Genomic DNA, 455,489 nt, shown 5'->3' with positions numbered 1-455,489 from the left:
GCGAGTTCCTCGGCTACACCGACCTCCAGGCCGCGGCCCGGATCGTGGGCCTGCTCGTCGACGGGGTCGCCGTGCCGGTCGCCCGCGAGGGCGACGCGGTCGAGGTCGTCCTCGACAACACGCCGTTCTACGGCGAGTCCGGCGGCCAGCAGGCCGACTCCGGCGTCATCCGGACGGCGAGCGGGACCGTCCGCGTCGACGACGTCCAGTTGCCCGTCCCCGGCCTGCGCGTGCACCGGGGCGTGGTGACCGGCGGCGAGATCGCGGTCGACACCGCCGCGGACGCCGAGGTCGACGTCGCCCGCCGCAGCGCGATCGCGCGCGCCCACACCGGGACCCACCTCATCCACGCCGGCGTCCGCAACGCGCTGGGGTCGGCGGCCGCCCAGGCCGGGTCGCTCAACGCGCCCGGTCGCCTGCGGTTCGACTTCACCTCCCCGACCGGGGCGATCCCGCCGTCGGTGCTGCTGGAGGTCGAGGACGAGGTCAACGAGATCCTCCAGGAGGACCGCCCGGTCGACTGGTACGTGACCTCGATGGACGAGGCCCGCCGGCTCGGCGCCATGGCCCTGTTCGGCGAGAAGTACGGCGACCGCGTCCGGGTCGTGGACATGGGCGAGTACTCCCGGGAGCTGTGCGGCGGCACGCACGTGGCCCGGACCGGCGAGCTCGGGATGGTCAAGGTCATCTCCGAGGGGTCGGTCGGGTCGGGCGTGCGCCGCGTGGAGGCCCTCGTCGGGCTGGACGCCTTCCGCTACCTCAACCGGGAGCACGTGCTGGTCAGCCAGCTCGCCGAGCAGCTCAAGGCCCCGGCCGAGGACCTGCCCGAGCGGATCTCCGGGCTCGTCGACCGGCTGCGTGCCGCGGAGAAGGAGCTGGAGACGGTCCGCGCCAAGGAGGTCCTGTCGTCGGCCGGGGCACTGGCCGACGGCGCCGACGACGTGGCCGGGGTCGCGCTGGTCGCCTCCCGCACGCCCGACGGCGTCGGCGGTGGCGACCTGCGCACCCTCGCCGCCGACGTCCGCGGGCGTCTCGGCGACCGTCCGGGCGTGGTCGCGCTCTTCGCCCCCGACGGCGAGAAGCTCTCCTTCGTCGTCGCGACGACCGCCGCGGCCCGCGACCGCGGCCTCGCCGCGGGCGACCTGGTCAAGGCGTTCGCCCCCGCCGTGGGCGGCCGGGGCGGCGGCAAGGCCGACCTCGCGCAGGGCGGCGGAGCGCCGTCGGGCGGACCGGCCGGGATGGACGCCGGGATCGGGGCCGCGATCGACGCGCTGCGGGCGCAGGTGGCGACGACCTGAGCGAGCGGAGCGACGGGGACGGGGACGGATCGCCGCGAGTGGGCCGGGTGCTGGGCGTGGACGTCGGCGCGGTGCGCGTCGGCGTCGCCCTCTCCGATCCCGCCGGAGTGCTCGCGACACCGCTCGTTACCCTCGATCGGGACGAGACGACGTGGTCCGACCTGGACCAGCTCGTGGATCTCGTCGCCGAGCACGAGGTGGTGGAGGTGGTCGTGGGCCTGCCACGGACGCTGGCCGGGCGGGAGGGCCCGGCCGCCCGGGCGGCCCTCGGGTACGCCGACGACCTCCGCGAGGTGTTCGACGAGCGCGGGGTGTCGGGGGTACCGGTGACCATGGCCGACGAACGGCTCTCCACGGTCACGGCGGGGCGTATGCTCTCCGACCGCGGCGTGAAGGGGCGGGCGCAGCGGCGCGTGATCGACCAGGCGGCCGCCGTGGCGATCCTGCAGACCTGGCTCGACGCCCGACGCGGGACGGCCCCGTGACCCGGGGCTCCGAACGGCCCCGCCTGGTGCCGATGTCGTCCTCCCGGGGCGCCGACCAGCACGAGGCCCCGGGCCACGACGGCGACGGCGACGTCCGGATCCCGCGGCGCAGCCGCGGCCTGCGTCGCCCCGGCGAACCGCCCGCCGACGGCCACCCCACCCGACGTCGGGACTGGGAGGCGCCGACCACGGCCCTCGCCGCCCCGGACGACGACGACGCCGTGACCGACACCCTGCGGCACGGGCACGGCCCCGAGGTGCCGGCCCGGGTCACCCTGCCGCGTCCGCCGGACCGGTCCCGTCGCCACGACGTCCACCGCGAGCAGCCCACCCACCCGGTCCCCGCGTCCGCGGCGCGCGCGTCATGGACCCCGGCCGAGCCGACCGCACCCACCACGGCCGACGACGCCCGCCGCTCCTCGACCGGCGACCTCGACGTGCTCGGGGGCCTCGTCCCCGGTGCGGCGGAGCGGGCCCCGCAGGAACGCCCGGCGCGGCGTCGCCTCGTCTGGCCGGCCGTCGCCGCGGTCCTGGTCCTCGCACTGGCCGGCGGCGCCTTCTTCGCCCGCGACCTGTGGGGCGTCGTGTTCCCGCCGGACTTCGACGGCCCCGGCTCCGGCCACGTCGTGGTGCAGGTGGCCGACGGCGACTCCACCCGCGACATCGGCGAGTCCCTCGTGACGGCCGGGGTGGTCGCCTCGGCGCGCGGCTTCGGCCAGGCCGCCGAGGACGACCCGCGCGGCCGCGGCATCCAGCCCGGGTACTACGACATGGCGCGCCAGATGTCGGCCGCCGGCGCCGTGACCCGGATGCTCGACCCGGCGTCGCGCCTGGGCCGGCTGGAGGTCCGTGGCGGCACGCAGCTCGACGACACGGCGGGCGTGGGCGCCTCCCGGGTGCCCGGGGTGCTGAGCCTGATCTCCGAGGCGACCTGCGCCGTGGACGACGCCGGGCGGCGGACCTGCGTGTCGGTGGACGACCTGCGCCGGACCATGGCCGACACCGACCCGGCGCAGCTGGGCGTGCCGGACTGGGCGCTCGAGGGCGCCCGCCGCGCCCCGCCCGAGCGGCGCCTCGAGGGCCTCGTCGCACCCGGGACCTACGACGTGCGCCCCGGCTCCGACGCCGTGTCCGCCCTGACCACGGTCGTCCGGACGTCGGCGGAGACGTTGGAGTCCGCCGGGCTCGTGACGAAGGCGGCCGCGAACGACGTGACGCCCTACCAGGCGCTGATCGTGGGCTCGATCGCCGAGCGCGAGGGCATCGAGTCGGACTTCCGTCGGATCACCCGCGTCGTCTACAACCGGCTGCCGATCCCGATGCGGCTGCAGATGGACTCCACCATCAACTACCCGCTGGACCGGCAGACGCTGCTGACCACGCCGGTCGACCGCGCCGCGCCGGGCCCGTACAACACCTATCTCAACTTCGGGCTGCCGCCGACGCCGATCGGCGCGGTGTCCACCCCGGCGCTGACCGCGGCGCTGAACCCCGAGGTCGGTGGCTGGGTGTACTTCGTGAAGTGCGAGAAGGACGGCGCCTCCTGCTTCGCGGTGACGCCCGAGGAGCACGACGCGAACCGCCGGCTCGCGCAGGCCCGCGGGGTCTACTGATGACCGGACCCCGGCGGGCCGCGGTCCTCGGGTCACCGGTGGCGCACTCGCTCTCCCCGGTGCTGCACGGGGCCGCGTACGAGGCGCTCGGGCTGCGGGGCTGGACCTACGAGCGCCGCGAGTGCACGGCCGAGGAACTCCCCGGGCTCGTCGGTGGACTCGACGCGGCCTGGGTCGGGCTCTCCGTGACGATGCCGGGGAAGAAGGCCGCGCTGGCGTTCGCGTCCTCGGCGTCCACCCGCGCCCGGCGCCTCGGGGTGGCGAACACCCTGGTCCGGTCGGACACGGGCTGGACGGCGGACTGCACGGACGTCGACGGGGTGGTCGGAGCGCTGCGCGCCGCCGGGATCGTCGAGCCCGCGCCCCTCGCCGCCGGGCTGCACGACGTGGTGGTGCTCGGCGCCGGGGCCACGGCGTCGGCGGCGGTCGGAGCGCTGTACGACATCGGTACCGAGGACGTCCAGCTCGTCGTGCGCGAGCCCGCGCGGGCCGCGGAGACCGCCGCCGTGGTGGACGCCTACGGAATGCGCGGGCTCGTCGGCACCTTCGGCCACCTCGACGCGGTCGACCTGTCGCGCGCGAAGGCCCTGGTGAACACCACTCCCGCCGGCGCGGTGGACGCCGCGGTCGCCGACCGGCTGGTCGCCGGGCTCCCGGGGCACGCCGTCGTCCTCGACGCGGTGTACCACCCGTGGCCGACGCCGCTGGCCGCGGCGGCGGGACGGCGTGGGCTCGCCGTCGCGACCGGGCTGGACATGCTGCTCCACCAGGCCTTCGGGCAGGTCGAGCAGTTCACCGGGTGCAGCGCGCCCCGCCGGGAGATGCACCGGGCGCTCGTCCGCGCGACCGGCTTCGACGTCCGTTCGCCGTAGCGCTCCGTCCCCACCGGCAGCGCGGGCAGGTGTTGTCCCCAGGCCAGACCGCGGCGCGTGACGCCCGGTGCGGTCGCCCCGCACCCTCGGCCGCATGGCGATGTGGCTGGACGTGGTGCTCGGGGTGCTGGTGCCCCTCGGGACGGGCGCGGCGGTCGGGGCGGTGACCCGCCGCGGCCTGGCGTCCGTGCGCCGTCCGGTGCCGCTCACCCGGGGGTGGTGCGAGGTGGGGGTCGGCTGCGCCTGGGCCGCGGTCGCGTCGGCGGGTGTCATCGGCCTGGTGGCTCCGGCGTGGGTCCCGGTGCTGCTCGTGGTGTCGGTCGTGGCGGTGGCGGGCTGCGCGACCGACCTGACGGCGGGCCGGCTGCCCGACGCGCTGACGCTGCCGGCGATCCCGCTGGGGTGGGCGGCGCTCGTGCCCCTCGGTGGGGCGGCCGTGCTGGCGGGAGTGACCGGGACCCTCGTGCTGGGCGGGCTGCACGCGCTGGTCGCCGTGCTCGCGCCGGGCGCCGTCGGCGGGGGCGACGTGAAGCTCGCAGCCGCCCTCGGGGCGCCCCTGGCGGCGGTCGGGTGGTGGGCGGTCGCCCTCGTGCCGGTGGTCGCCGCGGCGCTCCTGGCCGCCGTCGCGGTCCCGCGGGCCCGGGTGGCGCTGCCGCTCGGACCGCCCCTGCTCGGGGTGAGCTGGGTCGTCCTGCTGGCCGCGGGCTGAGCGGGGGAGGGAGGACGTGGAACGATGGCGCGCGTGTTGCGGTGGTTGACGGCAGGTGAGTCGCACGGTCCGGCCCTGATGGCGGTGCTCGAGGGCATGGTCGCGGGGGTGTCGGTGTCGTCGAAGGAGATCTCGGCGGAGCTGGCGCGTCGTCGCCTGGGCTACGGCCGGGGCGCGCGGATGAGCTTCGAGGCCGACGAGCTGGAGATCCTCGGCGGGGTCCGGCACGGGCTGACCCAGGGCGGACCGGTGGCGCTGCGCATCGGCAACACCGAGTGGCCCAAGTGGGAGACGGTGATGGCGGCCGACCCGGTCGACCCGTCCCTGCTGGAGGGCCGCGCCCGCAACGCGCCGCTCACCCGGCCCCGTCCCGGGCACGCGGACCTGGCGGGGATGACGAAGTACGGGTTCGACGAGTCCCGCCCGGTGCTCGAGCGCGCGTCGGCCCGGGAGACCGCGGCCAAGGTCGCGCTCGGCGCGGTGGCGAAGGCGTTCCTGGCCCAGGCACTCGGCGTCGAGGTGCTCTCGCACGTGATCTCGCTGGGCACCGCGGACGCCACGCCGGACACGATCCCGCTGCCCGGCGACGGCGAGCGGATCGACGCGTCCCCGACCCGCGCGGTCGACGAGGCCTCCACCGCGCGGATGGTGGCCGAGGTCGACGCCGCGAAGGAGGAGGGCGACACCCTCGGTGGCGTGGTCGAGGTCGTCGCGCACGGGCTGCCGGTGGGACTGGGGTCCTACGTGCAGGCCGACCGCCGCCTCGACGCCCGCCTGGCGGGGGCGTTGATGGGCATCCAGGCGATGAAGGGCGTCGAGATCGGCGACGGGTTCACCACGGCCCGGCGCCGCGGGTCCGCCGCGCACGACGAGATCGACCCGGCCCGGGGCGAGCGCAGCGACGGGGGAGCGGTCCGCGGCGCGGGGATCGACCGGGCCTCGAACCGGGCGGGCGGCATCGAGGGCGGGATGACCAACGGTGAGCCGCTGCGTGCCCGGGTGGCGATGAAGCCGATCTCGACGGTGCCGCGCGCGCTGCGCACCGTGGACCTGGCCACCGGCGAGGCCGCCACCGCGCACCACCAGCGTTCGGACGTGTGCGCGGTCCCGGCCGCCGGGGTCGTGGCCGAGGCCCTGGTGGCGCTGGTGCTCGCCGACGCGGCGCTGGAGAAGTTCGGCGGGGACTCGCTGGCCGAGACCGCCCGCAACGCCGCCGCGTACCGCGCGACGATCGACCCGCTCCGGGTCGTGGACCGATGAGCCCGGTGGTGGTGCTGGTCGGGCCACCGGGGGCGGGGAAGTCCACGGTGGGCCGGCTGCTCGCGCGACGGTGGGGCGTGCCGTTCGCCGACACCGACACCCTGGTCGAGCAGAAGGCCGGCCGGGCGATCGCGGACATCTTCACCACCGACGGCGAACCGGTGTTCCGGGCGCTCGAGCGCGAGACCGTCGCCGAGGCCCTGACCACCCACGACGGGGTGCTGGCGCTGGGCGGGGGAGCGGTGCTGGCCGAGGCCACCCGGCAGGCGCTGGCCGGGCACCCGGTGGTGCTGCTCTCGGTGGGGCTCGCCGCCGGGGTCCGACGGACCGGGCTGTCGACCGCCCGCCCGCTGCTGGCCGGGGTGAACCCGCGGGCCACGTTCGCCGCGCTGCTCGCCGAGCGGCTCCCGGTGTACCGCTCGGTGGCCGCCCACGAGGTCGCCACCGACAGCCTGGAGCCCGAGGCCGTCGCGGAGCAGGTCCACACCCTGGTCGGGTCGGAGGTGGCGAGCCGTGGCTGAGGCTGCTGACGACGCTCCCGTGCAGACCGTGCACGTGGCCTCCGGGAGCCCGTACGACGTGACCATCGGCCGGGGAGTCACGGGGACGGTCGCCGCGGCCGTCGCCGACGGCGGTCCGCTCGCCGGCGCCGCGAAGGTCGCCGTGCTGCACCAACCGGCCGTCACCGGGATCGCCACCGACGTCGCCGACGGGCTCACGGCCGCCGGGGTCGACGTGCACCGCGTCGCGCTCCCCGACTCCGAGGACGGCAAGGACCTGGCGACGGCGGGCCGGTGCTGGGAGGAGCTCGGCCGCATCGGGCTGACCCGCTCCGACGCCGTGGTGGCGGTCGGCGGCGGCGCGGCGACCGACCTCGCAGGGTTCGTCGCGGCCGGCTGGATGCGCGGCGTGCGGGTGGTCCACGTGCCCACCACCCTGCTCGCCATGGTCGACGCCGCCGTCGGCGGGAAGACCGGGATCAACACCGCCGCCGGGAAGAACCTCGTCGGGGCCTTCCACGAGCCCGCCGCGGTGGTCGCGGACCTGGACAGCCTGCGCACCGTGGGCCCCGAGGAGATCGCGGCCGGCATGGCCGAGGTGATCAAGACCGGCTTCATCGCCGACCCGCGCATCCTCGAGCTCGTCGAGGCCGACCCGAAGGCGGCGGTCGACCCGGACGGCGACGTGATCGCCGAGCTGGTCACCCGCTCGGTCCGGGTCAAGGCCGAGGTGGTGGCCGCGGACCTCCGCGAGTCGCACCTGCGCGAGATCCTGAACTACGGGCACACCCTCGGGCACGCCGTGGAGCGCCGGGAGCGCTATCGCTGGCGGCACGGTGAGGCGGTCAGCGTCGGGCTCGTGTTCGTCGCCGAGCTCGCCCGCCGGGCCGGGCGGCTCGACGACGCGACCGCGGACCGCCACCGCGACGTCCTCGCCTCCGTCGGCCTGCCCACCCGCTACGAGGCCGGGGCGCTGCCCGACCTCGTCGAGCACATGAAGGTCGACAAGAAGAGCCGCGGCGCGACGCTGCGCTTCGTCGTCCTCGACGGTCTCGCCCGGCCCGGGCGGCTGGAGGGCCCGTCGTCCGACGAGATGGCCGCCGCGTACGGGGCCCTGGCGGGCTGAGGCGGACCGGCGGGCGAGGGGGAGCACGGTGCGCCCCCGGGCCGACCTCGGCGCGGCCTACGCCCGGACCGACGCGGAGCACTACCAGCGCGCGGACGACGGCACGGCCTATCGGCACCGGACGCGCCCGGCGGTCGTGCTGGCGATGCTGCGCCTGCTCGACCTGCCACGCGGCGGGCGTGTGCTCGAGATCGGGACGGGCTCCGGGTTCGCCACGGCCGTGCTGTCGCGGGCCGTGGGGCCGGAGGGCGTCGTGCACTCGGTGGACGTCGACGCGCACGTCACGGCCCGCGCGCGGCGGCTCCTCGCGGCGGACGGCCGCAGCAACACCCGCCTGACGACCACCGACGCCCTGCGGGAGCCGCTGCCCGACGACCCGGTGGACCGCCTCGTGGCCTTCCTGTCGGTCGCCTCCGCGGTCCCGGCCTCCTGGGCGGCCGCCGTCCGTCCCGGCGGGCTGGTGGTGGTCCCGCTGCGCGCCCGGCGGCAGGTCGTCCGCCTCCGCCGCGACCCCGGCGACGGGACGCTGCGGGAGGAGCGCGGCCTGGACGCCGGGTTCGACGACCCGAGGGGACCCGAGCACGCCCCGGAGCGGTGACCGGGCCGCGCGCCACGGACGGTCAGGCCGACGCGGTCGGGGACGGCTCCCGGGCGACGCGCGGCTCGTCGTCGGGACGACCGCCGGTGCGGGCCGCCCCGACGCCGGCCGTGACCACGAGGACGATCCCCACGACCGCGAGCACCGAGGGCACCTGACCCAGCACCACGGCTCCCACGAGCAGCGCGATGGCGGGCTCGAGCGCCATGAGGGTGCCGAACGCGCCCGCGGCGAGCCGGCGCAGGGCGAGCAGCTCCAGGGCGAACGGGACGACGGGCAGCAGCAGCGCGAGCGCGAGCCCCACCAGCACGACGGGCCAGGTCAGCGACGCGCCGAGGTCGGGCACCAGCGTCGACGCGACCACGGCGCTCACGAGCCCCGCCACCGGCATGGACACGGCCAGCCCCTGCAGGCCGGTCACGGCGTCGCCGACCCGCTGGGTCAGCAGGATGTACCCCGCCCAGCAGCACGCTGCGCCGAGGGCGAACGCGACGCCGAGGAGGTCGGTCGCCCCCTGCCAGGGCTCGGTCAGCAGGAGCACGCCGCCCGCCGCGAGGACCGGCCACAGCACCGATCGTCCGCGACCGCGCAGCACGGCCACCCCGAGCGGGCCGAGGAACTCGATCGCGCTCGCCGTCCCGAGCGGGATCCGGGCGACGGCGGCCATGAAGAGCATCGTCAGTCCCGCGGTCACCACGCCGAGCAGGACCGCCGCCCCGAACGAGGCGCGGGTGAACGACGAGCGCCGGGGCCGGGCGATCACGAGGAGCAGCAGGCCGGCCCAGACCAGACGCAGCGCCGCGACGCCCTCGGGCGGCACCACGGAGAACAGGCCGACCGACGCGGCGAGGCCGAGCTGGACGCAGGACATCGAGCCGAGGGCGAGCAGGGCGCCCGAGCGGGCGCGGGGGGTCGTCACGAGGACGAGTCAACGCGGCCGGGACCGTCCGCGTCCACGTGAGGATCACGGACGATCCGTTCGTAGAATCGCGACGGTGGACACCCGTCGCCTGCCGCACCTCGTCGAGCTCGACCGCCTCGGATCGATGCGGGCGGTCGCGGACGTGCTCGGCACCTCGACCTCGGTCGTGTCGCAGCAGATCGCGGCCCTGGGCCGGGAGGTCGGGACCGCGCTCGTCGAGCCCGACGGGCGCCGGGTCCGGCTCACGCCGGCCGGGCGGCGGCTCGCCGAGCACGGCCGCGGCATCCTGGCCGCCGTCGACGCCGCCCGCGACGACCTCGACCCCGCGGCGGAACCCTCCGGCACCGTCCGCGTCGCGGGTTTCGCCAGCGCGATCCGCCGCTCCCTGATCCCGATCGTCGCCGACTTCGCGGTCCGCCACCCCGCCCTGCGCCTCACCTTCCACGAGCAGCAGCCCGCCGAGTCCCTCGCCCTCCTCGAGGCCGACGCCGCCGACCTCGCGCTCGTCTACGACTACGACCTCGCCCCGGCCGCCCCCATGCCGCCCTCCGTCCGGGCCGGCCGGCGACTCTGGGAGGTTCGCTGGGGTCTCGGGGTCCCCGACGACAGGACGGTGCCGGTCAGGGCCACGACCTCGGCGGAGGTGCTCGCCGCCTACGCCGACCGCGCCTTCATCGGGGACTCGCGCAACGACGCCGACGAACGGGTGCTGCGGCTGCTCGGGGCGGCGGCGGGGTTCGACCTGCACGTCACGCACGAGGCCGACAGCCTGGATCTGGTGGACGACCTGATCCTGGCCGGCCTCGGGGTGGGGCTGCTGCCCACGAACCGACCCCCGCGCGACGGGATCCGGGTGCTGGACCTGCCCGACCCGCCGGTGCGGCTGCGCGCCCGGCCGGTCGTGCGCCGGGGCCGGGAGAACTGGCCGCCGCTGGCCGCCGTGCTGCGGGCGCTGGAGTGATCACCGAGCACCCTCGGCGGGCCACACCCGCCCCGCACCACCGCAGGTGCTCGCTCACCCCCCGCGCCGGCGCCCGGGAACTCAGTCCGGGCGGCGCAGCCCGAAGCGCCGCCGGGACGACCGGTCCGGGTCCTCGGCGGGCTCGTCTTCGGCCGGGTGCACCCTGTCCGGCAGCGGCGTCACCGGCGGCAGCACGGCCACGACGGGGGAGTAGGACCCCGACCGCTCCGCGAACGGGCCGGTACCGAACGGCAGCCGCGTCGGCTCGTCGTCGGGAACCCGCTGCGTCCGTGCCGGCTCGGCCGCGGGAGCGGGCTGCGGGGCGAGACCCCGCCGCGCACGCCGCGAGGCGACCTTCTCGGTCGTCGACGCGGGCAGCACGGGCGGCCCGGCGGGCGCGCCGGAGGCCGTCGCGGGGAGGTCCGGGGTGTCGACCGCCGGGAGGTCGACGTCGGCCCCCGGGTCCTCGTCGGCACGCGGGTCGTCGGCGCGGCGCAGCGACAGCCAGCCGAACCGGGCGCCGAGGGACACCGAGGCCAGGACGAGCAGGACCGTGAACGACGCGCGGCCGACCAGCGCCGACCCGAGGTCCTCGACACCCGTGGCGTCGACGAACGAGGCGAGCAGCACCCAGCTCAGCAGTCCGGCGGCCGGACCCGTCGCGAGCGAGGCCTTGAGCCACGTCCACTCCGGCGGCATCCGGTCGGCGATGACCTCCGCACCGCCCCACACGAGGCCGACGAGCAGGAGCACGCCGAGCAGCACGAGGGTCCACACCAGGGACAGGGACACGTACCGCGACGACAGCGCGACGAACGCGGTCTGGCCGACGCCGTAGAGCACGGTCATGACGAGAGCCCGCAGCAGCCAGGGACGCACGGGCCTCACCGTACGGTGCGGCAGGTCACGGTCCGGCACTACCCTCGGGTCGGTGAGTGCCCCACACACCACGGCCCGGCCCCGCCCCCATCCCGCGGGGACCCGCCGGCGGGAGGCGCTGCGGGCGCTGCTGCGCGCGGCCGAGGTGGACGCGCTGCTGGTCACCGACCTCGTCAACGTCCGGTACCTGACCGGGTTCACCGGCTCGAACGCCGCGCTGGTGGTCCACGCCGACGACTCCGCCGACGCCGAGGACCGGACCGTGCTCGCCACCGACGGCCGCTACACCACGCAGGCCGCGGCCGAGAGCCCCGACGTCCGCCTGCTCGTCGAGCGGCAGTGCGCCCCGGAACTGCTCAGGGTGACGACGGCGGCCCGGGTCGGGTTCGACAGCGCCCAGGTCACCGTCGACACCCATGACGTGCTGCTCGCGGCGGCGCGCGGCGAACTGGTGCGCGCTCCGGGCCTGGTCGAGCGGTTGCGGGCGGTCAAGGACGCCGCCGAGGTCGACGCGCTGCGCCTGGCCTGCGCGGCGGGCGACGCGGCGCTGGCCGGGGCGATCGCCGACGGCGTGCTCGCGCCGGGCCGCACCGAGCGGGAGGTCGCCCACGAGCTCGAGGAGCGCATGGTCGCCGCGGGCGCCACAGGGCCGAGCTTCGAGACGATCGTCGCGGCGGGGACGAACTCCGCGATCCCGCACCACCGGCCGTCGGACGCGCCGCTGGCCCCGGGCGACCTGGTCACCATGGACTTCGGGGCGCTCGTCGACGGCTACCACTCCGACATGACCCGCACCGTCCTGCTGGGCCCCGCGCAGGACTGGCAGCGCGAGATCTACTCGCTCGTCGACGCGGCCGCCGCCGCCGGCCGCGCCGCCCTGCGGCCCGGCGTCGCGACCAGTGCGATCGACGCCGCGGCGCGGGCCGTGGTGACCGAGTCGGGCTACGGCGAGCACTTCGTGCACCCGGTCGGACACGGGGTCGGACTCGTCATCCACGAGGCTCCGGCGATGTCGTCGAGCGCGACCGCTACCCTGGAGGCGGGCATGACGGTCACCGTCGAGCCGGGCGTCTACCTCCCCGGCCGCGGCGGTGTGCGGATCGAGGACACCCTGGTCGTCACCGATTCCGGCGCCGAACCGCTGACCGCGTCGACGCGGGATCTGGTGGTCCTGGGCTGACGGTGCCCGGGCAGACCACACGATCACGAGCGCAGGAGACGACGCGGCAGTGGCGACGACGAACGACCTGAAGAACGGCCTGGTGCTGCGGATCGACGGCAACCTCTGGTCCGTCACCGAGTTCCAGCACGTCAAGCCGGGCAAGGGCGGCGCCTTCGTCCGCACGACGCTGAAGAACGTGCTGACCGGCAAGGTGGTCGACAAGACCTTCAACGCGGGCACCAAGGTGGAGACGGCGAACGTCGACCGTCGCGACATGACCTTCCTGTACCGGGACGGCGACGACTTCGTCTTCATGGACGCGGCCGACTACGAGCAGATCCCGGTCCCGGCGGCCACCGTGGGCGACAACGCGCGCTTCCTGCTGGAGAACCAGGAGGTGCAGGTCTCCTTCAACGACGGCGTGCCGCTGTTCATCGAGCTGCCGTCCTCGGTCGAGCTGGAGATCACGCACACCGACCCGGGCCTGCAGGGCGACCGCTCCACCGGCGGCACCAAGCCGGCCACGGTGTCCACCGGCGCCGAGATCCAGGTGCCGCTGTTCCTCGAGACCGGGACGGTCGTCAAGGTCGACACCCGTGACGGCCGGTACCTCGGCCGCGTGTCCAACTAGTGCCGCCGAAGGTCGCTCGCCGGGGATCGCGGTCCAAGGCCCGGAAACGGGCCCTGGACATCCTCTTCGAGTCCGAGGCCCGCGCCGAGGACCCCCTGGCGGTGCTGCGTCGGCGCGTCGCGGGCTCCGACGCACCGCCGGTCTCGGACTTCGCGGCGACGCTCGTCGAGGGGGTCGTCGAGCACCGCGAGCACATCGACGCCTCGCTCGGTGAGCTCGCGCGGGGCTGGTCGGTGGACCGGATGGCCGCCGTGGACCGGGCGATCCTGCGCATCGGGGCGTTCGAGATCCTGTTTACCGACGACGTGGACGACGCGGTCGCCATCGACGAGGCGATCTCCCTCGCCCGCGAACTGTCGACCGACGACTCCCCGCGCTTCGTCAACGGCGTGCTCGCCGCCCTGGCCTCGGGGGAGCGGGTGCCCGTGGCGGCGCCGGCGCGGGAGCGGGTGGAGCTGCCGCCGGACGCTGAGCCGGCCGACGACCCCGACACCGCGCGAGGGGAACCCTCGGACGGCTAGAACGACGAAATCCTCCCCTCACGCCCGGCGGCCGCCGAGCGTGAGGGGAGGATTCGGTCGTTCAGGGGACGTGAGGGTTCCCCTCACGCCGGGGTGGGTGGCCGGTGGTGCTCAGTCCTCGCGGGACAGCCGCGCCTCGGGCGGCAGCACGCCCCACTCGACGAGCTGCTCGGACAGGTCGCCCGGCGTCATGTCGTAGATGATCGCGAGCGAGCGCAGGTCCTCGTTGCGGATCGAGAGGACCTTGCCGTTGTAGTCGCCGCGCTGGCTCTGGATCGCCGCGGCGTAGCGGGCGAGCGGCCCGGCCTTGTCCGCGGGCAGCTGCTGCAGCCGCTCGAGGTTGATGACGATCTTGGCGGCCGGCTCGGAGCCCGACGGGATCCGCCCCTCGGGGAGCAGCTCGGCGACCGGCACGCCGTAGAAGTCGGCGAGCTCGGCGAGCTTCTGCACGGTCACCGCCCGGTCGCCGCGCTCGTAGGAGCCGACGACGACCGCCTTCCACCGTCCGCCCGACTTCTGCTCGACGCCGTGCAGCGAGAGCCCCTGCTGCTGGCGAATCCCCCGAAGCTTGGCGCCGAGCGCCTTCGCGTAGTCGCCCATCTGGCGGCACCCCGTTCCCCGCGCGCCGAGCCCTGGGTGCTCCGACGCAGCCATGCTGAAGTCGATACGGAGAGTGATGATGCGCCCTCGGCGATCACGAGGTCAAGCCGGGGTCCGTGCACGGCCCGCCCGGAGTGTCGTGCGGCACGCCGGTCCGGTCGGGTGGATTCGCTTGCCCGCCACTGAACGCCGCCTGTGATCGACCGGCCGCGCTGCGCCCGTCGGGTGGGTGCGAGTGTGGCGCAGCCGACGCGATCGGTCGCAGACGGTGGCTGATAGTGTCGAGAACGACCAACCCAGACGTCCTTTAAGAGCCGTCCCGCGAGGCGGAGAAGGAGGTCCCCGAGTGCCCACGCGGCGCCGGGGCGGTCCCGTACCGAACGGTGCGTCGAACGCCGAGGGTGAGCGCGAGCTGCTCTCCCCGGCCGACCTCGCCCGGACGGTGGCCCGGATCGCCCACGAGATCCTCGAGAAGACCGCGGACTCCGGAGCACCCGTCGTGCTCCTCGGACTGCCCACCCGCGGCATCCACCTGGCCCACCGGCTGGCCGAGCGCATCACCGCGATCGACCCCACTGTCGGCACCGTCCGCACGGGGACGCTCGATCCGACGCTCTACCGCGACGACCTCCGCCGCCAGCCGACGCGCCCGCTCGCCGAGACCGACATCCCCGCCGGCGGGATCGACGACGTGATCGTCGTGCTGGTCGACGACGTGCTGATGTCGGGTCGGACGGTGCGCGCGGCCCTCGACGCGCTGCGCGACCACGGCCGGCCCCGCGCGGTGCAGCTCGCGGTGCTCGTCGACCGCGGGCACCGCGAGCTGCCGATCCGCGCGGACTACGTCGGGAAGAACGTGCCGACGAACCGCGCCGAGGACGTGGCGGTCTCCCTCGTGGAGTCCGACGGCGTGGACGGGGTGAGCATCCGATGACCGACGCGACCGGGATCGGCCTGCGCCACCTGCTCTCCACCGAGGGCCTGCGCCGCGAGCAGGCCGAGGCGCTGCTCGACACGGCGGCGAGCATGGAGCAGGCGCTCACCGGCCGGGCGGTGCGCAAGCTGCCGACGCTGCGCGGGCGCACCGTGGTGACGCTGTTCTACGAGAACTCCACGCGGACCCGGGTCTCGTTCGAGGTCGCCGGCAAGTGGATGAGCGCGGACACCATCAACGTCTCGGCGAGCGGCTCGAGCGTCGGCAAGGGGGAGTCGCTGCGGGACACCGCCGCCACCCTCGCGGCCGCCGGCGCGGACGCGATCGTCGTCCGCCACCCGGCGTCGGGCGCCCCGCACCGCATCGCGGGCTGGCTCGACCGGGTCGGTCACTCCCACACCGACGGCCACGTCGCCGTGGTGAACGCCGGGGACGGCACGCACGAGCACCCCACGCAGGCGCTGCTCGACGCCGCCACGCTGCGCCGGCGGCTCGGCGCGGACCTCACCGGCCGCCGGGTCGCGGTGGTGGGCGACGTGCTGCACAGCCGCGTGGCGCGCTCCAACGCCCACCTGCTGGCGACGCTCGGCGCCGAGGTCACGCTCGTGGCGCCACCGACGCTGCTGCCCGCGGGCGTGGACGCCTGGCCGGTGACGGTCACGCACGACCTCGACGGCCACCTCGCCACCGGCCCGGACGCGGTGATGATGCTCCGCGTGCAGGCCGAGCGGATGCACGGCGGCTTCTTCCCGAGCGCCCGCGAGTACGCGGTCCGCTTCGGACTCTCGCAGCGCCGCGCGGACACGCTGCCCGACCACGCGGTCGTGCTGCACCCGGGCCCCGCGGTGCGCGGCATGGAGATCGCCAGCTCCGTCGCCGACTCCGACCGGGCCGCCATCGCCGAGCAGGTCACCGCCGGGGTCCACGTGCGGATGGCCGTGCTCTACCACCTGCTGGCGGGGGAGGATCTCCGATGACCGTCCTGATCAGGAACGTCCGCCCCTACGGCGAGGACCCGACGGACCTGGCCGTCCGCGACGGGGTGCTGGTCGACCCGGGCAGCCTCACCGACGCCCCCGACGAGGTGCTCGACGCCGACGGGCTGATCGCCCTGCCGGGCCTGGTCGACCTGCACACCCACCTGCGCGAGCCGGGCGGGGAGGAGGCCGAGACGGTCGCCACCGGCTCCGCTGCGGCGGCGCTCGGCGGCTACACCGCGGTGTTCGCGATGCCGAACACGAACCCCACCCAGGACTCCCCGGTCGTCGTCGAGCACGTGTGGCGCCGCGGCCGCGAGGTCGGTCTGGTCGACGTGCACCCGGTCGGTGCGGTGACCGTCGGGCTCGGCGGGGAGCGCCTCGCCGAGATGGGCATGATGGCCGCCTCCGCCGCCGGGGTGCGGATGTTCTCCGACGACGGCCGCTGCGTGAACGACCCGCTGCTCATGCGCCGTGCCCTGGAGTACGCCCGGTCGCTGGACGCGGTGGTCGCCCAGCACGCCGAGGACCACCGGCTCACCGTCGGCGCGCAGGCCCACGAGGGGCCGGTCGCGGCGCGGCTCGGCCTCACCGGCTGGCCCGCCACGGCCGAGGAGTCGATCGTCGCGCGCGACGCGATGCTCGCCGCGGCCGCCGGCGCCCGACTGCACGTCTGCCACCTCTCGACGGCGGGCTCGGTCGAGGTGCTGCGCTGGGCCCGGGAGACGCTCCTCCCCGGCACCACCGCGGCCCTGAGCGCCGAGGTCACGCCCCACCACCTGCTGCTCACCGACACCGCGGCCGAGGACTACGACCCGGTGCACAAGGTGAACCCGCCGCTGCGCCCGGAGGCCGACACCCTCGCGCTGCGCCGGGCCCTGGCCGACGGCGTGATCGACTGCGTCGCCACCGACCACGCCCCGCACGCGGTCGAGGCCAAGGACTGCGAGTGGTCCCAGGCCCGACCCGGCATGCTGGGTCTGCAGACCGCGCTGTCGGTGGTCGTGTCCACCATGGTGCGCACGGGTCTGCTCGACTGGCGCGGCGTGGCGCGGGTCCAGAGCGAGGTGCCGGCCGCGATCGCCGGGCTGTCCGACCAGGGCCGTCCGCTCGCGGTCGGGGAACCGGCGAACCTCGTCCTGGTCGACCCCGACGCCCGCTGGACGGTGCGCGGGGCGGACCTGGCGAGCATCGCCGACAACACCCCCTACGAGGGGATGGAGCTACCCGCCTCCGTGGTGCACACGATGCTGCGGGGACGATGGACCGTGCAGGACGGAAAGGTCATGACCCATGAGTGAAGCGCTGCTGGTCCTCGAGGACGGCACCGTGCACCGCGGCGAGTCCTTCGGGGCGACCGGCCGCACCCTCGGCGAGGCCGTCTTCACCACCGGGATGACCGGTTACCAGGAGACGTTGACCGACCCGAGCTACCACCGCCAGATCGTGGTCGCCACGGCACCGCACATCGGCAACACCGGCTGGAACGACGAGGACGACGAGTCCACCCGCATCCACGTCGCCGGCTACGTCGTGCGCGACCCGGCCCGGACGCCGTCGAACTGGCGCTCCCGCCGGTCGCTCGACGACGAGCTCGAGCGCCAGGGCGTCGTCGGGCTCGCGGGCGTGGACACCCGCGCCGTGACGCGGCGGCTGCGCGAGCACGGCTCGATGCGCGCCGGGGTGTTCTCCGGCGACGGCCTGGCGACCGAGCGCGAGATGCTCGAGGCGGTGCGGGACAGCCCGCCGATGGCCGGCGCCGACCTCGCCGGCGCCGTGACCACCGCCGAGCCCTACGTGGTCGCCGCCGAGGGCACCCGCCGCTTCTCGGTCGCCGCGCTCGACCTCGGCATCAAGGCCAACACCCCGCGCATGCTCGCGCAGCGCGGCATCGAGACCCGGGTGCTGCCCAGCACCTCCTCCCTCGACGAGCTCCTCGACGGGTCCCCCGACGGGGTGTTCCTCTCCAACGGCCCCGGCGACCCCGCCACGGCCGACCACGCCGTCGAGCTCACGCGCGGCGTCCTGGAGCGTGGCGTCCCGCTGTTCGGCATCTGCTTCGGCAACCAGATCCTCGGGCGCGCCCTGGGGATGGGGACGTTCAAGCTCCGCTACGGCCACCGCGGGATCAACGTGCCGGTCATCGACCACACCACCGGCACGGTGGCCATCACCAGCCAGAACCACGGGTTCGCCCTCGCGGGCACCCCCGGTGAGCACGTCGACTCGCCGTTCGGCCGGGTGCACCTGTCGCACGGCTGTCCGAATGACGGAGTGGTCGAGGGCGTGACCTGCGCCGCCGTCCCGGCGTTCTCCGTGCAGTACCACCCCGAGGCGGCCGCCGGCCCGCACGACGCGGCGGACCTCTTCGACCGTTTCGCTTCCCTGATGGGAGGGCGCTGAGCCCATGCCGCGTCGCGAGGACATCCACCACGTCCTGGTCATCGGCTCCGGCCCGATCGTGATCGGCCAGGCCTGCGAGTTCGACTACTCGGGCACGCAGGCCTGCCGGGTGCTGCGCGAGGAGGGCCTGCGGGTCTCCCTCGTCAACTCGAACCCGGCGACGATCATGACCGACCCGGAGTACGCGGACGCCACGTACGTCGAGCCGATCGACGTCGAGCACGTCACGAAGGTCATCGAGGCCGAGCGCCCCGACGCGCTGCTCGCCACCCTCGGCGGCCAGACGGCGCTGAACACCGCGATCGCCCTGCACGACGCCGGGGTGCTCGAGCGCTACGGCGTCGAGCTGATCGGCGCCGACGTCGACGCGATCCAACGGGGCGAGGACCGCCTGAAGTTCAAGGAGATCGTCCGCTCGATCGGCGGCGACGTCCCGCGCTCCGAGGTCTGCCACTCGATGGAGGAGGTCCGCGCCACGGTCGCCGAGGTCGGCCTCCCCGTGGTGATCCGGCCGAGCTTCACCATGGGCGGTCTCGGCTCCGGCCTGGCCCACACCCACGAGGAGCTCGAGCGCCTGGCCGGCACCGGCCTCGCCGCCAGCCCCGTGCACGAGGTCCTCATCGAGGAGTCGGTGCTCGGCTGGAAGGAGTACGAGCTCGAGCTGATGCGCGACGGCAAGGACAACGTCGTCGTCATCTGCTCGATCGAGAACGTCGACCCGATGGGCGTGCACACCGGCGACTCGGTGACCGTGGCCCCGGCGATGACGCTGACCGACCGCGAGTACCAGGTCATGCGCGACACCGGCATCCGGGTGCTGCGCGAGGTCGGCGTCGAGACCGGCGGCTGCAACATCCAGTTCGCGGTCGAGCCCACGAGCGGGCGCCTGGTCGTCATCGAGATGAACCCGCGCGTCTCGCGGTCGTCGGCCCTGGCCTCCAAGGCCACCGGCTTCCCGATCGCGAAGATCGCGGCCCGGCTCGCCGTCGGCTACACCCTCGACGAGATCACCAACGACATCACCGGCGAGACCCCGGCGAGCTTCGAGCCGACGCTCGACTACGTCGTCGTGAAGGTCCCGCGGTTCACCTTCGAGAAGTTCCCCGGCGCCGACCCCACGCTCACCACGACGATGAAGTCGGTGGGCGAGGCGATGGCCATCGGCCGCAGCTTCCCGGAGGCGCTGAACAAGGCGCTCCGGTCGACCGAGACCAAGGACCTGGGCTTCGGCACCCGGCCCGACCCGCTGGGCCTGTCGAAGGACGACGCCCTCAAGCAGGCGGCGCTGCCCCGCGACGGCCGCCTCTACGCCGTCGAGCGGGCCCTGCGGCTCGGCGCGACCGTCACCGAGGTCAGCGAGGCCTCCGGCATCGACCCGTGGTTCGTCGAGCAGATCGAGGGCATCGTCGCGCTGCGCCGCGAGATCGCCGACGCCCCGGTGCTCGACGCCGGGCTGCTGCGCCGCGCCAAGCGCGCCGGCCTGTCCGACCTGCAGATCGCCACGACGCGTCCGGAGCTCGCCGGCGAGGCGGGCGTGCGCGCGTTGCGCCACCGCCTGGGGGTCCGCCCGGTCTACAAGACCGTGGACACCTGCGCCGCGGAGTTCGAGGCCCGCACCCCCTACCACTACTCGGCCTACGAGTCCGACCCCGCGACCGAGTCCGAGGTGGCCGCGCAGACCGAGAAGCCCAAGGTCGTCATCCTCGGCTCGGGGCCGAACCGGATCGGGCAGGGCATCGAGTTCGACTACTCCTGCGTCCACGCCGCGACCTCGCTGCGGGCCGCGGGCTTCGAGACGGTGATGCTCAACTGCAACCCCGAGACCGTCTCGACCGACTACGACACCGCCGACCGCCTCTACTTCGAGCCCCTCACCGAGGAGGACGTGCTCGAGGTCGTGCACTCCGAGCGGCTCTCCGGCGGGGGCGACGCCCAGCGCCGTCCCGACGGCACCTGGACCGGAGGCCTGGCGGGCCTGGTCGTCCAGCTCGGGGGGCAGACCCCGCTGAAGCTCGCCGCCGCGCTGGAGGCCGCGGGCGTGCCGATCGTCGGCACCCCGCCGGCCGCGATCGACCTCGCCGAGGAGCGCGGGGCGTTCGGGCACGTGCTCGAGGACGCCGGCCTGCCCGCGCCGCCCTACGGGACAGCCACCAGCTTCGACGGCGCCCGCGAGATCGCCGCGGAGATCGGCTACCCGGTGCTCGTCCGGCCCTCCTACGTGCTGGGCGGGCGCGGCATGGAGATCGTCTACGACGACGAGACCCTGGCCGACTACATCGCCCGGGCCACCGAGGTCACGCCGGACCACCCGGTGCTGGTCGACCGCTTCCTCGACGACGCCATCGAGATCGACGTGGACGCGCTGTGCGACGCCACCGGCGAGGTGTACCTCGGCGGGATCATGGAGCACATCGAGGAGGCCGGGGTCCACTCCGGCGACTCGTCGTGCACCCTGCCGCCGATCACCCTGGGCCTGTCCGACCTCGAGGTCGTGCGCGCCTCGACCGTCGCGCTGGCCCGTCGGCTCGGCGTCCTCGGCCTGATGAACGTGCAGTACGCCCTGAAGGACGAGACCCTCTACGTCCTCGAGGCCAACCCGCGCGCGAGCCGCACGGCCCCGTTCGTCTCCAAGGCCACGGGCGTGCCGCTGGCCAGCGCGGCCGCCCGGGTGATGCTCGGCGCGACGATCTCCGACCTGCGCCGCGAGGGCGTCCTGCCCGCCACCGGCGACGGCGGGCACCTGCCTCCGCACCACCCGGTGGCGGTCAAGGAGGCCGTGCTGCCGTTCCACCGCTTCCGCCGGCCGGACGGCCGCGGGGTGGACTCGCTGCTCGGCCCGGAGATGAAGTCCACCGGCGAGGTCATGGGCATCGACGTGGCCTTCTCGACCGCCTTCGCGAAGGCCCAGGCGGCCGCCTCCGGACCGCTCCCGACGTCCGGGAAGGTCTTCGTCTCGGTGGCCAACCGCGACAAGCGGGCGCTGATCTTCCCGGTCAAGCGCCTCGCGGACCTCGGCTTCGAGATCCTGGCGACGGCGGGCACGGCGAGCGTGCTGGAGCGCAACGGCATCCCGGCCCAGGTGGTGCGCAAGCACTTCGAGGGCCCGGACAACATCGTCGACACCATCCTCGCGGGCGAGGTCGGCATGATCATCAACACCCCGGTGGGCCACACCGGCCCGCGCATCGACGGCTACGAGATCCGCGCGGCGGCGCTGCAGGTCGGCGTCCCGTGCGTCACCACGGTGCAGGGCGCCGCGGCCGCGGTGCAGGGCATCGAGGCGGTCATCCGCGGTGAGATCACGGTCACCCCGCTGCAGGTGCTGCACGAGCGGCTGGCGAAGGCCCGGGCCACGGAGGGCGTGTGACCCCCTCCCGGGCGGCCTTCACCGACCGGCTCACCGCCGCCGTCGCGGAGCACGGCCCGCTGTGCGTCGGGATCGACCCGCACCCGGGCCTGCTCGCGCGGTGGGGCCACGAGGACGACGCGGCCGGCGTGGAGCGCTTCGGCCGCGACGCGGTCGCCGCCCTGGCGGGCCACGTCGCCGTCGTGAAGCCCCAGGTGGCCCTGTTCGAGGTGCACGGCAGCGGGGGAGTGCGGGCGCTCGAGCGGGTGCTCGCGGACGCCCGCGATGCCGGCCTGCTCACGATCGCGGACGCCAAGCGCGGCGACATCGGCTCGACGATGACGGCCTACGCGCGGGCCTGGCTGGCCGACACCTCGCCGCTGGCGGCCGACGCGGTCACGCTGTCGCCCTACCTCGGCGTCGGGTCGCTGACCCCGGCCCTCGACCTGGCCGCCGAGACCGGCCGCGGGGTGTTCGTGCTGGCCCGGACGTCGAACCCGGAGGCCGCGACGGTGCAGTCGGCGCAGTCGTGGACCTCGTTGTCGGACCCGTCGTCGCCGGGGATGCGGGAGGTGGCCCAGGGCGTGGTCGACGCCTGCGCCACCGTGAACGCGACCCGGGCCGGCGCGGGCGGCAGCGGACCCGCGGGCGTGGTGGTGGGGGCCACCGGGGGCACCACCGGCCGGGCCCACGGCCTCGACCTGACCCGCCTGCACGGGCCCGTCCTCGTCCCGGGGCTGGGCGCGCAGGGCGCCACCCCGGACGACCTGGCCCGCGCGTTCGCCGACGGCACCGGACCCGTCGTCCCGTCGAGCTCGCGGGAGATCCTGTCTGCGGGCCCCGACCCGGAGGCGCTGCGCGACGCGTGTCGGGCGTTGAACGGCGCCCTGCGCGACCTCGCGCTGCCGGCCGGACCGATCGGCGCGTAGCACCTGCCGACCGGCCCACGGGGCGCCCCCGGGGCGCGCGGGACACGTCCCGCAGCCACTGCCCGCGGACCGCGACACCGTTCACGCCCCGGACACCCGAGCACTGTGGAGTCGCACCCCAGACGGTACGTTCGCGGGCGACGAGCGCGCCCCGCCGAGCGTGGGGGCCCGCACCCATCCCAGCACTGATATCGGAGGAGACCGTGGCACTTCCCGAGCTGACCGAGGAGCAGCGGGCGGCCGCGCTGGAGAAGGCCGCCGCTGCCCGCCGCGCCCGGGCCGAGCTCAAGGAGCGGCTCAAGCGCGGCGGCACCACCCTCGGTGACGTGCTCGAGCAGGCCGACTCCGACGAGGTGCTCGGCAAGATGAAGGTCTCGGCCCTGCTCGAGGCCCTCCCGGGCGTCGGCAAGGTCCGCGCCCAGCAGATCATGGAGCGCCTCGAGATCGCCCCCAGCCGCCGCCTGCGCGGCCTCGGCGAGCGCCAGCGCAAGGCGCTGCTCGCGGAGTTCGACGGGGAGTGACCCGGGACGACGCTGGGACGTGCGGGCGGGGACGTCTGCTCGTCCTCGCCGGCCCGTCCGGCGTCGGCAAGAGCACCGTCGTGGCCGAGCTGCGCCGGATGGCGGCCCCGCTGTGGTTCAGCGTCTCGGCCACCACCCGGGCGGCCCGGCCCGGTGAGCAGGACGGTCGCGAGTACCACTTCGTCTCCGACGCGGACTTCGACCGGATGGTCGCCGAGGGCGAGATGCTCGAGTGGGCCTCGATCCACCGCGGCCTGCACCGCTCCGGCACCCCCGCGCAGCCGGTGGAGGACCACCTCGCCGCCGGCGAGCCGGTGCTCCTGGAGCTCGACCTCGCCGGCGCACGGGCGGTGCGGCAACGCCGCCCGGACGCGCTGCTGGTGTTCCTGGAGCCGCCGTCCTGGGAGGTCCTGGTGGACCGGCTCACCGGCCGGGGCACCGAGCCGCAGGACGTGATCGACCGACGCCTCGCCACCGCGCGGATCGAGCTCGACGCCCGTCGCGAGTTCGACGTGGGGCTGGTGAACCACGACGTCGGGGAGACCGCGCGGCGGTTGGTAGACTTGGCACACCCATCCGACGCTGCTGCCTGCGGGGATTCCCGTACCGGCGCCGTCGGACCCCGATCCGCAGGAGCCAGTGAATGAGCATCACCACCAGTCGCGTCACCGGTGGCTTCCACGACGTCCCCGAGGGCATCACCAACCCGCCCATCGACGAGCTGCTGGAGACGGTCAGCTCGAAGTACGCGCTGGTGATCTACGCGGCCAAGCGGGCGCGGCAGATCAACGACTACTACGCCCAGCTCGGCGAGGGCCTGCTCGAGTACGTCGGCCCGCTCGTGGAGCCGGGCCCGCGCGAGAAGCCGCTCTCGATCGCGATGCGCGAGATCCACTCGCACCTGCTCGAGCACACCGAGGGCGAGTAACCTCCGCGACGGATCGGGCACCGGGTCGTCATGGCTGAGATCGTCCTGGGCGTCGCCGGCGGGATCGCCGCCTACAAGGCGTGCGAACTGCTCCGTCGGCTCCGCGAGGCCGGCCACCACGTGCAGGTGGTGGCCACCCCGAACGCCCTCGAGTTCGTCGGGCGGGCGACCTTCGAGGCGCTCTCCGGCCGTGAGGTGCTGACCGGGGTGTTCGAGCACGTCCCCGACGTCACGCACGTCGCCCTCGGGCGCCGGGCCGACCTCGTCGTGTGCGCCCCCGCCACCGCCGACCTGCTCGCGCGGATGGCGGCGGGTCGCGCGGACGACCTGCTGACCTCCACCCTGCTGACCGCCCGGTGTCCGGTGCTCGCGGCACCGGCGATGCACACCGAGATGTGGGACCACCCGGCGACGGTCGACAACGTCGCCACCCTGCGCCGCCGCGGCACCGTCGTGCTCGAGCCCGCCTCGGGTCGTCTGACCGGCGCCGACTCCGGGCCGGGCCGGCTGCCCGAGCCCGTCGAGATCGCCGAGTTCGCCCGGCTGCTCCTGGAGAACCCCGCCGCGCTGCCCCGCGACCTCGAGGGACGCCACGTGGTCGTCTCCGCCGGCGGGACCGCCGAGCCGCTCGACCCGGTGCGCACCCTGGGCAACCGGTCCTCCGGCCGGCAGGGCTATGCCCTCGCCCGCGTCGCGGCGCAGCGCGGCGCCCGGGTCACGCTCGTCGCCGGGACCACCGCCGCCCTCGACGCGCCCGCCGCCGTCGACCTGGTGTCCGTCCGCACCACCGAGGAGATGCGTACCGCGGTCCTCGACGCCGCGAAGGGCGCCGAGGTGGTCGTCATGGCGGCCGCCGTCGCCGACTTCCGGCCGGTGGACGTCGCCGGATACAAGATCAAGAAGGGTGCGGGGGAACCGGACGCGATCCGTCTCACACGGAACCCCGACATCCTCGCCGAGCTCGTCGCCGAACAGGTGCCCGGCCGGCTCGTCGTGGGCTTCGCCGCCGAGACCGGCGACGCCGACCATGACGTCCTGTCCTTCGGCCGGGCCAAGCTCGAACGCAAGGGGTGCGACTACCTCGTCGTCAACGCCGTCGGCGGCGTCACCGGGCACAACGCCTTCGAGAGCGCCGACAACGAGGGGTGGCTGCTCGGGGCCGACGGGTCGTCGGTGCAGCTGCCGATGGGGTCGAAGGCGACGCTCGCGGCACGCGTCTGGGACACGGTGGCCGATCGCCTGGCGTGAGCACGCCGCCACGCACCGTGACGGAATCGGGCGTGGTTCCCACTCCCACACCTGGTGACCGAGCACAACCGCACTGTGACGCGGTGCGCAGAACCGCCGGTCAGGGGCCTGCCCGATGGGCCGGATGCCGTTAGTGTTGCCCGGTCCCACTGTCGAGGCAGGGAGAAATTGTGCCCGCTAGGCGTTTGTTCACTTCCGAGTCCGTCACCGAGGGCCACCCGGACAAGATCTGTGACGCCATCTCCGACGGGATTCTGGACGCCTTGCTGGCGCAGGACCCGAAGAGCCGTGTCGCCGTCGAGTCGATGGTGACCACGGGCCAGGTCCACGTGGCCGGCGAGGTCACCACCAACGCCCACGTGAACTACGTGGACATCGTCCGCAAGACGATCCTGGACATCGGCTACGACTCGTCCGCGAAGGGCTTCGACGGCGAGACCTGCGGTGTCTCGATCTCGATCGGCGCGCAGTCCGCCGACATCGCGCAGGGCGTCGACCAGGGCTACGAGTCCCGCGTCGAGGGCTCCGAGGACGAGATCGCCAAGCAGGGCGCCGGCGACCAGGGCCTCATGTTCGGCTACGCCGACGCCGACACCCCCGAGCTCATGCCGCTGCCGATCGGGCTCGCCCACCGGCTCGCGCGCAAGCTGACCAGCGTCCGGCGCGAGGGCGTCCTGCCCTACCTGCGCCCCGACGGCAAGACCCAGGTCACGATCGCCTACGACGGCGACAAGCCGGTCGGCGTCGAGACCGTCGTGCTCTCCACGCAGCACGCCTCGGACATCGACCTCGACGAGATGCTCGCGCCCGACATCCGCTCGAAGGTCATCCAGCCCGTGCTCGAGGGCATCGACCTCGACTCGTCGAACACCCGCGTGCTGGTGAACCCGACCGGCCGCTTCGTCGTCGGTGGCCCGATGGGCGACGCCGGCCTGACCGGCCGCAAGATCATCGTCGACACCTACGGCGGCTACGCCCGCCACGGTGGCGGCGCCTTCTCCGGCAAGGACCCGTCGAAGGTGGACCGCTCGGCCGCCTACGCGGGCCGCTGGGTCGCCAAGAACGTCGTCGCCGCGGGCCTCGCCCGTCGCGCCGAGGTCCAGCTCGCCTACGCGATCGGCAAGGCCGAGCCCGTCGGCGTGTTCCTCGAGACGTTCGGCACCGCGAACGTCGACCCCGCCAAGATCGAGCAGGCCATCCACGAGGTCTTCGACCTGCGCCCCGGCGCGATCGTGCGCGACCTCGAGCTGCTGCGCCCGATCTACCAGCCGACCGCCGCGTACGGCCACTTCGGCCGCGACGACCTCGACCTGCCCTGGGAGCGCACCGACCGCGCCGACCAGCTGAAGTCGATCGCCGGCTGACGGCCCCGAGCACGATCCGACGGCCCGGCCGCCCCTGCAGGGGGTGGTCGGGCCGTCGTCGTCCATCCACCCCCCGTGGCAGCAAAGCGTCGTTGCGTGCGTCCAGTGACAGGAAATCCACATCCTCGCCCGGGCGGTCGGACCGCTCTGGTAGACCGGCGCCCGTGAACGGATCACCGGGCGACGAGGCGCTGCTGGCGCTGCCCGGGATGCCCGAACCCGCACCGCCCGTCGTCGAGAAGAAGACCCCGAAGCACAACGAGCGGCTGCCCGCGGAGCAGGACCCCGTCGCCTCGGTCGCCGTCGACGTCCCGCTGCCGCACCTCGACCGGCCGTTCGACTACCGCGTGCCCGTGCAGCTCGCCGACACCGCGGTGGTCGGGGCGCGCGTGCGGGTGCGCTTCGCCGGGCGGATCGTCGACGGCTACGTGCTGGCCCGCTCCGAGACCACCGAGCACGACGGTCGGCTGCAGTGGCTGGAGAAGGTCGTCTCGCCCGAGCCGGTGCTCTCGCCCGAGCTCGCCGCGCTGTGCCGCACGGTGGCCGACCGCTACGCCGGCACGCTCGCCGACGTCCTGCGGCTCGCCCTGCCGCCACGCCACGCGCGGGTGGAGAAGGAACCCCGTCCCGACGAGGAGGTGTCGCCGGTCCCGCCGCCGGCGCCCGACGACGGGCCGGGGTGGGCCGCCTACCCACGCGGTCCGGCGTTCCTCGAGGCGCTCACCGCCCACCGGCCCGCGCACGGGGTGTGGCAGGCGCTGCCGGGCGAGGACTGGGCGCGGCGACTCGCGGAGGCCGCGCGAGCCGCCCTGGCCGCGGGTCGCGGCGCGGTGATCGTCGTGCCGGACCGGCGCGACCTCGACCGCCTGCACGCGGCGTGCATCGAGGTGGTGGGGGAGGAGCACGTCGCCGCGCTGGCCGCCGACCTCGGGCCCGCCGAGCGGTACCGGCGCTGGCTGGCGGTCTCGCGCGGCCGCGCGCGCCTCGCGATCGGCACCCGGGCGGCCGCGTTCGCGCCCGTGCCCGACCCGGGCCTGCTCGCGGTCTGGGACGACGGGGACGACTCGCACACCGAGCCCCGTGCGCCCTACCCGCACACCCGCGACGTCCTCATCGCCCGCGCGCACGGCAGCGGCGCCGCCCTGCTCGTCGGCGGCACCACGCGCACCGCGGAGGCCGAGGTGCTGGTACGCAGCGGGTGGGCGCACCCGATCGCGGCCGAGCGCACGACCGTCCGCGAGCACGCCCCGCGCGTCACCGCGATCGGCGAGGACGAGCGGCAGCTGCTGCGCGACCCGACCGCGCGCGCCGCCCGGATCCCCTCGGTGGCGTTCGAGGCCGCGCGCGCCGCGCTCGCGGCGGGCCGACCGGTGCTGGTCCAGGTCCCGCGCCGCGGCTACCTCCCCGCCATCGCCTGCGCGCAGTGCCGCGAACCGGCCCGGTGCAGGCACTGCCACGGGCCGCTCGGCATCCCCGCCGGCACCGCCGACGTGCCCGCCCCGCCGACCTGCCGGTGGTGCGGCCGCCCGGCCACGAACTACCGCTGCCCGGCGTGTGCCTCGCCTCGGGTGCGGGCCACCGTCGTCGGCGCCGGCCGCACCGCCGAGGAGCTCGGCCGGGCCTTCCCGCAGACGGTGGTCCGCAGCTCCGGGGGCGGGGCCACGATCCTGGAGACGGTCGAGGCGGCCCCCGCCATCGTCGTCGCCACCCCGGGCGCCGAGCCGGTCGCCGACGACGGGTACGGCGCCGCCCTCCTGCTCGACGGCGCGGCCCTGCTCGCCCGCCCGGAGCTGCGCGCGGCCGAGGACACCGTGCGGCGCTGGTTCGCCGCCGCCAAGCTCGTGCGCCCGGGTCCCGCGGGCGGGCGGGTGGTCGTGGTGGCGGAGTCCGATCTGCCCGCCGTGCAGGCCCTGATCCGGTGGGACCCGGCCGGGTTCGCCGGCGCGGAACTGGACGCCCGCACCGAGCTGGGCCTGCCGCCCGCGGTGCGGATGGCGGCCCTGGACGGCGACCCGGAGGCGCTGCGCGACCTCGTCGACACCACCCGGCTCCCGCTCGACGCCGACGTCCTCGGGCCCGTCGAGCTGCCGCCCGGCACCCGGCTGCCGGGCGCGGACGAACGCACCGAGCGGGCCGAGCGGGTCCTCGTCCGCGTGCCTCGGCCCGCCGGCCGCGAGCTCGCGCGGGCACTGCAGGAGGCGCAGGCCGTCCGGGGCGCCCGCCGGGAGCGCGAGCCGGTCCGGGTGCTGCTCGACCCGCACGACCCGCTCTGAGCGCCCTCCTTCTCCGGCGTGAGGGGAACCCTCGTGGCGGTGGGGCGCCCGGATCCTCCCCTCACGGTGACGCGGCGAGCGCCGCCGGATCGGCCGGACCGGGCACACGCCTAGACTGGACGACCGTGACCGTCCAGCCCGTCCGCTTCTTCGGCGATCCCGTCCTGCGGGAGCGCGCCGCCGAGGTGACCACGTTCGACAAGGAGCTCCGCCAGCTCGTCGCCGACCTCGACGAGACGATGCGGGAGCAGGGCGGCGCCGGCCTCGCGGCGCCGCAGATCGGCGTGGGGCTGCGGGTGTTCACCTACCGCGCGGGCGAGGACATGCACGGCCACCTGGTCAACCCGACGTGGAACGTCCTCGACGACACGACGCAGACCGGCCCTGAGGGCTGCCTGTCGATCCCCGGGTTCCGCTGGGACTGCACGCGGTTCGACCACGTGGTCGCGACCGGCTGGGACATGCACGGCGAGCCGCTGCGGATCGAGGGCACGGCGATGCTGGCCCGCGCGATCCAGCACGAGACCGACCACCTCGACGGCGTGCTCTTCCTCGACCGGCTGGACGCGGCGACGCGCAAGGAGGCGATGGCGGCGATCCGCCAGGCCGAGTGGTTCGACCCGACGGCGCCGCCGCGCATCAAGCAGAACCCGCACGCCGCCGACCCGGCGCACAAGGCGAACCCGCTGTTCGGGGGCGTCCGCTAGATGCGGCTCGTCTTCGCCGGCACCCCGGAACCCGCCGTGCCCTCGCTGCGCCGCCTGCTGGAGGGCACCGCGCACGAGGTCGTGGCCGTGGTCACCCGGCCCGACGCGCCCGCGGGCCGGAAGCGGCGGCTGCAGCGGTCGCCGGTGGGCCTGCTAGCCGACGAGGCGGGGGTGGAGGTGCTCACGCCCGCGAGGGCGTCCGACCCGGACTTCCTCGCGCGCCTCGCCGCGATCGCGCCGGACTGCTGCCCGGTCGTCGCCTACGGCAATCTGCTGCGCCCCGCCGCCCTCGCCATCCCGACGAACGGCTGGGTCAACCTGCACTTCTCCCTGCTGCCCGCGTGGCGCGGCGCCGCGCCGGTGCAGGCCGCGATCCGCGCCGGGGACGAGATCACCGGCGCCAGCACGTTCCGGCTCGAGCAGGGCATGGACACCGGTCCGGTGTTCGGCACCGTCACCGAGAAGATCGCCGACGACGACACCGCGGGCGCGCTGCTCGAGCGGCTCAGCCACAGCGGGGCGGGCCTGCTCGCGGCCACCCTCGACGGGATCGCCGACGGCTCGCTGCAGCCCGTGCCGCAGCCCGCCGAGGGTGTCTCGGTCGCCCCGAAGGTCACCGTCGACGACGCCCGGGTCCACTGGACCGACCCGCCGCTGGCGATCGACCGGCACGTCCGCTCGGTCACGCCGGCCCCCGGCGCCTGGACCGGGTTCCGCGGCACCCGGCTCAAGCTCGGGCCCGTCACGACGACGGGGTTCGACGACCTGGCCCCGGGCGAGATCGTCGTCGAGCGCAAGCGGGTCCTCGTCGGCACGGCGGCGGCCCCCGTCGTGCTGGGCACCGTGCAGCCGGCCGGGAAGCCGATGATGCCCGCCGTCGACTGGAGCCGCGGCGTGCAGCCCGCGGCGGGGGAGCGGTTCGAGACGACGGGGACGGCATGACCGACAGCTCCGTCCCGCCCGGCGGCCACCGCTCCGGCAAGGGGCCGCGCCGCAGGCCGGAACGCCCGCACCGGTCGGGTCCGCCGCGCGGTCGCTCCGGGCCGAACCGGCCGCCGCAGGGCGACGCCGCCCGCGAGGCCGCGCTCGACACCCTGCGGGCCGTCCGCGAGGACGACGCCTACGCGAACCTGACGCTGCCGAGGCTGCTGCGCGAACGGCGGGTCTCGGGCCGCGACGCCGCCCTCGCCACCGACCTCGCCTACGGGGCGTGCCGGGCACAGGGTCTGCTCGACGCCGTGCTCTCCGCCTGCGTCGACCGCCCGCTCGACCGGCTCGACGGCGTCGTCCTGGACGCGCTGCGCCTCGGGGCCCAGCAACTGCTGCGCACCCGGATCCCCGCGCACGCCGCCGTCGGCGCGACCGTGGAGCTCGTCCGCTCGCGGGCCGGCTCGAAGCCCACCGGCTTCGTCAACGCCGTGCTGCGAAAGGTCGCCGAGCGCGACGAGGCTGGGTGGGTCGCCCAGCTCGCCCCGGACGCCGCCACCGACCCGGTCGGGCACGCCGCGTTCGTCCACGCCCACCCGCGCTGGATCGCCGAGGTCTTCGCCGCGTCCCTGCCGGAGGCCGAACTCGAGCCGGCGCTGGCCGCCGACGACGCCCGGCCCGCGGTCCACCTGGCGGCGCGACCGGGCGAGATCAGCGCCGAGGAGCTCGCCGCGATCACCGGCGGCGACGAGGCGCCGTACTCGCCCTACGGGGTGCTGCTCACCGAGGGCGGCGACCCGGGCGATCTCGAGCCGGTCCGCGAAGGGCTCGCCGCGGTGCAGGACGAGGGCAGCCAGCTGGTCGCCCTGGCCGCCGCCCGCGCGCCGCTCGAGGGTCGCGACGAGTTCTGGCTCGACCTGTGCGCCGGCCCCGGCGGGAAGGCCGCCCTGCTCGGGGCGCTCGCCGCGATCTCCGGTGCCACCCTCGACGCCGTCGACCGCGCCCCGCACCGCGCGGCCCTCGTCGAGAAGGCCACCGCCGGCCTGCCGGTGCGCGTGCACACCGGCGACGCCCGGGAGATCGCGCTGCCCGAGGCGGCCTACGACCGGGTCCTCGTCGACGCGCCGTGCACCGGGCTCGGGGCGCTGCGCCGCCGCCCGGAGGCCCGGTGGCGCCGCCGCCCCGAGGACGTCGCCGACCTCACGGCGCTCCAGCGCGACCTGCTCACCCACGCCCTCGGGCGGGTGCGCCCCGGCGGGGTCGTCACCTACGCGACCTGCTCGCCGCACCCGGAGGAGACGGTCGACGTGGTCCGGGCCGTCGCCGCCGCGACCGGCGCGGAGGTGCTCGACACCGCCGGCAGCCTGCCCGAGCTGACCGGGTCCGACGTCGGGACGGGGCCGGGTGTGCAGCTCTGGCCGCACCGGCACGGGACCGACGCCATGTACTGCGCGACCCTGCGGCGAACCGCCTGATCACGGGTGCGGGAGACTGGGGACGTGCCCGCCCCGCTCATCGCGCCCAGCATCCTGTCCGCGGACTTCGCCCGGCTCGCCGACGAGGCCGCGGCGGTGCACGGCTCCGACTGGCTGCACGTCGACGTCATGGACGCGCACTTCGTGCCCAACCTGACGCTGGGCCTGCCGGTCGTGGAGAGCCTGCTGCGCGCCACCGACATCCCGCTGGACTGCCACCTGATGATCGAGGACCCGGACCGCTGGGCGCCGCCCTACGCCGAGGCCGGCGCCCACAACGTCACCGTGCACGCCGAGGCCGCCCGCGACCCGCGGAAGCTGGCGAAGGACCTCCGTGCGGCCGGCGCCCTCGCCGGGCTGTCCATCAAGCCGGGGACCCCGCTCGAGGACTGGATCGAGGTCCTCGCGGACTACGACACGCTGCTCGTGATGAGCGTGGAGCCCGGGTTCGGCGGGCAGAGCTTCATGCCCGAGGTGCTGGACAAGGTCCGGACGGCGCGGCGGCTGGTCGACACCGGGCACCTGCGGGTCCTCGTGGAGATCGACGGCGGGATCAGCGCGGACACCGTGGAGCAGGCCGCCGAGGCCGGCGTCGACTGCTTCGTCGCGGGCAGCGCGGTCTACGGGGCGGACGACCCGGCCCGGGCGGTCGCGGCGCTGCGCGAGCAGGCGGCCGCGGTCTCCCCGCACCGTTCACTGACTACTCGCGAGTAACCTGAAGGGTGGCGGTTGTCACCGGGAAGGGACCCGGTGGGCGACGACCGCGCGAGGATGATGCAGGCAACGTCGATCGTTCAGACGGGCGACGACCGGAGACGACGGGCGAGGGAGCCAGGAGTGTTCACGGGCATCGTGGAGGAGGTCGGCGAGATCGTCGACGTCACCCCGCAGGCGGACGCCGCCCGGCTGCGCATCCGCGGTCCGCTGGTCGTCTCCGACGCCCGGCCCGGCGACTCGATCGCCGTCAACGGCGTGTGCCTCACCGTGGTCGACCCGGAGCCGGACTCCTTCGCCGTCGACGTCATGGGCGAGACGCTGCGCCGCTCGAGCCTCGCGGCCGCGGCCGCCGGCACCCCGGTGAACCTGGAGCGCGCCCTCGCGGCCGGCGCCCGGCTCGGCGGGCACATCGTGCAGGGCCACGTCGACGGCACGGCCACGGTCGCGGCGGTCGAGCCGTCCGAGCACTGGACCGCGGTCCGCTTCAGCACGCCGCGGGCGGCGGACGGCGGGGTCGGGATCGCCCGCTACATCGTCGAGAAGGGCTCGATCGCCGTGGACGGCGTGAGCCTCACCGTGACCGAGGTCGACGACGACGGGTTCGCCGTCGGGCTGATCCCCACCACCCTCGCCGAGACGACCCTCGGGTCGCGTGCGGTCGGGGCGACCGTGAACCTGGAGGTCGACGTGGTGGCCAAGTACGTCGAACGGCTGCTCGGCACGGGAGCGCTGCAGCCGGAGCAGCATCATCGGACGGAGTCGGGAGCATGAACCACGTGGACGGCTTCGAGCACATCGAGCGGGCCATCGAGGACATCGCCGCGGGCAAGGCCGTCGTCGTGGTCGACGACGAGGACCGCGAGAACGAGGGCGACCTCATCTTCGCCGCGCAGATGGCGACGCCGGAACTGGTGTCGTTCATGGTGCGCTACACCTCGGGCTACATCTGCGTGCCGCTGACCGGCGAGGCCTGCGACCGGCTCGACCTCCCACCCGCGCACTCGATCAACCAGGACCGGCACGGCACCGCCTACACGGTGTCCGTCGACGCGCGCGAGGGCATCGGCACCGGTATCTCCGGCGCCGACCGCGCACGGACCATCCAGGTCCTCGCGAACCCGGCGTCGACCGCCACCGACCTCTCCCGCCCCGGGCACGTCGTCCCGCTGCGCGCCCGCGACGGCGGCGTCCTGCGGCGTCCCGGGCACACCGAGGCCGCCGTCGACCTCGCCCGCCTCGCCGGGCTCGAGCCCGCCGGCGCCATCTGCGAGATCGTCTCGCAGAAGGACGACGGCGAGATGGCGCGCTACGAGGAGCTCGCGGTGTTCGCCGACGAGCACGACCTCGCGCTCATCACGATCAAGGACCTGATCGCCTACCGGCGCCGGTCGGAGAAGCAGGTCGCGCAGGTCGCCCACGCCCACCTCCCGACGGTCCACGGTGAGTTCGAGGCCTACGGCTACGACTCGCTGCTCGACGGCATCGAGCACCTCGCGCTGGTCTACGGCGACCTCGGCGACGGCGAGGACGTCCTGGTCCGTGTGCACTCCGAGTGCCTCACCGGCGACGTCCTCGGCTCCCGCCGCTGCGACTGCGGCCCCCAGCTCGACGCCGCGATGGCCGCGGTCGCCGCCGAGGGCCGCGGGGTGGTGCTCTACGTGCGTGGCCACGAGGGCCGGGGGATCGGCCTGATCCACAAGCTGCAGGCCTACCAGCTGCAGGACGCGGGGGCGGACACCGTCGACGCGAACCTCGCGCTCGGCATGCCCGCCGACGCCCGCGACTACGGCACCGGCGCCCAGATCCTCGCCGACCTCGGCGTCCGGAGCATGCGCCTGCTGACGAACAACCCGGAGAAGCGCGCGGGGCTCGAGGGCTACGGCCTGACGATCCTCGACCGGGTGGCGCTGCCGCTGCGCGCGACCCCGGAGAACCTGCACTACCTGCGCACCAAGCGGGACCGCATGGGGCACGACCTCCAGGGGCTCGACGTCTACGAGGCGGGCCTGGCGAGCAGCGAGTCCGGCGCATGAGCACGCAGGGACGCCCCGACCTCGCGGTGCCGGACGCCACCGGCCTGCGCCTGGGGATCGCGGCCACGCGCTGGAACGCCGAGATCGTCGAGACGATGCTCGAGCGGGCCCTGCTCGCGGCCGAGCGCGGCAACGTCGAGCACCCGACGGTGGTCCGGGTGTCGGGCGCGATGGAGCTGCCCGTCGTCTGCCAGGGCCTCGCGGCCGGGCACGACGCGGTCGTCGGGCTCGGCGTCGTCATCCGCGGTGCGACGCCGCACTTCGACTACGTGTGCGACGCCGTGACGGCCGGGCTGCTGCGCGTCGGGCTCGACGAGCGCACACCGGTCGGCAACGGGGTGCTCACCACGGAGAACCTCGACCAGGCCTGGGAGCGCGCCGGCACGCCCCAGTCCACCGAGGACAAGGGCTTCGAGGCGGTCGTCGCCGCCCTCGACGCGGCGATCACGCTCAAGCAGCTGCGCGACGGCACCCACCGCGCGCCGGTCGGGTTCGCGCGATGAGTGCCGACTCCCCGGTCGTCGTCCCGCCGGAGGGCCTGGACCTCGGCCCGGTCGAGCTCGAGATCCGTCCGCGCCGCATCCGGTGGGTCGCGTGGGTGCTCGCGATCCTGCTGTTCGCGTTCTTCGCCGGTGGCGCGCTGCTGGTGTACGTCGAGTCGGCCGGCTTCAACTTCCGGCCCGCCGACCAGGTCGCGATGGTCGTCCTCGGGCTGATCCTCGCGGGCTGCGCGCTCCTGTTCACCCGCCCCCGGCTGCGCGCCGGCGCGGGCGGCGTCGAGGTCCGCGCGACGATCCTCACGCGGCGGGTCGCGTGGGCCGACGTCGTCGGGATCAGCTTCCCCGACGGCGCCCAGTTCGCCCGGCTCGACCTGCCCGACGACGAGTACCTGGTCGTCTCGGCGATCCAGGCCGTGGACAAGCTCCACGCCGTTCAGGCCGTGAAGGGGCTGCGGGACCTCTACGCGAAGTACGCCCCGTGACACTGTACGAGTCGCTGTTCCGGCACGTCGCCGTGCGCGTGCCGGCCGAGCGGACCCACCGCATCGGGATCCGCGCCCTCGCCGCGGCCACACCGGTCCTCCCGGAGCGGGCCCCCGACCCCTCGCTCGCCGTGCACGCGATGGGCCTCGAGTTCCCGTCGCCGCTCGGCGTCGCCGCGGGCTACGACAAGGACGCCGAGGGGATCCGCGGGCTCGCCCGGCTCGGGTTCGGTGCCGTCGAGATCGGCACCGTCACCGCGCGCCCGCAGCCCGGCAACCCGCGGCCGCGCCTGTTCCGGCTGCCCGACGACCGCGCGCTGGTCAACCGCATGGGCTTCAACAACGCCGGGGCGGACGCCGTCGCCGAGCGCCTGGCCGCGCTCCGGGCGGGCGGGCCCCTCGGCACCGTGCTCGGCGTCAACATCGGGAAGTCGAAGGCCGCCACCGGGCCGGAGCAGACGGTCGCCGACTACCGCTACTCCGCCCGCGCCCTCGGCCCCCACGCGGACTACGTCGTCGTGAACGTCTCCTCCCCGAACACCCCGGGCCTGCGCGACCTCCAGGGCGTCGACGCCCTCGAGCCGCTGCTCGCCGCGGTGCGGGAGGAGATCGGTCCCACGCCGCTGCTCGTCAAGATCACGGCCGATCTCGACGACGACGGGGTCGACGCGGTCGCCGACCTGGCCGTCGCGGCCGGCCTCGACGGCCTCGTCGCCACGAACACGACGGTGTCCCGCACCGGCCTGCGCTCCGACCCCGCCGTGGTCGACGCCGCGGGCACCGGAGGCCTCTCCGGCGCCCCGCTGGTGGAGCCGGCGCGCGCGATCCTCGCCCGGCTCGTCGCGCGGGTGGGCGGCCGGTTGACCATCGTCTCCGTCGGTGGCATCGCCGATGCCGCCGAGGCCCGTCGGCGCCTCGATGCCGGCGCGACGCTCGTGCAGTCCTACACCGGCTTCGTCTACGGCGGGCCGGCCTGGCCCGCGCGCGTCAACGCCGAGCTCGCCCGTTCCTGACGACGGGTCGTGTCCCGCCCGACCCGTGCGTTGCGTTCCGCACACGGCCGGGGCAGGTCGTGTCCCACCGCTCGTGCGTTGCGTCCCGCACAGCGCGGATTCCGACGCGCCGACCCCCTCCGCACCCGGCACGATGGGCGCCCGTGACCGCCCCGCAGACCGCGCCCGCCCGCCGTCCGGAGGTCGTGCTGTTCGACCTCTTCGAGACCTGCCTGCAGCTGGAGGGCCTGCGCCCGCGGTTCGTCGCGCTGGGCCGCCCGGGGCACGAGCTGGAGCTGTTCTTCGCCCGGCTGCTGCACCAGGGCATGGCGATGACGCTCGCGGGCGAGGCGCCGCCGTTCCGGACGGTCGCCACCGACATGCTGCGCCGCACGAGCGGGCGCGACCTCGACGACGACCAGGTCGCCTCGGTCCTCGACGGCTTCCGCGAGCTGCCCGTCCACGACGACGTCCGCGCCGCGTTCACGTTGCTGCGCGACGCCGGGGTTCCCGCCTACGGCTTCACCCACGGCTCGGCCGCCACCGCGAGCGCTGCCCTCGAGAACGCCGGCGTGCGCGACCTGCTCGACGACGTCTTCTCCTGTGAGGAGATCGCCTCGTTCAAGCCGCCGCGGCGGGTGTACGACTTCGCCGTGGAGCGGGTCGGCCGGGCGGGCGCAGCGATGGGACGGGGCTCGGTGGAGCCGGCCCGGACGGCGCTGGTCGCGGTGCACTCGTGGGACGTGCACGGAGCCGTGGCGGCCGGTCTGCTGGGCGGCTACTGCGAGCGGCTCGAGGGCCTGGTCCCCGACGCCGTACTCCGTCCGCACGTCGTGGCGGAGACGCTGGACGACGTCGTCGCCGGGCTGCTCGCCCTGCCCGAGTAGCGCCCCGAGTAGGTTCGACGACCAGCCGCGACCACCACCGCGACCCCGACGGAGGCCCCACCCGTGACCACCGAGCCGTCCACCACCCCGACCGGGCTGACCCGCCGCCGCGCCCTCTGCGGCCTCGTCGTCGCCCTGGCCGCCCCCGCCGCCCTCGCCGCCTGCTCCTCCGGGGAGACCGCGGCCCCGGCCGGCGGCGCCACCACCGGAGCAGGCACGTCCCCCGCTCCGGCCACGGGCGGCGTCCCGGTGGCGCAGGTCCCGGTCGGCGGCGGGACCGTGGTGGACGGGCCGAACGGGCCGGTCGTGCTGACCCAGCCGCAGCCCGGCGTCATCAAGGCCTTCGACGCCGCCTGCCCCCACCAGGGGACCACCGTCGACCCGCCCGAGGCCGGCACCATCACCTGCCCGAACCACGGCAGCGAGTTCGACGCCACGTCCGGCGCCCTGAAGAAGGGCCCGGCGGAGAGCGGGCTCACCCCCGTCGCGACGACCGTCGTGAACGGGCAGGTGCAGTTCGCCTAGACCGGACGCAGCGACGAGGAGGACGGGGCCGAGATGCTCGCGCTGCACGCCGCGTGGTCGCCCGGCCGGGGGCTGTGCCTCTGGGCCGAGGACCCGGCGCGGCGCGCGGGCGGTTCGACCCGCAGCCGCGCCCGCGGCGCCCGCCCGCACCCGTTCGCGGCCGACCACGAGCAGCTCCGGGCCGTCGCCGCGGCGCTGAACACGGCCGGCGCGGAAGGTCAGGCCGTCCTGCACCTGCCTTCCACCGACGGTCCGTCCGGCGCCTCCCGCGAGCCCGTGCCCTCCGACGGCACCGACCCGCCGACCGCGCTCGCCCCGTGGACGGTGCCGGTGCTCGAGCTCGACCCGGACGTCCTGCTGCGCTCCGAGCCGTTGCCGGGGGAGGGCGGGGAGTTCGGGGTGCTGCGGGCGCTCGGGCGGCTCGCGGCCGACCTGGTCGGGCGCGGCCGCGTCCTGCCCGCCCCGCATCCGGAGCACGACGACCCGCTCGGCTGGCGCCCCGTGCTCCAGGGTCCCGACCTGGTCGCGGCCGACGCGTTCGCCGCGGCGCTGCCACCGGCCGTGCGCGCCGAGGCCGTCGACGGGCGACCCGTCGCCGACGGGATCGGTCCCGAGCCGGCCGAGCTGGTCACCGAGGCGCTCACCGCGCTGGTCGACGCCGAGGCCCGCCATCGGCTCCGCGCCGAGCCCGTCCCCTCCGCCCTCCTCGACGCCACCTCCCGCGGGGACCTGGACCCCGGCCTCGCCCGCTGGGAGGTCGTCGGCGCCCCGCACGCCGGGCCCGCACGCGGCACCTTCCGGCTCACCGAGATCGTCGTCGACGACCTGGGACACGCGGTCGAGGGCGAACCCCGGTTCTGGCTCGAGTTCTCCCTGCAGTCGGCGCAGGACGCCAGCCTGCGCGTGACGGCGGAGTCGATCTGGCGCGACGCCGGGTCGCTGCGCCGCTGGCTCGACGACCCCAGCGAGATGCTGCTCGCCGAGCTCGGCCGCGCCGCCGCGATCTACCCGGAGCTGACCGACGCCCTGCGCGTGCCGCGCCCGACGGGGATGGAGCTCGACCGGGAGGGCGCCCACCACTTCCTGCTCCGGGTCGCCGCACCGCTCGACCGCGCCGGGTTCGGCGTGCTGCTGCCCAGCTGGTGGTCGCAGCCCGCCCGGCTCGGCATCACGGCGAACGCCACCGGCGGTGCCGGGCCGGAGGGGGTCGTCGCGCTGCGCGGGCGGCTGCGCAAGGAGGAACTGGTCGAGTTCGCCTGGAAGCTCGCGGTCGACGGCGAGCCGCTGTCCGACGAGGAGATGCGGGCGCTCGTCCACGCCAAGGCGCCGCTGGTGTTCCTGCGCGGACGGTGGGTCGCCGTCGACGCCGAGCGGCTGCGGGCCGGGCTGGAGTTCCTCGACCGCGCACCCACCGAGGGCACGGTCGGCGACGTCCTCGCGCTGCACTCGGCCTATCACGACGACCTGCCGCCCGAGTGGGCCGCGCCGCTGCCCGTCGAGGACGTCACGGCGGCCGGGTCGCTGGGCGCGCTGCTCTCGGGCGCGGCGGACGCCCACCTCGAGCTGCTCGACGACCCGCCCGCCCTCGAGGCCACCCTGCGCCCCTACCAGCGGCGCGGCGTCTCCTGGCTGGCCTTCCTCGCGGGCCTGCGCGTCGGCGGGGTGCTCGCCGACGACATGGGGCTGGGCAAGACGCTGCAGGTGCTCGCGCTGGAGGCGCACGAGCGCGTTCCCGACGACGGGTCGCTGCCGCCCACGCTGCTCGTCGCACCCACGTCCGTCGTCGGGAACTGGCAGCGGGAGGCGGCCCGGTTCACCCCGGGGCTCCGCGTCGTCGTGCACCACGGGGCGGGCCGCGCGACGGGCGACCTCACCGCCGTGCTCGCGGCCGCCGACCTCGTCGTCACGAGCTACGGCACGCTGACCCGCGACGTGGCCGAGCTGTCCCGCCACCGCTACCACCGGCTCGTCCTCGACGAGGCGCAGCTCGTGAAGAACAACCGGTCGCGGGCGGCCCGGGCGGTCCGCACCGTCGACGCCGAGCACCGCCTCGCCCTCACCGGCACCCCCGTGGAGAACCGGCTCGCCGAGCTCTGGTCGATCATGGACGCGGTCAACCCCGGCCTGCTCGGCAGCGTCACCGCGTTCCGCGACCGCTACGCGGTGCCGATCGAGCGACACGGCCGCTCCGACGTCGCGCGCCGCCTGCAGACGACCGTGCGCCCCTTCCTGCTGCGACGCGTCAAGACCGACCGCACCGTCGTCGACGACCTCCCCGACAAGATCGAGACCGTCGAACGCTGCAGCCTCACCGCGGAGCAGGCGTCGCTCTACCAGGTGGTCGTCGACGAGATGACCGAGACGCTGAGCGGCCTGGAGACGGCGGGACGTGAGGGCATCGAACGGCGCGGCAAGGTGCTCGCGGCGCTGACGAAGCTCAAGCAGGTCTGCGACCACCCGGCCCTGCTCCTGCACGACGGGTCCCCGCTCGCCCGGCGCTCCGGCAAGCTCGCGCGGGTCGAGGAGATTGTCGCGGAGATCCTCGCCGCGGGGGAGCGGGCGCTGCTGTTCACGCAGTTCACCGAGTTCGGCGACGCGCTCGCGCCGTACCTGGCCCGCCGGTTCGGCGTCGAGGTGCTGTGGCTGCACGGGGGGACGACGCGGCGGGCCCGGGACCGCATGGTCGAGTCGTTCCAGTCCGACGACGGCCCGCCGTTGTTCCTGCTGTCGCTGAAGGCGGGCGGGACCGGGCTCACGCTCACGGCGGCGCAGCACGTGATCCACCTCGACCGCTGGTGGAACCCGGCCGTCGAGGACCAGGCCACCGACCGCGCGTTCCGGATCGGGCAGAAGCGCACCGTGCAGGTCCGCAAGCTCGTCTGCGGCGGCACCGTGGAGGAGCGGATCGACGAGCTGATCGAGGGCAAGCGCGTCCTCGCCGGTCGGGTGATCGGCGACGGCGGCGACGACCCGGACTGGCTCACCGGCCTGTCCACCGACGAGCTGCGCCGCATGGTGTCCCTGGGGACAGACGCGACGGCGGACGAGGACGACGAGGGGCTCGACGACGATGCCGCCTAGACGCCGCCGCCCGAAGGAACCGTTCCGCGAGAAGTTCCCCGAGCCGCCCGCGAGCTTCTCCGAGTACGGCAGGCGGATCGCCGTCGAGGACGGGATCGCTGCGAAGAGCCGGCGCGGGGCGATCGGGGAGTCGTGGTGGTCGGGCCGGTTCCTCGCCGTCCTGGAGAAGCTCGGGGTCGGCGGGCGCCTCGACCGCGGGAAGACCTACGCGCGGGCCGGCCAGGTGATCGACCTCGCGATCGACCCGGGGGAGGTCGTCGCGACGGTGCAGGGGTCGCGCGCCGAGCCCTACCGCGCGCGGATCGGGATCACGACCTTCGCCGACGAGGCCTGGGACGCCGTCGAGAGCGCGTTCGCCGCCGACTCCTGGTACGCCGCGTCGCTGCTCGGCGGCACCGTGCCCGACGACCTCGAGGAGGTCTTCGGCCGCGTCGGTCTCTCGCTGTTCCCGACGGGGGCCCGCGAGATGCCGATGGACTGCTCCTGCCCGGACTGGTCGGTGCCGTGCAAGCACCTCGCGGCCGTGGCGTACCTGGTGGCGGAGCGGTTCGACGAGGACCCGTTCGTCATCCTGCGCTGGCGCGGGCGCGACCGGGCGACCCTGCTCGCCGGGATCCGCGACCGCCGCGACGACAGCGGACCGGCCGTCACCCCGCTCGCCCAGGTCGTCGACCGGTTCTGGACCGCCGGGGGGCCGTTGCCCGACGTCGGCGGGCAGGCCGCCGGGAACTCCGAGGAGCTGCTCGACCAGATGCCACCGCTCGGCGTCACGGTCGACGGGGTGGACGCCCGCGAGGCGCTGCGTCCCCTCTACCGGCGCCTCGGCGCCTGACCCGGTAGAACGGGCACCGTGGCTCGCATCCTCATGATCGTCGCGCACCCCGACGACATCGACTTCGGCAGCGGCGGATCCGTCGCGAGGTGGATCGCCGACGGCGACGCCGTGGACTACTGCATCGTCACCGACGGCGACGCGGGCGGGTTCGACGAGGCCGTCGGCCGCGTCGAGATGGCCGAACTGCGCCGCAAGGAGCAGCGTGCCGCGGCCGACGTCTACGGCGTCGGCGAGATCGACTGGCTGGGCCACCCCGACGGCCGGCTCTACGTCACCCACGAGCTGCGCCGCGACCTCTCCCGCGTGATCCGCAAGCGCCGCCCCGACCGCTGCGTCGTGCCCTCGCCCACCCGCAACCTGCGCTCGACCTACGGCAGCCACCCCGACCACATCGCCGCCGGCGAGGCCGCCATGTGCGCGATCTACCCCGACGCCCGCAACCCCTTCGCCCACCCCGAGCTCCTCGCCGACGAGGGCCTCGAGGCCTGGACGGTGCCGGAGACCTGGATCGCCAACCCCGGCGAGGGCGCCGACCTCTACGTCGACATCACCGACACCCTCGACCGCAAGATCGAGGCCCTCCGCGCCCACGAGTCGCAGACCGCCCACATGACCGACCTCGCCGAGCGCATGCAGATGTGGGGCTACGCGCAGGCCAAGGCCGCGGGCTGGTGCACCGACGGCACCCCGCCCGAGGAGCGCCGCTACGCCGAGGGCTTCCTCGTCCTCGACACCAAGTAGCCCGTTCCCGACGACGGGTCGGTGCGTCCCGCACACGGCCGGCACCGGTGATCCGTCTCCGGTTCCGGGCTGCGTCCCGCACACGGCCGGCACTACCGACCCGCCCCAACGCCCGCATTGCGTCCCGCACACAGCAGGCAACGGCGACCCGCCCCGACGGCCGCGTTGCGTCCCGCACACGGCCGGCACCAGCGACCCGCCAACGCCCGCGCTGCGTCCCGCAACACGCGCCCGACGAGGGGTGCGGCCCTCCGGCCGTGTGCGTCCTGCAACACGCGCCCGACGAGGGGTGCGGCCCTCCGGCCGTGCGCGTCCCGCAACACGCGTCCGACAAGGGGTGCGGCCGCCCAGCCGTGTGCGTCGCGCACGACCCGGTGCGGCATCCGGAGCAGTTCGTCCCGAACGGCACCCGACCGCGCGTCGGCCTTCCTACCGTCGACCGCGTGCCCGACATCTCGATCGTCCCCTGGTGGTACCGCTCGTGGGCGGCGGAGGACGACCCCGCGTGCGCCCGCCTCGCCGACCTCGTGCTCGGGCGGCTCCTCCCGATGGCCACGGCCCTGCACCGGGCGAACGCGGTCGAGCTCGGCCTCGACCCCACCGAGATGGCGATCGTCGAGGTCCTCGGAGTCACGCCGGTGCTCAGGCTGTCGGCCCTCGCCGACCGCGTCGCGATCAGCCATGCCGCCGCGTCACGGGCCGCCGCCCGGCTCGAGGCGAGGACGTGGGTGGACCGGACGCCGTACGGACGCGGGTACGTCGACGTCGCCCGGGCCGAGGGCACCGCCGAGGTGGTCGCGACCTCGCTCCAGGACATCCGTGGCCCGCTGGCCGCCGCGGCCGCCGATCTGACCGACGCGGAGCGGGACGCCGTGGACCGCTTCCTCCTCGAGCTCACCGACCTCCTCGCGAAACGCGCGCGGTCGCGGGGTGACCGTCGGTACCACCGGACGCTCGATCGGCGCCGCAAGGAGTGGCTGCGGGAGCCGACGCCCGACCGCTGAGGCCGCAAGCCGACACACCGGAACGCAAGTGTCTCGGGGCGGGACACGCCGAACGACACGCCGACACCACCCGCTTGGGTGCACGCCGACACGCTGAGGAGACACGCCTACGCTGGTGCTCGCCATGGCCGATCCGAGCACCTACCGCCCCGCCCCGGGAACCATCCCGGAGGCGCCTGGCGTCTACCGGTTCTCCGACGCGGGCGGCCGCGTGATCTACGTCGGCAAGGCCAAGAGCCTCCGCAGCCGCCTGAACTCCTACTTCGCCGACCTCTCCGGACTGCACCCGCGGACGCGCCGGATGGTGACCACCGCGGCCGCCGTGCAGTGGACGGTCGTGGGCACCGAGGTCGAGGCGCTCCAGCTCGAGTACAACTGGATCAAGGAGTACGACCCGCAGTTCAACGTCCGCTACCGCGACGACAAGACCTATCCGGTCCTCGCGGTGACGCTGAACGAGGAGTACCCGCAGCTCAAGGTGTACCGCGGCCCCCGCCGCAAGGGCGTGCGCTACTTCGGGCCCTACGCCCACGCCTGGGCGATCCGCGAGACGCTCAAGCTCCTCACGCGGGTCTTCCCGGCCCGGGTCTGCTCGCCGGGCGTGTTCAAGCGCCACGGCCAGATCGGGCGGCCGTGCATGTTCGGCTACATCGGCAAGTGCGCCGCCCCGTGCGTGGGGCGGGTGTCCGCCGAGGAGCACCGCCAGATCGTGCTCGACTTCTGCGACTTCCTCGCGGGCCACACCGACCAGCTGATCAACCGCATCGAGAAGGACATGCAGGCCGCGTCGGCCGAGATGGACTTCGAGCGCGCCGCCCGGCTGCGCGACGACGCGGGAGCCCTCAAGCGCGTCGTCGAGAAGCAGGCCGTGGTGCTCGGCGACGGCACCGACGCCGACGTCGTGGCGTTCGCGCTCGACCCGCTCGAGGCCGCCGTCCAGATCTTCCACGTGCGCGGCGGCCGGGTCCGCGGGCAGCGCGGCTGGGTCGTCGAGCGGGGCGAGGAGGACTCGCTCGAGGTCCTCACCGGCCAGTTCCTCTCGCAGTTCTACGGCGAGCAGGCCGCGCTGGCCGGCTCGGCCGACGACGCCGTGCAGCCCGTCCCGCGCGAGGTGCTCGTCCCGGCACTGCCGGAGAACCACGCCGCGCTCGCCCAGTGGCTGACCGAGCTGCGGGGCAGCCGCGTCAGCCTGCGGATCGCGCAGCGGGGCGACAAGCGCACCCTCGCCGAGACCGTCGAGCGCAACGCGAAGGAGGCGCTCACCCAGCACAAGCTCAAGCGGGCGGGCGACCTCACGGCGCGCAGCGCGGCCCTCGAGGAGATCCAGGAGTACCTGGAGCTCGACTCGGCGCCGCTGCGCATCGAGTGCACCGACGTCAGCCACGTCCAGGGCTCAGACGTCGTGGCGAGCCTCGTCGTGTTCGAGGACGGACTGCCGAAGAAGTCGGACTACCGCCGCTTCGCCATCCGCGGGGGCGCGGAGGGCGGGGACGTCGCCGCGATCGCCGAGGTCGTCCGCCGCCGGTTCCAGCGCTACCTGCGCGAGACCGCCGACGAGCGCGAGCACGACCCGACGTCCACGTCCTGCTCCGGCGAGACCAGCGACGGCTCCCCGGCCTCCGGTGAGCTCGACCCGGCCCACATCGACGGGCCGCTGCCGGGCATCGACCCGACGACGGGGCGCCCGCGGAAGTTCGCCTACGCGCCGAACCTGCTCGTCGTCGACGGCGGCGCCCCGCAGGTCGCGGCCGCGCAGGAGGTGCTCTCCGAGCTCGGCATCACCGACGTCGCGGTGTGCGGCCTCGCGAAGCGCCTGGAGGAGGTGTGGCTGCCGGGCGAGGAGATGCCGGCGATCCTGCCGCGCACCTCCGAGGCGCTCTACCTGCTGCAGCGTGTGCGCGACGAGGCGCACCGCTTCGCCATCACCTACCACCGCCAGAAGCGCTCGACGCGGATGACGACCTCGGAGCTCGACGGGGTGCCCGGGTTGGGGTCGACGCGCAAGACCGCGCTGATCAAGCACTTCGGGTCCGTGAAGAAGCTGCGGGCGGCGACGGTCGAGGAGATCACCGAGGTGCCCGGCGTCGGGAGGCGGACCGCGGAAGCGGTGCTCGACGCCCTCAACCACACGCAGGGGGAGGCGTCGTGACCGACGGGGGGACCGCACCCGACGGCGGGGTGGAGGTCGCGATCATCACCGGCGTCTCGGGGGCGGGACGCAGCACGGCGGCGAAGGTCCTCGAGGACCTGGGGTGGTTCGTCGTCGACAACCTGCCGCCGGAGCTGCTCGAGACCGTCGTCGACCTCGGCGCGCGGTCGCAGGGGCAGGTGACCCGGATCGCCGTCGTGATGGACGTACGCAGCCGGGCCTTCACCGCCGACCTCGGCGCCGCCATCAAGGAGCTCGACACCCGGGGCGCCCGCCCGCGGGTGGTGTTCCTCGACGCCGACGACAGCGTGCTGATCCGGCGCTTCGAGTCGAACCGCCGGTCGCACCCGCTGCAGGGCGACGGCCGCCTCGTCGACGGGATCGACGCGGAGCGCGAGCTGCTGGCGCCGCTGCGCGACCTCGCCGACCTCGTCGTCGACACCTCGAACCGGTCGGTGCACGAGCTGCGCAAGGCGATCGAGGAGGCGTTCCACGAGAGCGCCGCCGAGGTCGGCTCGAGCGTCACCGTGCTGTCGTTCGGCTACAAGCACGGGCTGCCGCAGGACGCCGACCTCGTCGTCGACGTGCGCTTCCTGCCCAACCCGCACTGGATCCCGGAGCTGCGCGAGCACGACGGGCGCGAGGCCGTGGTCAGCGACTACGTGCTCACCCAGGAGGGCGCCGCGGAGTTCGTCGACCGCTACCTCGAGCTGCTGCGCATCGTCGGGGTCGGCTACCGGCGCGAGGGCAAGCGGTACCTGACGGTCGCCATCGGCTGCACCGGCGGCAAGCACCGCAGCGTGGCCATCGCCGAGGAGATCGCGCGACGGATGGCCGGCGAGGACGGGGTGCGGGTCACCGTCTCGCACCGGGACGTGGGCCGCGAATGACCACCTACGGCACGAACGGCAACGGGCACGACGGTCCCGGCTCACCGTTCCGCGCGACCGCGCTCGGCGGCGGGCACGGGCTGCACGCGACGCTGCGGGCGCTGCGCCGGCTGACCGACGACGTGACCGCGGTGGTGACGGTCGGGGACGATGGCGGGTCCTCGGGCCGGATTCGTCGTGAACTGGACATCCTCCCGCTGGGCGACCTGCGAATGGCGCTGGACGCCCTCGCCGAGCGCGACCACGCCGGCCCGACCGACGTGTCGGCCTGGCGCCGGCTGTTCGAGCACCGCTTCGGCGGCTCGGGCGCCCTCGCCGGACATGCCGTCGGGAACCTCGTGCTCGCGGGCCTGCTCGACGTGCTCGGCGACCCGGTCGCCGCGCTCGACGAGGCGTGCAGGCTGCTCGGCGTCCGGGGTCGGGTGCTGCCGATGAGCACCGTCCCGGTCGACATCGAGGCCGACGTCACCGGACTCGGCATCTCCTCGTCGGCCGCGCGCGACGACGACGTGGCGCACCGGATCCGCGGGCAGGTGGCGGTCGCGACGACGCCGGGCCACGTCCGGCAGGTCCGGCTCGTGCCGCGGCGGCCGAAGGCGTGCGCGGAGGCGGTCGCCGCGATCCGCTCGGCCGACGTGGTGACCCTCGGCCCCGGGTCGTGGTTCACCAGCGTGATGCCGCACCTGCTCGTGCCCGAGCTGTTCACCGCGCTCACCGAGACCGACGCCCGCCGGGTCCTGGTGCTCAACCTGGCGCCGCAGCCGGGGGAGACCGCGGGTTTCTCGCCGGAGCAGCACCTCGACGCGCTGGCGGAGCACGCCCCGCGGCTGCGGCTCGACGTCGTGATCGCCGACCCGGACGCGACGCCGGAGCCCGACCGGCTCCGCCGCGGCGCCGAGGCGTTCGGCGCGACCACCCTGTTCACCGCCGTCGGCGAACCCGACGGCGCCCCGCGCCACGATGCCGTGGCACTGGCCGGGGCCCTGCGCGAGGCGGCGGGCAGTGCCGCCTCGCGCGAGCGCGTGCCCGACGACGAGTGGGACGCGCGCGTCGAGACCTGGGGGAGAGCGGCACGACGCCGGCTCGGAGCGGACGTGTTCTTCACGCCCACCGACGGCGCCTACCGCCACGACGAGGAGGACCTACGGTGGCCATGACCGCTGCGGTGAAGGACGAACTGAGCCGGCTCGCCGTCACGAAGACCTGCTGCCGGCGGGCCGAGGTGTCGGCCCTGCTGCGCTTCGGGGGTGGCCTGCACATCGTCAACGGCCGCGTCGTCGTGGAGGCCGAGCTCGACACGGGCAACGCCGCACGCCGCCTGCGCCGCGAGATCCACGAGCTCTACGGCCACCAGCCCGAGGTGCACGTGCTCTCGCAGGGCAACCTGCGCAAGGGCACCCGCTACGTCGTGCGGGTCGCGTCCGACGGCGACTCGCTCGCCCGCCAGACCGGTCTGCTCGACCCGCGCGGGCGCCCGGTGCGCGGGCTCCCGCCGCAGGTCGTCTCCGGCGGGGTGTGCGACGCCGAGGCCGCGTGGCGCGGCGCGTTCCTGGCCCACGGCTCGCTCACCGAGCCGGGCCGGTCGTCGGCGCTGGAGATCACCTGCCCGGGCATGGAGGCGGCGATGGCGCTGGTCGGCGCCGCCCGTCGGCTCGGCGTGGCCGCGAAGGCGCGCGAGGTCCGGGGTGCGGACCGGGTCGTGGTCCGCGACGGCGACGCCATCGGCGCGCTGCTGACCCGCATCGGCGCCCACTCCTCGGTGCTGCAGTGGGAGGAGCGCCGGATGCGCCGCGAGGTGCGCGCGACGGCGAACCGCCTGGCCAACTTCGACGACGCCAACCTGCGCCGGTCGGTCAAGGCCGCCGTCACCGCGTCCGCCCGGGTGAACCGCGCCCTGGAGCTGCTCGGCGACGAGGTGCCCGACCACCTGATCACCGCGGGCCGCCTGCGGGTGCAGCACGAGCAGGCCTCGCTGGAGGAGCTCGGCCAGCTCGCCGACCCGCCGATGACCAAGGACGCCGTCGCCGGCCGCATCCGCCGCCTGCTCGCGATGGCCGACAAGAAGGCCAAGGACCTGCGCGTGCCGGACACCTCCGCCGCGGTCACCGCGGACATGGAGGAGGACGACATGGTCGAGGTCCCGGCGGGCCGGGAGCACTGACCCGGTTCCGGGAAACCGGGCGCGTAAGCGCTTGCGGGTGAGGTGTTTGCGACGGTGCGCGGGGGCCGGTCGCTTCGTTAGGGTCGGCCCTGCCAGCACGGACACCCGAAGAGACAGGACTGCGCGTGACCATCAAGATCGGCATCAACGGCTTCGGCCGGATCGGACGCAACGTCTTCCGCGCGCTCGAGGTCCAGCGCGCCGCCGGTACTGCCGACATCGAGGTGCTGGCGGTCAACGACATCACCGACAACAAGACGCTCGCGCACCTGTTGAAGTACGACTCGGTGCACGGTCGCTTCGACGGCACGGTCGAGTACAACGACTCCGCGCTGATCGTCAACGGCACCGAGGTCAAGGCGTTCGCCGAGCGCGACCCGGCCGACCTGCCGTGGGGCGACCTGGGCGTCGACATCGTCATCGAGTCCTCGGGCATCTTCACCGACGCCGACTCGGCCGGGAAGCACCTCAAGGCCGGCGCCAAGAAGGTCGTCATCTCCGCCCCGGCCAAGGGTGAGGACCTGACGGTCGTCATGGGCATCAACGACAAGGCGTACGACGGCTCGCAGAACATCCTGTCCAACGCCTCCTGCACCACCAACTGCGTGGCGCCGATGGCGAAGGTCCTGCACGACGCGTTCGGCCTGCAGACCGGCTTCATGACGACGGTGCACGCCTACACCGGCGACCAGCGCGTCCACGACGCCCCGCACAAGGACCTGCGCCGCGCCCGCGCCGCCGCGGTCAACATCATCCCGACGACGACGGGCGCGGCCCAGGCGACCGCGCTCGCGCTGCCCGAGCTCGAGGGCAAGCTCAACGGTGTCGCGATGCGCGTCCCGGTGCCGGACGGCTCGGTGACCGACCTGACCGCGACGCTCGACCGCGAGGTCACCGCCGAGGAGGTCAACGAGGCCTTCAAGCAGGCGGCCGAGGGTGAGCTCAAGGGCGTGCTGGTCTACACCGAGGACCCGATCGTCTCCACCGACATCGTCGGCACCCCGGCGTCGTGCACGTTCGACTCCGGCATGACGAAGGTCCTGGGCGGCAACACCGTCAAGATCATCGGCTGGTACGACAACGAGTGGGGCTACTCGAACCGCGTCGTGGACCTCACCACGCTCGTCGGCTCCAAGCTCTGATGCGCACGGTTGACGACCTGATCGCCGAGGGCGTGCAGGACCGCTACGTCCTCCTGCGTGCGGACTTCAACGTCCCGCTCGACGGCTACTCGATCACCGACGACGGCCGCATCCGGGCGGCCCTGCCGACGATCACGAAGCTGGTCGGCGCGGGCGCGAAGCTGCTGGTCATGGCGCACCTGGGCCGGATCAAGGATCCGGAGCCGCTGGGCCGCGACAAGCGCTCGAGCCTCGCCCCCGTGGCCGGGCGGCTCGGTCAGCTGCTCGACCAGCGGGTGTCGCTGGCCGAGGACGTCGTCGGGCAGTCCGCCCGGGACGTCGCGGGCGCCCTGACCGCGGGCGGCGTGGCCATGCTCGCCAACGTGCGGTGCGAGCCGCGCGAGACCGGCTCGGCCTCCGAGCGGGACGCGCTCGCCACCGAGCTCGCCGAGCTGGTGCCCGGTGGGGCGTTCGTGTCCGACGGGTTCGGCGTGGTGCACCGCGAGCAGGCCTCGGTGTACGAGATCGCCCGGAAGCTCCCGGCCTACGGCGGCGACCTCGTCGCCCGCGAGACCGAGGTGCTGCGCCGCCTCACCGGCGACCCGGCGCGGCCGTACGTGGTGATCCTCGGCGGCTCCAAGGTCTCCGACAAGCTCGCGGTGCTGACCAACCTGCTGCCGACGGTCGACACGCTGCTCGTCGGCGGCGCGATGTGCTTCACCTTCCTCGCGGCCGAGGGGCACGACGTGGGCGGCTCGAAGCTCGAGTCCGACCAGATCGACACCTGCAAGGACCTGCTGTCGCGCTACGCCGACACGCTCGTCCTGCCGGTCGACGTGGTCGTCGCCGACGCCTTCGCGGCGGACGCGAACACCCGCACGGTGCCGGTGAACGAGATCCCCGAGGGCTGGATGGGGCTCGACGTCGGGCCGGAGACGGTCCGGCTGTTCGGCGAGAAGCTCACCGACGCGGCCACCGTGTTCTGGAACGGGCCGATGGGCGTGTTCGAGATGGAGCCGTTCGCGGCCGGCACGACCGGCGTCGCGGAGGCGGTCGCCGACTCGCCGTCGTTCTCGGTGATCGGCGGCGGCGACTCCGCGTCGGCGATCCGGGCCGCCGGGCTCGACGAGGAGCGCTTCGGGCACATCTCCACCGGCGGCGGCGCCTCCCTGGAGTTCCTCGAGGGCCAGGCCCTGCCCGGGATCGCCGTGCTCGAGGAGGGCTCCTGACATGGCGCGCAGGCCGCTGATCGCCGGCAACTGGAAGATGAACCTGAACCACCTCGAGGCGATCGGGGTGGTGCAGAAGCTCTACTTCGGGCTGCCGACGAAGTACTACGACCACGTCGACGTGGCCGTGTGCCCGCCGTTCACCGATCTGCGCAGCGTGCAGACGGTGATCGACGCGGACTCGATGCCGATCACCTACGGCGCGCAGGACTGCTCGCCCGAGGAGTCCGGCGCGTTCACCGGGGACGTCTCCGCGGCGATGCTCGCGAAGCTGGGCTGCACGTACGTGGTGCTCGGGCACTCCGAGCGCCGCACGATCCACGGTGAGGACGACGCGCTGGTCGCCCGCAAGGTGACGAAGGCCCTCGAGCACGGGCTCACGCCGATCCTCTGCCTCGGCGAGGGGGAGGACGTCCGCGAGGCCGGCGACCACGTCGCGCACTGCACCGCGCAGCTCGACGGGTCGACGAAGGGCCTCTCGTCCGAGCAGGTCGGGCGCCTCGTCGTCGCCTACGAGCCGGTGTGGGCGATCGGCACCGGGAAGACCGCCACCACGCAGGACGCCCAGGAGGTCTGCCGGGCGCTGCGCGAGCGGCTGCGCGAGGTGCACGGCCCGGCGGTGGCCGACGCCGTGCGCATCCTCTACGGCGGGTCGGTCAAGTCCGGCAACGTCAAGGAGCTCGTGGCGCAGGCCGACGTCGACGGCGCGCTCGTCGGCGGGGCCTCCCTCGACCCGGAGGGCTTCGCCGAGCTGTGCGCCCTGGCGGCGGGCGGCCCGCTGTAGCGCTCCCACCCGTCCCGGATCGCGTGAGGGGAACCCTCACGATGTCTGCACGGGCGGATGTTCCCCTCACGGCGTCGCCGGGGCCGACCCGCCGACCGTGAGGGGAGGATCCGTCCGCACCAGCATCGTCGGGGTTCCCCTCACGCGTTTCCGGCCCGCGACGCCGTCGTTGGGGAAGGAGTGACCCCGGACCCTCCGGTCGGAGGGGCCGGGTAGTGTGACGCACGAACCTCCGCCCCGCACGACGGGGCGGGAGAACGACCTGGAGGTCACGGAGCCCGCGATGCGACTGTTCCTGGAGATCCTGCTCATCGTGTCCAGCGTGCTGCTGGTGCTGCTCGTGCTGCTGCACCGCGGCCGGGGCGGTGGTCTCTCGTCGCTCTTCGGCGGTGGCGTGCAGTCCAGCCTCGCCGGCTCCAGCGTGGTCGAGAAGAACCTCGACCGGCTCACCCTGTTCGTCGGCGCGATCTGGTTGATCGCGATCGTCGGGACGGGCCTGCTCATCAAGATCGAAGGCTGACCGACCCGGACCTCGCTGCCGGGTGACGATGCGGAGGTAACGCCGACATGGCCGCTGGCAACGCGATCCGGGGAACCCGGGTCGGTTCGGGTCCGATGGGGGAGTCCGAGCGCGGGGAGAGTGCGGCTCGCGTCGTCGTCTCGTTCTGGTGCTCGAACGGGCACGAGACCCGGCCGTCGTTCGCCCACGACGCCGAGCTGCCCGCCACGTGGGATTGCCCGCGCTGCGGCCTGCCCGCCAACACGGACATGAAGAACCCGCCGCCTGCGCGGCGCACCGAGCCGTACAAGACGCACCTCGCGTACGTGAAGGAGCGGCGCAGCGACGCCGACGGCGAGGCGCTCCTCGAGGAGGCGCTGGCCAAGCTCCGGGCCCGTCGCGGAGAGAACTGACGCACGCAACCAGTTCTGCCAAGGTGTCGGGGTGACCGCCTCCGAGATCACCGACACCCGTTTCTCGTTGAGCCAGGCCGAGATTCCCTCGGCCTGGTTCAACGTCGCCCCGCACCTCTCCAGCCCGCTGGACCCGCCGTTGCACCCCGCGACGCGCGAGCCGGTCGGCCCCGACGACCTCGCCCCGCTCTTCGCCGGCGAGCTCATCGGCCAGGAGATGTCGGCCGACCCGTGGATCGACATCCCGGGCGAGGTGCTGGACGTCCTGCGGCTGTGGCGGCCCACGCCGCTGATCCGGGCCCGTCGGCTCGAGGCGGCGCTGAAGACCCCGGCGCGCATCTACTTCAAGGACGAGTCGGTCTCGCCGGCCGGCTCGCACAAGCCCAACTCGGCGGTCCCGCAGGCGTTCTACAACGCCCGTGAGGGCATCAAGCGCCTCTCCACGGAGACCGGCGCGGGCCAGTGGGGCACGGCCCTGTCCTTCGCCTGCGCGCAGTACGACCTCGAGTGCGCGGTCTACATGGTGCGCAGGAGCTTCGAGCAGAAGCCCTACCGCAAGGTCATCATGGAGACCTGGGGCGGCTCGGTGGTCCCGTCCCCGATCGACGACCCGACGAACGCCGGCTCCCTCGGCTCCGCGATCTCCGACGCGGTGGCCGACGCCATGGGCCGCGACGACACCCACTACGCGCTCGGCTCGGTGCTCAACCACGTGCTGCTGCACCAGACCGTGATCGGCCTCGAGGCCCAGCAGCAGCTCGCGCTCGCCGGCGAGACCCGACCCGACGTCGTGATCGCGCCCTGCGGCGGCGGCTCGAACCTCGGCGGGCTCGCCCTGCCGTTCCTGCCCGACCCGTCGGTCCGGCTGCTCGCGGCCGAGCCCGCGTCGTGCCCCACGCTCACCCAGGGCACCTACGAGTACGACTTCGGCGACGTCCAGGGCCTTACGCCGATGATGAACATGTACACGCTCGGCCACGACTTCATGCCGCCCGGCATCCACGCCGGCGGCCTGCGCTACCACGGCGACTCGCCGATCATCTCCAAGCTCGTCCACGAGGGGCGGATGGAGGCGGTGGCGCACCGCCAGCGCGCGGTGTTCGAGGCCAACGTGCTGTTCGCCCGCGTCGAGGGCAAGCTGCCCGCGCCGGAGGCCGGCCACGGGATCGCCTCCGCGATCGCCGAGGCGAAGGACGCCGCGGAGAAGAACGAGGAGCGCGTCATCCTCTTCAACTACTGCGGCCACGGCCTGCTCGACCTGGCGGCCTACCAGGACTACCTCGCCGGCGACCTCGGCGAGGAGCCCGAGGACGCCTGACCGTTTCCGACGACGGGTGCCGGTCGGCACCCGTCGTCAGGCCGGGGGCGCCTCCAGGCCCACCGGGCGCGGCTCGACCAGCGAGGTCTTGATGACGGCCGTGACGGTGGAGCCGCGCTCGATCCAGAGTTCGAGCACCCGGTCGAGGTCGGCCACGTCGCGCACCTGGATGCGGACCAGCAGGCAGTCCTCGCCCGTGATCCGGTGCGCCTCGACCACCTCGGGCGTGCGGGCCACGATCTGTTCGAGCGCCTTGCCCTGGCCCAGCGCGGGACGGACCCGCACCCAGGCGCCGATGGGGTAGCCGACCGCGGCGGGGTCCACGTCGAGCCGGTAGCCGCGGATCACCCCGGCCCGCTCGAGGCGCTGCACCCGCTCGGTGACGGCGGGCGCGGACATCCCGACGACGCGCGCGAGGGCGCTCATCGACCGCCGCGGGTCCTCGGCGAGGGCCCGCAGGATGGCGCGGTTGACGTCGTCCAGGAGGCCCTTGTCGTTCTCCAGGTGGAAGCGGCCCCGCGGTTCGAGGGTTGAAGTCACCCGGCCACTATGTCCGTGGATCGCCCATGTCGTCCAGCCCTTCGACCTCGCAGGATGGAGGCATGTCAGACGACGGTGGTGAGCGCGGCGGCCGGGGCGGAGCCCAGCGAGGCCCACGCGGCGGCGAGCCGCTCCACCGCGTCGTCGAGCACGTCGACCCGATGGGTGTACGGCACGCGCAGGAAGCTCTCGAAGGCGCCGCCGATGCCGAACCGCGGTCCGGCCGCGAGGTGCAGCCCCTGCCGCGCCGCCGCATCGACGAGCGCACTGGAACGGGCGGCGCCGAGGTCGATCCAGGTGGAGAGCCCGCCCGTCGGGCTGGGCACCGTCCACTCCGGGACGGCGCGCCGCAGGGCGGCGACCAGGTGGTCCCGCTGCGCGACGGTCGCCGCCCGACGCTCGGGCAGCAGGTCGTCGAGGCGCGCCAGCAGCGCGGTCGCGACGAGCTGCTCGAGGACCGGCGAGGCGATGTCATCGGAGGCCCGGCTGGTGGCGATGCGCCGCAGGACCGCGCGCGGGCCGCGCATCCAGCCCATCCGCAGGCCGCCCCACACGGTCTTGCTCATCGAGCCGATGGTCAGGACGGGGGCCTCGCCGCCGGCCGTGGCCCAGGCGCCGAGCGGGGGCGGGACCGGCTCGTCGAGCCACATCTCGCGCAGGCAGTCGTCGACCACCAGCGGCACCCCGTGGCGGCGGGCCGCCGCGACGACCGCGCCGCGGGTGTCGGCGTCCATCACCGCTCCGGTGGGGTTGTGGTGGTCGGGCACCAGGTAGGCGAGCGCGGGGGAGGACTCGCGCAGGCCGGCGGCGAAGGCGGCGACGTCCCACCGGGTTCGCCCGTGGTGGTCGCGGTCGAGGGCCATCGGCACGGGTCGTGCGGACGCGTGGCGCACGAGGTCGACCGCTCCCGGGTAGGTGGGCTGCTCGATGAGCACCCGGTCGCCGGGACGCACGAGGGCCCGGACGGCGAGGGCGTGCGCGTGCTGCGCGCCCGCGGTGACCATGACCTCGTCGGGCGCCGTCGGCAGTCCCTGCGCGGTCAGCCGGTCGGCGAGGGCGGCCCGCAGCAGCGGGGTGCCGAGCAGCTCGTAGCCGGGCCCGACGAGGTGGGTCGGCAGCGCGGCCAGCGCCTCGGCTCCCGCCGCGGCCATCGCCTCGATGGGCGCCGCGGGCGCCGCGTGCGCCAGGTCGATCACGCCGCTGGGCAGGTCGGGCGCCACGGCGAAGGCTCCGCTGGGCGCGAACGGCGCGACGGAGGTGGTCGGGGTGCCGGCCGGCAGGGCCGTCCAGGTGCCCGAGCCGCGCCGCCGGAGCAGGTGCCCGCTCTCGCGCAGCTGCTCGTAGGCCGCGGCGACCGTGCCCCGCCCGATCCCGAGCGCGAGCGCCAGCTCCCGCTCGCTCGGCACGCGGGTCCCGACGGCGAGCCGCCCGTCGCCCAGGAGCGTGCGGATCCGGCCCGCGAGCGCGGCGTAGCCCACCGGCCCGTCGGCGAACTCGCCGAGCTGACGGACGAGCGCGAGACCCCCGAGATGCTGTTCCACCGGTCACCTGCCACTTCTGCCAATCAGCCTGCCACTGCGGCCACAATGGACCTGGCAGGACTGCCACCTGGCAGCCACTCTAGTACCAGCACCCGCTGACGACGAAGGAAGTCATCATGTTCGAACTGCTCACCGTCGTGGTCGTCCTCGCCCTCGTCGCCGCCCTCGTGGCCCGCTACGGCGCGGACACCCGCACGAACGACGGCGCCGACCACCGGGACCCCGGCCTGCCCCGGGGACCGCAGTACGGCCACACCCCGGTCTCGGACCTGCGTCTGGTCGCCGCCTTCGCCCGCCGGGTGGCCGCGCAGCGGCAGGCGTGGGCCGCCTACGACCGCTCGCTGCGGCCGTGGGAGACGCAGCGCAGCGGAGCTCGACCCCTCGGGTGGGAGACGCAGCGCAGCGCGCGCCCGGTGGCCTGACCCCTCTGAACGAACGGCACTCTCGCGCACATAGATGCTGCGAGAGTGCCGTTCGTTCGTCATGAGGGTCCCCGAACAGAGCAGTGCGACTCGTCGCTGCTCCCGATAATCTCACGCTCAGTCACCACGAGGGGGCGCGATGCGCGGACGTCTGGTCGGGTCGAGTGTCTACGTCGGGCTCTGCGGCGTCCTCACGCTCGCGGGGATCGTGGTCGCCGTCGTCATGGCATCGGACCCCGACGCGCCCCTGTTCGTCGGGCTGGGCCTCGGCCTCGGGGCGATGTGCGCACTGTGCGGCCTCCTGGGGGTCCCCTCCCTGTGGTCCGCGCTGGAGTGGCAGCGTCTCGCCCGCGAGTGGCAGGCCGATCCGCGCGCCGCGCGGCCGACCAGTACCTGGGAGGTCGTCGTCCGCGGGACGCGCGCCGGGGAGCCGGACGAGGTCCTGCGCGACGGCCTGCCGGTCCTGCGCGTCGCCCGCGCGGGGAACGTGGACCACGGGGCCTGCCGCCTGGAGGCGGGGGACCGGTCGCTGCGCCTCCGCCCGGACCGCCACGACCTCACCGTCCTCGACGGGGACGTGCCGGTCGGCTCGGTCGAGCAGCGCGGTGGACTGCTCGGCGCCTACCTGGTCCTGCGGGTCGGGGACGCGGCCCTGCTGCCGACCGGCGTCATGCAGCGCCCGGTCTGGGGCGCCGTGGACCGCACCGGCGCCGACCGCACGCTGCTGTTCGGCCCCCTGCCCGCCCACGACGGGGACGGCAGGACGACCGCCCTCACCGCCGAACTGCCGGATGACGGCGACCCCGCCGCCTGGGCGGCCCTGCTGTGGTTCCTCGTGTGGCGGCGCGCGGACTACATCGCCACGAACCAGCGGATCGGGGAGTCGGCCGGCTCGTTCGCCTGACACACCGACCGAGCGAACGGCACCCTCGCGCATATAGATGCTGCGAGAGTGCCGTTCGCTCGTCCGGGGAAAGCCTAGATCTTCGAGGCGGCCGCCTCGTCGAGCAGCCACAGCGTCCGCTCGGTGCCGGCGAGCCCGGCGAGCGGGAGCTCCACCTCGGTCGCCCCGTGGGCGGCCGCGGCCAGCGCCTCGGCCTTGCCGTCGCCGGTCGCCACCAACCACACCTCGCGGGCGGACCGGGCGGCGGCCAGCGTGAGCGAGATGCGCGTCGGCGGGGGCTTCGGGCAGTCGCGGACAGCCACCACCCCGGGAGCCGCGGCGTGCACCGCGGGGGAGTCGGGGAACACCGACAGGGTGTGTCCCTCCGGCCCGCAGCCGGCGAGCAGCACGTCGAACGCCGGGATGCCGGGCACACCCTCACCGAGCCGGGCGGCCGCCTCGGTGAGGACCTGCGCGTAGGCCTGCGCGCCCTGGTCGGGGTCGGCCGAGTCCTCGGACTCCAGCGCCGACGGGCCGGGGGTCGACGAGGCCATCGGGTGCACCCGGGCCGGGTCGAGGGGCAGCCGGTCGAGCAGGGCCGCACGGGCCTGGGCGTCGTTGCGGTCCTCGGAGCCCGCCGGGACGAAGCGTTCGTCGCCCCAGAAGATCTCGACCTGCGACCAGTCGACGGAGTCGACGTCCGGCGACGCCGCCACCGCCTCGAGCATCGCGATCCCGATGCCGCCGCCGGTGAGCACCACCGAGGCGACGCCCCGGGCGGACTGGGCGGCGGCGAGGGCGGCGAGCAGCCGCGCCGCGCCGTCCGTCGCCACCGACGCGTCGTCGGGAAGGGTGACGACCTCGCGCCCGCTCATGCCTGCACCGTGCCCTTCGCCTCGGACTCGACGCGCGAGATGGCCTCGAGCGCCTCGTGGAAGATCTCGTCCGGGTCGAGCCGGCGGAGCTCCTCGGCCAGGCAGTCGCGCGCGGTCCGGCGGGGGAGCGCGACGCGACGGACCGGCTGACCGGGCTGCGTGAGCCGGGCGGTCTTGGAGTCCTGGCGCGTGAGCTCGACCGTCCCCGACGCCCGCTCGAGCCGGACCGCCCCGAGGTGACCCCCCGGGACGTCGACCACGCGACGGGTCACCGGGACGTCGAGCCGCGAGGACAGCCACCCGGCCAGCAGGTCCGCCGAGGCGGACTCCCGCAGCCCGTCGACCTCGGCGCTCGTGACCTCGTCGTAGGGCGGCTCGTCCAGCGCGGAGGTGATCAGCGCCCGCCAGCCGGTGATCCGGCTCCAGGCGAGGTCGGTGTCGCCCGGCCGGTAGTTCGCGCCGAGCCGGAGCAGCGTCTCCGCCGGCGACGTCGTCGTCGAGACGTCGGTGATCCGTCGTCCGGCCACCGCGCCGACCGGGTCCTCCGACGGTGCGGCCGGGGGTTGACCCGGCCACCAGGTGACGATGGGCGCGTCCGGCAGCAGCAGCGGGACGATGATCGACCCGCCGTGCTCGGCCAGCGGCCCGTACATGCGCAGCACGATGACCTCGCTGGCGCCCGCGTCCCCGCCGATGCGGATCTGGGCGTCGAGCCGGGTGGCCGCCTCCCGCTGCCCACGCGCCAGCACGAGCACCCGGCAGGGGTGTTCGCGGGACGCGTCGTTCGCGGCCTGGATGGCCTGCTCGGCCTCCGGACCGTCCACGGTGGAGATCACGAGCGTCAGCACTCGCCCGAGGGCGACCGCGCCCGCGGACTCGCGCAGCTGCACCATCTTGCGGTTGACCGCCGACGTGTCGGTCGACGGGAGATCGACGATCACGGTCTCCTCCAGACCCGGCCGGTGCGCGAGAGCAGCTCGTCGGCCGACGGCGGACCCCAGGTGCCCGCGGCGTAGTGGTCCGGGGAGCCCTCGCGGTGCCACTTGGTGATCACCGGGTCGAGGATCCGCCAGGACAGCTCGACCTCGGTGTTGGTCGGGAACAGCGACGGCTCGCCGAGCAGGACGTCGAGCAGCAGCCGCTCGTAGGCCTCGGGGGAGGCCTCGGTGAACGCGGTGCCGTAGCCGAAGTCCATCGTGACGTCGCGGACCTCCATGCCCGACCCCGGGACCTTCGAGCCGAACCGCAGCGTGACGCCCTCGTCGGGCTGGACACGCACCACCAGGGCGTTCTGCCCCAGCTCCTCGGTCATCGTCTGGTCGAAGGGCAGGTGCGGCGCCCGCTTGAACACGACGGCGATCTCGGTGACCCGCCGGCCGAGCCGCTTGCCGGTGCGCAGGTAGAACGGCACGCCGGCCCACCGGCGGGTGTTCACCGCGCAGGTGATCGCCGCATAGGTCTCGGTGACCGAGTCGGGCGGGAAGCCCTCCTCCTGCTGCAGGCCCTTCACCTCGGTGGAGCCCTGCCACCCGCCCGCGTACTGGCCGCGGGCGGTCGTCTCCTCCAACGGCTCCGCGAGCGTCGTCGCGGAGAGGACCTTGATCTTCTCCTCGCGCAGGTCGTCGGGGGAGAACGACAGCGGCTCCTCCATCGCGGTGAGGGCGAGGAGCTGCAGGAGGTGGTTCTGGATGACGTCGCGGGCCGCGCCGATGCCGTCGTAGTAGCCGGCCCGACCGCCCACCCCGATGTCCTCGGCCATCGTGATCTGCACGTGGTCGACGTGGTGGGCGTTCCAGATCGGCTCGAAGAGCTCGTTCGCGAAGCGCAGCGCGAGCAGGTTCTGCACCGTCTCCTTGCCGAGGTAGTGGTCGATGCGGAACACCGACTCCTCGGGGAAGACGTCGTTGACGATCGCGTTCAGCTCGCGGGCGGACGCCAGGTCGTGCCCGAACGGCTTCTCGATGACGACCCGCCGCCACGCGTCCTCGGTCGAGTCCGCCAGGCCGGCCCGGGAGAGCTGCTTGCACACCGTGGGGAAGGCGTCCGGCGGGATCGACAGGTAGAACGCGTGGTTGCCGTTCGTCCCGCGCTCGGTGTCGAGCGCGGCGACGGTGTCGGCGAGCCGGTCGAAGGCGGCGTCGTCGTCGAAGGTGCCCTGCACGAAGCGCAGGCCCTCGGCGAGCCGGTCCCACACCTCGGACCGGAACGGCGTCCGCGAGTGCTGGCGCACGGCGTCGTAGACGATCTCGGCGAAGTCCTCGTGCGACCAGTCGCGTCGCGCGAAGCCGACCAGCGCGAAACCGGGCGGCAGCAGCCCCCGGTTCGCGAGGTCGTAGATGGCTGGCATCAGCTTCTTGCGCGCGAGGTCGCCGGTGATGCCGAACAGCACGAGGCCGCTCGGCCCGGCGATGCGCGGGAGGCGCTTGTCCCGGTCGTCGCGCAGCGGGTTGCGCCACGAGGCGGGGGCAGTCACCGCCCGACCTCCCCCACGGCGTTGGTCAGCGCGACGAGGCCCGCGGCGCGGTCGGCCAGGTGCAGACGGAGCACGGGACGACCGTGCTGGGAGATCACCTGGGCGTCGCCGGCCGCCTGCGCGTGCTGCAGCTCGCCGAAGGTGAACGGCTGGTCCGGGATCGCGAGGTCGTCGGCGACCGACCCCGTGATCTGCAGGAACACGCCGTTCTGGTGACCACCCTTGTGGTACTGGCCGGTGGAGTGCAGGAAGCGCGGCCCCCACCCGAAGGTGGTCTGGAGCCCGGTCTGCTTCGCGATCTCCGCGCGCAGCACCTCGGCGGAGGCGTCGTCGAGCCGGTCGAGGTAGGCCTGGACCGCGACGTACCCGCCGTCGGGAGCCTGGTCGATCAGCTGCTGCACGGCCTCGACGAGGGTCGCGGGGGAGCGCAGCCACTCGCCGCGCACCTCGACCGCGCCCTCGACGAGCACGGGCGCCTCGTCGGTGCCCGTGGTGGCGTCCCCACCGAGGAGGTCGCGCGTGGCCTGCTTGGCCGACTCGACGTCGGGCTGGTCGAACGGGTTGATCCCGATCAGGCGACCCGCCAGGGCCACGGCGGTCTCCCAGAGCAGGAACTGCGCCCCGAGCGACCCCTCGGTCGCGATCTGGGCGTTCCCGACGGCGGGACCGATCGTCACCGTGGTCGCGTCGGCGCCGTGGTCGGCGAAACCCGGGGCGTCCGGCGACTCGACGACGACGGGGAGCAGCCCGAGGCCCTGCTTGCCGGTGGACTCGGCGATGAGCTGCTCGGCCCAGTCGCCGAACCCGACCAGGCCGGAGCCCGAGTCGGCCAGCACGACCTTCTCCGCGCCCGCGTTGTGCGCGGCCGCGAGGGCAGCGCCCAGCTGGATCGCCGGGTTGTCGGCCGAGTCGCGCTGCAGCTCCGGGGCCGCCGCGGCGGCCTCGTCGAGCAGGCCTCCCACGTCGACGCCCGCGAGCGCGCTCGGCACCAGGCCGAACGCGGTGAGGGCCGAGTAGCGCCCACCGACGTTCGGGTCGGCCTCGACCGTCGTCCGGTAGCCCTGCTCGGCGGCGAGGTCGCCCAACTTCGTACCCGGGTCGGTCACCACGACCATGCGGCTGGCCGCGTCGATCCCGTTGGCGGCGAACTGCTCGGCGAACACCCGGCGCTGGCTGTCGGTCTCGACGGTGCCGCCGGACTTCGAGCTGACCACCAGGACGGTGCGCGAGAGGTCACCGGCCAGCGCGTCGCGCACCTGGCCCGGGTCGGTCGTGTCGAGCACCGTGATCGGGTGCCGGCCACCGACCGCCGACCCCGAGCGGGTGTGGCAGATGACCTCGGGCGCCAGCGACGAGCCGCCCATGCCGGCGAGGACGACGCGGTCGACGCCCTCGGCGTGCAGGTCGCCGCGGAGTGCGGTCAGACGCTCGGTCAGCGGCTTCGAGGACTCGTAGAGCGTCACCCAGGACAGCCGCTTCGAGGCCTCGCCCTGCGCCTCGGGACCCCACAGGGTGTCGTCCTGGCGGGCCAGCTTCGAGGCGACCTCGTCCGTGACCAGCTTCTCGACGAGGGCCGACGCGGCCTTCGCGAGCTGCGGGTCGACCAGCGAGACGGTCAGCGGGGCCTCGACGGGGGCGCTCACGACTGCTCCGGGCTGCGCCGCGTGAGCTGCTCGGAGATGGTCTCGAGGAGCTCCGTCCAGGCCTTCTCGAACTTGTCCACGCCCTCGTCCTCGAGCACCTGGTAGACGTCGTCGACGTCGATGCCGACGTCCGAGAGCGCGGCGAACACCTCACCCGCGGCGTCGGCGGTGCCGGAGACGGCGTCGCCGTGCAGCTCGCCGTGGTCGGCGAACGCGTCGAGGGTCGCCTCCGGCATCGTGTTCACGGTGTCCGGGGCCACCAGCTCGGTCACGTAGAGCGTGTCCGGGTAGGCCTTGTTCTTCACGCCCGTGGACGCCCAGAGCGGACGCTGGACGGTCGCACCGGCGCCCTTGAGGGTCGCCCAGCGCTCGGTGGAGAACGTGTCGAGGTAGGCCTGGTAGGCCAGCCGGGCGTTCGCCACGGCCGCCGTGCCGCGCAGGGCCAGGGCGGCGTCGGTGCCGATCGCCTCGAGCCGCTTGTCGACCTCGGTGTCCACGCGCGACACGAAGAACGACGCCACGGAGCCCATCACCGACAGGTCGTGGCCGTTGCTGCGCGCCTGCTCCATGCCGGCGAGGAAGGCGTCCATGACGGCCCGGTGGCGGTCGACCGAGAAGATCAGCGTGACGTTGACGCTGATGCCCTCGGCGAGCACGCGGGTGATCGCCGGCAGGCCCTCGGGGGTCGCCGGAATCTTGATCATCAGGTTCGGGCGGTCGACGGTCTTCCAGAGGTCGACGGCCTCGGCGACGGTCTTCTCGGTGTCGTGCGCGCTGCGCGGGTCGACCTCGAGCGAGACCCGACCGTCCTTGCCCGCGGTGTCGTTGTAGACGTTGCGGAAGATGTCGCAGGCGTGCCGGACGTCGTCGGTGGTGATCTCGCGGACGGCGTCCTCGACCGACGCCCCGCGCCGCGCGAGGTCGTCGAGCTGCTCGGCGTAGTGGTCCGCGTCGGCGAGCGCCGCCTGGAAGATCGACGGGTTCGACGTGACCCCGACGACGTGCTTCTGCTCGATGAGCTCGGCGAGGTTGCCGCTCATGATGCGCTGGCGGGACAGGTCGTCGAGCCAGATGGAGACACCGGCGGCCGAGAGGTCCGCCAGGGGAGTGGAGCTCATGATGTCCTCACTTCGCGTCGCTTCGGAGGTCACTTCGACACGCGCGCCAGCGAGCGGCGGGCGGCGTCGACGACGGCCTCGGCGGTGAAACCGAACTTCTCGAACAGGGTCTTGTAGTCCGCGCTGGCACCGAAGTGCTCGATCGAGACCGGCTCGCCGGTGGTGCCGAGCAGGCGGTACCAGGGCTGCGCCACGCCGGCCTCGACGGAGACGCGGGCGGTCACCGACGCCGGGATGACGCTCTCCTGGTAGTCCGCGTCCTGGTTCTCGAACCAGTCGAGGCAGGGCATGGAGACCACGCGGGTGGGAACGCCGTCGGCCTCGAGGGTCTTCCGGGCCTCGACCGCGAGCTGCACCTCGGAACCGGTGGCCACGATGATCACCTGCGGGTCGCCGGACGCGTCCTGGAGCACGTAGCCGCCGCGCGCGACGCCCTCGGCCGAGGTGCCCTCGAGCACGGGCAGGTTCTGGCGGGTCAGAGCGAGCCCGGCCGGGCCGGTCGGGTTGTCCAGGACGGCCCGGAACGCGTAGGCGGTCTCGTTCGGGTCCGCGGGCCGGACGACCGACATGCGCGGGATGGCGCGCAGGCTCGCGAGCTGCTCGATCGGCTGGTGGGTGGGCCCGTCCTCGCCGAGGCCGATCGAGTCGTGGGTCCAGATGTAGGTGGTGTTGAGGTTCATCAGCGCCGCCAGGCGGACCGGGGGCCGCATGTAGTCGGAGAAGATGAGGAAGGTGCCGCCGAAGACGCGGGTGCCACCGTGCAGGGCGATGCCGTTGAGGATCGACCCCATCGCGTGCTCGCGGACCCCGAAGTGCAGGACGCGGCCGTAGGGGTGCATCTGCCCCCACATGTTCGTCTCGACCGTGGAGGGGCCGAACGACGGCGAGTCGGGAATCGTCGTGTTGTTCGACTCCGCGAGGTCGGCCGAGCCGCCCCACAGCTCCGGGAGCACCGGACCCACGGCGCCGAGGATCTGCTGCAGCGCCTTGCGGGTGGCGAGCGGCTTGTCGTCGGTCGTCCAGGTCGGCAGCGAGTCCGCCCACCCGGCCGGCAGCTCGCGCTTGGCCATCCGGTCGAACAGCTCGCGGCGCTCCGGGTTGGCCTGCGCCCAGTCGTCGAACTTCTTCGTCCAGGCCTCGTGGGCCTGACGACCGCGGTCCTTGACCTGCCGCGCGTGCGCGAGCACGTCGTCCTCGATCTGGAACGACTTCTCCGGGTCGAACCCGAGGATGTTCTTGATCGCCGCGACCTCGTCGTCGCCGAGGGCGGCGCCGTGCGCGGAACCGGTGTTCATCTTCTCCGGCGCGGGATAGCCGATGACGGTCCGCAGCGCGATGAAGCTGGGCCGCCCGGTCTCGGCCTTGGCGTTCTCGATCGCCTCGCGGATCCCGACGACGTTCTCGCCGCCGCGGACCACCTGGGTGTGCCAGCCGTAGGCCTCGTACCGGCCGACGACGTCCTCGGACAACGCGACGGTGGTGTCGTCCTCGATCGAGATGTGGTTGTCGTCGTAGAAGACGATCAGGTTGCCGAGCTGCTGGCGGCCCGCGATCGAGCTCGCCTCGGCGGTGACGCCCTCCTCGATGTCCCCGTCGGAGGCGATCACGTAGACGAAGTGGTCGAACGGGCTCTCGCCCGGCGCGGCCTCCGGGTCCCACAGCCCGCGCTCGCGCCGGGCGGCCATGGCCATGCCGACGCTGGAGGCCAGCCCCTGGCCGAGCGGCCCCGTCGTGATCTCCACGCCGGTCGTGTAGCCGTGCTCGGGGTGTCCCGGCGTCTTCGAGCCCCACGTGCGCAGCTGCTCGAGGTCGGTCATCTCCAGGCCGTAGCCGGAGAGGAAGAGCTGGATGTAGAGCGTGAGGCTGGAGTGGCCCGCGGAGAGCACGAAGCGGTCGCGGCCCGGCCAGTTGGCGTCGGCCGGGTCGTGCGTCATCGTGTGCTGGAACAGCGTGTAGGCCAGCGGCGCCAGCGACATCGCCGTGCCGGGATGACCGTTCCCGACCTTCTGCACCGCGTCGGCGGCGAGCACGCGGACCGTGTCGACGGCGCGCTGGTCGAGGTCGGACCAGTCGTCGGGACGGTGCGGGGTGGTGAGGGCTTCGATCTCCTCGGGCGACTCGCTCGCCGGGTGGGTGCTCTCGGTCGTGGTCACGAACCTGCTCTCCCTGTGTCTCACGTCGGTGGGCCACGCTCGGGTGGTCGCGGCCCGGTTGTCCGGATCGATTCGTCCGCAGGGCGGGCGCCCCGGTGGGCCGGGTCGCGCCGCTGCGATCTGGATCGATCCGGAATGTCCGTCGAACCCATGCTGTCACGTCGGGGTGGCGCTGCGGTGGACCGTCGGAATCCCTCCGCGCATTTACCCGCTCCGCCCCGCGCGGACACGCCGCGCCGGGCGCCGACCGGCGACGATGCGCCGCCCTCTACGATCACGATCTGCTCCCGTCGCCCGCGTGCTCGCGCGTGACGTGTCCCGCACCACCACCCCCCGCCGGGGGGCGGGCGAGCGCGAGGGACGCCCGGGGTGCAGACTGCAACCCACGACAGCGTGTAGGAGGCGGCCCGGCGGGTCGCCGAACGCCTGAGAGGACCGGGTGATCGGGTGAGCACGGCGGTCGGTCCGACGCCGACGGGGGCGAGGACCAGGCTCGGCGGGTGCTGGACCCGTTCCGTGGCCACCGTCCGCGCGTACCTCGCGCTGACGAAGGCCCGGATCATCGAGCAGCTGCTCGTGGTCACCGTGCCGGCGATGATGCTCGCGCAGCGCGCGGTGCCGTCGCTGTGGTTGGTCCTGGCGGTGCTGCTCGGCGGCGCGATGGCCGCGGCGAGCGCCCACGCACTCAACTGCGTGATCGACGCCGACATCGACGCCAAGATGGCCCGCACCCGGAAGCGGCCCCTGGCGCGCGACGCCGTGCCGCGCGCGCACGCTCTGGTCTTCGGCCTCGTCCTCGGCGCGATCTCGGCCGTCTGGCTCGGCCTCACCGCCAACTGGACGGCCGCGGCCCTCTCGGTCGCCGCGATCGCCTTCTACATCGTGGTCTACACGCTGGTGCTCAAGCGCCGGACCTCGCAGAACATCGTCTGGGGCGGCGCCGCCGGCTGCATGCCCGTGGTGATCGGCTGGGCGGCCGTCACCGGGGACGTGGGCTGGCCCGCCCTCGTGCTGTTCGGGATCATCTTCTTCTGGACGCCGCCGCACTTCTGGGCGCTCGCGATGCGCTACCGCGACGAGTACGCCGCCGCGGGCGTCCCGATGCTCCCGGTCGTCGCCGCGCCGCAGCGCGTCTCGCGCCAGATCGTCCTCTACTCGTGGGCGATGGTCGCGTGGTCGGTGCTGCTGGTGCCCGCGACGTCGTGGATCTACCTGGTGACCGCGGTCGTCGGGGGCGCGTGGTTCCTCGTCGCCGCGCACCGGCTCGACCGGGCGGTGCACCGCGACGAGGTCGTCAACTCGATGCGCCTGTTCCACCTGTCGAACACCTACCTCACGGGTCTGTTCGTCGCGGTGGCGGTGGACTCGGCGTTCGGGTGGCCGGTCTTCGGCTGGCCCTTCTAGCCCGTCCACCTAGGGGCCCCCGCTCGCCCTCGCGAGGTCCACACCAGGCAGCCCACCGGGCCGCCTGAGCTGCCCCACGTCACCCTCACGGCGAGCTCCCGACGACGCGTCTGGCCCACCCTCGCGAGGTCCACACCAGGCAGCCCACCGGACCGCCTGAGCTGCCCCACGTCACGCTCGCGGCGGGTCAGAGAACGCAGCCACGCAGCGCCAAGGTCTTCAGCAGGCGACGGACGAACGCGACCGGAGTCTTCAGGTCGTCCGCGGTGCACGGCACGACGATCCACCCGCATGATGCGAGTTCGGCGAGGCGCGACTGGTCGCGCCGCCACTGCGTCCGATCCGTCCGGTGCCCGTCGCCCTGATACTCGGCGGCGACCTTGAACTCCTCCCAGCCGAAGTCGACGAACGCGACGAAGAAGCCGTGCGTGTCGCGCACCTCGAGCTGCGGGGTCGGGGTCGGACGCTGAGCTGGGCCATCGTCAGCCGCAGGACGGTCTCCGGCCGCGAGCCTGCCCTCGGGTCCGACGCCTCCACCGCCGGCGCCACCCGGCGAGCACCGCGGACGCCGGCAGGACGGGTCAGCAGACACCCGGGGTCGAAGCGACCGACCCGGGCGAGCGCGTCGAGGGCCACCACCCCGTCGACGAACCCGAGTCGCCGGACGAGGTCCCAGGCCGTCCGCTCCGGCGTCGTCACGAGGAGGCCGTCGACCTCGGTGACGTCGTCGTCGGGCAGGACGTCACGGCGCAACCTCAGCCCGACTCGCGGGCGGAGACTTCGGCGGCCGACCACCAGGTCCACGGCCGCCCCACGGGGTGCGATCTCGGCGCCGTGCACCTCCGCGGCCGCGTACCCGCCCACGACGGGCGGCTCGCCCCGCACGTAGAGCACCGCCTCACGTGCCCGCCCGACGAGATCGTCCGGCCCTGCGGCCTGACCGGTCAGCACCCGGACGTTCGGGTACAGCCGGGTCGTCGCCGGCCCGGCGAGTCGGCCGCGCGTGATGTCGCCTGCTGCGAGGGCCTCGTTCGCACGGAACGGCCCGACGATGTCCTCCACACCAGCTTGGAGTGCGCCGGGGCCCGAACGGTTCCGTCCTCTTCGCGAGGTCCACACCAGGCAGCCCCAGCACCCCACGGACCTGCCCCACGTCACCCTCGCCGCCGGGGTGGGTCACCCAACCCGCGCCACCGGCCCACGAGGTCCACACCAGACAGCCCGAGCGGACCCCGGACCTGCCCCACGTCACCCTCGCGCCGGGGTGGGTCACTCAACCCGCGCCACCGGCCCGCGAGGTCTACACCAGGCAGCCCCAGCGCGCCCCGGACCTGCCCCACGTCACCCTCGCGCCGGGGTGGGGCGCAGATAGCAGGCCGGGCGCACACCCGCTACGGCACCAGCAGCAACTTCCCCGTGGAGGCCCGCCCCTCGAGGTCCCGGTGCGCGTCCACGGCCGCCTCGAGGGGATACCGCGCCCCGATCCGCACCGACAGCGACCCGTCCGCCACCGCCCCGAGCACCGACGCCGCCCGCGAACGCAACGACGCCGTCGTCCGGACGTGCCACCCCAGCGACGGCCGCGTCAGGTAGACCGAGCCGGCCGCGTTCAGGCGTTGCGGATCCACCGGCGGGACGGGCCCGGACGCCGCGCCGTACAGCGCCAGCACGCCCCGCACCCGCAGCGCGGCCAGGGACCCGTCGAACGTCGTCGCGCCCACCCCGTCGTACACGGCCGCGACCCCCTCGCCCGACGTCGACGACCGCACCTCGTCGGCGAACCCGTCGTAGCCGAACACGTGCGCAGCACCCGCCGCGCGGGCCAGCGAGGCCTTCTCGTCCGTCGACGTCGTCGCGAACACCGTGGCGCCCAGCGCCGAGGCCATCTGGCACAGCAGCAGCCCCATGCCGCCCGCCCCGGCGTGCACGAGCACCGGGTCACCGGGCCGGACGGCGTACGTGTCGTGCAGCAGGTAATGCGCCGTCATCCCCTGCAACAGCACGGCGGCCGCGAGGTCGGCCGACACCCCCGCGGGCACCGGCACGCACCGCGCCGCCGGGATCGCCGCGACCTGTGCGTACGTGCCGGGCCCGTCGCAGAACGCCACGACGTCGCCCACGGCCACGTCGGACACCGCCGACCCGACCGCCCGCACCGTCCCGGCGCCCTCCAGGCCCGGGACGGCGGGCAGCGTGGCGGGGTAGAGACCGCTCCGCAGGTAGGTGTCGATGTAGTTCACCCCGGCGGCGGCGACGTCGACGAGCACGTCCGCCGCGCCCACCTCGGGCTCCGCGACCTCCGCCGGGACCAGCACCTCGGGCCCACCGTGGGCCTCCACACGAACGGCACGCATGGGGGCCGACCCTAGGACTGCGCCACCGCCATCGCCCGCGCGGAGGTTTCCGACGACGGGTCCGCGAGCGCCGGTCGCGTGGTCCCGGCCCACAGCCAGGCCGTGGCCGCGACCACGAGCATCGAGCCCAGCACGTGCAGGGCCACGAGCACCTCGGGCACCCCAATCGCGTACTGGATGCCGCCGAGCAGGCCCTGCGCGAGGGTCACGACGGCGAGGACGCGGAACCGCAGGAGCACCGACCGTGGCGCCGCCACGGCGTGCAGCAGGAAGCCCAGGCCCACGAGCAGGCCGAGGAAGGCGAAGAGCAGGTGCGCGTGCGCCATCGCGAGGTCGGCGACGGAGAACGCCGTCAGCCGCGGCGTCGACGGGTCGCCCGCGTGCGGCCCGGCCGCCGTGACCAGCGTGCCCACCACCACCAGCGCGAACAGCACCCCCGCGCTCACCCCGACGAGGCCGCGCACCGCCCGCGGGACCACAGTCTCCCGCTGCTCGCCGGCGTCCGGCAGCGCCCACGCGTCCCGTGCCAGGAGCACCGCGAGCCACACGAGCGGGACCGAGACGATGAAGTGCGGCGCCACCGTGTACCAGGCGAGCCCCGTGAGCACGGTGATCCCACCGAGGACGGCCTGGGCCACCACGCCGAGCGGCATCGTGCAGGCGAGTACGAGCAGCCGGCGGCGGCGCGGCCGCACGAACAGGGCGGCGATCACGCAGGCGGCGGTGACCAGGACGAGCGCGATGCCGAGCAGACGGTTGCCGAACTCGATCCACTGGTGCAGCACCGAGATCTCGGCGTGGGCGACCGGGACCATGCTGCCGGGGAAGCACTGCGGCCAGGTCGGGCAGCCGAGTCCGGACCCGGTGACGCGCACGGCGGCGCCTGTCACCGCGATCCCGCCCTGGCCCACCACGGCCGCGACCGCGAGCCCTCGCATCAGCGCCGGGGGAGTCCTCACGTCGCCGAGCCTACGACAACGAGTAGTTGAGCACCCATCAGTCCCACTTCAGCGTGCGGCCCGCCACCAGGCCGGCGACGACGCCCCACACGAGCAGCACCACGACGTGCCCGAGCCCCGGCGTGCCGCCGAGCAGCACGTCGCGCAGCCCCTCCGCCAGCGCGCCGCTGGGCAGCAGCACGACGAGCGCGCCGAGGGGACCGGGCAGCTGCTCGGCCGGCACCACGATCCCGCCGACGAACAGCAGCACGAACCACACGACGTTGGCGATCACCAGCACGAGGTCCGCCCGCACCGACCCGCCGAGCAGCAACCCGCACGCGCCGAAGGCGCCGGCCCCGAGGACGACCAGCAGCAGCGCCCAGCCGAGCGACCCGGCGTCGGGACGCCAGCCCAGCGCCAGCGCGACCCCGCCGAGGACGACCACCTGGATGACGACCACCGCCGCCATCCCGCCCAGGCGGCCGGTGACGACGAGCCAGCGGGGGATGGCCGTCGCGGCGAGCCGGCGCATCAGTCCGTAGCGCCGGTCGAAGCCGAGCGCGATCGCCTGCGAGGTGAAGCCGGTGGACATCATCGCCAGCGCGAGCACGGTGCCCAGCGCGGCGTTCACCCGCGGCTCGGGCAGCTCGACGAGGCCCTGCAGCAGCGTGAGCCCGACGAGCAGCGCCAGCGGGATGACGAGTGTGAGCAGGAGCTGCTCGGAGTGCCGCAGCGCGAGCAGCGTCTCGGTGCGGGTGTGCACGGCGAGCATGCGGCCGCGCGAACCGGCCCCGGGGTCGGGGGAGAAGGTGCCGGTGTCGAAACCGGTGCTCACGAGCGCAGCTCCCGTCCGGTGAGGTCGAGGAAGACGTCCTCGAGGCTGCGGCGCCCGACCCGCACGTCGTCGGCGAGCACGCCCTGGCGGGCGCACCAGGCCGTGACGGCGGCGAGCACCTGCGGGTCGATGCGGCCGGACACGGTGTAGTGCCCCGCCGGCCCTTCCTTGGCGAGGTACCCCTCGGGCAGCGCGCCCTCGAGCAGCGTGAGGTCCATGCCGCCCGGGGCGCGGAACCGCATGGTGTCCTCGGCGCCGGAGGTGGTGAGCTCGTCCGGCGAGCCCGCGGCGACGACCCGGCCGTGGTCGACGATGACCACGTCGTCGGCCAGCGCCTCCGCCTCCTGCATGAAGTGCGTGGTCAGCAGCACCGCGACCCCGTCGGCGCGCAGCGCCCGCACGAGGTCCCACACGAGGTGGCGGCCCTGCGGGTCGAGGCTCGAGGTGGGCTCGTCGAGGAACACCAGCTCCGGGCGCCCGACGATCGCGCAGGCGAGGCTGAGCCGCTGCTGCTGCCCGCCGGAGAGCCGCTTGTAGGGCAGCTTGGCGCACGAGTCGAGGCCGAGGGTCCCGATCAGCCACCCGGTGTCGAGCGGGTGCGCCGAGCAGGCGGCGACGAGGTCGAGCATCTCGCGCACGCGCACCATCGGGTACGCGCCGCCGCCCTGCGGCATGACCCCGATCCGCGCGCGCAGCGCCTCCGGGGCACCCGCCGGGTCCTGGCCGAGCACCCGCACCGCACCCGCCGTCCGGGACCGGAAGCCCTCGCAGACCTCGACGGTCGTGGTCTTCCCGGCACCGTTGGGCCCGAGCAGTGCGAGCACCCGCCCGTGGTGCAGCTCGAGGTCGAGCCCGTCCACGGCCGTCGTCGTGCCGTAGCGCACGACGAGGTCCCGCACCTCGACCGCTGGTTCCGAGCCCACGGGCCCAGCCTAGGTCTCCGTCCGCGGCGGGACCCGCGGGGTGTTCCCGCGCGCGGCCAGCAGCGGGACGATCGCGACCAGCAGTGCCGCCGTGATCGCCATCGGCAGCTGGTAGGCGCGGAAGGTGAAGTCGTTGCCGGTGGGCGGCACGAGCAGGGACACCGCGGCGATCACCGCCACCGCACATCCCCGGATGCGCGGCGCGGTCACCGAGCAGGCGAGCGGCACCATCAGCCACAGCAGGTACCAGGGGTGCAGCACCGGTCCGGCGAGGAACACCGCGCCGAACCCGTACGCGACGCCGGCGACCGGGTGCAGCCGTCCACGCAGCACCATGAACACGAGCAGCACGCAGATCAGCGCCGCGACACCGAGCCCGGCCGAGCGGGTGAGCGAGAGCACCGCGTCGGTGTGGTCGCCGAGGCCGAGCCAGATGCCGATCTGCCCGCCGAGCACGCCGAGGTCGGTGGTCACGGACAACCACGAGCGCAGCAGGTTGGGCACCGACAGCGCGGTGATCCACCCGAACCCCAGGCCGGAGCCGACCGACACGGCGACCACGACGCCGAGTCCGGCCGCCGCCACTCCGGCGCCGTACCGGACCAGGGCGATCACGCCGTCCCGGCCGGTCGGGTCCTTGCCGGCGGCGAGACAGCGTTCCCGCGCGACGTGCGCGCCCAGGAACGCGAGCGCGAGGATCGCCGGGATCTTCCCGGAGGCCCCGAGACCGATCAGCAGGGCTCCGACGAACCACGAGTACCGGAAGCCGATCTCGAGGCCGAACAGGACGACGCCCATCATGATCGCGTCGTTGTGGATGCCCGAGACCAGGTGGAAGAGCACCAGCGGGCTCACCGCGAGCCAGAGCGCCGCGATCGGCTCCACGCCCGCGCGGCGGGCGAGGTGCGGCGCCGCCCAGATCACCAGGCCGAGCCCGATCAGCGCGAGGATCCGGTGCAGGTAGACACCGAGCACGATGTTCTCGCCGGCGATCGCGGTGACCAGGCGCCCGAAGGTGAGGAAGCCGGGGCCGTAAGGCGAGGGCGTCGTCCGCCAGATCGTCGGAATGGAGGCGACCAGCGGGTCGTCGAGCCCGAGGGCCTGCGCGGCGCCGAAGACGTACGGGTCGAACCCGCGGGAGACGACCTCGGCCTGCGAGAGGTAGCCGTAGACGTCGGTGGAGAACAGCGGCGGCGCCACCGCCAGCGGCGCGCACCACATGACGAGGATGCGCGAGAGCTGCCGCACGGTCAGCCGCACACGCCCGGGCCACGCGAGCCGACCGAGCCACAGCCAGGCGAGCACGACCATGCCCATCCCGACGTAGGCCATCGCCAGCGAGACGGTCGGCAGCCGGCCGGGCAGGCCCAGCACGCGCATGCCCAGCAGCGGGTTGTACGCCGACGCGGGCGTCGCGCCGCAGCCGAGCGCGCCGACGGCCATGAGCAGCGCGCCGGTGACACCGAACCGCCGGCAGAACCGCAGCCGGCGTCGTTCGTCGGGCGTCGCGGGGGCCTCCGCCGCGGACCGCGACCGGGCGGGCGGCTCGGACCCGGGGGGAGCCGTCGGGGCCGTCGCGGTCACCCCGGGAACGATACCGAGGGCCGTCCCGACGCCGGGTCGGGCCCGGTGGGCGTGACCCGTACCACGCCGCCCGGCTCGCCTTTGCCGGGTCGGGCCATATAGGCAAGACTGGTGTTGTCAAAAGCGAGGGCCGATGTGTCATGATCGGCCGGAGTCGATCGATCGGAGGTGGGAGATGACGGGGGAACGCCTGCAGGGCGCACACGCCGAACACGCTCGCTCCGCCGCCGACGGGCGCACGCGGGACGCGGTGGTCCGCCTCCTCCTCGAGCGCGGACCCACCACCGCCGCGACGCTCGCCGACCAGCTGCATCTCTCGGGGCCGGGGGTGCGGCGTCACCTCGACGCCCTGCGCGCCGAGGGCACGGTGTCCACCCGCGACGCGCCGGCCTCCGGCAAGCGCGGGCGGCCCGCCCAGCAGTTCCTGCTCACCACCGACGGGCGCGCCCGCGCCGGTCGGGGCGAGCACGGCCCGGCCGACCTCGCGATCGCCGCGCTGCGCCGGCTCGGCGCCGCCGCGGGGGAGGACGCCGTACGCGCCTTCGCCCGCGACCGCGCGCTGGCCATGGTCGGCGCGCACCGCGAGCACATCGAGTCCGGTGCCGACCGGGCCGACAAGGCGCGGCGACTGGCCGGCGCCCTCACCGCCGAGGGGTACGCGGCCACCAGCCGCGGGGCCACCACGAGCGGCGCGGGCGAGCAGCTGTGCCAGCACCACTGCCCGGTCGCGGACGTCGCGGCCGAGTTCCCCCAGCTCTGCGAGGCGGAGGCCGAGGTCTTCGCCGAGCTGCTGGGCACCCACGTGCAACGGCTGGCCACGATCGCGCGCGGCGACGCCGCGTGCACCACCCACGTGCCGGCCCAGCGCGACCAGGGCCCGGGCACCACGAAGTCTTCCTCCGCCGCCACCACCACCGGCGGAGCACCCGAGAACCAGGGAAGGCAGGTCGTATGACCACCGCGCCGGAGAAGGAGACGCTGACCCAGGAGGAGACCCTCGCCTCCCTGGGCAGCTACCAGTTCGGTTGGCACGACAGCGACGACGCGGGCGCCAGCGCCCAGCGTGGTCTCAACGAGGCGGTCGTCCGCGACATCTCGGCCAAGAAGAGCGAGCCGGACTGGATGCTCCAGCTGCGCCTCAAGGCGCTCGGCATGTTCGACAAGAAGCCGATGCCGCAGTGGGGTTCGGACCTGTCGGGCATCGACTTCGACAACATCAAGTACTTCGTGCGCTCCACGGAGAAGCAGGCCCAGAGCTGGGAGGACCTGCCCGACGACATCAAGTCGACCTACGACAAGCTCGGCATCCCGGAGGCCGAGAAGGCCCGCCTGGTGGCCGGCGTCGCGGCGCAGTACGAGTCCGAGGTCGTCTACCACCAGATCCGCGAGGACCTGGAGCAGCAGGGTGTCATCTTCATGGACACCGACACCGGGCTGCGCGAGCACCCGGAGCTGTTCGAGGAGTACTTCGGCTCGGTGATCCCGGCCGGCGACAACAAGTTCTCCGCGCTGAACTCGGCGGTGTGGTCCGGCGGCTCGTTCATCTACGTGCCGAAGGGTGTCCACGTCGACATCCCGCTGCAGGCCTACTTCCGGATCAACACCGAGAACATGGGCCAGTTCGAGCGGACGCTGATCATCGTCGACGAGGACGCCTACGTCCACTACGTCGAGGGCTGCACGGCGCCGATCTACTCGTCCGACTCGCTGCACTCCGCGGTCGTCGAGATCGTCGTGAAGAAGGGCGGCCGCTGCCGCTACACGACCATCCAGAACTGGTCGAACAACGTCTACAACCTGGTCACCAAGCGCGCCAAGGCCGAAGAGGGCGCGACCATGGAGTGGGTCGACGGCAACATCGGCTCCAAGGTGACGATGAAGTACCCGGCCGTCTGGCTGACCGGCCCGCACGCCAAGGGCGAGGTGCTCTCGGTGGCGTTCTCCGGCGAGGGCCAGCACCAGGACGCCGGCGCCAAGATGGTGCACCTGGCCCCGCACACGTCCTCGACGATCATCTCGAAGTCGGTGGCGCGCGGCGGCGGCCGCACCTCCTACCGCGGCCTGGTCCGCGTGAACAAGGGGGCGCACCACTCGCGGTCGACGGTGAAGTGCGACGCGCTGCTGGTCGACACGATCAGCCGCTCGGACACCTATCCCTACGTCGACGTCCGCGAGGACGACGTGACGATGGGCCACGAGGCGACCGTCTCGAAGGTTAGCGAGGACCAGCTCTTCTACCTGATGTCCCGCGGCCTCACCGAGGACGAGGCCATGGCGATGATCGTGCGCGGGTTCGTCGAGCCCATCGCCCGTGAGCTCCCCATGGAGTACGCGCTCGAGCTCAACCGCCTGATCGAGCTGCAGATGGAGGGCGCTGTCGGATGACCGACGCACCAGTCGCTTCGACCGGGGGCGGTTCGACGACCGCCCCCGGGGCCCCGGTCCTCGACGTGGACCCGGGCATCAAGACCGCCTCGTCGCCGAAGATCGCGCCGTGGGAGGAGCGGTTCACCTCCTACGACGTCGAGGCCTTCGAGGTCCCGCGCGGCCGTGAGGAGCAGTGGCGGTTCACGCCCCTGCGCCGGCTGAACGGACTGCACGACGGCGCGGCCGCCGACGGCGAGGTCGCCGTCACGGTCCGCTCCGGCTTCGGCGACTCGGCCTCCGACGACCTCGGGGGCGTCCGCGTCGAGCACGTCGGCCGCGACGACGCGCGCATCGGCGAGGGCGGCATCCCCGCCGACCGCGTCGCCGCGCAGGCGTGGTCGGCCTTCCCGACGGCGACCGTTGTCACCGTCGACCAGCCCCGCTCGGACGACGAGCCGCTGACCGTCCAGGTCGAGGGGCCCGGGGTCGGGAGGACCGCGTACGCACACCTGCAGCTGCGCCTGGAGCACCAGGCCGAGGCCGTGGTCGTCCTCGACCACCGCGGCTCGGGCACGGTGGCCGCGAACCTCGAGCTCGTGGTCGGCGACGGCGCCAAGCTGCTGGTCGTCGAGGTCCACGACTGGGCCGACGACGCCGTCTTCGTCGGCGCGCAGCACCTGTCGGTGGGCCGCGACGCGACGATCCGGCACACCTCGGTCACCCTCGGCGGCGACCTGGTGCGGCTCTCGCCGACGGTGAACTACCGCGCCCCCGGCGGCGACGCCGAGCTCGACGGGCTCTACTTCGCCGACGGCGGCCAGCACCTCGAGCAGCGGCTGCTGGTGGACCACACGGCGACCAACTGCCGCTCGCGCGTGATGTACAAGGGCGCGCTGCAGGGCGCCGAGGGCGACAAGGCCGCGCACACGGTGTGGGTCGGCGACGTCCTCATCCGCAAGGAGGCCGAGGGCACCGACAGCTACGAGCTGAACCGGAACCTGCTCCTCACCGACAACGCGCGCGCCGACTCCGTGCCGAACCTCGAGATCGAGACCGGCGAGATCGCCGGCGCCGGTCACGCGTCGGCCACCGGCCGGTTCGACGACGAGCAGCTGTTCTACCTGATGGCCCGCGGGATCCCCGAGGCCCAGGCCCGACGGCTCGTCGTCCGCGGCTTCTTCGGCGAGGTCATCGCCAAGGTCCGCGTGCCCGCCCTGCGCGACCGGCTCGAGGCGGCCATCGAGGCCGAGCTCGAGGCCGTCGGCGTCTGAGACACCACCACATCCGTAGCTGAAAGAGGATTGATGTCCACCCTCGAGATCCGCGACCTGCACGTCGAGGTCGAGACCGAGTCGGGCCCCAAGGAGATCCTGCGCGGGGTCGACCTGACGGTGAACTCGAACGAGACCCACGCGATCATGGGTCCGAACGGGTCCGGCAAGTCGACCCTGGCCTACTCCATCGCCGGCCACCCGAAGTACACGGTGACCCGCGGCGAGGTGCTCCTCGACGGCGAGAACGTCCTGGAGATGGCGGTCGACGAGCGCGCCCGTGCGGGCCTGTTCCTGGCCATGCAGTACCCGGTCGAGGTGCCCGGCGTCTCGATGTCGAACTTCCTGCGCTCCGCGGCCACGGCCGTGCGCGGCGAGGCGCCGAAGGTGCGGCACTGGGTCAAGGAAGTGAAGTCGGCCATGACCGACCTCGAGATCGACCCGGCGTTCGCCGAGCGCAGCGTCAACGAGGGCTTCTCCGGCGGCGAGAAGAAGCGCCACGAGGTGCTGCAGCTCTCGCTGCTCAAGCCCAAGTTCGCCGTGCTCGACGAGACCGACTCCGGCCTCGACGTCGACGCCCTGCGCGTCGTCTCGAAGGGCGTCAACGACTACAAGGCGCAGTCCGACGTCGGCGTCCTGCTCATCACGCACTACACCCGGATCCTGCGCTACATCGCGCCGGACCGCGTCCACGTGTTCGTGAACGGGCGCGTCGCCGAGTCCGGCGGGCCCGAGCTCGCCGAGGAGCTCGAGGCGAACGGCTACGAGCGCTTCACCAGCGCCGCCGCGGAGAAGGAGGGGCAGCCGGCATGACCTCGCTCGCATCCGTCCCCACCACGACGGGTGCGACCCTGGATGTCGAGAAGATCCGCGCGGACTTCCCCATCCTGAGCCGCACCGTCCGGGACGGGAAGCCGCTGATCTACCTGGACTCGGGCGCCACCTCGCAGCGCCCGCGCCAGGTGCTCGACGCCGAGCGCCACTTCCTGGAGACGTCGAACGCCGCGGTCCACCGTGGGGCCCACGCGCTCTCCGAGGAGGCCACCGACGCCTACGAGTCCGCCCGCGGGCGGATCGCGGCGTTCATCGGGGCGGACGACGGCGAGGTCGTGTTCACCAAGAACGCGACCGAGGCGTTCAACCTCGTGGCCTACGGGATGTCGAACGCGCTGACGTCGGACGACGCACGTGCTCGCCGTTTTGCTGTCGGTCCGGGCGACGAGGTCGTCGTCACCGAGATGGAGCACCACGCCAATCTCGTGCCGTGGCAGGAGTTCTGCCGCCGGACCGGGGCGACGCTGCGGTGGTTCGGCGTCACCTCCGACGGGCGACTCGACCTCGACCCGTCGGTGATCACCGAGCGCACGAAGATCGTGGCGTTCACCCACCAGTCGAACGTGCTCGGCACGGTGACGCCGGTGGAGCAGATCGTGGCGATGGCGAAGGCCGTCGGGGCCTACACCGTCCTCGACGCCTGCCAGTCGGTGCCGCACGCCCCGATCGACGTGCACGCGCTCGGCGTCGACTTCGCCGCGTTCTCCGGGCACAAGATGCTCGGCCCGTCAGGGATCGGGGTGCTCTACGGGCGGCGCGAGCTGCTCGAGGCGCTGCCGCCCTTCCTCACCGGTGGCTCGATGATCGAGCTGGTCCGCATGGAGGGATCGACCTACGCCGCCCCGCCGGCGCGGTTCGAGGCCGGCGTGCCGATGACCTCGCAGGCGGTCGGGCTCGGCGCGGCCGTGGACTACCTGACCGCGCTGGGCATGGAGAACGTGCACGCCCACGAGAACACGCTGACCGCCGCGGCGCTCGAGGGCCTGCAGGCCATCGACGGCGTGACGATCATCGGGCCGCGCAACACCGAGTCCCGCGGTGGAGCGGTGTCGTTCGAGATCGACGGCGTGCACCCGCACGACGCCTCGCAGGTGCTCGACGACTCCGGCATCGCCGTGCGGGTCGGCCACCACTGCGCGTGGCCGCTGCACCGGGCGTTCGGCGTGCAGAGCTCGATCCGCGCGAGCTTCTACGTCTACAACACGCTCGACGAGGTGGCCGCGCTGCTCGACGGCGTGCGCCGCGCCCAGGACTTTTTCGCCCGCGACGGCGTTTCTCTGTAGGAGGAGGTCACCGCGGTGAAGCTCGAGACGATGTACCAGGAGATCATCCTGGACCACTACAAGAACCCGCACGGCAAGGGCCTGCGTGAGCCCTACGAGGCCGAGGTCCACCACGTGAACCCGACCTGCGGCGACGAGGTCACCGTACGGGTCCACCTGGAGGGTTCGGGCGCCGACGCGAAGGTCGTCGACCTCTCCTACGACGCCCTCGGGTGCTCCATCAGCCAGGCGGCCACCTCCGTGGCCTACGACCTGGTCGTCGGGAACACCGTGGGCGAGGCGTTCGAGGTGCTCTCGGCCTACCAGGAGATGGTGCAGGGCCGGGGCAAGGTCGAGCCCGACGAGGACGTGCTGGACGACGCCGTGGCCTTCGCGGGCGTGGCCGCCTACCCGGCGCGCGTGAAGTGCGCGCTGCTCGGATGGATGGCGTTCAAGGACGCGGTGGCCCAGGCTGACGAGAACGCCCCCGAGCTGGAGGGACAGCGATGACGGAGACGACCGACCCCACCCGCGGCGCCGAGGGCATGCCCGCGACCGCCGCGCAGGCGGAGAAGCCGTCGATCGACGACCTCGAGGAGGCCATGCGCGACGTGGTCGACCCCGAGCTCGGGATCAACGTCGTCGACCTCGGGCTGCTGTACGGCATCGATGTGCACCACGAGGACGCCGGCACGGTGGCCACGCTGGACCTGACCCTCACGTCGGCCGCCTGCCCGCTGACCGACGTCATCGAGGACCAGTCCCGCGCCGCCCTCACGAAGGGCCCGGGCGGCGGTCTCGTCGACGACGTGCGGATCAACTGGGTCTGGATGCCCCCGTGGGGCCCGGACAAGATCACGGACGACGGCCGGGAGCAGCTGCGGGCGCTCGGCTTCACCGTGTAGGTGGCTTCGCCCCGTGAGTACTCATCCGTGCTGGAGCACGGATGAGTACTCACACCTGCTCATCGAAGTAGTTCTCGTCGAGCTCGACGACCTCGTAGGTGTCACGAACCTGGACACCGACGCCGTAGCGCACCATCAGCTCACCAAGGCGAGCGCCGTCGATGAGCACCACCGAGACGCCGACGAAATCGGCGTCATCCACGGCGTTCTTGGTGAAGGAACTCGTGGTGATGAAGACGCCCTGGTGCGCCTGCCGACCGGACAACGCGCCTACGAACTCCTGGATTCGCTGGCGTCCGACGACGTTGTCCGCCGCGTAACGCTTGGCTTGCACGTAGATGCGTGCGAGTCCGAGTGCGTCTTGGTCGATGACGCCGTCGACACCACCGTCTCCGCTGCCACCAATACGACGAACGCGTTGCTCATCACCGCCGTAACCCATGGCGATGAGCAGATCGAGGACGACCTGCTCGAAAAAGCCACCTTCGGGCAGCCTCCCTCGCCGCACCCGCATTCGCGAAGATGTAGCGGATTCGGACGCAGGGCGCGGAGATTCGCTACATCTCGGTGATCGTGCTCGGCGCGGCAGCAGGTCGGCGCCCGACGATGTGGCGGGACTGCCACTGTTACGCCAGTAATGACGCTTCGCTGCCACCGCGGGGAGGGGGCTGTCAGGAGCGGCGGCGCGCCACGTGCGGCTTGAGGTGCTTGTAGCCCCGCACGTGCAGGGCCGGCACCGAGCGGAGGTCGACGTCCAGGTCGGACGCGCGGACGGCGTCGGTCATCTCGTCGTCGAGCAGCGTCGTCCCGGGACGGGCGTGCGAGGTGAGGCGGCTCGCGATGTTCACCGTCGGGCCGTACACGTCGCCGTAGCGGGGCAGGACGTCTCCGTAGGCGAGCCCGACGCGCAGGGCGAGGCGGTCGTCGGGATCGGGGACCTCGTCGTGCAGCGCGAACGCGATCTCGCACGCGGACGACGCGTCGCCACACACGAACAGGACCTCGTCGCCCAGGGTCTTCACGATCCGGCCGCCGAAGCGGGAGACGACGTCGTTGGACACGCCTTCGAAGCGCTCCAGCAACGCGCGCAGCTCGTCGGAGTCGATGCGCCGCGACAACGAGGTGAAGCCGACGATGTCGGCGAACCCGACCGCGGCGCTGGACGTGCGGCCGTCGTCCTCCTCGCCCTCCTCGGAGGCCAGTGCGGACATCATGCGTCCGGCGGTGACCAGCAGGTGTCGCCGCCAGGTGTAGGCCTGCAGCTTCTCGATGAGCGGGACGAGCGAGCGCACCGAGTCGACGACCGCCGCGGGGTCGTCGGCCGTCCCACGGTCCGCGATCACCCGGCGCAGCAGGTTCGCCTGCCACTCCGCGAGCCGGGCCATGCTCTGCCCGAGCGTGCGCGCGATGGCGAGCGCCTCGCCCTCGTCGAACGCGTCCTGCGCCAACAGGTCCTCGACGTAGGAGAGCGCGTCCAGGTCGGACTCGGCGAACGCCTCGACGTCGTCGGCCACCCGGGGGAAGCCCAGGGCACTCCACAGCCGGCCGGTCTGCTCCAGGGACACCCCGGCCCGGTCGGCGACGTCCGCACGCCGCAGCGTGCGGTCGCCGCCGATCAGGAGGTCCTCGACCTCCCGCCGGGCCTCGCCCCAGGAGGGCTCGCTCACGTCGTGTGGACGATGAGCACGTCGGTCGGGGCCTTCCGGGAGATGCCCTGCGGCACGGAGCCGAGCAGGCGGCCGGAGAGGCTGTTCAGGCCGCGGTTCCCGATGACGAGCAGGTCGGCCTTGCGGTCGGTGACCACCGAGGTGACGACCTCGATCGGGTCACCCTCCTTGGCGACCGTCTCGACCTCGCCGACGCCCTTGGCCGACGCGCGCTCCTTCGCGGTGCGCAGCGCCTCCTCCGCCGGGGTCGACCCCACGACGTGGTAGGCCGCGTCCTCACCGAGGGCCCGCTCGGCCTCCCCGGTGTTCTTGGCGGGGTGGTACGCGCTGATGATCAGCAGGGTGGCTCCCGAGTCCGCGGCGACGGTGGCCGCGCGGTCCACCGCCCGGTACGAGGAGTCGGATCCGTCCGTGCCGACGGCGACGAGCTGATAGGCGCCCATGGTGGTCTGCTCCGATTTCTGGCGGTCTCATCCCGCCCGTCCACGAAACGAGCGAGGGCCGCGTCTGGTCACGCGATACTCCGTTCGGTCGGACTAGTACCCGTCCTGGCCCGATTGCTCGCGTCCGGCACCCAGAAGTGATCCGGCGATCAGGTGACCGCGCAGTCGCGGCGAGAGGTGCCTGAACACCGAGAGCATCGCCCGGACCGAACCGCCGACGTCGTCGTGCGCCCCCAGGTACCCCCGCTGCGCGGTCGCCGGGAGGCTGAAGAACCGCTCGAAGAACTCCGGGACCTCGGACGGCGGCATCCGCAGCAGCACGTCCAGCCCGCGCCGCCGCATGGCGTGCACGACCTGCCCCGCCGCGGGCCGCACCGCTCGACCGGCCGCGTCGACCCAGGCTGCATGGTCGGATCGAGTGGCGAGCACGTCCGCCAGTCGAGTGGCGACCTCGAGCGACCTCGTCAGGGAGTAACCGGTGGCCGGGTGCACCAGCGAGGCCGCCGCACCGAGCGGGACGACCCCGGCGGGGGACCGGTGCGGCGGGGTGTCCACCGGGAACCGCACGTGCTCGACGCGCGTGCGGTCGTCGAGCGGGATCTCGTCCGCGCGCAGCCCGCACGCGAGCAGGCGGCGACGCAACCGGTCGGCGAGCTCGGGCAGCGGGAGACCGGGACGGCGGGCGAGCGAGGTCTCCTCGAGCAGCCAGTCGTCGCCGCCGAGCGGGATGGCGTAGAGGAACGTCGGCCAGCCCGGGCAGCCGTGCAGCGGACGCCAGTCCATGAAGACCAGGCGGCCGCCGGTGGCCCGGGCAGCCACCGCCGACGGCACCACCACGCCCACCGCCGTCTGCTCGGCGGCCCGGGGCGGCCGCCGTCGGGACCGGGAGAGGGCCTGGGTGGCACCGCTGGCGTCGAGGACCAGCCCCGCGGCGACCCGGGTGCCGCTGTCGAGCACCGCCGCCCCGTCCTCGACGCCGACGACCCGCCCGCGGTGCACCGCGACGTCCGGCACGCGCAGCGCGTCCTGCAGCGCGCCGGTGTCCAGCACCGCGTAGTCGCCGGCCAGTGGGTGGGTCCGGCGGGCGATCGCGAACCCCGGACCGCAGGCGGCGACGACGGCCCCGGGCAGCGCGTCCGGGCCGGTCAGCGGCACCTCGTCGGCCCAGGCGCCGTAGGTGTGGCGCCACCGCCGATCCGGGTGCGGGTCGACCAGCGTCACCGCGAGCCCCCGCCGGGCACACGCCCGCGCGGCCGACCAGCCCGCCGGACCGCCCCCGGCGACGAGGACGTCGGCCCGGCGCCCGGTCAGTCGTCGATCTCCCGCTCCCACGCGGCGAGTCTTTCGCGATCGGCCTTCGCCCGCGCGTTCCAGTCCCGCATGGCCTGGGGGTAGCCGGTCACCTGCACGTCGTAGACCGGCACCTTGCACCGGCGGGCGAGCCGCTCGGCCGCCCGCGGCGTGCCCACCCGGCGACGGGTCCACTCGCCGTCCTTGGCCACGGCCACGACGGTGGTGTCGGTCGCGGTGGTCTCCGGCTCGACGAAGAACTCGACCCCGGTGCGGCTGCCCGCGAACGCGCGCAGGTGCTCCAGGTCGGCCGGGCCGCCCTCCCGGTCGAGGACCTGACGGCGGCCGTCGGCCCCGAGGCCGGACGACCCCGTGCGGCGAAACCAGTTGAACAGGCCCATACCGTCCATTATCCGGGACGGATGTGAAGCAGCCCTACGCGCCGCGGGCTGTCGGGATCGTCACTGCGGACCGTGCATCCTCACCGACCGGCGGACCGTGCGCAACGCCTCGCCTACACTGGACCCCCGTGATCACCGCGTCCGACCTCGAGCTGCGCGCCGGCTCCCGCGTCCTGCTCGCCGGGGTGACCCTGCGCGTGCAGCCGGGGGACCGCATCGCGTTCGTCGGCCGCAACGGCGCCGGGAAGACCACCTCGCTGCGGGCGATCGCCGGGGAGTCCGAGCCCTACGGCGGCACGATCCGCTCCACCGGCCCCGTCGGGTACCTGCCGCAGGACCCGCGCGAGGGCGACCTCTCCGTGCTCGCGCGCGACCGCGTGCTCTCCGCCCGCGGCCTCGACCAGATCCTGCGCGACATGGAGAAGGTCCAGACGGCGATGGCCGAACTTGCCGACGACGCCGAGCGGGACCGGGCGATCGCACGCTTCGGCCGGCTCGAGGAGCGGTTCAGCGACCTGGGCGGGTACGCCGCGGAGAGCGAGGCCGGCCGCATCTGCTCCAACCTCGGCCTGCCCGACCGCGTACTCGCCCAGCCCCTGGAGACCCTCTCCGGCGGTCAGCGGCGCCGGGTCGAGCTCGCCCGCATCCTCTTCGCCGCGTCCGGCGACGGCGGCAACTCCGGCACCACGCTGCTGCTCGACGAGCCGACCAACCACCTCGACGCCGACTCGATCTCGTGGCTACGGACCTTCCTCAAGGCCTACGACGGCGGGGTCGTGGTGATCAGCCACGACACCGACCTGCTCGCGGACGTCGTCAACAAGGTGTGGTTCCTCGACGCCACCCGCGGCGAGCTCGACGTCTACAACATGAACTGGAAGAACTACCTGCAGGCCCGGGCCGACGACGAGGCCCGGCGCAAGCGGGAGCGCGCCAACGCCGAGAAGAAGGCCTCCGCGCTCTCGGCGCAGGCCGCGAAGATGGGGGCGAAGGCCACGAAGGCCGTCGCCGCCAAGCAGATGCAGCGCCGCGCCGACGCACTGCTCGCGAACCTCGACGAGGAGCGGGTGGCCGACCGGGTCGCCGCGATCCGCTTCCCCACGCCGCAGCCGTGCGGGCGGACGCCGCTGACCGCCTCCGGGCTGTCCAAGAGCTACGGCTCCCTCGAGGTGTTCACCGGCGTCGACCTCGCGGTGGACCGCGGCTCCCGGGTGGTCATCCTCGGGCTCAACGGGGCCGGGAAGACCACGCTGCTGCGGATCATGGCGGGCGTCGAGAGCCCGGACACCGGGGGCGTGACGCCGGGACACGGGCTGCGCACCGGCTACTTCGCGCAGGAGCACGACACGCTCGACATGGACCGCACCGTCTGGCAGAACGCGCGCTCGGCGGCGCCGGACACCCCCGAGCAGCAGCTGCGGACGCTGCTCGGTGCGTTCCAGTTCACCGGCGAGCAACTCGACCAGCCCGCCGGCACCCTCTCCGGCGGTGAGCGCACCCGGCTGGCCCTGGCCGGGCTGGTCTCCAGCGCCGCGAACGTGCTGCTCCTCGACGAGCCGACGAACAACCTCGACCCGGCCTCCCGGGAGAAGGTGCTCGACGCGCTGCGCCATTACGAGGGCGCCGTCGTGCTCGTGACGCACGACCCGGGCGCGGTCGAGGCGCTCGAACCGGAGCGGGTCATCCTGCTCCCGGACGGCACCGAGGACCACTTCAACGCCGAGCACCTGGAGCTCGTGGAGCTCGCCTGATCCTGCATGCGGAATGCCGTTGATCGTCGAACGGCCTTGCTGAGCTGGAACGATGGCGATTGGTCCCTGCGGGGGTGATCTCGCTCCGATCGGCCCAACCGCTCACCGATCATGTGGAATGTGCCGTGGCGCACACCGCCTCCGGCGATCATCATGGGTCGACCGGGCACCGTCCGGGAGAGGGGTGGATGAACCATGGCCGACCTGAAGAAGGGCGCCCGCATCACGGGCGACCAGCGGGACAAGCTCGCGACGGATCTCAAGAAGAAGTACGAGAAGGGGGCGAGCATCCGCTCGCTCGCGGAGTCCACGGGCCGTTCCTACGGCTTCGTGCACCGGGTGCTCTCCGAGTCCGGGGTCACCCTGCGGGGGCGCGGTGGCGCCACCCGCACCAAGAAGACCTCCTGACGACTCCTCGTCGCGGCGTCTCCCGGGTCCGTCCAGCAGCGGGCGGTTCGGGTCCGCGGCCCGTCCTGCTCTGCGCGAACACCGACCGGTGTGCGCGCGTCGTCACGCCCTCCGGCGGATAATCGGGGGCCGGACCGGCGGACCACCACCCGCCGCGGCCGCCGGGACGTCCGCTTGACCTCGACCTTCGTCGAGGTCGCACGCTCGGGGCCAGGTCCGAGCGAGGTGGGGAGAGCGGCGTGGAGAACGCCTGGATGTTGATGATGTCGATGTCGCGGGACGACAAACTCCCGCGATCGGTGCCCAAGGGCACCCTGCCGCGCATCTGGCGGTTCGCCGCGGCCCACCACCGGATGCTCTACGGCTTCCTCGCGCTGACCACGGTCTCCGCCGTGATCGCGGTCGGGGTCCCGGTGCTCGCCGGCCGCGTCGTGGACGCCATCGTCAACCGGACCGGGCTCAGCACCGTCATCTGGATCGCGGCGGCCATCGCCGGGCTCGCGGTCGCCGACGCCCTCCTCGGCCTCGCCGAGCGCTGGATGAGCTCCCGCATCGGCGAGGGGCTGATCTACGACCTGCGCCGCGCCGTCTTCGGCCACGTACAGGCGATGCCGGTCGCCTTCTTCACGCGCACCCGCACCGGCTCGCTCGTCAGCCGCCTCAACAACGACGTCATCGGCGCGCAGCGGGCGTTCACATCGACCCTCTCGGGTCTGGTGACCAACGTGATCCAGCTGGTGCTGACCGTCGCCGTGATGATCACCCTCGCCTGGCAGATCACGCTGCTCGCCCTCGTGCTGCTGCCGATCTTCATCCTGCCGGCGCGGCGGATGGGCCGGACGATCGCCGCGCTCCAGCGGGAGTCGGCGAACCTCAACGCCGCGATGACCGGGCAGATGACCGAACGGTTCTCGGCGGGCGGCGCGACCCTGGTCAAGCTGTTCGGGCGCCCGCAGGCCGAGGCCGAGGAGTTCGGCGACCGCGCCGACCGCGTCCGCGCCATCGGCGTCCGCACCGCGATGGCCAACCGCGTCTTCATGACGAGCCTGACGCTGGTCAGCGCCCTCGCGCAGGCGATGGTCTACGGCGTCGGCGGCTGGCTCGCGTTCACCGGGCGCATCGAGGCCGGCACGGTCGTGAGCCTCGCGCTGCTGCTGACCCGCCTCTACGGCCCGCTGACCCAGCTCGCGAACGCCCGGGTGGACGTCATGAGCGCGCTCGTGAGCTTCGAGCGGGTCTTCGAGGTGCTGGACCTGAAGCCCTCGCTCACCGAGCGACCCGATGCCACTCCGCTCCCGGCGACCCCGCTCGGGGTGCGGCTGCGCGACGTACACTTCACCTACCCCGACGCGTCGACCATCTCGTTGGCGAGCCTGGAGGAGGTCGCGACGCTGGAGCACACCGAGAACCACGAGGTGCTGCACGGCGTCGACCTCGAGGTGGCGCCGGGGCAGATGCTCGCCCTCGTCGGGCCGTCGGGGGCCGGGAAGTCGACGATCGCGTCGCTGGTGCCGCGGCTCTACGACGTGGACTCGGGCGCCGTGGAGGTCGGCCGCGACGGCGCCTGGACCGACATCCGGGACACCTCGTTCGCCGACCTGCGGGGGGCGATCGGGGTCGTCACCCAGGACGGCCACCTCTTCCACGACACCATCGCCGGGAACCTCCGCTACGCGAAGCCCGAGGCCACCGATGCGGAACTGGTCACCGCCCTGCGGCGGGCCCGGCTCGGCGCCCTGCTCGCCGACCTGCCCGACGGGTTGCGGACCGTGGTCGGCGAGCGCGGCTACCGGCTCTCCGGCGGGGAGCGCCAGCGGCTGACGATCGCACGCCTGCTGCTGGCCGCCCCGCGGGTCGTCATCCTCGACGAGGCCACGGCCCACCTCGACTCCGAGTCGGAGGTGGCGGTCCAGGAGGCGCTCACGGAGGCGCTGGTCGGACGCACCGCGATCGTGATCGCCCACCGGCTCTCCACGATCCGCAGCGCCGACACCATCGCGGTGGTGGAGGACGGCCGGGTCGTCGAGCAGGGATCGCACGACGTGCTGCTCGCCCGCGCGGGGCGCTACGCGGATCTCCACCACACCCAGTTCGCCGGGGCAGCATGATCACGGATGGTGATGTTGTCGGGGGTACGTGATACGCCGGACACCGGCGTTCGAACCCCTGCAGCGGCCGGTGCCCGCGTGTAGCGTCGTTCGCCGTGCCGCACGGGACCCGTGGGGCGCAGGTGAATCACCTCCGAGCACCGAGGGGAGTGAGACGACATGGCTGCCCCCGCGATCGAGCTCGATCCGGCCGCTCCGGTCCCCGACCGGGCGGCCGCCGCGGCGTACGTGGCGTCCGTCTGCTTCAAGCACGGCCCGCCGCGGCTGCTGGGCGCCGAACTGGAGTGGCTGGTCCGCTCCGCCTGGCGCCCGGAGAAGGAGATCGACCCCGCCCAGTTGCTGCGGGTGCTCGGGCCCCACGCCCCGGGCACGCTGCGCACCTCCGTCCCCACCGTCACCGGCGCCCCGCCGTCGTCCCTCGCCCCACCCGCTCCGGAGCCGCTCCCCGCCGGGAGCACCGTCACCGTCGAGCCCGGGGGCCAGGTCGAGATCGCCACCCCGCCCCTGAAGAACCTGTCCTCGCTGGTGAGAGCGGTGCAGACCGACGCCGCCACCATCCGGGAGCGCCTCGCCACCGAGGGACTCGCCCTCGTCGACCGCGCGGCCGACCCGCTGCGCCCCCCGCGCCGCATCCTCCGTGTCCCGCGCTACGCCGCCATGGAGGCGGCGTTCGACCGCGTGGGCCCGCACGGCCGCACCATGATGTGCTCCACCTCCGCGGTCCAGCTGTGCCTGGACGCGGGGGAGGGCTCGCAGGTCGCGGCCCGCTGGCAGACGCTGCACGAGATCGGCCCGACGCTCGTCGGGATGTTCGCCAACTCGCCCGCCGCGCACGGCCGACGGACGGGGTGGAAGTCCTCCCGGATGGCCGCGTGGCTCTCGCTCGACCCCGACCGCACCCGCCCGCCGGTCCTGCTGGGCGACGACCCGGCCGCCGAGTGGGCCGAGCGCGCCCTCGGCACGCAGCTGCTGTGCGTCCGTCGCCACGGCCACTGGAACGCGCCGCCGGCGGTGACCTTCGGTGACTGGATCGACGGCAGCGGTGGACTCGAGGACGCGCCCACCTGGGACGACCTCGACTACCACCTGACCACGCTGTTCCCCCCGGTCCGCCCGCACGGACACGTCGAGGTCCGCTACGTCGACCAGCAGCCCGGCGGCGAGTGGGCGGTTCCGCTCGCCCTGATCACCGGGCTGCTCGCCGACCCCACCACGCTCGACCGGGCCCGCGACGTCGTCGCGCCGGTCACCCACCGCTGGGTCGCCGCCGCCCGCCACGGACTCGACGACGACGAGCTCCGGCAGGCGGCCTGCGGGCTGGTCGAGCTCGCGACCGCCGGCCTGTCCACCACCGAGCCCGAGCTGGCGGCCCTCGTCGGCGAGGTCGCGGAACGGCGCACCCTGCGCGGCCGCTGCCCCGCCGACGACGCCACCGTCGAGCCCGGCGAGGGCGAGCTCGGACCCGCCGTCGAGAACCCCTACCCGTACCCGCGTGACCCGGACGACCCGGTCCGCCCCGGAGGCGATCCCGCATGACCCGCTATCCCGACGACCTCCGTGCCCGACTCGCCGACGAGCTCGCCACCGCCCGCCGGCGGACGCAGGCGCTGGCCGACGCCGTGGACGACGTCGAGCTGACCCGCCAGCACTCGCCGCTGATGTCGCCGCTGCACTGGGACGTCGCGCACATCGCGAACATGGAGGACTTCTGGCTGGTCCGGCGGGCCACACCGGGAGACGACGTGGGCCCCGGGGTGCGCGAGGACATCGACCACCTCTACGACGCGTTCACCAACCCCCGCGCCGGTCGCCCCCAGCTCCCGCTGCTCGATCCCGTCGAGGCGCGGGCGTACGGCGCGACGGTGCGCGAGCGCACGCTGGAGATCCTGGACGCGGCCGGTCCGGACGGCCGCGCCCTGCTCGAGGACGGGTTCGTCTACGGGATGATCGCCCAGCACGAGCAGCAGCACGTGGAGACGATGCTCGCCACGCACCAGCTCCGGGTCGGTCCGGCGGCGCTGCACGCCCCGCCGCCGCCCGCCTCCGAGCACGCGCAGGACCTGATCGGCACCGAGGTGTTCCACCCGGGCGGCCGGTTCACCATGGGCGTCGACGCGACCGGCCCCGACGTGTACGCCCTGGACAACGAGCGCCCGGCCCACCCGGTCGACGTCGAGCCGTTCCACCTCGGCGCCGTGCCGGTGACCAACGGCGAGTACGCCCGGTTCGTCGACGACGGCGGGTACGACCGGCGCGAGCTGTGGTCCGACGCGGGCTGGGAGCAGATCACCGCCGAGGGCTGGGTCGCCCCGATGACCTGGGAGAAGGTCGACGGCGCCTGGCACCGGACGAGCTTCGGCGAGCGGCAGGCGATCGCCGACGTCGCCGACCAGCCGGTCCTGCACGTCTGCTTCCACGAGGCCGACGCCTACGCCCGGTGGGCCGGGCGACGCCTGCCCACCGAGGTCGAGTGGGAGTACGCCGCGCGGTTCGACCCGGCGTCGGGGGAGACCCGGCGCTTCCCGTGGGGCGACGACGACCCGACGCCCGAGCGCGCGAACCTCGACCAGCGCCACCTGCAGCCCGCGCCCGTCGGCGCGTACCCGCAGGGCGCCTCGCCGCTCGGGGTGCACCAGCTCGTCGGCGACGTGTGGGAGTGGCTGGACTCGGGCTTCGAGGGGTACCCCGGGTTCGCCCCGTTCCCGTACAAGGAGTACTCCGAGGTGTTCTTCGGCGGGGACTTCCGGATGCTGCGCGGCTCGTCGTTCGGCGTGGGGTCGATCAACGCGCGCACCACGTTCCGCAACTGGGACCTGCCGATCCGGCGCCAGATCTTCTCCGGCTTCCGGCTGGCCCGCTCGGCAGGGGACGCCTGATCCCCGATGTGCCGACACCTGGGACACGTGGGTCCGCGCCCGGTCACCCTGGCCTCGCGGGTGACCGAGCCGCCGCACTCGCTGCTCGTGCAGTCCTACGCCCCCGCCGACATGCGCGGGGGCGGGACGGTGAACGCCGACGGCTTCGGCGTCGGCTGGTACGGCGCGGGCCCGGGCACCGCGCACTCGTACCGGCAACCGGTGCCGATGTGGACCGACGCCTCGTTCCTCGACCTGGCCACGGCCGTGTCCTCGACCGCGTTCGTGGCGGCCGCACGGTCGGCGACGGTCGGGATGCCCGTGTCGACCGGCGCGTGCGCCCCGTTCCGCGACGGCACCCGCGTGTTCAGCCACAACGGCGTCGTCCGCGGCTGGCCCGGGTCGCTGCGTGACCTCGCCGCCGAGCTCGACCCCGAGACGCTCATGACGCTCGAGGCGCCGACCGACTCGGCGGTGCTCTGGGCCCTGGTCCGCCGCCGCCTCGACGCGGGCAAGGACCCGGCCGACGCGGTCGCCGACGTCGTGACGCGCACCCTCGCCGCGGCGCCGGGTTCGCGGCTCAACCTGCTGCTCCTGACGACGGGCCCGGCCGGGGAGCCGGTGCTGGTGGCCACCGCGGTGGACCACGCGCTGTCGTGGCGCTCCGACGCCGACGGCGTGACCGTCGCGTCCGAACCGCTCGACGCGGGGGACTGGACCCCGGTCGACGACCTGCGCCTGCTCGTGGTCCGCGACACCGCGACGGTCGAGGTCACCGCCCTGTAGCGACCCGCACTCCCCACCCCTGATTCCCGATGCCGTGAACCAGGCCCTCCACCGCGGTGGGCCGCGACCGATCGGACGTGAACCCCCGCCGTGAGCACCCATGGCACTCTCCCCACCGTCGACGTCCACCTCACCGAGGCGGACGCCGACGCCGCGCTGCGCGCCGACGCGCGGCGCGGGCTGACCGCGACGCCGAAGGTGCTGCGCCCCCAGTGGCTCTACGACGCCCGGGGCTCCGAGCTGTTCGAGCAGATCACCGCCCAGCCCGAGTACTACCCCTTCGTCGCCGAGCGCGAGGCGCTCGCGACCCACGCCGCCGAGATCGCCCGGATCGCGGAGGCCGACACGTTCGTCGAGCTCGGGTCCGGCTCGTCGACGAAGAGCAGGCTGCTGCTCGACGCCATGTCCGACACCGGTCGGCTGCGCCACTACGTCCCCGTGGACGTCTCGGCCGCGGCGCTCGAGGACGCGGTGCCGGCCCTGGTGGAGGGCTATCCCGACCTCGACGTCCACGGCGTCGTCGGCGACTTCATCGCCGACCTGCGCAGCATCCCCGCGGTCGGGCGCCGGCTCGTCGTGCTGCTCGGCGGCACCGTCGGCAACTTCGAGCCCGAGGAGCGCGAGGCCTTCCTCACCGCCCTGTCCGAGACGCTCTCGAGCGGCGAGCACTTCCTCGTCGGCACCGACCTGGTCAAGGACGAGGCCACGCTCGTCGCCGCCTACGACGACGCCGCCGGAGTCACCGCCGCCTTCGAGCTCAACGCGCTCACCGTGCTCAACCGGGTGCTCGGCGCCGACTTCGACCTCGACGGCTTCGACTACGTCGCGGCCTGGGTGCCGCAGTCGAGCCGTATCGAGATGCGGGTCCGCGCCCGCCGGGCCATGACGGTCCGGGTGCCGGCGCTCGACCTCACCGTCGAGTTCGCCGCGGGCGAGGAGATGCGCACCGAGATCTCCACCAAGTTCACGCGGGCGGGGATCGCCGCCGAGCTCGACGCGGCCGGGTTCGACGCGGTCGCGTGGTTGCCCGACCCGGCCGAGCGCTTCGGGCTGACCCTGGCCCGCCGCCGGTAGTGGACTGGAACGACCGCTTCGCGGCCTCGGGGGTCGGGCGCCCGGGGCCCCCGTCGGTGCTCGTCGGGCGGGAGGAACTCGTCCCGACGACGGGTCGGGCGCTCGACGTCGCCTGCGGACGCGGGACGGTCGCGGTGTGGCTCGCCGCGCGCAGCCTCGCCGTCGACGCCGTCGACGCCGCCCCGGCCGGGCTCGCGCTCGGCCGGGAGCTCGCCGACGCCGAGGGGGTGTCGGTGCGCTGGATCGAGGCCGACCTCGACGACGGGCTCCCCGTGGCGGGCAGCTACGACGTCGTCGTCCAGCAGCGGTTCCGTGACCCGCTGCTCTACCCGGCGCTCGCGGGACTGCTGGCGCCCGGCGGGCTGTTGGTGGTGACGGTGCTGTCGACGGTCGGCGACACCGGAGGGCGGTTCCGCGCGGCACCCGGCGAGCTCCGGGCGGCGTTCGGACACCTCGACGTACTCGTCGACGAGGAGGGCGACGGTGAGGCCCACCTGGTGGCGCGGCTCCGCTGACCTGACCTGGCTCGTCGCGCTCGGCGCGGCGCTCTGGGGCACCGACGCACTGCTGCGCGCCCCGCTGGCCGGCGCGCTGCCCGCGGCGAGCATCGTGTTCTGGGAGCACCTGATCATCGTCGTGGTGCTCGTGCCGTGGCTGCCCCGCGCGTGGCGGGCGTTCCGCGCGATGCACCCCCGGGCCCGGGCCGCGATGGTGGTGATCGGGGCCGGCTCGTCCGCGCTGGCCACCGTGCTGTTCACGCAGGCCCTGATGCTGGGCGACCCGATCACCCCGCTGGTCCTGCAGAAGATCCAGCCCCTGGTCGCGGCCCTCGGCGCCGCGTGGTTGCTCGGGGAACGCCTGCGCCGGGGCTACTGGGCGTACGCGGTGCCGGCGCTGATCGGGGCCTGGCTGCTCGCCTTCGCCGACCCGCTCGACGTCGGGGTGCGGGCCCTCACGGCCGCGCTGCTCGCCGCGGCCTCGGCGGTGCTGTGGGCGGCGGGCACCGTGCTCGGCCGCTACGTGGGCGCCGCGTCGGCGGCGACGCCGTGGGAGATCACGGTGCTGCGCTTCGCGGTCGGCCTGCCGGCCGCCCTCGCGGTCCTGCTCGTGAGCAGGGGACCGGTCGCGGTCTCGCCGGGCCAGCTGCCGCCGCTGGTCGCGCTGGCCCTGGTACCCGGCCTGCTCGGTCTGGCCCTGTACTACCCGGGCCTGCGCCGCACCCCGGCGGCGCGGGCCACCCTCGCCGAACTGGCGTTCCCGGTCACGGCGACCGTCCTGGGCGTCACGCTGCTCGGCGGCACCCTCACGACGACGCAGGTGGTCGGGCTCGTCGTGGTCGCGGTCTCGGTGACGGCGCTCGGCCTGCGCGAACGGTCGCGGCGGCCGGTGGTGGCCGCCGCGGAGGTCACGGCGCCCGGCAGATGACGTCCTGGCCGGGCACGGTGATCGTCTGCGCGGCGACGGTCTGCCCGTCGACCTGGATGCGGCACGAGAGCCGCGACCCGGGCGGCACGCCGACCGACCCGGCCTGCAGCTTGGGCGACGGGGCGTAAGGCACCGTCAGCGTCATCTCGTACGGCAGGCCGGTGAAGTTGACCTGCTCGTTGCTGCCGAGCTCGCCGACCGTCACGTAGCGCCCGAAGGACGCCCCGCCGCCCGTCCCGGTCACCGAGAACGAGACGGTGTACTGCCGCGCCGGCGGCGGTGGCGGCGCGGACGAGCACGCGACCGCCCCGACCAGGACCACCGATGCCCCGAGCAGCGCTCCCGCTGCCCGGCCCGTCCTCGTGCCCATCATGATCCTCCCCGGGTGAGGGCGGCAGCCTAGTCCGTGCCGCCCTCCGACCTGCGACCGAGTGGCGGACCCGCGGGTGGCGTCCAGCCGAGCACCCCGTCGAGGCCCCGCAGCGCGAGCGCGGTCGGGACCAGCCGCCCCAGCGCGTCCCGGCCCGTCGTCGGGATCGTCCCGGACAGCCCCGCGACGAGGCCCGCGAGCCGGGCGCGGCGGGTGAGGCGCGCGGTGCGCGGCCGGCGGAGGCGGTCGTAGCGCGCGAGGTCGTCCGCGCCGGCGTCGACGCAGCGCGACAGCACCGCGGCGTCCTCGAGCGCGAGGCACCCGCCCTGGCCGAGGTTGGGGGTCATCGCGTGCGCCGCGTCCCCCGCGAGCACGTGCCGGCCCCGGACGAAGGTGGCCAGCGGCGGCAGCCACGAGAGGCCCGCGACGTGCGCGGAGGCGGGGTCGGCGGCGTCGAGCAGCTCCGGGATCGGCGGGTGGAGGTCGGCAAACCTACGGCGCAGCGCGTCGAGGTCACGGGCGGCGGGCTCGTCCGCGCGCACGACCGCCCAGAGGTTGACCCGGCCGTCGCGCAGCGGGGCGACCCCGGCGTAGCAGCCGTCGCCCCAGGTCTCGCCGCCCTCGGTCGGCGGATCCGGGACGTGCGCGGCGAGGCGCCAGGCCACGGTGCCCGTCGCCCGCGGGCGCGAGCGCGGCGCGACCAGCCGCCGCACCGTCGACCCGATGCCGTCCGCCCCGACGACGAGGTCGGCGTCGATCACGCCGGGCCGCACCACCGGCGCCGAGGTGAGTACGGCGGCGGACGGGAGCGCGTCGCGCAGGATCGCGAGCAGCCGGGCGCGGGGGAGCACGGTGATCCCGTCGCCGTGGCGCTCGATCATCCGGCGCTGGTCGGTGCGCACGATCCAGCGGCCGCGCCGGTCGCGGATGCCGCCCGCCGCCTGGACCAGCCCCTCGTCGCGCACCGCGTCGCCGAGGCCGAGCACGTCGAGCGCCCGCAGCGCGTTCGGCCAGAGCGAGATCCCGCCGCCGAGCCGGCTCGCGCTCCCGTCCCCGGTGGCGTCGTCCGCCAGCCGTTCCCGGACCTCGACGTCCCAGCCCGCGAGGAGCAGGCCCCGGGCGGCCGCCAGCCCGCCGATCCCGCCGCCGACCACCACCGCGCTGCGCACCCCGGGGGCGTCCCCGCAAGCGCCCCGCCCGAACCTCAGGCCGCGGTCGGCCCGTCGATCGCCCGACCGAGCACCGCGCGGATCTCCGCGCGACCGGGCGGCGGGTCGGACATCGCGACCTGCATCAGCAGGCCGCAGAACAGGCCCGCGAGGACCCGGCCGGTGAGCGGGTCGGTCCGGCGGCCGAAGACCTCGACGAGGGCGGCGTCCCAGGCTGCGCCGACCGGACGCAGGGCGGGCCGGTGCAGGGCGGCGACGTAGAGGTCGTACTCGACGACGGTGCTCGTCCGCTCGCCGACGTAGCCCATGACGAGATCGGTCATGGCGTCGGCGAACCCGACGTCCGGGGCGAGCTGCTCCTCCCAGGCCCGGATCGCGCCGATATTGTCGTCGGCGGCGTGGCGCAGGGCCTCCTGCAGCAGGTCGTCGAGGGTCTGGAAGTGGTAGGTCGTCGAGCCCAGCGGCACGTCCGCCACCGCCGCCACGGCCCGGTGGGTCAGGCCGTCGACACCGCGCTCCGCCACCACGGAGATGGCCGCCCGGGCGATCCGTTCCCGACGACGAGGGTCGGCGCGTGGGCGGGCCCGGGTGCCCCTCGGTGCTTCCGCCATCCGTCGATCGCTCTCCGTCGCCGTGCCGTCCGGGAGATCCTAGCGGCGGTCTCCCGTCTGTACAGACGTACACGACGGCGCTACGTTCGGTCCTCGACCACACGTCGACCGAACACCGATCGCGACAGGAGGACCGTGGGCCAGCTCTTCATCGACGGGACGTGGACCGACGCCGCGGAGGGCGGCCGCCGGGAGATCCGGTGTCCGGCGGACGGGAGCCTCGTCGGCGAGGTGAGCGAGGCGACCGCGAAGGACACCGAGCGCGCCATCGGCGTGGCCCGGACCGCCTTCGACGACGGCCGCTGGTCCACCGTCGCCCCGGCCGAGCGCGGAGCACTCCTGCTGCGCGTCGCCGACCTGCTCCAGCGCGACAAGGCCCGGCTCGCCCGCGCCGAGACGCTCGACACCGGCAAGCGGATCGTCGAGTCCGAGATCGACATGGACGACATCACGAACTGCTTCCGGTGGTTCGGGCACCTCGCCGCCAGCGACGACGGGCGGCTGGTGGAGACCGGCGTGCCGACCGCGCGCAGCAAGGTCGTCCACGAGCCCGTCGGGGTGTGCGGGCTGATCACGCCGTGGAACTACCCCCTGCTGCAGACCGCCTGGAAGGTCGCGCCGGCCGTGGGGGCGGGGTGCACGTTCGTCCTCAAGCCGAGCGAGCTGACCCCGCACACGTCGATCATCCTCATGGAGCTGCTCGCCGAGGCGGGCCTGCCCGACGGCGTGGGCAACCTGGTGCTCGGTGCGGGCGCCACCGCCGGCGGCCCGCTCTCGACCGACCCGCGCATCGACATGGTCAGCTTCACCGGCGGCCTCGCCACCGGGAAGATCCTCATGGCGAACGCCGCCGCCACCGTGAAGAAGGTGGCGCTCGAACTGGGCGGCAAGAACCCGTTCGTCTGCTTCGCCGACGCGGACCACGAGACGGCCGTCGACAACATCCTCACCGGGATCTTCCTGCACTCCGGCCAGGTGTGCTCCGCCGGCGCCCGGCTCGTGGTCGAGGAGTCCGCCCACGACCGGATCGTCGACGACCTCGTCGAACGCGCGCAGCGCATCGTGCTCGGCGGACCCGACGACCCCGGCACCGAGACCGGCCCGCTCATCTCGGCCGCGCACCGCGAGAAGGTGGAGGCCTACGTGGCGCGCGGCGTCGAGGAGGGCGCCGTCCTGCGCTGCGGCGGCGAGCGTCCGTCCGACGAGCGCCTGGCCGACGGCTTCTACTACCCCCCGACGATCCTCGACCGCTGCACACAGGACATGTCGGTGGTCCACGACGAGTCCTTCGGGCCCGTCCTGACCGTCGAGACCTTCACCGACCTCGACGACGCCGTCCGGATCGCCAACGACACCGAGTACGGGCTGGCGGGCGCGGTGTTCTCCGCCGACCACGGTGTCTGCGAGGAGGTCGCGGGGCGGCTGCGCCACGGCACCGTGTGGATCAACGACTTCGGCCCCTACGTGCCGGCCGCCGAGTGGGGCGGCTTCGGCCACTCCGGGGTCGGCCGCGAGCTGGGCCGCGCCGGCTTCGCGGAGTACCAGGAGACCAAGCACATCTGGACCAACACCCGGCCAGGGCCGACCGGGTGGTTCCCCTCCTCCACCCCTGGGAGTGGTTCATGACCAGCACCGACAGCCAGGACATCGACGAGTTCGGTTACAAACCGAGCCTCGTCCGCTCGCTCGGCAGCTTCCACACCTTCGCGGCGGGGATCAGCTACATCTCGATCCTCACCGGGACCTTCCAGCTCTTCTACTTCGGGCTGGGCTCGGGCGGGCCGGCGTACTGGTGGTCGTGGCCGCTGGTGTTCGTCGGCCAGCTGATGGTGGCGCTGTGCTTCTGCGAGCTCGCGGCGCGGTTCCCGGTGGCGGGCTCGATCTACAACTGGACCAAGCGCCTGTCCAGCCCGCACACCGCGTGGCTCGCCGGCTGGACGATGCTCACGGCCTCGATCGTCTCGATCGCCGCCGTCGCGCTCGCCCTGCAGGCGACGCTGCCCGAGCTCTGGTCGGGCTTCCAGTTCATCCCGATGTCCGGCGACGACGACACCGGGGCGCAGGCCCTCAACGGCGTCATCCTCGCCGCGCTGCTCATCGTGTTCACGACCGCGGTCAACGCCTTCGGCACGAAGCTCATGGCCCAGATCAACGCGGCCGGGGTGTTCATCGAGCTGATCGCCGCCGTCCTGCTGATCATCCTGCTGGCGATCAACATCGTGCGCGGACCGCAGATCGTGTTCGACACCGGCGGCATCGACGCCTCCGGGCGCCCGCTCGGGTACGCCGGCGCCTTCCTCGTCGCGATGTTCGCCTCGCTCTACGTCATGTACGGGTTCGACACGGCGTCGTCGCTGGCCGAGGAGTCGCACGACCCGCGCCGCAACGCGCCGAAGGCGATCCTGCGGGCCCTGTTCTTCTCGTTCCTGCTCGGCGGCCTGATCCTGCTCTTCGCGCTGATGTCGGCGCCCGACCTCGCCGACCCCGCGTTCAGCTCGCTCGGCGGGCTGCAGGCACTGATCCTCGCCGTGCTCGGTCCCGTCGGCGGCTCGATCATCCTCGTCGCGGTCGTCATCGCCGTGGTGGTCTGCGCCCTCGCGGTGCACGCCGCCGCGATCCGGCTGGCCTTCGCGATGAGCCGGGACAACAACCTGCCCGCCGGCTCGACGCTGTGCAGCATCTCGCCGCGCTTCGGCACCCCCGTCGTGGCCTCGGTGGCGATCGGGGTCATCGCGATCGTGCTGCTGTTCGTGACCTTCAGCCCGCAGATTTACACCGTGGTCACCTCGATCGCGATCATCATGATCTACACCGCCTACCTGCTCGTCACGGTGCCGCTGCTGCTCAAGCGGCTCCGGGGGCAGTGGGAGCCGCGTGAGGGAGCGTTCTCCCTCGGGCGCTGGGGCATCCCCGTCAACGTCCTCGCCGTGCTCTGGGGCGGGTTCATGACGGTGAACCTCGCCTGGCCGCGCAACGAGGTCTACAACGCGACCGAGCCCTTCCACTGGTACCTGCAGTGGGGCGGGGTCCTGCTGCCCGGGGTGATCCTCGGGGTCGGCTTCGCCTACTACTGGACCGTCCAGCGTCACAAGACCGGGGTCGTCGCCGCGCACGCCCGCGAGACCAGCCCGGAGACCACCACGCCCGCCGTCGGAGAGGCCTGATCCAGTGCAGACAGAGTTCGACTACGTGATCGTCGGCGGCGGCACCGCCGGGTGCGCGGTGGCGGCGCGGCTGTCCGAGGACGCCGACGTCAGCGTGGCGCTCATCGAGGCCGGACCCTCCGACGTCGGCGACGACGCCATCCTCGACCTCTCCCGCTGGATGGAGCTGCTCGAGTCCGGCTACGACTGGGACTACCCCATCGAGCCCCAGGAGTCGGGCAACTCCTGGATGCGGCACGCGCGCGCCAAGGTGCTCGGCGGCTGCTCCTCGCACAACTCGGCGATCGCGTTCTGGGCGCCGCGGGAGAACCTCGACGACTGGGCGGCCTCCGGCGCCGCCGGCTGGTCGGCCGACGAGTGCTACCCCTTCTACCGCAAGCTCGAGACGGCCCTGGACACGCTCGACGAGGCCGAGGCCCCCGGGCGTGGCACCGACGGCCCGGTGACCATCCGGACCGTGGGCGACCTCGACCCCTGCGGTGAGGCACTGCTCGCCGCGTGTGACCAGGTCGGACTGCCGACCACGCCGTTCAACACCGGCCGCACCGTGGTGCGCGGCGCCAACTGGTTCCAGGTGAACGCCAAACCCGACGGCACCCGGTCGTCGGCCTCGACCGCCTACATCCACCCCAACCTCGGCCGCCCGAACCTCACGGTGCTGACCGGGTACCGCGCGGAGAAGCTGACCGTCGACACCTCCGGTCCGCGCCCGCGGATCACGGGCGCGCGCCTGCGCACGCCGGACCAGCGTCGGGCGGTCGAGGTGACCGCGCGCCGCGAGACCGTGCTCTCCGCCGGCGCCATCGACGGCCCAAAGCTGCTGATGCTCTCCGGCATCGGGCCGGCCGAGCACCTGCGCGAGGTCGGCATCGAGGTGCTCGTCGACGCGCCGGGGGTGGGGGAGAACCTCCAGGACCACCCCGAGGGCCTCGTGCAGTGGGAGGCGCTGCAGCCGATGCCGACCGCCTCCACCCAGTGGTGGCAGATCGGGATCTTCGCGGGCTCCGAGGGGCGGGCCACGCCCGACCTGATGTTCCATTACGGGTCCGTGCCGTTCGACCTCAACATCGTCCGCTACGGCTACCCGACCGCCGAGAACACCTTCTGCCTCACCCCGAACGTCACGGGGGCGCAGTCGAAGGGCACGGTGCGGCTGTCCTCCCGGGACTTCCACGACAAGCCCAAGGTCGACCCGCGGTACTTCACCCACGAGCACGACCGCGAGGTGATGATCCGCGGCATCCGCGTCGCGCGGGAGATCGCGGCCGCGCCGGCCCTCAAGGAGTGGGTGGGCAAGGAGCTGGCGCCGGGGGAGCAGGACTCCACCGACGAGGAGCTCTTCGAGTACATCCGCAAGACCCACAACACCGTCTACCACCCCTCCTGCACCGTGAAGATGGGCGCGGAGGACGACCGGATGGCGCCGGTGACCCCGACGCTCCAGGTCAAGGGTGTCGACGGCCTGCGGGTGGCGGACGGCTCGGTCATGCCGGACCTGATCACCGTCAACCCCTGCATCACCACGATGATGATCGGCGAGCGCTGCGCCGACTTCATCCGCCGCGGGGTCTGACGCCTCGGGGGACGCCGCGGAGGTGAGCCTCCGCGGCCGTCCCGCCCGGAGGAGCTCGTGCACCTCGTCGGCGCTCGCCCCGGTGACGACGAGCCGCACCTCGACCGTGGGAGCGGGGACCTCGAGCTCTGCCGCGAGCCACGGCTCCTCACACAGCGCGCTCCACGCGGCGGGAGACAGCACCTGCGCCGCGAGGTCGTAGGCCACCTCTACGAGGTCCTGCGTCGACCCCACCTTTACGACGTGGACCAGGAGGCGCTCGACCTCGGCGGTGGGCCGACCGTCGGCGGCGAACACCCGCAGCACCGATCCGAGGATCGCGGCTTCGTCGAACACCAGTTCGTCCATGGTGGGCAGACTAGAGCGACCCCCTGACAGTCACGCCCGATCAGCAGTCCCGGACGGGCCCGGCACCCGCCGGCATCCCTCCCGGTGGCGCGGTCGGGTCCACCACCCCACCGCCGGAGAGCACGGTGACCGGACCCGCGGCGGTCCCCACGGAGAGCGTGTCCGCGTCCGGGTCCCGGAACCGCGCGTCGAGCCACGTCACGCGCACCGTCCGGAGATCCACCCAGGCCACCGCGACGCCGGCCGCCGAGTCCGAGCGGGTGGCGCCCACGACCCGGAGCGCGGTCCGCTCGGAGGCCGCACAGCCCGACACGGGCAGGCCCAGCGTGTACCCGAACGGGCTCCCGGCCCCGGCCGAGCTCTGCACCACGACGGCGTCGAGCGCACCGTCCGGTGACGGCACACGCAGCACCTCCACGCGCTCGACGTCCGGCGCGCATGCCCCGAGGACGACGAGGACCACGACGAGGAGCCACTTCACGCCGGCGATCCTGGTGGTCCTTGCCCCACCACCGACAAGTTAGGGTAGCCTCACCTCGCCGAACGAGGAGGGGTATGACCACCGAGGCCACCCGGACCAGCACGCCGTACGCGCTCCGCCACGCCGAGGTGCGCGACGCCCGCCGGATCACGCCCGCCGTCGTGCGGGTGACCCTCGGCGGCCCCGACCTCGCCGACCTCCCGCACGCCGCGCCCGACGGCTACCTCAAGCTGTTCTTCCCGCTCGTGCGCGGCGAGGTCCCGACGCTGCCCGCGATCCCCGCCGACGGCGACATCGGACGCTGGTACCGGACCTATCTCGCGATGCCCGACGGCGAGCGCCCGCCGATGCGCACCTACACGCTGCGGCGGCGGCGCGACCATCCCGACGGGGTCGAGATCGACGTCGACCTCGTGCTCCACGGCGACGGCCCCGGCTCGACCTGGGCTCGCGACGCGGCCCCCGGCGACCGGCTCGCGTTCACCGGCCCGTACGGCCTGTACGCACCGCGCCCCGAGCACGACGCCGTACTCCTCGTCGGCGACGAGACCGCCGTGCCGGCCATGGGCGCGATCGTCGAGTCCCTGCCCGCAGGCACCCGCGCCGAGGTCGTCGCCGCGGTCTCCTCCGGCGCCGAGGCCACCGCCTTCCCGACGACCGGTCGGGTCGGCGTCAGCTGGGTCCACGGCGGGCCGACCCTGCTCGACGTCGTCGCCCAGACCGACCTCCCGGGGGAGCGGCCGTACGTCTGGCTCGCCGGCGAGGCCGGCACCGTCCGCGACCTGCGCCGACACCTCACCCGCGAGCGCGGTGTGGACCGGCGCGACATCCAGTTCTGCGGCTACTGGCGGCGCGGGAAGAGCGAGGAGCAGGCCGCCGCGGAGGCCCTGGCCGCCGCGGAGCGGGGCGAGGAACCGGCCGAGTGAGCCTCGTGTCAAGGTGACCCCCGTGCGCGAGCTGCTCTGGTCGACCTTCCTGCCCTGGGCCCGGATCCCCGGCACGCCGTCGTACCGCACGGTCGAGGCCCCCGCCGACCTCCCGGGTTACCACCCCTACGCCGGGGACCACGAACTCCCCGGCGCCACGATCGACGACACCCGGTCGCGGCGGGTCTGCACCCGCATCCTCGCCGCCGAGCCCGAGCGGATCGCCGAGGCCGCGGCCCTGCTCGACCGGCTCGACCTCGAGCACGGTCCGGATCCCGAGGCCTGGCACGCGGTCGGCGCCTGGTTCGCCGCCCGCGAGCCGGACGCGGCCACGCCGTCCCTCGCCCTCGACCTCGGGCTGCTGCTCGGGCGCCGGATCGTCGACGCCCGCGAGGGAGCCCGCTGGGACGCCGACGCGGACAGCGTGCAGGCCTACCCCCAGGTGGTGCTCGGCGCGACGGTGATCGCGCTGCCGCTGCAGGCCGTCGAGTCCCACGCCGACCTCGGCGAGGTCCTGACGACGGGTCTCGAGACCGTCGAGCACGACGCGGCGGCCGAGTTCACCGCCTGGCTCGAGGAGACGCTGGCCGAGCGCGAGGGGGAGGTCGACGACGACGAGATCGCGTGGATGCTCTCCGAGTGCGGCCTCGACGAGCTGCCCGACGAGGCCCGCGAGCGCCTGGAGGCCCGCACCGACCCGTCGTCGGGATAGCACCCCCGGAACGAACGAACGGCACTCCCGCAGCATCTACGTGCGCGAGAGTGCCGTTCGTTCAGAACGAGGCTGGGGCGATCAGCCCAGCATCTTGCGGAGCACGAAGGGCAGGATGCCGCCGTTGAGGTAGTACTGCGCCTCACCGGGGGTGTCGATGCGCAGGCGCGCGTCGAACTCGACCGGGGCGTTCTCGTCGCCGGTCGCCTTCACGTGCACCGTCTCGGGCACGCCGCCCTCGTTGAGCTTCTCGACCCCGGTGATCTCGAAGGTCTCCGTGCCGGTGAGGCCCAGCGAGTCGGCGTTCTCGCCCTCCGGGAACTGCAGGGGCAGCACGCCCATCCCGACGAGGTTCGAGCGGTGGATGCGCTCGTAGGACTCGGCGATCACGGCCTTGACGCCCAGCAGCGTGGTGCCCTTCGCCGCCCAGTCGCGCGACGAGCCGGAGCCGTACTCCTTGCCCGCGAGCACCACCAGCGGGGTGCCCTCCTCGGCGTAATGCTGCGCCGCGTCGTACACCGCGGCCTGCTTGCCGCCGTCGGTGTAGTCGGCGGTGTAGCCGCCCTGGTCGAGCGACCCGCCGTCGCCGGTGGGCAGGAGGTTGCGCAGGCGGATGTTGGCGAAGGTGCCGCGGATCATCACCTCGTGGTTCCCGCGCCGGGAGCCGTAGGAGTTGAAGTCCTTGCGGTCGACGCCGTGCTCCTGCAGGTAGCGCCCGGCGGGGGAGTCGGCCTTGATGGAGCCGGCGGGGGAGATGTGGTCGGTGGTGACCGAGTCGCCCAGCTTGAGCAGCACGCGCGCGCCGGAGATGTCCGACACCGCCGACGGCTCGCGGTCCATGCCCTCGAAGTACGGGGGCTTCCGGACGTAGGTGGAGTCCTCGTCCCAGGTGAAGGTCTCGCCCTCGGGGGTCGGCAGCGAGGTCCAGCGCTCGTCACCGGCGAACACCTCGGCGTACCGCGAGGTGAACTGCTCGGCGGAGAGCGAGGACTCGATGACCTCCTGGATCTCCTGCGGCGACGGCCAGATGTCGGCCAGCGTCACCGCGTTGCCCTGCGCGTCGTGGCCGAGCGGCTCGGTGGCGAGATCGAGGTCCATCGTCCCGGCGAGCGCGTAGGCGACCACCAGCGGCGGGCTGGCCAGGTAGTTCATCTTGACGTCGGGGTTGATGCGGCCCTCGAAGTTCCGGTTGCCGGAGAGGACCGCGGTGACCGCGAGGTCGTTGTCGTTGATCGCCGCGCTGATCTCCTCGGGCAGCGGGCCCGAGTTGCCGATGCACGTGGTGCAGCCGTAGCCGACGAGGTTGAAGCCCAGCTTCTCCAGGTAGGGGAGCAGGCCCGAGCGCTCGTAGTAGTCCATGACGACCTTGGACCCCGGCGCGAGGGACGTCTTCACCCACGGCCGGCGCTCGAGGCCCTTGTCGACGGCGTTCCGCGCCAGCAGGGCCGCGCCGATCATCACCGACGGGTTCGAGGTGTTGGTGCACGAGGTGATCGCGGCGATCGTGACGGCGCCGTGGTCGAGCTCGAGCTCCGTGCCGTCCTCGAGCGTCACCGGCACCGGGTTCGACGGCCGGCCCTCCGGGTCGGCCGGCTGGCGGTGCACCTTCGGGCGGTCGTCCTCGTCGTTCAGCTCGTTGGGCGGGTCGGAGGCCGGGAAGGACTCGGCGTCGGACTGCTCGGACTGCGACGTGGGCGACCCGTTGCCGTCGTCGACGTAGTCCGGCAGCGACGCGCGGAAGGACTCCTTGGCCGCGTCGAGCTGGATGCGGTCCTGCGGGCGCTTCGGGCCGGCGATCGACGGGACGACCGTCGAGAGGTCGAGCGAGAGCGTCTCGGAGTAGTCCGCCTCGTGGGCCGGGTCGTGCCAGAGGCCCTGCTCCTTGGTGTAGGCCTCGACGAGCTTGACCTGCTCCTCGTCGCGCCCGGTGAAGCGCAGGTAGTTCAGCGTCTCGTCGTCGATCGGGAAGATCGCGCAGGTGGAGCCGAACTCGGGGCTCATGTTGCCGATGGTGGCGCGGTTGGCCAGCGGCACGGCGCCGACGCCCTCGCCGTAGAACTCGACGAACTTCCCGACGACGCCGTGCTCGCGGAGCATCTCGGTGATCGTCAGGACCAGGTCGGTGGCGGTGGCGCCCGCGGGCAGCTCACCGGAGAGCTGGAAGCCCACGACCTTCGGGATCAGCATCGACACCGGCTGGCCCAGCATGGCCGCCTCGGCCTCGATGCCGCCGACGCCCCAGCCCAGGACGCCCAGGCCGTTGACCATCGTGGTGTGCGAGTCGGTGCCGACGAGGGTGTCGGGGTACGCCTGGCCGTTGCGGATCATCACCACGCGCGCCAGGTGCTCGATGTTGACCTGGTGGACGATGCCGGTGCCGGGCGGGACGACCTTGAACTCGTTGAACGCGGTCTGGCCCCAGCGCAGGAACTTGTAGCGCTCCTCGTTGCGCTGGTACTCCAGCTCCACGTTCTTCTCGAACGCGTCCGGGGTGCCGAAGAGGTCCGCGACGACCGAGTGGTCGATGACCAGCTCGGCCGGGGCCAGCGGGTTGACGCTGTTCGCGTCGCCGCCGAGCTCGGTGACGGCCTCGCGCATGGTCGCGAGGTCGACGATGCACGGCACGCCGGTGAAGTCCTGCATCACCACGCGGCCCGGCACGTACTGGATCTCGGTGTCCGGCTCGGCCTGCGGGTCCCAGTGCGCCAGCGCGTTGATCGAGTCCTGGGTAGTGACCAGTCCGTCCTCGGTGCGGAGCAGGTTCTCCAGGAGGACCTTGAGGCTGAACGGCAGACGCTCGGCGCCCTCGACCGCACTCAGCCGGAAGATCTCGTACGAGGTGCCGTCGACCTCGAGGGTGCCCTTGGCGCCGAAACTGTCGACGCTTCCGCTGGCCTCTTCGCTCACGCGTCTTCCTCCTCGTTCCCGAGGGCCCGTGGTGGGAGCCCGTCGGTGCTGGCTGCTCTCGCGGCCGGTCTGCGGATGTGGTGCCCAGCGCCGCGGCCGGTCAGTCCTGGTGATGGAGGTGGGCGGCCGCTCGGAAGGGCCGCGCCGCACCCCGCTCGCGGGGAGTCTGTCGCACGCCCCCGGACGGCGCACCCGCACCCCCGGACCTGCTGGGACCCAGGTTACGACGATCACGTCGGGCGGGTGGGGTGCCGCCGCTCACGTGGGCGCGCGCCGACACGCCCACGGGCGCGTGGTGCCGCCGCGCCGTGCCCCGGAGCTGATCCACTACGCCCCGCCGGGTGACGGGTGGGGGTGGACAGTGGTGCGAGCGGCCGTCCTGACGGGCGTCCTGCTGCTCGTGCTCGTCACGCCGGCCGTCGCACAGACCCCGCCGCCACCCGGGGACCCGGGCGGCCCCGCCGCCGAGGTGGGCCGGCTGGTGGGACAGCTGTCGACCCTGCAGTCCCAGCTCGACGACCTCGCGGACGCCGCCGGGAACCGTCGTGAGCTCGCGAATCGCGCGGTCGCGGACGAGAACGCCGCCCAGGCCCGCGTCACGCAGGCCCGCGCCGAGGCCACGACCGCCCGCGTCGAGGCCGATCGTGTCGCCGGGGAGGCCGAGGCGGCGCGGGCGCAGGTCGACGCCTGGGTCGCGGCCCAGTTCCAGCAGGCCGACGCCTCCAGCATCGCGGCGGCCCTCGCCGGGACGGACGGCCCGAACGACGTCGCCGAGCGGCTGCAGCTGCAGGGACTCGTGTCGGCCGAGCAGACCGCCGCGCTCGACGGGTACGAGCAGAAGCGGGTCGACGCCGCGAACGCCGACTCCCGGGCCCGGAAGGCCGCCGCGGACGCGCAGGCCGCCGCGGACAGCGCCCGCGGCGCCGCCGACGCCGCCCGCGACCAGCTCGCCGCCGCCCAGTCCGCCGTCGCCGCCCAGCAGCAGCGCATCGCGGCGGTCACCGCGCAGCGCGCGGCGGCCCAGGCCCGGCTCGCCACCCTCGAGGCCTCCGATGCCGCGCTCGCCGCCCAGCGCCGTCGCGCCGAGGCCGCGCAGGCCGCCCGGGACCGGGCGCAGAGCGCGAGCGACGCCGCCGCCCGCGCGGCCGCCCAGCAACGGCTCGCGCGGGCCGCGCCGAAACCGGCGGTGACGACGCCGGACCCCGCCCCGCCCTCGGGGACGAGCAGTCCCGCACCCGCTCCGGACGCGCCGGCGGACCCGGTGGAGATCGTCATCGACCGGGCGCTCTCCGAGCTCGGGACCACCTACGCGTGGGGCGGCGGCGACGCCGACGGGCCGACGCGCGGCATCCGCGACGGCGGGACGGCGGACGCCTTCGGCGACTTCGACAAGATCGGCTTCGACTGCTCGGGGCTGATGATCTACGCGTTCGCCGGGGTGGGGAAGCAGCTGCCGCACTACTCCGGCTACCAGGCCGACGCCGGGCCGAAGTTCCCGCTCGCCCAGCGCCGACCCGGCGACCTGCTGTTCTGGGCCGACGGCGACGGCATCCACCACGTCGCGCTCTACCTCGGGGACGACTGGATGGTGGAGGCACCGCAGTCGGGGAAGGTCGTCCGGGTGACCGCCGTCCGGTTCGACGACGAGATCCTCCCGACCGTGACCCGTCTGCTCTAGCGGCCCACCACCTCACCGCACGTTGTCGGTGGGGGTGGGTACCGTCACGCCCGATGTCTGACGAGGGAGAGCCAGTGTCGTCTGCCGGAGTGTCGTCCGCCGGAGGGCCCGCGACGCCCGCACACGACGCCGAGCAGCTCGAGCGCACGGTGGTCGAGGTCAAGCGGGTGATCGTCGGCCAGGAGCGCCTGGTCGAGCGGATGCTCGTCGGACTGCTGGCGCGGGGTCACCTGCTGCTCGAGGGCGTGCCCGGCGTCGCGAAGACGCTCGCGGTGGAGACCTTCGCGAAGGTCGTCGGCGGCACGTTCGCCCGCATCCAGTTCACGCCCGACCTCGTGCCCTCCGACATCCTCGGCACGCGCATCTACCGGCAGGGCCGCGAGGCCTTCGACGTCGAGCTCGGGCCCGTCGTGTCGAACTTCGTCCTCGCCGACGAGATCAACCGCGCGCCCGCCAAGGTGCAGTCGGCGATGCTCGAGGTGATGGCCGAGCGGAAGGTCTCGATCGGCGGCGTCAGCCACCCGATGCCCGACCCGTTCCTCGTCCTCGCCACCCAGAACCCGATCGAGAACGAGGGCGTCTACCCGCTGCCCGAGGCGCAGCGCGACCGGTTCCTGTTCAAGATCCTCGTCGAGTACCCCACCGCCGAGGAGGAGCGCGAGATCGTCTACCGGATGGGCGTCACCGCGCCGCAGCCGCACACGGTGCTCGACCCGGCGGAGCTGCGCCGCCTGCAGGACGTCGCCTCGCAGGTGTTCGTGCACCACGCCCTCGTCGACTACGTGGTGCGGCTCGTGGTCGCCACCCGCTCGCCCGCGGAGCACGGGATGTCCGACGTCGCCGGGTGGGTCGCCTACGGCGCGTCGCCGCGTGCCTCGCTCGGCATCATCTCGGCCTCGCGCGCGCTCGCCCTCGTCCGCGGCCGGGACTACGTGCTGCCCCAGGACGTCGTCGACATCGCGCCGGACGTGCTGCGCCACCGCCTCGTGCTGTCCTACGACGCCCTGGCCGACGGCGTGCCGGTCGACCACGTCGTCACCCGGCTGCTGCAGACCGTGCCGCTGCCGCAGGTGAGCGCCCGGCCGGTCGCGGTCACCGGACCGGCCGCGCAGGCCCCGCAGCACGGTTCGACGCCGCAGGCGGCGGCCGGCTCGTGAGCCCCGAGGAGCAGCCCGCGGACCGGGACCCGGCGGCCGGGCCCTCGTGGTGGCCGCGCCTGCTCGGACGGCTCGGGGTGGCACCGGAGGGGTCGTCGGCGTCCGCACCGCCACCCGACCCGTCGTCGTCCGAGCCCGCCGCGCCGCGGCGGCGTGAGGGCGCCGGCGCCGAGCCCCACCCGCCGTCGCTGGCGCCCGACGGCGCCCACCTGCAGGCGGCGCTGCGCACCCTCGAGCTGACCGTGCGACGACGCCTGGACGGGCTGCTGCAGGGCAACCACCTCGGGCTCGTCCCCGGCCCCGGGTCGGAGGCCGGTGACGCGCGGGTCTACCAGCCCGGGGACGACGTGCGGCGCATGGACTGGTCGGTCACGGCGCGCACCTCCGAGGCGCACATCCGCGAGACCATCGCCGACCGCGAGCTCGAGACGTGGCTCGTCGTCGACCTCTCACCCAGCCTCGACTTCGGCACCGGCGGGTGCGAGAAGCGCGACCTCGCGGTCGCCGCCTGCTCCGCGGTGGTGCACCTGACGCAGGGCGGTGGCAACCGGATCGGCGCGGTCGTCGCGAACGGCACCGGGCTCGTCCGCCTGCCCGCCCGCGGCGGGTCGGCGCACGCCCACGGCCTGATGCGCCGGATCGCCGGCACCCCGCGCGCGCCGGAGGGCACCCGCGGCGACCTCGTCGGGGCGCTCGAGGCCCTGCGCAACCCGCCGCGTCGTCGCGGCCTCGTCGTCGTGATCTCGGACTTCCTCGGCGACACCGACTGGAGCCGGGCGCTGCGGGCGCTGGCCGTGCGCCACGACGTGCTCGCGATCGAGGTGGGCGACCTGCGCGACGAGGAACTGCCCGACGTGGGCACCGTCGTCCTGGCCGACCCCGAGTCCGGGCACTCCCGCGAGGTCACCACCACGCCGACCCTGCGGCGCCGCTTCGCCGCCGAGGCCGCGGCCCACCGCGACCGCGTCGCCACCGCGATCAGGGCCGCCGGGGCGGGTCACCTGCGGCTGCGCACCGACCGGGACTGGATCGCCGACGTGGTCCGGTTCGTGGTCGCCCGCAAGCGCGGGTGGTCCGGCCAGGGCACGGCGCCGCTGGCGGGCGGGGGTCGCACCTGATGTTCTCGCACCCCTGGTGGCTGCTGGCGCTGCTGATCGTCGCCGCGCTCACCGCCGCCTACGTCTGGAACGAGCGCCGCCGGCGCCGCAACACGATGCGGTTCACCAACCTCGGCGTGCTCGAGAAGATCGCGCCGAAGCGGCCCGGCCGGCTGCGGCACGCCCCGGTCGCGCTCGTGCTGGTCGCGCTCACCTGTCTCGTGGTCGCCCTCGCCGGGCCGCTGGCCACCGAGCAGGTCCCGCGCAACCGGGCCACGGTGATGCTCGCGATCGACGTGTCGCTCTCGATGCGCGCCACCGACGTCTCCCCGAGCCGGCTGCAGACCGCCCAGCAGGCCGCCACCGAGTTCGTCGACGAACTGCCCCCCGGGATCAACCTCGGCCTCGTCTCCTTCGCCGGCACCGCGACCGTGCTGGTGTCGCCGACGCGCGACCGCGACACGGTGAAGCGGGGCATCGCGACGCTGCAGCTGGCGGAGTCCACGGCCACGGGCGAGGCGATCCAGGCGTCGCTGGCGTCGATCCGGTCGGTGGCCAACCAGATCCAGGGCCCGGAGGAGCCGCCGCCGGGGCGGATCATCCTGCTCTCCGACGGCAAACAGACGATCCCGTCGGACCTCGAGGCGCCGCGCGGTGCGTTCACCGCGGCCGACCAGGCCAAGCAGCAGAACGTGCCGATCTCGGCGATCTCCTTCGGCACCGAGTACGGGGAGATCGAGATCGAGGGCCGACCGGTGCCCGTGCCGGTCGCCGACTCCGACATGCAGGAGATCGCCCGCCGCTCGGGCGGCGACTTCTCCAAGGCCGCCACCCAGCAGGACCTGAAGGCCACCTACGACACGTTGCGCGAGCAGATCGGCTACGAGTCGCAGGAGGTCGACACCGGCGGGGACTGGCTGCTCGCCGGCGCGATCCTCGTCGTGATCGGCCTCGGGACGGCCTTCGCGCTGGGTGCCCGGTTGCCCTGACTCACAGCGGTCGCCCCTACCGGGGGGTAGCCGATAGCGTGCCCGCGGCCGTCACCGATGACCGTGGGAGGACATGCGTGAGCCGGGTCGTGCTCGTGACCGGAGGCAACCGGGGCATCGGCCTCGCGATCGCGAAGGAGCTCGCGTCCCGCGGTGACACCGTCGTCGTCACCCACCGCAGCGGCGAGCCGCCGGAAGGCCTGCACGGCGTGATCTGCGACGTGACCGACTCCGCGGCCGTCGACGCCGCCTTCTCGCACGTGGAGTCCGAGCACGGGCCGGTCGAGGTGGTCGTCGCGAACGCGGGCATCACCCAGGACGGCCTGCTCATGCGGATGCCGGAGGACGCGTTCACCGGCGTGCTCGACGCGAACCTGACGGGGGCGTGGCGGGTCACGCAGCGGGCGACCCGCGGGATGATGAAGGCCCGCTTCGGCCGGTTGATCTACATCTCCAGCGTCGTCGGGCTGACGGGCGCACCGGGTCAGGTCAACTACGCGGCGTCGAAGGCCGGGCTGGTCGGCATGGCGCGCTCGGTCGCCCGGGAACTCGGGGGGCGCGGGATCACCGCGAACGTGGTCGCGCCCGGCTACGTCGACACCGACATGACCGCCGACCTCACCGACAAGCGCCGCGAGGAGATGATGGCGGCGATCCCGCTCGGGCGGACCGCCCAGGCCGACGAGATCGCCAAGGCCGTCGCCTTCCTGGCCTCCGACGACGCCGCGTACATCACCGGCGCGGTCCTCCCGGTCGACGGCGGCGTCGGCATGGGCCACTAGAACCCCGCCACCAGCAGCGAGAAGGAGATTTCGTGGGACTGCTCGACGGCAAGCGCATCCTGATCACCGGGATCATCACCGACGCGTCGATCGCGTTCCACGTCGCGAAGGCGGCCCAGGAGGCGGGCGCCACGGTCGTCGTCACCGCCTTCGGCCGGGTGTCGCTGGTGAAGCGCATCGCGCAGCGTCTGCCCGAGCCCGCCCCGGTGATCGAGCTCGACGTGCAGAACCAGGAGCACCTCGACGGGCTCGCCGACGCGGTGCGCGAGCACGTCGACGGCCTCGACGGCGTGCTGCACTCGATCGGCTTCGCCCCGGCGTCGGCGCTGGGGGAAGGGGCGTTCCTCAACGCGCCGTGGTCGGACGTCGCGACCGCCATCGAGGTGTCGGCCTACTCGCTCAAGTCGCTGGCCGTGGCCTGCAAGCCGCTGATGGGCCCCGGGTCGAGCATCGTCGGGATGGACTTCGACAACCGCGTCGCGTGGCCGGCCTACGACTGGATGGGCGTCGCGAAGTCCGCCCTCGAGTCGACCACCCGCTACCTCGCGCGCGACCTCGGCCCCGACGGCATCCGCGTCAACCTCGTCGCCGCGGGGCCGCTCAGGACGATGGCCGCCAAGTCGATCCCCGGTTTCGCCTCGTTCGAGCAGGCCTGGACCGACCGCGCGCCGCTCGGCTGGGACCTCTCCGACCCCACGCCGGTGGCCAAGACCGCCTGCGCGCTCCTGTCGGACTGGATGCCGACCACCACCGGCGAGATGGTGCACGCCGACGGTGGGTTCCACGCGGTCGGCGTCTGAGGGTCGCCCTTCCCGACGACGCGTCGGGGCCGGTTCGGGCGCGAGAGCGACATGGGGCAGGTCCGGCGCGCCTGGACCATGCCTGATGTGGCACTCGCGGGTCGGGCGGCTCGAGGAGGGCCGACGACCGACGACATCCGGTGTGCCGGTTGGCCCGTGATCAGGTCGGCGGGACCTGGGTGGCTGCCGGAGGTGGGTCGCAGCAGCCACCTGTGTCCCACCGACGTGATCATGCCTCGGCCGGGACGTCGAACGGCCACACCCCGTCCGGCCACGCGTCGCCGACGAGCAGCAGCCGCCCCCCGGCGTACAGGGCGACGACCGACACCGCGATCCAGAACAGCTTCCAGACCGAGCGCGGTAGCCACGTCGCTCGCGTCATCTTGGCGGCGTCGGACTTGTCCGAGAGAGCCATGCCCCACGCCGCTCGCACACCGCCGAACAGGAGCACCCACACTGCGCCGGCGGCCACGGCCAATTGCAGAGTCGTCGAGCCCCGCCAGAGGGTGGCGGCGACGATGACGGCGAGTACGGCGGTCACCACGTTCGCCAGGCCGCCCTTTGCGTAGAGGAAGGCCAGGGCGAGCAGCAGGAGCGTGATCGCGAGGACTCCCCAGGGGTTCCCGGCCGCGAGCAGCGCGGCGAGCGACAGACCCACCAGCGGCGGACTCAGGTACCCCACGATCGAGATGAGCAGGAAGCCGATGCCCCAGCTCCCGTCGTCGACGGAGGTCCCTGCGTTGTCTCCGTTGTCCATCTTCCACGAGGAGAAGCCGCGGAAGGTGAGCACGGCCATCACCATGTGGCCGCCCTCGTGCACGACCGTGACGAACGATCCCGCCCAGTCGCGCGTGAAGACCACCAGCAACAGCGCGATGAAGCCGGCCCCGTAGACCACCGGTTGGCCCACGATCGACACGTCGATGAGCTCGTCCACCCTGCCCCCAGGCGACCCCTCCGACGAGCCCCCCTCGCCGTGCGTAGTCAGAAGATAGATCGACTCACCCGTTCGTGGAGATAGGCCGAACGGGCGGGCGTGCGTCACAGGTGGCAGGAGCCGCGCCACGGGGAACGATGGAGGTGTGAGCACCACCCCGTACGACGCCGTCCTCGTCCTGTCCTTCGGCGGCCCCGAGGCCCCCGACGAGGTCCGGCCGTTCCTGGAGAACGTCACCCGCGGCCGCGGCGTCCCGCCCGAGCGCCTGGACGCGGTCGAGGAGCACTACCAGCACTTCGGCGGCGTGAGCCCGATCAACGCGCTGAACCGCGAGCTGGTGGCGGCCCTGCGGCGGGAGCTCGCCGCGGCGGGCCTCGACCTGCCGGTGTACTTCGGCAACCGCAACTGGCACCCGTTCGCCGAGGACACGGTCACCGAGATGGCCCGCGACGGCGTCACGAACGCGCTCGTGTTCGCCACCAGCGCCTACGGCGGCTACTCGGCCTGTCGGCAGTACCACGAGGACATCGCCCGGGCCCGCGAGGCGGCGATCGAGCGCACCGGCGGGGCGCCCGACCTGACGAAGCTGCGCCACTTCTACGACCACCCGCTGTTCGTCGACTCCGTCGCCGACGGCGTCCGGGCTGCCCGCGAGACGCTCGACGCCGGCCACGAGGCGCGGCTCGTCTTCACCGCCCACTCGATCCCGATCTCGGCGGACGAGACGGCGGGTCCGCCCGGGGAGGGCGGTCACCGGTACTCCCGGCAGATGGCCGAGGCCGCCCAGCTCGTGGCGGACGCGGTCGGCGCCGAGGACCACGACCTCGTCTGGCAGTCCCGCTCCGGCCCGCCGCAGATCCCGTGGCTCGAGCCCGACATCGTCGACCACCTCGACACGCTGCACGAGAAGGGCGTCACCGCGGTCATCGTGAGTCCTGTCGGCTTCGTCTCCGACCACCTCGAGGTGGTGTGGGACCTCGACAACGAGGCCTCGGAGCACGCCGACGAGATCGGCATGGGGTTCGCGCGCGCAGCGAGCGCCGGGTCCGATCCCCGGTTCGTGAGGATGGTCGTCGAGCTCATCTCCGAGCAGGTCGGCGGCACCGCGCCGCGCACGCTCGGGGTCGTCCCGCGCGCCGGCGTCGGCTGCAACGGCGCGCTGTGCGCCCCGGGATGCTGCGAGCCGCCTGCGCGTCGTCGGCCGACGGCTTCCTGAGCGGATCGAACGGGTCGTTCGTGCAGCGAGAAGCCACGAACGACCCGTTCGTCCCGTCAGGTGGCCGCGCAGCGACATGAGCGAGCGGCACTCTCGCGCGCGTAGAAGCTGCGAGCGTGCCGTTCGCTCGGGCGGGCAGGAGAGCTCAGGCCGCGCTGAGCACCCGCACCGTCTCCGCCACGGCCGCCACCCGCGCCGCGCGCACGGCGGCCGCGAGCGGACGCAACGCGTCGGTGCGGGCCGTGGCGGCGCCGGAGGTCAGGGCGCCGCCCGGGTCGTCCCCGGTCGCTGCGACGAGGATCGCCTCGACCTCGTCGGCGTGCTGGAGCACGCGCAGCGGCCGCCCCGGGGTGCCGGCCGGCCAGGACGCCCGCGGCCGCCCGCGCAACCGCGCCGCGATCTCCTCCCGAACGCCCGCGCGGGGGCGGGCCACGTCCATCTCGGCGAGCGTCGAGGCCGCGTCGCGCACCCCGGAGCGCAGGTCGGCCTCGGCGTCGGCGAGCGACGGGTGCGCCTGCGGGGGCACCTCGGCGACCTCGAACACCGTCCAGCGCAGCACCCCGTCGGCCACGACCGACGGCGCCACCGCGAGCCCGGCGCCCGCGAACACGGCACACTCGCCGACCTCGAGCGCGGCGGTGCGCAGACCGTCCGGTCCCGGCAGACCCCGGACATCACCGGGCGCCGGCAGCACCACCCGCGCGTCGAGACCGAGCGGGCCGCACCGCTGCCGCAGCAGGACGAGCAGCGCCCCGAGACCCGCACCGGCCTGGTCGGGGGTGGGCAGGTCGGTCGCGACGGCGACGCCGATGTCGGCGGCCACCACGTCGTGCGCCTCCGACCACGGGGTCAGGGCGTCGAGGACGTCGTCGGCGGCCACGGCGCCGGCGATCCACGCCGCGCTCCAGACCGCCAGGGACGCGCTCGCAGCAGGCATGCCGACCAGGGTAAGCACGCGTGTCGGTCGCCGGGTGACGGCGTCCGAGCACCTACCGTCCTCACCCGTGGCGAGGACCCAGGGCCGTGGGATGAACGGCTCGAGCGGCGAGGCAGGTTTCCGGACGACGGGCGGGGCCGGTCGGGCCCCGATGGGCCCCAGGGCGGGCGGCCCGTCGTCGGGAAGTGGTCGCAGTGGCGGACTGCCGGGAGACGGAGCGAAGCGGAGCTCGACCCAGCTCCCCGGGATGGTGAGCCACAAGCCGAAGGTCGAGATCCTGACCGTCGAGGCCGAGCCCGGGCTCGTCGTCGAGGACGCCGCCGGCAGCTTCTGCGGTGCGGTGATCCGCGCCGACGTGCGCGAGGTCGTCCTGGAGGACCGCGAGGGTCGGCGCCGGCTCTTCCCGATGAAGCCCGCGTCGTTCCTCTACGAGGGCCGACTGGCCACGCTCACGCCGCCGCGGCCGCGGCAGTCGCCGGAGCAGCAGCGCTCGGCGTCGGGGTCGGTCCGCGGCGACGACCGCCGGGCGAAGGTGGCCCTGCCGCACCGGATCTGGGTCGAGGGCCTGCACGACGCGGCGATCGTCGAACGGGTGTGGGGCCACGACCTGCGCGTGGAGGGCGTGGTGGTCGAACCGCTGCACGGCGCCGACGTGCTCGTCGAGGCCGCCCGCGAGTTCGCACCGGGACCGCAGCGCAAGCTCGGCGTCCTGGTCGACCACCTCGTCACCGGCTCGAAGGAGTCCCGGATCGCCGAGGGGCTGCGCCGCGACCTCGGGCCCGCCGCGCAGTACGTCCAGGTGCTCGGCCACCCCTACATCGACATCTGGGAGGCCGTGAAGCCCTCGGTGGTCGGGATCCGCGAGTGGCCGACGATCCCGCGCGGCATCGAGTGGAAGAAGGGCGTCTGCGACGTCCTCGGCTGGGGCGACGAGCGCGACGGGGCGCGACGCGTGCTGGGGGCGGTCTCGGACTGGAACGACCTGCAGACGCCGCTGATCACCGCGATGGAACAGCTGATCGACTTCGTCACCACGTGAGGAAGATCCAGGGCACACTGGAGCTGTGATCCCGCTCATCTGGGCGATCGCGGGAGTGTTGCTCGTCGTCGCCGAAGTGCTGTCCGGCGAACTCGTGCTGGTCATGCTCGGCGCCGCCGCCCTCGGGGCGGCCGGTGCCTCAGCGCTCGGGGTGCCCCTCGGCCCGGACGTCGCGGTCTTCGCGGTGCTCGCGGGCCTGCTGGTGCTGCTCGTCCGCCCGCAGGTGAACCGGCGTCTCCGCGTGCACGACCCGGTGAACACCGGCACCCGGGCGCTGCTCGGCGCCGAGGGCGAGGTGGTCGAACCGATCACCGCCGACGCCGGGACCGTCCGCCTGCGCGGGGCGCTGTGGTCCGCCCGCGCCCTGCACGACGACGAGCTCGCGGCCGGGACCGCGGTCGTCGTCGTCGAGATCTCCGGGGCGACGGCCGTCGTCACCCCGCACGGAAGGAGCTAGGGATGGGAACCGTCCTGCCCGTGTTCCTGGTGCTCGTGGTGATCCTCGTGATCACCACGGTCGCCAAGAGCGTGACCGTCGTCCGCCAGGCCGAGGCCGCCGTCATCGAGCGCCTCGGCCGCTACCAGCGCACCGCCGAACCCGGCCTGACGTTCCTGGTGCCGTTCATCGACCGCATCCGCGAGCGCGTGGCCCTGTGGGAGCAGGTCGTCTCGTTCCCGCCGCAGCCGGTGATCACCCGCGACAACCTGACGGTGTCGATCGACACCGTCGTCTACTACCAGGTCACCGAGCCCCGCAACGCCGTCTACGAGATCAGCGACTACATCAACGGCGTCCAGCAGCTGACCACGACGACGCTGCGCGACGTCGTCGGCGGGATGAGCCTGGAGGAGGCCCTGACCTCCCGGGAGACGATCAACACCGGGCTGCGTCGGGCCCTCGACGACGCCACCGGCCCGTGGGGCCTGCGCGTGGTCCGCGTGGAGCTCAAGGCGATCGACCCGCCGCCGTCGATCCAGGACTCCATGGAGAAGCAGATGCGCGCCGACCGGGAGAAGCGCGCCATGATCCTCACCGCCGAGGGGCACCGCGAGGCGTCCGTGACCGAGGCGCAGGGCAACAAGCAGGCCGCGATCCTCAACGCCGAGGGCGCCAAGCAGTCCGCGATCCTCGAGGCGGAGGCCGACCGGCAGTCGCGGATGCTGCGCGCGCAGGGTGAGCGTGCGGCGCGGTTCTACCAGGCGCAGGGCCAGGCCAAGGCGATCGAGAAGGTGTTCGCCGCGATCAAGGCCGGCAAGCCGACGCCGGAGCTGCTCGCCTACCAGTACCTGCAGACGCTGCCGCAGATGGCGCAGGGCGACGCGAACAAGATGTGGGTGGTGCCGAGCGACTTCGGCAAGGCCCTCGAGGGCTTCACCCGCATGCTCGGCGCCCCCGGCGAGGACGGGGTGTTCCGCTTCCAGCCCTCACCGGTCGACGACGAGACCGCGGCGAAGCGTGCGGGCGACCACGACGAGGACGTCGCCGACTGGTTCGACACCCGCACCGACCCGGAGATCGCCGCGGCCGTCGCGAAGGCCGAGGCCATCGCCACGCAGGGGGCCACCGGCGACGCGACGACGAACGGGGGCACGGCAGCCCACTAGGTCGTCCTGAGTAGTCCCACCCGTCCCGTTCCCGACGACGGGTCGGGAGACTGCGCCCGTGCGCTCGGCAGCGGTGGTCGTGGGGGTCGGACTCCTCCTTGTGGGGACGGTGCTCGACCGGACGGGCTGGTGGGGCTGGGCGCGGGAGATCACCGACGGCGCCCTGCCGGTCGCGAGCCTGCTCGTGCTCGTCGCCGCCGGCCTGCTCGCCACCGCCGACGCGGCGTCGGCGCGCCGGGCCGGGGCGGTCGGCGCGGTGGTCGCCGGCGCCGTGACGGCGGTCCTGCTCGTGCGGGCCGTGGTCGACGGGCTGCCCGGCCCGGCGGCCGGCGTCCTGCTGGTCGGGGTCGCGGCGGTCGTCGGGGGCGCGGTGGCGCGGGCCGGTCGCGTGTCACGAGGGCGGCACCGGGTCGGGAGCGTGGCGGTCGGGGCGACCGTCGTCGCGGCGGCGGTCGTCGCCGGGTCCGTGGTCGACCTGCCCCGCGGCACCACCACCGACGCGCCCGTCACCGACGCGGCGGTGGTCACGCGGCCCGCCGCCGTGCGCTGGTCCTGGTCGGCGGGCGGGCCGGTCGCCGACGTCGTGCCCGTGCGCGGCGGGGTCGCCGTCGTGCGCGGCACCGGGGGCCCGCGCACCGACGTCCCGTTCGACGACGACGAGGACGACGGCCCGGGCGACGAGGTCGTCGCGCTGGACGGCACGACCGGCACGCCACGTTGGAGCTTCGGCCACGGGCGGCAGCGGACGGACGCCGTCGTGCCGTCCCCGGGCGGAGACACCCTCGTCGTGAGCCACGTGCTGCCGGGCCGGGGTGCCCTGGTCACGGTGCTCGACGCCGCCTCGGGAGCCACGCGGTTCACCGTCGTCGTCCCGACCCGCCGCGGCGTCCTGCACCTCACCGACCGGGTCCTCACCGTGCTCGAGCCCCTGCCGGCCCCGCCGTCGTCCTCGGCCTCCCGCCGGGAGCCGACCACCTACCGCCTCGTCGCGCACCGGCTCGCCGACGGCGCGCAGGCGTGGACCTGGACCCCGCCGCCCGGCTGTGCGCTGGAGGGCCGGTGGTCGCCGACGCTCGGACCGCCAGGACGCTGGACGCTCGCGACCCGGGACGTCGGCGTGACGCCCGTCGACTGCGGCCCCGACCGCGTGCTCACCGGCCTCGACGACCGCGACGGCTCCGTCCGCTGGAGCGTCCCCGGTGGCCCGCTCGTCACGCCCGACGGCGAGGTCGTCACCGCGGAGCCGGACGTGACGGCGCTGCCGGACGGGTCGGGTGTGCTGGTGGGTGGCAACCCGGCGCGGGTCGTCGACGCCGCCGGCGGTGCGAGCCGGCCGGTTCCCGGGCTCGGCCGGTTCGACCTCGGCGCCACGCGACCCGGCCCGGTGCGGGCGCTCGCGCTGAGCGACGGCGAGCCGACGGGGACGTTCGAGGCCCGGACCGGCGCGATCGTGCCGCTGCCGTCCGAGGCGCCGGGGGAGTGCTCGACCCGCGAGGGCGCGCTGGCGGTCACCGAGGCGACGACGCTGCGGCTCTGCGGGCTCGGCTCGGGCTTCGGGCTGCGGGTCGACGCGGGGCCGGTGCTGCCCGTCGACCTCGGACCACCGGCCCTGGTCGACGACGACTCGCTCCGGGAGGGCCTGCTCTACCGGCGCTCCGCCTACGTCGTCGTCCCGGCGCCGGGAGCGCTCGTGCTCACCACCACCCGCACCGACCCGGCGACCGTGGTCGGTGTCGGGTGAGCCGGGTCCTGCTCGTGCTGGGGCTGCTCGGCGCCCTGGTCGGAACCGCGGCCGTGGTCGCGGACCGGGAAGAACCGGACCTACCGTCCACGCTCGCCGTGGTCACCGTGGCCGTGCTCGGCGTCGCCGTGGCCCTCACCTGGAAGCGGGGCCGGGGACGGCCGGCGGCGACGGTCGTTGCGGTGGGAGTGCTCGGGGCGGGGGCGACCGGCGCCGCCGCGGTGGCGTCGGGGTGGCCGGGCCCGGGACCCGTGGTGCTCGTCGCCGGGGCGGTCGTCGTCCTCGTCGCGCCGACCCTGCGGTGGCTGCGCGCCCGCGCCGGGGTCGTCGTCGGGACCGTCCTCCTGCTGGCGTCGGCGGGCGCGGCGGCGCTGGTCGCACCCGTGGTCGGGACCTGGCCGGTGTCCGTGCCGGAGCTACCGGCGCCCGAGGTCGGGCCCGACGTCCGGTGGCGGCTGGCGGCCGGCGAGGTGCGGGACGCGCTCGTCGCCGGGCCGGGCCTCGTGCTCGCGACCGCACCCGACGGTCGTTCCTCCGCCACCGCGCTCGTCGGCGTGGACACCGCGACCGGGCACGCGGCCTGGGCGTACGCCCGCACGGGCACGAGCGCGGACCGGATTGTGGCGGCGCCGGACGGGCGGACGGTGGCCGTCCTCGCCCGGTTCCGCGACGGGGGCCGTCCCGACGAGGCCCGGGTCCTCACGGTGCTCGACGCCGCGTCCGGCCGGGAGCGGTGGTCGACCCTCGTCGCCGGGACGACGCTGCGGGTCGTCGGCGGGGTCGTGGCGGTCCTCGCGCCCGACGGGCACCTCGAGGCGTGGGCCCTCGACTCGGGGACGCCGGTGTGGCGGTCCGGTCCCGTCCCACGCTGTGCCTTCGCGCCGGTGGGGGCGGCCGGGACCGTCGGGGTGCTGCCGGTCGTGCAGGACTGCCCCGGCCCGCTCGGCGGCCCGCAACGACTCCGGGCCGTCGTCGGGCTGGCCGAGGGCACCGGGCGGCCGGTGTGGTCCACCCCGCCGCGCCCGCTGCCCGACGACCGGGTGGGCGACGTCGCCGCCCTGCCCGTCTCCGGCGGCGGGCGCTTCGTCGCGTCGGACGACGGCGCCGTGGTCCTCGACGTGCGCGACGGCCGGCCGGTGGCGGTGGTCGGTCCGGACGAGGTGCTCCGGGAGGACGGCGTCGGCATCGTCGTCGTCCGGACCGGCTCCGCCGCCGGTGGGGCAGCGCCGGTGGCCGTGGTCGAACCCGCGGGCGGGTCCCTCGTCGCGACCCCGCCCTGCCCGGTGCCCGGCAGCGCGTCCCCGGCCCTCGTCGGGGGTGTCCCCGTGGTCCTGTGTGCCTCGGCGGAGGGCTCGTGGGAGCTGCGCGGGGCCGACGCGCGTCCGCTGCGGTCCGCGCCGGGGACGACGGGCGACGCCGTGCTCGTCGACACCCCCGGCGGGCCGGTGGCCGTACCGGACTCGCTGCGGGCCGGACCCGTCGTCGGGATGTAGCGGCCGACTAGCCTGGTGACCATGCTCGATCGCGCGACCGTCGACTCCCTCTTCCCGGCCGACCTGCCCGAGACCGAGGAGTGGGAGCAGCGGTACCCGCCGCGCGACGTGCCGCCGGGCGCCTTCGTCACCCGCTTCGGTCCGAGCCCGACCGGGTTCGTCCACATCGGCGGCATCTACACCGCGATGGTGTCGCGCGACCTCGCGCACTCGACCGGCGGCACGTACTTCCTGCGCATCGAGGACACCGACCAGGCCCGCGAGGTCGCCGGCGCCGACGTGCAGTTCGCGCGTGCGTTCGACGCCTTCGGCCTGCGTCCCGACGAGGGCCCCCTGTCCGGTCACGAGGACGAGGGCCCCTACGGCCCGTACCGGCAGTCGCAGCGCTCGGAAATCTACCTCAGCTTCGTCCGCGAGCTCATGCGGCGCGGGCTCGCCTACCCGGACTTCGCGACGAAGGAGGAGCTCGCCGAGATCTCCGATGCCCAGAAGAAGCTGAAGCTGCCGACCGGCTACTACGGCCGTTGGGCGCCGTGGCGCGACGCCGACGAGGCCGAGGTGACCCGTCGGCTGGAGGCCGGCGACCCGTACGTGGTGCGCTTCCGGTCCGAGGGCAAGGTGGGGGAGCGGGTCGCGTTCACCGACCGGCTGCGCGGCCGGGTCGAGGCCGAGGACAACCACAACGACGTCGTCGTCCTGAAGACCTCCGCGAGCGAGCCGCGGCTGCCGACCTACCACTTCGCGCACGTCGTCGACGACCACCTGATGCGGACCTCGCTGGTGGTGCGCGGCGACGAGTGGCTGTCCTCGGTGCCGACGCACCTGCAGCTGTTCGCCGCGCTGGGCTTCGAGCAGGTCGAGTACGCCCACCTCGCGCCGTTGATGAAGCAGGAGGGCAGCTCGCGCCGCAAGCTCTCCAAGCGCAAGGACGACGAGGCCTCGGTCGACTTCTACCTGCAGGCCGGCTACCCGACCGACGCGGTGCTCTACTACCTGCGCGGCCTCGCGAACTCGCCGCTGGCCGAGGTGCCGCTGGCCGAGGCGCTGGCGACGCCGCTGCAGCTCGACCGGTTCCAGGCGGCGGGCCCGCTGGTGGACATGGTCAAGCTCGCCGACATCTGCGCGGACCACATCGCGACCCTGCCCGCCGGCGACGTCCTCGCGGGCGTGCGCGGTTGGGCGCAGGAGTACGACTCCGCCCTGGTCGAGGTGCTGGAGGAGAACGAGAAGCTGGCGCTGGCGGCGATCGACGTCGAGCGGGTCGGGGTGGAGAACCCCCGCAAGGACCTCTCGTGCTGGTCGGGGTTCCGGGACGCCTACGGGTTCTTCTTCCCCGAGCTGTTCACCGACGTCACCGACCCCGCCGACGAGCGCTTCAACGGCCTCGACGCGGGGCTCGTGGCGCGCCTGGCCGAGGACCTCGCGACCCGCTACGTCCACGAGGGCGACCAGCCCACCTGGTTCCAGCAGATCCGCGACCTCGCCGAGCGGCACGGCTTCGCGCCGAACCCGAAGACGTACAAGAAGGACCCGGACGCCTACCCGGGCCTGCTGCGCGACGCCGCGAACGTGATCCGGGTGCTCGTCACGGGCGCGCAGCGCAGCCCCGACCTCTACGAGGTGACCCGCGTGCTCGGCGCCGACGAGGTGGTGCGCCGGATCCGCGCGGTGGCCTGAACCGACCTCCGACCGGGCCGCATCGGCCGATCGACCGTGGCGGATCGTCCGCTTCTGCCCCAGGGTGGCGATCATGTCCGGCACCGACGTCCCGCTCCGCCCGCCGCGTGAGTCGCTCGACCCCCGCGTGCGGCTGTGGTGGCGGGTGCACGGGCTCGCCTGGCCGGTGCTGCTCGCGGTCGTGCTCGCGGTGCTGGGGTGGCTCATCCCGGCGATCAGCTGGTTCCTGCCGCTCGCGGGACTCGCGGTGGTGCTCGGGCTCGTGGTCGCGCTGGTGTTCCCGGCGTACTGGTACCGGATCCACCGCTGGGAGCTGACCGACGACGCCGTCTACACCCGTGCCGGGTTCGTGTGGCAGGAGTGGCGGGCGGCGCCGCTGTCGCGGATCCAGACCGTCGACACCACCCGGGGTCCGCTGCAGCAGGCGCTCGGACTGGCCACGCTCGTCGTGACCACCGCGTCGGCCAAGGGCGCGGTGCACGTCGTGGGCCTGGACCACGCGCGGGCGGCGGAGATCGCCGAGACGCTCACCCGGGCCACGCAGGCGGTGCCGGGGGACGCGACGTGACCCCTCCCGACGACGGGTGGCGCCGGCTGGACGCGCGCACCGTGCTCGCCTCGACGGTCCTCGCCCTCGGCGCGTGCCTCGCCGCGGGCGTGCCCGTGCTGCTCGGGCAACGCGGGCGGGAGACGTTCCCGTTCACCGTGGGGCTGGTCGGCTCCGGGGTCGTGCTCATCGTCGGGGCGGCCGCGATCGTGGAGTACGTCCGGCTCGCACGCACCCGGTTCCGGGTGGGCCCCGAGCGGGTCGAGGTGCACAGCGGGATCGTCGTGCGGGCCCGCAAGGGACTCGCGCGGGAGCGGGTGCGCAGCGTCGAGGTGACCGCAGACCCGGTGCTGCGGGTGCTCGGGCTCGCGACGGTGCGGATCGGGACCGGCCAGAAGGCGTCGGCGACCGACCGGCCGCTCGAGCTGCGGGCCCTGCGCCGTCCCGACGCCGAGGGCCTGCGGCGCGACCTGCTGGAACGACCCGTCGCCTCCGACCCCGGGACGGCTGCGGCCGCGCCGCGGGACGAGACCCTCGCCGTCCTCGATCCGGGCTGGATCCGGTTCGCGCCGCTGTCGGCGCTGACCCCCGCGCTCGGGATCGCCGCGTTCGGCGCGCTGCTGCAGGGCTCGGACTGGTTCGGGCTGCAGCGGGTGGTCATCGACGACGCGGCCCGGGTCGCCCTGGCGCTCGGGGCCGTGGTGTCGCTGGTCCTCGGGCTGGGGGTCGTCGCGGTCGTCGGGACTGTGGCGTCGGTGGCGGTGTTCGTCGAGTCGTGGTGGGGCTACCGGCTGACGCGGGAGCCACGCACCGGGGCGCTGCACGTGCGGCGGGGGCTGCTGACCCGGCGGTCGACGACGCTCGAGGAGGACCGGCTGCGCGGGGTCGCGGTGATCGAGCCGGCCGCGGTGCGCCTGGTCGGGGCGGCCCGGGTGGACGCGGTGGCGACGGGCCTGTCGAGCGGGCAGGAGCAGCGCGCGGACCCGCGGGGCCTGCTCCCGGTCGCGCCGACCGCCGTGGCGGACCGTGTCGTCGCCGAGGTGCTCCGCGAGCCGGCGGCGCCCACGACCCAGGTCGCGCTGCGCGCCCACCCGCCCGCGGCGCGGACCCGACGCATCCGGTGGGCGACGGCGGTGTGCCTCGTCCCGGCGGTCGTGGTCGCGCTGCTGTCGCTGCTCGGCCGCACCGGGCTGTGGATCCCGGCGGTCGTCCTGGCGGTCGTCGGGATCGCGGCGGGGACGTGGTTCGGGCGGATGGCGTACCGCAACCTCGGGCACGGCCTCGTCGGGCGGTACGTGGTGACGCGGCACGGGGCGCCGGGGCGGCGCACGGTCGCCCTGCGGCGCGACGGCATCCTGACCTGGACGCTGACCCGCACGCCGTTCCAGCGCCGGGCGGGGCTGGTGACGCTGTGGTTCACCACCGCGGCGGGCGACGGGGCGTACGGGGTGTACGACCTCGGCGTCGAGCAGGCGATGGCGCTCGCCGCGGAGACGCTCGGCGAGGAGTTCACGCCGTACCTGCGCGAGGCCAGGATGTCCGTATGACCACGCGGGCCGTCCTGCACCTCGCCGAGCACACGCACACCTACGGTCTCTCGCTCTCGGGGCTGTCGGTACGTGGGGACCGGATGCTGCTGGCCCCCGACGAGGGCGCGGCGCTGCTCGGCCTGGCGCGGCATTCCGAGGAGGACTGGGGCGACCCGGTCGAGCTGGCCCTCGCCGACCTCGTCGACCTGCCCGGCGGGCCCGACGAGGAGGTGGACGTCGAGGGCATCGACGTCACCGACGGCCACGTCTGGGTCACCGGCTCGCACTCGGCGAAGCGGAAGAAGGTCAAGGCCGGGACGGCGCCGGAGAAGGTCGCCAAGCGGCTGCGCAAGGTCTCGGCCGAGGAGCCGCGGCGGCTGCTCGCGCGGCTGCCCCGCGGTGCTGACGGGCTCCCGACGGCCGGTGGGGTCCGGTTGCCCACGGACGCCCGCGGCCTGTTCGCCGTGCTGGAGGACGACGACCACCTCGGTCCGTTCCTCGGGATCCCGGGCAAGGACAACGGCTTCGACGTGGAGGGGCTCGCCGCGATCGCCGACGACCGGGTCCTGCTCGGGCTGCGCGGGCCGGTGCTGCGGGGCTGGGCGGTGGTCCTGGAGCTGACGCTCGGCGAGGGCGACGGCGTGCTCGACCTGCTCGGCGTGCGGAAGCACTTCCTGGACCTGCGCGGCCTCGGGGTGCGCGACCTCGTGCGCGACGGCGACGACCTGCTCGTCCTCGCGGGCCCGACGATGGTGCTCTCGCGGCCCGCCCGCGTGCTGCGGATCTGTGGGGGAGCGCACGGGCTGCCGGAGGCCGTGGCGGCCGACGAGGTGGAGACGGTGTGCGAGCTGGAGCCCGGGGACGGGGAGGACCACCCGGAGGCGATCGGCGTCCTCGGGCCGGGGGCGCTGCTCGTGCTGCACGACAGCCCTGCCGCCGACCGGCTCGGCGAGCACACCGTCGCCGGGGACGTGCTGCACGGGCTGGACGTGGGCCGCGGCTGAGGCCCGCCTCCGGTCAGAAGGGCGGGTCGTCGCCGGCGTAGGCGGTGCGGTCGGGTCGGACGTGCAGGCGCCAGGCGGTGTCGGCGGCGGCGTCGGTCACGTGGCCGTGGCGGTTCGGTCGGGGACGGCCGGGTGGTCGTGGTCGAGGGAGGTGCCCGGGGAGCCGGGGGTGGGCTCCGGTGCGCGGCACGGGCGCGGGCAGGGGGCGGTGTCGGTGCGGGCCGCGGGTGTGGACGCGACCGGTGGGTGAGGTCCACTCGAAGTGCCCGGGCCGGGGTTGGCGCAGCGTCCAGCCGGTGTCGGGGTCGTGTTTGAGCAGATGGTCGCGGCGGCACAGCGCTCCGAGGTCGTCCGCGACCGTCAGCCCACCCGCGATGACGGGGCGGGTGTGGTCGCAGTCGGTGCCGACGGCGTCGACGCTGCAGCCGGGAGCGCGGCAGGTGTGGTCGCGGCTCTGCACCCAGTCCCGCAACCGGGTCGAGGGGAACCGGTTCTCGGCCTCGGCCCGGGTCCGGGCGGGATGGTCGTCGGGTGGGCGGGCGCGTTCGCGGGCGAGGGCACGGGCGGCGCGGCTCAGCAGGGCGACGACGTCCACGCCGGGATCGGGAGCCTCGCCGGAGCGGACGCGGGCGTCGGTGTACTCGGCGGCCAGGACGTCCAGGTCGGTGGTGTGGCCCGCGAGCTCGACGACGTGCGCGCGATGTCGACCGCCGGCCGGGGGCGGGCCGGTGGAGGGGAGCCGGATCGACAGGACGTGTTCGAGGTCGTCGTGGTCGTCGTAGAGCCGGATCCGCCAGCGGGAGTGGGTGCGGGCCCAGGCCATCGCCAGGGCCACGTCGTGGGTCACCGGCCCGCGCCCGGGCAGCTCCCCGGGGGTCCGGTCGAACCCGAGTGCCCCGCGCAGCTCCATCCGCACGACCGTGCGCGGCCGGAACGCCACCACGGGGTGGCCCCCGGAGTGCGGACCGTCCGGCGCGCTGCCGTCTGGCGCGACGCCGCCGTCGTGGGGCTCGCCGTCGTCGGGGGAGGGTTCGTCGTCGGAGGAGGGGCCGTCGTCGGGGCCGCCGTCGTCGGGGGAAGGATCGTCGTCGGCGGGTCCCGGTCCGCCGAGGGCTGCGACGACGTGGTCGACCACGTCGTGATCGTGCATGCCGGCCCCGGCGGGACCCGTGAGGGTCAGCATCACCTCGGATTCCACGGTGCCCACCGACACGCTGATCCTAGCCCGCTTGAGCCGTCGGAGCGCGGCATGAGCGAGGGCGACGATGCGGTCGTGCGCGTCCTGCGCGGGGTCCTCGGGCAGGTCCAGCCCGCACAGCTCCACCGCCCCCGAGGGCGCCGAGCGCAGCGCCACCCGACGACGGGCGACCGCCGCGGCGCGGCGCCGCTCGGCCCACTGCGGGTCGACCGCCATCGCGACCCGACCCACCAGCCGCCGCAGCTCGGTGTAGCCCAGCGGCGGGGCCTGCTCGAGCACCTCCTCGACGACCGCCCGGGCCTGCTCGTCGTCGAGATCGGCGACCAGGTCGACGATCGAGGACGCCTTGCGTTCCTCGAGCAGCCCGACCTGCATGGCCACTCCCAGCCGGGGGAGCCGCTCGAGGACCTGGCGGGCGAACTCGATCTGCGCTGCGGCGTAGCTCTCCGTCCAGCCCAGCGAGGCGGCCACGACCTTGCCCGTCCGCGGTCGCGACGCCACCCGCTCACTCGTGCCCGCGGCGGCGCGGGAGCACTCCAGCATCCAGCGACACAGCTGCCAGGCCGCGGTGTTCGCCCGCGCGAAGGACAGGCTCAGGCCCGCGTCCACCCACTGCCCCGGCAGGCCCTCCGGCCCGGCGACCAGCGGCTGCGCGGGCACGACGAACCCGTCGCCACCCGCCTCGGAGCCCATCGCCGTCGTCATGATGTCGGGTGGCCCGGGGGAATCTCACCCCCGGGCTCCCACAGATCCCGGCGTGACAATCTCTTGTCACCGGGCTCTTGCCATCTTGTTCATCGGGCCGGAGGAACGCTGGCGACCCATTTCCAGTGCGCGAACAGGCGGGGATACCTTCCGATGATCCCCAGCCAGCACCGGACGGCCGCCTTCTGCGCTCGCAGTCGTTTGTATTTCTTGCGGATCCATCGCACCAGGTAGGCGTTGATGCGGGCGAACAGGCCATACAGCGCGGAGCGGTAGAACGCCCCGTAGTACTGCATCCATCCTCGCACCATCGGATTCACCCAGTGCGCGAGTTCGGAGAAACTCAGGCGTATGTGCCGGTGCAGTCGCCAGGACCGCACCTGCGCACTGATCCGTGTGAGGGCAGCCTTGCTGATCGCGGGAAGGAACCCAGAGAAGGTCCGCCCGCCGCGACCTTTGGCTTCGCGTTGACGGAAGGTGAACCCCAGGAACGTGAACGACGTATGCTCCGCGGAGCGACGCCGGTTCCCGTCCTGGCAGTAAACGATCCGTGTCTTGTCGGGATGCAGACGCAACCCGACCTGTTCCATGCGCTCGCCGATCGCCGCGACCATTGTCTCGGCTTGCTCGCGGCTCGTGCAGTGCACGACCGCGTCATCGACGTAGCGCTCGAAGGAGATACCGGGAAAGGCCCGGTCCATCCACGTGTCGAACGCGTAGTGCAGGAACATGTTCGCGAGCACCGGTGACACCGGCGACCCTTGCGGCGTTCCACGGTCGCGAGCGACGAGGTCACCGTCACGAGTCTGAATGGGTGCTTGCAGCCAACGCGTGACATACAGGACGACCCATCGCTGGTCGGTGTGCGCCTCGACCGCCTTGATGACGAGGTCCCACGGGACGCTGTCGAAGAACTTCTGGATGTCCAGATCGATCACCCAGTCGGTCTTCCAGCAGCGCTTCCTGCAGGTCTCGACCGCATCGAGGGCCGAGCGGCGCGGGCGGTAGCCGTAGGAGTCCGGGTGGAAGATCGGTTCGACCGACTTCTCCAGCCTCCGTGCCACCACAGTTTGCGCCACCCGGTCCGCCACGGTCGGAATACCCAGGACCCGTGTCCCGTCGCCGTGAGCTTTCGGGATTTCCACCGCCAGCACCGGCGAAGGTAGATAGCTACCCGAGGACATCCGATTCCAGATCTTGTAGAGGTTTCCCCGCAGATCCTTCTCGAACTCCTCGACCGAGCAGCCATCCACCCCCGCTGCACCCTTATTGGATCGCACCTGCTCCCAGGCCTGTTGCACCTCCCACTTCGAAATGACGAACGACTTGCCCGAGGACTTCAGTTCGCTCACTGCGATTCCTCCCGGCTAGATTCCGGTTGATCGAACGAACAAACCACAGATGGCCCGACCCCTTCGCTCCACTCCCACCGCGTCAAGCAGGAGATTCACAGCTACTACGAGTCGGTCCGCCGGCGCCCACCGCATCGGTACTCAGTCCCTCCCGGTTTCAGTCGGTCGGGATTCTCCCTCTCGCCACCGCAGAGATGGCAGTATCGGTGCACGCCTTCCCACGTTCCCCACCGGAGCAGCAGACCGGGCTCACGCCGCCTACATGCCGGGCACCGACTGGCCAATAAACGGGCTCCCGCCAGCCTCATCCCAGGATTGTTCGAACGTCCCGGTTCTGATGCCATCCACACTAATTACGACACTTCACAGGCTACGACGCAGCGTCTTCCCGATCCCCACCTGACACCTCACACGGTGCCTTTTCCCACATCGCTCACCACGACAGTCTTCAGCTAACGCAGCAGTGGGCGGTTTGGAGCCTCCCCCGTAGGTCGACTCCGAAGGGCCACAACCTTCATCTCCGATGGAGCAACACAAGAAACAGGACTCCGCCTACATCAGAGCCTCCTTCTTGTGCGCGTGGCACACTCGAACACTAGTACGAACCCCCGACAGTCACGCCCGCGCTACAACTCCAGGAGCCCCCGGACCACCGTGGCCGCCGCCCCGACGCCCGCCACCGCGAGCATCAGCCGTCGCCCGAGGACCGGGTCCAGCCGTCGTTGCACCGGGGCGCCGAGCAGCACACCGGCGGTGATCGCGACGAGGCCGGCGACCCAGGTCGTGGTGGCGAGGTGCGGGATGCCCTTCACGAGCAGGGCGGTGAGGTTCACGGCGAGCAGCACCGCCTGGGCGGTCGGCACGAAGACACGCGGCTCGATGCGCTGCGAGGCGCCGTAGGCCGAGATCAACGGACCACCGACCCCGGCCGTGGCGTTGACGAAGCCGGCCGCGACCCCGGAGCCGACGGCTCCGACCGGTCCGCGCAGGGCCGCCCCCGCCGCGGGCACCACCGACAGCGCGACCCCGAGCAGGGCGAGCACACCGACGACCACCAGCAACGGCGCCTCCGGCAGCGTCGTCGCGACGAGCGCCCCGGTCGGCACGCCGACCGCCGCGCCGAGCAGGAGCATGCCGACGGCCGACCACCGGGCGTCCCGCCACGTCTGCACCAGCACGAGGGTGCACAGCACGCTCTGCAGCGCGTTGCCGAACGACACCCCGTCCCGCGGACCGAGCACGGCGACCAGGAACGGCGCCCCCACCAGGGCCAGCCCGAGCCCGGTGGTGCGCTGCAGGGTGGCGCCCGCCATCACCGGCACCCCCACCAGGAGGGCCACGACGACGGGGCTCATGCGCCGCATCCTCGCACTCCGTGCTTGACACGTTGCGTGACTGGATCTGGCGCGGGAGCGGCCGAACAGGGCACGATACGGGCATTGTTCATACTCAGAGTGAGAAGAGGCGCGCCATGGCCGCTCGTTCAGCCCAGTCGACCCGAGTCGTCGTCGGGAAGGGGATCGCGGAGCGTCACCGCACCGGTGGCCAACCCCACGCTCCGCACCGCGGTGCGCCGCCGGGGAGGCGGTGGGCCACGGTCCTGGGCCTCGCGAGCCTGCTGGTCCTCGGGGCGTGCGGCTCGGGTGGCTCGGGTGGCAGCGCGGACGTGCGGTGCTCCGGCGGCGAGTGTCGGGCCGTGGTCACCGGGACGCCGGTGGAGGTGTCGGAACCCGGGTCCGCCGGGTCGATGGCCCTCGTCATGGGCACGTCGACGAGCAAGCCGAGGCCGACGACGTCGAGGAGCAGCTCCTCGAGGCCCACGACGCGCTCGACCACCCGCACGCATGACCGCGACGACGTCGACTTCCTGGTGCGAGCGGTCGGGCCGGGCTGGGTGGAGATCGACGACGACGGCGTCCGGCGGATCGCGGTCGGTCAGGTGTTCGCCGAGGACGACCGGGTGGTCCGGGTCGAGTCGGCCGACGGCCGGACCGCGGTGTTCGTGTGGCCCACCCGGTGACCTGCGGTCCCGTGAGTACTGATCCGTGTCAGGACACGGATCAGTACTCACGGGCGCGACGCGCACCTACACGTTCATCGCGACGTACTTGATCTCCAGGTACTCGTCGATCCCGACGTCGCCGCCCTCCCGGCCGAGCCCGGACTGCTTCACCCCGCCGAACGGGGCGCCGGCGTTGGACACCATGCCCTGGTTCAGACCGACCATGCCGGCCTCGAGGCGCTCGGAGAGTCGGATCGCCCGCTGCAGGTCGCGGGTGTAGAGGTAGCTGACCAGCCCGAACTCGGTGTCGTTGGCCGCGCGGATCGCCTCGTCGTCGTCGGTGAAGGTGAAGATCGGCGCCACCGGGCCGAAGATCTCCTCCTTGACCAGACGTGCCGAGGTCGGCACGTCGGCGAGGACGGTCGGCGGGTAGAAGTAGCCCGCCCCGTTCGGGATCTCGCCGCCGGTGCGGATCTTCGCGCCCTTCTGCACGGCGTCGTCGACGAGCTCGGCGACCTTGTCGCGCTGGTCGGCCTCGACGAGCGGACCGACCTCGACGCCCTCCTCGGTGCCGCGGCCGATCGTCATCGACCCCATGCGGTCGACCAGCTTCTTGGTGAACTCCTCGGCGACGTCGGCGTGCACGTAGAAGCGGTTGGCCGCGGTGCACGCCTCGCCGATGTTGCGCATCTTCGCGAGCATCGCGCCCTCGACCGCCGCGTCGACGTCGGCGTCCGCGCACACGACGAAGGGCGCGTTGCCGCCGAGCTCCATCGAGGTCTTGAGCACCTGCTTCGCGGACTGCTCGATGAGCTTCTGCCCGACCTCGGTGGACCCGGTGAACGAGAGCTTGCGGATGCGCCCGTCCTCGATCAGCGGGCCCATCACCTTGCCCGTCGACTTCGTCGTGACGACGTTGAGCACGCCCTCGGGCAGCCCCGCCTGCGCGAGGATGTCGGCGAGCTTGAGGATCGTCAGCGGGGTCAGCGACGCCGGCTTGATCACCATCGTGCAGCCGGCGGCGATCGCGGGGCCGATCTTGCGCGTGCCCATCGCCAGCGGGAAGTTCCACGGCGTGATCAGCAGGCACGGGCCGATCGGCTGACGCATCACCAGCACGCGACCGGAACCGGTCGCGTTGACCTTCCACTCGCCGTTGATCCGCACGGTCTCCTCGGAGAACCAGCGGAAGAACTCGGCGGCGTAGGTGATCTCGGCCTTCGACTCGGCGAGCGGCTTGCCCATCTCGAGGGTCATCAGCATGGCGATGTCGTCGGCCTGCTCGGTGATCAGCTCGAAGGCGCGGCGCAGGATCTCGCCGCGCTCGCGCGGGGCGGTCGCGGCCCACTCGGCCTGCTTCTTCGCCGCCGCGTCGAGGGCGGCCATGCCGTCCTCGGGGGAGGCGTCGGCGACCTCGCACAGGATCTCACCGGTGGACGGGTCCTCGACCGGGAAGGTCTTCCCCTCCGCCGCGTCCCGCTCCCGGCCGCCGATCAGCAGCTTCTTCGGGACGTCGTCGATGACCCGTCGCTCGCGGTCGGCGTCGCTCATCTGGGTGCTCAGCTCCTTCGCAGCGTGGCGTGACTGGCCGTAGATGCCCGGACGACGGGCCGCCTACTCACGAGGCCACGACGAGCCGGCCGGTCCCGGGGAGGAGCGCCACATCCGCCAGCGGGGGCGAGTCCCCGGCGGGGTCCCTAGGCTCGCGGGCGTGTTCTCTCCGCACGTCGTGGTCGCTCCCCGCCCGGACCTGCCCCAGCGGGTTCCCGACGAGGGCTCGGGCCCGGTGGTGGTGGTCGGCGGCGGCCTCGCCGGGGTGACGGCCGCGACCGTCCTCGCCGAGCGGGGGATGTCGGTCGAGCTGCTGGAGGCGGCGCCCCGGCTCGGCGGCCGGCTCGGCACGTGGCCGCGCACGCTGCCCGACGGCACCGAGGTCACCGTCGAGCACGGCTACCACGGGTTCTTCCGGCAGTACTACACGCTGCGCGACGTGCTGCGGCGCATCGACCCGGAGCTGTCGTTCCTCCGGGACGTCGGCGGCTATCCGGTGGAGAGCCGTGAGTGGGAGTCCGAGGACTTCACCGACCTCCCGACGACGCCGCTGGCCAACCTCGCCGCCCTGGTCTGGAAGTCGCCGAGCTTCCGGCTGCGCGACCTGCGCAAGGTCGACGGGCGCGAGGCGCTCGCGATGCTGCGCTACGACCCGGTGCGCACCTTCGCCGAGCACGACCATCGCACGACGGCCGAGCTGCTCGACGCCTTCGGCTTCTCCGAGCGCGGCCGCGCCATGCTCTTCGAGGTCTTCGCGCACTCGTTCTTCAACACCGAGCAGCGCTACTCGGCCGCCGAGTTCCTCGCGATGTGCCACTTCTACTTCACCGGCAACCCCGAGGGCCTCGGGATGGACGTGCCGGTGGACCAGTACGCCGCGACGCTCTGGGAGCCGTTCGCGGCGCTGCTGGACAAGCACGGCGCCAGGGTGACCACGGACGCGCGCGCCACCGTCGTCGTCAACGGCCCCGGCGGGTGGTCGGTCGGCGTCGAGGGCGGGCCGTCGCGGACCGCGCGGCACCTCGTCGTCGCGACCGACGTCCCCGGCACCCGCGAGCTGTTCGCCCGCTCGCCCGGCTTCGCGACGACCGCGCCGCGGCTCGCCGCGCAGGTGGCCGACCTGCCGGGCGGTGAGCCCTACGTCGTCGCCCGCCTCTGGTGCCGCGGCGACGTCGACGCCGCGCACGCCGACTTCACCGGCGTCACCCGCGAGCGCATCCTCGACTCGGTGACCCTGTTCCACCGCATCGAGGCGGAGTCCGCGGCCTGGGCGCGACGCACGGGCGGCTCGGTGATCGAGCTGCACTCCTACGCGTGCCCGCACGACGCATCGCGCGACGAGCTGGTCGCCGAGATGCGCCGCGAGCTCGAGGGACTGTGGCCGGAGTTCGCCGACCTGGAGGTGCTCGACGTCGACGCGCACCTCTACACCAACGCGCCCGGGTTCGACCCCGGCTACCACGCGCGCCGGCCCGGGGTCGTCACCGACGCCCGCGGCCTGCGCCTGGCGGGGGACTGGGTGGCCACCGACGTCCCCTCGGCGCTCATGGAGCGGGCGGCGCTGACCGGGGTCCTGGCCGCGAACGACATCCTCCGCGAGGAGGGCGTGGCACCCGAGCCCGTCCGGTCGATCACTCCACGCGGCGTCCTCGCCGGGCGTAGGCGATAGGGTGCGGCCCGTCAGGAGATCGACGATCGAGGAGAGGGACAGCGTGCAGACCCGACGGGTGGCGTCCTTGCTGGTCATCGCGGCGGCCTCGGCGGCCGTGCTGTCGGGGTGCGTGTACGACGCCGAGCCCGCGCCGGGCTCGCCGGCCAGCCCGAACGTGTTCTCCACCGAAGGCTTCCCGCCCCCCGGTCCGCCGCCCGTGCCCGGGCAGATCACCCCCGGCCCGGTCGCCCCGCCGGCCCCGGCGGACGTGCCGCGCCCGGCCACCGGCCCCGAGGGCCCGCAGCCGACCCCGGCGCCGCAGACCTCCGAGACCGAGCCGCGGCCCACGAACGCTCCCGCGCCGGCCCCGGGCAGCTAGCTCCCGCCACCCGGCGGGTGCCGGGTCAGGCCGCGGACCCGTCGTCGGGAAGGTTCCGACGACGGCGGCCGCGCGCCGAGATCAGGATCCCGATCAGGCCCAGCGTGCCCGAGATGCCGAACGCGATGAAGGACTGCGGCGAGATCCCCCCGGTCACCGCGTCGCCGAGGAACACCACGGCCGCGGTACCCGGGACGAGGCCGACGAGCGTCCCGACGACGTAGGCGTGCCAGCGCACGCTGGTCACCCCGAGCGTGTAGTTCAGGGGGGCGAACGGGATGCCGACCAGCCGGGACGAGGTCACGGTCAGCAGTTCGCGCTCGCAGAGCCGTTCCTCGAGCGCGCGCACCCGGGCCGGGCCCAGCCGGGCGATGGCCCGGCCGCCCAGCCGCCGGGCGATCCAGAACCCGACCAGCGCGGACACCATCGACGCCGCGACCGCGATGGCGATGCCCCACACCGGGCCGAACATCAGGCCCGCGGCGAGCGTGAAGGCCGTGCGGGGGATGGGCGTCGTCGTGATGACCGCGTGCACGAGGAAGAAGATCAGCGGGGCCGCGGGCCCGACGGCGAGCACCCACTCGCGCAGTTCGGCCGGCGACGGCAGCGGGACCACCACCGCCACCACCACGGCGACGACGAGCAGGCCGAGCGCCAGCAGGCCCCGCGTCCGGTTGCGCACGCCGTCCCTCTCAGCTCGCCGGCTCCCGACGGGGCCCCAGACTACTCAGCCGACGCGGGCGAAGAGGCCCTGGTACTCCCGGACGAGCCCGCGTGAATCGACGGTGAACGCGAAGGAACCGTACTGCGGATCGGCGTAGATCCACCGGTCCTCGGCCTCGCGACGGTAGGTCTGCGCGACCCGGTGGACGGCGAGCGAGGGCACGTCCACCCACGCCACGTCCACGGTGCGCTCCTGGCCGACCGGGAGGTCGAGGCGCCGGACCACCAGCGTGTTGGTCAGGGGGGTCACCGAGATGTCGACGTCCTGGCAGCCCTCGAGCTCCGGCCAGTCCCGGCCGTCGAGGGTCCAGCGGCCCAGTGCATCCGCGGTGAGCGTGACCCGGTCCAGCCCGTCCCCGCCGAGGGCCTCCAGGAAGCACGCCCGGGTCTGCCAGCGGGCGTCGACGACCACCGAGAACCGCGCCGACCACGGCTTCGGGGCGGCCTGCTCGCCGATCGGGCCGGTGTCGTCGGCCGAGTCCGCCCCGATCGCCGCCCCGTCCAGCAGGAACGCCGCGTCCGGCCGGTCGGGTGTCGGCTCCATCTCCGAGACCGTGCCGTGCACCAGTCCGTGCGGCTCGTCCAGGCGACGCCAGAGTGCGGTCCCGAGGGGCATCGCGACATCGTGGCACGATCGGGAGGGGACGAAGTCGATCAGGTCGGGAGGACCCGGTGAGCGAGCCGCAGGACCGCAGGGGGCCCGAGGACGGCGCCGGGTCCGGGTCCGGTTCCGGGGGAGTGCCGCCCTGGGAGCCCGCAGACCGCCCGACGACCGGCGGCTGGCAGAGCCCGACCCCGCCCCCGACGACGCCCGGGCCGACCCCGGGCGGCCCGCCCCGCACCCCGCCGCCCGCGGGCGACCCGTGGGGGTTCGGCGGACCCGTCGCCACCCCGCGCCCCGGGATCGTGCCGCTGCGCCCGCTGGCCCTCGGCGAGGTGCTCGACGGCGCCTTCCAGTACATCCGGGCGCACCCGCGGGTGGTGCTCGGCGTCTCCGCGGTCGTCGCCGTGATCACCACGCTGATCCAGGCCCCGTTCCAGGCCACCTACGGGCAGTCGCTCGAGCCGTTCCTCACCCCGCCGGCCGGCGGCGCCCCGCCGGATCTCGGTGCGCTCGCCGGGGTCCTCGGGGGCGCGTCCGCGCTGCTCGGGGTGAGCGCGGTCGTCGGGCTGCTCGCCAACACGGTGCTCACCGGCCTGCTGGTCGTCGTGCTGTCCCGCTCGGTGCTGGGCGCCCCGGTCGACGCGCGCGAGTGCTGGAACGCGGCGCGGCCCCGCCTGCCCGGGCTGCTCGGCGTCGTGGTGCTCGTGGCCGTGGTGACGCTCCTGGCGTTCGCGGTCTTCCTCGTGCCCGCCGGCGTCGCCGCGCTGGCCGGGGCGACCGGGCTCGCCGTCGGGCTGGCGGCGGTCGGCCTGCTCGTGGGGGCCGTCGCGGCGGTCGTGGTGAGCGTGCTGCTCTCCCTCGCCGCGCCCGCGTACGTGCTCGAGGGCATCGGGGTCACGGCCGCCCTCTCCCGCTCCCGCACCCTGGTGACCGGCCGGTTCTGGCCCGTCCTCGGTATCCTGCTGCTCGCCACGATCATCGTGTCGATCATCGCCGGGCTCGTGGGCATCCCGTTCGGGCTCGTGGCGGGCGGGGTGGCCGCGGTGTCGGGCTCGAGCCAGTTCGCCCTCCTGCCGCTGCTCATCACCGCGATCGGCACGGTGATCGGTGCGGCGCTGACCTCGCCGTTCCAGGCCGGCGTGACGGGGCTGCTCTACATCGACCAGCGCATGCGCCGCGAGGGCTTCGACATCGAGCTGCAGCGGGCCGCTCACGGACTGGCGTGATCCAGCCCCCGCCGCCGTTCACCCCGACCGCGGACCAGGCACGGGAGCTGGCGGCGCGCGAGCTGGCCGGGGCCGCCTACCGGGCCCGCGAGCCGGGCCTGCTCGAGCGGGTCGGGCAGTGGCTGCTCGACCGGCTCGACGAGCTGGTCACCCTGCTCACCGCCCAGCGGCTCGGGGGAGCGGGCGGGGTCGTGCTGGTCGTCGTGCTGGTGGCGGTGGTGGTCGTCGTCGTGCGGTGGCGGCTCGGTCGCTCCGCGCGGACCGCCCGACTCGCCCCGGGCCCGCTCGACGACACCGGTGCCACTGCGGCCGACCACCGCGCCCGGGCCGGGGAGCACGCGGCGGCCGGCCGGTTCGACGAGGCGGTGCGCGAGTGGATGCGTGCCCTCGTCCGCGGGCTGGAGGAGCGCGACGTGCTCGCCGCACGGCCGGGCCGGACCGCGGGCGAGGCGGCCCGGGAGGCCGCGGCGGTCCTCCCCGGGGCGGACGGGGCGCTCGCCGACGCGGCCCGCTGCTTCGACGAGACCGTCTACGGTGGCCGACCCGCCGACGCCGGGGCGGTGGCGCGGATGCGGGCCGCCGACGAGGCCGTCCGCGGGGTCCCGGTGACGGCGGGGTGAGCCTGCGCCGGCAGATCCGACGCGCGCGGGGACCGCTCCTGGTCGGCGCGCTCGTCGTGATCGCGGCCCTCGTCCTCGCCCTCCTGGGCGCCCGGGCCGGGCAGGGCCTGCTGCAGCCCGACGGCGTCGACCCCGCCGGGAGCGGCGCGCTCGTGGCCGTGCTGCGCGAGCAGGGGATCCGGGTGGACGTCGCGACCCGGCCCGAGGACGTCCTCGACGCAGGCCCCGCCACGACCGTGCTCGTCGCCTTCCCCGGCCGCCTCGGGTCCACCGGGCGGCTCGCGCTCGCGCACGCCGGCGCCGACGTCGTCCTCGTCGCGCCCGACGGCGCCACCCTGGAGGACCTCGTGCCCGGGGTGCGCGCCGCCCAGGCTCCTCCCGACCTGCTCACGACCGGGGTCGTCCCGCCCCCGGGCTGCCTGCTGCCCGCCGCGCTCGCCGCCGGGCCGCTCGCCCTCGACGGCGCGGTCTACGAGGTCACCCCGCCCGCGCTCGGGTGCTACGCGACGGACGGGGTCGCGCCGGTGGCGGTCAGCGGCCGCACCGTCGTGGTCGGGTCGGCGACGCCGTTCACCAACGAGGCGCTCGACCGGGACGGCAACGCCGCGCTGACCATGACGCTGCTCGGCGCGCACCCGCGCGTGCTCTGGTACCTCCCCGAGCCCGGCGCCGACGGCGGGACGTCCCTGGTCGACCTCGTCCCGCGCGGCTGGCTGTGGGGCACGGTCGTGCTGCTGCTCGCCGGGGGCGTCGCCGCGCTGTGGCGGGGTCGGCGACTCGGTCCGGTGGTCGCCGAACGTCTCCCGGTGCGCGTGGCCGCCGCGGAGACGACGCGGGGCCGCGCCGCCCTCTACCGCCGGCTCGGGGCGCGCGGGCGGGCGGCGGCGATCCTGCGCGACGACGCCCGGCGCCGCCTCGCCGCCCGGCGCGGCCTCCCGCCGGACGCCCCCGCCGAGGCCCTCGCCCCCGTGGTCGGGAAGGATCTCCTGGACGGCCCCGACCCGACCGACGACGCCGCGCTGGTGCGGTTGGCCGACGACCTCGACGAGCTCCTGGGAGACGCAGCGCAGCGGAGCTCGACCCGACAGGACAGGAGGACCCCGTGACCCCCGACGAGGCCCGCGAGGCGCTGACCGCGCTGCGGGGCGAGGTGGCGAAGGTGGTGGTCGGGCACGACGCCGCCGTGACCGGGCTGGTCATCGCCCTGCTCTCCCGGCGGCACGTGCTGCTCGAGGGCGTGCCGGGCGTGGCGAAGACGCTGCTGGTCCGGGCGGTCGCCGCGGCCTGCTCGCTGGAGAACCGCCGGGTGCAGTTCACCCCCGATCTCATGCCCGGCGACGTCACCGGGTCCCTGGTCTACGACGCCGGCACCGCCGGGTTCGACTTCCGCCCCGGACCCGTCTTCACGAACCTCCTGCTCGCCGACGAGATCAACCGGACGCCGCCGAAGACGCAGGCGTCGCTGCTGGAGGCGATGGAGGAGTTCCAGGTCTCGGTCGACGGCACCCCGCGGCCGCTGCCCGACCCGTTCGTCGTCGCCGCCACGCAGAACCCCGTCGAGTACGAGGGCACCTACCCGCTGCCCGAGGCCCAGCTCGACCGGTTCCTCGTCAAGCTCGTGCTCGACCTCCCCGCGCGCGACGACGAGATCGCCGTTCTCGAACGGCACGCCGGCGGATTCGACCCCCGCGACCTCTCGATGGTCCGCCCGGTCGCCGGGGCCGAGCACCTGACGACGGCGCGGGCGGCGGTCGGGGCGGTCGCGGCCCGGCCCGAGGTGCTCGCCTACGTCGTCGACGTGTGCCGCGCGACGCGCAGCTCGCCGTCGGTCGCGCTCGGCGCCTCCCCGCGCGGCGCGACGGCGCTGCTCGTCGCCGCCCGCGCCTGGGCGTGGCTCTCCGGCCGCGACTACGTGACCCCCGACGACGTCAAGGCCTGGGCCCTCCCGGTCCTGCGCCACCGCCTCGCGCTGCGGCCCGAGGCGGAGCTGGAGGGCGTGACGGCGGACGGGGTGGTCACCGGCGTGCTCGACTCGGTGGCCGTGCCGCGCTGATGGCCGTCTCGGGGCGGCTGGCGCTCGCGGCGGTGGTCGGCGCGCTGCTCGTGGGCCTGCTGGTGCCCTCGGTCGCGGGGGTGCTCGGGATCGTCGCCGCGCTGCTCGTCGCGGTCGCGATCGACCTCGTGCGCGCCGGCTCGCCCTCCGCGCTGCGGCTGGAGCGGGCCGACGAGCTGGTGCAGGTGCGCCTCTCCGAGGAGGTCGGGAGCACGCTCGTCGTGGTCAATCCGTCCCGACGGCGGGTGGTGGGGGTCGTGCGCGACGCCTGGCCCCCGTCGTGCGCGGCCACCCCGGCATCGCGGCCGCTGGACGTGCCGGCGGGGGAGCGGCGGCGGGTGACGACGACGCTGCGGCCGACCCGGCGCGGCGAGCACGCGGCGGCCGTGGTGACGGTGCGGGCCTGGGGGCCCCTGGGGCTGGCGGCGCGGCAGCGCTCGCGGGCGGTGGGCGGCCGGGTGCGGGTGCTGCCCGAGTTCGCGTCGCGGCGCCACCTGCCGGCCCGGCTCGCCCGGCTGCGGGAGCTCGACGGGCGGCGGGCCGTGCAGGTCCGCGGCGCGGGCACCGAGTTCGACTCGCTGCGGGAGTACGTGCGCGGCGACGACGTGCGGTCGATCGACTGGCGGGCGTCGGCCCGGTCGACGGACCTGGTGGTCCGCACCTGGCGCCCGGAGCGCGACCGGCACGTGCTCGTCGTCCTCGACACGGGTCGGACGTCGGCGGGTCTCGTCGGCGCCACGCCCTTCTCGTCTCCGCGTGAGGGGAACCCTCACGATGTCGGGGCGGGCGGATCCTCCCCTCACGGAGCGGGCGCCGTCCCGCGGCTGGACGCGTCGTTGGACGCGGCGCTGTTGCTGGCGGCGCTGGCCGCCCGGGGCGGGGACCGGGTGGACCTGCTCGCGGTCGACCGCGCCGTCCGCGCCTCGGTGGTCGGCGCCCGGGACCCGCTCCCCGCGATGACCGCGGCTCTGTCCGGGGTGGAACCCGCGCTCGTCGAGACCGACATGCGCCTGCTCGCGGCGACGGTGCTGACGCGGGCGTCCCGGCGCTCACTGGTCGTGCTGTTCACCGGGCTGGACGACGCGGCCGTGGCGGAGGGGCTGGAGCCCGTGCTGGGTCCGCTGTTGCACCGGCACACCCTGCTGGTGGCCGGGGTGGCCGACCCGGCGGTGGCGTCCCTGGCGGCCGGGCGCGGGTCGGGGGAGGCCGTCTACGGTGCGGCGGCCGCCACGGTGGCGCAGGAGGAACGGCGGGCCGTGGTGGGGCGGCTGCAGCGTCGGGGGGTCGAGGTGGTGGACGCGCCGCCGGACGAGCTGGCGCCGGCCCTGGCCGACCGGTACCTGGCGCTGAAGGCGCGCGGGCGGTTGTAGCCCCCAGCCCCAGCCCCAGTGACAGCAGAGCGTCGTTGCTGTCACTGGACGCCAGGAGAGCCACATCGTCACGGCACCTCGGCGGCCGGTGCGGGGGCGCCGGCCGTCGATCACGACGTCGGTGGCGTCACGCCTACGCGGCGTCGAGCACGTCCGCGCGCGTCCGCAGCACCCGTCGTCCGTGCAGCACGTAGGCGACGAACAGCAGCCACACGAGCGCCCCGATCCCGATGCGCGCCCACGTCGGCAGCGGCGACGGCGTCACGAACGCCTCGACGACGCCGGACACCAGGAGCACGCCCACGAGACCGAGCGCGATGCCGACCGTGACCCGCGCCTGCCGCGCCAACGACCGCGCCCGGGTGAGCGGACCGGGGTCGATCCAGGACCAGCCCAGCTTCAGCCCCGCGCCGGCCGCGACGAAGACGGCCGTGAGCTCGAGCAGGCCGTGCGGGGTGATGAGCCCGAGGAACAGGTCGAGACGGCCGTTCGCGGCGAGGATGCCGCCGGAGATGCCGACGTTCACGACGTTCTGGAACAGCACCCACAGCACCGGCAGCACCAGCACCCCGGTGATCAGGCACGTGGCCGCGACCAGCGCGTTGTTCGTCCACACCCGGGCGGCGAACGAGGCGGCCGGGTTCGACGAGTAGTACGCCGCGAACTCCTCGTCGACCAGCCGCCGGGTCTCCTCGGGCGAGGCGATCGCGCCCGCGACGTCGGGGTTCAGCGCCACCCACGAGCCGACCAGCACCATCACGACCAGCGAGAGCAGCGCCGTCGGCACCCACCAGCGGGCGCTCGCCGCGAGCGCGGCGGGGAACTCCTCGACGACGAAGCGGCGCACCGTCCGCCAGCTCCACGGCGTCGTCCCGAGTACCGCCGAGCGGGCGCGGGCGACGAGCGAGGACAGCCGGGAGACCAGGGCCGGGTCGGGGGAGGAGGAGCGCACGACCGACAGGTGCGTCGCGGTGCGGCGGTACAGGTCGAGCGCCTCGTCGGCCTCGTCCGCGCTCCAGCGCCGCCGGCAGCGCAGCAGGACCTCGAGGCGGTCCCACTCCGCACGGTGGGCGTCGGTGTAGGCGTCGACGTCCACTCGCGGCCGTCCTCTCCCTGGCACCATGTCCGATCATGACCCCACCGGATCCCGGCGTCGTGATCGGCGAGGCGGTCGAACTCGATCTCGCCCCCGCCAAGCTACCGAGCCGCGCGCTCGCGTTCGCCCTGGATCTCGTGATCGTCGGCGCGCTGCTGGTCGCCGCGACGATCGGCGTCGTCGTGTCCGGCATCGAGGTCGACGTGGCCGCCGCGGCGACGATCGGGGTCGTCCTCGCCGTGCTGGCCTTCGTGGTGTGGCCGACCGCCTGGGAGACGCTCACCCGCGGCCGCACCCCCGGCAAGGCCGCGTTCGGACTGCGCGTGGTCTCCGACGACGGCGGCCCGATCCGCTTCCGGCAGGCCCTCGTCCGTGCCCTGGCCGGCCTGTTCGTCGACTTCGGGCTCCTGAGCGGGGTCGTCGCCATCGTCGTCTCGGCCTGCACCCGTCGCGGTCAGCGGGTCGGCGACCTGCTCGCCGGCACCATCGTCCTGCGCGACCGCGTCCCGCGCTCCACCCGGCACCCGACGCTGCCCACGCCCGACCCCGCCCTCGCCGGCTGGGCCTCGACGCTCCAGCTCGCCGCCCTGCCCGACGACCTCGCGCTCGCCGCCCGGCAGTTCCTCGCCCGCGCGGGCGACCTCGACCCGGAGGTCCGCCGCACGCTCGGCGAGCAGCTCGCGACGGACGTCGCGGCCCGGACCGCACCGGGACCGCCGTCGGGAACGGGTGCGGAGGCCTTCCTGACGGCGGTCCTGGCCGAGCGCCGACGTCGGGCGTCCTGACCGCTCAGTTCCGCAGCCGGACGCTCGAGGAGACGACCAGCACCGACGACAGCGCCATCGCGAGCCCGGCGATCAGCGGGCTGAGCAGGCCGAGGGCGGCCAGGGGGATCGCCGCGACGTTGTAGCCGAAGGCCCAGACGAGGTTCCGACGGATCGTCGTCGCCGTGCGCTTCGCGAGGTCCAGCGCATCCGGCACGGCCTGCAGGTCGTCGCGCACGAGGATCACGTCGGCCGCGTCGAGCGCCACGTCGGTGCCGGCCCCGACCGCGAGGCCCAGGTCCGCGGCGGCGAGTGCCGGGCCGTCGTTGACGCCGTCGCCGACCATGGCCACCCGCCGCCCGCCGGACCGCAGCGACGTCAGCGCCTCGACCTTGCCCTCGGGCAGCACGTCGGCGATCACCTCGTCGACACCCACCTGGGAGCCCACCGCGGTCGCGGCCTCGGTCCGGTCGCCGGAGAGCAGCACCGTGCGCAGGCCGGCGGCCCGGAGCCGGGCGATCGCGGGGGCGGCCGAGGGCTTCACCTCGTCGGCCAGCTCGAACACGGCCACCTCGACGCGGTCGAGGCTCATGACCACGAGGGTCGAGTCGACGGCGGGCGCGGGGGCCCACGACGGCAGGTCCGCCAGCGGCTTCCCGAGCCGCACCTCCGCACCGTCCACGACGCCGCGGGCACCGAGACCCGGCAGCGCCTCGAAGCCCTCCACGGCCGGGAGCGCGTCCACCTCGGCGCGGGCGCACGCCACGACCGCCCGGGCCACGGCGTGCTCCGACGCGTCCTCGACCGCGCCCGCCGCCGCCAGCACCCGTCGTCGCGAATCGGGCGACGCCAGGTGCACCGAGCGGACCGTCATCGCGCCCGTGGTCACCGTGCCGGTCTTGTCGAACACCACCGTGTCGACCACGCGCGAGGTCTCCAGCGCCTGGTGGCTCTTGAGGAAGATGCCCTCGCGCGCGCCGCGACCGGAGGCGACGAGCATGGCGGTGGGGGTGGCGAGCCCGAGGGCGCACGGGCAGGCGATCACCAGCACGGCGAGCGCGGCGGAGAAGACGTCGCCCGCGCTGCCGCCGACGGCCCACCAGCCCAGCGCCGTGAGCACCGAGAGCGTGATGACGATCGGCACGAACACCGACGAGATGCGGTCGACGAGCCGCTGCACCGACGCCTTCGACGCCTGCGCGGACTCGACCAGCCGGATCATCCCGGCGAGTTGCGTGGCGCCGCCGACGGCCGTCGCGGTGACGACGAGCCGGCCGGACACGGCCACGGTCCCGCCGGTCACGGCGTCACCCTCGGCGACCTCGACGGGCACGGTCTCGCCGGTGAGCATCGAGCGGTCCACGGCGGACGCGCCGGAGGAGACGGTGCCGTCGGTCGCGATCTTCTCGCCGGGCCGGACGACGAAGCGGGTCCCGACGGCGAGCGCGGCGGCCGGGATGCGCGCCTCGGTCCCGTCGGGCAGCAGCACGGCGACGTCGCGCGCGGCGAGGGCGGCCAGCGAGGCCAGTGCGTCGCCCGCCGAGCGCTTGGCCCGGGCCTCGACGTAGCGCCCGGCCAGCACGAACGTCGTCACCGCGGCCGCGACCTCGAGGTAGAGCGGGCCCACCGGGTCGAGGAAGACGCTCAGGGCACCCGCCGACGGGTCGGGGAGGTGGCCGGTGAGGATCGAGCCCAGCGACCACACGGTCGCCGCGATGATGCCGAGCGAGATGAGGGTGTCCATCGAGGACGCGCCGTGCCGGGCGTTGACGAACGCGGCCCGGTGCAGCGGCCAGGCCGACCACCCGACGACGGGTGCCGCCAGCGCCACGACGACCCACTCCCAGCCCGGGAACCGCGCCTCGGGGAGCACGGACAGGACCAGCGGCAGGTCGACCATCGGGATGAACAGCACGGCCGCCACGACGAGGCGCCGCCACAGGTCCCGCACGCGGTCGTCGCGCACCGCCTCGACGTCACCGCGTTCGTCGTCGGGAACCGAGAGCGGCGTGGCGCCGTAGCCGAGCTTCGCGACGACGTCGACGACGGTCGAGCGCTCGACGTCCGGACGCAGCGTCACGGTCGCCCGCTCCGTCGCGTAGTTGACCTGCGCGACGACGCCGTCGACCTTGTTGAGCCGGCGCTCGATCCGCGAGGCGCACGCGGCACAGGTCATGCCGGTGAGCAGGAAGTCCTCGCTCTGGTCCGCCCGGGGCGCGGCGACGGTCATGCTCCGATGGTGCGCCCCCCGCGCGGGTGCGCGCACACCGGGTGTCACCATCGTCGACGTGACCAGCACCGACGAGAGCACGCCGGAGGGTGTCACCGACGAGACCGCCGGCTCCGGCGCCGGTGCCACGGGTGCGGCGACGTTCGCGCTGGTCGTGGCCGCGATGGCGCTGGTCAGCGCCTGGACCGGGTGGGGCGGGATGGCGCTGGGGCTGGTCGCCCTGGTCGCCGCGGTCGTCGCCCTGATGCGGGTGCGCTCGGGCCGCGCGTCAGGTCGCGGTAAGCCCCTGGCCGCCCTCGGTGTGGCACTGATCGCGGTGGTGATCGGCACGGCGATCGAGTGGCCGACCATCGAGTCCGCCGTGACCTACCTGCACGCCTCGCAGGCCCGCACGCTCGACGAGTGCATGCGCCAGGCGATCAACGAGAAGGAACAGCACGTCTGCAAGTCCCAGCACCTCGACGAGTACCGGGCGCGGTTCCCCGGCCGCCTCGACCCGTGAGGCGCCTCGCGCCCGCCGGCGCCGCGGGGCTGGTGACGGTCCTCGTCGCCGCCCTGCTGCTCGGCCGCTCGGCCTACCCCGTGCTGGGGCTCGCCGACCCCGGTGAGCTCGTCCAGCTCGGGCTCCCGGTGCTCCGGGTCCTGACGGCGGGTGCGGCGGCCGTCGCGCTCGGCGCGCTGGTGCACGGGCTGGTGGTCGTGCCGGGCGCCGGCGGGCCGTCGGCGTCGGTACGCGCGGTGGCCTCCGGCGCCGCCTGGGCGTGGGCGGCGCTCGCGGCGGGGACGGCGGTGTTCACGGTCGCGGACGTCTCGGGCGGCTTCGTCGCGCCGGGTCCGGACCTGGTCGTGGGGATGGTCGTGCGCGCGGCCCCGGTGGGCTGGCTGGCCTGCGCGGTCGGCGCGGCGGTCGTCGCGGTGTGGGTGCGCGAGGCCAGGACGTGGTCGTCGATGCTCGGTGCCGGGGTGCTGGCCTGCGTGGCGTTGCTCGGCCCGGTGATGACCGGGCACGCGATCGACGGGGTCGGGAAGGACCTCGGGACGCCCGCCGTCGCGCTGCACGTGATCGCTGCGACCGTGTGGCTCGGGACCCTCGGCGCGCTGGTCGTCGCGCCGGTGTCCCCGTCCCGCAGCGGTGCGGTGTCGACGGTCTGCGCCGTACTGACGGTCGTGAGCGGGGTGCTCGCGTCGGCCGTCCTCGTCCCGTCATGGGGCGAGCTCGCGACCGCGTACGGCGTCCTGGTCCTGCTGACCGCGGCCGTGACGGTCGTCGTGCTCGGGGTCCTGGTGCGACGCCGGGTGACCGGCACGCGGGCCCTGGCGCTCACCGAACTGGTGCTGCTCGCCGTCGTGACGGGCCTGTCGGTGGCGATGACGCGCGCGGTGCCGCCGGTGCAGGCGCCGTTCCACACCACGCCCACCGAGGCGATGCTCGGCTTCGGCATCCCCGACCCGCCGACCCTCGCGCGCCTGCTCGGGGACTGGCGGCTCGACGTGTGGTTCGCGGTGCTGGCCGCGGTGCTCGTCGTGGTCTACGCGCGGTGGCTGCGCCGGGTCGTCCGGGCGAGCGCAGCGACGGGGGGAGGCCGGGCCTGGCCGCGGGGCCGGGCGGTGTCCTGGTTCGCCGGGTGCGCGCTGCTCGTGGTGGCCACGTCGTCCGGGGTCGGCCGGTACGCCGACGCCCTGTTCAGCGTGCACGTGGCCGAGCACATGCTGGTGAGCGTCGTCGTGCCGGTGCTGCTGGTGCTGGGCGGGCCGGTGTCGCTGGCGCGCCGTGCGCTGCCCGACGAGTGTGACGCCCGGGACCGCCTCGAGGCCGTGCTCGGCGCGCCGCTGCTGCGATTCCTGACCCACCCCGCCGTCGCCGCGGTCCTCATGGTCGGATCGCCGTTCGCGTTCTACCTGACGCCGCTGTTCTCGCTGCTCCAGCCGCTGGGCTGGCTCATGCCGGCGATCTCGGCGTGGTTCCTGATGGCGGGCTACCTGTTCTTCTGGGTGATCGTCGGGGTCGACCCGGCGCCCGGCCAGACCCTGCCGCACGTCGCGCGCCTGGCCGTGCTCATCGCCTCCATGCCGTTCCATGCCCTGTTCGGGGTGATCCTGCTGGCGGCGGACCGACCGGTGGCGCAGACCCCGTCGACCCTCGCCGCCGACGGCGGGGGCGGACAGGTGTTCGTCACCGACTTCTACTCACGCCTCCGGCTGCCGTGGGCGCCGGACCTGCTCGCCGACCAGCACCTCGCCGCCCTGCTCTCGTGGGGGATGGGCGACCTGCCGCTCGTGGGCGTGCTGGTGGTCCTGCTGGTGCAGTGGCAGCGGGCCGGCGCGGCCGAGGACCGGGCCGCTCGGGACCTGCTGGCCGCGCGCCGCTGATCCGGCGCCGCCCTCTTCCGAACGAACGGCACTCTCGCGCACATAGATGCTGCGAGAGTGCCGTTCGCTCGTGAATTCATCCCAAGCAGTGAGACGGTGTCTCGCCTGATGGGCACTCGTGAGGCATGCTGACGACCGTGACCACGGAGACGAGTGCCCCGGCCCGACCACGACGCCGCTGGGCGATCCTCGTGGTCGGCGTGCTCGCCCAGACCGCAGCCTCGTCGTTCGTCTACGGCATCCCGTTCCTGGTGCCGACCCTGCGCGACGAGCGCGGGCTGTCGCTGGCGCAGGTCGGCGTCGTCGTGGCGGCGCCGACGACGGGGCTGCTGCTCGCGCTCGTCGCCTGGGGCGTCGTCGTGGACCGCGTGGGGGAGCGGTTCCCGATGGCGATCGGGCTCGGGGTGGCGGGCGTGGTCGTCGGGGGCGTCGCCCTGGAGACACCGTCGTCCCTGGTCACGATCGTGCTGCTGCTCGGGGTCGGCGGGCTCGGGGCGGCGTCGGTGAACGCCGCGAGCGGTCGGCTGATCATGGGCTGGTTCAGCGCGGACGAACGCGGCGTCGCGATGGGGATCCGGCAGACCGCGCAGCCGCTCGGGGTCGCGCTCGCCGCCCTGGTGCTGCCGGTGCTGGCCACCACCCAGGGCCCGTTCGTCGCGCTGGGGTGGACGGGACTGGCCTGCCTGGTCGCGGCAGGCCTCGTCGTCGGGATCGCGCAGGACGCCCCGCGCCGTCCCCCGCAGCCGCACGAGCCCACCGGCAACCCGTACCGGACCCCGACCCTGTACCGGCTGCACGCGGCGTCGGCCCTGCTGGTGCTGCCCCAGTTCGCGATCTCGGCGTTCGCGCTGGAGTACCTGGTCCGCGAACAGGGCTGGTCGCCCGGCGTGGCCGGGGTGTTCGTCGCGGTCTCGCAGATCGTGGGCGCGGCGGGGCGGATCGCGACCGGCTGGTGGTCGGACCGGGTCGGGTCGCGCCTGCGGCCGATGCGCCGGCTCGCCGTCGGGTCGATGCTCGTGATGTTGGGGTTCGCCGCGGGGTCGGTCTGGGTGCCGGTGATCGCGGTGGCGGGACTCGCCGTCGGGGCGATCGTCACCGTGGCCGACAACGGCCTCGCCTTCGTGTCGACCGCCGAGATGGCCGGCCAGGCGTGGTCGGGCCGCGCGCTCGGCATCCAGAACACGACGCAGAACGTCGTCGCCTCGCTCGCGCCGCCCGTGCTGGGCGCGATCATCGGCGCGACCAGTTACGGAGTCGGGTTCACGGCCGCGGCCCTGGCCCCGCTGGCGGCGATCGCCGTGACGCCGGTCCGGGCCGAGCGGAGGTCATGACCCGTCCGGGCCCCACCCGCCGTCGCGCAGGGTCTCCGGGGTGAAGGCCGTCGGCTCGACGAGCACGAGCCAGTTGCCGGAGTTGTCCCGCATGACGGCCTCCACCCCGTACGGCCGCTCGGACGGCGGCTGGACGAACTCCACGCCGAGGTCGACGAGGCGGGCGTACTCGGCGCGGCAGTCGTCGGTCGTGAGACCGAAGCCGCCCATGCTGCCCGCGGCGAGCGCGCGGCGGACGGCGGCGGCCATGTCCTCGGTCAGCGGCGGGCCCGGGACCATCAGCGTCACCTCGAGCTCGGGCTGCGCGGGGTGCGTGACGGTCACCCAGCGGAAGCCCTCGCCCATCGTGACGTCGGTGCCCTCCACGAAGCCGAGGACCTCGCAGTAGAACGTCTTGGCGTCGTCCTGGTCGGTGACGTAGAGGGTGAACAGCGAGATGTTGGTGAGCACGGCGGTCATCCTCCCGCCGGGTCCGACCCCGACGGCTTCTCCGCGATTGCGCGGTCGGAGAGCCCGTGCATGAGGACGAAGCAGCCCGGGATGCGCGGCGCGCCGTCGGCCCAGCGCGCCTGGTACGCCGACGGACCGACCCCGACGAGGCGCCGGAACCGCGTCGAGAACGACCCGAGCGAGGCGTAGCCGACGAGCCAGCACACCTCGGTGACGGTCAGGTTGGTCGCCCGCAGCAGGTCCTGCGCCCGCTCGATCCGGCGCTCGGTGAGGTACGCGGCCGGGGTGCGGCCGTAGGTCCGGGCGAAGCAGCGCAGGAAGTGGTACTTCGACATCCCCGCCGTCCCGGCGAGGGAATCCAGGTCGAGTGGCTCGGCGTACTCGCGGTCGATCCGGTCGCGGGCGCGGCGCAGCCCGACCAGCAGGTCCTTCGCGACCACGACCTAGACCAGGAAGCGGAAGGCGGGCGACCCCGGCTCGAGCGCCTCGATCTGCAGCGGCGAGCGGGCCATCCGCTCCAGCAGCGGCTCGTAGTCCTCGCGGCGGCCGATCTCGACGCCGACGAGCGCCGGCCCCGACTCGCGGTTGTCGCGCTTGACGTACTCGAACCGCGTGACGTCGTCGTCGGGACCGAGCACCTCGTCGAGGAAGCGCCGCAGCGCCCCGGGCTCCTGCGGGAACTCGACGAGGAAGTAGTGCTTGAGGCCCTGGAAGCGCAGCGAGCGCTCGATCACCTCGGCGTAGCGCGACACGTCGTTGTTGCCGCCGGAGAGGATCACGACGACGGTCTCGCCCGGCACGAGGTCGAGCTCCGGACCGTCGGAGCGCACCGCCGCCCCGGCGAGCGCGCCCGCGGGCTCGGCGATGATCCCCTCGGTCTGGTAGAGCGCGAGCATCTCGGTGCAGACGAGGCCCTCGTCGACCGCGAGCAGTTGGGCGCCCGAGCGCCGGATCAGCGGGAACGTGACGGCGCCGGCCTTGCGCACCGCGGCGCCGTCGACGAAGCGGTCGAACCCGTCCTCGTCGAGCACGACGGGGCTGCCCGCGTGCAGGGCGGCCGCGACGTTGCGCGCCCCGGCCGGCTCGACGCCGATCACGCGGGTGCGCGGGTAGGTCGCGGCGAGCCAGGTGGCGGTGCCGGCCAGCAGGCCGCCGCCCCCGACCGGCACGACGACGACGTCGGGCGCGTGCCCGAGCTGCTCCACGACCTCCGCGATCACCGTGGCCTGCCCCGCGACGGTGCGGGAGTCGTCGAACGCGGGCACGAGCGTCGCACCGGTCTCGGTCGCGTACGCGGTCGCGGAGGCGGAGGCCTCGTCGTAGGTGTCGCCCTGCACGACGAGGTCGACCATGTCGCCGCCGAGGGCCGCGATCCGCTCGCGCTTCTGCCGCGGCGTGGTCGAGGGGATCACCACGCGTCCGCGGACGCCGTGCGTCCGGCAGGCGAAGGCGAAGCCCTGCGCGTGGTTGCCGGCGGACGCGCAGACCACGCCGGTGGCGCGGGCCTCGTCGTCGAGCTGGGAGATCAGGTTGTACGCGCCGCGCAGCTTGTACGACCGCCCGACCTGCAGGTCCTCCCGCTTGAACCAGACGTTCGTGCCGGAGTCGGCGGACAGGCGCGGGTTGTACTGCAGCGGGGTCAGCTCGGCGATGCCGGTGAGACGCTCCGCGGCCTCGAGTACCTGCTTCTCGAACGCGGTACCGCCCGTCATGGCCCTGCTCCTCCGTGCTGCTGATCCGAACGGCTCATCGTAGGTCGGTCGTTCCCGACGACGGGCCCTGGGGCTTCCCGGTCGGGTCACGCCGGGGCGACCTCCAGCAGCGGGTCGCCCGGAGCGACCTCGACGGCCGCCGGGGCCGAGACCCGCGACGGGTCGACGTCGAGGACGACGACGGGGCAGACCGCGGACAGCCCGCGGGCGCGGACGTCGTCGGGCGACCACCGCACGACGGGATCACCGGGGGAGACGACCTCGTCCTCCGCGCGCAGCACCTCGAACCCCTCGCCGCGCAGGCCGACCGTGTCGACACCCAGGTGCACCAGCACGCCGAGGCCGTCGTCGGTGACCATCGCGAACGCGTGCGGATGCACCTTGACCAGCGTCCCGGCGACCGGGGCGCACGCGTCGGCCGTGCCGGAGCCGGGCTCGATCGCCGTCCCCGGCCCCACCATGCCGCCCGCGAACACGACGTCGGGCACCGCCTCGAGGCCGACCACCGTGCCGGCCAGCGGAGCCTTGACGATCACCGGCCCGGTCAATTCCCCGTCGCTCCGCTCGCCTCGAGCAGGTCGTGCACGTCGTCGGCGATCACGTCCGCCTGCGGCCCGACGACCACCTGCACGACGGTGCCCTGCACCACCACGCCCGAGGCGCCGAGGGCCTTCAGCGCGGCCTGGTCGACGAGCGCGGGGTCCCGGACCTCGGTGCGCAGGCGGGTGATGCAGGCCTCGAGGTCGTCGATGTTCGCCGCACCGCCGAGACCGGCCACGATCGCCGCTGCGTCCATGCCCCGCACCCTTCCTCGACACCCGGTCGTTGCTGCGTGCAACGTCCGCCGCACGGTACTGGAGGTGGGGCCCGATGACCGCGAGCACGGAGACGTCGTCCCGAGGAGCCCGCGGGCTCGCCGGCCTGCAGCGGCTCGGCCGCAGCCTCATGCTGCCGATCGCCGCCCTGCCCGCGGCGGGTCTGCTGCAGCGGCTCGGGCAGGACGACCTGCTCGGCGGGGACGCCGCCCTGAAGACCGTGGCGACCGTGCTCACCGGGGCGGGGGGTGCGCTGTTCGACAACCTGCCGCTGATCTTCGCGGTGGGGATCGCGATCGGCTGGGCCCGGCGCTCCGACGGGTCCACGGCCCTGGCCGCGGTCGTCGGCTACCTCGTGCTCGCGGGCGTGTTCACCGCGCTGAGCCCGGTCCTGCTGCCCGGGCAGCTCGACTCGAAGGGCGAGCAGGCCACGATCGACTACGGGGTGCTCGGCGGCATCCTCGTCGGGCTCGTCGCCGCCGTGCTCTGGCAGCGCTACCACCGGATCAAGCTGCCGACCTACCTCGCCTTCTTCGGCGGGCGCCGCTTCGTCCCGATCGTCACCGCGCTCGCGTCGATGCTGCTCGCGGTCGTCCTGGCGCTCCTGTTCCCGCTGTTCAACGCCGGACTCACGGCGCTGGGCAACGCGGTCGCGGCGAACGCGGTGGTCGGCGGCGGGATCTTCGGGGCGGCCAACCGGCTGCTCATCCCGCTGGGCCTGCACCACATCCTGAACTCGGTCGTCTGGTTCGTGCTCGGCGACTACAACGGCGCCCACGGCGACATCGCGCGCTTCTTCGCGGGCGACCCGACGGCCGGGACGTTCATGACCGGCTTCTTCCCGATCATGATGTTCGCCCTCCCGGCCGCCGCCCTGGCGATCTGGCACGAGGCGCGCCCGGAGCAGCGCACGGTCGTCGGCGGGATCATGGCCTCGGTCGCGCTGACGTCGTTCCTCACCGGGATCACCGAGCCGCTGGAGTACGCCTTCGTCTACGTGGCCTGGCCGCTGTACGTGGTGCACGCGGTCCTCACGGGCACCTCGCTCGCCCTGTGCAACGCCCTCGGCATCCACGACGGGTTCACCTTCTCCGCGGGCGCCATCGACTACGTCATCAACTTCGGGCAGGCCACGCGTCCGCTGTGGCTGATCCCGATCGGGCTCGGCTACGCGGTCGTCTACTACGTCGTGTTCCGGGTGGTGATCCGGCGCTTCGACCTGCGCACGCCCGGGCGGGAGCAGGACGGGGAGACGTCGGTGAGCGCGGACCCGACGCGCGACCCGTCGTCGGGATAGCTGTCGGGGGGTCCGATTATCGTGGGCGGCGATCACGTCGGAGACCCACGAGAGGACGCAGGACAGCGATGACCGAGACGATCGAGTTCCAGGCCGAGGCCCGTCAGCTGCTGCAGCTGATGATCCACTCGATCTACTCCGACAAGGACGTGTTCCTCCGCGAGTTGATCTCCAACGCCTCGGACGCGCTGGACAAGCTGCGGATGGAGTCCTACCGGGACAAGGACCTCGGGGTCGACACGTCCGACCTGCACGTCGAGCTGCGCACCGACGCCGACGCCCGGACGCTGACGATCACCGACAACGGGATCGGCATGAGCCGCGACGACGTCGTGAACCTGATCGGCACCATCGCGCGCTCGGGCACCGCGGAGACGCTGTCGAAGCTGCGGGAGGCGCAGGCGTCGGGCAGCGAGGAGGCCACCGCCGAGCTCATCGGGCAGTTCGGCATCGGCTTCTACTCGAGCTTCATGGTGGCCGACCGGGTGGAGATGACCACCCGGCGGGCGGGCACCGACGGCGGCGTGCACTGGGAGTCGGCGGGGGAGGGCACCTACGAGCTCTCCGAGGTCGCCGACGCCCCGCAGGGCACGAGCATCACCGTGCACCTGAAGGCCGAGGACGCCGAGGACAACCTGCACGACTACGCCGACCCGTCGGTCGTGCGGCGCATCGTGAAGCGCTACTCGGACTTCATCACGTGGCCGATCCTGCTGAACCCCAGCGGTGTCGCCGACACGGTCGTCGAGGGCGCGGAGGACGACGAGTCCACGCCCGACACCTCGAACGAACCGATCAACTCGCGCAAGGCCCTGTGGGCACGCCCGCGCTCCGAGGTGAGCGACGAGGAGTACGCCGAGTTCTACCGCCACGTCTCGCACGACTGGCAGGAGCCGCTGGAGACGATGCGGTTCACCGGCGAGGGCACCTTCGAGTACCAGGCGCTGCTGTTCCTGCCGGGCCACGCGCCGATGGACCTCTACTACCGCGACGCCAAGCGCGGGGTGCAGCTCTACGTCAAGCGCGTCTTCGTCATGGAGGACTGCGAGGCGCTGGTCCCCGAGTACCTGCGGTTCGTCAAGGGCGTCGTCGACGCGCAGGACCTCTCGCTCAACGTCTCGCGCGAGATCCTCCAGCAGGACCGCCAGATCCAGCTGATCCGCAAGCGACTCGTGAAGCGGGTGCTGCAGACGATCACGGGCCTGCGCAGCGAGAACGCCGAGAAGTACGAGACGTTCTGGCGCGAGTGCGGGCGGGCGCTCAAGGAGGGCCTGCTCTCGGACCAGGACAACACCCAGGCGATCCTCGAGGCGTCCAGCTTCGCCTCGACGCACGACCCGGAGCAGCTCACCACGCTCGCCGACTACGTGGCGCGGATGCCGGAGGGGCAGGAGTCAATCTACTACGTGACGGGTGAGTCCCGGGCGAGCGTGGAGAACTCCCCGCACATCGAGGCGTTCCGCGCCAAGGGCTACGAGGTCCTGCTGCTGACCGACCAGGTCGACGAGGTGTGGGTCGGGATGGTGCCGTCCTACGGCACCGGCGAGGACGCGAAGCCGTTCGCCTCGATCGCGCAGGGCGACGTCGACCTGTCCGACGACGCCGAGAAGCCGGAGGGCTTCGACGACCTGCTCGGCTGGATGACGACGACGCTCGCCGACGACGTCTCCGAGGTCCGGCTCTCCACGCGCCTGACGACGAGCCCGGCGTGCCTGGTCGGCGAGGTGGGCGGGCTCCCGCCGCAGCTGGAGCAGATGATGCGCTCGATGGGCCAGGAGGTCCCGGTGCAGAAGCGGGCCCTGGAGCTCAACCCGAAGCACCCGCTGGTGGAGAACCTCAAGGCCGCGCACGAGGCCCGGCCGGAGGACGCCGGCGTGGCCGACACCGCGTCGCTGCTCTACGACATGGCCCTGCTCGCCGAGGGCGGGGAGCTCAAGGAGCCGTCGGCGTTCGTCGGGAAGCTCGCGCAGCGACTCGCCGCCACACTGCCGACGGAATAGGGGCCGCGGCCCGCGAGTTGGTCGTTGAACATGCAACGACCTGGGAGGTAGAGCCGTGCACATCGGCGTCGACAGCTTCGTCGCGAAGGTCACCGATCCCGACACGGGACACGTGGTCGGGCCGGTCGAGCGGTTCGGGCACCTGCTGGAGGAGATCGAGACCGCCGACCGGGCGGGCCTGTACTCCTACGGGATCGGGGAGCACCACCGCAGCGAGTACTACGACGCCGCGCCGGCGGTGATCCTCGCGGCGGCCGCGGCGCGCACCGAGCAGATCCGGATGCGCTCGGCGGTCACGGTGCTCTCCGCCGCCGACCCGGTACGGGTGTGGCAGGAGTACGCCACGGTCGACCTGATCTCGGGCGGCCGGGTGGAGCTCGTCGTCGGGCGGGGGTCGTTCACCGAGGCGTTCCCGCTGTTCGGGCTCGCCTTCTCCGACTACGACGAGCTCTTCACCTCGAAGCTCGACCTGCTGCTGAAGATCCGCGACAACGAGCGGGTCACCTGGTCCGGCCCGCACCGGCCGGCCCTGAACGACCAGCCGGTGTTCCCGCGTCCCGCGCAGGACCCGTTCCCGATCTGGGTCGGCGTGGGCGGGTCGCCGGAGTCGTTCTACCGGGCCGGGGCGCTCGGGCTGCCGCTGATGGTGGCGATCATCGGCGGGGCACCCGCGCAGTTCGCGCCGCTGATCGACCTCTACCGGCGCGCCGGGGCCGAGGCCGGGCATTCGCCGGAGCAGCTCAAGGTCGGACTGCACGTGTTCGGGTTCCTCGGCGACGACGTCGCCCAGGCCACCAACGCGTTCTACCCGGGTTGGGAGGCGATGTTCACGACGATCGCCCGCGAGCGCGGGGGCATGCCGCCGTCGCGTCGGCAGTTCGACGCGACCCGGGGGCCGGACGGGGCGTACTTCATCGGCGACCCGGACATGATCGTCGAGAAGGCGACCCGCGTGGCCGACCAGCTCGGCGGGGTCGACCGCATCAACCTGCAGATGACGAACCCGCGCCTGCGCCACGCGGACCTGCTGCACTCCATCGAGCTGCTGGGGGAGGCCGCGCCGAAGCTCGCCGACGTGTGAGCGGAACCGTGCGAGGCGTACGAGCTCGTCGCCGAGCACCGGGGGAGCGCCTCCCTCCAGCTCGGCGTCACGCTCGACCTCGACGCGCTCGGCTGACCCGGGTCCGCTGGGCCGCGCTGCCCGCGAGAGTGACATGAGACATCCGCGGCGGCCCGGGGACCTGCCTCATGGACACCTCGCAGCGGGGGACGGCCGCACCCGGCCGCGCTGCTGCCGCTTGCACGAACGAAGGGCCCCTCCGGTCGAGTGGATCGACCGGAGGGGCCCCTCGCTCAGCTGGGCTCAGACCAGCTCGTCCTCCCGCTCCGGCTCAGCGGCCGGCCGACGCCGCCGCAGCACCAGCGGCAGCACGAACAGCAGCGCGATCACCACGTACACGGTGATCGACAGCGGCGTGGAGACCAGCGTCGTCACGTCACCGTCGGCGATCTGCAGCGCCCGGCGCAGCTGGAGCTCCGCGTCGGGACCGAGGATCACCCCGATGATCGCGGGCAGCACCGGCAGACCGAAGCGGCGCATCAGGAACCCGATCCCGCCGATCACGAGCAGGACGACCAGGTCCACCGGCGACCCGGACACCGCGTAGGCACCGACGCAGGCGAAGAACAGGATGCCGGCGTACAGGTAGGGCCGCGGGACGCGGAGCAGCTTCGCCCACATCGGCGCCAGCGGCAGGTTCAGCGCCAGCAGCAGGACGAGGCCGATGAACAGGCTGGCGATGAGCGTCCACACCAGCGCCGGCTCCCGCTCGAAGAGCAGCGGACCGGGCTGGATGCCGAACTGCTGGAACGCCGCGAGCATGATCGCCGCGATGGCGGTCGTCGGGAGCCCGAGGGTCAGCATCGTCGCGAGCGTGCCCGCCGAGGACGCCGAGGCGGCCGACTCCGGCGCGGCCAGGCCCTCGATGGCGCCCTTGCCGAAGTTCTTCCGGTTCTTCGAGAGCCGGCGCTCGGTCACGTAGGCCATGAAGGTCGACATCTCCGCGCCACCGGCCGGGATGGAGCCGAAGGTGAAGCCGATGAACGGGCCGCGCAGCCACGGCCTCCAGGCTCGGCGGACGTCGTCCCGGGACAGCCACGGCCGTCCGACCGGGATGACCTCCTGCGGCTTGCGGCGCAGGTGCGCGGCCACCCAGAGGGCCTCGCCGACCGCGAAGAGGCCGACGGCCACGATGACGACGTCGATGCCGTCGGCGAGCTGCGGGACCCCGAAGGTCATGCGGGGCTGGCCGGAGATCGGGTCGAGCCCGACGAGGCCGATCGTCAGGCCGAGCACGAGCGCCGCGAAGCCACGGACGCGGGAGGCGCCGAGGACGCCGGTCACGGCGACGAAGGCGAGGACCATGATCGCGAAGTAGTCGGGCGCGCCGATGTCGACGGCCACCGAGGCGATCAGCGGGGCGACGAGCACGAGCCCCGCCACGCCGACCATGCCGCCGATGAAGTGCCCGATCGCGGCCGTGGCGAGCGCCTGGGCGCCGCGTCCCTGTTTGGCCATCGGGTTGCCCTCGACCGCCGCCATCACCGACGCGCTCTCACCCGGCGTGTTGAGCAGGATTGACGTGGTCGACCCGCCGAACATCGCGCCGAAGTAGATGCCGGCGAACATGATGAAGGCGCCGGTCGGCTCGAAGGCGTAGGTGACGGGCAGCAGCAGGGCGACCGCCATCGCGGGCCCGATGCCGGGCAGGACCCCGGTCGCCGTGCCGAGCAGCACGCCTATCGCGGCGAAGAGCAGGTGGGTCGGGGTCAGCGCGTTGGCGAACCCGTCGAGCAGGCCGAAGTCGCTCATCCGAACACCCCCATCAGCGGACCGCCGGGCAGGTCGACGCCGAGCAGGCCGTCGAACACCGCCCAGGTGACGAGCGAGACGGTCGCGGCGACCGCCAGGTCGATCTCGAGCCGCCGGGAGCCCAGGGCGTACGCCGCCCCGGCGAACAGGACGGTGCCGGCGATCGGCCAGCCGAGTACCGGGATCAGCGCCGCGGTGGCGATGAGCACCCCGACGAGCATCCCGACGGTGCGCAGGTCCATCGGCGTGTCCAGGTCGACGTCCTCGCCGGCCTCGGCCTCACCGTGGCCGCCGCGCAGGACGTCGAGGGTCAGCAGCGCGGCCAGCACCAGCAGCGCCGCGCTCAGCACGAGCGGGACGACGCCCGGTCCGATCGGGTCGGAGTCCGATCCGGCGGTCAGCGTCCCCTCGGCCACCGTGTCGACGGCGACGAGGACGCCGACGGCCCCGAGCAGGGCCGCGACCCCCAGTTCCGCGTGCTCGGACCACCAGCTCCGGGTGGTCTCCCCGGTCCCCGTCGTCATGCCAACCCCAGTTCCCGCAGGACCCCTGCGACCCGCTCGTCCTCCGCTGCGAGGAACGCCCCGAAGGCGTCCCCGGGCAGGTAGGCGTCCTGCCAGTCGTTGCGTTCCAGCACCTCGCGCCACTCCGGGCTGTCATGCAGCGCACCGGCGGCGGCCACGAGCTCGGCGCGCTGCTCGGCCGACAGGTCCGGCGGGGCGACGAGGCCGCGCCAGTTGGTGAACTCGACGTCGACGCCCGCCTCACGCAGCGTCGGCGCGTCCACCCCGGGCACCCGCTCGCCTGCGGTCACCGCGAGGACCCGCAGGTCGCCGGACGCGACCTGGTCGGCGAACTCGCCGAGCCCGCTCACCCCGAGCCCGACCTTGCCTCCGAGGACGGCCGCGAGCAGGTCGCCGCCGCCGTCGTAGGGCACGTAGTTGACGGCCTTCGGGTCGATCCCCGCCGCCTTCGCCGTGAGCATCGGGGCGAGGTGGTCCGGGCCGCCGGGCGAGGAGCCGCCGCCGACGGGCAGCGCCGCGGGGTTCGCGCGCCAGTCGTCGAGCAGCTGGTCCAGGTCGCGGAAGGGCGAGTCCGCCGGGACGACCAGGATCTCGGTCTCCTCGGTCAACCGGGCGATCGGCGTGGTCTGCCGCAGCGTCACCGGGGAGTCGTTGGAGTAGACGCTCCCGACGACGCCGAGGCCCATGGACATGATCGTGCGGTCGTCACCGGCGTCGTTGACCAGCCGGCGCAGGCCGACGGTGCCGCCCGCCCCCGGCAGGTTGAACACCTCGACCGCTCCGGACAGCCCGGCGTCCTCCATCGCCCGCGCCGCGGCACGGGCGGTGACGTCGTAGCCGCCGCCCGGGCTGTTCGGCACCATCAGCTGCAGCCCCTTGAGCTGCGTGCCGTCCCCGCCGCCGGAGAGCGCGCCGACGGCCGGCGGCACCAGCAGCAGCGCCGCGACGACGGCGACGAGCACCACGACGGCCCTCGGGCGCCGGGCGGGCGGTGTCTCGGGTGGCGAGGCGGTCGACGGGGGACCGGTGGTCGTGGAGGTCACGGGGGCTCCTGGGGCGCGGCTGTGAGCTGGATCGCTCGACAGGGTGCGGCGCCGCTCACCTCCGACGACAGCATCCGGGCGTAGCGGACGTTGTGTTCGTTGTGGTCGCGCGGTGCGGCCGGTGTGATCAGATGGCCCCATGGACCCCACGCGGCTCCCGCCCGGCTTCGCCGACCAACTGGCCGACTACCGCTCCCGCGCGGCCTCCCCGGCCACGCCGAAGGTGGCGGCGTCGACGATCCTGCTGCGCACCGGGGCCGCCGGCCCCGAGGTGTTCCTGCTGCGTCGCCGCACGCAGATGGCGTTCGCGGGCGGGATGGTCGTCTTCCCGGGAGGCGGGGTCGACCCGCGCGACGCGGCCGACGACATCGGCTGGGCCGGGCCCGCCCCGGAGGTCTGGGCGGAGCGGCTCGGACTCGGCGTCGACGAGGCCCGCGCGGTGGTGTGCGCCGCGGTGCGGGAGACGTTCGAGGAGTCCGGGGTGCTGCTCGCCGGTCCCGACGACGGGTCGGTGGTCCCGTCCACGTCGGGGGAGGAGTGGGCGGAGGCCCGCCGGGCGCTCGAGGCCCGCGAGATCGCGTTCTCGCAGCTGCTGCGCGACCGTGGGCTGGTCCTGCGCACCGACCTGCTGCGCGCGTGGACGTGCTGGATCACCCCGGAGTTCGAGCCGCGCCGCTATCGCACGTTCTTCTTCGTGACGGCGAGCCCCGCGGGCCAGGAGGCCGCGGGCGTCTCCACCGAGTCCGACGCCGCCGCGTGGCTGGGCGTCGACGAGGCGATCGCCGCGGCGGGGGAGACCGTGATGATGCTGCCGCCGCAGTACTGCACGTTCCTCGAGCTCGCCCAGTACGGCACCGTCGCGCAGATCCTCGCGGCCGCCGACCGCCCGATCCCGGAGCCGGTCATGCCGGGCCTGGAACCGGACGGGTCGGCGCTGACGCTGCCGGAGCGGTACGCCGAGCTGAACGCGGCTACAGCTCCCCGGTGAGGAACTGGGCCCGGCCGTGTCCGAACGACCAGTCCTCGGGCTCGTTGCGCACGAGCGAGACGATCAGGTCGGTCGGGCGCACCAGGCGAGCAGGACCTCCTGCACGGTGTCGGCGAGGCGGCGGACCTCCTCCGGCGAGCGGCCGCGGACGAGGTCGATCCTGACGAGGGGCGTGCCGCCCGAGTGCCCGCACGCGTCGTCGGGAAAGCACCCCTCACCACGTGACGGGCAACGCCTCAAGCCCGTGGATGAGGTTCTCGTGCCGGAACGCGACCGCGTCCCCGGCGAGGGTCAGGTGCGGGAACCGGCGCAGCAGCGCGCGGAACGCGATGGCCAGCTCGATCCGCGCGAGCGGGGCGCCGAGGCAGTGGTGGATGCCGTGGCCGAAGGCCACGTGCGGCACCGGGTCCCGCGTGACGTCGAGGTGGTCGAGACCCTCGGCGAGCGCCGGGTCGCGGTTCGCGGCGCACAGCGAGGCGGTGACGACGGTCCCGGCCGGGAACGCGTGGCTCCCCACCGTCACGTCGGCCGTGGCGACGCGCGGGAAGCCCGCCGAGACCGGCGAGACGTGGCGGAGCATCTCCTCGACGACCCGGGACAGGGCGGCGTCGTCGTCGAGCGACGCGCGGACGGCCGCCATCTGCTCCGGGTCGCGCAGCAGCTCGTAGGTGCCCAGGGCGATGACGTTGGACGTGGTCTCGTGGCCCGCCACCAGCAGGAGGTTCGCGAGTCCCGCGATCTCGTCGTCGTCGATGCCGCCCTCGGCCGCCGACCGGTCGCCGTGCTCGCGCACGAGCAGGCCCAGGAGGTCGTCGCCGGGGTCGCGGCGGGCGCGTTCGACCAGGCCCGCCATGTAGGCGCGGGACTCCACGATCACCTCGCGCCGCCGCGCGAACGGCAGGTCGGAGCGGAGGGTGAGCGCCGCCCGCTCCTGGAAGCCGTCGCGGTCGGCGTAGGGGACCCCGAGCAGCTCGCAGATCACGAGCGACGGCACGGGGAGGGCGAAGTCGGCGACGAGGTCGCCGGGCGACCCGGCCTTCTCCATCGCGTCGAGCGCGTCGTCGACGATCGCGACGACGCGCGGCTCGAGCGCCTTCATCGCCCGCACCGTGAACCGCCCGGTGAGCATCCGCCGCAGCCGGGTGTGGTGCGGCGGGTCGAGGGCGAGCAGCATGCCGGCGCGCCGACGCTCCATCTCCGCGGCGTCGACCTCCCCGGGCGGCAGCGGCAGCCCCTCGAACCCGAACGCCGGGTCGCCGTGCACGGCCCGCGCGTCGGCGTAGCCCGTCACGAGCGTCGCGGCGTGCCCGACGAGCGTGGTCACCGGGCACGTGCCGTCCGTCTCGCGGAGGGCCGTGACCCGCGGGTCGGGGTCCAGACCGTCCCGACGCAGTCCGAGCCGCGGTGCACGCTCCGTCGCCTGATCGATGCCCATGGCAACGACCTTGCCGCACGATCCGGTGTCACGGAAGTGGTACGGACCTGCTCGGTCGTCAGCCGCCCGCGAGAAGTCGGCCATAGGCCGCGACGGCCTCGTCGATCCGGGCCACCGAGCAGGTCTCGTCGACCACGTGCGCCATCTCCGGGTCGCCGGGGCCGCAGATGATCGTGGCGGCCCCGCCGAGGGCACCGGCGAGCACCGCGGCGTCGGTGAAGTAGGTGGCGTACCCGGGCTCCACGTCGCCCGCGTCGTCCGTGAGGAGCCGGCAGGCCCGGGCGGCCGAGGCCGGATCGGTGTCGACGACGGGCAGGTCGACGAGCCGCTCGATGGTCACGGCGTCACCGACCAGGCCGGCGACGGTCGCCTCCACGCCGTCCGCGGTGGCGCCGGGGACCAGCCGCAGGTCGACGGTGAGCTCGGCGTGGTCGGGGACCAGGTTCGGCTGCACGCCCGCCCGGAAGGTGCCGAGGTTCGCGGTCATCGGGCCGTGGGTGGCGCTGGTCGGCCAGCCGTCGTGCTCGTGCACCGCGAGGGCCGCGCGGGCGAGGTCGACCAGCGCGTTGTGGCCGAGCTCGGGACGCGACCCGTGGGCGGACACGCCGCGGGCGACCAGGCGCAACCACAGCGCGCCCTTGTGCCCGAGGACGGGCCGGTTGCCGGTCATCTCGCCCACCACGAGCAGCGGGGACGGGGCGACGAGGGCCGGGTCGAGCGCCTGCGCGCCGAGGCAGCCGGTCTCCTCGCCGAAGGTGAACACCAGCTGGAGCCCGCCGCCGCCGGCCCGGACGTGGGCGTCCGCCGCCACCACCATCGCCGCGACCCCGCCCAGCATGTCGCTCGACCCACGCCCGCGCAGCCGGCCCTCGACGACGTCGCCGGCGAGCGGGTCGAACGACCAGGCGTCGTCCTCGGCGAGGACGGTGTCGAGGTGTCCGCTCAGCGTGACCGCGACGGGACGGCCGGTGTCCGCGACGTCGGGCGTGCGCGCGACGAGGTTCGCGCGGCCCGGCACCGGCTCGTCGAGCTCGACGTGGAGTCCGGCGTCGGTGAGCCGGTCGGCGAGGAGATCGGCGGCCACCCGCTCGCCGCCGCCGCGGGTATCGAGCCGGACGAGCCCGCGGGCGAGGTCGAGGGCATCCATCACCGCCCCCGGAACTCCGCGGTGCGCTTCTCCAGGAACGCGGCGCGGCCCTCGGCGAAGTCCTCGGTCTCGAACATCCCGACCTGCGTGACCTCCTCGAGGTGCAGCGTCTCGGCGAGGGTCGCGGGCGGGTTCGCGAGGATGCGCTTGGTGGCCGCCAGAGCGAGCGGGGCGGCCGCGGCCAGCTCGTGGGCGCGCTCCACCGCGACGGCGAGCGCCGACCCGTCGTCGACCAGTTCGTCGACGAGGCCGAGCCGCTCCGCCTCCGGCGCGTCGATCAGGTTCCCGCGCAGCAGGAGCCGCCGCGCGGGACCGGCCCCGACCTTGCGCGGCAGGGTCCAGAACAGCCCGGAGTCGGCGACCAGCCCGATCCGGCCGAAGATCGCGCCGTACCGCGAACCCCGGGCGGCGACGACGTAGTCGCACGCCGCCACCACCGACGTCCCGGCGCCGACGGCCGCGCCCTCCACGGCCGCCACCACCGGGAGCGGACCCTCGACGAGCAGCGAGATCACGTCGGCGACGAGGTGCAGCCGGTCCCGGGCGTCCGCGCGGTCGCCCTGCGGCATCGAGGAGATGTCGCCGCCGGAGCTGAAGTGCTTCCCGGCGCCGGTGATCACGAGCGCCCGGCAGCCGTCGTCGGCGTGGGCGGCCTCCAGCGCGGCGCGCAGCTCGCGGCGCAGGGGCACGGTGAGGGCGTTGCGACGCTCGGGGACGTCGAGGGTGAAGACCCGCACCGACCCGTCGTCGTGAACCTGGAGGGGACCGTCGCTCATCGTCCGAGTCTGTCCTGCTCGGCGCGCCACTCGGCGAGCGACGTGCCGAACCTCTCCAGGACGGCCCGCCTGAGATCCTCGTCCTCGCGGGGGACGGGCTCGAGGAAGACCTGGTCGAGGTCGGTGAAGCGCTCCCGCAGCTCGTCGTCGAGCCGGACGCAGGCGCGCTCGAGGTCGCCGACGCTCAGCTCGTCGTCGAAGTCCACGCGGGCGCAGAGCAGCACGCTGTCGGTGCCGGTGAGCATGGTCTGCAGGTCGACGACCGCGGTGACCTCCGGGGCGGCGTCGAGGTGGTCGTAGATGGCGCGGGTGACGCGCGGCTCGGCGGCGCGACCGATGAGCAGGTTCTTGTTGGTGCGCCCGAGGATGACGGCGACGACCGCGAGCAGCAGACCGATCATGATCGAGGCGATGCCGTCGGAGATCGAGGAGCCGGTCTCCTGGTGGAGCACGACGCCCACGGCGGCGAAGAGCAGCCCGAGCAGCGCGGCGGTGTCCTCGAACAGCACGCTCTTGACCGTCGGGTCGTCGGACAGGCGCAGGTAGCGGGCGAGCGAGAGCTTGAGTTCCTTCCGCTCCCGCAGGCACTGCCGCAGCGCCTGCTGCCAGGACACGCCCTCGATGACCGCCGACAGGCCGAGCACGGTGTAGGCGACCCAGGCGTACTGCTCCTCGGCCGGGTCGGGGGCGTTCTCGACGATCGTGACGATGCCCTCGTACACCGAGTAGGTCGCCCCGACGACGAAGACCGAGACCGAGGCGATCAGCGCCCAGAAGAAGCGTTCCTTGCCGTAGCCGAAGGGGTGCGCCCGGTCGGCCTGCTTGCCCGAGCGACGCAGCGCGGTGAACAGCAGGACCTCGGTGACGCAGTCCGCCGCCGAGTGCGCGGCCTCCGCGAGCATCGCCGACGACCCGGTGAGCAGGCCCGCCACGAGCTTGAGCACGCCCACCGCGGCGTTCGCGGCGAGGGCGAGGACCACGGACAGGGTGCTCTGTCCCGACGACGAGTCCTCGGCGTCACGCCCCTCGTCGGTCGGGTCCGGGGGCGGCACGAGTGCCGAGGGCACGTCGTTCCTCGCGGTCATGGGGGAGCTTCCTTCCTGAGGCGAACCGATCGGGCACTACCCGCTTCACGGCCACCTCACCCGTCTTGTCGCAACCCAGAAGTTGCTATACCTTGAGGTGCAACCACGGAGTTGCCACCGGAGGCCGACATGGGGTTCCCCGACCGCATCGAGCGCACGATCGAGCTCGCCCACCCCGTCGAGCGCGTGTGGGCGGCGATCAGCACCGCCGAGGGGCTGGCGGCGTGGTTCGGCGACCGCGCGGAGATCGACCTGCGCCCCGGCGGGCACGCGCGGCTGGAGTGGACCGCGGTCGACGCGCAGGCCGAGCTGCGGATCGAGCACGTGGACGCGCCGCACGTCCTGGCGTGGACGTGGCGGATCGAGGGTCTCCCGCCGGACGACCTGCGCCGCACCCTCGTCGAGTTCACCCTCGTCCCGACCCCCACCGGGACCCGCCTCACCGTGGTCGAGTCGGGGTTCGCCCAGCTCGGCCCCGAGGAGCACGCCGCGGCACACGGGGGCAATGTCGAGGGCTGGCGCCGCGAGCTGGGCGAACTCGTCACGTACCTCGATGCCCGCTGACCAGGAGCGCGTGGCCGAGCAGGTCTTCGTCGCCCTCGCCGACCCCACCCGCCGCGCGCTGCTGGCCGACCTCGCCACCCACGGCCCGTCGACCGCCACCGACCTCGCCGCCCGCCTGCCGATCACCCGCCAGGCGATCACCAAGCACCTCGACCGGCTCGCCGACGCCGGGCTCGTCACGGCCGAGCCGGGGGAGCGGCGGCGCATCCGCCACCGGCTGCGCTCCGCGCCCATGCGCGTCGCCCAGCGCTACCTCGCCGCGCTCGCCCGCGACTGGGACGGCCCCCTCGCCGCCCTCGCCGACCACCTGGAGGAGACATGACCACCGCCCTGCCCCCCGTCGTCGACGCCGCCACCTGGACCCGGGAGCGCGCGGCGCTGCTCGCCGCGGAGAAGGAGCTGACGCGGGCGCGCGACGCCGTCGCCGCCCGCCGTCGCCGGCTGCCGATGACCCCGGCGACGAACCACGTGTTCGCGACGACGCGAGGGCCCCGGTCGCTGCGCGACCTGTTCGGCGAGCACCGGACCCTCGTCGTCTACCAGTTCATGGACCACGGGTCGGAGCGCTACTGCGGCGGCTGCACGTGGTTCGCCGAGAACGTGCCCGCGGGCGCGCCGCGCCTGCTCGCCGCCAACGACGTCGCGTGGGCCCACGTGTCCGACCTGCCGCTCGAGCGCCTCACCACCTACTGGGACGCCCGGGGCTGGACGATGCCCTACGCCTCGTCACGCGGGACGACCTTCGCCGCGGAGACCGGGTCGTGGCTGACCGTGTTCGTGCGCGACGACGACGCCGTGTACCGGACCTGGGGGACCTCCGGCCGGGGCCTCGAGGACCTCACCTTCGTCACGTCGCTGCTCGACCTCACTCCGCACGGTCGCCGTGAGGACTGGGAGGACTCGCCGTCGGGCCGGCCGCAGGGTCCGGTGTGCCCGGAGCCGAACCTGCTCGGGCCGCACGACGAGGCCCTGAGCTTCGGCCGTTACCGGTCGTCCACGGCCACGTGATGAGCGCCCAGACCACGAGGACGACGACCGCCTCGACCAGCAGGTACACCGGGTACGGTCCGAACAGGTCGAGGATCGAGGCGGCGTCCGGCTTGCGGTCGAGGTAACCGTAGTTGGCGCCGGTGAGCAGGTTGACCGGCTGCGCGACGGCGGCCCAGAGCAGCGTGGCGGCCACGGTCCGGCCGTAGTCGGCCCAGGTCGGCCGCCGGCCGACGCCCCAGGTCAGCAGCACCGCCGCCCAGATCGGCAGCACGTGCGCGGTGAAGAAGGCGAGGAAGCTCGGGGCCGGGAAGTCGGGGCCGCCGAGGGCGGGGGTCGCGATGGCCTGGACGGTGAGCGTGAGCGCCCAGTAGTAGGTCATCCCGTAGGCCCACTGCCGCCCGCTCCAGAGCGCGTACGCCGCAACGTAGGGGACCAGGTCGGAGAGCCACAGCGGCAACGTCTGGCCCGCCCGGCCCGGTTCGAACGCGTAGACCTGGTAGGCGAGGGTGGTGAGGACGAGCAGGACGGCGAGCGTCCTCTCCGCCGTCCCGACGACGGGCGCGGACGCCCGGCGCGTCAGCGGCACCAGCGCGACCGCGCCGACCACGGTGATGATCACGACGACGACGTGCGACGTCCCCCACGGCACGAACGTGCTCATGCGGCTGCCTTCTTCCCTCGTGAGGGGAACCCTCGTGCCGCAAGAGCGCTCGGATCCTTCCCTCGCGAACGGGCCCCCCGCGCCACGGCCCACGCCGCGAACGGGATCGCCCCCGCCCCGAGCGTCAGGTCGGCCTGCCACACGCTGCCGGTCAGCAGCAGCCAGAACGCGGCCGAGAGCACGGTCGGTGCGATCAGCACGGCCGCGGCGCACCACCCGACGGCCGCCTCGGTCGTCGGCCGCAGCCTCGCCAGCACCAGGACCACGAGCGCCAGGGCGAGCAGGGCGATCCCGACGATGGCCGGGTGCAGGCCGCGCTCGCCGGTCACCTTGGCGCCGACGTGCAGCGGGGAGAACCGGTCCAGCCCGCCGAGCAGGAAGGGGCCGATCAGCACGGCCCAGGAGAGCGCGCCGACGCCGCCGACGATCAGCCCCCGGCTCGCGCCTCGTGGCAGCGAAGCGTCGTTGCTGTCACCGGGTGAGAGCAACGACGCTTTCCTGTCATCGGGGCGGAGCCCCACCGCCACGGCCACGATCACGACGACGAGCGCCAGGTGCGGCCGGGTGCAGGTGGCGATCCCGAGGGCGACCGCGCCCGTCGTCAGGACGAACGGCGACCGGGCCTGCAGCACCCACGCGGTGGCGGCGACAGGGGGGACGACGCTGGTGACGAGGTCGTCGCCCACCAGGAACTCCCGCAGCACCTCCGGGGTGATCACGACGAGCACCCACACCAGGGTCGGGGTCGACCGCAGCCGCCACCCGCCGTTGAGCACCGGCAGCAGCACGAGGGTCCACACCAGGTTCTGCCAGGCGGCGTGCCCGGAGACCGCCCAGAACGGCGCGGCGAGGACCAGCGAGCCGGGCAGCGGGGTGATCGGGTTCCCGAGGTAGGTCGTGCCGGTGTAGGGGTACAGCCCGCCCGCCAGGCGGGTGAGCGCGACGTCGAGGGCGTCCGCCCGGTCGCTCCCGACGCCCGGCACCCAGGGCGGCGGGCCGAGCACGGCGGCCAGGACCAGCCCGAGGACGACGACCGCCAGTAGGCCGGCCAGGACCCGTGGTCGGACCCGGATCGACCGCACCGCGAGTGTGAGCAGTCCGAGCGCCACGTAGACCGCCACCACGGCCGGAGGGCCGCCGAGGGTCATCGCCGGGAAGGTGGAGACCACGGCCAGGATCGCCGCGAGCGCGACGGTGCTCATCGACGGCGGGGCGGGCGTCCGGTCGGACGACGGCGCTCGGGCCTCGTCGACGGGGGCTCCTGCCGACGCGGGGTCCGCGAGCTGTTCGCGGTGCGCCCGCGGACGACGCCGATGAACTCCTCCATGTCGTCGGAGTTCTCGGCGTCCGGCCAGGTGAGGACGACCGCCGACTGCGGCACGCCGGACAACGGCCGGTGGGTGAGGTCGCGGCGGTGGTGCAGACGGGCGATCGAGAGGGGGAGGACCAGCACCCCGATCCCGGCGGCGACGAGCTCGACGGCGTCAGCGGTCGTCGCGGGGTCGGACACCGCGGCGCGGCCCGGGTAGCCGTCCGTCCAGTCGAGGACGTCGTCCTGCGGGCGGAGGACGATCTCGTCGGCGAGGTCGTCGGGTCCGACCTCCTCGGCGGCCGTGATCACGTGACCCTTCGTCACGACGACGACGGAGACCTCGGTGTAGAGCGGGATCGCGTGCAGCCCGGCGCGGTCGATCGGGAGCCGCACGAGGCCGGCGTCCAGCTCGCCGGCGTGGACGGCGTCGACGATGTCGTCGGTATCCGCGACGGTCAGCTCCAGGGGGACGTGCGGCCGGCGCTCGGCCCATTTCCGTGCCCACTTGTCGGGCGTCGAGCCCGGGACGTGGCCGAGCCGGAACGCGGGGCTCTGCTCGGTCACCGGGGGAGGGTAGCGAGCCCGATATCGTGGGCCCATGAGCCGGCAGGTCCAGACGATGAAGCCCGCGACGGCGGCGAAGAAGCTGGGTGTGCTCCTCGACGCCACGCCGGCCGAGTTCCGGGAGGGCGTGGTCTCCCGCGACGAGCTCGACGCCCTGCAGGCCGACCCGCCGCAGTGGCTGCGCGACCTGCGGCGCGACGGCCCGCACCCGCGACCGGTCGTCGCCGACCGGCTCGGCGTGTCCATCTCCGGACTGGCCCGCGCGGAGATCACCGAGCCGCTGACCACCGAGCAGATCGCGGCCATCAAGGAGGAGCAGCCGGAGTGGCTGCGCACCGAGCGCAACCTGCGCGCCGAGACGCAGCGCGAGGAGGCCCGGCTGAAGGCCGAGCGGACCAGGAAGACTCAGGCCTGAGCGGACCTCAGAGGCGCTCGACGCGGTCCGCCTGCGGGCCCCGGTCGCTCTGGCGCACCTTGTAGCGGACCCGGTCGCCCTTCTCCAGCGACTCCGACCCCACGATCACGGACACGTGGAGGAAGAGGTCGTCGCCGCCCGCGTCCGGGGTGATGAAGCCGAAACCGCGCTCGGCGTCGTAGCGCGCGACGACGCCCTCGCCGCCTCGTGCGGGCACCTTCGACGTGGGCTTCACGGCCGGTGCCGGCTTCTTCGGCGCGGCAGGGGGCTCGGCGCCCCGGACCAGGCCCACGTTCCGGGCCTGCGGGCCCCGGTCCCCCTCCGCGGTCTCGAAGGCGACCCGGTCGCCCTCCGCGAGCCACGTCAGGCCCTCGTCCAGGGACCGGACGTGCACGAACACGTCCGCGCCGCCGGAGTCGGGGGTGATGAAGCCGAAGCCCTTGTCCTCGTCGTACCAGGCCACCGTGCCGTCGGCGCCGTCCGACGTGCCGGCCGCGGCGGGTGGGCCGGCGTCGGCTCCCAGCGGGATCACGTGCCCCGCCTGCGGGCCGCGCTCGCCGTCGACCACGACGAAGGCCACCCGCTGGCCCTCGGCGACCACCCCGCCGGTGACGATCGCGGAGCTGTGCACGAAGAGGTCGGGACCGCCGCCGTCCGGCGACGCGAAGCCGTACCCCTTGGCCGGCTCGTACCACTTGACGGTGCCGAGCTGCCCGACGGCGCTGTCGGCGGCCACGTCGCCGGTGACGCGGACGCGGAGCGCCTGCGGCCCGCGATCGTTCTCGCCGGCCTCGAACTCGACGGTCTGGCCCTCGCGCAGCACCGTCCCGTCCCCGACGATCTCCGAGGCGTGCACGAACACGTCCGGCGAGCCGTCGTCGGGGGCGAGGAAGCCGAAGCCCCGCTCCACGTCGAACCAACGGACGGTTCCCTGCGGCATCGGAGGCTCCGGTTCGAACGGTGGACGGGCCCGCACGGCCCGTCGTCGGGAACGACAAAAGGGCCGTCGGATCGACGGCCCTTCGTGTGTGTCCGAGGGGGGACTTGAACCCCCACCCCCTACTCGGGGACTAGCACCTCAAGCTAGCGCGTCTGCCATTCCGCCACTCGGACCTGCAGGAAGAAGACTACGACACCGGTCCCGCGGCGATCACACGGGGTGTCGCCACGGCTGGCAGGATGCGCCGCATGGGTGCCGCCGAGGACGAGGTCGTGCAGCTCACGAGCGAGCTGATCCAGATCGACAGCAGCAACACCGGCGAACTGGAGACGACGACCGGGGAGGCCGAGGCCGCCCGGTACGTCGACGCGAAGCTGCGCGAGGTCGGCTACGAGACCGAGATCGTCGAGTCCGGGGCGCCCGGGCGGGACAACGTCTTCTGCCGCCTCGAGGGCGCCGACCGGTCGCGACCCGCGCTGCTCGTGCACGGCCACCTCGACGTCGTGCCGTTCAACGCCGAGGAGTGGTCGGTCCACCCGCTCTCCGGCGCGGTGCAGGAGGGCTACGTCTGGGGTCGCGGCGCGGTCGACATGAAGGACATGGACGCGATGATCCTGGCGCTCGCGCGCCAGTTCAAAGCCGAGGGCACGGTGCCGCCGCGGGACATCGTGTTCGCCTTCCTCGCCGACGAGGAGGCCGGCGGCGCCTACGGTTCGCACTGGCTCGCCGAGCACCGTCCCGACCTGTTCGAGGGCTGCTCGGAGGCGCTCGGCGAGGTCGGCGGGTTCTCGGTGACCCTCGGCGAGGACGTCCGCGTCTACCCCGTCATGACGGCGGAGAAGTCGATCGCCTGGATGAAGCTGCGGGTGCGTTCCCGCCCCGGGCACGGCTCGATGATCCACGACGAGAACGCGGTGACGATCCTGTCCGAGGCGGTCGCGCGGCTCGGCCGCCACCGCTTCCCGCTGACCCTCACGGAGTCGGTGCAGGGCTTCTTCGACGAGGTCACGAAGCTGACCGGCATCGAGTTCCCGACCGACTCGGCGGCTGCCCTCGACGGCGCCGTGGCGAAGCTCGGCGGGGTCGCCCGCGTGGTCGGCGCGACCACCCGCGACACCGCCAACCCGACGATGCTGCAGGCCGGCTACAAGGCCAACGTCATCCCCTCGACCGCCGAGGCCACCGTCGACTGCCGCGTCCTGCCGGGTCGTCAGGAGGCCTTCGAGCGCGAGCTCGACGAGATCCTCGGACCCGACGTCGAGCGCGAGTGGATCCGGAACCTGCCCGCCGTCGAGACCGAGTTCTCCGGCGAGCTGGTCGACTGCATCACCGCGGCGGTCCAGGCCGAGGACGGCGACGCCCGGACGCTGCCCTACATGATGTCCGGCGGCACCGACGCGAAGGCGTTCGAGCAGCTCGGGATGCGGTGCTTCGGGTTCGCGCCGCTGCGCCTGCCCCCGGACCTCGACTTCACCGCGCTCTTCCACGGCATCGACGAGCGGGTGCCGGTCGACGCGCTGCAGTTCGGTGTCCGGGTGCTGGAGAGGATCCTGAAGACGTGCTGACCGCACTCGTGACCGGTGGCGCCTCGGGGATCGGCGAGGCGGTGTCGCGGCGGCTGGCCGCGGCGGGCGCGAAGGTCGGCGTCGTCGACCGGGACGCCGTGGCCGCGGCCCGCGTGGCCGCCGAGATCGACGGGCTGGCCGTGGCCTGCGACGTCACCTCGGAGTCGGCGCTGTCGAGCGCGTTCGCCGAGGTCGAGTCGTGGGGCGGCCGGCTCGACGTCGTCCACCTCAACGCGGGCTCGGTCGGCGGGCAGTCGGGGATCACCGACCTCGACGTCGAGGCCTACCGCCGCGTGCTCGGGGTCAACGTCGACCACGTGGTGTTCGGCCTGAACGCCGCCGTCCCGGCCCTGCGCCGCGCGGGTGGCGGGACGATCATCGCGACCGCGTCCCTCGCCGGGCTGGTCCCGCTGCCGGGCGACGCGATCTACACGCTGACCAAGCACGCGGTCGTCGGGTACGTCCGGTCCGCGGCCGCCACGCTCGCGCCCGAGGGCATCCGGGCGATGGCGCTGTGCCCCGGGTTCGCCGACACCGCGCTCATCGCGCACATCAAGGAGCAGTTCGGCGACTTCCCGCTCCTGACGCCGGGCGACGTCGCCGACGCCGTCGACGCGATGCTCGACCGGGGCGAGCCGGGGGAGTGCTGGTACGTCCAGCCCGGTCGCCAGCCGGGGCCCTACGGGTTCCGCGGTGTACCGGGACCGCGGTCGGGCGACGCCCCGCCGTCGCTGTCCTGGGAGGGCTGAGGGTGCGCGGCTGGACCGTCGAGGCGTTCGGGGAGCCGCGGGACGTGCTCACCCTGTCCCCGGAACTGCCCATGCCTTCCGGACGACGGGTGGTGCGGGTCGAGGCGTCCTCGGTCAACTTCGCGGACATCCTGTACTGCCGCGGCACGTACCAGGAGAAGCCACCGCTGCCGTTCACGCCGGGCCTCGAGGTCGCGGGGACCGACGTCGAGACCGGCGAGCGGGTCTTCGGCCCGGCCGCGATGCCGCACGGCGGGTACGCGGAGTACGCCGCGCTGTCGTGGGCCTACCCGTGGCCCGAGGGCATGTCGGCGGCCCAGGCGTCCGGGTTCTGGGTGGCCTACCAGACGGGATGGTGCGCGCTGCACCACCGGACGACCCTCTCGGCGGGCGAGACGTTGCTGGTGCACGCCGCGGCCGGTGGTGTGGGCGCAGCCGCGGTGCAGCTCGGGAAGGCCGCGGGCGCCCGGGTGATCGCGACGGTCGGATCGGCCGACAAGGAGGCCGTGGCCCGCCGCTGCGGTGCCGACGAGGTGCTGGTGCTGGACGCCGACGCGGCCGCGCTGATCCCGGCGGTGAAGGAGCTGACCGACGGGCGCGGGGTCGACGTCGTGTACGACCCGGTCGGCGGCGACACCTTCGACGCCTCCCGCCGCGTCGTCGCGTGGGAGGGCCGGATCCTCGTCATCGGGTTCGCGGGTGGACGGATCGCCGACGCCCCGACCAACCACGCGCTCGTCAAGAACTACGACGTGGTGGGCGTGCACTGGGCCGCCTACCAGAAGCGCTCGCCCGAGCTGATCGACGCGTGGCAACGCGAGCTCGAGGCGCTGTGGTCCCGGCGGGCGATCGACCCGCTCGTGGGCGCGGAGTATTCGCTGGAGCAGCTGCCGGACGCGCTGGACGCGATCGCCGCGCGGACGACGACGGGGCGGGTCGTGGTGCTCCCCGGCTGACCCACTGGGCGCGCACCGCGGCAGACGGCGCCCGCGCCGAGGTGCACACCAGACAGGTCCCGCGGGCTCAGACCCTGCCTCAGGTGAACCTCGCGAACGCGCAGTCTGCTGCGCCCTTCGCGAGGTTCACACCATGCTGGTCCGCGGGCCGCACGGGATGCCTCGCGTGACTCTCGCGAAGGCTCCGCGAGCCGATCACGCCCGTCGTCGGGAAAGTGGATTCCCTGCCACTGGATGCCGGCAACGACGCTTTGCTGTCACCCGGGGAGGGGCTCAGACCGTCACGGCCTCGCGCATCCGCGAGAGCTTGCGCCGCAACCACACCTTCCGCGTGCCGTCGGCGTAGAGCAGCGTGCGCGCCAGTTCCCACCCGCCGAACTGCGCCCGCAGGCCGAGCTCGGCGGTGGCGTTCAGCCGCGACACGTCACGCGGCAGGCGGATCGGCCGGTACTCCCAGTCGCCGTCGACGATCCCGGCCTCGAGGGTCATGCCGGCGGGGACGGACCGCTGCGGGTCACTCACGTGCAACCTCCTGGTCGACCGCCGACCACCGTACGTCAGGTCCAGGGCGCGGGGGCGTCCTCGATCGACTCGCCGCCGCCGACCGGCACGAGCGGCGAGGAGGAGACGTCGTCGAGCGCGCCGCGGATCGCGGGCGGGAGCGTCAGGTCCTCCGCCGCGAGCGACCCGAGCAGCTGCGCGCCGTCGCGGGCGCCGACGACGGGGGCGACGACACCGGGCCGGTCCCGCACCCAGGCCAGCGCCACCGCCAGCGGCGAGCACCCCAGCCCGTGCGCCGCGGTCACCACCGCCTGCACGATCCGCGCGGCCCGGTCGGTCCGGCGCTGCTCCACGTAGGGCCCGAGGTGCGCGGACGCGCCGCGGGAGTCGGCCGGCGTGCCGTCGCGGTACTTGCCGGTGAGCACGCCGCGCCCGAGCGGCCCCCAGGGGAGCAGACCCAACCCGTGGTAGTCGGCCGCCGGAAGCACCTCGGACTCCACCGAGCGGTCCAGCAGCGAGTACTCCGACTGCACGCTCACCAGCGGCAGCCCCGCCGACCGCGCCGCGGCCGCCACCTGCCAGCCCGCGTAGTTGGCGACCCCGGCGTAGCGCACGCGCCCCGAGGACACCGCGAGGTCGACCGCCGAGAGCGTCTCGTCGAGCGGCACCTCGGGGTCCCAGGCGTGCAGCTGCCAGAGGTCGACGTAGTCGGTCCCCATCCGGGCGAGCGAGGCGTCGAGGGAGGCCAGCAGCGACGAGCGGGAGGCCCCACCACCGAACGGACCGTCCTCGCGGCGGGCGCCGGCCTTGGTGGCGACCACCACCTCGGTGCGCGGGATCACGTCGGCGAACAGCCCGCCCAGGATCGCCTCCGCCTCGCCGTCGGCGTAGACGTCGGCGGTGTCGACGAGCGTGCCGCCCGCGTCGAGGAACGCCAGGAGCGCGGCCCCGGCCTCGTCGGCGTCGGTGTCCCGGCCCCAGGTCATCGTGCCGAGGGCGAGGCGCGAGACCCGCAGCCCGCTGCCGCCGAGTCGTCGCTGTTCCACGGGTGCGCAGGATAGGGGGCGCCGCGGGAACCCCCACCGGGGACACACGGGAGACCCCGTCCGATAGCGTCCCGGACCTGTGCAGATGAGCTGGCTGGAATCCGTCGTCCTCGGACTCGTCCAGGGACTGACCGAGTTCCTGCCCGTCTCGTCCTCGGCGCACCTGCGGTTCACCTCGGCCTTCTTCTTCGGCCACGACGCCGGCGCCGCGTTCACCGCGGTCTCCCAGCTCGGCACCGAGCTCGCGGTCCTCATCTACTTCTGGCCGGACATCAAGCGCCTCGTCCTGGCGTGGCTGCGCGGGCTGCGGAACGAGCGCGAGCGCGGCTACGACTACAAGCTCGCCTGGTACGTCGGCCTCGGGTCGCTCCCGATCGGCATCGCGGGCCTGCTCTTCCAGGACCTCATCGACGGCCCGGCCCGCAACCTGGCGCTCAACGCCTCGGTGCTCATCCTGTTCGGTCTCGTCCTCGCGGCGGCCGAGAAGTACGGCCGGCAGCGCCGCAACGCCGAGCAGCTGACCCTGCGCGACGGCGTCCTCATGGGCCTCGGGCAGATGCTCGCGCTCATCCCCGGGGTCTCCCGCTCGGGCGCGACGACGAGCGCGGGCCTGTTCCTCGGGCTGGAGCGCGCCGTCGCCGTGCGCTTCTCCTTCCTGCTCGCGCTCCCCGCCGTGTTCGCCTCGGGCATCTACAAGCTCAAGGACATCGGCGAGCCCGCCCTGCCGGGCCAGGTGACCTCGAGCTGGGGCCAGATCGCGCTCGCCACCCTCATCGCCTTCGGCGTGGGCTACGCCTCGATCGCCTGGCTGCTGCGCTACGTCGAGAACCACACGATCTACGTCTTCGTCTGGTACCGCGTGCTGCTCGGCCTCGTCGTGCTGCTGGCGGTGCTCGGCGGGATCGTGCCCGCGACCTGACCGGGAACCGGGTGCCGCGAGGGCAGGGATAGGGTGGGCGAACGTGACCACGGTGATCCTCCTGCGACACGGACGCTCGACGGCGAACGTCTCGGGGGTCCTGGCCGGGCGTTCGCCCGGCGTCGGGCTCGACGACACGGGCCGCGCCCAGGCCGAGAAGCTCGTCGACCGCCTCGCGCAGCTCCCGATCGCCGCCGCCGTCCGCTCGCCGCTGCAGCGCTGCGAGGAGACGCTGGCGCCGCTGCTCGCCGCGCGGGAGCTCTCGGCGGTCGTCGAGGACGACCTCGCCGAGGTCGACTACGGCGACTGGACCGGCAAGACGCTCGGCGAGCTGGGCAAGGAGGACCTGTGGAAGGTCGTCCAGGCGCATCCGTCGGCGGCGGTCTTCCCGGGCGGGGAGGGGCTCGCGGCGGTACAGCACCGGTCGGTCGCCGCGATCCGGCGGCACGCGGCGCGGATCGGCGAGGAGCACGGGCCGAAGGCGATCTGGGTCGCCTGCAGCCACGGCGACGTGATCAAGTCCGTGGTGGCCGACGCGCTCGGGCTGCACCTCGACTCGTTCCAGCGCATCTCGGTCGACCCGAGCTCGATCAGTGTGATCAGCTACACACCGACCCGGCCGTTCGTGGTCCGGGTCAACGACACCGGCGGCGACCTCGCCTCCCTGGTGCCCAAGCCGGATCCGGAGCCCGACGCCGAGGGTGGCGAGGCCGCCTCCGAGGGCTCCGCCGACGCGGTGGTCGGCGGCTCGACCGGCGTAAACTGACCCGGCGCATGCCGAGCACGTCCGCCGGGAATCCACTCCCGGCCCGATCAGCACGACCAATCGAGGGGCCATGCCCAGGGTGATCCACGTCTTCCGCCAGCCCGACCGGTTCGTCGCCGGCACGGTCGGCGAGCCGGGCGACCGCTCGTTCTACCTGCAGGCCACCGAGTCGGCCCGCCGTGTCTCGGTGCTGCTGGAGAAGCAGCAGGTGTCGGTGCTCTCGGAGCGGATCGGCACCCTGCTCGAGGAGGTCTCGCGCCGCTTCGGCGCCGAGGTCCCGCCGACCACGCCCGAGAACGAGGTCGACACCTCCCCGCTCGACGTCCCGGTCGAGGAGGAGTTCCGCGTCGGCACGATGGGTCTGGGCTGGGACGCCGAGTCCCGCAGCGTCGTCGTCGAACTGCTCGCGGTCACCGAGGAGGAGGTCGACGAGTCGGTGGTGCTGGACGACACCGACGAGGGCCCCGACGCCCTGCGCGTCTTCCTCAGCCCGGAGCGCGCCCGCGCCTTCGCCACGCGCGCCGAGCGCGTCGTCTCCGCCGGGCGCCGGCTCTGCCCGCTGTGCACCCAGCCGCTCGACGCCGCCGGGCACGTGTGCCCGCGCCAGAACGGCTTCCGACGCGTCGCGGCCGAGTCCTGAGCTTGACCGGGACCCAGAGCACGCCGGACCCGGTCGACGTCGACCGCATGGAGGACCTGCTGCGGCGGGGGACCCTCGACGTCGAGGGGCGCCTCACCGACGCGTCGAACACCACGCTGTTCTGCGCGGTCACCCTCGACGGCGTCGAGGAGCACTGCGTCTACAAGCCGGTGCGCGGCGAGCGTCCGCTGTGGGACTTCCCCGACGGCACGCTCGCCGGGCGCGAGGTCGCGACCTATCTCGTCAGCAAGGCCGCCGGCTTCCACGTGGTGCCGCCGACGGTGCTGCGCGACGGCCCCTTCGGCCCGGGCATGGTCCAGCGGTGGATCGAGACCGACGACGAGCGCGAGCTGGTCGACGTCGTCGAGCCCAAGGAGGTGCAGCCGGGTTGGCGCACCGTGCTGCGCGCCCGCGGCGCCGACGGCGAACCCGCCCTGCTCGTGCACGCCGACGACCCGGGGCTGCGCCGGATGGCCGCGCTCGACGTCGTCGTGAACAACGCCGACCGCAAGGGCGGGCACGTGCTCGCCGGCAGCGACGGCCGCACCTACGGCGTCGACCACGGCATCTGCCTGCACCAGGAGACCAAGCTGCGCACCGTGCTGTGGGGCTGGGTCGGCGAGCCGCTCGACGACGAGGTCAAGGACGGGTTGAAGCGGCTGCGCGCGGCGCTCTCGCCCGGCAACGCCGCGGACCTCGGCGAGGAGCTGAACGACCACATCACGCTGCGCGAGGTGAAGGCGCTGCGCTCCCGCACCGACCGCCTCCTGCACGACGACGAGTTGCCCTCGCCCTCGGGCGGGTGGCCGCCGATCCCGTGGCCGGCGTTCTGACGTGGTCCCGCCGGACTTCCGCCACCGCCTGACCTCGGAACCGCTCGGACCCCTGGGCGCCCTGCGGCTGTGGTGGTCCTATCCCGACGACGCCGACGCCCGCCGTGACGCCGCCCGCATCCCGGTGACGCCCGAGGCAGCCCTGCCCGAGGCGTCGTCGGGAACGCTCGGGGTGACCTGGCTGGGGCACGCCTCGGCGCTGCTGTGGGTGGACGGGGTGACGGTGCTGGTCGACCCGGTGCTCTCGCCGGGCATCCCCGGCGCGGCGAAGCGGCTGACCCCGCCCGGGCGGACCGTCGAGACGCTCCCCCGCATCGACGCCGTGCTGATCAGCCACGACCACTACGACCACCTCGACGTCCGCACCCTCGGCGCGCTCCCGCGGTCGACGCGCATCCTCGCGGGCCTCAACACGGCGGCCTTCTTCCGCGCCCGCGGGTTCACCGACGTCACCGAGCTGGACTGGTGGTCCTCGGTCGGGTTCGAGGGGCGGTCGGGGGAGGTGCGGGTCGAGTTCGTGCCGGCCCGGCACTGGTCGCGACGGACGGCCACCGACTACTGCCACCGGCTCTGGGGCGGCTGGGTGGTCACCGCCCCCGACGGCCGCGCGGTCCTGCACGCCGGCGACACCGCGTCCGGCCCGCACCTCGCCCGGATCGCCGCCCGGCACCGCCGCCTCGAGATCGCCGCCCTGCCGGTCGGCGCCTACGCCCCGCGCGAGCTGCTGCGCACCGTGCACATGGACCCGGCCGAGGCGGTGCGCGCCGCGGAGACCCTCGGTGTCCGCCGCGTCGTCCCGATCCACTGGGGCACGTTCGTGCTCTCCGGCGAACCCGTCCTCGAGCCGATCGAGGCGACCCGCAGCGCGTGGGCCCGCGCCGGCCGCCCCCGCGACGACCTCTGGGACCTCCCGATCGGCGGGTCCCGCACGCTGTGAGGGCGCTCGTCTGGGGCACGGCCGTCGTCGCGTACGTCTGCTCGGTCACCGGCCGCTCCGCGCTGGCCGCGACCGGGCCGATCGCGGCCGAGCGCTTCGGCGTCTCGGCCGGGGTGCTCTCGCTGCTCGCCGTGCTCTCGCTCGCGGTGTACGCCGTCCTGCAGATCCCCGCCGGGATGCTCGTCGACCGCTTCGGGCCACGTCGGCTCATCGCCGGTGGCGCGGTGCTCGTCGCGGTGGGCCAGGTGCTGCTCGCGGTGGCGCCGTCCTTCCCGGTCGCCGTGGTCGGGCGGGTGCTCGCGGGCGCCGGCGACGCCGTCATGTTCGTCAGCGTGCTGCGGCTCGTCCCGACCTGGTTCGCCCCGCGCCGGGTCCCGGTCGTCAACCAGCTCTCCGGCATCCTCGGCCAGTTCGGGCAGGCGGTGTCGGCGATCCCGCTCGCGGGACTCGTCGTCAGCTCCGGCTGGACGGCGGCCTACCTGGTCGCCGGCGGCGCGACCGGCCTCGTCGCCGTGGCGGCCGCGCTGATCGTCCGGCCCGGCCCGCTCGGCGTCGCGGGCGCGGCCGACGAGGGCCGGATGCGGGAGGTGGTCGCCACCCCCGGCGCCCGGCTCGGCTTCTGGTGCCACTTCGCCTCGCCGTTCTCCGCGAACGTCTTCGGCCTGCTCTGGGGCTTCCCGTTCCTGACGGCGGGTGAGGGCGTCCCGGTCGGTCCGGCGCGGGTGATGACCAGCGGCGTCGTCCTCGTGACCATCCTGTTCGGGCCGCTGTTCGGGCTGCTCTCCGGCCGGTTCCCGCACCGGCGGGTGGCACTGATCGCCGGGTCGGTGCTGGCCCAGGCCGTCGCGTGGTCGGTGGTCCTCGCGTGGCCGGGACCGGCGCCGGTGGCGCTGCTGGTCGTCCTCGTGGTGGTCGTGGCCAGCGGTGGGTCCGCCTCGCTCGTGGCGTTCGACGTCGCGCGCTCCGCGGTGCCGCCGGGCTCGATCGGCCGGGCCTCGGGGATGACGAACGTGGGCGGCTTCGTGTCGTCGCTGCTCGTCGTCGCGCTGGTGGGGGTGCTGCTGGACGCCCAAGGCGCAGGGTCGCCCGCGGCGTGGAATCCCGACGTCTTCCGGGTCGCCATGGCCGTGCACGTACCGGTGCTGCTGCTCGGCCTGGTGGCGATGGTGCTCTCGCTGCGCCGGACCCAACGTGACGACTCCTCACGGGTGCCGGTGGGGGCGCACGGCGCATGATCACGTCGGCGGGACCGTGGTGGGTGATGTCGATCTCCGGATCGGCCACCGGCGTCCCGCCGACGTGATCATGGTCCGACGAGACGTCACGTGTCGGGCTCCGGCTACCCCCGGGGGCCCGATGGGTGACGTCTCGCCCGGTCCGTCAGGCGCGGGCGCGGACCCGACGGGTGCCCAGCAGTCCGGCCGCGGCGGCGAGGACACCGCCGACCCACCAGGCCGCGGACGAGGTGTCGGTGCTGCCGTCCCGGTCTCAGCGCCGCCCTCGGGGACGACCGTGACCTGGTCCGGCCGGCTCGACCCGGAGTCGTCGGACACGGACTCGTCCTGACCGGCGCCGACCGCGCCGTCGGAGCCGTCGCGCTCACAGGCGATGCCGTCCTTGTCCCGGTCGAGCGGCAACCGGTACCCGGGTGTGCCGGCGGGGATGTTGAAGACCCCGATCGCGGCGGCCTCCCGGCAGTTCGAGAACGTCTGGGCCGAGGCGGTCCCGGCGAGCCCGACCGGGGCCAGCACGAGGAACGTCGCCACGGCGACGGCGGATGCGACGCGCTTCATGGGTGTCTCCTTCACGGGGTGATCGACCAGCCGTCGTAGGCGGCGAAGACGATGACGTTGTCGTCGTATCGACGGGCGCTGCGGTCGAGAGCGCCGCCGCACGTGATGAGCCGGAGCTGGGCGTCCCGGGTGTCGCCGTAGACGGCCGTCGTCGGGAACTCGTCCTTGTCGGCCTGCACGGCGGTCGTGACGGTGAAGAACGCCGTCCGACCGTCGCGGCGGGCCACGGCGATGCGGTCGCCCTGCTCGACGTCGTCGAGGTCGGCGAACACGCCGTCGCGGCCGTCGCCGTTGACGTGCCCGACGACGACGGCCGGGCCGAGTTCACCCGGCGTCGGGCCGAGCCGGTACCACCCGGCCTGCTCCGGGGTGTGGACCGACGGCACCTCGATGCGCTTCTGCGCGTCGACGCCCACGGGCTGGAGCGTCGAGCACGCGTCGATCGACCCGACCGTGATCGAGACCGGGTCGGACGACGGCAGGGGAGTGCGGTCGAGGTGGGTCGGGGCTCCGACCGACGCGCACCGCGGTGCGTCCGGTGGGACGGAGACGACGGCGGCGAGCGCGAGCAGGAGTGCCGCCAGCGCGGCGAGCGCGATCGTCATCCGGGGCGGCGGGGTGCGCGCGAGGTCGTCGACCAGGCGCGCGCTGACGAGGGTCATGAGGTCTCCCGGGGCAGAGCGGGGACGTCGCACCGGATCGCGGCGCGACGTCCCCACGGCGTCAGTGACGGGACATGGCCCGACGGACCCAGACCGCGAGTCCCCCCAGCAGCGTCAGGACGGCGCCGCCACCGAGCGTCATGCCGAGGGCGCCACCGGTGCTGCCGTCACCGGTCTCCGCCCCGCCCTCGGGGACGGTGCTGACCTGGCTCTTCTTGTCGATCTCGTCGACCTTGCCGTCCTTGTCGTCGTCGACCCCGTCGACCTTCTCGGGCTCGGCGTCCCCGTCCTCGTCGGAGTAGCCCGAGCCGGGCGTGACGGCTCCGGAACCGGTCGCGGGGCCGTCGTCGACCACGTCGACATCGGTATCGCCCCCCTCATCGTCGTCGGAGGTCCCGTTCTCGTCAGCGGCGTCGTCCTCGTCCTGAGCAGCAGAGTCGTCAGGATTCGTGGACGGCGTCGTGGACGGGGTCGTGGACGGAGTTGTCTCCTCGTCCGCGTCCAGGTCGTCGGTCGGCTGCTGGATGAAGACACCTCCTGCGACCGACGTCGTCGCCAACGGTGCTCCGGCGAACGTGGCCGCCGAACTCACTCCCGGCATCAGCACCAGAGCGATCACCGCTCCACCAGCCATCAATGTCTTCTTCATTCGAGCCCCCCGACTCGGTCGAAACCCGACGAACTGGCCAGCTCGCCGGAGGTGCGGGAGTCAACTCGTGTGGGTGTCGAGAGTCCTGGAGATCCGCCCTCGGCGCGCCGCACCCGTTCGGGCGAAGCGGACACCGGGGGCGACGGGGACGGGCCGCCCACACCGCACGACCACGTCGGCGGGACCGCGGTGGCTGATGTCGATCTCCGGATCCGCCACCACCGTCCCCTCGACGTGATCATGGTCCGACGACGGCCGGGGAGCCCGGGAGCCGGCCCAACCCCGCGTCGGAGCGCAGGAACCGACGCGCACCGGCGCGTCGTCGGGAAAGCAGGCTGAGGGTGGGACCCGCTGAGCCAGGCAGACGCGCGGATGCCGTCGTAGCGTGGCGGAGGTGAGCACCCCGCGCCCGAACCAGGCCACCGCTCCCGGTACCACCCCGACGGCCCCCGAGGGCCTCCCCACGACCCTGGGTGAGCTCCGCGCGAGCGACCACCCCGCGAAGACCCCGCGCAGCGTCCGCGACGAGCTGCGCGACAACCTGCTGACCGCCCTGCGGGCCGGCGAGAACCCCTGGCCCGGCATCGTCGGCTTCGAGCGCACCGTGCTGCCGCAGTTCGAGCGCGCGATCCTCGCCGGGCACGACGTCGTGCTGCTCGGCGAGCGCGGCCAGGGCAAGACCCGCCTGCTGCGCAGCCTCGTCGCGCTCCTCGACGAGTGGACCCCCGTGATCGCCGGCTCGGAGATCGGCGAGCACCCGGAGCAGCCGATCATCCCGGCGAGCATCCGGCGCGCGACGCTCGAGGGCGACGCGCTGGAGATCGGCTGGCGCCACCGCTCGGAGCGCTACGCCGAGAAGCTCGCCACCCCGGACACCTCGGTGGCCGACCTCATCGGCGACGTCGACCCGGTCAAGGTCGCCGAGGGTCGCAGCCTCGGCGACCCGGAGACGATCCACTACGGCCTCGTGCCGAGGGCGCACCGCGGCATCGTCACGGTCAACGAGCTGCCCGACCTCGCCGAGCGCATCCAGGTCGCGCTGCTCAACGTCATGGAGGAGCGCGACATCCAGGTCCGCGGCTACACGCTGCGCCTGCCGCTCGACATCCTCCTGGTCGCCAGCGCGAACCCGGAGGACTACACCAACCGCGGCCGGATCATCACCCCGCTCAAGGACCGCTTCGGCGCCGAGGTGCGCACGCACTACCCGCTGGAGGTCGCCGGCGAGGTGGCGCTCATCCAGCAGGAGGCCGAGGTCGTCGCCGAGGTGCCCGACCACCTGCTCGAGGTCATCGCCCGCTTCACCCGCAACCTGCGCGGGGCCAGCGCGATCGACCAGCGCTCCGGCGTCTCCGCCCGGTTCTCCGTGGCCGCCGCCGAGACGGTCGCCGCCGCGGCGCTGCGCCGGGCCGCGGTGACGGGGGAGGACGCGCCGGTCGCCCGCCCGGTCGACCTCGAGGCCGTGCCGCCGGTGCTGCGCGGCAAGCTCGAGTTCGAGTCCGGCGAGGAGGGGCGCGAGGAGGAACTGCTGACCCACCTGCTGCGCCGCGCGATCGCCGAGACCGCCCGCAAGCGGCTCGCCGGGGTCGACCTCGGCCCGCTCGCCGACGCCGTGGCCGAGGGCCGCCGCGTCGTGACGGGGGAGCGGGTGCCGGCCCGCGAGGTCGTCGCCGCCCTGCCCTCGATCCCCGTGGTCCGCACCGTGGCCGACCGGCTCGGCGCGGGCGACACCGAGGCGCCCGGGCCGCTCGCGTCCGCGGTCGAGCTGGCCCTCGAGCACCTGTACCTCACCCGCAAGCTCGCGAAGGACAGCGACACCGACGAGGACACGGTCACCTATGGCGGCTGAGGGCATTCCCGACGACGGGGCCGGGGCGCGGCGGCCCCCGCCCGGTCGCTACTCCTACGGCCGGTTCTACGACGGACCGGACCCGCTCGCCCCGCCGTTCGACATCCGCGAGGCGATGGACCAGCTCGGCCGCGACGTCATGGAGGGCACGAGCCCGCGGCAGGCGATGCGCGAGCTGATGCGGCGCGGCCTGCGCGACCAGCAGGGTCTCGACGACCTGCAGCGCCGGCTGCACGAGCAGCGGCGCCGGCTGCAGCGGGAGAACCGCATCGACGGCACGCTGCAAGAGATCCGGGAGCTGCTCGACCAGGCGCTCGAGGCCGAGCGGAACTCGCTGCAGGCCGAGGATTCCGACGACGCCCGGTTCCGGGAGATGTCGCTGGACGCCCTGCCCGACTCGACGGCGGGCGCGGTCAACGAGCTGCAGAACTACGACTGGCGCAACGCCGAGGCGCGCCAGGCCTACCAGCAGATCCAGGACCTCATGGGCCGGGAGGCCCTCGACCAGCGCTTCCAGGGCATGAAGGAGGCGATGCAGAACGCGACCCCCGAGGACGTCGAGGGGGTGCGCGAGATGCTCTCCGACCTCAACGACCTGCTCGAGGCGCACGGTCGGGGCGAGGACACGGCCGAGCAGTTCTCCGAGTTCATGGGCAAGCACGGGCAGTACTTCCCGGAGAACCCGGGCAACGTCGAGGAACTGATCGACATCCTGGCGCAGCGGTCGGCGGCCGCCCAGCGGATGATGAACTCCCTCTCGGCCGAGCAGCGGGCCGAGCTCGAGGGGCTCATGCAGTCCGCCTTCGGCGACCCGCGGCTGGCCGAGCAGCTCTCCCGGCTGGACTCGCAGCTCCAGGCGATGCGGCCCGGGGAGGACTGGGACGGCCAGGGCCGGTTCCGCGGCGACAACCCGATGGGGATGGGCGAGGCGACGCGGGCGATGGAGCAGCTCGCGCAGCTCGACTCGCTGTCCGAGCAGCTCTCCCAGAGCTACCCGGGCGCGCGCATGGAGGACATCGACCTGGAGGCCCTGGAGGCCTCACTCGGCCGGCAGGCGCGGGTCGACGCGCAGCGGCTCGCCGAGCTCGAGCGCGAACTGGAGAACCAGGGTGTGTTCGAGCGGGGCCCGGACGGGTCACTGACGCTCTCGCCGAAGGCGCTGCGCCAGCTCGGGCAGTCGGCGCTGCGCGACGTCGTCGGGTCGCTCTCGACCCGGCGCGGGGAGCGGGAGACGCAGCGCTCGGGGGCGGCGGGGGAGGCGAGCGGGGCGACCCGCCCGTGGGCCTTCGGCGACACCGAGCGCTGGGACACCTCGCGCACGCTGCTCAACGCCGAGCTGCGCAAGGCCGGCGGGGACGACCGGGCGCTGGACGTGACCGACGTGGAGATCGTCGAGACCGAGCAGCGCACCCGGGCGGCGGTCGCACTGTGCGTGGACACCTCGTGGTCGATGGTGGCCGACGGGCGGTGGGTGCCGATGAAGCGCACCGCCCTCGCGCTGCACCACCTGGTCTCGACGCGGTTCCGCGGCGACGCGCTCCAGATCATCACCTTCGGGCGGCACGCCCAGGCCGTCGACCTCGCCCAGCTGACGGGGCTGGAGGGGGTGTGGGAGCAGGGCACGAACCTGCACCACGCGCTGCTGCTCGCGGGCCGGCACCTGCGGCGGCACTCCGACGCCGCCCCCGTGGTGCTGGTCGTCACCGACGGCGAGCCGACCGCGCACCTGGAGCCGGACGGGCACGCCGTCTTCGACTACCCGCCGACCCCGGAGACGTTGCGGGCGACGCTGAACGAGGTGGACGCGATCGCCCGGCTCAAGGCGGCGCTCACGGTCTTCATGCTCGGGGAGGACCCGCGCCTGGAGGCGTTCGTCGACCTCGTCGCCCGCCGCAGCGGCGGCCGGGTCGTGGCCCCCGACCTGGACGGGCTCGGGGCCGCGGTCGTCAGTGACTACCTGCACAGTCGCCGACGCTGACGAGGAGAGACAAACGATCATCCAGTGGCTCAACGTCACGGATGTGCCCGAGGTAACCGGTTCACGTGATCCTTCTACCCGAACGGGTCTAGCCAGTCGGTTACTCTGGGAGATGGCAGGAGTCGAACCCCCCCGCGACTCCCGCCATCCCCGGCCGGGTCCCGGTTCCGTCAGGAGGGGCCCGTCGTGCTCGCCCGCGACGGACCCGCACGGGACCCGGCCGGGACCTCCGAGTGGTCATGTTCGCCACCGGTCGGCAGGCGGGTGGGCATAAGGTCGGCGCCATGCAATCGTGGTCTGGAGTCGACGTCCCCCAGGTGCCCGGCACCCCGCCCCCGCTGCGGCTGTTCGACACCTCGACCGGCGAGATCCGCCCGACCGCCCCCGGCGCGTCCGGCGCCCGGATGTACGTCTGCGGCATCACCCCCTACGACGCGACCCACCTCGGGCACGCCGCCACCTACCTGGCCTTCGACCTGGTCAACCGCTGCTGGCGCGACGCGGGGCACGACGTGCACTACGTCCAGAACGTCACCGACATCGACGACCCGCTGCTCGAGCGGGCGGAGCGGGACTCCGACGACTGGGTCGTGCTCGGCATGCGCGAGACCGCGCTCTTCCGCGAGGACATGGAGTCGCTGCGCGTGCTGCCGCCGCGCGACTACATCGGCGCGGTCGAGGCCATGGACGAGATCACCGAGCTCGTCGGGAAGCTGCTCGCGGCGGGCGCCGCGTACCGCGCGGACGACCCGGAGCACCCCGACGTCTACTTCGACCACACCGCGACGGCCGACTTCGGCTACGTCTCGCGGTACTCGACCGCGGAGATGGAGCGCATCTTCCCGGAGCGCGGCGGCGACCCCGACCGGCGCGGCAAGCGCCACCCGCTCGACGCCCTGCTCTGGCGCACCGCCCGCGAGGGCGAGCCGTCCTGGTCCTCCGACCTCGGCGACGGCCGCCCCGGCTGGCACGTCGAGTGCACCGCCATCGCCATGAACCGGCTCGGCGAGGCCTTCGACGTCCAGGGCGGCGGCTCCGACCTCGCGTTCCCGCACCACGAGTTCGGCTCCGCGCACGGCGAGGCCCTCACCGGCATCCACCCGATGGCCCGGCACTACTGCCACGCCGGGATGATCGGGCTCGACGGCGAGAAGATGTCGAAGTCCAAGGGCAACCTCGTCTTCGTCTCCCGCCTGCGCGCCGACCGCGTCGACCCGATGGCCGTCCGCCTCGCGCTGCTCTCCGGCCACTGGCGCACCGACCGGTCGTGGACCGCGGAGCTCCTGACGGCGGGCCAGGCCCGGCTGCACCGCTGGCGCGAGGCCGTGTCGCTGGACGCGGCGCCCGACCCGACCGACGTGATCGAGCGGGTCCGCGGCCATCTCGCCGACGACCTCGACAGCCCGGGAGCCCTCGCCGCCGTCGACGCCTGGGTCGACGACGCCCTCCGCCGCTCCGGGTCCGTGCCCGACGGGGGAACGCGCGCGGCGGGTGCGATCGACGCGCTGCTGGGCATCACCCTGCGCTGACGTCCGGTCGGCACCACCGCGAGGAGGACCCCATGGCCCGCAACGTGCTCGGCGGCGAGCTCGCCGACTGCAGCCACGACCCCGTCACCGGCTTCTACCGGGACGGCTGCTGCGAGACCGGTCCCGACGACGCCGGCGTGCACACCGTGTGCGCGCGGGTGACGGCGGAGTTCCTGGAGTTCTCGGCGGCGCGCGGCAACGACCTGACGCGCCCCGACGCCGGGTTCCCCGGGCTGAGCCCGGGCGACCGCTGGTGCCTGTGCGCGAGCCGGTGGAAGGAGGCCCTCGACGGCGGGGTCGCCCCGCCGGTGGTCCTCGAGGCGACGCACGCCCGCACCCTGGAGTGGATCGACCTCGACGACCTGCGCGCGCACGCGGTCGCCGAGTAGCCCGCCCGGCCGATGTCCCGCCCCGCTCCGCCGGCGACCGGTGCCCAGGCCCGGGCCCGGCGGGGCGCGGTGCGACGGCTGGACCAGGCCCTCGTCGAGCGCGACCCGCACGCCGACCGCGATCCCGAGCAGAGCCGTCGTCGGGCGGTGGTGGCCGGGGCCGTGCTCGCGGTCCTGGGGCTGGCCGCGGCCGCCGTGGTCGGTCTCGTCCGGGGCGACACCGACTGGCGGGCGGCGACGATCGTGCGGGGCGTGCCCAGCGGGGCGCTCTACGTCGTGGCCCGCGTGCCGACGCCGCGGCTCGTCCCCACCACCGACCTCACCTCCGCGCGGCTGCTGGCCGCCGGGGTCGACCCCCGCCGCGCCGACCCGACGGCCGGGCTCGCGCCCGCCGACCCGACGCCCGTTCGCGACGACGCCCTCGTCGGGGTCGAGCGCACGGTGCCCGTGGGACTCGCGGGCGCGCCGTCCGTCCTGCCCGACACCGCGAGCGCCCCGACGCCGGACGTCTGGGCGGTCTGCGACGTGCCCGCCGGACCGGGCGTCCGCGCGGTCGTCCTGGTCGGCCAGCCCGCCCTCGGCCGGCCGCTGACGACGGGGGAGGCCCTGCTCCTGCGCGGGGACGACGGCCGCACCTGGCTGGTGACCGACGGGCGCCGGGCGGCGATCGACCCGGCCGAGGGGGCCGTGGTCCGCGCCCTCGACGTCGCCGGGGTCGCCGCCCGTCCGGCAGGCAGCGCCCTGCTCGGTGCCCTCCCCGAGGCGGCGCCGCTGGTCCCGCCGCGCATCCCGGGCGCGGGGGCGGCGCCCACGGACGTCCCGACGCGGACGCTGGGCCTCCCGGTCGGCGCCGTCGCCCGGGTGGCGGGCGTGCCGACCCGGTTCGTCGTGGTCCTCGACCGGGGCGTGCAGGAGGTGCCCGACGTCGTGGCCGAGCTCGTGCGGTTCGCCTCCCGGGGCGCCGACCCGCGGGTGGCCGAGGTCCCCGCGGCCGTGGTGGACGGCCTGCCCCGCGCGGTCGGGGTCGATCTCACCGCCTACCCGCGCGCCTTCCCCGGTGTGCAGGCGGTCGAGGACGCGCCGGTCGTCTGCGCGGCACCGTCCGTGGGCGGCGCGACGACGGTCTCCGTCGCCGGCACGTTGCCCTCACCGGTCCCGCCGACCCCGCTCGGCGACCCTGCGGCACCCGGGTCGGCCGGCGCCGTGCGGGTGGCCGGCGCCGGCGCGTACGTGGTCCCGGTGGCGCCGGGGGAGCCGGCCGACCCGGAGCGCGGGGTGATCGTCGACCAGGTCGGCCGTGTCTTCCCGGTGGCCGGCCGCGGCGCGGCGGCCGCGCTCGGACTGGGCGACCCCCGACCCGCCCCGCGCAGCGTGGTCGGCCTGCTCCCACGCGGGCCGGTGCTCTCGCTCGAGGCGGCGCGCACGTTCCGCTGAGCGGACCCCAACCCCTCGTGGCAGCAAAGCGTCGTTACTGGCGTCCGGTGACAGCAACGACGCTTCGCTGCCATCTGAGGTGGGGGACGGCCCTACCGCTCCCAGGGACCGCCGAAGTTCGAGCCGCCGGCCACGTCGCCCGGGCCGCCCGGGTCGCGGCGGCGCAGGTAGCGCTCGAAGTCGGCGGCGATCTCGTCGCCCGAGGCCTCCTGGAGGTCGGACTCGGCGTCGCCGGCCTCCTCGAGGGCCTTGACGTACTCGCGGACCTCGTCGTCCTCGTCGGCCATCTCGGAGACCGTGCGCTCCCACTTCTCGGCCTGCTCGGGCAGGGCGCCGAGCGGGACCTCGACGTCGAGGACCTCCTCGACGCGCTGCAGCAGCGCGATCGTGGCCTTGGGCGCGGGCGGCTGCGACACGTAGTGCGGCACGGCGGCCCAAAACGAGATGGCGGGGATGCCGGCCTGGACGCAGGCGTCGTTGAGCACGCCGGTGACGCCGGTCGGGCCCTGGTAGCGCGAGCTCGACAGCCCGTACCGCGCGGCCGACTCCTTGTCGAACGACGAGCCGGTCACCGGCACCGGACGGGTGTGGGGCGTGTCGGCCAGGAGCGCACCGAGCGTGATCACCGTGGTGACGCCGAGCTCCTCGGCCTTGGCGACGATCTCCCCGACGAAGGAGCGCCACCGCATGTTCGGCTCGATGCCGCGCACGAGCACGAGGTCCCGGTCGGAACCCGGGGGGCGGCAGAGCGTGAAGCGGGTGGTGGGCCAGTCGATCGCCCGGCTGATCCCGTCGACCAGCCGCACGGTCGGGCGCGAGACCTGGAAATCGTAGTAGTCCTCGGGGTCGATCGCACCGAGCTCGGTGGCGTCCCAGTTGAGCGCGAGGTGCTCCACGGCCGTGCTGGCGGCGTCCCCCGCGTCGTTCCAGCCCTCGAACGCACACAGCATGACCGGGTCGTTCAGCTCTGGAGCAGGGAAATCGGGCGCGTCGGAGGCGGACACCGGCCCAGCTTACGGGTCGTGACGAGGCTCGCAGGGCAGACGGTTGACCCGCTCGTCACGTTACGATCGTTTGATGACTACCCCGAGTGAGTCACCCTTCCTGTCCGCCCTGCACTCCCGCGTACTCATCGGTGACGGCGCGATGGGGACGGCCCTGCAGGACCAGGATCTGACCCTCGAGGACTTCCAGGATCTCGAGGGTTGCAACGAGATTCTGAACGTGTCCCGCCCGGACGCCGTCAAGCAGGTCCACCTCGGCCACCTCGACGCCGGCGCGGACGTCATCGAGAGCAACACCTTCGGCACCAACTGGCCGAACCTGAACGAGTACGACATCCCGGAGCGCATCTACGAGCTCTCGCTGGCCGGGACGAGGATCGCCCGCGAGGCGGCCGACGAGTACGCCACCGCCGACCGGCCGCGCTTCGTCTTCGGCTCCAACGGCCCGGGCACCAAGCTCCCGACCCTCGGTCACGCTCCGTACGCGAAGCTGCGGGACGCCTACATCGAGTCCGTGCTCGGCCAGCTCGAGGGCGGCGCCGACGCGATCCTCGTCGAGACCTGCCAGGACCTCCTCCAGTCCAAGGCCGCGATCCTCGGCGCCTACCGCGCGATGGAGCAGTTCGGCCGGCGCATCCCCGTCATCTGCCACGTCACCGTCGAGCTCACCGGCACCATGCTGGTCGGCTCCGAGATCACGGCGGCGCTGACGGCGCTCGAGCCGCTCGGCATCGACGGCATCGGCCTCAACTGCGCCACCGGCCCGGCCGAGATGAGCGAGCACCTGCGGGCGCTGTCCCGGCAGTCGCGCATCCCGGTGACGGTCATGCCGAACGCCGGCCTGCCCGAGCTCGGCCCGAACGGCCCGGAGTACCCGCTGCAGCCCCAGGAGCTCGCGGACTACTGCGCCTCGTTCATCACCGACTACGGCCTGCAGCTCGTCGGCGGCTGCTGCGGCACCACGAACGAGCACGTGCGCGCCCTCGCCGAGACCTGCCGCGACCTCACGCCGGGCGCCCGCGACCCGAAGCCCGAGCCGGGCATCTCGTCGATGTACCACTCGGTGCCGTTCCGCCAGGACACCGGCCTGCTGATGATCGGCGAGCGCTCGAACGCCAACGGCTCCAAGGCCTTCCGCGAGGCCATGGTCGCCGAGGACTACGAGAAGTGCGTCGACATCGCGAAGGCGCAGACCCGTGAGGGCGCGCACTGGATGGACCTCTGCATCGACTACGTCGGGCGCGACGGCACCGCGGACATGGACCGCCTGGCCCACGACGTGTCGACCGCCTCGACGCTCCCGGTGGTGCTCGACTCCACCGAGCCCGAGGTCCTCCAGGCCGGCCTCGAGCAGCTCGGCGGCCGCTCCGCGATCAACTCGGTGAACTACGAGGACGGCGACGGCCCGGACTCGCGGTTCCAGAAGATCATGCGGATCGCGAAGGAGCACGGTGCCGCGATCGTCGGTCTCTGCATCGACGAGGAGGGCCAGGCCCGCACCGCGGAGTGGAAGACCCGGATCGCCTTCCGCCTCATCGAGGACCTCAACACCAACTGGGGCATCCGCACCGAGGACATCATCATCGACTGCCTCACCTTCCCGATCTCCACCGGTCAGGAGGAGGTCCGCAAGGACGGCATCGAGACGATCAACGCGATCAAGCAGCTCAAGGAGCGCTACCCCGAGGTCCAGACCACGCTCGGTCTGTCGAACATCTCGTTCGGCCTCAACCCGGCGGCGCGCCAGGTGCTGAACTCGGTGTTCCTCTCCGAGTGCGTGGACGCGGGCCTCGACACGGCCATCGTGAACTCGGCGAAGATCCTGCCGATGTCGCAGATCCAGGACGACCAGCGCGAGGCCGCCCTGGACCTGGTCTACGACCGGCGCAGCGAGGACCACGACCCGCTGCAGCACTTCATGAACCTCTTCGAGGGCGTGTCGGCGCAGTCGGCGAAGGACCAGCGCGCCGAGGAGCTCGCCGCCATGCCGCTGTTCGAGCGCCTCGCGCAGCGCATCGTCGACGGCAACCGCAACGGCCTCGAGGAGGACCTGAACGCGGGCATGGAGGAGAAGGACCCGCTCGAGATCATCAACACCGACCTGCTCGGCGGCATGAAGGTCGTCGGTGAGCTGTTCGGCGCGGGCAAGATGCAGCTGCCGTTCGTGCTCGCCTCGGCCGAGGTGATGAAGGCGGCCGTCGCGCACCTCGAGCCGCACATGGAGGCGACCGAGAACTCCGGCAAGGGCAAGATCCTGCTGGCGACGGTCAAGGGCGACGTCCACGACATCGGCAAGAACCTCGTCGACATCATCCTGTCGAACAACGGCTACGACGTGGTCAACATCGGCATCAAGCAGCCGATCAACGCCATCCTCGAGGCCGCCGATGAGAACAAGGTCGACGCGATCGGGATGTCCGGGCTGCTGGTCAAGTCGACCGTGGTCATGAAGGACAACCTCAAGGAGATGAACGACCGCGGGGTCGCGCAGAAGTACCCGGTGCTGCTCGGCGGCGCCGCGCTGACCCGCTCCTACGTCGAGAACGACCTCGGCGAGCTCTACGAGGGCGACGTCCGCTACGCCAAGGACGCCTTTGAGGGCCTGCGGCTCATGGACTCCGTCATGACCGGCGAGGGCCCCTCGGAGGACGAGAAGGCCAAGGCCGCCGAGCGCAAGGAGCGCCGCGAGCGCTCCGAGCGGATCAAGGCCAAGCGCGAGGCGGAGAAGGGGGAGTCGGAGGACGTCGACCCGAACGCGATCTCCGACGTCGCCCGCCGCATCGAGGTCCCGCAGCCGCCGTTCTGGGGCACGCGCGTCGTCCGCGGCATCCGGCTCGCCGACTACTCCGCCCTGCTCGACGAGCGCGCGACGTTCTTCGGACAGTGGGGCCTGCGTGGATCGAAGGGCGGCGACGGCCCCTCCTACGAGGAGCTCGTCGAGACCGAGGGCCGGCCGCGCATGCGCTACTGGCTCGACCGCCTGCAGTCCGAGGGCATCCTCGCCCACGCCGCGGTGGTCGCCGGCTACTTCCCGGTGATCTCCGAGGGCCAGGACGTCGTCGTGCTCGACGAGGCCAAGCCGGAGGCGAACGAGCTGCACCGCTTCTCGTTCCCGCGGCAGAAGCGCGACCGCCGCCTCTGCCTCGCCGACTTCTTCCGCACGCGGGAGGAGGCGACCGAGCTCGGCAGCGTCGACGTCATGCCGATGAACCTCGTGACGATGGGGCAGCCGATCGCGGACTTCGCCAACGAGCTGTTCGCGGCGAACTCCTACCGCGACTACCTCGAGGTCCACGGCCTGGGCGTGCAGCTCACCGAGGCGATGGCGGAGTTCTGGCACCGCCGCGTCCGCGAGGAGCTGACCTTCGCCGACGGCTCGACGATGGCCGACCAGGACCCGGCGGACGTCAACGAGTTCTTCAAGCTCGGCTACCGCGGAGCCCGGTACTCGCTCGGCTACGGCGCCTGCCCGAACGTCGAGGACCGGGCGAAGATCGTCGAGCTGCTCGACCCGAGCCGCATCGGCGTCGAGCTCTCCGAGGAGGACCAGCTGCATCCGGAGCAGTCCACCGACGCGCTGGTGGTCCACCACCCGGAGGCCAAGTACTTCAATGCCTGATCTGGCTGCCGTCCTCTGGGACATGGACGGCACGCTGGTCGACTCCGAGGGACTCTGGTCGATCACGATGACGGAGCTCGCCGCCCACCTGGGCGGCGAGCTGTCCGTCGAGACCCGCGAGGAGCTGACCGGTTCGAGCCTGCGCCGCACCTCGGCGACGGTGCTGCGCGAGGTCGGTCTTCCCGACGACGACGCCTCGGTCGAGAAGGCCGGTCGCTGGCTGCTCGACCGCACGCACGAGGTCTTCGCGCAGGGTCTGCCGTGGCGGCCCGGGGCGCAGGCGGCCCTGGCGACGGTGCGCTCCGCCGGGCTCGCCACGGCGCTCGTGACCAGCACCTATCGCGAGCTCACCGAGGTCGCGCTGGACCAGATCGGCCGCGGGTGGTTCGACGTCACGGTGTGCGGGGACGAGGTGTCGGCCACCAAGCCCGACCCCGCGCCCTACCGCCGGGCGTGCGAGCTGCTCGGCCTCGATCCCGCGGTGTGCGTCGCCGTCGAGGACTCCGCGGCGGGGACCGCGTCGGCGGCGGCGGCCGGCGTCTCCGTGCTCGTCGTCCCGTCCGGTCCGCCGGTGCCGGCGGGGGAGCGGCGGACGTTCCGGGACTCGCTGGAGGGGCTCACGCTCAGCGACCTGCGGCTGCTCCGTTCGGCGAACGTCGGGTAGCCGGTCCGGGCTGACGGCGGCGTGTCGGCGCGCTGCACGTCCGCCGATCGGATTCGGCCGTTCGGAGCAGTACCACCCGTCCATGCACACGGCCGACCCGAAGGATGCAAGCATCGGTGAACGTGAAGACGTTCGACGGGCTCTTCGAGGAGCTCAGCACCAAGGCGCGCGACCGTCCCGAGGGTTCGGGCACCGTCGCCGCCCTCGACGCCGGGGTGCACGCCCAGGGCAAGAAGGTCCTGGAGGAGGCCGGCGAGGTGTGGCTCGCCGCCGAGCACGAGACCGACGACAAGCTCGCCGAGGAGATCTCCCAACTGCTCTACCGCACCCAGGTGATCATGCTCGGTCGTGGGCTGACGCTCGACGACGTGTACAAGTACCTCTAGAACCATCGAGTCGGGCGCCCCGCCGGGGTGCCGCCAGGAGAGAGCCATGCTCCGCGTCGCCGTCCCGAACAAGGGGTCCCTCGCCGAGGAGGCGTCGCGCATGCTGCGCGATGCCGGGTACCGGCAGCGGTCGGACAGCCGCGACCTGTCGCTGCACGACCACAACAACGGGGTGCAGTTCTTCTACCTGCGTCCCAAGGACATCGCGACCTACGTCTCCGAGGGCCAGCTCCACCTGGGCATCACCGGGCACGACCTGACCGAGGAGTCGTCGGCCTCCGTCAACGAGGTCCTCAAGCTCGGGTTCGGCAACTCCGCGTTCCGCTACGCCGCCCCGATCGCCAAGGGCTGGACGGTGCAGGACCTCGCCGGCAAGCGGATCGCGACCTCCTTCCCGCGCCTGGTCCGCGCCAACCTCGCCCAGCAGCGCATCTCCGCCAAGGACGTCATCCGGCTGGACGGGGCCGTCGAGGTCTCGATCGAGCTCGAGGTGGCCGACGCGATCGCCGACGTCGTCTCGACCGGCCGCACCCTCGCCCAGCACGGCCTCGAGCCCATCGGCGACCCGATCCTCGAGTCCGAGGCCGTGATCGTCGACCGCAACGCCAAGTTCGACCAGCAGCCGGACTCGCCGGAGATCACCAAGGCCAAGTACCGGTTCATCGAGCGGCTGCGCGGCGTCGTGTTCGCCCGGCAGTACGTGATGCTCGACTACGACTGCCCGCAGGAGGTCCAGGACGAGGCCGTCCAGGTCACCCCGGGCGTGCAGTCGCCGACGGTCGCGCCGCTCTCCCTCGACGGCTGGGTCGCCGTCCGGTCGATGGTGCGCCGCAGCCGCGTGAACGACGTGATGGACGAGCTCGCCGACCTCGGCTGCACCGGCATCGTCACCTCCTCCCTGCAGTCGTGCCGTGCCGTGCTCCCCGGGGTGGGCGGCGTGAGCTCGATGCCGGGCGCCACCCCGCCGCCCGCGGAGTCGCCCTCGTCGGCCGACCCCGCCGTCGCGCGGATGGGCGTGGCCGGCCGCTGAGCCCGCGCCGGTGCGGCCCCGGACCTAGCGGGGCCGCACGGTGAGCGCCTGCGCGGCCCGGCCGAGAGGCCCGTGCTCGTCGTGCAGCACGGAGTAGGCCGTCCCGGTGCCCTCGGGCCCGATCACGCTGTCCGCGTCCAGCCCGGTCCACTCTCCGGTGGGCACGCGGTGCAGGTGCAGCGTCAGGTCCGTGTTGACGAACAGCCAGTGCCGCAGGTCGAGCCGGCTCGCGACGCCGTTCGTCGAGTCGGCGACGGCCGCGAGCCGCTGGGTGGCCGTCGGCTCCTCGCCCTCCACCACCGGGCCGCGCAGCCGACCCCACGCCCGTCCCGGTCCGGTGACCTCGAGACCACCCTCGATCCACCGCCAGTCCACCGACGTGAGGTAGCCGGGGAGCCAGCCGTCGGGGATGTCACGCTGCGCCCCGGCCTCCGGGCCCGGCAGCGCCGGCATCGCCGCACCCGGCACGGTGACGACCTCCGCGGTGTCCCCGACGCCGTGGAACCAGCCGTGCGCCCGGGCCACCGGCCGGACGGCGCCCGAGGCCGGGTCGGGCGCGGCGAGCTCGGCGGTGACCAGCTCGATCGTGCGCCCCGGCCGCGTGACCTCGGCGCGCACCACGAGCTCGCCGACGGGCACCTTGCCCAGCACCTCCACGGTCACCCGGGCGAGCCGCACGTCCTCGCGCCCGGACCGCCGCTCGAGGGCGCGGATCAGCAGGGCGCTCGGCGGGCCCATGTGCTGCGCGTCGGCGAACCACGGGCCCGCGGTGGACGCGGACGCCGCCACCCGCGTGCCGTCGGGGCGGTCGTCGTCGAGGAGACGGAAGTAGGGCTCGGGCACGGGGGCGGTCATGGGGGAGCGGTCTCCGTGGTGTCGGGGGTGTCGTCGGAGCCCGCGTCGGGGCTCCCGTCGGGCCAGCCGGGGTAGTCCGGCGGCGTCCCGCCGAACGCCGGGCAGACTGCCTGGTGCGCGCACCAGCCGCACGTCCGCCCCGGGTTGGGCCGGAAGTCACCCGTCGGGGCCGCGCGCAGGATGGCCGCCCACAGGGCCACGACCGTGCGCTCGAACCGCTCCAGCTCGGCCACGGTGGGGGAGTGGGTGAGGCTCTGCCCGTCGGCGAGGTACATCAGGCGCAGCTGGCGCGGCAGCACGCCCCGGGCCCGCAGCAGCACGAGCGCGTAGAACTTCAGCTGGAACAGGGCCCGCGCCTCGAACACCTCGCGCGGCGCCGACCCGGTCTTGTAGTCGACGATCCGCACGTCGCCCTCCGGCGACACGTCCAGCCGGTCGACGTAGCCGCGCAACCCGACCCCGGAGGCCAGTTCGGTCTCCAGGAACACCTCGCACGCCTCGGGTCGCAGGCGGCGTGGGTCCTCCATCGCGAAGTAGGCGTCCACGAGCGCGCCCGCCGCGGCCGGGTCCCCGAGCAGCTCCCGGTCCGCCGCGTCCAGCTCCGCCACGACCTCCGCGAGCAGCCCGTGCGCCCGCTCCGGCCGCCGCAGCGGCGGGTCGAGCGCGAAGAGCCGTTCCAGCACCGCGTGCACCACGATCCCGCGCAGCTGGGCCGGGCTGCGCCGCTCGGGCAGCCGGTCGATCGCCCGGAACCGGTAGAGCAGCGGGCACTGCTTGAAGTCCCCGGCGCGGGACGGCGACAACGCCGGGCGACGCCGCGGCCGGTCCTCCCGGGACGTGCGGGGCGCGGGGACCGTGGTGGTGCTCGTCTCGATCATGCCGCGGACGCTACGACGGACCCCTGACAACCTCGGTCCGCCTCGAGCCCGGGAACCCGATGGATCCGGAGGGCGCCGGGCTGCGTCCGAGCCGGTGTGGGGCACCTGAACCGGGACGACCGGGCACGAACACTGATCCGCGACCAGGACGGGCTGCTGAGCACCGCGCAGGCGAAGGAGGCCGGGTTCACGCGGGCCCAGATCGCGGCGCGGGTGAAGAAGGGCGAGTGGCTGCGCGAGGCGAACGGCGTCCTGCGCGCCGCCGACCACCCCGTCACCCCGCGCTCCCGCATCCGGGCCGCGATGCTGTCGCTCGGCGAGGACGCCACCCTGGTCGGCCGGTCGGCGGCGTTCTGGTGGCGCCTCACCGACGTGGCCCCGGCCGAGATCGAAATCGCCGTCGACCACGCCCGCCAGCCACGACCCCGGACGGGCGTCCGCCTGCTGCGGCGTGCGGTCCCGCCGCAGGACCGGGTCGTCGTCGACGGCGTCCCCGTGACGAAGAAGCCGGCGACCGTGCTCGCCGCGGTGGCGTCGCTCGGGCTGCTGCTCGGTGCCCGGCTCATGGACCAGGCACTTCAGGCAGGCGTGAGCCTCGAGGCGATGTGGGACGTACATCGTCGGACCATCGGCCGGTACGGAGCCGTCGTGGCCCTGCAACTCCTGCTCCTGGCGGGTGGTGGCGCACGGTCGGAGGCGGAGCGGACGGCACACCGGCTGCTCCGGAGCGCCGGGCTCCGTGGCTGGCACGCCGACCACGAGATCCGGCTCCCCGGCTTCGGCCGCGCTGTGCTCGACGTGGCCTTCGTGGAGCGCAGGGTGCTGATCGAGATCGATGGCTGGGCCTACCACCGTGACCTGCGCGCCTTCCTCCGCGACGCCCGCCGGCAGAACGCCCTGATGCTCGACGGTTGGGTCGTGATCCGGACGAACTGGTTCGAGCTCCGCGAGCACCCCGATCTGTTCGTGCAGAACGCCATCGCGGCGCTCGCATCCGAGGCCCGCCCGACCACGCCCTGAACTTCGGTGGCGAGTCGCATCAGATCTTGCGCGTGTCGCCACCGAAATGGTGATCATGGTCGGACGAGGGGGTGGCCGGGGCGCGCACGGCCTCCGCCTAGGGTTGACGGCCGTGCACCCGACCGACGTGACCGCCGAGCAGCCCGACGACGGGTCGGTGCAGCACGAGCAGGCGACCACGGCCGACGGGCCCACCGGGGCGACCGACACCGGGGCGACCGACACCGGGGCGACCGACACCGGGGCGACCGACACCGGGGCGACCGACACCGGGGCGACCGACACCAGCGCGACCGAGGACACCGACCGGCGCGGACCGGCCCGGTCGGGGCCGTTCCTCCCCGGCGACCGGGTGCAGCTGACCGACCCGAAGGGCCGGCACTTCAGCCTCGTCCTGGAGCCCGGGCAGAGCTACCACACCCACCGCGGCGCGATCGCCCACGACAAGCTCATCGGCGCCCCCGAGGGCAGCGTCGTGCACTCCGCGGCGAACACGCCCTACCTCGCCCTGCGGCCCCTGCTGCCCGACTACGTGCTCGCCATGCCCCGCGGCGCGCAGGTCATCTACCCGAAGGACGCCGCGCAGATCGTCATGTGGGGCGACGTGTTCCCGGGCGCGAACGTCCTCGAGGCCGGGGCCGGCAGCGGCGCCCTGACCTGCAGTCTCCTGCGTGCGGTGGGCCCGGAGGGCACGGTCACCAGCTACGAGATCCGCGACGACCACCTCGAGCACGCCGAGGCCAACGTGGTCCGGTTCTTCGGCGAACACCCGCCGAACTGGCACGTCCACCTCGGTGACATGGCGACGGCCACCGGCACCTTCGACCGCATCGTGCTCGACATGCTGTCACCGTGGGAGGTCCTCGACACCGTCCGGGACGTCCTGGTCCCCGGGGGCGTGCTGGTGGGCTACGTGGCCACCACGACGCAGCTCTCCACCCTCACCGAGGCGCTGCGCGACCAGAACGGCTGGACCGAGCCGCAGGCGTGGGAATCGCTGGTCAGGCCGTGGCACAGCGTCGGCCTCGCGGTGCGCCCGGAACACCGGATGATCGCCCACACGGCGTTCCTGGTCACCGCCAGGAGGCTCGCCGACGGGGTCACCCCACCGCGGGTGCAGCGCCGCCCGACCCGGACTCGATAGCACACTTCTGAACCCGCAAGCCCCACTCTCGGTGACAAAAGCACGACGACGACGCGAGAAGTCCGTCACCGGCTCGCTACTCCACGGACACCCTCTTTCACGGGTACGGTGACGCCACGGAGTAGCGGGAGGAGGGCGCCGTGAGCATGAACGACGACCCCAGGGGCCGATCCGACCAGGGCCGCGACCGAGGCGCGGCGGACATGGCGGCACAGGTGCGATTCCTCGAAGAAGAGGTCGCCCTGCTGCGTCGGAAGCTGACCGAGTCACCGCGCCACACCCGGATCCTCGAGCAGCGGCTCGCGGACTCGGCGGCGCGGGTGTCCCAACTGACCGAGCGCAACGACAAGCTCACCGACACCCTCAAGGAGGCGCGGGCCCAGCTCGTCGCGCTCCGCGAGGAGGTGGACCGTCTCGCGCAACCGCCGTCGAGCTACGGCGTGTTCCTGACCCTCCACGAGGATCAGACGGTCGACGTCTTCACGTCTGGCCGGAGGATGCGCGTCGCCGTGTCCCCCGCCGTCGAGGCCGCCGAGCTCACGCGCGGCCAGTCGGTCCGGCTCAACGAGGCCCTCACCGTCGTCGAGGGCGGCGACTACGAGCGCATCGGCGAGGTCTGCTCGCTGCGCGAGGTGCTGACCGACGAGGACGGGTCGCGCACGCGCGCCCTGATCATCGGGCACGCCGACGAGGAGCGGGTGATCCACCTCGCCGACTCGCTGTTCGGCCCGGACGCCCCGGAGCTCAAGCCGGGCGACTCGCTCATGGTCGACACCAAGGTGGGCTACGCCTACGAGAAGGTGCCCAAGGCCGAGGTCGAGGAGCTCGTCCTCGAGGAGGTCCCCGACGTCGCGTACACCGACATCGGCGGGCTCTCGCGGCAGATCGACTCCATCCGCGACGCGGTGGAGCTGCCGTTCCTGCACGCGGACCTGTTCCGCGAGTACCAGCTGCGCCCGCCGAAGGGCGTCCTGCTCTACGGCCCGCCCGGCTGCGGCAAGACGCTCATCGCCAAGGCGGTGGCGAACTCGCTGGCGAAGAAGGTCGCCGAGCAGCGCGGCGAGGACAGCCGCGACATCAAGGCGCACTTCCTCAACATCAAGGGTCCCGAGCTGCTCAACAAGTTCGTGGGCGAGACCGAGCGGCACATCCGGATGATCTTCCAGCGGGCGCGCGAGAAGGCGTCCGAGGGCACCCCGGTGATCGTGTTCTTCGACGAGATGGACTCGATCTTCCGCACCCGCGGGTCGGGCGTCAGCTCCGACGTGGAGACGACGATCGTCCCGCAGCTGCTCAGCGAGATCGACGGCGTCGAGGGCCTCGAGAACGTCATCGTGATCGGTGCGTCGAACCGCGAGGACATGATCGACCCCGCGATCCTGCGCCCGGGCCGGCTCGACGTGAAGATCAAGATCGAGCGTCCCGACGCGGAGGCCGCGATCGACATCTTCGGCAAGTACCTCATCGAGGGGCTGCCGGTCCACGAGGACGACGTCGCGGAGTTCGGCGGCAACCGGCAGGCCTGCCTCGACGGCATGATCGAGCGGGTCGTCGAGCGGATGTACGCCGAGACCGACGACAACCGGTTCCTCGAGGTCACCTACGCCAACGGGGACAAGGAGGTCCTGTACTTCAAGGACTTCAACTCCGGCGCGGTGATCGAGAACATCGTCGGGCGCGCCAAGAAGTCCGCGATCAAGTCGCACCTGGAGACCAAGCAGTCCGGTCTGCGGGTGCAGCACCTGCTCGACGCCGTGGTGGACGAGTTCGCCGAGTCCGAGGACCTGCCGAACACGACCAACCCGGACGACTGGGCCCGCATCTCCGGCAAGAAGGGCGAGCGGATCGTCTACATCCGCACGCTCGTCACCGGCAAGGGCTCGACGCAGGGCAAGGAGATCGACACCGCGTCCAACACGGGTCAGTACCTGTGACTTCGGGTACCGTCCGAGCATGACCGACGACCGGCCGCTTCCCGCTCCTCGCAACGAGGTCCGGGGGGCGGCCGGTGTCGCGTCCGAGGCCGTCGACATCATCTCCCGCCCCGTCGAGGGCACCCACCGCGCGATCTCCGACACGGTGTTCGCCACCCTGCGCAAGGTCGGCCTCGGGCCCGCCTCGAAGCCCGCGCAGCTGCTGCACGACGGCATCAGCGCCGGCGTCTACTCCGCGGTCCGCGGGATCGGCCACGCCACCGGCCGCGGCATCGGCCTCGCCGCCGAGCTCTACCGCGAGGCCTCCGGGCGGGCCGACTGGACACCCATCACGTCCCGCCCGGCCGGCGCCGTCCTCACCGGCGCGATCAACGGCCTCGTCGGCGACCACATGGTGGCCCTCGACAACGACCTCGCGGTCCCGATGGCGCTCTACACGTCCACGCTGCACGACGAGGACCCGCACGCGCAGCTGCGCCTCGACGACGTCGCCGCCGCCGTCGCCGACCACCCCGAGCGGGACCTCTCCCACGTCGTGCTGTTCGTGCACGGCCTGGGGGAGACCGAGCACGCCTGGCGGCTCGCCGACGAGGACTCGGCGGGGGAGGGCTACGCCGAGCGCATCGCCTCCGCGGTCGGGGCGGTCCCGCTGCTGCTGCGCTACAACACGGGCATGCGCATCGCCCACAACGGGGCGGCGCTCTCGGTGCTGCTCGCCGAGGTGTTCGACGCCTGGCCGGAGCCGATCGAACGGCTCGACCTCGTCGGGCACTCGATGGGCGGGCTCGTCCTGCGCCACGCCTGCCACGCCGCGGTCCTCGCCGGCGAGCCGTGGGTGCACGCCGTGCGCCGCATGGTCTACCTCGGCTCCCCGCACGAGGGCGCCCCGCTGGCCCACCGCGTGGACCAGCTCGCCACCCAGCTCTCCCGCTGGGCCCGCTCCCGCACCTGGGGCGAGTTCCTCGACCGGCGCTCGGCCGGGATCCGCGACCTCGTCGCCGGCGTCTCCGACACCGACGTGCCGCTGCTGGCCTCGTCGACCCACCACGGCGTCGCCGCGTGCCTCACCTCGAACGCCCACCACCCGCTCGCGAACATCCTCGGCGACCTGCTCGTCCCGGTGGACTCCGCGCGGGGCGCGATCACCGACGTCGAGACCCTCCCGTCGTCGCACCACTTCCACCTGCTCAACGACCCGCGGATCCACGAGCACCTGCTGCGCTGGCTCGCCGACGACCGTCCCGACGAGGGGTCGTCCCCGGCCGCCGTCGACCTCCGGCGGTGAGGGCGCGGGGACCCGCCCGCACCGTCGTCCTGGGCGCCCTGACCGCGGCCGCGCCGCTGTCGATCGACACCTACCTGCCGGCCCTGCCGGCGATCGCGGTGGAGCTCGAGGCGTCGGCGTCGCTGGTCGCGCTGACCCTCACCGCGTGCGTGGTCGGCCTCGCGGTGGGCCAGCTCGTCGCCGGGCCGCTCTCGGACGTCCTCGGCCGCCGCCGGCCGATGATCGTCGGCGCGGTCGGCTTCGTCGTCCTGTCCGCGGCCTGTGCCGCCGCGCCCGACGTCGGGACCCTCGTGGCGCTCCGGCTGGCGCAGGGCCTCCTCGGGGCGGTCGGGATCGTGCTCGCCCGGGCCGTCGTGCGGGACCTGTACGACGGCCCCGCCGCGGCGCGGGCGTTCGCCGCGCTGATGCTCGTCTCGGGGGTCGCGCCGATCGTCGCGCCCGTGCTCGGCGGCCAGCTGCTGCGGGTCACGTCGTGGCGCGGGGTGTTCCTGGTGCTCGCCGCGCTCGGGCTGGTCGTGCTGGTCGGCGTGCTGCTGGCGGTCCCGGAGACGCTGCCGCCCGACCGCCGACGGGCCGGCGGCTGGCGGACCACGCGGCACGCCTTCGGCGTCCTGCTCGCCGACGCCCGGGTCCTCGCCTGTGTGGCGGCCGCGGGCTTCGCCTTCGCCGCGATGTTCGCCTACATCTCCGGGTCCACGTTCGTGCTGCAGGGCCTCTACGGACTCTCGCCCCAGGAGTTCAGCGGCGTGTTCGCCGTCAACTCCGTCGGCATCGTCAGCGCCGTGCAACTCTCCGGGCGGCTGATCGGCGCCGAGAAGGTGGAGGCGCGGCGGATGGTGCCGCTGGGCCTCGTCATCGCGTTCGTCGGCTCGGCGACCGTCCTGGCGGGCGCGCTCGGCCTGGGCGTCTGGGGCGTCGTCGTCGGGCTGTTCGTCACCGTGTGCGGCGTGGGCACCGCCCTGCCCGCCGCGACCACGCTGAGCCTCGCCGACCACCCCGAGCACGCCGGCAGCGCCTCGGCCCTGCTGGGGACGGCCCAGTTCCTCGTCGGCGGCTTCTCGGCGCCGCTGGTCGGGATCGGCGGCGGGACCACCGCGCTGCCGATGGGCCTGACGATGACGGGGGCGACCCTCGTCGCGCTCGTGGCCTTCACCCTGCTGTGGCGCAGGGCGGCGGGCGCGGGCGCCAACTAGGGTCGGGGCATGACCGCGCGCCGCATCATGGGCACCGAGATCGAGTACGGCATCTCCGTGCCGGGCGACCCGACGGCGAACCCCGTCATCACCTCCACCCAGGTCGTCCTCGCCTACGCGGCGGCCGCCGAGGTGCCCCGCGCCCGGCGCGCCCGGTGGGACTACGAGGTGGAGTCCCCGCTGCGCGACGCCCGCGGGTTCGACCTCGGCCCGAGTGCCGGCCCGCCGCCGGACACCGGCGACCTCGACGACCTCGGCGCCGCCAACGTCATCCTCACCAACGGTGCCCGGCTCTACGTCGACCACGCCCACCCCGAGTTCTCCGCCCCCGAGGTCACCACCCCGCGCGGCGCGGTGATCTGGGACAAGGCGGGGGAGCGGGTGATGGAGGACGCGGCCGAGCGGGCCGCCGTCGTCCCCGGCACCGGGCGCATCCAGCTCTACAAGAACAACATCGACGGCAAGGGCGCCTCGTACGGCTCGCACGAGAACTACCTGTGCAACCGGCAGACGCCGTTCCCCAGCATCATCTCCGGGCTCACCCCGTTCTTCGTGACCCGGCAGGTGATGACCGGCGCGGGCCGCGTCGGGCTCGGGGCCTCCGGTGACGAGGTGGGCTACCAGCTCTCGCAGCGCGCGGACTACATCGAGGTCGAGGTCGGCCTGGAGACCACGCTCAAGCGCGGCATCATCAACACCCGCGACGAGCCGCACGCCGACGCCGACAAGTACCGCCGGCTGCACGTCATCATCGGCGACGCGAACCTCTCCGAGTACTCGACCTTCCTCAAGGTCGGCACGACCGCGCTCGTCCTCTCGATGATCGAGGACGGCGTCCGGTTCGACGACCTGCGCCTGCTCGAGCCGGTCCGCTCGGTGCACCGGATCAGCCACGACCCGACGCTGCAGGTCGAGGTCGACCTGGCCAACGGGCGGCGGATGACCGCCTTGCAGATCCAGCGCGAGTACTACGAGCGGGCCCGCAAGCACGAGCAGGAGACCCAGGGCGACGACGTCGACGAGGTCACCCGCGAGACCCTCGAGATCTGGGGCCAGGTGCTCGACGACCTCGAGGCCGACCCGATGCGCTGCGCCGACCGGCTGGACTGGGTGGCCAAGCTCAAGCTGCTGCAGAGCTACCAGGAGCGCGACAACCTGCCCTGGGACTCGCCGAAGCTGCACCTGATCGACCTGCAGTACTCCGACGTCCGGCAGGCCAAGGGGCTCTACAACCGGCTCGTGACCCGCGGGTCGATCAAGCGCCTCGTCACCGAGGAGGAGGTGCGCGCCGCGGTCACCCAGCCCCCGGAGGACACCCGCGCCTACTTCCGCGGCCGGTGCCTGGAGCGCTACCCGAGCGAGGTCGCGGCCGCCTCGTGGGACTCGGTGATCTTCGACCTGGGCCGCGAGTCGCTGGTCCGGATCCCCACGCTGGAACCGCTGCGCGGCACCCGCGGGCACGTCGGGGAGCTCATCGACAACGCCGAGAACGCCACCGCCCTGGTCGAGGCGCTGACCCGCGGATGATGTTCCTGACATCCCGAGCCCGCTCGGCCAGGTAGGGTTCGGGGTCGCAACACCCTTCGGCACCGGGAGGCAGCCATGGCGCAGGAACAGACCCAGCGGCAGGGCGGTGGCGACGACGGCGACGGCGGCGAGGACACCACCGCCGCCGGCCAGGAGCGCCGCGAGAAGCTCGGCGAGGAGACCGACAGCATCCTCGACGAGATCGACGACGTCCTCGAGGAGAACGCCGAGGACTTCGTGCGCGCCTACGTCCAGAAGGGCGGCGAGTAGTCAGCCGGTCCGCCGGGTTCGCCATGCGCGAACCACGGCGGACCATCGTGCGGACGCGGCGGGCCGGGACTAGCGTTCCGGCCCGCCGCGTGCGTCTGCAGAAGCGGTACCACCAGCAGAGGAGCGACGACCGCCGATGGACCCCAGGATGAGCCCCGGGCTCGCGCCCGCGTACTTCGACTCCGGCACGTCCTCGTTCATCGACTTCCTCTCGACCGTCAGGCCGGACCTGCTGCCCACCGCGCGCGGGGCGACGCCGGAGGTCGCGGGCGGGGTCCCGCACGGCACGACGATCGTCGCCGCGGTCTACGACGGGGGCGTCGTCATCGCGGGCGACCGCCGGGCGACGATGGGCAACCTCATCTCCCAGCGCGACATGCAGAAGGTCTACATCACCGACGACTACTCGGCGGCCGGCATCGCGGGCACCGCCGGGCTCGCGGTGGAGGCCATCCGGCTGTTCGCGGTGGACCTGGAGCACTACGAGAAGCTCGAGGGCGTCGGGCTGACCTTCGACGGCAAGTCCAACCGGCTCGCCTCGATGATCCGCGGCAACCTCGGCGCCGCGATGCAGGGCCTGTCCTACGTCCCGCTGTTCGCGGGCTACGACCTCGACGCCGTCGAACCGGCCCGCGCGGGTCGGATCGTCTCCTACGACGTCGTCGGCGGACGCTACGAGGAGCACGGCGGCTACGCGGCCGTCGGCTCCGGTTCGCTGTTCGCGCGCTCGTCGCTGAAGAAGCTCCACGACGTCACCGCCGACCGCGCCACCACGGTCCGCAACACCGTCGAGGCGCTCTACGACGCCGCCGACGACGACTCGGCGACCGGCGGCCCCGACACCGTCCGCAACATCTTCCCGATCGTCGTGGCGATCGACGCGTCGGGCGCGGTCCAGCTGCCCGCCGACGAGGTCCAGGCGACCGCGGAGGCCGTCATCGCCGGCCGCCGCGAGCGCGCGACCAGCTGATCACCCCCACCCGGACCCCGAGCACCGAAGAGGGAGCCTCCCCGCCATGACGATGCCGTTCTACGCGTCGGTCGACCAGCTGATGCGCGACCGCTCGGAGCTCGCCCGCAAGGGCATCTCCCGCGGTCGCAGCGTGGTGGTGCTGAGCTGCGCGGACGGGGTCCTGTTCGTCGCGGAGAACCGGTCGAAGTCGCTGCGCAAGATCTCCGAGATCTACGACCAGCTCGGGTTCGCCGCGGTCGGCCGCTACAACGAGTTCGAGAACCTGCGCCGGGCCGGCGTGCGCTGGGCCGACGTGCAGGGCTACTCCTACGACCGGCGCGACGTGTCCGGGCGTGCCCTGGCCAACGCGTACTCCAACATCCTCGGCGCGAGCTTCATCGAGCAGCAGAAGCCGTTCGAGGTCGAGCTGTGCGTCGCGGCGCTCGGGGAGAACCCGGAGTCCGACCAGCTCTTCCGCATCACCTACGACGGGTCGATCTCCGACGAGCCGCAGTTCGTCGTCATGGGCGGCACCACCGAGCCCATCTCGACGGCGCTCAAGTCGTCCTACGACGGCACGCTCGACACGCAGGGGGCGCTGCGCACGGCCCTGGACGCCCTGCAGGCGCAGAACGGCTCCTCGTCGTCCTCGTCCGACGACCGCACCCTCGGCGTCGACTCGCTCGAGGTCGCCCTGCTCGACCGCGCCCGCCGTCCCCGGCGCTCGTTCCGCCGCATCACCGGCGCGGCCCTGTCCGCGCTGCTGCCCGCCGCCGAGCCGGCCGCCTCCGCCGACGCGGACGCCGGCGACACCGGGGCGGGCGACGAGGTCTCCGGCGCCGGCGGCGCGGACGCCTGAACCCTCCCTGAACGAGCGAACGGCACTCTCGCGCACATAGAGGCTGCGAGAGTGCCGTTCGCTCGTTCAGGGGCAGGGCGTCACCACACGGAGGCGCGCTCCGGCCAGCGGGTCTCGTCGCGGCGGTAGACCGGCACCGGGTGGTCGGCGACCGAGAAGCACAGCCGCTCGCCCGCGACCATCACCTCGCCGTCGGTGGCCACCTCGAGCGGGCCGTCGAGCAGCTCCACGTCCAGCGTGCGGGCCGTGTGCTCGACGTAGGTCCGGATGTGGCCGAGCGTCCCGAGCAGCAGGCCCACGATGGCGCGGGCCCGGGAGAACCGGCGGTCGGCGCGCAGGTAGCGCACCTCGAGCAGGCCGGTGTCCAGGCGCGGGCGGTACGCCGGGGTCATGCCGGCCGGGGCGTAGGGCCCGTTGCCGACGAACAGCATCCACACCGAGGTCTCGCGGCCGTCGATGCGGCAGCGGACGGGGCGGGCGGTCCAGAGCACGGCGACGAGCGCGGCGGACGCGGCCGGCCACTTGCCCCAGCGCTTCTCCCACTTCTCGCGCAGCCGCACCATGTCCGGGTAACCCCCGAACGACGCGGTGTTGACGAAGACGACCCGCTCACCGCCCTCGGGTCCGGTGGACGCCGCGTACACCTTCAGCTCCCCGACGTCGACCGCGACCGCCTCGCCCGCGCCCGTGGCGTCCACGACCTCCTGCAGGTCGTACACGCCGACGTCGCGACCGAAGTGGTTCAGCGTGCCCGCGGGCATCACCGCGAGCGGCAGGTCGAGGTCCTCGGCGATGCGCGCGGCCGCCGCGACCGACCCGTCCCCGCCCGCGATCCCGAGCGCCACCGTGCCGGGCGTCCCGGCGGCCTCCTTCAGCCGGCCCAGGAGGTCGTCCCCGGGCTCGAGCCGCACGATCGTGGCCTTCGGCAGGGCGCCCGCGATCTCCTCGGCCGGATCGACCCCGGGGCGCCCCGAGCCCATGTTCACCACCATGGACAGGCCCTCGCCCTCCTCGAGCGCGGGGGCGTCCAGCCAGGGCCGGGCGATCGCCTCGTCGGTCGGGCGACGCGGCAGCCAGCGCTGCGTGAGCAGGGCCGCGCCCGCCCCGACCGCCGAGCCCACGGCGACGTCGCTGGTCCAGTGCACGCCGACGTGGATCCGCGAGTAGGCGACGGTGGCCGCCAGGGGCGCCAGCACCGCGGCCGCCCGCGGGCTCTCCAGCCCGACCCCGAGCGCGAACGCGAACGCCGACGCCGAGTGCCCGGAGGGGAACGACGACGAGGTCGGACGGTCGGGCAGGGCGCGGTAGGGCGGCAGCAGGTCCGCGGCCGGGCGCCGACGGGGCACCAGCGGCTTCAGCACGGCGTTCGACGCGAAGCTCGCCAGGCCGATCGCGAACACCCCGCGCAGCGCGCCGCGTCGGGTCCGCCGCGTGCCCAGGCCCGCGAGCACCGACGCGGCGGCGAACCAGAGGCCGGAGTGGTTGGCCGACTGGGTGAGGCCGAGCAGGGCCGCGTCGAGGCGCGACGGCGGGAGGTCGCCGATCGACTCCGTCACCCGCCGGTCCAGCGCGCCGACCGGCCGCAGCGATCGGCGGCTGTGCCGCAGACCCGTTCGGACCACTGCCTTCGCGCGGCGTGCGCGCCGCCGGGGAAGCATGGGGCCCGACCCTACGTGGGGCGGGGACAGCGGCGGGGGACCGGGATGACGGCCCGGTGTCGGAGGGCACCGCCAGCGCCCTCGGGGGCTTAGGCTGGAGTCCATGCAGCGGCGGATCTACGGCATCGAGACCGAGTTCGGGGTGACCTGCACCTTCCACGGTCAGCGTCGGCTGTCCCCGGACGAGGTCGCTCGCTACCTGTTCCGGCGGGTGGTGTCGTGGGGGCGCTCGTCGAACGTCTTCCTGCGCAACGGCTCGCGGCTCTACCTCGACGTCGGGTCCCACCCCGAGTACGCCACCGCGGAGTGCGACTCGCTCGAGCAGCTCGTCGCCCACGACAAGGCGGGGGAGCGGATCCTCGAGGACCTGCTGCTCGACGCCGAGCGCCGCCTGGCCGACGAGGGCATCGGCGGCGACATCTTCCTGTTCAAGAACAACACCGACTCGGCCGGCAACTCCTACGGCTGCCACGAGAACTACCTGGTGGGCCGCTCCGGCGAGTTCTCCCGGATCGCCGACGTGCTGCTGCCCTTCCTGGTGACCCGCCAGCTCATCGCCGGCGCGGGCAAGGTGCTGCAGACCCCGCGCGGCGCCGTCTTCTGCCTCTCCCAGCGCGCCGAGCACATCTGGGAGGGCGTGTCCTCCGCCACCACCCGCAGCCGGCCGATCATCAACACCCGCGACGAGCCGCACGCCGACGCCGAGCGCTACCGCCGCCTGCACGTCATCGTCGGCGACTCGAACATGAGCGAGGTCACCACCCTGCTCAAGGTGGGCACCACCCACCTGGTGCTGGAGATGATCGAGCAGGGCGTCCAGTTCCGGGACTTCACGCTCGACAACCCGATCCGCGCCATCCGCGAGATCAGCCACGACCTCACCGGCCGCCGCCCCGTCCGCCTCGCCGGGGGGCGCGAGGCCGGCGCCCTGGACATCCAGCGCGAGTACCACCAGCGCGCCGTCGAGCACGTGGCCCGGCGGGGGAGCGACCCGGTGACCGACCGGGTCCTCGAGCTGTGGGGCCGCACCCTCGACGCCGTCGAGCGCCAGGACCTCTCGCTGATCGACCGCGAGATCGACTGGGCCATCAAGCACAAGCTCGTGGAGCGCTACCGCAAGCGCAGCGACCTCGGCCTGTCCAGCCCCCGCATCGCGCAGCTCGACCTCGCCTACCACGACATCCGGCGGGGCCGGGGCGTGTTCGACCTGCTCCAGCGCAAGGACCTCGTCGACCGGGTCACCGACGACGGCGAGATCGAGGCCGCGAAGGACACCCCGCCGCAGACCACCCGGGCGAAGCTGCGCGGGGACTTCATCGCCGCGGCGCAGAACGCCGGCCGCGATTTCACCGTGGACTGGGTGCATCTCAAACTGAACGACCAGGCCCAACGAACCGTCCTGTGCAAGGACCCGTTCCGCGCGGTGGACGAACGGGTGGACCGGTTGATCGCGACGCTGTGACCGTGTAACTGCGCTCACGCCTCGCGTCGGCCGGTCCGTGGCACCCCACACGACCGCACCGTGACCGATCGACCGAGGACGAGGACGGCACACAGCCGATGGACCACCAGGACCGCACGTCCCGGGTGACGCCCGCCGACCAGCCGAGCACCCTGCACGACGCCGCACCCGTGACGCCGGATCCGGACGTCGAGGGCACGCTGCTGGCCGGGCGCTACCGGGTCGGCGAGTGCCTCGGCGCCGGCGCGATGGGCGTGGTGTGGTCGGCGTGGGACCGCCGGCTGAGCCGCACGGTCGCGGTCAAGCAGCTGACGCCGCCGCGGGACGGCGACGAGGCCGAGATCCGGGCGGCCCGCGCCCGGGCGATGCGCGAGGGCCGGATCGCGGCCCGGGTGGTGCACCCCCGCGCGATCGCGGTGTTCGACGTCGTCATGCACGGCTCGATGCCGTGGATCGTCATGGAGTACCTGCCCTCGCGCTCGCTCGCGGCGGTGCTCGCGGAGCGGGGCCCGCTGCCCCCGACCGAGGTCGCCCGGATCGGCGCGCAGATCGCCGACGCGCTCTCGGCGGTGCACGAGGCGGGGATCGTCCACGGCGACGTGAAGCCGGGCAACGTGCTCATCACCGACGACGGCGTCGCCAAGCTCACCGACTTCGGGGTCTCCCGGGCCTCCTGGGACACGACGGCGACCGGCGGAGGTCTCGTCGCGGGCACCCCGGGCTACTTCGCCCCCGAGGTCGCGCGCGGCGGCGACCCGACGTCCGCCTCGGACGTGTTCTCGCTGGGCGCCACGCTGTACGCCGCGGTGGAGAACGAGCTGGTCTGCGGCCGGCTCGACAACACGCTCGCGGTGCTGCACGCCATGGCCGAGGGGCGGCTGCGCCCGGCGGCGCGGGCGGGCGTGCTCGGCCGTCCGCTCTCGGCGATGCTCCGGCTCGAGGCCCGGCACCGGCCCGACACCGCCCTGTTGCGCTCCGCCCTCGAGGCCCGGGCCGCCCTGGGGGAGGCCGAGGCGGCGCTGCCCGTCCCCGCCGTCGCGCCGCCCGCCCCGGCACCCGACGAGCCCGGCGACCCCTCCACCGCCGACGTCGCCGGACGGCGTCCCGCGGCCGGGACGGTCTCCCCGCCGACCGGCCCGGACGACACGCGCGCCGACGCGGATCCCGACGACGGGTCCGACGACCGCGAGGGCTGGTTCCCCCTCGCCCCGGCCGGCGGCACCGTCGCCTCGACCCCGCCCGCCCGCGGCCGCACCCGCCGTCGTCGGGTGCTCGCGGTGGCCGCCGCCTCCGCGGTCGTCCTGGCCGCCGGCGTGGGCGCCGCCCTGGCCGCCGCGGAGGACGCCCGCACGCCCGGGCCGCAGGCCACGGTCGCCGCGCCGGCACCCGTGCCCTCCACCGCCGACGCCCCGGCCACCGCGCCGAGCACGGAGACCGTGCCGCCCGTCGCCGGTGCCCCCCTGTCGCCCGGCAGCCCCACGGCGGCCGACGAGGCGCCGGACCCCGACGCCCCGGTGACGGAGGACGACACCCGCCGCACGGTCACCGCCTACTACGCGAGCCTGCCCGGCAACATCCCCGGGGCGTGGGCGCTGCTCTCCGGCGACGCCCGCCAGGCCTCCGGCGGCTACGGCGGCTACCAGCGGTTCTGGGGCGGCATCACGTCGGTGAGCGCGACCGACGTCCAGGTCGACGGCACCTCGGCGCGGGCCGTCCTGGAGTTCGTGACCTCGAGCGGCCGCACGACGCGCGAGACCTACAGCTTCGAGGTCGACCGCAACGCCGAGGGCGCCCTGGAGATCCGCTCGGCCAACCGGGGCGGCGCCGACTCCGCCTGACCCGACCCGGACGCGCCGGGATCCGGGATGTCGAACACAAGATCGAGCGGCGGACGTACCCTCTGGGGCGTGCCCGCCGCCCCGACCGCTCGTGCCGAGCGTCTCGTGAACCTGGTGCTGGCCCTGCTCTCGACCCGGCAGTTCCTCACGGCCGACCGCATCCGCACCACGGTCGCGGGCTACGAGGACGCCGCCACCGACGACGCGTTCTACCGGATGCTGGAGCGGGACAAGGCCGAGCTGCGCGAGCTCGGCATCCCGCTGGAGACCGGCAAGCAGTCGATCTTCGACACGGTCGACGGGTACCGGATCGCGCGGGGCGACTACGAGCTCGCCGCGATCGACCTCGCGCCCGACGAGGCCACCGCGGTCGCCCTCGCGGCCCGGCTCTGGGACTCGCCCCAGCTCGCGGGGGCGGCCCGCACCGCGGTGACGAAGCTGCGCGCCGCGGGCGTCGAGGTCGACCCGACGGCGGCCTCCGAGGTGCAGCCCCGTGTGCGCACCACCGAGCCCGCGTTCGCCCCGCTGCTCGCCGCCGCCCGCGCCGGCCAGGCGGTGACCTTCGCCCACCGCGGCCACCCCGCGGCTCCGGCGCGCACCCGCACCGTCGAGCCGTGGGGCGTCGTGTCCTATCGCGGCCGCTGGTACCTGGTGGGCCACGACCGCGACCGCGACGACGTGCGCTGCTTCCGGATCTCGCGCATCGAGGGCGAGGTGACCACGGTGGGCCCGCGCGGTGCGGTGACCCGGCCCGAGGGCGTCGACCTCGTCGACCTCGTCGCCCGCTCGGCCGGACCACCCCCGCCGTCGGGCACGGCCCGGGTGCGCCTCGCCCCCGGGCGGGCGGCCGGCCTGCGGCGCGCCGGGCGCCCGGACCCGCAGGGCGACCCGGACGTCGTCGAGCTCGACCTCGCCCGCCTCGAGTCGCTGGCCCGCTGGATCGCCGGGCACGGGCCCGACGCGGTGGTGCTGGAGCCCCCGGAGCTGCGCGACGCCGTCGTCGCCACGCTGCGGGCCAGCGCGGACACGTCGAGCGCCGACACGTTGAGCGGGGCGCGCCCGTGAGCGCCGAGGGTGTCGCCGAGCGCCTGCCGCGCCTGCTCACGCTCGTGCCGTGGCTGCTGGCGCGGCCGGGGGTACCGGTCGCGGAGGCGGCCGCCGAGTTCGGCATCACCGAGACCCAGCTGCGCCGCGACCTCGAGCTGCTCTGGATGTGCGGCCTGCCCGGGTACGGCCCGGGCGACCTCGTCGACCTGTCCTTCGAGGGGGACACCGTCACCGTGGTGTACGACGCCGGGCTCTCCCGGCCGCTGCGGCTCTCCGGCCCGGAGGCGGCGACCCTCGCGGTCGCGCTGCGCGCGCTCGCCGACGCCCCGGGCGTCGTCGACACCGACGCCGTGCAGCGCGCCCTCGCCAAGATCGAGCAGGCCTCCGGCCGGACCGACGACCCGTCGGCGGAGACCGTCGCGGTCGGGATGGGTCGCACCCCGGGCAACGCGCGGGCCGAGGCGACCGTGCGCGACGCGGTCGCCCGGCACCGCGCCCTGCGCCTGACCTACTACTCGGCCTCGCGGGACGCCGTCGGACGCCGCGACGTCGACCCCATGCGGCTGATGATGGTCGACGGGTCGACCTACCTGGAGGCGTGGTGCCGGCGGGCCGAGGGCGTCCGCATGTTCCGGCTCGACCGGGTGGACGACGCCGAGATCCTCGACGAGCCCGCCCGGCCGCCCGCGGACGCCGCGCCACGGGACGTCCCGGCGGACGCGACCGGGCTGCTGGCCCCGGACGCCGGACGGCCGCTCGCGGCCCTGCGCCTGGCTCCGGCGGCCCGCTGGGTGGCGGAGTACTACCCGATGGAGGACGTGGTCGCGGACGACGACGGCTCCGCCCGGGTCCACATGCGCTACGGCGACCGGGCCTGGATGGTGCGGCTCCTGCTCGGTCTCGGCGAGACCGTCGAGGTGCTGTGGCCGCCCGAGCTGGCCGCCGAGCGCGCGGACCGGGCGCGCGAGGCGCTCGCGGCCTACGGCGTCGGCTGAGGGACGCTAGGGTCCCGCCGTGGTCGGTCCCATCGTGTGGAGCATCGTCGCCGTCGTCGTGGCCCTCGTGGCCCTCGCCCTGCTGGTGGTGGGCCTGCTGCGCACGCTACGGCGCACCACGACCGTGTCCTCCGCCTTCGGCGCGCTGCTGTCCGACCGGCTCGGTCTGCTCCGCGCCCGGACGGCCGCACTCGGCGTCCGGATGGAGCAGCGTCGGGCGCCCGATTCGTCCCCGGTACAGTCGGACGGGAGGACGGAAGGAGCTCTCCCGTGAGCGAATGGATCATCGTCGCCATCGTCGGCGTCGTGCTGCTCTTCAGCGCCAAGAAGCTCCCCGACATGGCCCGCGGCCTCGGGCAGTCGATGCGCATCTTCAAGGCCGAGACCCGCGGCATGAAGGAGGACGACGAGCGCGCCAAGGGCTCGAGCGCCGCCGAGGCCCCCGCCCCGAAGCCGGTCGAGGCCTCCCGGGTCGACGCGCCCGCCGTCGAGAAGCCGCGTGAGACGGTTCCCGACGAGGCCCGCAAGGCCGACTGAGCCGACTCGGTCGCCTTCTGCCAGCGCGCCCCCACCGATGTGTGACACGGTGGGGGGGTGGCCCGCTCTCCCGCCGAGGCCTACGCCGCAGCGCGCACCCGCGCGGCGCACCCCGAGCTCGGCACCTTCGTCACGTCCCTGAGCTTCGAGCTCGACGACTTCCAGCGACGCGCCTGCCTCGCGCTGGAGGAGGGACACGGTGTGCTCGTCTGCGCACCCACCGGCGCCGGGAAGACCGTCGTCGGTGAGTTCGCCGTCCATCTCGCGCTCGCGCGGGGTCAGAAGTGCTTCTACACGACGCCGATCAAGGCGTTGTCGAACCAGAAGTACGCCGACCTCGTCGCCCGGCACGGCGCGGACGCCGTCGGTCTGCTGACCGGCGACACCGCCGTCAACGGGTCCGCCCCCGTCGTCGTGATGACGACCGAGGTGCTGCGCAACATGCTCTACGCCGACTCCCCGGCGCTCGACGGTCTCGCCTACGTGGTGATGGACGAGGTGCACTACCTCGCCGACCGCTTCCGTGGCGCCGTGTGGGAGGAGGTCATCCTCCACCTGCCGCAGCACGTGCAGCTCGCCTCGCTGTCGGCGACGGTGTCGAACGCCGAGGAGTTCGGCGACTGGCTGGTCGAGGTCCGCGGCGACACCACGGTCGTCGTCGACGAGACCCGGCCGGTGCCGCTGTGGCAGCACATGGTGGTCGGGTCGCGGATGTTCGACCTGTTCGCCGAGGAGTCCCGCGGCCACGGCGACCACCGGGTCAAGGTCGACCCGACGCTCGCGAAGGCCGTCGCCGAGGTCGACCGGGACGGACCCGGGCACCGCCGCGGCCGCTCCGGGCCGCCGCCGCGCGGCGGGCGCGACGGGCGTCGTCGGGACGACCGCGGGTCCGGCCCGGGCCGCAGCGGCCGCGCCGGGGGCCCCGGCTACCGGCCGCCGTCGCGGGTCGACGTCATCGAACGGCTCGACGCGGCGGGGCTGCTCCCGGCCATCACGTTCATCTTCAGCCGCGCCGGCTGCGACGCAGCCGTCACGCAGTGCGTGCGGTCGGGGCTGCGGTTGACCGACCGCGACGAGGTCGACCGCATCCGCGCGATCGTCGACCGCCGCTGCGCGGCCCTGCCCGACGCCGACCTCGACGTCCTCGGCTACTGGGAGTGGCGCGAGGGGCTCGAGCGCGGGGTGGCCGCCCACCACGCCGGCATGCTCCCGGCGTTCAAGGAGACCGTCGAGGAGCTGTTCGTCCAGGGCCTCGTGCGCGCGGTGTTCGCCACCGAGACGCTGGCGCTGGGGATCAACATGCCGGCGCGCACCGTCGTGCTGGAGAAGCTCGTCAAGTACAACGGCGAGTCGCACGTCGAGCTGACCCCGGGCGAGTACACGCAGCTCACCGGGCGTGCCGGTCGGCGGGGGATCGACGTCGAGGGCCACGCGGTGGTGCTGTGGGCGCCGGGGATGGACCCGGCGCAGGTCGCCGGGCTCGCCTCCACCCGCACCTACCCGCTGCGCTCGTCGTTCCGGCCCGGCTACAACATGGCCGTCAACCTGGTCGACCGGGTGGGCGTCGTCGAGGCGCGGGAGCTGCTGGAGCAGTCGTTCGCCCAGTTCCAGGCCGACCGCTCGGTGGTGCACCTCGCGAAGCGCGTCGAGCGCAACCGGGAGGCCCTCGAGGGCTACGCCGAGGCCATGGGCGGCGGCGACACGTCCGACGGCGAGGGCGCCTCCGCCGAGTCGTTCGCCGAGTACATGGACCTGCGCCGACGCCTGTCGGAGCGGGAGAAGCAGCTCGCGCGGCAGGGCCGGTCGGAGCAGAAGGCGGAGGCGACGGCGTCGCTCGAGGCGCTGGGCCGCGGCGACGTGATCGCGGTGCCGTCGGGCAAGCGCGCCGGCCTCGCCGTCGTGCTCGACCCCGGCGTGGACCGCTCCGGTCGCGGGATGCAGCCCCGCCCGCTCGTGCTCACCGAGGACCGGTGGGCCGGGCGGCTCTCGCTCGCCGACTTCCCCGACCCGGTGAACGCCCTCGGCTCGATGAAGCTGCCGAAGCGGGTGGACCACAAGGAGCCGCGGGTCCGTCGGGACCTCGCCAACGCGCTGCGGGAGACCGGGATCGAGAACCCCGGACGTTCCCGACGACGCGGCGGTGCCGGGGCCGGGTCCGAGGACCCGGAGCTCGCGTCGCTGCGCCGCGCGGTGCGCTCGCACCCGTGCCACGGGCGGGCGGACCGCGAGGACCGGGCGCGCTGGGCCGAGCGGCACGCGCGGCTGACCCGGGAGACCGAGCAGCTCGAGCAGCGCGTGCGGTCCACCACCCACTCGCTGGCGCGCACCTTCGACCGCATCCGCGGTCTGCTGGGCGAGCGCGGCTACCTGGAGGGCGCCGCCGGGGAGCAGGAGCTGACCCCGGCCGGGCACCGGCTGTCCCGGCTCTGGGGCGAGTCGGACCTGCTGGTGGCCGAGTGCCTGCGGCACGGGGTGTGGGTGGGGCTCAAGCCCGCCGAGCTCGCGGCCGTCGCGTCGTCGCTGGTCTACGACTCGCGCCGGGACGACGGCGGCATCCCGCGGGTCCCCGACGCCGTCGAGGGGGCGGTCACGGCCACGGCGCAGCTGTGGACCGACCTCGTCGCCGACGAACGTCGCCACCACCTCGACCGCACCCGCGAGCCCGACCTGGGCTTCGCCTGGCCGGTGCACCGGTGGGCCCGCGGCGACGCGCTGTCGGTGGTGCTGTCCTCCGCGCGCGCCCACGGGCTGGAGCTCTCGGCCGGCGACTTCGTGCGCTGGTGCCGGCAGGTGCTCGACCTGCTCGACCAGGTCCGCGCCGTGTGCGGCACCGAGGACCCGGTGGGGCGGGCGGCCGCCGAGGCGGGGCGCGCCATCCGTCGGGGTGTGGTGGCGGTGGGGGAGGCCTGATCGTCCCCGACGCCGTGAGAGTGTGAGCGGCGTGACCGACACGGCGGGGGAGTCGTCGGCGCGGGGTCCCGAGGACACCCCGGCCGCGCCGGAGGAGGACTCGTCCCTGGCGCCCGAGGTCCCGGCACCGCCGCGGCCGACCGGCGTGCGCTGGAGCGACGATGCGCACCCCACCGGGGCGGCACCGACCGGTGACACCGACGCGACCCCGCCGTCGGGTGTCACGGCGCCCGGACCGGGCGACGTCGTCCCGGCACGGACCAGCGGCACCGCTCCCGATCCCACGCCCGGCGCCGCCTGGCCGAACCCGGCGTTCCAGCCGGGGCCGTGGCAGCAGACGGCGCCCGGGTGGGCGCCCGCACCTCCGCAGGCCTCGCCGCCCGACCCGGCGCGCCGACGACGGACGCGGCGGATCGTGCTCGGCGTCGTCCTGGGCGTCGTCGTGCTCGCGCTGGTGGTCGTCGCGCTGCTCGCCTTCCTCGTCGGGCCGCGGTTCGCCCGGTACGACGTCCTCGACCGGGCCGCCGTCGAGCGCGGTGTCACCGACGTGGTCACCCGCGACTGGAAGCGCCAGGTCACCGGGGTCACGTGCCCCGAGGGCGAACGTGTCCGGCCCGGCACCACGTTCACCTGCACCGGGACGGTCGACGGGCGCCCGATGCGCATCCCGGTGGACGTCGTCGACGAGTCGGGGACCTACGAGGTGGGCCAGCCCCGTTAGGACCCCGCCCATGATCACCGAGCACGTGCGGTGCCCGGCGCACCCCACGCGCCACCGACGGTGCTCGCTGATCATGAGGGCCCCGCTAGGGTCGGCCGGCATGGCGACGTGGGACGACGTGCGGCGCATCGCCCTCGCGCTGCCCGAGGTCGAGGAGCTCGGGACGTACGGCGGGTCCACGTCCTGGAAGGTGAAGAAGAAGCTCGTCGTCTGGGAACGCCCACTGCGTGGCCGCGACCTGGCCGACCTGGGGTGGACCGAGCAGCCCGGCCCGGTGCTCGGCGCCCGGGTGCCCGACCTCGGCGCGAAGGAGGCGCTCGTGGCGGAGGACGGCGTCTACTTCACGACGCCGCACTTCGACGGACACGCGAGCGTCCTCGTCCACCTCGACCGGATCGCCGTGGACGAGCTCGAGGAGCTGGTCACCGAGGCCTGGTACGCCGCGGCGCCGCCGATGGTGCTGCGCCGGCACCCGCGCTGACGGGGCCTACGCGTCCTGGCCGGCGAGGGCCGCCGTCAACCGGTCGACCGAGCCGGTGAGGCTCCAGCGCTCGGCGAGAGCGGCGAGGGCGTCGGGATCGGCCGGCTCGTGGGGCAGGGAGCGCGTCGACCCGGTCCAGTCGATCGGGGCGTCCTTCGCCACGAGCACCACCTCGGGGGCCACCGTGAGGTAGGGCGCGGCCTTGACCAGCTTCTGGCGCACGGCCGAGGAGAGCCGGGCGTCGCCGCCCTCGACGACGGCGGTGATCAGCTCGGCCCACGAGTCGAACTTCGACACCACCTGCGACGCGGTCTTCTCGCCGACGCCCGGGACACCGGGGAGCCCGTCGGAGGGGTCGCCGCGCAGCATCGCCATCTCGGCGTAGCCGTCGCCGGCCCGGCCGACCGGCACGTTGTACTTCGTCGCGACCTCCTCCGGGCCGTAGACCTCGTACTTCGACACCCCGCGGGCGATGTAGACGATCCGCACCGGGGTCGGCGCGTCGCGGACGAGCTGCAGCAGGTCGCGGTCCCCGGTGACCACCTCGACCGACCGGGTCGCCTCGCCGGACGCGAGGGTGCCGATGACGTCGTCGGCCTCGAAGCCCTCCGCACCCGCCGTCGGGATGCCCGCGGCGGCGAGGACGTCGAGGATCACCGGGACCTGGACGCCGAGCTCCGGTGGGGCGGCCTCGGCATCGGGACCGCCGCCGACGGTCGGGTCGGACGGGTCGATGCCCGACGAGGTGTCGACCCGGTGGGCCTTGTACGACGGCAGGGCGCGGACGCGGAACGCCGGCCGCCAGTCGCGGTCGAGACAGGCGACGACGGCGGAGGGCTGCCGGGCGCGGACGAGGCGGGCGACCATGTCGCAGAAACCGCGGATCGCGTTCACCGGCGTGCCGTCGTCGGCGGTGAGGGACGACGGCACCCCGTAGAAGGCGCGGAACCACAGGCTCGCCGAGTCCAGCAGCAGCACGGGACCGTCAGTCCCGCCGGGTCCAGCTGCGCTCCGCTGCGTCTCCGTCATGCTGCGCAAGCGTGCCAGGGTCGACCTCCGCCGACGTCACCAGCCGGGCGTAGCGGGTCCCGGCCACGAGCAGGACCAGTCCGGCACCGAGGAACACGACGACCCGCGCCAGCCCGTCGAGGGCCATGAGGTCGAACAGGATCAGCTTGGCCACGGCGGCGACGACGAGCACCCCGCCGAGCACCCGGGGGAGCACCGCGCCCACCCCGCGCACGAGCAGCACGAGCGCGAGCGCGGTCCAGGAGATCGTCACCAGCACGTGCCCGGTGAGGAACCCGGTCCGGTCCGGCGCCACGGCCAGCGCCGCCGTGACGACCACCCCCGCCGCGCCGTACAGCCCGACGACGCCGAGCAGGCCGACGACGACGGCCGTGCGGTCGCGGCCGCCGAGCAGGTCCGCGCGGGCGACGGCGTGGAGCAGTGCCCCGCAGGCGGCCGCGAGCAGGATGCCGACCACGGCCATCCCGACGAGCGTGCCGGTCGGGCGGACGTCGCCGTCCACGACGACGTCGAGCGGGAGGTCCCGCACGAGCGCGAGCACGCCGCCCACCGCGCCGAACGCGCCCGCGACGACCAGCACGACCCGCCGACCGGTCCGCGCCGCGAGCACGGCGAGCACCGCCGCGAGGCCGAGCAGGGTCCCGCCCTGCGCGGCGCCCGTCAGGGCGAGCGGCACCGCCTGCAGCGCGACGACGGCGGCCGCGGCGATCGCGGTGACGCTCACCGCCGGGGTCGCCGGGACGCGACGGGACCCGCGGTCGGTCGGCACGGCGGCGCCGAGGAGCACCAGGATCGCCGCGACGTCGAGGACCGCGCCCCAGGGGCGGTCGAGGGACGGGGCGACGGCGAGCAGGGGGAGGACCGGCAGGGCGAGCGCGAGCCCCGCGACGACCGTGCTCGCGGCCGACGCGTCCGGCGTGGACACGAGCACGAGCGCGGCGACGACGGCCACCGCGAGCAGCGCGGCGACGGCGAGGGCGATCCCGGTCGTGGACGCGCCGGCGATCCCGACGGCCCCCGCGCCGACGAGGGCGACCAGCGCCGCGAAGGCGGTGGAGACGGCCACGAGCACGGGCCACCCCCGCCGGGCGGCGACCGGCACCGTGGCGGCGACGATCACGACGAGGAGCACGACGAGCAGCGCGCCGGCCGCGTCGACCACCGCGGGGAGGAGCAGGTCGACGCCGACGACGACGCCGAGGGCCAGGTCGCGGCGCTGCCAGCGGTCGGCGAGCACCAGCCCGCCGCCGGCGACGAGCAGGGCGAGCACGAGGGCGCCGACGGCGGGGAGGAGGTCGTAGAGCGAGGTCGCGGCGGCGACGGTCAGGTAGAGCGCGGTGAGGCCGGTGGCGGCCAGCGAGACGGGGCCCGGGTCGGCCGTGCCGGCGGCCTTGTCGTGCTCGGCGGCCCGACGACGCTGCAGCACGATCCCGGCGCCGAGCAGTCCGAGGCCGACCAGCGCGCCGAGTCCGACGCGGGCCTCCGGGCCGAACCACCCGCGCGACGCGGCCAGCACGAGCAGCAGCACGACGCCGAGCAGGGTCACGCCGGCTCCGGTGGCCGCGAGCAGGCGGGCGCCGGAGAGCCGGGGCAGCCGCGGGAGGCGGGGGCGCTGCGGGGACGGGGCGACGGCGGGCGGCGGCGCCCACGCCCGCGGACCGGGCGGCGGGACGGCGGGCACCGGCGCCGAGACGTGCGCGGGAGCAGGGACCGGCGGTGCCCACGGCGCCAGGCCCGCGGGCGGAGCGGCGGTCGACACGGGCACCGGGCCGCGCCCGGACCCGGGGACCGGGGCGGAGCCGGTCGTCGTCGGGAACGGGGCCGCCCGGAGCCCACCGAGCTCGGAGCGGACGCGGGAGAGGCGGACGCCGAGGTCGGCGAGCTCGCCGTCGAGGCGCTCGAGCAGGGCCGTGTGGTCGCCGGGGGTCGTCATGGGCGCCACCCTGCCGCCGGGGCGCGTGCCGGGGGAGGGGAGAACTACCTAAGGTGGCCCCATGGGTTCCGCTGACCAGGTCACCGCCCGCCTCGACCGTGCCCGTCGGCTCGCCGCCGACGTCGGGGTCGACGCCCTGGTCGTGACGCCGGGGCCGGACCTGCAGTACCTCGCGGGCGTCGTCAAGCACTCCCACGAGCGGCTCTCCGCGCTGGTGCTGCCCACTCGCGACGAGGCCGCCTTCGTGGTGCCCCGCCTGGAGCGGCCGGGGCTCGAGGGGACGGGCGTGGACCGAGCCGGGATCCGCGTCCTGGACTGGGTCGACGGCGAGGACCCGCACGGGCTGGTCGCGGCGTGCCTGGACGGCGTGAAGCGGGTCGCGGTCGCCTCCGACATGCCCGCGCTGCACGTCCTCGGCCTGCGTGACGCGCTGCCGCTGGCCACCCAGGAGCTCGCCACGCCGGTGCTGCGCGAGCTGCGGATGCGCAAGGACCCCGCCGAGGTCGAGTACCTGCGCCGGGCGGGCGCCGCGATCGACGCCGTGCACGAGCAGGTGCCGGGGCTGCTGCGGGCGGGGCGCACCGAGGCGGAGGTCGGCGCGGACATCACCGCCGCCATCGTCGAGGCCGGGCACGCCGAGGCCGCGTTCGTCATCGTCGGCTCCGGCCCGAACGGCGCGAGCCCGCACCACGAGGTGTCCGACCGCGTGATCGAGACCGGCGACGTCGTCGTGGTCGACATCGGCGGCCCGCTCCCGGAGGGCTACAACTCCGACTGCACCCGCACCTACGTCGTCGGCGGGGCGACCGACGAGATCGTGCAGGCCTACGCGGTGCTGCAGCGGGCGCAGGCGGCGGCCGTCGCCGCGGCGCGGCCCGGGGTCAGCGCCGAGAGCGTCGACGAGGCCGCCCGCGCGATCATCCGCGACGCCGGGTTCGGAGAGAACTTCGTGCACCGCACCGGGCACGGCATCGGGCTCGAGGTGCACGAGGAGCCCTACATCGTCGCGGGCAACGGGCTGACCCTCGAGCCGGGCATGGCCTTCTCGATCGAGCCGGGCATCTACTTCGAGGGCCGGTGGGGCGCCCGCATCGAGGACATCGTCGTCGTCACCGAGGACGGGTGCGAGGCGGTCAACACCCGCCCCCACGAGCTGCTGTCGTGCTGACGCGCCGCTCGCGAGGGGAGGATCCGAGCGCTCTTGTCGCACGAGGGGTCCCCTCCCGCGTGGGGTGGTCGGCGACGGTCCTGCGCGCGGTCGCCGCGATCGTCGCCGGCCTCGCGCTCTACGCGTCGTTCCCGCCGCTGGGCTGGTGGTGGGCCGCGCCGCTCGGGATCGCGCTGCTGGTCGGGACGGTCGCCGACCGCCCGTGGAAGGCCGCGTTCGGCTGGGGCGCGCTGGCCGCGGTGGCCTTCGAGTACCCGCTGCTGTCCTGGACCGGCACGTACGTCGGCGCCGTCTGGCTGTTCGCCCTGCTCGTCGTGGTGCTGGCGACGGCGGTCCCGCTCGCCCTCGTCCCGCTGCTCGCCCGCCTGCCCGGCGCCCCGCTCTGGATCGCGTGCCTGTGGGTGGCGGGGGAGGCGCTCATCGAGCGGGCGCCGTTCGGCGGGTTCCCCTGGTCGAAGCTCGCGTTCGGCCAGGCGGGCGGGGCCTACGCGAAGCTCGCCTCCCTGGGCGGCGCGCCGCTGGTCAGCTTCGCGGTGGTGCTCTCCGGTGCCGGTCTGTGGGCGCTGGTCCGGTCCCTCCGGTCCCGACGACGGGTCGTGCCCCTCGTGGGCGCGCTCGTCGCGGTCCTCGTGGGACCCGTCGTCGGGCTCGCGGTCCCGGCGCACCCCGCGAGCGCCCCGGGGGACCGGACGATCACCGTTGCCGCGGTGCAGGGCAACGTGCCCCGGGCCGGGCTCGACTTCGCGAGCCAGCGCCGCGCGGTGCTCGACAACCACGTCCGGGAGACGCAGCTCCTGGCCGACCGGGTCGCGGCGGGGCAGGTGCGCCGCCCGGACCTCGTCATCTGGCCGGAGAACTCCTCGGACATCGACCCGTTCGCGAACGCCGACGCCCGCGCGGAGATCCAGGCCGTGACCGACCGGATCGGCGTACCGGTGGTGGTCGGCGCCGTGCTGCGCGGCACGACGAACGCCGAGGGCACCGTGCTCGTGCAGGGGCCGCGCAACGCCGCGGTCGTCTGGACCCCGCGGGTCGGGCCGACCGACCAGTACGTGAAGCGCCACCTGCTGCCGTTCGGCGAGTACATCCCGATCCGCGGGATCGCCTCGCTGTTCTCCGGCGACGTGGCCCGGGTCGTCGACTTCGAGCCCGGCACCGGGACGCCCGTCCTCGACGCCGGACCGGCCCGGCTCGGCGTCGCGACCTGTTACGAGGTCGTGTTCGACGGCGACGTGCGCGACGCCGTGACGGCGGGGGCGGACCTGCTCACCGTGCCGACGAACAACGCGACCTTCGGCGACACGAACATGACCTACCAGCAGCAGGGGATGAGCCGGCTGCGCGCGGTGGAGCACGACCGGGCCGTGGTGATCGCCGCGACCAGCGGGCAGAGCGCGATCATCGCGCCGGACGGCACGGTGCTCGACCGGACCGGTGAACTCTTCACGCCGGGCGTGCTCGTCGACACCGTCCCGCTGCGCACCACGACTACCCTGGCCACCCGGCTCGGCGCCGGCCCCGAGTGGGTGCTCGCCGGGCTCGGACTGGCGACGGTCGTCGTGGGGGGCCTCGTGCGGCGGCGGAAGGGTGGGGCGGCATGAGCGCATCGCGATCGCAGGAGATCCCGGTGCCGGCGGCGGCCGGACCCGCGGCCGACGGGTCCGGTGTGCTCGTCGTGGTCCCGACCTACGACGAGCGGCTGAACCTGCCGGGGATCGTCGAGCGCGTGCTCGGCACCGTGCCGGGGGTGCGGCTGCTCGTGGTGGACGACGGGAGCCCCGACGGAACGGGCGAGCTGGCGGACGGCCTCGCCGCGCGCGACGACCGGATCGCCGTGCTGCACCACCGCCCGAAGCGGGGGCTCGGCGCGGCCTACGTCGACGCGTTCGCCCACGTCATGGCGACGCACGCGGCCGAGGACGTCGGCTGGATCGTCCAGATGGACGCGGACGGCTCGCACGCCCCGGAGGACCTCCCGTCCCTGCTGGCCGCCGCCCGCACCGGGAGCGCCGACCTCGTCCTGGGCTCGCGCTACGTGCCGGGCGGGCGGGTCGTGAACTGGCCCTGGTACCGCAACGCGCTGTCCCGCTCGGCCAACGTGTACTCGCGCCGGGCGCTGCGCCTCGGGATCCGGGACGTCACGGGCGGATACCGCCTGTTCCGCCGCGAGGTGCTGGAGACCGTCACGGCCAGCCCGGTGTCCTCGCAGGGCTACTGCTTCCAGGTCGACCTGGCGTTCCGCGTGCAGCGGGCCGGCTACACGGTGCGCGAGGTGCCGATCGTGTTCACGGAGCGGTCGGCGGGCGCGTCGAAGATGAGCGGCACCGTGGTGCGCGAGGCCCTGTGGCGGATCACGGCGTGGGCCGTCCGGGACCGCCTGACCGGCCGGCGCCGGACACGACTCGACCCCGCCACCTGAGCGGTGACGGGGTCGGGGATCGGCCTGATCAGGCGCCGCGGCGCTCCTTGAGGAGGTCGAGGCGCTCCTCGAGAAGCTCCTGGAGCTCCGGCTCGGAGCGACGCTCGAGCAGCATGTCCCAGTGCGTGCGCGGCGGCTTGACCTTCTTCTGCTCGGGCTCGGTGCCGTCGATCCGCTTGCCCTCCTCGCCGTGGAGGCGGCACTCCCAGGTGACCGGCGCCTCGGCGTCGTCGGAGAACGGGACCTCGAAGTCGTGGCCCTTGGGGCAGCGGTAGGCGAAGGCACGGCGGGGGGCGAGGTCGTGGTCGCGGTCGGTCTCGTAGCTGACGGCTCCGAGGCGGCTTCCACGGAGGACGCGGTCGGCCATGAGTGCTGTCCTTTCCTCGACTGCGTGCGTGTCGCCCTCGTGGGGGCGACCCAGGTCCCAACGCCCGGTGCCGGGTGTTCGTTCCCGTGACACCCGCCGGACACGTGGTCGTGACCCGTCTCACGCCCGGCCCGTGGCACGGGTCGCGACCCCTGGCACACATCGATGTGTTCACGTCCGTGTTACCCGGGTGCCGGGCAGGTCACACCGCGGCGGGCGCCATCCGGTGGCGTGCCACCCGTCCGGAGTCAGGCCGGGTGCCACTCCCCGCGGACCGTCAGGACGTCCCGCAGCACGTCGGGACGGTCGGTCATGAGGCCGTCGACGCCGAGGTCGAGCAGCCGGTGCATCTCCGAGGCCCGGTCGATCGTCCACACGTGCACCTCGATGCCCAGCGCGTGCGCGGTGGCGAGGGACGTCGGGTCGATCACCGGCAGGGCCCCGACGTGCGTGGGCAGCTGCGCGAGGTCACCGCCGACGGGCACGCGCCGGGCGAGCGGCCCGGGGAGGACCGACCGCGTGCGCAGCGAGAGTGCCGCCCGGGCCGACACGCCAGTGACCACGCGGTCGCCGAACCGTTGCCGGACCGTCCGCAGCCGGCCCTCGTCGGTGCTGGCGACGGCCACCCGCTCCGCGACGTCGTCGCGCTCGAGCAGGTCGAGCATCGGACGCAACGAGCCCGGCGACTTGATGTCGACGTTGAACCGCAGCCCCGGCTCGGCCTCCAGCACCTCCTCGAGCCGGGGGAGACGCTCCCGGCCGCGGACCCGCACGTCGGCGAGGTCCGCCCAGTCGAGGGCACGCAGCACGCCGGGGTGCCCCGCGACCCGGCGCAACGTGGCGTCGTGGTGGACGACGAGCACCCCGTCGCGGGTCGCGTGCACGTCGGTCTCGACGTAGGCGTAGCCCTCCTCGCGGGCGCGCGTGAACGCGGCGAGGGTGTTCTCGAGGCCCGCGAGGTCCCCGACGTGCCAGCCCCGGTGGGCGAACGCCCGGGGGCGGGGGGCGGCGAGGTAGGGGTGGGAACGCACGGCCGGCAACACGCGCCGCAGTCTGCCCGACCCGGACGACCGGCGGGTGTCCGCGGGAGGGACCGTCCGTGTCGACCGGGCGCCGCGGTTAGCCCGGACGCCGGTCACGATCGTGACACGGCGTGATCACGGCGTCGCTACGATGATCAGCGGTCACTCCCGGACCACCTTGGGGGGATACGTACACATGGAGTAGTGTCACCGCTGTCATCACGGATGACGTGGAGTCGGACTCGGGGGACGAATTGACGCGCTCGCGGCACCGCCGCTCGGCGGAACGGGGTTCGGGGGAGCCCACCACCGCCCTGCCGTCGTGGGCGCAACGCCATCTCGACGAGGCGGGCACGCCGGCCCCCGCGCCCACGGTCACCAGCCGTCACCGCCGCGCGGGACGGGGCGGCGCGGACAGCCCGCTGCGCGGGTGGGGGGTCGCCGTCCTCTCGGTCGCCGCGGCCGTGACGGCCGTGCCACTGGCGATCAACGCCGTGGCCAACGACCGCTCGGACGACCCGCTGCCCAAGGTCGACACGTTCACCGCCGGCGCCCCCCAGGCCCTCGACGGCGCGCAGAGCGGGACGACCACCCGCCGCGGCGCCACCGACGCCGGCGACCCGACCGGGGGCGTTCTCACCGTTCCCGGCGTCGCGCCCGGAGCACCGCAGGTCGCGCCCGCACCCGTCGTCGTGCCGGCGCCGCAGCCCGCGGCCGTCGTCCGCCCGACGACGCCGCCCGCCCCGACCAGGATCACCCCCCGGTCCGCGGCTCCGACGACGACCACGGGGAGCACGACGCCGACGACCACCTCGGGCGACGACGACGGCGAGGGCCGGAGCACGACGCCGAAGCCGAAGCCGACCTCGTCGGGCTCCTCCGGGTCGTCGGGGAGCGGGTCGTCGGGCGGGTCGTCGGGCGGAGGTCAGAAGCAGGACAAGGGGCTCCTCGGCAACACCGTCGACGCGGTCGGCGGGGTCGTCGGCGGCGTCGGCGGCGTCGCGAAGGGCCTGCTCTAGCCCGGCAGCCCGGCGCCCTCCGCAAGGGCGCCCGCGTACAGGTCGCCGTGCTCGGCGATGCGGTCCAGGACCGCGGCCGGGGAGAAGACGAGCGCCGCGGCGTCGTCGGCCGCCTCGACCTCGTCCCAGGTCAGCGGGGTGGACACCGTCGGCGCCCCGTGGGCCGCGCGTGCCCGCAGCGAGTACGGCGCGACCGTCGTCTTCGAGGTGTTGTTCTGCGACCAGTCGATGAACACGCGTCCGCCCCGGCGGTCCTTGGCCATCACGGCCGTCACGTCGTCGGGGGTCTCGCGGGCGAGCTCCTGCGCGATCGCCCGGGCGTACTCGGAGGTCCGGCCGGGATCGGTCACGACGACGGGCGCGGTCATCTGCATGCCCTTCGACCCGCTGGTCTTCACCACCGGCGCCAGCCCGTCGGCGGCCAGGCGGTCCCGGACCCGGCAGGCGACGCGCGCGCACTCGAGCAACCCCGTGCCCGGTCCGGGGTCGAGGTCGAACACGAGCTCGTCGGGCGGCTGCGGGACGTCCTGCGCGTCCACCCGCCACTGGGGGACGTGCAGTTCGAGCACCGCGAGGTTGGCGAGGTAGACCAGTGTGGCGAGCTCCTCGACGACGACGAACCGGGCGGACTCCGAGCCGCGCGAGGAGCCCGGCGTCGGGACGACCACCGTGCGCAACCAGTCCGGCGCGTTGCGGCCGGCGTTCTTCTCGTAGAAGGACTCGCCCTCGATGCCGTCCGGGAACCGGCGCAGCGTCAGGGGCCGGCCGGCGAGGTGGGGGAGCAGGGTGTCGGCCACGCGGGCGTAGTAGTCGATCACCGCGTTCTTCAGGCCCTGCCCGCCCGTCGCGCCCGGGTAGAGCTCCTTGTCGAGGTTGGAGAGCTTCAGCGCGCGGCCGCCGACCGAGACGCGGGGTGCCTGCACGTTGCGCGGCGGCCGCGCCTGCGCCTCCGCCTTCCGCGTGACGAGCCAGTCCTTCTCCTCGGTGCCCCGCTTCGGCCGGAAGAACACGAACCGCCCGTCGGTGCGCTCCCCGCGCAGCCCCACCGCGACCTCGTCGTCGGTCCACTTCTCGGTCTCGTAGGTGCCCGAGTCCCAGATCGTCATCGACCCGCCGCCGTACTCCCCGGCCGGGATCTCGCCGTGGAAGTCGAGGTACTCCAGGGGGTGGTCCTCGGTGTGCACGGCCAGGCGGGGCGTGCCGGGCGCGTCCGGCAGGCCCTTGGGCACCGCCCAGCACACGAGCACCCCGCCGCGCTCGAGCCGGACGTCGTAGTGCAGGCGCCGCGCGTGGTGCTCCTGGATGACGAACCGGCCACCCGCGTCGGTGTCGGTGCCACCGACCTCCCCGAACGGCTCGGGAGTGCGCGCCGGGTCCCGTTTGTCCCGGTAGGTCCGGAGCTCGCCCATCGGTGCCCCTCCTCGTGTCGGCTCGGCGTGAAGGATCCCACTGACGAGCCGGGTGCCGCTGGTGCGTACCAGGCATAGTCTCCGGGCCGTGAGCCGGGCAGACGCGACGACAGGGTTCTCGACGGCGCACGAACGGGCGGTCGCCGCCGCCCGGGCCCGGCTCGCCGCGCTGCCGGCCGACGCGCCGGTGCGGCTGCACAAGCGGACGTCGAACCTCTTCCGCTTCCGCGACGGAGCCGGCGGCCTCGAGGTCGACGGCCTCGACCGCGTGCTGCACGTCGACCCCGAGCGGCGCACCGCCGACGTCGGCGGGATGACCACCTACGAGGACCTCGTCGCGGCGACGCTGCCGCACGGGCTGATGCCCCTGGTGGTCCCGCAGCTGAAGACGATCACCCTCGGCGGCGCGGTCGTCGGGCTGGGCATCGAGTCGACGTCGTTCCGCGACGGGCTCCCGCACGAGTCGGTGCTGGCGGCGGACGTGCTCACCGGGGCCGGCGAGATCGTCCGCGCCACCCCGGACAACGACGCGGCCGACCTGCACGCGGGGCTGGCCAACTCCTACGGCACGCTCGGCTACGCGGTCGCGCTGACGATCGAGCTCGCCCCGGTGCGCCCGTTCGTGGCCCTGCGGCACCTGCGGTTCCCCGACGCGACGTCGATGGCGGAGGCCACGGCCCGGATCACCGCCGAGCGCGCGTACGACGGCGAGCCCGTCGACTTCCTCGACGGCACCGTCTTCTCCGCCGGCGAGCAGTACCTGACCCTCGGCCGCCAGGTCGACTCCGCCCCGTACCTGTCGGACTACACCGGGCAGGGCATCTACTACCGGTCGGTCCAGCAGCGCTCGTCGGACTTCCTGTCGATCCACGACTACCTGTGGCGCTGGGACACCGACTGGTTCTGGTGCTCGCGGGCGCTCGGCGTGCAGCACCCGCTGGTGCGCCGGGTCTGGCCGGCCCGCTACCGGCGCAGCGACGTCTACCGGCGCCTCGTCGCGCTGGACCGGCGCTACGGGCTCTCCGAGCGCATCCAGGTGCGCGCGACCGGGGCGTCCGGCGTAGAGCCGATCATCCAGGACGTCGAGGTGCCGGTGGAGCACCTCGCGGAGTTCCTCGACTTCTTCCACCGCGAGATCGGCATCAGCCCGGTGTGGGTCTGCCCGCTGCAGCTGCGCGGCGACCGCACCTGGCCCCTCTACCCCCTCGAACCGCACCGGACCTACGTCAACGTCGGGTTCTGGTCGGACGCCCTGCTGCGGCCCGGGATGGCGCGCGATCACCACAACCGGCTGATCGAGCGGAAACTGATGGAGCTCGACGGGCACAAGTCGCTGTACTCGACGGCGAGCTACACCCGCGAGGAGTTCGACGCGCTCTACGGCGGCGCGGCCTACCGGGCGCTGAAGGCCCGCTACGACCCCGCCGGACGCCTGCCGGACCTCTACACCAAGTGCGTGACGAATTCGTAGGAGGAACGATGAGCGCACCAGCCGTGGCCGACCTGTTCCGCCCGGTGCTCGGGGCCGACGCCCCGATCACCGTGCGGGCGTACGACGGCAGCGTCTCGCGCCCTGCCGGCGGCGACTCGGTGGCCGACGTCGACGTGCGGAGCGAGACCGCGCTGGCCTACCTGGCCGGGTCACCGAACACCCTGGGCCTGGCCCGGGCGTTCGTCTCCGGGCACCTCGACGTCGACGGTGACCTCTACACCGCACTGACCGCGATGAGCGAGCTGACGATCTCGGACGTCTCGCCGCGCACGCTCGCCGAGATGGCGCTGCGCCTCGCGCCGATCCGGTTGCGCCACCGCAACCTCGCCCCGCCGCCGCAGGAGCACCGCCAGCACGGCTGGATGCACTCGAAGTCCCGCGACGCCGAGGCCATCGCCCACCACTACGACGTCTCGAACCGCTTCTACGAGATGGTGCTCGGCCCGTCGATGGCCTACACCTGCGCCGCCTACCCGAGCGAGACCGCCACCCTCGAGGAGGCGCAGTTCGCGAAGCACGCCCTGGTCGCGGACAAGCTCGCCCTCGAGCCCGGGATGCGAATGCTCGACGTCGGGTGCGGCTGGGGCCAGATGTCGATGCACGCCGCGGAGCACCACGGGGTGCGGGCCACGGGCGTGACGCTCTCGCGCGACCAGGCGCTGTGGGCGCAGAAGGAGGTCGCGCGCCGCGGCCTGTCCGACCTCGTCGAGATCCGCCACGGCGACTACCGCGACGTCCCCGAGACCGGGTTCGACGCCGTGTCCTCGATCGGGCTGACCGAGCACATCGGGCGCGCGCAGCTCAAGCAGTACTTCGCGTTCCTGTACTCGAAGCTCCGGCCGGGCGGGCGCCTGCTCAACCACTGCATCACCCGGCCCGACGCCGCGCACCGCGCGCACGCCGACCCGTTCATCGACCGCTACGTCTTCCCCGACGGGGAGCTCCTGCCGATCGGCTACCTCGTCTCGCGGATGAACGGCGCCGGCTTCGAGATCCGGCACGAGGAGAACCTGCGCGAGCACTACTCGAAGACGCTCAAGGCCTGGACCGCCAACCTCGAGGCGAACTGGGACGAGTGCGTCGCCGAGGCGGGCGAGGGCAGCGCCCGGGTGTGGAAGCTCTACATGCCGGCCTGCGCCGTGGGCTTCGACCTCAACAACATCCAGCTCCACCAGGTGCTGGGCGTCAAGCTCGACGACCAGGGCCGGTCCGGCTTCCCGCTGCGTCCGGCCTACTGACCGGGCGGAGCCCACCTCCGCGCCGCCGCGGCCATCCGGGCGTCCTCGGCGGCGAGCACGTCCTGGTGGCCCCGACGGTCGGCGACGCCCGTCGGGCCGCCGCCCGCCTCGGCCCCGAGCCCGTCGGTGCTCGCGCGCAGGACGTGCGCGTCGGCGGCGTCGAGGAGCCGGTCGAGCAGCTCGTGCCCGGTCCGTGGTGCGGTGTGCCAGTCCAGCGCGGCGGCGGGCGCCACGACCGGGGCGGAGACCATCGTCGCGTCCGGCTGCTCCGGCGTGGCCGCGGCGCGACGGCGGGGCCCGCGGGCACCCCCGCGCCGCCGCGGCGGCGCCTCGGCCGCGTCGTCGGGACGCGGCGGGGCGTCCCCGCGCTCGACGATCAGCTGGCGCAGGCGGGTCAGCGCCCGGTGCTGCGCGACGCGCACGGCACCCGCCGTCGAGCCGACCGCCTCGGCGGTCTCCTCGGCCGAGAGCCCGACGACCACGCGCAGCCGCAGCACCTCGCGCTGCTTCTCCGGCAGCTCGGCGAGCAGGGCCGCCATCTCGACGGAGTCGGAGAGGTTCAGCGCGTGCTGCTCGGGACCGTCGCGGACGTCCTGCTCCTCGGGCAGCTCGTCCACCGGGTCGGAGCGGTCGCGCCCGGCCGAACGGTGCGCGTCGACGACCTTGTGCTGGGCGATGCCGTAGACGAACGCGAGGAACGGCCGCCCCTGGTCCTGGTAGGTCGGCAGCGCCCGCAGCACCGCGAGGCAGACCTCCTGGGCCACGTCGTCGGGGGAGGCGTTCACCCGGTCGTAGCCGCCGAGCCGGCTGCGGCAGTACCGGACGACGAGGGGCCGCAGGATGCGCAGCAGCGTGTTCATCGCCCCGCGCTCGCCGGTCAGGGCCGACGCCACGAGCCGGTCGAGCTCCCGGGGATCGTTCAGCGGGTCGGTCACGGGGCCGCCTCCCCGGCCGCGGCCGTGACGGCCTCCCACTGCGCCATCGCCGTCCCGAGCCGCCGGTCGAGGTCCTCCGCCGACAGGCCCAGCTCCGGCGCGGCCTCGGCGGCCGGGACGTCGAGCCACCGCAGCACGGCGAGGTCGCGCGCGAGCGGGTCGAGGTGCGCGAGCGCACGCAGCGGACGCGCCGCGCGGACGGCCAGGAGCCGCCACGGGTCGGGGTGGCGCCACGTCGGCTCGAGCGACCGCGCCGCGAGCACGGCCCGGGGCGGGGGAGGCAGCGCGGGGCGCGGCCGGTGGGTCACGGGCGTCGCGTGCCCACCGACGCTGCGTGCGGTGCGGACGAGCAGCAGCGTCAGTTCCAGCGCCCGCACGTCCTCCGGGGCGGCACCGAACTGCGGCCACCGGTCGAACAGGGCCGCGCGGGTCAGCAGGAACACGTCGTGGGCGCCGGCACCGTAGGCGTGGCCGAGGATGGCGGCCCGGGGCTGGAGCAGTGCGTCGTGCCGGACGAGGAACGGGGCGAGTTCGACGGCGTCCCGGCCCCGCGCGACGGGACCGGGCGTCACGACGCCCTCCCTCGCGCGCCGCGCGGCGCTCGCCCGCCCTGTCGTTCCACTCGTTCGCCCACCCGTGCCCCGTATCCCCCTCAGTGATCGACCCGGCGGAACCGGGCCTGCGCGACCCCCCGTCGCGGTGATCACCCCACGTCGCGGGACGAGACCCGATCAGTGGCTCCGGACCGGCCTCGACTCCACGCCGTCGTGTGATGTCACCGTGACCGATCGACACCGACCTGCGGAAGGACGCGTCGACCGGCGGACGGTCGCGTCGCCTCAATGGCAGCCGTCGCGACGCGCCGGACGGACGGCGACGCCGTCACCGGTCGTCCAGCCACGACGAACGGCACCTCTGGGCGGTCTCGACGTGACCATCAGCGGCTGATCGGTGTAGGTGGTAGCGCCACAAAGCCTATTGATCACTGACCTGAACGGACCTACTCGTCGGTGTGTCGGTGGTCTGCGCGCCGGATCCGTCCGTCCCTCGCCGGTCGTCCTGCACGCGGACGGGCCCGACAGGCATGATCGTCGGGTCGGGAGCGGGGCGGCGGGGGAGCGGACGGTGGGCGGGGACACGGCGGGACGGCGACCGGTGCCGGTCGTCCTGCTCGTCGTCGGGGCGCTGCTCGCGGTCGCCGTCGTGGTGCTCGGCGTGCTGGACGCACGGGTGGCCGGCCGGACGGAGGACCGGACGGCCGCGGTCGTCGCGGCCCGCGCCCACCTGGTGGACCTCGGCGCCGCCTCGACGGACCCGGCGGCCCGGTCCCGCGCCCTCGACGGTGCCACCGGCGCGTGGCGGGACCGGCTCGCGGCCGCCGCGGCGACCGGATCGACCTCGACCGTCGTGCGCACGATCGGGCTGGAGGACCTGACGGGCGACTCCGCCCGGGCGCTCGCCGTCGGACTCGTCGGTGGCGACGGCGAACCCCGCCCGTTCCGCGCGACGGTGGCCCTGACCCGGGTCGACGACCGCTGGCTCGTCGCGGACGTCGCGGAGCTCCCGTGACCCGCGCCCGGGTCGTCGTCGTGGGGGTCGGCGCCGTGGTCCTCGTGCTCGCCGTCGTCGTCGGACTGCTGGCCCGCGGCGTCGTCACGGCTGCGCGCACCGAGGAGGCGGCGGGCGCGGCGACCCGGGCCGCGACCGCATTGACGCCCGTCCTCCTCGGCTACGACTGGCGCACCCTCGACGCCGACGTGGCCCGCATCGACACGGCGACCACCGGCCCGTTCGCCGAGCAGAACCGGGCGATCGTGGCGAGCCTGGTGGTGCCGGCCGCCGTCGGCACCCGGGCGAGCTCCTCGGCCACGGTGCAGCGGGTGGCCGTGGTGACCGCCGCGCCCCGGCGCGTCGAGACCCTCGTCCTCTACGCGCAGACCACGGCCAGGAACGGCGCACCGGGGGAGACGGTCGCCCGCAGCGCCCGGGTGGTGCTCGAGCCCGACGACGACGACCGGTGGCTCGTCGCCGGCTTCGACGCGTCCTGACTCAGCCGTCGAGGAACCGCGAGACGGCCGCCGCCACCGCCTCCGGACGCTCGACCGGCAGGAAGTGGCCCGCCTCCGGGATCTCGACGGTCTCGCACAGCGGGGCGGCGAGCCGGCTCAGCTCGGGCCGGACGCACCCGTCGTCGGCGCCGTAGAGGTAGAGCAGCGGATGGCGCGGCAGCCCGAACGCCGCGCGGTCCTCGCGGCGGAAGCGCGGGGAGCGGTGCCAGGGCTGCAGCCAGGCGCGGTAGTAGCGCAGGGCCGCGGTGCGCCGGGCCGGGGTGTCGAGGGCCGCGCGGACCAGGGCCACGTCGTCGTCGGCCTCGTAGCCGGGCGACCAGTCCGCCCACAGTCTCGGCACCAGGCGGTCCAGCACCGCCTCGGAGAGCCACGGCAGCTGCTGGAAGCCCATGTACCAGCTGGCGCGGAGCTGCTTCCCGACGAGCCCCGGGTCGCGCACCGAGGCGCCCGTCGGCAGCGGCGGCACGGCCATCGTGACGACGCGGTCCCACAGGTCCGGCGCGAACACGGCGGCCCCGTAGGCGGTCACCGCGCCCCAGTCGTGACCCACCAGCAGGGCCGGCCGGTGGTCGCCGAGCGCGCGGCGCAGCGCGACCGCATCGGCCACGAGCGCGCCCGTCTGGTAGCAGCCGTCGGGCGCGAGACCGGTCGGCCCGTAGCCGCGCAGGAAGGGGGCGACCACGCGGTGTCCCCGGTCGGCCAGGACCGGTGCGAGGTGGCGCCAGGACCACGCGGTGTCCGGGTAGCCGTGCAGCAGCACCGCGAGCGGCCCGTCGTCGGGACCGGTGGTCAGGTAGGCCACCTCGAGCTCGCCGAGCCGGATCCGCCGTGTCTCCACGGGGGGATGATGGCGCGGTGGACGTGGTGCGCGCAGGAGTTCTCGACGTGGCGCTCGACCGGCACGGCGACCCGGGCGGCCCGCCGGTGGTCCTGCTGCACGGCTTCCCGTACGACCCGCGCTGCTACGACGCGGTGGTGCCGCGCCTGGTGGAGGCGGGAGCGCACGTCGTCGTGCCCTTCCTGCGCGGCTACGGGCCGACGCGTTTCGCGTCGGGGACGACGGTCCGGTCGGGCCAGCAGGCCGCCCTCGCCGACGACCTCCGCGCCCTGATCGACGCCCTGGGCCTCGACCGACCCGTCGTCGCCGGCTTCGACTGGGGCGGGCGCGCGGCGTGCCTCGTCGCCGCGCTGTGGCCGGAGCGGGTCCGCGGCCTCGTCACCGTGGACGGCTACAACGTCCAGGACATCGCGCACTCCGCCGAGCCGCTCCCACCCGACGTCGAGCACCGCCTCTGGTACCAGTTCTACCTGCACTCCGAGCGGGGCCGGGCCGGGCTCGCGGCGCACCGGCGGGAGTTCGCGCGGCTGCTCTGGTCACAGTGGTCGCCGACGTGGTCGTTCACCGAGATCGAGTTCGGGGCGACCGCGCCGTCGTTCGACAACCCGGACTTCGTCAATGTCGTCGTGCACTCCTACCGGCACCGCTTCGGTCTAGTGGCCGGCGACCCGACGTACGACGCCCTCGAAGCCCGGATCGCCGGGCAGCCGGTGATCGAGGTCCCGACGGTGGTCGTCGACCCGACCGCGGACGGGCTCGGCCCGCCCGCGGGGATCGAGGAACACCGCCGGCACTTCACCGCGATCGCCGGCCACCACCTCGTCGACGCCGGGCACAACCCGCCACAGGAGGTGCCGGCCGCGTTCGCGGACGCCGTGCAGGAGGTGCTGTAGTCACTCCCGCCCGGAGGAGATCCAGTCGTCGGTGGCGAAGGAGAAGTTGCGGCTGCCCTCGACGAGGTCCGCCGCGGCGTCCAGCCGGGCCTTCTGCTCCCCGGAGAGCGTCAGCGACACCGCGCCGGCGTTCTCGACGACGCGCTGCGCCGACCGGGTGCCCGGGATCGGCACCGTGGCGACGCCGAACGCCGCCCCCTGCGCGAAGACCCACGCGAGCGCCACCTGCGCGGCGGTCGCGTCGAGCTCGCCCGCCACCTCGCGCACGACGTCGACGACCTTCTGGTTCGCGTCGAGGTGCTCGGAGAACCGCGGCGACTTGCTGAGCAACGTGCTCGCGACCCGCTCCGCCGTGACCGTGCCGGTCAGGAAGCCGCGCCCGAGCGGGCTGTACGGCACGAACCCGACACCGAGCTCGACCGCCTTCGGCACGACGTTGGCCTCGACGTCGCGCGACCAGATGCTCCACTCGCTCTGCACGGCGGCGATCGGGTGGACGGCGGCGGCCTCGGTGAGCTCGGTGGCGGTGACCTCGGACAGGCCCAGGTGGCGGACCTTGCCCTCGGCGACCAGCTCTGCCATCGCCGCCACGGTCTCGGTGATCGGCAGGTCGAGCTGACGGCGGTGCATGTAGTACAGGTCGATCGTGTCGACGCCGAGGCGGCGCAGCGAGTTCTCGCAGGCCGCGCGGACGTAGTCGCGGTCGCCACGGGTGGGCGTCGCGCCGTTCCCGACCTGACCGGTGATGCCGAACTTCGTCGCGAGCTGCACCTCGTCGCGGCGGTCGGCCAGGACGCGGGCGATCAGCTCCTCGTTCGTCCCGGACGGGCCGGTCGTGCCCTCGCGCGCGGTGCCGTAGACGTCGGCGGTGTCGAGGAAGGTGACGCCGGCGTCGAGGGCGGCGTGCAGGGTGCGGACGCCCTCGTCGGGATCGGTCGCCCCGTACACGTCGGAGAGCGCCATCCCGCCGAAGCCGAGCGCGCTGACCCGGAGTCCGTCGCCGAGGGTGGTCATCGGAAGGCTCATGCCGACCACGCTAGGAGTTCGAGCGCACTCGAACGCAAGTCAGTCGCCGACCCGGCGCAGCAGGCCGGTGAGCCGGGCCCGCTCGTCCCGGGAGAGAGCGCCGAACACGTCGGACTGCGCCTCGTGCACGACGACCGCGAGCTCGGCGAAGGCTGCCGCGCCGGCGGGGGAGAGGGCCACCAGGACGCGGCGGGCGTGGTCCGGGTCCGGACGACGGGTCACGAGGCTCTTGCCCTCGAGCGTCCGGACCGTGGCCGTCACGTCACTGCGGTCCAGGGCGGCGGCACGGCCGAGGTCGGCCTGGGTGCGGTGCTCGACGCCCGCGAGCACGGCCAGGACGCGGTACTCGAACGGGCTGGAACTGGCTTCGGTCAGCCGGTGGGCGAGCAGGGCCTGGGCACGCGCGGCGGCCCGGGTGAGGACCGTCGTCCCGAGGTCGGACCAGGAGGTGGGCACGCGGTCTCCTCATCAGTGTTGGCGTAACCAACACTAGCAAGATATGTTGGCGACACCAACACTGGGGGACGCGCCATGCCGACGCTTCGCGGCCGCCAGGCCTGTACGTCCTGGGCCTCGGACCGGCGGGTCCGCGCGAGACGTACATCAGGCAGCTCCAGCAGCCCGCAGACCTGCCTGATGTACACCTCGCGCCCACCAGCGCCCGTCGTCGAGAAGACGTCGTGAGAGGTACACCTGACAGCCTCGAAGACCCGGAGACCTGCCCGGTGTGCACCTCGGCAGCGAGCAGATCGGATGACCCGCACCGAACCGACGTCGGGACCGTCCTCGCACCCCAGGAGCGATCCGATAATCGACATTATGTCAGATCGGACGGAGAAGCCCCGGGTCGCGGGCTCCCCCCGGGACGTCAGAGCTCCGCGCGACGCGAGGCGATCGTCGTGGCGATGTCGCGGATCTTGACGTTCAGGTCCTGCGAGGCGCGCCGCAGGATGTCGAACGCCTCGTCCGCGTCGACGCCACGGCGCTGCATGAGGATGCCCTTGGCCTGCCCGATGACGTCGCGCGACTGGAGAGCGTCGGTGAGCTGGGCCGAGCGCAGCCGCTCGGCCTCGACCCGCTGCGCCGACTGCAGCGCCACCGCGGCGTGCGCGGACAGCAGCAGCATCATGTCCTCGTCGACGTCGTCGAGCTGCTCGGCGGAGCGGAAGTAGTAGTTGAGCGCGCCGAGGCGGGGCGGATCGCCCTCGGGGAACATGCCGGTCGCGACGACGGCGGCCATCCCCAGGCGGGCGACGCGCGGACCGAACCGCGGGTAGCGGGGGTCGTGGGCGAGGTCGCGGCTGTGGGTGGAGCCCGTGCTCGAGGCGGCTGCGACCTCGACGCAGGGACCCTCGCCCGTGTCGTACTGGATCTGGTCGGCCTCGGTGGCGAGCGGATCGGTCTCGACCGGGGTGTGGTACGTGCCGTTCGGCTCGCGCACGGTCACCGAGACCATCGCGGCCGCCGGGGCGAGCTCGCGGGCACGCTCGACGACCTGCTCGAGCACGCCGAGGACGCCGCGCTCGGGCGGCGCCGCGAACAGATCCCGCGCCAGCGCGTAGAACTGCTCGCCCAGCGGCCCGAGGTCCTGCACGGTCGCCTGTCCCCCGCGACCGCCCCCGCCGTCCTCGACGAACCGACGCCTGGCCGTCTGCCACTCCCGCTCCGTCGCCATGGGTCATACCTACCCGGACGCCGGGGTCGTGTGCACTCCGAGCCCACGTGATGTCGGGGCGTTAGCCGGAGGAACCGGTCGGGTAGACCTCCGCCGCATCGGTCCGGTCGCCCGGGAGGCCGGCGGGTGCAGGTCCTGGATGGTGCAGACCTCGCTGCCGCCAGGACCGACCTCACGACCGGCACGATTCACGACGAACGAGGTGATGGCGCGCTCCCGTCCTGGTCGGTCACGTACCAGCGGGCGATGTCGACGAGCTTGACGTTCATGTCCTGCGACGCCTCCACGAGGCGGCGGAACGCCGTGGTCGCGTCGATGCCGAAGCGGTGCATCAGGATGCCCTTCGCCTGCCCGATCACGTCACGGCTGGCGACCGCGTCCCGCAGTTGCACCAGCCGCCGACCGCCCTCGACCACGAGTGCCGCCTGGTGGGCGAACACCTGCGCGACGTCCCGGGCCGATTCGCTGATCTCCGCGCGCCCGTAGAGGGTGATCGCGCCCGCCGCCGCCGTCCCGATCACCACCGGCACCGCGACCACGTGCCCGTAGCCCGCGTCCTGCGCGGCCTCCGACCACGCCCGCGGCCAGCGCGCCGAGGGGTCGGCCCCGTCGACGACGCGGATCTCGTCCAGGGCGCACGCGGTCGGACCGGCTCCGAGCCGCGCCTCGAGGTGGGCCAGCTCGCGCGCGGGCCGGGCGGTCGCCGCCCGTGCCGTGTGCGCCCGGTCCACCACGACCGTCACGACGACGTCGTGGTCGGGCAGCGTCGTGGCCGCCACGTCGGCCAGCCCGGAGGCGATGCGGTCGACCGACGGCGGTTCGTCGTGGACGATCGCGAGCAGCGCCTGCGACAGGCGCGCGGACGAGGCGATGAGATCGCTCGAATTCACCTGGTTTCCTCAGCGGGGACGACACGACGACGTGCCTGCCTCACGACTGAACCAGGAAGTTGGGGAACCCTATCCCGAGCCCTCACCCGGAGGGACGACAGGCCCGCCCCTCGTGGCGCGCATCATGTCGCGGCACCGGTCGGCGAGCGCGAGGGCGTCGCGAGGGGCGTGCGCGTCGCCGTCGTTGTCGAAGAACACCCAGACGTCGCGGGGTAGAGCAGGCGCCCGGTCCCCCGGTGCGATCGTGTCCGCGGTCGCCGACGACTCCCCCGTCGCCCACGCGCGGACCCGGTCGGCCCAGCCGTCGAGGGCCGTCGCCGAGTAGCCGCTGCGGTAGAGCTCGGTGTCGCCGTGCAGCCGGACGTAGACGGGGTCGGCCGTCACGTCGTCGAACCGCGGGAACGCTCCCGCGCCGTCGGACACCACGAGCGAGACGTCCTGCTCGCGCAGCGCCCGCACCACGGCGGGGTCGCGCCAACTCGGGTGGCGGGCCTCGAGCGCGTGCCGCAGCGGCCGGTCGGTGTCGACCTCGACGCACGGGTCGCGGACGAGCTCCGCGTAGGGCCGCGCGGCCTCCGCGGCCGCGACGGTCCCCCGCGGCAGCCGCTCGAGGAACGGCACGACGAGCTCGGCGTCCCATCGCATCGCGGGCGGCAGCTGCCAGAGCACCGGCCCGAGCTTCTCCCCCAGCGCCAACGGACCCGACGCGAGGAAGCGGCCCAGTGCCTGCTCGACGTCGCGCAACCGCTTCATGTGCGTGATGTAGCGGCTCCCCTTGACCGCGAACCGGAAGTCCTCGCCCGTCGCGCCCGCCCAGCCGCGGAACGTCGACGCCCGCTGCAGCGAGTAGAAGGTGCCGTTGACCTCGGCCGCGTCCAGGCGGGTCGCCAGGTGCTCGAGCCGGCGGCGCTTCGCGAGGCCGTCGGGGTAGAAGGGTCCCTGCCAGGAGTCGTAGGTCCAGCCGGACATCCCGATCCGTACCCGGCCCGCGTCCATGACGACGATCCTCCCGCGAGCCGACCGGCTAGCGTTCGCCCGTGTGGCCGTGATCGAGTCGGTGAACGTCGGGGTGGAGCGCGCGATCCTCGCGAAGACCGGGCGCTCGGGCATCGACAAGCGCCCCGTCGACGGCGCGGTGCGGGTCGAGGTGCCCGCTGCGGGGCGCAGCGGTCTCGCCGCCGACCCGATCAGCGACACCGAGAACCACGGCGGCCCGGACCAGGCGGTGTACGCCTACGCCCGCGAGGACCTCGACGCGTGGGAGCCCGTCCTGGGGCCGCTGCGCGCCGGGATGTTCGGCGAGAACCTGACGACGCGGGGACTGGACGTGACCGGCGCACGGATCGGCGAGCGCTGGCACGTCGGCGACCGGCTGGTCCTCCAGGTCACGGTCCCCCGCATCCCCTGCCGCACCTTCGCCGCGTGGCTCGACCGGCGGGGCTGGGTCCGGGAGTTCACGGCGGCGGGCGTCCCCGGCGCCTACCTGCGCGTGGTCGACCCCGGCCCGGTGCGCGCCGGTGACCACGTCGTCGTCGAGCGGCCCACCCACGACGTGACGATCGGCCTCGCCTTCCGCGCCGTGATGACCGAGCCGGACCTCCTGCCGGAACTGCTGCCCGCCCTCGACGTGCTGCCCGACGACGTGCGCGCGCGTGTGCTGCGCCGCCTCCCGGGTGACTGAGTGTTCAACCATGCGAGCGTCTTCATCACTGAGGGTTGTGTTGTGGGCAACAAGATCGCGGTACTCGTGAGTAGTCGTCCACACTCGGAGCACAGCCATCAGCGACCGGGGAGAGGAACCGGATGACCACGATCGGGAGCGCCTGGGACATGCCGACGGACGTCGAGGGACAGGGCGGCGCAGGCCGACCCGACTGGTTCGACGACCTCGTGACGCTGCACGTCCTCACCTCCCACGGCGACTCCGGTGCCGCGGACGACGTCGCCCGGTGGGCGGCCTCGGACCCGGTCGTGGCCCAGCTCTCCGCCCAGCTCCGCGACCTGCACCGCGCCAGCCAGGGCTCCTGACGGTCCCGTCCCTGCGGGGAACGACGATGCCCGGCCCACAGCGTGGTGGGCCGGGCATCGTCGTGCCCGGGTCCGTGTCTCAGCCCGGACGGAGACCGGCGAGGAGATCGGCCGGGCACACCGTGACGGTGAACGGCCGGTCGATCGTCAGCCGCTCCTCGCCGGTCGCCTCCGCGACGAGCCGGTAGGCCCCGTCGTCGAGCTCGAGGACCTCGATCCGCCCGGGCTCGCTCGGGTCGAGCAGCCAGTACGAGGGCACGCCGAGGCGTTCGTAGTGCGCGCGCTTGGTGTTGCGGTCGTGCAGTCGCGTGCTGCGGGAGGCGACCTCGACCGCGAGCAGCGGGGCGACCGGCAGGTTCGCCGGGGTCAGGTCGTCGTACCGCGCGACGAGGACGTCGGGCTCGACGTCGTCGTGCCGGCTCGTCCGGACGGAGAAGGGCGCAGCGAGAACACGCAGCTCGCGTGGGCAGACGCTGTGCAGCGAGCGGTAGAGCGCGAGCCCCATCTCCTGGTGCGCCCAGCCCGGAGCCGGGCTCACGAACAGCATCCCGTCGATGAGCTCACGCCGGCGCCCGTCGTCGGGCATCGCGTCGAGGTCGTCGACCGTGTAGAGCTCGCTCGCGACCAGCTCGGTCATACCGGTCAGAGTGCCGTGCAGTGGAGGTCGGCGGCTACTCCCCCGGCTTGTGGATGTCGACCGTGACGTTCATGCCCGGGATGAGGTCGGCGCCCTGCATGTCGGTGATGCCGACGCGGACGGGAATGACCTGGGTGACCTTCTGGAAGTTGCCGCCCGAGTTCGACTGCGGGAACGGCGAGAACACCGCGGCCGCGCCGCCCTGGATCTGGTCGACGTAGCCGCGGAAGGTGCGGCCGGGGTAGGCGTCGACGGTGAAGTCCACCGGGCGCCCGACCTGGACCTGGTCGATGTCGGTCTCGTCGACCCGAGCGGTGACGTACACGTCGGAGGGGTCGTAGGCGATGGCGAGCTGGCTGCCGGCCGTGAGGTAGGCGCCCTCCGCGGTGCTCGTCGTGGCGACCGTGGCGTCGGCGGGGGCGCGAATCGGGAGCTGCGGCTGCACGTAGGCGCCCTGCAGCTCGACCCGACCCACCACCTGGTCCTTGCGCAGGACGGTGCCGACGGCGACGTTCCAGCCGACCAGCGTGCCGCTGGCGGGCGCGACGATCGGGATCTGCGTGCCGTCCACCTGCGCGTTGTCCGTCGAGACGAAGCGGCTGGCGTTGAGGAAGTAGGACACCGTGAAGGCGATCGCGGCGAGCACCGCGAGGATGACGATCACCGCCAGGGCGATCTTCGTCGACCGCTTGAGCGGCCGGCGCTTCGGTGCCTCCGGGGTGCCGTCCGCCGGGGTGGCGGTGTCGTCGGCGGACTCGGTGGTCTCCTGCGGTGTGCTCACGACGCCCCTCCGCCGATGACGACCTGCTGTCCCTCGGTCAGCCCACCGAGGATCTCCGTGCGGTCCGCGCCGACGAGGCCGGTCGTGACCGGGGTCGGGACCAGGCGACCGTCGGCCTCCTGCACGGTCGCGACCGTCTGGCTGCCCTCGCGGCGCAGGGCCGAGTTCGGCACCGAGAGCCGGTCGGACTGGGCGGTGACGACGGTGGCGCGCGCCGACTGGCCGTCCCGGATGCGCGGGTCGGTGTCGGTCAGGGCCATGGTCACGTAGTACTGGATGCTGCCGCCGATCGCCGTGCCGGACGGCGCCACGGCGAGCACCGTGCCCGCGAAGGAGCGTTCGGGGATCGCGTCGAGGGAGATCACGGTGCGCTGCGCCGGCGCGATCTTCGCCGCGTCGACCTCCTGGAACGGGGCCACCACCTCGAACTGCGCCACGTTCTGCAGGACGAGGAACTGGGTGCCGCCCGGTCGGCTCGGCGAGACCGCCCCGGCGGCGGCACCGGCCGCGGCGCCGGCGGCCTGCGCCGCCCCGGGGATGGTGGCGTCCGACCCGGGGGCCAGGGCCGAGGTCCCGGAGCTGGGCTGGAGGTACTCCCCCACCGCGCCGTTGAGCGCCGACACGGTGCCGGCCGCGGGGGCCCGCAGGGTGGTGTTGGCGAGGTTGCGTCGGGCGATGTCCACCTGGGCGCGGGCGTTGTCCACGGCGGCCTGGGCGGCGTCGAGGCTGTTCGGCCGGGCGGCGCTCGCCGAGTCGAGCCCGTTCTGCGCGCTGACCTGTCCCTGGCGGGCGCTGGCGATCTGCAGGTCGCCGGCCGCGGCGTCGACGTTGCGCTTCTGCTGGGCCTGCTGCAGTGCCTGCTGGGCCTGCTGGACGCCCTGCTGGGCGGCCTGGACGGCGTACTGGGCGGCCGGGATCGACTGGCACGACGACGCGCTCTGGACCGTCGCGTAACCGCCCGGCTGGCAACCCGCCTGGTAGGCCTGCAGCTGGGCGGCCGCCTGGGCGGCGCCGGCCTGGGCCTGCGGCAGCGCCGCCTTCGCGGCGCTGATCGCGGCGTCGTCGGCCTTGAGCGTCGCGTCGACCTGGCGCTTCGTCGCCGACACCACCGAGGCCGCGGCGTTCAGCGAGTTCTGCGCCCCGCCGACCTGCGTGCCGTCCTTGGTCTGCTGGTACTGGGCCTCCTGGCCCGCGAGTCCGGCCTGCGCCTGCTTGAGCGCCTGCCGGGCCTGGAAGTCGTCGATCGTCGCGAGGACGTCACCCGCGTCGACCCGGTCGCCCACCTTGACGCGCACCGAGGTGATCTGCCCCGCCGTCGGGAAGCCGAGGTTGGTGGCGCCGAGGGCGGAGATCGAGCCGCCGGAGTCCACCCCGGAGCTCACGGATGCCCGTTCGACGCGCACGGTCTGTGGTGGCGCGTTCTCGCCGGAGCCACCACATGCGGACAGGGAGAGGGCCGCCACCGCCACCAGGGTCGCGAACGCCGTCCGTCGGGTCACGGTTCGTGAACGTATCGGAGCCTAACTGGGATACGACTCCCGGCTGGTTATTCACCTCACGGTGTCATCACCGGTAGCCGCGACGCACCACGCGCTCCAGGATCCCGAGCGTCCCCTTGAGGGCCTGCTCGGAGATCACCGGGAAGACGCCCTTCTCCCGCCACTCCGGGCGGATGTCCGACCAGTCGTAGTACGAGGTGACGACGGTGCCCTCGTCCTGCGGCTCGAGCCGGTAGCCGTAGACGTGCCCGATGGACGGCCGGACGGTGCCCTCGATGGTCCAGGCGATCTCGCGGTCAGGCTCGAACGCGGAGATCGTGACGGTGACGTCGTAGCGCCCCAGCGGCACGTCGCCGAGGGCCTCCCGGTCCATGTGGACCACGAAGGTGTCGCCCGCCGCGGTCACCCGCTCCCCCGTCGCGTCCATGAGCATGCCGGAGCTGTCGATCGCGACGTGCCCGATCGGGTCGGTCAACACGGCGAAGATCGACGCCGGGTCGGCGGGGATCGGACGGGACACCTCGAAGCGGTCGGTCATGCGGTGATCGTCCGCCATGCGTCGAGTGTGGTCGCATCGAGCTCGCCCCGCGCTCCGACGGCGTCGGCGAGCCCGACGCAGCGGTCGCCGAGGAAGACGCCCAGCCCGTAGGTGACGGTCTCCTCGTCCACCTCGAGCACGGCCACCCCGATCTCGTACTGGGCCGGGTAGCCGACCTCGGCCACGTACTGCAGGCGGTAGGTCGACGGGGCGAGCTCCGGCGGCGGGCCGCCCCAGCCCGGCGTCAGGAGCTCGTCGTGCAAGGAGGCGACGCCGTCGGCGTACCAGCTGACCAGCGCCACGTTGTTGACGTGCCGGTTGGTGTCGATGTCGCCGACGCGCGCCCGCAGCGCCACCGCGAACGGGTACGTCGACCGGTCCCGGCGCTCGGAACCGGGCTGGTACGCCGCCGGGGCGTCCGGCTCGTCGAGCACCAGGGCGGCGAGGTCGGTCCGCAGGGCGTCGGGCAGGTGCGCCGGGCCGGCGTCGGTGGCGAACACGGTCACGGTGCTGCCGAGCGCGACGCAGCGGTCGTCGCAGAACACCGCGTAGCCGTAGGTGAACGAGGCGCCGCCGATGCGGCGGACGCCGACCCCGATGCGGTACTTCCCGTCGAAGGGCATGGCGTCCAGCCGCTCGACCGACTGCGCGGCGAGCAGGATCCGGAAGGCCCCGAACTCGCCGTCCTCGACGAGGCGGCGGAAGAGCGGGAGCTCCTGCCCCACGCGCGCGTCCTCGAACCAGCGCGTCACCCCGGTCGCCGAGACGCCGCCGTCGGGCCCGAGGTCGGAGTACCGCGGCGCCACCTCGCGCAGCACGGGGTAGGCCGCGGGATGGGTCAGCGCCGCCGGGTGGGTTTCGGGCATGCGGCCCATCGTGGCCGCCCCGGCGCAGCGGGGGCCCGCCGCGTCGGCACGCGTCACAGCGGGACCGGTCACACCAGGCGCACCACCCCCGCCGAGGTCGCGGTGAACACGCCACGCTGGACGACGCCGCGCGCCGCGCACATCGCGACGAGCGCCTCGGCCCAGTCGCGGTCGGCCGGGTGCACGGTGGCGGGGCCGAACCGCTCGAGCACGAACACGATCGACCCCGGTCCGGCGTCGGTGGTCAGCGCCGGCAGGAAACCCGCGATCACGGTGCCGAGCGAGGTGACGAGATCGCCCGGCAGGTAGGGCACGTCCTCGATCGGGACGAGCATCGGTGGCTGGCGCCGGTCGCCGTCGATCGGGACGAGCCAGAGGGTGCGGTCGGCCCGCGCGGCGCCCACGAGGGACTCCACGCGGTCGCGCACGTCGTCGTCGGTCAGCAGCGGCGGGAGGTCCGGCGCCGGGGGCATCACATCGGTCATGACGACGAGCGTGACCGGCCCCCGCCGCCGGTGAGGGCGGTTCCGCACAACTCGTGACGCCAGGATCCGCGAGGTGCACATCAGGCAGGAACCGGGGCCTTGGATCCTGCTTGACGGACACCTCGTGGCGGCCCGAGCCGGGACCCGTCGTCGAGGATGTGGCGATCCTGGCGTTCAGTGACAGCAGTGACGCATTGCTGTCACGAGGGGGAGGGTCTCAGGGCCGGCGGACGCTGATCGCCAGCAGCACCGGGCGGTCGGCGGCCCCGGACGTGCCGCACCCCGGCGCCCCGTGGTCCCCCGACGGGCACGAGCCGCACCCGCCGGAGGCGCACGCCGCGCTGAGGTCGGTGACGTCGAGGCGGCCCTTGCGCACCCAGTGGTCGACCATCGCCGACGCCTCGTCGCGGGACACACCGACCCGGCGCGCGAGGTCGTCCAGCCCGCGCGCACGGCCCGAGCGGACCTCGTCGAGCACCTGCCGCAGCGCACTCACGAGAGCAGCACCCCCACCTGGAAGACGATCACGGCCAGCACCCAGGCCACGGCGAGCTGCATCACGACCCCGGCGAGCGTCCACCGTGTGCCGATCTCCTGGCGCTGCGCGGCGATGGTGGTCATGCACGGCGTGTAGGCCAGCAGGAACACCATGAAGGCCAGCACCGCGGCGACCACGTGCCCGCCGGAGGTGGCGGTGAAGGTGTCCCGCAGGGCCGGGCCGAGCGCGCCGGCCTGGTGGACGTCCGACGGCTCCTCCGCCGAGTACGTCTGCGCGGTCGTCGCGACGACGGCCTCCTTCGCGACGAACCCGGTGATCAGCGCCGCGGAGGCGTGCCAGTCGTCGAACCCGGCGGGCGCGAAGACGGGCGCGACCGCCCGGGACACCGACCCGAACAGGCTCTCCTCCGGCGCGACGTGCCCGAACGACGAGCCCGCGGCCGCCCCGGGCGCCGCGATCGAGGACAGCAGCCAGACCACGGTCACGGTCGCGACGATGATCCCGCTCGCCGTCCGGAGGAACGCCCGCAGCTTCTGCCAGGTCTGCATCGCCGTGACCCGCAGCGCGGGCCGCCGGTACGGCGGGAGCTCCAGCAGCAGGGGCTCGTCGGTGAGGTCGCGGAAGAGGACCTTCCGGAGCACCCAGCCCATGCCCACGACCAGCACGATCGAGAGCACGTACATCCCGAACACCATCGTCCCGGCCTGGCTGCCGAAGAAGATGCCCGCCAGCAGCACGTACACCGTGAGCCGGGCGCTGCAGGAGACGAACGGGATGATCAGGCCCATCAGCAGTCGCTGTCGCGGGTTGCGCAGGATGCGGGTCCCGGCGAGCGCGGGCACGTTGCACCCGAAACCGACGATGATCGGCAGGAAGGCCTTACCCGGCAGGCCCATCACGCGCATCAGCCGGTCGACGACGAAGGCCGCCCGCGCCATGTAGCCGGAGTCCTCCAGCACGGCGAGCAGCACGAACATGATCGCCATCAGCGGCGCGAAGCTCAGCAGCTGCCCGACGCCGGACACGAGACCGTCCTGGACGAACCCGTCGAGCCACTCGGGGGCGGACACCGCGCCGAGCACCCAGCCGAACCCGTCCGACACCGGACCGTCGAACAGGTCCTGCACGGCGTCCTGCAGCGGCGAGGCGATGGCGGTGGTCGCCTCGAACACGCCCCACATCACCGCGAGGAAGATCGGCAACCCGAACCAGCGGGAGGTCAGCACGCGGTCGGCCCGGTCGGACCAGGTGACGCGGCCACCCCGGCGCCCGACGGCGGTGGCGAGCACCCGGTGCGCCCACGCGTAGCGCGCCTCGGCGACCAGGAGCTCGACCTCCTCCGCGACCTCGTCGGGCGGGGTCCCGGGCTCGACGAGACCGGTGGCCACGGCCCGGGCGGGCCCCTCCGCCGCCTCCAGGGCCGCGAGCGCCCGCCACCGGGCCGCAGGGCCGGGGGTCGACGTCGCCGCCACCGCGGCGTCGAGCGCCTCCCCGAGCGACGGCGCGGCGAGGGGACGCGGGTCGACGAGGGCGGCGGCGACCGTGTCGGCCAGGACGTCCACACCGTGGCCGCTGCGGGGCACCACCGGCACGACGGGCACGCCGAGCTGGGCCGCCAGGGCCTCCGGGTCGACGTCGAGCCCCCGGGACCGCGCGACGTCGACCATGGTCAGCGCCACCACCACGGGCGCCCCGGTGTCGGCGATCTGCGCGGCGAGGTAGAGGTTGCGCGTCAGGTTGGAGGCGTCGAGCACCGCCACCACGAGTTCCGGACGACGGTCGGCGTCGACGAGCAGCTCGCGGGTCAGCTCCTCGTCGGGCGAGTCCGGCACGAGGCTGTAGGTGCCGGGCAGGTCGACCAGCCCGACGGCGGGGCCGGTCGGCGGGCGCCACTCCCCCGAGGCGACCGCGACGGTCTTCCCGGGCCAGTTGCCCACGTGCTGCCGGGCGCCGGTGAGGGCGTTGAAGAGGGTCGACTTCCCGACGTTCGGGTTGCCCACCAGGACCACTCGGGGCGCGCCGGCCGGTGCGGCGTCCTCGCCGTCGACGCAGCACGGCTTCTCGAGCAGCACCGACGCGCGCCGCCGCCCGATCACCTCAGGCACGGTCCACCACCCACAGCTCCTCCGCCCCCGCGCGGTCGATCGCCACCCGCGCGTCGTCGTTCACCCCGATCACCAGGCCGCTCGCGCCCCGTCCGATCACCTCGACCGCGGCGCCCGGCACGAAGCCCAGCTCGGCCAGCCGGCGCCGGCGCGTGCCGGCGGCGCGCACGGCGTGCAGGACACCCCTGGTGCCGACCGGGCAGTGCCCCAGCGGACGGGCGGTCGTCTCGGTGATCTCGGGAATTCGCATCGCCGACGGAGGTTAGCCTCGCCTTTTCACGCCTGTCGACGACGAGTCGGAATTGCCCCGGGAATTGCCGTACATCCCTCGTCCGGAAAGGGCGGAGGGCACCGAACGGACATTTCCTCCCGACGACGCGTCGGTGGCGGAGGGCAGGCTCGGCTCACCGCCGCGCGAACCAGGCAAGCCTTCCTTTCCTGGCAGGACGGGCCGGAGGTTGCTTGACTCGGCGCGTGAGCGAGGAGAGCGCGGAGGTCCTGCCGACCCACGATGACGAGCCGCACGTCGAGCAGAACGAGAACCGGCTCAACCGGCTGCGGGCCGGGGTGCTCGGCGCGAACGACGGGATCGTGTCGGTCGCGGGCATCGTCGTCGGCGTCGCCGGGGCGACCATCGAGAGCGCCCCGATCCTGACGGCGGGGGTGGCCGGCCTCGTCGCCGGCGCGGTGTCGATGGCGCTGGGCGAGTACGTCTCGGTGTCCAGCCAGCGCGACGCCGAGAAGTCCATGCTGGCCAAGGAGGCGCGGGAGCTCCGCGAGGACCCGCAGGACGAGCTCGAGGAGCTCGCCGCGATCTACGAGGCGAAGGGCCTGCGGCCGGAGACGGCACTGCAGGTGGCCCGCGAGCTGACCGAGCACGACGCGTTCGCCGCGCACGTCGAGGCCGAGCTCAAGATCGACCCGGACGACCTCACCAGCCCGACCCAGGCGGCTATCACCTCGGCGATCGCGTTCACCCTCGGCGGGCTGCTGCCCCTGGTCGCGATCCTGCTGCCGCCCGCGTCCTGGCGGGTGCCGGTGTGCGTGGTCGCCGTGTTGATCGCGCTCGGGATCGCGGGGTGGGTCGGGGCCCGGCTCGGCGGCGCGGCGCCGCTCAAGGCGATGCTGCGCGTCGTCATCGGGGGTGGGATCGGTCTCGCCGTGACCTACGGCATCGGGATGGCGCTCGGCACCGCGGTGGGCTGACCGAGCGCGCTGCGGGTGTGCTCGTCGGCCGGGACGAACGATTCGATGGACAATTCGTCCAGCGTGACGTCGAACGCCGCGCCGAAATGCGTGATGGTGGAGTAGAAGCGCAGTTCGCCGTGTTCGGGATGGCCGAGGTGCAGCGGCAGCATGAGCTGCGCGGCGCGGTCGAGCACCCGCACCGACCCGGCGTCGGGAACCCAGGGCCGGACCTCCGCCCGCAGCGCCACCAGCCGCGGGTCGCCGGTGAGGTCGACCAGCCGGTCGAGCCGGTGCAGCAGGTGCGCCGACCACTGTGCCCGGTTGCGGACGTCGAGCACGTCGGGGTGCAGGGCGAGGCGGTAGATGTTCAGCGGGGGCGCGAGCCACTGCGGGGCGACGCCCGCGAGCAGCATCCCGACGCTGCGGTTGGTGCGCACCACGTCCCCGCTGCGGTCGACGACGAGGGCGGGGTAGGGCTCGTGCCCGGCGAGCAGGTGCTCGAGCGCCTCGCGCACCGGCGTCAGGTCGCCGAGGGCGGACTCGGCGTAGCTGGGCGCGTAGCCGGCGGCGAGCAGCAGCGCGTTGCGTTCGCGCAGCGGCACCTCGAGCCGGGCCGCCAGGTCCAGCAGCAGCGCGCGGCTGGCCTGTGCCTTGCCGGTCTCGACGAAGCTCAGGTGCCGGGTGGAGACGTTCGCCTCCAGCGCGAGGTCCATCTGGCTGCGGCGACGGCGGGTGCGCCACCCCTTGAGCATCGCCCCGGCGGTCGTCATGCCCGGAACGCTAGGAGGACCGGGTCACCGGATCCATGACCTCCGAGGTCATGGCGATCCCGCGCAGGATCGCGTCGACCAGTCGGGCCGCCAGGGCGGGGTCGACCGGGTCGCGGGTGAGCAGGAGCCGGAAGTGCACGGGGCCGACGAGCATCTCGACCGCCAGCCGCGGGTCGACCGTGGCGGGCAGCTCCCCGCGCTCCACCGCGCGGGTGATCATCGCCATCGACCCCGCGGCCCGTTCGCTCCAGAACCGTGCGCGGGCCTCGGCCATCGCGGGCCGGTCGTCGCCGAGGACCAGCACCTGGTCGAGGGCCCGGCCGACCGGTGTGGCCAGGTAGGCCGCGAGCCGGACCGCGTAGGTGACGAGGTCCTCGCGGAGCCGGCCCGTGTCGGGCACCCGCAGCTCGTGCTCGGCCGAGTGCAGGAGCGCGTCGCCGAGCAGGCCCTCCCGGGTCCCCCAGCGCCGGTAGATCGACGTCTCGTGCACCCCGGCGAGGGCCGCGACCGGCGCGATCCGGAAGTCGGCCAGTCCGCGGGCGAGCAGCACCTCGACGGTCGCGTCGAGGACGGCCTGCCGGACCCGGGCCGAGCGACCTCCCGGTCGTCGCCGGACCTCCCCCGCCATGCCGGGCACCTTAACGCAAGTCCGCTTGTCTTAGCTGCCGCACCGATCCCACACTGCCGACACCACCCCACGAGCCCGAGGGAGCCGACCGTGCAGATCGATCGCGACGTCCCCGTCCCCACCCGCGACGGCACCCCGATCGTCGTCGACGTCTTCCGCCCGGACGACGCCGCCCCGGTGCCGGTGATCGCCTGCATCAGCCCCTACGGCAAGGGCGTGCACTGGCCCGAGCGCTACCCGCAGTACGAGCACGTGCCGCACCACGAGCACATGGTCTGGGAGACCCCGGACCCGGTGTGGTGGACCGACCGGGGCTACGCCGTCCTGCGCGCCGACACCCGCGGGACCGGCGCCTCCCCCGGCCGGCTCGACCTCTACGGCCCGCAGGACGCCGAGGACTTCCACGACGTGATCGAGTGGGCCGGCACGCAGCCGTGGTCGACCGGGAAGGTCGCCTCCAGCGGCATCTCGTGGCTCGCGATGATGGGCTGGCGCGCCGCGGCGCTGCGGCCGCCGCACCTCGCCGCGCTGGTCGCCTGGGAGGGCTCCACCGACTTCTACCGCGAGGCCGCCTACCAGGGCGGGCTCTACGACCGGGGCTTCCTCGACTTCTGGTGGGCCCGCCAGATCGACCCGCAGCGCACCGGCCCCGAGGGGGACGACTGGCGCGAGGTCCTCCCCCGCCACCCGCTGCTCGACGACTACCACCGCGCCCGGGCGACCGCCCTGGAGGACATTGCCGTCCCGCTGCTCTCCGGCGCGAACTGGGGCGGCGTCCAGCTGCACCTGCGCGGCAACGTCGAGGGGTGGCGCCGGGCGGCGTCGCAGCAGAAGTGGCTCGTCGCGTTCACCGGCACCCACATCGACCCGTACTACGCCGACTGGGCCCTCGACCTGCAGCTGCGCTTCCTCGACCGCTTCCTCAAGGACGAGACGCACCGCATGGACGACGTCGCGCCGGTGCGGCTCGCGATCCGCCACGGCCGGGAGATCGCGTGGCGCGACACCACCGACCTGCCGCTGCCGGGTACCGACTGGCGGGAGCTGTACCTCGGCGAGGGCACCCTCGCGTTCGACCTCCCGCCGACCGCGACGACGGTCCCCTACCCCGCGACGTTCGACACCGCCCCGGTCACCGAGCCGCTGGAGATCACCGGTCCCGTGGCGCTGCGACTGTGGCTCACCGCGGCGCAGGACGACCTCGACGTGTTCGTCCGCGTGCACCACCTCGACACCGACGGCGCGCCGATCCCCGCCGTCGGGCCGCAGGGCCAGGACGTGCCGATGGCGATGGGCTGGCTGAAGGCCTCGCACCGGGAGACCGATCCCGCGCGCTCCGAGCCGTACCGCCCCTGGCACCCGCACGACCGCGAGGTCCCGCTCTCACCGGGCGAGCCCACGCTGCTGGAGGTCGAGATCTGGCCGACGAGCATCGCGCTCGCGCCCGGCGAACGGCTGCGGCTGGAGTTCGCCACCGAGGACTCCGAGCTCGGCACGATGGCCCACGACCACCCCGACCTGCGCCGGCCGGCCGTCGGCGCGGTGGTGCACGTCGGCGGCGAGCACGCCTCGCACCTGCTCGTCCCGGTCGTTCCCGACGACGCGGCATGACCCGGGAGGTCATCGACCCGGCGACCTCGCGGGCGCCACCGTTCTCCCCATGACGACCACGCTGACCGCCTCTCCCACCCAGGCCCCGCTGCGGCGGGTCCTCCTCCTCGACGCCGCGGCGTCCGGCGCCCTCGGGGTCGCCGCGGCCGCCGGCGCCGGCGTCCTCGACGGGCTGCTCGGCCTGACGTCCGGGCTGCTCGTCGGCGTCGGGGTCTTCCTCGTCGCCTAGGCGGCGGGGCTCGTCGCCCTGGCCCGGCGCACGACGATCCCGCGCGGCCCGACGACCCTCGTCGTGCTGGGCAACGCGACCTGGGTGCTCGCGAGCCTCGCGCTCACCGTCGGGGCGTGGGAGCACCTCACGACCCTCGGCGTCGTCGTCGTGCTCGCCCAGGCCGCGGCCGTCGCGGTGTTCGCGGAGCTGCAGTACACCCACCGCTGAGCCCCGGGCGGGCGCAGGGCAGGGTGGCGCCCGTGACCTCCGTGGACCTCGCCGTCGAGATCGCCGCCGACCCGGACCGGGTCCGCGCCGCTCTGTCCGGCGCGCTGGCGGTGTGGCTGCGCCCCGCGGGGCTCGAGACCCGCAACGACGGCGAGGTCGTGGTGGTCACCGCGAACGAGCCGGTGCGGATCACCGCGCACGACGGCGGGCTCGCCACCGAGATCGACGAGGGCCCGGCGACCGTGTTCACGGCGTGGACCGTCGAGGGGCGGGCCGACCGGACGGCGGTGGTCACCTGCCGCTCCACCGGGGCGCCCGAGCCCGCCGCGTTCGCCGAGCGGATGACGACCGTGCTCGTGGCGCTGGCCGCCCACCTCGAGCACTTCCCGGACGCGCCGGGCACCGAGCTGCACGCCTGGGGCCCGTCGCGCGGCCGGACCCGCGAGTCGACCCAGGAGCAGGCGCACGCCCGGTTCCTGTCGCAGGTCGGCGTCGTCGCCCCGCGCCAGACCTTCCAGACGTTCCGCGGGCTGCCCGCCATGTCCGGCACGTGCCTGGAGCGCCGCGGCGGTGCGCACCACAGCGCGGCTGTGCTGCTGCTCGACGACCCGATCCCGGGCGTGGCCGTGTTCGCCACCAGCGGCACGCCCCCGGTGCACGAGGTGCGCGCGCTGCTGTTCGGCGACGAGACGGTGGCGCAGCGCCTGCAGGCCCAGTGGGCGGCCTGGCTCGCGGCGGCCTGAGCCGGCCCGCGGCGTCGTCGGGAACCCGGGCCCCGTGAGGGGAGGATCCGAGCGCTCTAGTGGTGTGAGGGTTCCCCTCGCGCGGGACTGGGCGAAGGCAGGGCCGGGGACGGGCGCCCGCCCGGCAGCCCGAAGCGCACCGACACCCCCGGTGAGTAGTGCACGAGGTCCGGCGCGCGGCCCGCGAGCTGCGGGAAGCCCGCCGCGGCCACCAACTCGTCGTCGAACGCGGTGAGTTCGGCGGTGCGCAGCGGCCAGGGCTCGTGGACGTTCGGCACGTAGAGCCCCAGCCCGAGGTGCCGCTCGTGCAGGCCCCAGCGGGCGGTGAGGAACGTCGTCAGGCCGTCGGTGACGGGCGCACCCGGCCGGATCCGGACGACGCTGCGGTGCCCGCCCACGATCGTCGTCGCCCGGTAGGTCAGCTCCCCGTCGGCGTGCCGGAAGGACATGCGGGCCCAGCGGTACGGCAGGCCGAACGCCGCCTGGGCGCCGAGGACCACGGCGAGCCGGTCGGCGTCCAGCGAGCGGAAGACGATCCCCCGCCGGCCGCGCCCGTCGACGGTGTAGAGCCGCACGTTCGTCTCGAGGAAGGTGCCGAAGAACGGGATCGATGGCCCGCGGGACACCCCGGCACCGACCATGCGGAACGGGATCAGCCCGACGTAGGTGACGCCCTCGTGGACGTCCGGGCGGACCCCCGGCGGCAGGAAGGGCGCCACCTCGGCCGGATCGACGGCCCAGTGCAGGAAGGCCGCGTCCTTCCAGTCCTGGGTCATCATCGTCGGTCCGCGGAACGGGGGCGCCGCGGCAGCAACGGGCTCGACGGGTGCGGGGGTCACGGGGAGGGAGTGCCCGCGGAGGCGTTCGGGAACATCACGGTGTGGCCGATACCGACCTCACGTTCCCCCAGGGTTTCTTCGATCGCTCCGACGCCCGCGACGACGCCGTGTTCTACGGCCCGCCGCGGCTGGTCCAGCACATCGACGACGCCGCGGTCGCCGCGGTGAGCGCCTACTACGACGAGGTGGGTGTCGACGGCGACGTCCTCGACCTCATGTCGTCCTGGGTCTCGCACCTGTCGACCCCGCCGCGGCACCTCACCGTGCTCGGCATGAACAACGCCGAGCTGCGCGCCAACACCTGGGCGCACGAGCGGGTGGTGCACGACCTCAACGCCGACCCCTCCCTCCCCTTCGCCGACGCCTCGTTCGACACGGTCGTCAACACCGTGTCGGTGGACTACCTGACCCGCCCGGTCGAGGTGTTCCGCGAGGTCGCGCGCGTGCTGCGCCCCGGCGGGCAGTTCGCGGTCACCTTCTCCAACCGCTGCTTCCCGACGAAGGCCGTGCAGGGCTGGCTCTCGACCGACGACGCCGGACACGTGCAGATCGTGCGCGCCTACTTCGCCGCCTCGGGCGCCTTCGACGAGCCCGTGGCCGAGCAGCGCCCGTCGGCCGGGGACCCGGTGTTCGCGGTGCGTGCCGCACGCCGCTGAGGGGGTGTACGAAGGAGCCATGTCGCTGACGCGCTCCGGTGGCCCCCTGTCGCGGAACCTCCCCGGGACCCGCACCTTCACCGTCGAGGGCCCGGCCCACTCGCTGCTGCTCCAGCCGTTCCGGCGGCGGGTGCGCGCGCTGGTGGACGACGTGGTGGTGCTGGACACCGTGGACGGCTCGCTGCTGTTCGAGACCGGGCTGGGCCCGCAGCTCTACGTGCCCGAGGCCGACGTGCGCGCCGACCTGCTCTCCCCCAGCGACACCTCCACGCACTGCCCGTTCAAGGGCGACGCCACCTACCGGCACCTGACCGTCGGGGACCGGACGATCCCAGACGCCGTCTGGGCCTACCCCGACCCCAAGCCGGACGCGTCGTGGCTCGCCGGGCTGGTGGCGCTGCCGATGTCGGCGGCCGACCGGTGGCTCGACGAGGACACCGAGGTCCTCGGCCATCTGCCCGACCCGTACCACCGCGTGGACCTGCGCCCGACGAGCCGGCGGGTCACCGTCACCGCCCCGGACGGCAGCGTCGTGGCGTCGACGACGTCGGCGGTGCTGCTCGACGAGACCGGGCTCGACGTCCGCTTCTACCTCCCGACCGACGACGTGACGGCCGAGCTGGAGCGCACCGGGACGACCACCGTCTGCCCCTACAAGGGCACCTCGACCTACTGGACGGTCCGCACCGGCGCCACCACCGTGGTCGACGGCGCCTGGTCCTACGAGGACCCGATCGACGAGTCCCGCGGCATCGCGGGCCGGGTGAGCTTCTCCGACGAGTTCACCGTGTCGGTGGAGGGTCCTCGCTAGCCAGCAGGAACTCCCGCAGCGCCTGGGCCTGCCCGGCGCGGCGGGCCGTCTCGGTGATCAGGTGCAGCAGGATCCACCGCAGCTCGATGTGCCCGCGCCGGTCGTCCCGCACGGCGTCGTCCAACGACTCCGCGCCCGCGAGCGCGTCGCGGCCCTTCTCGCACACCTCCTGGTAGGCGCCGACCAGGGCGGCGGGCTCGTCGAGCTCGGAGAACCGGAAGGCGGCGTCGGCGTCGTCGACGTAGCTGAACGAGTACCCCGCCCGTCCGCCGCGTTCGCCCCAGCGCTCCACCAGCCAGGTGCGCTCCAGGTCGGTGACCAGCCGCACGATCCCCACCAGCGAGGCACCGGACTCGGGGACCCGGCGTCGCAGGGCCCGGTGCGGCAGCCCGTCGAGGGCGAGCACCACCTGGGCCCGGAAGTAGTCCAGCCACCCCTCGAGCGCCTCGCGCTCGTCGGCGACCTGCGGCGGCTGGAGCCGGCGCACCGGCGTCCGGAAGACGACCTCGTCGTCGGAGTCCTGCTCGGGCTCGTCGATGCTCACCGTGGTCCCGCCGTCGGGCGTCCCGGGTGGCGGGCGCCGGGACGTGATCGCGGCGACCGAGCATGCCCGGACCGGTCGGTCCCGACAAGACGGCCTCCGGGTGACACGATCACCCGGCTAGGAGGACGGCAGCGCGACGAGGGCCTCGAGCGCCGGCAGTGCCGCGGCGAGCGCCTCCCGCTGGTCCTCGGGCAGCCGCTCGAGGCGCTCGGCGAGCATGGCGGTCCGCTCGGTGCGCAGGCGCTCGATCATCGCCCGGCCGTCGGCGGAGAGCTCGACCAGCGCCGACCGCGCGTCCTGCGGGTCGGGCGTGCGCACGAGCAGGCCGGCGTCGTCGAGCGCGGCGAGCACCCGGCTCATGGTGGGCGGCGTGACGGCCTCCCGGCGGGCGAGCTCGGAGAGGCGCAGCGGTTCGTGCTCCTCGAGGGTCACCAGCACGGAGGTCTGGAGCGGGGGCAGGACCGCCCCGGAGTCGACGCGGATGCGCCGGTTGAGCCGCCCGACCGCGAGCCGGAGGCGCGCCGGGAGCATCGGGTCGTGCGGATCGGTGCGCTCCCCCACGCCCATCGGGGAGGCCGCGAGGTCGGACGAGGTCGTTGCCATACCTCAGCATCCCATCCCCGGCACCCGGAGGTCACCACCGGGCGCGTGTTTCGTGCCGCTTTCGTCCGTTTCACCGGACCGGCCGTAGCCCGAACGGCCGCGTCGATCAGAGTTTGCGCAACCGAATCCGTCGCACGGCGTGATCAGGTCCCTTGGTGAGCACGAGCCCGGCCCGGGACCGGGTGGGCGCGATGTTCTCCCGCAGGTTCGGCCCGTTGATCTCGTCCCAGATCTGCGAGGCCCGCTCGCGGGCCGCCGGCCCGTCCATCTCGGCGTAGCGGCGGAAGTACGACGCCGGGTCGCGGAACGCCGTCTCGCGCAGCGCGAGGAAGCGCTCGATGTACCAGCGGCGGACGTCGGTGGGGTGCGCGTCGACGTAGATCGAGAAGTCGATGAGGTCGCTGACGGCGAGCGCGCTGGCCCGCTCCCCGGTCTGCGGCGCGGGCTGGAGCACGTTGAGGCCCTCGAGCACGAGGATGTCCGGCCGGGCCACCGACCGCTGCTCGTCGAGCACGTCGTAGACCAGGTGGGAGTACACCGGGGCCGGGACCTCCGGCTTGCCCGCCTTGATGTCGGAGACGAACCGCAGCAGCGCGCGCCGGTCGTAGGACTCGGGGAAGCCCTTGCGGTGCATGATCCCGCGCCGCTCGAGCTCGGCGTTCGGGTAGAGGAACCCGTCGGTGGTCACCAGGGCGACGTTCGGGTGGTCCGACCAGCGCGCGAGCAGCAGCCGCAGCAGGCGGGCGGTCGTCGACTTCCCCACCGACACCGAGCCCGCGATCCCGACGACGAACGGGGTGCGCTCCTCGTCCTGACGCAGGAACGTGCGGTAGGCCTCCAGCAACCCCGCGCTCGCCCGCACGTGCAGGTCCAGGAGCCGGGAGAGCGGGAGGTAGACGTCCCGGACCTCGTCGAGGTCGACCGGGTCGCCGAGGGAGCGCAGCTCCTCCAGCTCGGCCGCGGTCAGGGGGAGGTCGCCGGACTCGTCCCGCAGGGCCGCCCAGGAGGCGCGGTCGAAGTCGACGAACGGGGACCCGCTCATGAGGCCCCATTCTCGTCACGGTCACCCGGCCGGCCGCCACCGGCTGTCCGCCAGGTCACGGCCTGCATCAATTCCGGTACCCGAGCTGCCGGATCGACTGCACCGCGTACTCCACGACCACCACCGACGGCGGGAGCCCCAGCACGTGCACCACGCCGGCGGCCACGTCGGCCGGGTCGAGGCCCTCGTCGTGCATGCGTTCCTCGAACGCGTGAGCGTTCTCCTGGCCGGCGACGAGGTCGGTCGCGACGAAGCCGGGCGAGACGGTGGTCACCCGCACCCCGCGGGGCCCGACCTCGAGGCGCAGCGTCTCCGCGACCGCGTGCGCGGCGTGCTTCGTCGCGGCGTAGACCCCGCCCGCGGCCGAGGCCACCCGCCGACCGGACATCGAGGAGATCACGACGACGGTGCTCCCGGGCCCGAGGTGGGGCAGCACGGCCCGCGCCGTGGTGAGCAGACCGGTCACGTTGGCGTCGAGCACGCCCCGCCAGACCTCGGGGTCGGTGTCGCCGACCGACCCGAGCGCCATCACACCCGCGGCGAGGACCACGTCGTCGATCCCACCGAGCTCACGCACGATCGCCTCGACCGCCGCGGTGATCGACGCCGGGTCGGTCACGTCGCCGGTGGCGACCACCGCCCCCGGCAGCTGCGCCGCGAGCTCGTCCAGCCGGTCCCGACGACGGGCCACCAGGCCCGGGCGGGCGCCCGCGGCCCCCACCGCCCGCGCGATCGCCGCGCCGATGCCCGACGAGGCGCCGACCACGAGGACCCGACGGCCGTCGATGCTCTGCACCCGGATCACCGTAGTGCCGGACGTGCTCCTGGTGATCACCGAGCACCCTCGGCCGCCCGACCCCCTCCCCCACCACCGCAGGTGCTCGCTCGTCGTCCACCACCCCGTACGACGCGCCGTGCACGGGAGGGCGCCCGTAGGCTGACGGCCGTGGCGAAGACGGCGACGAACGACCGGGTCGGGCGCGAGGAGCTCATCGAGTTCCTGCGCACGCGGCACAAGGCCATCGTGGTGACCCGGCGCGGCGACGGCGGGGACCAGACCTCGCCGGTCACCCTCGGGATCGACGCCGAGGGCCGGCTGCTGGTCTCGACGTACCCCGAGCGCGCGAAAGTGCACAACATCCGCAAGGAGCCACGCGTCGCGATGTGCGTGCTCTCCGACGACTTCGACGGGCCGTGGGTGCACGTCGAGGGCACCGCCGAGGTGCTCGACCTGCCCGACGCGCTCGACCCGCTCTGCGAGTACTTCCGCTCCATCTCCGGGGAGCACCCGGACTGGGACGAGTACAAGGAGGCCATGGCCACGCAGGGCAAGAGCATCATCCGGCTCACCGTCGAGCACTGGGGCCCGATCGCCACCGGGGGCTTCCCCGCGCGCCTGAACAAGGGGTAGCTCTCTCTCCGTGGACGTCCTGCTCTCCGTGCTCGGCCTCGTCGGGGTCGTCGCGGTCACCCTCGGTACGGCGGTGTTCGTCGCGGCCGAGTTCTCGCTGACCACCCTCGAACGCAGCCAGGTCGACCACCACGCGAGCGAGGTCGGCGACCGGCGCGCGAAGGCGGTGGCCACGGCCCACCGCAACCTGTCCTTCGAGCTCTCCGGGGCGCAGCTCGGCATCACGATCACCACGCTGGTCACCGGCTACATGGCCCAGCCCGCGATCGCGACGCTGATCTCCCCGCTGCTCGAGGACGTCGGGCTGCCCGCCGGCGCGGCGACCGGCACGGCCGCGGTCATCGCGCTCGTGCTCGCGACCGCACTGTCGATGGTCTTCGGCGAACTCGTGCCGAAGAACCTCGCCATCGCCGACCCGCTGCGGACGGCCCGAGCGGTGGCCGGCGTCCAGGCCGGGTTCTCCAAGGCGCTCGGCTGGTTCATCTCCGGACTCAACGGCACGGCGAACTGGATCGTGCGCCGCCTCGGCGTCGAACCGGCCGAGGAGCTCCGTTCGGCGCGCTCGCCGCAGGAGCTGGGTTCCCTCGTCGCCACCAGCGCCGAGCAGGGCACGATCGACGAGGGCACCGCTGCGGTGCTGACCCGCACCCTGCGGGTGGGCGAGCGGACCGCCGAGGAGCTGATGACCCCCCGTGTCCGGGTCGAGTCGCTCTCCACCGACGACACCGTCGACGACCTGCTCGCCGCCGCGATCCGCACCGGGTTCTCGCGCTTCCCCGTCGTGGACGGCGACCTCGACGACGTCCGTGGCGTGGTCCACGTCAAGCAGGCGTTCGCCGAGCCCCGCGCCCGGCGCGGTGGGCAGTTCCTGCGCAACCTGATGCGGAACCCGACCACGGTGCCCGACTCCCTCGACGGCGACGAGCTGCTCGACCGTCTGCGGGGCACCGGTTTCCAGATGGCGGTGGTGGTCGACGAGTACGGCGGCGGCGCCGGCATCGTCACGCTGGAGGACCTGGTCGAGGAGATCGTCGGCGACGTCCGCGACGAGCACGACCGGGGCGAGACCGCGCGGTTCCGGGAGACCGGCGACGACACCTGGATCGTCTCGGGCACGCTGCGCCCCGACGAGCTGGCCGAGGTGGTCGGCTGGTCGTTCCCCGACTCCGAGGTCTACGAGACGCTCGCGGGCTTCCTGCTCGCCGAGCTGGGCCGCATCCCGATGGTCGGCGACACCGTCACCCACGAGGGCTGGCGCATGGCGATCACCCGGATGGACCGGCGGCGGATCGCCGACGTCCGGGTGACCCGTCCACCGGACGCCGAGGCGCGGGCGGACCAGCGCGAGACGGCGGGGATCACGCCGTGAACGACTACGTCGCCCTCCTGGCCATGGTCGCCCTGCTGCTGGGCAACGCGTTCTTCGTCGGCGCCGAGTTCGCGCTGATCTCCGCCCGCCGCGACCGGCTGGAGACCATGGTCGACGCCGGCACGTCCGGCGCCGCGACGGTGCTGCGGGCCACCGAGCACCTGTCGATGATGATGGCCGCCGCCCAGCTCGGGATCACGATCTGCTCGCTCGCGCTCGGATCACTGGGCGAGCCCGCCCTGGCGCACCTGCTCGAGGCGGTGTTCGAGCCGATCGGCGTGCCCGGCGCGCTGCTGCACCCCATCGCGTTCGTCATCTCGCTGCTGATCGTCACCGTGCTGCACATCGTGATCGGCGAGATGGTCCCGAAGAACATCGCGATCGCCGGCCCGGAGCGCACGTCGGTGTGGCTGGTGCCGCCGCTGGTGGCGTTCCTCAAGGTCGCCCGGCCGATCATCTACCTGCTCAACTGGATCGCCAACCACGTGCTGAAGCTGCTCGGGGTGGAGCCGAAGGACGAGCGGGAGTCGGCCTACACACCGTCCGAGATCGCCGAGATGCTCTCGGAGTCCCGGCGCGAGGGGCTGCTCGACGCCTCGCAGACCCGCCGGCTCACCCAGGCCCTGCACACCGCCGAGCGCACGGTCGCCGACGTGCTGATCCCCCGGGAACGGCTCACCGTGCTGCCCGCCCACCCCACGGTGGGGGCGGTGGAGGAGGCCGTGGCGCGCACCGGGTTCTCCCGGTACCCGGTGCAGGCCCCCGAGGCCCCGGACGCCCACCCCCGCCTCGACGCCAACGCCCTGCAGCCCGGCACCGCGCCGCTGCTGCCCGAGCAGACCGGCGTGGCGCCGAGCGTCGAGCTCGACGGCTACCTGCACATCAAGGACGTCCTCGACCTCGAGGGCGGCCCCGAGCAGGTGGTGCCGGTCGAACGGGTGCGCGCGCTGCCGCGCGTCACCGTCACCGCGCCGGTCGACGAGGCCCTGGCCTCGATGCGCCGCGAGGGCTCGCACCTCGCCCGCGCGGTCGCCGACGACGGCACCACGGTCGGCGTGATCGCGCTGGAGGACCTGATCGAGGAGTACGTCGGGACCGTCCGCGACTCGACGCACGCCGCGCGGTCGAGCTCGCGCGGCTGAGAAATCGGACCACGCCGGGCGGTCAGCAACGGCGCTCCGTGCTCGTGCGACGACGCCGCGGCCGCGCACAACGGACCGGGGACCTTCTTCTGTCAGCGGCGGACCGTCGCTGTCGGTGGGTCGGGGTACCGTCGCCGCGTGGTCGCCAGCAAGAGTCTGCCCGACGAGCGAGAGCCTGACCTCGAGGCGCTCGCCCCAGGGGCGGAGCCGGACGTGATCCGCGGATACCTCCTGCCCGAGGACCGCGGGCGGTTCGACTCGGCGCTGGCAGACGCTCGTGCCGGCGGGGACCGGGATCGCGTCTGGACCTGCGTCGAGCGCTGGCGTGGGATCGCAGTGCTGCAAGCCGACCGGCAGCGCTTCCGGCGCCTGGTCCGGCAGATCGCCGAGCGCACCACCGGCGTGCCCTCGCCCGAGGACGAACCCCTCGACGTGACCCGCGCCAGAGCTCACATCTGACGCCCGAGGTGTACGAGTTCGAGGAGCATCTCCCCCACGTCGCCGACCAGATCGACGGCCTTCCGCGCCGAGCGTGGACGACGAAGCGGCACTCGTCTTCGTCCTCACTCGGCCCTTCGACGCCGACCTCATCGACGACGGGGCGCCGTGATCGTCAGCGCCTACGCTCGTTCGGCCTGGGACGCCGCCAGATCCTCGACCGGCTCAACACTGGCACTCAACGCATCGAACTCGACGACGTCTCCTTCATCAGACTCGCCACCGACCGCTCATTGGCCCCGGAGCGACGTCGGTCCCGCGCAGGCATGACCGACCCGCACGCCGGGGACCTGACCACCATGGCCGACAGCGCGCAGCCCCGCACCGACGTCCTCGTCATCGGCGGGGGGATCAGCGGGATCGCGTGCGCCCGGGCGCTCACGGCGGCCGGAGTGCCGGTGCGGGTGCTGGAGCGCAGCGGCCGGGTCGGCGGGCGGCTCGCCTCCCCGCCGCTGCCCCGCTCCGCCGACGACGCCCGCCCGGTCGACCTCGGCGCCGCCTACTTCACGGTGTCCGACGACGAGTTCGCCGCCCAGGTCGCCGACTGGGAGCGGCGTGGTCTCGCCCGCCCGTGGACCGACACGATGCAGGCCTACGGCGCCGACGGATCGGCCGAGAGCAAGCCCGGGCCGCAGCGGTGGGCTGCGCCGGGCGGGCTGCGCTCGCTGGTCGCCGACCTCGCCGAGGGCCTGACCGTCGAGACCCGCCGCGAGGTGTCCGCCGTGACCCCCGGGCCGGCCGTCGACGGCGAGCCCGCCTGCGCGGTGGTGCTCGCCATGCCCGATCCGCAGGCCGCCCGCCTCGTGTCCGCGCCGCTCCGGGCCGCCGCGGCGGTCGCGGACCGGGCGTGGGAGCCGGTCATCGCGGTCGCCCTCGGGTACGCGCAGCGCACGTGGCCCGAGCTGCCCGCTGCCTTCGTCAACGACCACCCCGTGCTCTCGCTCGTCGCCGACGACGGTTCCCGGCGCGGCGACGACGCCCCGGTGCTGGTCGCCCACACCACCGGCGAGACCGCCCGGCGCCACCTCGACGACCCGGACGGCGTGGTCGACGAGGTGGTCGCCGCGGTCGGCGAGCTCCTCGGCCTCGACGCCGCCCCGGAGTGGACGCACGCCCACCGGTGGACGTTCGCGAGCCCTGCGCAGCCCCACGACACGCCCGCCGACGCGCCGTTCCACCTCGACGACGACCTCGTCGCCGTCGTCGGCGACGGCTGGGGGTCGCCGAAGGTCGAGACGGCGTGGCGCTCGGGCACGCTGCTCGGCCGCGCCCTCGCGACCCGCGTCACGTGCTGAGACCGCCCACCTCACCAGCCTGAGAGCCAGGCTGAGAAACGCGCCCGCTCGCCGCGCGGGCGGGTCCGGCCGTCGTCGCCGCCTTCCCGACGACGGGCCAGGGCCTACCTTGGGTCAAGGAGAAGTCACGGAAAGGTCACGGCATCGGCTCCCCACCGCGCCGTGAGCAATCCCTTCCACGACGGACCGACCGACCCCGACGGACGGTCCGGCGGACGTCTCCGCGCAGTACCGCACGAGACAGCTCCCCGACCGGAAGGCCCCTGCGTGTCCCGGCACCGCTCCCCAGTGCCGGCGCGTCGTCCCGCGTCCCGCTCCCCCGAGGAGCGGGGCGCGGTGGCGACCGTCGACGCCCCCACGACCGTCCTCGACCTCGCCGCCCTCGTGGCGCAGCGGCAGGCCCGCGCCGGCTTCACGCCGGACGGCCACGGTCGTCCCGGCCGCCCGGCCCGTCGGCAGCGGGCCCACGCCGCCCGGGACGCCCGTCGCCACGGCCTGGCCGCGGCCGGCGTCGCGACGGTGGCCCTCGCCGCCGTCACGCCCGCGGCGCTGCAGTTCCCGACCGACGACACGACGCTGGAGCTCTCCGCGCAGGGCACCAGCCTCGCGCCGGCGGCGGCCGCCCCGGCCGTCGCCCCCGTCGTCGTGAACGCCTCCTCCGACCCGGTGACCGCCGACCTGTTCAAGGCGGGCGACCGGGCCCGGCGCCAGGCCGAGCAGACCGCGCAGGCGGCCGCCGCCGAGCAGGCACGGGCCGCCGAGGCCGAGCAGGCCCGCGCCGCCGCCGAGCGTGCCGCGTCGATCACGTCCTGCGGCGCCGACTCGAGCTACGGCGGGGTCGCGGACTCGGTCCAGACCGTCGGCAACGCGCTGGAGTGCGTGTTCCCCGGCCACGACGTCCTCGGCGTCGGCAGCCGCGGGAACGCCTCGGACCACCCCGGCGGCTACGCGCTGGACTTCATGACCACCGACGGCGACGCGATCGCCGAGTGCGTCATGTCCAACAAGGACGCGCTCGGCGTCTCCTACGCCATCTGGGACCAGCGGATCAACACCGGCTCCGGGTGGAAGGGCATGGAGGACCGTGGCGGGGCGACCGCCAACCACGAGGACCACGTCCACATCTCCTTCGAGCGCGGCGCCGACCCGGACGTCTCCGCCCTGCGTTCCTGCACCTGACCGGGGTGCCCGTCTAGGGTGCGCGAATGCCCCTGGCCCCGCCCGCGCACGCCTGGCTGCGCCGCAAGCCGGTCACGACGATGGCCGCCGAGACCGGGGCCGACGAGGCCGGCGGCGGCGAGCTGCGCCGCAGCATCACGCTCGTGCAGCTCACGGCGTTCGGCGTCGGGGCGACCGTCGGCACCGGCATCTTCTTCGTGCTCTCCGAGGCGACCCCGGAGGCCGGCCCCGCCGTCGTCGTGAGCTTCGTGATCGCCGCGATCACCGCCGGGCTGACCGCTCTCTGCTACGCGGAACTCGCCTCCGCGGTGCCGGTGAGCGGGTCGAGCTACTCCTACGCCTACGCCACGCTCGGCGAGGCCCCGGCGATGGCCGTCGCCGCCTGTCTGCTGCTCGAGTACATGGTGTCCTCCGCGGCGGTCGCGGTGGGCTGGTCGGAGTACCTGAACTCGCTGCTCGCCGACACGATCGGCGTGCGCATCCCCGACGCGCTCTCCGGCGCCCCGGGCGCGGGCGGGGTGGTGAACCTGCCGGCGATGGTGCTGGTCGTGCTGTGCGCGGTGCTGCTGGTGCGCGGCGTCAGCGAGTCGGCGACGGCCAACGCGGTCATGGTCGTCATCAAGCTCGCCGTGCTGCTGATGTTCGGCGTCATCGCCGCGACCGCGTTCTCGGCCGACCGGTTCGCCGACTTCGCGCCGTTCGGCGCCGCGGGCGTGGGGGCCGCCGCCGGCACCGTGTTCTTCTCCTTCATCGGCCTCGACGCGGTCTCGACCGCGGGTGAGGAGGCCGTCGACCCCCGCCGCACGCTGCCGCGGGCGCTGGTGCTCGCCCTGGTGATCGTCACCGTGATCTACCTGCTCGTCGCCGTCACCGCGATCGGCGCCCAGGACTGGCCGCGCTTCGAGGGCCAGGAGGCCGGCCTCGCCGCGATCCTCGCCGAGGTCACCGGGTCGACGTGGCCCTCGATCGTGCTCGCGGCGGGCGCGGTGATCTCGATCTTCTCGATCACGCTCGTGACGATGTACGGCCAGACCCGGATCCTGTTCACGATGAGCCGCGACGGGATGCTGCCCGCCGTGCTGTCGCGGGTCGACCGGCGCACGCTCACCCCGGTCCGCAACACCGTCGTCGTGGCCGTGGTGGTCGGTCTGCTCGCGGGACTGGTCCCCCTCGACGTGCTCGCCGACCTCGTCTCGATCGGCACCCTCGTGGCGTTCACCGTGGTCTCGGTGGGGGTGATCGTGCTGCGCCGCACCGCGCCCGACCTGCCCCGCGGCTTCACGGTCCCCGGCTACCCCGTCACCCCGGTCCTCTCCATCCTCGCGTGCCTCTACCTGATCTCCGGGCTGTCCTGGGTGACGATCATCGTGTTCGCCGTCTGGCTGGTGGTGGCCCTGCTGTTCTGGTCGGTCTACGGCTCGCGGCGCTCGGCGCTGATCGCGGCGGAGGAGGACGGCCGATGACGGTGCTGGTCGGCCTCTCGCCGCGGGCGCGCGACGACGCCGGCGGCGCCGTCGGGCTCGCGGCCCGGCTCGCCCGGGTGTGGGGCGAGGACCTGGCCGTGGCGCTCGTCGTCACGCCGGGCACCGCCGACGACGCCGCCCCGGCCTGGGCGGCGGTCGAGGGCGTGCTCGCCGCGACCGGCCTCGACGTCCGGCAGGACACCGTCCACGGCCGGTCGGTGGCCGAGGCGCTGGTGGCGGCCGCGGGCGAGGGCGGCGTCTCGGCGCTGGTGCTCGGCACCGACGCCGACCGGTCCGGCCGCATCGCCACCCGCGTGGCGCGCAGCTCCCCGGTGCCGGTGGTCCTCGCCCGGGGTGGCGGCGCCTCCGTGCCGGGCATGCCCGTCCACCGCGTGACCTGCGCGTTCGACGGGACGACGGGAGCCCCGGCCGTGCTGGCGGCCGCGGCCGACCTCGCGCGCAGGTCCGACGCGTCGTTGCGGGTCGCCTCGTTCGCCGTCCGCCGCGGCGCGGCGATCCCGCCCGAGGTGGGGCTGGACGCCGAGGAACCGGTCATCGCGGAGTGGACGCGGCAGATCACCGCAGCCCAGCAGGAGGCCCTCGACGCGCTGGGCCTCGAGGGCGTGGACGCCGGGGTGCACGTCGGCGCGAGCTGGGACGCGGCCGTGCACGCCGCCGACTGGACCGAGTCCGACCTCCTCGTGGTGGGCGGGTCCCCGAGCGCCGCGACCCGGTTCTTCCTCGGCGACCGGGCGGGGGCCATCCTCGCGGCCGCGCCGGTGCCCGCGGTGATCGTGCGGGCTTGACGCGGGGCACACCGGACGTATCTGGTGTCGGTCATGTCGACGACGACTCCGGACACCGAGGTCGGGAAGCGGACACTGCGCCGGGTCGCCCGGCGCCTCCTGCCGCTGCTCGTGCTCCTGTACTTCGTCAACTACCTGGACCGGGTCAACATCGGGTTCGCGGGCCCGAACGGCATGAACGCCGAGCTCGGCCTCACCGCGACGATGTTCGGGCTGGCGTCGGGCATCTTCTTCATCGGCTACCTCGTGCTCGAGGTGCCCTCCAACCTGGCGCTGCACCGCTTCGGCGCCCGGATCTGGATCACCCGCATCCTCGTGTCGTGGGGGATCATCGCCACCGCGATGGCGTTCGTCCCCAACGCCACGGTGCTCATCGTGCTGCGGTTCCTGCTCGGCGTGGCGGAGGCCGGGTTCTTCCCCGGGATCATCCTGTACCTGACCTACTGGTTCCCGGCCGAGCAGCGGGCGCGCGCGGTCGCGCTGTTCATGACGGCGGTCCCGGTCTCGGTCGCCGTCGGTTCGGTGGTCTCGAGCCTGCTGATCCGCGCCGGCGACGGGCTCTTCGGCGCGTCCGGCTGGCGTGTCATGTTCGCCGCCGAGGGCATCCCCGCGATCCTGCTCGGGGTGCTCACGTTCTTCGCCCTGACCGACCGTCCGGGCCAGGCCCGCTGGCTGCGCGACGACGAGCGGGCCTGGCTCACCGAGAAGCTGGAGGCGGAGGCCCGGGCCACCGAGCGCACCGCGCACTGGCCGCTGCGCCGCGCCCTGACCCACCCCCGGATCCTCGCGCTGGCCTTCGTCTACTTCGGCATCACCTACGGCCTGTACGCGCTGAGCTTCTTCCTCCCGACGATCGTCGCGGGCTTCGAGCAGCAGTTCGGCACCAAGCTCGACGTACTGCAGCGTGGCTTCGTCACCGCGATCCCCTACGTGATCGCCGCCGTCGTCATGGTGGTCTGGGGACGGCGGGCCGACGCGGCGCGGTCGATGCGCGGCCGCGCCTGGTTCGTGGCCGCCCCGGCGCTGCTCGGTGGCCTCGCGATCCCGGTCGCGCTGTACCTGGCGAACCCGTGGCTGGCGATGGGCGCGGTGACCCTGTGCGCCGTCGGCGTGTGCGGCGCGCTGGCCCCGTTCTGGGCGCTGCCGTCGCAGTTCCTCACCGGCGCGGCCGCCGCGGGCGGGATCGCGCTGATCAACTCGCTGGGCAACCTCAGCGGGTTCACCGCGCCCTACATCACCGGCGCCCTCGCGGACCTCAGCGGTTCCCAGCGCGCCGGTCTGTGGGTGGTCGGGGTGTGCATGGTGGCCGCGGCCGCGGTGGCGGTGGCGGTGGGCAGCCGGATCGGCCGGGAGGTGGGCGAAGCCCCTGTGAGTACTCATCCGTCCCCTGGCACGGATTAGTACTCACAGGGCGCAGCCACCTACGCCTCCGCCAGCTCCTCCAGGGGCGGGCAGGAGCACACCAGGTGCCGGTCGCCGTGCGCGGAGTCGATCCGCCGGACCGGGACCCAGATCTTGTCCGGACGACCCGCGGCCGGGAAGGCCGCCTCCTCCCGCGTGAACGGGTGGGTCCACTCGTCGACGAGCACCGAGCGGGCCGTGAACGGGGCGTGGACCAGCGGGTTGTCGTCCGCGGGCCACTCCCCCGCCTCCACACGCGCGATCTCGGCGCGGATGGCGATCATGGCGTCGCAGAACCGGTCGATCTCGGCCAGGTTCTCCGACTCGGTGGGCTCCACCATCAGCGTGCCGGCCACCGGGAACGACATCGTCGGGGCGTGGAAGCCGTAGTCGGCGAGCCGCTTGGCGACGTCGTCCACGGTGATGCCCGAGGCCTTCGTCAGGGGACGCAGGTCGAGGATGCACTCGTGGGCGACGAAGCCGCCCGGGCCGGTGTAGAGCACCGGGAACGAGTCACGGAGGCGCGCGGCCACGTAGTTCGCGGCCGCCACGGCGGTGAGGGTGGCGCGGCGCAGCCCGTCGACGCCCATCAGCCGGATGTAGGCCCACGAGATCGGGAGGATGGACGCAGAGCCCCACGGCGCGCCGGCGACCGGGCCGATGCCGGTCTCCGGGCCCGCCGACGGCTGGGCCGGGTGGTTCGGCAGGAACGGCGCGAGGTGCTCGGCCACGCCGATCGGCCCGACGCCGGGTCCGCCGCCACCGTGCGGGATGCAGAAGGTCTTGTGCAGGTTCAGGTGCGACACGTCCGCGCCGAAGCGGCCCGGCCGGGCGAGCCCGACCAGCGCGTTCAGGTTGGCGCCGTCGACGTAGACCTGGCCGCCCGCGTCGTGCACCGCCGCGAGGACCTTGCGCACGTGCGGCTCGTAGACGCCGTGCGTCGACGGGTACGTGATCATGATGGCCGACAGCGCGTCGCCGACCTCGCCGATGACCTTCTGCAGGTCCTCGAGGTCGACGTCGCCGCGCTCGGTGGTCTTCACGACCTTCACCCGCATGCCCGCCGAGATCGCCGACGCCGCGTTGGTGCCGTGCGCCGACGACGGGATGACGCAGACGTCGCGGTGGGTGTCGCCGCGGGAGTGGTGGTAGGCGCGGATGGCGAGCAGCCCGGCGAGCTCCCCCTGCGAGCCGGCGTTCGGCTGCAGCGACACCGCGTGGTAGCCGGTGAGGTGCACCAGCCACGCCTCGAGGTCGTGGATGACCTGCAGCATCCCGGGCGCGTCCGACTCCGGCGCGAACGGGTGCAGGTCGGCGAAGCCCGGGTAGGTGATCGGCTCCATCTCGGCCGTGGCGTTGAGCTTCATCGTGCACGAGCCCAGCGGGATCATGCTCCGGTCCAGCGCCACGTCCTTGTCCGACAGCGCGCGCAGGTAGCGCAGCAGCGAGGTCTCGCTGCGGTGGCGGTGGAAGACCGGGTTGGTCAGGTAGGCCGAGGAGCGGACCAGCGGTGCGGGGACGGCGTCCTCGGTGGCCGCGTCGAGGTCGGCGATCTCGAGCTCGCCGACGCCGAACGCCCGCCAGATCGCGGCGAGGTGTTCACGGGTGGTCACCTCCGAGCAGGCGACGCCGACGTGGTCGGCGTCGACCTCGCGGACGAGGACGCCTTCCCGACGACAGGCGCCGGTCACCTCGGCCGCCTGCCCCGGCACGCGGACGAGCACGGTGTCGAAGAACTCGCGGTGGACGACCTCGACGCCGCCCTTGACCAGGCCCGCCGCGAGGACGGCGGCCATACGGTGGGTGCGGCGCGCGATGTCGGCCAGGCCCGACGGGCCGTGGTACACGGCGTACATCGAGGCGATGACGGCGAGCAGCACCTGCGCGGTGCAGATGTTGCTGGTGGCCTTGTCGCGGCGGATGTGCTGCTCGCGGGTCTGCAGGGCGAGCCGGTGCGCGGGATTGCCGTCGGCGTCGATCGACGTACCGACGAGGCGGCCCGGGAGCTGCCGGGCGAGCTGCTGGCGCACGGCCAGGAACCCGGCGTGCGGGCCGCCGAAGCCCAGCGGCACCCCGAAGCGCTGCGTGGAGCCGACGGCGACGTCCGCGCCCTGGTCGCCGGGCGGCGTGACCAGGGTGGCCGCGAGGAGGTCGCAGGCGGCGACGACCTGCGCGCCGCGCTCGTGGGCCGCGGCGATGACGGCGGTGTGGTCGCGCAGGGCGCCGCTCGCGCCGGGTGCCGCCAGCAGGAGCCCGAAGAAGTCACCCTCGGGGAGCTCGGCCGTGGCGTCCACCAACTCGATCGCGATCCCCAGCGAGTCCGCCCGCGTGCGGAGGACGGCGATCGTCTGGGGCAGGGTGTCGGCGTCGACGAGGAACTTCTCGCCCCGGTTCTTCACCACCCGACGCAGCAGCATCATCGCCTCGACGGCGGCGGTGGACTCGTCGAGCATGGAGGCGCCGGCGACGTCGAGGCCGGTGAGGTCGCAGACCACGGTCTGGAAGTTCAGCAGCGCCTCGAGCCGGCCCTGGCTGATCTCGGGCTGGTAGGGCGTGTAGGCGGTGTACCAGGCCGGGTCCTCGAGCACGTTGCGGCGGATCACCGGCGGGGTGAGCGTGCCGTGGTAGCCCAGACCGAGCATCGGCACGAGCGTGGTGTCCGACCCGGCGAGGGCCCGGAGCTCGTCGAGGACCTGTGCCTCGGTGGCGGCCGGCGGCGGCACCTGGTCCCGCGAGCCGCTGGACTCCCAGTCGGCCGGGTCGGTGCGGATCGACGTCGGCATCGCGGCGTCGGCGAGCTCCTCGAGCGATCCGACGCCGATCGTCTCGAGCATGCGGGCCAGCTCTGCAGCGTCCGGGCCGATGTGGCGCTCGGAGAACGGCCGACCGTGCTCGAGGGCGGCGAGGGAGAGACGATCACTGCTGGGGCTCACGGGGGGCCTCCCGGCATCCGGCGGTCAGGGTCTCCCCGGCGTGCGCCACGACGGGCACACCGGGATCCCTCCCCCTCTGCCACTGCCCGCTCCGGGTCCTGCGCGGGCGCCTGAGAGCTTCACCGGACCTCGACCCCGACGTCGGGCGTCGGGCCGGCTTGCACCATCGGCGGGCGGTCCCCGTCATCGCTGACGGAGGCCACCGCTTTCCAGAGGTGGTCTGACCCACGCGGTACGGGATGCCTGAGAGATTCCGGGGAGGAGTTGCTCCTTCGGCGCCTGCGTCCAGAGGCTTCTGACTGCAGGACTCTCCCGCGTGGGGTGAGCGACCAACGCGCGTGACGTTACCGTGACGGGTACGCCGTGTCAGCCCACCGGGCGCGTGAGGTCTACCCCGCCGACCGGGCGCCCCGGTTGCGCCGGGAGGCCAGCTCGTCCTCCGGCGCGTGCTCGACGACGGCCGCGCCGGCACCGGCGCGCTCGGCCGGGAAGTGCGCGATCGAGCCGGACAGCTCGCGCATCGCGCCGCCCACGGCGATCCCGAACACGCCCTGGCCGCCCTGCAGCAGGTCCACGACCTCCTCGGGGGAGGTGCACTCGTAGACGGTGACGCCGTCGGAGAACAGCGTGATGCGGGCGAGGTCGCGCACCCCGTGGCGACGCAGCTGCTCCACCGCGGTGCGGATGTTGTTCAGCGACACCCCGGTGTCGAGGAGGTTCTTGACCACCTTGAGCACCGCGAGGTCCTTGAACGAGTACAGGCGCTGCGAGCCCGACCCGGTCGCGGTGCGGATGCTGGGCACGACGAGCTTGGTACGCGCCCAGTAGTCCAGCTGGCGGTAGGTGATGCCGACGATCTGGCAGGCGGCCGGCCCCCGGTACCCGAGGACGTCGTCGTTCGGGCCCTCTCCGAAGAGCTCGTCGGGGAACAGGGAACCCTGCTCCCCCGCGGGACCCAGCGGCTGCAACGAGGCACCCTGCTCGGGCCGCTCTCCGGCTCCCGCCACGCTTGCCTCCTCCTACTGCCCCGACCTGGTCAGACGACCGTACGAGGGGTGTCCACGGGGGTCAACGCGACGCGCGGCCAAGTCTCCACCTGAACTTCACGGTGAGACGAGCGGCGCGTCGCGGACGACGCGCCGACCCCGCTGCCCGACCCGCTGTCGATCACGTGCCGGCGAAGTCCTCGGGCGACACGGTGTCCAGGAACTCCCGGAACTTCTCGACCTCGTCCTCCTGCTCGTCGGGGATGACGAGCCCGGCCTCGGAGAGCACTCCCTCCTCGGCGTGGATCGGCACCCCCACCCGCAGGGCGAGCGCGACCGAGTCGCTGGGCCGCGCGGACACCCGGACGTCGCCGTCGAAGACGAGCTCCGCGTAGAACGTGCCCTCCTGCAGGTCGGTGATCCGCACCTGCTCCAGGCGCCGGTCCAGCGCGCCCAGGACGTCCTTGAGGAGGTCGTGCGTCAGCGGCCGCGCGGGCTTCACGCCCTGCTGCTCGAGGGCGATCGCGGTGGCCTCGACCGAGCCGATCCAGATCGGCAGGTAGCGGTCACCGTCGGACTCCCGCAGGAGGAGGATCGGCTGGTTCGCGGGAAGTTCGACCCGTACGCCCACGACACGCATCTCACTCATGCGTCTCGCCTCCTGTTCCGGCCCTGGCGTGCGGGACACGCCGTGATCTGGAGTCTCGACCCTGGCCACGCGATCAGCCCGTGCGACCGGAGTCGACGGTGGAACGCTACACGCTCCGGGGCCTCCCGGGGCGGTGGCGAAGCCCCGCCCGGCGACTCACCGTGAGCCTTCCCGACGACGGCTCGCGGGGTTCGGCCGGCGCCGAGGCGACCGGCGGGGTCGCGGGGCCGGACACACGAACGGGCCGCCGGTCACCGAGGTGACCGACGGCCCGTCGGGACGAGTCAGCGGCGCAGGCCGTGCCGCAGGCCGGAGCCCACCAGCAGGGCGTGCAGCCGCCCCGAGAGCGCGGCGAGCTCGCCGGAGAGGTCGTGGGCACGGCGCGTGGCCTCGGGGGCCCGGCTGCGCGCCACGGGGGTGACGAGCTGGGTGAGCAGCCCGACCTCGCGGTCGGCGCCCGCCCGCAGCCCGCGCAGCAGCCGCGGCTCGACACCGAGCGCCGCGAGCGACGCGGCGGTCCGGGCGATGACCGGCGCCTCGGGCTCGTAGCGGCCGGACACGTCCGGGCGCAGGATGCCGTGGTGCTCGAGCGAGGTCAGCAGGGCCTCGTCGACCCCGTCCTCGGCGAGCACCGTCTCGCGGTCGACCCCGTCGACGTCCTCCCCGGACGACACGCCCGCGAGGGCGCGGTCCGGGTCCTCGTCGGAGGGGCCCGTCGGCGTCCAGGGCCCCACGGCGCTGAGCGACCGCGGCCGCGGCACCGTGCCCCCGAAGCCACCGTCGAACCCGCCACCGCCACCGCCACCGCCGGGTCCGCCGGTGCGCGGCGCCGCGGTGTCCGCGGGCGACACGACGTCGGGCGGGGCCGTCAGCACCGGGCCGTCCGGTGTCGGCGAGGCGTCGAACTCCTCGAGCTTCGCCCGGATGACCTTGAGCGGGAGGTAGTGGTCCCGCTGGGCGGAGAGCACGAAGCGCAGCCGCCGGATGTCCGCGTGGGAGAACTGGCGGTAGCCGCTCGGCGTCCGCGCCGGCGAGATCAGGCCCTCGGACTCGAGGAACCGGATCTTCGAGATCGTGATCTCCGGGTAGTCGCTGCGCAGGGCGTCGAGGACCGCCCCGATCGACAGGGCACCCCGCGAGTCGCCCTGGGGCAGACCCGCCGCCGTCACGCCGGCTCCTTCGCCCCGCTCGCCCGGCTCACGAGTACTCGGCGCCCGGTCCGCCCGAGCCGGCGTCGCGCGGCCCGGTGAGGAAGACCAGCCGGAACTTGCCGATCTGCACCTCGTCGCCGTTGGCGAGCACCGCGGTGTCCACCGGCTCGCGGTTGACGTAGGTGCCGTTGAGGCTCCCGACGTCGACGACCACGAACTCCGCGCCGTCGCGGCGGAACTCCGCGTGCCGCCGGGAGACGGTGACGTCGTCGAGGAAGATGTCGCTGTCGGGGTGCCGACCGGCGCTCGTGGTGTCGCGGTCGAGCAGGAACCGCGACCCCGCGTTCGGGCCGCGCTTGACGACCAGCAGGGCCGAACCGGCGGGCAGGGAGTCGACCCCGGAGACGCCGCCCCGGGGCTCCTCGCCGGTCTCGGCGAGGAAATCGGCCCGGAAGACCGACGTCGTCTCACCCTGACGCTCGGGGGGGACCGGACCGCCTGTGCTCACCGTGCTCCTCCGTCGAAGTCCGTCGTGCCGTGGATGCTCGCGTGCCGCTGGTGGTGCTGGGCTCGTGCGGTTCCCCGCAGGGTCCCTCACCCGGGTGCGTCACCCGGCCGGGCCACCCCCACGGCGCCCGGTCGGGAGCGTGGGGACGAGGCCGTGGTCACGGTACCGTGCGTCACCATCACGCCGTGGGTCGGTCCCGCTTCGTCGTCCCCTACCGATGTCAACGCGGCGTGACCGGATCGGTCACGCATCGTCGGGGGTGAATCACGCCCCGTCGACGACGGCCTGGTAACCCTCCGCGTCGAGGAGTTCGGAGCGCTCCCCGGCGTCCGAGAGGCGCAGCTCGAACATCCATCCGGAGCCGTAGGGGTCGGAGTTGACCTGCTCCGGGGTGTCGCCCAGGTCGGAGTTCACGGCCGTGATCTCGCCGGCGAGCGGCGCGTAGATCTCCGACACCGACTTGGTGGACTCGACCTCGGCGATCGAGTCGCCGGCCGTCACGGTGTCGCCGACGGTCGGGAGCTGGACGAACACCACGTCGCCGAGCTGCTCCTGCGCGAAGTCGGTGATCCCGACCCGCACCACGTCGTCGTCGCCCGCCGACGCGATCCACTCGTGCTCCGCGGTGTACTGCAGACCCTCGGGGACCACGACGACTCCTCCTACGGTGATCGGGTGAACGGTCCGGGGGACCCTAGCGTGCGGGTGTCCGGATCAGCTGGACGACGTAGAGGGCGCCCGACCACAGGTGCAGCGCGATGCCCCACGCGGTGAACGCGTAGGCGACCGGGCGGGCGAGGTCGGCGCCCGGCCAGTCCATCTGCGCGAGCAGCAGCAGCGGGAACGCGTAGAGCAGGCAGAGCGTCGCGGCCTTGCCGAGGTAGAGCACCGGGAAGGCCAGGTAGCCCTTGCGGCGCAGCAGCGGCAGGGCGGCGGACACCACCACGTCGCGGCCGACGATCAGCACCACGACCCACCACGGCACGATGTCGCGCACGACGAAGGCGACCAGTGCCGCGAGGGTGTAGAGCCGGTCGGCCAGCGGGTCGAGGGCCTCCCCCAGCTTGGAGTACTGGTCCAGCCAGCGGGCGAGCTTGCCGTCGAGCCAGTCGGTGACCCCGGAGATCACGAGCACGATCAGCGCCCAGCCGTCGGCCCGCGGCCCGAGCAGCAGCCAGAGGAACACCGGCACGCCGGCGAGCCGGATCACCGACAGCAGGTTCGGGACCGTCAGCCATCGCTCGGACGCGATGCCCCGGATCGTCACCCGCGGAGTCTCGCAGTCCCCACGGGGATCAGCGCGCGGTCCACCCCATGTCCATGGTCACCGGCACGCCGGTGAACGTGGACCCGGCGGGCGTTGTCAGGAAGGCGACGACGTCGGCGACCTCGCTCGGCTCGATCAGCCGCTTCAGCGCGTGCGGGGTGAGGATGACCTCCTCGATCACCCGGTCCTCGCTGATGCCGTGCGCCTTCGCCTGGTCGGCGATCTGCTTCTCCACCAGCGGCGTCCGCACGTAGCCCGGGCAGACCGCGGCGGCGGTGATGCCCTGGGCCGCGCCCTCGAGGGCGAGCGTCTTCACCAGGCCGAGCACGCCGTGCTTGGCCGAGACGTAGCCGGCCTTGAACGGGCTGGCGGCCAGCGCGTGCGCGGAGGCGATCGGGACGAACCGGCCGCCGCGGGGCGCCTCGACCAACGAGGGCCACGCGTACTTGGCGAGCAGGAACGGGCTGGTCAGCAGGATCTGCAGCAGGGCGTCCCAGCGGTCCTCGGGGAAGTCCGCGACCGGCGAGACGTGCTGGAAGCCCGCGTTGGGCACGACGAGGTCGATCCGGCCGAACGCCTCGAGAGCGGTGTCCACCGCGGCCCGGTTGCCCTCGCGGGTGGTCAGGTCGGCGCCGAGGGTCTCCGCGCCCTTCAGGTCGTCGGGGTTGTTGCTGGCCTGGAGGTCGACGCCGAGGACCTGCCAGCCGTCCGAGACGAGGCGCTCGACGACCGCGCGGCCGATGCCGCTGGTGGAGCCGGTGACGATGGCGGCGCGGTCTTCTCCCGGGGTGCTCACGGACCCGACGGTAGGTGGCCCGCGCCACCCGCGACAGGTGGGTCCCACACCCCGACCGCCACCCGTGATGTGTCCGGCACACAGCGCCGGGGCCCGTTCGGCGCTCCCGGGGCACCTCCGGCCGTCTTGACCGGTGGCGCGACGGGTCGGGTGGGCACCACGGGCCCGTGACTGCCCTGGTGACCACACCCGCCGTCGGGAAGGCTCCGGCCCTCGGCGTGCCCGCCGACCCCGCCCCGCTCGTGCCGGACGTGCGGCGGTTGGCGATCCTGCGGGCGAACGGCCTCGGGGACCTGGTCGTGTCCGAGCCCGCGCTGTCGGCGGTGCGTGCGGCCTACCCGGACGCCGAGATCACCCTGCTCGGCCAGCCGCACTCGGAGGCGCTGCTCGCCGGGCGCCCCTCCCCCGTCGACCGCGTGGTGTTCGTCCCGCCGGTGCCCGGCGTGCGGGTGGGCCCCGGCCCGGACGCGCCGGCCGAGGTCGTCGAGGCGTGGGCCGCCGAGCAGCGCGCGTACGGCTACGACCTCGCGATCCAGATGCACGGCGGCGGCGGGAACTCGAACCCGCTGGTGAGCCGGCTCGGGGCCCGCGTGACGGCGGGGACGGCCGCACCGGGTGCGCCGCGCCTCGACCGGTGGGTGCCGTACACGCCCTACCAGCACGACACGCTGCGCTGGAACGAGCTGGCCGCGGCCGTCGGGGCGCCGACCCCGCGGATCGAGCCGCGCCTCGCGGTGACCGCCGCGGACCTCGCCGCCTCCCGGGACGTCGTCGCCGAGACCGACGAGCCGCTCGTCGTCGTGCACCCGGGCGCCACGGACGCGCGGCGCTGCTATCCGGAGGACCGGCTCGGTGCGGTGGCGGCCGGGCTCGAGGGTGCGCGCGTGGTGGTCGTCGGCGGTGGCTCCGAGGGCGAGCGGGTGGCCGGGGTCGCGCGCGGGTACGCGGCGGTGACCGGCCGGGAGCCGGAGACCGTGGTCGGTGGGCTCACCCTGCCCGGACTCGTCGGCCTGCTCGCCCGCGCCCGCCTGATGCTCGGCAACGACTCCGGGCCCCGCCACGTGGCGGGCGCGGTCGGCACGCCGACCGTCGCGGTGTTCACCTACGCCAACCTCGCCGACGTCGCACCGCTGACGCGCGTGTGGCACCGCGTGCTCGTGTCGTGGCACGGCGGCTGCGCGGTGTGCGGCCGCCGGGTCCTCGAGGGCTGGTGCGGCCACCACGCGTCGGCGACGCACGACGTGCCGGTCTCCGACGTCGCCGAGGCCGCCCAGGACCTGTGGGCGCAGACCGCACTCATCTGAGCCGCAGGCGCACCCCGTCGTCGGGAACGAGCTCCCCGATCACCGGGTGGCCCGGGATCTCGCCGACGAGCAGCAGACCGCCGGAGGTCTGGGCGTCGGCGAGCAGGATGCGGTCCTCCTCGGCGGCACCGTCCAGGTCGGACTCCGGGGCGACCCAGTCCAGGTTGCGCCGTGACCCGCCCGGCACGTAGCCCTCGCGCAGCGCCTCGCGGGCGCCCTCGAGGTACGGCACGGCGGCCGTGTCGATCACGGCGGTGACGCCGGAGGCGCGGGCGAGCTTGAAGGCGTGACCGAGCAGGCCGAAGCCGGTCACGTCGGTCCCGGCGACGATCCCCGCCTCGACGGCCGCGCGGGACGCGGCGGCGTTCAGCGTCGTCATCGTCTCGACGGCGGCGGCGCTCACCTCGCCGGTGACCTTGTGCCGGTTGTTCAGCACGCCGAGCCCGAGCGGCTTGGTGAGCGTCAACGGCAGCCCGGCGCGCCCGGCGTCGTTGCGGATCAACTTCGCCGGATCGGCCGTGCCGGTGACGGCCATGCCGTACTTGGGCTCCGGGTCGTCGACCGAGTGCCCGCCGGCGACGTGGCAGCCGGCCTCGTCGGCCACGGCGAGCCCGCCGCGCAGCACCTCCGCGGCCATCTCGTAGGGCAGCACGTCGCGCGGCCAGCAGAGCAGGTTGAGCGCGACGACGGGCCGGCCGCCCATCGCGTACACGTCCGACAGCGCGTTCGCGGCGGCGATCCGCCCCCAGTCGTAGGGGTCGTCGACGACGGGCGTGAAGAAGTCGGTGGTGGCGATCAGGGCGAGACCGTCGCGGATCGTCACGGCGGCCGCGTCGTCGCCGTCCTCCAGCCCGACGACGAGCTCGCCGACCCGCTCGGCCGTCGGCGCGGGGGCGAGGGTGCGGACGAACGACTCCAGCTCACCCGGCGGGATCTTGCAGGCGCACCCGCCGCCGTGGGCGTATCCGGTCAACCGCTTGTCCGCCACCGCCGTCATGTCCTCATCCTCCGTCAGACCGGGACGTCGGGCACGACCGGATCTCCGGCCGGGACCGTGGCGTTCGCCGGGGCGGCGAGGGTGCGCATCCCTACAGACCGTGCAGCCCCCGCAGCACGCGCGCCATCACCTCGGGGTCCGGGCCGCGCCGGTCCCCGGCCGCCGCGGTCGGGTGGATCCGCACGGTCCCGCCGTCGGCCATGTCGCCGATCAGCACCCGCGCCACCCCGAGCGGCACCTGCATGAGCGCGGCCACCTCGGCGACCGAGCGCGGGGCCGCGTCGCAGATCTCGCCGATGACGACGTGCTCGGGGTCCTCGAGCGGCGGGCGGGGGCGGGGCAGCGAGATGAGGGTCTCGACGAGGAGGTCGGGCCGCGCCCGGGTCCGGCCGCGGGTCCGCACGTACGGTCGCACCGACACCCGCGACTCGAACCCCTCGGCGCGGTCGCGCAGCTCGGCCAGGTGCAGCGGGCTGGTGGGTGCGTCGTCGATCTCCCGCGGGACCGGGTCCCGGCGTGGTTCGCGCACCGGCGCGGCCTGCACCGGCACCACGGCGTCCTCGGCGGCCCGCTGCTCGCGCACCCGCCGGACGCGGCGGCCGCGGGAGCCGAAACGGGCGCCCGTCCGGCCGATCATCGGGTCCCCCGACGACGGGTCCGGGCCGGTGACGCCGGCCTCCGCCGATTCCAGGGGCTCGTCGGGCTCGTCCGGCTGGTCGGGCTGTTCGACGAGACGGGGGAAGCGGGCACCGGTGCGGCCGAGCTGCTGACGCCGGCGGAGCCGACCAGGTCGACCGTCCCCGGCGTGCTCCTCGGTCACGCTCCGCACCCACCCTCCGCGCGCTCCGTGGCCGAATGCCTCGTATCGGACAGGCCGTTCACGCTACGGCACGGCGACTGGTCAGGGAACGTGACGCTCGGTCGGTCATGTGACGTTCACGTGACACGAGGACGTCGCGAACGGAGCAGTGCCTTGGTCCCGCCTCGGACGCGCCGGGGTGCACACCACGCAGGCCGGCGGGCCGTCCGGCATGCCTCACGTCCCGCTCGCGGAGGCGTCGGACGGTGGCCGGTTCCGCCGTTCCGGTGACCCCGACCGACCTGATCACCCCTTCGGACGGCGGGGCTCTAAGCTGGTGACGGCCCTGCCTTCGACCTCTCGGCAGGGCTCATCTCGGCGGAGCCCGGGGGTCGTCGTCGTTCCACCCGGTTCGCCGGGACGGCACCTCCGGGTTTCGTTGCCTACGCAAAAGACCGGTCTACTCCGGTGCGATCACGCGGGCCCGATCTCCGCCGAACGCCACGACGTCGCCCCCGGCGAGCTGCCGTCCGCGCCGCGTCTCGGCGCGCCCGTTCACGGTCACCTCGCCCGACGCCACGACGTCCTTGGCGTCCGCCCCGTGCTCCACGAGGCCCGCGAGCTTGAGGAACTGGCCGAGCCGGATGGTGCCGGTCACCTCGACCGGCCGGATGCCCCCTGTGCCTGCCACCCCGTGATCTGATCACAGCCGTGTCGACGACGCTGCTGCTCCTGCTCGCGGGGGTGGCGGCGGGGCTGTCGGGGTCGATGGCCGGGCTGGCCTCCCTCTTCTCCTACCCGGCCCTGCTCGCGGCCGGGCTCCCACCCGTCGTCGCGAACCAGACGAACACCATCGCGCTGGCCATCTCCAGTACCTCCTCGATCGCGTCCTCCCGTCGGGAACTGCGCGGGCAGCGCGACCGGGTGCTCCGCCTGATCCCGCTGACCGTGCTGGGCGGGATCGTCGGCGGCGCCCTGGTGCTGGTGACGCCGTCGGAGACGTTCGCACTGATCGTGCCGTTCCTGGTCGCGTTCGCCTCGCTGGTCCTGCTGCGCCCGCCGCGGGCGGCCGGTCCCGACGAGGGCCGCCGCGACGGACGACCGAACGCCGCGACCACGGTCGGCGCCGTCCTGATCGGCGTGTACTCGGGCTACTTCGGCGCCGCCGCCGGGGTGCTGATGCTGGCGCTGCTCTCGCACCTGCTCGCCGACACCCTCGTGCGGGTCAACGCGGTGAAGAACGTGCTGCTCGGCGCGTCGAACGCGGTGGCCGCGATCGGCTTCATCGTGTTCGGCACCGTCGTCTGGTCCGCCGCGCTCCCCCTGCTGATCGGCCTGCTCGCCGGCAACTACGCCGGCCCGGCGATCGCGCGGAGGCTGCCGCCGACCGTGCTGCGGGTCGGGATCGCGGTGGCCGGACTGGTGCTCGCGGTCTCGCTGTTCGTCCAGGCGGTCGGCTAGCCCCGGGCGTAGGCCGCGACGACCGCCGTCACCGCCCGACGACGTCCGGCCGCGTCGCGCACGGTCCGACCCGCTCCTGCGATCTGATCGAACGCCAGGCCGTCCAGGCAGGCGACGAGGTCGAACGCCCTCCCCTCGGGATCGTCCACGCCGAGGCCGCGCAGCAGCCCGGCGACCGCGGCCCGCACCTGTCCGCCGGCGACGACCAGCGCGGCCTCGAGCTCCGGACGACGCGTCGACTCGAGCGAGAGCTCCAGGCGTGCCAGGAACCGGTGGCGGTCCGGCCCGACGACCCGCTCGAGGTGCGCACACGCCCGCTCCGTCAGTGCCTCCACCGACCCGCCGGTCGCCGAGCCCGCGGCCGCCACGCGATCGACGACGTCGGTGGCCAACCGGTTCACGCACGCCTCGAGCAGGGCCGCCCGCGTGCGGAAGTAGTACGAGCTCGTCCCCTCGGCCAGGCCGGCCGCGGCGTCGACGGCCCGATGGGTCAGCCCCCGGGTCCCCGCCGTCGCGAGCACCTCGATCGCCGCGTCCGCGAGCACGTCCCGACGTTCCATCGACCCTCTTCCGCCGCGTCCTCTACAACCGTAGAGTACCGCGCTACTACAGATGTAGAGGAGCGGGTCATGGCGCGGGCGGTCGTGGTGGGAGCGGGTCTCGGCGGGTTGGCGGGTGCGATCGCGCTCGCCCGGCGCGGGTGGGAGGTGACGGTGCTCGAACGCCGCGACCGCCCAGGCGAGGTCGGGGCCGGGATCGCGCTCTGGCCGAACGGGCTGGCGGCCCTCGACGAGCTGGGCGTCGGCGACGACGTCCGCGCCGCCGGCACCGTCGAGGGCGCCGGCGGCATCCGGGACCGCCGGGGCCGGTGGCTGACCCGCACCGACGCGTCCGCCCTACGCCGGCAGCAGGGCGACGGCGTCGTCGTCCTCGAGCGACCGCGCCTGCACGACCTGCTCCGCGCGGCCGCGCCTCCGATCGACGCCGACGCCGCCGTCCGTTCCGTCGACCCCGGCGACGCCACCACACCCGCCGTCGTGCACGACGTCCGCGGGCGTGTCCACGTCGCCGACCTCGTCGTCGCCGCGGACGGGCTGCGCAGCACCGTCCGGGCGGCCGTCGACCCGAGCGCCGCGCCCCGCCCGACGGGCCGCACCGCGTTCCGGCTGCTCGCCGGGCACGCCGTGGACGCGGGCGGCGAGAGCTGGGGCCGCGGCGACCTCGTCGGCCTCGCCCCGGCGCCCGGCGGACGGACCTACCTGTACGCGGTCGTCCGCACCGCCGACGTCCCGGACCGCGCCCTCGTCGATCCCCTCCCCTGGCTGCGACGGCGGTTCGCGGACTGGCACGACCCCGTCCCCGCCGTCCTCGCCGCCGCCGGACCGGTCGCCGTGCACGCCCTCGAGGACCTCCGCCCGCCGACGACGTGGAGCCGCGGTCGCCTGGCGCTGCTCGGCGACGCCGCCCACGCGATGACCCCGTACCTCGGGCAGGGCGCGAGCCAGGCCTTCCTCGACGCCGTCGTGCTCGCCGACGAGGCGCGGCCCGACGGCACCGGACTCGACCGGTACGAGCACCGGCGCTCCCCGTCGGCGCGGGCCCTCGCCCGCCGTTCGCGGCGGGCCGGTCGGGTCGCGGCCTGGCGGTCCCCGCTCGCCGTCGCCGCCCGGGACGTCCTGGTGCGGTGCCTCCCCGACACCGCCGCGCCGGCCGCCCTCGACCGGCTGCTGGCCACCGAACACGTCCAGCACCCCGCACCGGCGGGGGCCGGACGATGACCCACGTCGTCGTCGGGGCCTCCGGCGGGATCGGGCGCGCCGTGGTCGCCGAGCTGGCGCGTCGCGGGCTGCCGGTCCGGGCGGTGTCGCGTCGCGACCCGCAGGTGCCCGGGGCCGAGAGCGTTGCAGCGGACGCGACCGACGCCACCGCGATGCGCCGGGTCTGCGTCGACGCGACCGCCGTCTACCACTGCGTGAACCCGCCGTTCGCGTCCTGGCGCAGCGCGTTCCCGGACGCCACGCGGGCCCTGCTCGCCGCGGCGGGCGCGGCCGGCGCGCGGCTCGTGTTCGCGGACGACACCTGGATGTACGGCCGGGTCGACGCGCCGATGCGGGAGGACACCCCGGCTCGCCCGGTCGCCGAGAAGGGCGTGCTGCGCGCCTGGCTCGCCGAGATGGTGCTCGCCGCCCACGCGCGCGGCGAGGTCGAGACCGTGATCGGTCGGGCGCCGGAGCTGTGGGGGCCGGGGGTCGAGTCGCTGCTCGGCGCGTGGCTCTTCGCCGCCGCCGCCTGCGGCGGCACCGCCCGCTGGCCGGGCGACCCGGACCTGCCGATGACCGCGGGCTACGCCCCCGACGTCGGGGCCGCGCTCGTCGACCTCGCGCTCGCACCCGACGGGGCGTCCGGCCGGGTGTGGCACACGCCGGTGCCGCCGCCGAGCACCGGGCGGGAGTTCGTCGCCCACCTCGCCGCCGCGGCCGGGCGACCGGTGCGGCTCGGCCGCATCACGCCCGCGATGGTCGCGGCGCTGCGACTCGTCTCCCCGGTCGCCCGCGAGGGCGCGCAGCTGCTCTACCAGTTCGACCAGCCGTTCCTGGTCGACGACAGCGCCTTCCGTGCGGTCTTCCCGACGACCGCGACGCCGTGGGAGGAGGGCATCGCCGCCACGCTGGCCTGGTACCGGGCCGAGCCGGAGCGGACCCGTCGTCGGCTGGTCCCGGTCTGACCCGGACCCGTCAGGACGAGAGCTGCCGCTTCACCTCGGTCGACACGCGCCTGCCGTCGGCGCGCGAACCCACCTGCGGCTGCACGACCTTCATGACCTGCCCCATCTGCTTCGGCCCCTCGGCCCCGGTCTCGGCGATGGCGGCCGCGACGAGCGAGCTGAGCTCCTCGTCGGTCAGCGGCTGGGGCAGGTACTCGGCGAGCACCTTCTCCTCCGCGCGCTCCCGCTCGGCGAGCTCGGTGCGGCCGGCGCCGTCGAACGCCTCCGCGGACTCCCGGCGCTTCTTGGTCTCCTTGGTGAGCACGCCGAGGACCTCGTCGTCGGTGAGGTCGTGGTGCTCGGTGCCCGCGGTCTCGGCGGTGCTGACGGCGGTCAGGGCCATGCGCAGCGTCGAGACCCGGACCTCGTCGCGGGCCTTCATGGCGGTGGTCAGATCGCTGCGGAGCCTCTCCTTGAGCACCTCATCAGTCTAGGCGCGGGCGTCCACCCGGAATCGGTGGTGGGACCGACGGGGCCAGGACACCGCCCGCGCGCGCGGCCAGACTGGGACCATGACCTCCGAGTTCGGGCGCACGCTGCGCCGCTGGCGCGACCGGCTGGAGCCGTCGACGGTAGGTCTGCCCTCGGGGCAGCGCCGCCGGGCCGCGGGGCTGCGCCGCGAGGAGCTCGCCGGGATCGCCGGCATCTCCGCGGACTACCTGACCCGTCTCGAGCAGGGTCGCGCCACCGCACCGTCGGCGCAGGTGGTGGAGGCGCTCGCCCGCGCGCTGCGGGTCTCCGACGCCGAGCGCGACCTGCTGTTCGGCCTCGCCGGGCACGCGACGCCCGGGCGGGACGTGGTGCCGGCGCGCATCACGCGCAGCGTCCAGCGGCTGCTCGACCGCCTCGAGCACACCCCGGTCGCCGTGTTCGACGCCGCCCTGACCCTGCTGGTCGCCAACGCGCCCTACGACGCGCTGATGGGCGACACCACGTCGTGGCAGGGCCTCGAGCGCAACGCCCTGTGGCGGCACTTCGTCGGCCCGGGCGGTCGTGTCGCGTACAGCCCGGAGGGCGAGCGGGTCTTCGAGGAGACGGTCGTCGCTACGCTGCGCATGACGGCCGCCCGCTACCCCGCCGACCGCTCGCTGCGCCACCTCGTCGACCAGCTCACGGCGCGCAGCCCACGGTTCGCCGAGCTGTGGGACGCCGACCTGCCCGACCCGATGGCGGAGGTCTCGAAGCGCAAGACGATCGAGCACCCGGCGGTCGGGCCGGTCACGCTCGACTGCGACACCCTCGTCGTCGCCACCGACGACGTGCGGATCATGGTCTACACCGCGGACCCGGGCACCCCCGACGCCGAACGCCTCGAGCTCGCCGTCGTGCTCGGGACCCAGGCGCTCGTGGAGTGATCAGGTGAGGGCCCGCACCAGCGGCATCGGCATGAGCCGCAGCGCCGGGCCGAGCAGCGACCAGGGCCACCGCGGCGCGTAGGCGTGCCCGGGCCGCCGTTCGATGGCCTCGACCATCGCCCGCACCCCGGTGGCCGCATCGACGCCGAAGGGCATCGACATGCCCTCGTTGAGGTCGGTGCGGATGTAGCCGGGTGCGAGCTCCGTGACGACGATGCCGCTGCCGTGCACGTCGGAGCGCAGGCCTTCCGCGAACGTCGAGAGCCCCGCCTTGGCCGCGGCGTACACCGTCTGCGCGCCGCGCAGCCCCCGGTCGGCCGCCACCGAGGTGACCAGGACGAGGTGGCCCGTCCCCTGCGCCCGGAAGATCTCCATGGCCGCCTCGGCCTGGGCGATCGCGGCGACGAAGTTCGTGCGCGCGGTCCGCAGGTTGGCCTCCGGCTTCCCGGAGCCGACCTTCCGCCCCTCCCCGATCCCGGCGTTGACGATCACGCGGTCCAGCCCGCCGAGCCTGCCCGCCACCTCCGGGATCACCCGCGCGACCGCCGCGTCGTCGGTGACGTCGAGCGCCGCGGTGACGACCTGCGCCGCCCCGGGCCGCGCCGAGAGCTCCGCCGCCAGCGCGTCCAGCCGGTCGGTGCGCCGCGCGACGAGCGCGAGCTCGTGGCCGCGCGCCGCGAACTCCCGCGCCATGCCCTCGCCCAGCCCGCTCGACGCGCCCGTGATCAGTGTCCGCACGGGGTTCACTACATCACGCGTCGTGGTGCTCCAGGATGTTCACCACGACACCCCCGGGCGTCCGCACGAAGAACCGCCGCACGCCCCACGGCTCGGTGGTCATCGGGTGCACGATCTCCAGCCCGGCGTCGATCATCCGGCGGTAGAGCGGTTCGTGCTCGGCGGGCTCCACGGCGACCGAGAGCACCGTGTCCTCCGGCGCCGTCCGGTCGTGGGTGAGCAGCTGGACCTGCGGGAGCTGCGCGACACCGGTCGCGCTGTGGTTCACCACCCAGCCCTGGTCCATCGGGGTGTCGAGGCCGAGCAGCTCGGTCCAGAAGGCGCGGTCGGCGGCGGGGTCGGTCATCGCGACGTCGGCGATGATCCTGCGCACGGGGCTCGTCATGGGCGGAGAGCTTTCCCGACGAGGGCCCCGTGCGGCTTGGACGGATCCGCTCGCCTCAGAGCCGGACGACCGGCGCCGGGAGCCAGGTGCCGTCGCGCGCCGCGTCGCCCGGCGCGTAGATCCGCAGGATCAGGTAGAACCGGCCCTCCGGGCACGGCAACCAGGGCCCCTCCCCCGGGTCCTCGTGGGCGATGGTCATCGCCACCGGCCCGGTCGTCCCCAGCGACGCGCTCCCGAGGCCGTAGCGGTCGAGGTCGTTGGCGTACAGCCGCCCGGTCTCGACGTGGTAGAGCGTCACGCTCCAGAACGCATGCGCCGGCGGCGGGGTGTCGAAGCTGAGGCAGTAGGGGCCGGATCGGCCGGCGAGCGGATCACCCGCAGCGTCGACGTGGGTGTTGAACGAGGTGTTCTCGTCGGCCACGTTCGCCCCGAGCCCGACGTGGTTCATCACGGCGCGGGCCAGGTGGTTGGTGCCGTGGGCACCCTTGTCGCGGACCCGGGTCCACCCCGTGCCGGTCGGCTCGCCCAGCTGGGGACGGCTCGCCCGCAGCACCTCCTGGGCGGCGGCGAACGAGGTCTCCAGCCCGCGCGCGGTGGCGTCGTCGAGGCCGGCCGGGTCCCACGGCTCGGACCCGAGCAGGCCCAGGGCCCGGAACGGCCGCACGTACGCCCGGTCGCCGGCGGGCACCCCGCCGAGCCGCAACGCCGCGTCGAGGGAGCGGTGGAAGACCCGCCAGTCTGTCTCGACCGTGTCGGGGTCGACGACCGGGCCGAGGGCCTCGGCACACGGCGACCCGGTCAGGGTCACCGCGTCCTGGAGCCGGTGCACGGCGTCCAGGCCGTCGTCGAGGACCTGGATTCGCAGCAGCAGCCAGACGAGGTCCGTGCCCACCCGCACCACCGTCACGCCCGCCGGCGCCTCGCCGCACCACCCGGGCGAGACGAACCAGCACCGTCTGGCCCCCGGGGCGGTCCGGGCGTTGACGTTGGTGGCGTTGCTGTGGGCGTCGAGCACCTGCACCGTGAAGTAGCGCTTCCCGAACTCCGGCAGCCGCAGCTCCGTGGGGCCGGCCCGCAGGTCCAGCCAGGCGTTCGAGTACAGGGTGTCGGCGTTGGGCGCGCGGAACCCACGGAACTCAGGTCCCGCCGGGGTCCGCTCGTGGATGAACTCCGCGAGGCGTCCGGGCGCCCCCGGTGCCAGCACCTGCTCGGAGAACTGCGCGTACTGCAGCGCCGCCGGCGTGCCGTAGACGACCGCCTGCATCCCGAGCGCGGCGCACCAGCTCGCGCGCGCGTCCGGATCGACCGGGACGAGGTCGTCGTGCGGGGACGCGACGACGCCCGTGCCGGTCGCCTCGTGGGTGCGGACCACCGTCAGGCCCGGACCGTGCGCAGCCGGTCGGCGAGCGAGGCCGCGTCGGGCCGCGAGAGCTTGCCGACCCGGTTCATCGGCAGGCTCTCGACCCGGAAGACGTACTCCGGCCACTTGCCCTTGGTCAGGCCCAGCTCGCCGAGGTGGCGCTGCACCTCCGGGAGGTCCAGGTCGTCGTGCGCGCTGACGATCAGCACGGCCACGCGCTCGCCGAGCACGTCGTCGGGCACGGGGACCACGCAGACCTGGTCGACGTGCGGGTGGCGGGCGACGGCGGACTCGATCTCGGTGACGTCGATGTTGCGGCCGCCGCGGATGATGATGTCCTTCTCGCGTCCCCGGATGGACACGGTGCCGTCCGGGGCCACCTCGGCCAGGTCGCCGGTCGGCAGGAAGCCGTCCGCGGTGAGCGCGGGCGCGACCACCTCGCCGTTCCGCGCGTAGCCGAGGAAGAGCGACGGACCGCGGACCTGGGCCCGGCCGGGGGTCCCGGCGGGCAGCGTCGTCCCGTCCTCGTCGACGGCACGCAGCTCGGTGCCGGGGAACGGCGTCCCGTCGGTGCCCAGCCGCGTCACCGGGTCGTCGTCCGGCCGCGAGGTCGTGTGGCCGAGGCACTCCGACATCCCGAAGACCCGCAGGAACCGGGTGCCGAGCCGCTCCTCGGCGCGGCCCAGCGCGCCGGCGTCCATCGGGCCGCCGCCGATCGTCATGGCCGTCATCGCGGTGAGCTCCCCGCCGTGGCGCGCCGCCGAGCCCATCTGCAGGGCCATCGTCGGCACGCACATCGTCCAACGCGTGTCGTGCGCCGCCATCAGGTCGACCGCGACCGCGGGGTCCCAGCGGTCGAGCAGCAGCACCCGGCCGCCGAGCAGGAGCGGGAGGTAGAGCCCGAAGCACACGGCGGCCGCCGAGGACAGCGGGACGAGCGCGGCGACCGTGTCGCCGGGACGGAGCCCGACGGCGTCGATCGTGGAGCGCCCGGCGTAGCGCAGCGCGGCCTCCGACTGGACGACGCCCTTGGCGCGACCCGTGGACCCCGAAGTCAGACCGATGACGACGCCGCCGCGCCAGCGGTCCCCACCGCGCGCCGGCCGGGCGGTGAGACACCAGCCGTCGAGGACGTCCGCGTCCGCGTCGCCGGGGGCGAGGACGGCGGCCAGCGCAGGTGAGAGGACGACGGCGTCCGGGTCGACGTCCTCGCGGGCGGCCGCGAACTCCTGGGCGGTGGTGTGCCGGCTGAGCAGGGCCAGGGTGCCGTCGAGGCGACCGACGGCCAGCGCCGCGACGAGCGTGCGCCAGGAGTTGTCGGCCTGGACCATCAGCGTGGGACGCGGACCGGTGCGGGCCTCGACAGCGGCCGCGAGGTCCGCCGCCCGCGCCACGAGGTCCGCCACGCGGTGCTCCCCGTCGGCGTCGACCGCGACGACGTCGTCGGGCGCGGTGGCGGCCCGGCGCTCCAGGTCGGCGTGGAGCTCCTTCACCGGTCGGCCCCGAGCATCTCGCGCTCGTCGCCGAGCAGCGCGATCCGACGGCCCTTCATGTGGCCCACGTGCTTCACCGCGGCCGCCCACTCCTCGCTGGCGAGCGCCGCGCGGGCGGCGGCCTCGTCGTCGAAGCTCAGCACCGAGACACCGTCCCAGCCCTCCGAGCGGGGCTCGAGCGCGCTCGACACGGCGGTGTGGCGCCAGGCCCGCAGGCCGGGCAGCGGATAGGTCATCTCCGCGTGCTCGCCGCGCCACCAGTCGATGAACTGCTCGTGGGTCCACTCGGGCGGGCGGGCGGCCAGCAGGACGAGGTTGAACACGGGTGTCTCCTTCTCGACGGCGGGGGTCAGCGGGCGACGTCGAGCTCGGGCGAGCGGCCGATCATCAGGTCGGTGACCCGCCCGTCGCCGTCGAGCCGGGCCGCGGCGACGAACGTGGACTCGAAGGCGCCGCCGCGGCGGGCCTGACCGAGCACGAGCTCGTCGGACCCGACGGTCGAGGCGCTCAGTACGTGATGGGTGAGGACGCCCTTCTCGCGCTGGGCGAGGTAGCCCTCCATGGCCGCGCGCCCGCCTGCGAAGTCCTGGGCCGCGCCGCCGCCGGTGCCGAACACGATCGAGAAGCGGAACTCCGGCGCGATCATGCCCAGGATGTCGTCGGGGGTGTCCCCGTCGAGGCTCGCGAACCAGCGGCGCAGGAAGGGTGCGGCGGGTGCGACCGGATCGGCGTCGATCACGACTTCTCCTGACATGAGTTCAGTTCGATAGAGACGAGGCTAGGCAACGGTGCGGGGCCCGGCAAGGGGTCAGCTCGCGGCGAGGCCGCGGACGTCCGGTACGCCCGGCAGGTCGTCGTGCCAGCCGTCGAGGTGCAGGACGTCGTCCACCGCCGGGCGGCGGGCCCGGCCGAACCGCTCCCCCGTGGTCCAGGCGACCGGCGTCAGACAGACCTGCTGGACCCGGTCGAACGGGATGCCCAGGAGCTCGGCGGCCTCCCGCTCGCGGGCGAGGTGCATCGTCGTCCAGCAGGTGCCGAGGCCGCGGGCCCGGGCGGCGAGCATGAAGCTCCACGTCGCCGGCAGCACCCCGCCGAGCAGCGAGGCACTGGCCATGGCCGAGGCACCGTCGAGGCGGGCGCCCTCCAGGCAGGTGATGACGATGGTGTCGACCTCGTGCAGGGCGTCCGCCAGCGCGTCGGCGGACCGCGCCGACCGTTCCTGGGTGCGTGCGGCCCCGGCGTCGTCGGTCCCGACCCGCCCGATGTAGCCCTCCGAGGCGCGGTAGGTGCCCTCGTAGACGTCGGCGTAGAGGTCCGCCAGCCCGGCCCGGAGCCCGGGATCCCGGACGACGACGAAGCGGGTGCGGGGCAGGTTGGACCCGGCCGGGGCCTGCAGCGCCACCTCGATGCACTCGCGGACGAGCTCGAGCGGGACGGGGCGGGAGGCGTCGAGACGGCGGCGGACCGCGCGAGTAGTGGTCAGGACCTCGTCGGCGTCCATCACGCGGCACCCACCGGGAGCGCGAACATGCCGAAGTCGGGCCGGAAGAACGCCTGGTACCGGGCCACGCGGCCGTCGGTGACGAGCGCGGTCGCGGTGAACGACCCGGTGCCGCGGCCGTCGGCCTCGGTGACGATGCCGTGCACCATCTCGAGGTCGCCGTCGACGGCGCGCCGGTGCACGTGGTGGCGCCGGCCCACGGCCGGGCGTCCCGCGACGTAGGCCTCGAGGTCGGCGCGGCCCGAACCGCGGACGTCGTTCCCCGGGATCGCGATGAGGAACTCGACGTCCGGGGCCACCAGGTCGAGCCCGCTCAGCGGGTCCGGGCCGTCGAGCCGCCCGTAGTACTCCTCGATGATCATCTTCCGTCCTCCTCGACGGTCACGGTTCGTCGGCGGCGACCATGCGCGTGGCACAGCCCGCCATGAAGTCGGCGATGGCGTCCAGGTCCAGCGCGCCGTCCGGGCGGTACCAGCGCCACACGCCGGTGATCAGCCCGAGGAGGCTGCGCGCCATGATCACGGGGTCGCGGTCGGGGAACTCCCCGGCCCGGATCCCGCGCTCGATCAGCTCGACCCAGTTGCGCTCGACCCGGGCGACCAGCTCGCGGGAGGCCAGGCGCTCCTTCTCCTCCCGCTCGGAGGAGCGCGCGGCGGCCAGCAGGCCGATGTTCGCGACGAGGATCCGGTTCTGCTGGACCTCCTGCGGCGAGAGCGCGTAGGCCGCCCCGACCGCCGCGCGCAGGCCCTCCAGGGCGGTCGGCGCGTCGGCCGTGGCCGCGTGGAAGGCCGCGTCGGAGTTGCGCAGACCCAGCCGCATCACGGTCAGCAGGCAGTGCGCCTTGGACTCGAAGTAGTGGTAGAGCGCGGTCTGCCCGATGCCGACGCGGTCGGCGACCGCCGACCACTTCGTGCCCTCGTAGCCGGCCTCCCCGAAACACTCGACGGCGGCGGCGAGGATGGCGGGCCGCTTCGACCGCGGACCGTCCTCGACCTCGGTGAGTGCAGCGATGCTCATGGGCGGCCCTTCCGGCAGTGGGGTCGCCCTCACCCTAGTCAGCGCCTGAACCGGGTTCATGCGCGTTCGACCCCGGCCGCCGCGAGCAGCGCGTCGCCGTGCCCGACCCCGAGCAGGACGGCGTCCGCCGCCGCCCGCCGCACGTGCAGGTGGGCCACGTGCTCCCAGGTGAACCCGATGCCGCCGTGGACCTGGACGGTCTCCGCGGCCACCCACGAGTACGCCTCGGAACACACCAGGGCCGCCGTCGCCACCGCGGCCGGCGCCTCGGCGGAGTCCTCGGCGAGCGCGGCCGCCGCCCACCAGGACGCCGACCGGGCCGCCTCGACCCGGACCGCCATGTCCGCGCACCGGTGCTTGACCGCCTGGAACGTCGCGATCGGCCGGCCGAACTGGACCCGGTCGGCCGCGTAGGAGGTCGACAGCTCCAGCGCGGCCGCCGCGCCGCCGGTCTGCTCGGCGGCGAGGGCGGCCCGGCCGCGCTCGAGCACCCGCGCGATCACCTCGCGGGCGTCGCCGGGCCGGCCCAGGCGCCGCGCGGGGATCCCGTCGAGCAGGACGTCGGCGAGCTGCCGGTTCGGGTCCAGCGCGCGCAGCGGCGAGCGGACCAGCCCCTCGGCGGTGCCGTCCACGACGAACACCGCCGGCTCGCCCTCGACCGCCGCGACGACGAGCAGGACGTCCGCGGTGGCGCCCTCGACGACCTGCAGCTTGGCGCCGTGCAGGCGCCACCCGCCGTGGTCGTCGCCCTCGGCGCGCGTCGTCAGGCGGTCCGGGTCCCACCCGTCGTGGTCCTCGCGCCAGGCGAAGGTCGCGGTCCGCTCGCCGCTCGCGAGCGCGGCCAGCAGCTCGCGCCGCAGGCCGTCGGTGCCGACGAGCTCGAGCAGCGCGCCCACGGCGAGCACGGCCGTGGAGAACCACGGCAGGCGGACCGGCCGGCGGCCGAGCTCCTCGGCGACCACCGCGACCTCGCGGAAGCCCGCACCGGCACCGCCGAGCTCCTCGGGCACGTCGAGGGCGGCGACGCCGAGCTCGCCGGCGAACCGGCGCCAGAGGTCCGGGTCCCAGGTGGGCTCGGCGTCGCGCGAGGGCTCGGCGTGCCGCTCCAGGACCTCCCGGACGACCGCGCGCAGCTCCTCGGCGTCCGCGTCGGGCGTGATGCGCAGGCTCACGGCGTCTCCCCGTCGTCGGCCGCCGCGGCCAGGACCTCGGCGTAGCGCTCCCGGGACTCGGCCCGGCGGGTGGGCAGGATGTAGGGCGGGAACAGCCCGTCGTCGGGCTCGGTCCCCCGCAGCAGCGCCTGGGCCAGGTTGACCTTGTGCACCTCGGTGGCGCCGTCGGCGAGCCCCATGTGGTACGACTCCAGGACCCACTTGCCGAAGGGCAGCTCCTTGGAGATGCCCAGCGAGCCGTGGATCTGGATCGCGCGTCCCGCGGCGTCGGCCAGCACCTTCGGCATCGCCGCCTTCACCGCGGCGATGTCGGCGCGGACCCTGCGGTAGTCCTGGTAGCGGTCGATCCTCCACGCCGTCTGCAGGACGAGCAGCCGGAACTGCTCGAGCTGGATCCAGGTGTCGGCGATCATCTCCTGGACGAGCTGCTGGTCGGCCAGCCGACGACCCTTCGTCGTCCGCGAGACCGCCCGGCGCTTCATCATCTCGAACGCCGAGCTCACGAGGCCGACCGTGCGCATGGCGTGGTGGATCCGGCCTCCGCCGAGCCGGGTCTGCGCGACCGCGAACGCCTCGCCGCGCCCGCCGAGGATGTTCTCGGCCGGGACCCGGACGTCGGTGTAGCGCAGGTACTGGTGGGTGCCGACGGCCTCGTCGTGACCCCAGACCGAGACGTCCCGGACCCGCTCGACGCCGGGGGCGTCGGCCGGCACGACGAACATCGACATCGAGCGGTGGGGCTCCGCGTCGGGCTCGGTCACCGCCATGACGATGAGGAACTCGGCGAACAGGGCGTGGCTGGAGAACCACTTCTCGCCGTTGATGACCCACTCGTCGCCGTCGAGCACCGCGGTGGTGCGGAAGCCGGTCGGGTCGGACCCGCCGTGCGGCTCGGTCATCGAGAAGCTGGAGACGATGTCGCCCGCGATCAGCGGCTCGAGGTAGGTCTTCTTCTGCTCGTCGGTGCCGTAGTGGGCGAGGATCTCGGCGTTCCCGGAGTCGGGCGCCTGGCACCCGAAGACGACCGGGCCGGAGTGGGTGCGGCCGAGCTTCTCGTTGAGCAGCGCGAGGCGCAGCTGGCCGTAGCCCTCGCCCCCCAGCTCGGGGCCGAGGTGGCAGGCCCAGAGCCGGCGCTCCTTCACCTTCTCCTGCAGCGGGCGGATGAGCGCGTTGCGCACCGGGTCCCGCGGGTTCCACGCGTGCTCGACGACGAGGTCGACGGGCTCGATCTCCTCGCGGACGAACTCCTCGACCCACTCGAGCTCCGCGGCCACCTCGGGCTCGGACTCGAATCCCCAACTCATGACGGCTCCTCGCGGGTCAGCACGGTGCAGGCGGAGATGCCCGGCGCGCCGTAGACGTGGGTGAACCCGACCTGCGGGTTCCCCGGGACCTGGTGCTCGCCGGCGTCGCCGCGCAGCTGCAGCACGTTCTCGTGGACCTGGCGCAGGCCCGAGGCGCCGATCGGCTCGCCGTTGGCCAGGCAGCCGCCGTCGGTGTTGACCGGCAGCCGGCCCTCGATCGCCGTGCCCCCGGAGAGGATCAGCTCCTCCTGCTCGCCGTGTTCGCAGAGACCGGTCTCGGCCAGGTGCATCAGCTCGGCGCCGGACTCGGTGTCCTGGATCTGGGCCACGTCGACGTCGGACGGGGCGATCCCGGCGGCCGCGAACGCCGCCGCGGCCGCGTCGACGCTCGGCGACGGGGCCCGGTCGAGCGCGAGCCACGGCGAGTAGACCTCGAACGACCCGTACCGCCGGCTGCGGAACGTCGCCGCGGCCAGGTACACCGGGCGGTCGGTGTAGCGGTGGGCGTCCTCGGCGCGGCAGACCACCAGCGCCACGGCACCCTCGCCCGGCGAGCAGTACATGTACTGGGTGAGCGGATGGGAGATCATGGGCGCCGCGGCGACCTCGTCGGCGGTGATCTCCTTCCGCCGCCACGCCATCGGGTTGCGGGCGCCGTTGCGGAAGGCCTTGGCCGCGATCTCGGCCAGCACGCCGGGCTTCAGATCGTGGTCGTGCAGGTAGCGCTGGATCTTCATGCCGAAGAACTGCGTCGTGACCATGAGCCCGGTCTCGCCGTACCAGGACCCGAGCCCGTGGTCGGTGGGGTCGGCGTCGAACGCCCCCCGCGGGTGCTTGTCGAACCCGATGACGATCCCGAGGTCGTGCGCGCCCGAGCGGATCGCGGCGTCCGCGGCGATGAGGGCGGAGCCGCCGGTCGCACACCCGTTGAACACGTTGATGAACGGCATCCCGGTCAGCCCGAGCTCCGAGACGAGGGTGTCGGCGTCCCCCGCGGAGTAGGAGCCCCCGAAGCCGAACTGCATGTCGGAGAAGCGCAGCCCGGCGTCGTCGAGGGCCCGGCGTGCGGCGTGCACGGCCTGCGCCCGCCCCGACACCCCCTCGGTGCGGCCGAACCGGTGCATGCCGATCCCGACGATCGCGACCCCGCTCACGGCGTCCTCCTCACGAACGCGAAGGTGTGGACCGGCCCCTGCTCGTCGTCAGGAACGTCTCGGAAGGGCACGAGCGCCAGCTCGACCGGCATGCCGATCTCCAGGCGGTCCGGGTCGGTCTCGACCAGCCGGGTCTCGACGATGAGCTGCCCGGGCAGCTCGACGTAGCCGACGGCGTAGGGCTCGTACGCCGCGCTGCCGGTGTAGGGCGGCTTGGCGCGGAAGCCCTGGGTGGTGAAGGACCAGAGCGTGCCGGTGCGGGAGAGGACGACGTCCTCCATGGCGGAGCCGGTGCAGCGCGGGCAGCCGCCCTGCCGGGGGAAGGTGTGCGCGCCGCAGTCGCGGCAGCGGCTCCCCCACAGGGCGGGGCCGGAGTCGGTGTCGGCGAGCAGGGACGGGTCGACGAACCGGACGGCGCTCACGGCGCGGCCAGCCGTCCGCCGTCGACCGCGAGCAGCGCACCGGTGGTGTAGCTCGCCGTCGGGCCGCACAGGTGCAGGGCCGCGCCGACGATCTCGGTCGGCTCCCCCACCCGTTGCAACGGCCAGTCCTGGGCCATCCGGGCCACCGCGGCCGGGTCCCACGACCGGCTGATGTCGGTGGCGAAGGGGCCGGCGAGGATCGTGTTGACCCGCACCGACGGCCCGTACTCCTGGGCGAAGCCCGCCGTCAGCGTGTTGAGCGCGGACTTCGCCGCGGTGTAGGGCAGGTCGCCGGCGGTCGGGCGGCCCGACCCCATCGAGGAGATGTTGAGGACGACGCCGCCGCCGCGCTGCACCATCCGCGCCCCGGCGAGCGCCGTGAGCCGGAAGGGCCCCTTCACGTTGACCGCGAAGACCTTGTCGAACAGCTCCTCGGAGACCTTCTCCAGGGAGGGGTAGGTCGGGGCGATGCCCGCGTTGTTGACGAGGACGTCGACCGGGCCCAGCTCGGCCTCGACCTCGTCGAGCAGGGCGTCGACCTCGTCCCAGTGCCCGACGTGGGCGGCGTGGGCGGTGACCCGGCGACCGGTGGCGGCCGCGAGCTGCGTGGCGAGCTCGACGCACGCCTCCTTCTTGCGGGAGGCGATCGCGACGTCGGCGCCCGCGGCGGCCAGGGCGATCGCGATCTCCCGCCCGAGGCCCCGCGAGCCGCCGGTGACCAGGGCGGTGCGCCCGGCGAACGGCTGCGGGTCCGGGCGGGCCGCGACGACGGCGGCCTCGACCGAGGTGGTCATCGGGGGATGTCCTTCCAGGCGACCCCGCGGTCGGCGCGGGGTTCCGGCGGCAGGCCCAGGAGGCGCTCCGCGATGATCGTGCGCTGGACCTCGTCCGAGCCGCCGGCGATCCGGTAGCCCGGGGCGCCCAGGACGTGCTCGGTCCAGCGGTAGCTGCCGTCCCCCGTGTCGGCGATCAGCCGAGTGCCGAGGATCGCGGCGGCGGCCTGCGAGACGAGGGTCAGCCGCTCGGTCCACGCCAGCTTGCGCAGGGACCCGATCGCGCCGACCTCCACCCCGGCCAGGCGGGCCTCCCGGTCGCGCTGCGCCGAGACCGCGGCGACCTTCTCCGCCGCGTACACCGCGGCGAGCAGCCGGCGCACCTCGGGATCGGCGAGGCGACCGAGCCGCCGCGCGTCGGAGAGGAGCTGGTCGTAGCCGCCACCGAGGTCCGCGTTCGCCCCGGAGTGCCCGCGTTCGAAGCCGAGGGTCGCGAGGGTGACGCCCCACCCGCCGCCGACCTCGCCGAGCCGCCAGGCGTCCGGGATGCGGACCTCGTCGAGGAACACCTCGCAGAACGACGAGCCGCCCGACATCTGGCGCAGCGGCCGGACGTCGACGCCCGGGGTGTCCATGCGGAGCAGGAAGGCGGTGAGGCCCTTGTGCTTGGCGACGTCCGGGTCGGTGCGGCAGATCAGCTCGCCCCAGTCGGCGAACTGGGCGCCCGAGCTCCACACCTTCTGTCCGGTGACCACCCAGGCGTCGCCGTCGCGGACGGCCTTCGTCGCGAGCCCGGCGAGGTCGGAGCCCGCGCCGGGTTCGGAGAACAGCTGGCAGGCCGTGACGTCGCCGCGCAGGAGGGGCCGGACGAGCGCCTCGACCTGGTGCGGGGTGCCGAACATCTGCACGGTGGGCGCGACGAGGGCCGTCGACACCGAGGTCAGCTCGTGCTGACCCGGCGTCGAGAACTCGCGCTCGACCTCGGCGAACGCCTCCTCGTGCAGCGCCGAGAGTCCCGCGCCGTGGTGCTCGGTGGGCCACGAGAGCGCGCCGTACCCGGCGTCGAACCGCGTTCGCAACCAGTCGCGAATGCGGTCGACGAGCGCCCGCTCCTCGTCGAAGGGCAGGTCGTGGAAGACCGCGACCGAGCGGTGGTCGTCGTCGCCGCGCCGGGGCACGGTCTCCGCGAGCCACTCCCGCGCGCGCTCGGTGAACTCGTCGAGCTCGGTCTTGCTGACGGTGGTCATCGTGCCGTCCACCCTCCGTCGACGGTGAGGATCTGTCCGGTGAGGTAACTGCTGGCCGGCGAGCACAGGAAGAGCAGCGCGGTGTCGAGCTCCGCGGGCTCCCCGGCGCGGCCGAGCATGGTGTTACGGCCGATCCAGCGCACCGAGCGCTCGTCGGCGAAGAGCTCGTCGTTCATCTCGGTGCGGAACCAGCCGGGAGCCAGGGCGTTGACCCGGACTCCCCGGCGGCCCCAGTGGCCGGCCAGCTCGCGGGTCAACCCGAGCAGCCCGGCCTTGGACGCGGCGTAGCTCGCCCCGCCCATCGGCGCGGCCGACACCAACCCGAGGATCGAGCTGACGTTGACCACCGCCAGTCCCTGCGGCCCGGCGGACTCGGCGGCGAGCCGGGCGAGGTGGAACGGACCCACGAGGTTGGTGCCGAGGACCTCGGCGAAGCGCTCGGAGGTCTCGTCGGCGGGCTTGGCACCGCTGTCCACCCCGGCGTTGTTGATCAGCAGGTCGATCGTCCCCGAGCCGGCCCGGACGGTGTCGATCACTGTCCGGCGACCGTCCTCGGTGCCGAGGTCGGCGGCGACGGGGCGGAACAGGGGCTGGTCGGCAGCGAGCTCGTGCAGCCGGTCCTTGCGGCGGGCCGTGGTCCACACCGTGGCCCCGGCCGCGGCGAGCACGGCGGCGAAGCGGGCGCCCAGTCCGGACGAGGCGCCGGTGACGACCGCGGTGCGCCCGGTCAGGTCGAAGAGCTCGGCGGGCGTCTTGACGGTCACGACGCACTCCCGGCCAGCAGGGCCCGGCCGGAGTCGATCAGCGCCGCGATGGTGGGCGGGAGCTGTTCCTGCACCGGGTCGTGGTGGCGGCCCTCGCGGTGGCGGCGCAGGTTGTGCCCCATGATCGCGGCCATCTTCATGCGGGCCAGCGCCCGGAACCACGCCGTCTGCGGCTGCGTGCCGCCCGCGGCGCGGTAGAGCTCGCCCAGCTCGTCCTCGGACGGCAGGCCCGGCACCACCCGGCCGACGCCGGGGAACAGGTCGCCGTCGGTGAAGACCCCGAACCAACCGAGGTCGACCCGGGGGTCCCCCACCCCCCAGATCTCCCAGTCGACGAGCGCGGTGGGCTCGGCGCCGTCGCACAGCAGGTTGCCGAGGCGGAAGTCGCCGTGCACGAGCACGGGCTCGACGGCCTCCGGGACGTCCGCATGCAGAGCCGCGAGGAGCTCCGCGGCGCCGGGCCGCAGCTCGGCCGGCACCGCGTGCATCGTCTCCTCCCAGCGGAGGAGCTCGTCGTGCGGTGTCGCCGGCTCGGGCAGCACGCCGCCCGCGTCGCGGACGCCGTCGGCGAGGCGGTCCAGCGGCACGGCGTGCAGGGCCCCGAGGACCCGGGCGGCCCGCTCCATGCGGTCGCGGGCCAGGCTCACGGGGAGCTCGGTGCCGACGTCGAGCACCGGCTCGACGGCCTCCCCCGCGGCCAGCTCCATGGCGAACCAGGCCGGCGCCTCCTCCTCGCGGGCGGTGACCGCCGGGATCGGCAGGCCGTACCCGGCGAGCGCGGAGAGCACGCGTGATTGCCGGAGGACGTCGTGGCGGCCCCGCGCCGGCCGCCCCGGGGGGACGGCCTTCACCACGTGCCCCGACCCGCCGTCGTGCAGGACGTAGGTCAGCCCGGACCGGCCGCCCTCGAGCACCCGCAGCGGTCCGGCGTCGGGCGCGCCCAGCGCCGTGCGGACCCGGTGCGCGAGCACGGGGTCCGCGTCGTCGGTGTGCACGTCGTCGGTGGGCACGGTCTGCGCCGCCACCGTCTCCTGCGTCATCGGGTTCCTTCCCACCGGATCGTCGTCGGCCCGGGCGGCCCCGCCGACGGCCCGGGACGGGCCGTCGGCGTCGGTCAGGACCGGCTCAGCGGCCGGTCCACTTCGGGTCGCGCTTCTCCAGGAAGGCGGACACGCCCTCGGCGGCGTCGTCGGAGTTCAGCGTGACGCCGACCGCGAGGTGCTCGAGGACCATGAGCGAGGCGATGTCGGCGTCCAGGCCGCGGTCGACCGCCATCTTCGTGAGCTTCATCTGGAACGGGCTCTTGTCGGTCAGGTGGGAGACGAACTCCTCGACCGTGGCGTCGAGCTGGTCGGCCGGCGCGCTGGTGTTGACGAGGTCGAAGTCCGCGGCCTCCTTACCGGTCAGGAGCTTGCCGGTGAGCATGAGCTCCTTGGTCTTGCGGATGCCGATCATGCGGGGCAGCCGGTAGATCGGGCCGGCGCCGCCGAACAGGGCGCGGCGGATGTGGAAGTCGCCGATCAGGGCGGCGTCGTCCGCGATCGCGAAGTCGCACGAGATCATGACCTCGAAGCCGCCCGCGGTCACGTAGCCCTCGAGGACCGCGACCGACGGCTTCGACATGTTGTAGAAGCGGTCGCACACCTTCGCCGAGACGACGGCGACGTCCATCGCCGTGCTCGAGCCGATGAAGTCCGACTGCAGGCTGTCGAGGTCGAAGCCGGACGAGAAGGTGTTGCCGCGGCCGCGGACGACCACCGCGCGGATCTCGTCGTCGCCCTCGATCTCGGTGATGATCTCGTCGAGCCGGTGCAGCATCGGCACCGTGATGCAGTTGCGCTTGTGGGGCCGGTTGAACCAGACCCGGGCGATGTGCCCGTCGCGCTCGAACTGGATGTCGTCCTCGACTGCCATCGGTGCCTCCCAAGTTGAACTGAGTTCAGGTCAAAGCTTGAGTCGGTCCATGGCCGATGTCAACCCTTGAGACGACGAGATCGGGACTTGAACTGATGTCAGTTCAGTGTCTACCGTCACCCCGTGCCGGGTGACGACCGTCCCCGTAGCCGGAGCGCGAAGGAGCGCCGCATGACGACGAACACCCGGACCGATCGGGAGGTGGTCGCCCGCCGGGCCAGCACGGCCGCCGCCGTGGGGACCGCCATCGAGTACTACGACTTCGCGATCTACGGCTCCCTGGCCGTCGTCCTCGCGAAGCTCTTCTTCCCCGCCACCCAGGGCTTCGTGGCGCTCCTGTCGACCCTCGGGGTGATCGCGGGCGCGTACGTGATCCGGCCGCTCGGCGGTCTGATCTTCGGTCGCATCGGCGACCGCCGGGGCCGCCGCACGGTGCTGCTCGCGACGGTCGCGCTCATGGGCGTCGCGACGACACTCACCGGACTCCTGCCGACCTACGCCTCGATCGGCGTCGCGGCCCCGATCCTGCTGACCGTCCTGCGGCTGTTGCAGGGGCTCTCGGCCGGGGGCGAGGTCGGCGGTGCGGTGTCGCTGTCCACCGAGTCCTCGCCGTCGAAGCGACGGGGTCTGTTCGGGTCGGCGACCTCGATCGGGGTCGCGATCGGCCTGGCCGGCGCCGCGGCGGTCGTCGGGACCGTGAGCGCCCTGACCACGGCCGAGCAGATGGCCAGCTGGGGCTGGCGCATCCCGTTCCTGATCGCTGCGCCGCTGCTGGTGGCCGCAGTGCTCTACCGCCTCAAGGTGGAGGACTCGCCGCTGTTCCTGAAGATGGTGGAGGAGTCGGCGCCGCCGAAGGCCCCGCTGACCGAGGTCGTGCGTGACCACAAGGGGAGCCTGCTCCGGCTCGTCGGCCTCGCGTACTCCACGCTGACCACCGGTGCACTCGCCTCGGTCTACCTGGTGGTGCACCTCTCGGGCGTCCTGAAGTACTCGCTCTCGAGCAGCCTGTGGTTGACCGTGCTGATCATCCTCCTGCCCATCGGCATCATCCCGTGGGCCGGCGCCCTGAGCGACCGGTTCGGCCGCAAGAAGCTGGCCGCCACCGGCATGCTCGGCTTCGTCGTCCTGTCCGTGCCCTGCTTCTGGCTCATGCAGCAGGGCTCGCTCCTGCTCGCGATCGTCGCCGCGCTGATCCTCAACATCCCCTTCGCCATCCAGCAGGGCGTCGTCTACACGATGTACGCGGAGCTCTTCCCGACGCGCGTCCGCTACTCCGGGGTGTCGCTCGGCTTCAACATCGGCGGCATCGTCGGGACCGGGACCGCCTCGCTGATCGCGACCTCGCTCGTCGCCTCCACCGGCATCACGCTCGCCCCGGCCTTCTACGCCGTGTTCGCCGCGCTGTTCGGGCTGCTGGTGCTGCCGGCCATCCGGGAGAGCGCCGGCGAGCGGCTCGCGATCGACACTCCCGTCGAGGAGACCGACGCCAGCCCGGTGCCCGCCCCCGCGGAGCGCTGAGCGGCATGCGCGGACTCGAGGGGCGCCGGATCGTCCTGACCGGCGCCACGGGCGGTCTCGGCACCGCGATCGCCCGACGGCTCGTCGACGAGGGCGCCTCGGTGGCGCTCACCGACGTCGACGAGGGAGCCCTGAAGGACCTCGAAGACGCCCTCGGCGGGGACACGCTGGTGTCGGTCCTCGACGTCGCCGACGTCGACGGCTGGGTCCGGACGGTCGACGCCGTCCGGGACCGGTGGGGCGCCGCGCACGGCCTGGTCAACAACGCGGGCATCGGCAGCCTCGGCACCGTCGAGACCGAGTCCCGGGAGCGCTGGGACCAGGTCGTCGCGGTCGACCAGCTCGGCACCTGGCTCGGCATGCAGCACGTGGGCCCGCTGATCGAGCACAGCGGCGGCGGCGCGGTCGTCAACGTCGCCTCGATCCTCGGGGCGACCGGCGGGCTCGCGAACAGCTTCTCCTACGCCGCGGCCAAGGGCGCCGTGCGCGCCATGACGATGAACGCCGCGCTCCACTGGGCGCAGCGCGGCGTCCGGGTCAACGCCGTGGTGCCCGCGTTCATCGGCACCGCGCCGCTGCTCGAGCGGTTCGAGGGCACCGACCGGCACCGGGCGATGCTCGACAACACCCCGATGGGCCGGCTCGGACGGCCCGAGGAGGTGGCGGCCGCCGTCGCCTTCCTGGCCAGCGAGGACTCCGGCTACACCACGGGCTCGGAGCTCTACGTCGACGGCGGCTGGGCCGCCCGCTAGGTCCCGGCCGGGACGAGGACCGCGCGTCCGAGCAGCCGCCCCTCGCGCAGCTGCGCGAACGCGCGGTCGGCGTCGGCGAGGGGGTAGGTCGTGGTCCGGGGCGTGAGGCCGCCGCCCCGGGCCACCCCGACGACCGCCTCCAGCTCCGGCCGCGACCCCCAGAACGGCAGACGCACCGCGGCACCCGAGGGCAACGCCCCGGGCTTCGACACCGTGAGCGACCCGCCACCGCTCCCGACGACGACGAGCTCGCCCGCGGTGCGCAGCACCGAGACGGCCAGCTCGAGGCTGCTCGGCGCGCCCGCGAAGTCGAACACCGCGTCCGCGCCCCGGGCCGGGACCGCCCCGCGCGCGTCGGCGGGCAGCACGGCGACGTCGGCCCCGCACTCCCGCGCCAGGACCAGGGCCTCCTCCCGGGTGTCGACCGCGACGACCGTCGTCCCGAGCCCGCGGAGCAGGCCGATCGCGAGGTGCCCGAGCCCGCCGACACCGATCACCACGGCGAGCGCGTCCGGCTCGGCGAGCGCCGCCCGGCTGCCCTCGATCGCGTGGAACGACGTCAGGCCGGCGTCGGTCAGCGTCGCCGCGGCCACCGGGTCCAGACCCGCCGCGGGGACCACCCGGGCCGCGTCGACCACCATCGCCTCGGCCATGCCGCCGTCGAGACCGAGCCCCAGCCCGGCCGCCGGAAGACTCGCCCGGCGATCGCAGTAGTTGGTGCGCCCCGTGAGGCACCGCGGGCAGACGCCGCAGCCGTGGGGGGCGTGCACGACGACCTGCTCCCCCACGGCCAGGCCCTCCACGCCCTCCCCCAGCTCCGCGACCCGGCCGCACGTCTCGTGCCCGAGCGTGAACGGCAGGGTCCACGTGGCGGCCGCCCCGCCGTGCAGGACGGCGAGGTCGGAGTGGCAGACCCCGGCGGCCAGCACGTCGAGCCGCACCTGCCCCGGCCCCGGCTCCGGCGTGGGGACCTCGAGCAGGTCCGCCGATCCCGGCGCGGTCATCCGGTATGCGAGCACGGCTGCCTCCGCCCTGATGGTTAACTGAAACGAGTTCACTTCACCACATCCCGCCGGAGCGGGCCACCCACCCGATCCCTACTGTGGTCGACCATGACCCGACGGCTGGTCGTCCTGGCCCTGCTCGCCGTCTGCGCGGCCGGGTGCGGCGCGGCGCCCTCCCCCGAGCAGCCCGGTGCCTGGGATCCGGTCGTCACGGTCGTGGCCGACCGGCTGGCGACCGCGGACGCCGTCGCCGCGTCGAAGTACGCCTCGAAGGGGGCCGTCGAGGACCCGGCCCGGGAGCGCGTGGTGCTCGAGGCCGCGTCCGCGGCGGCCGCGCCGCGCGGGCTGGACCCGGCGGAGGTCTCCGCGGTGATGGGTGACCAGATCGCCGCGAGCAAGGTCGTCCAGTACGGCCTGCTGGAGGACTGGACCGACCGGCCGGCGAGCGCGCCGTCGGGCTCGCCGGACCTCACGGGCGTGCGCACCACCCTGGACGCGGTGACGCCGCGGCTGGTCGACGCGCTGGCGGCCGCGCAGCCCGCCCGCGCCGACCCGGTCTGTCGCGGCGCCGTGACCTCCGCGGCCGTCCGGGTCGCCGCCGCCCGGATGCTGGACTCGCTGCACCGCCGCGGCCTCGACCGGGCGCTGCGCTCGCTCTGCGGCTGAGGCGTCTCCCCCCACGGGTGGAGCCGCGAGATCGTCCCGTGGACCGAGGTGTCCGCGCCGCGTGACGATCATCGTGGAGGGCACACGGCACCCGCCGGTGCCCGGTCCGAGGAGCTCCCCGTGTCGATCACGGCCGTCCCCCCGTCCCCGCTCGCGCCCGCCCCGTATCCCCCGCTCGCGTCGATCCCGCGCCGGGTGCTGGGGTTCGTGCTCGACGTCGGCCTGGTCGCGGTGCTCGGCCTCGGGGTCTGGTGGCTCGAACACGGTGGCCACCTCGCCGGGCTGTTCCCGGTGCCCTACCCGGGGGTCCAGAACGTCGCGATCCCGCTGCTGTACGTCGGGGTCCTCGCGGTCGTGCCGGTGGTCGCCGGCCGGACGCCGGGCATGGCCGTGCTCGGCATGCGGGTCCGGGACGCGGCCGACCGCGGGCGGATCGGGGTCGTCCGGCAGCTCGTGCGCGCCGTGCTCCTGCCCGTCGACCTGATCGCGCTCGGCCTCCTCGGCCTCGTCGTCATGGGGCGGACCCCGCAGCGCCAGCGCACCGGCGACGTCGTCGCGCAGACCGTCGTCGAGCGCACCGTCCGGCGCGGGTGAGGCACGATGACCCAGGTCATGATCTCCCCCGAACGCCCCACCGTGCTCGACCGGACCGTGGGACTCGTCCGCCGCCACCCGGTCGTCGTCGATGCCGCGCTGGCCGCGCTCGTCGCCGCCGTCTCGCTGGGCTGGGCCACCGACGGGCACGTGGCCCGGGTCGACCGCGCGGCCGGCGTCGTGTGCGCCGTGGTCTTCGCGCTGCCCGTGGTCCTGCGCCGCCGGTACCCGCTGCCGGTCGCGATCGGTGTCGCCGTCGTCGCCGCGGTCGTCGTGACCCTCGTGCCCGGCGTCAGCGCGACGCTCCTGCTGCCCGTCCTCGTCATCGGCTACTCGGCCGTGGTGTACGGCCCGCGCTGGGCCGGACCGGTCGCCGCCGCAGTGCTGGTGCTCGGCGCCGTCCTGCCGTTCGTCCTCCGACTCGGGGCGCCGGGCGTCGGCACCGCCGCCGGCGTGCTCGCGTTGGTCGGGGCCCTGTTCGGCGTGATCGTCTGGCTGCTCGGGGCGCTGCGGCGCGCCCAGCTCCGCTCGGTCGCCCAGCTGCGCGAGCGGGCCCGCCTGCTCGAGGAGGGCCGTCGTCGGGAGGTCCGCCTCGAGCTCCTCGCCGAGCGCTCCCGCATCTCCCGCGAGGTGCACGACATCGTCGGGCACTCGCTCTCCGGGATCATCGCGCAGGCCGACGGCGGCCGGTTCGCCGCCGAGCGGGACCCGCAGAAGGCCGTCGAGGTCCTCGCCGGCATCGCCGACGCCGGCCGGGGCGCCCTCGGTGACATCCGCGGGCTGCTCAGCACCCTGCGCGACAGCCAGGTCGACGATCCCGACGAGGCCGCACCGCCGACCGTCGACGACGTCCCGGCCCTCGTCGCGCAGGTCCACGCCGGCGGACTGCCCGTCACGCTGGAGGTCACCGGCACGCCCCGGCCGCTGCCGACCGGGAGCGGCCTGACCGTCTACCGCGTCGTCCAGGAGGGACTCACCAACGTGGTCAAGCACGCCGGGGTCGCGACGCCGACCCGGGTCACCCTCGCCTGGGGGCCCGAGCTCGAGGTCGCGGTGCGCGACGACGGCCCCCGCGGGTCCCGGCCCGCCGCCACCCGGGAGGGCTACGGCCTCGTCGGCATGCGCGAGCGGGCGGCCCTGCAGGGCGGCTCGCTGGACGCCGGGCCCCGGCCCGACGGCGGGTTCGCGGTCCGGATGCGGCTGCCGCTGCCGGTCGGGACGGCCTGACCGTGCTGCGCGTCCTGCTGGTCGACGACCAGCACCTCGTCCGCGCCGGGTTCGCGATGGTCCTCGAGTCGGCCGACGACCTCAGCGTCGTCGCGCAGGCCGGCGACGGCCGGGAGGCGCTGGACCTGCTGGCGACGACCGAGGTCGACGTCGTGCTCATGGACGTGCGCATGCCGGTCCTCGACGGGATCGAGGCCACCCGGCAGGCCGTCGCCGCCCACCCGGGCGTCCGGATCGTGGTGCTGACGACCTTCGACCTCGACGAGTCGGTGACGGCCGCGATCGCCGCCGGGGCCAGCGGCTTCCTGCTCAAGGACGCCGCACCGGAGGACCTGATCGAGGCGGTCCGCACCGTCGCGCGGGGCGACTCGGTGATCGACCCGGTCTCCACCCGTCGCCTGCTCGCCCACGCCGCCCCGCTCCTGGCGGGGCCGGCCGCCGCCCCGGACGCGGCGACGACGGCCGAGCTCGAGCACCTCACGCCCCGCGAGCGGGAGGTGCTGGTCCTCATGGGCGAGGGCCTCACGAACGCCGAGATCGCCGAGCGCCACGTCGTCAGCGAGGCGACGGTGAAGACGCACGTCGGCCACGTCCTGGCGAAGACCGGCTCCCGCGACCGGGTCCAGGCGGTCGCTCTGGCGTTCCGCTCGGGCCTCGTGCGCTGACCAGCGCGGGCTCACGGATCCAGGAGCTCCACCGACCCGTGCGTCCCGTCGACCCGGATCCGCTGCCCGTCGGCGATCCGCCGGGTGGCGCCCTCGACCCCGACGACGGCGGGCAGGCCGTACTCCCGGGCGACCACCGCGCCGTGGGTCATGGTGCCGCCGACCTCGGTGACCAGCCCGGCGACCGCGACGAACGCCGGTGACCAGCTGGGGTCGGTGAACGCGGTGACCAGGATGTCGCCCGGCGCGAACACGGCGTCGGCGAGGTCGAGCACGACCCGGGCGCGGCCCTCGACGACGCCGCGCGAGACCGGCAGCCCGGCGAGAGCGCCGGCCGGGAGGTCGTCGCGGCGGAACGCCCCGGTGAGGGTCTCGCCGTCCGAGGTGAGCACGCGCGGCGGGCTCAGCGTCCGCGCCACCGCGAGCTCCTGGCGCCGCCGCTCGAGGAGCGCCCGGTCGACCCGGCCCGTCCGGACCACCTCGTGGACCTCGTCGAAGCGCAGCAGGGCGACGTCGTCGGCCCGGTCGAGCACGCCCGCCCCGACCAGACGCGCCGCCTCGCGCCACAGCGCCCGGCGGTAGAGCGCGTAGCGCCGGATCATCGCGAACTTCGGGTACTCGCGGTACCCCATGAAGGTGCGGAGCCGGTCGATCATCGCCGCGGTCTCGCCGGCCTTCCGCTCACCGTCGGGCAGGTCCCGCAGCCGCGCGAGCACCTCCTCCCGCTTCTGCTGCGCCGCCCGGCGCCCCTCCTCGACGCGGCGCGGGCCGGCGCCGGGCTCCGCGTGGTCGACGTGACCGAGGAGCACCGGGACGAGCGCCGCCGGGCGGTCGGCCCAGCGCGGCCGGCTGATGTCGATCTCGCCGACGCAGCGGGCGCCGTAGGTGTCGAGGAAGGTCCGCAGCGCAGCATGGGCCGCGCGACCACCCTCGAGGGCGAGCAGCCCGTCCAGGGCCTCCGGCCCGTGGTCGTCCCGCAGTCCCCGGAGGAACGCCACCACCGCCGGGTGGGGCCGGACGACGTCGGCGACGTCCAGGAGGGCCGTCCCCATCTGCGAGGTGACGTCGTCGGGGACGGCGAGCGTCAACGTGTCGGCGACGCCGGTCTCCCCCAGCCACGTGCCGAGGTGCTCGTCGAGCCAGTGCGCCGCGTCCATCGCCGTCGTGAAGACCCGGTGGCTGTGCGGATCGAACAGCAGGCGTCGGAGCTCGTCGAGATCGGTGAGGACGAACGCGAACAGGTCCACGCCGTGGTGCGCCTCGATCTCCCGGGCCGCGGTCGCGACCGAGTCCTCCGCCTCGGCGACCAGCTCCGTGACGAGGGCGGGATCCGCGTCGAGCATCTCCGGACCGGCGGGCAGGGCGCCCCGCCCGTCGTCGGACGCCGCGTCGATCTCGCCGCGCGCGAGGACGGTCTCGAGGGCGTCGCGGACCAGCGGGTCACCGCGGCCCATGACCTCCAGCAGGGCCTCCCGACCGGTCGCCGACGCCAGCGCCCCGGTCACGTCGACGAACAGACGGCCGCCCGCCTCCGCCATCGGCCGGGGCGTCGTCAGCTGCCAGACCGAGAGGCCGAGCGGGGTCATCGCGTCGGTCATCATCTGCTGGTGTCCGACCGACACGTAGACGTGCAGCCGGTCGTCGTCGAGCGGCGGGACCGGGAAGAGCGTGGTGATCGGCCGGCTCTGCACCACGGCGAACCCGCCGTCGGCCAGGCACCACTCGATGTCCTGCGGGCCGTCGGAGGCGGCCTCGATCCGGCGGCCCAGCTCCACGAGGTCCAGTACCTGCGCGTCGGTGAGCACGCCGGCCCCGGACCGGTCGAGCACGGCACCGTCGCGGACCGTCCACCGGTCCGGCTCGGCCCGGCCGGAGACCAGGGCCTCTCCGAGTCCGGCGACGGCCTCCACGGCCGCGACCCACCGGTGCGAGGTCACGGGGTCGGCCGTGAAGAGCACGCCCGAGACCTCCGCCGGCACCATCTCCTGCACCACCACCGCCATCGCGACCGTGCGGTGGTCGATGCCCTGTCGGAGCCGGTAGGTCGTCGCGCGATCGGTGAACAGCGAGGCCCAGCACCGCCGGACGTGGTCGGGCACCTCCGCGGCCGGGACGTCGAGGTAGGAGTCCTGCTGCCCGGCGAACGAGGCGGTGGGGAGGTCCTCGGCGGTCGCACTCGACCGGACCGCCACCCGGCCGTCCCCGGTCGCCAGCGTGCCCAGGGCCGTGGCCACGTCGTCGGGCACGGGCAGGCGGACGATCGCGTCGCGGATCGCGGCACACGCGGTCGCGATCTGCTCCCGGTCGTCGGGCGCCAGGTCCCCGAGGGCCGCGATGCGGTCCGCGAGGTCCGGGGACCCTGCCAGCACCCGGCGGAAGGCCGTCGTCGTCACGCAGGACCCGGGCGGGACGCGCACCCCGGGGACCCGCGTCAGCTCGCCCAGGTTCACGGCCTTCCCGCCGACCTCGCCCGTCCGGCTCCGGTCGATCTCGCGCAGGTCCAGGACGTAGGTCATCGACTCCCCCTCCACGACGTCCCCCTGACGTCGGGCGGAGATCGTGGAGCACCACCCGGGTCTTGCCGCAAGCCCCGTCAGCCGCTATAGCTTGGTGCTGGCGGGAGAGGTCACCGGACCCGCTCCAGCGTCATCGCCGGGGCTCCCGGCAACGACCGGGCCCGCTGCATCGTCACCAGGCCCTGCGCGCCGAGGCTGACGGCGATGAACAGCAGGATGCTCGAGGAGTTCACGGTCGCCGCCGACGGCGCGACCACGCCGGCCAGCAGGTCGAGCCCCACGTGCACGCCGATCCCGACGAGCCACAGCGCGGCGGTCCCCCAGTGGCCCTGGGTGAACACCTTCCCGTCGGCCACCCACAGGTGCACCGTCGCGGCCCGCAACAGGCCGAGCGCCGCGCCCACGACGAGGCCGGTCACGAGCAGGGCCCAGCCCGTCGCCGACACGGGCTGCGCGCCGGCGGCCGAGACGAGCTCGACCAGGCCGACGATGCCCAGGATGCCGGCGATGCGCACCCGACGCGGCGTGAACTCCCGGACCCGCACCTGGTTCCAGATCACCCAGACCAGCACCGCGATCCCGATGACCGCCGAGAACGTCCCGCTCATGATCTCCCGCCCCTCTCGTCGTTGGTGATCACAGCGTCGTCGGGACCCGGAGCGAGCACGTCGACCCGTGGGTGGAGACGGGGTGGAGAGTCGTGTCCACCGGGTGGGTGCGGGTCCAGACTCGACCCCGTGACCGCCACGACCACCGGACGCCGGGAACCGCCACCCCGCTCGGCCTTCACCACCGCCGGGGTGCCGCGCGGCGACCACGGCTCCCGCGCCCGACTCGGCGAGGGGCTGCGCCCCCTGATGTGGCTCGGGCTCGCCGCCGGCACCGTCTGGCCCCTCACGGCCGGTTCGCTCGTCGGCGCCGTGCTCGTGCTGAGCGGAGCCGCCTGCGCGGTCGCCGCCGCCCGGGACCCCCGGATCACCACCGAGGCCGCCGAGGGCGACCGCTGGCGCACGACGATGCTCGCGCTCTGCGGGCTGGCCGGCCTCGTCGCGACGGCCCTCGTCCCGGTCGGGGCGGCCTACGCGAGCCTGTTCGTCGCCGCCGGGCTCGTCGGGCGCATCGTCCTGGACCGCCGGCTCGTCTGGGGGTTCGCGGCCGTGTTCGGGGTCGCGCTGTCGATCGTGTTCGCGCTCGCGGTCGGCTCGCCCTGGGGGCTGTTCCTCGGGCTGGTCGTGCCCGTCGTCGCCTCGCAGACCCTCAACCGGGCGCGCCTGCACCGCGAGCACGCCCGCGTCGTCGCCCTGCTCGCCGAACGCGACGCCCTGCGGGAGGCCGAGCTCGCCGGCGCGGCCGCCCAGGAACGCGCCCGCATCGCGCGCGACCTGCACGACGTCCTCGCCCACAGCCTCTCCGGCCTCTCCCTGCACCTGCAGGCGATCCGCGCGGTCCTCGCGAAGCGGCTCGGGCCCGACGACGCCGTCGTCGCCTCGGTCGACACCGCCGCCGACCTCGCTCGCTCCGGGCTCGCCGAGGCCAAGCAGGCGGTGGCCACGCTGCGGGAGACCCCGGCCCCGACCACCGCCGACCTGTGGACCCTGGTCGACGGCCACGGCGCCGCCCTCGAACTGGCGGGCGACCTCGACCCGGTCGGCGACCGCCTCCGCGAGACGGTCTACGCCACGACCCGCGAGGCCCTCACCAACGCCGCCCGCCACGCTTCCGGCGCCCCGGTGACGGTCGCCGTGGAGGTCGGCGACGACCTCGTCCTCACCGTGACCAACCCGCGCCCCCTCCGGACGTCGGGACCCTCCGAGGGCGGTGGGAACGGGCTGGTCGGGCTACGCGAACGCGCGGCGCTCGTCGGGGGGACGCTGGCGGCCGGCCCCGACGACGACGGTGGCTGGCGGGTGACGCTGCGGGTCCCGCTCGCGCAGCGGGTGGCAGGGTGACCGCCGTGATCCGGATCGTGCTCGCCGACGACCAGGCCGTGGTGCGCGACGGTCTGGGGATGCTCCTCGGTGCGGCGGACGACCTCGAGGTCGTCGCGACCGCGAAGGACGGGACCGACGCCGTGGCCGCGGTCGTGGCGCAGCGGCCCGACGTCGCGCTGGTGGACCTGCGGATGCCCGGGCTCGACGGGGCGGAGGTCACCGCCGAGGTGGCCCGGCAGGCGGCGGAGGTGCGCGTGCTGATCCTGACGACCTACGCCGACGACGACGCCGTGCTCCCCGCCCTGCGCGCCGGCGCGGCCGGCTACCTGACCAAGGACACGACCGGCGAGGCGCTGTGCGCGGCGATCCGCACGGTGGCGGCGGGCGGGTCGGTGCTCGACGCCGCGGTGCAGGCGCGGCTGGTGGCGCTGGCCGGGACCCCCGCGACGACCCCGGCCCCGTCGATCCCCGACGGCCTCACCGCCCGCGAGGTGGACACGCTGCGCCTCGTCGCGCAGGGGCTGTCGAACCAGCAGGTCGCCTCCCAGCTCTACGTCAGCGAGGCGACGGTGAAGACGCACGTCAACCACCTGATCTCCAAGCTCGCCGTCGACGGCCGCCCGGCACTGGTCGCCTGGGCCTGGCGCAACGGCGTGACCTGACGTGGTGTTCTCCCGGACGTGACCGACCTGCGCGACGCCCTCGTCGCCGACCTCGACGCCGGGTTCGCCGACGTCGTGCGCACCTACCAGGGCGTCCTGCTCGGTACGGCGATGCGGCTGACCGGCCACCGGCCGGCCGCCGAGGACCTCGCCGCCGAGGCGTTCCTCCGCGCGTTCCGCGCGCTCCGCGACTACGACGCCGAGCGCATCGCCGCACTGGAGCTGCGCGGCTGGTTGGTCACCGTCCTGCTCAACGAGCACCGCAACACGGTGCGGACCGCGACCCGGCGCCCCGCGCTGTCCGGCGTGGCGGTGCCGGAGCGGGCGACGCCCGACCCCGGCCCGGCCGACCTCGCCACCCGGACCGACCCCGACCTGGCCGCCGCCCTCGCCCGGCTGCCGGCCGTCCAGCGCGAGGCGGTCGTCCTGCGCCACGTCGCCGACCTCGACGTCGCGGGCGTCGCCGCCGCCCTCGGCGTCGGCGAGGGCACCGCCCGCTCGCACGTCTCCCGCGGGCTCGCCCGCCTCCGCACCCTGCTCACCTCACCCGATCGGAGCGCCCCGTGAGCGACCCCCTGCTCGCCCGCCTCACCCCACCCGACGTCGGGACCGACCTCGCCGCCCGGGTCGTCGACACCTTCGCGACGACGACGGGCCCCCTCGGGGACGTCCTCGTCGCGCGGTCGTCGGAGGGCGTGACCTACGTGCGTCCGGTCGACGACGTCGACGGCTTCCGCGCCGAGTACTCACGCCGCCTCGGGCGCCCGCTCGTCCCCGACGACCGGCCGGTACCGGCCATCGACGCCCGGACCCGGGTCGACCTGCGGGGCTGCTCGTCGTTCGAGCGCGACGTGCTCGACGCGACCGCGTCGATCCCCGCCGGGCAGACGCGGCCCTACGGCTGGGTCGCCCGTGAGGTCGGGCGGCCGGCGGCCGTCCGCGCGGTCGGCACCGTGCTCGCCCGCAACCCGGTCCCCCTGATCGTCCCGTGCCACCGCGTGACGCGGTCCGACGGCTCGCTCGGCCGCTACATGCTCGGCGAGGCGGCGAAGGCCCGGCTGCTCGCCGCGGAGGGCGCGGACCTCGACCGGCTCGCCGCCTTCACGACGGCGGGCGTGGTGCTGATCGGCAGCGACACCACCGGCATCGCGTGCCTCCCGTCGTGCCATCACGCCCGGCGGATCACCGATGCCCACCGGATCACGTTCCGCTCGGCGGCGGCCGCCCGCGACGCGGGCTACCGGGGCTGCCGGGTGTGCCGTCCCGGCATGTGAGCACTTTCCGTGGCTGGAGCCACGGAAAGTGCTCACATGCCTACAACGTCTGGCCGCCGTCGACGGTCAAGGTCTGACCGGTGATCGCGCGGGAGGTCACCAGGCCGACCACCGCGGCGGCGACGTCCTCCACCGTCGTCTCCCGGCCCGTGATCGCCGCGCTCGCCAGCTCCCGGCCGCGCTCCTCCTGGCCCGCCCACCAGCGCGTGAGCACCAGGCCGGGCGCCACCTCGTTCACCCGGACCGGCGCGAGGGCGTTGGCCAGCGCCCGGGTGAGCCCGGAGAGCGCCGCCTTCGACACGACGTAGGGCACCGACGAGCCGCGCCCGGCCGCCGCGGCGATGCTCCCGACGTTGACCACGCACCCGTCCTCGGCCGCGCGCAGGTCCGCGGCGCACGCCTTCGCGCAGTGCCAGGCGGACAGGGTGTTGAGCCGGAAGAGGCGCTCGAAGACCTCGTCGGTGACCGCGTCGAGGTCCCCCATGGCGATGTGTTCGGTGCCGCCCGCGTTGTTGACCAGCACGGTCACCGGCCCGAGGGCCGCGCGCACCTCACCGGCGAGGGCGGTGACGGCGGCCTCGTCGGTCACGTCCGCGCGGAAGGCCTGCGCCGAGCCACCCGCCGTCGTGATGGCGTCGACGGTGGCCTGCGCGTCGTCGGCCGAGCGGCTGTACGCCACCGCCACCGGGTGCCCCAGCCGCGCGAGCGCCTCCGAGATCGCCCGCCCGATGCCCGTCCCGCCGCCGGTGACCAGTGCCGTCATCGGGCCCTCCCCGTCGCTCCGCTCGCCCCGACGGGAGGATCGTGGCGTGCCCGTGACGATCCGACCAGTCGGACCCGCCGACGTCCCGACCCTCGTGCGCTTCGTGCACGAGCTGGCCGCCTACGAGCGGGAGCCCGAGTCCTGCCTGCTCACCGCCGACCAGCTGCACGACGCCCTGTTCACCTCCGCCCCGGCCGTCTTCGGCACGGTGGCCGAGATCGACGGCGACCTGGCCGGTGCGGCGATCTGGTTCCGCACCTACAGCACCTGGACCGGCGTGCACGGCCTCCACCTGGAGGATCTCTACGTCGACCCCGCCCACCGTCGGCACGGGGTGGCCCGCGCGCTGCTGGCCGACCTCGCCCGCACCTGCGTCGACCGCGGGTGGGCGCGGCTCGAGTGGGCCGTCCTGGACTGGAACACCCCCGCGCTCGACTTCTACGCCACGCTCGCCTCGGAGCCGCTGCACGGATGGACCACGCACCGCGTCGACGGCGCGGCGCTCGCCGCGTTGGCGGAGCGCGCCGCGCCGCACTAGCCCGAGCGTCGGAACACCGCTCGGCGATCGCCCGGTTCGAGGCGTCCGGTCGTCGGCAACCCCTCGCGTCCCACCACCCACATGGGTTCGCGCGAGGAGATCGCGGGCACTGAGATCACGGCCGGGGAACTCCGGACGTCGCTCCAGCCGAGGGGCGAGGTGGTAGCCGGCGGAGGGAGTCCGAGGTGGACGGGACCGTACTCACGATCGTGATCGTCGCAGCCGTGGTGATCGTGCTCGGGATCGTGCTGATCCTGGTCGCCCGGTACCGCGCGAGGGCCACCACCGCCTCGCTGCGCAGCCGCTTCGGTGAGGAGTACGACCGGGTGGTCGCCGAGTACGGCAAGCGCGACGGCGAGCGGGAGCTGCGCGCCCGGCTCAAGCGGCGCCAGGAGCTCGAGCTGCGCGACCTCGGCGCCGACGAGCGCGACCGCTACGCCCGCGCGTGGGAGTCGGCCCAGGCCACCTTCGTCGAGAACCCGCCGACCGGGCTGCGCGACGCCGACCTGCTCGTCCAGCAGGTGATGCGCGACCGCGGCTACCCCTCCGAGCGCTTCGAGGAGCGCGAGAAGCTCGTGTCGGTCGACTACCCCGACCTGGTGGAGCACTTCCGGTCCGCGCACGCCGTCGCCGTGGCCGACGAGCAGACCGACCAGTCCCTCGAGGACCGCCGCCAGGCGATGGTCGACCACCGGTACCTCTTCGACGCGCTGCTCGGCGGCGGTGACGCGCAGCGGACGCGCAGACTGTGACCGTGACCCGGCCCTACACCTCCGCCTTCGACGGCTCCGACGATCCCCGCGGGCCCGCCGACCCGGTGGTGCTCGGCGACCGCTACGAGCTCGTCGAGCTGCTCGGGCGCGGCGGGATGGCCGAGGTGCACCGGGCCCACGACCGGGACCTCGGTCGCGTGGTCGCGGTCAAACTGCTCCCCGAGGACCGGCGCGGGGACGACACCGACGCCCGCCGCCTGCGTGACGAGGCGCGGGCCGCGGCGGTGCTCAGCCACCCGCACGTGATCGCCGTGCACGACGTCGGGAGCTCCCCGCACGGCGTGTACGTCGTCATGGAGATGATCACCGGTCGGACCTGGGGCGACACCGTCCGGGAGCTGGGCCGCCCGGGCCTCGTCGAGACCGCCCGGGTCGGAGCCGCCGTCGCCTCGGCGCTCGCGCACGCCCACGAGCACGGCATCGTGCACCGCGACGTCAACCCGAACAACGTCATGCTGCTGCCCGACGGGACGCCGAAGCTCATGGACTTCGGCATCGCGAAGACCGAGGACGTGCCGGGCCTGACCGAGACCGGCAAGGTCGTCGGCACCGTCGCCTACATGTCGCCCGAGCAGGTCCGCGGCGAGCGGCTCGACGGGCGTTCCGACGTCTACTCCTTGGGCTGCTCGCTCTACGAGGTGCTCACCGGTCAGCCCCCGTTCCGCGGGGTGGGCGCGGCCGAGGTGGCCGCCCAGCGGCTGCGCCAGCCCCCGACACCGCTGCGCCAGGTCACCCCGACGATCCCGGTCGGGCTCGAGGACGTGGTGCTGCGGGCGATGTCGCTCGACGCGCGCGACCGGCCCGACGCCGCGACGTTGGGCCGCTCGCTGCACGACCTCGCCGAGCGCTACGCCGCCCCGCCGCCGCAGGAGGCGACCACCGAGGTCATCGATGCCGAGCCCGGACCCGGCACCGACCGCTCCCGAACGGCCGACCGGTCCGTCGAGGCCGACGACACCGCCCCGTCGTTCGACCCGCCCCCGCGCGGGTCCGGGATCCGGACGGCTGGAGTGGCCCTCGTCGTCGTGGGGGTCCTCGCCCTGATCGCCGTCGTCGTGCTGCTGACGCTGCGCTGAGCGCTACCCGGCCCGGAGTCGACGGCCCGCGGGAACGGCGACCCCCAGGAGCATGACGACCCCGGCGAGGAACCCGGAGACGAAGTGGGCGACCGGCGCGGACTCCGGGCCGCCGAGGATCCCGACGACCCCGCCCGCGACGGCGAGCACCACCATGACCGCGCCGAGGACGCGGAAGGGCCCGGCCCCCTCCGGCCACCACCGCGCGAACGCGAGGAAGTGCAGCCCGACGACGAGCACGATCCACGGGACGTTCAGCTGCGGGGCGACCCGCCCGAGGACCGCGAGCCCACCGAAGAGCGCGACGACCTCGACGCCGACGACGACCCGGTAGGACCGGGTCATCTCGAACGTGCCCGCCGAGCCGGTCGCGCGGCGGCCGCGGAGGTAGGCGAGGACCACGAGGACCACGGCCACGACGGCGAGCACCACCGCCACGAGGTGTGCGACGGTGCCGAGCAACCCGCCGTTGAGCACGACGAACAGGGCTCCGAAGAACACACCGATCAGCTGCCCGACCCCGAACTCCCCCGCCATCAGCTCACCGTAACGAGATCTCCCGGGCGAACACGACGGTGTTGTCGCGATAGCTGCGCGCGGCCGCGTCGAAGGACCCGCTGCACGTGATGAGGCGCAGCTCCGGGCCGGCGGTGCCGGAGTAGACGTCGGCGGTGGGGAACGCGTCCTTCGGGAACGAGCGCGTCGCGTAGACGACGAAGGTGATCACCCGCCCGTCCGCGCGGGTCACCGCGATCGGGTCGCCCGGCGCGAGCGCCCCGAGCCGGAAGAACACCGAGGGGCCGTTCTCCACCGAGTCGATGTGCCCGATGATCACCGACGGCCCCTGCTGCCCCGGGGTCACCGAGTACCGGTACCAGGCCGCGAGGTCGTAGAGCGGGCCCTTGGCGGGGACCTCCATCGTGCGGTCGGGGTTGAGTCCCACCGAGGTCACCGCCGAGTCGACCCCGATCTTCCCGACGACGATGCGCGCCGGTGGGGACGGCGGGGGCCCGGTCGGGACGGGGGTCGCCGGCGCGGTCGTCGCCGGCGGGGCCGGGAGCGCGCCCGCGTCCTGCTCGACCGGCGCCTGCTGCTGCGTCGTCACCGCGAGGACGATCGCGACGATCCCGACGACGGCGAGCAGCGCCGCCACCACGAGCAGCACCACCCGCCGTCGGGAACGGGTGGAGGGTGCCGACGCCGGGGCGTCGGCACCGTCCGGTCCGGTCGTCAGACCTCAGTCCTCGGTACGACGACGGGTCGCGGCCACCGCGACACCGCCGGCCGCGAGCAGCGCGAGGCCGCCCAGGCCGAACAGCTCGGGGTGCTCGACGCCGCTGGTGCTGCCGCCGCCGGTCTGCACGCCGCCGGACGGGGTCTGGCTCGGCGCGCCGCCGGTGCCGTTCGAGCCGTTCGAGCCGGTCCCGTTCGAGCCCGAGCCGTCCGAGGTCCCGCCGGTACCGGCCGCACCGCCCTGGCCGCCGGACTCGGCGTTGGCGCCGGCCTCGCCGTTCGACCCGTTACCGGTCCCGCCCTGGCCCGTGCCGCCCTGGCCGGTACCACCCTGGCCGGCACCGCCCTCGGCGCCGGGCTGCCCGGCCGCGCCACCTGCGGCGCCCCCCGCGGCCCCGCCGGCAGCGCCGCCCTCGGCCCCCGGCTGACCCGGAGCGCCCGGCTGGCCGGGCTGTCCCGGGGCTCCGGGCTGACCCGGCTGGCCGCCCTGCCCGGGCACGCCCGGGATGTTCGGCAGGTTCGACGGCACCGCGGTCGGCACGCCCGACGGCAGGTTCGGCACCTGCGGGGCCTGCCCACCGCCGGAGCACGCCCCCAGCGTGCCGATCGACAGTGCCGCAGCGGCCACCGTGTAGCCGACGCGACGTCGCATCGTGCGCGTCATCTCTCCTCCTCGATCTCGGTCAGATCACGATCGAGGGTTTTCATACCCGCTTCACAGCAAGTCACCCGGTCCGCGACACGAACACCCGCGGAAGTGATCAACGCGCGCGGTCAGCGGTCGTCGCGCTCCCCCGCCTCGACCGCGACGTCGAGGACGTTCTCCGCGGGCGGCAGCGGGCACGTGGCGTACGCGGTGAGCGCGCACGGCAGGTTGACGGTGCGGTTGAAGTCCAGCGTCAGCGACCCGTCGTCGGCCGGGTCGGCGGTGCGCAGGATGCGGCCGCCCCCGTAGGTCGACACCCCGCTCGTGGCGTCGCGAAAGTGCAGGGACAGCCCCTCCCCCTTGCCGGCGAGCGCGATCAGCTGCTGCTCGGTGCCCTCGAGGGTGAACGTCACGGTGCCCACGGCGGTCGGGAAGTGCTGCAGGCCGTCGACCACGGCGCCGACCGTGATCCGCTGCGGTTTTGGGTAGGCCTCGTAGCGTCCGGTGACCACCCAGCGTGCGTCCACCGGGAACGCCGGGACGCCGGTGAACGCCTGACGGGTCGGGGCCTGCGGGTCGCGCACGCGCAACGCGTAGGAGTCGGTGCGCCGGGCCAGCTCGACGACCCGCTCGCCGACCGTCACGAGCACCCCGGGGGCGCCGTCGACCGGCCGGACCGTGGCCGTGCCGTCGACGGTCGTCCCGTCCACCGCGACACCGTCGGAGGCCGCCGCGGTGATCTCCACCGTGCCGTCGCCGGCCGCGCGCCACGTGCCGGGCAGGTCGGCGACCGGGCGGGCCGTGTCGTCGAGCCACTCCAGCGCGGTCAGCGACAGCCATCCGTGGGGCTCGCGCAGCGTGGCCTCGCGCTCGTCGTGCCAGCGCTGCCAGTCCGTGGTCAGGTCCTCCGCGACACTCGTCATACCGGTGCCAACCCCCGTGCCCGGCCCACGATTCCGCGCAGTCCCACCCACGGCACGGGCCGGCGGCCCGCTCGGAGCTCCGGGCGGGCCGCCGGCCCGTGGGTGCCGTGCCCGGGTGGCTAGACCTCGGTGACGCTCGCGCCGTCCGCGGCCTTCTGCACCGACTCGCAGCCCTTCCTGGCCGCGGCCTTGGTCTCGTAGGCCTCGCCGCTCGCGACGATCTGTCCGTTGCTGGCCTTGAGTCGGAACCGGAACTTGCCCGACTTGTCCTCGTAGACCTCGAACTTGCCCGCCATGACGGCCTCCCCGTGTCAGGCTTGGGTGTGAACCTGCTGGTCAGGGCGGAGGCTAGCGCCACCCGACGTCGGACGGGAACTCCGGCGCAGCGCGGCGCGTCGCGCTATTTGCTGACGCTCACTAAGGTCCGCGGGCATGGTCGAACCGTCGACGGCGTCCTCGCCGCAGGATTCCCTCGCCCGCGAGGAGGAGGGCTACCAGAAGGCGCTCAAGCCCCGACAGGTCCAGATGATCGCGATCGGGGGCGCGATCGGCACGGGCCTGTTCCTCGGCGCCGGCGGCCGCCTCGCCAGCGCCGGTCCGGCGCTGTTCCTCGTCTACGCGTTCTGCGGCGCCTTCGTCTTCCTGATCCTGCGGGCGCTCGGCGAACTGGTCCTGCACCGCCCGTCGTCGGGATCGTTCGTCTCCTACGCCCGCGAGTTCTACGGCGAGAAGGCGGCCTACGCCGCGGGCTGGCTGTATTTCCTGAACTGGGCGATGACCTCGATCGTCGACACCACCGCGATCGCGACCTACATGCACTACTGGACGGTCTTCCAGGTGGTGCCGCAGTGGACGATCGCCCTGATCGCGCTGCTGATCGTCCTGACGATGAACCTGATCTCGGTGAAGCTCTTCGGTGAGATCGAGTTCTGGGCGGCGCTGATCAAGGTCGCGGCACTGGTGCTGTTCATCGTGATCGGCGCGGTGTTCCTCGTCGGGCGCTTCGAGGTGGAGGGCCGCCCGACCGGGTTCGGCATGATCGCCGACTCCGGCGGCTTCCTGCCCACCGGCGTGCTGCCGCTCGTCGTCGTGGTCAGCGGCGTGGTGTTCGCCTACGCCGCCGTCGAGCTCGTCGGGACCGCGGCCGGGGAGACCGAGAACCCGGAGAAGGTGATGCCGCGGGCGATCAACTCGGTGATCCTGCGGATCGCCGTGTTCTACGTCGGGTCGCTGGTGCTGCTCGCCCTGCTGCTGCCCTACACGCTGTACTCGAAGACCGAGAGCCCGTTCGTCACGTTCTTCTCCCACATCGGGTTCGCGGGCTCCGGCTCGATCATGAACCTCGTCGTGCTCACCGCGGCCCTCTCCAGCCTCAACGCCGGGCTCTACTCGACCGGCCGGATCCTGCGGTCGATGGCGATGAACGGCAGCGCGCCGCGCTTCACGGGCCGGATGAACGGCAACGGCGTCCCGTGGGGCGGGATCGTCCTGACCTCGTGCATCACGCTGCTCGGCGTCGTGCTCAACGCGTTCCAGCCGGGCGAGGCCTTCGAGATCGTCCTCAACGTCGCGTCGCTCGGGATCATCGCGTCCTGGGGCACGATCGTGCTCTGCCAGCTGCGGCTGTACTCGTGGTGGAAGCAGGGCCGGGTCGAGCGGCCGGCGTTCCGGCTGCCGGGCGCGCCGGTCACCGGCTGGCTCACGCTGGCCTTCCTCGTCGCCGTGCTCGTGCTGACCGGCTTCGACTACCCCATCGGCACCTGGACCGTCGCGAGCCTCGTCGTGATCGTCCCGGCCCTCGTCGTCGGCTGGTTCCTGTGCCGCGACCGCATCCGCGCCGCCGCCCTGGAGCGCAACGCGATCACCGGGCGGTACCCGGTGGTGGCCGAGCGGCCGCCCCGGGAGGACGAGGACTAGAGCGCCGTGCGCACCGCGTAGAGCTCCGGGAAGAACGTCAGCTCGAGTGCCCGCCGCAGGAAGCCCGCGCCGCTCGAGCCACCGGTCCCCCGGCGGAACCCGATGGTGCGCTCCACGGTCTTGAGGTGGCGGAACCGCCAGAACTGCATGTTCTCCTCGATGTCGACGAGCTCCTCGCACGTCTCGTAGAGGTCCCAGAAGCGGTCCGGGTCGGCGTAGATGCCGCGGAACACCTCGACGAGGCCCTCGTTCTCGACGTGCGCCCGCGTCACGTCCCGGTCCAGCAGCTCGGGCGGGACGGGGTGGCCGCGGCGGGCGAGCAGGCGCAGGAACTCGTCGTAGAGGCTCGGCCGCTCCAGGGCCTCGGTGAGCACCCGCTGCGCGGTCGGGTCGTCGGCGAAGAGATCGAGCATGGCGGCGTTCTTGTTGCCGAGCAGGAACTCGACCGCGCGGTACTGGTAGCTCTGGAATCCCGACGACGTGCCGAGGAAGCCCCGGAACTCGTGGTACTCGCTCGGGGTGAGCGTGGCGAGCACCGACCACTGCTCGATGAGCTGGCGCTGCACGTGCTTGACCCGCGCGAGCCGCTTGAGCGCGAGCGAGAGCTCGTCGCGGGCGAGGTCGTCGCACGCGGTCAGCAGCTCGTGCAGCGCCAGCTTCAGCCACAGCTCCGAGGTCTGGTGCTGGATCACGAACAGCATCTCGTCGTGGTGGTCGCTGCGCGGGTGCTGGGCCGTGAGCAGCTCGTCGAGGTGCAGGTAGCGCCCGTACGACAGGTTCTCGGTGAAGTCCCGGACGATCTCCTGCTCGAGGTCGCGGGTGTTGTCCCGCCGATCCTGCGTCGTCATCGCTCGATCTCCTCCCCGCAGCGCGGACACGTTCCCGACGACCGGTCCTCCGGGTCGGGCATGGCCCCGCACGCGGGGCAGAGCAGGTGGGCCCAGCAGACGGGATCGCCACCGGAGTCGTCGGACATGGTGCCCAGGGTGCACCAGCAGCGGTCGTCGGGAAGGCTCGCCGGTGTGCGCCTGGAGACGCTGCTCCCGCTCGGCAAGGTCGACCCGGGCCTGCGCGCCCCGGAGACCCCGCTCGATCTGCACGCGGTCGCGGGGACCGCCCGGTTCCTGGAGGAGATCGGCTACGGCGGGATCGCCGTCGAGGAGACGAAGGACGACCCGTTCGTCGTCCTCGCCCTCGCCGCCGCGGCGACGTCGCGGCTGCGCACCACCACCGCCGTCTCGATCGCCTTCCCGCGCAGCCCGACGGTGATGGCGCTGCAGGCGTGGACCCAGCAGAAGCTGTCCGGCGGGCGGTTCACCCTCGGGCTCGGGACGCAGGTCCGCGGGCACATCCGGCGGCGGTACGGGATGGAGTGGCACCCGCCGGCGCCGTGGATGCGGGAGTACGTGCAGGCGGTGCGGGCCGTGTGGGACACCTGGCAGCACGGGACCCCGCTCGACTTCTCGGGCGAGCACTACCGGCTCGACCTCATGGTCCCGCTGTTCGACGCCGGGCCGATCGAGCACCCCGACATCCCCGTGCACCTCGCCGCGGTCAACCCGTACATGTGCGCCGTGGCCGGGGAGGTCGCCGACGGCATCCGACCGCACCCGGTGTGCACCCCGAGCTACATCGCCGAGGTGATGCTGCCGGCAGTCCGCCGCGGCGCCGCGCGCTCGGGTCGCCCGCTGGACGACTTCCGGGTGTGCATGAAGCCCCTGGTCGCCTCCGCGCGGACGGACGAGGAGCTGGCGCGCAAGGTCGAGGACGCGCGGGCCCGCATCGCGTTCTACGCCTCGACGCCGGGCTATCGCGCCGCCTTCGACCACCTCGGGCTCTCCGACCTCGCCACCGAGGCGAAGGAGCTCTCGAAGGCGCAGCGCTGGGAGGCGCTCCCGGGCATGATCGACGACGAGACGCTGGACCGGTTCGTCGTGATCGGACGGCACGACGAGATCGGCCGGCGGCTGCTGGACCGGTACGCCGCCGTGGTCACGGACGTCGAGTTCTCGATCGCGGTGGCCGACGACGCGGACCGCGGGACGCTGCGCTCGCTGGCCGCCGAGGTGCAGGGTGCGGACGACGGCGCGGCGCGCGCGGAGATTCTCGGAGACGGAGCGCAGCGGAGCTCGACCGCTGCGGAGGGAGAGGGGACTGCTGGTGTCCGATGAGGTGCGGGTCGAGACGGCCGACGGGATCACCGTCATCACGCTCGACCGTCCGAAGGCGCTCAACGCGATCAACTCGGTCGTCGCCACGGCGCTCGGGCGGGCGCTGCGGGCGGCGGACGACGACGACGCGGTGCGCGCGATCGTCGTGACCGGCACCGGTCGCGCCTTCAGCGCGGGTGCCGACCTCAAGGCCGTCGCCCAGGGCGACACGCTCTCCGACGCCGACCACCCGGAGTGGGGCTTCGGCGGCTTCGCCCGGCAGGCCGTCGCGACGCCGATGATCGCCGCGGTCAACGGCCTCGCCTTCGGTGGTGGCTGCGAGCTCATGCTGTCCTGCGACCTCGCGATCGTCGACGAGAACGCCCAGCTCGGTCTCCCGGAGGTCACCCGGGGCCTGGTCGCCGCCGCGGGCGGCCTGATCCGGCTCCCGCAGCGCATCCCGCGGGCGGTCGCGCTGGAGATCGCGATGACCGGCGCGCCGATCAGTGCGGCCCGGGCGTACGAGCTCGGCCTCGCCAACCGCGTCGCGCCGGCCGGGACGGCGCTGGAGGCTGCGCGGGCGATGGCGGCGACGATCGCCGCGAACGCGCCGGTCGCGGTCCGCGAGTCGAAGGGCCTGATGATCGCGGCGGCCCACCTGGACGAACTCGGCGACGAGGCGTGGGACGCCAACTCCGAGGTCCGGAAGCGCATCTTCGCGAGCGAGGACGCGAAGGAGGGGCCTCGGGCGTTCGCCGAGAAGCGCGCCCCGCAGTGGACCGGCCGCTGAGTAGTCTCCCGCTCCCAGGGAGCCCGTCGGCCGACGACGCTCGGCGCCGTGACCGCTCTGCTCGGACTGTCCTTCGTCGCGCTCGTCGTGCTCGGTGGTGCGGCCAGTCTGTCCGCATCGCTCGCGTTCGCGATGGCGAGCGCGGACCCCTCGGGCGGGCCGCTCCTGCGTCTCCTGATCTTCCCGGCGATCGTCAGCTGGTGGATCTGGTTGGTCCTCGGGATCCGTCAGGCGTACCGGGCGTTCGCGACGACGGGGTGGGACGCGCTGGGTGCCGGGGCCCTCGGCTGGGGCATCTTCGTCGGCGGTGGGGCTGCGACGGTCGCCGTCTTCTTCGGCCTGGCGAGGATGGAGGCTGCCCTGGCGCGGCGCCGCTCGTCCCGCGGGTGACCCGTCGCTCCCGTTCCGACGTCGCGATGATCGTCGGGCGCGGCTAGCGTCGCCGTCCGTGGCGTCGGACCTGCCGTCGTTCGCCGCGTCGCGGTCGCTCGCCGAGACGTTGCTGGCGGACCACCTCCCCGAGCGGTGGCGACACACCCAGGCCCGCGCCCGCGAGGCCGTCCGACTCGCGGGTCTGACCGGGGTCGACCGGGACGCCCTGCTCCACGCCGCGGTCCTGCTCGACGTCGGCCGCTCCCCCGTCGCGGTGCGCACGGGGTTCCCGCCGCTCGACGCGGCCCGCTTCCTGCGGGTCCGGGGCTACCCGGTGCGGCTGCTGGGTCTCGTCGCGCACCAGTTGGCCGCCGAGGTCGAGGCGGAGCAGGTCGGGGTGGACCTGAGCGGCTACGAGCGGGAGGAGTCGGCCACCGTGGACACCCTGTGGTGGTGCGCTCTGGTCGCCGACCTCGCTGCGGCGCCCCTCGCCCTCCCCGACGGGCGCGCGGACACCGACGGGCGCCGGCGGGACGCGACGCGAGGTGCGGTGGCGCGGACCCGCGCACGCCTCGACGCGGCGGGGCTGTCCGTCGTGCCGTGAGGCCGGGCGTGATCTCACCGCTCTCCGACCGACATCGGCCCGTCATCGCAGCGGCGAAGGCTGCTCACCCGTGAGCGCCCCGCCCGAGCCCGTCGACCTCGTGGTCACCGACACCACCACCGCCGAGTGGCAGGACTTCCCGGTGCCGGCGATCGGTGCCGTGCTCGAACACGTCCCGCTCGTCGACGACCCCGAGACCGGCATGATGATGGTCAAGATGGTCTACCGGGCCGGCTTCGTGAACCCGTGGCACACGCACCCCTGCGGGCACGGGATCTACGTGCTCTCGGGGACCTTGCGGACCCACCAGGGCACCTACGGACCGGGCAGCTTCGTCTGGTTCCCCGAGGGCGGATCGATGGAGCACGGTGCCACCGACGACGGCGACTGCACGTTCCTGTTCGTCACGAACAAGCCGTTCGACATCCACCATCTCCACCCGAGCGCCTGAGCCCTCACACCCGCCGCCAGGGGCGGTTGTGTCTGGGTTGTCGGGTGGGGTCGAGCCACGTCGGTGGGGTGAACCAGGGCAGGTGGTCGAGCATGTGGACCTGCCAGCCGCCGTGGTGGACGAGGTCGTGGTGATACCGACACAGGCAGACGAGGTTGTCGGGTTCGGTGTGGTGCCTCGGCCGGGCGCACCTCGACCTGCCCGCCGCGACGGTCGCCGAGTTCGCCCCGGGCGGCGCCGTCGTCGACGTCGTCGACCCCACGACCTGTCGGCTGACGATGGGCGCCTGGTCCTGGATCGGGCTCGCCGGGCTCTACCTCACCTTCGGCGCACGGCTGTCCCACGTCGAGCCGGCCGCCCTGCGCGAGGCGTTCGTCGAGGCGCGGGGCCTCACTCCATGACGGCCGGACCCGCGGACGAGGCCGGCGCCGGCCCGGAGCGCAGCCGGAAGGCGAGCAGGACCCCGACCGCGGTGAGGACCGCCGTCACCATCATGAGGTCGTCGATCGCGGTGACGAAGGCGTGCGCCTGCACCTGGGAGTAGCTCAGGTACTGCTCGAGCATCGGCGTGTGCGGCGCCATGTGCATCGCCGCGCCGGTGTCACTGCCCTCCTGCGCCTGCTGCGACGACAGCAGTGCCGTGAGCGCCGCGAGCCCCATCGCCGAGGTGGTCCGCTGCGTGACGTTGTTGAACGCGCTCGCGCCGGAGACGCGGTCGGGCGGGACCGCGGAGATGCCCCCGGTCATGATCGGCATCATCGCGAGGCCCATCCCGACGGCCCGGAACACGAGGATCCACCGCAGCTCGCTCCACGACGTGTCGATCGACAGGTCGCGCAGCATCCACGTCCCGACGGCCAGGATCGTCAGGCCGATCACGGCCGGCCACCGCGGTCCGATCCTGTCGTACAGCCGCCCCGCCACCGGCATGAGCAGCCCCATCACGAGCGCCTGCGGCAACAGCAGCAGCCCCGTGTCGAACGCCCCGAGCCCCTGGCTCTGCTGCAGGAAGAGCGGGATGAAGAACAGCACCCCGAACAGGCCCACCGACAGCACGGCGATGAGCAGCAACGAGTTGGTGAACGGCCAGTACGAGAACACGCGCACGTCCAGCAGCGGCTGGTCGACCTCCAGCTCGATCACCACGAACAGCGCGAGCGAGAGCAGCCCGACCGTCAGCAGGATGAGCACCGGGTACGACGTCCAGCCCCACGACTGTCCCTCGGACAGCGCCAGCAGCAACGAGAACAGACCCACGGCGATCGTCAGGAAGCCCAGGACGTCGAAGCGCTTGCCGCGCGCGCCCCTGCCCATCGGCAGCCACACGACGGCCGCGATCGCGCCGACGATGCCGATCGGGACGTTGATGAAGAAGATGAGCCGCCAGTCCACGTACTCGACGAGGTAGCCGCCGAGGGTCGGCCCGACGGCCGGCGCGAACACGATCCCCAGCCCGTACATGCCCATCGCCGCGCCGATCCGTTCGCGCGGCACGATCTGGTAGACCATCGACAGCGCGACGACCGGGATGATGCCGCCCGGGATCGCCTGCAGGATGCGGAACGCGATCATCGAGTTGATGTCCCACGCGAGCCCGCACAGCGCGGAGCCCAGCCCGAACCCGACGAGCGAGAGCACGTAGGCCCGCCCGAGGCCCAGCCGCTCCCCCAGCCACGCGCTCACCGGCACGATCACGCCGAGCGCGAGCGAGTAGGCCGTCGACACCCACTGGATCTCGTCGGTGGTGACCCCGAAGTCCTTCTGCATCGACGGGATCGCGACGTTGACGATGCTGACGTCGAGCACCGACATGAACATGCCGGTGACGAGCACGAGCAGCGCCACGATCCACGGCGTGCCCGTTCCCGACGACGCACCCTGCCGCACCGGCGCAGGCGCCTGCAGCTCCGTCGGCGCCGCCGGGGTGGTCTCGACGGCGGGTGCGTCCGCGGTCGTCGTCATGCGCGGATTCTGCCACCCGCGACGGCCCGGAAACACCTCACTGCGGCCTATCCGTGCAGGTCAGCACCCTGATCGTCCTGTTCGTCCGGTCCCGGACGCCGTAAGGCCGTCCACCGCCAGGTCGAGCAACCGGTCCGCCTGGGCGCCCTCGGGCACGCGCCAGACGGAGCTCATGAGCATCAGCACGTCGTCGGGATCGAGTCCCGGGCGGATGCTGCCGTCCGCCTCGCCCGCGGCGAGCAGGGCACCGATCGCCCCGATCACCGGCCCGTAGGACTCGGCGTTCGCGGCCTCGTGGCCCGCCGTCGTCAGCGCGTCGCCGAGGCCCAGCTTGATCCTGATCAACCCGGCGAGCTGTGCGAACCACGCCCGCAACGCGACCAGCGGCGGCCCGGTCGCCAGGAGCTCGGGGATGCGGTCGACGAGGCGCTGCACCTCGGCGCGGTGGACCGCGAGGACGAGCGCCTCCCGGTTCGGGAAGTGCCGGTACAACGTGCCGGCGCCGACCCCGGCCAGCTTGGCCACCGCGTTCAGCGACGTCGACCCGTCGCGCGCGAGGGCCTCCGCGGCCACCTCCAGGATGCGCGCCCGGTTCTGGCGCGCGTCGGCCCGCTCGACCATGCCCCTCCTCGACGAAACGGAGAGTTCTCCGGTAGCGTCGGCAGCGATGCGGAGAACTCTCCGTATCCGACCACGATGCCGGAGGATCGGCAATGCGCTACATCAAGCTCGGCTCGACCGGACTGGACGTCTCCCCCGTGGCGATCGGCGCCATGACCTACGGGGAGCCCGGCCGGGGCCACCCCGTCTGGTCGCTCGACGAGCAGGACGCGCGCCCGTTGATCGAGCACGCGCTCGAGGTCGGCATCAACCTCTTCGACACCGCGAACATGTACTCGAACGGCTCCAGCGAGGAGATCCTCGGGCGCGTGCTGCGGGACGTCGCCGACCGGGACGCCGTGGTGATCGCGACGAAGCTGCGCCACCCGATGCGCACCGGCCCGAACGCGGGCGGGCTCTCCCGCAAGGCGATCATGACCGAGGTCGAGCACAGCCTGACCCGCCTCGGCACCGATCACATCGACCTCTACCAGGTGCACCGCAACGACCACGGCACCCCGCTGGAGGAGACGCTCGAGGCCCTCGACGCCCTCGTCCGGTCGGGCAAGGTCCGCTACCTGGGCGCGTCGTCGATGCACGCCTGGGAGTTCGCGAAGGCGCTGCACCTGCAGGCCCGGCACGGGTGGGCGCGGTTCGTCTCGATGCAGGACCACTACAACCTGCTCGCCCGCGAGGAGGAGCGCGAGATGATCCCGCTCTGTCTCGACGAGGGCGTCGGCACGATCGTCTGGAGCCCGCTCGCCCGCGGCCGGCTCGCCCGGCCGTGGGACGACGCCCGGGCCACCGCCCGGGCCGAGACCGACGGCGACTTCGCCGACCTGCTCTACCCGCCGTCGACGCAGGCGGCGGACCGCGCGATCGTGGACGCCGTCGGGACGATCGCGGAGGCCCGCGGCGTCTCGCGCGCGCAGATCGCGCTGGCCTGGCTGCACCGGCAGCCCGTGGTCACGGCCCCGCTGGTCGGGGCGGGCAGCATCGCCCAGATCGACGACGCCGTCGCCTCGCTCGACGTCGAGCTCACCGACGACGAGGTGCGCGCGCTCGAGGCGCCCTACACCCCGCGGCACGACTTCCAGGGCATCTCCGACGAGCGCGAGATGGCCGCGATCCGGGCGCGGGTCCCCGGGATGGCGCTGACCTGAGTCAGGTCCCGACGATCATCGGGGCGGGGTCGTCCGGCAGCGCGAGGGTGCGGCGCGGGGACGGCCGGTGGCCGAGGAAGTCGGGCCGGTTCGCGTGGCCGAACAGGAGCGGCAGCAGCTCGGCGGCCGTGATCCGCCCGTACCAGCCGTCCGCGGCCGGCCGTTCCCCGAAGGCCGTCACGGGGTCGGGTCGGACGGTCGGGCCGGCGACGACGAGCGGGGTCGGGTCGCCGGTGTGCAGCACGCCGCCGGTCGACGGCGTCGCGTGGTCGCCGGTCACGGCCACCACCGCGTGGTCGGCGAGCTCCAGCAGCCCGGCGAGCCCGGGGTCGGCCGCCTCCAGCACCTCGAGCTTCGCCCGCGGCCGCTTCGTGTGCCCGGCCTCGTCGGTGGCCTTCGTGTGGACGTGGACGAACCGCGCTCCGGCGTCGACCAGCTCGCCGGCGGCGTCCAGCCGGGCCGCGAGGTCGTCCCCGACGTCGGGTACGGGAACCAGGTGCCGCGCGTCCATCCCGAGCAGGGCGGCGATCCCGCGGTACAGGCCGGTGGACGTGACGGCCGCCCCGGCGACGCCGGTGACCTCGGTGAAGGACGGCAGCGAGTCCCGGCGACCGGACCACTTCGTCGTCAGGACGTCGAGGGGCGGGCGCCCCCAGCGCCGTCGGTTCACCGGGTGCCCGACCAGCGTCCGCCGGGCCTCGTGCAGGAACGCCGTCAACGTCTCCGCCGTGTCGGACGCCGACGGCACGCACGGCTGCACGGCGAGCCAGGGGTGCCGGTCCTCGAAGAAGGGGTCGGAGTCCGTCACCGCCCCGTCGTCGTGACCGGGCAGGACGAGCAGCGCCTCCCCGCGCCGCCCGAGCGGCCGCATCTCGACCCCGTGCTCGGCCGCCACCGGGGCCAGGGCGTCGAACAGCGCGGCTGCGTCGGCGGCGTCGTCGGGAGCGCACCGTCCCGTGATCCAGACCCGGCCGTCCTCGACGCGCGAGGCGCGCAGCGCGGCGTGGGTGACCGCGACCCCCGTCGGGACGTCGATCCCCGCGCCGAGCGCCTCCAGCACCGCCCGGCCGGGGAACGGGACGTCGCCGAACCCGAACATCGCCCAGTGCGCGAGCTCCGAGGCCGGCGCGCGACCCCAGCCGAACGGCAGGTGCCACCCGGAGCAGCCGCGGGCGGCGAGCGCGTCGAGGACCGGGATGTGGGCGGCCTCCGCCGGGGTCCGGTGGTCGAGCTCCGGAATCGGGCGGTCGCCGAGCCCGTCGAGGACCACGAGCACCGCCGGCAGGCGGTCGTCGACGAGTCGCGGCTGGGTCTCGCCGTGGGCGATCAGAGCAGGCTCCGCAGCACCGGCACGGTCGCCGCGGGCACCAGCGGCTCCCAGGACCCGTCGTCGAACGCCGCGCGGATGTCGGTCGCGTCGAGCTTCGCGTCGGGGTCGCCGACGAGCACCGTCACGGCGTAGCCGCCCGCCCGCAGCTGCGCGGCCTTCTCCACCTCCCAGTCCGAGTACGCCCGCACGTACTGCTGCGCGTCCAGCGGCACGTACTCGCCCCAGACCTCGGGCCGGGTGAGGTCGAACGGCACCACGGTCGCCGTCAGGCCCGCCCCCGCGAGCGCGGCGGTCAGCAGCCGGACCCGCTGGTGGAAGGTGAACGGGTTCGCCGCGTCGGTGTGCCGGTGCTGCGAGGTGGCTTCCCGACGACGCGCCCCGCGGTCCGGGTTCGTCACGGCCACCACGAGCTCGTCGTGGTGGGCGAGCGCGTGGGCGAACAGCTCGAGGTGCTGGGCGTGCACCGGCTGGAAGCGACCCGTGACGGCGGCGAGGGTCACCGCAGCAGGCCCCGGGCGATGGCGTTGCGCTGGATCTCGTCGGTCCCCGCCGGGATCTTGAGGTTCCGCGCGATGCGGAACAGCTTCTCCTCGGGCGAGCCGCGGCGGAGCCCCGCACCCCCGTGGACCTGCATCGCGCGGTCGGCGACCCGGAAGAACGCCTCGTCGTTGATCACCTTGAGCAGGCTCATCAGGCGCGGGCCCGCGGGGTCGAGCGGGACCGCCGCCGGGCCGCCGGGCAGCGCCTCGAGGTCGACCTGCAGCTGCAACGACGCGGCCCGCGCCGTGTACACGTCGGCGTCCATGTCGGCGAGCATGTGCGCGACGACCTGCTGGTCGGCGATCGGGCGGCCGCCGACCGTGCGGGTCCGGGCGCGGGCGACCGCCCGCTCCAGCAGCCACTGCCCCCACCCGGCGCACATCCCGCCGCGGATCATGCGGCGCCAGTTGATCCAGGTCATGGCCAGCGCGAACCCGTCGCCGGGCTCCCCCACGACGTCCTCGGCCGGGATGCGGACGCCGTCGAAGTGGAGCTCGCCGGTGAGGCCGTCGTCGAGCATCGTCGGGATGTCGCGGCCGCGGGCGACGCCGGGCGCGCGGGCGTCGACGAGGAACATCGTCAGGCTGCGGGTGCCGGCACCGGGGTCGGTGACCGCGGTGACCTGGATGACGTCGCAGAAGTGGGCGTTGGTGATCCAGGCCTTGTGGCCGTCGAGGATCCAGTCGTCGCCGTCGCGGCGGGCGTGGGTGGTGATCGCCAGGACGTCGGTGCCGACGCTCGGCTCGGTGTTGGCGAACGCGGCGGTGATCTCGGCGCGCTTGAGCGGGTCGACCCAGTGCTCGCGCGCGGCGGGGGTGCAGTACTCGATGGCGTCGTTCGGCCCCTCGGTCCAGGCCAGGGCGGCCAGGCCCAGACCGAGCCCGCTGCGGTGGTAGACGAACTCCTCGACGTGCTGCATCTCCGGGCGGGTGAAGCGGGTGGTGTCCGGGCCCGGGACGTGCGGGGCGTACAGCCCGGCCGCCGCCGACCGGCGCTGCGCCTCGCGGCGCGCCTCCCACACCGCCGGGTGCATCCGGCCGGCCTCGTCGAGGTGCGGGTTGAACGGCGTCCCGACGTCCTGGCGCGCCAGCTCCTCCTCGAGCGGCCCGACCTCGATCTCCAGGAACGTGCCGAACCGCTCCCGGTAGTGCTCGACCCGCTCGGTCCGGCCCGCTGCTTCGGCGCGCAGCGGAGGTGAGCTGCCGGGTGCTGCGGCAGGCAGCGCAGCGGAGCTGCCGCGCGGGATGCCCGATGCTGTGGTCATGGGCAGTGATCTACCGGTCCGTCCGCCCGCGCGCCACCTCCGGCCCCCGAGCAAGATCACGACGCGCCGCGCGATCTGCTCGCTCAGCGCGCAGATCGCTCGGCCGGTTCGAATCTTGTCGGGGCACGGCTACGGTCGATCCATGCCGGCGCTCACCGCGGAGGACTCGGTCCTGCTCGTCGTCGACCTCCAGCAGCGCCTGATGCCGGCGATCTCCGGCGCGCCGGAGGTGCTGCGCAACGCCGCGCGGCTGGTCCGGGCCGCGACCCGGCTCGACGTCCCGATGATCACCACCGAGCAGGACCCGACGAAGCTCGGCCCCACGGTGGACGAGATCGCGGACCTGCTGCCCGCACCGGCCGTCACGAAGTCGACCTTCGCGGCCGAGCTGGACCTGCCCCGACCGCATGCGGTGGTGTGCGGGTGCGAGGCGCACGTGTGCGTGCTGCAGACGGTGCTCGCGCTGCGGGCCGAGGGGCACGCGGTGGCGGTGGTGGCCGACGCGATCGGCAGCCGGGCCCCGGAGAACCGCGACGCCGCGGTCGCCCGGATGCGCGACCACGGCGTCGAGGTGGTGACCACCGAGATGGTGGTCTTCGAGTGGCTGGGCTCCAGCCGGAACCCCGCGTTCCGCGAGGTCCAGGCGCTCATCAGGTAGCCGAGCGCGCCCGCCGCTTGTTCCAGACGTCGAAGGCGACGGCGAGCAGCAGCACCAGGCCCTTGACCACCGACTGCAGCGACTGGTCGACACCCATCAGCTGCATGCCGTTGCTCATCACCGCCATGATCAGACCGCCGACGAGCGCGCCGACCACGGTGCCCACCCCGCCGGTCACCGCCGCACCGCCGATGAACGCGGCCGCGATCGCGTCGAGCTCGAACATGTTGCCCGCCGCGGGCTGGGCGCCGTTCGAGCGGGCCGAGTAGATCACCCCGGCGACGCCCGCGAGGAAGCCCATGTTGACGAAGATCCAGAAGGTGACCGACTTCGCCTTCACCCCGGAGAGCTGGGCCGCCGCGAGGTTGCCGCCGATCGCGTAGACGTGCCGGCCGAACACGGTCCGCCGGGTCAGCAGGCCGTAGGCCAGGACCAGCACGGAGAGGATCACCAGCACCACCGGCAGGCCGCGCGAGGTGGCGAGCTGCCAGGCGAACGCGAGCACGACGAGGCCGACCGCCACCACGCGTGCGACGAACAGCGGGAACGACTCCACCGGCTGGTGGTCGGCGACCCGGGCCACCCGCGTGCGGTACGACGCCACCGCATAGCCGACGACGCCGATCACCGCGATGAGCAGCGTGAACGTGTCGTACCCGTAACCGCCGAGCAGGCCGTTGAGGAAGCCCCCGGCGATGTTCTGGTACTCGGCCGGGAACGGCGAGAGCGAGATGTTGCCCAGCACCTCGAGCGTCAGCCCGCGGAAGAGCAGCATGCCCGCGAGGGTCACGATGAACGCCGGGATCCCGACGTAGGCGACCCAGATCCCGTGCCACACCCCGACGAGCAGGCCCACGCCGATCGCGGCGACCACCCCGACCCACCACGGCAGCCCCTGCTGGATCACCAGGATCGCCGAGACGGCACCGGTGAGCGCGACGACCGAGCCCACCGACAGGTCGATGTAGCCCCCGACGATCACGATCACCATGCCGATCGCGAGCACCAGGATGTAGGAGTACTGCAGGACGATGTTGGTGACGTTGGTCGGCGAGAGCGAGACGCCCCCGGTGAGGATCGCGAACAGCGCCACGATGGCGACGAACGCGATGTAGATGCCGCTCTGGCGCAGGTTGCGGGTGAACAGCGTCCGCAGGTCGTTGGTGCCGGAGTGCAGCGCCGCGGCGGCGGGCTTCTCCTCGGGCTCGGTCTTGGGGAGGGTGCTGGTCATGCCGCCGCGCCTGTCTCCTCGGTCATGAGGGCCATGAGCCCCTCCTGGGTCGCGTCCGCGACGGCCACCTCGCCGGTGATCCGTCCCGCGGACAGGGTGTAGATCCGGTCGCAGGTCCCCAGCAGTTCCGGCAGCTCGGAGGAGATCACCAGGACCCCCTTCCCGTCCGCCACGAGCTGGTTGATGATCGTGTAGATCTCGTACTTCGCGCCGACGTCGATGCCGCGGGTGGGCTCGTCGAGGATGAGGACGTCGGGCTCGGTGAACAGCCACTTCGCCAGGACGACCTTCTGCTGGTTGCCGCCGGAGAGGGTGTTCACGGCGCGCGTGACGCCCGAGGTCCGGATGTTGAGGTCCTGACGGAACCGCTCCGCGACGCGCCCCTCCTCGTCGCCGTCGACCCAGCCCCGCCGCGAGAGCCGGGACAGGCCGGCGGCGGAGATGTTGTGCCGGACGTCGTCGATGAGGTTGAGGCCGTAGTGCTTGCGGTCCTCGGTGACGTAGGCGATCCCGGCGTCGATCGCCTCGCTGACGGTGCGGGTCGAGACCTCGCGGCCGCGCACCGCGACCCGGCCGCTGACGTCGCGACCGTAGGAGCGCCCGAAGACGCTCATCGCGAGCTCGGTCCGCCCGGCGCCCATCAGCCCGGCGATCCCGACGACCTCGCCCGCGCGCACCGTCAGGGAGGCCTTCTCGACGACGAGGCGGTCCTGGGTCGGGTGCCGGACCGTCCAGTCCTCGAGCCGGAGGATCTCCTCCCCCGGACGGCTCGTGCGCTCCGGGTAGAACGAGGCGAGGTCGCGGCCGACCATGCCGCGGATGATGCGGTCCCGCGGGGCCGGCTCGTCGGCGATCGTGAAGGTCTCGACGGTGCGCCCGTCGCGGATGACGGTGGTGCGGTCGGCGATGCCGACCACCTCGTCGAGCTTGTGCGAGATGATGATCGCGGTGACGCCGCGCTCGCGGAACCGGCGGAGCAGGTCCAGCAGGTGCGCGGAGTCGGTGTCGTTCAGTGCCGCGGTCGGCTCGTCGAGGATGAGCAGCCGCACGTCCTTGGCCATCGCCTTGACGATCTCGACGAGCTGCTGCTTCCCGACGCCGAGCCGCCCGACCGGCGTCGTCGGGCTCTCCTCGAGGCCCACCTCGGCGAGCAGGGCCGCCGCCTCGCGGTTCGTCGCGGCCCAGTCGACCAGGCCGAACCGGCCGCGCCGCTCGTGGCCCAGGAAGATGTTCTCCGCGATCGACAGGTGCGGGACGAGCGCGAGCTCCTGGTGGATGATCACCACCCCGCGGCTCTCGCTGTCGCGGATGCCGGCGAACCGGGCGGGCTCGTCGTCGAGGACGATCTCGCCGTCGTAGCTGCCGGCCGGGTGCACCCCGGAGAGCACCTTCATCAGCGTCGACTTGCCGGCGCCGTTCTCGCCGCAGATCGCGTGGATCTCGCCGCGCCGCACGTCCAGCGAGACCTCCGCGAGCGCCGTGACGCCGGGGAAGGTCTTCGTGATCGACCGCATCTCGAGGATCACGTCGTCAGCCACCGGGCCTCCAGGCGGTGGTCGGGCCCCCGGTCCGGGCCGGTGCCGCGGGGGGCACGGCAGCGACCCGGACCGGGAGTCGGGGGGAGGGTCAGCTGCTCTGGCCCTTGGCGATCTCGTCGGGCGTGTAGTAGCCCGTGTCGACGAGGACCGGGGTGATGTTGTCCCGGTAGACCGTCTGCACGGGCAGCAGGAACGACGGCACGACCTTGACGCCGTTGTTGTAGCTCGTCGTGTCGTTGGGCTGCGGGGTCTGGCCCGACAGGAACGACTTCGAGGCGTTCACGGCCTGCTCGGCGAGCTTGCGGGTGTCCTTGAAGATCGTCGAGCTCTGCACACCGGTGGAGATCAGGTTGACCGAGGCGATCTCGGCGTCCTGCCCGGTGACGGTGGGCAGCGGCTTCGCGGGCGTGCCGTAGCCGGCGTTCTGCAGCGCGGTGATGATGCCGCGGGAGATGCCGTCGTAGGGCGAGAGCACCCCGTTGATCACGGTGCCGTCGGCGTAGGACGAGGTGAGCAGGTCCTCCATGCGCTTCTGGGCGGTCTCCTGCTGCCAGCGCAGGATCGCGATCTGCTCCAGGGCGGTCTGGTTGCTCTTCACCACGAGCGTGCCGTTGTCGATCAGCGGCTTCAGCACCGACATCGCGCCGTTGTAGAAGTACAGCGCGTTGTTGTCGTCGATCGAGCCGCCGAACAGCTCGATCACCGACGGACCCTGCTTCGGGCCGGGCTGGCCGTTCTCCTGCTTGTAGCCCAGCCCCGTCAGCAGCGCGTTCGCCTGCGCCACGCCGACCTGGAAGTTGTCGAAGGTGACGTAGAAGTCGACGTTCGGGGTGCTGCGGATCAGCCGGTCGTACGCGATGACCTTGATGCCCTGCGACGCCGCGGCCTGCAGCTGGCTGGAGAGCGCCGTGCCGTCGATCGCGGCCACGATGAGCAGCTTCGCGCCCCGGGTGATCATCTGGTCGATCTGCTGGGACTGCGTGGGGATGTCGTCGTTCGCGTACTGCAGGTCGACCTGGTAGCCGGCCTGCTGGAGCTGCTGGCGGACGTTGTTGCCGTCGGCGATCCAGCGCTCGGAGGTCTGGGTCGGCATCGCGACGCCGACCAGGGTGTCGGCGGGCGCCGCGGTCTGTCCGCCGCCGGCGTTACCGGCACCCGCTCCCCCGCCACCGCAGGCGGCGAGGCCGAGGGCCAGCACCAGCCCCACGGCCACCGCGCTCATCCTTCTCCACACGGGCGTTCTCCTCCTCGAGACGCGGCGCACCGGGCGCTCTGCGGTTCATCGCGGGCCCGTCGGCGCCGCGCTGTTAACGCTAACAACCTCTGCCTGCGATGGGAATCACGCCTGCCGTTTTGGTCACGAGTTTGACGCTTCGCGACCAGCGTCGTCGCGTAGCGTCAACGGGCGTTGCCGGGAGACCCGGCTCAGCGGGCCCCGGTGAGGTGCTCGAGCGCGAGCTGGTGCAGCCGGACGAAGCCGTAGCCGCGGTCGGCGGCCGCAGCCGCCTCGCCCAGGTCGGCCGGGTCGCCGACGAGGTCCTGCCACGTCTCGCCGGAGCCGAGCGTCGGTGTCGCGAGGTCGTCGACGCCGGCCGCGGCACGGGCGGCGACGACCTCCGGGTCCGCGCGGAAGGCGGCGGCCCGCTCGCGCAGCACCAGGTAGGTGCGCATGTTCGCGCTCGCGGAGTCCCACACCCCGCCCATGTCCTCGGTGCGCGAGGGCTTGTAGTCGAAGTGCCGCGGCCCGTCGTAGCCGGCGGTCTCGAGCAGGTCGACCAGCGCGAACGCGTTGAGCAGGTCGCCGTGGCCGAACACCAGGTCCTGGTCGTACTTGATGCCGCGCTGACCGTTGAGGTCGATGTGGAAGAGCTTGCCCGCCCACAGCGCCTGCGCCACGCCGTGCGCCATGTTCAGTCCGGCCATCTGCTCGTGCCCGACCTCGGGGTTCACCCCGACCATGTCGCCGTACTCGAGCTCGGCGATGAAGGCCAGAGCGTGCCCGACGGTGGGCAGCAGGATGTCCCCGCGCGGCTCGTTCGGCTTGGGCTCGAGCGCGAAGCGCAGGTCCAGGCCGCGCTCGCGGACGAACACGCAGCAGGTGTCGACCGCCTCGCGGTAGCGGTCGAGAGCGGCCCGGACGTCCTTGGCGGAGTCGTACTCGGCGCCCTCGCGGCCGCCCCACATGACGAAGGTCCGCGCGCCCAGCGACGCCGCGAGCTCGATGTTCGCCAGCACCTTGCGCAGCGCGAAGCGGCGCACCGCCCGGTCGTTGGAGGTGAACCCGCCGTCCTTGAACACGGGGTGCGAGAAGAGGTTGGTGGTCACCATCGGCACGGTCAGGCCGGTCTCGGCGCAGGCGTCGCGCAGGCGGGCGACCTGCCGGTCGCGGGTGGCGGCGTCCGCGCCGAACCCGACCAGGTCGTCGTCGTGGAAGGTCAGGCCCCAGGCACCTCGCTCGGCGAGCCGGTGCACGGCCTCGACCACGTCGAGGGCGGGTCGGGTGGGCTCGCCGAACGGGTCGGCGGCGCGCCAACCGACGGTCCAGAGGCCGAACGAGAAGCGATCGGCCGGGGTGGGCTCGAGCGACACGGCAGCTCCTTCGCAGCACCGGGAGGGGTCGTCCGGACGCTACGCAAGCAGGTGAACGCTAACAACGCCCCTGTCAGCTGGCGGAAGGCGGCGCGGCCACGCTCGCGCGCGGCACCAGCACGGGGGCGACGTGGCGGTGGAGACCGACCGCCCCCTCGTCGTCGGGATCCGAGAGCAGCAGGTCGAGCGCCTCGCGGGCCACCGCTTCGAAGTCCGGGCGCAGCGTGGTCAGCGGCGGCACCAGGTGCGCGCTCGCCGGCACGTCGTCGAACCCGACCACGCTCACCTCGCCCGGGACGTCGCGCCCGAGGTCGTGCAGCGCGTGCAGCAGACCGGTGGCGAGACCGTCGTTCGCGGTGAAGACCGCGGTGACCTCCGGCATGCGCCCCAGGAACTGCCCGGCCTGGTACCCCGCGTCGGGGCTCCAGTCGCCGGGCACGATCGGCGGGGGCTCGATGCCGGCGTCGCGCAGGGCCGCCGCCCAGCCACGGGCCCGACCCGTCGCGTCGAACCAGTCGGTGGGGCCGCCGACGTGCCAGACGGTGCGGTGGCCCGCGGCGAGCAGGTGCTCGGTCGCGAGCCGGGCGCCGAGCTCCTGGTCGACGGTGGCCATGGGGCGGTCGTCGGCGGGGTCGCCGTCGACGGTGACCAGCGGGACGTCGCCGCTGACCTCGTCGAGGGCCCCGGCGACGTCGGCGACCGGCGCGATGACCACGACGCCCGCCACCCGCGCGTCCAGCAGCTTCGTGACCGCCTCGGTGACCTGCCCGGCGACGTGCTCGCGGACGCGCACCACGCTGATCCCGAACCCGGCGACGCCGGCCTGCTCCTCGAAGGCGGCGAGCAGCGAGACCGGACCGAACAGCGTGGAGCGGGGTGCGACGATGCCGAGCACCTGGTCGCGCCCGGTCACGAGCGTGCGGGCGGCGCGGTTGGGCCGGTAGCCGAGCTGCTCGATGGCCGAGCGCACGCGGGCACGGGTGGTGTCCTTGACGTTGGGGTGCTCGTTCAGCACCCGCGAGACGGTCTGGTGGGAGACCCCGGCCAGGCGCGCCACGTCGAACATCGACGGACCGCGTACCGCCTTCGCCACCGGATCACACTAGCGGGGCTCAGCCGGCGAACTCGGCGACGGGACGGCCCGCCACGCCGGGGTCGACGGCGAACAGGGCACCCGCGAGCGGCTCGGGGTCGGCGGCGCCCTGGCGCGAGGTGGTGATCACGAGGCGGTCGAGGCACGGCCCGGCAAAGGTGCACGCCGTCACCCGCGAGACCGGGACCTCGACGACGGTGTCCAGCACGCCGTCGGGGGTGTAGCGGTGCACCGCTCCCCCGCCCCAGAGCGCCACCCACAGGGCGCCCTCGGCGTCGAGCGCGATCCCGTCCGGCCACCCGGGGGCGTCGGTGACGACGACGGCGGGGCGCCGGTCGTGCAGGCCCGCCGCCCCCGCTTCGGGGTCGACGTCGACGGCGTCGACCCGCCCGGTCGGGGTGTCCACGTAGTACGCCAGCCGCCCGTCCGGGGTGAACGCGAGGCCGTTCGAGATGGTCACCCCGTGCAGCGCGGGCTCCGCGACGAGGTCGGGGCCGAGCCGGTAGAGGGTCCCGCCGCCCGGGCGCTCGTCGTAGGCCATGGAACCGCACCAGAACGCCCCGGACGGGTCGCAGCCGCCCTCGTTCATCCGCACGCCGGGGTCGTCCCACAGCGCCCCGAGGTCGCGCTCGCGGGCGAGGGAGTCGTCGAGCAGGACGAAGCCGCGCTCGTCGGCGAGCACGGTGCCGCCGCCGCGCCGGGGACGGAAGGCCGCGGCGACCGTCCCGACCCGTCGTCGGGACACCGACCCGCCCTCGCCCAGCTCGAGGACGTCGCCCGCGAGCATGTCCACCCAGCGCACCCCGGCGAACGAGGGGTGCCAGACCGGCCCCTCGCCGTGCTCGGCGACCGGGCCGGTCAGCGGCTCCGCGGCCAGGGTGCGCACCGTCATCCGTCCTCCCTGCGGACCAGGCCGAGCGGGTTCGCGCGGCGCAGCGCGGGCGGCAGCAGCGCGTCCGGCACGTCCTGGAACGCGACCGGCCGCAGGAACCGCCGGATCGACGTGGTGCCGACCGAGGTGAACGAGCCGGTCGCCGCCGGGTACGGCCCGCCGTGCTGCTGGGCGTGCGAGACGGCGACCCCGGTCGGCCAGCCGTTCCACAGCACCCGGCCGGCGAACCCCGCCGCGATCCGGACCAGCTCGCCCGCCACGGCCTCGCCCGGCTCCCCGTGGACGGTCGCGGTGAGCTCGCCGACGAAGTGGCGGGCGACGACCAGCAGCTCGGCCTCGTCGCGGTACCGCACCACCAGGGAGGTCGGGCCGAAGCACTCCGCGGCGAGGGCCTCGGGGTCGGCGAGCAGCGTGGCGGCGTCGACCGTGAGCAGCGCCGGGTCCTCCGGGCCGGCGCCGCGTACCAGCACGCGCACCGCGGGGTGGCCGACGAGGGCGGTCCGGGCCGCGCCGTGGGCGTCGCGGATCCGGTCGTCGAGCATCGGGGCGGCGGCGCGCGCCCCGGCCCGCCGGGTCGCCTCGGCCACCAGATCGTCGCCCGCGGGCGAGGCGGGGACGAACAGCAGACCCGGCTTCGTGCAGAACTGTCCGGCGCCGAGCAGGTAGGAGTCGACGAACCCGCCCGCGACCGTCTCCGCGCGGGCCCGCGCCGCCGCGGGGGTCACGAAGACCGGGTTGACGCTGCCCATCTCCGCGTAGAACGGGATCGGCCGCGCCCGGGCGGCCGCGACGTCGGCCAGCGCCCGGCCGCCCGCGGGCGACCCGGTGAACGCGCCCGCGGCGATCCGCGGGTCGCGCAGGGCGGTGACTCCCTCGTCGACGCCGGACACGAGCCCCAGCGTGCCCGCCGGGGCGCCCGCCGTCGTGATGGCCTCCTGCGCGAGCGCCGCGACGCGGGCGGAGAGCGCCGGGTGGCCGGGATGGACCTTCACGACGACGGGGCAGCCCGCCGCCAGGGCCGCGGCGGTGTCGCCGCCGAGCACGGAGAACGCGAACGGGAAGTTGCTCGCCGCGAACACGAGGACGGGGCCGACCGGCACGAGCACGCGACGCAGGTCGGGGCGCCCGCCCGCGGGCCAGGAGGGGTCGGCGGCGTCGACGATCGGCTCGAGGGCGTCGGCGGCCGCGTCGCCGAGCAGGCGGAGCTGGAAGGTGGTGCGCGCCAGCTCCCCCCGCAGGCGGGCCTCGGGCAGGTGCGACTCCGTGCCGGCGAGCCCGACGAGCTCGTCAGCCGCGGCGTCGAGGGCGTCGGCGACGGCCGCCAGGACCCGTCGTCGGGACCCCGGGGTGGCGTCGGCCCACCAGCCCGCGGCGTCCGCGGCGGCGGCGATCGGGTCGGTGAGGGTGGTCGTCATGGGTGCAGTAGGACCTTCCCGACGGGGAGGACGGCGTCCGGGCCGAGCACCCGGGGCGCGTCCTCGAGGACGAACTCGTCGCTGATCAGGGGCAGGGGGCGCAGGCGCCCGTCGGCGAGCGCGGCGACCGCGTCCGACCAGGCCCGGGAGGGCGCGCCGAAGACAGTGTGAACCGAGACGGCGGCGGCGACGAGCTCCGCCGGCGGGATCGGGTCGTCGACGCCGCCGTTGAGCCCGGCGAGGACGACGCGCCCGCCGCGGCGGGCCAGGGTGACCGCCAGCCGACCGGTACCGCGGGCGCCCGCCGTCTCGAGCACGAGGTCGAACCCGCCGCGCCGCCGGGCGGCCTCCTCGGGAGTGGCCACCTCGGTGGCACCGGAGGGTCCGGCCGCGGGCCGGGGCCGGGGGTCGACGACGAGCAGTATCGCGGGGCTGACGGCGGCGAGGAGCTGGGTCGCGAGCAGCCCGAGCGTGCCGCCCCCGACGACCGCGACCCGCTCCCCCGGCTCCGGCGCCGCCCGGCGCACCGCGGCCGCCATGCAGGCCGCGGGCTCGATGAGCGCAGCGGCCCGGAGGTCGGCGTCGTCGGGCAGGACGTGCAGCAGGCGGGCCGGGAGGCGCAGCTCGTCGGCGCACGCGCCGGGGCGGGTGAAGCCGGTCTCGTCGTACCCGGCGAGGCAGAGGTTGGTCTCGCCGCGGCGGCACGCGGAGCACTCCCCGCAGTAGCGGAAGCCCTCCCCGACGACCGGCCGGTGCAGCAGGCGCGGATCGGTGCCCGGTCCGAGCTCGACGACCGTGCCCGACCACTCGTGCCCGGGCACCACCGGGTAGCGGACGAAGGCGGGGTCGCGGGTCCCGGCGAGCAGCTCGTGGTCCGAGCCGCAGATGCCGACGTGGGCGACGCGGACGCGCGCCTCGCCGTGGCGCAGCGGACCGTCGTCGGCGGCCCGGGCGACGTGCAGGTCGCCGGGTCGCGGGACGACGAGCGCCCTGGTCACGGGCGGGCGCCCTCCCGCTTCTCCCAGCCCTCGCGGAACAAGTCGAAGTACGCCCCGGTCGAGGGGTGTGCGGCGACGAAGTTCAGGTCGAGCTCCACCCCGAGCCCGGGCGCGGTGGGCAGGGCGAACGCGCCGTCCACCACGGGCGGGCAGCCGGGCGCGGCCTGCTTCACGTGCTCGTCGGCGAAGTCGTTGAAGTGCTCCTGGATCATGAAGTTCGGGGTGCACGCGGCGAGGTGCAGGTTGGCCGCGGTGAGCACCGGACCACCGACGTTGTGCGGGGCGATCAGCGTGTAGTGCGTCTCGGCGGTGGCGGCGAGCTTGCGGGTCTCGGCGATCCCGCCGAGGTGGCCGATGTCGGGCTGGATGACGTCGACCGACCGGTTCTCGAAGATCTCGCGGAACTCGACGCGGTCGTGGATGCGCTCGCCGGTGGCGATCGGGATGTCGGTGTGCGCGGCGACCTGGGTCAGGGCGGAGAGGTTGGCCGGCGGGACCGGCTCCTCGATCCACGACGGGTCGACGCCGGCGTCGGTCAGCATGGCCGCGATGCGGATCGCCTCGGAGGGGGCGAACCGGCCGTGCATCTCGATCAGGATCTGCACGTCGGGGCCGACGGCCTCGCGCACGGCGGCGGCGAGCGCGACGCAGTGCCGGCGCTCCGCGGGCTCGAGCTGCCACTGGCCGGGGCCGAACGGGTCGAACTTGAGGGCCCGGTAGCCGCGGTCGACGACCGTCCGCGCCGCCCCCGCGAACTCCTCGGGCGTGCGCTCGACGGTGTACCAGCCGTTCGCGTACGCCGGGATCGACTCACGGACCTTGCCGCCCAGCAGCCGCCACACCGGCTGCCCGAGGGCCTTCCCGACGATGTCCCAGCACGCCATCTCCACGCAGGCGATGCCGGACATGACGATCTCGCCGGCCCGGCCGTAGTCGCCGTACTTCATGCGCTGGACGAGGGCCTCCAGGTCGAACGGGTCGTGCCCGACGACGTGGCGGGGCCCGGCCTCGGCGAGGTAGCCGCCGAGGGCGGCGGTGTGGCCCAGCATGCGGGTCTCCCCCACGCCGGTCAGGCCCTCGTCGGTGTGCAGGACGACGAACGTCAGGTCGCGCCACGGCGTGCCCAGGACGTGGGTCTCGACGGCGGTGATCTTCATCGGTCGGTCTCCGTCTGCTCGAGGACCGGCACGCCGAGCCCGGGTGCCGGGAGGGACGAGGTCTTCGCGTCAGGCATGAGCTCGCCGAGGAGCTCGAGCCCGATCTGCGCACGCCGGACCCGTTCGCGGGCGAGCGCGGTCGTCAGCGGCTCGTTGTGCGTGCCGCTCGGGTAGATCGGCGGCGAGTTGCGCAGGCCGAACTTGAGGTAGATCGGGGCGGCGACCCGCACGAGCTCGGCGATCTCGTAGTGGCGGACGAGCCCGCCCTGGTCGTCGGGCGACTCGACGTAGACGTCGATCGGGACGTCGATCGCGGCGCGGATCGCGGCGAGCTGGCCGAGGGTGAGGTCGGTCGGCACGTTGTAGGTGTCGGCGCCGAGGGTCTGGGCCAGGCGGACCGAGACGGGGTTGGAGAAGCCCATCTGCACGCTGACCTTGAACTGCAGGTCCCGCGGGAGCAGGCCCGCCCGCCGTGCCCGGTGCGCGATGTCGAGCACGCCGGCGTCGGTGATCAGGACGCTGCGGATGCCGTTCCGGGCACTGCGCTCCATGTCGGCGAGGTTCTGCACGACCTGCTCGGCGCCTCGGGCCTGGGCGGCGAGCGCGCCTGCGCCGGAGGCGGACATCGCGGTGGACAGGTGCCAGCCGGTGAGGGGGCGGGCGAACAGGCTGACCTCGATCTGCCGGGCGGCGCCGAGGGCGGCCATCTCCCGGATCTCAGCGGCCGGCATGAGCAGCCCGCCACTGCCCTGGGAGACGCGGTGGACGCCGACCTCGCGGGCGTCGGCCTCCTCGAGCACGGCCTCCAGCACCCGCGGTCCCTCGACACTCGGGATCTCGACGCGGTACTGCGCGCCGTCGCTGAAGCGCTTGGTGCTGTCGGGAGCCTCGGCGTCGCTCGTCGCGAAGCCCTCCCCGGCCAGGAAGTCCCGGAACCGCTGCACGACGTTCCCCTCTCCGCTGGGCCGACGTGCAGATTGTTAACGCTCACATTAGCGCGGTCAAGGTTCGGGTCTGACCGAGAACCTTCACGGCTCGGCGCTGGGCGGCCATGTGATGTGCACGCTCACAGCCGGGTTACACCAGTGCACCTCCCGCGAGTGGTCAGCCACGCAGCTCCCAGGGCGCACGGGCCTGCGTGAGTGACCACTCGCGAACAGCCCACCCGCGCGGCATCCGCGAGTGGTCAGCCACGCAGCTCCCAGAGCGCGCCTGCCTGCGTCAGTGACCACTCGCGAACGGACCCGGCTCGTGCCGGTGCTCGACACGCTGCCGCCGGAGGTTCGCTCGGACAAGGATCTCGGGGTGCCGGGCCGAATGGCGGCGGACCGGCTGCGACGATCATCCGTGTGACCACGGACTTCACGGCGTTCTTCCGGGCCGACGGCGACGAGCTGACGCCGCTGCGACGGGCGACGAGCGGGTGGGGCGGGCCGGACGGTCCGGGCCAGGTGCGCGGGACGGCGGTCAGCGGCGTGCTCGCCCGGGGCGCGGAGCGCGCGGCAGCGCAGCTCGACGGGGCCGAGCGGTTCCGCCCGGTGCGCTGGAGCGTGGACCTCTTCCGGCCGGGCGGGATGGTGCCGAGCCGGGTGGAGGCCACCGTCGTTCGCGGTGGCCGGCGGCTGCGGCTGATCGACGTGGCGCTGGTGCAGGCGTCCGGGACGGTGGCGCGCGGGTCGTTGCTACTGCTCGCCACCGGCGGCCCGACGGCGGGCACGACGTGGACCGCGCCGCTACCCGCGGTGCCCCCGCCCCCGCCCGACGACCTCGTCCCGGACCCCGCCGAGCCGACGCTCTACCGCGCGGATGGCGGCTGGACCACCGAGCGTCGTCAGGAGAACGCGGCCCGGAAGGCGACCTGGTTCCCGGCCGCGCCGATCGTCGAGGGCGAGGAGCCGAGCGGGTTCGCGCACCTCGCCGCGATCGGCGACGCCGCCAACCTGACGTCGAGCTGGGGAACCCTCGGCGTGGAGTACATCAACGCCGATCTGACGCTCGCGATCGCGCGGGTCCCCGCGGCCGGAGAGGGGGTCGGGGTGGTCGCCGAGTCGCGCGTCGAGTCCGACGGCGTCGCCCTGGGCACCGTGACGATGTTCGACCGCCACGGTGCGCTCGGCACCGTCACGATCGCGACGCTGGCGAACGGTGACCAGGTGGTGCAGCCCTAGACGGCGGCGTCATCGTCCCGAGCGTCGACAGGAGCTCGTCACCGATCGCCGGCAGGTCCGCGTCCTCCGCAGCATCGAGCCACCGCTCGTAGGCGGTCGCGAACACCTGGATCCCCACCCGGGCGGCCAACCGGGCGACTGCCTCGTCGACGCCCCGCTGCGCGAGCGCACCGGCCACCGCGACCGCCATGGCCTCCTGCTTCATCAGGTCGCGTTCCCGCAGCTCCGGACTGGCGGCGATGACGGCCTGCCGCTCGCGCAGCGACGAGCGTGGGGCGAGGCTCTCCCAGTCGACCCCCGACAGCACCCGGACCACGACGCGGAGCGGGTCCGCGACGTCGGGCGCCTGGAGGAGACCCTCGACCAGGGTCGCCCGCAGCGCGTCGGCGTCGGCGAACAGGACCTCCCGCTTGTCGGGGAAGTAGCGGAAGAACGTGCGGTTCGTGACCCGGGCCCGTCGCGCGATCTCGACGACGCTGGTCGCTTCGAAGCCCTGCTCGCGGAACAGCTGCAGCGCCGCCGCCACCAGGCGTTCCTCGCTGCCCTGCTCCCACCGCGGCACGGTCCTGACGATAGCGGTGATGACACACGATGACATCAGGACTAGCGTGATGTCACGGCGCGACATCACATCGGACGCGCCCCCGAGGACGGAGAACGCCGTGGACTACCTCGTCACCGCCACGCCGACCGGCGGCCTGCTCGAGCTACCCGCCGAGGACCGGGACGCCCTGATGAGCAGGGAACGTCAGGTCGCCACGGAGCTCATCCGCGCCGGCGTGATCACCTGGATGTGGCGGCTCCCGGACAGCGTGACCACCGTGGCGATCTGGAGCGCCGCGAACGCCGAGGACCTCGACGCCCACCTCCGCTCGTTGCCGGTGTTCCCCCACAACACGCTCGAGATCACCCCCCTGACGTTCCATCCGGCCTTCCCCGCTCCCCTGGGGACGGCCGCTTCGTCGTGACCTTGCTGTTGGCCACTCGGTCAGTAACTATTGACCATATGGCCAACAATGCTCTCGGCACGACCTCCCGACTCGTCGGGCTCTACGTGGTCATCGCACTCGCGACGGTGGTCGCGGTGGCGGTGCTCGCGACGACCGCACCCGACCTGGCTCCCTCCGAGGCCTGGGGCCACGCGGTGATCGTCGCGGTGTTCGCGGTCCTGCTGCCCCTGCGCCTGCGAGCCGCACGGGCCGGGAGCCGACGGGCCCTCACGGCCGTCGTCGTGATCGCGACCGTCCTCGCGCTGGTGAACCTCGTCGAGGCGTTCCTGCCGGCCTTCCCCGACTGGATGCGCCTGGAGATGGTCGCGATCGCCGTGCTGATGGTGGCGGTCGGGGTCCTCGCCGGCCGGGCACGGAGGCGGAGGAGCATGGCCGGGTGACGGCGGACCCGGCCCCCGTGCGGCGGCAGCGGTTGAGCGAGGACGAGCGGCGCTCCCAGATCCTGGCCGCGACGATCGCCGTCGTCGCGGGCCAGGGCTACGAGCAGGCCTCACTCGCCCGGATCGCCGAGCAGGCCGGGGTGTCGAAGGGTCTCGTGTCCCACTACTTCGGGTCCAAGGAGGACCTGATGGCCCTCGCGGCCCGGGAGGCCGTGCGGATCGTCCGGGAGGCGGTCGCCGCCGAACTCGACCTCGCCGCGCCCGTACCGGAGGTCGTCCGCTCCGCGCTGCGCCGGGCCGCCCACCTGCGCACCACCCACCGCGAGCCGGTGGCCGCCCTCGCGGGGATCCTGGCCAATCTGCGGTCTCCGGACGGGTCGCCGCGGCTGAGCCTCGCCGACTACGAGGACTCCTACCGGGCCCAGGAGGTGCTGTTCCGGCGCGGCCAGGCCGAGGGCACGCTGCGTCCGCTGGACCCGCGGGTCATGGCGGTGACGTACCAGGGCGCGATCGACAGCATGCTCGGGTACGCCGAGGCCCACCCCGACACCGACCTCGACCGGTACGCCGACACCCTCGCCGACCTCCTCCTCGGCGGGTTCGGGGTCTGACCGGGCCGCTCGCCGCAGCCGGTGTGCGCCGAGCGGATCTCCCTGAGGCAGCAACGAGGCAACCGGCTGCGCGCGCTGCGCCCTTCGGCCGCGCCGTCGGTCGTCGGTCGCGTCCCGGGCGCCCGTGGGCGCAGCCGGGCGGCCCGGGCTCTCAGGATGGCCCGGGCGGCACAGGTCGCCTTCCTACCGTGCGCGCGTGCCCAAACACCGCGCTCCCCGCGCCACCAGCTCGCTCCGCCGGACCGTGGTCGCCAGCACCACCGGGCCCCTGGCTCTCGCCGCCCTCGGAGCGGTCGCCGCCCCCGCCGCCCAGGCCGCGCCGTCGGTGAACTGGGACGCGATCGCGCAGTGCGAGTCGTCGGGCAACTGGGCCGCGAACACCGGCAACGGATTCTCCGGCGGTCTGCAGTTCACGCCGTCGACCTGGAAGGCGTTCGGCGGCACGGGGCAGGCCCACAACGCGTCCCGCGAGGAGCAGATCGCGGTGGCCGAGCGCGTCCTGGACGGGCAGGGCATCGGGGCGTGGCCGGTGTGCGGGAAGAAGGGCGGCACGCCCTCGTCCGGGTCGTCGTCCGGCTCGTCCTCCGGGAAGACCACGAAGGCGAGCACGGAGGACACCTCGACCGCGAAGCGCTCGAAGGCCCCCGAGCGCAGCTCCTCTTCGAGCAAGCAGGCCACGAGCGGCGGCTACACGGTCAAGGCCGGGGACACCCTCTCCTCGATCGCCGGCACGCAGGGCGTCGCCGGCGGCTGGCGCTCCCTGGCCGACGCCAACCCCGACATCGCCACCAGCCCGGACCTGATCTTCCCCGGTCAGTCGCTCACGATGCCGGGCTGACGGCTCATCGCGCCCGCTCCGCGAAGGCGGTCAGCGCGGACGGGTCGTCGACGGCCCCGGGGCTCGCGACCTCCTCGACCGGCCGACCCCGCAGGATCTGCTTGACCGGCTTCTCCAGCTTCTTGCCCGTCATGGTGCGGGGGACGGCGGGGACGGCCTCGATCACGTCGGGCAGGTGGCGCGGCGAGAGCTCGGACTTCAAGGCTTCCCGGATCCGGCCGAGCAGCCCGTCGTCGAGCTCACCTCCCCCGGCGACGACGACGAAGAGCAGCAGCTCCCCCGGGCCGCCGTCGGAGGCCTCGAGGTGGACGACGAGCGAGTCGGCGACCTCCGGGAGCTCCTCGACGACGCTGTAGAACTCGGCGGTGCCCAGCCGGACGCCGCCGCGGTTGAGGGTGGCGTCCGATCGGCCGGTGATGACGAAGCTGCCCCGGGAGGTGCGGATCGCCCAGTCGCCGTGGCGCCAGACGCCGGGGAACTCATCGAAGTAGGACTCGCGGTAGCGCTCGTCGCCGGGGTCGTTCCAGAACCGGACCGGCATCGACGGCATCGCACGACGGATCACCAACTCCCCCACCTGGTCGACGACCTCGCGGCCGGACTCGTCGAGGACGGTGACGTCGACGCCGAGGCACGGCCCGGCCAGCTCCCCGCGGTACACCGGCAGCCACGGGTTGCCGGCGACGAAGCCGGAGCAGACGTCGGTCCCGCCGCTCATCGAGTTCACGAGCACCCCGTCGCCGAGCTGCTCGGCGGCCCAGTCGAAGCCGTCGTCGGGCAGGGGCGAGCCGGTGATCCCGAGCAGCCGCAGCGACGACAGGTCGCGCCCCGACCGTGGCTCGATCCCGGCCTTGCGGCAGGCCATCAGGTAGGCGGGGCTGGTGCCGAGGTGGGTCACGCGCGCGTCGGCGGCGATCGCCCACTGCGCGGTGAGGTCGGGGTACAGGAAGTTGCCGTCGACCAGCACGATCGCCGCCCGGCACAGCAGGCCGGAGACGAGGATCGGCCACATCGTCCACGCCGTCGTCGTGAACCAGCAGAAGCGGTCGCCGGGGCGGAGGTCGAGCGCCAGGGAGTGGTTCTTGAGGTGCTCGAGCAGGATGCCGCCGTGCCCGTGCACGATCGCCTTGGGCAGCCCGGTGGTGCCGGAGGAGAACAGCACGGTGAGCGGGTGGTCGAACGGCACCGGCTCGAAGGCGAGCTCCCCCGGCTCGGCGAGCAGGTCGTCCCAGCCCAGGGCGTCGGGGACCTCCGCGGTGCCGTAGGGGACGGCCACGACGTGGCGCACCGTCGGCAGTCCCGCGCGGATCGTCGCGACGTCGGCGGTCTTGTCGATCGGCTTGTCGCCGTAGACGTAGCCGCCGATGGTCAGCAGCACGGTGGGCTCGACCTGGGCGAAGCGGTCGATGACGCTGCGGGCGCCGAACTCCGGGGCGCACGCGGCCCAGATCGCGCCGAGCGACGCGCAGGCGAGGTAGGCGACGACGGCCTCGGGGATGTTGGGCAGGAAGCCGACCACCCGGTCGTCGCGCCCGACGCCGAGCCGCTGGAGGCCCGCCCGGCACCGCGCGACCCGGTCGGTGAGCTCGCCGTAGGTCAGCTCCTGCTTCGCGCGGGTCTGCGAGTAGGCGACGACGGCGGTCTCCTGCGCATCGCCCCGGAGCAGGTGGGAGGCGTAGTTGATCGCGCTGCCCGGGAACCAGGTCGCGCCGGGCATCTCCCGGCTCGCCAGCACCTCGTCGGAGAGGCCCTCGACGCCGAAGTGGTCGCGGATCGCGCGCCAGAACCCGTCGAGGTCCTCGACCGACCAGCGGTGGAGCTCCTCGTAGGAGGCGAACCTCCGGTCCAGTCCCGCCAGGAACTCCCCCAGGGCGGTCCCGTCGAGAGGGCCGGCGTCCCGGATCACGGTCATCGGCTCACGCTCCGTTGCGACGTCGGTCGGACCGGATCATCGTGCCCCGCGCCGCTACCCCGTGGCGAGCAGCATCGCGACCATGCCGACGTCCATGACGACGTGCGGGACGGTGCCGATCCGCAGGGTCCGGACGTCGGCGCGCGGCGGCGCCGTCCTGGGCCCGGCCGGGACCGGCACCGGCGTGGGGGCCAGGGCGAGGTGCGGCGCGAGCAGCACGATCAGGCTCGTCGCGACGGCGTCGAGGGCGAACAGCACCGCGAGCAGCCAGGCCACCGCGCCGGGACCCGCGTGCCCGGACATGTCCATCCCCACCATGTCCGTGCCGGCCGGGTGCCCGGCGAACTCGGCGTAGAGCATCGCCGCGGCCGCGACGAGGTGGAACAGGTGGGCGGGTCGTGCCGCTGCGGGCCCACGGACGAGCAGGACCGCGAAGCTCAGAGCGAGGGCCCCGAGCACGGCGAGAGCGCCCACGCGAACGATGCCGGTCCACCACGCCGTGAGCATCAGCGCCATGACCAGGTTCATCACGAGGTGACCGGTCTCGGCGCTCCGTCCGGTCACGTAGCGGTCGACGCTGCGACCGCGGAGCAGCTGGTGGGAGCTCACGGCGGCCGCGACGAGCAGCGCGACCAGCAGCAGCCGGTCGAGCACGGGCGACCCGGTCACGACGACGTCCCGGACGCTCCCGGGACGTCGCGCGCCCCGAGCTCCGCGAGCGCGTCGATCACCGCGTGCCGCTCGAGCGGGAGCTCGCCGCCCAGCCACGCGCAGAGGACGTCGGTGGTCCCCGCGATGACGTGCCGGGCCGCGAGCCGGGCCAGCGGATCCGCCCGGTCCCCCCGGAACACGTTCGCGAGCCAGAACTCGGCGTAGCGCTCGAACGTGCGGTCCCGGTGCGGGCGCAGGGTGCGGTCGCCGGCGGCCTCGACGTAGAGCCGGGCGAGGCGCAGGTCGTCCGCGAGCAGGGCGGTGAGTTCCCCGATCGCCGCCCGGGAGCGGTCGAGCCGCGTCGGCCCGGCGACGAGCAGCGCGGCGACGATCCGGCGGTTGACGGAGCGGAAGAACTCCTCGAGCACGGCGACGAGCAGGGCGTCGCGGTCGGCGAAGCTCTCGTAGAAGTACCGCTTCGTCAGGCCGGCCCGGGCGCAGACCTGTTCGACGGTCACCGCCGCCGCCCCCCGCTCGACGACGACGTCGAGGCACGCCTCGCGCAGCTGCCGGTCGCGTCGGCGGCGGCGCTCGTCGGCGCTGAGGCCGCGGTAGAGCCGGGTGTCCGTCACGTCCCCATGTTGACACGCCTGCGTTCCAGTTGGTCAGATGTCATCTGACACAGCGACGTATCAGATTCAGCGGGAGGCGCGCCATGGCGTGCTGCGTGGCGGCGGGGCTGCTCATCGCCTTCGTCCGCAGGCAGTGGTTCCGCCTGCTCCCGGGCCGTGCCCCGGAGCAGGCCGCGTTCGCCCCGCCCGCCCGTCGCGAGGCACCGACCACGACCACCGTCAGGAAGGCCTGAGACGACATGAGCGCCGCCGAGATGTCGGGACCGGTGACCGGAACCGCGTCGACCGGACGGCCCGGCGACCGCCGGGTCTCCCTCCAGCTGCCCGACGTAGCCGCCCTCGGGCCGGTGACCGCGCGCCGGATGCGGCGCGCGGTCGCCGTCTACGCGGTGTTCTGGGTGCTCGGGTCGCTCCCCGGGTGGCTGGGCGCCGGTCCCGCACTGACGGCGGCCGGGCTCGGGCTCGTCCTGCCCGGGGGCGGATTCCTCTACGGCGGCTCCCCCGTGCTCGCCGCAGTGACGCTGCTCGTGTTCCTGCTGGCGCTGATCACCTGGTGGTTCGCCGGTCCGGTCGTCCTCCCGCCGGTCGTCTGGGTCGTGACGGCCGGCCTGTCGGCGCTCGCCGTCGACCCCGCCGAGGTCGTGCCCGCGGCCCGCGTCGTCGTTCCGGCCGCCGTGGTGGTGCTGCTCGTGGCGGCGGTCGTCGTGCACCGGCTGCGGCACGCCGCCCAGCGACGCACCCGGGAGCGGCTCAACGCCGAGCTGGCCCGCGCCGACGTCGTCATCACCGGGCCGCCGGCGCTTCCGAGCGACCTCCCCGTCGCCGAGAGCTCCGCCGACGACCTCGCGCACCTGCGCTACGCGCTGGACATGGCCCTGCAGCCCGTGGCGGAGTTCCGCGGCTTCACGATCCTCGACCAGTACCGCGAGGCCGCCCTGCGCTACCAGCTCACGGCGCTGTGCAACGGCGTCGCGATGTCGCAGTTCACGCGGACCCCGGCGTTCTCCGGGTACGTGGCCGAGGCGCAGCGCAACGCGATCGAGAAGGTCCTGCTGCGGCGGGTGTGGGGCTACTGGCGCACCGAGAACCTCTGGGGCAACCTCTCGACGAACCGCGACCCGCTCGACACCGACGAGAACATCATGCTCTCGGGCTGGCACGGCACGATGGTCGGCGCGTACTCGGTGCTCAACGACGACCGCTACTCCGCGCCCGGCGGCCTGACCTACCGCTGGTCCGACGACGAGGCCTACGCCCACGACTTCCACGCCCTCGCCGGGCAGATCCACCGCAGCATGCTCGCCTCGGACTACGCGCTGATCCCGTGCGAGCCGAACTGGATCTACACCGTCTGCAACACGTTCGGCATCAACACGCTGCTCGCGCACGACGCGGTGCACGGCACGACCTTGTTCGACGACGTGCGCGACCGGCTGCACCACTCCTACGAGCACGAGTTCCTGCGCCCGGACGGGCGCATCGTCGGGGTCCGGGCCCGCCACCTCGGCCTGTCCTGGAACTTCTGGGCGGGCGCCGCGGTGCAGCTCAACACCACGTTCTGGCTGCACGCCGGGTTCCCCGACCTCGCGCAGCGCGCCTGGTGGCTGCTGCGCGAACGCGAGCTCGACACCACCGACGGGCTGCCCGCCCTCCCCCTCGGCGTGGTCTCGCGCCTCGACCCCGGCAACTACACGCTCGGCCGCGACACGCTCGGGCTGATCGGGATCACGATGGCCGCCCGCGAGGTCGGTGACGAGGAGACCGCGGCCGCCGCCGCGGCACGGCTCGCCGACCGCGAGCCGGTCGAGGAGCGCCACGGCGCCCGCCGCTACGCCGACTCCTCACCGCTGGTCAACTTCTACGGCGTGCTCGGGCGCTTCGGGCGCCGCAGCGGCCTGCGCGACCTCCTCGCCCACGGCGCCGTCCCCGAGGCCTGGCGCACCGGCCCGCGGCTGGCCGAGGTCGCCTACCCCGACGTGCTCGTCGCCCGCGCCGTCACCGACGGCCACGCCCTCGACCTCGTCCTGCGGCCCGGCGACGGCCCGGTCCGAACGACCCTCGCCGTCGACCGGCTCGTCCCCGGGCGGACCTACACCGCACTCGGCACCGGCGTCGACACGGTGACCGCGGACGACGCCGGTCGGGCCCTGCTCGAGGTCGACCTGGGTGCCCGGCACGAGGTCCGGTTGCACTGAGCCGGACCCCGGCTCAGCGGGTGCGGCGCCAGAAGCTGTTGTAGGGGGTCAGCTTGTCGACGAAGGTCCAGCCGGTGGCCTGGAGGTACCCGACGACGGCGTGGTCGACGAAGTCCTCCACCAGCAGCAGCGCCTCCGCCGCACCCGTCGTCGTCGCGAGGGCGCCGTCGAGGGCGGGGACCTCGTAGCCCTCGACGTCGAGCTTCAGCACGACGACGTCGTCGGTGCGGACCGCGGGTCGCTCGGCCAGGGCGGCGTCGACGGTCGTCACCGCGACCTGCTCGCGGCGCGCGCCTCCGACGAGGTCGGCGCGGACCCCGCTGCTGCCCGGCTCCTCGGCGTCGAAGGTGAGCACGAGCCGGTCCACCGACCCGTCTCCGCAGGCGGCGCGCACCCGGTGCACGCGGTCGGCGACGCCGTTGAGCTCGACGTTGTGGGCCAGCAGGTCGTGCGAGTCGTAGGCGGGCTCGAAGGCGACGACCGTGACCGCGGGGTCGTGCCGCGCGACGGTGACGGTGTAGGTCCCGAGGTCGGCACCGATGTCGAGGAAGGTGACCGCGCGGCCGGCGGCGCGGTAGCGGTCGAGCTCGGCGAGCAGCCGGTCGACGTCGGGGCGCTCGAAGGCGGGCGACGCGCACGCCGCGTCGATGGTGCCGGGGCGCACGGCGAAGCGACCGAAGCGGGAGTCGACCTCGTCGATGCCCAACCCCCGCATCGGGGCGGGCCGACGCCCGGCGGCCCGCGCCATCGAGTACGACCACTCGTAGGCGGCGAGTCGCAGCCGGTGCGAGCGGACGTCGGTGACCATCCCGAGGGTCTTGTCCCGCACGTAGGAGGCGACGAAACGGGCCCGGTCACGGCGCCGGAAGCCGAACGGACGCGACGGAGCCGGCAACGAGGTCGTCATACGCCGAATGTCGCAGGCTGGTGCGGTAGCCGTTAGGCCGTTCGCGTGAGCAGCACCCGGTCGGGTGGTGCACGGGCCCCGTCGTTGGGACGAACGGACCGCCGGTCACGTCGATGAAACAGACATACGGGGCACATCGTGTGACGATGCCCGGATGGCTGACGCCCCCGCAGAGCCGGCGACCGCGCCGCACGCGACCAAGCTGAAGCGCACGGTCGGCACCGTCCTGCTCTTCTTCTTCATCGTCGGCGACACCCTCGGCGCGGGCATCTACACGCTCGTCGGGACGATGGCCCAGGACGTCGGCGGCATGCTGTGGCTGCCGCTGGTCCTCGCGCTCGTCCTCGCCCTGCTGACCGCGGGCACGTACGCCGAGATGATCACGAAGTACCCGCACGCGGGCGGCGCGGCGCGCTACGCGGAGCGGGCCTTCAAGGTCCCGTTCGTGACCTTCGTGGTCGGCTTCTTCATGCTCTCCTCGGGCATCACGACCTCGGCCCTGCTCGCCAGCGCGTTCTCCGGGGACTACCTCTCCGAGCTGATCGACGTGCCCGCCGCCCCGGTGACCGTCGTCTTCCTGCTGCTGCTCATCGCGATCAACCTGCGCGGGGTGAAGGAGTCGCTCTCGGCGAACGTGGTGGCGAGCGTGATCGAGGTCAGCGGCCTCGTGCTCGTGATCGTCGTGGCGGCGATCGTGTTCGGCAGCGGCGGCGGCGACGTGGCCCGCATCCTCACCCCCTCCCCCGACCAGCCGCTGCTCTACGGCGCGTTCGCCGCGTCGGTGACGGCGTTCTTCTCCTTCCTCGGCTTCGAGGCGGCGGCGAACATGGCCGAGGAGGTCAAGGACCCGAGCCGGGCCTACCCGCGGGCGCTGTTCGGCGCGATCGGCACGGCCGGCGTGATCTACCTGCTCATCGCGCTGGGCTCGGCGATCGTGGTCGACCCGCTGCGGATGGCGGAGTCGACGGGCCCGCTGCTCGAGGTGATCACCGCCTCCGGGCTCGCGATCCCGGGCTGGCTGTTCTCGCTGATCGCCCTGGTGGCGATCGCCAACGGCGCCCTGCTGTTCATGGTCATGGCGAGCCGCGCGACCTACGGGCTGGCCGAGGCGGGTCTGCTGCCGTCGATCTTCGGCAACGTCGCGCCGACGCTGCGCACGCCGTGGGTGGCGATCCTCGTGGTCGGCGCGGCGACGATCGGCATGAGCTTCGTCGGCGGTATCGGGACCCTGGCCGACATGACCGTGCTGCTGCTGGTCTTCGTGTTCATCTCGACGAACATCTCGTGTCTCGTGCTGAAGAAGGACCGGGTCGACCACGCCCACTTCACGATCCCGCGGATCGTGCCGGTGCTCGCCGTGATCGCGAGCGTGGCGCTGCTGTTCCAGCAGTCGTCGGAGATCTGGCTGCTGGCGACGGTCTACCTCGCGGTGGGCACGGTGCTGTTCCTCGTCGCGCGCTTCAGCCGCCGCCGGTTCGACCAGGGGCCGCACGAGACGTCGTTGACGTTCTGAGGGCGCTCACCGGCCGGCGGGCACCGCCTCGCCGGTCAGCGACCGCTCGATCTCCTCGAGGCTGCGGCCCTTCGTCTCGGGCAGCAGACGCTGGACGAACACGAACGCCAGGAACGTCATCACGGCGAAGAACAGGAAGTTCCACCCGGCCCCGAACGCCTCGAGCAGCGACGGGAACGCCAGCGCCACAGCCATGTTGAACAGCCAGTTGAACGTCACACAGATGCTCACTCCCGCCGCGCGGACGCGCAGCGGGAAGAGCTCGGGCAGCGCCACCCACTGCACCGGGCCCCAGGAGATCGAGAACGACGCGATGTAGACGACGATGCCGACCAGGGTGAGCGTGAGCAGCAGCGGTCCCTGCGCCAGCCCGACGAGGTTCGTGACGGTCAGCAGGATCATCGCCGCGCACATGCCCAGCGCCCCGAACAGCAGCAGCGGGCGACGTCCGGCCCGGTCGATCAGGTACATGCCCGGCAGCGTCATCAGCATGTTCACGGCGCCGATCGCGACGTTGGCGAGGATGGCGCCGCCGGCCGCGAACCCGACGTTCGTCAGCAGCGTCGGCGCGTAGTAGATGATCGTGTTGATCCCGACGAAGTTCTGGAAGAACACGAGCAGCATCCCGACGACGAAGACCGGGCGCAGCCGCGGCCCGAGCAGCGCCCGCGGTCCGAGCTCCTCGCCGGAGCCCGCGGCCTCGTCGCCGACCGACGCGTGGATCTCGGCCAGCTCCGCGTCGGCCGCCGCCTCGCTCCCCCGCAGCCTGGTCAGGACCACCCGGGCGTCGGCCTCGCCCCCGGGCTTGTGCGCCACCAGCCAGCGGGGGCTCTCCGGCTGCGTGTAGATGCCGACGGCGAGCAGCACCGCCGGGATCACCCCGATGCCGATCATCCAGCGCCAGCCGTGGCTGTCGGAGAACGCGTAGTCGGTGACGTAGGCGAGAAAGATGCCGACGGTCACGAGCAGCTGCATCAGCGACGTCAGGCGCCCGCGGATCTCCTTCGGCGCGAGCTCGGAGAGGTACATCGGGACGACCACCGAGATGATCCCGACGCCGATCCCCATGACGAACCGGAACCCGATCAGCATCGCGGCGTTCAGGCCCAGCGCCGCGCCGAGCGTGCCGATCACGAACACGACGCCGCCCGCGAAGATCAGCCGCCGGCGGCCGAGGCTGTCGGCGAGCCGCCCGGACAGACCCGCGCCGAGCATCGCGCCGACGAGCAGGCCGGACACCACCAGGCCCTGCAGCAGCGGGGTGAGCGGGATGTCGTCGGGGATGTAGAGCAGGGCGCCGGAGATCACCCCGGTGTCGAAGCCCCAGAGGATGCCGCCCAGGGCTCCGAAGAACCAGATCGCGGCGGTCCGTCCGCGGTGCTGCGTCGCCATGCCCGCCCCCACTCCGTTGCGTAGCCCAACTTCACCGGTGATGGTGCAGGCGCTTACGTGATGCGGCAACGCGAACGTCGGGCGTCGTCGGGAAGGATCGGGCGCATGGCCCGCACCGACCGCGCCGCGCGTGTGATCAGCGCCGACCCGGGGCGCGTCCACGCCGCGCTCGTCGACCCGGACGCCCTCGTCGCGTGGCTGCCGCCGGAGGGCATGCGGGGACGAATCGAGCGGTGGGACCTGCGGCCGGGCGGCGGGTTCCGGATGGAGCTGACCTACCTCGACGCCACCGGTGCCCCGGGGAAGTCGACCGGGGCCACCGACGTCGTGGAGGTCGGGTTCGGCGAGGTCACCGGGGAGCGGGTGGAGTGGCGGACCGAGTTCATCGCCGAGGACCCCGCGTTCGCCGGGGTCATGACGATGACGTGGTTGCTGCGCCCGGCCGGGTCCGGCACCGAGGTGGTCGTGACCGCCACCGACGTCCCGTCCGGCATCGGGCAGGACGACCACCAGGAGGCCATGGCGTCGTCACTGGCGAACCTCGCGGCCGTCGTCGAGGGCTGAGAGCTCGCGGGCCACCGCACCCCCGAGCGCCACGTTGGCGCGGTACAGCGCGAGGTTGACCTCCAGGCTGCGGCCCTCGCTCGCGCGGTGCAGGTGGTCGAGCAGGTGCGGGGTGGTGTCCTTGCCGCGCACGCCTGCCGCCTCGGCGTCGGCGAGCGCGCCGTCGAGCACGGCGCGGTGCAGGTCGTCGTCGAGCTCGTCCGCCTCGGACACCGGGTTGGCGAGCAGCACCGCCGAGCGCAGCCCGAGCGCGTCCCGCGCCCGGACGACCGCCGCGACCTCACCCGGCGTCCCGACCCGGTCGGCGATCGGAAAGCCGGAGTCGCGGACGTAGAAGCCGGGGAACGTCGTCGTGCGGTACCCCAGCACCGTGACCTGCAGGGTCTCCAGCCGCTCCAGGGTGGCACCGACGTCGAGGATCGACTTCACCCCTGCCGAGACCACGAGGATCGGCACGCCCGCGAGGGCCACCAGGTCCGCCGACTCGTCGAAGGTCGTCGCCGCGCCGCGGTGCACCCCGCCGAGACCGCCGGTGGCGAAGACGCCGACCCCCGCGCGGTGGGCGAGGACGGCCGTCGCCGAGACCGTGGTCCCGCCCGACCAGCCCTGGGCCATCGCCACCGGCAGGTCGCGAGTGCCGATCTTGTGCACGTCGTCGGCGGCGCCGAGCCGGTCGATCTCGCCGGCCGACAGCCCGACCGTCGGGCGCCCGTCGACCACGCCCACCGTCGCCGGGACCACCCCGGCCTCCCGCAGCAGGGCCTCCGCGTCGCGGGCCGCGCTCACGTTCCGGGGGCGCGGCAGCCCGTGGGTGATGATCGTCGTCTCCAGCGCCACCACGGGCCGCCGGGCGGCGACGGCCGCGCGGACCTCGTCGGAGACGGACACGGCCGACGGGATCGCCATGCCGGGCATCCTGCCCCCAGTCTGCGTGAGGGGAACCCTCATGCTGCTGGAGCGCCGGGATCCTCCCCTCACACCGCCTTGGAGGCGGCCCGGCGGCGGGTTATGGTCGCTCCATGATCGCGGCGGTGCTGCTGACCACGCGGGGTCACATCGACCTCGCGCGGGTCGCCTCCGCGCTGTGTCGCGCCTGACGTCCCGTCGCCACACCCCCTCACCTCCCGGGTCCGGTCCGCCCGGCGGCCGCGCGTGCCGCCGCGCCCCGGCCCGGTCGAGTCGCCGTGCCCCCTGTCGAGAGGAACCCATGACCGCGACCGTGCCCACCCGTACCACTCCCGACGCGGAGCTCGACGAGCTCTTCGCCCCCGTCCTCGCGCGCATCGCCGAGGGCGCCCTGCAGCGCGAGCACGACCGCGCGCTGGCCTTCGACGAGGTCCGGGCCCTGAAGGAGGTGCGCTTCGGGGCGCTGCGGGTGCCGGTGGAGTTCGGCGGCTACGGCGCGAGCGTGCGTCAGCTGTTCCGGCAGCTCATCGCGCTGGGGGCGGCGGAGTCGAACCTGCCCCAGGCGCTGCGCGTGCACTGGTGGTTCGTCGAGGAGCAGCTGCTGGCCGAGCCGGGCGCCGAGCGGGAGCGCTGGTTGCGGGCGGCCGCCGACGGCACGCTCGTGGGCAACGCGATCTCCGAGCCGGGCGTCGGCGCGATCGACCGGTACCAGACGCGGCTGACCCCCGACGGGAACGGCCTGCGGCTGAACGGCACGAAGTACTACAGCACCGGCAGCCTCTACGCCGACCACATCATCGTCGCGGCCGACCAGGACGGTGAGCGCGTGGCGGTCCTCGTGGACGCCGACGCCGAGGGCATCACCCAGCACGACGACTGGGACGGCTTCGGCCAACGCCTCACCGCGAGCGGCACCACCGAGTTCAGCGACGTGTTCGTGCCCGGCGACCGGGTGCTCGGGCCGGGCTACGGGACGCCGGGCCGCACCTACGGCACGGCGTACCTGCAGCTCGTGCAGCTCGCCGTGCTCGCCGGCATCGCCCAGCGCGCGACCGACGACGTCTCCGCCTGGGTCCGCGAGCGCACCCGCACCTTCACCCACGCCGCCGCCGACCTGCCCAAGGACGACCCGTTGGTCCAGCAGGTCATCGGCCGCCTGTCCTCGGCCGCGTACGCGTCACGGACGATCGTGCTCGACATCGCCGACCAGCTCGACGTGATCCTCTCCGGCCGCAGCGAGGACGCCGACCTGCTCGACCGCGTCGAGTTCGACGTCGCCCGCGCCCAGGCCACCGTCATCCCGACGGTGCTCGACGCGACGACCCAGCTCTTCGAGGTCGGCGGCGCGTCGATCACCTCGGAGGCACTGCGCCTGGACCGGCACTGGCGCAACGCGCGCACCGTCTCGGTGCACAACCCGCTGATCCACAAGCTCCGCACGGTCGGCGACCACGTGCTCAACGGCGCGGAGATGCCGTACGCCTGGAGCGCCGGGAAGCGCTGACCCTCTCCCCCGTCCCGCGTGAGGGGAACCCTGGTGCCACAAGAGCGCTCGGATCCTCCCCTCACGCGGGCCGGCCGGCTCCCGCACGCAGCGGGTGGCGGACGCGGTCCGGCCTCGACCTACCCTGGCCGCGTGCCGATGACCGCCAAGTACGCGACCACCTGCGGGGTGTGCGCCGACCCCGTCTCCCCCGGCGAGCAGATCGCGAAGGCCGGCCAGCGGTGGGCGCACGTGGCGTGCGCCGACGGTGCGGACCGGCCCGCGGCGTCGTCGGTAAAGGCAACGAAGAAGGCGACGCGGCCCGCACGGGCGGACATGCCCGCCCCCGAGGGCGCGCTGGAGGTCTGGACCGACGGCGCGTGCTCGGGCAACCCCGGTCCCGGCGGCTGGGCGTGGGCGACGAAGGACGGCCGGCAGGACAGCGGCGGCGAGGCCGGCACCACCAACCAGCGGATGGAGATCCGCGCCGCCCTCGAGGCGGTGCGTTCGCTCGAGGGGCCGCTGGTGGTGGTCAGCGACTCGACCTACGTCGTGAACTGCTTCCGCGACGGCTGGTGGAAGGGCTGGATCGCGCGGGGGTGGACGACGAGCGCGAAGAAGCCGGTCGTCAGCCGCGACCTCTGGGAGCCGCTGATCACGCTGGTCAACGACCGCGGCGACGTCTCCTTCCGCTGGGTGAAGGGCCACTCCGGCGACGAGATGAACGACCTGGTCGACCGGCTCGCCGTCGAGCAGTCGAAGGCCGTCGCCTGACCTCGCGCGTGTCCCGTGTCGTCCGGAGTCCGGTCCGCGTATAGTCGCGGGTGGCGGGACCACACGTGGTGTCGCACGGTCCGGGTGACGCACCGGTTCTTCGCAGAGCGGTCCTGTTCTGCGGCGGGGCTCCCGGGCGACGGGTCGAGGTCGCCCCCATCGGGTCGGCACCCTCGGGCCCTCGCTGTCTCGCGACAGGCCAGCACGACGGCGTCGTGCACGGAGGAGGAGTACGTGGCTCGAGGAGGCCAGCCCACGAGGGCTCGCCGTGGCGCCGCCAACGACCGACGGCGCGGTGGCCGCCGGGGCGGCGACGACGTGATGTCGGTGCTCCAGCGCGCCGTCCGCGAGGTCAAGACCGCGCTCGGCAACGGCCGGGTGACCGAGTCGATCCGCACCAAGTTCCAGGCCGTCGCGCTGATGCTGCGCGACGAGCGCGCCCGCGTCCGCGCCGACGAGTCCCTCGGCGAGACCAAGCGGGCCGAGCAGCTCAAGCGGCTCGACGACGTCGCCACCTCGCTCGCGATGAGCGCGGTCCGCGACTCGCGGCTCATGGTGCTGCTCTCCGAGGACGCCGTCGTCTCCGACGAGGCCCGCGCCCTCGAGCGCGACATGCTGCGCAAGGCCGGCATCGAGGTCGCCGAGGAGCCCGAGCCGGAGCCCGAGGAGGAGCCGGTCGTGCCGGTGCGCTCCGGGGTCGTCCCGCGGTCGGTGATCTCGCGTCAGCTCGCGAACCCGTTCATGGAACCCGACTACTCGATCGCCCGCCCGAGCGCGCCCCGCCCGTCGCGGCTGGCCAGCTGGGAGCTCCTCGAGCCGCTGCTGCGCTCCTTCGAGCGCGCGAGCGCCGGTGCCCCGGCCTGCATGGACCTCCCCGAGCCCGGATCGCTGCAGACCCGCGGCGGGCAGCTGCTCATGCCGCACCAGGCCGAGGTCGTCGAGGCCGTCGCCGAGGGCCACCGCACCTTCCTGCTCGCCGACGAGCCCGGCCTGGGCAAGACCGCGCAGGCGCTGCTCGCGGCCGAGGCCGCCGAGGCGTACCCGCTGCTCGTCGTCGTCCCGAACGTCGTCAAGACCAACTGGGTGCGCGAGGCCGGGCTCTGGTGCCCGCGCCGCGGGGTCACCGCCGTGCACGGCAACGGGGACTCGGTCGACGGGTTCGCCGACATCGTCGTCGTGAACTACGACGTCCTCGACCGCCACGTCGGCTGGCTCGGCGACTTCGGGTTCCGCGGGATGGTCGTCGACGAGGCCCACTTCATCAAGAACAAGGGCTCGCAGCGCTCCCAGCACGTGCTGTCGCTGTCCGAGAAGGTCCGCTCGTTCGCCGGGCGGCCGCTGCTCATGGCGCTGACCGGCACCCCGCTGATCAACGACATCGAGGACTTCCTCGCCATCTGGGAGTTCCTCGGCTGGATCGACGAGAAGAAGCCCCTCGCCGACCTCATGGACTCCCTCACCGACACCGGCCTCACGCCTGCCGACCGGGAGTTCTACCCGGAGGCCCGCCAGGCCGTCGTCGACATGGGGATCGTCCGGCGCCGCAAGGTCGACGTCGCCGCCGACATCCCGGAGCGCCGGATCGCCGACCTCCCCGTCGAGCTCGACGGGCCCACCGGCCGCTCGATCCGCGCCGCCGAGCGCGACCTCGCGGCCCGGATGATGTCCCGGTACGACGAGGCCCTCGCGGCCCGGTCCGGCGGCGAGCGGGCGGTCGAGGGCATCGACCACGACCTCGTGCGCCTCGTGGCCTCCTGGGAGCAGAAGGACGCCGAGAACTCCCCGAACGGCGACAACGTCTTCACGATGATGCGTCGCATCGGACAGGCCAAGGCGGCGCTCGGGGCCGACTACGCCGCCCAGCTCGCCCGCAGCGCCGGCAAGGTCGTGTTCTTCGCCAAGCACGTCGACGTCATGGACGAGGCGCAGGCGACGTTCGACAAGCAGGGCGTGCGCTGGTCGGCGATCCGGGGCGACCAGTCCCGCACCGCCCGCCAGAAGAACATCGACGCCTTCGTCGAGGACCCGGAGGTCCAGGTCATCGTCTGCTCGCTGACGGCGGCCGGCGTGGGCATCAACCTGCAGGTCGCGTCGAACATCGTGCTCGCGGAGCTGCCCTGGACCGCGGCCGAGCAGACGCAGGCGATCGACCGGTGCCACCGCATCGGCCAGTCGATGCCGGTCACCGCGTGGCGCATCCTCGCCGCGCAGACCATCGACGCCCGCATCGCGGAGCTGATCGACGACAAAGCCGGGCTCGCCGCGGTCGCGCTCGACGGCTCCGAGGGCGAGATCGCCACCGCCGACGCCCAGCACGCGACCCTGGTCGCGCTGCTCACCAGTGCGCTGGAGTCGCGGACGCCCGCCCTGTCCTGACGACGGGGCGGGCCGGTCCACGGGCGATCTCACCCGCCGGTCACGGGAGCACGACGTCGAGTCGGGCGATGCGGTCGCCGTCGAGCGTGAACCGGTAGTCCAGGTCTGCCGTCCCCCCGGGGAAGTCGCCCTCGAGGTGGTGGCCGACCACCCAGACGTCCCCGTCGCGCTCCACCCCGGTGAGCCGGGTGGTGTAGGTGAACTGCGTCCCCGCCTCGACGATGAATCGTCGCAGACCGTCATCGCCGCGGAAGACCTCGCCGCCGTCGGCGACGTCGACGATGACGGCGTCCTCCGTCAGGAGCGGGAGCGCCTTCTCCTCGTCGCGGGACTCCTGCGCGTCCAGGAAACCGCGGATCGTGGCGGGGAGCGGTGCTGCGGTGCTGGTGTCGTTGTCCATGTGAGCGAGCGTGGTTGCTCCCGCTGCGCGAGGGTCAAGCGTTCGAGCCTCGCCCGGGGAGAGGGTCCAGGCTGCCGGCCGGACATGCAGCTGCGTGCACTGCATCCAAGCCCGTCAGGGCGGGCGTGGACCTCCCGGTGCCCGCCGCCGAGGCCCTCCACGTCTGGATCACCGACTCGACCGTGTCCGCCCGCAGGTAGCTGCAGCCGGTCCGGTCGTCGTCGGGTCCACCCTCACCGCAACGGTGGCACTGCCATGGCGCGCAGGTCGTCGAGCACGGACGCCCGGTCGGCGGGAGCCACGTCGTCGCCCGAGCGTCGGACGACGCCGAGCAGCAGGACCCCGAGCGGGTGGTCGATGTACCGGTGCGCGTTCCACTCCCGGATCACGCCGGCCCGGAGGACGAACTCGACCACGATGCCACCGGTCCCGTCCTCGCCGACCTCGTGGTGGACGACGTCGGCCGGTCCCTGCTCGAACACGTCGAGCAGTGCGGCGACCGTGGCTTCCGGGCCGGGTGAGCGGGTGTCGATCTCGAGCAGCACCATGTCGGAGAACGCGTCGACGTCCTGCCCGGGCGGCAGGTACTCCGCCTTGTGGTACCCGGGCGTCGGGGTCGCCCGCCACGCGAGCTCGTGGACGAGACCGGCGACCGCGAGCCGCTCGGGCCACGCCGGCACGATGTCGGCCAGCCGCGACCCGGCCCGGCCGACCTCCAGCAGGTCCCCGCGGCGCTCCACCCGCGAACCACGGAACCGTCGCCTGACCGTGCCGTAGGGCTGGGCGAGCAGCCAGGCGTCCCGGTCGTCGGCCGTGCCGACCTCGACGAGCACCGCGTCGCTGCGTTCGCCGCCGACGGTCGCGTAGCCGTCCCACACGATGGCGTACGCGGTCGCGGGCGTCGTCGGCCCGACCGACGCACGGGCCTGCTCCAGGCCCTCGACGAGGTCGGGACCGAACCGGGTGTGCTGCAGGGTCCGGTCCTCCGGTGCCGGCCGGTCGTCGAGCAGCATGAGGTGAGGTGCGAACGGCGCGTTGCCGTGCTGCAGGCCGTCCACCGAGTCGGCGATGATCCACTCCACCAGCGTCGCCACCCGCTCCGGGAGCCTCACGCGGTCACCTCCCGCGCCGGGGCCTCGATCGGCCGCCCGAGCAGCGGCGGACGCCGCTCCCCGAGCCCGGTGAGTGGTTCGCCCTCGTGGCGGAACGGTTCCATGTCTCCCCCTCGGTGTCGGGGAGCAGCATGCGCCGCGTGTCGGCCCGGAGGCAGCCGTGAGATCGCTCTGGACCGCGGGGACGTCATCGTGTACGAGCGCCTCCCGATCGTGCGGCGCGGGCCGGCCGCGAGTGTCTACCGAAGGAAGTCGTCGATCACCGGCGCGAGGAGTTCCGGCTCGCTCACGATCGCGAGGTGGCCCCCGCGGTAGCGGTGCAGGTGCCCGTCGCCGAGCAGCTTCGTCATGATCGTGCCGTTGATGCCGGGGATCAGCGGGTCGTCGTCGCCGATCAGGACGAGGGTCGGCTGCCGGATGAAGGGCAGGAACGGCAGGCTCGTCCACCCCGCGAGGGCGGCGAGCTGGAAGAGGTAGGGCACCACCGGCGGGCCGCTCTCCCCCGCGTGCAGCAGCTCCGCCACGGTCGCGCCGTCGGAGCGCGCCGTCCCGCCGTAGAGCTCGCCCGCGATCCGGCGGGCGTAGTCGGGGTCGTTGTGCCGGCGCGGCGTGAGCATCCGGCCCAGCGTGCGGGGGGCCGCCGGGACCATGAGCGAGCCCGTCCCCGTCGCGACCAGCACCACCCGGCGGCAGTGCTGCGGGTACTGGAACGCGTACTGCTGGGCCAGGCCCCCGCCCCAGGACACCCCGAGGACGTCGACCCGGTCGTAGCCGAAGCGCCGCGCCGCCGCGCGGACCGTGCGCGCGAGCGACGGCAGCCGGTAGGGCACGGGTGCCGGGGCGGAGCGGCCGATCCCGGGCGCGTCGAACAGCAGCAGCGGGCGGTCCGGGTCGAGCTCCGCCGACAGCGGCCCGAACAGCGCCGAGCTGGTCCCGATCCCGGCGCACAGCAGCAGCGGCACCCGCCCGGGCGCTCCGGGCCGGTGCTCCGCGTGCACCGACCGCAGCCCCGCCCGGACGGTGGCCGTCTCCCCCGCGCGTCGGGTCACGGCGCGTGCACGTACGTGCCGGGCGCCGGGCCCAGCGCGGGGTGGTCAGTCGAGCCCGCGGCGTCCGGGGCCGGCACCAGGTCGCCCGACCGCTCGTGCAGCCACGCGCTGAAGTCCGGCCACCACGAGCCCTGGACCTTCTCGGCCTTCGCGAACCACTCGTCGGGCGAGTCCGGGGTGTCGTCGGCGACCAGCCGGGTGGCCTTCGGGTTGCTCGGCGGGTTGACGATCGAGGCGACGTGCCCGGCGGAGGACAGCACGAACCGGCTCGTCCCGCCGTAGAGCCGCGTGGTGGCGTAGCAGCCCTGCCAGGGACAGATGTGGTCGGTGGTCCCGGCGGTGACGTAGCTGTCCACCGTGATCGCCCCGAGATCCACCGGCGTGCCCAGCATCGTCGCCCCGCCCGGCCGGACGAGGGTGTTGCCCCCCGAGAGCTCGATGAAGTCCCGGTGCAGGCCCGCCGTCATCCGGGTGGTGTCGGAGTTCCAGAACAGCACGTCGAACGGCTTCGGCGACCGGCCGAGCAGGTAGCTCTCGACCCAGTAGTTCCAGACCAGGTCGTTCGGCCGCAGCCACGCGAACACCTCGGCCAGCGTGCGGCCGTCGAGGTAGCCGCGGGCGGCCGAGGCACGCACGGCGGCCTCGGCGGCGTTCGGCGTGAGCAGTTCCCCGGTCAGGCCCGTCGCGCTCTGGTCGAGCACCGAGACCGACAGCGCGGCCCCGCCGATCACGTCGAGCCGCCCGGTGGCGGCGAGGTGGGCCAGCACCATCGAGCTGATCGTGCCGCCCGAGCAGAGCGACAGCGTGAGGGTCCGCGGGGCTCCGGTGACCGCCCGGGTCGCGTCGAGTGCCGCGATCACCGCGCCGCCGTAGACGTCGAGGTCCCAGGCCGAATGCCGCGCGTCGGGGTTGCGCCAGGACATGACGAAGACCTGGTGTCCCTCGCCGACCAGGTACTCGACGAGGCTGCGCCCCGGCGCCATGTCGACCACGTAGAACTTGTTGATCACCGGCGGCACCACGAGCAGCGGGTCCCGGCGGACCGTCGGCGTCGTCGGGGTGTACTGCAGCAGCTCGAACTGCTCGGTCCGCGCGACGACGTGGCCGGGCGTCGCGGCCACCGTCTTCCCGACGACGAAGGCGTCCGGCTCCACCATCCGCGGCACCCGGGGCGGCGTGGCCAGGTCGCGGGCGAGGTGGCGGGCGCCGCGGACGAGGTTGGCGCCCGCCGTGTCGACCACGGCCTTGAGCGCCGTGGGATTGAGCAGCGGGTTGTTGCTCGGGGCGAGGGCGTCGACCCAGTTCGACACCCCCGCGTGCACCCGCAGCGCGTCGTGCGGCTCGAGGTCGACGTGGTCGACGACGTCGAGGGCCGCGTCCGCCGCGGCCAGGTAGCCCTGCATCACCCGGCGCAGCAGCGGGTTGGTCCGCCACGCCTCGTCGGCGAAGCGACGGTCTCGGGGCGCGGGCGCGACGTCCGACGAGCCGGCGACCACCGCGCCGAGCTCGCGGACCAGCCCGCCGACCCGGCGCGCCACGGGCACCGGGTCACGGGCCACCCCGAGCAGCGCTTTCGCGGTGGAGGCCGACGGACCGAACCGCCGCCACGGGTGGCGGGCGGCGTCGGTCAGGACGAGGTCGAGCGGCGCCCCGATCGGGACGTCGTCGGGCTCGGTGGTCATTCGACCGCGAGGTCGGACGGCGGTTCGACCTCCCGGTGCAGGATCTTGCCCGTCGGTCCCTTCGGGAGGTCGTCGACGATCCAGATGTGTCGCGGGTACTTGTAGGCCGCGAGCTGCTCCTTGGCGAAGGCCTTGACCTCCTCGACGTCGACCTCCGCGCCACCGCGCACCGAGATGGCCGCCCCGACCTCCTCGCCGAGCCGGGAGTGCTTCAGCCCGACGACGGCGACCTCGGCGACCGACGGGTACTGGTAGAGCACCTCCTCGATCTCGCGCGGGTAGACGTTGTACCCACCGCGGATGATGAGCTGCTTCTTGCGGTCGACGATGTAGAGGTAGCCGTCCTCGTCGAACTTCGCGAGGTCGCCGGAGCGGAACCAGCCGTCGGGGATCGACTCGGCGGTGGCCTCCTCCCGGCCGAAGTAGCCGGCCATGACGCCCTCGCCGCGGATGGCGATCTCGCCGACCTCGCCGACCGGGACGTCGGCGCCGTCGTTGTCGACGATCCGCAGCTCCATCCCCGGCACGGGCAGGCCGATCGACCCGGGCTTGCGCTCGTGGTCGGGCTGGTTGAACGAGGCGACCGGGGAGGTCTCGGACAGGCCGTAGCCCTCGAGGATCGTGCAGCCGAACTTCTTCTCGAACGAGTGCAGCACCTCGACCGGCAGCGCCGCGCCACCGGAGATGCACGTCCGCAGGCTGCTCGTGTCCGCCTCGGCGTCGGTGTCGAGCAGGGCGCCGTACATCGTCGGCACGCCCTCGAAGACGGTGACGCGCTCGGACTCGATGATCCCGAGGACCGCCTTCGGGTCGAAGCGCGGGATCAGCGCCAGCGACGCCCCGGACGCGACGGCGGCGTTGAGTCCGCAGGTCAGCCCGAAGACGTGGAACAGCGGCAGGCAGCCCATGATCACGTCGTCGGGCGTGGTGCGGATGAGCGCCTCGACGGTGGTGCGGCAGTTCGAGTCCAGGTTGTGGTGGGTCAGCATCGCGCCCTTGGGCTGCCCCGTGGTCCCCGAGGTGTAGAGGATGACCGCGAGGTCGTCGTCGGCCCGCTCCACCGGGTCGGTGATCGGCTCGCCGGCCAGCGACCCGTCGGCGGGCCCGGCCGCGGGCAGCTCGAGGACCGGGATGCCGGCGGCCTCGGCGGCCCCCCGGGCCGGGCCGGCGACCTCGTCGAGCGCGACGACGACGCTCGCGCCGGAGTCCTCGAGGTAGTAGCTGACCTCCCGCTGGGTGAGCATCGGGTTCATCGGCACCACGCCGGCGCCCGCGATCAGGGCGCCGTAGAAGCCGATCGGGAACGCCGGGACGTTCGCCGACACCAGCCCGACCCGGTCCCCCGGCGTGACGCCGAGCTCGCGCAGCGCTCCCGCGACGGCCCGGGCCGCCGTCAGGAAGGTCGCGTAGTCGGTGTGCGTGCCGCCCGCGCGCAGCGCGACCGCGTCCGGGGACCGCTCCGCGGTCTCGACCAGGTTGCCTGCCAGGTTCACGAGTGCTCCCCGAGGTTGCCGAGAGCTTCCTGCCGGCTCTCGTAGATGTAGGGCGCGAGGCCGCGCTGCGCCAGGTTGCCGCCCAGCTTCAGCCGCATGAACGCGCTCGTCGTGTAGCGGCTGACGCTGGAGTACCAGCGCTCGGCGATCCCGCGGACGACGGCGACGTAGGCGTCCTCGAGGCCGGGCGCGAGGGAGAAGTTGTCGTAGTTGACCGCGACGTGCACCTTGTGGCCGATCCGGGCGAGTCGCGCGTCGACCTCGGCCCCGATCGCCTCGACGTCGGCGAGGGTGCGCAGCGACAGGCCCTCCATGTTCAGGAAGAACATGTCCTGCTCCGGGTCGTGCACGAAGCGGGCCTCGAGGGGCACCGAGAGCAGTTCGTCGGCGAGACCCATCGGCTCGTCGCGGAAGAGCCGCGGATCCATCTCCCGCAGGTCGTCGGCGACCAGCGGCTCGAAGCCGACGTGGGCGAGGACGTCGCATTCGACGTCGAGCCCGGGCGCGACCTCGATCAGCTCGAGGCCGCCGGGCACCAGCCGGAAGACGCAGCGCTCGGTGACGTACAGGACCAGCTTGCCGCTCGCCGCCGCGACCTCGCCGGAGAAGGTGCGCTGCTCGACCTCGGCGAGGAACTTGGGCGCCGACACCCCGTCGGTCGGGACGACCCGGCCGTCGCGGATCTCGGTGCGGCTCGGGGCGAGGAAGGTCCCGAGGAAGACGACCTTCTTGGCGTTCTGGCTGATGTTGATGAATCCGCCGGAGCCCGCGAGCTTCGGCCCGAAGCGGCTGACGTTGACGTTGCCCCACCGGTCGGCCTGCGCCATGCCGAGGAACGCGGCGTCCAGGCCGCCGCCGTCGTAGAAGTCGAACTGGGCGGGCTGGTCGAGGATGGCCTGGCCGTTGACCGCCGACCCGAAGTCCAGGCCGCCCATCGGCAGGCCGCCGATCACGCCGGGTTCGGCGGTGAGGGTGAGGTAGCGCAGGACGTGCTCCTCGGCGGCGACGCCCGCCACCCCCTCGGGCATGCCGATGCCGAGGTTGACCACGGAGTTCGGCCGCAGTTCCAGGGCCGCCCGGCGCGCGATGACCTTGCGCTCGGAGAGCGGGAGCGGCTTGATCGTGGACATCGGCACGCGCAGCTCGCCGCTGTAGGCCGGCGAGTAGGCGGTGCCGAAGGTCTGGGTGTGGTGCTCCGGGGCGGCGACGACGACGCAGTCGACCAGCGCGCCCGGGATCTTGACGTCCTTCGGGTCAAGCGAGCCGGAGTCGGCGATCCGCTCCACCTGCACGACGACGAGGCCGCCCTTGTTGTGCACCGCGGTGGCCACCGCGAGTCCCTCGAGGAACAGGGCCTCGCGTTCGAGGGTGACGTTGCCGTCGGGGTCGGCGGTGGTGCCGCGCAGGAAGGCGACGTCGAGCCGGTCGAACGCCCGGTAGAACAGGTACTCCTCGCCGTCGATCTCCATCAGGCGGACGAGGTCCTCCTGCGTGACGGCGTTGACCTTGCCGCCGCCGTGGCGGGGGTCCACGAACGTCCCGAGCCCGACGCGGGTGAGCAGCCCGGGCTTCCCCGCGGCGGTGTCGCGGAAGAGCTGCGCCAGGACGCCCTGCGGGAGGTTGTAGGCCTCGATCCGCTCCTCGGTGGCGAGCTTCCCGAGGGGGCCCGCCATGCCCCAGTGGCCGCCGACCGCCCGGCGGACCAGTCCGTCGTGGCACAGCCGCGCGAAGCCACGGTCCTTCCCGTCGCCCTGCGCCACGGCGAAGGCGAGCGAGAGGTCGCGCGGGGCACCCGTCGTCAGGAAGCGCTGTTCGAGGGCGAGGGTGAGCTCCTCGGCGAAGCACTGGCCCATGAAGCCGTCGATGACGAGGGTGTCGCGGTCGCGGACCAGCGCGACCGCCTCCTCGGCGGTGACGATCTTGTCCCGGGTGGTCATGCCCGAGAGCTTCTCGACGGGGTGGTCCACGGTCGGCTCCTCGAGGCTCGTCGCTGAACCTGTGACGGCCATCATGGTCCACTCGGGCCGCCCGCGTCGATCAGCGCCCGTCGCGGTAGACCCAGCGCCCGTCGACGCGGCCGAACCGGCTCCGCTCGTGCTGCACGCCGTCCCGGTGGTGGGCGCGGAACTCGACGACGCCCTCGGTGTCGAACAGGCCGCCGGCGACCCGGTCGACGATCTCGAGCCCGCGCCAGCGGGTGTCGGGGTCGAGCTCGAGCGTCGCGGGGCGGGTGTCCGGGTGCCAGGTGCGGAGCAGGTGGTCCACGTCGTGGCGCACGAAGGCCGTGTACCGCGAGCGCATCAGCGCCTCGGCGGTCGGCGGGGCCGACCCGTCGGGTCCGAGGTAGCGGCCGCAGCACGCGTCGAACGTCTCGGACGAGCCGCAGGGGCAGCGACGGGTGGTCACGGCCGGTCAGCCTCCCAGGTGCCCGTCCGGCCGGGCACGGGCCGGCGTCACGTGGTGCGCCCGGGCTCCCGGACCCGCCGCACGAGCAGGTGGGCCCGCCCGACGAGGCCGCCGGTCACGAGGGCGAGCGCCGCTCCGACCCACGCCCGGACGTCGGCCGGATCCTCGTAGACGATGCTCAGCAGGCCGCCGACGAGGACGGCGCACACGAGGACCGCCGCCCGTAGGAGGGTGCGCACGCTCGCGTGGATCCCGGGGTCCATGCCCGCACCGTAGGCGCGGACGGAACGCGTCGCGCCCGGGGACGAGGAAGGCCCGCTGACCTGGTGATCACCAGTGTCAGCGGGCCTCGCGGTTCTGTCGGGACGACAGGATTTGAACCTGCGACCCCTTGACCCCCAGTCAAGTGCGCTACCAAGCTGCGCCACGTCCCGAACCGCTGCCCGACCGCTGCAGCGCCGTGAACACTACCGCACCGACTCCGGGGCCCCGGGCGACGGGTCATGATCACGTCGAGGGGACACCGGTGGCGGATCCGGAGATCGACATCGGCCACGGCCGTCCCGCCGACGTGATCATGGGCCGGCGGAGGTCAGCGGCCCTCCAGCGACGGCGGACCCGCGGCCGGGTCGCGGCCGGAGAGCCGGAGCAGCCGCTCCAGGCCGGCCGACTCGCCGGCGCCGGGCAGCGGGTGCGCGAACGGCCCGCCGTCCATGCCCGCCACCTGCTCCACGAACGGCAGGCAGACCTCGACGTCGGACTCGGCGACGGAGAACGGCACCTCCAGCGCGGCCGCGAGGTCCCAGCCGTGCAGCACGACCTCGTCGAGCGCCACGATCCCGAGCGCCGCCCGCGGCATCGTCACACCGCCGGCCTCGTCGGAGCCCTGCCACGCCTCCTCGGTGCGCCACGCGGCGGCGAGCCCGGCGAGCTCCTCGGCGAGCAGGTCGCGCCACCCGTCGGGCAGGTCGGACGCGGGCGGGGGTGACGACGGCGGGGTCGCCCGGGCCACGCCCGCGAAGTGCCAGGCGAGGCCCGCGAGGTGCTCGACGAGGTCGCGGACCGGCCACGCCGAGCACGGGGTCGGCCGGTCGAGGTCCTCGTCGGTCACCAGCGCGACGACGCGGGCCGTGGCGGCGGTGGCTGGTCCGAGATCGTGCACGGCGGGACCTCCGGGTCGGGGGCCGTAGCCAAACACAGTTCACGGCGTCTTCACCACAAACGTCCGTCATGAGCAAGACTTGCCGCCGTCGGGACGCCGGAGGGGACGCAGGACACCATGCAGACGTGGCCGTTCACCGCGCGCGACGACGTCCTGGCCGCCGCCGGGGACGCCCTCCGCGCCCGCGGTGCGGTGATCCTGGGTGGACCGGCCGGGGTCGGGAAGAGCCGGCTGGCCCGTGAGCTCGCCGCCCGCGGCCCGGGACCCGTCGTCGGGACGGTCCGCGCGACGGCGTCCGCGCAGGAGATCCCGCTCGGGGCGCTCGTGGACGTCCTCCCCCGCGCCGCGGTGGACGCCTCCTCGCCCGACGCCGACCACGTCCGGGCGGCCCTCGACGCGCTCGGCGCCGTGCCGCACGGCCTGCTGGTCGTGGACGACGCGCACCTGCTCGACGACGTCTCGGCCACCGTGGTCCACCAGCTCGCCCGCGGCGGGCGCAGCCGCCTGGTGGTCACCCTGCGCAGCGGTGAACCCAAGCCCGACGCGGTGACGGCGCTGTGGAAGGACGAGGACATCCCGCGGATCGACCTGGAGCCGTTCACCCGGGAGGAGTCCGCGTCCGTCCTGACGACGGTCCTCGACGGCCCGCTGGAGGCCCGCACCGCGCGGGCGCTGCACGAGACCGCCGGCGGCAACGTCCTGTGGCTGCGCCACCTCGTCGAGGGCGAACGGGCCGCCGGTCGGCTCACGCGTGACGGATCGGCGTGGGTGTGGACGGGCCAGGTCGGCCTCTCCCCCGCGCTGCGCGACCTCCTCGACGCCCGCATCGGCCGGTTGACCGCACCGCAGCGGCGGGTGCTCGAGCTGCTCGCGGTCGCCGAGCCCCTGGGGCTGGGCATGCTCGGGACGCTGGTCGGCCGGGACGTGGTCGAGGAGGTCGCCGACCGGGGACTCGTCTCGATCCTGCCCGACGGCGAGCGGTGGGAGGTCCGTCTCGCGCACCCGCTCTACGGGGAGTCGGTCCGGTCCACGATGAGCGTGCCGCGGATGCGGCGCATCCGGGGCGAGCTCTCCGAGGCCCTCGCCGGCACGGGCGGACGGCGCGCCGGGGACGGCCTGCGCCGCGCGGTGCTCGACCTGGGCAGCGACCGGGTCCCGGACCCGGACGCCCTCGTCGCGGCCTCGGTGCAGGCCTCCGGGCTCCGGGACTTCGCGCTGGCCGAGCGGCTGCTGCGGGCGGCGGTCGCGGCGGGCGGCGGGTTCGCGGCCCGGCTCGCCCTGGCCCACCTGCTCGACTACCAGATGCGGGTCGACGAGGCCGACGTCATCGTCGACGCGGGGAGCGGCGAGGCCACCGAGGCCGAGCGTCGGCAGGCCGTCGTGCTGCGGGGGCTGTCCCACCACTTCCAGCTCGACCCGCCCCGCTCCGGGCCCGACCTGCTCGCCCGCGACGAGGCCACCCGGCTCGGGGGACGTCCCGACCCCGCCTACGACGCGTTGCGGGCGATGTTCCTCGGGTCCGCGGGCCGGGTCCGGGAGGCCCGGGAGCTCGCCGAGGGCGTCGTCACCGATGCGACGCGGCCGGACGAGACCGTCGCGCTCGCGTGCTTCGTCCTCGGCCTGCTCGGGGCGCTCACCGGCGAGGGCGGGGACCTCCGTCCCCTGCTGCAGCGCGGCATCGAGGCCGCCCGCCAGGGCATCACGGCGACCGTCACCGCCAACATCGGCTACATGGAGCTCCTCGACGCGGACCTGCGCGGCGAGCCCGCCCGGGCCCGCCGTCGGCTCGACTGGATCCACGGCCTCACCGGGGAGCAGGCCCCGAGCTTCGCCGCGCTCTACGACGGCCGCGTCGCCCGCGGGGCGGGTCTGCCGCGGACCGCGATCCGGGCGCTCGAGTCGGCGCTGCCCGCCTTCCCCGGACACGGCGGGGGGTGGGGCGGATGGAGCGCGGCCCTCGTCGCGCAGTGCCACGGACTGCTCGGCGACGGCCCCGCCGCCCGCGCCGCCCTGGCGGACGCCGAACGGCGTCGGCACCCGCACATCGCGGTGGTGGACCACGAGTACGACCTCGCCCGGGCCTGGGCGGCCGCCGCGTCCGGGGCCGTGCGCGAGGCCGTCGACGCGGCCCGGCGCGGGGCCGAGCGGTGCCGGGACCTCGGCACCCACGCCGCGGAGGTCCTGGCGCGCCAGACCGCGGTGCGCCTCGGGGACCGGGAGCAGGCCGACCGGCTGGAGGAGCTGGACCGGCGGCTGGGCACCCCGCGCTCCACCCACGCCCACGCGCACGCGGTGGCGCTCGCGACGCACGACGCCGGGGGCCTCCTGGCCGTCGCGGGCCGGCTCGAGGACGCGGGGATGATCGTCGAGGCCGCCGACGCCGCGGCGCAGGCGGCCGCCACCGCCCGGCGCGACCGACACCTCGTCGTCGCCACCGAGGCCGAGCAGCGGGCACGGACCCTCGCCGCGACCGGCGAGGGGGCGCGGACCCCCGCCCTGGCCGAGGCGGACGCGCCCGTGCCGCTGTCCGACCGCGAGCGCGAGATCGCCCTGCTCGCCGGCGAGGGCCTGACCAACCGGCAGATCGCCGAACGCCTGCACGTGTCCGTCCGCACCGTCGAGTCCCACGTCTACCGCGCCTGCACCCGGCTGGGCCTGCCCGACCGGGCGGCGCTGGTGAGCGTGGCGGCGTCGCGCCGGGTGTCGTGAGCGGGAGCTGGCCGTTCACCGGCCGCGAGGGGGAACTGGCGCGGGCGTCGGCGGCGATGGCGGAGCGCGGCGCGGTGGTCCTGGTGGGGGCGGCGGGCGTCGGGAAGAGCCGCCTCGCGCTGGAGCTGCTCGACCGGCTCGGCCGGACCCGCGTCCTCGGGATCGTCCGCGCCACGGCGTCGGCCCGCGAGCTCCCGCTCGGCGCGCTGCTCGACGTGCTCCCCGAGGTGTCCGCGGACCTCTCCGGCCTGCAGCTCGCCGTGGCCGCCCTCGGACCGCGCGACGGCCGGGACGTGCTGCTGGTCGACGACGCCCACCTGCTCGACGAGGTCTCGGCGGTGGCGGTCGGTCGCCTGGTCACCCGCGGCGTCCGGCTCGTGCTCACCGCACGGGCCGGTGAACCGGCGCCGGAGGCGATCACGGCGCTGTGGAAGGACGACCTGGCCGTCCGGATCGACGTCGGCCCCCTCGACCGGGAGCGCACCGTGGCCGCCCTGGCCGGAGCCCTGGGCGCCCCCGTGGAGCCGGTCAGCGCCCGACGGCTCCACGACACCTCGGGCGGCAACCTGCTGTGGCTGCGCCACCTCGTGGACGGCGAGCGCATCGCGGGGCACCTCCGCGCCGAGTCCGGGATGTGGGTGTGGTCCGGGGAGGTGGCGCTCTCACCGGTGCTGTCCGACCTCGTCGGGGCGCGCCTGGCGGGCCTGTCCGAGCCGCAGCAGCGCGTCCTGGAACTCCTCGCCGTCGTCGAGCCGCTGGACCTCGACCTGCTCGAGCGGCTCGCCGGGGCCGAGGCCGTGGAGGAGACGGCCCAGCGCTCGCTGGTCACGCTGGAGGAGACGGGCGACCGCTGGGAGGCCCGCCCCGCCCACCCGCTCTACGGGGAGCTGGTCCGGTCGAGGACGAGCGTGCCGCGCGCCCGTCGCCTGCGGGCGGAGCTCTCCGACGCGCTGGCCGGTACGGAGGCGGGCCGGCCCGGGGCCGACCTGCGGCGGGCCGTGCTGTCCCTGGACAACGGTCGTCGCCCGGACCCGGGCCTGCTCCTCGCCGCGGCCCGGCAGGCCTCGGGGGTGAGCGACTTCGGCCTGGCCGAGCGGCTCCTGCGCGCCGCGATCGCGGCGGGTGGCGGGTTCGACGCCCGCGCCGGACTCGCGGCGCTCCTCGTCTACATGCTGCGCGCCGACGAGGCCGACACGGTCCTGGCGCTGGCGGCCGAGGAGGCGTCGGACCCCGACGAGATGACCCGCGCGATCCTCCTGCGGACCCTCACGGCCCACTTCGGGGCGTCGGGCGCCGCCGTCGTGGACGGGGGCGAGCACGTCCTGCGCGAGGCCGAACGACGCTCGTCCGGCGACGACCCGACCGAGGATCCCCGCCACGACGGCATCCGGTGCGTGATCGCCGCGTGCCGCGGCGAGGTCGCGGAGGCGGTGGCCCGCGGCGAGCGGGTGCTCGCCGCACCGACGCCGAGTGACGACGACGTCGTCCTCGTGAGCTGGGGTCTCGGCTACACTCGGGCCCTCGTCGGGGACGCCCGCCCGCCCGCCGATCTCGTCGACCGCGGTCTCGCCGCCGCCCTGCGCGGCCGGGTGATGGGGAACTACGCCGGCAACCTCGCGTTCAGCGAGATCCTCGACGCCCAGCTGCGGGGCGAGCCGGAGTCGGCGCGGCGCCGGCTCGCGTGGGCCCACGACCTCCCCGGCGCCGAGGGCGCCGTGTGGGTGGCGCTCTTCGAGGGGCGGCTCGGCTCGGTCTTCGGCTCCCCGCGGTCGGCCGTGCCCGCGCTGGAGGGCGTGCTCGCCGTGTTCCCCGGGCACGGCGGCGGCTGGGCGGCCTGGCTGCTCGCCCTCGTCGCGCAGTGCCACGGGATGCTCGGGGACGCCGCGGCGGCCCGGACCGCCCTCACCGCGGCGGAGGGCCGCCGGCACCCGCAGGTGACCATGATGGAGTTCGAGCTCGATCTGGCGCGCGCGTGGGTCGAGGCGGCCTCCGGCGCCGGCCGGAGCGCGGTCGAGGCCGCCCGACGGGCCGCGGAGCGCTGCCGGGCGATCGGTGTCCGGGCTGCGGAGGTGGTGGCCCGGCAGCATGCGGTGCGCCTCGGCGCCACCGACCAGGCGGAGCGCCTCCGCGAGCTCGCGGAGCAGCTCGGCTCGCCGCGATCGCGGCTGGCGGCCGAGCACGCGGCCGCCCTGGCGGACGCCCGGGAGCTGCTCCTGGTGGCGGGCAGGCTCGAACGCCGCGGGATGCGTCCCGAGGCCGCCGACGCCGCGGCGCAGGCGGCCGCGGTCGCCCGCGCGGACCACGAGCTCGTCCTCGCCACGGAGGCCGCGGCCCGGGCCCGGGGCCTCGCCGCGGCGTGCGAGGGCCTCCGGACCCCCGCGCTCGCCGACGCGGAGGCCCCGGTCGTGCTGTCGGCCCGGGAACGCGAGATCGCCCACCTCGCGGGCGAGGGTCTGACCAACCGGCAGATCGCCGAGCGCCTGCAGGTGTCGGTCCGCACCGTCGAGTCGCACGTCTACCGCGCGTGCTCCCGCCTGGGGCTCTCCGACCGCGCGGCCCTGGTGGTGGTGGCCGGCCCCCGCCCGGACTAGGACTTCTTGCGCTTCTCCCGCACACGCACGTTGATCTGGATCGGCGTGCCCGTGAGGTCGAAGGTCTCCCGGAGCCTGCGCTCCAGGAAGCGCCGATACCCCGCCTCGAGGAAGCCGGAGGTGAACAGCACGAACGTCGGCGGCCGACTCTGCGCCTGGGTGGCGTAGAGGATCTTCGGCTGCTTGCCGCCGCGCACGGGCGGCGGCGTCGCGGCGACGATGTCGGCCAGCCACTGGTTGAGCCGCCCCGTCGGAATGCGCCGGTCCCAGTTCTCCAGGGCGGTGCGCATCGCCGGGGCGAGCTTCTGCACCGCCCGCCCGGTCCGCGCCGAGATGTTGACCCGCTCCACCCAGGGCAGGCGCACGAGCGCCCGCTCGAGCTCGCGCTTCATGGCGTGGCGGCGGTCCTCGTCGACGAGGTCCCACTTGTTCATCGCCAGCACGAGCGCGCGGCCGGCCTCGGTGACCTGCGTGGCCACCCGGAGGTCCTGCTCGCTGATCGGCTCCGAGGCGTCGAGCAGCAGCACCGTCACCTCGGCCGCCTCGATCGCGGCCTTCGTGCGCAGCGAGGCGTAGTACTCCATGCCGGAGGCCTGGTGGACCTTCCGCCGCAGACCGGCGGTGTCGACGAGCTGCCAGGTCTGCCCGTCGATCTCGACGAGCGAGTCGACCGGGTCGGTCGTCGTGCCGGCGGTCGCGTCGACCACCGACCGGTTCTCCCCGGTGAGCTGGTTGAGCAGCGAGGACTTGCCGACGTTCGGCTTGCCCACCAGGGCCACGCGCCGGGGGCCGCCCTCGAGGTCGACGTCGTCGCGCGGGGACTCCGGCAGCACGTCGAGGACGGCGTCGAGCAGGTCGCCCGAGCCGCGGCCGTGCAGGCCGGACACCGGGTGCGGCTCGCCGAGCCCGAGGCGCCACAGCGCGGCGATCTCGCCGAGCCCGCGCTCGTCGTCGACCTTGGTGGCGCACAGCAGCACGGGCCGGTCGGAGCGGCGCAGGGTGCGCGCGACGGCTTCGTCGACCGAGGTCGCGCCGACCTGTCCGTCGACGACCAGCAGGATCGCGTCGGCCGTGGCCATCGCGGTCTCGGCCTGCGCCGAGATGGCGGCCTGCATGCCCTTGGCGTCGGGGGTCCAGCCCCCGGTGTCGACCAGGGTGAAGCGGCGCCCGTTCCACAGGGCGTCGTAGGCGACCCGGTCGCGGGTCACGCCCGGGACGTCCTGCACGACCGCCTCCCGGCGGCCGATGATGCGGTTGACCAGCGTCGACTTGCCGACGTTCGGACGCCCGACGACCGCGAGCACCGGCTGGGCCGGCCGCTCGGAGTCGTGCTCGGGCAGGTCAAAATCCGCAGGCAGTTCCTGCGTCACGTCTTACCTTCCGTTGGCGCTGGACTCCGCCAGCGCGGGGACCAGCATGCCGCGCTCGGCGGCGAGTTCTTCGAGTCGGTCCAGGACGCCCTCGACGTCGAGCGCCGAGGTGTCCACCTCGACGGCGTCCTCCGCGGCCCGCAGCGGGGAGGCGGCGCGGGAGGAGTCGAGACGGTCGCGGCGGGCGAGGTCGGCGCCCGTGGCGGTGGCGTCGGTGGCGCGCCCGGCGGAGGTGTCCTCCGCGCTGCGGCGCCCGGCCCGGACGGTGTCCGAGGCCACCAGGTAGATCTTCAGGTCGGCGTCCGGCACCACGACGGTGCCGATGTCACGGCCCTCGACGACGATGCCCGACCCGTCGCCCTGCGCCTCGGCGACGATCCGCCGCTGCTCGGCCACGAGGTGGCGGCGCACCTCGGTCAGCGCCGAGATGGCCGAGACGTTCCGGGTGACCTCCGCGCCCCGGATCTCCGCGCCGACGTCCTCGCCGCCGAGGCGGACCCGCGGCTCGGCCGGGTCGGTGGACATCACGAGGTCGGCCGCGAGCGCCACCGCGACGGCGTCGTCGTGCCCGTCGGCGTCGGTGACGGTCGCGTCGAGCGCCACACCCGAGCGCATCACCGCGAGGGTGGCCGCCCGGTACATCGCGCCGGTGTCGAGGTAGCGGGCGCCGAGGCGCATCGCCAGGCCGCGGGCGGTCGTCGACTTGCCGGTGCCCGACGGTCCGTCGACCGCCACGACCCCCTGCAGGACCTTCTCCACGACCAGCGCCTCCCGAACGTCGACCCAACACCCGTCCGGGAGTCCATTGTGCCTGATCCGGCGGCCTAGAGGCCCACCGCGTGGTACAACGCTCCCACCTCGCCGCGGCCGAGCTTGCGCAGCGTGCCCGGACGCTGGTCACCGAGTCGCACGTCGCCCACGGCGGTGCGCACCAGCCGCTCGACCGGCTTGTCGACCGCGTCGAACAGGCGGCGCACGATCCGGTTGCGCCCCTCGTGCAGCACGACCTCGACCATCACCCGCGCGCCGGACCGGTCGATCACCTTGAAGCTGTCGACCGCGGCCGGCCCGTCGTCGAGCTCGACGCCCTCGCGCAGCCGCTTGCCGAGGTCCTTCGCGATCGGCGTGCGGATCTCGGCGAGGTAGGTCTTGGGCACCTCGTAGGACGGGTGCATCAGCCGGTTCGCCAGCTCGCCGTCGTTGGTCAGCAGCAGCAGGCCCTCGGTGGCCGCGTCGAGCCGCCCGACGTGGAACAGCCCCTTCGTCGAGCCCGCCTTCTCCAGCACGACGTCGCCGACGCAGCGGCGGCCGTGCTCGTCCCACATCGTCGAGAGCATCCCCTCGGGCTTGTTCAGCGCGAGGTGCACCGTCTCGACGTCGGTGACGATGCGGCTGCCGTCGACGTGGATGACGTCGGTCGCGGGGTCGACCCGGCGCCCCATCTCGGTGACGACCTTCCCGTCGACCTCCACCCGACCCTGGCGCATCAGGATCTCGGCCTGCCGCCGCGAGGCCACGCCGGCCTCGCTGAGCACCTTCTGCAGGCGGACTCCCTGCTCACCCTCGGTCACGGGACTCCAGCGTAGTGGGTCCGCGGACTAGGGTCCGGAGCTGTGTCGACGCCGACCGTCGCGACCCGCCCGCGCCTCGGGCCCGTGGTCGCCGCGGGAGCGGCCGCCTTCGCCGCCGCGATGGGCGTGGGCCGCTTCGTCTTCACCCCGATCATCCCCGTGATGGGCGCCGGCGCCGGGCTCGGCACCGCCGACGCCGGCCTGCTCGCCGCCGCCAACTACCTCGGCTACCTGGTCGGCTGCCTCCTCGCCGCCGCCCCGGTGGTGCGGCGGCGTCGCGCGGCCTTCCTGACGACGGGCCTGGTCCTGACCGTCCTCACCCTCGCCGCGATGCCGCTCTCGTCGGCCTTCGGGGTGTGGGCGGTCGCGCGGGGCGTCTCCGGCGTCGCGAGCGCGTTCGCCTTCGTCACCGCGGCGGACCTCGTGCTCACCCTGCTGCGCCGCCACGACCGGGACGACCTCGCCGGGTGGGTGTTCGGCGGCGTCGGCGGCGGGATCGCCCTGTCCGGCCTCGTGACCCCGCTGGCCGCCGCCCTCGGCGGCTGGACCCTGACCTGGTGGGTCGCCGCGGTGCTCGCGCTCGTCCTGTCGCTGGTCGCGGTGCGGCTCGTCCGGCTGCCCGCCGATCCCGACGACGGTGGCGTGGCCGACGGTCCGCCGCCCCGGCGCCTCCTGCTGGTCGCCCTGGGGACGGCCTACTTCCTCGAGGGCGCGGGCTACATCATCACCGGCACGTTCCTCGTCGACGTCGCGACCGACATCGGCCCGCCCTGGGTGGCCGCGAGCTCCTGGACGATCGCCGGGCTCGCGGGGGTGCCGTCGTGCCTGCTCTGGGCGCGGGTGGCGGCGCGGCGCGGCCGGGGGCCCGCGCTGCTCGCCGCGCTCGCGGTGCAGGCCGTCGGGCTGGCGCTGCCGGCGCTCGTGGCCTCCCCGGTCGCCGTGGTCGTCTCGGCGGTCGTCTTCGGCGGGACGTTCATCGGCATCGTCATGCTCACCCTGCCGCTGGCCCGCACCCTCGCCGGACGGGGCGCGGGACCCGTCGTCGCCGTGTTCTCCGCGCTCTACGGGATCGGGCAGGTGGTGGGCCCGGTGCTGGTGACACTGGTGAGCGGCGACGACGCCCGCCCGGCGCTCGCGCTCGGCGGCGCGCTCGTCGTCGCCGCGACGCTCGTGGCGATCCCCGCGGCGCGGATCCGCAACCGCGCCGGATCTCCCGGCTGACCACACGGCACTGCGCCGAACAGCTACCGTGCAGGTCCATGACGACCGGGGCCGCTGACGATCGAGCCCGACCGCACCCGCTGCGGCCCGGCGCGACCCCGGCGACCATCCGGGCCTGGCTCGCCACCGATGAGGACCGCGCCGGCTTCGTCGCCGAGTACGGCGACGCGCTGGAGCGGGCCCGCCGGGAACTCGACATCTCCGGCGTCCACGAGGTCATCGAGCGCTGGCGGCGGGTGGCCCTCCTCCAGAGCGACCCTGCGGGCTTCCGCCACGTCGTGAGGTACGCCGCCGAGCAGGCCACCGGCGTCCCGCCCTCGGAGGACGAACCACTCGAGGTCACCCGGCGCAGAGCCGGCATCTGACCCTCTCCGTGTACCGCCTGCGCGACCACGAGCCCTACGCCGCGGCCGTCGCGGCTCTCCCACCTGCGCTGCTCGCACCACTCGCCGAGCTGCGGGCCTCCTTGGAGCTGTCACCCTGGACCGTCGGGACGCCCTACGTCCCGACCAACCCTTCGGGTATCAGGACGGCCACCGCCGCTGCAGGGCGCCTCGTCCTGTACTACGGCGTGATCGAACGCGAGCGAGCCGTGGATCTGCTGAACCTCGTGGCTCTCTGAGCAACGGAGCGGGCCCTCGAGGATGTGGATTTCCTGGCGTTGGACGACAGCAACGACGCTTTCCTGCCACGAGGGGTGACGACTACAGCTCGTCGATGTCGTCGACCTCGGGCAGCAGCGGCGCGATCGGCGGCAGTTCGTCGAGCGAACCGAGGCCGAGGCGCTCCAGGAACAGCTCCGTGGTCCGGTAGAGCGTCCCACCGGTCGCGCCGTCCGTGCCCGCCTCGACGATCAGGCCGCGGGCGGTGAGCGTCCGCATCACGCCGTCGACGTTGACCCCGCGGACGGCCGACACCCGGGCGCGTGTCACGGGCTGGCGGTAGGCGACGACCGCCAGGGTCTCCAGGGCGGCGCGGGTCAGGCGGGCGCGCTGACCGTCGAGGACGAAGCGCTCCACGTAGGGCGCGAACCGGGCGCGGGAGGCGTAGCGCCAGCCCTCGTCGGTGCGGCGCAGCTCGAAACCGTGCGACGCGTACGAGGCGGCCAACCGGTCGAGCGCCGCCGTCACCCGCGCCAGGGGCTGCTCGAGCACCTCGGCCAGCTGACTCGCCGGCACCGGTGCGTCGACGACCATGAGCACGGCCTCGAGCGCGGCGTCCAGCTCGGCGTCGCTGCCGAGCCCGGGGAGCTCGTCGTCCGGAACGCTCATGCCCCGCTCATTCACCGGGGTCGAGGGCGGCGGTCCCGCGGTCCTCGGAGTCCGGGGCCCAGCGGACGGCCAGCTCGGCGAACGCCTCGTCCTGATCGAGCGCGACCTGGCGGGAGCGGTACAGCTCGAGCACCCCGAGGAAGCGGCCGACGACCTCGACGCCGTGCTCGCAGTCCGCGCACAGCTCGGCGAACGTCAGTCGGCCGGCCTCCTCGAGCCGTCCGCTCATGATCACGACCTGCTCGGGGACCGAGACGCTCGGAGCGTGCAGGTGGTCCAGGCCCACGGTGGGCGGCGGCGAGGGCCGGAACACGGCGGCGGCGATCTCGGCGAACCGGGCCGCGTCGACGCCGAGCTCGACCGGCGGGAGCAGCGACGCGAGCTCCGGCGAGAGCGACACCGCCCGCGGGTAGCGCAGCCGCGCCGACGACTCGAGCTCCCGGAACAGGGCCGCGACCTGCTGGTAGGCCCGGTACTGCAGCAGCCGCGCGAACAGCACGTCCCGGGCCTCGAGCAGCGCGAGGTCGTCCTCGTCCTCCACCTCGGCGCTGGGCAGCAGCCGTGCCGCCTTGAGGTCGAGCAGGGTCGCGGCGACGACGAGGAACCCGGTGGTCTCCTCGAGGTCCGCCGACCCGCCGAGGGCGGCGGTGTAGGCGATGAAGTCGTCGGTGACGCGGGAGAGCGCGACCTCGGTGACGTCGAGCTCGTGGCGCCCGATGAGCTGCAGCAACAGGTCGAACGGGCCGGTGAAGTTGTCCAGGCTGACCTGGAACCCCTGCCGCTGTCCGGGCCGCTCCGGGGCGAGCGTCACCGCGCGATGACCTCTCGCGCGAGCGCCCGGTACGCCTCCGCGCCCTGCGACCGCGAGGCCCACCTCGTGATCGGCTCGCCGGCCACCGTGGTCTCCGGGAAGCGCACCGTCCGGTTGATGACGGTGTCGAAGACGAGGTCGCCGAAGGCCTCCACCACGCGGGCCATGACCTCGCGGGTGTGCAGGGTGCGCGGGTCGTACATGGTGGCCAGGATGCCGGTGATCTCGAGATCCGGATTCAACCGGTCCTGCACCTTCTCGATCGTGTCCATCAGCAGCGCCACCCCGCGCAGCGAGAAGTACTCGCACTCGAGCGGGATCAGCACGCCGTGCGCGCAGGCCAGGGCGTTGACGGTGAGCAGGCCGAGCGAGGGCTGGCAGTCGACGAGGACGTAGTCGTAGTGCGGCAGCGCCGGCGCGAGGACCCGGCCGAGCGTCTGCTCGCGGCCCACCTCGCTGACCAGCTGCACCTCGGCCGCGGACAGGTCGATGTTGCTCGGCAGCAGGTCCAGGCCCTCGACCGCGGTGCGGAGCACGACGTCGTCGAGGGTGACCCGCCGCTCCATGATCAGGTTGTAGATCGTCGTGTCGAGCTCGTGCGGTTGCACGCCGAGCCCGACCGAGAGCGCGCCCTGCGGGTCGAAGTCGACCAGCAGCACCTTCCGGCCGTACTCGGCCAGGGCGGCGCCGAGGTTGATCGTCGAGGTCGTCTTCCCGACCCCGCCCTTCTGGTTGCACATCGCGAGGACCGTCGCGGGGCCGTGCCCGGACAGCGGCGCGGGCTCGGGGATCTCGCGGCGGGGTCGCGACGCCGGGTCGGGCGGCTCGGGTGCGGACGTCACCGCCGGCACGTCCGGCCGAGCCGGCTCGCCCATCCGGAGCGACTCGGCGTCGAAGAGAGGTGCCGACATGATCGTGCTCGTCCTCCCTCCGGGTGACCCCCGCGCCTCCGTGGTCCGCCCAGGCTAGGAGGGGGGCCCGAGCGGGGCCATCATGACGCGCCGACGTGTGACGGAAGCGCTTCCGGGGGACACCAGACGCCATGACCGAGCGGGGGGCCGAGGAGGACGGCGCGGCGCCACGCTCCGTGCTCGGCCGTGCGCTGGCGGTGCTCGCCGCGTTCAGCGACGCCTCCCCCGAGCTCGCCCTCGCCGACATCGTCTCCGGCACCGGTCTGCCGCCCGCCACGGCCCACCGCATCGTCGCGGAGCTGGTCGGGTGGGGCGCCCTCGAGCGGGTCGGGCGCGGGCGCTACCGGATCGGGCTGCGGCTGTGGCGGATCGGGGCCCTCGCCCCGGCGGCCCGGACCCTGCGCGAGGCCGCGCTCGCCCCGATGCAGGACCTCGCGGCGGTGACCGGCCACGTCGTGCACCTCGTGGTGCTCGACGGCTACCGCGCCCTGTTCGTGGAGCGGCTGGCCGGGCGGGAGGAGCTCACCGTGCGCTCCCGGGTGGGGCGGGACATGCCGCTGCACGCGAGCGGGCCGGGGAAGGTCCTGCTCGCGCACTCCCCGGCCCCGTTCGTCGAGGAGGTGATCACCCGGGGGCTCCCCCGCCTGGCACCCGGGACGATGACCGACCCCGCTGCCCTGCGCTCCGGGCTCGCCGAGATCCGCCGGACCGGGCACTGCCTGTCGCGGGAGGAGATGACCGAGGGGGCGTCGTCGGTCGCCGCCCCGGTCGTCGGCGCCGACGGGTCCGTGGTCGCGGCGTTGGGCGTGGTCGTCCCGGCCGCCGCCGCCCTGCCCCCGTACGTGCCGGCCGTGAAGGTCGCGGCGGCCACCGCGTCGCGGAACCTGGGGTCGCGCCCGGGCCGCTGACGTCGGGGCGCGCCCGTCTTCCGCTCAGCGGGAGGAACCGGTGACCCCGGCGGACGGGCTCCCCATACTCCGCCCACGTCGCCGACACGGACGTCGCGGCAGGAAGGTGGCAGTGATGACGAACCCGTCCTCGACCGCGGTGCGCTGGCTCGCCTGGTCGGCCGTGGCGCTGGAGGGCTACGACCTCGTCGTCCTCGGCGTCGTCATCCCGGTGCTGCGCCGCGACCCCGTCTTCGCCCTCAGCCCCGGCAGCGCCACCACGGTGGCCACGGTGGGGCTGCTCGGCGTCATGGTCGGCGCCCTGGCGGTCGGGCCGGTGGCCGACGTGTGGGGCCGGCGCCGGACGATGATCGCCTGCGTCGTCGCCTTCTCCGTGCTCGGCGCCGCCTGTGCGCTCGCCCCGAACGCCGGGGTCCTCGGCGCCCTGCGCTTCCTCGCGGGCGTCCCGCTCGGCGGCGTCCTCCCGGTCGCCCTCGCGATGACCGCGGAGCACGCCCCGCCGCGCCGCGGCAACACCGCCACCACGATCCTCATGACCGGCTACCACGCCGGGGCCGTCGCCGCGTCGCTGCTCGGCGCCCTGCTCGTGTCGAGCCTCGGCTGGCAGTTCATGTTCGTCGTCGGCGCCGTGCCCGCGCTCGTGCTCGTGCCGCTGATGGCCCGCCGGCTCCCCGCCGACGCCGCGGCGGTCGCCCGCGACGCGTCCGCGGGCCGGAAGAACCCGCTCGGCGACCTGTTCCGCAGCGGCTACGGCGTCGCCACCGTCGCCTTCTGGGTCGCGTCGTTCATGGGCCTGCTGCTCGTCTACGGCCTCAACACCTGGCTGCCCGAGATCATGCGGCTCGCCGGGTACGAGCTCACCCAGGCCCTGTTCCAGCTGCTCGCACTCAACGTCGGCGCGGTGATCGGCCTGCTCGTCGGCGGCCGGGTCGCCGACCGCATCGGCGTCCGTCCCGCCACGATCACGTGGTTCGCGGTCGCCGCGGTCTTCCTCGCGCTGCTGTCGATCCGGCTGCCCGGGGCGGCGGTCTACGTCGCGATCCTGCTCGCCGGCATCTTCGTGTTCTCCTCCCAGGTGCTCGTCTACAGCTGGGTCGGGCGCATCTACCCCGCCGCCGTGCGGGGCACCGCCCTGGGCTCGGCGAGCGGGGTCGGCCGGCTCGGCGCGATCTCCGGCCCGGCGTTCACCGGCGCCCTGGTGGCCGGCGGCGTCGCCTACCCCTGGGGCTTCTACTTCTTCGCCCTCGTCGCGGCCCTCGGCGCCGTGGCGGTCGTCTTCATCCGCCGCACCGAGCCCGCCGAGGACCTCGCGGGGACGGTCACCGAGCGGGACCGGGCGGCGTCCTGAGCACCGTCCGCGAGGCCGCGTTCGACGTCCTGCGCCGGCGCGGCCTCGACCGCGTCTTCGCCAACCCCGGGTCGACCGAGATCACGCTGCTCACCGACCTGCCCGACGACCTCGACTTCGTCCTCGCCCTGCACGAGGGCTCCGTGGTCGGGCTCGCCACCGGGTACGCCACCGCGACCGACCGACCCGCGCTGGTCGTCCTGCACACCACCGCGGGCCTCGGCAACGCGGTCGGCGCCCTGGCGACCGCGCGGGTCAACCGCACGCCGCTCGTCGTCCTCGTCGGCCAGCAGGACCGCCGCCACCTCGCCGCCCGCCCGTTCCTCGCCGGCGACCTCGACGGGCTCGCCGGCTCGTACCCGGTGTGGTGGTCGGCCCCCGCCCGGCCGCAGGACGTCCCGGGCGCCCTCGACCGCGCCTTCCACGAGGCCGTCACCGCACGCGGACCCGCCGTCGTGACCGTCCCCAGCGACGACTGGGGCGCCGAGGCCGACCCCCGCGCCCTCCCCTCGCCCGGCACCGTCCGGCGAGGCCGCGTTCCCGACGACGGGTCGGTGCGGGAGCTGGCGACGCACGTCGCCGCCGCGGCGTCGCCGGCGGTCGTCGTCGGCGCGGACGCGGACTCACCGGCCGCGTGGACGGCCCTCGTCGGGCTCGTCGAGCACCTCGGGGCGCCGGTGTGGCAGGAGGCGTTCGCCGCCCGTGCGGGCTTCCCGCAGGACCATCCGCGGTTCGCCGGGCACCTGCCGCCCGAGCGCGCCGCGCTGCGCGACACCCTCGCCGGGCACGACCTCGTCCTCGTCGTCGGCGCCCCGGTCTTCCGGCAGTACCAGTACTCCCCCGGCGACCTCGTGGAGCCGGGCACGACCGTCCTGCTCGTCTCCGACGACCCCGAGGACGTCCACCACAGCCGGGCCGACATGGCGGTGCTCGCCGACCCGGCCGCGACCGTCACCGCCCTGACGGCCACCCTCCCGGCGCGTGAGGGGACGATCCGCCCCCACCAGCCGCGCGAGGGGTCCCCTCACGCGGTCGGGGAGCACGGATCCTTCCCCCAGGGCGCCGGGCCCGACGACGCCCTCGACGCACCCGCCGTGTTCACCGCCCTCGCGGCGCGCCTGCCGGCCGACGCGGTCGTCGTGGAGGAGACGCCCTCGTCGCGCCCGGACCTGCACCGCCTGGTGCCCGCGCGGGCGCCGCTCGGGTTCCTGTCCGCGGCGCAGGGCGGGCTGGGGTTCGGCGTGCCCGCGTCGATCGGCGTGCGGATGGGGGCGCCGGAGCGCCCCGTGGTCGCCGTCGTCGGTGACGGCTCGACGCTCTACGGGGTCCAGGCCCTGTGGACGGCGGCGCACTACGGGGTCGGCGTGCTCGTGCTCGTCCTGGACAACGGCCGGTACGCGATCATGGACCGGCTGGCTGCCGCGGCGGGCGGCAAGGCCCCGTGGCCGGGCTTCGGCGAGGTCGACGTGCCCGGGCTGGCGACCGCGCTGGGCTGCGAGGCCCGCCGGGTCCGTACGGGGACCGAGCTGGCCGCGCTGCTCGACGAGGTCGTGCCGACCCTCGCCGGCCGGCGGACCCCCCTCGTCGTGGCCTGCGACCTGCGCTAGTTCCGGGTGCGGCGGACCGGGCACCCCCCGCGCAGGGTCGCGATCCAGCGCACCAACCGCGGACGGTGCGGCTCGCCGACGCGGGCGCCCTCGAGCAGGAGCCGCAGGCGGGCCCCGACCTCCGGGGCGACCTCGTCGCCGAGGTCGAGACCCGTCGGCGGCGACGCCGCGCCGAGCTCGAACCACAACCGGTGGCCGTCCCGGTAGGGCTCGTGCCCCCAGCGCTGCGCGAGCACGGCGAGCAGCCGGAGACGACCGGTGCGGGCGTCGACGACGGCCGGTCGGACGGCGCTGCCGTCGGCGATCGCGACCCGCAGCAGGTCCTCGTGGAGGGTCAGCTCGAGACGGAGGTCGTGCTCGCCGTCGGCGTGGGACACGACGTCGGAGCTGAGATCGTCGATCAGCAGCGCCAGGTCGACACGGCTGGTGGTGGTGTCCCAGCTGTCGACGAGGTCGAGGACGAGCATCCGGGCGTCACGCACCGTGTGGTCGGTGACCGGGAGGTCGACGGCTGCGGAGAGTGTGGTCATGCGGGGTTCCGATCCGGGTCGCGGTGAGACCCTTCACTCGTTCGGCGCAGCCCCCTGCTGGTGCGCAACAGTGGGTGCTCCCCATAGAGTGGCACACAACCAAAAGCGCAACAACCATTGCCTGCAACACACGTTGCAGCCGGACGACAGGGAGGCCCCGTGGCCGAGGAGACCCCGGAGCGGGCCGACGAGGTCGACGGCGCGCTCGCCGACCTCGTGGTCGAGCTCGGGACGTGCATCGAGAGCCTCGACGCCGCCCGGGACCGGGCGCGGGAGCTCCAGCGGCTGCGGCTCGACGGCACGGACTGGGCGACGGCGGTCCGGGCCGAGGAGCCGCCGCTCATCGTGGAGCACATCTCCCGGGCCCTGGAGTCGCTCAACTCGGTCGGCGGCCGATGGCGCCGCCGGGAGGCGACCGCCCTGCACGCGGCGGGCATGAGCATCAACGAGATCGCGCGGCTCTTCGGCGTCACCCGCCAACGGGCCTCGGTCCTCGTCCGGGAGACCGGCAACGGGTCGAGCGACGGGTCCGGCGACGGCACGGCCTGACGCCCCGTCCGCGCCCGGATCTCCTACCCTGGGACCTCCGCCTCGACGCCGCCGGGCGGACGCGCACCACACCGAGGAGAGATGGAACAGCACGAGGTCGACGCCCTGTCCGACGCCCTGAGCCACGCCGCCACGGTCGTGCTCCGCGCCCCGACGCCCGACCAGGGGCTCGGCACCACGGAGGAGGTCCTCACCCGGATCGTCGAGGTCGCCGCCGAGCGCGTCCCGGGCGCCGACGGCGCGGGGATCACGCAGACCGACCGGGGCAAGGTCGTGAGCCGGGCACCGTCCGCCGACTGGGTCGCCGACCTCGACGCGGCCCAGGCCGAGCTCGACGAGGGCCCGTGCGTGGACGCCGGGCACCGGGACGAGCCCACCCACGTCGAGGCGATCGACCTCGACGACGAGACCCGCTGGCCGAACTGGCGCCCGCGGGCACGGGCCGCCGGCGTCCGCGCGATGCTGTCCTACGCGATGGGCCCGCCGGACGCACCGGTCGGCTCGCTCAACCTGTACTCGTTCACCCCCGGCGCGTTCTCCGAGGCCGGGCGGGTGACCCTCGAGGTGTTCGCCCTCCAGGCGGCGATCGCGCTCTACGGCGCGAGCCGCGCCGAGGGCCTCGACATCGCGCTCGGCAACCGCGACCAGATCGGGCAGGCCAAGGGCATCCTCATGGAGCGGCACGGGGTCGACGGCGACCGGGCCTTCCGCATGCTCGTCGAGGCCTCGCAGCAGTCGAACATCAAGCTGCGCGACGTCGCCGGGTGGCTGCTCGAGGAGCACCGGCGCCGCTCGGACGAGAGGGCGGGGCGCTGAGCGCGGCCGGCGGGGTCGTCTAGTAGGAGCGTTCGAGGCCGAGCACCGTCTGCGCGAGGTAGTTCAGCGCCATGGCCTGCGGCAGCGGGGCCAACCGCTGCAGCCGGGCCTCCCGGAAGTACCGCTCCACGTGGTACTCCTCGGCGTAGCCGAACCCGCCGTGGGTCTGCACCGCGGCGTCCGCGGCGAAGAACCCGGCCTCCGCCGCCACGAACTTCGCGGTGTTCGCCGCCTCCCCCGCGGGCTCGCCCCGGTCGACCTTCCACGCCGCCTCGCGGACCACGAGTTCCGCCGCGTGCAGCCGCGCGTGCGCCTCGGCCAGCGGGTGCGCCACCGCCTGGTTCGCCCCGATCGAGCGCCCGAACACCCGCCGGTCCTTCGCGTACGCCACCGCCCGGCGCAGCGCCGCCCGCCCGGTCCCCAACGCCTCCGCGGCGATGAGGACCCGCTCGGCGTTGAGCCCGTCGAGGATCTGCCGGAAACCCTGACCCTCCTCGCCGACCAGGTCGTCGGCGGCGACCTCGAGGCCGTCGTAGGCGACCTCGCACGAGGCGACCGCGTTGCGGCCGAGCTTGCGGATCGGGGTGATCGTGACGGCGGGGTCGCGCAGGTCGGCCAGCAGCAGCGACAGCCCGTCGGTCCGTCTCGCGCACTCCGCGGCCGGCGTCGTGCGCACCAACAGCAGCACCTTCTCCGACTCCAGCGCCTTCGACGTCCACACCTTGCGGCCGAACACCCGGTAGCCACCCGGCGTGCGCTCCGCACGGGTCGTGATCGCGGTCGTGTCCAGTCCGGCGTCGGGCTCGGTGACCCCGAAGGCGACGTGCAGGCCGCCGGTGGCGATCCGCGGGAGGTAGCGCTCGCGCATGGCGTCGCTGCCGTGGAGCACGACGGGGTGCATCCCGAAGATCGACATGTGGATCGCGCTGGCTCCGTTCATGCACGCGCCGGACGCCGCGACCTCCTCCAGCACGATCGACGCGGCCTCGATCCCCTGCCCGCCCCCGCCGTAGGCCTCCGGGATCGCGATGCCGACCCAGCCGCCGGTCGCCATGGCGTCGTAGAAGTCCCACGGGAACGCGTGCTCGGCGTCGCACCGGGCCCAGTACTCGTCGTCGAACCGGGCGCAGAGCTCCCGCACCGCCTCCCGGATCAGCCGGTGGTCCTCGGATTCGGTGAAGTCCACGTCCCGGACGCTAGCCCGCCCGGGCGCGGGGGTGCGAGGTCGCGTAGATCTCGCGGAGCTTCTCGACAGTGACCATCGTGTAGATCTGCGTCGTCGTCACCGACGCGTGGCCCAGCAGCTCCTGCACCACCCGCAGGTCGGCGCCGCCGTCGAGCAGGTGCGTGGCGAACGAGTGCCGCAGCGTGTGGGGCGAGATCTCCGCCGTGACCCCGGCGAACTCGGCCGTCTCGCGCAGCACGTTCCAGGCGCTCTGCCGGGAGAGCCGCGCGCCCCGGGCGTTGAGGAACAGCGCCGGCGTGCCCCTCCCGCGGACCGCGAAGCCCGGCCGCGACCGCACCCGGTAGGCCTCCAGGGCGGCGAGCGCGGGCCGCCCGACCGGGACCAGCCGCTGCTTGCCGCCCTTGCCCGCCAGGAGCACGGTGCGCTGCTCGACGTCCACGTCGTCGACGTCGAGGCCGACCACCTCGCTGATCCGGGCGCCCGTCGAGTACAGCAGTTCCAGCAGCGCCCGGTCCCGGACCCCGCGGGGGTCGTCCGCGGACGGCGCCTCCAGCAGCCGGGTCACGGTGTCGACGTCGAGCGCCTTCGGCAGCGTGCGCGGCGGCGCCGGGGGGTGGACCTCCGCGGCGACGTCCTGCGCGACGACCCCCTCGGCCAGCGCGAACCGGTGCAGCCCGCGCACGGCGACGACGGCCCGCGAGGCGCTCGAGGTCGCCAACGGCCGGTGCCCGTCGGTGCCCGTCCGCAGTGCCACCAGGAAGGTCCCGACGTCGGGTCCGGTCACCTCGGCGAGGTCGGCCCGGCCGAGCCGCTCGAGGTGCTCGAGGTAGCGGTCCAGGTCGCGGCGGTAGTTGGACAGGGTGTGCACCGACATGCCGCGCTCGACGTCGAGGTGGTCGAGGTAGGTGGCCACGACGTCCGCTGGGTGTGCCACGCCGCCGGTTCTACCGGCTCACACCGCCGGGCCCCGGGTGACGCGCCGCGGGTGCAGGACGATCCGCCGGACGCGCCCCGGGTCCGCGAACGTCGCCAGCAGCTCGCGGTGCTCCTCGGTGTCGGGGTCGGCCCAGTAGCGGGCGGCGAGCCGGTGGGCCAGCTCGCTCGCCCCGTCGGCGTGCACGGTCACGTCGGCCTCGACCGACACCCACCGCTCCGGCTCGTCGGCCGGTGCCACCACGACGAAGCTCGCCCGCGGCTCCGAGGTGAGCCGCCGGACCTTGAGCGCGTCCGCCATCGAGAACAGCTGCAGCTCGCCGTCGCCGGTCACCTCGAACCACACCGGCCGTGGCGCGGGGAGCCGGTCCGGGCCGGGCGGGATGGTGAGCAGGCCGAACAGGGGGCGGTCGAGCAGCTCGCGGTCGGCGGCGGTGATCGTCATGCGTCCAGCCTCGCCGTCGGTGCCCGGTCCGCCCATGTCCGTGCCGCCCCGGCACCTTCGCGGGCGTCTAGCCTCGGGCGGCGTGGACGGGGTGCTGGAGGCGGTCCGGGTCGTGGACCCGGAGCTGGTGGTCGAGGAGCCGTCCGGGCGGGCGACACTGCCGACCGGCCGGCGGCGCAGCCTGGTCGCGGTCGCGCGGGGACGCCTGCGGGTCGGCGACGTCGACCTCGGTCCCGGGGACGCCCTGCTGCTGCACGACGCCGGGTCGGTGCCGGTCGTGGCGGACGGGCCCGCGACCGTCGTCGTCGCGCGGTTCGCCCTGCACGGTCCGGCGCCGCGACTGCTCGCGCTGCCCGACCGGGTGCTCGCGCCGGCGGACTCGGAGTTCTGCCGCCTGCTAATCGAGCGGGTGGCCGACCAGGCCCCGTCGGCCGGGCCCGGTGACGTCGTCTCCGCCCGGCTGCTCGACTGGCTCGTCGTCGAGACCGTCCGCGACGTCCTCGTGGCCCGCGGCCGCCACGGCGAGGTCGCCGACGCGGCCGTGACCGCGGCCCTGGCCGCCCTGCACGCCGACCCGGCCGCCCCCTGGACCGTCGCCGCACTGGCCGACCGCGCCGGGGTGAGCCGGGCGGCGTTCGCCCGCCGCTTCCACGAGGCCGTCGGTACGTCGCCGCTGGCCTACGTCCGCGAGCACCGCCTCGCGGTCGCCGAGCACGCCCTGCTCACCGAGCCCGACGTCACCGTGGCCGCCGTCGCCCGCCGGGTCGGGTACGCGAACCCGTTCAGCTTCTCGACGGCCTTCCGGCGCCACCGCGGGGTGGCGCCCAGCGAGGTGCGGGCGTCGTAGGGCCTCAGCCCTGCGTGCGGGCCGCGTACTCGGTCGGGCGGTCGATCCACGGGGCGTCGACCGGGCGAGGACGGAACCGGCCGGCCACGACCTCGACGGCGGCGAACACCCCGGCGATGCACGGACCGTTGACGAGGTCCCCGGACATCGCCCCGGCCACGAGGTCGTCGAGCGGCACCCGGCGGATCACCAGGTCGGCCTCCTCGTCGTCCCCGGCCTCGGGGCGCTCGACCTCGCGCAGACCACGGGCGAGGAAGACGCGCACCGACTCGTCGGCGAACCCGGGGCAGCCCACGACGTCGACCAGCGTCGACCAGTCGTCGGCCTCGATCCCGACCTCCTCGACGAGCTCCCGCTTCGCGGCCTCGACCGGGGCCTCACCCGACCCACCGTCGAGCAGGCCCGCGGGCATCTCCCAGATCCGGCGGCCGATGGCCGGGCGGTACTGGTAGATCATGACGAGGCGGTCGTCCTCGTCGAGCGCGGCGATCGCCACCGCGCCGTAGTGCTCGACCTTCTCCCGCGTCGCGACCCGTCCGCCCGGCATCCGCACCCGGTCGCCGCGCAGCGCGAAGATCGCGCCCTCGTAGAGCGTCTCGGAGTCGACGACGTCGAACGAGTGCGGCGGGTGCCCGCCGTGCGGGTCGCGCAGGGAGTCCGGGGTGACGGGCTCGCGGGGGCTCACGGGACGCCGGCCTCGTGGAGGCGGGCGGCCTCCGCGTCGACCGGGTCGTCGCCCTCGATGTCGGTGCCCCCGCCGTCCCGGCCGTCCGAGCCGTCCGTGCCGTCGCTGCCGAACAGCCGGGACGACGCGTCGTGGCGCAGCGCGGCGGCGACGAAGGCGGCGAACAGCGGGTGCGCCCGGGTGGGGCGCGACTTCAGCTCCGGGTGGGCCTGCGTCCCGACGAAGAACGGGTGCACCGCCCGCGGCAGCTCGACGAACTCCACGAGCGTGCCCTCGGGTGAGGTCCCGGAGAACACGAGCCCGGCCTCGGCGAGCCGCTGGCGGTAGGCGTTGTTGACCTCGTACCGGTGACGGTGCCGCTCGGAGACGGTCCCGCTGCCGTAGGCGGCGCGGGTGATCGTGTCGGGCGCGAGCACGGCGGGGTAGGCGCCGAGGCGCATCGTGCCTCCCATGTCGCGCTCGCCGGAGACGACGTCGGTCTGGTCGGCCATCGTCGAGATGACGGGGTTCGGGGTGTCGGGCTCGAACTCGGCGGAGTTCGCGTCCTCGATGCCCGCGAGCGCCCGCGCGGCGTGGATGACCATGCACTGCAGTCCCAGGCAGAGTCCCAGCGCGGGGATGCCGTGGCGCCGGGCGTGGTCGAGCGCGCCGATCTTCCCCTCGATGCCGCGGACGCCGAAGCCACCGGGCACGAGCACGCCGTGCACGTCGGCCAGCGCCTTCTCGGCGCCGGCCGCGGTCTGGCACTCGTCGCTGGGCACCCACCGGATGTCGACCTTCGCGCGGTGGGCGAACGCGCCCGCCCGGACCGCCTCGGTCACCGACAGGTAGGCGTCGGGGAGGTCGACGTACTTCCCGACGATCGCGATGGTCACGCGCTCGGTGGGCTGGTGCACGCGGTCGAGCAGGTCGCCCCACACAGTCCAGTCGACGTCGCGGAACGGCAGCCCGAGGCGGCGCACCACGTAGGCGTCGAGCCCCTCGGAGTGCAGCACCTTGGGGATGTCGTAGATCGACGGCGCGTCCGGGCAGGCGACGACGCCGTCCTCGTCGACGTCGCACATCAGGGAGATCTTGCGGGTCATCTCCTCGGGGATGTGCCGGTCGGCGCGCAGCACGAGCCCGTCGGGCTGGATACCGATGTTGCGCAGCGCCGCCACCGAGTGTTGCGTCGGCTTCGTCTTCAGCTCGCCGCTCGGCGCGAGGAACGGCACGAGGCTGACGTGGAGGAAGAAGCAGTTGTCGCGGCCGACCTCGTGGCGCAGCTGCCGGGCGGCCTCGAGGAACGGCAGCGACTCGATGTCGCCGACGGTGCCGCCGATCTCGGTGATCACCACGTCGGGCGCGGATCCGTCGGGGCCCTCGCGCATCGCGAGCACCCGCGACTTGATCTCGTCGGTGATGTGCGGGATGACCTGGACGGTGTCGCCGAGGTACTCGCCGCGGCGTTCCTTCGCGATGACCTCGGAGTACACCTGGCCGGTCGTCACGTTCGCCCGCGCCGAGAGGTCACGGTCGAGGAAGCGCTCGTAGTGGCCGATGTCGAGGTCGGTCTCGGCGCCGTCCTCGGTGACGAAGACCTCGCCGTGCTGGAACGGGTTCATCGTCCCGGGGTCGACGTTGAGGTACGGGTCGAGCTTCTGCATCGTCACCCGCAGGCCGCGGCTGGTGAGCAGCTGGCCGAGGCTCGACGCCGTCAGGCCCTTGCCGAGGGACGAGGCGACGCCACCGGTGACGAAGACGTGCTTCGTGGTCCGCGGATGCTGCATCACGTCCCCCCGTGCGGGCGGGGGTCGGTCCGGGAGATTCGGGCGTTCGGGCACCGGTCCACGGAACCTCACCCTAACACCGCCGACCGGGTGACCAGCGTGGACCACCGTCTCGCCGACCGCGAGCCGGGACTCGTGCGGCGGGCGGCGGGGTCAGGCCGTGGGCGCGCGCTGCGGGAGCGGCGCGACGCCCGGGGCCGCGCCGTAGGCCCCCGACCGGCCGGACGCCTGCTCGGCCGCGGCGAGCACGGCGGCCAGCCGCCCCGCCGTCGCTCCGACGCCGTCGACGGTGGAGACGCCGCGCAGGGCCTGGTCGCCGCGCACCACCGCGACCGCGCCGTCGGCGGACCGGGTGGCGAGCACCGTCCCGGCGCCGCCGGCGTGGATACCCGCGGCCAGGCGGGCGAGGGTCGCGGCCCGTCCGGCCGCGTCGGGCGCGGGCGCCGGGGTCCCGCCGACCACCAGCGCGAGCTGCGCCGGCGCCGGTGCGGCGCCGGGCGCGAGGAACCCGCCGTCGGCCAGGGCGGTGAAGGCCGTGCCCACCTCGGCGGGCGAGCTCGACGGGCCGCGCCCGGCGGTGACCAGGGAGCCGAGGAGGGAGCCGGTCAGCGTCCCGACGTCGGTGGTCGAGGGCAGCTGGACGCCGGCGGGGAGCACGCGGGTGACGAGGGCGCGGAGGGCGTCGGCCCGGTCGGGCACGAGCATCGCGTCGGTCAGTGACAGCGTGCCGGTCACCCGTCCCCCGGCCTGCCCGACGAGCCCGGTGAGCGCGTCGAGGTCGGCGGGATCGGCGTCCGGGGCGGCGAGCAGCACGACGGTGCGGTCGCGCAGCGTGCCGCCGACGAGCGCGGGCGCGGTCCCGGCGAGGACCCGGTCGGCGGCGGCCTGCTGTGCGCGGGCGGTGTCCCGCTCGGCGGTCAGGGTGCCGACCTGCCCCGAGAGGTCCGCGCGGTCGGAGGAGAGCGCCCCGAGCATCGTCTGGGACAGCGACGAGGCGCCCAGCACGACGCCGAGCGCGAGCGCGAGGACGACCGCGCACAGCGACACGATGTGGTAGCGGAACGAGATCATCCGACGACGCTCCGGACCACCGCGGTGCCCCAGTCGAGGACGGCCCGGCCACCGGTCTGCAGCAGCAGCACGAGCGACGGGCCCGCCCCGAGCGCGAGCGCGGCCACCACCGCGGCGGCGAGGACGGCGACGACGAGCATCACCAGCGTGAGGATCGAGACCCGACTGCGGTACAGCGCGAGCACGGCCGGCGCGTCGACGAGGGTCGGGCCGAGCCGTAGCCGCGTCAGGAAGGTGGAGGGGATCGAGCCGGAGCGGCCCCGGTCGAGGAAGCCGCCCAGGCTCGCGTCGAACCCGACGGCGACGACGAGCGCGGCGCCGTGCGCGTGGGCGAGCAGCAGCGCGAGGTCCTCGGGGTTGGCCGACGACGGGAACGCGACCGGGTCGACGCCGAGGTCCTGCATCCGCGCCAGCCCGGCGATGAAGCCGTCCGGGTCGGCCGGCACGACGACGTCGCGGGCCTTGCGGGCGAGTGCCGGGTCGAGCTCGGCGACCGTGCCGATGACCACTGCGGGGGTGAGTCCGGCGTCGCGCAGTGCGTCCGCGCCGTCGCCGACGCCGATCAGCACGGGCTTGTACTCGCGGATGAAGCCGGTGAGCGACCGCACCTCCTCGGCCGTCCCCGGTCCGCCCGCGACCACCACGACCTGTTTGTCGCGCATCGAGGTCGAGACGGCGGGGACGCCGACACCGTCGACGAGCAGGGCGCGCTCGCGGCCGAGGAACTCGCTGGTGTTGGCCGAGAACGCCTCGAGCTGGGCGGCCATGCCGCCGCGGGCCTCCTCGAGGAGGTCGGCCACCGTCTCGCGGTCCTGCCCGAAGCCGCGGAGCACCTCGCGGTCGCCGACGTGCACGGCACCGTCGTGCAGCCGCACGGTGGCCCCGTCGACGAGGTCGGTGAACACCCCGGCGCCGCAGTCGTCCACGAGCGTCACGCCCGCCTCGACCAGGATCTCGGGTCCGAGGTTCGGATAGCGGCCGGAGATCGACGGGGCCGCGTTGACGACCCCGACCACCCCGGCCTCGAGCAGCGCCGCCGCCGTCGCCCGGTCCAGGTCGACCTGGTCGATGACAGCCACGTCCCCCGGGCCGAGCCGGCGCAGGTAGGCGGCGTCCGCTCCCGACGATCCGCGGCGCCCGATCCGGGCCGTGCCGCTCACGCCGGGCAGCGCCGATCGCGTCCGGGTCCCGCGTCCTGGCCATCGCATGCCACCGATGCTGACGGGCGATCACGATCCGGACACGTCGCCACGCCGAGCCACACCACAGGTCTCACCCGACCCGGACGCCACATCCGTCACAGGGGTGACCGTGAACGCGCCGGGCGGCTCAACCAGCACGGCGCTTCGGCCGCCGACCACCGCCCTTCGCTGCGCCCCGGCTGATGGGCGTCGGTTCGGGGACGCCCCGCTTGTCGTCGGCCGCGGCGGCGAGCAGCTCCTCGGCGTGCGCCCGGCCGGTCTCGGTCTCCTCCGTGCCGGCGAGCATCCGGGCGAGCTCGACCACCCGCTCCGAGTCGTCGAGGGTGCGCACCGAGCTGCGGGTGACGCCCTCGGTGACCGATCCCTTGTCCACCACCAGCTGCCGGTCGGCGTACGCCGCCACCTGCGCGAGGTGCGTGACGACCACGACCTGGTGGGTCTCGGCGAGACGCGCCAGTCGACGCCCGATCTCCACCGCGGCCCGGCCGCCGACCCCGGCGTCGACCTCGTCGAACACCAGCGTCGGCACCGTGTCGGCCCCGGCGAGGACGACCTCGACCGCCAGCATCACGCGCGAGAGCTCACCGCCCGACGCGCCCTTGGCGATCGGCAGCGGCGGCGCCCCGGCGTGCGGCGCGAGGAGCAGCTCGACCTCGTCGACCCCGTCGGGGCCCGCCGCGACCCGACGCCCGTCGAGCTCGAGCGCGTCCGCGCCCGTCGAGTCCTTGCGACCCACCTGCACCTGCACGGTGGCCGCGGCCATCGCGAGCCCGTCGAGTTCGGAGCTGACCGCCTCGGCGAGCCGGGCGGCCGCCTCGGTGCGGACGGCGCTGAGCTCGCCGGCGTGGGCGGCCAGCTCGGCCCCGAGCCGGTCGGCCTCCGCGGCGAGCGCGGCGATCGCCTCGTCGGAGACGTCGAGCGACTCGAGCCGCTCGCGCGCGGTGTCGGCCCACGCCAGCACCCCGGCCACGTCGGCCGCGTACTTGCGGGTCAGCCCCTTGAGCGCGGCCTGCCGCTCGAGCACCCACGCGAGGCGCTCCGGGTCGGCCTCGAGCCCGTCGAGGTAGCCCGACAGCTCCGCCGCCACGTCGGTGAGCAGTGCCGCGGCCTCGGCCAGGCGCGGTTCGAGCGCGGTCAGCCGCGGGTCGTCGGTGGCCAGCGCCCGGCGGGCCTCCCCCACCAGGGCGGTCGCGTCGGGTTCGTCCCCGGTGCCCTCCGGCGGCCCCGCCACGGCGGCGAGCGCGGTGAGGGCGGCGGACCGCAGGTCGTCCACGTCGGCGAGCCGGCGGGCCTCGGCGACCAGGTCGGCGTCCTCGCCGGGCTGCGGGTCCAGCGCCTCGATCTCGGTGAGGCCGTGCCGGAGCAGGTCGGCCTCGCGCGCCATCTCCCGGGTGCGCTCGCGGCGGTCGGCGAGCTCGGCGACCGCGGTGCGCCACCGGGCCCGGGTCGACCGGTAGCGTCCGAGCGCCTCGGTGGCCGGGGCCCCGGCGAACCGGTCGAGCACCGCACGCTGCTCGGCGGGCCGCAGCAGGCGCAGCGCCTCGTGCTGGCCGTGGACGGCGAGGGAGGCGTCGGCGACGTCGGTGAGCACCGCCAGCGGCACCGACCGGCCCCCGAGGTGCGCCCGGGACCGACCGTCCGCCGACACCGTGCGGGCCGCGATGAGCGACCCGTCGTCGTCGAGCGCGGCCCCCGCGTCGCGGGCGACGTCCGCGGCGTCGCGCGGCGCGTCGTCGGGAACGTCGGACCCCTCGGACCCCTCGGGCCCCTCGGTCCCGCCCGAGGGACCCGACCCGTCGTCGGGAACGGGCAGCACGTAGCGACCCTCCACCACCGCGCGCGACGCCCCACGTCGCACGCGGGAGGAGTCCGCGCGACCGCCACCCAGGAGGTGCAGCCCGGTGATCACCATCGTCTTGCCGGCGCCCGTCTCGCCGGTCACCGCGGTGAGCCCCGGATGCAGCTCCAGGGTCGCGTCCTCGATCACGCCGAGGCCCTGGATTCTCAGCTCGGAGAGCACGCCGTCACTGTAACGACGGGGTCCGACACCCAGGGCCGAACACGCCGATCGGATTCGAACAGGTGGTCGAACGGTCGGTGAACGGCGGTGGCCGGATCCCCTACCGGCGGCCGCGCCAGCCCTGCACGGGCAGGCCGAACTTCCGCACCAGGCGGTCGGTGAACGGCTGCACCCGGAGGCGCACGAGGAGCACCGGCGTCTCGCCCTTGCCGATCTCCACCCGCGACCCGGGCGGCAGGTCCAGCGTCCGGCGCCCGTCGCACACGAGCACGCCCGCGTCCCCGCGCCCGGAGACCTCGAGCGCGACCCGCGACTCGGGCGACACGACCAACGGACGCGAGAACAGGGCGTGGGCGTTCGACGGCACGAGCAGCATCGCCTGGACCTCCGGCCACACCACGGGCCCGCCCGCGGAGTAGGCGTAGGCCGTGGAGCCGGTGGGGGTCGCGCACAGCACGCCGTCGCAGGCGAACTCGGACACGGGCCGGTGGTCGACCTCGAGCACGACGTCGAGCAGCTTCGCCCAGTTGGTCTTCTCGACGATGGCCTCGTTGAGCGCCCACGTCCGCCCCAGCACCTGCCCGTCGCTGGAGGCGGTGACGTCGACCGTCATCCGCTCCTCGACCCGGTAGGTGCGGTGGACCACCGCGTCGAGGACCTCGTCGAGGTCGTCGAGGTCGGCCTCGGCGAGGAAGCCGACGTGGCCGAGGTTGATCCCCAGCAGCGGCACGCGCGCCGAGCGTGCGAGCTCCGCGGCCCGCAGGAGCGTGCCGTCGCCGCCCAGCACGATGACGATCTCGGCGCCGTTGGCGGCGTCGTCGTCGGGCGCCACCCGCTGCGGGCGCTCGTGCGGCTCGAGGTCGTCGAAGAGCCCGGCGTCGCTGGAGTACTCGTCGGGCATCACCCGCAGCGAGAACCCCGCGCGGTGCAGGCTGCACGCCACCGTCGAGGCGACCTTGCGGGTCGCCTCCCGCCCGGTGTGCACCACGATCAACGCGTCCCGCACCGGGTTCTCCCGTTCCTGGGTTCGTTCCTGGTTCACTGTGGCCCGTTCTCGACCGCACGACGCACGATCGCGTCGTCCTGCTCCCCCGTACCCGTTCCCGGCCGCAGCCACAGGAAGTACTCGACGTTCCCCGACGGACCGGGCAGGGGGCTCGCCGTCGCCCCGGACAGCGTCAGCCCCCGCTCGCGGGCCGCGGCCACCACCCCCAGGACCGCGTCGACGCGCAGCTCCGGGTCGCGCACCACCCCGCCCGACCCGAGCCGGTCCCTGCCCACCTCGAACTGCGGCTTGACCATCGGGAGCAGCGCGCCGTCGGGCCGGGTGCAGGCGGCGAGGGCGTCGAGGACCAGCCGCAGGGAGATGAAGGACAGGTCGGCGACGACGAGGTCGACGGGTCCGCCGATCTGCTCCGGGGTCAGCGCGCGGACGTTGGTGCGGTCGAGCACCGTGACCCGGTCGTCGGTCCGCAGCGACCACACCAGCTGGCCGTAGCCCACGTCGGCGGCCACCACCTCGCGCGCACCACGGCGCAGCAGGACGTCGGTGAACCCGCCGGTCGAGGCGCCCGCGTCCAGGCAGCGCCGCCCCGCCGGGTCGACGTCGAAGGCGTCGAGGGCGCCGAGCAGCTTGTGCGCGCCGCGGCTGGCCCAGTCGTCGACGGTGCCGTCGGGTTCGGGGATCACGACGACCGCGGCGGCGGTCTCGACGGCGGTCGCCGGCTTCGACGCCACGCTGCCGCCGACGGTCACCCGACCGTCCGCGATGAGGGCGGCCGCCTGCTCCCGCGACCGGGCGAGTCCCCGGCGCACCAGCTCCGCGTCCAGCCGGAGGCGGCGGCTCGACGTGCGCGCCACGCCGGTCAGCCCCGGTCGACCGAGGCGAGCGCCGAGGTCAGGGCCTCGTGGAGCGCCTCGAACCGGTCGGCGTGCTCCATCGGGTCGGCGCCCGCGGACGGGTCGAGGTCCTCGACGGCGGCCGCGGCCGCGCGCAGCCGCGCCAGGCCGTCGTCCGAGGCACCGTGATCCACGGGTCCCACGCTAACTCACCGGTCGGCGTCGAGGCCCAGCGCGGAGATCGTCCGGCCCGCGAGGTCGTCGGCGGGCGTCACGCGCGGCGCCCGGGACGCCTCGCCGACCGACGCCCAGTGCGCCGCGACCAGGGCCCGCAGCGCCGTGGCCCGGTCCTCCGCCGTGTCCCCGGCCTCCGCCGGTGCCGCCAGCTCGAGCGACCCGTCGTCGTGCACGGTGACGTTCCACCCGCCGTCCACGCCGACGCGGACCGCGTCGAGGTCGGCCAGCGCGGCGAGGCCGGCGGCGACGTAGGTGGGGCGCTGCTCGGGCGGGGCGGCGAGCACGTCGGCCGCGGTGGAGACACCGGTGAGCACGAGCAGGGACTCGGCGTCGACGGCGTGCCCGCCGGCGATGTCGGTGTCGAGCCGGTCGCCGATCACGAGCGGGGTGCTCGCCCCGACTCGCTCCATCGCCTGGCGCAGCAGCGGTGCGGCGGGCTTGCCCGCGACCTGCGGCTCCCGGCGGCTGGCGTGCCGCAGCGCCGCGACCATCGACCCGTTGCCGGGCAGCAGGCCCCGTTCGGACGGGAGGGTGGGGTCGACGTTGCAGGCGACCCAGGTCGCGCCGCGGGCCAGCGCGAGCGCGGCCTCGGCCAGCTGCCGCCACCCCGTGTCGGGCGAGTGACCCTGGACGACGGCGACCGGCTCGTCGTCGTTGCTCCGCACCGGGGTGAGGCCGACCCCGGCGACCTCGTCGGCGAGGGCGTCCGTCCCGAGCACGAGCACGGTCGCGCCGGCGTCGAGCTGCCCCGCCAGGACCGCCGCCCCGGCCTGGGCACTCGTCACCACGTCGTCCTCGGTGACGGTGAGCCCGAGCTCGGCCAGGTGCCCGGCGACCGCGCCGGGCGTCCGCGAGGCGTTGTTCGTGACGTACGAGACGGTCGCTCCCCGCTCGCGGGCCGCCTCCAGGGCCTCCACCGCGCCCGGGATGGCGTCCGGACCCGCGTACACGGTGCCGTCGAGGTCGACCAGGAGGGCGTCGTGCCGCGTCACCGCTCGTCGTCCCCGTGGGGCGCCTCGGTGCCGGGCTCGTCCGTCGCGTTCCCGACGACGGGTGTGGCCGCCCGGTCTGCCTCGTCCTCGGCGACCTCGTCGTCGTCGTCCTCGGTTGCCTCGTCCTCGGCACCGTGGGTCGCTCCGGGGTCGTCGTCCACCACGACGCCGGCGTCGTCGGCCCCGTCGGCCTCGTCGGTCACCTCGAGCTCGCCGGGCGGGGTGTCGACCCCGGCCGCCACGAGCGCGGCGCGCTCCTCGGCGTCGGTCTCGCCGTCGACGTCGGTCTGGGCGGCGTCGAGGAAGGCACGGACCGCCTCCTCACGACGGCCGGCCGCCACGAGGGCCTCGCCGTAGGCGTAGAAGAGACGGCAGGTCCACGGGTCGTCGGTCCGACGCACGTCGAGCTCGGGGACCTGCAGGCCCACGACCGCCGCCGCGAACTCGCCCAGGTCGCGCCGCGCGCCGGACGTCACGATGAGCAGTTCCATCGCCTCGTCCCGCGGCAGGTCGGACGACTCCGGGCTGCGGGCGATCTCGAGGGCCCGCTCCGGCCGACCGAGCGCCCGCTCGGCGTCGGCCATGACCGCCACGTGGGCGGCGCCGCCCATGCGGCGGCTGGCGCGCAGTTCGGAGAGCGCCTCGGCCCACTCGGAGGCGTGGTAGGCGGCGAGACCGCACGCCTCGCGCACCACCGCGACCCGGGACGCCCGGTGACGGGCGAACCGCGCGTGGGCCAGGGCCGCCTCGGGGTCGTCGTCGAGGAGTTCCCCGACCGCGACGAGGTGGCGGGCGACGTTGTCGGCGAGGTCCTTCGGCAACCCGCGCAGGTCGCGCCGGACCTCGCCGTCGAGCAGGTCGGGCGTCACCTCGTCGGGCAGCGCCGGCTCCGTCGGGCGGGGCTGGGCGTCCTGGTGCCGACGGATCGGCCGGTCCTCGGCACGCGGGGTGCGCGTCCGGTCGTCGCCGCGCGGCGCGTCCCGCCGGTCACGCGGCGGACGTCCGTCACGGTCCCGCGGCGGGCCCTGTCGCCGATCGCCGCGGGGCGGACCGTCACGGCGGTCGCCGCGAGGCGGGCCATCACGGCGGTCGCCGCGGGGCGGACCGTCACGGCGGTCGCCGCGGGGAGGACCGTCACGCCGGTCGCCCCGGGGGCCGGACGGCCGTCGGTCCTGACCGGCTGTGTCCGACCGACGGGCTGCCTCGGTACGACGAGGACGGTCGTCGGTCTGGTCGCGGCGCGGCCCGCGGCCGTCGCGCGCGCCGGGGCCACGGTCGGGCCCGCCCGCACGGCGGGGACCGCCGTGACCGCCCTCGGACCGACCCGAGCGCTCGCCGCCCTCGCGACGACGGTCCTCCCACGGCCGCGAGGACCGGTCCGCGTCGGACCGACCGCGGTAGCCCCCGGATCGGTCCGGGCGGCCGCCGTCGCCGGCCCCGGACGGCGCGGACCGGTCGCCGTACGGACGTCCACCGGAGCGACGGTCGTCCCGACCCGAGGAGCCGTCGCGACCGCGCGGCTGGTCCTGACGGGGGCCGCCCCGCTCCGGGCGGGGTGAACGGCTGCGGTCGTCCGAGCGGCCTCCGCGGGTGCGGTCGCCGCCCTGGGCGGGCCGACCACGTCGATCGTCGGGTCGCCCACCACGACGATCCCCACCGGTGGGCCGGCCCCGGCCGCCCTCACGGGAGTCGTCGGACCGCCGCCGGTCCTCCGGAGCGGACGACGATCGGTCGCCCCGGCTGTCCTGCGGGTCCACGCTCACCGATCGGCCTCCTGACATGACGAAACGGGGCAGGACCGGATGGGTCCTACCCCGTGTCTGTCACGCGGACGAGGGGACGTCCGCGCCGTTCACTCTCGAAATATGAATCCACGAAGCGTGGGGGTGGTTGGGTGTTCCGGCGGTGTCCTACTCTCCCACGACCTGGCGGTCGCAGTACCATCGGCGCTGGAGGGCTTAGCTTCCGGGTTCGGGATGGGACCGGGCGTTTCCCCTCCGCTGTGGCCACCGGAACACCGAACCACCCCCACGTGTGGGGGGTTGGGGTGTGAAGTGGTGTGGACGCGAGCAGCAGTTCTGCTTGTGGTGTGTGTGCCCGTGCAGTGTCACCGGCCGGTCACCCGGGTGTGGGTGTTGGTGGTGTGTCGGGCAAGTCCTCGGCCTATTAGTACCAGTCCACTGCATACCTTGCGGTACTTCCATGTCTGGCCTATCAACCCACTGGTCTGGTGGGGGCCTTAACCCTCATAGGGGTGGGAGACCTCATCTTGGAACGGGCTTCCCGCTTAGATGCCTTCAGCGGTTATCCCTTCCGAACGTAGCCAACCAGCCGTGCCCCTGGCGGGACAACTGGCACACCAGAGGTTCGTCCGTCCCGGTCCTCTCGTACTAGGGACAGCCTTCCTCAAGTCTCCTGCGCGCGCGGCGGATAGGGACCGAACTGTCTCACGACGTTCTAAACCCAGCTCGCGTACCGCTTTAATGGGCGAACAGCCCAACCCTTGGGACCTACTCCAGCCCCAGGATGCGACGAGCCGACATCGAGGTGCCAAACCATGCCGTCGATATGGACTCTTGGGCAAGATCAGCCTGTTATCCCCGGGGTACCTTTTATCCGTTGAGCGACACCCCTTCCACCAGGAGGTGCCGGATCACTAGTCCCGACTTTCGTCCCTGCTCGACCCGTCGGTCTCACAGTCAAGCTCCCTTGTGCACTTGCACTCAACACCTGGTTGCCGACCAGGCTGAGGGAACCTTTGGGCGCCTCCGTTACCCTTTGGGAGGCAACCGCCCCAGTTAAACTACCCACCAGGCACTGTCCCTGGACCAGATCATGGCCCGAAGTTAGATGCCCAATTCGACCAGAGTGGTATTTCAACGGCGACTCCACCGCCACTGGCGTGGCCGCTTCACAGTCTCCCACCTATCCTACACAAGCCGAACCGAGCACCAATACCAAGCTGTAGTGAAGGTCCCGGGGTCTTTCCGTCCTGCCGCGCGTAACGAGCATCTTTACTCGTAGTGCAATTTCGCCGAGTCTGTGGTCGAGACAGCGGGGAAGTCGTTACTCCATTCGTGCAGGTCGGAACTTACCCGACAAGGAATTTCGCTACCTTAGGATGGTTATAGTTACCACCGCCGTTTACTGGCGCTTAAGTTCTCAGCTTCGGCCGTGAGGCCTAACCGGTCCCCTTAACGTTCCAGCACCGGGCAGGAGTCAGTCCGTATACATCGTCTTGCGACTTCGCACGGACCTGTGTTTTTAGTAAACAGTCGCTTCCCCCTGGTCTCTGCGACCCCACCGCCCTAGCCCGCAAGAGGCTTCAGGCACCAGGGTCCCCCTTCTCCCGAAGTTACGGGGGGATTTTGCCGAATTCCTTGACCACAGTTCGCTCGAACGCCTCGGTATTCTCTACCTGACCACCTGTGTTGGTTTGGGGTACGGGTCGCGTAGGAACTCGCTAGAGGCTTTTCTCGGCAGCATGGGATCACTCTGCTTCGCCTCAACGGCTATGCGTCACGTCTCAACCTTCATGGTGTACGGATTTGCCTATACACCGGCCTACACGCTTGCACCAGTACAACCACTCACTGGCGGAGCTGCCCTCCTGCGTCACCCCATCGCTTGGCTACTACCAGGCAGGATCCCGCGCTCCCCCGTTCGACTCCCGAAGGAGTCTGCGGGTTCGGGCGGTTAGCACACCTGGGCTCGCCATGGACGCGCCTACACGAGCACGGGAATATCAACCCGTTGTCCATCGACTACGCCTGTCGGCCTCGCCTTAGGTCCCGGCTCACCCTGGGCGGAAAAACCTGGCCCAGGAACCCTTGGTCATCCGGCGGCAGAGTTTCTCACTCTGCTGTCGCTACTCATGCCTGCATTCTCACTCACACGGGTTCCACAGCTGGATCACTCCGCCGCTTCACCACCCGCATGACGCTCCCCTACCCAGCACCACCACCGTTAGGTGTCCGTGGCGCTGCCGCGGCTTCGGCGGTGCGCTTGAGCCCCGCTACATTGTCGGCGCAGGACCACTTGACCAGTGAGCTATTACGCACTCTTTCAAGGGTGGCTGCTTCTAAGCCAACCTCCTGGTTGTCTGGGCGATCCCACATCCTTTCCCACTTAGCGCACGCTTAGGGGCCTTAGCCGGCGATCTGGGCTGTTTCCCTCTCGACTACGAAGCTTATCCCCCGCAGTCTCACTGCCGCGCTCGAGCTCACCGGCATTCGGAGTTTGGCTGACTTCAGTAAGCTTGTAGGCCCCCTAGGCCAACCAGTGCTCTACCTCCGGTGAGTAACACGCGACGCTGCACCTAAATGCATTTCGGGGAGAACCAGCTATCACGGAGTTTGATTGGCCTTTCACCCCTACCCACAGCTCATCCCCCAGGTTTTCAACCCTGGTGGGTTCGGGCCTCCACACCGTCTTACCGGCGCTTCACCCTGGCCATGGGTAGATCACCCCGCTTCGGGTCTAGAGCACGCGACTACAACGCCCTGTTCGGACTCGCTTTCGCTACGGCTTCCCCACACGGGTTAACCTCGCCACGTACCGCTAACTCGCAGGCTCATTCTTCAAAAGGCACGCCATCACCGGACGAATCCAGGCTCTGACGGCTTGTAGGCACACGGTTTCAGGTACTATTTCACTCCCCTCCCGGGGTACTTTTCACCTTTCCCTCACGGTACTTGTCCGCTATCGGTCATCAGGAAGTATTTAGGCTTACCGGGTGGTCCCGGCAGATTCACAGCGAATTCCACGGGCTCGCTGCTACTCGGGCACGCCACCACGCGATGATGAACAGTTTTCGTCTACGGGGGTCTCACCCTCTACGCCGACGCGTCCCAACGCCTTCGACTAACCATCCACCACCACGCCCAGGGTCAGCAGCCCCCGGACATGACGCCCCACAACACCCCACCAGCAACACCTGCCAGCTATCACACAAGCGGGGTTTAGCCTCTTCCGCTTTCGCTCGCCACTACTCACGGAATCACTTTTGTTTTCTCTTCCTGCGGGTACTGAGATGTTTCACTTCCCCGCGTTCCCTCCACCCGCCCTATACATTCAGGCGGGGGTGACAGCCCATGACGGCTGCCGGGTTACCCCATTCGGACACCCTCGGATCACAGCTCGGTTGACAACTCCCCGAGGACTATCGCGGCCTCCCACGTCCTTCATCGGCTCCTGATGCCCAGGCATCCACCGTGCGCCCTTGACAACTTGACCAACACACCAACAACAACCACACCCAACCCAGAAACCATTCACAAGCCGGGCATGACCGTCATCGGCACAACCAACACGGTCACAACACAGTCATCAAGCAAACTAAGATCAACCACAACACAACCACCCCAGGACCAAAGCCCGGAACGATTCCGTCGCGGCGACCAGGAAAAAAAGATGCTCGCGTCCACTGTCCACTTGACAAACCAACCCACAGACCACCACCACACCACCCCGCAACCGCAGGGAGCCGGCGATGACTGTCCAGAGAAAACACCAACCCCCACACCCAGTAGGTGTGAGGGCCGGCCGTCCTCTCAGGACCCAACAGTGTGCCGACGCCGCCACAACCTCCCGGACCGAAACCCAGGACACTGCGACACTCGTGTTCTGTTCCACATCAATCCAGTAAGCAACCACCCACCCCCTTTGAGCGGGGATGCGATGGCCCTCCGCCGGAACCCCGGTTCAGCCGCCACCCGAGAATGAGTGACCGTCACCGACCAGAACCCGACGTCCGAGGCAAATGCTCCTTAGAAAGGAGGTGATCCAGCCGCACCTTCCGGTACGGCTACCTTGTTACGACTTCGTCCCAATCGCCAGTCCCACCTTCGACCGCTCCCCCCACAAGGGTTGGGCCACGGGCTTCGGGTGTTACCGACTTTCGTGACGTGACGGGCGGTGTGTACAAGGCCCGGGAACGTATTCACCGCAGCGTTGCTGATCTGCGATTACTAGCGACTCCGACTTCACGGGGTCGAGTTGCAGACCCCGATCCGAACTGAGACCGGCTTTACGAGATTCGCTCCACCTCACGGCTTCGCAGCCCTCTGTACCGGCCATTGTAGCATGTGTGAAGCCCTGGACATAAGGGGCATGATGACTTGACGTCATCCCCACCTTCCTCCGAGTTGACCCCGGCAGTCTCCCATGAGTCCCCGGCATAACCCGCTGGCAACATGGGACAAGGGTTGCGCTCGTTGCGGGACTTAACCCAACATCTCACGACACGAGCTGACGACAGCCATGCACCACCTGCACACCAACCACAAGGGAGGACGTATCTCTACGCCTGTCTGGTGCATGTCAAACCCAGGTAAGGTTCTTCGCGTTGCATCGAATTAATCCACATGCTCCGCCGCTTGTGCGGGCCCCCGTCAATTCCTTTGAGTTTTAGCCTTGCGGCCGTACTCCCCAGGCGGGGCGCTTAATGCGTTAGCTGCGGCACGGAACCCGTGGAATGGACCCCACACCTAGCGCCCAACGTTTACGGCATGGACTACCAGGGTATCTAATCCTGTTCGCTACCCATGCTTTCGCTCCTCAGCGTCAGTATCGGCCCAGAGACCCGCCTTCGCCACCGGTGTTCCTCCTGATATCTGCGCATTTCACCGCTACACCAGGAATTCCAGTCTCCCCTGCCGAACTCAAGTGATGCCCGTATCGACCGCACGCCCAGAGTTAAGCCCCAGGTTTTCACGGCCGACGCGACACACCGCCTACGAGCTCTTTACGCCCAATAATTCCGGACAACGCTCGCACCCTACGTATTACCGCGGCTGCTGGCACGTAGTTGGCCGGTGCTTCTTCTCGACCTACCGTCAACCCACAGAAAGTGGGCCTTCGTCGATCGCGAAAGAGGTTTACAACCCGAAGGCCGTCATCCCCCACGCGGCGTTGCTGCGTCAGGCTTCCGCCCATTGCGCAAGATTCCCCACTGCTGCCTCCCGTAGGAGTCTGGGCCGTGTCTCAGTCCCAGTGTGGCCGATCACCCTCTCAGGCCGGCTATCCGTCGTCGCCTTGGTAGGCCATCACCCCACCAACAAGCTGATAGACCGCGGGCCCATCCCCCACCGACAAAACTTTCCACCACAAGACATGCATCCTGAGGTCATATCCGGTATTAGACCCAGTTTCCCAGGCTTATCCCAGAGTGGAGGGCAGGTCACCCACGTGTTACTCACCCGTTCGCCGCTCGTGTACCCCGAAGGGCCTTACCGCTCGACTTGCATGTGTTAAGCACGCCGCCAGCGTTCGTCCTGAGCCAGGATCAAACTCTCCAACAAAAAACGTTAGAGACCAATCAAGACCTCTGACAAAACTAGCTACTCAAAGAAACCCCAAAAAATTGGGGCCAGAACACAAAACGTCAGCACACTGTTGAGTTCTCAAAGGACGACCACACGAACCCGCAACCCCCGCAGCATGCGGGGCGCCGAGCCCGATGGCATCGAGTTTCACCCTACCAGACCGGCTGAAGGGCAACCTCTCGAACCTATCCCGCCTCCAGGCCCCGGGGCAACCCCCTCGTCCTGGCGACATGGAGAACAGTACACGCGCCGCGACGGGGCCGTTCGAGGGGGGGGTGCCTTTCGACGTTCCCGCTGGTCGGGCGGCGTCTCCCGCCCGACCCACGGTCGTCATCCGGCGGACACGAGCTCCACACCTGCCGTCGTGCGCTTGCCGCGGCGCACCACGAGCCACCGTCCGTGGAGCAGATCGGTGTCCGCCGGCGTCCAGTCCTCGGTCTCGACCTTGGCGTTGTTGACGTACGCGCCGCCCTCGGCGACCGTGCGCCGCGCCGCCCCGCGACCCGTCGCGAGCCCCGTGCCGACGAGCAGGTCGACGATCGTCGGGTTCGCACTGCGGGCGAGCGTCGTCGACGGCACCTCCGCCAGGGCGGCGGCGAGCGTCGCGGCGTCGAGCTCACGCAGCTCCCCGCGCCCGAACAGCGCCTGGCTGGCGGCCTGCACCCGGCCGACCTCCTCGGCCCCGTGCACCAGCGTCGTCACCGACTCCGCGAGGGCCCGCTGCGCGGCCCGCGCCTGCGGCTTCTCCACCGTGAGCCGCTCCAGCTCCTCGATCTCCTCGCGGGGCAACCACGTGAAGGCGCGGAGGTACTCCCCCACCTTGGCGTCCTCGGCGTTGATCCAGAACTGGTAGAAGGCGTACGGGCTCGTCAGGCCGGCGTCGAGCCAGACCGTGCCCGCCTCGGTCTTCCCGAACTTCGATCCGTCGGCCTTGGTGATCAGCGGCGTGCCCAGCGCGTGCACGGACCGACCCTCCACCCGATGGATGAGGTCGATCCCGGCCGTGAGGTTGCCCCACTGGTCGCTGCCCCCGGTCTGCATCGTGCAGCCGTAGCGGCGGTAGAGCTCGAGGAAGTCGTAGGACTGGAGGATCTGGTACGAGAACTCGGCGTAGCTGATGCCCTCGTCGGACTCCATGCGCCGGCTCACGGCCTCCTTCGCCAGCATGCGTCCGACCCGGAAGTGCTTCCCGAGGTCGCGCAGGAAGTCGAGGGCCGACACGCCCTCCGTCCAGTCCAGGTTATTGACGAGCAGGGCGGCGTGGTCGCCGGTGAAGTCCAGGAACGGCCGTAGCTGGGCACCGATCTTGTCGACCCAGCCGGCGACGACGTCGCGGTCGTTGAGGGTCCGCTCGGACGTCGGCTTCGGATCGCCGATCAGTCCGGTGGCGCCGCCGACCAGCGCGATCGGACGGTGTCCCGCCTGCTGGAAGCGCGCGAGGGTCAGCCACTGCAGGAGGTGACCGATGTGCGCGCTCGGGGCGGTGGGGTCGATCCCGGAGTAGAGGGTGACCGTCCCGGTGTCGAGATCGCGGCGCAGCGCGTCGAGGTCGGTGCTCTGGGCGATGAGGCCCCGCCAGGCGAGGTCGTCGAGGATGTGCGGTGCGGTCACGACCCCATTGTCCCCGGTGGGCCCTCCCTACCAGTCGGGACCGTCCGGCCGCGCGCGCCCGGCCTTGTACGGCGTGACGGCGGGCGACCCGGCGACCCACAGCCGCCACGGCCGTTGCTGGCCCGCCGCGACGCCGACCCGCGGGCCCGTGCGGACCGCCTCGTCGGGAACCGGTGTGCCGCGCTCGAGCCGGACGGGCGACACCGGGTCGAGGACGTCGACGCCGTTGTGCTCGCGCCCGAGGCCCAGCAACGTGCACAGCCGGGCCGGGCCGCGTGCGAGCTCGGCGTCGCGACCCCGGGCGGTCGGGCGCCGGACGTGCGCGAGGGCAGCGTCGGAGCGGAGCTCCCCCGCGCGCAGCAGCACCGCTCCGGGCCGCCCGTCCACGAGGGCGACGACGTTGGCGCAGAAGTGCATGCCGTAGACGAAGTAGACGTACAGGTGCCCGGCCGGTCCCCACATGACGTCGTTGCGCGGGGTGCGGCCCCGGTAGCAGTGCGACCCGGGATCGTCCTCCCCGCGGTACGCCTCGACCTCGACGATCCGGACGCGGACCTCGCCCTCCGGAACGTCGGCGACCAGCTCCGTGCCGAGCAGGTGCCGGGCCGCCTCGAGCGGGTCGACGGCGAGCTCGGCGCGGTCGAGCGGCGCGGACGTGCCCGTCACCGCCGGTCGATCGGCCGGGACGCCCAGGCGCGCGCCTCGATGACGGCTCCGACGATCCGGTCGTACTGCTCGGCGACCCGCTTCGGGGCGGTGCCCCCATGGGCGTCCCGGGAGGCGATCGAGCCCTCCACGGTCAGCACCGTGCGCACGTCGGGGGTCAACGCGGGATCGCACCCCGCCAGCTCGTCGTCGGTCAGCTCGTCGAGGCCCACCCCCCGGCCCTCCGCGACGCGGACGCAGGCCCCGGCCGCCTCGTGGGCGCGGCGGAACGGGACGCCCTGGCGGACCAGCCACTCCGCGATGTCGGTGGCGAGGCTGAACCCGGCCGGAGCCAGCTCGGCGAGCCGGTCGGTGTGCACGGTCAGCGTGCGGATCATCCCGGCCATCGCGGGCAGCACCATCGCGAGCTGTGCCGCCGAGTCGAACAGCGGTTCCTTGTCCTCCTGCAGGTCGCGGTTGTACGCGAGCGGGAGCGCCTTGAGCGTGGTCATCAGGCCGGCGAGGTTGCCCACGAGGCGGCCGGCCTTGCCGCGGGCGAGTTCCGCGACGTCCGGGTTCTTCTTCTGCGGCATGATCGACGAGCCGGTGGACCACGCGTCGTCGAGCGTGACGTAGCCGAACTCGGCGGTGGCCCAGAGGATGACCTCCTCCGCGATCCGCGAGAGGTCGACCGCCACCATCGCGAGGACGAAGGCCCCCTCGGCGGCGAGGTCGCGGGCGGCGGTGCCGTCGATGGAGTTGTCCACCGCGTCGCGGAACCCGAGGTCGCGGGCCACGGCCGCGGGGTCGAGTCCCAGGGAGGTCCCGGCGAGGGCGCCGGAGCCGTAGGGCGACAGCCCCAGCCGGCGGTCGAGGTCGCGGCAGCGCTCGACGTCGCGCAGGAGCGCCTGCGCGTGGGCGCCGAGGTGGTGGGCCAGCAGCACCGGCTGGGCGTGCTGCAGGTGCGTACGGCCCGGCATGACGGCCTCCGGGTGCGCCCGGCCCTGGCCGACGAGGGCGTCGAGGACGTCGCAGACCCCGCGGGCGAGCTCCCGGAGCCGGTCACGCAGCCACATGCGCAGCTGGGTGGCGATCTGGTCGTTGCGCGAGCGGCCGGCGCGCAACTTGCCGCCGAGCTCCGGGCCGACGCGCTCGATGAGTCCCCGCTCCAGCGCGGTGTGGACGTCCTCGTCGGCCTCGGCCGCGACGAAGGTCGCGTCGGCGACGTCGGCCTCGAGGCGCTCGAGGCCCTCGAGCATCCCGCGCAGCTCGTCGTCGTCGAGCAGCCCGGCGCCGTGCAGGACGCGGGCGTGCGCCCGGGAGCCCGCGATGTCGTAGGGGGCGAGGACCCAGTCGAAGTGGGTCGACTTGGACAGCGCCGCCATCACAGCGTCCGGTCCCGAGGAGAACCGTCCGCCCCAGAGGGCCGCCGAACCGCCGGTCGAGCTCCGCTGCGTTGCGTCTCCGCCCGATCCCGCCGTCACCCTGGTCCCTCTCCCTCGTCCTGGTGCAGCCGCGCCGTGCGCGGTGTGGTCCTCGTGGCCAGCCCGCGGAGGACCGCGGCCAGCTCGGCCCCGTCGAGCGGCTCCCGGGCGACGACCACCACCGTGTCGTCCCCGGCGATGGTGCCCACCACCTCCGCCAGCGCCGCCCGGTCGAGGGCGCTCGCCAGGTAGTGCGCCCCGCCCGGTGGCGTGCGCAGCACCGCGAGGTTGCCGGAGTGGTCGGCCGAGACCAGCAGCTCCGCGAGCAGCCGGGACAGTCTGTCGGTGCCTCCGGTGACGCCGCGCACCGGGCTCCCGTCGTCGGGGACGACATACCGGCCCGCTCCGCCGTCGGCGCCGCGGAGCTTGACCGCCCCGAGCTCGTCGAGATCCCGCGACAGCGTCGCCTGCGTGACGTCGATCCCCTCCCGGGCGAGCATGCCCGCGAGCTCGCCCTGGCTGTGCACCTCGACGGCGCTGATCAGCTCGACGATGCGCGCCTGGCGCGACGCCCGACTGCTCCCCGGACGCAGACGCTCGAGCCGTTCGCGGGCCGCCCGCGGATCGGGCCGTGCCCCCGGATCGGTGTCGAGCGCCTCGTCCGGCGGCGTCATCGCCCGAGCAGCCAGGTCAGCAGCGCCTTCTGGGCGTGCAGGCGGTTCTCGGCCTCGTCCCAGACCGCCGACGCCGGCCCGTCGAGCACCTCGGCGGTGATCTCGTCGCCGCGGTGCGCGGGCAGGCAGTGCAGGACGGTGGCGCCGGGAGCGGCCCGCGCCAGGAGTTCGCCGTCGATGCGGCACGGCCGGAACGGGGCGACCCGGTCCAGTCCGTCGTCCTCCTGGCCCATGGAGGTCCAGGTGTCGGTGACGAGGACGTCCGCCCCGGCCACGGCCTCGAGCGCGGCGGGCCGGCCGTCGACCGCCACCACGGCCGCGGAACCCCCGGTCTCCCGCGCCCGGGTCCGGGCGTCCTCGACGACGGCCGGGTCGGGCTGGAAGCCCTCGGGGGCCGCGACGCGGACGTGCATCCCGGCGGTGACGCCGCCGAGCAGGAGCGACTGCGCCATGTTGTTGGCGCCGTCGCCGAGGTAGGTCAGCGTCAGTCCGGCGGTGCGGCCGTGGCGTTCGACGACGGTCTGCAGGTCGGCGAGGACCTGGCAGGGGTGGAACCCGTCGGTGAGGGCGTTGACCACGGGGACGTCGGCGTGCTCGGCCATCTCGCGGATGCGCTCGTCCGCGCCGGTGCGCCACACGATGGCGTCGACGTAGCGGGAGAGCACGCGCGCGGTGTCGGCGATGGTCTCGCCGCGCCCGAACTGCGCGTCGCGGCCGTCGATCATGACGGGGGTGCCGCCGAGGGCCGCGATCCCCACCTGGAACGACACCCGGGTGCGGGTCGACGGCTTGTCGAAGATGACCGCGACCGCCCGCGGGCCCGCCAGCGGCCGGTGCCCGAACGGGTCGGCCTTGAGGGTGGCGGCGAGCTCGAGGACCTCGGCCTGCTCGGCGGGTGTCAGGTCGTCGTCGCGGAGCAGGTGCCGGGCGGGCCGCCCACCCCGGCGGGGCCCCGTGCCGTCGGGAGCCTGCAGGGACGCCGCGCTCACGACGTGCCCTCCGCCACGGCGGCCCCCTGGGACAGGATCCCGGGCAGTGCCGTGAGGAAGCCGTCGACCTGCTCGTCGGTCACGACGGCCGGCGGCGCCAGGCGCACGCGCCCGGGCACCGCCCCGTTGACCAGGAAGCCCGACTCCAGCGCCGCGGCCGTCACCTGGGGCGAGGCCGGCGCGGTGAGGGCCACCCCGACCAGGAGCCCCGCCGCGTCGACGTGGTCGACGAGCGGGTGGTCGAGGCCCTCGATCCGCGCGCCGAGGTCCTTGCCGAGGGTGTCCGCGCGGTCGAGCAGGCCCTCCGCGACGATCGTGTCGAGCACCGCGAGCGCCGCCGCGCAGCAGACCGGGTTGCCGCCGAAGGTGGTGCCGTGCTGGCCCGCCCCGAGCAGCTCGGCGGCCGGACCGATGCCGATGCAGGACCCGAGCGGCAGACCACCGCCGAGGCCCTTGGCCAGGGTGACGACGTCGGGCACGATGCCCGCGCGTTGATGGGCGAACCAGACACCGGTGCGGCCGATCCCGGTCTGGACCTCGTCGATCACGAGCAGGGCGCCCGTCGCGGACGTGATCTCGCGGGCCGCCTGCAGGTAGCCCTCGGGCGGGATGATCACCCCGGCCTCGCCCTGGATCGGCTCGAGCACCACCGCGGCCGTGTCGGAGTCGACCGCCGCCCGCAGGGCCTCGACGTCGCCGTAGGGCACGAACTCCACCCCGGGCGGCATCGGCTGGAACGGCTCCCGCTTCGCGGGCTGCCCGGTGAGGGCGAGCGCCCCCATCGTGCGTCCGTGGAAGCCGCCCTCCGCGGAGACGATCTTCCGGCGGCCGGTGCGACGGGCGATCTTGAAGGCCGCCTCGTTGGCCTCGGCGCCGGAGTTGCACATGAGCACCCGGCCGTCCGGGACGCCGAGCAGGGACAGCAGCCGCTCGGCGAGCTCGACGGTCAGCGGGTTGATCACGAGGTTCGAGGTGTGCCCGAGCGTCGCGACCTGGCGGCTCACGGCCTCGACCACGGCCGGGTGCGCGTGGCCGAGCAGGTTGACGGCGATGCCGCCCAGCAGGTCGAGGTACTCGCGACCGTCGGCGTCCCAGACGCGGGCGCCCTCGCCGCGCACGAGGCTGATCGGCGGGGTGCCGTAGTTGCCCATCATGGTGTCGACCCAGCGACGACGGAGGTCCTCACCGGTCGGTGCAGCGTGGGTCATGCGGGGGGACCTCCTCCGGGGGATGCGGGAGCGGGGACCACCATGGTCCCGACGCCCGTGCTGGTGAACACCTCGAGCAGCACCGAGTGGGCCACCCGTCCGTCGATGACGTGGGCGCGCGGGACGCCGCCCTCGACCGCCCGCAGGCAGGCCTCCATCTTCGGGATCATGCCGCTGGAGAGATCGGGCAGGAGCTCGGCGAGCTCGGTCGCGTCGATCTCCGAGCGGAGGCTGGAACGGTCGGGCCAGTCGGTGTAGAGCCCCTCGACGTCGGTGAGGACGACGAGCTTGCGAGCACCGAGCGCGACCGCGAGGGCACCGGCGGCGGTGTCGGCGTTGACGTTGTGCACCACACCGTCGACGTCGGGGGCCACCGTGGAGATGACCGGGATGCGGCCACCCGCGACGAGGTCGAGCACCGCGGCCGGGTTGACCTCGACGACGTCGCCGACCAGCCCGACGTCGACCTGCTCGCCGTCGACCGAGGCGGTGCGGCGGGCGGCGGTGAACAGCCGCGCGTCCTCCCCGGACATGCCGACCGCGAGCGGGCCGTGGGCGTTCACCAGGCCGACGAGCTCACGGCCGACCTGGCCGACGAGCACCATCCGCACCACGTCCATCGTCTCGGGCGTGGTGACCCGCAGGCCGCCGCGGAACTCCCCGGACATCCCGAGCCGGTCGAGCATCGCGGTGATCTGCGGGCCGCCGCCGTGGACGACGACCGGTCGGATGCCGGCCAGGCGCAGGAACACCATGTCCTCGGCGAAGGCGCGGCGCAGCTCGTCGTCGACCATGGCGTTGCCGCCGTACTTGACGACGACGATCGCGTCCTGGAACTCCCGCAGCCAGGGCAGGGCCTCCGCGAGCACCGCCGCCTTGGCCTGCGCGTCCTCGTGCACGGTGCTGGTCATGTGGAGTAGGCGCTGTTCTCTTCGACGTAGGCGTGGGAGAGGTCGGTGGTCAGCACGGTCGCGGTGCCGGCGGCGAGACCGAGGTCGACCTCGACGGTGACGTCGCGGCCGGACAGGTCGGCCTTCGAGCGGTCGCCCACCGCGGCCGCGGCGGCGCACAGCAGGACGCCGTTCACGGTCACCGACAGGGTCTCCGGCTCCACCCGGGCCTCGCTGGCACCGATGGCGGCCGCGATCCGGCCCCAGTTCGGGTCGGACCCGAACAGCGCCGTCTTGACCAGGCTGTCGCGGGCGACGGCGCGGGCCCCGACGAGCGCCTCCGCGTCGGAGGACGCCCCGGTGACGGTGACGACGATGCGCTTGGTGACGCCCTCCGCGTCGGCCTGCAGGCCCCGGGCGAGCTCGGCGCACACCTCGCGCAGCTCGTCGGCGAACGCCGTGGCGTCCGGAGTGATCCCGGAGGCGCCGGACGCCAGGAGCAGCACGGTGTCGTTGGTGCTGGTGGAGCCGTCGATGTCCAGCCGGTCGAACGTCGTCGACGTGGCGGCCCGCAACGCGGCGTCGGCGGTCTCCGCGTCGAGGACGGCGTCGGTGGTGACGACGACGAGCATCGTCGCGAGGCTGGGCGCCATCATCCCGGCGCCCTTGGCGAAGCCGCCGACGGTCCAGCCGTCGCGGGAGCGGGCGGCCTGCTTGTCGACGGTGTCGGTGGTGAGCACCGCGGTGGCCGCGCGGGCACCGGCGGCGGCGTCGGCGGCGAGCTCCCCGGCCGCCTCGTCGACCCCGGTGACCAGGGACGCGATCGGCAGCCGTTCCCCGATCAGCCCGGTGGAGCAGACGGCCACCTCGATCGCGCCGCAGCCGAGCACCTCGGCCACCTTCTCGGCGGTGCGGTGGGTGTCGCCGAACCCGTCGGGGCCCGTGCAGGCGTTGGCGCCCCCGGAGTTGAGGACGACCGCGCGCAGGGCGTGCTCGCGCAGCACCTGCTGCGACCACAGCACCGGGGCGGCCTTGACCTGGTTGCGGGTGAACACGCCCGCCGCCACGGTGGACGGGCCGTCGTTGACCACGAGCGCGAGATCGGGGCGGTCGCCGTGGGCCCGGAGGCCGGCGCGGACGCCGGCGGCGCGGAACCCGGCGGCGGCGGTGACGCTCACGGCGTCCTCCTGGTGATCGGTCGGGTCGGGGCGGGCGGGACGGATGTGAACGGCGGGGTCACGGGGCGAGCCCGGCGACGGGGAGGCCGAGGGTCTCGGGGAGCCCGAGGGCCACGTTGACCGACTGGAAGGCGCCGCCGGCGGTGCCCTTGGTGAGGTTGTCGATCACGGCGGTGGCGACGAGCCGACCGGCGTCGAGGTCGACCTCGACCTGCACCTGGACGGCGTTCGAGCCCACCACGCTCTTGGTGGCGGGCTGGACGCCCTCGGGGAGCAGGTGGACGAAGGGCTCGTCGTCGTAGGCCTTGGCGTACACCCGGCGTGCCTCGGCGGCGTCGATCGCGGGGTCGGCCAGCGGGGCGCTGACGACGGCGAGGATGCCGCGGGGCATCGGGGCCAGCACCGGGGTGAACGAGACCCGGACCGCGCCCGCCCCCAGGTCGGAGAGGTTCTGCACGATCTCGGGGGTGTGCCGGTGGGCGCCGCCGACGCCGTAGGCGGTGGCCGAGCCCATGACCTCGGACCCGAGGAGGTGGGCCTTGGCCGCGCGCCCCGCCCCGGAGGTGCCGGAGAAGGCGACGACGCTGATCTCCGGCGCCACGATCCCGCCGGCGACGGCGGGCAGGGCGGCGAGCGTGGCCGTCGTCGGGTAGCACCCGGGCACGGCCACGCGGCGGCTGCCGCGCAGCTGCTCGCGGGCGCCGGGCAGCTCGGGCAACCCGTAGGGCCAGTGCCCGGCGTGCTCCCCGCCGTACCAGCGCTCCCAGGCCGCCGGGTTCCGCAGCCGGTGGTCCGCCCCGCAGTCGACCACCAGGACGTCGTCGGGCAGCTGGGCGGCGAGCTCCGCGGACCGCCCGTGCGGCAGGGCCAGGAACACCACGTCGTGGCCCGCGAGGGCGTCGACCGTGGTGGCCACGATCGGCCGGTCGGCCAGGGGGGTGAGGTGCGGCTGGTGGGCGCCGAGGAGACTGCCCGCGGAGTCCCCCGCGGTCAGCGCGCCGACCTCCACCTCGGGATGGCCCAGCGCGAGCCGCAGGAGCTCACCTCCGACGTAGCCGCTGGCTCCGGCCACCGCGATCCGCATGCGTATGACTATGCACGATCACGGAATTCCATGCAACGGCTCAGCGGAAGTCGTGCCGCCCCCGGCTGAGCCACGTGATCGCCGGTTGGTCGCCGGTCGCGGGTGCCCGCCCCGCCGCCGGCGCACCCGCCCGCACCGCGGTGGGCAGCGACGGGTGCGGCTCCCGCAGCGTCGGACCGTCGATCACGGCCGGATCGACGACGGTGCGCCCCGCGGGCGCCGGGCCCGCGGACGGCGCCGCGGGGGCGGGACCGGCGGCCGGGACGGCCGGGACGGCCGGATCCGCGTCGCCGCGACGCGGCGAGGGCGCCACGGCGCCCGCCGCCACCGGGTCCCGCCCCAGGACGGCGGCCGCGATCCAGTCGAGGACGATGCGCGCCCTGCGCTCCGCCGTGGGCATGGCCCACAGGTGATAGGCGCGGTGCAGGGCGTAGGCGGGCCAGCCCATCAGACGCACCCCGCGGATCTCGGCGACGCCGCGCCGGCGTCCGAGCCCGGCGACCACGCCGGCCGAGGCGTGCTGGTAGGGCTGCAGCGGACGGCCGCCGAGGTGCGCGACGACGTTGCCGGCGAGCACCCGGGCCTGGCGGACGGCGTGCTGGGCGGTCGGCGCGGTGAGGACCTTCGGGTCCTCGTCGGCGAGCAGGGCACCGCGGGCGAGGTCCGGGACGGCCGCGCCGTCGCCCGCCGCGAACACGTGCTGCCGGCCGACGACCTGCAGCATCGCGGTGCACCGCACCTTGCCGGTGCGCTCGAGGGGCAGGTCGGTCCGCTCGAGCAGCGGGTGCGGGCGCGTCCCGGCGGCCACGACGACCGTGTCGGTCGGCACCCGGGTGCCGTCGGCGAGCCGGACGACGCCGTCCTCGGCCGACACCAGGCCCGCCCCGACGCGGACCTCGATGCCGCGGCGGGCGAGCTTGCCGTGGACGCGGGCCGCGGTCGGCTCGCTGACCTCGGGCATGATCCGGCGCGCCGCCTCGACGAGCACCCAGCGCATCTCGTCGCGGTCCACCCCGACCTGGCGTCCGGCCCGGCGGGCGAGGTCCTCCAGCTCGCCGAGCGCCTCGACTCCCGCGAAGCCGCCCCCGACGACGACGAAGGTGAGCAGGCGCGCCCGCCGCTCGGCCTCGGCCGCCGTGGACGGCACGACCGACGCCGCGGCGTCGAGCCGGGACAGCACGTGGTCGCGCAGCGCGGCGGCGTCGCCGACGGTGCGGAAGGTGTGCGCGCACTCGGCGAGCCCGGGCACCGGGAGCTCCCGCGCCACCGCGCCCGGGGCGACCACGAGGACGTCGTAGGGGATCTCCGTGGAGAGCCCGTCGGGCAGGGTGACCACGGCCCGACGGCGGGCGTCGTCGATCGCGACGACGGACCCCGTCACGACGTCGCAGCGGTCGAGCACCCGACGCAGCGACACCGTGAGGTGCCGCGGCGCGATCGAGCCGCCGGCCGCCTCCGGCAGGAACGGCTGGTAGGTCATGTGCGGCTGCGGGTCGACCACGGTGACCGAGCCGACCGGCGTCGACGCGCGGTCCCGGGCGCCGCGGCGACGGCCGCGGTGGCGCCCGTCGCCGGACTGCCCGAGGCGGGCCTGCAGCGCCCGGGCCGCCACGAGGCCGACGTAGCCTCCCCCGACGACGAGGACGCGCGCGCCGGGCACGAACGTGCCGGTGTCCGGGACGGGTCCGGCCGCGGGAACGTGCAGGATCGTGCCGCCCGCCAGCGCCGCGCCGCCCGCCAGCGCGACCACGGCGAGGCCGGCCGCGACCCACCAGCCGACGAGACCGCCCGCCCAGAGCCCGAGGACGACCGCGGGCGCGGCGAGGACGCCGAGCGCGGCGAGCACCCGCGCCGCCGTGCGCGGACGGCGGCCGGTCGGGGACCACTGGGACGGGACGTCGGGCGTCCCCGGGTACTGCGGCATCGCGGGCTCCTGTCGGGGCAGGACGGTGGTTCGTGGTCCACCGACCGGGCGGGCCCGGGGGGAGCCGGTGGACGGCTGCTCACGCTAGGCACACGCCCGGCTGCGGAGCGCGGACCTGAGAGCACCGCCGGGCGGCACCGCCCGACGCCGCCCGCCCGGCGCTCAACTGCGTCCGATTGCTCTAGCTGGAGCAGCCCGGTGCAGCGAACGCGGCCGACCCCTCTCAGGAACCGCCGTCGGTCCACGCCGGACCGTCGGCCGCACCCAGCAGCGCGTCGCGGAGATCCCGCTTGAGGACCTTGCCCGCCGCCGACACGGGCAGTGTGTCCACCACGAAGATCCGGCGCAGCCGTTCGTAGTGTCGGACGGCGCCGTTGATCGCCGCCGCCACCTCGGCGACCACGGCGGGACCCGATCCGGCCGACAGCACCACGGCCGCCGTCGGGACCTCCCCCACCGCCTCGTCGGGCAGCCCGACCACCGCCGCGGTCAGGATCTCCGGGCGGGCGACGAGGCGCTCCTCGAGCTCCCGCGGATACACGTTGAAGCCCTTGAACAGCAGCATGTCCTTGACCCGGTCGACCACCGAGACGAGCCCGTCGTCGTCGACGATCCCGATGTCGCCGGTCCGCAGCCAGCCGTCGACCAGCGTCTCGGCCGTCTCGTCGGGCCGTTCGTGGTAGCACCGCATCACCTGCGGGCCACGGGCCCAGATCTCGCCGCGCTCCCCGACCCCGACCGGCGCGTCCCCCGGCCGCCCGGTCCCGACCTCGAGCAGGACGAGCTCGGTGTCGGCGATCGGCACGCCGACCGTGCCGATCCGCCGGTGCGCGGAGCGTGCGGACGGCGAGGTGCAGAGCGCCATCGTCGCCTCGGTGAGGCCGTAGCCCTCGAGGACGATGGCGGCGGGCATCAGCGCCGCGATGCGCTCGGCCTGGGCCACCGCCATCGGGCTCGCGCCCGAGGTCACCGAGCGGACGCTGGACAGGTCGCGGGTCCGCGCGTCGGGGTGGGCGAGCAGCGCGTGGTACATCGCGGGCGCCCCGGACAGGGTGGTCGCGCGGTGGCGCTCGACGTCGGCGAGGTAGGCGGCCGGGTCGAACCGGTCCTGGACGATCGCGGTGGTCCCGGTGACGAGCCCGATGGTGAGGCCGTTCGTTCCCATCGCGTGGAACCACGGCGCGACGGCGATCGAGACGCCCTCGCCGAGCCGCGTCGGGTGTTCCTCCGGCGGGGAGGTCTGCTCCACGGTGATCCCGCCGTGGACGTCGGGGACGGGCACGGCGCCGGAGCCCGACGCGGTGTACTGCAGGACGTTGGCGACCACGTTGGCGTGGGTCAGCTCGACGCCCTTCGAGCGCCCGGTGGTGCCGCCGGTGTAGGCGAGGTGGGCCAGTGCCACCGTCGGGTCGATCTCGAGGTCCGGCGGCCCGTCCGCCGGTTCGACCTCGAGGTCGAGCCGGCGACCGTCGGTGCCGATGACGTTCGGCAGGGTGGTGTCCCGGCTGACGACGGCGACGACGCCCGCGTCGTCGAGCTGGGCCCGCAGCAGCTCCGGCGGCAGCACCGGGCTCGTGAGCGCCACCGTGGCCCCGGCCAGCAGGATCCCGTGGTAGGCGACGGGCCAGACCAGCGAGTTCGGCAGGTGCAGGCCCACGGCGTCGCCGGGCCGGATGCCGCGCGCGACGAGCGCGTGGGCGACCTCGCAGGCCTCGGTCCACAGCGCCCGGAAGGTCAGCACGTCGTCGTGGTGGACGAGGGCGGCGCGGTCGCCGTAGCGCCGGGCGGCGCCGTCGAGCAGGGCCCCGACGGGGACCGCGGGGAGGTCGAGGGAGATCGGGGAGCGCAGCGTCGAGCCCGTCGTCATGACCGGGGAGTCTGCTCCTCCACGGAGTGGATTTCCTGGCACCGGACGCAAGCAATGACGCTCTGCTGGCACCAGGAGGGGCTCAGAACAGGTCCCGCTCCACCCGCCGGTTGCGCCCGGTGCCCGCCCAGGCCCAGGTCCCGACGATCCGGCCGTCGCGCACGACCGTCGGGCGGAAGACGCCGTTCGCGCCGGGCACGATCCGGTCGGCGTGCTCCGGGTCGAGCACGGCGCTGCGGTCGGCGTAGCCCAGCACGAACTCGTCGAAGCCGGGCAGCAGCAGCTCGTCGGGGACCTCCGCGGCGGCGAGCCGGTCCGGGGTCCCCGGGTCGTGGAGCAGGCCGTCGGTCTCGACGAGGTCGTCCCGCGCGCCCTCGATCGCGAGGGTGACGTCCGCGGCCGGGATCCCGGTCCACCGCGCGAAGTCCGCGCGGGCGGCGGGCCCGTGGGAGCGGAAGTAGCGGCGCGCCCACTCGGCGAGGGCCTCGTCGCGGGTGAGTCGTCGCGGCTGCGGCACCCACTCGTCCAGCAGCACGAACGCCTGCTCCTTGGCCGTGGCGAACGGCCCCTGGACGAGCAGGCCGCGCTGGCAGAGCACGCTCAGGGCGTGGTAGGCGCGGGACGAGGTGAGGTCGAGCCCGGCCTCGGCCCAGCACGTGCTGAGCTCGGCCCGGGTGCGCCGGCCGCCGCCGCGCAGGACCTCGGCCGCGACCTCCCCCGCGCGCTCCAGGGTGTCCTCGGCCAGTCCGAGACCGGCTCGGCGCTTCGCGGCCGCGGCGAGCGGCCGGGGGGTGCCCAGCGGCAGCATCCACGCGAGGTCCTCCGCGGCGACGACGTGCAGCGTGCCGCGCATCGGCCAGGAGCGGACGAGCGACCCGTCGTCGAACCCGCGCCGGACCTCGTCGACGTCCCCCGCGGTCGTCCGCAACGCGATCGAGGAGAGGACCCCCGGCAGGTCCTGGCCCTGCGCGCACCCGAGCCACGCCACGGCCTCGGCGGGCGTGGCGGCACGCTCCCCCACCAGGCGCAGCGCGGCGAGCCGCAGTCGACCGACCTCGTTCACAGCAGCGCATTGTGGCAGCGTCCCCACCCATGACCTACTGCGTCGCGGACTACCTCGCCGACCGGCTCGCCGAGGTCGGGGTGGAGCACGTGTTCGGCGTGCCCGGGGACTACAACCTCGCGATGCTCGACCACGTCGTCGGGCACGACCGGCTGCAGTGGGTCGGGTGCGCCAACGAGCTCGACGCGGGCTACGCGGCGGACGGGTACGGGCGCCTGCGCGGGATGGCGGCGCTCGCCACGGCCTTCGGCGTCGGGGAGCTGTCCGCGATCAACGCCGTCGCGGGGAGCTTCGCCGAGCACGTGCCGGTGGTGCACGTGGTGGGCGCCCCGTCGACCGACCACCAGTCCGCGCACCGGATGGTCCACCACTCGCTCGGCGACGGCGTCTTCACCCACTTCATGACGATGCACGAGGGCATCACCTGCGCACGGGCGGCGCTCACCGTGGACACCGCGCGCGCGGAGATCGACCGGGTGCTGGTCGAGGTGCGGGACCGGCACCTGCCCGGCTACCTCCTGATCCCCACCGACGTGTCCGCCGCCGCGGTGGACCCGCCGTCGGGGACGCTCCCCGCGCCCGTGGACCACACCGACCCGGAGGCCCTCGAGGGCTTCGTCGAGAGTGCGCGGGCCCTGCTGGAGAAGGCGGGGTCGGTGGACCGGCTCGGAGTGCTCGCCGGGCTGCTCACGCACCGGGTGGGCGGCCGCGCGGTGCTGCGGGAGCTGCTGGACGCCGGGCCCGTGCGGCACGCGACCGACGTGTGGTCGAAGAGCCTGGTCGACGAGAGCGTGCCGCACTTCGTCGGGACCTACGCCGGCGCGGCGAGCGCCGAGGAGGTGCGGGCCGCCGTCGAGGACGCGGCCGCGCTGATCGTGGCCGGGGTGTACTTCACCGACCTGACCAGCGGCTTCTTCACCCAGCGGATCACGCGGTCGCGGACGATCGAGCTCGGCGCGCAGACGGCCAGCGTCGGCGCGGCGACGTTCTCGCCGGTCGAGCTGCCGACGGCGCTCGCGGCGCTCGTGCCGCTGGTGCGCGAGCTGGCCGAGCGCGCCGGGGTGACCGCGCCGCACCCCGCACCGGAGCCCGCCCTCGCCGCCTCGGACGCGGCCGAGCCGCTGTCGCAGGACGCGCTGTGGGCGGAGGTCGCCGGATTCCTGCGCGAGGGGGACGTGGTGCTCGCCGACCAGGGCACCTCCTTCTACGGGGCGTCGACGCACCGGCTGCCCCGGGGCGTGGACTTCCTCGGGCAGCCGCTGTGGGCCTCGATCGGCTACACGCTGCCCGCCACGCTCGGCGCCTGCCTGGCCCAGCCCGACTCGCGCGGCGTGCTGCTCATCGGGGACGGCGCGGCCCAGCTGACGGTGGCCGAGCTGGGCACGATCGTCCGGGAGGGCCTCGCGCCGGTGGTCGTGGTGGTCGACAACGACGGCTACACCGTCGAGCGCGCCATCCACGGGCCGGCCGAGCCGTACAACGACATCGTGCGCTGGGACTGGACGGCCGCCCCCGCGATGTTCGCGCCCGGCGGCGGGGCCACGGCCACCCGCGCGACGACGGTCGGCGAGCTGCGCGCCGCGCTGCAGGCGGCCCGCGACGACCCGGCGCGGATGGCGATCGTGCAGGCCGTCGTACCCCGCGACGATGTGCCGCAGCTGCTCGCCGACCTCACGAAGGCGCTGGGTCAGGCCAACTCCAGCTCCTGAGCGAGGAACTCGACGGTCATCGCGTCCACCTCGCGGGCGGCGTCGGTCGGCGAGGCGGGCTCGAGGCCGGGCTCCTCGGCGAGCGCGTGCCCCATGTCGTTGACGACGCGCAGGTCCGCGCGGACACCCTGCTCGCGCAGCATGTCGCGCAGCCGGCCCGCCGGGTAGAGGAAGGCGTCGAGGTCGTCGTCGCCGCCGACGATGCAGCGCACGGCGGTGGCGCCGAACTCGGGCGCCCGCCACACGAGGTCCATCCGGTCGGCCACGGCCTCCGACTCCGGAGTCCACGTGTAGTCCATCCCGAACTGCCGGGCGAGCAGGTCGACGACCGGCCGCAGCTGCAGCAGGGGGCTGATCAGCACCGCCGCACGCGCCCGGAGGACCTTCCCGACGACGACTCCTCCCGCCACTCCCGCGCCCGCCGAACCCCCGACGACCGCGACCGGTCCGTCCGCGATGCCGTGCGCGGCCCGGACCTCGTCGAGCAGGCCCGGCAGCTCGGCGACCGCCTCCTCGTTGATCCGCCCGTGACCGTTGAGCACCGGCTCGGCGACCATCTCGGCCAGGAACACCTCCTCCCCCGGGAAGCGCTCGCCGCTGAGCGGCAGGCCGGGGTAGAGCTTCCACGCGTCCAGCCCCGCGAGCGGCAGGGCCGCGGCGAAGGCCCGCTCGGTGCGCGGGGCGTCCATGAGGTGCCAGGCGACGACGAGCGGCGCGTCGGGGCGTCCCGACGACGGCGGCTCGAGCACGTACGGGACACCGGCGGCGGAGATGCTGTACATAGTCCAATAGTAGCTGGACGCTGTACAGTTGGGAAGCATGAGAGCCCCCGGACAACGGGCGGGCCTGACCCGGCCCGCCGTCGTGCAGGCCGCGCGCGAGGTCCTCGACGACGGCGCATCGTTCTCCATGCGCGCCGTGGCCGGACGGCTGGGGGTGGCGCCGAACGCGCTGTACAGCCACGTCGGCGGCCGGGACGAGCTGCTCGACCTGGTGCTCGACGAGCTGCTGGCGGCCCTGCCGGCGCCGGCGACCGACGCGCCGCGCGCCGGGTTGGTGGACCTCATGACCGCCACGCACGACCTGCTCCTCGCCCACCCCCGGCTCGTGCCGCACTTCGTGGCCCGGCAGGGCTCGCGCGGGCCGAACGCGCGGCGGTTGGGCGAGACGATGCGGTCGTGCCTGGTGGCGGCGGGTGTGGTCGACCGGGGGGCGCAGGACACCGCGATCCGGGTGCTCGTGGTGCATGCGATCGGCAACGCCGCGCTCGGGGTGGCGGCCGACGGGGCCCCGCTGCCGGCCGACACGCTCCGCGCGACCTACGCGGCCGGCCTCGCGTGGCTGGTCGACGGCGCGCTCGGATCGGCGTCGGCCGGCCACCCCCACCCGGCGTGAGGGGAGGATCCGCCCGCCCCAGCCTCGTGAGGGGTCCCCTCACGCGGGTGGGGCGGCCGGAGGTTCCCCTCACGAGGGTGAGGAGTGGCCGCCGTCAGGCGCGCAGCGTCGCCCCGTGCCGCTCGCCGGCGAGGGCGATCGCGGCGTCGCGGGCGGCGCCGGCCTCCTCGAGGGTGAGCGTGCGGTCGGGCGCGCGCAGGCGGAGGGCGAACGCGAGCGAGCGCCTCCCCTCCCCCACCTGCGCGCCGGAGTAGACGTCGAAGAGCCGCACGTCCTCGATCAGCTCGCCGCCGCCCTCGACGAGCGCCGCCTCGATCGCGGCGACCGGCACGTCCTGCGCCACGACGAGCGCGACGTCGAGCAGGACCGGCGGGAACGCCGACACCTCGGGCCGGGCGAGCACCTCGTGCACCGGGAGCCGGTCGAGCTCGAGCTCCATCGCACACGTGCGCGGCGGGAGTCCGAGCGCCTCGAGGACCTTCGGGTGCAGCTCGCCGGCGTGTCCGACCAGGACGCCGTCGACGTGCAGCGCCGCGCACCGTCCCGGGTGCCACGGGGCGTGCCGGTCGTTCGACACCGTCGGCGTCGCGCCGTACACCGCGGCGATGGTCCGCGCGGCCTGCACGGCGTCCGCCCACGTCGCCGGCCGACCCTCGCCCCACCAGCCCTTCGGCTCCCACGCGCCGGTGAGCACCGCACCCACGCGCAGCGGCTGGTCGGGCAGGGCCTCGAGCAGGGCCGCGATCTCCGCGTCGGACGGCCGCGCGTCGGTCGCGACGGCGGGGGCGTCCGCCGGCGTGCCGTCGGGCCGGGCCACCTGACCCACGTGGAAGAGGGCCAGGTCGCGCAGACCGCGGGAGACGTTCCGGACGACCGCGTCGAGCAGCCCCGGGAGCAGCGTCGTCGCCATGAGCGAGCGGTCGGCGTCGAGCGGGTTCGCGAGCCGGACCGCGGTCCGGCGCGGGTCGTCGTCGTCGAGTCCGAAGGCGTCGAGCACGCCCGGCGCCGTGAACGGCGACGGCAGGACCTCCTGGAAGCCCGCGTCGGCGAGGGCGTGCGAGACCTGGCGGCGCCGGCGCTGCGCCATCGTCAGGCCGGTGCCGCCCGCGAAGACCGGGAGCACCGACGGGATGGCGTCGTAGCCCTCGAGCCGCAGGACCTCCTCGACGAGGTCGGCCGGGCGGGTCAGGTCGGGGCGCCAGGTCGGCGGGACGACGGCGACGCCGTCGCCCCCGACGTCGACCCCGCACCCCACCTGCACGAGCCGCCGGACGCTCGCGCCGCGCGGGTAGGCGACGCCCGCGACGCGGTCGGGCAGGTCCAGCGCCATCGTGATCGGCGGGGTCGGCGGCTCGGTGCCCTCCGCGAACGGCCCGACGTCGGTGACCCCGCCGTCGACGGTCGCGGAACCGTAGTGCGCGAGCAGGGCGGCGGCGCGGTCCGTCGCGGCCCGGGCGACCGCCGGGTCGACGGCGCGCTCGAAGCGGCGCGCGGCCTCGCTGGGCAGCTTGTGCCGGCGCGCGGCGCGGGCGACCGAGGCGGGCTCCCAGGTGGCGGCCTCGAGCAGGACGTCGGAGGTCGTCGCGGTGACCTCGGTCGACGCGCCGCCCATGACGCCGGCCAGGCCGATCGGTCCGGAGTCGTCGCACACCGCGACGTCGTCGGGATCGAGGGCGCGGCTGACGTCGTCGAGCGTGGTGATCTTCTCGTCGGCACGGGCCCGGCGGACGACGACGTCGCCGGTGATCCGGGCCGCGTCGTAGGCGTGCATCGGCTGACCGAGCTCGAGCATCACGTAGTTCGTGACGTCGACCGCGAGCGAGATCGGCCGGATGCCCGCGAGCAGCAGGCGGCGGGTCATCCACCACGGCGTCGGCGCGGTCGGGTCGAGGTCGGTGACGCGGCGGGCGACGAAGCGACGGCAGCCCGAGGCCGGGTCGACGGTGACCGGGTAGCCGGCGGCGTCGGTGGTCGGGACCCCCTGGTCGATCGACGCCGGGTCCCCGAAGGGCGCGTCGTAGGCGCTCGCGAGCTCACGGCCCATGCCGCGGATCGACAGGGCGTACCCGCGGTCGGGGTTCACGGCGATGTCCAGGACGGCCTCGGCGGCGCCCTCGGCCAGGCCGAGCAGCGGGGCGGCGTCGGTACCCGGCTCGGCCGTGTCCGGGGGCAGCACGAGGATGCCGGAGTGGTCCTCACCGAGCCCGAGCTCGTCGAGGGCACACAGCATCCCGTCGGACACGCGTCCGTAGGTCGTGCGGGCGGCGATGCCGAAGTCCCCGGGCAGCGTGGTGCCGGGGAGGGCGGCGACGACGAGGTCGCCGACGGCGAAGTTCGTCGCGCCGCAGACGATGCCCTGCGGCTGGTCGGGGTCGCTGCCGCGCGTCCCGACGTCGACCCGGCAGAACCGGATCGGCTTCTTGAACTCGGTCAGCTCCTCGATCTCGAGGACCTTCCCGACGACGAGGGGGCCGGGCACGGCCTCGAGCGCCGCGACGTCCTCGACCTCGAACCCGACCCGGATGAGCGCCTCGGCGAGGTCGTCCGCCGAGGAGGGCTCCGTCAGACCGACGTGCTCGGTGAGCCAGGAGACGGGGACGCGCACGGGTGCTCAGGCCTTTCGGACGACAGGTCGCGGACGGGTGGGGCGGTCAGGGCTCGACGGCGAAGGCACTGGTGAAGCGGACGTCGCCCTCCACCATGTCGCGCATGTCCGGCAGCCCGTTGCGGAACATCAACGTGCGCTCGAGTCCCATGCCGAACGCGAAGCCGGAGTACACGTCGGGGTCGACGCCGCAGGCGCGCAGGACGTTCGGGTCGACCATCCCGCAGCCGCCCCACTCGACCCAGCCGGCGCCGCCCTTCTTCTGCGGGAACCAGACGTCGGGCTCGGCCGACGGCTCGGTGAACGGGAAGTACGAGGGCCGCATGCGGATGCGGGAGTCCGGGCCGAACATCGCGCGCGCGAACGCGTCGAGGGTGCCCTTGAGGTGGGCCATGGTCAGGCCCTTGTCGACGGCGAGGCCCTCGATCTGGTGGAAGACCGGCGTGTGGGTGGCGTCGAGCTCGTCGGTGCGGAACGTGCGACCCGGGCACACCACGTACACGGGGAGGTCCCGCTCCAGCAGCGTGCGGATCTGCACCGGGGAGGTGTGCGTGCGCAGCACCTGCTTCGCACCGGGCGGCTGCACGTGGAAGGTGTCCTGCATCGTGCGCGCCGGGTGGTCGGGCAGGAAGTTCAGCGCGTCGAAGTTGAACCACTCCGACTCGACCTCCGGGCCCTCGGCGACCTCCCAGCCCATCGCGACGAACACGTCGGCGATCCGCTCCGAGGTCTGCGTGAGGGGGTGCCGGCTGCCGCGCGCATGCCGCGCGGTGGGCAACGTGACGTCGACGGCCTCCTCGCCGAGCACCCGCTCGTCGCGCTCGGCGAGCAGGACGGCGTGGCGCTCGTCGTAGGCGCTCTGGACGGCCACACGGGTCTCGTTGACCCGCTTGCCGGCGTCGGCCTTCGCCTGCGGCGGCAGGGAGCCGATCTCGCGGCGGGCCAGCAGCACCGGCGAGCGGTCGCCGAGGTGGGCGGGCTTGAGGGCCGTGAGCGCGTCGAGCGTGGTGGCGCCGGCGAAGGCACTGGTCGCCTCGTCGCGCGCGGCCTCGAGGGACTCGGGGGCCAGCGCGGAGACCTGCTTGGGGTCGAACGAGTCGTTGGTGCCGGACATGCTCGGCGGCGCTCCTGCTCTGCGGCGATGCGGTGGAGGACGAGTCTATCGAGGCGGGTCCGTCGCCTGTGCCCGCACCGACGCGTACAGGCAGACCGCGGCGGCCGTGGCGAGGTTGAGGCTCTCGGCCCGACCGCGGATCGGCACCCGCACGCGGTGGTCGGCCTGCGCCGCGACCTCGTCGGGGACGCCGTGGGCCTCGCTGCCGAACACCCACGCCGTGGGCCGGGCGAGGAGGTCGTCGGTCGGGGGCCCCAGGTCGAGCTCGCCACCGCCGTCGGCGACGACGAGGCCGAGCCCGGCCTCCCGCAGCCGGCGCCAGCCCTCGTCGGGAACGCGCTCCCGGAGCACCGGCAGGTGGAAGAGACTCCCCATGCTGGCGCGCACGCACTTGGGGTTGAACGGGTCGACCGAGTCGCCGGCGAGCAGCACCGCGTCGGCGCCCGCGGCGTCGGCGGTGCGGATGACGGTGCCGGCGTTGCCGGGGTCGGCGACGTCCACGAGCACCGCGACCAGGCGCGGCGACGGCGGCAGCTGCGCCCGGGGCTGACGACACACCAGGACGAGACCCTGCGGGTGCACCGTGTCGGTGAGCCCGGCGATCGCCTTCTCCGTGACGAGGGCGGTGCGGACGCCGGCCTCGCGGGCCCGGATCAGCAGGTCGCGCTCGCGATCGGCGACGGGCTCGGTGACGAAGAGATCGGTGACGGCTCCCCGGTCGGTCTCGGCCTGGGCCACCGCGTCGTACGCCGGGCGGACCCCCTCGAGGAGGAAGCGCCCGGTGTCCTCGCGCGCCGCGCGCCGCAGCAGCTTGCGGGCTGCCGCGACGCGCGGGGTGCGCTCGGTGAGAACCTCGCTCAGGCGGCGTCCTCGTTCTTCTCCGCGCCCTTCGGCACGTCGGCCACGGCAGCCTTGGCGGTCTCGACCAGCGCCGCGAACGCGGCCGGGTCGGAGACGGCGATCTCGGCGAGGACCTTGCGGTCCGCCTCGATGCCGGCGAGCTTCAGACCCTGCATGAAGCGGTTGTAGGTCATGTCGTTGGCTCGGGCCGCCGCGTTGATACGGGTGATCCAGAGCTGCCGGAAGTCGCCCTTGCGCTGCTTCCGGTCGCGGAAGGCGTAGGTCAGCGAGTGGAGCTGCTGCTCCTTGGCCTTGCGGTAGAGCCGGGAGCGCTGCCCGCGGTACCCGCTGGCGGCCTCCAGGACCGTGCGGCGCTTCTTCTGGGCGTTGACTGCGCGCTTGACGCGTGCCACGTCGTCCTGCCTTCGATCGTGTCGGGGACGGTCACCGGGGCGTCACGGCGACCGGGTGGTCAAGGGGGCTGCTCAGATACCGAGCATCTTGCGGATGCGGCGGTCGTCGGACTTGGCGACCTCCGTCTGACCCGCGAGCCGGCGGGTGTGCTCGCTGGACTTCTTCTCCAGCAGGTGGCGCTTGCCGGCCTTCTCGCGCAGCAGCTTGCCGGTGCCCGACACCTTGATGCGCTTCTTGGTCCCGGAGTGGGTCTTGTTCTTCATCCGTCCTCGTCCTGGTCGTCCTGCCGTCCCGGGATTCGTGCGACCCGGGCGGGGGCGGCTCCCGCCACCGCGGGGCGGGCCGTGCCTGACGGTACGGCCCTCCCCCGCGGGGTCAGGAGGTCGGCGTGGGCTCCGCGGCGGCCTCGTTCTCCGCCTGGGCCGCAGCCTGCTGCTTCGGCGTCTTCGCGACCTTCTTGTTGGGCGCGAGCACCATGGTCATGTTGCGGCCGTCCTGCTTCGGTGAGGCCTCGACGAACGCGAGGTCGCCGACGTCCTCGGCGAGCCGCTGGAGCAGCCGGAAGCCCAGCTCGGGGCGGGACTGCTCGCGACCGCGGAACATGATCGTGACCTTGACCTTGTGACCCTGGCCGAGGAAGCGGGTGACGTGACCCTTCTTCGTCTCGTAGTCGTGCGGGTCGATCTTCGGCCGGAGCTTCTGCTCCTTGATCACGGTCTGCTGCTGGTTGCGACGCGACTCGCGGGCCTTCTGCGCGCTCTCGTACTTGAACTTGCCGAAGTCCATGAGCTTGCAGACCGGCGGGCGCGCCTGGGCCGCGACCTCGACGAGGTCGAGGTCGGCCTCCCGGGCCAGCCGCAGGGCGTCCTCGATGCGGACGATCCCCACCTGCTCGCCGTTCGGACCGACCAGACGGACCTCGGGCACGCGGATGCGCTCGTTGATGCGCGTCTCTGCGCTGATGAGTTCTCCTCGGGTTCGACAGTGTTTCCGGCCGCAACCCGGCGAGAGGTGTCCTTGTTCCCTCACGACGTCGGGCCCCGCGCCGTCGTGCTCGTGGCGGGGGCCCTGACTCGTACCGATCGGACTCGTCCTCGGGATCACTCCCGACGACGGGCCGCGTGCGTCGGTCCCGGAGGGCCGACGTAGACCGGGACCCGGCCACCGGGGGCGGCTCGGGTGGGAGACGGGCTCCACTTGCCGCTCGACGCGCACTTGCGTGTGCGACGAGCTGGTCGCTTGACACCGAGCGTACCACTGCCCGCGTGTCGGGCTCCGGCGGCGTGGCGCGGGAGCTGCCGGGCCGACGCGAGGGTGACACCAGGCATCACGCCGGGCCTCCGGAGCTGCCTGACGTGACCCTCGCGGTCAGCCCGCCTTGGCCCGCGTCCGCTTGGCCGGTGGCGCCTCCGGCGTGACCAGCTCGGCGAGGAACTGGCCGGTGTAGCTCTCCGGCACGGCCGCGATCTGCTCCGGCGTGCCCTCGGCCACCACCGTGCCGCCGCCGTTGCCGCCCTCGGGCCCCATGTCGACGACCCAGTCGGACACCTTGATGACGTCGAGGTTGTGCTCGATGACGAGGACGGTGTTGCCCTTGTCGACCAGCCCGTTGATGACCCCGAGCAGCTTGCGGATGTCCTCGAAGTGCAGGCCCGTGGTCGGCTCGTCGAGGATGTAGATCGTCCGGCCCATCGAGCGCTTCTGCAGCTCGGAGGCCAGCTTCACGCGCTGCGCCTCGCCGCCGGACAGGGTCGGCGCGGGCTGCCCGAGCCGGACGTAGCCCAGGCCGACCTCGGTGAGCGTCTTCAGGTGCCGGTGGATCGCGGTGATCGGTTCGAAGAACTCCGCGGCCTCCTCGATCGGCATGTCGAGGACCTCGGCGACCGTCTTGCCCTTGTAGTGCACCTCGAGCGTCTCGCGGTTGTACCGGGCGCCCTTGCAGACCTCGCACGGCACGTAGACGTCGGGCAGGAAGTTCATCTCGATCTTGATCGTGCCGTCGCCGGCGCACGCCTCGCAGCGCCCGCCCTTGACGTTGAACGAGAACCGGCCGGGGCCGTAGCCGCGCACCTTCGCCTCGTTCGTCGAGGCGAAGAGCTTGCGCATGTGGTCCCACACGCCGGTGTAGGTCGCGGGGTTGGACCGCGGCGTCCGCCCGATCGGCGACTGGTCGACCCGCACCAGCTTGTCGAGGTGCTCCAGGCCCGTCACGCGGGTGTGCCGGCCCGGCACCTGGCGCGCGCCGTTGAGCTTGTTCGCCAGCACCGTGGCCAGGATGTCGTTGACCAGCGTCGACTTGCCCGAGCCGGAGACCCCGGTGATCGACACCAGGCAGCCGAGCGGGAACGAGACGTCGACGTCGTGCAGGTTGTGCTCGCGGGCACCGACGACCGAGATCTGCCGCTTCCGGTCGCGCGGGCGGCGGATGTCGGGCACCGGGATCGACCGGCGTCCGGACAGGTAGTCCCCGGTCATCGAGCGGGTGTTGGCCAGCAGTTCCCGCACCGACCCGGAGTGCACCACCTGGCCGCCGTGCTCGCCCGCGCCCGGGCCGATGTCGACCACCCAGTCGCTCGCGCGCACGGTGTCCTCGTCGTGCTCGACGACGATCAGCGTGTTGCCCAGGTCGCGCAGGCGGGTCAGCGTGTCGATGAGGCGGCGGTTGTCGCGCTGGTGGAGCCCGATCGACGGCTCGTCGAGCACGTAGAGCACGCCGACGAGCCCGGACCCGATCTGCGTGGCCAGGCGGATGCGCTGCGCCTCGCCGCCGGAGAGCGTTCCGGCCGCGCGGGACAGCGAGAGGTAGTCCAGCCCGACGTCGAGCAGGAAGCCCAGGCGTGCGCCGATCTCCTTGAGGACGGCGCCGGCGATCACCTGCTCCCGCGCCCCGAGGACGAGGCCCTGCATGAACGACGCCGCGTCGGCCACCGAGAGCGCACACACCTCGGCGATCGACATGTCGCCGAGGGTCTCGTGGCGCAGCGTCACGGCCAGGATCTCCGGCTTGAGCCGGGTCCCGGTGCACGTGGGGCACGGCACCTCGCGCATGTAGCCCTCGTAGCGCTCCCGGGCGCTGTCGGACTCCGCCTGGTCGAGCCGACGCTCCAGGAACGGCACGACGCCCTCGAACGCGGCGTAGTAGGAGCGCTCCCGGCCGTACCGGTTGCGGTAGCGCACGTGCACCTGGTCGTTCGAGCCGTGCAGCACCGCCTTCTTCACCGCCGCGGGCAGCTTGCGCCACGGCGTGTCCATGCGGAAGCCGACCGACTCGGAGAGCGCGGTCAGCAGGCGCTGGAAGTAGTCGGCGGTCTGCCCCATGTTCCAGGGTGCGATCGCCCCGTCGGCCAGCGAGAGCTCGTCGTCGGGCACGAGGAGCTCGGGGTCGACCTCCATCTTCGTGCCGAGACCGCTGCACGCCGGGCACGCGCCGTAGGGCGAGTTGAACGAGAAGGCGCGGGGCTCGAGGTCGTCCACCGCGAGCTGGTGGCCGTTCGGGCAGGCCATCTTCTCGGAGAAGCGCCGCTCCCGGTCGGGATCGTCGTCGTCGAGGTCGACGAAGTCGAGCACGAGGATGCCCTCGGCGAGCCGCAGCGCGGTCTCCACCGAGTCGGTGAGGCGCTGCTTGGCGCTGGCCTTGACCGAGAGCCGGTCGACCACCACCGCGATGTCGTGCTTCTCCTGCTTCTTCAACGTCGGCGGCTCGGCCAGCGGGTACACGGTGCCGTCGACCAGCACGCGGGAGTAGCCCTGCCCCTGGAGCTGGGCGAACAGGTCGACGTACTCCCCCTTGCGTCCGCGGATCACCGGCGCGAGGACCTGGAAGCGGCGACCGGACTCCATGGCGAGCACCTGGTCGACGATCTGCTGCGGGGTCTGCTTGGAGATGACCTCGCCGCACGTGGGGCAGTGCGGCGTGCCGGCCCGCGCGTAGAGCAGCCGCAGGTAGTCGTAGACCTCGGTGATCGTGCCGACGGTCGAGCGCGGGTTGCGGCTCGTCGACTTCTGGTCGATCGACACGGCGGGCGAGAGGCCCTCGATGAAGTCGACGTCGGGCTTGTCCATCTGCCCGAGGAACTGGCGCGCGTAGGCCGAGAGCGACTCGACGTAGCGCCGCTGCCCCTCGGCGAAGATCGTGTCGAACGCGAGGCTCGACTTCCCGGAGCCGGAGAGTCCGGTGAACACGACGAGGCTGTCGCGCGGCAGGTCGATGTCGACACCCGTGAGGTTGTGCTCACGGGCGCCCTTGACGACGAGGCGGTCGGCCACGGATCAGCTCCCCAAGGCGTTCAGGACAGGACGGCGCTCCCCTGTCATACCCCCGGGCACCGACAACATCGTGCGGCCGCGACTCGCGGGGGTTCTCCTCCACTGTAGGAGCCGGTGTCCACCTCGCCCGTCGAGCCCGGATCCGGGCGGTCAACGGCCCGTTCCCGACGGCGGACGCGGACACGGCCCGTCGCCGGGTGCGGTCGTCCGCGGTGAACGGACGAGCGGGTAGGCCTCGTGGGTGACCGGTCCCGACGAGGTATGGCCGTCGGGGGGACCGGGCAGACTGTCCGGCGTGGAGCTTCTCGACACCTACACCGGCCACGTCGACCCCGAGGGCCCGGCCGCCCGGCGGGACCTCGACGCCGTCGCGATCACCAAGGTCTCCGTCGGCCCGATGGACAACAACGCCTACCTGCTGGTCGACAAGGCCACCGGGTCGACGCTGCTGATCGACGCCGCGAACGAGGCCGAGCGGCTGCTCGACACCGTCGACACCGTCGCCGAGCGCGGCCGGACGAAGACGATCGTCACCACGCACCAGCACTGGGACCACGTGCAGGCGCTGGAGGCGATGACGCAGGCGCTCGCGCCCGAGACCTACGCCCACGAGCTCGACGCCCCGGAGCTGCCGGTGGCGCCGGACCACACGGTCGGCGACGACGACGAGGTGCGGTTCGGCGAGTCGTTCGTCGAGGTCATCCACCTCGACGGGCACACGCCGGGCTCGATCGCGCTGCTCTACCGCGACCCGGACGGCTCCGCGCACCTGTTCACCGGCGACTCGCTGTTCCCGGGCGGGCACGGCAAGACCGCGACCGTCGACCACCACAACGCGCTGATGAACGACCTCGAGCGCAAGGTGTTCGACCGCCTCGACGACGACACCTGGGTCTACCCGGGCCACGGCGACGACACCACGCTCGGTGCCGAGCGCCCGCAGCTGCCGGAGTGGCGCGAGCGCGGCTGGTAGGTCGTCCCGACGGCGGGTGTCGGGCGGTCAGGCGCCCGGCATCGCCGCGTTCGGGGCGGGCACGGTCCGGCTCATGAGCGAGCGGGCCAGCTCGAGGACGAGGTCACGCTCGTAGACGACCGCGTACTGGTACTCGCCGCCGACGGTCTCGCGTGCCACGAGCGCGGCGGACACGTGCGGGCCGACGACGATGACGTCCCACTCGGCGCGCAGCGGGTCGCCCCCGCCGAGGTCGGCGCCGCGGACACCGGGCAGCGGCTCCGGGCCGGCGCCGAGCAGCGCGACGAGGCTGGTCTCCCGGGCGGCCCGGGCGTAGCGCTCGGCCCGGGCGCCGGTGGGGGCGGCGCCGGGGCCGACGGTGGCGAGGGTGACGGTCGGGCCCTCGGCGGTGAGGGCACGGCGTTCGAGGAGCTCGGCGGCCAGCGACACCTCGGCGAGACCGCCGTGGCGCATCGGCCGGCTGCGGGACACCGTGGCGAACGGGCTGCGCCGGGTCGGTCCCTCGGGGGCGCGCGCGAGCGGGGCGCTCACCGGAAGGATGCGGCGCGGGTCGGGTCCGAGCAGGCCCGGGCGGCCGTAGTACCAGCCCTGCCCGAGGGTGGCGCCGAGGGCGCGCGCGGTGCGCTCGTGCGCCGCGGTCTCGATGCCCTCGGCGAGCACGATCGCGTCGTTCTGCTCGGCGTAGGCGAAGACCGCGGTGGCGATCCGCGCCGCGTCGTCGTCGTGCGGGTCCTGGATGAGCCGCTGGTCGAGCTTGACGACCTCGGGGCGCAGGAACGGCATGAGCGCGAGTGAGCTCGGATGGCTCCCGACGTCGTCGAGCGCGATCGCGATCCCGATGTGCCGCAGCCGCGTCGCGAACCACTGCACCCGGGCCGGGTCGGCGGTGAGGGCGCGCTCGGTGAACTCCATGACGAGGCGTCCGCCGCCCGCCAGGAACTCCTGCGCGACGGCGGGCGGCGTCCCGATCGGGATGCCGTCGGGCTCGACGTTGAGGAACAGGGTCGTCGGGCCGTCGTCCCCCGCCGCGAGGGTCGCCTCGAGCGCCCGGACGCGGCAGAGTTCGTCGAGTTCCGCGAGCCGCCCCTCGACGCGGGCGCGGTCGAAGAGCTGCTCGGGCCGGGCGAGCACGCCCGCCGGGCCGCGCGTCAGCGCCTCGTGCGCGATGACGCCGCCCGTCGCGAGGTCGACGATCGGCTGGAACGCGGTGGTGAGCGAGTCCATGGCGCCGGAGAGCTCGTCGCCCGCCTCGGCGTCGGCTCGGGAGCCGCTCACCCGCCAGATGTCGGTCACGACTCACCCCCTCCGGGCCCGTCTCACCTGCACTGCGTGGGCCGGACGGTACCCGGGTGATCCGTTGGAGCTAGCGCCCCGCCCCGGAAGCGACCCGGATGGATGACAGCGGCGACGCTGCGGATCCGTCGACCGCCGGTCGGGGGACGACGCGCGTCATCAACGACCGGGCGATCTCGAGGACCAGGGGCCGGTCGTGGGTGAGGACGTAGTCGAACTCGCGGTCGGGGTCGGCCGGGTCCGCGTCGGGCTCGAGGTCGCGGGCGACCAGTGCGGCCGCGAAGTGCGGCCCGACGACCGCCACGTCCCACTCGCCGCGCACCGGGTCGTCCGCCCCGAGGTCGGCGCCGCGGACCCCCGGCTCCGGCTCGGCGTCGACGCCGCGGCCGAGGACCCCGACGAAGGCGGCCGCCCCGGCGAGCGCCCGGTAGCGCCGCCGCGAGGACGGGGTCAGGTTCACCGCGTCCTCGTACGCGGCGAGGACGACGGCGAGCTCCCCCAGCTCCGCGGCCTGCTGCTCGAGGTGCCGGCTGACCGCGACCAGCAGGGCCTTCGTGGCGCGTCGGGGCGTCCGGACCCGGGCGACGGTGGCGAACGGACTGCGCGCGACGGCCCCGGCGACGGGACGGCGCAGCACGGGCGGGCGCCAGGGGGCCGCCAGGTCACCGAGGTGCTCGGCCCCGGTCGGGTGGCCCACGTGCCAGCCCTGGACGAGCGTGGCGCCCAGGCCCCGTGCCGCGACGAGGTGCTCCGGGGTCTCGACGCCCTCGGCGAGGACCACGGCGTCGCTCTGCTCCGCGTAGGCCGCGACCGCCGACATCACCTCGGCGGCCTCGCCCGGGTCGCGGGCCTGCACCAGCGACAGGTCGAGCTTGACGACCTCCGGGCGCAGGAAGGGCATGAGGGCGAGCGACGCCGGCACCGCCCCGACGTCGTCGAGGGCCACCCGGAGCCCGTGGGCCCGGGCCTGCTCGGCGAAGGCGAGCAGCCGCGCGGGGTCGGCCGTCAGATCGCGCTCGGTCAGTTCGAGGACGACGCGGACCCCCCGCTCGAGCAGCGCGGTGACCGCCGGCGCGGGCTGCACGGCGGTCGGCACCGCCAGCGGCTCGACGTTGACGAACAGCCCGAGCGGTCCGGTCAGCCCGGCCTCGTCGGCGACCTCCACCGCGCGGCGCCGGCACAGGTCGTCGAGCTCCGCGAGACGGCCGCACGCGCGGGCGACGGCGAAGAGCCGATCGGGCCGCTCGAGGAGGCCGCCGGCCGGTCCTCGGGCGAGCGCCTCGACCCCCACCACGGCGCCGGAGTCGGCGTCGGCGACCGGCTGGAACACCGGGACCACCGCGCGGCGGCGCAGCAGGTGGTGCAGCGCCGCGCGTTCGAGCGGGGACGCACCCGGGTCCTGCGACACCCGCGCTCCCTCCCCCGGTGACACGAGCGCCACCGACGGTACGCCGGGTGATCCGAAAGGGCGATGTCGGCGGACCCGTCGACCGGCCGGTGGTCACGCGCCGAGCACGGACTCCCCCGCGACGGGGCCGTGGGCCAGAATGGAGCGGGTATGGACGGGACGACGCGCGTGGACCGCTGGCTCTGGGCGGTGCGGCTGAGCAAGACCCGGGCGGACGCGGCGACCGCGTGCCGCGGCGGGCACGTGCGGGTCAACGACAAGCCCGCGAAGCCGTCGACCCCGGTCCGCCCCGGCGACACGGTGCGCACCCGGCTCTACGACATCCCGCGCATCGTCGAGGTGGGCACCGTCATCGAGAAGCGGGTCGGGGCCCCCGTCGCCGTGACCTGCTACGTCGACCACACCCCGCCCCCACCGCCGAAGGAGACCGTGCTCCCGGTGGCGCAGCGCGAGCGCGGCGCCGGCCGCCCGACCAAGCGCGACCGACGCCGCATGGAGGCCTTCGAGCAGGCCTCGCTGCTGCACACGGTGGACCACGAGATCGAGGACCCCGGGAACCCCGAGGACCTCGGGGACTGAGTTCCTACTGCCCGTTGCGGGTCACCGAGTAGGACGTCGTCTCCAGGCCGTCGCCGCCGATCCACGGCTCGAACCCGGCCTGCACGCTGGTGAGGTACCAGCCCTCCTTCGCCTGTCCGCGCTTCTGCGCGTCGGTGACGAAGGTGGTGATGTTCAGGTCCTTGACCTCGGTCGTCTGCTGCTGGCGGACGTAGGAGATCGTCGGCAGGTCGGCCTTGCCGAGCCACACGTCGTACCCGACGCCGTCCAGCGTGGCGGTGCCGACCTTGTTGCCGATGGGCTGCACGCGGTCGGTGTGCTTGAGCCAGATCATCAGCTCCAGGCCCGTGGGCCGGCCGTCCTTACGGGCGGTCGGGTCGAGCCAGATGTCGTAGGCGACGTTGTAGTCCCCCGACGACGGCGTCTTCACCGACCAGGACGAGCGCAGGTCCCCGAGGTCGGAGATCGGGCGCGGGAACGGCGTGCCCTTGGTGCAGTTGCCGTAGTTGCAGCCGAAGACGATCGACGGGTACGAGGCGGGGCCGCTGTTGTTGCGGTGCTTGGCCTCGACCCGGAACGCGGCGCTCGCCCCGGTCGGGCCGGCGCTCGGCCCGTCGTAGGCGACGATGCACTGCGGGGTGCTCGCGCCCCAGAGCGAGTTCTGCACCTCGTACCGCCCGCCCGCGACCGGCGTCGAGCCGAACTTCTCGCAGACCTTCTTCTCCGCGCGGTCCGCGGCGGCGGCCGCGGTGGTCGCGGCCGGAGCGGCCGTCGTGGTGTCCGCGGCCGGGGTCTCCGAGGTCTCCGGCGCCGCGGCCTCCGAGGTCGCCGGGGATTCCGGGGAGGCCGACGGGGTGACCGACGGGGTGTCCGACGGGGTGTCCGACGGGGTGTCCGACGGGCTCGCCGGCGTGAGCGTGCTCGTGGTGGGCACGTCGCTGGTGGCGACGGCGGCCGGGACCGGCTCGACCGTCGCGGCGGAGGCGCCGTGCGGCAGGCCGGTGAGGACGGCCAGCGCGACGAGGGCCACGCCCCCGGCGAGCGTGCGTGCGGCGTCCGCGCGGAATCCCGCCCGCCGCTCGTGGCGTCCGGCGGCCAGGGACCGGGCACCGCGTCGAGCCGGGCCCGACCGCCGGTGCCTCCCGATCCGCCGTCGGCGGGCCTCCGGCGTCTCGCTCGCCGTCGATGACCGACCGTTCATCCGCGCCGTCCTCCCCGTTGGACCGTTCAGCGCGCAGAAACGTACGTTCGGCGCAGTGAACTGCGCCAGACGGCGTCAGTCGTTCGAGGTGTAACGAGGAGCCTTCACACCCACTCGGGTGACGATCAGACCCCGTTGCGCGTGGCGTTGAACGCGTCCGTGGACAACCCGGTGCCGCCGACCCAGGGCTCGAAGCCCGCCTGGAGGTTCGTCAGGTACCAGGAGGGTTGCACGACACCCTGCCGCTGGGCGTCCCGGACGAAGTCGGTGATCGGCAGGTCGAGCACCTCGCGGACCGACTGCTGCCGCACGTAGGAGATGACGGGGACGCCGTTGTTCGCCCCGGTCCAGACGTCCCAGGTGGCGCCGCCGATCGACACGGCGCCCCGCTTCGAGCCGATCGGGTCGATGCCGCCGGCGCGGATCGTCCAGATCATGAGCTCGGCGCCGGTGTTGTCGCCGTCGCGGCGCGGGGTCGGGTCGAGCCAGATGTCGTAGGCGGCGTTGTAGCGGCCGCGGTCGGGCACGGTCACCGCCCAGCTCGACCGGACGTCCCCCAGGTCGGAGAGTGGTCGCGGGAACGGCGTGCCACGGGTGCACGTGCCGTGGTTGCAGCCCCAGACGATGCTCGGGTAGGCCGCCGGCCCGGAGTCCTTCGCGTGGTTCGCCTGCACCGCGAACCCGGTGTCGAAGGCGGTGGTGCACTGCGGCGTGTCCGCACCCCACGCGTTGTTCTGGACCTCGAAGCGACCGCCGGCGACGGGGGCCGAGCGGAACTTCTCGCAGATGCGGGGCCCGGTGCGGTTGCCGATCGCCGACAGCGGCGCGAGGAGCCGGGGCACGGCCGGGGCCACCTGCGGCAGGGCCGGGAGCGGCGCGGGCAGCGGCGCCTCACCCGCGAGCGGCTGCGATCCGGCGTCGGCGGTGCGGTCGACGGTGATCGGCGGGACCGTCTCCTGCGGACCGCCGCAGGCGGTCAGCAGGGCGAGGATCGCCACGGCGGCGCCCACCAGGAGGCGACGGGACCGGGCACGCGGCGCGGAGCTGGCCCCTCGGGACTGACCCATACGGGGGAGGCTAGAGCAGGCGGTCCGGGTGGTGGGCGGCGGGCTCGACGCCGTGTCGTCGCAGGTCAGCGGGTACCTCGTGGCCCAGCAGGACGGCCGCGGCGAGCGCGGCCGCGGCGGGCGCGGTCTCGATCCCGGACCCGCCCTGCCCGGCGACGACGCCGAGCCCGGCGAGGCGCTCCCCCACGACGAGCGTCCGGTCCGGCGCGAACGTCCGCTGCCCCGCCCAGCTGGTGACCACCGACCGGAGCCCGAGGGTGGTCACGGCGTCGACGCGCTCGAGGGCGAGGGCCACGTCGAGCTCGTCCGGGCGGGCGTCGCCGGGCTCCTGCGGCGTCTCCTCGGAGGGGCTCACCAGCAGGTACTGCCCCTCCGGCTTGGCGTACCAGGAGTCCGAGGCGCTCACGGCGAAGGGATCGTCGGGATGGACCTCCGCCCGGACGATCGCGATGGTGCGCCGGTAGGCCTGCAGCCCGAGGGCGGGGGCGCCGGCGAGCGTGAGCAGGCGGTCGGTCCAGGCGCCGGCGGCGAGGACGACGAGGTCGGTGTCGACGCGGTCGTCGGGAAGCTGCAGGCGCCACCCCGTGGCCGTCGGGGCCGTCCCGACGACGGGTGCGCCCGTCCGGATCGTTCCGCCCGCCGCCCGGAAGCGGGCGCGGTAGTGCTGGAGCAGGCCGACCGGGTCGGCGTCGTGGGCGTCCTCGACGACGCCCGCGGCCCGCACGACGTCCGGGCGCAGGGCCGGCCACCGGCGGACGGCCTCGGCCGGGGTCAGTTCGTCGACGGGATCCAGCGGGAGGATCTCGGCGCGGAGCACCCGCTCCTCGTCCTCGGTGGTCGCCACGTGCAGCACCGGTCGCGGCCGCAGGAAGGGATGACCCGCCTCGGCGGCGAGTGCGTCGAACCGGTCGCGGCTCGCGGCCACGAGCGCGCGCATCGGCGCGGAGCCGTGGCCGGGGATGTAGCTCGCGGCCGACCGGCCGGTGGTGTGCCGCGCGAGCTCGGGCTCGGCCTCGAGCAGCACGGGGCGCTCGACGCCGAGGGCGGCCAGCTCGGCCGCCACCGACACCCCGCCGATCCCCCCGCCGACGATCACCGCGCCCGCCGTCGTCACGTCCCACCCCGCGGATCCGTCAGATTCCGCGCCGCCGCGACATACGGCCGCCAGTCGACCGTGGACGGCAGGTGCAGGGCCCCGAGCCCGTCGACCGGATGCCACGCGGCGAGGCCGGTGGTCTCCCGCTCGGCGGCACTGAGGTTGGCGGCGCTGGGCTCGCCGGGGTGGACCGCGACGCGGTAGTAGAGCATCACCGACTGCACGCAGTCGTCGTCGAACCGGAAGAACGACGAGGCCGCCCCGACGAGCACGGGGTCGTGGCCGTGCAGCCCGGTCTCCTCCTCGAGCTCGCGTAGCAGGCCCTCCTCCAGGGACTCCCCGAGCTCGATCCCGCCCCCGGGCAGGTCCACGCCGCCCAGGTAGGGCAGCAGCAGGATCTCCGGGCCGCGCAGGACGATCGCGTAGGCGCTCGGTCGCCAGGACAGTTCGTCGAGGCGCGTCGCCCGCGTCACCCCGAACTCGTCCGGCACCGCGATCACGGCCCGCTCCCCGGTCACGTCCGCAGGTCCAGCCCCAGGTCCAGGGCCGGCGAGGAGTGGGTGAGACCGCCGACGGCCAGGAAGTCCACGCCGGCCGCGCCGTAGGCGGCCGCCGTGTCGAGGGTCAGCCCGCCAGACGCCTCCAACCCGCACGACGGTGCGGCCGCGTCCCGCCGCCGGACCGCCTCGGCGCACCCGTCCGCGCTGAAGTTGTCCAGCAGGATCAGCTCCAGGCCGAGGCCGAGGGCCTCGTCGAGCTGGTCGAACGAGTCGACCTCCAGCTCGCAGGGCAGCTCGGGAGCGGCGGCCCGCGCGGCCTCGACCGCGGCCGTGACCGACCCGGCGGCCGCCACGTGGTTGTCCTTGATCAGCAGCGCGTCGCCGAGCGACATCCGGTGGTTGACCCCGCCGCCGCAGCGCACCGCGTACTTCTGCAGCGCGCGGAGCCCGGGCACCGTCTTGCGGGTGTCGCGGATGCGGGCGCGGGTCCCGGCGACGGCGTCCACCCAGGCGGTGGTGGCGGTGGCGACGCCGGAGAGCTGGCAGAGCAGGTTCAGCGCCGTCCGCTCGGCGGTCAGCAGCGTCGTCAGGGGTGCCCGCACCGCGAGCGCGACCTCCCCCGCCGCGAGCCGTGACCCGTCGTCGCGCACCGCGAGCACCTCGAGGTCGGGGCCGCAGACCCGCTCGAGCACCCGCACGGCGACGCCGACGCCCGCGAGCGTGCCCGCCGGGCGTGTCCGGAACTCCCCGACCGCGACCGCTCCGGGCGGCACGCAGGCCGCCGTCGTGCGGTCGGGTCCGTCGCGCAGGTCCTCGTCGAGCGCGCGGTCGACGACCGCGTCGATCTCCGCGGCGTCGAGCCCGTCGGGGAGCACGACGGCGGTCATGCGGCACCTCCGGTGGTGATCGTGAGGGGAGGATGCGAGCGCTCCATCGCGGTGAGGGTTCCCCTCGCGCGGGAGGGGGTGGCCGTCATGCGGCACCGCCCAGCGCCGAGTCCAGCGGGCCGAGCCGCAGCGCTTCGCCGTCCAGCGTGACCGCGACCGACGTTCCCTGCCACCGGTCGTCGCGGCGCGGGAAGTCGCGTCGGAGGTGGCAGCCCCGCGACTCGGTGCGCCATCCGGCGGCCGCCAGCACGGCGCTCGCGGCGAGGGTGAGCGCGGCGTCCTCGACGGCCGCGCGGGTGTCGAGGGCGCGGACGGCGGTCGAGGCCTCGACCACGTCGGAGGTCGCGGCCAGCCCGGCCGCGTCGCGTCCGATCGCCGACCCGCGACTCATGGCGCGCTGCAGCGTCGCCCGGTCCGCCGCGGGGGCGTTCCCGACGACGGGCGTGCCCGGCTCGGGCACCGAGCGCGGCCCCGCGAGGGTCGCCGCCACGTCCGCCCCGGCCCGGCGGCCCACGACGAGGCCCTCGAGCAGGCTGTTCGACGCGAGCCGGTTCGCCCCGTGCAGGCCGGTCCGGGCGACCTCGCCGGCCGCCCACAGCCCCGGCACCCCGGTGCGCCCGGTCGTGTCGGTGACGACACCGCCGCACGCGTAGTGCTGGGCGGGCCGGACCGGGATCGGCTCCCGGGCGAGGTCGACGCCGATCGCGTCGCAGGAGGCGGCCACCGTCGGGAAGCGGCGACGCACGTCCGGGACCCGGGTCGCGTCGAGCAGCACGTGGTCGGCCCCGGTGCGGACGAGCACCGCGGTGATCGCGCCGGCGACGACGTCGCGCGGGGCGAGGTCGCCGCGGGGGTCGACGTCGTCCATCACGCCCTGCCCGGCGAGGTCGACGAGGTGGGCACCCTCGCCGCGCAGCGCCTCGGTGACCAGCGGCGCCCGGCCGACCAGCCCCGGCACGAACAACGCGGTGGGGTGGAACTGCACGAACTCGACGTCGGCCAGCGCCGCGCCCGCCCGCAGCGCGAGCGACCAGCCGTCGGCCGTGGCGACCGCGGGGTTCGTCGAGGTCTCGTACAGCCCGCCGATCCCCCCGGTGGCGAGCAGCACGGCGGGCGCCGCGATCACGCCGACGCCTCCCGCGTCGTCGACGACCTCCAGCCCCGTCACCCGCCCCCGGTCCCGGCCCACGGCGACCGCCGTGTGGTGCGCGAGCACGGTCGCCTCGCCGGGCAGGGCCGCGAGCAGCGCCCGCTCCACCTCGGCGCCGGTGGCGTCGCCGCCGGCGTGGATGACGCGGGTGGTGCCGTGGCCGCCCTCGCGGGTGCGGGAGAGCCGCGGGCCGTCCACGTCGAACAGCGCGCCACGCGAGCGCAGCTCCGCGACCGCGCTGCGGCCGCCCTGGAGCAGGTCGCGGGTCGCCGCCTCGTCGACCAGCCCGCCGCCCGCGGCGAGGGTGTCGGCGACGTGCGCGTCGACCGTGTCGCCCGGGATGTCGCCGAGCACCACGGCGATCCCGCCCTGGGCCCAGCGCGTCGAGCCCTCGTCGGGGACGTCCTTCGTCACGACGACGACCCGCAGACCCGCCCGCGACGCCTCCGCCGCGGCCGACAGGCCGGCGACCCCGGACCCGACGACGACGAGGTCGGCGGCGGCGCTCCAGGCGACTCCCGATTCCGCGCGAAAGTGCCGTTCGCTGCTTCTACGCGCGCGAGAGTGCCGTTCGCTCGCTTCGGGTGAGGCCGTCCCGGGCGTGCTCACTCCCCACCCCCGGGCTGCCCGATCTCGATCATCCGCTGCACCGACGCGCGGGCCCGCTCGGCCGTCGCCGGGTCGACGTGGACCTCGTCGCGACCCTCCTGCAGCGCGCGCAGCAGGGCGCCGGGGGTGATCGTCTTCATGTACCCGCAGGCGGCGCGGGCGTTGACCGGCCGGAAGTCGACGGCCGGGTTGGCCCGGCGCAGCTGGTGCAGCATGCCGACCTCGGTGGCGACGAGTACCGAGGACTTCGTCGTGTTCTTCGCGGCGTCGAGCATCCCGCCGGTGGACAGGATGTGGACCTGCTCGGCCGGCACCGCACCCTCCCCCGCGAGGTAGAGCGCGGAGGTGGCGCAGCCGCACTCGGGGTGGACGAACAGGTCGGCGTCCGGGTCGGCCTGCACCTGCGCGGTGAGCTCGGCCCCGTTGATGCCGGCGTGCACGTGGCACTCGCCCGCCCACACGTGCAGGTTCGCGCGGCCGGTCTCGCGGCGGACGTGGGCGCCGAGGAACTGGTCGGGCAGGAACAGCACCTCGCGGTCCGGGTCGATCGACGCCACGACCTCGACGGCGTTCGACGAGGTGCAGCAGACGTCGGTCTCGGCCTTCACCGCGGCCGTGGTGTTGACGTAGGAGACGACGACCGCGC

The 455,489-nt window shown here is 74.1% G+C and carries 439 protein-coding genes, 2 tRNA genes, 3 rRNA genes, 3 pseudogenes and 1 riboswitch (2 of these 448 only partly in view); of the genes and pseudogenes, 229 read left to right on the top strand and 218 right to left on the bottom strand.

Annotated features, from left to right (window positions below; all coding sequences use genetic code 11):
• From alaS to ACQPYX_RS18445, 9 genes are all read left to right on the top strand, one after another.
• Positions 1–1,298 carry the end of an alanine--tRNA ligase gene (gene alaS / locus ACQPYX_RS18485; protein ID WP_433798762.1) on the top strand. It extends 1,390 nt beyond the left edge of the window, so 1,298 of the gene's 2,688 nt are visible here — the last part of the coding sequence; its start codon lies off the left edge, out of view; its stop codon occupies positions 1,296–1,298.
• A gap of 56 nt (positions 1,299–1,354) precedes the next feature.
• On the top strand, positions 1,355–1,783 hold the full coding sequence (ruvX, locus tag ACQPYX_RS18480; RefSeq protein WP_433798761.1) for a Holliday junction resolvase RuvX: 429 nt from the start codon (positions 1,355–1,357) through the stop codon (positions 1,781–1,783).
• Complete coding sequence (locus ACQPYX_RS18475; protein ID WP_433798760.1) at positions 1,780–3,396, top strand: endolytic transglycosylase MltG; 1,617 nt, start codon at positions 1,780–1,782, stop codon at positions 3,394–3,396. Before ruvX ends, ACQPYX_RS18475 begins: the two co-directional genes overlap by 4 nt.
• A complete protein-coding gene (locus ACQPYX_RS18470; RefSeq protein WP_433798759.1) occupies positions 3,396–4,268 on the top strand; it encodes a shikimate dehydrogenase in 873 nt (290 codons plus the stop codon). The genes ACQPYX_RS18475 and ACQPYX_RS18470 overlap by 1 nt, the downstream gene beginning before the upstream one ends.
• Before the next feature lie 94 nt (positions 4,269–4,362).
• A complete protein-coding gene (locus tag ACQPYX_RS18465; RefSeq protein WP_433798758.1) occupies positions 4,363–4,977 on the top strand; it encodes a prepilin peptidase in 615 nt (204 codons plus the stop codon).
• Positions 4,978–5,001: 24 nt separating this feature from the next.
• Positions 5,002–6,237, top strand: a complete 1,236-nt coding sequence (aroC, locus tag ACQPYX_RS18460) for a chorismate synthase (RefSeq protein ID WP_433798757.1) — start codon at positions 5,002–5,004, stop codon at positions 6,235–6,237.
• Positions 6,234–6,758 carry a shikimate kinase gene (locus ACQPYX_RS18455; RefSeq protein WP_433798756.1) on the top strand — a complete coding sequence of 175 codons (525 nt, stop codon included), beginning with the start codon at positions 6,234–6,236 and terminating at the stop codon, positions 6,756–6,758. Before aroC ends, ACQPYX_RS18455 begins: the two co-directional genes overlap by 4 nt.
• Complete coding sequence (gene aroB, locus ACQPYX_RS18450; RefSeq protein ID WP_433798755.1) at positions 6,751–7,863, top strand: 3-dehydroquinate synthase; 1,113 nt, start codon at positions 6,751–6,753, stop codon at positions 7,861–7,863. The genes ACQPYX_RS18455 and aroB overlap by 8 nt, the downstream gene beginning before the upstream one ends.
• A 28-nt stretch (positions 7,864–7,891) precedes the next feature.
• On the top strand, positions 7,892–8,461 hold the full coding sequence (locus ACQPYX_RS18445; protein ID WP_433798754.1) for a protein-L-isoaspartate O-methyltransferase family protein: 570 nt from the start codon (positions 7,892–7,894) through the stop codon (positions 8,459–8,461).
• Positions 8,462–8,483: 22 nt separating this feature from the next.
• Here ACQPYX_RS18445 and ACQPYX_RS18440 read toward each other — a convergent pair whose 3' ends face one another.
• Complete coding sequence (locus tag ACQPYX_RS18440) at positions 8,484–9,380, bottom strand: EamA family transporter (protein ID WP_433798753.1); 897 nt, start codon at positions 9,378–9,380, stop codon at positions 8,484–8,486.
• Between the two features lie 76 nt (positions 9,381–9,456).
• Here ACQPYX_RS18440 and ACQPYX_RS18435 point away from each other — a divergent pair, with 76 nt between their 5' ends.
• On the top strand, positions 9,457–10,344 hold the full coding sequence (locus ACQPYX_RS18435; protein WP_433798752.1) for a LysR family transcriptional regulator: 888 nt from the start codon (positions 9,457–9,459) through the stop codon (positions 10,342–10,344).
• A gap of 81 nt (positions 10,345–10,425) precedes the next feature.
• Here the strand turns inward: ACQPYX_RS18435 and ACQPYX_RS18430 are convergent, their stop codons facing one another.
• Positions 10,426–11,223, bottom strand: coding sequence for a hypothetical protein (locus ACQPYX_RS18430; RefSeq protein WP_433798751.1), 798 nt, complete (start codon positions 11,221–11,223; stop codon positions 10,426–10,428).
• Between the two features lie 52 nt (positions 11,224–11,275).
• Between ACQPYX_RS18430 and ACQPYX_RS18425 the strand changes: the two genes are divergently transcribed.
• From ACQPYX_RS18425 to nusB, 3 genes and pseudogenes are all read left to right on the top strand, one after another.
• Entirely contained in the window at positions 11,276–12,403 is a 1,128-nt protein-coding gene (locus ACQPYX_RS18425) for a M24 family metallopeptidase (protein WP_433798750.1), read from the top strand.
• Between the two features lie 49 nt (positions 12,404–12,452).
• Positions 12,453–13,016, top strand: a complete 564-nt coding sequence (gene efp, locus ACQPYX_RS18420) for an elongation factor P (RefSeq protein WP_433798749.1) — start codon at positions 12,453–12,455, stop codon at positions 13,014–13,016.
• Positions 13,016–13,438, top strand: a pseudogene (gene nusB / locus ACQPYX_RS18415) (transcription antitermination factor NusB); the annotation flags it as partial. The gene efp and the pseudogene nusB, both read left to right, overlap by 1 nt.
• A gap of 210 nt (positions 13,439–13,648) precedes the next feature.
• Here the strand turns inward: nusB and bldD are convergent.
• Positions 13,649–14,137 carry a transcriptional regulator BldD gene (bldD, locus tag ACQPYX_RS18410; protein WP_230752171.1) on the bottom strand — a complete coding sequence of 163 codons (489 nt, stop codon included), beginning with the start codon at positions 14,135–14,137 and terminating at the stop codon, positions 13,649–13,651.
• 346 nt (positions 14,138–14,483) lie between these two features.
• Here bldD and pyrR point away from each other — a divergent pair, with 346 nt between their 5' ends.
• From pyrR to ACQPYX_RS18225, 37 genes are all read left to right on the top strand, one after another.
• Positions 14,484–15,071 (top strand): bifunctional pyr operon transcriptional regulator/uracil phosphoribosyltransferase PyrR, encoded by a 588-nt coding sequence (gene pyrR, locus ACQPYX_RS18405; protein ID WP_433798748.1) that lies wholly within the window; start codon positions 14,484–14,486, stop codon positions 15,069–15,071.
• A 20-nt stretch (positions 15,072–15,091) separates the two neighbouring features.
• A complete protein-coding gene (locus tag ACQPYX_RS18400) occupies positions 15,092–16,048 on the top strand; it encodes an aspartate carbamoyltransferase catalytic subunit (RefSeq protein ID WP_433803755.1) in 957 nt (318 codons plus the stop codon).
• On the top strand, positions 16,045–17,349 hold the full coding sequence (locus tag ACQPYX_RS18395; protein ID WP_433798747.1) for a dihydroorotase: 1,305 nt from the start codon (positions 16,045–16,047) through the stop codon (positions 17,347–17,349). The genes ACQPYX_RS18400 and ACQPYX_RS18395 overlap by 4 nt, the downstream gene beginning before the upstream one ends.
• Complete coding sequence (carA, locus tag ACQPYX_RS18390) at positions 17,342–18,451, top strand: glutamine-hydrolyzing carbamoyl-phosphate synthase small subunit (RefSeq protein WP_433798746.1); 1,110 nt, start codon at positions 17,342–17,344, stop codon at positions 18,449–18,451. The genes ACQPYX_RS18395 and carA overlap by 8 nt, the downstream gene beginning before the upstream one ends.
• Positions 18,452–18,455: 4 nt before the next feature.
• Positions 18,456–21,818 (top strand): carbamoyl-phosphate synthase large subunit, encoded by a 3,363-nt coding sequence (gene carB, locus ACQPYX_RS18385; protein WP_433798745.1) that lies wholly within the window; start codon positions 18,456–18,458, stop codon positions 21,816–21,818.
• Complete coding sequence (pyrF, locus tag ACQPYX_RS18380; protein WP_433798744.1) at positions 21,815–22,726, top strand: orotidine-5'-phosphate decarboxylase; 912 nt, start codon at positions 21,815–21,817, stop codon at positions 22,724–22,726. The genes carB and pyrF overlap by 4 nt, the downstream gene beginning before the upstream one ends.
• 203 nt (positions 22,727–22,929) lie before the next feature.
• Positions 22,930–23,247: an integration host factor, actinobacterial type gene (gene mihF / locus ACQPYX_RS18375; RefSeq protein WP_018333653.1), complete on the top strand. Its 318-nt coding sequence runs from the start codon at positions 22,930–22,932 to the stop codon at positions 23,245–23,247.
• Positions 23,244–23,894: a guanylate kinase gene (gmk, locus tag ACQPYX_RS18370; protein WP_433798743.1), complete on the top strand. Its 651-nt coding sequence runs from the start codon at positions 23,244–23,246 to the stop codon at positions 23,892–23,894. The genes mihF and gmk overlap by 4 nt, the downstream gene beginning before the upstream one ends.
• Positions 23,891–24,175: a DNA-directed RNA polymerase subunit omega gene (gene rpoZ, locus ACQPYX_RS18365; protein WP_179793234.1), complete on the top strand. Its 285-nt coding sequence runs from the start codon at positions 23,891–23,893 to the stop codon at positions 24,173–24,175. Before gmk ends, rpoZ begins: the two co-directional genes overlap by 4 nt.
• Before the next feature lie 30 nt (positions 24,176–24,205).
• Positions 24,206–25,423 (top strand): bifunctional phosphopantothenoylcysteine decarboxylase/phosphopantothenate--cysteine ligase CoaBC, encoded by a 1,218-nt coding sequence (coaBC, locus tag ACQPYX_RS18360; protein ID WP_433798742.1) that lies wholly within the window; start codon positions 24,206–24,208, stop codon positions 25,421–25,423.
• Between the two features lie 185 nt (positions 25,424–25,608).
• Positions 25,609–26,787, top strand: a complete 1,179-nt coding sequence (gene metK, locus ACQPYX_RS18355; RefSeq protein WP_433798741.1) for a methionine adenosyltransferase — start codon at positions 25,609–25,611, stop codon at positions 26,785–26,787.
• Between the two features lie 164 nt (positions 26,788–26,951).
• Positions 26,952–29,060 (top strand): primosomal protein N', encoded by a 2,109-nt coding sequence (locus tag ACQPYX_RS18350; RefSeq protein WP_433798740.1) that lies wholly within the window; start codon positions 26,952–26,954, stop codon positions 29,058–29,060.
• Between the two features lie 125 nt (positions 29,061–29,185).
• On the top strand, positions 29,186–29,767 hold the full coding sequence (gene def / locus ACQPYX_RS18345) for a peptide deformylase (protein WP_433798739.1): 582 nt from the start codon (positions 29,186–29,188) through the stop codon (positions 29,765–29,767).
• Positions 29,768–30,709, top strand: coding sequence for a methionyl-tRNA formyltransferase (gene fmt, locus ACQPYX_RS18340; protein WP_433798738.1), 942 nt, complete (start codon positions 29,768–29,770; stop codon positions 30,707–30,709).
• Positions 30,706–32,169 (top strand): RsmB/NOP family class I SAM-dependent RNA methyltransferase, encoded by a 1,464-nt coding sequence (locus ACQPYX_RS18335; RefSeq protein WP_433798737.1) that lies wholly within the window; start codon positions 30,706–30,708, stop codon positions 32,167–32,169. Before fmt ends, ACQPYX_RS18335 begins: the two co-directional genes overlap by 4 nt.
• 24 nt (positions 32,170–32,193) lie before the next feature.
• Positions 32,194–32,883 carry a ribulose-phosphate 3-epimerase gene (gene rpe / locus ACQPYX_RS18330; protein WP_433798736.1) on the top strand — a complete coding sequence of 230 codons (690 nt, stop codon included), beginning with the start codon at positions 32,194–32,196 and terminating at the stop codon, positions 32,881–32,883.
• 123 nt (positions 32,884–33,006) lie between these two features.
• Positions 33,007–33,657 (top strand): riboflavin synthase, encoded by a 651-nt coding sequence (locus ACQPYX_RS18325; protein ID WP_433798735.1) that lies wholly within the window; start codon positions 33,007–33,009, stop codon positions 33,655–33,657.
• Entirely contained in the window at positions 33,654–34,919 is a 1,266-nt protein-coding gene (locus ACQPYX_RS18320) for a bifunctional 3,4-dihydroxy-2-butanone-4-phosphate synthase/GTP cyclohydrolase II (RefSeq protein ID WP_433798734.1), read from the top strand. Before ACQPYX_RS18325 ends, ACQPYX_RS18320 begins: the two co-directional genes overlap by 4 nt.
• A complete protein-coding gene (gene ribH, locus ACQPYX_RS18315; RefSeq protein ID WP_433798733.1) occupies positions 34,916–35,422 on the top strand; it encodes a 6,7-dimethyl-8-ribityllumazine synthase in 507 nt (168 codons plus the stop codon). Before ACQPYX_RS18320 ends, ribH begins: the two co-directional genes overlap by 4 nt.
• Entirely contained in the window at positions 35,419–35,901 is a 483-nt protein-coding gene (locus ACQPYX_RS18310) for a PH domain-containing protein (protein ID WP_433798732.1), read from the top strand. Before ribH ends, ACQPYX_RS18310 begins: the two co-directional genes overlap by 4 nt.
• The gene (locus ACQPYX_RS18305; RefSeq protein WP_433798731.1) at positions 35,898–36,914 is read left to right on the top strand and encodes a quinone-dependent dihydroorotate dehydrogenase; all 1,017 of its coding nucleotides are present in this window, start codon (positions 35,898–35,900) and stop codon (positions 36,912–36,914) included. The genes ACQPYX_RS18310 and ACQPYX_RS18305 overlap by 4 nt, the downstream gene beginning before the upstream one ends.
• 143 nt (positions 36,915–37,057) lie before the next feature.
• Positions 37,058–37,780, top strand: coding sequence for an HAD family hydrolase (locus tag ACQPYX_RS18300; RefSeq protein WP_433798730.1), 723 nt, complete (start codon positions 37,058–37,060; stop codon positions 37,778–37,780).
• A gap of 63 nt (positions 37,781–37,843) precedes the next feature.
• A complete protein-coding gene (locus tag ACQPYX_RS18295; RefSeq protein WP_433798729.1) occupies positions 37,844–38,305 on the top strand; it encodes a Rieske (2Fe-2S) protein in 462 nt (153 codons plus the stop codon).
• Positions 38,306–38,338: 33 nt separating this feature from the next.
• Positions 38,339–41,386 carry a DEAD/DEAH box helicase gene (locus ACQPYX_RS18290; protein WP_433798728.1) on the top strand — a complete coding sequence of 1,016 codons (3,048 nt, stop codon included), beginning with the start codon at positions 38,339–38,341 and terminating at the stop codon, positions 41,384–41,386.
• Positions 41,376–42,218 carry an SWIM zinc finger family protein gene (locus tag ACQPYX_RS18285; protein WP_433798727.1) on the top strand — a complete coding sequence of 281 codons (843 nt, stop codon included), beginning with the start codon at positions 41,376–41,378 and terminating at the stop codon, positions 42,216–42,218. The genes ACQPYX_RS18290 and ACQPYX_RS18285 overlap by 11 nt, the downstream gene beginning before the upstream one ends.
• An 18-nt stretch (positions 42,219–42,236) precedes the next feature.
• Entirely contained in the window at positions 42,237–42,962 is a 726-nt protein-coding gene (locus tag ACQPYX_RS18280) for a PIG-L deacetylase family protein (protein ID WP_433798726.1), read from the top strand.
• 443 nt (positions 42,963–43,405) lie between these two features.
• Entirely contained in the window at positions 43,406–43,966 is a 561-nt protein-coding gene (locus tag ACQPYX_RS18275) for a MarR family transcriptional regulator (protein WP_433798725.1), read from the top strand.
• 124 nt (positions 43,967–44,090) lie between these two features.
• Complete coding sequence (gene uvrC, locus ACQPYX_RS18270) at positions 44,091–46,115, top strand: excinuclease ABC subunit UvrC (protein WP_433798724.1); 2,025 nt, start codon at positions 44,091–44,093, stop codon at positions 46,113–46,115.
• Positions 46,112–47,005: an RNase adapter RapZ gene (gene rapZ, locus ACQPYX_RS18265; protein WP_433798723.1), complete on the top strand. Its 894-nt coding sequence runs from the start codon at positions 46,112–46,114 to the stop codon at positions 47,003–47,005. The genes uvrC and rapZ overlap by 4 nt, the downstream gene beginning before the upstream one ends.
• Positions 47,002–48,162, top strand: coding sequence for a gluconeogenesis factor YvcK family protein (locus ACQPYX_RS18260; RefSeq protein ID WP_433798722.1), 1,161 nt, complete (start codon positions 47,002–47,004; stop codon positions 48,160–48,162). Before rapZ ends, ACQPYX_RS18260 begins: the two co-directional genes overlap by 4 nt.
• Positions 48,153–49,166, top strand: coding sequence for a DNA-binding protein WhiA (whiA, locus tag ACQPYX_RS18255; RefSeq protein ID WP_433798721.1), 1,014 nt, complete (start codon positions 48,153–48,155; stop codon positions 49,164–49,166). Before ACQPYX_RS18260 ends, whiA begins: the two co-directional genes overlap by 10 nt.
• Positions 49,167–49,291: 125 nt before the next feature.
• On the top strand, positions 49,292–50,308 hold the full coding sequence (gene gap, locus ACQPYX_RS18250; RefSeq protein WP_433798720.1) for a type I glyceraldehyde-3-phosphate dehydrogenase: 1,017 nt from the start codon (positions 49,292–49,294) through the stop codon (positions 50,306–50,308).
• Complete coding sequence (locus tag ACQPYX_RS18245) at positions 50,308–51,516, top strand: phosphoglycerate kinase (RefSeq protein WP_433798719.1); 1,209 nt, start codon at positions 50,308–50,310, stop codon at positions 51,514–51,516. Before gap ends, ACQPYX_RS18245 begins: the two co-directional genes overlap by 1 nt.
• 1 nt (position 51,517) lies before the next feature.
• Positions 51,518–52,300, top strand: coding sequence for a triose-phosphate isomerase (gene tpiA / locus ACQPYX_RS18240; protein WP_433798718.1), 783 nt, complete (start codon positions 51,518–51,520; stop codon positions 52,298–52,300).
• 283 nt (positions 52,301–52,583) lie between these two features.
• A complete protein-coding gene (gene secG, locus ACQPYX_RS18235; RefSeq protein WP_018333624.1) occupies positions 52,584–52,820 on the top strand; it encodes a preprotein translocase subunit SecG in 237 nt (78 codons plus the stop codon).
• Positions 52,821–52,867: 47 nt separating this feature from the next.
• Positions 52,868–53,212, top strand: a complete 345-nt coding sequence (locus ACQPYX_RS18230) for an RNA polymerase-binding protein RbpA (RefSeq protein ID WP_285589953.1) — start codon at positions 52,868–52,870, stop codon at positions 53,210–53,212.
• A gap of 31 nt (positions 53,213–53,243) precedes the next feature.
• The gene (locus tag ACQPYX_RS18225; protein WP_433798717.1) at positions 53,244–54,530 is read left to right on the top strand and encodes a TrpB-like pyridoxal phosphate-dependent enzyme; all 1,287 of its coding nucleotides are present in this window, start codon (positions 53,244–53,246) and stop codon (positions 54,528–54,530) included.
• Between the two features lie 36 nt (positions 54,531–54,566).
• Here the strand turns inward: ACQPYX_RS18225 and ACQPYX_RS18220 are convergent, their stop codons facing one another.
• Together ACQPYX_RS18220 and ACQPYX_RS18215 are read right to left on the bottom strand one after the other, a co-directional pair.
• The gene (locus ACQPYX_RS18220) at positions 54,567–55,070 is read right to left on the bottom strand and encodes an Lrp/AsnC family transcriptional regulator (RefSeq protein WP_433798716.1); all 504 of its coding nucleotides are present in this window, start codon (positions 55,068–55,070) and stop codon (positions 54,567–54,569) included.
• Between the two features lie 65 nt (positions 55,071–55,135).
• Entirely contained in the window at positions 55,136–56,611 is a 1,476-nt protein-coding gene (locus tag ACQPYX_RS18215; protein WP_433798715.1) for a PLP-dependent aminotransferase family protein, read from the bottom strand.
• 116 nt (positions 56,612–56,727) lie between these two features.
• Here ACQPYX_RS18215 and ACQPYX_RS18210 point away from each other — a divergent pair, with 116 nt between their 5' ends.
• Entirely contained in the window at positions 56,728–57,033 is a 306-nt protein-coding gene (locus tag ACQPYX_RS18210; RefSeq protein WP_433798714.1) for a hypothetical protein, read from the top strand.
• A gap of 139 nt (positions 57,034–57,172) precedes the next feature.
• Positions 57,173–57,937, top strand: a complete 765-nt coding sequence (locus ACQPYX_RS18205; RefSeq protein WP_433798713.1) for a hypothetical protein — start codon at positions 57,173–57,175, stop codon at positions 57,935–57,937.
• 74 nt (positions 57,938–58,011) lie between these two features.
• On the opposite strand, the gene pgl is transcribed toward ACQPYX_RS18205, so the two are convergent.
• The 6 genes from pgl to tkt are packed head-to-tail and all read right to left on the bottom strand — an operon-like array spanning position 58,012 to position 66,130.
• Positions 58,012–58,791: a 6-phosphogluconolactonase gene (gene pgl, locus ACQPYX_RS18200; RefSeq protein WP_433798712.1), complete on the bottom strand. Its 780-nt coding sequence runs from the start codon at positions 58,789–58,791 to the stop codon at positions 58,012–58,014.
• Positions 58,788–59,732: a glucose-6-phosphate dehydrogenase assembly protein OpcA gene (gene opcA / locus ACQPYX_RS18195; protein WP_433798711.1), complete on the bottom strand. Its 945-nt coding sequence runs from the start codon at positions 59,730–59,732 to the stop codon at positions 58,788–58,790. The genes pgl and opcA overlap by 4 nt, the downstream gene beginning before the upstream one ends.
• Positions 59,729–61,264, bottom strand: a complete 1,536-nt coding sequence (gene zwf, locus ACQPYX_RS18190; protein WP_433798710.1) for a glucose-6-phosphate dehydrogenase — start codon at positions 61,262–61,264, stop codon at positions 59,729–59,731. The genes opcA and zwf overlap by 4 nt, the downstream gene beginning before the upstream one ends.
• A complete protein-coding gene (locus ACQPYX_RS18185) occupies positions 61,261–62,907 on the bottom strand; it encodes a glucose-6-phosphate isomerase (protein WP_433798709.1) in 1,647 nt (548 codons plus the stop codon). Before ACQPYX_RS18185 ends, zwf begins: the two co-directional genes overlap by 4 nt.
• On the bottom strand, positions 62,904–64,025 hold the full coding sequence (gene tal / locus ACQPYX_RS18180) for a transaldolase (RefSeq protein ID WP_433798708.1): 1,122 nt from the start codon (positions 64,023–64,025) through the stop codon (positions 62,904–62,906). The genes ACQPYX_RS18185 and tal overlap by 4 nt, the downstream gene beginning before the upstream one ends.
• A 29-nt stretch (positions 64,026–64,054) precedes the next feature.
• Positions 64,055–66,130, bottom strand: coding sequence for a transketolase (gene tkt / locus ACQPYX_RS18175; protein ID WP_433803754.1), 2,076 nt, complete (start codon positions 66,128–66,130; stop codon positions 64,055–64,057).
• A gap of 495 nt (positions 66,131–66,625) precedes the next feature.
• Here tkt and ACQPYX_RS18170 point away from each other — a divergent pair, with 495 nt between their 5' ends.
• The gene (locus ACQPYX_RS18170) at positions 66,626–67,582 is read left to right on the top strand and encodes a heme o synthase (protein ID WP_433798707.1); all 957 of its coding nucleotides are present in this window, start codon (positions 66,626–66,628) and stop codon (positions 67,580–67,582) included.
• Positions 67,583–67,769: 187 nt separating this feature from the next.
• Here ACQPYX_RS18170 and ACQPYX_RS18165 read toward each other — a convergent pair whose 3' ends face one another.
• The 6 genes from ACQPYX_RS18165 to mptB form a co-directional block, all read right to left on the bottom strand.
• A complete protein-coding gene (locus tag ACQPYX_RS18165) occupies positions 67,770–68,021 on the bottom strand; it encodes a hypothetical protein (protein ID WP_433798706.1) in 252 nt (83 codons plus the stop codon).
• Positions 68,022–68,973: 952 nt separating this feature from the next.
• Positions 68,974–69,936, bottom strand: a complete 963-nt coding sequence (locus tag ACQPYX_RS18160; protein ID WP_433798705.1) for a quinone oxidoreductase family protein — start codon at positions 69,934–69,936, stop codon at positions 68,974–68,976.
• 11 nt (positions 69,937–69,947) lie between these two features.
• A complete protein-coding gene (locus ACQPYX_RS18155; protein WP_433803753.1) occupies positions 69,948–70,874 on the bottom strand; it encodes a COX15/CtaA family protein in 927 nt (308 codons plus the stop codon).
• A gap of 58 nt (positions 70,875–70,932) precedes the next feature.
• Complete coding sequence (locus ACQPYX_RS18150) at positions 70,933–71,712, bottom strand: ABC transporter permease (protein WP_433798704.1); 780 nt, start codon at positions 71,710–71,712, stop codon at positions 70,933–70,935.
• Positions 71,709–72,635 (bottom strand): ABC transporter ATP-binding protein, encoded by a 927-nt coding sequence (locus ACQPYX_RS18145; RefSeq protein ID WP_433798703.1) that lies wholly within the window; start codon positions 72,633–72,635, stop codon positions 71,709–71,711. The genes ACQPYX_RS18150 and ACQPYX_RS18145 overlap by 4 nt, the downstream gene beginning before the upstream one ends.
• Positions 72,636–72,644: 9 nt before the next feature.
• Positions 72,645–74,219 (bottom strand): polyprenol phosphomannose-dependent alpha 1,6 mannosyltransferase MptB, encoded by a 1,575-nt coding sequence (gene mptB / locus ACQPYX_RS18140; RefSeq protein WP_433798702.1) that lies wholly within the window; start codon positions 74,217–74,219, stop codon positions 72,645–72,647.
• Positions 74,220–74,394: 175 nt separating this feature from the next.
• Here mptB and ACQPYX_RS18135 point away from each other — a divergent pair, with 175 nt between their 5' ends.
• Genes ACQPYX_RS18135 through ACQPYX_RS18105 form a run of 7 tightly spaced genes read left to right on the top strand, consistent with a single transcriptional unit; the run spans position 74,395 to position 80,858 of the window.
• A complete protein-coding gene (locus ACQPYX_RS18135; protein ID WP_433798701.1) occupies positions 74,395–75,174 on the top strand; it encodes a helix-turn-helix transcriptional regulator in 780 nt (259 codons plus the stop codon).
• The gene (sufB, locus tag ACQPYX_RS18130) at positions 75,171–76,604 is read left to right on the top strand and encodes a Fe-S cluster assembly protein SufB (RefSeq protein WP_230751911.1); all 1,434 of its coding nucleotides are present in this window, start codon (positions 75,171–75,173) and stop codon (positions 76,602–76,604) included. Before ACQPYX_RS18135 ends, sufB begins: the two co-directional genes overlap by 4 nt.
• Positions 76,601–77,857, top strand: coding sequence for a Fe-S cluster assembly protein SufD (gene sufD, locus ACQPYX_RS18125; RefSeq protein ID WP_433798700.1), 1,257 nt, complete (start codon positions 76,601–76,603; stop codon positions 77,855–77,857). The genes sufB and sufD overlap by 4 nt, the downstream gene beginning before the upstream one ends.
• Before the next feature lie 33 nt (positions 77,858–77,890).
• Positions 77,891–78,670, top strand: coding sequence for a Fe-S cluster assembly ATPase SufC (gene sufC / locus ACQPYX_RS18120; protein ID WP_433798699.1), 780 nt, complete (start codon positions 77,891–77,893; stop codon positions 78,668–78,670).
• A complete protein-coding gene (locus ACQPYX_RS18115; RefSeq protein WP_433798698.1) occupies positions 78,667–79,974 on the top strand; it encodes a cysteine desulfurase in 1,308 nt (435 codons plus the stop codon). Before sufC ends, ACQPYX_RS18115 begins: the two co-directional genes overlap by 4 nt.
• Before the next feature lie 15 nt (positions 79,975–79,989).
• Positions 79,990–80,463, top strand: a complete 474-nt coding sequence (gene sufU, locus ACQPYX_RS18110) for a Fe-S cluster assembly sulfur transfer protein SufU (protein WP_433798697.1) — start codon at positions 79,990–79,992, stop codon at positions 80,461–80,463.
• Complete coding sequence (locus ACQPYX_RS18105) at positions 80,460–80,858, top strand: metal-sulfur cluster assembly factor (RefSeq protein ID WP_433798696.1); 399 nt, start codon at positions 80,460–80,462, stop codon at positions 80,856–80,858. Before sufU ends, ACQPYX_RS18105 begins: the two co-directional genes overlap by 4 nt.
• A gap of 49 nt (positions 80,859–80,907) precedes the next feature.
• Here ACQPYX_RS18105 and ACQPYX_RS18100 read toward each other — a convergent pair whose 3' ends face one another.
• The 5 genes from ACQPYX_RS18100 to ACQPYX_RS18080 form a co-directional block, all read right to left on the bottom strand.
• Complete coding sequence (locus ACQPYX_RS18100) at positions 80,908–81,372, bottom strand: restriction endonuclease (protein WP_433798695.1); 465 nt, start codon at positions 81,370–81,372, stop codon at positions 80,908–80,910.
• A 157-nt stretch (positions 81,373–81,529) separates the two neighbouring features.
• A complete protein-coding gene (locus ACQPYX_RS18095; protein WP_433798694.1) occupies positions 81,530–82,525 on the bottom strand; it encodes an adenylate/guanylate cyclase domain-containing protein in 996 nt (331 codons plus the stop codon).
• Entirely contained in the window at positions 82,522–82,968 is a 447-nt protein-coding gene (locus ACQPYX_RS18090) for a universal stress protein (protein WP_230751902.1), read from the bottom strand. Before ACQPYX_RS18090 ends, ACQPYX_RS18095 begins: the two co-directional genes overlap by 4 nt.
• A gap of 93 nt (positions 82,969–83,061) precedes the next feature.
• Positions 83,062–84,300: a lycopene cyclase family protein gene (locus ACQPYX_RS18085; RefSeq protein ID WP_433798693.1), complete on the bottom strand. Its 1,239-nt coding sequence runs from the start codon at positions 84,298–84,300 to the stop codon at positions 83,062–83,064.
• Entirely contained in the window at positions 84,276–84,659 is a 384-nt protein-coding gene (locus ACQPYX_RS18080) for a hypothetical protein (RefSeq protein WP_433798692.1), read from the bottom strand. Before ACQPYX_RS18080 ends, ACQPYX_RS18085 begins: the two co-directional genes overlap by 25 nt.
• Positions 84,660–84,787: 128 nt before the next feature.
• Here ACQPYX_RS18080 and ACQPYX_RS18075 point away from each other — a divergent pair, with 128 nt between their 5' ends.
• The 9 genes from ACQPYX_RS18075 (at position 84,788) to ACQPYX_RS18035 (ending at position 95,066) form a co-directional block, all read left to right on the top strand.
• Positions 84,788–86,410 carry an ABC-F family ATP-binding cassette domain-containing protein gene (locus tag ACQPYX_RS18075; protein WP_433798691.1) on the top strand — a complete coding sequence of 541 codons (1,623 nt, stop codon included), beginning with the start codon at positions 84,788–84,790 and terminating at the stop codon, positions 86,408–86,410.
• 195 nt (positions 86,411–86,605) lie between these two features.
• A complete protein-coding gene (locus tag ACQPYX_RS18070) occupies positions 86,606–86,818 on the top strand; it encodes a helix-turn-helix domain-containing protein (protein WP_026204731.1) in 213 nt (70 codons plus the stop codon).
• A 254-nt stretch (positions 86,819–87,072) separates the two neighbouring features.
• Entirely contained in the window at positions 87,073–88,926 is a 1,854-nt protein-coding gene (locus ACQPYX_RS18065; RefSeq protein WP_433803752.1) for an ABC transporter ATP-binding protein, read from the top strand.
• Between the two features lie 159 nt (positions 88,927–89,085).
• A complete protein-coding gene (egtA, locus tag ACQPYX_RS18060; RefSeq protein ID WP_433798690.1) occupies positions 89,086–90,462 on the top strand; it encodes an ergothioneine biosynthesis glutamate--cysteine ligase EgtA in 1,377 nt (458 codons plus the stop codon).
• A complete protein-coding gene (egtB, locus tag ACQPYX_RS18055) occupies positions 90,459–91,802 on the top strand; it encodes an ergothioneine biosynthesis protein EgtB (protein ID WP_433798689.1) in 1,344 nt (447 codons plus the stop codon). The genes egtA and egtB overlap by 4 nt, the downstream gene beginning before the upstream one ends.
• Before the next feature lie 6 nt (positions 91,803–91,808).
• Positions 91,809–92,567: an ergothioneine biosynthesis protein EgtC gene (egtC, locus tag ACQPYX_RS18050; RefSeq protein ID WP_433798688.1), complete on the top strand. Its 759-nt coding sequence runs from the start codon at positions 91,809–91,811 to the stop codon at positions 92,565–92,567.
• A 90-nt stretch (positions 92,568–92,657) separates the two neighbouring features.
• On the top strand, positions 92,658–93,641 hold the full coding sequence (gene egtD, locus ACQPYX_RS18045; RefSeq protein WP_433798687.1) for an L-histidine N(alpha)-methyltransferase: 984 nt from the start codon (positions 92,658–92,660) through the stop codon (positions 93,639–93,641).
• The gene (locus ACQPYX_RS18040) at positions 93,641–94,156 is read left to right on the top strand and encodes a class I SAM-dependent methyltransferase (protein ID WP_433798686.1); all 516 of its coding nucleotides are present in this window, start codon (positions 93,641–93,643) and stop codon (positions 94,154–94,156) included. The genes egtD and ACQPYX_RS18040 overlap by 1 nt, the downstream gene beginning before the upstream one ends.
• Positions 94,125–95,066 carry a DMT family transporter gene (locus ACQPYX_RS18035; protein WP_433798685.1) on the top strand — a complete coding sequence of 314 codons (942 nt, stop codon included), beginning with the start codon at positions 94,125–94,127 and terminating at the stop codon, positions 95,064–95,066. Before ACQPYX_RS18040 ends, ACQPYX_RS18035 begins: the two co-directional genes overlap by 32 nt.
• Here ACQPYX_RS18035 and ACQPYX_RS18030 read toward each other — a convergent pair.
• Genes ACQPYX_RS18030 through ACQPYX_RS18020 form a run of 3 tightly spaced genes read right to left on the bottom strand, consistent with a single transcriptional unit; the run spans position 95,047 to position 97,216 of the window.
• A complete protein-coding gene (locus ACQPYX_RS18030; RefSeq protein WP_433798684.1) occupies positions 95,047–95,436 on the bottom strand; it encodes a hypothetical protein in 390 nt (129 codons plus the stop codon). The genes ACQPYX_RS18035 and ACQPYX_RS18030 overlap by 20 nt on opposite strands.
• A gap of 29 nt (positions 95,437–95,465) precedes the next feature.
• Positions 95,466–96,605 (bottom strand): FAD-dependent monooxygenase, encoded by a 1,140-nt coding sequence (locus tag ACQPYX_RS18025; RefSeq protein WP_433798683.1) that lies wholly within the window; start codon positions 96,603–96,605, stop codon positions 95,466–95,468.
• 35 nt (positions 96,606–96,640) lie between these two features.
• A complete protein-coding gene (locus ACQPYX_RS18020; protein ID WP_433798682.1) occupies positions 96,641–97,216 on the bottom strand; it encodes a TetR/AcrR family transcriptional regulator in 576 nt (191 codons plus the stop codon).
• Positions 97,217–97,351: 135 nt separating this feature from the next.
• Here ACQPYX_RS18020 and ACQPYX_RS18015 point away from each other — a divergent pair, with 135 nt between their 5' ends.
• Genes ACQPYX_RS18015 through ACQPYX_RS18005 form a run of 3 tightly spaced genes read left to right on the top strand, consistent with a single transcriptional unit; the run spans position 97,352 to position 101,953 of the window.
• Complete coding sequence (locus ACQPYX_RS18015; RefSeq protein WP_433798681.1) at positions 97,352–98,842, top strand: aldehyde dehydrogenase family protein; 1,491 nt, start codon at positions 97,352–97,354, stop codon at positions 98,840–98,842.
• The gene (locus ACQPYX_RS18010; protein ID WP_433798680.1) at positions 98,839–100,380 is read left to right on the top strand and encodes an APC family permease; all 1,542 of its coding nucleotides are present in this window, start codon (positions 98,839–98,841) and stop codon (positions 100,378–100,380) included. The genes ACQPYX_RS18015 and ACQPYX_RS18010 overlap by 4 nt, the downstream gene beginning before the upstream one ends.
• A 4-nt stretch (positions 100,381–100,384) precedes the next feature.
• The gene (locus ACQPYX_RS18005; RefSeq protein WP_433798679.1) at positions 100,385–101,953 is read left to right on the top strand and encodes a GMC family oxidoreductase; all 1,569 of its coding nucleotides are present in this window, start codon (positions 100,385–100,387) and stop codon (positions 101,951–101,953) included.
• A 388-nt stretch (positions 101,954–102,341) separates the two neighbouring features.
• On the opposite strand, the gene ACQPYX_RS18000 is transcribed toward ACQPYX_RS18005, so the two are convergent.
• Positions 102,342–102,782, bottom strand: coding sequence for a hypothetical protein (locus tag ACQPYX_RS18000; RefSeq protein ID WP_433798678.1), 441 nt, complete (start codon positions 102,780–102,782; stop codon positions 102,342–102,344).
• A gap of 74 nt (positions 102,783–102,856) precedes the next feature.
• On the opposite strand from ACQPYX_RS18000, the gene ACQPYX_RS17995 reads away from it, so the two are divergent.
• Entirely contained in the window at positions 102,857–103,708 is an 852-nt protein-coding gene (locus ACQPYX_RS17995) for a siderophore-interacting protein (protein ID WP_433798677.1), read from the top strand.
• A 22-nt stretch (positions 103,709–103,730) separates the two neighbouring features.
• Entirely contained in the window at positions 103,731–104,420 is a 690-nt protein-coding gene (locus tag ACQPYX_RS17990) for a hypothetical protein (RefSeq protein WP_433798676.1), read from the top strand.
• 81 nt (positions 104,421–104,501) lie between these two features.
• Here the strand turns inward: ACQPYX_RS17990 and ACQPYX_RS17985 are convergent, their stop codons facing one another.
• Entirely contained in the window at positions 104,502–107,327 is a 2,826-nt protein-coding gene (locus tag ACQPYX_RS17985) for an aconitate hydratase (protein WP_433798675.1), read from the bottom strand.
• Between the two features lie 262 nt (positions 107,328–107,589).
• Between ACQPYX_RS17985 and ACQPYX_RS17980 the strand changes: the two genes are divergently transcribed.
• The 6 genes from ACQPYX_RS17980 to fabI all read left to right on the top strand — a co-directional run bounded on the left by ACQPYX_RS17980 (position 107,590) and on the right by fabI (position 113,830).
• A complete protein-coding gene (locus ACQPYX_RS17980) occupies positions 107,590–109,005 on the top strand; it encodes an NlpC/P60 family protein (protein ID WP_433798674.1) in 1,416 nt (471 codons plus the stop codon).
• A 74-nt stretch (positions 109,006–109,079) separates the two neighbouring features.
• Complete coding sequence (locus ACQPYX_RS17975; RefSeq protein ID WP_433798673.1) at positions 109,080–110,162, top strand: AAA family ATPase; 1,083 nt, start codon at positions 109,080–109,082, stop codon at positions 110,160–110,162.
• 188 nt (positions 110,163–110,350) lie between these two features.
• On the top strand, positions 110,351–111,280 hold the full coding sequence (locus tag ACQPYX_RS17970; protein ID WP_433803751.1) for a DUF58 domain-containing protein: 930 nt from the start codon (positions 110,351–110,353) through the stop codon (positions 111,278–111,280).
• Positions 111,280–112,248 carry a VWA domain-containing protein gene (locus tag ACQPYX_RS17965; RefSeq protein WP_433798672.1) on the top strand — a complete coding sequence of 323 codons (969 nt, stop codon included), beginning with the start codon at positions 111,280–111,282 and terminating at the stop codon, positions 112,246–112,248. The genes ACQPYX_RS17970 and ACQPYX_RS17965 overlap by 1 nt, the downstream gene beginning before the upstream one ends.
• A 77-nt stretch (positions 112,249–112,325) precedes the next feature.
• Positions 112,326–113,030 (top strand): 3-oxoacyl-ACP reductase FabG, encoded by a 705-nt coding sequence (gene fabG, locus ACQPYX_RS17960; protein ID WP_433798671.1) that lies wholly within the window; start codon positions 112,326–112,328, stop codon positions 113,028–113,030.
• 32 nt (positions 113,031–113,062) lie between these two features.
• Positions 113,063–113,830, top strand: coding sequence for an enoyl-ACP reductase FabI (gene fabI / locus ACQPYX_RS17955; RefSeq protein ID WP_433798670.1), 768 nt, complete (start codon positions 113,063–113,065; stop codon positions 113,828–113,830).
• Between the two features lie 229 nt (positions 113,831–114,059).
• On the opposite strand, the gene ACQPYX_RS17950 is transcribed toward fabI, so the two are convergent.
• Positions 114,060–114,767, bottom strand: coding sequence for a M50 family metallopeptidase (locus ACQPYX_RS17950; protein WP_433798669.1), 708 nt, complete (start codon positions 114,765–114,767; stop codon positions 114,060–114,062).
• Between the two features lie 145 nt (positions 114,768–114,912).
• Between ACQPYX_RS17950 and ACQPYX_RS17945 the strand changes: the two genes are divergently transcribed.
• Positions 114,913–115,983: a ferrochelatase gene (locus tag ACQPYX_RS17945; RefSeq protein ID WP_433798668.1), complete on the top strand. Its 1,071-nt coding sequence runs from the start codon at positions 114,913–114,915 to the stop codon at positions 115,981–115,983.
• Between the two features lie 145 nt (positions 115,984–116,128).
• Here ACQPYX_RS17945 and ACQPYX_RS17940 read toward each other — a convergent pair whose 3' ends face one another.
• Positions 116,129–116,920, bottom strand: coding sequence for a hypothetical protein (locus ACQPYX_RS17940; protein ID WP_433798667.1), 792 nt, complete (start codon positions 116,918–116,920; stop codon positions 116,129–116,131).
• A gap of 247 nt (positions 116,921–117,167) precedes the next feature.
• On the opposite strand from ACQPYX_RS17940, the gene ACQPYX_RS17935 reads away from it, so the two are divergent.
• The 9 genes from ACQPYX_RS17935 to ACQPYX_RS17895 all read left to right on the top strand — a co-directional run bounded on the left by ACQPYX_RS17935 (position 117,168) and on the right by ACQPYX_RS17895 (position 127,555).
• Positions 117,168–117,959, top strand: a complete 792-nt coding sequence (locus ACQPYX_RS17935; RefSeq protein ID WP_433798666.1) for a DUF3097 family protein — start codon at positions 117,168–117,170, stop codon at positions 117,957–117,959.
• Between the two features lie 25 nt (positions 117,960–117,984).
• Positions 117,985–118,416, top strand: a complete 432-nt coding sequence (locus tag ACQPYX_RS17930; protein WP_433798665.1) for an NfeD family protein — start codon at positions 117,985–117,987, stop codon at positions 118,414–118,416.
• A 2-nt stretch (positions 118,417–118,418) separates the two neighbouring features.
• Positions 118,419–119,564: an SPFH domain-containing protein gene (locus tag ACQPYX_RS17925; RefSeq protein WP_433798664.1), complete on the top strand. Its 1,146-nt coding sequence runs from the start codon at positions 118,419–118,421 to the stop codon at positions 119,562–119,564.
• Positions 119,565–119,622: 58 nt separating this feature from the next.
• Complete coding sequence (locus tag ACQPYX_RS17920) at positions 119,623–121,305, top strand: hypothetical protein (RefSeq protein WP_433798663.1); 1,683 nt, start codon at positions 119,623–119,625, stop codon at positions 121,303–121,305.
• Positions 121,302–122,798 (top strand): PQQ-binding-like beta-propeller repeat protein, encoded by a 1,497-nt coding sequence (locus ACQPYX_RS17915; RefSeq protein ID WP_433798662.1) that lies wholly within the window; start codon positions 121,302–121,304, stop codon positions 122,796–122,798. Before ACQPYX_RS17920 ends, ACQPYX_RS17915 begins: the two co-directional genes overlap by 4 nt.
• Before the next feature lie 21 nt (positions 122,799–122,819).
• Complete coding sequence (locus tag ACQPYX_RS17910) at positions 122,820–124,475, top strand: glutamate--tRNA ligase (RefSeq protein WP_433798661.1); 1,656 nt, start codon at positions 122,820–122,822, stop codon at positions 124,473–124,475.
• Positions 124,476–124,548: 73 nt separating this feature from the next.
• On the top strand, positions 124,549–125,043 hold the full coding sequence (locus ACQPYX_RS17905; protein ID WP_433798660.1) for a PH domain-containing protein: 495 nt from the start codon (positions 124,549–124,551) through the stop codon (positions 125,041–125,043).
• A complete protein-coding gene (locus ACQPYX_RS17900; RefSeq protein ID WP_433798659.1) occupies positions 125,040–126,569 on the top strand; it encodes a PH domain-containing protein in 1,530 nt (509 codons plus the stop codon). Before ACQPYX_RS17905 ends, ACQPYX_RS17900 begins: the two co-directional genes overlap by 4 nt.
• Positions 126,566–127,555, top strand: a complete 990-nt coding sequence (locus ACQPYX_RS17895) for a DUF3616 domain-containing protein (RefSeq protein ID WP_433798658.1) — start codon at positions 126,566–126,568, stop codon at positions 127,553–127,555. Before ACQPYX_RS17900 ends, ACQPYX_RS17895 begins: the two co-directional genes overlap by 4 nt.
• 13 nt (positions 127,556–127,568) lie before the next feature.
• Here the strand turns inward: ACQPYX_RS17895 and ACQPYX_RS17890 are convergent, their stop codons facing one another.
• The 3 genes from ACQPYX_RS17890 to ACQPYX_RS17880 all read right to left on the bottom strand — a co-directional run bounded on the left by ACQPYX_RS17890 (position 127,569) and on the right by ACQPYX_RS17880 (position 132,165).
• Positions 127,569–129,458 carry a DUF222 domain-containing protein gene (locus ACQPYX_RS17890; RefSeq protein WP_433798657.1) on the bottom strand — a complete coding sequence of 630 codons (1,890 nt, stop codon included), beginning with the start codon at positions 129,456–129,458 and terminating at the stop codon, positions 127,569–127,571.
• An 89-nt stretch (positions 129,459–129,547) separates the two neighbouring features.
• Entirely contained in the window at positions 129,548–130,810 is a 1,263-nt protein-coding gene (ltrA, locus tag ACQPYX_RS17885; RefSeq protein WP_433798656.1) for a group II intron reverse transcriptase/maturase, read from the bottom strand.
• 626 nt (positions 130,811–131,436) lie between these two features.
• Positions 131,437–132,165 (bottom strand): TSUP family transporter, encoded by a 729-nt coding sequence (locus ACQPYX_RS17880; protein ID WP_433798655.1) that lies wholly within the window; start codon positions 132,163–132,165, stop codon positions 131,437–131,439.
• A gap of 116 nt (positions 132,166–132,281) precedes the next feature.
• Between ACQPYX_RS17880 and ACQPYX_RS17875 the strand changes: the two genes are divergently transcribed.
• Positions 132,282–132,830, top strand: coding sequence for a hypothetical protein (locus tag ACQPYX_RS17875; protein WP_433798654.1), 549 nt, complete (start codon positions 132,282–132,284; stop codon positions 132,828–132,830).
• A gap of 66 nt (positions 132,831–132,896) precedes the next feature.
• On the opposite strand, the gene ACQPYX_RS17870 is transcribed toward ACQPYX_RS17875, so the two are convergent.
• On the bottom strand, positions 132,897–134,363 hold the full coding sequence (locus ACQPYX_RS17870) for an NAD-dependent succinate-semialdehyde dehydrogenase (protein ID WP_433798653.1): 1,467 nt from the start codon (positions 134,361–134,363) through the stop codon (positions 132,897–132,899).
• Between the two features lie 160 nt (positions 134,364–134,523).
• On the opposite strand from ACQPYX_RS17870, the gene ACQPYX_RS17865 reads away from it, so the two are divergent.
• Together ACQPYX_RS17865 and ACQPYX_RS17860 are read left to right on the top strand one after the other, a co-directional pair.
• Entirely contained in the window at positions 134,524–136,032 is a 1,509-nt protein-coding gene (locus ACQPYX_RS17865; protein ID WP_433798652.1) for an FAD-dependent oxidoreductase, read from the top strand.
• A 43-nt stretch (positions 136,033–136,075) separates the two neighbouring features.
• Positions 136,076–136,393: a hypothetical protein gene (locus ACQPYX_RS17860; protein WP_433798651.1), complete on the top strand. Its 318-nt coding sequence runs from the start codon at positions 136,076–136,078 to the stop codon at positions 136,391–136,393.
• Positions 136,394–136,418: 25 nt separating this feature from the next.
• Here the strand turns inward: ACQPYX_RS17860 and ACQPYX_RS17855 are convergent, their stop codons facing one another.
• Both ACQPYX_RS17855 and ACQPYX_RS17850 read right to left on the bottom strand, forming a co-directional pair.
• Positions 136,419–137,075, bottom strand: a complete 657-nt coding sequence (locus ACQPYX_RS17855) for a TVP38/TMEM64 family protein (protein WP_433798650.1) — start codon at positions 137,073–137,075, stop codon at positions 136,419–136,421.
• 45 nt (positions 137,076–137,120) lie between these two features.
• A complete protein-coding gene (locus ACQPYX_RS17850) occupies positions 137,121–137,732 on the bottom strand; it encodes a putative glycolipid-binding domain-containing protein (protein ID WP_433798649.1) in 612 nt (203 codons plus the stop codon).
• A gap of 56 nt (positions 137,733–137,788) precedes the next feature.
• Here ACQPYX_RS17850 and ACQPYX_RS17845 point away from each other — a divergent pair, with 56 nt between their 5' ends.
• Genes ACQPYX_RS17845 through ACQPYX_RS17825 form a run of 5 tightly spaced genes read left to right on the top strand, consistent with a single transcriptional unit; the run spans position 137,789 to position 142,989 of the window.
• A complete protein-coding gene (locus ACQPYX_RS17845) occupies positions 137,789–138,946 on the top strand; it encodes a hypothetical protein (RefSeq protein WP_433798648.1) in 1,158 nt (385 codons plus the stop codon).
• A complete protein-coding gene (locus ACQPYX_RS17840) occupies positions 138,943–139,566 on the top strand; it encodes a DUF4129 domain-containing protein (RefSeq protein ID WP_433798647.1) in 624 nt (207 codons plus the stop codon). Before ACQPYX_RS17845 ends, ACQPYX_RS17840 begins: the two co-directional genes overlap by 4 nt.
• Positions 139,563–140,672 (top strand): DUF4350 domain-containing protein, encoded by a 1,110-nt coding sequence (locus ACQPYX_RS17835; RefSeq protein WP_433798646.1) that lies wholly within the window; start codon positions 139,563–139,565, stop codon positions 140,670–140,672. The genes ACQPYX_RS17840 and ACQPYX_RS17835 overlap by 4 nt, the downstream gene beginning before the upstream one ends.
• Positions 140,669–141,619, top strand: a complete 951-nt coding sequence (locus ACQPYX_RS17830; RefSeq protein ID WP_433798645.1) for an AAA family ATPase — start codon at positions 140,669–140,671, stop codon at positions 141,617–141,619. Before ACQPYX_RS17835 ends, ACQPYX_RS17830 begins: the two co-directional genes overlap by 4 nt.
• Positions 141,619–142,989, top strand: a complete 1,371-nt coding sequence (locus tag ACQPYX_RS17825; protein WP_433798644.1) for a DUF58 domain-containing protein — start codon at positions 141,619–141,621, stop codon at positions 142,987–142,989. The genes ACQPYX_RS17830 and ACQPYX_RS17825 overlap by 1 nt, the downstream gene beginning before the upstream one ends.
• 133 nt (positions 142,990–143,122) lie before the next feature.
• Here ACQPYX_RS17825 and ACQPYX_RS17820 read toward each other — a convergent pair whose 3' ends face one another.
• Positions 143,123–144,085 (bottom strand): stage II sporulation protein M, encoded by a 963-nt coding sequence (locus tag ACQPYX_RS17820; protein WP_433798643.1) that lies wholly within the window; start codon positions 144,083–144,085, stop codon positions 143,123–143,125.
• 35 nt (positions 144,086–144,120) lie between these two features.
• Here ACQPYX_RS17820 and ACQPYX_RS17815 point away from each other — a divergent pair, with 35 nt between their 5' ends.
• Positions 144,121–144,870: an RDD family protein gene (locus ACQPYX_RS17815; protein WP_433798642.1), complete on the top strand. Its 750-nt coding sequence runs from the start codon at positions 144,121–144,123 to the stop codon at positions 144,868–144,870.
• A gap of 4 nt (positions 144,871–144,874) precedes the next feature.
• On the opposite strand, the gene ACQPYX_RS17810 is transcribed toward ACQPYX_RS17815, so the two are convergent.
• Positions 144,875–147,079, bottom strand: a complete 2,205-nt coding sequence (locus ACQPYX_RS17810; RefSeq protein ID WP_433798641.1) for a heavy metal translocating P-type ATPase — start codon at positions 147,077–147,079, stop codon at positions 144,875–144,877.
• Positions 147,080–147,137: 58 nt separating this feature from the next.
• Between ACQPYX_RS17810 and ACQPYX_RS17805 the strand changes: the two genes are divergently transcribed.
• The 3 genes from ACQPYX_RS17805 to ACQPYX_RS17795 all read left to right on the top strand — a co-directional run bounded on the left by ACQPYX_RS17805 (position 147,138) and on the right by ACQPYX_RS17795 (position 150,780).
• Positions 147,138–147,581: a hypothetical protein gene (locus ACQPYX_RS17805; protein WP_433798640.1), complete on the top strand. Its 444-nt coding sequence runs from the start codon at positions 147,138–147,140 to the stop codon at positions 147,579–147,581.
• Positions 147,578–149,449: a cytochrome c oxidase assembly protein gene (locus ACQPYX_RS17800; protein ID WP_433798639.1), complete on the top strand. Its 1,872-nt coding sequence runs from the start codon at positions 147,578–147,580 to the stop codon at positions 149,447–149,449. The genes ACQPYX_RS17805 and ACQPYX_RS17800 overlap by 4 nt, the downstream gene beginning before the upstream one ends.
• A 137-nt stretch (positions 149,450–149,586) precedes the next feature.
• Positions 149,587–150,780, top strand: coding sequence for an MFS transporter (locus tag ACQPYX_RS17795; RefSeq protein ID WP_433798638.1), 1,194 nt, complete (start codon positions 149,587–149,589; stop codon positions 150,778–150,780).
• Here the strand turns inward: ACQPYX_RS17795 and ACQPYX_RS17790 are convergent.
• The 5 genes from ACQPYX_RS17790 to ACQPYX_RS17770 all read right to left on the bottom strand — a co-directional run bounded on the left by ACQPYX_RS17790 (position 150,775) and on the right by ACQPYX_RS17770 (position 153,738).
• On the bottom strand, positions 150,775–151,239 hold the full coding sequence (locus ACQPYX_RS17790) for a VOC family protein (protein WP_433798637.1): 465 nt from the start codon (positions 151,237–151,239) through the stop codon (positions 150,775–150,777). The genes ACQPYX_RS17795 and ACQPYX_RS17790 overlap by 6 nt on opposite strands.
• Positions 151,236–151,670 carry a helix-turn-helix transcriptional regulator gene (locus ACQPYX_RS17785; RefSeq protein ID WP_433798636.1) on the bottom strand — a complete coding sequence of 145 codons (435 nt, stop codon included), beginning with the start codon at positions 151,668–151,670 and terminating at the stop codon, positions 151,236–151,238. The genes ACQPYX_RS17790 and ACQPYX_RS17785 overlap by 4 nt, the downstream gene beginning before the upstream one ends.
• Before the next feature lie 3 nt (positions 151,671–151,673).
• Positions 151,674–152,942, bottom strand: a complete 1,269-nt coding sequence (gene ilvA / locus ACQPYX_RS17780; protein ID WP_433798635.1) for a threonine ammonia-lyase IlvA — start codon at positions 152,940–152,942, stop codon at positions 151,674–151,676.
• Between the two features lie 86 nt (positions 152,943–153,028).
• Entirely contained in the window at positions 153,029–153,478 is a 450-nt protein-coding gene (locus tag ACQPYX_RS17775) for a PTS sugar transporter subunit IIA (RefSeq protein WP_433798634.1), read from the bottom strand.
• 8 nt (positions 153,479–153,486) lie between these two features.
• A complete protein-coding gene (locus tag ACQPYX_RS17770; protein WP_433798633.1) occupies positions 153,487–153,738 on the bottom strand; it encodes a glucose PTS transporter subunit EIIB in 252 nt (83 codons plus the stop codon).
• Positions 153,739–153,812: 74 nt separating this feature from the next.
• On the opposite strand from ACQPYX_RS17770, the gene ACQPYX_RS17765 reads away from it, so the two are divergent.
• The 3 genes from ACQPYX_RS17765 to ACQPYX_RS17755 all read left to right on the top strand — a co-directional run bounded on the left by ACQPYX_RS17765 (position 153,813) and on the right by ACQPYX_RS17755 (position 158,135).
• A complete protein-coding gene (locus ACQPYX_RS17765) occupies positions 153,813–155,054 on the top strand; it encodes a PTS transporter subunit EIIC (RefSeq protein WP_433798632.1) in 1,242 nt (413 codons plus the stop codon).
• Between the two features lie 68 nt (positions 155,055–155,122).
• Complete coding sequence (htpG, locus tag ACQPYX_RS17760) at positions 155,123–157,054, top strand: molecular chaperone HtpG (protein WP_433798631.1); 1,932 nt, start codon at positions 155,123–155,125, stop codon at positions 157,052–157,054.
• A gap of 55 nt (positions 157,055–157,109) precedes the next feature.
• Positions 157,110–158,135 carry an LLM class flavin-dependent oxidoreductase gene (locus ACQPYX_RS17755; protein WP_433798630.1) on the top strand — a complete coding sequence of 342 codons (1,026 nt, stop codon included), beginning with the start codon at positions 157,110–157,112 and terminating at the stop codon, positions 158,133–158,135.
• A gap of 282 nt (positions 158,136–158,417) precedes the next feature.
• On the opposite strand, the gene ACQPYX_RS17750 is transcribed toward ACQPYX_RS17755, so the two are convergent.
• Genes ACQPYX_RS17750 through ACQPYX_RS17740 form a run of 3 tightly spaced genes read right to left on the bottom strand, consistent with a single transcriptional unit; the run spans position 158,418 to position 161,415 of the window.
• Positions 158,418–159,926: a tripartite tricarboxylate transporter permease gene (locus ACQPYX_RS17750; protein ID WP_433798629.1), complete on the bottom strand. Its 1,509-nt coding sequence runs from the start codon at positions 159,924–159,926 to the stop codon at positions 158,418–158,420.
• Positions 159,923–160,450 (bottom strand): tripartite tricarboxylate transporter TctB family protein, encoded by a 528-nt coding sequence (locus ACQPYX_RS17745; RefSeq protein ID WP_433798628.1) that lies wholly within the window; start codon positions 160,448–160,450, stop codon positions 159,923–159,925. The genes ACQPYX_RS17750 and ACQPYX_RS17745 overlap by 4 nt, the downstream gene beginning before the upstream one ends.
• Complete coding sequence (locus ACQPYX_RS17740) at positions 160,447–161,415, bottom strand: Bug family tripartite tricarboxylate transporter substrate binding protein (protein WP_433803750.1); 969 nt, start codon at positions 161,413–161,415, stop codon at positions 160,447–160,449. The genes ACQPYX_RS17745 and ACQPYX_RS17740 overlap by 4 nt, the downstream gene beginning before the upstream one ends.
• A gap of 217 nt (positions 161,416–161,632) precedes the next feature.
• On the opposite strand from ACQPYX_RS17740, the gene ACQPYX_RS17735 reads away from it, so the two are divergent.
• Positions 161,633–162,481 carry an NUDIX hydrolase gene (locus tag ACQPYX_RS17735; protein ID WP_433798627.1) on the top strand — a complete coding sequence of 283 codons (849 nt, stop codon included), beginning with the start codon at positions 161,633–161,635 and terminating at the stop codon, positions 162,479–162,481.
• Positions 162,482–162,695: 214 nt separating this feature from the next.
• Here the strand turns inward: ACQPYX_RS17735 and ACQPYX_RS17730 are convergent, their stop codons facing one another.
• The 4 genes from ACQPYX_RS17730 to ACQPYX_RS17715 are packed head-to-tail and all read right to left on the bottom strand — an operon-like array spanning position 162,696 to position 166,924.
• Positions 162,696–163,916: a cytochrome P450 gene (locus tag ACQPYX_RS17730; RefSeq protein ID WP_433798626.1), complete on the bottom strand. Its 1,221-nt coding sequence runs from the start codon at positions 163,914–163,916 to the stop codon at positions 162,696–162,698.
• A 58-nt stretch (positions 163,917–163,974) separates the two neighbouring features.
• Positions 163,975–165,063 (bottom strand): M20/M25/M40 family metallo-hydrolase, encoded by a 1,089-nt coding sequence (locus tag ACQPYX_RS17725; protein ID WP_433798625.1) that lies wholly within the window; start codon positions 165,061–165,063, stop codon positions 163,975–163,977.
• The gene (locus ACQPYX_RS17720; RefSeq protein ID WP_433798624.1) at positions 165,063–165,839 is read right to left on the bottom strand and encodes an enoyl-CoA hydratase/isomerase family protein; all 777 of its coding nucleotides are present in this window, start codon (positions 165,837–165,839) and stop codon (positions 165,063–165,065) included. The genes ACQPYX_RS17725 and ACQPYX_RS17720 overlap by 1 nt, the downstream gene beginning before the upstream one ends.
• Positions 165,836–166,924: a cation diffusion facilitator family transporter gene (locus ACQPYX_RS17715; RefSeq protein ID WP_433798623.1), complete on the bottom strand. Its 1,089-nt coding sequence runs from the start codon at positions 166,922–166,924 to the stop codon at positions 165,836–165,838. The genes ACQPYX_RS17720 and ACQPYX_RS17715 overlap by 4 nt, the downstream gene beginning before the upstream one ends.
• A 129-nt stretch (positions 166,925–167,053) precedes the next feature.
• Between ACQPYX_RS17715 and ACQPYX_RS17710 the strand changes: the two genes are divergently transcribed.
• From ACQPYX_RS17710 to ACQPYX_RS17700, 3 genes and pseudogenes are all read left to right on the top strand, one after another.
• Entirely contained in the window at positions 167,054–167,488 is a 435-nt protein-coding gene (locus ACQPYX_RS17710; RefSeq protein ID WP_433798622.1) for an SRPBCC domain-containing protein, read from the top strand.
• A complete protein-coding gene (locus ACQPYX_RS17705) occupies positions 167,478–167,810 on the top strand; it encodes an ArsR/SmtB family transcription factor (protein WP_433798621.1) in 333 nt (110 codons plus the stop codon). Before ACQPYX_RS17710 ends, ACQPYX_RS17705 begins: the two co-directional genes overlap by 11 nt.
• Positions 167,807–168,319 (top strand): annotated as a pseudogene (locus ACQPYX_RS17700) (DUF899 family protein); the annotation flags it as partial. The gene ACQPYX_RS17705 and the pseudogene ACQPYX_RS17700, both read left to right, overlap by 4 nt.
• Positions 168,320–168,353: 34 nt before the next feature.
• Here ACQPYX_RS17700 and ACQPYX_RS17695 read toward each other — a convergent pair.
• From ACQPYX_RS17695 to ACQPYX_RS17685, 3 genes are read right to left on the bottom strand one after another with little or no spacing between them, the layout of a single operon-like run.
• Positions 168,354–169,139 carry a YwaF family protein gene (locus ACQPYX_RS17695; protein ID WP_433798620.1) on the bottom strand — a complete coding sequence of 262 codons (786 nt, stop codon included), beginning with the start codon at positions 169,137–169,139 and terminating at the stop codon, positions 168,354–168,356.
• The gene (locus ACQPYX_RS17690) at positions 169,136–170,341 is read right to left on the bottom strand and encodes a hypothetical protein (protein WP_433798619.1); all 1,206 of its coding nucleotides are present in this window, start codon (positions 170,339–170,341) and stop codon (positions 169,136–169,138) included. The genes ACQPYX_RS17695 and ACQPYX_RS17690 overlap by 4 nt, the downstream gene beginning before the upstream one ends.
• A complete protein-coding gene (locus tag ACQPYX_RS17685) occupies positions 170,338–171,015 on the bottom strand; it encodes a substrate-binding domain-containing protein (RefSeq protein ID WP_433798618.1) in 678 nt (225 codons plus the stop codon). Before ACQPYX_RS17685 ends, ACQPYX_RS17690 begins: the two co-directional genes overlap by 4 nt.
• A gap of 55 nt (positions 171,016–171,070) precedes the next feature.
• On the opposite strand from ACQPYX_RS17685, the gene ACQPYX_RS17680 reads away from it, so the two are divergent.
• Entirely contained in the window at positions 171,071–171,430 is a 360-nt protein-coding gene (locus ACQPYX_RS17680; protein WP_433803749.1) for a DUF5997 family protein, read from the top strand.
• 7 nt (positions 171,431–171,437) lie between these two features.
• On the opposite strand, the gene ACQPYX_RS17675 is transcribed toward ACQPYX_RS17680, so the two are convergent.
• Positions 171,438–172,370 carry a cold-shock protein gene (locus tag ACQPYX_RS17675; RefSeq protein WP_433798617.1) on the bottom strand — a complete coding sequence of 311 codons (933 nt, stop codon included), beginning with the start codon at positions 172,368–172,370 and terminating at the stop codon, positions 171,438–171,440.
• A gap of 89 nt (positions 172,371–172,459) precedes the next feature.
• Positions 172,460–172,543, bottom strand: a tRNA-Leu gene (locus ACQPYX_RS17670).
• Positions 172,544–172,618: 75 nt separating this feature from the next.
• Between ACQPYX_RS17670 and ACQPYX_RS17665 the strand changes: the two genes are divergently transcribed.
• Genes ACQPYX_RS17665 through ACQPYX_RS17655 form a run of 3 tightly spaced genes read left to right on the top strand, consistent with a single transcriptional unit; the run spans position 172,619 to position 175,640 of the window.
• Positions 172,619–173,935 (top strand): M20/M25/M40 family metallo-hydrolase, encoded by a 1,317-nt coding sequence (locus tag ACQPYX_RS17665; protein WP_433798616.1) that lies wholly within the window; start codon positions 172,619–172,621, stop codon positions 173,933–173,935.
• Positions 173,929–174,684 carry an SDR family oxidoreductase gene (locus ACQPYX_RS17660; protein WP_433798615.1) on the top strand — a complete coding sequence of 252 codons (756 nt, stop codon included), beginning with the start codon at positions 173,929–173,931 and terminating at the stop codon, positions 174,682–174,684. Before ACQPYX_RS17665 ends, ACQPYX_RS17660 begins: the two co-directional genes overlap by 7 nt.
• A gap of 2 nt (positions 174,685–174,686) precedes the next feature.
• Complete coding sequence (locus ACQPYX_RS17655) at positions 174,687–175,640, top strand: NADPH:quinone oxidoreductase family protein (RefSeq protein ID WP_433798614.1); 954 nt, start codon at positions 174,687–174,689, stop codon at positions 175,638–175,640.
• Between the two features lie 273 nt (positions 175,641–175,913).
• Here ACQPYX_RS17655 and ACQPYX_RS17650 read toward each other — a convergent pair whose 3' ends face one another.
• Together ACQPYX_RS17650 and ACQPYX_RS17645 are read right to left on the bottom strand one after the other, a co-directional pair.
• On the bottom strand, positions 175,914–176,129 hold the full coding sequence (locus ACQPYX_RS17650) for a DUF5703 family protein (RefSeq protein WP_433803748.1): 216 nt from the start codon (positions 176,127–176,129) through the stop codon (positions 175,914–175,916).
• 68 nt (positions 176,130–176,197) lie between these two features.
• On the bottom strand, positions 176,198–177,187 hold the full coding sequence (locus ACQPYX_RS17645; RefSeq protein WP_433798613.1) for an aldo/keto reductase: 990 nt from the start codon (positions 177,185–177,187) through the stop codon (positions 176,198–176,200).
• Positions 177,188–177,272: 85 nt separating this feature from the next.
• Between ACQPYX_RS17645 and ACQPYX_RS17640 the strand changes: the two genes are divergently transcribed.
• From ACQPYX_RS17640 to ACQPYX_RS17615, 6 genes are all read left to right on the top strand, one after another.
• Positions 177,273–178,106 (top strand): undecaprenyl-diphosphate phosphatase, encoded by an 834-nt coding sequence (locus tag ACQPYX_RS17640; RefSeq protein ID WP_433798612.1) that lies wholly within the window; start codon positions 177,273–177,275, stop codon positions 178,104–178,106.
• Positions 178,107–178,149: 43 nt separating this feature from the next.
• Positions 178,150–178,872 carry a histidine phosphatase family protein gene (locus ACQPYX_RS17635; protein WP_433798611.1) on the top strand — a complete coding sequence of 241 codons (723 nt, stop codon included), beginning with the start codon at positions 178,150–178,152 and terminating at the stop codon, positions 178,870–178,872.
• 70 nt (positions 178,873–178,942) lie between these two features.
• Positions 178,943–179,512 (top strand): DUF3090 domain-containing protein, encoded by a 570-nt coding sequence (locus ACQPYX_RS17630; RefSeq protein WP_230751821.1) that lies wholly within the window; start codon positions 178,943–178,945, stop codon positions 179,510–179,512.
• A gap of 2 nt (positions 179,513–179,514) precedes the next feature.
• Positions 179,515–180,345 (top strand): SCO1664 family protein, encoded by an 831-nt coding sequence (locus tag ACQPYX_RS17625; RefSeq protein WP_433798610.1) that lies wholly within the window; start codon positions 179,515–179,517, stop codon positions 180,343–180,345.
• 1 nt (position 180,346) lies between these two features.
• On the top strand, positions 180,347–181,282 hold the full coding sequence (locus tag ACQPYX_RS17620) for an MBL fold metallo-hydrolase (protein ID WP_433798609.1): 936 nt from the start codon (positions 180,347–180,349) through the stop codon (positions 181,280–181,282).
• Positions 181,279–182,517: an MFS transporter gene (locus ACQPYX_RS17615; RefSeq protein WP_433798608.1), complete on the top strand. Its 1,239-nt coding sequence runs from the start codon at positions 181,279–181,281 to the stop codon at positions 182,515–182,517. Before ACQPYX_RS17620 ends, ACQPYX_RS17615 begins: the two co-directional genes overlap by 4 nt.
• Here the strand turns inward: ACQPYX_RS17615 and ACQPYX_RS17610 are convergent, their stop codons facing one another.
• The 3 genes from ACQPYX_RS17610 to ACQPYX_RS17600 form a co-directional block, all read right to left on the bottom strand.
• Complete coding sequence (locus ACQPYX_RS17610) at positions 182,518–183,075, bottom strand: excalibur calcium-binding domain-containing protein (RefSeq protein WP_433798607.1); 558 nt, start codon at positions 183,073–183,075, stop codon at positions 182,518–182,520.
• A gap of 11 nt (positions 183,076–183,086) precedes the next feature.
• Entirely contained in the window at positions 183,087–183,737 is a 651-nt protein-coding gene (locus tag ACQPYX_RS17605) for a class F sortase (protein ID WP_433798606.1), read from the bottom strand.
• A 61-nt stretch (positions 183,738–183,798) separates the two neighbouring features.
• Positions 183,799–184,371, bottom strand: coding sequence for a hypothetical protein (locus ACQPYX_RS17600; protein WP_433798605.1), 573 nt, complete (start codon positions 184,369–184,371; stop codon positions 183,799–183,801).
• Between the two features lie 409 nt (positions 184,372–184,780).
• On the opposite strand from ACQPYX_RS17600, the gene ACQPYX_RS17595 reads away from it, so the two are divergent.
• The 5 genes from ACQPYX_RS17595 to eccB all read left to right on the top strand — a co-directional run bounded on the left by ACQPYX_RS17595 (position 184,781) and on the right by eccB (position 191,565).
• Complete coding sequence (locus ACQPYX_RS17595; protein WP_433798604.1) at positions 184,781–186,235, top strand: ATP-binding protein; 1,455 nt, start codon at positions 184,781–184,783, stop codon at positions 186,233–186,235.
• On the top strand, positions 186,225–188,213 hold the full coding sequence (locus ACQPYX_RS17590) for a hypothetical protein (RefSeq protein ID WP_433798603.1): 1,989 nt from the start codon (positions 186,225–186,227) through the stop codon (positions 188,211–188,213). Before ACQPYX_RS17595 ends, ACQPYX_RS17590 begins: the two co-directional genes overlap by 11 nt.
• 284 nt (positions 188,214–188,497) lie before the next feature.
• Positions 188,498–189,742, top strand: a complete 1,245-nt coding sequence (mshC, locus tag ACQPYX_RS17585) for a cysteine--1-D-myo-inosityl 2-amino-2-deoxy-alpha-D-glucopyranoside ligase (RefSeq protein ID WP_433798602.1) — start codon at positions 188,498–188,500, stop codon at positions 189,740–189,742.
• Between the two features lie 32 nt (positions 189,743–189,774).
• On the top strand, positions 189,775–190,131 hold the full coding sequence (locus ACQPYX_RS17580) for a DUF2237 family protein (protein ID WP_433798601.1): 357 nt from the start codon (positions 189,775–189,777) through the stop codon (positions 190,129–190,131).
• 12 nt (positions 190,132–190,143) lie between these two features.
• Positions 190,144–191,565, top strand: coding sequence for a type VII secretion protein EccB (gene eccB / locus ACQPYX_RS17575; RefSeq protein WP_433798600.1), 1,422 nt, complete (start codon positions 190,144–190,146; stop codon positions 191,563–191,565).
• Between the two features lie 92 nt (positions 191,566–191,657).
• On the opposite strand, the gene ACQPYX_RS17570 is transcribed toward eccB, so the two are convergent.
• Positions 191,658–192,515 (bottom strand): PAC2 family protein, encoded by an 858-nt coding sequence (locus tag ACQPYX_RS17570; protein ID WP_433803747.1) that lies wholly within the window; start codon positions 192,513–192,515, stop codon positions 191,658–191,660.
• 127 nt (positions 192,516–192,642) lie between these two features.
• Between ACQPYX_RS17570 and metH the strand changes: the two genes are divergently transcribed.
• From metH to hisG, 4 genes are all read left to right on the top strand, one after another.
• Positions 192,643–196,188, top strand: coding sequence for a methionine synthase (metH, locus tag ACQPYX_RS17565; RefSeq protein ID WP_433798599.1), 3,546 nt, complete (start codon positions 192,643–192,645; stop codon positions 196,186–196,188).
• The gene (locus tag ACQPYX_RS17560; protein ID WP_433798598.1) at positions 196,181–196,852 is read left to right on the top strand and encodes an HAD family hydrolase; all 672 of its coding nucleotides are present in this window, start codon (positions 196,181–196,183) and stop codon (positions 196,850–196,852) included. Before metH ends, ACQPYX_RS17560 begins: the two co-directional genes overlap by 8 nt.
• A gap of 104 nt (positions 196,853–196,956) precedes the next feature.
• On the top strand, positions 196,957–197,238 hold the full coding sequence (locus tag ACQPYX_RS17555; RefSeq protein WP_255693747.1) for a phosphoribosyl-ATP diphosphatase: 282 nt from the start codon (positions 196,957–196,959) through the stop codon (positions 197,236–197,238).
• A 46-nt stretch (positions 197,239–197,284) separates the two neighbouring features.
• Positions 197,285–198,268, top strand: coding sequence for an ATP phosphoribosyltransferase (hisG, locus tag ACQPYX_RS17550; protein ID WP_433798597.1), 984 nt, complete (start codon positions 197,285–197,287; stop codon positions 198,266–198,268).
• A 24-nt stretch (positions 198,269–198,292) separates the two neighbouring features.
• On the opposite strand, the gene ACQPYX_RS17545 is transcribed toward hisG, so the two are convergent.
• Positions 198,293–199,123: a thioesterase family protein gene (locus tag ACQPYX_RS17545; protein ID WP_433798596.1), complete on the bottom strand. Its 831-nt coding sequence runs from the start codon at positions 199,121–199,123 to the stop codon at positions 198,293–198,295.
• Positions 199,120–200,001 carry a RecB family exonuclease gene (locus tag ACQPYX_RS17540; RefSeq protein ID WP_433798595.1) on the bottom strand — a complete coding sequence of 294 codons (882 nt, stop codon included), beginning with the start codon at positions 199,999–200,001 and terminating at the stop codon, positions 199,120–199,122. The genes ACQPYX_RS17545 and ACQPYX_RS17540 overlap by 4 nt, the downstream gene beginning before the upstream one ends.
• Before the next feature lie 96 nt (positions 200,002–200,097).
• Between ACQPYX_RS17540 and ACQPYX_RS17535 the strand changes: the two genes are divergently transcribed.
• The 9 genes from ACQPYX_RS17535 (at position 200,098) to prcA (ending at position 210,185) form a co-directional block, all read left to right on the top strand.
• Positions 200,098–201,021: a type IV toxin-antitoxin system AbiEi family antitoxin domain-containing protein gene (locus ACQPYX_RS17535; protein WP_433798594.1), complete on the top strand. Its 924-nt coding sequence runs from the start codon at positions 200,098–200,100 to the stop codon at positions 201,019–201,021.
• A gap of 352 nt (positions 201,022–201,373) precedes the next feature.
• The gene (locus tag ACQPYX_RS17530) at positions 201,374–202,165 is read left to right on the top strand and encodes a tRNA (adenine-N1)-methyltransferase (protein ID WP_433803746.1); all 792 of its coding nucleotides are present in this window, start codon (positions 201,374–201,376) and stop codon (positions 202,163–202,165) included.
• A gap of 146 nt (positions 202,166–202,311) precedes the next feature.
• Positions 202,312–204,099: a proteasome ATPase gene (arc, locus tag ACQPYX_RS17525; RefSeq protein ID WP_230752076.1), complete on the top strand. Its 1,788-nt coding sequence runs from the start codon at positions 202,312–202,314 to the stop codon at positions 204,097–204,099.
• 19 nt (positions 204,100–204,118) lie between these two features.
• Positions 204,119–205,384: an esterase/lipase family protein gene (locus ACQPYX_RS17520; RefSeq protein ID WP_433798593.1), complete on the top strand. Its 1,266-nt coding sequence runs from the start codon at positions 204,119–204,121 to the stop codon at positions 205,382–205,384.
• Entirely contained in the window at positions 205,381–206,577 is a 1,197-nt protein-coding gene (locus tag ACQPYX_RS17515; protein ID WP_433798592.1) for a multidrug effflux MFS transporter, read from the top strand. The genes ACQPYX_RS17520 and ACQPYX_RS17515 overlap by 4 nt, the downstream gene beginning before the upstream one ends.
• A 9-nt stretch (positions 206,578–206,586) precedes the next feature.
• On the top strand, positions 206,587–208,104 hold the full coding sequence (gene dop / locus ACQPYX_RS17510; protein ID WP_433798591.1) for a depupylase/deamidase Dop: 1,518 nt from the start codon (positions 206,587–206,589) through the stop codon (positions 208,102–208,104).
• A gap of 75 nt (positions 208,105–208,179) precedes the next feature.
• Positions 208,180–208,374, top strand: a complete 195-nt coding sequence (locus tag ACQPYX_RS17505) for a ubiquitin-like protein Pup (RefSeq protein ID WP_179793369.1) — start codon at positions 208,180–208,182, stop codon at positions 208,372–208,374.
• A 148-nt stretch (positions 208,375–208,522) separates the two neighbouring features.
• On the top strand, positions 208,523–209,344 hold the full coding sequence (gene prcB, locus ACQPYX_RS17500) for a proteasome subunit beta (RefSeq protein WP_433798590.1): 822 nt from the start codon (positions 208,523–208,525) through the stop codon (positions 209,342–209,344).
• A 46-nt stretch (positions 209,345–209,390) separates the two neighbouring features.
• The gene (prcA, locus tag ACQPYX_RS17495) at positions 209,391–210,185 is read left to right on the top strand and encodes a proteasome subunit alpha (protein ID WP_433798589.1); all 795 of its coding nucleotides are present in this window, start codon (positions 209,391–209,393) and stop codon (positions 210,183–210,185) included.
• Positions 210,186–210,265: 80 nt separating this feature from the next.
• Here prcA and ACQPYX_RS17490 read toward each other — a convergent pair whose 3' ends face one another.
• Entirely contained in the window at positions 210,266–211,741 is a 1,476-nt protein-coding gene (locus ACQPYX_RS17490) for a bifunctional phosphatase PAP2/diacylglycerol kinase family protein (protein WP_433798588.1), read from the bottom strand.
• A 205-nt stretch (positions 211,742–211,946) separates the two neighbouring features.
• Between ACQPYX_RS17490 and pafA the strand changes: the two genes are divergently transcribed.
• The 9 genes from pafA (at position 211,947) to ACQPYX_RS17445 (ending at position 221,834) form a co-directional block, all read left to right on the top strand.
• The gene (gene pafA / locus ACQPYX_RS17485) at positions 211,947–213,305 is read left to right on the top strand and encodes a Pup--protein ligase (protein WP_230751800.1); all 1,359 of its coding nucleotides are present in this window, start codon (positions 211,947–211,949) and stop codon (positions 213,303–213,305) included.
• A gap of 98 nt (positions 213,306–213,403) precedes the next feature.
• Positions 213,404–215,143: a protein kinase domain-containing protein gene (locus ACQPYX_RS17480; RefSeq protein WP_433798587.1), complete on the top strand. Its 1,740-nt coding sequence runs from the start codon at positions 213,404–213,406 to the stop codon at positions 215,141–215,143.
• A gap of 69 nt (positions 215,144–215,212) precedes the next feature.
• Positions 215,213–216,208 carry a helix-turn-helix transcriptional regulator gene (locus ACQPYX_RS17475; protein WP_433798586.1) on the top strand — a complete coding sequence of 332 codons (996 nt, stop codon included), beginning with the start codon at positions 215,213–215,215 and terminating at the stop codon, positions 216,206–216,208.
• Positions 216,205–217,185, top strand: coding sequence for a helix-turn-helix transcriptional regulator (locus tag ACQPYX_RS17470; RefSeq protein ID WP_433798585.1), 981 nt, complete (start codon positions 216,205–216,207; stop codon positions 217,183–217,185). The genes ACQPYX_RS17475 and ACQPYX_RS17470 overlap by 4 nt, the downstream gene beginning before the upstream one ends.
• 19 nt (positions 217,186–217,204) lie before the next feature.
• Positions 217,205–217,459: a bacteriophage holin gene (locus ACQPYX_RS17465; protein ID WP_433798584.1), complete on the top strand. Its 255-nt coding sequence runs from the start codon at positions 217,205–217,207 to the stop codon at positions 217,457–217,459.
• Complete coding sequence (tatA, locus tag ACQPYX_RS17460) at positions 217,456–217,722, top strand: Sec-independent protein translocase subunit TatA (protein WP_433798583.1); 267 nt, start codon at positions 217,456–217,458, stop codon at positions 217,720–217,722. The genes ACQPYX_RS17465 and tatA overlap by 4 nt, the downstream gene beginning before the upstream one ends.
• Positions 217,723–217,779: 57 nt before the next feature.
• Complete coding sequence (locus ACQPYX_RS17455) at positions 217,780–220,632, top strand: DEAD/DEAH box helicase (protein WP_433798582.1); 2,853 nt, start codon at positions 217,780–217,782, stop codon at positions 220,630–220,632.
• A gap of 31 nt (positions 220,633–220,663) precedes the next feature.
• Complete coding sequence (locus ACQPYX_RS17450) at positions 220,664–221,353, top strand: DUF4333 domain-containing protein (RefSeq protein ID WP_433798581.1); 690 nt, start codon at positions 220,664–220,666, stop codon at positions 221,351–221,353.
• A 100-nt stretch (positions 221,354–221,453) separates the two neighbouring features.
• Positions 221,454–221,834, top strand: coding sequence for an MmcQ/YjbR family DNA-binding protein (locus tag ACQPYX_RS17445; protein WP_433798580.1), 381 nt, complete (start codon positions 221,454–221,456; stop codon positions 221,832–221,834).
• Between the two features lie 6 nt (positions 221,835–221,840).
• On the opposite strand, the gene ACQPYX_RS17440 is transcribed toward ACQPYX_RS17445, so the two are convergent.
• A complete protein-coding gene (locus tag ACQPYX_RS17440) occupies positions 221,841–222,863 on the bottom strand; it encodes a 5'-3' exonuclease (protein WP_433798579.1) in 1,023 nt (340 codons plus the stop codon).
• Entirely contained in the window at positions 222,820–224,796 is a 1,977-nt protein-coding gene (locus tag ACQPYX_RS17435; protein WP_433798578.1) for a DUF2339 domain-containing protein, read from the bottom strand. The genes ACQPYX_RS17440 and ACQPYX_RS17435 overlap by 44 nt, the downstream gene beginning before the upstream one ends.
• Before the next feature lie 61 nt (positions 224,797–224,857).
• Between ACQPYX_RS17435 and ACQPYX_RS17430 the strand changes: the two genes are divergently transcribed.
• Genes ACQPYX_RS17430 through ACQPYX_RS17420 form a run of 3 tightly spaced genes read left to right on the top strand, consistent with a single transcriptional unit; the run spans position 224,858 to position 228,383 of the window.
• Positions 224,858–225,964, top strand: coding sequence for a M24 family metallopeptidase (locus ACQPYX_RS17430; protein WP_433798577.1), 1,107 nt, complete (start codon positions 224,858–224,860; stop codon positions 225,962–225,964).
• A gap of 59 nt (positions 225,965–226,023) precedes the next feature.
• Positions 226,024–227,565, top strand: coding sequence for an apolipoprotein N-acyltransferase (gene lnt / locus ACQPYX_RS17425; RefSeq protein ID WP_433798576.1), 1,542 nt, complete (start codon positions 226,024–226,026; stop codon positions 227,563–227,565).
• Positions 227,562–228,383: a polyprenol monophosphomannose synthase gene (locus ACQPYX_RS17420; RefSeq protein WP_433798575.1), complete on the top strand. Its 822-nt coding sequence runs from the start codon at positions 227,562–227,564 to the stop codon at positions 228,381–228,383. Before lnt ends, ACQPYX_RS17420 begins: the two co-directional genes overlap by 4 nt.
• A gap of 28 nt (positions 228,384–228,411) precedes the next feature.
• Here the strand turns inward: ACQPYX_RS17420 and ACQPYX_RS17415 are convergent, their stop codons facing one another.
• Positions 228,412–228,750: an RNA polymerase-binding protein RbpA gene (locus ACQPYX_RS17415; protein ID WP_018333474.1), complete on the bottom strand. Its 339-nt coding sequence runs from the start codon at positions 228,748–228,750 to the stop codon at positions 228,412–228,414.
• Positions 228,751–228,998: 248 nt separating this feature from the next.
• Positions 228,999–229,793: a glycerophosphodiester phosphodiesterase family protein gene (locus tag ACQPYX_RS17410; RefSeq protein WP_433798574.1), complete on the bottom strand. Its 795-nt coding sequence runs from the start codon at positions 229,791–229,793 to the stop codon at positions 228,999–229,001.
• A gap of 209 nt (positions 229,794–230,002) precedes the next feature.
• Here ACQPYX_RS17410 and ACQPYX_RS17405 point away from each other — a divergent pair, with 209 nt between their 5' ends.
• Positions 230,003–230,791, top strand: coding sequence for a hypothetical protein (locus tag ACQPYX_RS17405; protein ID WP_433798573.1), 789 nt, complete (start codon positions 230,003–230,005; stop codon positions 230,789–230,791).
• Here ACQPYX_RS17405 and ligD read toward each other — a convergent pair.
• Positions 230,788–232,200, bottom strand: coding sequence for a non-homologous end-joining DNA ligase (ligD, locus tag ACQPYX_RS17400; protein ID WP_433798572.1), 1,413 nt, complete (start codon positions 232,198–232,200; stop codon positions 230,788–230,790). The genes ACQPYX_RS17405 and ligD overlap by 4 nt on opposite strands.
• An 88-nt stretch (positions 232,201–232,288) precedes the next feature.
• Here ligD and ACQPYX_RS17395 point away from each other — a divergent pair, with 88 nt between their 5' ends.
• Positions 232,289–233,671, top strand: a complete 1,383-nt coding sequence (locus tag ACQPYX_RS17395; RefSeq protein WP_433798571.1) for an FAD-binding oxidoreductase — start codon at positions 232,289–232,291, stop codon at positions 233,669–233,671.
• Between the two features lie 8 nt (positions 233,672–233,679).
• Positions 233,680–234,930 carry a class I SAM-dependent methyltransferase gene (locus tag ACQPYX_RS17390; RefSeq protein WP_433798570.1) on the top strand — a complete coding sequence of 417 codons (1,251 nt, stop codon included), beginning with the start codon at positions 233,680–233,682 and terminating at the stop codon, positions 234,928–234,930.
• Positions 234,931–235,304: 374 nt separating this feature from the next.
• Here the strand turns inward: ACQPYX_RS17390 and ACQPYX_RS17385 are convergent.
• Positions 235,305–235,853 (bottom strand): annotated as a pseudogene (locus tag ACQPYX_RS17385) (sigma-70 family RNA polymerase sigma factor); the annotation flags it as partial.
• 8 nt (positions 235,854–235,861) lie between these two features.
• Positions 235,862–236,437 carry a hypothetical protein gene (locus ACQPYX_RS17380; RefSeq protein WP_433798569.1) on the bottom strand — a complete coding sequence of 192 codons (576 nt, stop codon included), beginning with the start codon at positions 236,435–236,437 and terminating at the stop codon, positions 235,862–235,864.
• A 553-nt stretch (positions 236,438–236,990) separates the two neighbouring features.
• Between ACQPYX_RS17380 and ACQPYX_RS17375 the strand changes: the two genes are divergently transcribed.
• Positions 236,991–237,434, top strand: a complete 444-nt coding sequence (locus ACQPYX_RS17375) for a hypothetical protein (protein ID WP_433798568.1) — start codon at positions 236,991–236,993, stop codon at positions 237,432–237,434.
• Positions 237,431–237,913, top strand: coding sequence for a hypothetical protein (locus ACQPYX_RS17370; protein WP_433798567.1), 483 nt, complete (start codon positions 237,431–237,433; stop codon positions 237,911–237,913). The genes ACQPYX_RS17375 and ACQPYX_RS17370 overlap by 4 nt, the downstream gene beginning before the upstream one ends.
• Before the next feature lies 1 nt (position 237,914).
• Here ACQPYX_RS17370 and ACQPYX_RS17365 read toward each other — a convergent pair whose 3' ends face one another.
• Positions 237,915–238,772, bottom strand: a complete 858-nt coding sequence (locus ACQPYX_RS17365; RefSeq protein WP_433798566.1) for an alpha/beta fold hydrolase — start codon at positions 238,770–238,772, stop codon at positions 237,915–237,917.
• 17 nt (positions 238,773–238,789) lie between these two features.
• Here ACQPYX_RS17365 and ACQPYX_RS17360 point away from each other — a divergent pair, with 17 nt between their 5' ends.
• Entirely contained in the window at positions 238,790–239,665 is an 876-nt protein-coding gene (locus ACQPYX_RS17360; RefSeq protein WP_433798565.1) for an alpha/beta fold hydrolase, read from the top strand.
• On the opposite strand, the gene ACQPYX_RS17355 is transcribed toward ACQPYX_RS17360, so the two are convergent.
• The 5 genes from ACQPYX_RS17355 to ACQPYX_RS17335 all read right to left on the bottom strand — a co-directional run bounded on the left by ACQPYX_RS17355 (position 239,666) and on the right by ACQPYX_RS17335 (position 244,252).
• Complete coding sequence (locus ACQPYX_RS17355; RefSeq protein WP_433798564.1) at positions 239,666–240,691, bottom strand: aldo/keto reductase; 1,026 nt, start codon at positions 240,689–240,691, stop codon at positions 239,666–239,668.
• 39 nt (positions 240,692–240,730) lie between these two features.
• Positions 240,731–241,147 (bottom strand): MarR family winged helix-turn-helix transcriptional regulator, encoded by a 417-nt coding sequence (locus tag ACQPYX_RS17350; protein ID WP_433798563.1) that lies wholly within the window; start codon positions 241,145–241,147, stop codon positions 240,731–240,733.
• A gap of 412 nt (positions 241,148–241,559) precedes the next feature.
• Positions 241,560–242,366, bottom strand: a complete 807-nt coding sequence (locus ACQPYX_RS17345) for a GAF and ANTAR domain-containing protein (protein ID WP_433798562.1) — start codon at positions 242,364–242,366, stop codon at positions 241,560–241,562.
• Between the two features lie 188 nt (positions 242,367–242,554).
• Positions 242,555–243,256 (bottom strand): GAF and ANTAR domain-containing protein, encoded by a 702-nt coding sequence (locus ACQPYX_RS17340; protein ID WP_433798561.1) that lies wholly within the window; start codon positions 243,254–243,256, stop codon positions 242,555–242,557.
• 69 nt (positions 243,257–243,325) lie between these two features.
• Positions 243,326–244,252 (bottom strand): DUF72 domain-containing protein, encoded by a 927-nt coding sequence (locus ACQPYX_RS17335; RefSeq protein WP_433798560.1) that lies wholly within the window; start codon positions 244,250–244,252, stop codon positions 243,326–243,328.
• A 43-nt stretch (positions 244,253–244,295) separates the two neighbouring features.
• On the opposite strand from ACQPYX_RS17335, the gene ACQPYX_RS17330 reads away from it, so the two are divergent.
• On the top strand, positions 244,296–244,937 hold the full coding sequence (locus tag ACQPYX_RS17330; protein WP_433798559.1) for an MOSC domain-containing protein: 642 nt from the start codon (positions 244,296–244,298) through the stop codon (positions 244,935–244,937).
• 122 nt (positions 244,938–245,059) lie between these two features.
• A complete protein-coding gene (locus ACQPYX_RS17325) occupies positions 245,060–245,284 on the top strand; it encodes a hypothetical protein (RefSeq protein WP_433798558.1) in 225 nt (74 codons plus the stop codon).
• A 79-nt stretch (positions 245,285–245,363) separates the two neighbouring features.
• Here the strand turns inward: ACQPYX_RS17325 and ACQPYX_RS17320 are convergent, their stop codons facing one another.
• From ACQPYX_RS17320 to ACQPYX_RS17280, 9 genes are all read right to left on the bottom strand, one after another.
• Complete coding sequence (locus ACQPYX_RS17320) at positions 245,364–245,921, bottom strand: Uma2 family endonuclease (RefSeq protein ID WP_433798557.1); 558 nt, start codon at positions 245,919–245,921, stop codon at positions 245,364–245,366.
• Positions 245,922–245,955: 34 nt separating this feature from the next.
• A complete protein-coding gene (locus ACQPYX_RS17315; protein WP_433798556.1) occupies positions 245,956–246,702 on the bottom strand; it encodes an efflux RND transporter periplasmic adaptor subunit in 747 nt (248 codons plus the stop codon).
• Positions 246,699–248,201 carry an efflux RND transporter periplasmic adaptor subunit gene (locus ACQPYX_RS17310; RefSeq protein ID WP_433798555.1) on the bottom strand — a complete coding sequence of 501 codons (1,503 nt, stop codon included), beginning with the start codon at positions 248,199–248,201 and terminating at the stop codon, positions 246,699–246,701. Before ACQPYX_RS17310 ends, ACQPYX_RS17315 begins: the two co-directional genes overlap by 4 nt.
• Before the next feature lie 67 nt (positions 248,202–248,268).
• Positions 248,269–248,757 carry an SRPBCC family protein gene (locus tag ACQPYX_RS17305; protein WP_433798554.1) on the bottom strand — a complete coding sequence of 163 codons (489 nt, stop codon included), beginning with the start codon at positions 248,755–248,757 and terminating at the stop codon, positions 248,269–248,271.
• A complete protein-coding gene (locus tag ACQPYX_RS17300) occupies positions 248,736–249,605 on the bottom strand; it encodes a hypothetical protein (RefSeq protein ID WP_433798553.1) in 870 nt (289 codons plus the stop codon). The genes ACQPYX_RS17305 and ACQPYX_RS17300 overlap by 22 nt, the downstream gene beginning before the upstream one ends.
• Before the next feature lie 68 nt (positions 249,606–249,673).
• Positions 249,674–250,090, bottom strand: coding sequence for a hypothetical protein (locus ACQPYX_RS17295; protein WP_433798552.1), 417 nt, complete (start codon positions 250,088–250,090; stop codon positions 249,674–249,676).
• A 217-nt stretch (positions 250,091–250,307) separates the two neighbouring features.
• Positions 250,308–250,586, bottom strand: coding sequence for a FeoC-like transcriptional regulator (locus ACQPYX_RS17290; protein ID WP_433798551.1), 279 nt, complete (start codon positions 250,584–250,586; stop codon positions 250,308–250,310).
• On the bottom strand, positions 250,583–252,694 hold the full coding sequence (feoB, locus tag ACQPYX_RS17285; protein ID WP_433798550.1) for a ferrous iron transport protein B: 2,112 nt from the start codon (positions 252,692–252,694) through the stop codon (positions 250,583–250,585). The genes ACQPYX_RS17290 and feoB overlap by 4 nt, the downstream gene beginning before the upstream one ends.
• Positions 252,687–252,944, bottom strand: a complete 258-nt coding sequence (locus ACQPYX_RS17280; RefSeq protein WP_433798549.1) for a FeoA family protein — start codon at positions 252,942–252,944, stop codon at positions 252,687–252,689. The genes feoB and ACQPYX_RS17280 overlap by 8 nt, the downstream gene beginning before the upstream one ends.
• A 224-nt stretch (positions 252,945–253,168) precedes the next feature.
• Here ACQPYX_RS17280 and ACQPYX_RS17275 point away from each other — a divergent pair, with 224 nt between their 5' ends.
• The gene (locus tag ACQPYX_RS17275; protein WP_433798548.1) at positions 253,169–253,900 is read left to right on the top strand and encodes a VIT1/CCC1 transporter family protein; all 732 of its coding nucleotides are present in this window, start codon (positions 253,169–253,171) and stop codon (positions 253,898–253,900) included.
• On the opposite strand, the gene ACQPYX_RS17270 is transcribed toward ACQPYX_RS17275, so the two are convergent.
• Together ACQPYX_RS17270 and ACQPYX_RS17265 are read right to left on the bottom strand one after the other, a co-directional pair.
• Positions 253,861–254,652 carry a helix-turn-helix domain-containing protein gene (locus tag ACQPYX_RS17270; RefSeq protein ID WP_433798547.1) on the bottom strand — a complete coding sequence of 264 codons (792 nt, stop codon included), beginning with the start codon at positions 254,650–254,652 and terminating at the stop codon, positions 253,861–253,863. The genes ACQPYX_RS17275 and ACQPYX_RS17270 overlap by 40 nt on opposite strands.
• A gap of 10 nt (positions 254,653–254,662) precedes the next feature.
• Complete coding sequence (locus tag ACQPYX_RS17265; protein WP_433798546.1) at positions 254,663–255,280, bottom strand: TetR/AcrR family transcriptional regulator C-terminal ligand-binding domain-containing protein; 618 nt, start codon at positions 255,278–255,280, stop codon at positions 254,663–254,665.
• A 90-nt stretch (positions 255,281–255,370) separates the two neighbouring features.
• On the opposite strand from ACQPYX_RS17265, the gene ACQPYX_RS17260 reads away from it, so the two are divergent.
• From ACQPYX_RS17260 to ACQPYX_RS17245, 4 genes are all read left to right on the top strand, one after another.
• Positions 255,371–256,891 carry a CocE/NonD family hydrolase gene (locus tag ACQPYX_RS17260; RefSeq protein ID WP_433798545.1) on the top strand — a complete coding sequence of 507 codons (1,521 nt, stop codon included), beginning with the start codon at positions 255,371–255,373 and terminating at the stop codon, positions 256,889–256,891.
• A gap of 49 nt (positions 256,892–256,940) precedes the next feature.
• Positions 256,941–257,120: a hypothetical protein gene (locus ACQPYX_RS17255; RefSeq protein WP_433798544.1), complete on the top strand. Its 180-nt coding sequence runs from the start codon at positions 256,941–256,943 to the stop codon at positions 257,118–257,120.
• Between the two features lie 63 nt (positions 257,121–257,183).
• Positions 257,184–257,330: a hypothetical protein gene (locus tag ACQPYX_RS17250; protein WP_433798543.1), complete on the top strand. Its 147-nt coding sequence runs from the start codon at positions 257,184–257,186 to the stop codon at positions 257,328–257,330.
• A 32-nt stretch (positions 257,331–257,362) separates the two neighbouring features.
• Positions 257,363–258,073, top strand: a complete 711-nt coding sequence (locus ACQPYX_RS17245; protein ID WP_433798542.1) for a hypothetical protein — start codon at positions 257,363–257,365, stop codon at positions 258,071–258,073.
• A 56-nt stretch (positions 258,074–258,129) separates the two neighbouring features.
• Here ACQPYX_RS17245 and ACQPYX_RS17240 read toward each other — a convergent pair whose 3' ends face one another.
• On the bottom strand, positions 258,130–258,912 hold the full coding sequence (locus tag ACQPYX_RS17240) for a YqjF family protein (protein ID WP_433798541.1): 783 nt from the start codon (positions 258,910–258,912) through the stop codon (positions 258,130–258,132).
• 41 nt (positions 258,913–258,953) lie between these two features.
• Between ACQPYX_RS17240 and ACQPYX_RS17235 the strand changes: the two genes are divergently transcribed.
• Positions 258,954–259,568: a class I SAM-dependent methyltransferase gene (locus ACQPYX_RS17235; RefSeq protein WP_433798540.1), complete on the top strand. Its 615-nt coding sequence runs from the start codon at positions 258,954–258,956 to the stop codon at positions 259,566–259,568.
• A gap of 19 nt (positions 259,569–259,587) precedes the next feature.
• Positions 259,588–260,379, top strand: coding sequence for a DUF427 domain-containing protein (locus tag ACQPYX_RS17230; RefSeq protein WP_433798539.1), 792 nt, complete (start codon positions 259,588–259,590; stop codon positions 260,377–260,379).
• On the opposite strand, the gene ACQPYX_RS17225 is transcribed toward ACQPYX_RS17230, so the two are convergent.
• The 4 genes from ACQPYX_RS17225 to ACQPYX_RS17210 form a co-directional block, all read right to left on the bottom strand.
• The gene (locus tag ACQPYX_RS17225) at positions 260,351–260,923 is read right to left on the bottom strand and encodes a DUF664 domain-containing protein (protein ID WP_433798538.1); all 573 of its coding nucleotides are present in this window, start codon (positions 260,921–260,923) and stop codon (positions 260,351–260,353) included. The genes ACQPYX_RS17230 and ACQPYX_RS17225 overlap by 29 nt on opposite strands.
• A 117-nt stretch (positions 260,924–261,040) precedes the next feature.
• A complete protein-coding gene (locus ACQPYX_RS17220) occupies positions 261,041–261,526 on the bottom strand; it encodes a MarR family winged helix-turn-helix transcriptional regulator (RefSeq protein ID WP_246325554.1) in 486 nt (161 codons plus the stop codon).
• Positions 261,527–261,632: 106 nt separating this feature from the next.
• On the bottom strand, positions 261,633–262,568 hold the full coding sequence (coaA, locus tag ACQPYX_RS17215) for a type I pantothenate kinase (protein WP_433798537.1): 936 nt from the start codon (positions 262,566–262,568) through the stop codon (positions 261,633–261,635).
• Between the two features lie 67 nt (positions 262,569–262,635).
• The gene (locus tag ACQPYX_RS17210) at positions 262,636–263,364 is read right to left on the bottom strand and encodes an SDR family oxidoreductase (RefSeq protein WP_433798536.1); all 729 of its coding nucleotides are present in this window, start codon (positions 263,362–263,364) and stop codon (positions 262,636–262,638) included.
• Between the two features lie 150 nt (positions 263,365–263,514).
• On the opposite strand from ACQPYX_RS17210, the gene ACQPYX_RS17205 reads away from it, so the two are divergent.
• The 9 genes from ACQPYX_RS17205 (at position 263,515) to ACQPYX_RS17165 (ending at position 273,132) form a co-directional block, all read left to right on the top strand.
• Positions 263,515–263,979: a PPOX class F420-dependent oxidoreductase gene (locus tag ACQPYX_RS17205; protein ID WP_433798535.1), complete on the top strand. Its 465-nt coding sequence runs from the start codon at positions 263,515–263,517 to the stop codon at positions 263,977–263,979.
• A gap of 10 nt (positions 263,980–263,989) precedes the next feature.
• Positions 263,990–265,348 carry a hemolysin family protein gene (locus tag ACQPYX_RS17200; RefSeq protein ID WP_433798534.1) on the top strand — a complete coding sequence of 453 codons (1,359 nt, stop codon included), beginning with the start codon at positions 263,990–263,992 and terminating at the stop codon, positions 265,346–265,348.
• The gene (locus ACQPYX_RS17195; protein ID WP_433798533.1) at positions 265,345–266,490 is read left to right on the top strand and encodes a hemolysin family protein; all 1,146 of its coding nucleotides are present in this window, start codon (positions 265,345–265,347) and stop codon (positions 266,488–266,490) included. Before ACQPYX_RS17200 ends, ACQPYX_RS17195 begins: the two co-directional genes overlap by 4 nt.
• 138 nt (positions 266,491–266,628) lie before the next feature.
• The gene (locus tag ACQPYX_RS17190) at positions 266,629–266,949 is read left to right on the top strand and encodes a DUF6247 family protein (RefSeq protein WP_433798532.1); all 321 of its coding nucleotides are present in this window, start codon (positions 266,629–266,631) and stop codon (positions 266,947–266,949) included.
• A gap of 305 nt (positions 266,950–267,254) precedes the next feature.
• Positions 267,255–268,283, top strand: coding sequence for an NAD(P)/FAD-dependent oxidoreductase (locus ACQPYX_RS17185; RefSeq protein WP_433798531.1), 1,029 nt, complete (start codon positions 267,255–267,257; stop codon positions 268,281–268,283).
• Between the two features lie 336 nt (positions 268,284–268,619).
• On the top strand, positions 268,620–269,462 hold the full coding sequence (locus ACQPYX_RS17180; protein ID WP_433798530.1) for a hypothetical protein: 843 nt from the start codon (positions 268,620–268,622) through the stop codon (positions 269,460–269,462).
• 26 nt (positions 269,463–269,488) lie between these two features.
• The gene (locus tag ACQPYX_RS17175; RefSeq protein ID WP_433798529.1) at positions 269,489–270,925 is read left to right on the top strand and encodes an APC family permease; all 1,437 of its coding nucleotides are present in this window, start codon (positions 269,489–269,491) and stop codon (positions 270,923–270,925) included.
• Entirely contained in the window at positions 270,922–271,731 is an 810-nt protein-coding gene (locus ACQPYX_RS17170; protein WP_433798528.1) for a universal stress protein, read from the top strand. Before ACQPYX_RS17175 ends, ACQPYX_RS17170 begins: the two co-directional genes overlap by 4 nt.
• A 33-nt stretch (positions 271,732–271,764) precedes the next feature.
• The gene (locus ACQPYX_RS17165; RefSeq protein ID WP_433798527.1) at positions 271,765–273,132 is read left to right on the top strand and encodes an MFS transporter; all 1,368 of its coding nucleotides are present in this window, start codon (positions 271,765–271,767) and stop codon (positions 273,130–273,132) included.
• A 20-nt stretch (positions 273,133–273,152) separates the two neighbouring features.
• Here the strand turns inward: ACQPYX_RS17165 and gcvP are convergent, their stop codons facing one another.
• From gcvP to ACQPYX_RS17125, 8 genes are all read right to left on the bottom strand, one after another.
• Positions 273,153–276,065 (bottom strand): aminomethyl-transferring glycine dehydrogenase, encoded by a 2,913-nt coding sequence (gene gcvP, locus ACQPYX_RS17160; protein WP_433798526.1) that lies wholly within the window; start codon positions 276,063–276,065, stop codon positions 273,153–273,155.
• A gap of 220 nt (positions 276,066–276,285) precedes the next feature.
• Positions 276,286–276,390: riboswitch (glycine riboswitch) on the bottom strand.
• Positions 276,391–276,454: 64 nt separating this feature from the next.
• The gene (locus ACQPYX_RS17155; protein WP_372460414.1) at positions 276,455–277,072 is read right to left on the bottom strand and encodes a MerR family transcriptional regulator; all 618 of its coding nucleotides are present in this window, start codon (positions 277,070–277,072) and stop codon (positions 276,455–276,457) included.
• 160 nt (positions 277,073–277,232) lie between these two features.
• Complete coding sequence (locus ACQPYX_RS17150; protein ID WP_026204493.1) at positions 277,233–277,700, bottom strand: bifunctional nuclease family protein; 468 nt, start codon at positions 277,698–277,700, stop codon at positions 277,233–277,235.
• 284 nt (positions 277,701–277,984) lie between these two features.
• Positions 277,985–278,827, bottom strand: coding sequence for a MerR family transcriptional regulator (locus ACQPYX_RS17145; RefSeq protein WP_433803745.1), 843 nt, complete (start codon positions 278,825–278,827; stop codon positions 277,985–277,987).
• 70 nt (positions 278,828–278,897) lie between these two features.
• Complete coding sequence (garA, locus tag ACQPYX_RS17140; RefSeq protein ID WP_230751742.1) at positions 278,898–279,359, bottom strand: glycogen accumulation regulator GarA; 462 nt, start codon at positions 279,357–279,359, stop codon at positions 278,898–278,900.
• A gap of 264 nt (positions 279,360–279,623) precedes the next feature.
• Entirely contained in the window at positions 279,624–280,010 is a 387-nt protein-coding gene (gcvH, locus tag ACQPYX_RS17135; protein ID WP_433798525.1) for a glycine cleavage system protein GcvH, read from the bottom strand.
• A gap of 43 nt (positions 280,011–280,053) precedes the next feature.
• Entirely contained in the window at positions 280,054–280,626 is a 573-nt protein-coding gene (locus ACQPYX_RS17130; protein ID WP_230751740.1) for a CDP-alcohol phosphatidyltransferase family protein, read from the bottom strand.
• Positions 280,627–280,654: 28 nt separating this feature from the next.
• The gene (locus tag ACQPYX_RS17125; RefSeq protein WP_433798524.1) at positions 280,655–281,422 is read right to left on the bottom strand and encodes a 3-hydroxybutyrate dehydrogenase; all 768 of its coding nucleotides are present in this window, start codon (positions 281,420–281,422) and stop codon (positions 280,655–280,657) included.
• 167 nt (positions 281,423–281,589) lie between these two features.
• Here ACQPYX_RS17125 and ACQPYX_RS17120 point away from each other — a divergent pair, with 167 nt between their 5' ends.
• Entirely contained in the window at positions 281,590–282,726 is a 1,137-nt protein-coding gene (locus tag ACQPYX_RS17120; protein WP_433798523.1) for a glycosyltransferase family 9 protein, read from the top strand.
• On the opposite strand, the gene selD is transcribed toward ACQPYX_RS17120, so the two are convergent.
• The 3 genes from selD to ACQPYX_RS17105 form a co-directional block, all read right to left on the bottom strand.
• Positions 282,719–283,723, bottom strand: a complete 1,005-nt coding sequence (gene selD, locus ACQPYX_RS17115; RefSeq protein ID WP_433798522.1) for a selenide, water dikinase SelD — start codon at positions 283,721–283,723, stop codon at positions 282,719–282,721. The genes ACQPYX_RS17120 and selD overlap by 8 nt on opposite strands.
• A 91-nt stretch (positions 283,724–283,814) precedes the next feature.
• Complete coding sequence (locus ACQPYX_RS17110) at positions 283,815–284,543, bottom strand: DUF742 domain-containing protein (protein ID WP_433798521.1); 729 nt, start codon at positions 284,541–284,543, stop codon at positions 283,815–283,817.
• A 439-nt stretch (positions 284,544–284,982) separates the two neighbouring features.
• Positions 284,983–285,213: an RNA-binding S4 domain-containing protein gene (locus ACQPYX_RS17105; RefSeq protein WP_433798520.1), complete on the bottom strand. Its 231-nt coding sequence runs from the start codon at positions 285,211–285,213 to the stop codon at positions 284,983–284,985.
• 20 nt (positions 285,214–285,233) lie between these two features.
• Between ACQPYX_RS17105 and ACQPYX_RS17100 the strand changes: the two genes are divergently transcribed.
• Positions 285,234–285,983, top strand: a complete 750-nt coding sequence (locus ACQPYX_RS17100) for a sulfite exporter TauE/SafE family protein (protein ID WP_433798519.1) — start codon at positions 285,234–285,236, stop codon at positions 285,981–285,983.
• Here the strand turns inward: ACQPYX_RS17100 and ACQPYX_RS17095 are convergent.
• The gene (locus ACQPYX_RS17095; RefSeq protein WP_433798518.1) at positions 285,980–286,543 is read right to left on the bottom strand and encodes a TetR/AcrR family transcriptional regulator; all 564 of its coding nucleotides are present in this window, start codon (positions 286,541–286,543) and stop codon (positions 285,980–285,982) included. The two genes, ACQPYX_RS17100 and ACQPYX_RS17095, sit on opposite strands and share 4 nt — an antisense overlap.
• Before the next feature lie 69 nt (positions 286,544–286,612).
• On the opposite strand from ACQPYX_RS17095, the gene ACQPYX_RS17090 reads away from it, so the two are divergent.
• Both ACQPYX_RS17090 and ACQPYX_RS17085 read left to right on the top strand, forming a co-directional pair.
• Positions 286,613–287,761: an FAD-dependent oxidoreductase gene (locus tag ACQPYX_RS17090; protein ID WP_433798517.1), complete on the top strand. Its 1,149-nt coding sequence runs from the start codon at positions 286,613–286,615 to the stop codon at positions 287,759–287,761.
• A complete protein-coding gene (locus ACQPYX_RS17085) occupies positions 287,758–288,708 on the top strand; it encodes an NAD-dependent epimerase/dehydratase family protein (protein WP_433798516.1) in 951 nt (316 codons plus the stop codon). Before ACQPYX_RS17090 ends, ACQPYX_RS17085 begins: the two co-directional genes overlap by 4 nt.
• A 10-nt stretch (positions 288,709–288,718) precedes the next feature.
• On the opposite strand, the gene ACQPYX_RS17080 is transcribed toward ACQPYX_RS17085, so the two are convergent.
• Positions 288,719–289,168, bottom strand: a complete 450-nt coding sequence (locus ACQPYX_RS17080) for a GatB/YqeY domain-containing protein (protein WP_433798515.1) — start codon at positions 289,166–289,168, stop codon at positions 288,719–288,721.
• Positions 289,169–289,259: 91 nt separating this feature from the next.
• On the opposite strand from ACQPYX_RS17080, the gene ACQPYX_RS17075 reads away from it, so the two are divergent.
• On the top strand, positions 289,260–290,102 hold the full coding sequence (locus tag ACQPYX_RS17075) for a helix-turn-helix transcriptional regulator (RefSeq protein ID WP_433798514.1): 843 nt from the start codon (positions 289,260–289,262) through the stop codon (positions 290,100–290,102).
• Here the strand turns inward: ACQPYX_RS17075 and ACQPYX_RS17070 are convergent, their stop codons facing one another.
• The 18 genes from ACQPYX_RS17070 to ACQPYX_RS16985 form a co-directional block, all read right to left on the bottom strand.
• Positions 290,103–290,849, bottom strand: a complete 747-nt coding sequence (locus ACQPYX_RS17070; RefSeq protein ID WP_433798513.1) for an SDR family oxidoreductase — start codon at positions 290,847–290,849, stop codon at positions 290,103–290,105. It abuts the gene before it with no gap.
• Between the two features lie 4 nt (positions 290,850–290,853).
• Positions 290,854–291,225, bottom strand: a complete 372-nt coding sequence (locus tag ACQPYX_RS17065) for a VOC family protein (RefSeq protein WP_433798512.1) — start codon at positions 291,223–291,225, stop codon at positions 290,854–290,856.
• Between the two features lie 55 nt (positions 291,226–291,280).
• A complete protein-coding gene (locus tag ACQPYX_RS17060) occupies positions 291,281–292,597 on the bottom strand; it encodes a DUF1254 domain-containing protein (protein WP_433798511.1) in 1,317 nt (438 codons plus the stop codon).
• A gap of 2 nt (positions 292,598–292,599) precedes the next feature.
• Complete coding sequence (locus ACQPYX_RS17055; RefSeq protein WP_433798510.1) at positions 292,600–294,078, bottom strand: class I adenylate-forming enzyme family protein; 1,479 nt, start codon at positions 294,076–294,078, stop codon at positions 292,600–292,602.
• Positions 294,075–294,401, bottom strand: a complete 327-nt coding sequence (locus tag ACQPYX_RS17050) for an EthD family reductase (protein WP_433798509.1) — start codon at positions 294,399–294,401, stop codon at positions 294,075–294,077. The genes ACQPYX_RS17055 and ACQPYX_RS17050 overlap by 4 nt, the downstream gene beginning before the upstream one ends.
• Before the next feature lie 26 nt (positions 294,402–294,427).
• Complete coding sequence (locus ACQPYX_RS17045; protein WP_433798508.1) at positions 294,428–294,817, bottom strand: hypothetical protein; 390 nt, start codon at positions 294,815–294,817, stop codon at positions 294,428–294,430.
• Positions 294,818–294,886: 69 nt separating this feature from the next.
• Positions 294,887–295,579 (bottom strand): nitroreductase family protein, encoded by a 693-nt coding sequence (locus ACQPYX_RS17040; protein WP_433798507.1) that lies wholly within the window; start codon positions 295,577–295,579, stop codon positions 294,887–294,889.
• Positions 295,579–295,941, bottom strand: a complete 363-nt coding sequence (locus ACQPYX_RS17035; protein WP_433798506.1) for a nuclear transport factor 2 family protein — start codon at positions 295,939–295,941, stop codon at positions 295,579–295,581. Before ACQPYX_RS17035 ends, ACQPYX_RS17040 begins: the two co-directional genes overlap by 1 nt.
• A 19-nt stretch (positions 295,942–295,960) precedes the next feature.
• Complete coding sequence (locus tag ACQPYX_RS17030) at positions 295,961–296,596, bottom strand: TetR/AcrR family transcriptional regulator (RefSeq protein WP_433798505.1); 636 nt, start codon at positions 296,594–296,596, stop codon at positions 295,961–295,963.
• Positions 296,597–296,652: 56 nt separating this feature from the next.
• Positions 296,653–297,768, bottom strand: coding sequence for an acyl-CoA dehydrogenase family protein (locus tag ACQPYX_RS17025; protein WP_433798504.1), 1,116 nt, complete (start codon positions 297,766–297,768; stop codon positions 296,653–296,655).
• The gene (locus ACQPYX_RS17020; RefSeq protein ID WP_433798503.1) at positions 297,765–299,072 is read right to left on the bottom strand and encodes an acyl-CoA dehydrogenase family protein; all 1,308 of its coding nucleotides are present in this window, start codon (positions 299,070–299,072) and stop codon (positions 297,765–297,767) included. The genes ACQPYX_RS17025 and ACQPYX_RS17020 overlap by 4 nt, the downstream gene beginning before the upstream one ends.
• On the bottom strand, positions 299,069–300,226 hold the full coding sequence (locus tag ACQPYX_RS17015; protein WP_433798502.1) for a thiolase family protein: 1,158 nt from the start codon (positions 300,224–300,226) through the stop codon (positions 299,069–299,071). Before ACQPYX_RS17015 ends, ACQPYX_RS17020 begins: the two co-directional genes overlap by 4 nt.
• The gene (locus ACQPYX_RS17010) at positions 300,223–300,648 is read right to left on the bottom strand and encodes a Zn-ribbon domain-containing OB-fold protein (RefSeq protein WP_433798501.1); all 426 of its coding nucleotides are present in this window, start codon (positions 300,646–300,648) and stop codon (positions 300,223–300,225) included. The genes ACQPYX_RS17015 and ACQPYX_RS17010 overlap by 4 nt, the downstream gene beginning before the upstream one ends.
• Entirely contained in the window at positions 300,645–301,442 is a 798-nt protein-coding gene (locus tag ACQPYX_RS17005) for an SDR family NAD(P)-dependent oxidoreductase (protein ID WP_433798500.1), read from the bottom strand. Before ACQPYX_RS17005 ends, ACQPYX_RS17010 begins: the two co-directional genes overlap by 4 nt.
• Positions 301,439–302,668, bottom strand: a complete 1,230-nt coding sequence (locus ACQPYX_RS17000) for an acyl-CoA dehydrogenase family protein (protein ID WP_433798499.1) — start codon at positions 302,666–302,668, stop codon at positions 301,439–301,441. Before ACQPYX_RS17000 ends, ACQPYX_RS17005 begins: the two co-directional genes overlap by 4 nt.
• Positions 302,665–303,432 carry an SDR family NAD(P)-dependent oxidoreductase gene (locus ACQPYX_RS16995; RefSeq protein WP_433798498.1) on the bottom strand — a complete coding sequence of 256 codons (768 nt, stop codon included), beginning with the start codon at positions 303,430–303,432 and terminating at the stop codon, positions 302,665–302,667. Before ACQPYX_RS16995 ends, ACQPYX_RS17000 begins: the two co-directional genes overlap by 4 nt.
• A complete protein-coding gene (locus ACQPYX_RS16990; protein WP_433798497.1) occupies positions 303,429–304,472 on the bottom strand; it encodes a phosphotransferase family protein in 1,044 nt (347 codons plus the stop codon). The genes ACQPYX_RS16995 and ACQPYX_RS16990 overlap by 4 nt, the downstream gene beginning before the upstream one ends.
• 85 nt (positions 304,473–304,557) lie before the next feature.
• Positions 304,558–305,346: an enoyl-CoA hydratase/isomerase family protein gene (locus ACQPYX_RS16985; protein ID WP_179793452.1), complete on the bottom strand. Its 789-nt coding sequence runs from the start codon at positions 305,344–305,346 to the stop codon at positions 304,558–304,560.
• Between the two features lie 171 nt (positions 305,347–305,517).
• Between ACQPYX_RS16985 and ACQPYX_RS16980 the strand changes: the two genes are divergently transcribed.
• A complete protein-coding gene (locus tag ACQPYX_RS16980) occupies positions 305,518–306,864 on the top strand; it encodes an MFS transporter (RefSeq protein ID WP_433798496.1) in 1,347 nt (448 codons plus the stop codon).
• 5 nt (positions 306,865–306,869) lie between these two features.
• On the top strand, positions 306,870–307,616 hold the full coding sequence (locus tag ACQPYX_RS16975) for an SDR family NAD(P)-dependent oxidoreductase (protein WP_433798495.1): 747 nt from the start codon (positions 306,870–306,872) through the stop codon (positions 307,614–307,616).
• Here ACQPYX_RS16975 and ACQPYX_RS16970 read toward each other — a convergent pair.
• Positions 307,613–308,620, bottom strand: coding sequence for an alcohol dehydrogenase catalytic domain-containing protein (locus ACQPYX_RS16970; protein WP_433803744.1), 1,008 nt, complete (start codon positions 308,618–308,620; stop codon positions 307,613–307,615). The two genes, ACQPYX_RS16975 and ACQPYX_RS16970, sit on opposite strands and share 4 nt — an antisense overlap.
• Before the next feature lie 108 nt (positions 308,621–308,728).
• Between ACQPYX_RS16970 and ACQPYX_RS16965 the strand changes: the two genes are divergently transcribed.
• The 4 genes from ACQPYX_RS16965 (at position 308,729) to ACQPYX_RS16950 (ending at position 311,772) form a co-directional block, all read left to right on the top strand.
• Complete coding sequence (locus ACQPYX_RS16965) at positions 308,729–309,286, top strand: chorismate mutase (protein ID WP_433798494.1); 558 nt, start codon at positions 308,729–308,731, stop codon at positions 309,284–309,286.
• 120 nt (positions 309,287–309,406) lie between these two features.
• On the top strand, positions 309,407–309,880 hold the full coding sequence (locus tag ACQPYX_RS16960; RefSeq protein ID WP_433798493.1) for an RDD family protein: 474 nt from the start codon (positions 309,407–309,409) through the stop codon (positions 309,878–309,880).
• Between the two features lie 6 nt (positions 309,881–309,886).
• Entirely contained in the window at positions 309,887–311,107 is a 1,221-nt protein-coding gene (locus ACQPYX_RS16955) for a sensor histidine kinase (protein WP_433798492.1), read from the top strand.
• Between the two features lie 2 nt (positions 311,108–311,109).
• Positions 311,110–311,772, top strand: coding sequence for a response regulator (locus ACQPYX_RS16950; RefSeq protein ID WP_433798491.1), 663 nt, complete (start codon positions 311,110–311,112; stop codon positions 311,770–311,772).
• 11 nt (positions 311,773–311,783) lie between these two features.
• Here ACQPYX_RS16950 and ACQPYX_RS16945 read toward each other — a convergent pair whose 3' ends face one another.
• Together ACQPYX_RS16945 and ACQPYX_RS16940 are read right to left on the bottom strand one after the other, a co-directional pair.
• Entirely contained in the window at positions 311,784–314,288 is a 2,505-nt protein-coding gene (locus ACQPYX_RS16945; protein ID WP_433798490.1) for a phosphoenolpyruvate synthase, read from the bottom strand.
• Positions 314,289–314,398: 110 nt separating this feature from the next.
• Positions 314,399–314,896 (bottom strand): hypothetical protein, encoded by a 498-nt coding sequence (locus tag ACQPYX_RS16940; RefSeq protein WP_433798489.1) that lies wholly within the window; start codon positions 314,894–314,896, stop codon positions 314,399–314,401.
• Positions 314,897–315,025: 129 nt separating this feature from the next.
• Here ACQPYX_RS16940 and ACQPYX_RS16935 point away from each other — a divergent pair, with 129 nt between their 5' ends.
• The 4 genes from ACQPYX_RS16935 to ACQPYX_RS16920 are packed head-to-tail and all read left to right on the top strand — an operon-like array spanning position 315,026 to position 318,155.
• Positions 315,026–316,237 (top strand): sensor histidine kinase, encoded by a 1,212-nt coding sequence (locus ACQPYX_RS16935; protein ID WP_433798488.1) that lies wholly within the window; start codon positions 315,026–315,028, stop codon positions 316,235–316,237.
• Positions 316,234–316,881, top strand: a complete 648-nt coding sequence (locus tag ACQPYX_RS16930) for a response regulator (protein ID WP_433798487.1) — start codon at positions 316,234–316,236, stop codon at positions 316,879–316,881. The genes ACQPYX_RS16935 and ACQPYX_RS16930 overlap by 4 nt, the downstream gene beginning before the upstream one ends.
• Positions 316,882–316,899: 18 nt before the next feature.
• On the top strand, positions 316,900–317,448 hold the full coding sequence (locus ACQPYX_RS16925) for an RNA polymerase sigma factor (RefSeq protein WP_433798486.1): 549 nt from the start codon (positions 316,900–316,902) through the stop codon (positions 317,446–317,448).
• The gene (locus ACQPYX_RS16920; RefSeq protein WP_433798485.1) at positions 317,445–318,155 is read left to right on the top strand and encodes a methylated-DNA--[protein]-cysteine S-methyltransferase; all 711 of its coding nucleotides are present in this window, start codon (positions 317,445–317,447) and stop codon (positions 318,153–318,155) included. The genes ACQPYX_RS16925 and ACQPYX_RS16920 overlap by 4 nt, the downstream gene beginning before the upstream one ends.
• Before the next feature lie 40 nt (positions 318,156–318,195).
• Here ACQPYX_RS16920 and ACQPYX_RS16915 read toward each other — a convergent pair whose 3' ends face one another.
• The gene (locus ACQPYX_RS16915; protein WP_433798484.1) at positions 318,196–318,918 is read right to left on the bottom strand and encodes an SDR family NAD(P)-dependent oxidoreductase; all 723 of its coding nucleotides are present in this window, start codon (positions 318,916–318,918) and stop codon (positions 318,196–318,198) included.
• A 46-nt stretch (positions 318,919–318,964) separates the two neighbouring features.
• On the opposite strand from ACQPYX_RS16915, the gene ACQPYX_RS16910 reads away from it, so the two are divergent.
• The 3 genes from ACQPYX_RS16910 (at position 318,965) to ACQPYX_RS16900 (ending at position 321,305) form a co-directional block, all read left to right on the top strand.
• Positions 318,965–319,456 (top strand): N-acetyltransferase family protein, encoded by a 492-nt coding sequence (locus ACQPYX_RS16910; protein ID WP_433798483.1) that lies wholly within the window; start codon positions 318,965–318,967, stop codon positions 319,454–319,456.
• Between the two features lie 185 nt (positions 319,457–319,641).
• Positions 319,642–320,208, top strand: a complete 567-nt coding sequence (locus tag ACQPYX_RS16905) for a hypothetical protein (protein ID WP_433798482.1) — start codon at positions 319,642–319,644, stop codon at positions 320,206–320,208.
• A gap of 2 nt (positions 320,209–320,210) precedes the next feature.
• A complete protein-coding gene (locus tag ACQPYX_RS16900) occupies positions 320,211–321,305 on the top strand; it encodes a serine/threonine-protein kinase (RefSeq protein WP_433798481.1) in 1,095 nt (364 codons plus the stop codon).
• 3 nt (positions 321,306–321,308) lie between these two features.
• Here ACQPYX_RS16900 and ACQPYX_RS16895 read toward each other — a convergent pair whose 3' ends face one another.
• The 5 genes from ACQPYX_RS16895 to ACQPYX_RS16875 form a co-directional block, all read right to left on the bottom strand.
• The gene (locus ACQPYX_RS16895; protein ID WP_433798480.1) at positions 321,309–321,842 is read right to left on the bottom strand and encodes a hypothetical protein; all 534 of its coding nucleotides are present in this window, start codon (positions 321,840–321,842) and stop codon (positions 321,309–321,311) included.
• Positions 321,843–321,846: 4 nt separating this feature from the next.
• On the bottom strand, positions 321,847–322,473 hold the full coding sequence (locus ACQPYX_RS16890) for a class F sortase (protein ID WP_433798479.1): 627 nt from the start codon (positions 322,471–322,473) through the stop codon (positions 321,847–321,849).
• A 69-nt stretch (positions 322,474–322,542) separates the two neighbouring features.
• Positions 322,543–323,202 (bottom strand): hypothetical protein, encoded by a 660-nt coding sequence (locus tag ACQPYX_RS16885; protein ID WP_433798478.1) that lies wholly within the window; start codon positions 323,200–323,202, stop codon positions 322,543–322,545.
• 110 nt (positions 323,203–323,312) lie between these two features.
• Entirely contained in the window at positions 323,313–324,107 is a 795-nt protein-coding gene (locus ACQPYX_RS16880) for a DUF1684 domain-containing protein (RefSeq protein WP_433798477.1), read from the bottom strand.
• 119 nt (positions 324,108–324,226) lie between these two features.
• On the bottom strand, positions 324,227–324,403 hold the full coding sequence (locus ACQPYX_RS16875; RefSeq protein ID WP_433798476.1) for a YegP family protein: 177 nt from the start codon (positions 324,401–324,403) through the stop codon (positions 324,227–324,229).
• Positions 324,404–324,539: 136 nt separating this feature from the next.
• Here ACQPYX_RS16875 and ACQPYX_RS16870 point away from each other — a divergent pair, with 136 nt between their 5' ends.
• Positions 324,540–326,024 (top strand): amino acid permease, encoded by a 1,485-nt coding sequence (locus tag ACQPYX_RS16870; RefSeq protein ID WP_433798475.1) that lies wholly within the window; start codon positions 324,540–324,542, stop codon positions 326,022–326,024.
• Here ACQPYX_RS16870 and kynA read toward each other — a convergent pair.
• Both kynA and ACQPYX_RS16860 read right to left on the bottom strand, forming a co-directional pair.
• Positions 326,021–326,872: a tryptophan 2,3-dioxygenase gene (kynA, locus tag ACQPYX_RS16865; RefSeq protein ID WP_433798474.1), complete on the bottom strand. Its 852-nt coding sequence runs from the start codon at positions 326,870–326,872 to the stop codon at positions 326,021–326,023. The genes ACQPYX_RS16870 and kynA overlap by 4 nt on opposite strands.
• On the bottom strand, positions 326,869–327,000 hold the full coding sequence (locus ACQPYX_RS16860) for a hypothetical protein (RefSeq protein ID WP_433798473.1): 132 nt from the start codon (positions 326,998–327,000) through the stop codon (positions 326,869–326,871). The genes kynA and ACQPYX_RS16860 overlap by 4 nt, the downstream gene beginning before the upstream one ends.
• 10 nt (positions 327,001–327,010) lie before the next feature.
• Here ACQPYX_RS16860 and ACQPYX_RS16855 point away from each other — a divergent pair, with 10 nt between their 5' ends.
• The 6 genes from ACQPYX_RS16855 to ACQPYX_RS16830 all read left to right on the top strand — a co-directional run bounded on the left by ACQPYX_RS16855 (position 327,011) and on the right by ACQPYX_RS16830 (position 330,792).
• Positions 327,011–328,195 (top strand): TIGR03617 family F420-dependent LLM class oxidoreductase, encoded by a 1,185-nt coding sequence (locus tag ACQPYX_RS16855; RefSeq protein ID WP_433798472.1) that lies wholly within the window; start codon positions 327,011–327,013, stop codon positions 328,193–328,195.
• A complete protein-coding gene (locus tag ACQPYX_RS16850; protein ID WP_433798471.1) occupies positions 328,185–328,964 on the top strand; it encodes a crotonase/enoyl-CoA hydratase family protein in 780 nt (259 codons plus the stop codon). Before ACQPYX_RS16855 ends, ACQPYX_RS16850 begins: the two co-directional genes overlap by 11 nt.
• 48 nt (positions 328,965–329,012) lie before the next feature.
• The gene (locus tag ACQPYX_RS16845) at positions 329,013–329,354 is read left to right on the top strand and encodes a hypothetical protein (protein ID WP_433798470.1); all 342 of its coding nucleotides are present in this window, start codon (positions 329,013–329,015) and stop codon (positions 329,352–329,354) included.
• Positions 329,355–329,412: 58 nt separating this feature from the next.
• Positions 329,413–329,940, top strand: a complete 528-nt coding sequence (locus tag ACQPYX_RS16840; protein WP_433798469.1) for a hypothetical protein — start codon at positions 329,413–329,415, stop codon at positions 329,938–329,940.
• 70 nt (positions 329,941–330,010) lie between these two features.
• Positions 330,011–330,391, top strand: a complete 381-nt coding sequence (locus ACQPYX_RS16835) for a cupin domain-containing protein (protein ID WP_433798468.1) — start codon at positions 330,011–330,013, stop codon at positions 330,389–330,391.
• 155 nt (positions 330,392–330,546) lie between these two features.
• On the top strand, positions 330,547–330,792 hold the full coding sequence (locus ACQPYX_RS16830; protein WP_433798467.1) for a hypothetical protein: 246 nt from the start codon (positions 330,547–330,549) through the stop codon (positions 330,790–330,792).
• On the opposite strand, the gene ACQPYX_RS16825 is transcribed toward ACQPYX_RS16830, so the two are convergent.
• Positions 330,782–332,353: a DHA2 family efflux MFS transporter permease subunit gene (locus ACQPYX_RS16825; RefSeq protein WP_433798466.1), complete on the bottom strand. Its 1,572-nt coding sequence runs from the start codon at positions 332,351–332,353 to the stop codon at positions 330,782–330,784. The two genes, ACQPYX_RS16830 and ACQPYX_RS16825, sit on opposite strands and share 11 nt — an antisense overlap.
• Before the next feature lie 60 nt (positions 332,354–332,413).
• Entirely contained in the window at positions 332,414–332,974 is a 561-nt protein-coding gene (locus tag ACQPYX_RS16820) for a TetR/AcrR family transcriptional regulator (protein ID WP_433798465.1), read from the bottom strand.
• Between the two features lie 92 nt (positions 332,975–333,066).
• On the opposite strand from ACQPYX_RS16820, the gene ACQPYX_RS16815 reads away from it, so the two are divergent.
• Positions 333,067–334,116: an aldo/keto reductase gene (locus tag ACQPYX_RS16815; RefSeq protein ID WP_433798464.1), complete on the top strand. Its 1,050-nt coding sequence runs from the start codon at positions 333,067–333,069 to the stop codon at positions 334,114–334,116.
• A 1-nt stretch (position 334,117) separates the two neighbouring features.
• Here ACQPYX_RS16815 and ACQPYX_RS16810 read toward each other — a convergent pair whose 3' ends face one another.
• The 3 genes from ACQPYX_RS16810 to ACQPYX_RS16800 are packed head-to-tail and all read right to left on the bottom strand — an operon-like array spanning position 334,118 to position 337,250.
• Positions 334,118–335,392, bottom strand: a complete 1,275-nt coding sequence (locus ACQPYX_RS16810; RefSeq protein ID WP_433798463.1) for an alkaline phosphatase family protein — start codon at positions 335,390–335,392, stop codon at positions 334,118–334,120.
• A 50-nt stretch (positions 335,393–335,442) separates the two neighbouring features.
• Complete coding sequence (locus ACQPYX_RS16805) at positions 335,443–335,946, bottom strand: adenylyltransferase/cytidyltransferase family protein (RefSeq protein ID WP_433798462.1); 504 nt, start codon at positions 335,944–335,946, stop codon at positions 335,443–335,445.
• Positions 335,943–337,250, bottom strand: coding sequence for an acyl-CoA dehydrogenase family protein (locus ACQPYX_RS16800; protein WP_433798461.1), 1,308 nt, complete (start codon positions 337,248–337,250; stop codon positions 335,943–335,945). Before ACQPYX_RS16800 ends, ACQPYX_RS16805 begins: the two co-directional genes overlap by 4 nt.
• Before the next feature lie 142 nt (positions 337,251–337,392).
• On the opposite strand from ACQPYX_RS16800, the gene ACQPYX_RS16795 reads away from it, so the two are divergent.
• A complete protein-coding gene (locus ACQPYX_RS16795) occupies positions 337,393–337,908 on the top strand; it encodes an isochorismatase family protein (protein ID WP_433798460.1) in 516 nt (171 codons plus the stop codon).
• On the opposite strand, the gene mmsB is transcribed toward ACQPYX_RS16795, so the two are convergent.
• From mmsB to ACQPYX_RS16745, 10 genes are all read right to left on the bottom strand, one after another.
• The gene (gene mmsB / locus ACQPYX_RS16790; protein WP_433798459.1) at positions 337,901–339,139 is read right to left on the bottom strand and encodes a multiple monosaccharide ABC transporter permease; all 1,239 of its coding nucleotides are present in this window, start codon (positions 339,137–339,139) and stop codon (positions 337,901–337,903) included. The genes ACQPYX_RS16795 and mmsB overlap by 8 nt on opposite strands.
• A complete protein-coding gene (gene mmsA / locus ACQPYX_RS16785) occupies positions 339,136–340,653 on the bottom strand; it encodes a multiple monosaccharide ABC transporter ATP-binding protein (RefSeq protein ID WP_433803743.1) in 1,518 nt (505 codons plus the stop codon). Before mmsA ends, mmsB begins: the two co-directional genes overlap by 4 nt.
• A 112-nt stretch (positions 340,654–340,765) precedes the next feature.
• Positions 340,766–341,899: a multiple monosaccharide ABC transporter substrate-binding protein gene (chvE, locus tag ACQPYX_RS16780; RefSeq protein WP_433798458.1), complete on the bottom strand. Its 1,134-nt coding sequence runs from the start codon at positions 341,897–341,899 to the stop codon at positions 340,766–340,768.
• 203 nt (positions 341,900–342,102) lie between these two features.
• Positions 342,103–343,266, bottom strand: coding sequence for a xylose isomerase (gene xylA / locus ACQPYX_RS16775; protein WP_433798457.1), 1,164 nt, complete (start codon positions 343,264–343,266; stop codon positions 342,103–342,105).
• Between the two features lie 73 nt (positions 343,267–343,339).
• Positions 343,340–344,359: a LacI family DNA-binding transcriptional regulator gene (locus tag ACQPYX_RS16770; RefSeq protein WP_433798456.1), complete on the bottom strand. Its 1,020-nt coding sequence runs from the start codon at positions 344,357–344,359 to the stop codon at positions 343,340–343,342.
• Between the two features lie 19 nt (positions 344,360–344,378).
• Positions 344,379–345,251: an SMP-30/gluconolactonase/LRE family protein gene (locus tag ACQPYX_RS16765; RefSeq protein ID WP_433798455.1), complete on the bottom strand. Its 873-nt coding sequence runs from the start codon at positions 345,249–345,251 to the stop codon at positions 344,379–344,381.
• Entirely contained in the window at positions 345,248–346,666 is a 1,419-nt protein-coding gene (locus tag ACQPYX_RS16760) for an aldehyde dehydrogenase family protein (RefSeq protein ID WP_433798454.1), read from the bottom strand. The genes ACQPYX_RS16765 and ACQPYX_RS16760 overlap by 4 nt, the downstream gene beginning before the upstream one ends.
• Positions 346,663–347,664, bottom strand: a complete 1,002-nt coding sequence (locus ACQPYX_RS16755) for a zinc-dependent alcohol dehydrogenase (protein ID WP_433798453.1) — start codon at positions 347,662–347,664, stop codon at positions 346,663–346,665. The genes ACQPYX_RS16760 and ACQPYX_RS16755 overlap by 4 nt, the downstream gene beginning before the upstream one ends.
• A complete protein-coding gene (locus ACQPYX_RS16750; protein ID WP_433798452.1) occupies positions 347,661–348,821 on the bottom strand; it encodes a mandelate racemase/muconate lactonizing enzyme family protein in 1,161 nt (386 codons plus the stop codon). The genes ACQPYX_RS16755 and ACQPYX_RS16750 overlap by 4 nt, the downstream gene beginning before the upstream one ends.
• Complete coding sequence (locus tag ACQPYX_RS16745) at positions 348,818–349,765, bottom strand: U32 family peptidase (protein ID WP_433798451.1); 948 nt, start codon at positions 349,763–349,765, stop codon at positions 348,818–348,820. The genes ACQPYX_RS16750 and ACQPYX_RS16745 overlap by 4 nt, the downstream gene beginning before the upstream one ends.
• 405 nt (positions 349,766–350,170) lie before the next feature.
• Here ACQPYX_RS16745 and ACQPYX_RS16740 point away from each other — a divergent pair, with 405 nt between their 5' ends.
• Positions 350,171–350,989, top strand: coding sequence for an acyl-CoA thioesterase domain-containing protein (locus tag ACQPYX_RS16740; RefSeq protein ID WP_433798450.1), 819 nt, complete (start codon positions 350,171–350,173; stop codon positions 350,987–350,989).
• Here the strand turns inward: ACQPYX_RS16740 and ACQPYX_RS16735 are convergent.
• Positions 350,943–351,551: a TetR family transcriptional regulator gene (locus tag ACQPYX_RS16735; protein WP_433798449.1), complete on the bottom strand. Its 609-nt coding sequence runs from the start codon at positions 351,549–351,551 to the stop codon at positions 350,943–350,945. The genes ACQPYX_RS16740 and ACQPYX_RS16735 overlap by 47 nt on opposite strands.
• A 100-nt stretch (positions 351,552–351,651) precedes the next feature.
• Here ACQPYX_RS16735 and ACQPYX_RS16730 point away from each other — a divergent pair, with 100 nt between their 5' ends.
• The 4 genes from ACQPYX_RS16730 to ACQPYX_RS16715 all read left to right on the top strand — a co-directional run bounded on the left by ACQPYX_RS16730 (position 351,652) and on the right by ACQPYX_RS16715 (position 353,828).
• Positions 351,652–351,957, top strand: a complete 306-nt coding sequence (locus ACQPYX_RS16730) for a muconolactone Delta-isomerase (protein WP_433798448.1) — start codon at positions 351,652–351,654, stop codon at positions 351,955–351,957.
• Positions 351,958–351,995: 38 nt separating this feature from the next.
• On the top strand, positions 351,996–352,379 hold the full coding sequence (locus ACQPYX_RS16725; protein WP_433798447.1) for a hypothetical protein: 384 nt from the start codon (positions 351,996–351,998) through the stop codon (positions 352,377–352,379).
• Positions 352,376–352,990: a TetR/AcrR family transcriptional regulator gene (locus ACQPYX_RS16720; RefSeq protein ID WP_433798446.1), complete on the top strand. Its 615-nt coding sequence runs from the start codon at positions 352,376–352,378 to the stop codon at positions 352,988–352,990. The genes ACQPYX_RS16725 and ACQPYX_RS16720 overlap by 4 nt, the downstream gene beginning before the upstream one ends.
• 196 nt (positions 352,991–353,186) lie before the next feature.
• Positions 353,187–353,828: a transglycosylase family protein gene (locus ACQPYX_RS16715; RefSeq protein WP_433798445.1), complete on the top strand. Its 642-nt coding sequence runs from the start codon at positions 353,187–353,189 to the stop codon at positions 353,826–353,828.
• Between the two features lie 4 nt (positions 353,829–353,832).
• Here ACQPYX_RS16715 and ACQPYX_RS16710 read toward each other — a convergent pair whose 3' ends face one another.
• From ACQPYX_RS16710 to ACQPYX_RS16700, 3 genes are read right to left on the bottom strand one after another with little or no spacing between them, the layout of a single operon-like run.
• On the bottom strand, positions 353,833–355,740 hold the full coding sequence (locus tag ACQPYX_RS16710; RefSeq protein WP_433798444.1) for an acetoacetate--CoA ligase: 1,908 nt from the start codon (positions 355,738–355,740) through the stop codon (positions 353,833–353,835).
• A gap of 54 nt (positions 355,741–355,794) precedes the next feature.
• The gene (locus tag ACQPYX_RS16705) at positions 355,795–356,409 is read right to left on the bottom strand and encodes a DUF5134 domain-containing protein (RefSeq protein WP_433798443.1); all 615 of its coding nucleotides are present in this window, start codon (positions 356,407–356,409) and stop codon (positions 355,795–355,797) included.
• The gene (locus ACQPYX_RS16700) at positions 356,406–357,023 is read right to left on the bottom strand and encodes a TetR/AcrR family transcriptional regulator (protein ID WP_433798442.1); all 618 of its coding nucleotides are present in this window, start codon (positions 357,021–357,023) and stop codon (positions 356,406–356,408) included. The genes ACQPYX_RS16705 and ACQPYX_RS16700 overlap by 4 nt, the downstream gene beginning before the upstream one ends.
• An 83-nt stretch (positions 357,024–357,106) precedes the next feature.
• On the opposite strand from ACQPYX_RS16700, the gene ACQPYX_RS16695 reads away from it, so the two are divergent.
• Both ACQPYX_RS16695 and ACQPYX_RS16690 read left to right on the top strand, forming a co-directional pair.
• The gene (locus ACQPYX_RS16695) at positions 357,107–357,256 is read left to right on the top strand and encodes a hypothetical protein (RefSeq protein WP_433798441.1); all 150 of its coding nucleotides are present in this window, start codon (positions 357,107–357,109) and stop codon (positions 357,254–357,256) included.
• A 6-nt stretch (positions 357,257–357,262) separates the two neighbouring features.
• On the top strand, positions 357,263–359,218 hold the full coding sequence (locus ACQPYX_RS16690) for a hypothetical protein (RefSeq protein ID WP_433798440.1): 1,956 nt from the start codon (positions 357,263–357,265) through the stop codon (positions 359,216–359,218).
• Between the two features lie 13 nt (positions 359,219–359,231).
• Here the strand turns inward: ACQPYX_RS16690 and ACQPYX_RS16685 are convergent, their stop codons facing one another.
• Positions 359,232–360,125: an FkbM family methyltransferase gene (locus tag ACQPYX_RS16685; protein ID WP_433798439.1), complete on the bottom strand. Its 894-nt coding sequence runs from the start codon at positions 360,123–360,125 to the stop codon at positions 359,232–359,234.
• Positions 360,126–360,279: 154 nt separating this feature from the next.
• Here ACQPYX_RS16685 and ACQPYX_RS16680 point away from each other — a divergent pair, with 154 nt between their 5' ends.
• Entirely contained in the window at positions 360,280–361,638 is a 1,359-nt protein-coding gene (locus ACQPYX_RS16680) for an APC family permease (RefSeq protein WP_433798438.1), read from the top strand.
• 6 nt (positions 361,639–361,644) lie between these two features.
• Here ACQPYX_RS16680 and ACQPYX_RS16675 read toward each other — a convergent pair whose 3' ends face one another.
• A complete protein-coding gene (locus tag ACQPYX_RS16675) occupies positions 361,645–363,030 on the bottom strand; it encodes a sugar porter family MFS transporter (RefSeq protein WP_433798437.1) in 1,386 nt (461 codons plus the stop codon).
• A gap of 105 nt (positions 363,031–363,135) precedes the next feature.
• Here ACQPYX_RS16675 and ACQPYX_RS16670 point away from each other — a divergent pair, with 105 nt between their 5' ends.
• Positions 363,136–363,594, top strand: a complete 459-nt coding sequence (locus ACQPYX_RS16670) for an SRPBCC domain-containing protein (RefSeq protein WP_433798436.1) — start codon at positions 363,136–363,138, stop codon at positions 363,592–363,594.
• On the opposite strand, the gene ACQPYX_RS16665 is transcribed toward ACQPYX_RS16670, so the two are convergent.
• Positions 363,559–364,494 (bottom strand): pseudouridine-5'-phosphate glycosidase, encoded by a 936-nt coding sequence (locus ACQPYX_RS16665; RefSeq protein ID WP_433803742.1) that lies wholly within the window; start codon positions 364,492–364,494, stop codon positions 363,559–363,561. The two genes, ACQPYX_RS16670 and ACQPYX_RS16665, sit on opposite strands and share 36 nt — an antisense overlap.
• A gap of 119 nt (positions 364,495–364,613) precedes the next feature.
• Here ACQPYX_RS16665 and ACQPYX_RS16660 point away from each other — a divergent pair, with 119 nt between their 5' ends.
• The 4 genes from ACQPYX_RS16660 to ACQPYX_RS16645 all read left to right on the top strand — a co-directional run bounded on the left by ACQPYX_RS16660 (position 364,614) and on the right by ACQPYX_RS16645 (position 369,133).
• Positions 364,614–364,691: a putative leader peptide gene (locus ACQPYX_RS16660; protein WP_433803741.1), complete on the top strand. Its 78-nt coding sequence runs from the start codon at positions 364,614–364,616 to the stop codon at positions 364,689–364,691.
• A 110-nt stretch (positions 364,692–364,801) separates the two neighbouring features.
• Positions 364,802–366,004, top strand: coding sequence for an acyl-CoA dehydrogenase family protein (locus ACQPYX_RS16655; RefSeq protein WP_433798435.1), 1,203 nt, complete (start codon positions 364,802–364,804; stop codon positions 366,002–366,004).
• A gap of 138 nt (positions 366,005–366,142) precedes the next feature.
• Positions 366,143–366,757 carry a ribonuclease H family protein gene (locus tag ACQPYX_RS16650; RefSeq protein ID WP_433803740.1) on the top strand — a complete coding sequence of 205 codons (615 nt, stop codon included), beginning with the start codon at positions 366,143–366,145 and terminating at the stop codon, positions 366,755–366,757.
• Between the two features lie 234 nt (positions 366,758–366,991).
• Positions 366,992–369,133: a DEAD/DEAH box helicase gene (locus tag ACQPYX_RS16645; protein WP_433798434.1), complete on the top strand. Its 2,142-nt coding sequence runs from the start codon at positions 366,992–366,994 to the stop codon at positions 369,131–369,133.
• 40 nt (positions 369,134–369,173) lie between these two features.
• Here the strand turns inward: ACQPYX_RS16645 and ACQPYX_RS16640 are convergent, their stop codons facing one another.
• From ACQPYX_RS16640 to ACQPYX_RS16595, 10 genes are all read right to left on the bottom strand, one after another.
• The gene (locus ACQPYX_RS16640; RefSeq protein ID WP_433798433.1) at positions 369,174–369,533 is read right to left on the bottom strand and encodes a nuclear transport factor 2 family protein; all 360 of its coding nucleotides are present in this window, start codon (positions 369,531–369,533) and stop codon (positions 369,174–369,176) included.
• A 233-nt stretch (positions 369,534–369,766) separates the two neighbouring features.
• Positions 369,767–370,645: a hypothetical protein gene (locus tag ACQPYX_RS16635; protein ID WP_433798432.1), complete on the bottom strand. Its 879-nt coding sequence runs from the start codon at positions 370,643–370,645 to the stop codon at positions 369,767–369,769.
• A gap of 239 nt (positions 370,646–370,884) precedes the next feature.
• Positions 370,885–371,694 carry an alpha/beta fold hydrolase gene (locus tag ACQPYX_RS16630; protein WP_433798431.1) on the bottom strand — a complete coding sequence of 270 codons (810 nt, stop codon included), beginning with the start codon at positions 371,692–371,694 and terminating at the stop codon, positions 370,885–370,887.
• Positions 371,691–373,376 carry a PHA/PHB synthase family protein gene (locus tag ACQPYX_RS16625; RefSeq protein ID WP_433798430.1) on the bottom strand — a complete coding sequence of 562 codons (1,686 nt, stop codon included), beginning with the start codon at positions 373,374–373,376 and terminating at the stop codon, positions 371,691–371,693. Before ACQPYX_RS16625 ends, ACQPYX_RS16630 begins: the two co-directional genes overlap by 4 nt.
• Positions 373,373–374,869, bottom strand: a complete 1,497-nt coding sequence (locus ACQPYX_RS16620) for a long-chain-fatty-acid--CoA ligase (protein ID WP_433798429.1) — start codon at positions 374,867–374,869, stop codon at positions 373,373–373,375. The genes ACQPYX_RS16625 and ACQPYX_RS16620 overlap by 4 nt, the downstream gene beginning before the upstream one ends.
• A complete protein-coding gene (locus ACQPYX_RS16615) occupies positions 374,866–376,836 on the bottom strand; it encodes an acyl CoA:acetate/3-ketoacid CoA transferase (RefSeq protein ID WP_433798428.1) in 1,971 nt (656 codons plus the stop codon). The genes ACQPYX_RS16620 and ACQPYX_RS16615 overlap by 4 nt, the downstream gene beginning before the upstream one ends.
• Positions 376,837–376,906: 70 nt before the next feature.
• On the bottom strand, positions 376,907–377,275 hold the full coding sequence (locus tag ACQPYX_RS16610; RefSeq protein WP_433798427.1) for a YchJ family protein: 369 nt from the start codon (positions 377,273–377,275) through the stop codon (positions 376,907–376,909).
• A gap of 47 nt (positions 377,276–377,322) precedes the next feature.
• Positions 377,323–377,538, bottom strand: coding sequence for a hypothetical protein (locus ACQPYX_RS16605; RefSeq protein ID WP_433798426.1), 216 nt, complete (start codon positions 377,536–377,538; stop codon positions 377,323–377,325).
• Positions 377,539–377,635: 97 nt separating this feature from the next.
• Positions 377,636–377,709, bottom strand: a tRNA-Pro gene (locus tag ACQPYX_RS16600).
• 158 nt (positions 377,710–377,867) lie between these two features.
• A complete protein-coding gene (locus tag ACQPYX_RS16595) occupies positions 377,868–378,437 on the bottom strand; it encodes a TIGR03086 family metal-binding protein (protein ID WP_433798425.1) in 570 nt (189 codons plus the stop codon).
• A 117-nt stretch (positions 378,438–378,554) separates the two neighbouring features.
• On the opposite strand from ACQPYX_RS16595, the gene ACQPYX_RS16590 reads away from it, so the two are divergent.
• On the top strand, positions 378,555–381,146 hold the full coding sequence (locus ACQPYX_RS16590) for a LuxR C-terminal-related transcriptional regulator (protein WP_433798424.1): 2,592 nt from the start codon (positions 378,555–378,557) through the stop codon (positions 381,144–381,146).
• Positions 381,143–383,737 (top strand): LuxR C-terminal-related transcriptional regulator, encoded by a 2,595-nt coding sequence (locus ACQPYX_RS16585; RefSeq protein ID WP_433798423.1) that lies wholly within the window; start codon positions 381,143–381,145, stop codon positions 383,735–383,737. Before ACQPYX_RS16590 ends, ACQPYX_RS16585 begins: the two co-directional genes overlap by 4 nt.
• Here ACQPYX_RS16585 and der read toward each other — a convergent pair.
• The 3 genes from der to ACQPYX_RS16570 form a co-directional block, all read right to left on the bottom strand.
• Complete coding sequence (gene der, locus ACQPYX_RS16580) at positions 383,734–385,107, bottom strand: ribosome biogenesis GTPase Der (protein WP_433798422.1); 1,374 nt, start codon at positions 385,105–385,107, stop codon at positions 383,734–383,736. The genes ACQPYX_RS16585 and der overlap by 4 nt on opposite strands.
• Positions 385,108–385,110: 3 nt before the next feature.
• The gene (gene cmk, locus ACQPYX_RS16575; RefSeq protein WP_433798421.1) at positions 385,111–385,866 is read right to left on the bottom strand and encodes a (d)CMP kinase; all 756 of its coding nucleotides are present in this window, start codon (positions 385,864–385,866) and stop codon (positions 385,111–385,113) included.
• Positions 385,867–385,931: 65 nt separating this feature from the next.
• Positions 385,932–386,678 (bottom strand): pseudouridine synthase, encoded by a 747-nt coding sequence (locus ACQPYX_RS16570; protein ID WP_433798420.1) that lies wholly within the window; start codon positions 386,676–386,678, stop codon positions 385,932–385,934.
• 42 nt (positions 386,679–386,720) lie between these two features.
• Here ACQPYX_RS16570 and ACQPYX_RS16565 point away from each other — a divergent pair, with 42 nt between their 5' ends.
• From ACQPYX_RS16565 to ACQPYX_RS16555, 3 genes are read left to right on the top strand one after another with little or no spacing between them, the layout of a single operon-like run.
• Entirely contained in the window at positions 386,721–387,899 is a 1,179-nt protein-coding gene (locus ACQPYX_RS16565; protein ID WP_433798419.1) for a YbfB/YjiJ family MFS transporter, read from the top strand.
• Positions 387,900–387,937: 38 nt separating this feature from the next.
• On the top strand, positions 387,938–388,264 hold the full coding sequence (locus tag ACQPYX_RS16560) for a DUF6247 family protein (protein WP_433798418.1): 327 nt from the start codon (positions 387,938–387,940) through the stop codon (positions 388,262–388,264).
• A gap of 8 nt (positions 388,265–388,272) precedes the next feature.
• Positions 388,273–388,521 (top strand): hypothetical protein, encoded by a 249-nt coding sequence (locus ACQPYX_RS16555; protein ID WP_433798417.1) that lies wholly within the window; start codon positions 388,273–388,275, stop codon positions 388,519–388,521.
• Between the two features lie 82 nt (positions 388,522–388,603).
• On the opposite strand, the gene scpB is transcribed toward ACQPYX_RS16555, so the two are convergent.
• From scpB to ACQPYX_RS16540, 3 genes are read right to left on the bottom strand one after another with little or no spacing between them, the layout of a single operon-like run.
• The gene (gene scpB / locus ACQPYX_RS16550) at positions 388,604–389,170 is read right to left on the bottom strand and encodes an SMC-Scp complex subunit ScpB (protein WP_433798416.1); all 567 of its coding nucleotides are present in this window, start codon (positions 389,168–389,170) and stop codon (positions 388,604–388,606) included.
• Positions 389,171–389,177: 7 nt separating this feature from the next.
• Complete coding sequence (locus ACQPYX_RS16545) at positions 389,178–389,981, bottom strand: segregation and condensation protein A (protein WP_433798415.1); 804 nt, start codon at positions 389,979–389,981, stop codon at positions 389,178–389,180.
• The gene (locus ACQPYX_RS16540; RefSeq protein WP_433803739.1) at positions 389,978–390,856 is read right to left on the bottom strand and encodes a ParA family protein; all 879 of its coding nucleotides are present in this window, start codon (positions 390,854–390,856) and stop codon (positions 389,978–389,980) included. Before ACQPYX_RS16540 ends, ACQPYX_RS16545 begins: the two co-directional genes overlap by 4 nt.
• 167 nt (positions 390,857–391,023) lie before the next feature.
• Here ACQPYX_RS16540 and ACQPYX_RS16535 point away from each other — a divergent pair, with 167 nt between their 5' ends.
• The 3 genes from ACQPYX_RS16535 (at position 391,024) to ACQPYX_RS16525 (ending at position 394,755) form a co-directional block, all read left to right on the top strand.
• Positions 391,024–391,800 (top strand): IclR family transcriptional regulator, encoded by a 777-nt coding sequence (locus tag ACQPYX_RS16535; RefSeq protein ID WP_433798414.1) that lies wholly within the window; start codon positions 391,024–391,026, stop codon positions 391,798–391,800.
• 115 nt (positions 391,801–391,915) lie between these two features.
• Positions 391,916–393,148 carry an MFS transporter gene (locus ACQPYX_RS16530; RefSeq protein WP_433798413.1) on the top strand — a complete coding sequence of 411 codons (1,233 nt, stop codon included), beginning with the start codon at positions 391,916–391,918 and terminating at the stop codon, positions 393,146–393,148.
• Positions 393,145–394,755 carry a thiamine pyrophosphate-dependent enzyme gene (locus tag ACQPYX_RS16525; protein WP_433803738.1) on the top strand — a complete coding sequence of 537 codons (1,611 nt, stop codon included), beginning with the start codon at positions 393,145–393,147 and terminating at the stop codon, positions 394,753–394,755. Before ACQPYX_RS16530 ends, ACQPYX_RS16525 begins: the two co-directional genes overlap by 4 nt.
• On the opposite strand, the gene ACQPYX_RS16520 is transcribed toward ACQPYX_RS16525, so the two are convergent.
• Entirely contained in the window at positions 394,752–395,285 is a 534-nt protein-coding gene (locus tag ACQPYX_RS16520; protein WP_433798412.1) for a hypothetical protein, read from the bottom strand. The two genes, ACQPYX_RS16525 and ACQPYX_RS16520, sit on opposite strands and share 4 nt — an antisense overlap.
• Before the next feature lie 159 nt (positions 395,286–395,444).
• Here ACQPYX_RS16520 and ACQPYX_RS16515 point away from each other — a divergent pair, with 159 nt between their 5' ends.
• Positions 395,445–395,834, top strand: a complete 390-nt coding sequence (locus tag ACQPYX_RS16515; protein ID WP_433798411.1) for a hypothetical protein — start codon at positions 395,445–395,447, stop codon at positions 395,832–395,834.
• An 81-nt stretch (positions 395,835–395,915) separates the two neighbouring features.
• The gene (locus ACQPYX_RS16510) at positions 395,916–396,650 is read left to right on the top strand and encodes a GAF and ANTAR domain-containing protein (RefSeq protein ID WP_433798410.1); all 735 of its coding nucleotides are present in this window, start codon (positions 395,916–395,918) and stop codon (positions 396,648–396,650) included.
• Positions 396,651–396,669: 19 nt separating this feature from the next.
• On the opposite strand, the gene ACQPYX_RS16505 is transcribed toward ACQPYX_RS16510, so the two are convergent.
• From ACQPYX_RS16505 to ACQPYX_RS16495, 3 genes are read right to left on the bottom strand one after another with little or no spacing between them, the layout of a single operon-like run.
• Positions 396,670–397,836 carry an acyl-CoA dehydrogenase family protein gene (locus tag ACQPYX_RS16505; protein ID WP_433798409.1) on the bottom strand — a complete coding sequence of 389 codons (1,167 nt, stop codon included), beginning with the start codon at positions 397,834–397,836 and terminating at the stop codon, positions 396,670–396,672.
• 10 nt (positions 397,837–397,846) lie between these two features.
• On the bottom strand, positions 397,847–398,770 hold the full coding sequence (gene xerD / locus ACQPYX_RS16500) for a site-specific tyrosine recombinase XerD (RefSeq protein ID WP_433798408.1): 924 nt from the start codon (positions 398,768–398,770) through the stop codon (positions 397,847–397,849).
• Positions 398,771–398,788: 18 nt separating this feature from the next.
• Positions 398,789–399,214 carry a pyridoxamine 5'-phosphate oxidase family protein gene (locus ACQPYX_RS16495; RefSeq protein ID WP_433798407.1) on the bottom strand — a complete coding sequence of 142 codons (426 nt, stop codon included), beginning with the start codon at positions 399,212–399,214 and terminating at the stop codon, positions 398,789–398,791.
• Positions 399,215–399,296: 82 nt separating this feature from the next.
• Here ACQPYX_RS16495 and ACQPYX_RS16490 point away from each other — a divergent pair, with 82 nt between their 5' ends.
• A complete protein-coding gene (locus ACQPYX_RS16490; RefSeq protein ID WP_433798406.1) occupies positions 399,297–400,061 on the top strand; it encodes a helix-turn-helix domain-containing protein in 765 nt (254 codons plus the stop codon).
• A 4-nt stretch (positions 400,062–400,065) separates the two neighbouring features.
• Here ACQPYX_RS16490 and ACQPYX_RS16485 read toward each other — a convergent pair whose 3' ends face one another.
• The 10 genes from ACQPYX_RS16485 to ACQPYX_RS16440 form a co-directional block, all read right to left on the bottom strand.
• Complete coding sequence (locus ACQPYX_RS16485; RefSeq protein WP_433798405.1) at positions 400,066–400,746, bottom strand: NUDIX domain-containing protein; 681 nt, start codon at positions 400,744–400,746, stop codon at positions 400,066–400,068.
• Entirely contained in the window at positions 400,743–402,515 is a 1,773-nt protein-coding gene (locus tag ACQPYX_RS16480) for a CTP synthase (RefSeq protein WP_433803737.1), read from the bottom strand. Before ACQPYX_RS16480 ends, ACQPYX_RS16485 begins: the two co-directional genes overlap by 4 nt.
• Before the next feature lie 153 nt (positions 402,516–402,668).
• Positions 402,669–403,586 (bottom strand): copper transporter, encoded by a 918-nt coding sequence (locus tag ACQPYX_RS16475; RefSeq protein ID WP_433798404.1) that lies wholly within the window; start codon positions 403,584–403,586, stop codon positions 402,669–402,671.
• On the bottom strand, positions 403,583–404,794 hold the full coding sequence (gene steA, locus ACQPYX_RS16470) for a putative cytokinetic ring protein SteA (RefSeq protein WP_433798403.1): 1,212 nt from the start codon (positions 404,792–404,794) through the stop codon (positions 403,583–403,585). Before steA ends, ACQPYX_RS16475 begins: the two co-directional genes overlap by 4 nt.
• A 121-nt stretch (positions 404,795–404,915) precedes the next feature.
• Complete coding sequence (gene recN, locus ACQPYX_RS16465) at positions 404,916–406,808, bottom strand: DNA repair protein RecN (RefSeq protein WP_433798402.1); 1,893 nt, start codon at positions 406,806–406,808, stop codon at positions 404,916–404,918.
• Positions 406,809–406,908: 100 nt separating this feature from the next.
• The gene (locus tag ACQPYX_RS16460; protein ID WP_433798401.1) at positions 406,909–407,850 is read right to left on the bottom strand and encodes an NAD kinase; all 942 of its coding nucleotides are present in this window, start codon (positions 407,848–407,850) and stop codon (positions 406,909–406,911) included.
• Positions 407,847–408,668, bottom strand: coding sequence for a TlyA family RNA methyltransferase (locus ACQPYX_RS16455; protein ID WP_433798400.1), 822 nt, complete (start codon positions 408,666–408,668; stop codon positions 407,847–407,849). Before ACQPYX_RS16455 ends, ACQPYX_RS16460 begins: the two co-directional genes overlap by 4 nt.
• Positions 408,669–408,673: 5 nt before the next feature.
• A complete protein-coding gene (locus tag ACQPYX_RS16450) occupies positions 408,674–408,841 on the bottom strand; it encodes a hypothetical protein (RefSeq protein WP_433798399.1) in 168 nt (55 codons plus the stop codon).
• A gap of 15 nt (positions 408,842–408,856) precedes the next feature.
• Entirely contained in the window at positions 408,857–409,876 is a 1,020-nt protein-coding gene (locus tag ACQPYX_RS16445; protein ID WP_433798398.1) for an HAD-IIA family hydrolase, read from the bottom strand.
• The gene (locus ACQPYX_RS16440) at positions 409,873–410,745 is read right to left on the bottom strand and encodes a hypothetical protein (protein ID WP_433798397.1); all 873 of its coding nucleotides are present in this window, start codon (positions 410,743–410,745) and stop codon (positions 409,873–409,875) included. Before ACQPYX_RS16440 ends, ACQPYX_RS16445 begins: the two co-directional genes overlap by 4 nt.
• 45 nt (positions 410,746–410,790) lie before the next feature.
• Between ACQPYX_RS16440 and ACQPYX_RS16435 the strand changes: the two genes are divergently transcribed.
• Positions 410,791–411,435, top strand: a complete 645-nt coding sequence (locus tag ACQPYX_RS16435) for a hypothetical protein (protein ID WP_433798396.1) — start codon at positions 410,791–410,793, stop codon at positions 411,433–411,435.
• A 338-nt stretch (positions 411,436–411,773) separates the two neighbouring features.
• On the opposite strand, the gene rrf is transcribed toward ACQPYX_RS16435, so the two are convergent.
• The 15 genes from rrf to ACQPYX_RS16360 all read right to left on the bottom strand — a co-directional run bounded on the left by rrf (position 411,774) and on the right by ACQPYX_RS16360 (position 431,758).
• A 5S ribosomal RNA gene (gene rrf, locus ACQPYX_RS16430) occupies positions 411,774–411,890 on the bottom strand.
• Between the two features lie 132 nt (positions 411,891–412,022).
• Positions 412,023–415,111: ribosomal RNA gene (locus ACQPYX_RS16425) — 23S ribosomal RNA — on the bottom strand.
• Between the two features lie 537 nt (positions 415,112–415,648).
• A 16S ribosomal RNA gene (locus ACQPYX_RS16420) occupies positions 415,649–417,177 on the bottom strand.
• The 16S, 23S and 5S rRNA genes sit together here, the layout of an rRNA operon.
• Before the next feature lie 354 nt (positions 417,178–417,531).
• Positions 417,532–418,812 carry a tyrosine--tRNA ligase gene (tyrS, locus tag ACQPYX_RS16415; protein ID WP_433798395.1) on the bottom strand — a complete coding sequence of 427 codons (1,281 nt, stop codon included), beginning with the start codon at positions 418,810–418,812 and terminating at the stop codon, positions 417,532–417,534.
• Between the two features lie 27 nt (positions 418,813–418,839).
• On the bottom strand, positions 418,840–419,478 hold the full coding sequence (locus tag ACQPYX_RS16410; RefSeq protein ID WP_433798394.1) for a DNA-3-methyladenine glycosylase: 639 nt from the start codon (positions 419,476–419,478) through the stop codon (positions 418,840–418,842).
• Complete coding sequence (argH, locus tag ACQPYX_RS16405; protein WP_433798393.1) at positions 419,475–420,941, bottom strand: argininosuccinate lyase; 1,467 nt, start codon at positions 420,939–420,941, stop codon at positions 419,475–419,477. The genes ACQPYX_RS16410 and argH overlap by 4 nt, the downstream gene beginning before the upstream one ends.
• On the bottom strand, positions 420,938–421,555 hold the full coding sequence (locus tag ACQPYX_RS16400; protein ID WP_433798392.1) for an arginine repressor: 618 nt from the start codon (positions 421,553–421,555) through the stop codon (positions 420,938–420,940). The genes argH and ACQPYX_RS16400 overlap by 4 nt, the downstream gene beginning before the upstream one ends.
• Entirely contained in the window at positions 421,552–422,529 is a 978-nt protein-coding gene (gene argF, locus ACQPYX_RS16395; RefSeq protein WP_433803736.1) for an ornithine carbamoyltransferase, read from the bottom strand. Before argF ends, ACQPYX_RS16400 begins: the two co-directional genes overlap by 4 nt.
• Before the next feature lie 11 nt (positions 422,530–422,540).
• Positions 422,541–423,752, bottom strand: a complete 1,212-nt coding sequence (locus tag ACQPYX_RS16390; RefSeq protein ID WP_433798391.1) for an acetylornithine transaminase — start codon at positions 423,750–423,752, stop codon at positions 422,541–422,543.
• A complete protein-coding gene (gene argB / locus ACQPYX_RS16385; RefSeq protein ID WP_433798390.1) occupies positions 423,749–424,663 on the bottom strand; it encodes an acetylglutamate kinase in 915 nt (304 codons plus the stop codon). Before argB ends, ACQPYX_RS16390 begins: the two co-directional genes overlap by 4 nt.
• Complete coding sequence (gene argJ / locus ACQPYX_RS16380; protein ID WP_433798389.1) at positions 424,660–425,820, bottom strand: bifunctional glutamate N-acetyltransferase/amino-acid acetyltransferase ArgJ; 1,161 nt, start codon at positions 425,818–425,820, stop codon at positions 424,660–424,662. The genes argB and argJ overlap by 4 nt, the downstream gene beginning before the upstream one ends.
• A 58-nt stretch (positions 425,821–425,878) precedes the next feature.
• Positions 425,879–426,910 carry an N-acetyl-gamma-glutamyl-phosphate reductase gene (gene argC, locus ACQPYX_RS16375; RefSeq protein WP_433803735.1) on the bottom strand — a complete coding sequence of 344 codons (1,032 nt, stop codon included), beginning with the start codon at positions 426,908–426,910 and terminating at the stop codon, positions 425,879–425,881.
• Between the two features lie 34 nt (positions 426,911–426,944).
• Positions 426,945–428,828 carry an NAD(P)/FAD-dependent oxidoreductase gene (locus ACQPYX_RS16370; RefSeq protein ID WP_433798388.1) on the bottom strand — a complete coding sequence of 628 codons (1,884 nt, stop codon included), beginning with the start codon at positions 428,826–428,828 and terminating at the stop codon, positions 426,945–426,947.
• 223 nt (positions 428,829–429,051) lie between these two features.
• Positions 429,052–430,695 (bottom strand): class I adenylate-forming enzyme family protein, encoded by a 1,644-nt coding sequence (locus ACQPYX_RS16365; protein WP_433798387.1) that lies wholly within the window; start codon positions 430,693–430,695, stop codon positions 429,052–429,054.
• An 82-nt stretch (positions 430,696–430,777) separates the two neighbouring features.
• Complete coding sequence (locus tag ACQPYX_RS16360) at positions 430,778–431,758, bottom strand: winged helix DNA-binding domain-containing protein (RefSeq protein WP_433798386.1); 981 nt, start codon at positions 431,756–431,758, stop codon at positions 430,778–430,780.
• Positions 431,759–431,787: 29 nt separating this feature from the next.
• Between ACQPYX_RS16360 and ACQPYX_RS16355 the strand changes: the two genes are divergently transcribed.
• On the top strand, positions 431,788–433,467 hold the full coding sequence (locus ACQPYX_RS16355; RefSeq protein WP_433798385.1) for an alpha-keto acid decarboxylase family protein: 1,680 nt from the start codon (positions 431,788–431,790) through the stop codon (positions 433,465–433,467).
• Here the strand turns inward: ACQPYX_RS16355 and ACQPYX_RS16350 are convergent.
• Positions 433,446–434,249, bottom strand: a complete 804-nt coding sequence (locus tag ACQPYX_RS16350) for an alpha/beta hydrolase (protein ID WP_433798384.1) — start codon at positions 434,247–434,249, stop codon at positions 433,446–433,448. The two genes, ACQPYX_RS16355 and ACQPYX_RS16350, sit on opposite strands and share 22 nt — an antisense overlap.
• Before the next feature lie 37 nt (positions 434,250–434,286).
• On the opposite strand from ACQPYX_RS16350, the gene ACQPYX_RS16345 reads away from it, so the two are divergent.
• Positions 434,287–434,862, top strand: coding sequence for a hypothetical protein (locus tag ACQPYX_RS16345; RefSeq protein WP_433798383.1), 576 nt, complete (start codon positions 434,287–434,289; stop codon positions 434,860–434,862).
• A gap of 94 nt (positions 434,863–434,956) precedes the next feature.
• Here the strand turns inward: ACQPYX_RS16345 and pheT are convergent, their stop codons facing one another.
• From pheT to uvrA, 7 genes are all read right to left on the bottom strand, one after another.
• Positions 434,957–437,467 (bottom strand): phenylalanine--tRNA ligase subunit beta, encoded by a 2,511-nt coding sequence (gene pheT, locus ACQPYX_RS16340; RefSeq protein ID WP_433798382.1) that lies wholly within the window; start codon positions 437,465–437,467, stop codon positions 434,957–434,959.
• A gap of 46 nt (positions 437,468–437,513) precedes the next feature.
• Positions 437,514–438,581 (bottom strand): phenylalanine--tRNA ligase subunit alpha, encoded by a 1,068-nt coding sequence (pheS, locus tag ACQPYX_RS16335; protein WP_433798381.1) that lies wholly within the window; start codon positions 438,579–438,581, stop codon positions 437,514–437,516.
• A 45-nt stretch (positions 438,582–438,626) separates the two neighbouring features.
• Positions 438,627–439,442: a TrmH family RNA methyltransferase gene (locus ACQPYX_RS16330; RefSeq protein ID WP_433803734.1), complete on the bottom strand. Its 816-nt coding sequence runs from the start codon at positions 439,440–439,442 to the stop codon at positions 438,627–438,629.
• Positions 439,439–439,834, bottom strand: coding sequence for a 50S ribosomal protein L20 (gene rplT / locus ACQPYX_RS16325; protein WP_433798380.1), 396 nt, complete (start codon positions 439,832–439,834; stop codon positions 439,439–439,441). Before rplT ends, ACQPYX_RS16330 begins: the two co-directional genes overlap by 4 nt.
• Positions 439,835–439,906: 72 nt before the next feature.
• The gene (gene rpmI / locus ACQPYX_RS16320; RefSeq protein ID WP_018335621.1) at positions 439,907–440,098 is read right to left on the bottom strand and encodes a 50S ribosomal protein L35; all 192 of its coding nucleotides are present in this window, start codon (positions 440,096–440,098) and stop codon (positions 439,907–439,909) included.
• A gap of 112 nt (positions 440,099–440,210) precedes the next feature.
• Positions 440,211–440,798 (bottom strand): translation initiation factor IF-3, encoded by a 588-nt coding sequence (infC, locus tag ACQPYX_RS16315; protein ID WP_085942421.1) that lies wholly within the window; start codon positions 440,796–440,798, stop codon positions 440,211–440,213.
• Positions 440,799–441,203: 405 nt separating this feature from the next.
• Complete coding sequence (gene uvrA, locus ACQPYX_RS16310; RefSeq protein WP_433798379.1) at positions 441,204–444,101, bottom strand: excinuclease ABC subunit UvrA; 2,898 nt, start codon at positions 444,099–444,101, stop codon at positions 441,204–441,206.
• 295 nt (positions 444,102–444,396) lie between these two features.
• Between uvrA and ACQPYX_RS16305 the strand changes: the two genes are divergently transcribed.
• Positions 444,397–445,074 carry an MBL fold metallo-hydrolase gene (locus tag ACQPYX_RS16305; RefSeq protein ID WP_433798378.1) on the top strand — a complete coding sequence of 226 codons (678 nt, stop codon included), beginning with the start codon at positions 444,397–444,399 and terminating at the stop codon, positions 445,072–445,074.
• 27 nt (positions 445,075–445,101) lie between these two features.
• On the opposite strand, the gene ACQPYX_RS16300 is transcribed toward ACQPYX_RS16305, so the two are convergent.
• Complete coding sequence (locus ACQPYX_RS16300; protein ID WP_433798377.1) at positions 445,102–446,367, bottom strand: EAL domain-containing protein; 1,266 nt, start codon at positions 446,365–446,367, stop codon at positions 445,102–445,104.
• Positions 446,368–446,437: 70 nt separating this feature from the next.
• The gene (locus ACQPYX_RS16295) at positions 446,438–447,775 is read right to left on the bottom strand and encodes a sensor domain-containing phosphodiesterase (RefSeq protein WP_433798376.1); all 1,338 of its coding nucleotides are present in this window, start codon (positions 447,773–447,775) and stop codon (positions 446,438–446,440) included.
• A 150-nt stretch (positions 447,776–447,925) separates the two neighbouring features.
• Between ACQPYX_RS16295 and ACQPYX_RS16290 the strand changes: the two genes are divergently transcribed.
• Entirely contained in the window at positions 447,926–448,354 is a 429-nt protein-coding gene (locus tag ACQPYX_RS16290) for an RNA-binding S4 domain-containing protein (RefSeq protein WP_433798375.1), read from the top strand.
• A gap of 4 nt (positions 448,355–448,358) precedes the next feature.
• Here the strand turns inward: ACQPYX_RS16290 and ACQPYX_RS16285 are convergent, their stop codons facing one another.
• From ACQPYX_RS16285 to nadA, 7 genes are all read right to left on the bottom strand, one after another.
• Entirely contained in the window at positions 448,359–449,534 is a 1,176-nt protein-coding gene (locus ACQPYX_RS16285) for a GH12 family glycosyl hydrolase domain-containing protein (RefSeq protein ID WP_433798374.1), read from the bottom strand.
• 125 nt (positions 449,535–449,659) lie between these two features.
• Positions 449,660–450,601 (bottom strand): GH12 family glycosyl hydrolase domain-containing protein, encoded by a 942-nt coding sequence (locus tag ACQPYX_RS16280; protein WP_433798373.1) that lies wholly within the window; start codon positions 450,599–450,601, stop codon positions 449,660–449,662.
• A gap of 10 nt (positions 450,602–450,611) precedes the next feature.
• Positions 450,612–451,715, bottom strand: coding sequence for an NAD(P)/FAD-dependent oxidoreductase (locus tag ACQPYX_RS16275; protein WP_433798372.1), 1,104 nt, complete (start codon positions 451,713–451,715; stop codon positions 450,612–450,614).
• Positions 451,712–452,197 carry an NUDIX domain-containing protein gene (locus ACQPYX_RS16270; protein WP_433798371.1) on the bottom strand — a complete coding sequence of 162 codons (486 nt, stop codon included), beginning with the start codon at positions 452,195–452,197 and terminating at the stop codon, positions 451,712–451,714. The genes ACQPYX_RS16275 and ACQPYX_RS16270 overlap by 4 nt, the downstream gene beginning before the upstream one ends.
• Before the next feature lie 14 nt (positions 452,198–452,211).
• Positions 452,212–453,084: a carboxylating nicotinate-nucleotide diphosphorylase gene (nadC, locus tag ACQPYX_RS16265; protein ID WP_433798370.1), complete on the bottom strand. Its 873-nt coding sequence runs from the start codon at positions 453,082–453,084 to the stop codon at positions 452,212–452,214.
• An 85-nt stretch (positions 453,085–453,169) separates the two neighbouring features.
• On the bottom strand, positions 453,170–454,843 hold the full coding sequence (gene nadB, locus ACQPYX_RS16260) for an L-aspartate oxidase (RefSeq protein WP_433798369.1): 1,674 nt from the start codon (positions 454,841–454,843) through the stop codon (positions 453,170–453,172).
• Positions 454,840–455,489: the 3' portion of a quinolinate synthase NadA gene (nadA, locus tag ACQPYX_RS16255; RefSeq protein ID WP_433798368.1), read on the bottom strand. 403 nt of this gene lie beyond the right edge of the window; 650 of the gene's 1,053 nt are visible here — the last part of the coding sequence; its start codon lies off the right edge, out of view — the gene reads right to left on this strand; its stop codon occupies positions 454,840–454,842. Before nadA ends, nadB begins: the two co-directional genes overlap by 4 nt.

The organism is Actinomycetospora sp. CA-084318, assembly GCF_050955885.1.
Lineage (GTDB): Bacteria > Actinomycetota > Actinomycetes > Mycobacteriales > Pseudonocardiaceae > Actinomycetospora.
Note: the sequence above shows the minus strand (reverse complement) of the source record. Positions and strands in the feature narration are given on the sequence as shown.

Excerpts from the sequence above, each read along its gene's own strand:
- uvrC (WP_433798724.1), top strand. The coding sequence starts at position 44,091 with ATGGCCGATCCGAGCACCTACCGCCCCGCCCCGGGAACCATCCCGGAG.
- ACQPYX_RS16915 (WP_433798484.1), bottom strand. The coding sequence starts at position 318,918 with ATGACGGCACTGGTCACCGGCGGCGGGACGGGCATCGGGCGGGCGATC.
- ACQPYX_RS18470 (WP_433798759.1), top strand. The coding sequence starts at position 3,396 with ATGACCGGACCCCGGCGGGCCGCGGTCCTCGGGTCACCGGTGGCGCAC.
- ACQPYX_RS17520 (WP_433798593.1), top strand. The coding sequence starts at position 204,119 with ATGACCGACGACCGGCCGCTTCCCGCTCCTCGCAACGAGGTCCGGGGG.
- carA (WP_433798746.1), top strand. The coding sequence starts at position 17,342 with ATGAGTGAAGCGCTGCTGGTCCTCGAGGACGGCACCGTGCACCGCGGC.
- ACQPYX_RS17745 (WP_433798628.1), bottom strand. The coding sequence starts at position 160,450 with ATGACGACGGGGACCGGGGAGACCACCCGGAGCTGGTGGTCCGAGCAC.
- ACQPYX_RS16815 (WP_433798464.1), top strand. The coding sequence starts at position 333,067 with ATGCGCTACATCAAGCTCGGCTCGACCGGACTGGACGTCTCCCCCGTG.
- ACQPYX_RS17280 (WP_433798549.1), bottom strand. The coding sequence starts at position 252,944 with ATGCGAATTCCCGAGATCACCGAGACGACCGCCCGTCCGCTGGGGCAC.
- tpiA (WP_433798718.1), top strand. The coding sequence starts at position 51,518 with ATGGCGCGCAGGCCGCTGATCGCCGGCAACTGGAAGATGAACCTGAAC.
- ACQPYX_RS17335 (WP_433798560.1), bottom strand. The coding sequence starts at position 244,252 with ATGGACGCGGGCCGGGTACGGATCGGGATGTCCGGCTGGACCTACGAC.
- ACQPYX_RS17035 (WP_433798506.1), bottom strand. The coding sequence starts at position 295,941 with ATGATCATCGAGGAGTACTACGGGCGGCTCGACGGCCCGGACCCGCTG.
- sufC (WP_433798699.1), top strand. The coding sequence starts at position 77,891 with ATGTCCACCCTCGAGATCCGCGACCTGCACGTCGAGGTCGAGACCGAG.
- ACQPYX_RS16970 (WP_433803744.1), bottom strand. The coding sequence starts at position 308,620 with ATGACCGCGCCGGGATCGGCGGACCTGCTCGAGGTCCCCACGCCGGAG.
- ACQPYX_RS16560 (WP_433798418.1), top strand. The coding sequence starts at position 387,938 with ATGACGACCGGGGCCGCTGACGATCGAGCCCGACCGCACCCGCTGCGG.
- ACQPYX_RS17665 (WP_433798616.1), top strand. The coding sequence starts at position 172,619 with ATGGGTGCCGCCGAGGACGAGGTCGTGCAGCTCACGAGCGAGCTGATC.
- ACQPYX_RS16365 (WP_433798387.1), bottom strand. The coding sequence starts at position 430,695 with ATGACGACGGGCTCGACGCTGCGCTCCCCGATCTCCCTCGACCTCCCC.
- sufD (WP_433798700.1), top strand. The coding sequence starts at position 76,601 with ATGACCGACGCACCAGTCGCTTCGACCGGGGGCGGTTCGACGACCGCC.
- ACQPYX_RS17065 (WP_433798512.1), bottom strand. The coding sequence starts at position 291,225 with ATGACGAGCCCCGTGCGCAGGATCATCGCCGACGTCGCGATGACCGAC.
- rpmI (WP_018335621.1), bottom strand. The coding sequence starts at position 440,098 with ATGAAGAACAAGACCCACTCCGGGACCAAGAAGCGCATCAAGGTGTCG.
- ACQPYX_RS17415 (WP_018333474.1), bottom strand. The coding sequence starts at position 228,750 with ATGGCCGACCGCGTCCTCCGTGGAAGCCGCCTCGGAGCCGTCAGCTAC.
- ACQPYX_RS17790 (WP_433798637.1), bottom strand. The coding sequence starts at position 151,239 with ATGACCGCCGTGCTCACCAACATCTCGCTGTTCACCCTCTACGTCACC.
- ACQPYX_RS16400 (WP_433798392.1), bottom strand. The coding sequence starts at position 421,555 with ATGACGCCGCCGGACGAGGCGCTCGACACCGATCCGGGGGCACGGCCC.
- ACQPYX_RS16280 (WP_433798373.1), bottom strand. The coding sequence starts at position 450,601 with ATGGGTCAGTCCCGAGGGGCCAGCTCCGCGCCGCGTGCCCGGTCCCGT.
- ACQPYX_RS17430 (WP_433798577.1), top strand. The coding sequence starts at position 224,858 with ATGGGTTCCGCTGACCAGGTCACCGCCCGCCTCGACCGTGCCCGTCGG.
- ACQPYX_RS16795 (WP_433798460.1), top strand. The coding sequence starts at position 337,393 with ATGCCGGCGCTCACCGCGGAGGACTCGGTCCTGCTCGTCGTCGACCTC.
- ACQPYX_RS17910 (WP_433798661.1), top strand. The coding sequence starts at position 122,820 with ATGCTCGATCGCGCGACCGTCGACTCCCTCTTCCCGGCCGACCTGCCC.
- ACQPYX_RS17770 (WP_433798633.1), bottom strand. The coding sequence starts at position 153,738 with ATGGACGCAGCGGCGATCGTGGCCGGTCTCGGCGGTGCGGCGAACATC.
- ACQPYX_RS16660 (WP_433803741.1), top strand. The coding sequence starts at position 364,614 with ATGATCGCGGCGGTGCTGCTGACCACGCGGGGTCACATCGACCTCGCG.
- ACQPYX_RS16695 (WP_433798441.1), top strand. The coding sequence starts at position 357,107 with ATGGCGTGCTGCGTGGCGGCGGGGCTGCTCATCGCCTTCGTCCGCAGG.
- ACQPYX_RS17850 (WP_433798649.1), bottom strand. The coding sequence starts at position 137,732 with ATGCCCCTCGGGACCGCACTCTGGCGTCGCCTGGACGAGCCGCACGGA.
- scpB (WP_433798416.1), bottom strand. The coding sequence starts at position 389,170 with ATGAGCGTTCCGGACGACGAGCTCCCCGGGCTCGGCAGCGACGCCGAG.
- ACQPYX_RS16760 (WP_433798454.1), bottom strand. The coding sequence starts at position 346,666 with ATGACGACCACCCTCACCGACCCGATCGCCGCCGCCGCGGACGCCGCG.
- ACQPYX_RS17810 (WP_433798641.1), bottom strand. The coding sequence starts at position 147,079 with ATGACCGTCGCCGCGCCCCGGGCGGACCAGAGCGAGGACTTCCTGCTC.
- ACQPYX_RS17030 (WP_433798505.1), bottom strand. The coding sequence starts at position 296,596 with ATGAGCATCGCTGCACTCACCGAGGTCGAGGACGGTCCGCGGTCGAAG.
- ACQPYX_RS17480 (WP_433798587.1), top strand. The coding sequence starts at position 213,404 with ATGGACCACCAGGACCGCACGTCCCGGGTGACGCCCGCCGACCAGCCG.
- ACQPYX_RS16980 (WP_433798496.1), top strand. The coding sequence starts at position 305,518 with ATGACGACGAACACCCGGACCGATCGGGAGGTGGTCGCCCGCCGGGCC.
- ACQPYX_RS17305 (WP_433798554.1), bottom strand. The coding sequence starts at position 248,757 with ATGGCGGACGATCACCGCATGACCGACCGCTTCGAGGTGTCCCGTCCG.
- ACQPYX_RS18210 (WP_433798714.1), top strand. The coding sequence starts at position 56,728 with ATGTTCGAACTGCTCACCGTCGTGGTCGTCCTCGCCCTCGTCGCCGCC.
- ACQPYX_RS17695 (WP_433798620.1), bottom strand. The coding sequence starts at position 169,139 with ATGAGCACGTTCGTGCCGTGGGGGACGTCGCACGTCGTCGTCGTGATC.
- ACQPYX_RS16535 (WP_433798414.1), top strand. The coding sequence starts at position 391,024 with ATGACCGAGCGGGGGGCCGAGGAGGACGGCGCGGCGCCACGCTCCGTG.
- ACQPYX_RS17420 (WP_433798575.1), top strand. The coding sequence starts at position 227,562 with ATGAGCGCATCGCGATCGCAGGAGATCCCGGTGCCGGCGGCGGCCGGA.
- ACQPYX_RS18245 (WP_433798719.1), top strand. The coding sequence starts at position 50,308 with ATGCGCACGGTTGACGACCTGATCGCCGAGGGCGTGCAGGACCGCTAC.
- ACQPYX_RS17040 (WP_433798507.1), bottom strand. The coding sequence starts at position 295,579 with ATGGACGCCGACGAGGTCCTGACCACTACTCGCGCGGTCCGCCGCCGT.
- ACQPYX_RS17710 (WP_433798622.1), top strand. The coding sequence starts at position 167,054 with ATGGGGTTCCCCGACCGCATCGAGCGCACGATCGAGCTCGCCCACCCC.
- mshC (WP_433798602.1), top strand. The coding sequence starts at position 188,498 with ATGCAATCGTGGTCTGGAGTCGACGTCCCCCAGGTGCCCGGCACCCCG.
- ACQPYX_RS18090 (WP_230751902.1), bottom strand. The coding sequence starts at position 82,968 with ATGGGCGCCTATCAGCTCGTCGCCGTCGGCACGGACGGATCCGACTCC.
- coaA (WP_433798537.1), bottom strand. The coding sequence starts at position 262,568 with ATGAGCGGGTCCCCGTTCGTCGACTTCGACCGCGCCTCCTGGGCGGCC.
- ACQPYX_RS17175 (WP_433798529.1), top strand. The coding sequence starts at position 269,489 with ATGCCCCTGGCCCCGCCCGCGCACGCCTGGCTGCGCCGCAAGCCGGTC.
- ACQPYX_RS17640 (WP_433798612.1), top strand. The coding sequence starts at position 177,273 with ATGAGCTGGCTGGAATCCGTCGTCCTCGGACTCGTCCAGGGACTGACC.
- ACQPYX_RS16680 (WP_433798438.1), top strand. The coding sequence starts at position 360,280 with ATGGCTGACGCCCCCGCAGAGCCGGCGACCGCGCCGCACGCGACCAAG.
- ACQPYX_RS17750 (WP_433798629.1), bottom strand. The coding sequence starts at position 159,926 with ATGAGCGACTTCGGCCTGCTCGACGGGTTCGCCAACGCGCTGACCCCG.
- ACQPYX_RS17435 (WP_433798578.1), bottom strand. The coding sequence starts at position 224,796 with ATGACGACCCCCGGCGACCACACGGCCCTGCTCGAGCGCCTCGACGGC.
- ACQPYX_RS18310 (WP_433798732.1), top strand. The coding sequence starts at position 35,419 with ATGAGTGCCGACTCCCCGGTCGTCGTCCCGCCGGAGGGCCTGGACCTC.
- ACQPYX_RS17870 (WP_433798653.1), bottom strand. The coding sequence starts at position 134,363 with ATGAGCGACGCCGACCGCGAGCGACGGGTCATCGACGACGTCCCGAAG.
- ACQPYX_RS16725 (WP_433798447.1), top strand. The coding sequence starts at position 351,996 with ATGGCCAACAATGCTCTCGGCACGACCTCCCGACTCGTCGGGCTCTAC.
- hisG (WP_433798597.1), top strand. The coding sequence starts at position 197,285 with ATGCTCCGCGTCGCCGTCCCGAACAAGGGGTCCCTCGCCGAGGAGGCG.
- ACQPYX_RS16825 (WP_433798466.1), bottom strand. The coding sequence starts at position 332,353 with ATGACGACGACCGCGGACGCACCCGCCGTCGAGACCACCCCGGCGGCG.
- ACQPYX_RS17725 (WP_433798625.1), bottom strand. The coding sequence starts at position 165,063 with ATGGATGCCCTCGACCTCGCCCGCGGGCTCGTCCGGCTCGATACCCGC.
- ACQPYX_RS17815 (WP_433798642.1), top strand. The coding sequence starts at position 144,121 with ATGACCCCACCGGATCCCGGCGTCGTGATCGGCGAGGCGGTCGAACTC.
- ACQPYX_RS16650 (WP_433803740.1), top strand. The coding sequence starts at position 366,143 with ATGACCGCCAAGTACGCGACCACCTGCGGGGTGTGCGCCGACCCCGTC.
- ACQPYX_RS16495 (WP_433798407.1), bottom strand. The coding sequence starts at position 399,214 with ATGACGATCACCGCCGCCGACCGCGAGCTGCTCGACCGCCCCCTGTTC.
- ACQPYX_RS16480 (WP_433803737.1), bottom strand. The coding sequence starts at position 402,515 with ATGCAGCATCCGCGGACCACGAAGCACGTCTTCGTCACCGGTGGCGTC.
- ACQPYX_RS17680 (WP_433803749.1), top strand. The coding sequence starts at position 171,071 with ATGAAGCCCGCGACGGCGGCGAAGAAGCTGGGTGTGCTCCTCGACGCC.
- ACQPYX_RS17570 (WP_433803747.1), bottom strand. The coding sequence starts at position 192,515 with ATGCTGTGTGCGTTCGAGGGCTGGAACGACGCGGGGGACGCCGCCAGC.
- ACQPYX_RS16710 (WP_433798444.1), bottom strand. The coding sequence starts at position 355,740 with ATGACCGTGATCCGGGACGCCGGCCCTCTCGACGGGACCGCCCTGGGG.
- prcB (WP_433798590.1), top strand. The coding sequence starts at position 208,523 with ATGAGCCCCGGGCTCGCGCCCGCGTACTTCGACTCCGGCACGTCCTCG.
- ACQPYX_RS16590 (WP_433798424.1), top strand. The coding sequence starts at position 378,555 with ATGCAGACGTGGCCGTTCACCGCGCGCGACGACGTCCTGGCCGCCGCC.
- coaBC (WP_433798742.1), top strand. The coding sequence starts at position 24,206 with ATGGCTGAGATCGTCCTGGGCGTCGCCGGCGGGATCGCCGCCTACAAG.
- ACQPYX_RS18080 (WP_433798692.1), bottom strand. The coding sequence starts at position 84,659 with ATGGGCCTGTTCAACTGGTTTCGCCGCACGGGGTCGTCCGGCCTCGGG.
- ACQPYX_RS16870 (WP_433798475.1), top strand. The coding sequence starts at position 324,540 with ATGGTCGAACCGTCGACGGCGTCCTCGCCGCAGGATTCCCTCGCCCGC.
- ACQPYX_RS17935 (WP_433798666.1), top strand. The coding sequence starts at position 117,168 with ATGGTGAGCCACAAGCCGAAGGTCGAGATCCTGACCGTCGAGGCCGAG.
- ACQPYX_RS18065 (WP_433803752.1), top strand. The coding sequence starts at position 87,073 with ATGTTGATGATGTCGATGTCGCGGGACGACAAACTCCCGCGATCGGTG.
- ligD (WP_433798572.1), bottom strand. The coding sequence starts at position 232,200 with ATGGGCGAGCTCCGGACCTACCGGGACAAACGGGACCCGGCGCGCACT.
- ACQPYX_RS17170 (WP_433798528.1), top strand. The coding sequence starts at position 270,922 with ATGACGGTGCTGGTCGGCCTCTCGCCGCGGGCGCGCGACGACGCCGGC.
- ACQPYX_RS18205 (WP_433798713.1), top strand. The coding sequence starts at position 57,173 with ATGCGCGGACGTCTGGTCGGGTCGAGTGTCTACGTCGGGCTCTGCGGC.
- ACQPYX_RS17735 (WP_433798627.1), top strand. The coding sequence starts at position 161,633 with ATGGACCCCACGCGGCTCCCGCCCGGCTTCGCCGACCAACTGGCCGAC.
- ACQPYX_RS17940 (WP_433798667.1), bottom strand. The coding sequence starts at position 116,920 with ATGCCTGCTGCGAGCGCGTCCCTGGCGGTCTGGAGCGCGGCGTGGATC.
- ACQPYX_RS18395 (WP_433798747.1), top strand. The coding sequence starts at position 16,045 with ATGACCGTCCTGATCAGGAACGTCCGCCCCTACGGCGAGGACCCGACG.
- ACQPYX_RS17875 (WP_433798654.1), top strand. The coding sequence starts at position 132,282 with ATGGCCGCTCGTTCAGCCCAGTCGACCCGAGTCGTCGTCGGGAAGGGG.
- ACQPYX_RS17560 (WP_433798598.1), top strand. The coding sequence starts at position 196,181 with ATGCCTGATCTGGCTGCCGTCCTCTGGGACATGGACGGCACGCTGGTC.
- egtA (WP_433798690.1), top strand. The coding sequence starts at position 89,086 with ATGGCTGCCCCCGCGATCGAGCTCGATCCGGCCGCTCCGGTCCCCGAC.
- ACQPYX_RS17825 (WP_433798644.1), top strand. The coding sequence starts at position 141,619 with ATGGCCGTCTCGGGGCGGCTGGCGCTCGCGGCGGTGGTCGGCGCGCTG.
- ACQPYX_RS17650 (WP_433803748.1), bottom strand. The coding sequence starts at position 176,129 with ATGACCCTCGAGGCCGGGATCGTCGACGGCGACTGGGAGTACCGGCCG.
- ACQPYX_RS16290 (WP_433798375.1), top strand. The coding sequence starts at position 447,926 with ATGGACGGGACGACGCGCGTGGACCGCTGGCTCTGGGCGGTGCGGCTG.
- ACQPYX_RS16285 (WP_433798374.1), bottom strand. The coding sequence starts at position 449,534 with ATGAACGGTCGGTCATCGACGGCGAGCGAGACGCCGGAGGCCCGCCGA.
- ACQPYX_RS17925 (WP_433798664.1), top strand. The coding sequence starts at position 118,419 with ATGGGAACCGTCCTGCCCGTGTTCCTGGTGCTCGTGGTGATCCTCGTG.
- ACQPYX_RS16685 (WP_433798439.1), bottom strand. The coding sequence starts at position 360,125 with ATGACGACCTCGTTGCCGGCTCCGTCGCGTCCGTTCGGCTTCCGGCGC.
- ACQPYX_RS16670 (WP_433798436.1), top strand. The coding sequence starts at position 363,136 with ATGGCCCGCACCGACCGCGCCGCGCGTGTGATCAGCGCCGACCCGGGG.
- ACQPYX_RS17020 (WP_433798503.1), bottom strand. The coding sequence starts at position 299,072 with ATGAGTTGGGGATTCGAGTCCGAGCCCGAGGTGGCCGCGGAGCTCGAG.
- ACQPYX_RS18100 (WP_433798695.1), bottom strand. The coding sequence starts at position 81,372 with ATGCGGGTGCGGCGAGGGAGGCTGCCCGAAGGTGGCTTTTTCGAGCAG.
- arc (WP_230752076.1), top strand. The coding sequence starts at position 202,312 with ATGAACGACGACCCCAGGGGCCGATCCGACCAGGGCCGCGACCGAGGC.
- ACQPYX_RS18030 (WP_433798684.1), bottom strand. The coding sequence starts at position 95,436 with ATGGGCACGAGGACGGGCCGGGCAGCGGGAGCGCTGCTCGGGGCATCG.
- ACQPYX_RS16945 (WP_433798490.1), bottom strand. The coding sequence starts at position 314,288 with ATGACCTACGTCCTGGACCTGCGCGAGATCGACCGGAGCCGGACGGGC.
- ACQPYX_RS17185 (WP_433798531.1), top strand. The coding sequence starts at position 267,255 with ATGACCGACCCGCACGCCGGGGACCTGACCACCATGGCCGACAGCGCG.
- carB (WP_433798745.1), top strand. The coding sequence starts at position 18,456 with ATGCCGCGTCGCGAGGACATCCACCACGTCCTGGTCATCGGCTCCGGC.
- ACQPYX_RS17505 (WP_179793369.1), top strand. The coding sequence starts at position 208,180 with ATGGCGCAGGAACAGACCCAGCGGCAGGGCGGTGGCGACGACGGCGAC.
- ACQPYX_RS17345 (WP_433798562.1), bottom strand. The coding sequence starts at position 242,366 with ATGGCGACGGAGCGGGAGTGGCAGACGGCCAGGCGTCGGTTCGTCGAG.
- ACQPYX_RS18290 (WP_433798728.1), top strand. The coding sequence starts at position 38,339 with ATGCTCGCGCTGCACGCCGCGTGGTCGCCCGGCCGGGGGCTGTGCCTC.
- ACQPYX_RS17765 (WP_433798632.1), top strand. The coding sequence starts at position 153,813 with ATGACCGCGAGCACGGAGACGTCGTCCCGAGGAGCCCGCGGGCTCGCC.
- secG (WP_018333624.1), top strand. The coding sequence starts at position 52,584 with ATGCGACTGTTCCTGGAGATCCTGCTCATCGTGTCCAGCGTGCTGCTG.
- ACQPYX_RS17730 (WP_433798626.1), bottom strand. The coding sequence starts at position 163,916 with ATGGGCATCGATCAGGCGACGGAGCGTGCACCGCGGCTCGGACTGCGT.
- ACQPYX_RS17705 (WP_433798621.1), top strand. The coding sequence starts at position 167,478 with ATGCCCGCTGACCAGGAGCGCGTGGCCGAGCAGGTCTTCGTCGCCCTC.
- ACQPYX_RS16475 (WP_433798404.1), bottom strand. The coding sequence starts at position 403,586 with ATGATCTCGTTCCGCTACCACATCGTGTCGCTGTGCGCGGTCGTCCTC.
- ACQPYX_RS17255 (WP_433798544.1), top strand. The coding sequence starts at position 256,941 with ATGACGACCACGCTGACCGCCTCTCCCACCCAGGCCCCGCTGCGGCGG.
- fmt (WP_433798738.1), top strand. The coding sequence starts at position 29,768 with ATGCGGCTCGTCTTCGCCGGCACCCCGGAACCCGCCGTGCCCTCGCTG.
- ACQPYX_RS16985 (WP_179793452.1), bottom strand. The coding sequence starts at position 305,346 with ATGGCAGTCGAGGACGACATCCAGTTCGAGCGCGACGGGCACATCGCC.
- ACQPYX_RS17555 (WP_255693747.1), top strand. The coding sequence starts at position 196,957 with ATGCAAGCATCGGTGAACGTGAAGACGTTCGACGGGCTCTTCGAGGAG.
- metH (WP_433798599.1), top strand. The coding sequence starts at position 192,643 with ATGACTACCCCGAGTGAGTCACCCTTCCTGTCCGCCCTGCACTCCCGC.
- ACQPYX_RS17355 (WP_433798564.1), bottom strand. The coding sequence starts at position 240,691 with ATGAGCCTTCCGATGACCACCCTCGGCGACGGACTCCGGGTCAGCGCG.
- pafA (WP_230751800.1), top strand. The coding sequence starts at position 211,947 with ATGCAGCGGCGGATCTACGGCATCGAGACCGAGTTCGGGGTGACCTGC.
- ACQPYX_RS17090 (WP_433798517.1), top strand. The coding sequence starts at position 286,613 with ATGGCGCGGGCGGTCGTGGTGGGAGCGGGTCTCGGCGGGTTGGCGGGT.
- ACQPYX_RS18115 (WP_433798698.1), top strand. The coding sequence starts at position 78,667 with ATGACCTCGCTCGCATCCGTCCCCACCACGACGGGTGCGACCCTGGAT.
- egtB (WP_433798689.1), top strand. The coding sequence starts at position 90,459 with ATGACCCGCTATCCCGACGACCTCCGTGCCCGACTCGCCGACGAGCTC.
- ACQPYX_RS16530 (WP_433798413.1), top strand. The coding sequence starts at position 391,916 with ATGACGAACCCGTCCTCGACCGCGGTGCGCTGGCTCGCCTGGTCGGCC.
- ACQPYX_RS17580 (WP_433798601.1), top strand. The coding sequence starts at position 189,775 with ATGGCCCGCAACGTGCTCGGCGGCGAGCTCGCCGACTGCAGCCACGAC.
- ACQPYX_RS18320 (WP_433798734.1), top strand. The coding sequence starts at position 33,654 with ATGAACCACGTGGACGGCTTCGAGCACATCGAGCGGGCCATCGAGGAC.
- mmsA (WP_433803743.1), bottom strand. The coding sequence starts at position 340,653 with ATGCGGTCGATCACGAAGACCTTCCCCGGCGTCACGGCGCTCGCGGAG.
- nadC (WP_433798370.1), bottom strand. The coding sequence starts at position 453,084 with ATGACCGCCGTCGTGCTCCCCGACGGGCTCGACGCCGCGGAGATCGAC.
- ACQPYX_RS17220 (WP_246325554.1), bottom strand. The coding sequence starts at position 261,526 with ATGGCAACGACCTCGTCCGACCTCGCGGCCTCCCCGATGGGCGTGGGG.
- ACQPYX_RS17075 (WP_433798514.1), top strand. The coding sequence starts at position 289,260 with ATGACCTCCGAGTTCGGGCGCACGCTGCGCCGCTGGCGCGACCGGCTG.
- ACQPYX_RS16625 (WP_433798430.1), bottom strand. The coding sequence starts at position 373,376 with ATGACCACCGAGCCCGACGACGTCCCGATCGGGGCGCCGCTCGACCTC.
- ACQPYX_RS17605 (WP_433798606.1), bottom strand. The coding sequence starts at position 183,737 with ATGACCCTCGTCAGCGCGCGCCTGGTCGACGACCTCGCGCGCACCCCG.
- ACQPYX_RS16940 (WP_433798489.1), bottom strand. The coding sequence starts at position 314,896 with ATGAGCGGGACGTTCTCGGCGGTCATCGGGATCGCGGTGCTGGTCTGG.
- sufB (WP_230751911.1), top strand. The coding sequence starts at position 75,171 with ATGACCACCGCGCCGGAGAAGGAGACGCTGACCCAGGAGGAGACCCTC.
- ACQPYX_RS17630 (WP_230751821.1), top strand. The coding sequence starts at position 178,943 with ATGCCCAGGGTGATCCACGTCTTCCGCCAGCCCGACCGGTTCGTCGCC.
- ACQPYX_RS16655 (WP_433798435.1), top strand. The coding sequence starts at position 364,802 with ATGACCGCGACCGTGCCCACCCGTACCACTCCCGACGCGGAGCTCGAC.
- ACQPYX_RS17995 (WP_433798677.1), top strand. The coding sequence starts at position 102,857 with ATGACCACCGAGGCCACCCGGACCAGCACGCCGTACGCGCTCCGCCAC.
- kynA (WP_433798474.1), bottom strand. The coding sequence starts at position 326,872 with ATGACGACGCAGGATCGGCGGGACAACACCCGCGACCTCGAGCAGGAG.
- ACQPYX_RS16640 (WP_433798433.1), bottom strand. The coding sequence starts at position 369,533 with ATGGACAACGACACCAGCACCGCAGCACCGCTCCCCGCCACGATCCGC.
- ACQPYX_RS17965 (WP_433798672.1), top strand. The coding sequence starts at position 111,280 with ATGTTCTCGCACCCCTGGTGGCTGCTGGCGCTGCTGATCGTCGCCGCG.
- ACQPYX_RS18455 (WP_433798756.1), top strand. The coding sequence starts at position 6,234 with ATGAGCCCGGTGGTGGTGCTGGTCGGGCCACCGGGGGCGGGGAAGTCC.
- ACQPYX_RS17085 (WP_433798516.1), top strand. The coding sequence starts at position 287,758 with ATGACCCACGTCGTCGTCGGGGCCTCCGGCGGGATCGGGCGCGCCGTG.
- ACQPYX_RS17005 (WP_433798500.1), bottom strand. The coding sequence starts at position 301,442 with ATGACCACCTCGGTCGAGGCCGCCGTCGTCGCGGCCCGCCCGGACCCG.
- ACQPYX_RS16875 (WP_433798476.1), bottom strand. The coding sequence starts at position 324,403 with ATGGCGGGCAAGTTCGAGGTCTACGAGGACAAGTCGGGCAAGTTCCGG.
- ACQPYX_RS17600 (WP_433798605.1), bottom strand. The coding sequence starts at position 184,371 with ATGGCTGGTGGAGCGGTGATCGCTCTGGTGCTGATGCCGGGAGTGAGT.
- ACQPYX_RS17325 (WP_433798558.1), top strand. The coding sequence starts at position 245,060 with ATGACCACGATCGGGAGCGCCTGGGACATGCCGACGGACGTCGAGGGA.
- ACQPYX_RS16955 (WP_433798492.1), top strand. The coding sequence starts at position 309,887 with ATGACCCAGGTCATGATCTCCCCCGAACGCCCCACCGTGCTCGACCGG.
- egtC (WP_433798688.1), top strand. The coding sequence starts at position 91,809 with ATGTGCCGACACCTGGGACACGTGGGTCCGCGCCCGGTCACCCTGGCC.
- ACQPYX_RS17890 (WP_433798657.1), bottom strand. The coding sequence starts at position 129,458 with ATGACGACGGCGATGGGCTCCGAGGCGGGTGGCGACGGGTTCGTCGTG.
- ACQPYX_RS17320 (WP_433798557.1), bottom strand. The coding sequence starts at position 245,921 with ATGACCGAGCTGGTCGCGAGCGAGCTCTACACGGTCGACGACCTCGAC.
- ACQPYX_RS17610 (WP_433798607.1), bottom strand. The coding sequence starts at position 183,075 with ATGAAGCGCGTCGCATCCGCCGTCGCCGTGGCGACGTTCCTCGTGCTG.
- ACQPYX_RS16800 (WP_433798461.1), bottom strand. The coding sequence starts at position 337,250 with ATGACCACAGCATCGGGCATCCCGCGCGGCAGCTCCGCTGCGCTGCCT.
- ACQPYX_RS16885 (WP_433798478.1), bottom strand. The coding sequence starts at position 323,202 with ATGACGCGCACGATGCGACGTCGCGTCGGCTACACGGTGGCCGCTGCG.
- ACQPYX_RS18285 (WP_433798727.1), top strand. The coding sequence starts at position 41,376 with ATGCCGCCTAGACGCCGCCGCCCGAAGGAACCGTTCCGCGAGAAGTTC.
- aroC (WP_433798757.1), top strand. The coding sequence starts at position 5,002 with ATGGCGCGCGTGTTGCGGTGGTTGACGGCAGGTGAGTCGCACGGTCCG.
- ACQPYX_RS17150 (WP_026204493.1), bottom strand. The coding sequence starts at position 277,700 with ATGAGTGAGATGCGTGTCGTGGGCGTACGGGTCGAACTTCCCGCGAAC.
- selD (WP_433798522.1), bottom strand. The coding sequence starts at position 283,723 with ATGACGGCGGTGGCGGACAAGCGGTTGACCGGATACGCCCACGGCGGC.
- ACQPYX_RS17295 (WP_433798552.1), bottom strand. The coding sequence starts at position 250,090 with ATGACCGATGTGATGCCCCCGGCGCCGGACCTCCCGCCGCTGCTGACC.
- ACQPYX_RS16750 (WP_433798452.1), bottom strand. The coding sequence starts at position 348,821 with ATGAAGATCACCGCCGTCGAGACCCACGTCCTGGGCACGCCGTGGCGC.
- ACQPYX_RS16345 (WP_433798383.1), top strand. The coding sequence starts at position 434,287 with ATGAGAGCCCCCGGACAACGGGCGGGCCTGACCCGGCCCGCCGTCGTG.
- ACQPYX_RS17265 (WP_433798546.1), bottom strand. The coding sequence starts at position 255,280 with ATGGCGGGGGAGGTCCGGCGACGACCGGGAGGTCGCTCGGCCCGGGTC.
- ACQPYX_RS17000 (WP_433798499.1), bottom strand. The coding sequence starts at position 302,668 with ATGACCACCGTCAGCAAGACCGAGCTCGACGAGTTCACCGAGCGCGCG.
- ACQPYX_RS17895 (WP_433798658.1), top strand. The coding sequence starts at position 126,566 with ATGACCACGCGGGCCGTCCTGCACCTCGCCGAGCACACGCACACCTAC.
- ACQPYX_RS16520 (WP_433798412.1), bottom strand. The coding sequence starts at position 395,285 with ATGACCACACTCTCCGCAGCCGTCGACCTCCCGGTCACCGACCACACG.
- ACQPYX_RS17165 (WP_433798527.1), top strand. The coding sequence starts at position 271,765 with ATGTCGACGACGACTCCGGACACCGAGGTCGGGAAGCGGACACTGCGC.
- dop (WP_433798591.1), top strand. The coding sequence starts at position 206,587 with ATGACCGCGCGCCGCATCATGGGCACCGAGATCGAGTACGGCATCTCC.
- ACQPYX_RS16510 (WP_433798410.1), top strand. The coding sequence starts at position 395,916 with ATGGAACAGCACGAGGTCGACGCCCTGTCCGACGCCCTGAGCCACGCC.
- ACQPYX_RS16820 (WP_433798465.1), bottom strand. The coding sequence starts at position 332,974 with ATGGTCGAGCGGGCCGACGCGCGCCAGAACCGGGCGCGCATCCTGGAG.
- ACQPYX_RS16975 (WP_433798495.1), top strand. The coding sequence starts at position 306,870 with ATGCGCGGACTCGAGGGGCGCCGGATCGTCCTGACCGGCGCCACGGGC.
- ACQPYX_RS16675 (WP_433798437.1), bottom strand. The coding sequence starts at position 363,030 with ATGGCGACGCAGCACCGCGGACGGACCGCCGCGATCTGGTTCTTCGGA.
- ACQPYX_RS17445 (WP_433798580.1), top strand. The coding sequence starts at position 221,454 with ATGGCGACGTGGGACGACGTGCGGCGCATCGCCCTCGCGCTGCCCGAG.
- ACQPYX_RS16540 (WP_433803739.1), bottom strand. The coding sequence starts at position 390,856 with ATGGGCGAGCCGGCTCGGCCGGACGTGCCGGCGGTGACGTCCGCACCC.
- ACQPYX_RS18230 (WP_285589953.1), top strand. The coding sequence starts at position 52,868 with ATGGCCGCTGGCAACGCGATCCGGGGAACCCGGGTCGGTTCGGGTCCG.
- ACQPYX_RS16965 (WP_433798494.1), top strand. The coding sequence starts at position 308,729 with ATGACCCGACGGCTGGTCGTCCTGGCCCTGCTCGCCGTCTGCGCGGCC.
- ACQPYX_RS16990 (WP_433798497.1), bottom strand. The coding sequence starts at position 304,472 with ATGACGCAGGAGACGGTGGCGGCGCAGACCGTGCCCACCGACGACGTG.
- ACQPYX_RS16350 (WP_433798384.1), bottom strand. The coding sequence starts at position 434,249 with ATGTACAGCATCTCCGCCGCCGGTGTCCCGTACGTGCTCGAGCCGCCG.
- ACQPYX_RS16605 (WP_433798426.1), bottom strand. The coding sequence starts at position 377,538 with ATGGACCCCGGGATCCACGCGAGCGTGCGCACCCTCCTACGGGCGGCG.
- ACQPYX_RS17690 (WP_433798619.1), bottom strand. The coding sequence starts at position 170,341 with ATGAGCACCGTCGCGCTCGCGGCGATCCTGGCCGTGGTCTCCACCTTC.
- ACQPYX_RS17720 (WP_433798624.1), bottom strand. The coding sequence starts at position 165,839 with ATGAGCGACGGTCCCCTCCAGGTTCACGACGACGGGTCGGTGCGGGTC.
- ACQPYX_RS17715 (WP_433798623.1), bottom strand. The coding sequence starts at position 166,924 with ATGACCGCGAGGAACGACGTGCCCTCGGCACTCGTGCCGCCCCCGGAC.
- ACQPYX_RS18070 (WP_026204731.1), top strand. The coding sequence starts at position 86,606 with ATGGCCGACCTGAAGAAGGGCGCCCGCATCACGGGCGACCAGCGGGAC.
- ACQPYX_RS16355 (WP_433798385.1), top strand. The coding sequence starts at position 431,788 with ATGACCTACTGCGTCGCGGACTACCTCGCCGACCGGCTCGCCGAGGTC.
- ilvA (WP_433798635.1), bottom strand. The coding sequence starts at position 152,942 with ATGACGGGCGGTACCGCGTTCGAGAAGCAGGTACTCGAGGCCGCGGAG.
- argB (WP_433798390.1), bottom strand. The coding sequence starts at position 424,663 with ATGACCAGCACCGTGCACGAGGACGCGCAGGCCAAGGCGGCGGTGCTC.
- ACQPYX_RS18105 (WP_433798696.1), top strand. The coding sequence starts at position 80,460 with ATGACGGAGACGACCGACCCCACCCGCGGCGCCGAGGGCATGCCCGCG.
- rpoZ (WP_179793234.1), top strand. The coding sequence starts at position 23,891 with ATGAGCATCACCACCAGTCGCGTCACCGGTGGCTTCCACGACGTCCCC.
- ACQPYX_RS17230 (WP_433798539.1), top strand. The coding sequence starts at position 259,588 with ATGTCGCTGACGCGCTCCGGTGGCCCCCTGTCGCGGAACCTCCCCGGG.
- pgl (WP_433798712.1), bottom strand. The coding sequence starts at position 58,791 with ATGAGCGGGCGCGAGGTCGTCACCCTTCCCGACGACGCGTCGGTGGCG.
- ACQPYX_RS18020 (WP_433798682.1), bottom strand. The coding sequence starts at position 97,216 with ATGGCGGAAGCACCGAGGGGCACCCGGGCCCGCCCACGCGCCGACCCT.
- ACQPYX_RS17905 (WP_433798660.1), top strand. The coding sequence starts at position 124,549 with ATGTCCGGCACCGACGTCCCGCTCCGCCCGCCGCGTGAGTCGCTCGAC.
- ACQPYX_RS18260 (WP_433798722.1), top strand. The coding sequence starts at position 47,002 with ATGACCACCTACGGCACGAACGGCAACGGGCACGACGGTCCCGGCTCA.
- ACQPYX_RS17095 (WP_433798518.1), bottom strand. The coding sequence starts at position 286,543 with ATGGAACGTCGGGACGTGCTCGCGGACGCGGCGATCGAGGTGCTCGCG.
- ACQPYX_RS16690 (WP_433798440.1), top strand. The coding sequence starts at position 357,263 with ATGAGCGCCGCCGAGATGTCGGGACCGGTGACCGGAACCGCGTCGACC.
- ACQPYX_RS17540 (WP_433798595.1), bottom strand. The coding sequence starts at position 200,001 with ATGATCGAGACGAGCACCACCACGGTCCCCGCGCCCCGCACGTCCCGG.
- mmsB (WP_433798459.1), bottom strand. The coding sequence starts at position 339,139 with ATGACCAGCACCCTCCCCAAGACCGAGCCCGAGGAGAAGCCCGCCGCC.
- ACQPYX_RS17390 (WP_433798570.1), top strand. The coding sequence starts at position 233,680 with ATGAGCGCACCAGCCGTGGCCGACCTGTTCCGCCCGGTGCTCGGGGCC.
- ACQPYX_RS16370 (WP_433798388.1), bottom strand. The coding sequence starts at position 428,828 with ATGCCGCAGTACCCGGGGACGCCCGACGTCCCGTCCCAGTGGTCCCCG.
- ACQPYX_RS17270 (WP_433798547.1), bottom strand. The coding sequence starts at position 254,652 with ATGACGACCGCCGGGGCGATGCTCAAGGGGTGGCGCACCCGCCGTCGC.
- chvE (WP_433798458.1), bottom strand. The coding sequence starts at position 341,899 with ATGAGCGCGGTGGCCGTGGGGCTGGTGCTGGCCCTCGGCCTCGCCGCC.
- ACQPYX_RS16860 (WP_433798473.1), bottom strand. The coding sequence starts at position 327,000 with ATGTCCGACGACTCCGGTGGCGATCCCGTCTGCTGGGCCCACCTGCTC.
- tal (WP_433798708.1), bottom strand. The coding sequence starts at position 64,025 with ATGAGCTCCACTCCCCTGGCGGACCTCTCGGCCGCCGGTGTCTCCATC.
- ACQPYX_RS18335 (WP_433798737.1), top strand. The coding sequence starts at position 30,706 with ATGACCGACAGCTCCGTCCCGCCCGGCGGCCACCGCTCCGGCAAGGGG.
- ACQPYX_RS16895 (WP_433798480.1), bottom strand. The coding sequence starts at position 321,842 with ATGGCGGGGGAGTTCGGGGTCGGGCAGCTGATCGGTGTGTTCTTCGGA.
- pheS (WP_433798381.1), bottom strand. The coding sequence starts at position 438,581 with ATGTCCGGCACCAACGACTCGTTCGACCCCAAGCAGGTCTCCGCGCTG.
- ribH (WP_433798733.1), top strand. The coding sequence starts at position 34,916 with ATGAGCACGCAGGGACGCCCCGACCTCGCGGTGCCGGACGCCACCGGC.
- ACQPYX_RS18010 (WP_433798680.1), top strand. The coding sequence starts at position 98,839 with ATGACCAGCACCGACAGCCAGGACATCGACGAGTTCGGTTACAAACCG.
- ACQPYX_RS17675 (WP_433798617.1), bottom strand. The coding sequence starts at position 172,370 with ATGCCGCAGGGAACCGTCCGTTGGTTCGACGTGGAGCGGGGCTTCGGC.
- ACQPYX_RS18160 (WP_433798705.1), bottom strand. The coding sequence starts at position 69,936 with ATGCGTGCCGTTCGTGTGGAGGCCCACGGTGGGCCCGAGGTGCTGGTC.
- ACQPYX_RS18155 (WP_433803753.1), bottom strand. The coding sequence starts at position 70,874 with ATGCGAGGGCTCGCGGTCGCGGCCGTGGTGGGCCAGGGCGGGATCGCG.
- ACQPYX_RS17440 (WP_433798579.1), bottom strand. The coding sequence starts at position 222,863 with ATGACGGAGACGCAGCGGAGCGCAGCTGGACCCGGCGGGACTGACGGT.
- ACQPYX_RS16765 (WP_433798455.1), bottom strand. The coding sequence starts at position 345,251 with ATGACGGTGCGCACCCTGGCCGCGGAGCCGCTGACCGGCCCGGTCGCC.
- ACQPYX_RS18465 (WP_433798758.1), top strand. The coding sequence starts at position 4,363 with ATGGCGATGTGGCTGGACGTGGTGCTCGGGGTGCTGGTGCCCCTCGGG.
- ACQPYX_RS17545 (WP_433798596.1), bottom strand. The coding sequence starts at position 199,123 with ATGACCGCCCCCGTGCCCGAGCCCTACTTCCGTCTCCTCGACGACGAC.
- ACQPYX_RS17300 (WP_433798553.1), bottom strand. The coding sequence starts at position 249,605 with ATGCCCGAAACCCACCCGGCGGCGCTGACCCATCCCGCGGCCTACCCC.
- eccB (WP_433798600.1), top strand. The coding sequence starts at position 190,144 with ATGTCCCGCCCCGCTCCGCCGGCGACCGGTGCCCAGGCCCGGGCCCGG.
- ACQPYX_RS16880 (WP_433798477.1), bottom strand. The coding sequence starts at position 324,107 with ATGACGAGTGTCGCGGAGGACCTGACCACGGACTGGCAGCGCTGGCAC.
- ACQPYX_RS17880 (WP_433798655.1), bottom strand. The coding sequence starts at position 132,165 with ATGAGCCCCGTCGTCGTGGCCCTCCTGGTGGGGGTGCCGGTGATGGCG.
- ACQPYX_RS18135 (WP_433798701.1), top strand. The coding sequence starts at position 74,395 with ATGACGGGGGAACGCCTGCAGGGCGCACACGCCGAACACGCTCGCTCC.
- htpG (WP_433798631.1), top strand. The coding sequence starts at position 155,123 with ATGACCGAGACGATCGAGTTCCAGGCCGAGGCCCGTCAGCTGCTGCAG.
- ACQPYX_RS17590 (WP_433798603.1), top strand. The coding sequence starts at position 186,225 with ATGGCGGCTGAGGGCATTCCCGACGACGGGGCCGGGGCGCGGCGGCCC.
- bldD (WP_230752171.1), bottom strand. The coding sequence starts at position 14,137 with ATGGGCGACTACGCGAAGGCGCTCGGCGCCAAGCTTCGGGGGATTCGC.
- ACQPYX_RS16390 (WP_433798391.1), bottom strand. The coding sequence starts at position 423,752 with ATGACCCACGCTGCACCGACCGGTGAGGACCTCCGTCGTCGCTGGGTC.
- steA (WP_433798403.1), bottom strand. The coding sequence starts at position 404,794 with ATGCGATGGCCAGGACGCGGGACCCGGACGCGATCGGCGCTGCCCGGC.
- prcA (WP_433798589.1), top strand. The coding sequence starts at position 209,391 with ATGACGATGCCGTTCTACGCGTCGGTCGACCAGCTGATGCGCGACCGC.